The organism is Bradyrhizobium ganzhouense (assembly GCF_049949285.1).
GTDB classification, from domain to species: Bacteria; Pseudomonadota; Alphaproteobacteria; order Rhizobiales; family Xanthobacteraceae; genus Bradyrhizobium; species Bradyrhizobium ganzhouense.
In genome coordinates, this window is record NZ_CP181318.1 from 5,814,471 (window position 1) to 6,261,365 (window position 446,895).

General features: G+C 64.2%; 425 protein-coding genes, 4 tRNA genes, 2 pseudogenes and 3 riboswitches (2 of these 434 running past the window's edge). Of the genes and pseudogenes, 204 read left to right on the forward strand and 227 right to left on the reverse strand.

Annotated elements, in window-relative coordinates; genetic code table 11:
- Both ACLFLU_RS26795 and ACLFLU_RS26800 read right to left on the reverse strand, forming a co-directional pair.
- Positions 1–35, reverse strand: the beginning of a protein-coding gene (locus ACLFLU_RS26795) for a GlxA family transcriptional regulator (protein ID WP_426407773.1). The gene continues 958 nt to the left of window position 1, outside the view; only the first 35 of its 993 coding nucleotides appear in the window; it begins with the start codon at positions 33–35; its stop codon lies off the left edge, out of view.
- Positions 36–559: 524 nt separating this feature from the next.
- Complete coding sequence (locus tag ACLFLU_RS26800) at positions 560–3,649, reverse strand: autotransporter outer membrane beta-barrel domain-containing protein (protein WP_426407774.1); 3,090 nt, start codon at positions 3,647–3,649, stop codon at positions 560–562.
- Between the two features lie 193 nt (positions 3,650–3,842).
- On the opposite strand from ACLFLU_RS26800, the gene ACLFLU_RS26805 reads away from it, so the two are divergent.
- Complete coding sequence (locus ACLFLU_RS26805; RefSeq protein WP_426407775.1) at positions 3,843–5,417, forward strand: winged helix-turn-helix domain-containing protein; 1,575 nt, start codon at positions 3,843–3,845, stop codon at positions 5,415–5,417.
- A 227-nt stretch (positions 5,418–5,644) separates the two neighbouring features.
- On the opposite strand, the gene ACLFLU_RS26810 is transcribed toward ACLFLU_RS26805, so the two are convergent.
- Positions 5,645–5,718 (reverse strand) — tRNA-Gly (locus ACLFLU_RS26810).
- 396 nt (positions 5,719–6,114) lie between these two features.
- The gene (locus ACLFLU_RS26815) at positions 6,115–6,300 is read right to left on the reverse strand and encodes a hypothetical protein (protein WP_426407776.1); all 186 of its coding nucleotides are present in this window, start codon (positions 6,298–6,300) and stop codon (positions 6,115–6,117) included.
- 205 nt (positions 6,301–6,505) lie between these two features.
- Here ACLFLU_RS26815 and ACLFLU_RS26820 point away from each other — a divergent pair, with 205 nt between their 5' ends.
- The gene (locus ACLFLU_RS26820) at positions 6,506–6,892 is read left to right on the forward strand and encodes a YciI family protein (RefSeq protein ID WP_426407777.1); all 387 of its coding nucleotides are present in this window, start codon (positions 6,506–6,508) and stop codon (positions 6,890–6,892) included.
- 15 nt (positions 6,893–6,907) lie between these two features.
- Here the strand turns inward: ACLFLU_RS26820 and ACLFLU_RS26825 are convergent, their stop codons facing one another.
- Positions 6,908–7,498: a TMEM175 family protein gene (locus ACLFLU_RS26825; protein WP_426407778.1), complete on the reverse strand. Its 591-nt coding sequence runs from the start codon at positions 7,496–7,498 to the stop codon at positions 6,908–6,910.
- A 127-nt stretch (positions 7,499–7,625) separates the two neighbouring features.
- Here ACLFLU_RS26825 and ACLFLU_RS26830 point away from each other — a divergent pair, with 127 nt between their 5' ends.
- Complete coding sequence (locus ACLFLU_RS26830) at positions 7,626–9,683, forward strand: ATP-dependent helicase (protein WP_426407779.1); 2,058 nt, start codon at positions 7,626–7,628, stop codon at positions 9,681–9,683.
- A gap of 95 nt (positions 9,684–9,778) precedes the next feature.
- Entirely contained in the window at positions 9,779–10,810 is a 1,032-nt protein-coding gene (locus ACLFLU_RS26835; RefSeq protein ID WP_426407780.1) for an LLM class flavin-dependent oxidoreductase, read from the forward strand.
- 117 nt (positions 10,811–10,927) lie between these two features.
- On the opposite strand, the gene ACLFLU_RS26840 is transcribed toward ACLFLU_RS26835, so the two are convergent.
- A tRNA-Tyr gene (locus tag ACLFLU_RS26840) sits at positions 10,928–11,013 on the reverse strand.
- Positions 11,014–11,220: 207 nt separating this feature from the next.
- On the opposite strand from ACLFLU_RS26840, the gene rlmB reads away from it, so the two are divergent.
- Positions 11,221–12,051, forward strand: coding sequence for a 23S rRNA (guanosine(2251)-2'-O)-methyltransferase RlmB (gene rlmB, locus ACLFLU_RS26845; RefSeq protein ID WP_426407781.1), 831 nt, complete (start codon positions 11,221–11,223; stop codon positions 12,049–12,051).
- Between the two features lie 122 nt (positions 12,052–12,173).
- On the opposite strand, the gene ACLFLU_RS26850 is transcribed toward rlmB, so the two are convergent.
- Entirely contained in the window at positions 12,174–12,659 is a 486-nt protein-coding gene (locus ACLFLU_RS26850) for a hypothetical protein (protein ID WP_426407782.1), read from the reverse strand.
- Positions 12,660–12,703: 44 nt separating this feature from the next.
- Complete coding sequence (locus ACLFLU_RS26855; protein ID WP_426407783.1) at positions 12,704–13,189, reverse strand: hypothetical protein; 486 nt, start codon at positions 13,187–13,189, stop codon at positions 12,704–12,706.
- Positions 13,190–13,494: 305 nt separating this feature from the next.
- On the opposite strand from ACLFLU_RS26855, the gene ACLFLU_RS26860 reads away from it, so the two are divergent.
- Both ACLFLU_RS26860 and ACLFLU_RS26865 read left to right on the forward strand, forming a co-directional pair.
- The gene (locus tag ACLFLU_RS26860) at positions 13,495–13,947 is read left to right on the forward strand and encodes a hypothetical protein (RefSeq protein WP_426407784.1); all 453 of its coding nucleotides are present in this window, start codon (positions 13,495–13,497) and stop codon (positions 13,945–13,947) included.
- 170 nt (positions 13,948–14,117) lie between these two features.
- Positions 14,118–14,192 (forward strand) — tRNA-Thr (locus ACLFLU_RS26865).
- Between the two features lie 17 nt (positions 14,193–14,209).
- Here ACLFLU_RS26865 and ACLFLU_RS26870 read toward each other — a convergent pair.
- Positions 14,210–14,629, reverse strand: coding sequence for a GFA family protein (locus ACLFLU_RS26870; RefSeq protein ID WP_426407785.1), 420 nt, complete (start codon positions 14,627–14,629; stop codon positions 14,210–14,212).
- A gap of 73 nt (positions 14,630–14,702) precedes the next feature.
- On the reverse strand, positions 14,703–15,410 hold the full coding sequence (locus ACLFLU_RS26875) for a class I SAM-dependent methyltransferase (protein ID WP_426407786.1): 708 nt from the start codon (positions 15,408–15,410) through the stop codon (positions 14,703–14,705).
- Positions 15,411–15,498: 88 nt separating this feature from the next.
- On the opposite strand from ACLFLU_RS26875, the gene ACLFLU_RS26880 reads away from it, so the two are divergent.
- Positions 15,499–16,269, forward strand: a complete 771-nt coding sequence (locus ACLFLU_RS26880; RefSeq protein WP_426407787.1) for a dienelactone hydrolase family protein — start codon at positions 15,499–15,501, stop codon at positions 16,267–16,269.
- A 231-nt stretch (positions 16,270–16,500) separates the two neighbouring features.
- On the opposite strand, the gene ACLFLU_RS26885 is transcribed toward ACLFLU_RS26880, so the two are convergent.
- Complete coding sequence (locus ACLFLU_RS26885) at positions 16,501–18,198, reverse strand: methyl-accepting chemotaxis protein (protein ID WP_426407788.1); 1,698 nt, start codon at positions 18,196–18,198, stop codon at positions 16,501–16,503.
- Between the two features lie 253 nt (positions 18,199–18,451).
- Between ACLFLU_RS26885 and ACLFLU_RS26890 the strand changes: the two genes are divergently transcribed.
- A complete protein-coding gene (locus tag ACLFLU_RS26890; RefSeq protein WP_426407789.1) occupies positions 18,452–18,643 on the forward strand; it encodes a hypothetical protein in 192 nt (63 codons plus the stop codon).
- Here the strand turns inward: ACLFLU_RS26890 and ACLFLU_RS26895 are convergent, their stop codons facing one another.
- On the reverse strand, positions 18,644–18,817 hold the full coding sequence (locus ACLFLU_RS26895; RefSeq protein WP_426407790.1) for a hypothetical protein: 174 nt from the start codon (positions 18,815–18,817) through the stop codon (positions 18,644–18,646).
- Positions 18,818–18,922: 105 nt separating this feature from the next.
- Between ACLFLU_RS26895 and ACLFLU_RS26900 the strand changes: the two genes are divergently transcribed.
- Complete coding sequence (locus tag ACLFLU_RS26900; protein WP_426407791.1) at positions 18,923–19,315, forward strand: hypothetical protein; 393 nt, start codon at positions 18,923–18,925, stop codon at positions 19,313–19,315.
- Positions 19,316–19,652: 337 nt separating this feature from the next.
- The gene (locus ACLFLU_RS26905; protein WP_426407792.1) at positions 19,653–19,907 is read left to right on the forward strand and encodes a hypothetical protein; all 255 of its coding nucleotides are present in this window, start codon (positions 19,653–19,655) and stop codon (positions 19,905–19,907) included.
- A gap of 33 nt (positions 19,908–19,940) precedes the next feature.
- On the opposite strand, the gene ACLFLU_RS26910 is transcribed toward ACLFLU_RS26905, so the two are convergent.
- From ACLFLU_RS26910 to ACLFLU_RS26925, 4 genes are all read right to left on the reverse strand, one after another.
- Entirely contained in the window at positions 19,941–20,183 is a 243-nt protein-coding gene (locus ACLFLU_RS26910) for a DUF6719 family protein (protein ID WP_195803836.1), read from the reverse strand.
- 225 nt (positions 20,184–20,408) lie between these two features.
- Positions 20,409–21,116, reverse strand: coding sequence for an outer membrane protein (locus tag ACLFLU_RS26915; RefSeq protein WP_426407793.1), 708 nt, complete (start codon positions 21,114–21,116; stop codon positions 20,409–20,411).
- A gap of 287 nt (positions 21,117–21,403) precedes the next feature.
- Positions 21,404–21,826, reverse strand: a complete 423-nt coding sequence (locus tag ACLFLU_RS26920; RefSeq protein ID WP_426407794.1) for a hypothetical protein — start codon at positions 21,824–21,826, stop codon at positions 21,404–21,406.
- A gap of 200 nt (positions 21,827–22,026) precedes the next feature.
- Positions 22,027–22,419, reverse strand: a complete 393-nt coding sequence (locus tag ACLFLU_RS26925) for a His-rich protein BRANT (protein ID WP_426407795.1) — start codon at positions 22,417–22,419, stop codon at positions 22,027–22,029.
- Between the two features lie 249 nt (positions 22,420–22,668).
- On the opposite strand from ACLFLU_RS26925, the gene ACLFLU_RS26930 reads away from it, so the two are divergent.
- Positions 22,669–23,211 (forward strand): tetratricopeptide repeat protein, encoded by a 543-nt coding sequence (locus ACLFLU_RS26930; protein WP_426407796.1) that lies wholly within the window; start codon positions 22,669–22,671, stop codon positions 23,209–23,211.
- A 108-nt stretch (positions 23,212–23,319) separates the two neighbouring features.
- The gene (locus tag ACLFLU_RS26935; protein ID WP_426407797.1) at positions 23,320–24,705 is read left to right on the forward strand and encodes a serine hydrolase domain-containing protein; all 1,386 of its coding nucleotides are present in this window, start codon (positions 23,320–23,322) and stop codon (positions 24,703–24,705) included.
- On the opposite strand, the gene ACLFLU_RS26940 is transcribed toward ACLFLU_RS26935, so the two are convergent.
- Positions 24,695–26,269, reverse strand: coding sequence for a S10 family peptidase (locus tag ACLFLU_RS26940; RefSeq protein ID WP_426407798.1), 1,575 nt, complete (start codon positions 26,267–26,269; stop codon positions 24,695–24,697). The genes ACLFLU_RS26935 and ACLFLU_RS26940 overlap by 11 nt on opposite strands.
- A 246-nt stretch (positions 26,270–26,515) precedes the next feature.
- Here ACLFLU_RS26940 and ACLFLU_RS26945 point away from each other — a divergent pair, with 246 nt between their 5' ends.
- The 3 genes from ACLFLU_RS26945 (at position 26,516) to ACLFLU_RS26955 (ending at position 28,548) form a co-directional block, all read left to right on the forward strand.
- On the forward strand, positions 26,516–27,295 hold the full coding sequence (locus ACLFLU_RS26945) for an NAD kinase (protein WP_426407799.1): 780 nt from the start codon (positions 26,516–26,518) through the stop codon (positions 27,293–27,295).
- 98 nt (positions 27,296–27,393) lie between these two features.
- A complete protein-coding gene (locus tag ACLFLU_RS26950) occupies positions 27,394–27,939 on the forward strand; it encodes a response regulator (RefSeq protein ID WP_426407800.1) in 546 nt (181 codons plus the stop codon).
- A gap of 30 nt (positions 27,940–27,969) precedes the next feature.
- Positions 27,970–28,548, forward strand: a complete 579-nt coding sequence (locus ACLFLU_RS26955; RefSeq protein WP_426407801.1) for an Hpt domain-containing protein — start codon at positions 27,970–27,972, stop codon at positions 28,546–28,548.
- Between the two features lie 120 nt (positions 28,549–28,668).
- Here the strand turns inward: ACLFLU_RS26955 and ACLFLU_RS26960 are convergent, their stop codons facing one another.
- The 4 genes from ACLFLU_RS26960 to folE form a co-directional block, all read right to left on the reverse strand.
- Entirely contained in the window at positions 28,669–29,844 is a 1,176-nt protein-coding gene (locus ACLFLU_RS26960; protein ID WP_426407802.1) for a DUF2336 domain-containing protein, read from the reverse strand.
- Positions 29,845–29,995: 151 nt separating this feature from the next.
- Positions 29,996–31,012, reverse strand: coding sequence for a lytic transglycosylase domain-containing protein (locus tag ACLFLU_RS26965; RefSeq protein WP_426407803.1), 1,017 nt, complete (start codon positions 31,010–31,012; stop codon positions 29,996–29,998).
- A 165-nt stretch (positions 31,013–31,177) separates the two neighbouring features.
- On the reverse strand, positions 31,178–31,600 hold the full coding sequence (gene hisI / locus ACLFLU_RS26970) for a phosphoribosyl-AMP cyclohydrolase (protein WP_426407804.1): 423 nt from the start codon (positions 31,598–31,600) through the stop codon (positions 31,178–31,180).
- A 27-nt stretch (positions 31,601–31,627) separates the two neighbouring features.
- Positions 31,628–32,320, reverse strand: coding sequence for a GTP cyclohydrolase I FolE (gene folE, locus ACLFLU_RS26975; protein ID WP_426407805.1), 693 nt, complete (start codon positions 32,318–32,320; stop codon positions 31,628–31,630).
- 240 nt (positions 32,321–32,560) lie between these two features.
- On the opposite strand from folE, the gene ACLFLU_RS26980 reads away from it, so the two are divergent.
- Entirely contained in the window at positions 32,561–33,010 is a 450-nt protein-coding gene (locus ACLFLU_RS26980) for an iron-sulfur cluster assembly scaffold protein (protein ID WP_426407806.1), read from the forward strand.
- 22 nt (positions 33,011–33,032) lie between these two features.
- On the opposite strand, the gene ACLFLU_RS26985 is transcribed toward ACLFLU_RS26980, so the two are convergent.
- Positions 33,033–33,929 (reverse strand): hypothetical protein, encoded by an 897-nt coding sequence (locus ACLFLU_RS26985; protein ID WP_426407807.1) that lies wholly within the window; start codon positions 33,927–33,929, stop codon positions 33,033–33,035.
- Positions 33,930–34,159: 230 nt separating this feature from the next.
- Here ACLFLU_RS26985 and yidD point away from each other — a divergent pair, with 230 nt between their 5' ends.
- Both yidD and ACLFLU_RS26995 read left to right on the forward strand, forming a co-directional pair.
- Positions 34,160–34,498, forward strand: coding sequence for a membrane protein insertion efficiency factor YidD (gene yidD, locus ACLFLU_RS26990; protein ID WP_426407808.1), 339 nt, complete (start codon positions 34,160–34,162; stop codon positions 34,496–34,498).
- A gap of 91 nt (positions 34,499–34,589) precedes the next feature.
- Positions 34,590–34,802, forward strand: coding sequence for a hypothetical protein (locus tag ACLFLU_RS26995; RefSeq protein WP_426407809.1), 213 nt, complete (start codon positions 34,590–34,592; stop codon positions 34,800–34,802).
- Here the strand turns inward: ACLFLU_RS26995 and ACLFLU_RS27000 are convergent, their stop codons facing one another.
- Positions 34,803–36,014: a hypothetical protein gene (locus ACLFLU_RS27000; protein ID WP_426407810.1), complete on the reverse strand. Its 1,212-nt coding sequence runs from the start codon at positions 36,012–36,014 to the stop codon at positions 34,803–34,805.
- A gap of 2 nt (positions 36,015–36,016) precedes the next feature.
- The gene (locus tag ACLFLU_RS27005; RefSeq protein ID WP_426407811.1) at positions 36,017–37,381 is read right to left on the reverse strand and encodes an APC family permease; all 1,365 of its coding nucleotides are present in this window, start codon (positions 37,379–37,381) and stop codon (positions 36,017–36,019) included.
- Positions 37,382–37,741: 360 nt separating this feature from the next.
- Here ACLFLU_RS27005 and ACLFLU_RS27010 point away from each other — a divergent pair, with 360 nt between their 5' ends.
- Together ACLFLU_RS27010 and ACLFLU_RS27015 are read left to right on the forward strand one after the other, a co-directional pair.
- A complete protein-coding gene (locus tag ACLFLU_RS27010) occupies positions 37,742–39,043 on the forward strand; it encodes an alpha/beta hydrolase (protein ID WP_426407812.1) in 1,302 nt (433 codons plus the stop codon).
- A gap of 197 nt (positions 39,044–39,240) precedes the next feature.
- Complete coding sequence (locus ACLFLU_RS27015) at positions 39,241–39,567, forward strand: hypothetical protein (RefSeq protein WP_426407813.1); 327 nt, start codon at positions 39,241–39,243, stop codon at positions 39,565–39,567.
- Positions 39,568–39,598: 31 nt separating this feature from the next.
- Here the strand turns inward: ACLFLU_RS27015 and ACLFLU_RS27020 are convergent, their stop codons facing one another.
- The 3 genes from ACLFLU_RS27020 to ACLFLU_RS27030 all read right to left on the reverse strand — a co-directional run bounded on the left by ACLFLU_RS27020 (position 39,599) and on the right by ACLFLU_RS27030 (position 42,660).
- Positions 39,599–39,988, reverse strand: a complete 390-nt coding sequence (locus ACLFLU_RS27020; RefSeq protein WP_426407814.1) for a hypothetical protein — start codon at positions 39,986–39,988, stop codon at positions 39,599–39,601.
- Positions 39,989–40,079: 91 nt separating this feature from the next.
- A complete protein-coding gene (locus tag ACLFLU_RS27025; protein WP_426407815.1) occupies positions 40,080–41,249 on the reverse strand; it encodes an MFS transporter in 1,170 nt (389 codons plus the stop codon).
- A gap of 64 nt (positions 41,250–41,313) precedes the next feature.
- Positions 41,314–42,660, reverse strand: a complete 1,347-nt coding sequence (locus ACLFLU_RS27030; RefSeq protein WP_426407816.1) for a hypothetical protein — start codon at positions 42,658–42,660, stop codon at positions 41,314–41,316.
- A gap of 246 nt (positions 42,661–42,906) precedes the next feature.
- Here ACLFLU_RS27030 and thrS point away from each other — a divergent pair, with 246 nt between their 5' ends.
- From thrS to ACLFLU_RS27045, 3 genes are all read left to right on the forward strand, one after another.
- Positions 42,907–45,024: a threonine--tRNA ligase gene (thrS, locus tag ACLFLU_RS27035; protein ID WP_426407817.1), complete on the forward strand. Its 2,118-nt coding sequence runs from the start codon at positions 42,907–42,909 to the stop codon at positions 45,022–45,024.
- Between the two features lie 93 nt (positions 45,025–45,117).
- The gene (locus ACLFLU_RS27040; RefSeq protein WP_426407818.1) at positions 45,118–45,681 is read left to right on the forward strand and encodes a nitroreductase family protein; all 564 of its coding nucleotides are present in this window, start codon (positions 45,118–45,120) and stop codon (positions 45,679–45,681) included.
- A gap of 63 nt (positions 45,682–45,744) precedes the next feature.
- Positions 45,745–47,013 carry a serine hydrolase domain-containing protein gene (locus ACLFLU_RS27045; RefSeq protein WP_426407819.1) on the forward strand — a complete coding sequence of 423 codons (1,269 nt, stop codon included), beginning with the start codon at positions 45,745–45,747 and terminating at the stop codon, positions 47,011–47,013.
- On the opposite strand, the gene ACLFLU_RS27050 is transcribed toward ACLFLU_RS27045, so the two are convergent.
- Positions 46,999–49,461: a putative bifunctional diguanylate cyclase/phosphodiesterase gene (locus ACLFLU_RS27050; protein ID WP_426407820.1), complete on the reverse strand. Its 2,463-nt coding sequence runs from the start codon at positions 49,459–49,461 to the stop codon at positions 46,999–47,001. The genes ACLFLU_RS27045 and ACLFLU_RS27050 overlap by 15 nt on opposite strands.
- Positions 49,462–50,592: 1,131 nt before the next feature.
- Between ACLFLU_RS27050 and ACLFLU_RS27055 the strand changes: the two genes are divergently transcribed.
- From ACLFLU_RS27055 to ACLFLU_RS27065, 3 genes are all read left to right on the forward strand, one after another.
- The gene (locus ACLFLU_RS27055) at positions 50,593–51,417 is read left to right on the forward strand and encodes an alpha/beta fold hydrolase (protein WP_426407821.1); all 825 of its coding nucleotides are present in this window, start codon (positions 50,593–50,595) and stop codon (positions 51,415–51,417) included.
- Between the two features lie 115 nt (positions 51,418–51,532).
- Complete coding sequence (locus ACLFLU_RS27060; protein ID WP_426407822.1) at positions 51,533–52,039, forward strand: transporter; 507 nt, start codon at positions 51,533–51,535, stop codon at positions 52,037–52,039.
- On the forward strand, positions 52,032–52,916 hold the full coding sequence (locus tag ACLFLU_RS27065) for an MBL fold metallo-hydrolase (protein ID WP_426407823.1): 885 nt from the start codon (positions 52,032–52,034) through the stop codon (positions 52,914–52,916). The genes ACLFLU_RS27060 and ACLFLU_RS27065 overlap by 8 nt, the downstream gene beginning before the upstream one ends.
- 3 nt (positions 52,917–52,919) lie before the next feature.
- Here ACLFLU_RS27065 and ACLFLU_RS27070 read toward each other — a convergent pair whose 3' ends face one another.
- From ACLFLU_RS27070 to ACLFLU_RS27080, 3 genes are all read right to left on the reverse strand, one after another.
- The gene (locus tag ACLFLU_RS27070) at positions 52,920–55,736 is read right to left on the reverse strand and encodes an ATP-binding protein (RefSeq protein ID WP_426407824.1); all 2,817 of its coding nucleotides are present in this window, start codon (positions 55,734–55,736) and stop codon (positions 52,920–52,922) included.
- A gap of 248 nt (positions 55,737–55,984) precedes the next feature.
- Complete coding sequence (locus ACLFLU_RS27075) at positions 55,985–56,215, reverse strand: hypothetical protein (protein WP_426407825.1); 231 nt, start codon at positions 56,213–56,215, stop codon at positions 55,985–55,987.
- A 263-nt stretch (positions 56,216–56,478) separates the two neighbouring features.
- Entirely contained in the window at positions 56,479–57,462 is a 984-nt protein-coding gene (locus ACLFLU_RS27080) for an aldo/keto reductase (RefSeq protein WP_426407826.1), read from the reverse strand.
- 104 nt (positions 57,463–57,566) lie between these two features.
- Between ACLFLU_RS27080 and ACLFLU_RS27085 the strand changes: the two genes are divergently transcribed.
- Positions 57,567–58,460: a LysR family transcriptional regulator gene (locus ACLFLU_RS27085; RefSeq protein WP_426407827.1), complete on the forward strand. Its 894-nt coding sequence runs from the start codon at positions 57,567–57,569 to the stop codon at positions 58,458–58,460.
- Positions 58,461–58,521: 61 nt separating this feature from the next.
- Here the strand turns inward: ACLFLU_RS27085 and ACLFLU_RS27090 are convergent, their stop codons facing one another.
- Positions 58,522–59,595: a hypothetical protein gene (locus ACLFLU_RS27090; RefSeq protein ID WP_426407828.1), complete on the reverse strand. Its 1,074-nt coding sequence runs from the start codon at positions 59,593–59,595 to the stop codon at positions 58,522–58,524.
- A 241-nt stretch (positions 59,596–59,836) separates the two neighbouring features.
- Between ACLFLU_RS27090 and ACLFLU_RS27095 the strand changes: the two genes are divergently transcribed.
- Positions 59,837–60,877 (forward strand): patatin-like phospholipase family protein, encoded by a 1,041-nt coding sequence (locus ACLFLU_RS27095; RefSeq protein ID WP_426407829.1) that lies wholly within the window; start codon positions 59,837–59,839, stop codon positions 60,875–60,877.
- 7 nt (positions 60,878–60,884) lie between these two features.
- Here the strand turns inward: ACLFLU_RS27095 and ACLFLU_RS27100 are convergent, their stop codons facing one another.
- Both ACLFLU_RS27100 and ACLFLU_RS27105 read right to left on the reverse strand, forming a co-directional pair.
- Entirely contained in the window at positions 60,885–61,313 is a 429-nt protein-coding gene (locus ACLFLU_RS27100) for a CBS domain-containing protein (protein WP_426407830.1), read from the reverse strand.
- 188 nt (positions 61,314–61,501) lie between these two features.
- Positions 61,502–62,311: a rhomboid family intramembrane serine protease gene (locus tag ACLFLU_RS27105; RefSeq protein WP_426407831.1), complete on the reverse strand. Its 810-nt coding sequence runs from the start codon at positions 62,309–62,311 to the stop codon at positions 61,502–61,504.
- 454 nt (positions 62,312–62,765) lie between these two features.
- Between ACLFLU_RS27105 and ACLFLU_RS27110 the strand changes: the two genes are divergently transcribed.
- Both ACLFLU_RS27110 and ACLFLU_RS27115 read left to right on the forward strand, forming a co-directional pair.
- Positions 62,766–63,320, forward strand: coding sequence for a PAS domain-containing protein (locus tag ACLFLU_RS27110; RefSeq protein ID WP_426407832.1), 555 nt, complete (start codon positions 62,766–62,768; stop codon positions 63,318–63,320).
- A gap of 66 nt (positions 63,321–63,386) precedes the next feature.
- Positions 63,387–63,815, forward strand: a complete 429-nt coding sequence (locus tag ACLFLU_RS27115) for a cupin domain-containing protein (RefSeq protein ID WP_426407833.1) — start codon at positions 63,387–63,389, stop codon at positions 63,813–63,815.
- 108 nt (positions 63,816–63,923) lie between these two features.
- Here the strand turns inward: ACLFLU_RS27115 and ACLFLU_RS27120 are convergent, their stop codons facing one another.
- Positions 63,924–64,313, reverse strand: a complete 390-nt coding sequence (locus tag ACLFLU_RS27120; RefSeq protein ID WP_426407834.1) for a COG4315 family predicted lipoprotein — start codon at positions 64,311–64,313, stop codon at positions 63,924–63,926.
- A 168-nt stretch (positions 64,314–64,481) separates the two neighbouring features.
- On the opposite strand from ACLFLU_RS27120, the gene ACLFLU_RS27125 reads away from it, so the two are divergent.
- Entirely contained in the window at positions 64,482–64,985 is a 504-nt protein-coding gene (locus tag ACLFLU_RS27125) for a GNAT family N-acetyltransferase (RefSeq protein ID WP_426407835.1), read from the forward strand.
- A gap of 112 nt (positions 64,986–65,097) precedes the next feature.
- Positions 65,098–65,457 carry a hypothetical protein gene (locus tag ACLFLU_RS27130; protein ID WP_426407836.1) on the forward strand — a complete coding sequence of 120 codons (360 nt, stop codon included), beginning with the start codon at positions 65,098–65,100 and terminating at the stop codon, positions 65,455–65,457.
- A gap of 80 nt (positions 65,458–65,537) precedes the next feature.
- On the opposite strand, the gene ACLFLU_RS27135 is transcribed toward ACLFLU_RS27130, so the two are convergent.
- On the reverse strand, positions 65,538–67,559 hold the full coding sequence (locus tag ACLFLU_RS27135; RefSeq protein ID WP_426407837.1) for a DEAD/DEAH box helicase: 2,022 nt from the start codon (positions 67,557–67,559) through the stop codon (positions 65,538–65,540).
- A gap of 308 nt (positions 67,560–67,867) precedes the next feature.
- Between ACLFLU_RS27135 and ACLFLU_RS27140 the strand changes: the two genes are divergently transcribed.
- On the forward strand, positions 67,868–68,410 hold the full coding sequence (locus ACLFLU_RS27140) for a hypothetical protein (protein ID WP_426407838.1): 543 nt from the start codon (positions 67,868–67,870) through the stop codon (positions 68,408–68,410).
- A 74-nt stretch (positions 68,411–68,484) separates the two neighbouring features.
- Entirely contained in the window at positions 68,485–68,838 is a 354-nt protein-coding gene (locus ACLFLU_RS27145; protein WP_426407839.1) for a cupin domain-containing protein, read from the forward strand.
- Between the two features lie 10 nt (positions 68,839–68,848).
- Here the strand turns inward: ACLFLU_RS27145 and ACLFLU_RS27150 are convergent, their stop codons facing one another.
- The 3 genes from ACLFLU_RS27150 to ACLFLU_RS27160 all read right to left on the reverse strand — a co-directional run bounded on the left by ACLFLU_RS27150 (position 68,849) and on the right by ACLFLU_RS27160 (position 71,085).
- Positions 68,849–69,361 (reverse strand): hypothetical protein, encoded by a 513-nt coding sequence (locus tag ACLFLU_RS27150; RefSeq protein WP_426407840.1) that lies wholly within the window; start codon positions 69,359–69,361, stop codon positions 68,849–68,851.
- A gap of 109 nt (positions 69,362–69,470) precedes the next feature.
- Positions 69,471–69,896: a VOC family protein gene (locus tag ACLFLU_RS27155; RefSeq protein ID WP_426407841.1), complete on the reverse strand. Its 426-nt coding sequence runs from the start codon at positions 69,894–69,896 to the stop codon at positions 69,471–69,473.
- 37 nt (positions 69,897–69,933) lie between these two features.
- Entirely contained in the window at positions 69,934–71,085 is a 1,152-nt protein-coding gene (locus ACLFLU_RS27160; RefSeq protein WP_426407842.1) for a zinc-binding dehydrogenase, read from the reverse strand.
- Between the two features lie 458 nt (positions 71,086–71,543).
- Here ACLFLU_RS27160 and ACLFLU_RS27165 point away from each other — a divergent pair, with 458 nt between their 5' ends.
- The 4 genes from ACLFLU_RS27165 to ACLFLU_RS27180 all read left to right on the forward strand — a co-directional run bounded on the left by ACLFLU_RS27165 (position 71,544) and on the right by ACLFLU_RS27180 (position 75,597).
- Entirely contained in the window at positions 71,544–72,740 is a 1,197-nt protein-coding gene (locus ACLFLU_RS27165) for an MFS transporter (protein ID WP_426414084.1), read from the forward strand.
- A gap of 52 nt (positions 72,741–72,792) precedes the next feature.
- Positions 72,793–73,959 carry a CynX/NimT family MFS transporter gene (locus ACLFLU_RS27170; RefSeq protein WP_426407843.1) on the forward strand — a complete coding sequence of 389 codons (1,167 nt, stop codon included), beginning with the start codon at positions 72,793–72,795 and terminating at the stop codon, positions 73,957–73,959.
- A 69-nt stretch (positions 73,960–74,028) separates the two neighbouring features.
- The gene (locus ACLFLU_RS27175) at positions 74,029–74,640 is read left to right on the forward strand and encodes a PilZ domain-containing protein (protein WP_212331855.1); all 612 of its coding nucleotides are present in this window, start codon (positions 74,029–74,031) and stop codon (positions 74,638–74,640) included.
- A gap of 330 nt (positions 74,641–74,970) precedes the next feature.
- Positions 74,971–75,597 carry a transglutaminase-like cysteine peptidase gene (locus tag ACLFLU_RS27180; RefSeq protein ID WP_426407844.1) on the forward strand — a complete coding sequence of 209 codons (627 nt, stop codon included), beginning with the start codon at positions 74,971–74,973 and terminating at the stop codon, positions 75,595–75,597.
- 131 nt (positions 75,598–75,728) lie between these two features.
- Here ACLFLU_RS27180 and ACLFLU_RS27185 read toward each other — a convergent pair whose 3' ends face one another.
- The 4 genes from ACLFLU_RS27185 to glsA all read right to left on the reverse strand — a co-directional run bounded on the left by ACLFLU_RS27185 (position 75,729) and on the right by glsA (position 80,724).
- Positions 75,729–77,066 (reverse strand): amidohydrolase family protein, encoded by a 1,338-nt coding sequence (locus ACLFLU_RS27185; protein WP_426407845.1) that lies wholly within the window; start codon positions 77,064–77,066, stop codon positions 75,729–75,731.
- Between the two features lie 25 nt (positions 77,067–77,091).
- On the reverse strand, positions 77,092–77,655 hold the full coding sequence (locus ACLFLU_RS27190) for an HdeD family acid-resistance protein (protein ID WP_426407846.1): 564 nt from the start codon (positions 77,653–77,655) through the stop codon (positions 77,092–77,094).
- A gap of 361 nt (positions 77,656–78,016) precedes the next feature.
- Complete coding sequence (locus ACLFLU_RS27195) at positions 78,017–79,657, reverse strand: MFS transporter (protein WP_426407847.1); 1,641 nt, start codon at positions 79,655–79,657, stop codon at positions 78,017–78,019.
- Positions 79,658–79,725: 68 nt separating this feature from the next.
- A complete protein-coding gene (gene glsA, locus ACLFLU_RS27200) occupies positions 79,726–80,724 on the reverse strand; it encodes a glutaminase A (protein WP_426407848.1) in 999 nt (332 codons plus the stop codon).
- Between the two features lie 374 nt (positions 80,725–81,098).
- Between glsA and ACLFLU_RS27205 the strand changes: the two genes are divergently transcribed.
- On the forward strand, positions 81,099–81,308 hold the full coding sequence (locus ACLFLU_RS27205; RefSeq protein WP_426407849.1) for a hypothetical protein: 210 nt from the start codon (positions 81,099–81,101) through the stop codon (positions 81,306–81,308).
- A 17-nt stretch (positions 81,309–81,325) separates the two neighbouring features.
- On the opposite strand, the gene ACLFLU_RS27210 is transcribed toward ACLFLU_RS27205, so the two are convergent.
- A complete protein-coding gene (locus tag ACLFLU_RS27210) occupies positions 81,326–82,033 on the reverse strand; it encodes a GntR family transcriptional regulator (RefSeq protein ID WP_426407850.1) in 708 nt (235 codons plus the stop codon).
- A gap of 268 nt (positions 82,034–82,301) precedes the next feature.
- Between ACLFLU_RS27210 and ACLFLU_RS27215 the strand changes: the two genes are divergently transcribed.
- The 6 genes from ACLFLU_RS27215 (at position 82,302) to ACLFLU_RS27240 (ending at position 87,945) form a co-directional block, all read left to right on the forward strand.
- Complete coding sequence (locus ACLFLU_RS27215; RefSeq protein ID WP_426407851.1) at positions 82,302–83,288, forward strand: ABC transporter ATP-binding protein; 987 nt, start codon at positions 82,302–82,304, stop codon at positions 83,286–83,288.
- A gap of 43 nt (positions 83,289–83,331) precedes the next feature.
- A complete protein-coding gene (locus tag ACLFLU_RS27220; protein WP_426407852.1) occupies positions 83,332–84,621 on the forward strand; it encodes an ABC transporter substrate-binding protein in 1,290 nt (429 codons plus the stop codon).
- Entirely contained in the window at positions 84,621–85,580 is a 960-nt protein-coding gene (locus ACLFLU_RS27225; protein ID WP_426414085.1) for an ABC transporter permease, read from the forward strand. Before ACLFLU_RS27220 ends, ACLFLU_RS27225 begins: the two co-directional genes overlap by 1 nt.
- A 3-nt stretch (positions 85,581–85,583) precedes the next feature.
- Entirely contained in the window at positions 85,584–86,462 is an 879-nt protein-coding gene (locus ACLFLU_RS27230; RefSeq protein WP_426407853.1) for an ABC transporter permease, read from the forward strand.
- A 5-nt stretch (positions 86,463–86,467) separates the two neighbouring features.
- Positions 86,468–87,199 (forward strand): aspartate/glutamate racemase family protein, encoded by a 732-nt coding sequence (locus tag ACLFLU_RS27235; protein ID WP_426407854.1) that lies wholly within the window; start codon positions 86,468–86,470, stop codon positions 87,197–87,199.
- Between the two features lie 254 nt (positions 87,200–87,453).
- The gene (locus ACLFLU_RS27240; protein ID WP_426407855.1) at positions 87,454–87,945 is read left to right on the forward strand and encodes a hypothetical protein; all 492 of its coding nucleotides are present in this window, start codon (positions 87,454–87,456) and stop codon (positions 87,943–87,945) included.
- Between the two features lie 218 nt (positions 87,946–88,163).
- On the opposite strand, the gene ACLFLU_RS27245 is transcribed toward ACLFLU_RS27240, so the two are convergent.
- The 3 genes from ACLFLU_RS27245 to ACLFLU_RS27255 form a co-directional block, all read right to left on the reverse strand.
- Complete coding sequence (locus ACLFLU_RS27245) at positions 88,164–88,532, reverse strand: hypothetical protein (RefSeq protein WP_426407856.1); 369 nt, start codon at positions 88,530–88,532, stop codon at positions 88,164–88,166.
- A gap of 163 nt (positions 88,533–88,695) precedes the next feature.
- A complete protein-coding gene (locus tag ACLFLU_RS27250; RefSeq protein ID WP_426407857.1) occupies positions 88,696–89,226 on the reverse strand; it encodes a gamma carbonic anhydrase family protein in 531 nt (176 codons plus the stop codon).
- 87 nt (positions 89,227–89,313) lie between these two features.
- Positions 89,314–89,643, reverse strand: coding sequence for a DUF6949 family protein (locus tag ACLFLU_RS27255; RefSeq protein WP_334523618.1), 330 nt, complete (start codon positions 89,641–89,643; stop codon positions 89,314–89,316).
- A 224-nt stretch (positions 89,644–89,867) separates the two neighbouring features.
- On the opposite strand from ACLFLU_RS27255, the gene ACLFLU_RS27260 reads away from it, so the two are divergent.
- Complete coding sequence (locus tag ACLFLU_RS27260; protein ID WP_426407858.1) at positions 89,868–90,587, forward strand: hypothetical protein; 720 nt, start codon at positions 89,868–89,870, stop codon at positions 90,585–90,587.
- A 170-nt stretch (positions 90,588–90,757) separates the two neighbouring features.
- On the opposite strand, the gene ACLFLU_RS27265 is transcribed toward ACLFLU_RS27260, so the two are convergent.
- The 6 genes from ACLFLU_RS27265 to ACLFLU_RS27290 form a co-directional block, all read right to left on the reverse strand.
- Complete coding sequence (locus ACLFLU_RS27265; protein ID WP_426407859.1) at positions 90,758–91,927, reverse strand: aminotransferase class V-fold PLP-dependent enzyme; 1,170 nt, start codon at positions 91,925–91,927, stop codon at positions 90,758–90,760.
- 17 nt (positions 91,928–91,944) lie between these two features.
- Positions 91,945–93,246: a serine hydroxymethyltransferase gene (gene glyA / locus ACLFLU_RS27270; RefSeq protein WP_426407860.1), complete on the reverse strand. Its 1,302-nt coding sequence runs from the start codon at positions 93,244–93,246 to the stop codon at positions 91,945–91,947.
- Between the two features lie 64 nt (positions 93,247–93,310).
- Positions 93,311–94,075 carry an amino acid ABC transporter ATP-binding protein gene (locus ACLFLU_RS27275; protein WP_426414086.1) on the reverse strand — a complete coding sequence of 255 codons (765 nt, stop codon included), beginning with the start codon at positions 94,073–94,075 and terminating at the stop codon, positions 93,311–93,313.
- 26 nt (positions 94,076–94,101) lie between these two features.
- Positions 94,102–95,235, reverse strand: coding sequence for an amino acid ABC transporter permease (locus ACLFLU_RS27280; RefSeq protein WP_426407861.1), 1,134 nt, complete (start codon positions 95,233–95,235; stop codon positions 94,102–94,104).
- A complete protein-coding gene (locus ACLFLU_RS27285) occupies positions 95,232–96,425 on the reverse strand; it encodes an ABC transporter permease subunit (RefSeq protein ID WP_426407862.1) in 1,194 nt (397 codons plus the stop codon). The genes ACLFLU_RS27280 and ACLFLU_RS27285 overlap by 4 nt, the downstream gene beginning before the upstream one ends.
- 53 nt (positions 96,426–96,478) lie before the next feature.
- Positions 96,479–97,507 carry a transporter substrate-binding domain-containing protein gene (locus ACLFLU_RS27290; RefSeq protein WP_426407863.1) on the reverse strand — a complete coding sequence of 343 codons (1,029 nt, stop codon included), beginning with the start codon at positions 97,505–97,507 and terminating at the stop codon, positions 96,479–96,481.
- 195 nt (positions 97,508–97,702) lie between these two features.
- Here ACLFLU_RS27290 and ACLFLU_RS27295 point away from each other — a divergent pair, with 195 nt between their 5' ends.
- Complete coding sequence (locus ACLFLU_RS27295; RefSeq protein ID WP_426407864.1) at positions 97,703–98,611, forward strand: LysR substrate-binding domain-containing protein; 909 nt, start codon at positions 97,703–97,705, stop codon at positions 98,609–98,611.
- A gap of 246 nt (positions 98,612–98,857) precedes the next feature.
- On the opposite strand, the gene ACLFLU_RS27300 is transcribed toward ACLFLU_RS27295, so the two are convergent.
- Positions 98,858–99,076 (reverse strand): DUF3126 family protein, encoded by a 219-nt coding sequence (locus tag ACLFLU_RS27300; RefSeq protein WP_007602550.1) that lies wholly within the window; start codon positions 99,074–99,076, stop codon positions 98,858–98,860.
- A gap of 123 nt (positions 99,077–99,199) precedes the next feature.
- The gene (cysE, locus tag ACLFLU_RS27305) at positions 99,200–100,024 is read right to left on the reverse strand and encodes a serine O-acetyltransferase (RefSeq protein ID WP_426407865.1); all 825 of its coding nucleotides are present in this window, start codon (positions 100,022–100,024) and stop codon (positions 99,200–99,202) included.
- A gap of 276 nt (positions 100,025–100,300) precedes the next feature.
- Here cysE and ACLFLU_RS27310 point away from each other — a divergent pair, with 276 nt between their 5' ends.
- The gene (locus tag ACLFLU_RS27310; protein WP_426407866.1) at positions 100,301–101,677 is read left to right on the forward strand and encodes a hypothetical protein; all 1,377 of its coding nucleotides are present in this window, start codon (positions 100,301–100,303) and stop codon (positions 101,675–101,677) included.
- On the opposite strand, the gene ACLFLU_RS27315 is transcribed toward ACLFLU_RS27310, so the two are convergent.
- Together ACLFLU_RS27315 and ACLFLU_RS27320 are read right to left on the reverse strand one after the other, a co-directional pair.
- On the reverse strand, positions 101,663–102,418 hold the full coding sequence (locus ACLFLU_RS27315; protein ID WP_426407867.1) for an alpha/beta fold hydrolase: 756 nt from the start codon (positions 102,416–102,418) through the stop codon (positions 101,663–101,665). The genes ACLFLU_RS27310 and ACLFLU_RS27315 overlap by 15 nt on opposite strands.
- Positions 102,419–102,453: 35 nt before the next feature.
- On the reverse strand, positions 102,454–103,590 hold the full coding sequence (locus ACLFLU_RS27320) for a hypothetical protein (RefSeq protein WP_426407868.1): 1,137 nt from the start codon (positions 103,588–103,590) through the stop codon (positions 102,454–102,456).
- A gap of 320 nt (positions 103,591–103,910) precedes the next feature.
- Between ACLFLU_RS27320 and ACLFLU_RS27325 the strand changes: the two genes are divergently transcribed.
- Together ACLFLU_RS27325 and ACLFLU_RS27330 are read left to right on the forward strand one after the other, a co-directional pair.
- A complete protein-coding gene (locus ACLFLU_RS27325) occupies positions 103,911–104,156 on the forward strand; it encodes a zinc-finger domain-containing protein (protein ID WP_007602543.1) in 246 nt (81 codons plus the stop codon).
- A gap of 19 nt (positions 104,157–104,175) precedes the next feature.
- Complete coding sequence (locus tag ACLFLU_RS27330; protein WP_426407869.1) at positions 104,176–105,378, forward strand: FAD-dependent monooxygenase; 1,203 nt, start codon at positions 104,176–104,178, stop codon at positions 105,376–105,378.
- On the opposite strand, the gene ACLFLU_RS27335 is transcribed toward ACLFLU_RS27330, so the two are convergent.
- Positions 105,375–105,785 (reverse strand): twin-arginine translocation pathway signal, encoded by a 411-nt coding sequence (locus tag ACLFLU_RS27335; RefSeq protein ID WP_426407870.1) that lies wholly within the window; start codon positions 105,783–105,785, stop codon positions 105,375–105,377. The genes ACLFLU_RS27330 and ACLFLU_RS27335 overlap by 4 nt on opposite strands.
- Positions 105,786–105,958: 173 nt before the next feature.
- Between ACLFLU_RS27335 and ACLFLU_RS27340 the strand changes: the two genes are divergently transcribed.
- Both ACLFLU_RS27340 and ACLFLU_RS27345 read left to right on the forward strand, forming a co-directional pair.
- Positions 105,959–106,047, forward strand: a tRNA-Leu gene (locus ACLFLU_RS27340).
- Positions 106,048–106,066: 19 nt separating this feature from the next.
- On the forward strand, positions 106,067–106,366 hold the full coding sequence (locus ACLFLU_RS27345; protein WP_426407871.1) for a hypothetical protein: 300 nt from the start codon (positions 106,067–106,069) through the stop codon (positions 106,364–106,366).
- Between the two features lie 965 nt (positions 106,367–107,331).
- Here ACLFLU_RS27345 and ACLFLU_RS27350 read toward each other — a convergent pair.
- The gene (locus ACLFLU_RS27350; RefSeq protein WP_426407872.1) at positions 107,332–108,639 is read right to left on the reverse strand and encodes a hypothetical protein; all 1,308 of its coding nucleotides are present in this window, start codon (positions 108,637–108,639) and stop codon (positions 107,332–107,334) included.
- A gap of 138 nt (positions 108,640–108,777) precedes the next feature.
- The gene (locus ACLFLU_RS27355) at positions 108,778–109,557 is read right to left on the reverse strand and encodes a crotonase/enoyl-CoA hydratase family protein (protein ID WP_426407873.1); all 780 of its coding nucleotides are present in this window, start codon (positions 109,555–109,557) and stop codon (positions 108,778–108,780) included.
- 88 nt (positions 109,558–109,645) lie between these two features.
- Between ACLFLU_RS27355 and ACLFLU_RS27360 the strand changes: the two genes are divergently transcribed.
- The 3 genes from ACLFLU_RS27360 (at position 109,646) to ACLFLU_RS27370 (ending at position 111,811) form a co-directional block, all read left to right on the forward strand.
- Positions 109,646–110,242, forward strand: a complete 597-nt coding sequence (locus ACLFLU_RS27360) for a TetR/AcrR family transcriptional regulator (protein ID WP_426407874.1) — start codon at positions 109,646–109,648, stop codon at positions 110,240–110,242.
- 122 nt (positions 110,243–110,364) lie between these two features.
- A complete protein-coding gene (locus ACLFLU_RS27365) occupies positions 110,365–111,615 on the forward strand; it encodes a multidrug effflux MFS transporter (protein ID WP_426407875.1) in 1,251 nt (416 codons plus the stop codon).
- Between the two features lie 55 nt (positions 111,616–111,670).
- Entirely contained in the window at positions 111,671–111,811 is a 141-nt protein-coding gene (locus ACLFLU_RS27370; RefSeq protein WP_426407876.1) for a hypothetical protein, read from the forward strand.
- Positions 111,812–111,820: 9 nt separating this feature from the next.
- Here the strand turns inward: ACLFLU_RS27370 and ACLFLU_RS27375 are convergent, their stop codons facing one another.
- The 3 genes from ACLFLU_RS27375 to ACLFLU_RS27385 form a co-directional block, all read right to left on the reverse strand.
- Complete coding sequence (locus ACLFLU_RS27375) at positions 111,821–113,401, reverse strand: glycosyltransferase family 39 protein (RefSeq protein ID WP_426414087.1); 1,581 nt, start codon at positions 113,399–113,401, stop codon at positions 111,821–111,823.
- A 257-nt stretch (positions 113,402–113,658) separates the two neighbouring features.
- The gene (locus ACLFLU_RS27380; RefSeq protein WP_426407877.1) at positions 113,659–115,266 is read right to left on the reverse strand and encodes an ABC transporter substrate-binding protein; all 1,608 of its coding nucleotides are present in this window, start codon (positions 115,264–115,266) and stop codon (positions 113,659–113,661) included.
- A gap of 140 nt (positions 115,267–115,406) precedes the next feature.
- Positions 115,407–117,017: an ABC transporter substrate-binding protein gene (locus ACLFLU_RS27385; RefSeq protein WP_426407878.1), complete on the reverse strand. Its 1,611-nt coding sequence runs from the start codon at positions 117,015–117,017 to the stop codon at positions 115,407–115,409.
- A gap of 267 nt (positions 117,018–117,284) precedes the next feature.
- Between ACLFLU_RS27385 and ACLFLU_RS27390 the strand changes: the two genes are divergently transcribed.
- From ACLFLU_RS27390 to ACLFLU_RS27430, 9 genes are all read left to right on the forward strand, one after another.
- On the forward strand, positions 117,285–118,415 hold the full coding sequence (locus tag ACLFLU_RS27390; protein ID WP_426407879.1) for a M20/M25/M40 family metallo-hydrolase: 1,131 nt from the start codon (positions 117,285–117,287) through the stop codon (positions 118,413–118,415).
- Positions 118,416–118,509: 94 nt separating this feature from the next.
- Positions 118,510–118,614: riboswitch (glycine riboswitch) on the forward strand.
- 3 nt (positions 118,615–118,617) lie between these two features.
- Positions 118,618–118,729, forward strand: a riboswitch (glycine riboswitch).
- A gap of 67 nt (positions 118,730–118,796) precedes the next feature.
- Positions 118,797–120,110 carry a D-amino acid dehydrogenase gene (locus tag ACLFLU_RS27395; protein WP_426407880.1) on the forward strand — a complete coding sequence of 438 codons (1,314 nt, stop codon included), beginning with the start codon at positions 118,797–118,799 and terminating at the stop codon, positions 120,108–120,110.
- A 181-nt stretch (positions 120,111–120,291) separates the two neighbouring features.
- On the forward strand, positions 120,292–121,233 hold the full coding sequence (locus ACLFLU_RS27400; RefSeq protein ID WP_426407881.1) for an ABC transporter permease: 942 nt from the start codon (positions 120,292–120,294) through the stop codon (positions 121,231–121,233).
- A gap of 19 nt (positions 121,234–121,252) precedes the next feature.
- Entirely contained in the window at positions 121,253–122,140 is an 888-nt protein-coding gene (locus ACLFLU_RS27405; protein ID WP_426407882.1) for an ABC transporter permease, read from the forward strand.
- Positions 122,141–122,169: 29 nt separating this feature from the next.
- Positions 122,170–123,834 carry an ABC transporter ATP-binding protein gene (locus ACLFLU_RS27410; RefSeq protein WP_426414088.1) on the forward strand — a complete coding sequence of 555 codons (1,665 nt, stop codon included), beginning with the start codon at positions 122,170–122,172 and terminating at the stop codon, positions 123,832–123,834.
- 293 nt (positions 123,835–124,127) lie between these two features.
- A complete protein-coding gene (locus ACLFLU_RS27415; RefSeq protein ID WP_426407883.1) occupies positions 124,128–125,633 on the forward strand; it encodes a M81 family metallopeptidase in 1,506 nt (501 codons plus the stop codon).
- 27 nt (positions 125,634–125,660) lie between these two features.
- Positions 125,661–126,833: a M20 aminoacylase family protein gene (locus ACLFLU_RS27420; RefSeq protein ID WP_426407884.1), complete on the forward strand. Its 1,173-nt coding sequence runs from the start codon at positions 125,661–125,663 to the stop codon at positions 126,831–126,833.
- Complete coding sequence (locus ACLFLU_RS27425) at positions 126,826–128,247, forward strand: amidase (protein ID WP_426407885.1); 1,422 nt, start codon at positions 126,826–126,828, stop codon at positions 128,245–128,247. Before ACLFLU_RS27420 ends, ACLFLU_RS27425 begins: the two co-directional genes overlap by 8 nt.
- Positions 128,248–128,427: 180 nt before the next feature.
- The gene (locus ACLFLU_RS27430; protein ID WP_091966264.1) at positions 128,428–129,318 is read left to right on the forward strand and encodes a crotonase/enoyl-CoA hydratase family protein; all 891 of its coding nucleotides are present in this window, start codon (positions 128,428–128,430) and stop codon (positions 129,316–129,318) included.
- Positions 129,319–129,470: 152 nt separating this feature from the next.
- Here the strand turns inward: ACLFLU_RS27430 and ACLFLU_RS27435 are convergent, their stop codons facing one another.
- Positions 129,471–130,448, reverse strand: a complete 978-nt coding sequence (locus ACLFLU_RS27435; RefSeq protein ID WP_426407886.1) for an NADPH:quinone oxidoreductase family protein — start codon at positions 130,446–130,448, stop codon at positions 129,471–129,473.
- Entirely contained in the window at positions 130,448–131,056 is a 609-nt protein-coding gene (locus ACLFLU_RS27440; RefSeq protein WP_426407887.1) for a 2-hydroxychromene-2-carboxylate isomerase, read from the reverse strand. The genes ACLFLU_RS27435 and ACLFLU_RS27440 overlap by 1 nt, the downstream gene beginning before the upstream one ends.
- Before the next feature lie 197 nt (positions 131,057–131,253).
- On the opposite strand from ACLFLU_RS27440, the gene ACLFLU_RS27445 reads away from it, so the two are divergent.
- A complete protein-coding gene (locus tag ACLFLU_RS27445; RefSeq protein WP_426407888.1) occupies positions 131,254–132,276 on the forward strand; it encodes a methionine synthase in 1,023 nt (340 codons plus the stop codon).
- Positions 132,276–132,509, forward strand: a complete 234-nt coding sequence (locus ACLFLU_RS27450) for a hypothetical protein (protein WP_426414089.1) — start codon at positions 132,276–132,278, stop codon at positions 132,507–132,509. The genes ACLFLU_RS27445 and ACLFLU_RS27450 overlap by 1 nt, the downstream gene beginning before the upstream one ends.
- Here the strand turns inward: ACLFLU_RS27450 and ACLFLU_RS27455 are convergent.
- The 3 genes from ACLFLU_RS27455 to ACLFLU_RS27465 all read right to left on the reverse strand — a co-directional run bounded on the left by ACLFLU_RS27455 (position 132,506) and on the right by ACLFLU_RS27465 (position 134,533).
- Positions 132,506–133,123 carry a hypothetical protein gene (locus ACLFLU_RS27455; protein WP_426407889.1) on the reverse strand — a complete coding sequence of 206 codons (618 nt, stop codon included), beginning with the start codon at positions 133,121–133,123 and terminating at the stop codon, positions 132,506–132,508. The genes ACLFLU_RS27450 and ACLFLU_RS27455 overlap by 4 nt on opposite strands.
- Before the next feature lie 106 nt (positions 133,124–133,229).
- Complete coding sequence (gene gpt, locus ACLFLU_RS27460) at positions 133,230–133,757, reverse strand: xanthine phosphoribosyltransferase (RefSeq protein WP_426407890.1); 528 nt, start codon at positions 133,755–133,757, stop codon at positions 133,230–133,232.
- 38 nt (positions 133,758–133,795) lie between these two features.
- Positions 133,796–134,533 (reverse strand): competence/damage-inducible protein A, encoded by a 738-nt coding sequence (locus ACLFLU_RS27465; RefSeq protein WP_426407891.1) that lies wholly within the window; start codon positions 134,531–134,533, stop codon positions 133,796–133,798.
- Between the two features lie 222 nt (positions 134,534–134,755).
- On the opposite strand from ACLFLU_RS27465, the gene ACLFLU_RS27470 reads away from it, so the two are divergent.
- The 6 genes from ACLFLU_RS27470 (at position 134,756) to ACLFLU_RS27495 (ending at position 140,304) form a co-directional block, all read left to right on the forward strand.
- Positions 134,756–136,174, forward strand: coding sequence for a circularly permuted type 2 ATP-grasp protein (locus tag ACLFLU_RS27470; protein WP_426407892.1), 1,419 nt, complete (start codon positions 134,756–134,758; stop codon positions 136,172–136,174).
- Between the two features lie 4 nt (positions 136,175–136,178).
- On the forward strand, positions 136,179–137,123 hold the full coding sequence (locus tag ACLFLU_RS27475; RefSeq protein WP_027535663.1) for an alpha-E domain-containing protein: 945 nt from the start codon (positions 136,179–136,181) through the stop codon (positions 137,121–137,123).
- A gap of 169 nt (positions 137,124–137,292) precedes the next feature.
- Positions 137,293–138,141, forward strand: coding sequence for a transglutaminase family protein (locus ACLFLU_RS27480; protein ID WP_426407893.1), 849 nt, complete (start codon positions 137,293–137,295; stop codon positions 138,139–138,141).
- A gap of 93 nt (positions 138,142–138,234) precedes the next feature.
- The gene (locus tag ACLFLU_RS27485; protein WP_426407894.1) at positions 138,235–138,642 is read left to right on the forward strand and encodes a carboxymuconolactone decarboxylase family protein; all 408 of its coding nucleotides are present in this window, start codon (positions 138,235–138,237) and stop codon (positions 138,640–138,642) included.
- A gap of 106 nt (positions 138,643–138,748) precedes the next feature.
- Positions 138,749–139,507, forward strand: coding sequence for a peptidase (locus ACLFLU_RS27490; RefSeq protein WP_426407895.1), 759 nt, complete (start codon positions 138,749–138,751; stop codon positions 139,505–139,507).
- A 38-nt stretch (positions 139,508–139,545) separates the two neighbouring features.
- Positions 139,546–140,304 (forward strand): SDR family oxidoreductase, encoded by a 759-nt coding sequence (locus tag ACLFLU_RS27495; protein ID WP_426407896.1) that lies wholly within the window; start codon positions 139,546–139,548, stop codon positions 140,302–140,304.
- Positions 140,305–140,503: 199 nt separating this feature from the next.
- On the opposite strand, the gene ACLFLU_RS27500 is transcribed toward ACLFLU_RS27495, so the two are convergent.
- Positions 140,504–141,739 carry an MFS transporter gene (locus ACLFLU_RS27500; protein ID WP_426407897.1) on the reverse strand — a complete coding sequence of 412 codons (1,236 nt, stop codon included), beginning with the start codon at positions 141,737–141,739 and terminating at the stop codon, positions 140,504–140,506.
- Positions 141,740–141,897: 158 nt separating this feature from the next.
- Between ACLFLU_RS27500 and ACLFLU_RS27505 the strand changes: the two genes are divergently transcribed.
- On the forward strand, positions 141,898–143,148 hold the full coding sequence (locus ACLFLU_RS27505; RefSeq protein WP_426407898.1) for a NupC/NupG family nucleoside CNT transporter: 1,251 nt from the start codon (positions 141,898–141,900) through the stop codon (positions 143,146–143,148).
- A gap of 127 nt (positions 143,149–143,275) precedes the next feature.
- Here the strand turns inward: ACLFLU_RS27505 and ACLFLU_RS27510 are convergent, their stop codons facing one another.
- Together ACLFLU_RS27510 and ACLFLU_RS27515 are read right to left on the reverse strand one after the other, a co-directional pair.
- Entirely contained in the window at positions 143,276–144,343 is a 1,068-nt protein-coding gene (locus ACLFLU_RS27510; RefSeq protein ID WP_426407899.1) for a threonine aldolase family protein, read from the reverse strand.
- 28 nt (positions 144,344–144,371) lie between these two features.
- Positions 144,372–145,292, reverse strand: coding sequence for an amino acid ABC transporter substrate-binding protein (locus tag ACLFLU_RS27515; protein WP_426407900.1), 921 nt, complete (start codon positions 145,290–145,292; stop codon positions 144,372–144,374).
- A 161-nt stretch (positions 145,293–145,453) separates the two neighbouring features.
- Here ACLFLU_RS27515 and ACLFLU_RS27520 point away from each other — a divergent pair, with 161 nt between their 5' ends.
- Positions 145,454–146,374, forward strand: coding sequence for a LysR substrate-binding domain-containing protein (locus ACLFLU_RS27520; RefSeq protein ID WP_426407901.1), 921 nt, complete (start codon positions 145,454–145,456; stop codon positions 146,372–146,374).
- 131 nt (positions 146,375–146,505) lie between these two features.
- Here the strand turns inward: ACLFLU_RS27520 and ACLFLU_RS27525 are convergent, their stop codons facing one another.
- Both ACLFLU_RS27525 and ACLFLU_RS27530 read right to left on the reverse strand, forming a co-directional pair.
- A complete protein-coding gene (locus tag ACLFLU_RS27525) occupies positions 146,506–147,045 on the reverse strand; it encodes a cupin domain-containing protein (protein WP_426407902.1) in 540 nt (179 codons plus the stop codon).
- 154 nt (positions 147,046–147,199) lie between these two features.
- Positions 147,200–147,487 (reverse strand): usg protein, encoded by a 288-nt coding sequence (locus ACLFLU_RS27530; protein WP_426407903.1) that lies wholly within the window; start codon positions 147,485–147,487, stop codon positions 147,200–147,202.
- A 391-nt stretch (positions 147,488–147,878) separates the two neighbouring features.
- Between ACLFLU_RS27530 and ACLFLU_RS27535 the strand changes: the two genes are divergently transcribed.
- The 5 genes from ACLFLU_RS27535 (at position 147,879) to groL (ACLFLU_RS27555) (ending at position 153,223) form a co-directional block, all read left to right on the forward strand.
- Positions 147,879–148,193, forward strand: a complete 315-nt coding sequence (locus ACLFLU_RS27535; protein WP_008139213.1) for a co-chaperone GroES — start codon at positions 147,879–147,881, stop codon at positions 148,191–148,193.
- Positions 148,194–148,238: 45 nt separating this feature from the next.
- The gene (gene groL / locus ACLFLU_RS27540; RefSeq protein WP_426407904.1) at positions 148,239–149,879 is read left to right on the forward strand and encodes a chaperonin GroEL; all 1,641 of its coding nucleotides are present in this window, start codon (positions 148,239–148,241) and stop codon (positions 149,877–149,879) included.
- 123 nt (positions 149,880–150,002) lie between these two features.
- Entirely contained in the window at positions 150,003–150,746 is a 744-nt protein-coding gene (locus ACLFLU_RS27545; protein ID WP_426407905.1) for a hypothetical protein, read from the forward strand.
- On the forward strand, positions 150,736–151,272 hold the full coding sequence (locus tag ACLFLU_RS27550; RefSeq protein WP_426407906.1) for a hypothetical protein: 537 nt from the start codon (positions 150,736–150,738) through the stop codon (positions 151,270–151,272). Before ACLFLU_RS27545 ends, ACLFLU_RS27550 begins: the two co-directional genes overlap by 11 nt.
- Positions 151,273–151,288: 16 nt before the next feature.
- Positions 151,289–153,223, forward strand: coding sequence for a chaperonin GroEL (groL, locus tag ACLFLU_RS27555; RefSeq protein WP_426407907.1), 1,935 nt, complete (start codon positions 151,289–151,291; stop codon positions 153,221–153,223).
- Between the two features lie 119 nt (positions 153,224–153,342).
- Here the strand turns inward: groL (ACLFLU_RS27555) and lepB are convergent, their stop codons facing one another.
- Both lepB and ACLFLU_RS27565 read right to left on the reverse strand, forming a co-directional pair.
- Positions 153,343–154,089 carry a signal peptidase I gene (gene lepB / locus ACLFLU_RS27560; RefSeq protein WP_426407908.1) on the reverse strand — a complete coding sequence of 249 codons (747 nt, stop codon included), beginning with the start codon at positions 154,087–154,089 and terminating at the stop codon, positions 153,343–153,345.
- 127 nt (positions 154,090–154,216) lie between these two features.
- Positions 154,217–155,050: a LysR family transcriptional regulator gene (locus ACLFLU_RS27565; protein WP_426407909.1), complete on the reverse strand. Its 834-nt coding sequence runs from the start codon at positions 155,048–155,050 to the stop codon at positions 154,217–154,219.
- 127 nt (positions 155,051–155,177) lie between these two features.
- On the opposite strand from ACLFLU_RS27565, the gene ACLFLU_RS27570 reads away from it, so the two are divergent.
- From ACLFLU_RS27570 to ACLFLU_RS27580, 3 genes are all read left to right on the forward strand, one after another.
- The gene (locus ACLFLU_RS27570; RefSeq protein WP_426407910.1) at positions 155,178–155,771 is read left to right on the forward strand and encodes a cysteine hydrolase family protein; all 594 of its coding nucleotides are present in this window, start codon (positions 155,178–155,180) and stop codon (positions 155,769–155,771) included.
- A gap of 12 nt (positions 155,772–155,783) precedes the next feature.
- Positions 155,784–156,422: a glutathione binding-like protein gene (locus tag ACLFLU_RS27575; protein WP_426407911.1), complete on the forward strand. Its 639-nt coding sequence runs from the start codon at positions 155,784–155,786 to the stop codon at positions 156,420–156,422.
- A gap of 76 nt (positions 156,423–156,498) precedes the next feature.
- On the forward strand, positions 156,499–157,323 hold the full coding sequence (locus ACLFLU_RS27580) for an SDR family NAD(P)-dependent oxidoreductase (RefSeq protein WP_426407912.1): 825 nt from the start codon (positions 156,499–156,501) through the stop codon (positions 157,321–157,323).
- Positions 157,324–157,397: 74 nt separating this feature from the next.
- On the opposite strand, the gene ACLFLU_RS27585 is transcribed toward ACLFLU_RS27580, so the two are convergent.
- On the reverse strand, positions 157,398–158,483 hold the full coding sequence (locus ACLFLU_RS27585; protein ID WP_426407913.1) for a DUF2778 domain-containing protein: 1,086 nt from the start codon (positions 158,481–158,483) through the stop codon (positions 157,398–157,400).
- Positions 158,484–159,117: 634 nt separating this feature from the next.
- Here ACLFLU_RS27585 and ACLFLU_RS27590 point away from each other — a divergent pair.
- Positions 159,118–159,645, forward strand: a complete 528-nt coding sequence (locus ACLFLU_RS27590) for a FecR domain-containing protein (protein WP_426407914.1) — start codon at positions 159,118–159,120, stop codon at positions 159,643–159,645.
- 92 nt (positions 159,646–159,737) lie between these two features.
- A pseudogene (locus tag ACLFLU_RS27595) lies at positions 159,738–161,623 on the forward strand (CHASE2 domain-containing protein).
- A gap of 21 nt (positions 161,624–161,644) precedes the next feature.
- On the opposite strand, the gene ACLFLU_RS27600 reads toward ACLFLU_RS27595, so the two are convergent.
- The gene (locus tag ACLFLU_RS27600) at positions 161,645–163,642 is read right to left on the reverse strand and encodes a glycosyltransferase (RefSeq protein WP_426407915.1); all 1,998 of its coding nucleotides are present in this window, start codon (positions 163,640–163,642) and stop codon (positions 161,645–161,647) included.
- 209 nt (positions 163,643–163,851) lie between these two features.
- On the opposite strand from ACLFLU_RS27600, the gene ACLFLU_RS27605 reads away from it, so the two are divergent.
- The 5 genes from ACLFLU_RS27605 (at position 163,852) to ACLFLU_RS27625 (ending at position 167,894) form a co-directional block, all read left to right on the forward strand.
- A complete protein-coding gene (locus tag ACLFLU_RS27605) occupies positions 163,852–164,589 on the forward strand; it encodes a class I SAM-dependent methyltransferase (RefSeq protein ID WP_426407916.1) in 738 nt (245 codons plus the stop codon).
- Positions 164,586–165,428, forward strand: coding sequence for an NAD-dependent epimerase/dehydratase family protein (locus ACLFLU_RS27610; protein WP_426407917.1), 843 nt, complete (start codon positions 164,586–164,588; stop codon positions 165,426–165,428). Before ACLFLU_RS27605 ends, ACLFLU_RS27610 begins: the two co-directional genes overlap by 4 nt.
- Positions 165,425–166,402: an ATP-grasp domain-containing protein gene (locus ACLFLU_RS27615; RefSeq protein WP_426407918.1), complete on the forward strand. Its 978-nt coding sequence runs from the start codon at positions 165,425–165,427 to the stop codon at positions 166,400–166,402. Before ACLFLU_RS27610 ends, ACLFLU_RS27615 begins: the two co-directional genes overlap by 4 nt.
- A complete protein-coding gene (locus tag ACLFLU_RS27620) occupies positions 166,380–167,060 on the forward strand; it encodes a metallophosphoesterase family protein (RefSeq protein WP_426407919.1) in 681 nt (226 codons plus the stop codon). The genes ACLFLU_RS27615 and ACLFLU_RS27620 overlap by 23 nt, the downstream gene beginning before the upstream one ends.
- A 66-nt stretch (positions 167,061–167,126) precedes the next feature.
- Entirely contained in the window at positions 167,127–167,894 is a 768-nt protein-coding gene (locus tag ACLFLU_RS27625; protein ID WP_426407920.1) for a hypothetical protein, read from the forward strand.
- Between the two features lie 147 nt (positions 167,895–168,041).
- On the opposite strand, the gene ACLFLU_RS27630 is transcribed toward ACLFLU_RS27625, so the two are convergent.
- Entirely contained in the window at positions 168,042–168,749 is a 708-nt protein-coding gene (locus ACLFLU_RS27630; RefSeq protein WP_426407921.1) for a WbqC family protein, read from the reverse strand.
- Between the two features lie 141 nt (positions 168,750–168,890).
- A complete protein-coding gene (locus ACLFLU_RS27635; RefSeq protein ID WP_426407922.1) occupies positions 168,891–169,670 on the reverse strand; it encodes a glycosyltransferase family 25 protein in 780 nt (259 codons plus the stop codon).
- A 181-nt stretch (positions 169,671–169,851) separates the two neighbouring features.
- On the opposite strand from ACLFLU_RS27635, the gene ACLFLU_RS27640 reads away from it, so the two are divergent.
- Both ACLFLU_RS27640 and ACLFLU_RS27645 read left to right on the forward strand, forming a co-directional pair.
- Entirely contained in the window at positions 169,852–171,024 is a 1,173-nt protein-coding gene (locus ACLFLU_RS27640; protein ID WP_426407923.1) for a DegT/DnrJ/EryC1/StrS family aminotransferase, read from the forward strand.
- Positions 171,025–171,081: 57 nt separating this feature from the next.
- Complete coding sequence (locus tag ACLFLU_RS27645; protein WP_426407924.1) at positions 171,082–172,110, forward strand: NAD-dependent epimerase/dehydratase family protein; 1,029 nt, start codon at positions 171,082–171,084, stop codon at positions 172,108–172,110.
- A gap of 72 nt (positions 172,111–172,182) precedes the next feature.
- Here ACLFLU_RS27645 and ACLFLU_RS27650 read toward each other — a convergent pair whose 3' ends face one another.
- From ACLFLU_RS27650 to ACLFLU_RS27665, 4 genes are all read right to left on the reverse strand, one after another.
- On the reverse strand, positions 172,183–173,688 hold the full coding sequence (locus ACLFLU_RS27650) for a glycosyltransferase family 39 protein (protein WP_426407925.1): 1,506 nt from the start codon (positions 173,686–173,688) through the stop codon (positions 172,183–172,185).
- 27 nt (positions 173,689–173,715) lie between these two features.
- Complete coding sequence (locus ACLFLU_RS27655; protein ID WP_426407926.1) at positions 173,716–174,843, reverse strand: glycosyltransferase; 1,128 nt, start codon at positions 174,841–174,843, stop codon at positions 173,716–173,718.
- 241 nt (positions 174,844–175,084) lie between these two features.
- Positions 175,085–175,285: a hypothetical protein gene (locus ACLFLU_RS27660; RefSeq protein WP_426407927.1), complete on the reverse strand. Its 201-nt coding sequence runs from the start codon at positions 175,283–175,285 to the stop codon at positions 175,085–175,087.
- Between the two features lie 89 nt (positions 175,286–175,374).
- Positions 175,375–175,755 (reverse strand): hypothetical protein, encoded by a 381-nt coding sequence (locus ACLFLU_RS27665; protein WP_426407928.1) that lies wholly within the window; start codon positions 175,753–175,755, stop codon positions 175,375–175,377.
- Positions 175,756–175,874: 119 nt separating this feature from the next.
- Between ACLFLU_RS27665 and ACLFLU_RS27670 the strand changes: the two genes are divergently transcribed.
- Positions 175,875–176,696, forward strand: a complete 822-nt coding sequence (locus ACLFLU_RS27670; RefSeq protein ID WP_426407929.1) for a DUF72 domain-containing protein — start codon at positions 175,875–175,877, stop codon at positions 176,694–176,696.
- Positions 176,697–176,705: 9 nt separating this feature from the next.
- Entirely contained in the window at positions 176,706–177,167 is a 462-nt protein-coding gene (locus ACLFLU_RS27675; RefSeq protein WP_426407930.1) for a DUF488 family protein, read from the forward strand.
- A 149-nt stretch (positions 177,168–177,316) separates the two neighbouring features.
- Here ACLFLU_RS27675 and ACLFLU_RS27680 read toward each other — a convergent pair whose 3' ends face one another.
- From ACLFLU_RS27680 to ACLFLU_RS27725, 10 genes are all read right to left on the reverse strand, one after another.
- Positions 177,317–178,231, reverse strand: coding sequence for a PhzF family phenazine biosynthesis protein (locus tag ACLFLU_RS27680; RefSeq protein ID WP_426407931.1), 915 nt, complete (start codon positions 178,229–178,231; stop codon positions 177,317–177,319).
- A 121-nt stretch (positions 178,232–178,352) separates the two neighbouring features.
- Positions 178,353–179,246, reverse strand: a complete 894-nt coding sequence (locus ACLFLU_RS27685; RefSeq protein ID WP_426407932.1) for an amidohydrolase family protein — start codon at positions 179,244–179,246, stop codon at positions 178,353–178,355.
- A 22-nt stretch (positions 179,247–179,268) separates the two neighbouring features.
- Positions 179,269–180,513, reverse strand: coding sequence for an MFS transporter (locus ACLFLU_RS27690; RefSeq protein WP_426407933.1), 1,245 nt, complete (start codon positions 180,511–180,513; stop codon positions 179,269–179,271).
- A 50-nt stretch (positions 180,514–180,563) separates the two neighbouring features.
- Entirely contained in the window at positions 180,564–181,295 is a 732-nt protein-coding gene (locus ACLFLU_RS27695) for a GntR family transcriptional regulator (protein ID WP_426407934.1), read from the reverse strand.
- 126 nt (positions 181,296–181,421) lie between these two features.
- Entirely contained in the window at positions 181,422–181,622 is a 201-nt protein-coding gene (locus ACLFLU_RS27700; protein ID WP_426407935.1) for a hypothetical protein, read from the reverse strand.
- A 113-nt stretch (positions 181,623–181,735) separates the two neighbouring features.
- Positions 181,736–183,043 (reverse strand): adenylate/guanylate cyclase domain-containing protein, encoded by a 1,308-nt coding sequence (locus ACLFLU_RS27705; protein WP_426407936.1) that lies wholly within the window; start codon positions 183,041–183,043, stop codon positions 181,736–181,738.
- Positions 183,044–183,077: 34 nt separating this feature from the next.
- Positions 183,078–184,241, reverse strand: coding sequence for an ABC transporter permease (locus ACLFLU_RS27710; RefSeq protein WP_426407937.1), 1,164 nt, complete (start codon positions 184,239–184,241; stop codon positions 183,078–183,080).
- Positions 184,238–185,170 (reverse strand): ATP-binding cassette domain-containing protein, encoded by a 933-nt coding sequence (locus ACLFLU_RS27715; protein WP_426407938.1) that lies wholly within the window; start codon positions 185,168–185,170, stop codon positions 184,238–184,240. The genes ACLFLU_RS27710 and ACLFLU_RS27715 overlap by 4 nt, the downstream gene beginning before the upstream one ends.
- Positions 185,167–185,955: an HlyD family secretion protein gene (locus ACLFLU_RS27720; RefSeq protein ID WP_426407939.1), complete on the reverse strand. Its 789-nt coding sequence runs from the start codon at positions 185,953–185,955 to the stop codon at positions 185,167–185,169. Before ACLFLU_RS27720 ends, ACLFLU_RS27715 begins: the two co-directional genes overlap by 4 nt.
- On the reverse strand, positions 185,952–186,638 hold the full coding sequence (locus tag ACLFLU_RS27725) for a TetR/AcrR family transcriptional regulator (protein ID WP_426407940.1): 687 nt from the start codon (positions 186,636–186,638) through the stop codon (positions 185,952–185,954). The genes ACLFLU_RS27720 and ACLFLU_RS27725 overlap by 4 nt, the downstream gene beginning before the upstream one ends.
- Positions 186,639–186,745: 107 nt before the next feature.
- Here ACLFLU_RS27725 and ACLFLU_RS27730 point away from each other — a divergent pair, with 107 nt between their 5' ends.
- The 3 genes from ACLFLU_RS27730 to ACLFLU_RS27740 are packed head-to-tail and all read left to right on the forward strand — an operon-like array spanning position 186,746 to position 187,980.
- Positions 186,746–187,081, forward strand: coding sequence for an ArsR/SmtB family transcription factor (locus ACLFLU_RS27730; protein ID WP_194467444.1), 336 nt, complete (start codon positions 186,746–186,748; stop codon positions 187,079–187,081).
- Entirely contained in the window at positions 187,078–187,542 is a 465-nt protein-coding gene (locus ACLFLU_RS27735) for an SRPBCC family protein (protein ID WP_426407941.1), read from the forward strand. Before ACLFLU_RS27730 ends, ACLFLU_RS27735 begins: the two co-directional genes overlap by 4 nt.
- A gap of 24 nt (positions 187,543–187,566) precedes the next feature.
- A complete protein-coding gene (locus tag ACLFLU_RS27740; RefSeq protein WP_426407942.1) occupies positions 187,567–187,980 on the forward strand; it encodes a GFA family protein in 414 nt (137 codons plus the stop codon).
- Positions 187,981–188,101: 121 nt separating this feature from the next.
- On the opposite strand, the gene ACLFLU_RS27745 is transcribed toward ACLFLU_RS27740, so the two are convergent.
- The gene (locus ACLFLU_RS27745) at positions 188,102–188,512 is read right to left on the reverse strand and encodes a DUF2000 family protein (RefSeq protein ID WP_426407943.1); all 411 of its coding nucleotides are present in this window, start codon (positions 188,510–188,512) and stop codon (positions 188,102–188,104) included.
- A gap of 200 nt (positions 188,513–188,712) precedes the next feature.
- Between ACLFLU_RS27745 and ACLFLU_RS27750 the strand changes: the two genes are divergently transcribed.
- On the forward strand, positions 188,713–190,548 hold the full coding sequence (locus tag ACLFLU_RS27750; protein ID WP_426407944.1) for a CHAD domain-containing protein: 1,836 nt from the start codon (positions 188,713–188,715) through the stop codon (positions 190,546–190,548).
- A 27-nt stretch (positions 190,549–190,575) separates the two neighbouring features.
- Here the strand turns inward: ACLFLU_RS27750 and ACLFLU_RS27755 are convergent, their stop codons facing one another.
- The 9 genes from ACLFLU_RS27755 to ACLFLU_RS27795 form a co-directional block, all read right to left on the reverse strand.
- Entirely contained in the window at positions 190,576–190,965 is a 390-nt protein-coding gene (locus tag ACLFLU_RS27755; protein WP_426407945.1) for a DUF4189 domain-containing protein, read from the reverse strand.
- 209 nt (positions 190,966–191,174) lie between these two features.
- On the reverse strand, positions 191,175–192,779 hold the full coding sequence (locus tag ACLFLU_RS27760) for an NTP transferase domain-containing protein (RefSeq protein WP_426407946.1): 1,605 nt from the start codon (positions 192,777–192,779) through the stop codon (positions 191,175–191,177).
- The gene (locus ACLFLU_RS27765) at positions 192,776–193,477 is read right to left on the reverse strand and encodes an XdhC family protein (RefSeq protein WP_426407947.1); all 702 of its coding nucleotides are present in this window, start codon (positions 193,475–193,477) and stop codon (positions 192,776–192,778) included. The genes ACLFLU_RS27760 and ACLFLU_RS27765 overlap by 4 nt, the downstream gene beginning before the upstream one ends.
- On the reverse strand, positions 193,474–193,803 hold the full coding sequence (locus ACLFLU_RS27770) for an XdhC family protein (RefSeq protein WP_426407948.1): 330 nt from the start codon (positions 193,801–193,803) through the stop codon (positions 193,474–193,476). Before ACLFLU_RS27770 ends, ACLFLU_RS27765 begins: the two co-directional genes overlap by 4 nt.
- Positions 193,804–193,814: 11 nt before the next feature.
- The gene (locus ACLFLU_RS27775; RefSeq protein ID WP_426407949.1) at positions 193,815–195,017 is read right to left on the reverse strand and encodes a vWA domain-containing protein; all 1,203 of its coding nucleotides are present in this window, start codon (positions 195,015–195,017) and stop codon (positions 193,815–193,817) included.
- Positions 195,018–195,081: 64 nt separating this feature from the next.
- Complete coding sequence (locus tag ACLFLU_RS27780) at positions 195,082–195,990, reverse strand: AAA family ATPase (RefSeq protein ID WP_148773101.1); 909 nt, start codon at positions 195,988–195,990, stop codon at positions 195,082–195,084.
- Positions 195,991–196,053: 63 nt separating this feature from the next.
- Positions 196,054–196,860, reverse strand: a complete 807-nt coding sequence (locus ACLFLU_RS27785; RefSeq protein ID WP_426407950.1) for an FAD binding domain-containing protein — start codon at positions 196,858–196,860, stop codon at positions 196,054–196,056.
- A gap of 30 nt (positions 196,861–196,890) precedes the next feature.
- Positions 196,891–197,376, reverse strand: coding sequence for a (2Fe-2S)-binding protein (locus ACLFLU_RS27790; protein WP_057748873.1), 486 nt, complete (start codon positions 197,374–197,376; stop codon positions 196,891–196,893).
- Positions 197,377–197,514: 138 nt separating this feature from the next.
- Positions 197,515–197,961: an SRPBCC family protein gene (locus ACLFLU_RS27795; RefSeq protein ID WP_426407951.1), complete on the reverse strand. Its 447-nt coding sequence runs from the start codon at positions 197,959–197,961 to the stop codon at positions 197,515–197,517.
- Positions 197,962–198,146: 185 nt separating this feature from the next.
- Between ACLFLU_RS27795 and ACLFLU_RS27800 the strand changes: the two genes are divergently transcribed.
- From ACLFLU_RS27800 to ACLFLU_RS27810, 3 genes are all read left to right on the forward strand, one after another.
- Complete coding sequence (locus ACLFLU_RS27800) at positions 198,147–199,502, forward strand: 3-carboxy-cis,cis-muconate cycloisomerase (RefSeq protein ID WP_426407952.1); 1,356 nt, start codon at positions 198,147–198,149, stop codon at positions 199,500–199,502.
- Between the two features lie 35 nt (positions 199,503–199,537).
- On the forward strand, positions 199,538–200,320 hold the full coding sequence (pcaD, locus tag ACLFLU_RS27805; RefSeq protein ID WP_426407953.1) for a 3-oxoadipate enol-lactonase: 783 nt from the start codon (positions 199,538–199,540) through the stop codon (positions 200,318–200,320).
- Positions 200,321–200,428: 108 nt separating this feature from the next.
- Complete coding sequence (locus ACLFLU_RS27810; RefSeq protein WP_084807568.1) at positions 200,429–200,821, forward strand: carboxymuconolactone decarboxylase family protein; 393 nt, start codon at positions 200,429–200,431, stop codon at positions 200,819–200,821.
- Here the strand turns inward: ACLFLU_RS27810 and ACLFLU_RS27815 are convergent.
- Both ACLFLU_RS27815 and ACLFLU_RS27820 read right to left on the reverse strand, forming a co-directional pair.
- A complete protein-coding gene (locus ACLFLU_RS27815; protein WP_426407954.1) occupies positions 200,783–201,313 on the reverse strand; it encodes a hypothetical protein in 531 nt (176 codons plus the stop codon). The genes ACLFLU_RS27810 and ACLFLU_RS27815 overlap by 39 nt on opposite strands.
- Before the next feature lie 189 nt (positions 201,314–201,502).
- Entirely contained in the window at positions 201,503–201,661 is a 159-nt protein-coding gene (locus tag ACLFLU_RS27820; RefSeq protein ID WP_426407955.1) for a hypothetical protein, read from the reverse strand.
- A 286-nt stretch (positions 201,662–201,947) separates the two neighbouring features.
- On the opposite strand from ACLFLU_RS27820, the gene ACLFLU_RS27825 reads away from it, so the two are divergent.
- The 5 genes from ACLFLU_RS27825 (at position 201,948) to ACLFLU_RS27845 (ending at position 207,062) form a co-directional block, all read left to right on the forward strand.
- Positions 201,948–202,865, forward strand: coding sequence for an ABC transporter permease subunit (locus ACLFLU_RS27825; RefSeq protein ID WP_426407956.1), 918 nt, complete (start codon positions 201,948–201,950; stop codon positions 202,863–202,865).
- Between the two features lie 13 nt (positions 202,866–202,878).
- On the forward strand, positions 202,879–204,204 hold the full coding sequence (livM, locus tag ACLFLU_RS27830; RefSeq protein WP_426407957.1) for a high-affinity branched-chain amino acid ABC transporter permease LivM: 1,326 nt from the start codon (positions 202,879–202,881) through the stop codon (positions 204,202–204,204).
- Positions 204,201–205,034, forward strand: a complete 834-nt coding sequence (locus ACLFLU_RS27835) for an ABC transporter ATP-binding protein (protein WP_426407958.1) — start codon at positions 204,201–204,203, stop codon at positions 205,032–205,034. The genes livM and ACLFLU_RS27835 overlap by 4 nt, the downstream gene beginning before the upstream one ends.
- Positions 205,031–205,774 (forward strand): ABC transporter ATP-binding protein, encoded by a 744-nt coding sequence (locus ACLFLU_RS27840; RefSeq protein ID WP_426407959.1) that lies wholly within the window; start codon positions 205,031–205,033, stop codon positions 205,772–205,774. Before ACLFLU_RS27835 ends, ACLFLU_RS27840 begins: the two co-directional genes overlap by 4 nt.
- A gap of 169 nt (positions 205,775–205,943) precedes the next feature.
- Positions 205,944–207,062: a branched-chain amino acid ABC transporter substrate-binding protein gene (locus ACLFLU_RS27845; protein WP_426407960.1), complete on the forward strand. Its 1,119-nt coding sequence runs from the start codon at positions 205,944–205,946 to the stop codon at positions 207,060–207,062.
- Positions 207,063–207,137: 75 nt separating this feature from the next.
- Here ACLFLU_RS27845 and ACLFLU_RS27850 read toward each other — a convergent pair whose 3' ends face one another.
- Entirely contained in the window at positions 207,138–207,524 is a 387-nt protein-coding gene (locus ACLFLU_RS27850) for a response regulator (RefSeq protein WP_426407961.1), read from the reverse strand.
- 239 nt (positions 207,525–207,763) lie between these two features.
- On the opposite strand from ACLFLU_RS27850, the gene ACLFLU_RS27855 reads away from it, so the two are divergent.
- Positions 207,764–210,571 (forward strand): PAS domain S-box protein, encoded by a 2,808-nt coding sequence (locus ACLFLU_RS27855; RefSeq protein ID WP_426407962.1) that lies wholly within the window; start codon positions 207,764–207,766, stop codon positions 210,569–210,571.
- Positions 210,572–210,626: 55 nt separating this feature from the next.
- Positions 210,627–211,622, forward strand: coding sequence for a P1 family peptidase (locus ACLFLU_RS27860; protein ID WP_426407963.1), 996 nt, complete (start codon positions 210,627–210,629; stop codon positions 211,620–211,622).
- Between the two features lie 15 nt (positions 211,623–211,637).
- On the opposite strand, the gene ACLFLU_RS27865 is transcribed toward ACLFLU_RS27860, so the two are convergent.
- The gene (locus ACLFLU_RS27865; protein ID WP_426407964.1) at positions 211,638–212,465 is read right to left on the reverse strand and encodes an EF-hand domain-containing protein; all 828 of its coding nucleotides are present in this window, start codon (positions 212,463–212,465) and stop codon (positions 211,638–211,640) included.
- Between the two features lie 253 nt (positions 212,466–212,718).
- On the opposite strand from ACLFLU_RS27865, the gene rpe reads away from it, so the two are divergent.
- The 3 genes from rpe to ACLFLU_RS27880 all read left to right on the forward strand — a co-directional run bounded on the left by rpe (position 212,719) and on the right by ACLFLU_RS27880 (position 214,000).
- Entirely contained in the window at positions 212,719–213,420 is a 702-nt protein-coding gene (gene rpe / locus ACLFLU_RS27870) for a ribulose-phosphate 3-epimerase (RefSeq protein WP_426407965.1), read from the forward strand.
- Between the two features lie 151 nt (positions 213,421–213,571).
- On the forward strand, positions 213,572–213,712 hold the full coding sequence (locus tag ACLFLU_RS27875; protein ID WP_426407966.1) for a hypothetical protein: 141 nt from the start codon (positions 213,572–213,574) through the stop codon (positions 213,710–213,712).
- 96 nt (positions 213,713–213,808) lie between these two features.
- A complete protein-coding gene (locus ACLFLU_RS27880) occupies positions 213,809–214,000 on the forward strand; it encodes a hypothetical protein (protein WP_426407967.1) in 192 nt (63 codons plus the stop codon).
- A gap of 6 nt (positions 214,001–214,006) precedes the next feature.
- On the opposite strand, the gene ACLFLU_RS27885 is transcribed toward ACLFLU_RS27880, so the two are convergent.
- The 5 genes from ACLFLU_RS27885 to ACLFLU_RS27905 all read right to left on the reverse strand — a co-directional run bounded on the left by ACLFLU_RS27885 (position 214,007) and on the right by ACLFLU_RS27905 (position 218,356).
- Positions 214,007–215,440: a serine/threonine protein kinase gene (locus tag ACLFLU_RS27885; RefSeq protein ID WP_426407968.1), complete on the reverse strand. Its 1,434-nt coding sequence runs from the start codon at positions 215,438–215,440 to the stop codon at positions 214,007–214,009.
- A gap of 6 nt (positions 215,441–215,446) precedes the next feature.
- Positions 215,447–216,187, reverse strand: coding sequence for a metallophosphoesterase family protein (locus ACLFLU_RS27890; protein WP_426407969.1), 741 nt, complete (start codon positions 216,185–216,187; stop codon positions 215,447–215,449).
- 117 nt (positions 216,188–216,304) lie between these two features.
- Positions 216,305–216,910, reverse strand: coding sequence for a hypothetical protein (locus ACLFLU_RS27895; RefSeq protein WP_426407970.1), 606 nt, complete (start codon positions 216,908–216,910; stop codon positions 216,305–216,307).
- Positions 216,903–217,589: a hypothetical protein gene (locus ACLFLU_RS27900; RefSeq protein WP_426407971.1), complete on the reverse strand. Its 687-nt coding sequence runs from the start codon at positions 217,587–217,589 to the stop codon at positions 216,903–216,905. The genes ACLFLU_RS27895 and ACLFLU_RS27900 overlap by 8 nt, the downstream gene beginning before the upstream one ends.
- Positions 217,586–218,356 carry a MotA/TolQ/ExbB proton channel family protein gene (locus ACLFLU_RS27905; protein ID WP_426407972.1) on the reverse strand — a complete coding sequence of 257 codons (771 nt, stop codon included), beginning with the start codon at positions 218,354–218,356 and terminating at the stop codon, positions 217,586–217,588. Before ACLFLU_RS27905 ends, ACLFLU_RS27900 begins: the two co-directional genes overlap by 4 nt.
- A gap of 198 nt (positions 218,357–218,554) precedes the next feature.
- Here ACLFLU_RS27905 and ACLFLU_RS27910 point away from each other — a divergent pair, with 198 nt between their 5' ends.
- The gene (locus ACLFLU_RS27910) at positions 218,555–219,922 is read left to right on the forward strand and encodes a sensor histidine kinase (RefSeq protein WP_426407973.1); all 1,368 of its coding nucleotides are present in this window, start codon (positions 218,555–218,557) and stop codon (positions 219,920–219,922) included.
- 7 nt (positions 219,923–219,929) lie between these two features.
- On the forward strand, positions 219,930–220,580 hold the full coding sequence (locus ACLFLU_RS27915; RefSeq protein ID WP_426407974.1) for a response regulator: 651 nt from the start codon (positions 219,930–219,932) through the stop codon (positions 220,578–220,580).
- Between the two features lie 588 nt (positions 220,581–221,168).
- Here ACLFLU_RS27915 and ACLFLU_RS27920 read toward each other — a convergent pair.
- Positions 221,169–221,753 (reverse strand): TetR family transcriptional regulator, encoded by a 585-nt coding sequence (locus ACLFLU_RS27920; RefSeq protein ID WP_426407975.1) that lies wholly within the window; start codon positions 221,751–221,753, stop codon positions 221,169–221,171.
- A 570-nt stretch (positions 221,754–222,323) separates the two neighbouring features.
- Here ACLFLU_RS27920 and ACLFLU_RS27925 point away from each other — a divergent pair.
- Positions 222,324–223,496, forward strand: coding sequence for a M20 aminoacylase family protein (locus tag ACLFLU_RS27925; RefSeq protein ID WP_426407976.1), 1,173 nt, complete (start codon positions 222,324–222,326; stop codon positions 223,494–223,496).
- A gap of 175 nt (positions 223,497–223,671) precedes the next feature.
- Here ACLFLU_RS27925 and ACLFLU_RS27930 read toward each other — a convergent pair whose 3' ends face one another.
- The gene (locus ACLFLU_RS27930; protein WP_426407977.1) at positions 223,672–225,579 is read right to left on the reverse strand and encodes an acyl-CoA synthetase; all 1,908 of its coding nucleotides are present in this window, start codon (positions 225,577–225,579) and stop codon (positions 223,672–223,674) included.
- Between the two features lie 248 nt (positions 225,580–225,827).
- On the opposite strand from ACLFLU_RS27930, the gene ACLFLU_RS27935 reads away from it, so the two are divergent.
- Both ACLFLU_RS27935 and ACLFLU_RS27940 read left to right on the forward strand, forming a co-directional pair.
- On the forward strand, positions 225,828–226,922 hold the full coding sequence (locus ACLFLU_RS27935; protein WP_426407978.1) for a SecDF P1 head subdomain-containing protein: 1,095 nt from the start codon (positions 225,828–225,830) through the stop codon (positions 226,920–226,922).
- 217 nt (positions 226,923–227,139) lie between these two features.
- Positions 227,140–227,946, forward strand: a complete 807-nt coding sequence (locus ACLFLU_RS27940; RefSeq protein ID WP_426407979.1) for a Crp/Fnr family transcriptional regulator — start codon at positions 227,140–227,142, stop codon at positions 227,944–227,946.
- A 43-nt stretch (positions 227,947–227,989) separates the two neighbouring features.
- On the opposite strand, the gene ACLFLU_RS27945 is transcribed toward ACLFLU_RS27940, so the two are convergent.
- From ACLFLU_RS27945 to ACLFLU_RS27955, 3 genes are read right to left on the reverse strand one after another with little or no spacing between them, the layout of a single operon-like run.
- Positions 227,990–228,733, reverse strand: coding sequence for a 3-oxoacyl-ACP reductase family protein (locus ACLFLU_RS27945; protein WP_426407980.1), 744 nt, complete (start codon positions 228,731–228,733; stop codon positions 227,990–227,992).
- Between the two features lie 49 nt (positions 228,734–228,782).
- The gene (locus ACLFLU_RS27950) at positions 228,783–229,529 is read right to left on the reverse strand and encodes an SDR family NAD(P)-dependent oxidoreductase (RefSeq protein WP_426407981.1); all 747 of its coding nucleotides are present in this window, start codon (positions 229,527–229,529) and stop codon (positions 228,783–228,785) included.
- Between the two features lie 38 nt (positions 229,530–229,567).
- Positions 229,568–230,314 carry an SDR family NAD(P)-dependent oxidoreductase gene (locus ACLFLU_RS27955; protein WP_426407982.1) on the reverse strand — a complete coding sequence of 249 codons (747 nt, stop codon included), beginning with the start codon at positions 230,312–230,314 and terminating at the stop codon, positions 229,568–229,570.
- Between the two features lie 205 nt (positions 230,315–230,519).
- Here ACLFLU_RS27955 and ACLFLU_RS27960 point away from each other — a divergent pair, with 205 nt between their 5' ends.
- A complete protein-coding gene (locus ACLFLU_RS27960) occupies positions 230,520–231,425 on the forward strand; it encodes a LysR family transcriptional regulator (RefSeq protein WP_426407983.1) in 906 nt (301 codons plus the stop codon).
- 18 nt (positions 231,426–231,443) lie between these two features.
- On the opposite strand, the gene ACLFLU_RS27965 is transcribed toward ACLFLU_RS27960, so the two are convergent.
- The 3 genes from ACLFLU_RS27965 to ACLFLU_RS27975 all read right to left on the reverse strand — a co-directional run bounded on the left by ACLFLU_RS27965 (position 231,444) and on the right by ACLFLU_RS27975 (position 233,728).
- Positions 231,444–232,085: a glutathione S-transferase family protein gene (locus tag ACLFLU_RS27965; protein ID WP_426407984.1), complete on the reverse strand. Its 642-nt coding sequence runs from the start codon at positions 232,083–232,085 to the stop codon at positions 231,444–231,446.
- A 69-nt stretch (positions 232,086–232,154) separates the two neighbouring features.
- On the reverse strand, positions 232,155–232,532 hold the full coding sequence (locus ACLFLU_RS27970; RefSeq protein WP_426407985.1) for a response regulator: 378 nt from the start codon (positions 232,530–232,532) through the stop codon (positions 232,155–232,157).
- 2 nt (positions 232,533–232,534) lie between these two features.
- The gene (locus ACLFLU_RS27975; RefSeq protein ID WP_426407986.1) at positions 232,535–233,728 is read right to left on the reverse strand and encodes a sensor histidine kinase; all 1,194 of its coding nucleotides are present in this window, start codon (positions 233,726–233,728) and stop codon (positions 232,535–232,537) included.
- Positions 233,729–234,102: 374 nt separating this feature from the next.
- On the opposite strand from ACLFLU_RS27975, the gene murI reads away from it, so the two are divergent.
- From murI to ACLFLU_RS28005, 6 genes are all read left to right on the forward strand, one after another.
- A complete protein-coding gene (gene murI / locus ACLFLU_RS27980; RefSeq protein ID WP_426407987.1) occupies positions 234,103–234,900 on the forward strand; it encodes a glutamate racemase in 798 nt (265 codons plus the stop codon).
- A 61-nt stretch (positions 234,901–234,961) separates the two neighbouring features.
- Positions 234,962–235,735 carry an HpcH/HpaI aldolase family protein gene (locus tag ACLFLU_RS27985; protein ID WP_426407988.1) on the forward strand — a complete coding sequence of 258 codons (774 nt, stop codon included), beginning with the start codon at positions 234,962–234,964 and terminating at the stop codon, positions 235,733–235,735.
- Positions 235,736–235,806: 71 nt separating this feature from the next.
- Positions 235,807–236,190: a cupin domain-containing protein gene (locus ACLFLU_RS27990; protein ID WP_426407989.1), complete on the forward strand. Its 384-nt coding sequence runs from the start codon at positions 235,807–235,809 to the stop codon at positions 236,188–236,190.
- 107 nt (positions 236,191–236,297) lie between these two features.
- A complete protein-coding gene (locus ACLFLU_RS27995) occupies positions 236,298–237,065 on the forward strand; it encodes an acyltransferase (RefSeq protein WP_426407990.1) in 768 nt (255 codons plus the stop codon).
- Positions 237,066–237,263: 198 nt separating this feature from the next.
- On the forward strand, positions 237,264–237,881 hold the full coding sequence (gene rpsD / locus ACLFLU_RS28000) for a 30S ribosomal protein S4 (protein ID WP_092228027.1): 618 nt from the start codon (positions 237,264–237,266) through the stop codon (positions 237,879–237,881).
- A 90-nt stretch (positions 237,882–237,971) separates the two neighbouring features.
- Positions 237,972–239,039, forward strand: a complete 1,068-nt coding sequence (locus ACLFLU_RS28005; protein WP_426407991.1) for a threonine aldolase family protein — start codon at positions 237,972–237,974, stop codon at positions 239,037–239,039.
- A gap of 112 nt (positions 239,040–239,151) precedes the next feature.
- Here the strand turns inward: ACLFLU_RS28005 and ACLFLU_RS28010 are convergent, their stop codons facing one another.
- Genes ACLFLU_RS28010 through grxD form a run of 4 tightly spaced genes read right to left on the reverse strand, consistent with a single transcriptional unit; the run spans position 239,152 to position 242,630 of the window.
- Positions 239,152–240,414, reverse strand: coding sequence for a serine hydrolase domain-containing protein (locus ACLFLU_RS28010; RefSeq protein WP_426407992.1), 1,263 nt, complete (start codon positions 240,412–240,414; stop codon positions 239,152–239,154).
- A 1-nt stretch (position 240,415) separates the two neighbouring features.
- Positions 240,416–241,702 (reverse strand): serine hydrolase domain-containing protein, encoded by a 1,287-nt coding sequence (locus ACLFLU_RS28015; protein ID WP_426407993.1) that lies wholly within the window; start codon positions 241,700–241,702, stop codon positions 240,416–240,418.
- A 46-nt stretch (positions 241,703–241,748) separates the two neighbouring features.
- A complete protein-coding gene (locus tag ACLFLU_RS28020) occupies positions 241,749–242,300 on the reverse strand; it encodes an O-acetyl-ADP-ribose deacetylase (RefSeq protein ID WP_426407994.1) in 552 nt (183 codons plus the stop codon).
- 3 nt (positions 242,301–242,303) lie between these two features.
- Positions 242,304–242,630 (reverse strand): Grx4 family monothiol glutaredoxin, encoded by a 327-nt coding sequence (gene grxD, locus ACLFLU_RS28025; protein WP_008139425.1) that lies wholly within the window; start codon positions 242,628–242,630, stop codon positions 242,304–242,306.
- Positions 242,631–242,869: 239 nt separating this feature from the next.
- Between grxD and egtB the strand changes: the two genes are divergently transcribed.
- Both egtB and egtD read left to right on the forward strand, forming a co-directional pair.
- The gene (gene egtB / locus ACLFLU_RS28030; protein ID WP_426414090.1) at positions 242,870–244,168 is read left to right on the forward strand and encodes an ergothioneine biosynthesis protein EgtB; all 1,299 of its coding nucleotides are present in this window, start codon (positions 242,870–242,872) and stop codon (positions 244,166–244,168) included.
- A gap of 50 nt (positions 244,169–244,218) precedes the next feature.
- Positions 244,219–245,190, forward strand: coding sequence for an L-histidine N(alpha)-methyltransferase (gene egtD, locus ACLFLU_RS28035; protein WP_426407995.1), 972 nt, complete (start codon positions 244,219–244,221; stop codon positions 245,188–245,190).
- Positions 245,191–245,211: 21 nt separating this feature from the next.
- Here egtD and ACLFLU_RS28040 read toward each other — a convergent pair whose 3' ends face one another.
- On the reverse strand, positions 245,212–246,405 hold the full coding sequence (locus ACLFLU_RS28040) for a low temperature requirement protein A (RefSeq protein ID WP_426407996.1): 1,194 nt from the start codon (positions 246,403–246,405) through the stop codon (positions 245,212–245,214).
- 39 nt (positions 246,406–246,444) lie between these two features.
- Positions 246,445–246,681: a BolA family protein gene (locus tag ACLFLU_RS28045; protein ID WP_015685068.1), complete on the reverse strand. Its 237-nt coding sequence runs from the start codon at positions 246,679–246,681 to the stop codon at positions 246,445–246,447.
- A 209-nt stretch (positions 246,682–246,890) separates the two neighbouring features.
- On the opposite strand from ACLFLU_RS28045, the gene ACLFLU_RS28050 reads away from it, so the two are divergent.
- The 3 genes from ACLFLU_RS28050 to ACLFLU_RS28060 all read left to right on the forward strand — a co-directional run bounded on the left by ACLFLU_RS28050 (position 246,891) and on the right by ACLFLU_RS28060 (position 249,741).
- A complete protein-coding gene (locus ACLFLU_RS28050) occupies positions 246,891–247,250 on the forward strand; it encodes a DUF427 domain-containing protein (RefSeq protein ID WP_045013445.1) in 360 nt (119 codons plus the stop codon).
- Between the two features lie 67 nt (positions 247,251–247,317).
- A complete protein-coding gene (locus ACLFLU_RS28055; protein ID WP_426407997.1) occupies positions 247,318–248,421 on the forward strand; it encodes an alpha/beta fold hydrolase in 1,104 nt (367 codons plus the stop codon).
- 129 nt (positions 248,422–248,550) lie between these two features.
- Positions 248,551–249,741 carry an acyltransferase family protein gene (locus tag ACLFLU_RS28060; protein WP_426407998.1) on the forward strand — a complete coding sequence of 397 codons (1,191 nt, stop codon included), beginning with the start codon at positions 248,551–248,553 and terminating at the stop codon, positions 249,739–249,741.
- Between the two features lie 15 nt (positions 249,742–249,756).
- Here the strand turns inward: ACLFLU_RS28060 and purL are convergent, their stop codons facing one another.
- On the reverse strand, positions 249,757–251,967 hold the full coding sequence (gene purL, locus ACLFLU_RS28065; protein ID WP_426407999.1) for a phosphoribosylformylglycinamidine synthase subunit PurL: 2,211 nt from the start codon (positions 251,965–251,967) through the stop codon (positions 249,757–249,759).
- A 184-nt stretch (positions 251,968–252,151) separates the two neighbouring features.
- Between purL and ACLFLU_RS28070 the strand changes: the two genes are divergently transcribed.
- The gene (locus ACLFLU_RS28070; protein WP_426408000.1) at positions 252,152–252,631 is read left to right on the forward strand and encodes a PaaI family thioesterase; all 480 of its coding nucleotides are present in this window, start codon (positions 252,152–252,154) and stop codon (positions 252,629–252,631) included.
- Between the two features lie 21 nt (positions 252,632–252,652).
- Here ACLFLU_RS28070 and ACLFLU_RS28075 read toward each other — a convergent pair whose 3' ends face one another.
- Genes ACLFLU_RS28075 through purC form a run of 4 tightly spaced genes read right to left on the reverse strand, consistent with a single transcriptional unit; the run spans position 252,653 to position 255,344 of the window.
- Positions 252,653–253,627, reverse strand: a complete 975-nt coding sequence (locus ACLFLU_RS28075) for a tripartite tricarboxylate transporter substrate binding protein BugD (RefSeq protein ID WP_426408001.1) — start codon at positions 253,625–253,627, stop codon at positions 252,653–252,655.
- The gene (gene purQ / locus ACLFLU_RS28080; RefSeq protein ID WP_426408002.1) at positions 253,624–254,325 is read right to left on the reverse strand and encodes a phosphoribosylformylglycinamidine synthase subunit PurQ; all 702 of its coding nucleotides are present in this window, start codon (positions 254,323–254,325) and stop codon (positions 253,624–253,626) included. Before purQ ends, ACLFLU_RS28075 begins: the two co-directional genes overlap by 4 nt.
- A complete protein-coding gene (gene purS, locus ACLFLU_RS28085; RefSeq protein WP_015685059.1) occupies positions 254,325–254,564 on the reverse strand; it encodes a phosphoribosylformylglycinamidine synthase subunit PurS in 240 nt (79 codons plus the stop codon). The genes purQ and purS overlap by 1 nt, the downstream gene beginning before the upstream one ends.
- 12 nt (positions 254,565–254,576) lie before the next feature.
- On the reverse strand, positions 254,577–255,344 hold the full coding sequence (gene purC / locus ACLFLU_RS28090; protein WP_172782948.1) for a phosphoribosylaminoimidazolesuccinocarboxamide synthase: 768 nt from the start codon (positions 255,342–255,344) through the stop codon (positions 254,577–254,579).
- Positions 255,345–255,676: 332 nt separating this feature from the next.
- On the opposite strand from purC, the gene ACLFLU_RS28095 reads away from it, so the two are divergent.
- Together ACLFLU_RS28095 and purB are read left to right on the forward strand one after the other, a co-directional pair.
- Positions 255,677–256,000 (forward strand): DUF1476 domain-containing protein, encoded by a 324-nt coding sequence (locus ACLFLU_RS28095; protein WP_426408003.1) that lies wholly within the window; start codon positions 255,677–255,679, stop codon positions 255,998–256,000.
- An 85-nt stretch (positions 256,001–256,085) separates the two neighbouring features.
- Positions 256,086–257,537 (forward strand): adenylosuccinate lyase, encoded by a 1,452-nt coding sequence (purB, locus tag ACLFLU_RS28100; protein ID WP_426408004.1) that lies wholly within the window; start codon positions 256,086–256,088, stop codon positions 257,535–257,537.
- Between the two features lie 63 nt (positions 257,538–257,600).
- On the opposite strand, the gene cynS is transcribed toward purB, so the two are convergent.
- A complete protein-coding gene (gene cynS / locus ACLFLU_RS28105; protein ID WP_426408005.1) occupies positions 257,601–258,089 on the reverse strand; it encodes a cyanase in 489 nt (162 codons plus the stop codon).
- A 133-nt stretch (positions 258,090–258,222) separates the two neighbouring features.
- Positions 258,223–259,116, reverse strand: coding sequence for a LysR substrate-binding domain-containing protein (locus ACLFLU_RS28110; protein WP_426408006.1), 894 nt, complete (start codon positions 259,114–259,116; stop codon positions 258,223–258,225).
- 115 nt (positions 259,117–259,231) lie between these two features.
- Between ACLFLU_RS28110 and ACLFLU_RS28115 the strand changes: the two genes are divergently transcribed.
- The 3 genes from ACLFLU_RS28115 to ACLFLU_RS28125 all read left to right on the forward strand — a co-directional run bounded on the left by ACLFLU_RS28115 (position 259,232) and on the right by ACLFLU_RS28125 (position 261,959).
- Positions 259,232–259,984: an SDR family NAD(P)-dependent oxidoreductase gene (locus ACLFLU_RS28115; protein ID WP_426408007.1), complete on the forward strand. Its 753-nt coding sequence runs from the start codon at positions 259,232–259,234 to the stop codon at positions 259,982–259,984.
- A gap of 51 nt (positions 259,985–260,035) precedes the next feature.
- Entirely contained in the window at positions 260,036–260,419 is a 384-nt protein-coding gene (locus ACLFLU_RS28120; protein ID WP_426408008.1) for a nuclear transport factor 2 family protein, read from the forward strand.
- Positions 260,420–260,744: 325 nt separating this feature from the next.
- A complete protein-coding gene (locus tag ACLFLU_RS28125) occupies positions 260,745–261,959 on the forward strand; it encodes a diguanylate cyclase (protein ID WP_426408009.1) in 1,215 nt (404 codons plus the stop codon).
- Between the two features lie 95 nt (positions 261,960–262,054).
- Here ACLFLU_RS28125 and ACLFLU_RS28130 read toward each other — a convergent pair whose 3' ends face one another.
- Positions 262,055–263,263: a TrmJ/YjtD family RNA methyltransferase gene (locus ACLFLU_RS28130; RefSeq protein ID WP_426408010.1), complete on the reverse strand. Its 1,209-nt coding sequence runs from the start codon at positions 263,261–263,263 to the stop codon at positions 262,055–262,057.
- A 296-nt stretch (positions 263,264–263,559) separates the two neighbouring features.
- On the opposite strand from ACLFLU_RS28130, the gene ACLFLU_RS28135 reads away from it, so the two are divergent.
- The 3 genes from ACLFLU_RS28135 (at position 263,560) to ACLFLU_RS28145 (ending at position 267,323) form a co-directional block, all read left to right on the forward strand.
- Positions 263,560–265,287: an alpha/beta hydrolase family protein gene (locus ACLFLU_RS28135; RefSeq protein WP_426408011.1), complete on the forward strand. Its 1,728-nt coding sequence runs from the start codon at positions 263,560–263,562 to the stop codon at positions 265,285–265,287.
- 219 nt (positions 265,288–265,506) lie between these two features.
- Positions 265,507–266,721, forward strand: a complete 1,215-nt coding sequence (locus ACLFLU_RS28140) for an NADP-dependent isocitrate dehydrogenase (protein ID WP_426408012.1) — start codon at positions 265,507–265,509, stop codon at positions 266,719–266,721.
- Between the two features lie 98 nt (positions 266,722–266,819).
- Complete coding sequence (locus ACLFLU_RS28145) at positions 266,820–267,323, forward strand: DUF3455 domain-containing protein (RefSeq protein ID WP_426408013.1); 504 nt, start codon at positions 266,820–266,822, stop codon at positions 267,321–267,323.
- Positions 267,324–267,341: 18 nt separating this feature from the next.
- Here the strand turns inward: ACLFLU_RS28145 and alaS are convergent, their stop codons facing one another.
- A complete protein-coding gene (gene alaS, locus ACLFLU_RS28150) occupies positions 267,342–270,023 on the reverse strand; it encodes an alanine--tRNA ligase (RefSeq protein ID WP_426408014.1) in 2,682 nt (893 codons plus the stop codon).
- 244 nt (positions 270,024–270,267) lie between these two features.
- A riboswitch (glycine riboswitch) is annotated at positions 270,268–270,356 on the forward strand.
- Between the two features lie 145 nt (positions 270,357–270,501).
- Here alaS and gcvT point away from each other — a divergent pair.
- From gcvT to gcvP, 3 genes are read left to right on the forward strand one after another with little or no spacing between them, the layout of a single operon-like run.
- On the forward strand, positions 270,502–271,650 hold the full coding sequence (gcvT, locus tag ACLFLU_RS28155) for a glycine cleavage system aminomethyltransferase GcvT (protein ID WP_426408015.1): 1,149 nt from the start codon (positions 270,502–270,504) through the stop codon (positions 271,648–271,650).
- Between the two features lie 10 nt (positions 271,651–271,660).
- A complete protein-coding gene (gene gcvH / locus ACLFLU_RS28160; protein WP_426408016.1) occupies positions 271,661–272,029 on the forward strand; it encodes a glycine cleavage system protein GcvH in 369 nt (122 codons plus the stop codon).
- Positions 272,030–272,046: 17 nt separating this feature from the next.
- On the forward strand, positions 272,047–274,914 hold the full coding sequence (gene gcvP, locus ACLFLU_RS28165; protein ID WP_426408017.1) for an aminomethyl-transferring glycine dehydrogenase: 2,868 nt from the start codon (positions 272,047–272,049) through the stop codon (positions 274,912–274,914).
- A 136-nt stretch (positions 274,915–275,050) separates the two neighbouring features.
- Here gcvP and ACLFLU_RS28170 read toward each other — a convergent pair whose 3' ends face one another.
- The 4 genes from ACLFLU_RS28170 to recA all read right to left on the reverse strand — a co-directional run bounded on the left by ACLFLU_RS28170 (position 275,051) and on the right by recA (position 279,263).
- Positions 275,051–276,025 carry a hypothetical protein gene (locus ACLFLU_RS28170; protein ID WP_426408018.1) on the reverse strand — a complete coding sequence of 325 codons (975 nt, stop codon included), beginning with the start codon at positions 276,023–276,025 and terminating at the stop codon, positions 275,051–275,053.
- Positions 276,026–276,080: 55 nt separating this feature from the next.
- Complete coding sequence (locus ACLFLU_RS28175; protein ID WP_426408019.1) at positions 276,081–277,079, reverse strand: hypothetical protein; 999 nt, start codon at positions 277,077–277,079, stop codon at positions 276,081–276,083.
- A gap of 10 nt (positions 277,080–277,089) precedes the next feature.
- Complete coding sequence (locus ACLFLU_RS28180) at positions 277,090–278,070, reverse strand: hypothetical protein (RefSeq protein WP_426408020.1); 981 nt, start codon at positions 278,068–278,070, stop codon at positions 277,090–277,092.
- A 104-nt stretch (positions 278,071–278,174) separates the two neighbouring features.
- Entirely contained in the window at positions 278,175–279,263 is a 1,089-nt protein-coding gene (gene recA / locus ACLFLU_RS28185) for a recombinase RecA (protein WP_426408021.1), read from the reverse strand.
- A gap of 1,250 nt (positions 279,264–280,513) precedes the next feature.
- Here recA and ACLFLU_RS28190 point away from each other — a divergent pair.
- Together ACLFLU_RS28190 and ACLFLU_RS28195 are read left to right on the forward strand one after the other, a co-directional pair.
- Positions 280,514–280,681: a hypothetical protein gene (locus ACLFLU_RS28190; RefSeq protein WP_426408022.1), complete on the forward strand. Its 168-nt coding sequence runs from the start codon at positions 280,514–280,516 to the stop codon at positions 280,679–280,681.
- Between the two features lie 724 nt (positions 280,682–281,405).
- On the forward strand, positions 281,406–281,594 hold the full coding sequence (locus ACLFLU_RS28195) for a hypothetical protein (protein ID WP_148751438.1): 189 nt from the start codon (positions 281,406–281,408) through the stop codon (positions 281,592–281,594).
- A 43-nt stretch (positions 281,595–281,637) separates the two neighbouring features.
- Here ACLFLU_RS28195 and ACLFLU_RS28200 read toward each other — a convergent pair whose 3' ends face one another.
- Both ACLFLU_RS28200 and ACLFLU_RS28205 read right to left on the reverse strand, forming a co-directional pair.
- Positions 281,638–281,895: a hypothetical protein gene (locus ACLFLU_RS28200; RefSeq protein WP_426408023.1), complete on the reverse strand. Its 258-nt coding sequence runs from the start codon at positions 281,893–281,895 to the stop codon at positions 281,638–281,640.
- Positions 281,896–281,997: 102 nt separating this feature from the next.
- Entirely contained in the window at positions 281,998–282,297 is a 300-nt protein-coding gene (locus tag ACLFLU_RS28205) for a hypothetical protein (RefSeq protein WP_426408024.1), read from the reverse strand.
- Positions 282,298–282,644: 347 nt separating this feature from the next.
- On the opposite strand from ACLFLU_RS28205, the gene ACLFLU_RS28210 reads away from it, so the two are divergent.
- Positions 282,645–283,109: a PaaI family thioesterase gene (locus ACLFLU_RS28210; protein ID WP_426408025.1), complete on the forward strand. Its 465-nt coding sequence runs from the start codon at positions 282,645–282,647 to the stop codon at positions 283,107–283,109.
- A gap of 123 nt (positions 283,110–283,232) precedes the next feature.
- Here ACLFLU_RS28210 and ACLFLU_RS28215 read toward each other — a convergent pair whose 3' ends face one another.
- A complete protein-coding gene (locus ACLFLU_RS28215; protein WP_187436784.1) occupies positions 283,233–283,526 on the reverse strand; it encodes an HdeA/HdeB family chaperone in 294 nt (97 codons plus the stop codon).
- 185 nt (positions 283,527–283,711) lie between these two features.
- On the opposite strand from ACLFLU_RS28215, the gene ACLFLU_RS28220 reads away from it, so the two are divergent.
- Complete coding sequence (locus ACLFLU_RS28220) at positions 283,712–283,954, forward strand: PilZ domain-containing protein (protein ID WP_426408026.1); 243 nt, start codon at positions 283,712–283,714, stop codon at positions 283,952–283,954.
- Between the two features lie 44 nt (positions 283,955–283,998).
- Here ACLFLU_RS28220 and ACLFLU_RS28225 read toward each other — a convergent pair whose 3' ends face one another.
- Both ACLFLU_RS28225 and ACLFLU_RS28230 read right to left on the reverse strand, forming a co-directional pair.
- Positions 283,999–286,098, reverse strand: coding sequence for a pyrroloquinoline quinone-dependent dehydrogenase (locus ACLFLU_RS28225; RefSeq protein WP_426408027.1), 2,100 nt, complete (start codon positions 286,096–286,098; stop codon positions 283,999–284,001).
- A complete protein-coding gene (locus ACLFLU_RS28230; protein ID WP_426408028.1) occupies positions 286,046–286,279 on the reverse strand; it encodes a hypothetical protein in 234 nt (77 codons plus the stop codon). The genes ACLFLU_RS28225 and ACLFLU_RS28230 overlap by 53 nt, the downstream gene beginning before the upstream one ends.
- Before the next feature lie 152 nt (positions 286,280–286,431).
- On the opposite strand from ACLFLU_RS28230, the gene ACLFLU_RS28235 reads away from it, so the two are divergent.
- Positions 286,432–286,836: a hypothetical protein gene (locus ACLFLU_RS28235; RefSeq protein WP_426408029.1), complete on the forward strand. Its 405-nt coding sequence runs from the start codon at positions 286,432–286,434 to the stop codon at positions 286,834–286,836.
- 112 nt (positions 286,837–286,948) lie between these two features.
- Entirely contained in the window at positions 286,949–287,284 is a 336-nt protein-coding gene (locus ACLFLU_RS28240) for a hypothetical protein (RefSeq protein WP_426408030.1), read from the forward strand.
- 56 nt (positions 287,285–287,340) lie between these two features.
- Here ACLFLU_RS28240 and ACLFLU_RS28245 read toward each other — a convergent pair whose 3' ends face one another.
- On the reverse strand, positions 287,341–287,808 hold the full coding sequence (locus ACLFLU_RS28245; RefSeq protein ID WP_426408031.1) for a DUF6691 family protein: 468 nt from the start codon (positions 287,806–287,808) through the stop codon (positions 287,341–287,343).
- A 5-nt stretch (positions 287,809–287,813) separates the two neighbouring features.
- The gene (locus ACLFLU_RS28250; protein WP_426408032.1) at positions 287,814–288,242 is read right to left on the reverse strand and encodes a YeeE/YedE family protein; all 429 of its coding nucleotides are present in this window, start codon (positions 288,240–288,242) and stop codon (positions 287,814–287,816) included.
- Positions 288,243–288,417: 175 nt separating this feature from the next.
- Here ACLFLU_RS28250 and ACLFLU_RS28255 point away from each other — a divergent pair, with 175 nt between their 5' ends.
- Complete coding sequence (locus ACLFLU_RS28255; RefSeq protein ID WP_426414091.1) at positions 288,418–289,581, forward strand: GNAT family N-acetyltransferase; 1,164 nt, start codon at positions 288,418–288,420, stop codon at positions 289,579–289,581.
- Between the two features lie 7 nt (positions 289,582–289,588).
- On the opposite strand, the gene ACLFLU_RS28260 is transcribed toward ACLFLU_RS28255, so the two are convergent.
- Positions 289,589–290,254, reverse strand: coding sequence for a DsbA family oxidoreductase (locus ACLFLU_RS28260; protein WP_426414092.1), 666 nt, complete (start codon positions 290,252–290,254; stop codon positions 289,589–289,591).
- 91 nt (positions 290,255–290,345) lie between these two features.
- On the reverse strand, positions 290,346–291,167 hold the full coding sequence (locus ACLFLU_RS28265; protein ID WP_426408033.1) for a helix-turn-helix domain-containing protein: 822 nt from the start codon (positions 291,165–291,167) through the stop codon (positions 290,346–290,348).
- Between the two features lie 101 nt (positions 291,168–291,268).
- On the opposite strand from ACLFLU_RS28265, the gene ACLFLU_RS28270 reads away from it, so the two are divergent.
- Both ACLFLU_RS28270 and ACLFLU_RS28275 read left to right on the forward strand, forming a co-directional pair.
- The gene (locus ACLFLU_RS28270) at positions 291,269–291,499 is read left to right on the forward strand and encodes a hypothetical protein (RefSeq protein ID WP_426414093.1); all 231 of its coding nucleotides are present in this window, start codon (positions 291,269–291,271) and stop codon (positions 291,497–291,499) included.
- A 37-nt stretch (positions 291,500–291,536) separates the two neighbouring features.
- On the forward strand, positions 291,537–291,935 hold the full coding sequence (locus ACLFLU_RS28275) for a hypothetical protein (RefSeq protein WP_426408034.1): 399 nt from the start codon (positions 291,537–291,539) through the stop codon (positions 291,933–291,935).
- Between the two features lie 89 nt (positions 291,936–292,024).
- On the opposite strand, the gene ACLFLU_RS28280 is transcribed toward ACLFLU_RS28275, so the two are convergent.
- Positions 292,025–292,591, reverse strand: a complete 567-nt coding sequence (locus ACLFLU_RS28280) for an SET domain-containing protein (protein ID WP_426408035.1) — start codon at positions 292,589–292,591, stop codon at positions 292,025–292,027.
- A gap of 260 nt (positions 292,592–292,851) precedes the next feature.
- Positions 292,852–293,589 carry a TetR/AcrR family transcriptional regulator gene (locus tag ACLFLU_RS28285; protein ID WP_426408036.1) on the reverse strand — a complete coding sequence of 246 codons (738 nt, stop codon included), beginning with the start codon at positions 293,587–293,589 and terminating at the stop codon, positions 292,852–292,854.
- 106 nt (positions 293,590–293,695) lie between these two features.
- On the opposite strand from ACLFLU_RS28285, the gene ACLFLU_RS28290 reads away from it, so the two are divergent.
- From ACLFLU_RS28290 to ACLFLU_RS28310, 5 genes are all read left to right on the forward strand, one after another.
- On the forward strand, positions 293,696–295,093 hold the full coding sequence (locus ACLFLU_RS28290; protein ID WP_426408037.1) for a carotenoid oxygenase family protein: 1,398 nt from the start codon (positions 293,696–293,698) through the stop codon (positions 295,091–295,093).
- A 43-nt stretch (positions 295,094–295,136) separates the two neighbouring features.
- Entirely contained in the window at positions 295,137–295,619 is a 483-nt protein-coding gene (locus ACLFLU_RS28295; protein WP_426408038.1) for an MAPEG family protein, read from the forward strand.
- A 74-nt stretch (positions 295,620–295,693) separates the two neighbouring features.
- Positions 295,694–296,269 carry a hypothetical protein gene (locus ACLFLU_RS28300; protein ID WP_426408039.1) on the forward strand — a complete coding sequence of 192 codons (576 nt, stop codon included), beginning with the start codon at positions 295,694–295,696 and terminating at the stop codon, positions 296,267–296,269.
- Positions 296,270–296,282: 13 nt separating this feature from the next.
- Positions 296,283–296,837 carry an inner membrane-spanning protein YciB gene (locus ACLFLU_RS28305; protein ID WP_426408040.1) on the forward strand — a complete coding sequence of 185 codons (555 nt, stop codon included), beginning with the start codon at positions 296,283–296,285 and terminating at the stop codon, positions 296,835–296,837.
- Between the two features lie 105 nt (positions 296,838–296,942).
- On the forward strand, positions 296,943–297,239 hold the full coding sequence (locus ACLFLU_RS28310) for a hypothetical protein (protein ID WP_426408041.1): 297 nt from the start codon (positions 296,943–296,945) through the stop codon (positions 297,237–297,239).
- A 163-nt stretch (positions 297,240–297,402) separates the two neighbouring features.
- Here ACLFLU_RS28310 and ACLFLU_RS28315 read toward each other — a convergent pair whose 3' ends face one another.
- Positions 297,403–299,058 (reverse strand): fumarate hydratase, encoded by a 1,656-nt coding sequence (locus ACLFLU_RS28315; protein WP_426408042.1) that lies wholly within the window; start codon positions 299,056–299,058, stop codon positions 297,403–297,405.
- Positions 299,059–299,301: 243 nt separating this feature from the next.
- Here ACLFLU_RS28315 and ACLFLU_RS28320 point away from each other — a divergent pair, with 243 nt between their 5' ends.
- The 3 genes from ACLFLU_RS28320 to ACLFLU_RS28330 all read left to right on the forward strand — a co-directional run bounded on the left by ACLFLU_RS28320 (position 299,302) and on the right by ACLFLU_RS28330 (position 300,915).
- Complete coding sequence (locus ACLFLU_RS28320) at positions 299,302–299,781, forward strand: hypothetical protein (protein ID WP_426408043.1); 480 nt, start codon at positions 299,302–299,304, stop codon at positions 299,779–299,781.
- Positions 299,782–299,950: 169 nt separating this feature from the next.
- Complete coding sequence (locus ACLFLU_RS28325) at positions 299,951–300,124, forward strand: hypothetical protein (RefSeq protein WP_426408044.1); 174 nt, start codon at positions 299,951–299,953, stop codon at positions 300,122–300,124.
- Between the two features lie 116 nt (positions 300,125–300,240).
- Complete coding sequence (locus tag ACLFLU_RS28330; RefSeq protein WP_426408045.1) at positions 300,241–300,915, forward strand: methyltransferase family protein; 675 nt, start codon at positions 300,241–300,243, stop codon at positions 300,913–300,915.
- Between the two features lies 1 nt (position 300,916).
- Here the strand turns inward: ACLFLU_RS28330 and ACLFLU_RS28335 are convergent, their stop codons facing one another.
- The 9 genes from ACLFLU_RS28335 to flgB all read right to left on the reverse strand — a co-directional run bounded on the left by ACLFLU_RS28335 (position 300,917) and on the right by flgB (position 309,142).
- Positions 300,917–301,624, reverse strand: coding sequence for a glutathione S-transferase (locus tag ACLFLU_RS28335; protein ID WP_426408046.1), 708 nt, complete (start codon positions 301,622–301,624; stop codon positions 300,917–300,919).
- A gap of 119 nt (positions 301,625–301,743) precedes the next feature.
- Entirely contained in the window at positions 301,744–302,736 is a 993-nt protein-coding gene (locus ACLFLU_RS28340) for a Tim44 domain-containing protein (RefSeq protein WP_426408047.1), read from the reverse strand.
- A 203-nt stretch (positions 302,737–302,939) separates the two neighbouring features.
- Positions 302,940–305,519 (reverse strand): cell cycle histidine kinase CckA, encoded by a 2,580-nt coding sequence (gene cckA / locus ACLFLU_RS28345; RefSeq protein ID WP_426408048.1) that lies wholly within the window; start codon positions 305,517–305,519, stop codon positions 302,940–302,942.
- 154 nt (positions 305,520–305,673) lie between these two features.
- Complete coding sequence (gene flhB, locus ACLFLU_RS28350; RefSeq protein ID WP_426408049.1) at positions 305,674–306,753, reverse strand: flagellar biosynthesis protein FlhB; 1,080 nt, start codon at positions 306,751–306,753, stop codon at positions 305,674–305,676.
- A gap of 7 nt (positions 306,754–306,760) precedes the next feature.
- On the reverse strand, positions 306,761–307,531 hold the full coding sequence (gene fliR / locus ACLFLU_RS28355; RefSeq protein WP_426408050.1) for a flagellar biosynthetic protein FliR: 771 nt from the start codon (positions 307,529–307,531) through the stop codon (positions 306,761–306,763).
- A gap of 17 nt (positions 307,532–307,548) precedes the next feature.
- Complete coding sequence (gene fliQ / locus ACLFLU_RS28360) at positions 307,549–307,812, reverse strand: flagellar biosynthesis protein FliQ (protein ID WP_209959322.1); 264 nt, start codon at positions 307,810–307,812, stop codon at positions 307,549–307,551.
- 156 nt (positions 307,813–307,968) lie between these two features.
- On the reverse strand, positions 307,969–308,277 hold the full coding sequence (fliE, locus tag ACLFLU_RS28365) for a flagellar hook-basal body complex protein FliE (protein WP_426408051.1): 309 nt from the start codon (positions 308,275–308,277) through the stop codon (positions 307,969–307,971).
- Between the two features lie 16 nt (positions 308,278–308,293).
- On the reverse strand, positions 308,294–308,719 hold the full coding sequence (gene flgC, locus ACLFLU_RS28370; protein ID WP_254194474.1) for a flagellar basal body rod protein FlgC: 426 nt from the start codon (positions 308,717–308,719) through the stop codon (positions 308,294–308,296).
- A gap of 18 nt (positions 308,720–308,737) precedes the next feature.
- Positions 308,738–309,142: a flagellar basal body rod protein FlgB gene (flgB, locus tag ACLFLU_RS28375; RefSeq protein WP_426408052.1), complete on the reverse strand. Its 405-nt coding sequence runs from the start codon at positions 309,140–309,142 to the stop codon at positions 308,738–308,740.
- A 353-nt stretch (positions 309,143–309,495) separates the two neighbouring features.
- Here flgB and ACLFLU_RS28380 point away from each other — a divergent pair, with 353 nt between their 5' ends.
- On the forward strand, positions 309,496–310,476 hold the full coding sequence (locus ACLFLU_RS28380; RefSeq protein ID WP_426408053.1) for a flagellar biosynthetic protein FliO: 981 nt from the start codon (positions 309,496–309,498) through the stop codon (positions 310,474–310,476).
- Complete coding sequence (fliP, locus tag ACLFLU_RS28385) at positions 310,473–311,249, forward strand: flagellar type III secretion system pore protein FliP (protein ID WP_426408054.1); 777 nt, start codon at positions 310,473–310,475, stop codon at positions 311,247–311,249. The genes ACLFLU_RS28380 and fliP overlap by 4 nt, the downstream gene beginning before the upstream one ends.
- A gap of 11 nt (positions 311,250–311,260) precedes the next feature.
- On the opposite strand, the gene ACLFLU_RS28390 is transcribed toward fliP, so the two are convergent.
- From ACLFLU_RS28390 to fliL, 6 genes are all read right to left on the reverse strand, one after another.
- The gene (locus ACLFLU_RS28390; protein ID WP_426408055.1) at positions 311,261–311,497 is read right to left on the reverse strand and encodes a hypothetical protein; all 237 of its coding nucleotides are present in this window, start codon (positions 311,495–311,497) and stop codon (positions 311,261–311,263) included.
- Positions 311,498–311,658: 161 nt separating this feature from the next.
- Positions 311,659–315,417 (reverse strand): tetratricopeptide repeat protein, encoded by a 3,759-nt coding sequence (locus tag ACLFLU_RS28395; protein ID WP_426408056.1) that lies wholly within the window; start codon positions 315,415–315,417, stop codon positions 311,659–311,661.
- A 104-nt stretch (positions 315,418–315,521) separates the two neighbouring features.
- The gene (locus ACLFLU_RS28400) at positions 315,522–316,280 is read right to left on the reverse strand and encodes a MotE family protein (RefSeq protein ID WP_426408057.1); all 759 of its coding nucleotides are present in this window, start codon (positions 316,278–316,280) and stop codon (positions 315,522–315,524) included.
- Between the two features lie 9 nt (positions 316,281–316,289).
- Positions 316,290–316,751: a DUF6468 domain-containing protein gene (locus ACLFLU_RS28405; protein ID WP_426408058.1), complete on the reverse strand. Its 462-nt coding sequence runs from the start codon at positions 316,749–316,751 to the stop codon at positions 316,290–316,292.
- Positions 316,748–317,950 carry a flagellar motor switch protein FliM gene (gene fliM, locus ACLFLU_RS28410; RefSeq protein WP_426408059.1) on the reverse strand — a complete coding sequence of 401 codons (1,203 nt, stop codon included), beginning with the start codon at positions 317,948–317,950 and terminating at the stop codon, positions 316,748–316,750. The genes ACLFLU_RS28405 and fliM overlap by 4 nt, the downstream gene beginning before the upstream one ends.
- 30 nt (positions 317,951–317,980) lie before the next feature.
- On the reverse strand, positions 317,981–318,481 hold the full coding sequence (fliL, locus tag ACLFLU_RS28415; protein ID WP_426408060.1) for a flagellar basal body-associated protein FliL: 501 nt from the start codon (positions 318,479–318,481) through the stop codon (positions 317,981–317,983).
- A 385-nt stretch (positions 318,482–318,866) separates the two neighbouring features.
- On the opposite strand from fliL, the gene flgF reads away from it, so the two are divergent.
- Genes flgF through flgH form a run of 4 tightly spaced genes read left to right on the forward strand, consistent with a single transcriptional unit; the run spans position 318,867 to position 322,351 of the window.
- Positions 318,867–319,628 carry a flagellar basal-body rod protein FlgF gene (gene flgF, locus ACLFLU_RS28420; protein WP_426408061.1) on the forward strand — a complete coding sequence of 254 codons (762 nt, stop codon included), beginning with the start codon at positions 318,867–318,869 and terminating at the stop codon, positions 319,626–319,628.
- Positions 319,629–319,644: 16 nt separating this feature from the next.
- Positions 319,645–320,433: a flagellar basal-body rod protein FlgG gene (gene flgG / locus ACLFLU_RS28425; RefSeq protein ID WP_027534779.1), complete on the forward strand. Its 789-nt coding sequence runs from the start codon at positions 319,645–319,647 to the stop codon at positions 320,431–320,433.
- Between the two features lie 10 nt (positions 320,434–320,443).
- Positions 320,444–321,577, forward strand: coding sequence for a flagellar basal body P-ring formation chaperone FlgA (flgA, locus tag ACLFLU_RS28430; protein WP_426408062.1), 1,134 nt, complete (start codon positions 320,444–320,446; stop codon positions 321,575–321,577).
- A 9-nt stretch (positions 321,578–321,586) separates the two neighbouring features.
- Positions 321,587–322,351 carry a flagellar basal body L-ring protein FlgH gene (gene flgH / locus ACLFLU_RS28435; protein ID WP_426408063.1) on the forward strand — a complete coding sequence of 255 codons (765 nt, stop codon included), beginning with the start codon at positions 321,587–321,589 and terminating at the stop codon, positions 322,349–322,351.
- A gap of 203 nt (positions 322,352–322,554) precedes the next feature.
- On the opposite strand, the gene ACLFLU_RS28440 is transcribed toward flgH, so the two are convergent.
- From ACLFLU_RS28440 to ACLFLU_RS28460, 5 genes are all read right to left on the reverse strand, one after another.
- Positions 322,555–323,334, reverse strand: coding sequence for a 2-keto-4-pentenoate hydratase (locus tag ACLFLU_RS28440; RefSeq protein WP_426408064.1), 780 nt, complete (start codon positions 323,332–323,334; stop codon positions 322,555–322,557).
- Positions 323,335–323,418: 84 nt separating this feature from the next.
- Positions 323,419–324,456: an SDR family oxidoreductase gene (locus tag ACLFLU_RS28445; RefSeq protein ID WP_426408065.1), complete on the reverse strand. Its 1,038-nt coding sequence runs from the start codon at positions 324,454–324,456 to the stop codon at positions 323,419–323,421.
- Between the two features lie 368 nt (positions 324,457–324,824).
- Complete coding sequence (locus ACLFLU_RS28450; RefSeq protein ID WP_426408066.1) at positions 324,825–325,625, reverse strand: phytanoyl-CoA dioxygenase; 801 nt, start codon at positions 325,623–325,625, stop codon at positions 324,825–324,827.
- Between the two features lie 517 nt (positions 325,626–326,142).
- The gene (locus ACLFLU_RS28455) at positions 326,143–326,403 is read right to left on the reverse strand and encodes a hypothetical protein (protein WP_426408067.1); all 261 of its coding nucleotides are present in this window, start codon (positions 326,401–326,403) and stop codon (positions 326,143–326,145) included.
- A gap of 30 nt (positions 326,404–326,433) precedes the next feature.
- Positions 326,434–328,287 carry a winged helix-turn-helix domain-containing tetratricopeptide repeat protein gene (locus ACLFLU_RS28460; protein WP_426414094.1) on the reverse strand — a complete coding sequence of 618 codons (1,854 nt, stop codon included), beginning with the start codon at positions 328,285–328,287 and terminating at the stop codon, positions 326,434–326,436.
- A 148-nt stretch (positions 328,288–328,435) separates the two neighbouring features.
- On the opposite strand from ACLFLU_RS28460, the gene ACLFLU_RS28465 reads away from it, so the two are divergent.
- Positions 328,436–328,678, forward strand: coding sequence for a DUF1127 domain-containing protein (locus tag ACLFLU_RS28465; protein WP_426408068.1), 243 nt, complete (start codon positions 328,436–328,438; stop codon positions 328,676–328,678).
- Positions 328,679–329,181: 503 nt separating this feature from the next.
- On the opposite strand, the gene dksA is transcribed toward ACLFLU_RS28465, so the two are convergent.
- Together dksA and ACLFLU_RS28475 are read right to left on the reverse strand one after the other, a co-directional pair.
- The gene (gene dksA, locus ACLFLU_RS28470; RefSeq protein WP_008142458.1) at positions 329,182–329,547 is read right to left on the reverse strand and encodes an RNA polymerase-binding protein DksA; all 366 of its coding nucleotides are present in this window, start codon (positions 329,545–329,547) and stop codon (positions 329,182–329,184) included.
- Between the two features lie 215 nt (positions 329,548–329,762).
- Positions 329,763–330,374 (reverse strand): NAD(P)-dependent oxidoreductase, encoded by a 612-nt coding sequence (locus tag ACLFLU_RS28475; RefSeq protein WP_426408069.1) that lies wholly within the window; start codon positions 330,372–330,374, stop codon positions 329,763–329,765.
- 134 nt (positions 330,375–330,508) lie between these two features.
- On the opposite strand from ACLFLU_RS28475, the gene ACLFLU_RS28480 reads away from it, so the two are divergent.
- Positions 330,509–330,880: a winged helix-turn-helix transcriptional regulator gene (locus ACLFLU_RS28480; protein ID WP_426408070.1), complete on the forward strand. Its 372-nt coding sequence runs from the start codon at positions 330,509–330,511 to the stop codon at positions 330,878–330,880.
- 23 nt (positions 330,881–330,903) lie between these two features.
- Here the strand turns inward: ACLFLU_RS28480 and ACLFLU_RS28485 are convergent, their stop codons facing one another.
- Positions 330,904–331,317, reverse strand: coding sequence for a flagellar assembly protein FliX (locus ACLFLU_RS28485; RefSeq protein ID WP_426408071.1), 414 nt, complete (start codon positions 331,315–331,317; stop codon positions 330,904–330,906).
- A gap of 269 nt (positions 331,318–331,586) precedes the next feature.
- Between ACLFLU_RS28485 and ACLFLU_RS28490 the strand changes: the two genes are divergently transcribed.
- From ACLFLU_RS28490 to ACLFLU_RS28505, 4 genes are all read left to right on the forward strand, one after another.
- Entirely contained in the window at positions 331,587–332,723 is a 1,137-nt protein-coding gene (locus ACLFLU_RS28490; protein ID WP_426408072.1) for a flagellar basal body P-ring protein FlgI, read from the forward strand.
- Positions 332,723–333,106 (forward strand): flagellar assembly peptidoglycan hydrolase FlgJ, encoded by a 384-nt coding sequence (flgJ, locus tag ACLFLU_RS28495; protein WP_334524508.1) that lies wholly within the window; start codon positions 332,723–332,725, stop codon positions 333,104–333,106. Before ACLFLU_RS28490 ends, flgJ begins: the two co-directional genes overlap by 1 nt.
- An 11-nt stretch (positions 333,107–333,117) precedes the next feature.
- Positions 333,118–333,615, forward strand: coding sequence for a hypothetical protein (locus tag ACLFLU_RS28500; RefSeq protein WP_426408073.1), 498 nt, complete (start codon positions 333,118–333,120; stop codon positions 333,613–333,615).
- Between the two features lie 160 nt (positions 333,616–333,775).
- Positions 333,776–334,135, forward strand: a complete 360-nt coding sequence (locus ACLFLU_RS28505; protein ID WP_426408074.1) for a hypothetical protein — start codon at positions 333,776–333,778, stop codon at positions 334,133–334,135.
- Positions 334,136–334,147: 12 nt separating this feature from the next.
- Here ACLFLU_RS28505 and ACLFLU_RS28510 read toward each other — a convergent pair whose 3' ends face one another.
- The 6 genes from ACLFLU_RS28510 to ACLFLU_RS28535 all read right to left on the reverse strand — a co-directional run bounded on the left by ACLFLU_RS28510 (position 334,148) and on the right by ACLFLU_RS28535 (position 345,248).
- A complete protein-coding gene (locus ACLFLU_RS28510) occupies positions 334,148–334,516 on the reverse strand; it encodes a hypothetical protein (RefSeq protein WP_426408075.1) in 369 nt (122 codons plus the stop codon).
- Positions 334,517–334,528: 12 nt separating this feature from the next.
- Complete coding sequence (gene flaF / locus ACLFLU_RS28515) at positions 334,529–334,897, reverse strand: flagellar biosynthesis regulator FlaF (RefSeq protein WP_426408076.1); 369 nt, start codon at positions 334,895–334,897, stop codon at positions 334,529–334,531.
- Positions 334,898–335,191: 294 nt separating this feature from the next.
- Positions 335,192–337,480: a DUF1522 domain-containing protein gene (locus ACLFLU_RS28520; RefSeq protein WP_426408077.1), complete on the reverse strand. Its 2,289-nt coding sequence runs from the start codon at positions 337,478–337,480 to the stop codon at positions 335,192–335,194.
- A 219-nt stretch (positions 337,481–337,699) separates the two neighbouring features.
- Positions 337,700–339,991, reverse strand: coding sequence for a DUF1522 domain-containing protein (locus ACLFLU_RS28525; protein WP_426408078.1), 2,292 nt, complete (start codon positions 339,989–339,991; stop codon positions 337,700–337,702).
- Positions 339,992–340,305: 314 nt separating this feature from the next.
- Positions 340,306–342,597 carry a DUF1522 domain-containing protein gene (locus ACLFLU_RS28530; protein WP_426408079.1) on the reverse strand — a complete coding sequence of 764 codons (2,292 nt, stop codon included), beginning with the start codon at positions 342,595–342,597 and terminating at the stop codon, positions 340,306–340,308.
- A 359-nt stretch (positions 342,598–342,956) separates the two neighbouring features.
- Positions 342,957–345,248 (reverse strand): DUF1522 domain-containing protein, encoded by a 2,292-nt coding sequence (locus ACLFLU_RS28535; RefSeq protein WP_426408080.1) that lies wholly within the window; start codon positions 345,246–345,248, stop codon positions 342,957–342,959.
- 322 nt (positions 345,249–345,570) lie between these two features.
- On the opposite strand from ACLFLU_RS28535, the gene flbT reads away from it, so the two are divergent.
- Positions 345,571–345,996 carry a flagellar biosynthesis repressor FlbT gene (gene flbT / locus ACLFLU_RS28540; RefSeq protein ID WP_426408081.1) on the forward strand — a complete coding sequence of 142 codons (426 nt, stop codon included), beginning with the start codon at positions 345,571–345,573 and terminating at the stop codon, positions 345,994–345,996.
- Positions 345,997–346,078: 82 nt separating this feature from the next.
- Here flbT and ACLFLU_RS28545 read toward each other — a convergent pair whose 3' ends face one another.
- The 9 genes from ACLFLU_RS28545 to ACLFLU_RS28585 all read right to left on the reverse strand — a co-directional run bounded on the left by ACLFLU_RS28545 (position 346,079) and on the right by ACLFLU_RS28585 (position 359,636).
- The gene (locus ACLFLU_RS28545; protein WP_426408082.1) at positions 346,079–347,578 is read right to left on the reverse strand and encodes a pyridoxal phosphate-dependent decarboxylase family protein; all 1,500 of its coding nucleotides are present in this window, start codon (positions 347,576–347,578) and stop codon (positions 346,079–346,081) included.
- Complete coding sequence (locus ACLFLU_RS28550; protein WP_426408083.1) at positions 347,575–348,810, reverse strand: ATP-grasp domain-containing protein; 1,236 nt, start codon at positions 348,808–348,810, stop codon at positions 347,575–347,577. The genes ACLFLU_RS28545 and ACLFLU_RS28550 overlap by 4 nt, the downstream gene beginning before the upstream one ends.
- Positions 348,811–348,826: 16 nt before the next feature.
- Positions 348,827–350,431, reverse strand: coding sequence for a hypothetical protein (locus ACLFLU_RS28555; RefSeq protein WP_426408084.1), 1,605 nt, complete (start codon positions 350,429–350,431; stop codon positions 348,827–348,829).
- A 10-nt stretch (positions 350,432–350,441) separates the two neighbouring features.
- Positions 350,442–351,224: a hypothetical protein gene (locus tag ACLFLU_RS28560; protein WP_334524552.1), complete on the reverse strand. Its 783-nt coding sequence runs from the start codon at positions 351,222–351,224 to the stop codon at positions 350,442–350,444.
- Between the two features lie 71 nt (positions 351,225–351,295).
- A complete protein-coding gene (locus tag ACLFLU_RS28565) occupies positions 351,296–353,209 on the reverse strand; it encodes a flagellar protein (protein WP_426408085.1) in 1,914 nt (637 codons plus the stop codon).
- 20 nt (positions 353,210–353,229) lie between these two features.
- Positions 353,230–355,110 carry a flagellar hook-associated protein FlgK gene (flgK, locus tag ACLFLU_RS28570; RefSeq protein ID WP_426408086.1) on the reverse strand — a complete coding sequence of 627 codons (1,881 nt, stop codon included), beginning with the start codon at positions 355,108–355,110 and terminating at the stop codon, positions 353,230–353,232.
- Between the two features lie 34 nt (positions 355,111–355,144).
- On the reverse strand, positions 355,145–357,409 hold the full coding sequence (locus ACLFLU_RS28575; protein ID WP_426408087.1) for a flagellar hook-basal body complex protein: 2,265 nt from the start codon (positions 357,407–357,409) through the stop codon (positions 355,145–355,147).
- Positions 357,410–357,588: 179 nt separating this feature from the next.
- Positions 357,589–358,089, reverse strand: coding sequence for a peptide-methionine (R)-S-oxide reductase MsrB (gene msrB, locus ACLFLU_RS28580; protein WP_426408088.1), 501 nt, complete (start codon positions 358,087–358,089; stop codon positions 357,589–357,591).
- An 86-nt stretch (positions 358,090–358,175) separates the two neighbouring features.
- Entirely contained in the window at positions 358,176–359,636 is a 1,461-nt protein-coding gene (locus ACLFLU_RS28585) for an NAD(P)/FAD-dependent oxidoreductase (RefSeq protein ID WP_426408089.1), read from the reverse strand.
- A 123-nt stretch (positions 359,637–359,759) separates the two neighbouring features.
- Between ACLFLU_RS28585 and ACLFLU_RS28590 the strand changes: the two genes are divergently transcribed.
- From ACLFLU_RS28590 to ACLFLU_RS28600, 3 genes are all read left to right on the forward strand, one after another.
- Positions 359,760–360,296: a SixA phosphatase family protein gene (locus ACLFLU_RS28590; RefSeq protein WP_426408090.1), complete on the forward strand. Its 537-nt coding sequence runs from the start codon at positions 359,760–359,762 to the stop codon at positions 360,294–360,296.
- A gap of 56 nt (positions 360,297–360,352) precedes the next feature.
- Positions 360,353–360,778, forward strand: coding sequence for a universal stress protein (locus ACLFLU_RS28595; protein ID WP_234679478.1), 426 nt, complete (start codon positions 360,353–360,355; stop codon positions 360,776–360,778).
- Positions 360,779–360,878: 100 nt separating this feature from the next.
- Positions 360,879–361,340 carry a hypothetical protein gene (locus tag ACLFLU_RS28600; protein ID WP_426408091.1) on the forward strand — a complete coding sequence of 154 codons (462 nt, stop codon included), beginning with the start codon at positions 360,879–360,881 and terminating at the stop codon, positions 361,338–361,340.
- A gap of 865 nt (positions 361,341–362,205) precedes the next feature.
- On the opposite strand, the gene ACLFLU_RS28605 is transcribed toward ACLFLU_RS28600, so the two are convergent.
- Positions 362,206–362,439, reverse strand: a complete 234-nt coding sequence (locus ACLFLU_RS28605) for a DUF1127 domain-containing protein (RefSeq protein ID WP_426408092.1) — start codon at positions 362,437–362,439, stop codon at positions 362,206–362,208.
- 186 nt (positions 362,440–362,625) lie between these two features.
- Here ACLFLU_RS28605 and ACLFLU_RS28610 point away from each other — a divergent pair, with 186 nt between their 5' ends.
- Positions 362,626–363,969 (forward strand): PLP-dependent aminotransferase family protein, encoded by a 1,344-nt coding sequence (locus ACLFLU_RS28610; RefSeq protein WP_426408093.1) that lies wholly within the window; start codon positions 362,626–362,628, stop codon positions 363,967–363,969.
- Positions 363,970–363,980: 11 nt separating this feature from the next.
- Here the strand turns inward: ACLFLU_RS28610 and ACLFLU_RS28615 are convergent, their stop codons facing one another.
- Positions 363,981–364,580: a YdcF family protein gene (locus ACLFLU_RS28615; protein WP_426414095.1), complete on the reverse strand. Its 600-nt coding sequence runs from the start codon at positions 364,578–364,580 to the stop codon at positions 363,981–363,983.
- Positions 364,581–364,645: 65 nt separating this feature from the next.
- Positions 364,646–365,233 carry a hypothetical protein gene (locus ACLFLU_RS28620; protein ID WP_426408094.1) on the reverse strand — a complete coding sequence of 196 codons (588 nt, stop codon included), beginning with the start codon at positions 365,231–365,233 and terminating at the stop codon, positions 364,646–364,648.
- 60 nt (positions 365,234–365,293) lie between these two features.
- Here ACLFLU_RS28620 and ACLFLU_RS28625 point away from each other — a divergent pair, with 60 nt between their 5' ends.
- A complete protein-coding gene (locus ACLFLU_RS28625) occupies positions 365,294–365,728 on the forward strand; it encodes a hypothetical protein (RefSeq protein WP_426408095.1) in 435 nt (144 codons plus the stop codon).
- A gap of 6 nt (positions 365,729–365,734) precedes the next feature.
- On the opposite strand, the gene ACLFLU_RS28630 is transcribed toward ACLFLU_RS28625, so the two are convergent.
- From ACLFLU_RS28630 to ACLFLU_RS28640, 3 genes are all read right to left on the reverse strand, one after another.
- The gene (locus tag ACLFLU_RS28630) at positions 365,735–368,134 is read right to left on the reverse strand and encodes a bifunctional diguanylate cyclase/phosphodiesterase (protein WP_426408096.1); all 2,400 of its coding nucleotides are present in this window, start codon (positions 368,132–368,134) and stop codon (positions 365,735–365,737) included.
- A gap of 105 nt (positions 368,135–368,239) precedes the next feature.
- A complete protein-coding gene (locus ACLFLU_RS28635; RefSeq protein ID WP_426408097.1) occupies positions 368,240–369,655 on the reverse strand; it encodes an MFS transporter in 1,416 nt (471 codons plus the stop codon).
- A 124-nt stretch (positions 369,656–369,779) separates the two neighbouring features.
- Entirely contained in the window at positions 369,780–370,040 is a 261-nt protein-coding gene (locus ACLFLU_RS28640; protein ID WP_426408098.1) for a DUF892 family protein, read from the reverse strand.
- Positions 370,041–370,326: 286 nt separating this feature from the next.
- Between ACLFLU_RS28640 and ACLFLU_RS28645 the strand changes: the two genes are divergently transcribed.
- From ACLFLU_RS28645 to garD, 11 genes are all read left to right on the forward strand, one after another.
- The gene (locus ACLFLU_RS28645) at positions 370,327–371,412 is read left to right on the forward strand and encodes a lysylphosphatidylglycerol synthase transmembrane domain-containing protein (protein WP_426408099.1); all 1,086 of its coding nucleotides are present in this window, start codon (positions 370,327–370,329) and stop codon (positions 371,410–371,412) included.
- 111 nt (positions 371,413–371,523) lie between these two features.
- Positions 371,524–373,476, forward strand: a complete 1,953-nt coding sequence (locus ACLFLU_RS28650) for a hypothetical protein (RefSeq protein WP_426408100.1) — start codon at positions 371,524–371,526, stop codon at positions 373,474–373,476.
- A gap of 181 nt (positions 373,477–373,657) precedes the next feature.
- A complete protein-coding gene (locus ACLFLU_RS28655; protein ID WP_426408101.1) occupies positions 373,658–375,205 on the forward strand; it encodes a DUF1800 domain-containing protein in 1,548 nt (515 codons plus the stop codon).
- 15 nt (positions 375,206–375,220) lie between these two features.
- Positions 375,221–376,414 carry a DUF1501 domain-containing protein gene (locus tag ACLFLU_RS28660; RefSeq protein WP_426408102.1) on the forward strand — a complete coding sequence of 398 codons (1,194 nt, stop codon included), beginning with the start codon at positions 375,221–375,223 and terminating at the stop codon, positions 376,412–376,414.
- 190 nt (positions 376,415–376,604) lie between these two features.
- Positions 376,605–378,215, forward strand: coding sequence for an alkaline phosphatase family protein (locus ACLFLU_RS28665; protein WP_426408103.1), 1,611 nt, complete (start codon positions 376,605–376,607; stop codon positions 378,213–378,215).
- A 255-nt stretch (positions 378,216–378,470) separates the two neighbouring features.
- Positions 378,471–379,811, forward strand: a complete 1,341-nt coding sequence (locus ACLFLU_RS28670) for an MFS transporter (RefSeq protein ID WP_426408104.1) — start codon at positions 378,471–378,473, stop codon at positions 379,809–379,811.
- A 127-nt stretch (positions 379,812–379,938) separates the two neighbouring features.
- Entirely contained in the window at positions 379,939–380,844 is a 906-nt protein-coding gene (locus ACLFLU_RS28675) for a LysR substrate-binding domain-containing protein (RefSeq protein WP_426408105.1), read from the forward strand.
- A 127-nt stretch (positions 380,845–380,971) separates the two neighbouring features.
- Positions 380,972–381,916, forward strand: a complete 945-nt coding sequence (gene kdgD, locus ACLFLU_RS28680; protein WP_426408106.1) for a 5-dehydro-4-deoxyglucarate dehydratase — start codon at positions 380,972–380,974, stop codon at positions 381,914–381,916.
- Positions 381,917–381,943: 27 nt separating this feature from the next.
- Positions 381,944–383,302, forward strand: coding sequence for a glucarate dehydratase (gudD, locus tag ACLFLU_RS28685; RefSeq protein ID WP_426408107.1), 1,359 nt, complete (start codon positions 381,944–381,946; stop codon positions 383,300–383,302).
- 23 nt (positions 383,303–383,325) lie between these two features.
- Positions 383,326–384,774, forward strand: a complete 1,449-nt coding sequence (locus ACLFLU_RS28690; protein WP_426408108.1) for an aldehyde dehydrogenase family protein — start codon at positions 383,326–383,328, stop codon at positions 384,772–384,774.
- 117 nt (positions 384,775–384,891) lie between these two features.
- On the forward strand, positions 384,892–386,433 hold the full coding sequence (gene garD, locus ACLFLU_RS28695; RefSeq protein WP_426408109.1) for a galactarate dehydratase: 1,542 nt from the start codon (positions 384,892–384,894) through the stop codon (positions 386,431–386,433).
- A gap of 125 nt (positions 386,434–386,558) precedes the next feature.
- Here the strand turns inward: garD and ACLFLU_RS28700 are convergent, their stop codons facing one another.
- Entirely contained in the window at positions 386,559–386,915 is a 357-nt protein-coding gene (locus tag ACLFLU_RS28700; protein ID WP_426408110.1) for a hypothetical protein, read from the reverse strand.
- 348 nt (positions 386,916–387,263) lie between these two features.
- Between ACLFLU_RS28700 and ACLFLU_RS28705 the strand changes: the two genes are divergently transcribed.
- A complete protein-coding gene (locus ACLFLU_RS28705; protein ID WP_426408111.1) occupies positions 387,264–388,409 on the forward strand; it encodes a hypothetical protein in 1,146 nt (381 codons plus the stop codon).
- Between the two features lie 31 nt (positions 388,410–388,440).
- Here the strand turns inward: ACLFLU_RS28705 and ACLFLU_RS28710 are convergent, their stop codons facing one another.
- Both ACLFLU_RS28710 and ACLFLU_RS28715 read right to left on the reverse strand, forming a co-directional pair.
- Entirely contained in the window at positions 388,441–389,031 is a 591-nt protein-coding gene (locus tag ACLFLU_RS28710; RefSeq protein ID WP_426408112.1) for a DUF2147 domain-containing protein, read from the reverse strand.
- 108 nt (positions 389,032–389,139) lie between these two features.
- Positions 389,140–390,168, reverse strand: coding sequence for an NAD(P)/FAD-dependent oxidoreductase (locus ACLFLU_RS28715; protein WP_426408113.1), 1,029 nt, complete (start codon positions 390,166–390,168; stop codon positions 389,140–389,142).
- Positions 390,169–390,350: 182 nt separating this feature from the next.
- Here ACLFLU_RS28715 and ACLFLU_RS28720 point away from each other — a divergent pair, with 182 nt between their 5' ends.
- On the forward strand, positions 390,351–390,818 hold the full coding sequence (locus ACLFLU_RS28720) for an acyl-CoA thioesterase (protein ID WP_426408114.1): 468 nt from the start codon (positions 390,351–390,353) through the stop codon (positions 390,816–390,818).
- Positions 390,819–390,882: 64 nt separating this feature from the next.
- Here ACLFLU_RS28720 and ACLFLU_RS28725 read toward each other — a convergent pair whose 3' ends face one another.
- A complete protein-coding gene (locus tag ACLFLU_RS28725) occupies positions 390,883–391,203 on the reverse strand; it encodes a 2Fe-2S iron-sulfur cluster-binding protein (protein ID WP_148775221.1) in 321 nt (106 codons plus the stop codon).
- A 110-nt stretch (positions 391,204–391,313) separates the two neighbouring features.
- Positions 391,314–391,688 carry an Hpt domain-containing protein gene (locus tag ACLFLU_RS28730; RefSeq protein WP_426408115.1) on the reverse strand — a complete coding sequence of 125 codons (375 nt, stop codon included), beginning with the start codon at positions 391,686–391,688 and terminating at the stop codon, positions 391,314–391,316.
- Positions 391,689–392,081: 393 nt separating this feature from the next.
- Here ACLFLU_RS28730 and ACLFLU_RS28735 point away from each other — a divergent pair, with 393 nt between their 5' ends.
- Positions 392,082–397,925 (forward strand): negative regulator of septation ring formation, encoded by a 5,844-nt coding sequence (locus ACLFLU_RS28735; protein ID WP_426408116.1) that lies wholly within the window; start codon positions 392,082–392,084, stop codon positions 397,923–397,925.
- 77 nt (positions 397,926–398,002) lie between these two features.
- Here ACLFLU_RS28735 and ACLFLU_RS28740 read toward each other — a convergent pair whose 3' ends face one another.
- The 7 genes from ACLFLU_RS28740 to ACLFLU_RS28770 all read right to left on the reverse strand — a co-directional run bounded on the left by ACLFLU_RS28740 (position 398,003) and on the right by ACLFLU_RS28770 (position 407,170).
- Positions 398,003–398,656 (reverse strand): LuxR C-terminal-related transcriptional regulator, encoded by a 654-nt coding sequence (locus tag ACLFLU_RS28740; RefSeq protein WP_426414096.1) that lies wholly within the window; start codon positions 398,654–398,656, stop codon positions 398,003–398,005.
- The gene (locus ACLFLU_RS28745; RefSeq protein WP_426408117.1) at positions 398,653–402,198 is read right to left on the reverse strand and encodes a hybrid sensor histidine kinase/response regulator; all 3,546 of its coding nucleotides are present in this window, start codon (positions 402,196–402,198) and stop codon (positions 398,653–398,655) included. Before ACLFLU_RS28745 ends, ACLFLU_RS28740 begins: the two co-directional genes overlap by 4 nt.
- A gap of 148 nt (positions 402,199–402,346) precedes the next feature.
- Positions 402,347–403,837 (reverse strand): monocarboxylate uptake permease MctP, encoded by a 1,491-nt coding sequence (mctP, locus tag ACLFLU_RS28750; RefSeq protein WP_426408118.1) that lies wholly within the window; start codon positions 403,835–403,837, stop codon positions 402,347–402,349.
- Positions 403,827–404,003, reverse strand: a complete 177-nt coding sequence (locus ACLFLU_RS28755) for a DUF3311 domain-containing protein (protein ID WP_426408119.1) — start codon at positions 404,001–404,003, stop codon at positions 403,827–403,829. Before ACLFLU_RS28755 ends, mctP begins: the two co-directional genes overlap by 11 nt.
- A 365-nt stretch (positions 404,004–404,368) precedes the next feature.
- Entirely contained in the window at positions 404,369–405,250 is an 882-nt protein-coding gene (locus tag ACLFLU_RS28760; protein ID WP_426408120.1) for an MlaD family protein, read from the reverse strand.
- 13 nt (positions 405,251–405,263) lie between these two features.
- Complete coding sequence (locus ACLFLU_RS28765) at positions 405,264–406,034, reverse strand: ABC transporter ATP-binding protein (protein ID WP_426408121.1); 771 nt, start codon at positions 406,032–406,034, stop codon at positions 405,264–405,266.
- A 2-nt stretch (positions 406,035–406,036) separates the two neighbouring features.
- Positions 406,037–407,170, reverse strand: a complete 1,134-nt coding sequence (locus ACLFLU_RS28770; RefSeq protein WP_426408122.1) for an MlaE family ABC transporter permease — start codon at positions 407,168–407,170, stop codon at positions 406,037–406,039.
- Positions 407,171–407,304: 134 nt separating this feature from the next.
- Here ACLFLU_RS28770 and dgcA point away from each other — a divergent pair, with 134 nt between their 5' ends.
- A complete protein-coding gene (gene dgcA, locus ACLFLU_RS28775) occupies positions 407,305–408,300 on the forward strand; it encodes an N-acetyl-D-Glu racemase DgcA (protein WP_426408123.1) in 996 nt (331 codons plus the stop codon).
- On the opposite strand, the gene ACLFLU_RS28780 is transcribed toward dgcA, so the two are convergent.
- On the reverse strand, positions 408,270–409,466 hold the full coding sequence (locus ACLFLU_RS28780) for an MFS transporter (protein ID WP_426408124.1): 1,197 nt from the start codon (positions 409,464–409,466) through the stop codon (positions 408,270–408,272). The genes dgcA and ACLFLU_RS28780 overlap by 31 nt on opposite strands.
- 75 nt (positions 409,467–409,541) lie before the next feature.
- Between ACLFLU_RS28780 and ACLFLU_RS28785 the strand changes: the two genes are divergently transcribed.
- The 6 genes from ACLFLU_RS28785 (at position 409,542) to ACLFLU_RS28810 (ending at position 415,580) form a co-directional block, all read left to right on the forward strand.
- The gene (locus tag ACLFLU_RS28785) at positions 409,542–410,822 is read left to right on the forward strand and encodes a hypothetical protein (RefSeq protein WP_426408125.1); all 1,281 of its coding nucleotides are present in this window, start codon (positions 409,542–409,544) and stop codon (positions 410,820–410,822) included.
- Positions 410,823–410,985: 163 nt separating this feature from the next.
- Complete coding sequence (locus ACLFLU_RS28790) at positions 410,986–411,393, forward strand: hypothetical protein (protein WP_426408126.1); 408 nt, start codon at positions 410,986–410,988, stop codon at positions 411,391–411,393.
- A gap of 8 nt (positions 411,394–411,401) precedes the next feature.
- Complete coding sequence (locus tag ACLFLU_RS28795; RefSeq protein ID WP_426408127.1) at positions 411,402–411,755, forward strand: ADP-ribosylation/crystallin J1; 354 nt, start codon at positions 411,402–411,404, stop codon at positions 411,753–411,755.
- Between the two features lie 164 nt (positions 411,756–411,919).
- A complete protein-coding gene (locus tag ACLFLU_RS28800) occupies positions 411,920–412,663 on the forward strand; it encodes an outer membrane protein (protein ID WP_426408128.1) in 744 nt (247 codons plus the stop codon).
- Positions 412,664–412,823: 160 nt separating this feature from the next.
- Positions 412,824–413,624, forward strand: a complete 801-nt coding sequence (locus ACLFLU_RS28805) for a Hint domain-containing protein (RefSeq protein ID WP_426408129.1) — start codon at positions 412,824–412,826, stop codon at positions 413,622–413,624.
- Between the two features lie 132 nt (positions 413,625–413,756).
- A complete protein-coding gene (locus ACLFLU_RS28810) occupies positions 413,757–415,580 on the forward strand; it encodes a caspase family protein (RefSeq protein ID WP_426408130.1) in 1,824 nt (607 codons plus the stop codon).
- 73 nt (positions 415,581–415,653) lie between these two features.
- On the opposite strand, the gene ACLFLU_RS28815 is transcribed toward ACLFLU_RS28810, so the two are convergent.
- From ACLFLU_RS28815 to ACLFLU_RS28830, 4 genes are all read right to left on the reverse strand, one after another.
- Positions 415,654–416,637: a threonine/serine dehydratase gene (locus ACLFLU_RS28815; protein ID WP_334524687.1), complete on the reverse strand. Its 984-nt coding sequence runs from the start codon at positions 416,635–416,637 to the stop codon at positions 415,654–415,656.
- Between the two features lie 62 nt (positions 416,638–416,699).
- Complete coding sequence (locus tag ACLFLU_RS28820; protein ID WP_426408131.1) at positions 416,700–417,743, reverse strand: glycosyltransferase family 4 protein; 1,044 nt, start codon at positions 417,741–417,743, stop codon at positions 416,700–416,702.
- Between the two features lie 13 nt (positions 417,744–417,756).
- A complete protein-coding gene (locus ACLFLU_RS28825; RefSeq protein ID WP_426408132.1) occupies positions 417,757–418,569 on the reverse strand; it encodes a UDP-2,3-diacylglucosamine diphosphatase in 813 nt (270 codons plus the stop codon).
- A gap of 209 nt (positions 418,570–418,778) precedes the next feature.
- Entirely contained in the window at positions 418,779–419,351 is a 573-nt protein-coding gene (locus ACLFLU_RS28830; protein ID WP_426408133.1) for a TetR/AcrR family transcriptional regulator, read from the reverse strand.
- A 117-nt stretch (positions 419,352–419,468) separates the two neighbouring features.
- On the opposite strand from ACLFLU_RS28830, the gene ACLFLU_RS28835 reads away from it, so the two are divergent.
- Together ACLFLU_RS28835 and ACLFLU_RS28840 are read left to right on the forward strand one after the other, a co-directional pair.
- Positions 419,469–419,849: a DUF4267 domain-containing protein gene (locus ACLFLU_RS28835; RefSeq protein ID WP_426414097.1), complete on the forward strand. Its 381-nt coding sequence runs from the start codon at positions 419,469–419,471 to the stop codon at positions 419,847–419,849.
- 1 nt (position 419,850) lies between these two features.
- Positions 419,851–420,169, forward strand: a pseudogene (locus ACLFLU_RS28840) (DoxX family protein).
- 36 nt (positions 420,170–420,205) lie between these two features.
- On the opposite strand, the gene thiD reads toward ACLFLU_RS28840, so the two are convergent.
- Positions 420,206–421,006 (reverse strand): bifunctional hydroxymethylpyrimidine kinase/phosphomethylpyrimidine kinase, encoded by an 801-nt coding sequence (gene thiD, locus ACLFLU_RS28845; protein WP_426408134.1) that lies wholly within the window; start codon positions 421,004–421,006, stop codon positions 420,206–420,208.
- A 256-nt stretch (positions 421,007–421,262) separates the two neighbouring features.
- Between thiD and ACLFLU_RS28850 the strand changes: the two genes are divergently transcribed.
- Entirely contained in the window at positions 421,263–423,239 is a 1,977-nt protein-coding gene (locus tag ACLFLU_RS28850; RefSeq protein WP_426408135.1) for a PAS domain S-box protein, read from the forward strand.
- Between the two features lie 171 nt (positions 423,240–423,410).
- Entirely contained in the window at positions 423,411–423,656 is a 246-nt protein-coding gene (locus ACLFLU_RS28855) for an Lrp/AsnC ligand binding domain-containing protein (protein ID WP_045008738.1), read from the forward strand.
- Here the strand turns inward: ACLFLU_RS28855 and ACLFLU_RS28860 are convergent.
- On the reverse strand, positions 423,653–424,579 hold the full coding sequence (locus ACLFLU_RS28860; RefSeq protein WP_426408136.1) for a c-type cytochrome: 927 nt from the start codon (positions 424,577–424,579) through the stop codon (positions 423,653–423,655). The two genes, ACLFLU_RS28855 and ACLFLU_RS28860, sit on opposite strands and share 4 nt — an antisense overlap.
- A 153-nt stretch (positions 424,580–424,732) precedes the next feature.
- On the opposite strand from ACLFLU_RS28860, the gene ACLFLU_RS28865 reads away from it, so the two are divergent.
- Positions 424,733–425,152, forward strand: a complete 420-nt coding sequence (locus tag ACLFLU_RS28865) for a CHRD domain-containing protein (protein WP_426408137.1) — start codon at positions 424,733–424,735, stop codon at positions 425,150–425,152.
- Positions 425,153–425,314: 162 nt separating this feature from the next.
- Positions 425,315–425,689 carry a VF_A0006 family four-cysteine protein gene (locus ACLFLU_RS28870; protein ID WP_426408138.1) on the forward strand — a complete coding sequence of 125 codons (375 nt, stop codon included), beginning with the start codon at positions 425,315–425,317 and terminating at the stop codon, positions 425,687–425,689.
- A 6-nt stretch (positions 425,690–425,695) separates the two neighbouring features.
- Here the strand turns inward: ACLFLU_RS28870 and ACLFLU_RS28875 are convergent, their stop codons facing one another.
- The 12 genes from ACLFLU_RS28875 to ACLFLU_RS28930 form a co-directional block, all read right to left on the reverse strand.
- Complete coding sequence (locus ACLFLU_RS28875) at positions 425,696–426,979, reverse strand: cystathionine gamma-synthase family protein (protein ID WP_426408139.1); 1,284 nt, start codon at positions 426,977–426,979, stop codon at positions 425,696–425,698.
- 256 nt (positions 426,980–427,235) lie between these two features.
- Positions 427,236–427,685 carry a c-type cytochrome gene (locus ACLFLU_RS28880; protein WP_426408140.1) on the reverse strand — a complete coding sequence of 150 codons (450 nt, stop codon included), beginning with the start codon at positions 427,683–427,685 and terminating at the stop codon, positions 427,236–427,238.
- A 98-nt stretch (positions 427,686–427,783) separates the two neighbouring features.
- Positions 427,784–430,093 (reverse strand): xanthine dehydrogenase family protein molybdopterin-binding subunit, encoded by a 2,310-nt coding sequence (locus ACLFLU_RS28885; RefSeq protein WP_426408141.1) that lies wholly within the window; start codon positions 430,091–430,093, stop codon positions 427,784–427,786.
- 112 nt (positions 430,094–430,205) lie between these two features.
- Positions 430,206–431,141, reverse strand: coding sequence for a DUF1152 domain-containing protein (locus ACLFLU_RS28890; protein ID WP_426408142.1), 936 nt, complete (start codon positions 431,139–431,141; stop codon positions 430,206–430,208).
- 28 nt (positions 431,142–431,169) lie between these two features.
- Positions 431,170–431,733 carry an N-acetyltransferase family protein gene (locus ACLFLU_RS28895; protein ID WP_426408143.1) on the reverse strand — a complete coding sequence of 188 codons (564 nt, stop codon included), beginning with the start codon at positions 431,731–431,733 and terminating at the stop codon, positions 431,170–431,172.
- Positions 431,734–432,132, reverse strand: coding sequence for a DUF1127 domain-containing protein (locus ACLFLU_RS28900; protein ID WP_426408144.1), 399 nt, complete (start codon positions 432,130–432,132; stop codon positions 431,734–431,736).
- A gap of 283 nt (positions 432,133–432,415) precedes the next feature.
- Positions 432,416–436,063 (reverse strand): alkaline phosphatase family protein, encoded by a 3,648-nt coding sequence (locus ACLFLU_RS28905; RefSeq protein WP_426408145.1) that lies wholly within the window; start codon positions 436,061–436,063, stop codon positions 432,416–432,418.
- A 513-nt stretch (positions 436,064–436,576) separates the two neighbouring features.
- The gene (murJ, locus tag ACLFLU_RS28910; RefSeq protein WP_426408146.1) at positions 436,577–438,103 is read right to left on the reverse strand and encodes a murein biosynthesis integral membrane protein MurJ; all 1,527 of its coding nucleotides are present in this window, start codon (positions 438,101–438,103) and stop codon (positions 436,577–436,579) included.
- 46 nt (positions 438,104–438,149) lie between these two features.
- On the reverse strand, positions 438,150–439,337 hold the full coding sequence (locus ACLFLU_RS28915) for a DegT/DnrJ/EryC1/StrS family aminotransferase (RefSeq protein WP_426408147.1): 1,188 nt from the start codon (positions 439,335–439,337) through the stop codon (positions 438,150–438,152).
- A gap of 10 nt (positions 439,338–439,347) precedes the next feature.
- A complete protein-coding gene (locus ACLFLU_RS28920) occupies positions 439,348–440,352 on the reverse strand; it encodes a Gfo/Idh/MocA family oxidoreductase (protein ID WP_426408148.1) in 1,005 nt (334 codons plus the stop codon).
- A gap of 182 nt (positions 440,353–440,534) precedes the next feature.
- Complete coding sequence (locus ACLFLU_RS28925) at positions 440,535–441,947, reverse strand: mannose-1-phosphate guanylyltransferase/mannose-6-phosphate isomerase (protein WP_426408149.1); 1,413 nt, start codon at positions 441,945–441,947, stop codon at positions 440,535–440,537.
- Between the two features lie 7 nt (positions 441,948–441,954).
- A complete protein-coding gene (locus ACLFLU_RS28930) occupies positions 441,955–442,944 on the reverse strand; it encodes an SDR family NAD(P)-dependent oxidoreductase (protein WP_426408150.1) in 990 nt (329 codons plus the stop codon).
- A 229-nt stretch (positions 442,945–443,173) separates the two neighbouring features.
- Here ACLFLU_RS28930 and ACLFLU_RS28935 point away from each other — a divergent pair, with 229 nt between their 5' ends.
- Entirely contained in the window at positions 443,174–444,133 is a 960-nt protein-coding gene (locus ACLFLU_RS28935) for a lysylphosphatidylglycerol synthase transmembrane domain-containing protein (protein ID WP_426408151.1), read from the forward strand.
- Between the two features lie 101 nt (positions 444,134–444,234).
- Positions 444,235–445,008 (forward strand): glycosyltransferase family 2 protein, encoded by a 774-nt coding sequence (locus tag ACLFLU_RS28940; RefSeq protein WP_426408152.1) that lies wholly within the window; start codon positions 444,235–444,237, stop codon positions 445,006–445,008.
- Here the strand turns inward: ACLFLU_RS28940 and ACLFLU_RS28945 are convergent.
- Positions 444,986–446,895, reverse strand: partial view of an SDR family NAD(P)-dependent oxidoreductase gene (locus ACLFLU_RS28945; protein ID WP_426408153.1) — the 3' portion only. Its footprint extends 13 nt past the window's final position; 1,910 of the gene's 1,923 nt are visible here — the last part of the coding sequence; its start codon lies beyond the right edge, outside the window; the stop codon is at positions 444,986–444,988. The genes ACLFLU_RS28940 and ACLFLU_RS28945 overlap by 23 nt on opposite strands.

The window sequence follows — 446,895 nt, forward strand, 5'->3', positions numbered from 1 at the left end:
AACGCAAGCATCAGGATGCGCTGGGGCTTGGGCATGGTTCACAGACTAGCCCCCTCGACCGATGTCCCAAAGGCCAATGTTCGGTCATTTTCGGCCAGAACAACAAGAGATGTCCGGGCGGCATCGATACGACCACCTAAACTCTGGCCGGCGCTGCCGGGTCGGCGATGAGGAGACACGCGCTCAAGCGTGCCAAATCGCACAAGATCGTAGAGTGGCGTAGAAAATCGTGGAGCGGGTGAAGGGAATCGAACCCTCATATTCAGCTTGGAAGTCTCGGATGATCACAGGCCTTCAAAGGCCATTCCGACATTTTCAGCGCTTTTGGCCCCTTGAGATCATTTGCGGAATTCTCGCCGTCAGAATGGCGGTTGCGAGCCAAATGGTCGCAGAACATTTGACTCGGGCCGAGAGAGGTTCGAATCCTGGAAGCGCAATCACCGGAACCGGCATCCGCTGGCTGTGGTCATCCTAAGATGGATAGGTCCTGCATCCCAAACGCAAATCGAGACCGAGAGCAACCAAAGCCGTGGCTCAGGGCGGAGCTTGATCACCCCGCTCACCATTCATAGCGCACGGTGCCTTTGCCGGCGTAGCTGCGGGTGACCTCAGAGAACTCGCCTTCGAACGTTGCCGCGCCAGACCATCCGTTGCGCCACTTCATCTCTGCCGATGCGGTGGTGAGCGCGGCATCGTGCGCCTGTGCGGCACCGTTGACCACGAAGCTTGCGCCCGGCAGCGCCTGGAAGGTTGCGGCGATGTTGCGATCGGCGTTGAAGTCGTGCGCCCACGCAGCGCGGCCGCGCAAGGTGAGGATCGCTTCATTGACCACGAACGACCTGTCGGCACGCACGCCGAGTTCGCTGCGCGTGGCGGTGACGGTTTTTGCGGCGTAGCTCAGCGCGAAGGTGTTGGTGCCGGTGATCGCCTGCTCGGCATAGGCGGGCAGATCGAAAGTGGTGAACTGGGCTGCGGCATAGGGCGTGAGGCCAACATTGCCCGCCCACGGCGCCACGAAGCGATAGCCGCCTTCGAGCCGACCGGAATACGCATTCGCGTTGAAGCGCGCCTGAAGATGATCGGCACCGGCGATGGTGACGGTGCGATCGGTGGTGACGTCCTGCCAGCCATAGGCGAGCGCACCCGTGACATAGGCCGGGCCGGCATTGTGCCGCACGAAGGCGCCGGCCTGGAAAAGGTCGGAGCGGCCGGTGCCGCCGTTCGCCACGGAGAAATTGGTGCCGCCACCGGCGAGCGCGAAGCCGGCCACGGTGTTCGGCGAGAACCAGTAGTCGGCTCCGGCCACGCCACCTGCGATGCGGCTGGTGACGGCGTTGGAGCCGAGCGCGGCGTTGCCGTCGGTGGTCTGCGAACCGCCATAGCCCGCTGCCCACACGCTCCAGCGCGATTCGAAGGCCTGCGCCTGCGGCGCCTTGCGCCACATCGCGGCATAGGCGTCGCGCTCCGCGCCAGTGCGCTTGCTGCCGGCATAAGCGAGCGCGTCGCTGTCATCTGCCGCATATCCGGTCGCGCCGCCGGACGAACGCGGATCGCCGCGACCGGCCACGAACGGATCGGTCAGCACGCCCATGAACAGGTTCATCGCATCGAAGGTCGTCTGCTGCGTGCCGGTCGCGGTCTCGCCCGAGGCCTGCGTCAACGCATTGAGCAGAGGGGTGCCCGACAGCGCGAACAACGGATTGAAGCCGGCCGGCAGGGCCGCACCGCCAATCAGCGCGTTGTCGATTCCCGCGGCAACGTTCCTCTGATTGATATTGGCATTGCCAGGCAGCGACGGTGACAGCAGGCCGGGATCGAGCGTCAGCAGCACATTGTTGCCGACATAGGCGAGCCGCGCGTTGCGCGCGAAGCTGGTGGCGGTGAGGAATTCGGCGCCGGTGAAGGTGCCGCCCAACGTCCCCGCGGTCATGATCGTGTAGGTCGTCGTCGCCGACACGCGTACCAGCGGATCCACCACCACCTTGCCGCCGATCGCGGCGATGCCCGTGACAATGGTCTTGTCGGAGGTGGCACCGGACACTTGCACCAGATAGGTCGATGCAGCAGTCATGGTCAGGCTCGCGCTCGTCAGCGTGCCGATCGAGTTGCCCGGCGCCAGCGTGCCGCCATTGATGGCGACCGCGCCGACAACGCCGGTGCCGCCGAGCGTGCCGCCTGCATTCACCGTGAGGCTGCTCGCCGAGGAGAGATCGCCGTTCACCGCAAGCGTACCGCCGTTGACGGTAACAGGTCCGGCGTAAGTCGACGTGCCCGTGAGCGACCAGATCGACGTGCCGGTCTTGTCGACGAGCGTCCAGCCCGCGCCGATCTGGCTGGCGTCGAAGCTGTTGCTGCCCGTGCCTGCGAAGCGGAACGTGTCCGTGCCGCTGCCGATGGCCTGGCCGGTCAGCGCCGCGGCCGGACCGCTCATGATGAAGAGGTTGTTGGCGCCGGCGAGGCTCACGGCGGTGCCACCGGTGCCGGTGATGCTGCCCGCGTTCGTCACGGTGGTGCTGCCGGTCCTTGTCACGAGACCGGTAGCGCCGCTGATCGCGCCGTTGTTCGTGACCGTGTTGGCGGCGCCACCGGATAGATATATGCCGTCGTCGAGCGGGGCCTGCACGGTGGCGCCCGCGCCGACCGAGACATGCAGGTTACCGCTTCCGAGTGTCTCGACGATCATGCCGGCATTCGTGGCGGCAAAGATGTTGCCGTTCGCGGCGACCGTGACGTCGCCGGTGCTTGCTCCGGCGAGGGTCGCCATGATGCCGGACGTCCCCGCGTAGATCGTGCCGCCGGTCTGGAGCACGCTGACACTTCCGGTGCCTCCAAGCGCTTGAATGCCGGTCCCGAACGCGGCGCCGGCGCTGCCGATGTTGGCGTCCGACACGATGCTGGTGGTACCGTCGCCCGACGACGCGACGATGCCGGCAGTCGTACCGACGACGCCGCTGGCATTCGTGATTGTCGTGTTGCCGGTCAGCGTCACGGAGGCGTTTGCGTCGGTAGCTAGAAACAAGGCGGTCCCGCCTGTCATCGTGAGGCTGCCGCCCTTCAGGAAGATATCGATCGGGCCGGTACTTGAGTGAGCGTACAGGGGGGAGGTGCCGGAAAAATTTGCCGTGACCGGCGCGCCACTCGCGCCGACCGCGATGGAGCCGCCACCGAAAAACGCATCAAGGGAGAGGCCACCTGAGGTTGAGCCGCCGATGACACTGCCATTGCCCGAATAGGCGATGTTTCCGCCGTTGGTACTGAGCTGGAGCACCCCCAGGAGGCTGTTCCCCGTCACCACGCCGTTGTTGGTGAACGTGATGGGAGCACCGGACTCGCTCGTGTTGATCCAGAGCCCGTAGCCGCTGATCGTCTGACCGGCATTGAGCGTGCCCGTCACAGCGCCCCCGATGCCGAACTGCTGCTTGTAATCGATCGTCGTAATCGAACTCACAACCAAGTCCGTCGTGAATGTCGTTACCGTCGTGTCGCAGGTGACGGTATTGGCTCCGTCAACTATTCCCGTTGCTGTGCAAGCGGCAAGCGCGCTGCCGGGATGGCCGGCGACGCCAGCGACCAGGACGCCGGTGAACGCCGTGCCGGCGAGGAGGGTCCGCCTGAGCGTCGCCCGCGACTGTCGAAATTGTTGCTGCATCTGCTGGCGCCGGAGATCCTGGGACGACTTCGCCAGCTGCCAGCACCAGGCTGGGATGGCGCGTCGCACCTGCTTGATTTTACGACCGGATTCCGGCCAGTGTGGGTTGCCCTGCAATCAGGGCGTTCACCATTGGGCCTGGCTCCACTGAAAGTCATGGTGTCGTTCTAAAAAAGTTCTTAAGCATCACGCCATGGCTACGAGTTTCATCATCGGTCCGTTCCGGCTTGATGCGGACGCCGCGCTCCTGTTTCGCGGCGCCGATCCCGTCGCGATCGGCCAGCGCGCGATCGCCGTGCTGCGCGCGCTCGTGGAGCGGGCGGGGAGCCCAGTCTCCAAGGATGCGCTGATCAAATCGGCATGGGCCGGCGTGATCGTCGAGGAAAGCAATCTCCCGGTCCAGATCGCGGCGCTGCGCCGGGTGTTCGGCGAAGTGCCCGCCGGCGAGCGCTGGATCGAGACGCTGCCCAAATACGGCTACCGCTTTGCCGGCCCGGTAAGCCCCGACAACCGGGCCTCCGTCGCGGCGCGGCCTTCTGCGCCGACCGATGCGCTTCCGCTTCCGGTCCAGCCCGCCGTCGCAGTGCTGCCGTTCCAGAACATGAGCGGCGACCCGGAGCAGGAATATTTTGCCGATGGCATCGTCGAGGAAATCATCACGACGCTGTCGCGCTTCCGCTCCCTGTTCGTCATCGCGCGCAATTCCAGTTTCACCTACAAGCGCCGCACCGTCGACATCAAGCAGATCGGCCGCGAACTCGGCGTCGGCTTCGTGCTCGAAGGCAGCGTGCGCAAATCGGTTGACCGCGTCCGCATCACCGCGCAGCTGATCGATGCCTCGACCGGCGCGCATCTGTGGGCGGACCGCTTCGATGGCGCGCTGGCGGACGTTTTTGAATTGCAGGACCAGGTGGCCGGACGGGTGGTGGGAGCTCTGGCGCCGAAGCTGGAGCAGACTGCGATCGAACGCACCAAGCGCAGGCCGACGGAGAGCCTGAGCGCCTACGAATGCTATTTGCTCGGATTATCCATCATTTACCGCTTCCCCCTCCGGGAGGTCATCGCCGAGGCATTGCGGCTGTTCGAGCGCGCAATCGAGCTCGATCCAGAATTCGCCACCGCCTACGGCCTGGCCTCCTATTGCTACGTCATTTACCGAACGAACCGGTGGCAATCGGACGATGTCGCGCGCGACGTTGCGGAGACCGAGCGGCTGGCCCGACGGGCGGTTCGCCTGGGCGGGGACGATGCGGTCGCACTGGCAACAGGAGCCGGTGCGCTGGCCTATGTCGTCGGCGATCTCGACGCCGGCGTCGCCTGCATCAACCAGGCGCTGGAGCTCAATCCCAACCTGATGTGGGCCGCCTACTTCGCGGGCCTCATCAAGAGCTGGCTCGGTGAGCCGGACGCCGCCGTTACACACCTGATGCACGCGATGCGCCTTAGCCCGGTCGATCCGCTCATGCCGCTGATGCAGATGGCCACGGCCCATGCGCATTTTTTCGCGACCCGCTATGACGAGGCCTCATCCTGGGCAGCGAGGGCCTTGCGGGGCACACCAAATTTGTTGCCGGGTTTGCGGATCGGCGCTGCAGCCTACGCCATGGCCGGGCAGTTGGAGCCGGCGCAAAAGGCGGTAGCCGGCTTGCTTCAGCTCAATCCCGACGAGCGTATCTCCAACCTCAAGGACATCTTCGGGCCCTATCGGCGTCCGGATTATCCCGAGAGGTACGCGGAGGGGTTACGACGGGCGGGTCTGCCGGAATAGTTAGGGTCGCATCATCGCCGATTTCCGCACGCGCGTTGAGCACCTCGTCTCTGAACCAGGATATTCGGTTTTGATGAGCTCGTACCTCAAGCGGTACGGAGTCGTGCCGGGAATACGTCACAGCGTATCAATCGACACGCAGTCGATCGGAATGCGCGCAAAGAGCGCGTAAAGCAGCTTCTTTGTCAGAATGAAATCCGACCGTCTCGCCAAGTCCATGAAAGGGCTGGAGCGGGTGAAGGGAATCGAACCCTCGTATTCAGCTTGGAAGGCTGCTGCTCTACCATTGAGCTACACCCGCGGCACCGGCTCCCTAACACGGCCGGGCGGCGGTCTCAACTGCCCCTGGGACGGCATTCGGCGGCTTTCCGGCCCCTTGTGCACAGGCCTGGTTCCGCCCTGCCCGCCGGCCCTTAACAGCGGCGGCCTTCCGACCTATATTCAAATCTCCGGCAATCAACGAAAGGAGGTGATCCAGTGTCTTTTACCAAGCGCTGTCACCTCGCTGGGATCGCCCGCTAAGCTCTCAATAAGGGCTTGGCATCGGGGCGCTCTCAGCCCTGGACCAGCGAGCAAGAAATCGGGCGCGACGGGGTTTCCCCGCCGCGCCTTTTCTTTTGGAATTTTGTCTTTTGGAAATGGTGAGCCCTGGCCGCACGTGGCTCAGATCGCGCGCACTCGCTCGCGCTCGCCGACTTCAGAAGCCGAAGATGGCGAGCACGGACGGGCGCTTGCCGCGGCGGCTCTCGACGATGCGCTCGCCGCCACTCTCGACCGAGCTGCCGTAATAGCGGTGATGGCCGGCCTGGTCGTGCAGATCAGCAGGTTCGGACTTCCCAGCCCGCCGCGCGTCGCAGATGATCTTGATGGTCTGACCCGACATTGCCGCCTCCGATGAGCCTCAATTGTTGTTGTGGCCATCAGTCGCCTCTTCTCCGGACGGCGTTCACCCCGCAAGGCGGTAAATCGGGTTTCAGAATGGTTTCGTCGCCATCGCCGCGACGCAATATATTAAGGTCGGCCGTTGTCGGTATCGGCGGCGACCATACGTCCTTCGAGCTGCGCGCCCAAAAATAAACGAGGTGAAGATGCTTTACGCGATCCTGGCTTACCATGTGGAAGACGAGATTTTGTCGTGGTCAGCGGCGGAGGACGCCGCGGTCGTCGCCAAAGTCATCGAAGTTCAGGCGCCCTTGAGAGCGAGCGGACACCTAGGGCCGGCCGCCCGTCTGGATGACACCCAAAAGGCTCGCACCTTGCGTGGCCCCGGCGCCGGCATCGTGCTCGACGGCCCGTTTGCGGAGACCAAGGAGCAGCTTCTGGGCTTCCACCTCGTCAACTACGACACGGATGAAGAGGCGATCGCGGCGGCGCGGTTGCTGCGCCAGGTCAATCCGAGTGCGGTCTACGAAATCCGTCCGGTCAAGCTTTACGTGCCAGCCGACGGGTTCGGCGCGACAGCGACCAAGGGATGAGGGACGGCGGCGCCGTCAGGTCCTGGCGTCCGTCGCCGCATCGATGCGGCGGCGGATCAGAAGTCCACCAAAGGCCAGGAACCAGAAATAGGTCGCATATTGCGGGGCCACCGCCGCCACCACAGTCCCCGGCAGGAACACGGCCAGCGGAAACAAAGCTGCGATCAGCTGGTAGCGGAAGCCGCGCATCACGAGCCACCACAGCGTGGCATTCAGGCCGGCGATGACGGTCAGATGCAAACCAAACAGCACGGCCACGGCGCTGCTCATGCCGTAATTGCCATAGAGGCCGTTGGTCACCGGCAGGAGGACGATCGACAGCAGGAACATCAGATTGAGCAGCACGATGTGGCGGCTCGCTTCCGGCTGACGGGCGAGCCGGCGGTGATGGCTGATCCAGAACACGCCCGCGATGATGAAGCTCAGGATCAGGCCGGTCACACGACCAGAGTAAAGTTGAGCGAGATCGCTCCAGGTCGGCATGGCCTTGAACTCGCCCGCCTTGGGCAGATCATTGGCGAGCAGCGTCATCGCGACACCAAATATGGTGTTGCTCAGCGATTCCAGCCGGCGCATCTCGAAAAGCTCGGGCGTGGGATCGGCCATCTCTGCAATACCGTCCGGGCTGGAACTGGGGCTGTCCCTCTCCCCTAAATCCTCAGGCGACTTGCGTCCAGCTACATTGCGATTCACCCGGGGATCGTTGATTCTGCGGGCTTCATCGGGGCGATTCGTGACAACCTATCTGGACACGCTCAATGCGGAGCAGCGCCGCGCCGTCGAGCATGGCGTGGCCGAAGGCGTGACCGTGGGCGCCCCCCTGCTCGTCATTGCCGGCGCCGGTTCCGGCAAGACCAATACGCTCGCCCACCGCGTCGCGCATCTGATCGTCGCCGGTGCCGATCCGCGCCGCATCCTGCTGATGACGTTTTCCCGCCGCGCCGCTGCCGAGATGGCCGGCCGCGTCGAGCGCATCGCCCGAAAAGTGCTGGGCGAGAACAACGCCGCGATCATGCGCGACGCGCTCACCTGGGCCGGCACCTTCCATGGCATCGGCGCGCGGCTGTTGCGCGAATATGCCGAGCGGATCGGCGTCGATCCCGCCTTCACCATCCACGATCGCGAGGATTCCGCCGACCTGATGAATCTGGTCCGGCACGAGCGCGGGTTGTCGAAGACGGAGAGCCGCTTTCCGGCCAAGGGCACATGTCTCTCGATCTACTCGCGTTGCGTCAATGCTGAGATGGAGATCGAGAAGGTGTTGGGGGCGCATTATCCCTGGTGCGCAGGCTGGGCCGCCGAACTGAGGGGGCTGTTCGCCGCTTACGTCGAGGCCAAGCAGGCCCAGCACGTGCTCGATTACGACGATTTGCTGCTCTACTGGTCGCAGATGATGAGCGACGCGCTGATCGCCGACGAGATCGGCGGCCGCTTCGATCACGTGCTGGTCGACGAATATCAGGACACCAACCGCCTGCAATCCTCGATCCTGCTGGCGCTCAAGCCTGACGGACGCGGCCTCACCGTCGTCGGCGACGATGCGCAGTCGATCTATTCGTTCCGCGCCGCGACCGTGCGCAACATCCTGGATTTTCCGCAGAATTTCTCGCCGCGGGCGGAGATGATCACGCTCGACCGCAACTATCGCTCGACGCAAGCCGTGCTGGCGGCAGCCAACAGTGTCATCGGGCTTGCGCGCGAGCGCTTCACAAAAAACCTCTGGACCGAGCGCGCCTCCGCGCAGAAGCCGCAGCTCGTCACCGTGCATGACGAGACCGACCAGGCCCGCTACATCGTCGAGCAGGTGCTGGCCAATCGCGAGCAAGGCTCGCTGCTCAAGCACCAGGCGGTATTATTCCGGACGTCCTCGCATTCCGGCCCGCTCGAAATCGAGCTGACCCGCCGCAACATCCCCTTCGTGAAATTCGGCGGACTGAAATTCCTCGACGCCGCGCATGTCAAGGACGTGCTGGCGCTGCTGCGCTTTGCCGAGAACCCGCGCGATCGCGTCGCCGGTTTTCGCATCCTGCATCTGCTGCCGGGCGTCGGTCCCACCACTGCACAGCGCGTGCTCGACCAGATGGCGGAGAGCACCGACCCGCTCCACGCGCTCGGCCAGCTTCCGGTGCCGCCGCGCACCGGCGCGGACTGGACCGGTTTCGTCCGCACCGTCGAGAATTTGCGCTACTCGGAATGGCCGTCCGATCTCGAGCGCGTGCGTCTCTGGTACGAGCCGCATCTCGACCGCATCCACGAGGATTCCGAGACGCGCCGCGCCGATCTGATGCAGCTCGAGCAGATCGCGAGCGGCTATTCCTCGCGCGAAAAATTCCTGACCGAGCTCACGCTCGATCCGCCGGATGCGACCAGCGACAAATCCGGTCCGCCCTTGCGCGATGAGGATTATCTGATCCTCTCCACCATCCATTCGGCCAAGGGCCAGGAATGGAAATCGGTGTTCGTGCTCAACGTCGTCGACGGCTGCATGCCGTCCGACCTCGGCGCCGGCACCAGCGCCGAGCTCGAGGAGGAGCGCCGCCTGCTCTACGTCGCGATGACGCGCGCCAAGGACGATCTGCACCTCGTTGTGCCGCAACGCTTCTTCGTCCACGGCCAGCAAGCCAAGGGCGACCGCCACGTCTACGCCTCGCGCACCCGCTTCATCCCGGAGCAGCTGGTCTATCTGTTCGAGCGTACCGCCTGGCCGAAGGCCACCGCGGCCGGTGCGCGCGCCGCATCTCAGGGTCCGAAGATCGACATCGGCGCGCGGATGCGCGGGATGTGGCGGTAGGTCGACCAAACGGAAACCGAGCATTTCCGAAAGCGTCCTTGTGGCGCGGCGGCCGTCACTTAAGTCTCTCACATTCCCCCGCAGAGACCTGATCGATGACCACACCGCTCGAATTCGGACTGGATACCTTTGGCGACGTCACCGGAGACGCAACAGGCAGCACGCTTGCGCATGCGCAGGTGATCCGTAACGTCGTCGACGAGGCGGTGCTGGCCGACGAGCTCGGTCTCGACTTCATTGGGCTCGGCGAGCATCACCGTGCCGACTTCGCGATCTCCTCGCCCGAAACCGTGCTCGCCGCGATCGCATCGCGCACCAAGCGCATTCATCTCGGCTCTGCCGTGACGGTGCTGAGCTCGGACGATCCCATTCGCGTGTTTCAACGCTTCGCGACGCTGGATGCGCTCTCCAATGGCCGTGCCGAGGTGATCCTGGGGCGCGGCTCGTTCACGGAATCCTTTCCGCTGTTCGGCTTCGACCTGCGCAAATACGAGGAGCTGTTCGAGGAGAAGCTCGACCTGTTCGCCGCATTGCTGTCGCAAGAGCCGGTGAGCTGGGAAGGCAAGCTGCGTCCGCCGCTGAAGGATCAGCTGGTTTATCCGCCGGTCGAGAACGGCCGGCTTAAAACCTGGATCGGTGTCGGCGGCAGCCCGCAATCGGTGGTGCGCGCCGCGCATTACGACCTGCCCCTGATGCTCGCCATCATCGGCGGCGATCCCAAGCGCTTCGCGCCCTATGTCGATCTCTATCACCGCGCCTACAAGGAGTTCGGCCGCCCCGCGCAGCCGATCGGCGTGCACTCGCCCGGTTACGTCGCCGAGACCGACGAACAGGCCCGCGAAGAGCTCTGGCCGCACTACAAGGCCATGCGCGACCGCATCGGCCGCGAGCGCGGCTGGCCCCCGATGGGCCGCGACGAATTCGTCAGCGAAGCCGAGCACGGCTCGCTCTATGTCGGCTCGCCGGAAACGGTGGCGCGCAAGATCGCCAAGACGGCCAAGACGCTCGGCATTGCGCGGTTTCAGCTGAAATATTCGGCGGGGCCGTTGCCGTACGAGAAGCTGATGAAGAGCATCGAGCTCTACGGGCGGAAGGTGGTGCCGATGGTGCGGGAGATGATGGGGTAGCAGTTGGAGACAGCCCGCCTGCGCCCTTCGGGCTACGGCGCGGCAGCCTTCGCTAGCTTCGCGCAATAGTCATCTTGGCTGGCTTGCCGAGCCGAAGCTCGCGAAGCGAGCGAAGGCTGGTGGGGGAGGCAGGACTCGAACCTGCGAAGCCATAAGGCGGCTGATTTACAGTCAGCTCCCTTTGCCACTCGGGACACTCCCCCGCTCGACGGCAGCACAATCGGGCCGGACCTTTGCCGGCGACCGAAGACGGCCATGGAACGTGAAGGCCGCGACAGCCCGGATGGGGGCGCGACCGGGCGCGTTTATGGGCGAAGCGGTGGGGCAAAGTCAACCGAGGCGAACAGCTAAAATCGCCCTCGAAGCCACCCAAATTGCCATATTCCGGGACCCGTGACACAAGCGAGCCCATGAAGGATCGAAAATTCATCCCCAAGGGCCCCCGGAGCGGGTCTAAGCCCTTCAACAGGCCCGGGAAATCGGCCGGCCGGCCGGCCTGGCGCGAACGCGATTCGCATGCCGACGGGCCCGTCATCCTCTATGGCTGGCACACCGTCACCATGGCGCTGCAAAACCCCGCGCGGCAGATCCGCAAGCTGACGCTGACCGAGAACGCCGCACGGCGCCTTGCGGACGAAAACATCGAGACCCGGATCGCGCCCGAGATCGTCCGGCCGCAGGAGATCGACCGCCTGCTCTCACCCGACGCCGTGCATCAGGGGCTGCTCGCCGAAGCCGATCCCCTGCCCTCGCCGGACATCGAGGATTTGGCGCTGGAAGGAATGGTGCTGGTGCTCGACCAGATCACCGATCCGCACAATGTCGGCGCCATCCTGCGTTCCGCCGCGGCGTTTGCGGTGAAGGCGATCGTCACCACCGCGCGCCACAGTCCGGAAGCCACCGGCGTGCTTGCGAAAGCCGCCTCCGGCGCGCTGGAGCTGGTGCCGATGATCACGGTGCAAAACCTCGCCCGCGCGCTGAACGAGCTGAACGACAGCGGCTTCCAGACCGTCGGCCTCGACAGCGAAGGCAGCGAGGACCTCTCGGACGTCACACTGCGCGAGCCGCTCGCGCTGGTGCTGGGCGCCGAAGGCAAGGGCCTGCGGCAATTGACCCGCGAGACCTGCAGCGTCGTGGCGCGCCTCGACATGCCCGGCGAGATCAAGAGCCTCAACGTCTCGAACGCCGCCGTGCTCTCGCTCTATGTCGGCGCGAGCCGGCTTGGCTTGATGAAGAGATAGCGTTTTCGAGCGAAGTGGATCCCGGATCGCATAAAGAAAACGCATCAAAAAAAGAAACAACAAACGAAAGCGCCCGTCCGCATCACGCAGACGGGCGCTTCGTTGGCTCAACCGATCAGAGATCAGTAGTAGCGGCGCAGCACGCGATGGCCACCGTAATACGGCGCGTAGCGATGAGCATAGCCATAGCGCGGGCCATAGCCGTAATGCGTGCGCGGCAGGTAGCCGTAGCGCGGACCGTAGCCGTAGCGATACGGACGGTAGTACGGGCGGCGATAGGGATAGGCGGCCGCGCGATAGCCATAGCCGTAATTGGCGGGCGCGACGACGGCGTCTTCCTGGTAGGTCGGCGTCGGCGCGAAGGCGCCCGGGCCAGTGTAGGTCGGGCCCTGGTTGACATAGTAATATTGCGAGGTCGGCTCGGCGAGGCGCTCATAGGCGCCATATCCGTAGCCGGCGCCGTAGCCATATCCGCCGCAGCCGGTGTTGCAACCGGAATAGACCGGCGCAACCGGCTGGCACGGATTGAAGCCGCAGGCCATGGCCGGTGCGCTGCCCACGAACATCACGGCAGCCGCCGCGACCAGTCCCGAAATCATCTGACGCATTACTCTCTCCTGTTGATTTCTCTTTTGTTGGATTTTGACGTTTCTTAACCCGGCGGCTTACCGGGGATTCCTGCACGCGGCCGTGGTCGAGGGCGCCGCGGATAGTCGTTGATCTCAGGCGCGAGGATCACCGGCGGTGGATTGACCGGCACATCCATTTGCGGCGGCAGCGGTGCAGACGACGCACCCCAGCTCTGGTGATAGCTCTCTGCCGGCTGCGGCAATTTGCGGTTCGCGGGCGGCTCGACCTCGAGGCGGCCATAGCCCGGTTGCAAGCCCAAGCTCGGGTAATAATGGCCGACATCGGAGGGCTGCCGCTCGGCCACGTAGCGCCCGCCATAGATCGTGGGCTGTACCTGGATGTTCTTGCCCAGGCCCCAGACACCTTCGACGACGCTATAGGACGCATCGATATTGTTGATGATGATGGGCACGCCGGGACGGCCGGGCACGACGATATCGAAGCCGCCGCCGGCAAAGGCCGTTGCAGGCAGTCCGATCAGAAAGGCTGCGAGCGCGGATGCGCGCATGGAAGGATCCCGGTTGTGCGGACCAGAACCTAATGGATTGCAGCGTAGAGAGGGTTAAGGACAGCTGACCAAATTCCGGTAAGCCTAACGCGTAAGGATCGCGCGCCGCTCAAATGCGGCGAACCACGCTAGTGAAGCGTTAACGGGAGAGACAGCTGTTGCATCGCCAACGTAGACGAGGTTGCCTGGCACAAGTTGCACATCCTGAGCGGGTTCACGTCGATGTGACCTCGCAGGCCAGAAAACGCGGAACGACAGCGTCACATCGCACTTAGCACAGGTCTCAACAACATGGAGAAAATGCCATGACGAGCCTGAAGCTTCTTGGCTTGGCCGCAATCGTTGCGTCCACGCTGGCCACACCAGCCTTCGCGCAAACCGCGGCCGACAATGCGGCCCGCTGCACGGGGTTGTTCCAGGATCCCGCTTGCCAAAATCTCGGCCCCGCCAATCCCACCACCGATCGCGCCTATCGCCGCCGGCACATGGCCCATCAGCAAGTGAACCCGAATGATCAGGGACAATCGGGCTTCTGGCCGGTCGACACGGCTGGGGCGGTGGCGGGCGCCGCCGTCGGCACCGCAGCAACGGTCGCCGCCGCGCCGTTCCAGGGCTGGGGCAACTCCTATGCGAGCTACGACCGCAGCGGGACCGGCTGGTATGGCAATTGGGATGCCTATGCAGCCCGCAACGGCATCGTGTGCAGGCCCGGCACGTTGTTCAAGGGTGACGACGGCCGGCAGCACCGCTGCCAGTAGGCCACAAAACTCAGTCGAAATGGCTCAGGCGGCCCCTATGGGGCCGCCTGTTTCATGCCGGCGGACACCGCCGCAGGTTCTGGCACTTCCCGGACAAGTCTGGTATTGCGACCGCGAACGAGCGGATGCGCTGGCGCCAGCCGGCAACCCGCATGGGTTCCTTGCAGGTGGCCGGCTTAGCTCAGCGGTAGAGCAGCGGTTTTGTAAACCGAAGGTCGGGGGTTCAATCCCCTCAGCCGGCACCACGCCCGATGCGCGTTCGTCAGCTCGACGTCTTCCGAAAAGTGCCTTGTTGCAGATGCTCGACGCCTGCGCCGGTGATCTCCACCCACACATGCTTCGACCGCTCGAAAACCGATTTGATCGGCGCCGGGAAATTCGGGTCCACAATCGCGCCGACGGCGACGCCGATCATCGCCGGCAGATTGTCGGCCTTCCAATAAACGGTCGAGCCGCAGTCAGGACAAAAATAGCTGTGGACCGCGCCGCCGCTCTCGGCGGGACGCGCATATTCCTTCGGCGTTCCTGTGATCTTGACGGCCTCGACCGGATAGAAAGCACCAACGCCGAATGGCGCGCCGGTCCGCCGCTGGCATTCGAGACAGTGACAGGCCGCGACCAGGTTGGTCGGCCCTGGAAGCGACAGCGCAAGGGCACCACAACTGCATCTGGCATCGATCATTGACTACGCTCCCACCGTTCGTTGCTTTGATGTCTGTGCCAAGCCGCGGCGATGGCGATGATGACCGAGCGTGTCAGGCGCGCTCAGCTGTGCCTTCCGGCAACTCATCCAGCCGCCAGAGCCCGAGGCTCTTGTCGCGCCAGCCGCCACCGCCCTCATCGCAGCGCTCATCGATCAGCTCGCGCGGCGGTGGCCAGTGGAACGGCGGCTTGGTCATGTTGAGCGCGCGCCAGTCGCCGTCCTCGCAATCGCCATTGTCTTCCCACTCCGGAAACGTCGTAACCAGCAGGAATTGCGCGCCGCTTGCGCGAAAGCGAGCGATGGCGCGCGCGACGTTCTGGAAACTCAGATGCACAAGACAGTCGCGGCACAGGATGACGTCGCAACCCGGCAGCGGATCGCGCGTGATGTCGCCGACCAGAAAGCGGCCGCGCACATCACCTCGCGCCACGCGCGCCATGTTGGCCGCGATCAGCGACGGCACGATGTCGATGCCGGTATAATCAACGTCGAGCTTGATGCTGCCGATCCAGCCCGCATCGCCGCAAGGCGCATCGAGCAGCGAATGCGCGCCAAGCCGCTGCAACAGGCCGGGCAGCATCTCGCGGATCCCCGCGGTGGCGCGATCCTCCGAGCCGAGGCCCGAGACCGACGTCGGAGCCCCCCAGAGATTGGTCCGCTGAATCCGCTCGAAGCGCGCGGCGAGGTCGAGGCCGGCAAAATTCGCACGGTCGGCAACGAACCGCTCATGGGCGAGCACGGCGGGACGATGGGACGTCATCGAATGGGACTCGCGTCAAGATTCCGTCGCAAGCATACTATACGCGCGAGGCATTCAATCCGGAATTTCCCGCGAGGCAAGTTCGCTGATGATCACCCGACGAACGGCGCTGGCGGGCCTCGCCACCCTGCTCTCGCCCATCGGCGCACATGGCGCTCCCGGCGAAGAGTTCAAGGTCACTTCCGGCCCGGACAGCCTCTCCGTGTCGCGCTATGCGGCCGCCGGATCGGGGAAGCGTCCGGCCGTCATCGCACTGCACGGCGCTCGCGGCGTCGAGCTCAGGGCCCGCGCCTATGAGCGATATGCGGATGCGCTGACGGCACGGGGCGTCGACACCTATTTTCTCCGCTACATGACGCCAGCCGACATGGCTGCGTTGACATCTACCTCACACGAGATCCGTGAGGCCTATGAGAGGACGCGGTACGACGGCTGGGCCGATACGGTCGCCGCTACCGTGACGGCCGTCCTCGAGCGCTCCGACAGTTCGGGACGCATCGGCCTGCTCGGCTTCTCGCTAGGCAGCTACATCGCCGCCGAGGCCGCCGCGCGCGATACCCGCGTCACAGCTCTCGCGGTGCTCTATGGCGGCATGCCCCAGGCCATGGCTGCCAAGATTATGGCCACCAAGGTCAAGCACCTGCCGCCGCTGATCGCGCTGCACGGCGAAGCGGACAAGAATGTCCCGATCGCCGAAGGTCGGCAACTGGTCGCGCTCGGCAAGTTGGTCGGCGCCGAGACCGAATTCGTGCCCTATCCGGGCAAGGCCCACGGCTTTGATTTCTCGGACACCGATCCGATGACCCAGGATGCGATCGATCGGGTCACACGGTTCTTCCAGGCGAAACTCACTGTCTGAGTGTGGCAGCTTATTCGACTGCTGCTCAAGTTGGATCAGAGTTCAACATGAGGTAGAGTGTAGGCAGCATGCAGCCCTACACCAGCCGAGAAAGCGCCAAGATCATCGCCGGAGCGGTCGCGGCCGTCGTGGCGACGCTCTTCCTCTTCGCGGTCGCGATGGCGCTCTTGCTGCCGCAATAGGAGCGGCGTGCCGGCGGCACGAGGCCGCCGGACCCTGGATGTCGTGCGCTCAGGCCGCGCGCACGGTCCGCAGGAACTTTGCGACTTCGTCCTTCAGCCGGGTACTGTCGGTCGCCAGCATCTTCGCAGTCGAGAGCACCTGCGAGGACGCCGAGCCGGTCTCGGCCGCGCCGCGCTGCACGTCGGTGATGTTGGTCGAGACCTGCTGGGTGCCGTGCGCGGCCTGCTGCACGTTGCGCGAGATCTCCTGGGTGGCAGCGCCCTGCTCCTCGACGGCGGCGGCAATGGTCGAGGACACTTCCGACAGCCGCTCGATGGTCGCGGAGATGTCGCGGATCGCCGTCACCGATTCCTGGGTGGCGTTCTGGATACCGGAGATCTGCTGGCTGATCTCGCCGGTCGCCTTCGCGGTCTGCTCGGCCAGCGTCTTCACCTCTGAGGCGACGACGGCGAAGCCGCGGCCGGCCTCGCCTGCCCGCGCCGCCTCGATGGTGGCGTTCAGCGCCAAGAGATTGGTCTGGCCCGCAATGGTGTTGATCAGCTCGACGACGTCGCCGATGCGCGTCGCCGCGACCGAGAGTTCGCTGACCCGCTCAGTGGTGGTGCGGGCCTGGTTGACGGCCTCGCTCGCCATCCGCGCGGATTCCTGCACTTGCCGGCTGATCTCGTTGACCGAGGACGACAGCTCCTCGGTCGCGGTCGCAACCGACTGGACGTTGCCGGTGGCTTCACCGGAAGCAACCGCGACGACCGAAGCCAGCTCCTGCGCGCGCTGCGCCGTGGTGGCCAGCGTCGAGGACGACGCTTCGAGCTCGGTGGAGGCGGATCCGACGGTGTCGATGATCTCGCCGACCGCACGCTCAAAACCGTCGGCTAGGTTAAACATGTCGCGGCGGCGCTGCTCGGCGGCCTGCTTCTCGGCTTCCACCTGCGCCGCCTTGAGCCGCTCCACCTCGAGCGCGTTGGTCTTGAACACCTCGACCGTTTTGGCCATCTCGCCAATTTCGTCGTGGCGGTCCTTCTCGGGCACCTCGGTCTTGAGATCGTTGCGCGCCAGGCCTTCCATGGCGAGCTTGAGCCGGGCAATCGGCTGCGACATCGCCTTCAGGCCGATGAACAGCGCGATCGCGATGCCCAGCAGCAGGCCACCGGCGCTGACGCTCATCACGGTCCAGATTGCGGACCTGGCGTCTCGGTTGATGGCATCCTTGCGCTGGGCGACCGCCTTGCTGACATCGGACGTGAAGGTCACAACGCGCCCGAGGGAGGCGTCGATCAGCGGGTCGCACTCCTTGTGCGCTCGGTCGGCAGCCTTGGCGTTTTCCTCCGGGCTGGTCGCGGCCGCGCCGGCCTGGAGCACCGGGTCACAACCTGAGAACACGGCCTTCAGCTGATCGCTGAGGCTCTTGATCTCGGTCGAGCGCGACGGATCGTCCTGCTCGGCGGCATCCAGGAACTGACGAATTTCATCGCGGTTCTGCTTGGCCACTTTCAGGCGGCCAGCATTGCCTGCCTCCGTCGTCTCGGTGAAAACTGCGTAGAGCGCGGCGTGATAGGTTTCGAGGCGGCGCTGGGCGCGCGTCAGGTTGAGGGCCGCGGACTGTGCGGCCGAAAGTTCACCGAACCCATCGACGGTTGCGGACAGTTCGCGGATGCCGAACGCGGCGACGGCGACCAGGGCAAAGCCCAACACAGCCACGATCAGCGCAACCTTCAACACGATTTTCAAATTGCTCAAAAAGCTCATCGCAGCCGCCCGAATTTTTCGGTCACCATTGACCGAAGCAGTCCCAGCGGCAGCATTGGAACCCGTTAACGTTAAAATTTGATACTAAATGGCACGGGTAATCTTGCGGGAAAATAACCAGCGGGAGCTGCACGCAAGCCTCGCGCAAGCTTTGATCGCTTATGGGGCCACCCGACCCGCCATTGCTCGCCCGGAACCAACCGCGGGGCTCACCTGTTCTCGCCCCATGCGGATCAGAGAAGACGATCGAAACATGTTCCTGCTGACGACGGTCACGCTGTGCTGCGCCGTCGTCGCCGGCGCACTAGCGGTGCTCGAGCCAGTGTTTGGGAAGCCCCCCGAGAAACAGGTCGCCGATAGCAGGCCGATCGAGAACTCAATCCAGCCACAGGTGCGAGTGGTCGGCGCCCCCTTCGTGCTCAACATCAATCCAAGCCAGCGATAGTTATCGATCAGAGAGGGGGGAGATCTCATGCTCATCGTCAGGCCGGGCATGGACGCGCACCAGATCCTCGACGAACGCGATCACCTCCGCCCGCTTGTCGGGCGGCAGTGACAGAAAGGCGCGCACGAGCCGCAGGCCCTGCGCTGCGTCCGACGGGTCGGCCGTGGAATCCATCCATCCAATGTCGGGCGTTCGGGAAAAATATGCAATCCCTTGCCGACAGCCTGCTTGATTCGACGCCCCGGCTTTGGTGGAATAGCTCTAACAGGGTGGTGGATCATGAAGTGGATCAGAGAGCGCGACGCGCTGATCGCGCAGACACTGGCCTTCGTCCAATCGGTTTCCGGCAAGAAGGACGACATCCGTCAGCCGGATACCGCTGCGGTTGCGCCGGTCCTGGCGGCGGAGATCGTCTCCGTCCAGGCGGTGACTGTCGCGTTCGAGCCGCCGCGAGCGGATCCGCCGCCGGTCGCTCCGCCGCCCCAGCCGCTGCCGGTCTCCCCGCCACGGCTGGCCGACGATGTGCGCAGCGAGATGCAGGCCCGCATCGCCAATTTCAGAAAGCATCAGGAGCGCTTTGAGCGCGAGCGCGAGGAATATTGTGCGGCAACCCTGACCAAGCTGCGCGCCGCCATCCGCGATGCCGCCCCGCCGCCGCCGGCCCGGAAGTAGGGCCGGTCAGCCTCCGACCCAAGGACCCTACAGCCAAGACCTTACAGCCAAGCCCACACCAGGCAGAGATTGGCTGCGCAGGCACCGAAAAGTGCCAGCGTCAGTGGCAGAAGCATGTGCCCGCAGCAGGTTTTCAGGTCGGTCGTCATGGCCGGAAACATCCGCTGATTCCGCCAAACGAGTCCCAAAGTTTCTTTTTTTGGGGATTCAGGACTCGTTAAGGACTCAGGGCCCGGCTGCCTTGCCGCTCGCCCACGGCCGCCGATCACGGCTCCGTGATCACAACGGAACCCCTCGCGCCATGAAGTCGTTAACGCGCTTTCCGGGAGCGGGAAGCATGCCCTACGCCCTGTTCTGCAACGACAGCCAGATCAGCAAAGCCTATCCGAGCGAGGCCGACGTCTGGAAACTCGCGCAACGAAGTGGCCTGGTCGTGGACGTCGGCACCGACGATGAGCGGCACGGTCCGCGCCGGGTGCTCGACAATGACTATGAGATCAAATCGTGCCCGGCCGCCCAAGGCGAGGACCCCGCCAAAAACAAGGCGGACGCCGAGCGGGAATCCAGGATGGAGCTTCAGCTCAACTCGTGAGATCTAGCCGAAGGCTGGCCGAGTCCGAGTGCCTCAGGGCGTCGCGGTCGCGAGCGAGGCCTGCTCGCCAGCGAGCGCTACGCAGGCCTTGCGGCGGTGCAGCCCGCGGATCGCCCCGGTGACCTTGAGCACCTTGCCCGACGGACAGGAGGCGTCCTTCACGAAGGCGACCTCGTAAGGTGCCAACATCAAAGGCTCGGATTTGAGGATTGTTTGGGCAGAGCACGGCAGGGCGACGAAGCACGAGACCACCACCACCGACGCCAAGATACGCATGTTCGTTGTCCCACCGACCCGGCAATTCTGTAATAACGCTTTCCGGAGTGCGAGTTCCGTAAGTCGCAAAAATTATTTTTGCTTTACCCGATCCCCGTGACACGCGTGAGAAGGCGCGCGCCAGACTGTTTGCTTGCAAATGACGCGCCAGATGGTTCACGCAACGCAAACAAACGAAAGGCCGGCGGGAAGCCGGCCTTTGTCGGATCATGGTCGTGCCGCAGATCAGTAGCGCGAGGCCGCCGGACCGCCCCAGCCGAAGCGGTAGTTCACGCCGACCTTGACGGTATGCTCGTCGTCCCGGCCGCGAACGCCGACGACGTCGGCCGGACCGGAGGTGATCGTGCTGCTGCCGAAGTTGTAATACTGGTACTCGGCCTTGGCCGACCAGTTCGGCGCGAACATGTATTCCAGACCGGCGCCGACGGTATAGCCGTCCTTGCTGTTGCCGGTGGTGGTGAAGGCCTGCGGCACGCCGGCGACGTTCACACCAAGGCCGCCATTGCGCCAGGCGTAACCGCCCTTGGCGTACAGCAGCGTCGGGCCCCAGGTGTAGCCGATGCGGCCGGTCACCGACCCGAGCTGGTCGGTGCTCGAGGTCACCTGCGTGCCCAGCGGGAACGTCACACCCTTATTGTTGGTCGGCAGCCAGGAATACTGGGCTTCGATACCCACCACCCAATTGGGCGCGAACTGGTAGTCGAAGCCGCCCTGCACGCCGCCCAGGAAGCGGGCGTCGCTGGACTGGAAGCTGCTGTCCCCGGCGAAGGCGCCACCGACATGGCCGCCGATGTAGAAGCCGGTCCAGTTGTAGATCACCTGCGGCGGTGTGTAGGCCGGAGCCTTGGTGTAGGTGCGCGGCTGCATGTCCGCTGCGGCCGCCGGTGCGGCCAGAGCGAGCAGAGCTGCTGCCCCGAGCAAAATCGTCTTCATGGTCATCCCCGTTCTTTCATTTACGACACTCAGGAAACAACGTGGCGTGAATTGGGTTGCTTCGCGGCGATGCCGGAACGTTGATCGTTCGCAACTGTGATGGAGCGGCAACATCGCGCTTTTGTTCCATCACGTCGGCCTGTACCGACAGATCTTGTCGTCCACACAAGTCCGGCCGTAACGATTTGTCGCAAGGCAAAACCGATCCGTTCAAAGCTCGCCAAAATGTGATCCAGCGGCTCCGGCGGTTCTCGTTCTAGCACCGCGCAATGAAGGCGGGCTTTGCGCTATCGCGTCATCTTTTCCAGTTCCGGAAAGGGTGCGTAAACCGCGCCTGCGCAGATCTCGTTGGCGCGGTCGATGACGCGGTCGGCCCGGCCGTTGACGTAGACGACGGCGCGCTCGCGCATCGTCTTATAGCTGCCGTCGGTTTCGCGCGGCGTGAAGTGCAGGCAACTGACATAGAACTGCCGTCCGCCGATCTCCCTCAGCACCGGATCGGCCATGCTGGCATCGCGCACGCCAACCGGATTGTTGAGATAGGCGCGCATCAGGGCCAGCGCGTCGCTACGAAAATTGTCGGGAAACGGCTGCGGCCCTCCGGCCTGTCCGCCCTCCATCAGGGATGGGCGGTCACCATCACTGCCGAAACAACCCGCGAGCGCCAGAGGCAGCACCAGGATCGCCGCGCGTTTCGCCAATCGCCCCAAGGGATCAAATTCTCCAGCCAGTCGGACTCGGAGATGTTTCTAGCTCCAAGGTTGCGCAAAGGGAATTCGCTTCCGCGAACGGCGCACCGGCCCGCCGCCAGCGCCTCGCGCTTGCGCGCGGGGCGTGACGAGCGAGCCGGGCCTGAACTCCGCACGCGGCAGCAGGGCAATCCAGGGATGCCGCCGCGCGGGATCAGTCGTTAGCTGCGCTTCTCGGTGGTCACCGGCTTGGTGACGCTCGACTGCGTCTTCAGCGACTTCTTGGCCGACAGATGCTTGTGGTGATGGCGATGCGTCCGCACGGCCTTGTGCTCGTCCGGCGTGATCGCGGCGTTGGCGTTCATCGCCTTGGTCTTGCTGTCGACCTTGGCATCGGCCTTCGCATCCGGCTTGGCGGTCGACTTGATGTCGGCGGTTTTGCCGTCGGCCTTGACGCCGGCGTCGGGTTTGGCGGCGGTGGTCGAGACCTTGCTCTGGGTCTGGTCGGCCTTGATCACCGGTGCAGTCGTCGTGGTCTTGCCGGCTTCAGCGGCGAAGGCCGGGGCTGCGATGACGGAAGCTGCGAGCAAGGCTGCGGAAATGGTCTTCAACATGGTGGTCTCCTCTTGGAAGGATCTTAGGCTGCGCCCTCTCGCCAACCCTTCGATCATGGGTCAGAGCCTACGGGGGGCGCACTGAACCCTGTCTGAAGCCCGCTGCCAGCTTCCGTTCATCTCGATGACAAGTTTGTCATCTTGGGAAAGACCAACAGACCGGGGGGGCCGGGAATGTTTTTGCGTACCGGGTGTTCCGGTATTCGGGCAATCGTGTAGGATCGCCACGTTCCATACGGGAGAACTTCAATGCGCAAACTCTCAATGCTTGTTGTGCCGGGACTCGTCGCCATGTCGCTGGCGGCCGCGCCGGTGCTGACCAGCGCCTATGCGGCGGGAGGCGATGAGCCCTCCTCGCCGCCGAAGTCGGACAACTCGTCCAAGAAGGGCAAGAAGAAGAGCTCTTCCGTCAGCGATCCGAAATTCCTCGCTGCCTATCGCACCGCCTACACCACGATCTACGACAATCACGACTACACGGGCGCGATCGGCCAGCTGAAGTCGCTCAAGCGCGACGACGTCGCCGACGTCGCCAATCTGATCGGCTACTCCTATCGCAAGCTCGGCGACTATCAGTCGTCGAAGGTCTATTACGAGATCGCGCTGAAGGACGATCCGAACCACGTCCGCACCTGGCAGTATTACGGTCTCTGGCAGCTCGAGCAGGGCAACCGCGAACAGGCGCAGTATCACCTGAACAAGATTGCCATGCTCGCCGGCACCGACAGCTCCGAGTATCGCTCGCTGGCCGCCGCACTCGACAAGCCGACCGGCGCGACGCTCGTCTACTGAGGCATCGCATCTTCGCATGACGCGAACGGGCACAACCTTCCGGGGTTGTGCCCGTTCTGCTTTCTCGGCTAGCTTCTCGCAACCGATCCCCTCGCAAATTGGTGCGCAATGGACACGTGGCTGCGATCCGCGATCGACTACATCGGCTCCTGGATCGAATTCCAGCAGACGACCTTTCAGCAGCCCGGCGTCATGGTCGCCTTCGTCCATCGCGGCGAGGTCGTCGCCGAGCATGCGTACGGTCTCGCCAATCTCGACACCGGCGAGAAGCTCACCCCGCGCCACCGCTTCCGCATCGCCTCGCACTCGAAGAGCTTTACCTCGGCCGGCATCATGAAGCTGCGCGAGCAGCGCAAGCTCAGGCTCGACGATCCTGTTGGTCAGTATGTCAGCGGCCTGCATCCGCGCGTGGCCGAGACGATGATTGCCCAGGTGCTCTCGCACAGTGCCGGGCTGACGCGCGACGGCGCCGATTCCGGTCAGTTCATCGACAGCCGTCCCTATCTCAACGCCAGGGAGCTGCTCGCCGAGTTGATGGGACCTCCCGCGATCGAGCCCGGCACGCGCTTCAAATATTCCAATCACGGCTTTGGCCTGATGGGACTCGTCATCGAGGCCGTGACCAAGGAGCCCTACGCCGCCTGGATCAAGCGTGAGATCATCGAGCCTGCAGGCCTTCGCGAAACCGAGCCGAACGCGCCGCTTCCCAAGGGCGCGCTGTTTGCGCGCGGCCACACCCGAAAGCTGCCGCTCGGCGAGCGCTGCGTGATCCCCGGCGATAATCCGGCGCACGCGATGGCATCCGCCGCGGGCTTCGTCGCCACCGCCGCCGACACCGCGCGTTTCTTCGCCCAACTCGCTCCCAATGCCAGGAAGAGCGTGCTGTCAGTCGCGAGCCGCCGCGAGATGACGCGCAACCATTGGCGCGTCCCGCAAGGTTTTGAGGCCTATTACGGCCTCGGCGTCAACGCCGGCAAGACCGACGGCTGGGACTGGTTCGGCCATGGCGGCGGCTTCCAGGGCTACATCTCCCGGACCTGCTCCATCCCCGGCTGCGAACTCGCGATCAGCATCCTCAGCAATTCCATCGACGGCGCAGCCCCGATCTGGATGGACGGTGCCATGCAGATCCTGCGCGTCTTCAAGACCCGCGGCGCAGCCGACCGGCGCGTGCGCGACTGGACCGGCCGCTGGTGGACGATCTGGGGCGCGACAGATTTCGTGCCAATGGGCAACCGCGTGCTCCTCGCCAATCCCCAGTTCAACAATCCGTTCATGGATTCTGGCGAGATCGAGGTCACCGGCCGCGATACCGGCAAGCTCACCTGGGCGGCCGGCTATTCGAGCCATGGGGAGCCGGTGCGCCGCATCCGCGACAAGCGCGGCAAGGTCAGCGACATCTGGATCGCCGGCGCCAACGTCAAGCCGGCGGCCGTCGTGGCGCGTGAGATCGCGCGGCGGTATCCGCCGCGAAAACGGCGACCTACTCCCTGATCAGCGCCTCGACCTCGCTCCGAAGCGCCTGTCGCGAGCCATCGCGCGAATAGAACATGTGGCCGCCGGGATAGACGACGAACTTCACCCGCGACGTCGCAAAGGGCGGCAGTTGGTCGAGCGCCCGCTTCGTACCGAAATAGGGCGTGGCGAGATCGAACAGGCCGTGCGCGACCAACACGTTCAGCTTCGCATCGGCGGCGAGGATCTGGCGCAGCTCCGACAGCGATTGTGGCGGGTTGATGCCGCCTCCAAAGTCCCAGTTGCGTTCGACGGCGCCGTTGAGGACTTCATAGGAGCCGTCGGGCCGCCAGTTGAGTTTGCGCGTGAGAACATCGACCGCGGCACTCGTCAGCGGCGCCTGAAGCGCATCGCCCGAGGGGTCGCCGAAGCGCGAGCTGCTCGAATCCGGATAGGGATCGAAGCCGCGCACGGAGGCGTCGTAACGCCCGGTCACCATGCCGTTCTTGCGGTCAAGCTCGCGGCGGAATTCGCTGACGTCGAAGCGGCCCGCGAGCTTGCGGCTCACCGCCGGGTCGATGCCGGTGAGCTCCGCGACCCTGTCGGCAAGACGATTGGAGGCTTCCCTGTCCGCCTCACCCTTGATGAGATCGGTTAAAAATTCGCCGCGGGCGTAGGCCTCGACATCAGCGAGATCCGCGCGTTTGACCGGCCCCTTGGCTTCGCGCGCCACCGCCACATAGCTCGGCAGGGTCGCGACATATTGCAGGAGGCTCGTGCCCGTGAACTCGCGGAAATCCAGCAGCGGCGACACCAGGATCAACCCTTTGACGCCGACGCCATGCTGAATCTGCAACTGGCGCACGACCTTCGGCCCGCGAATGCCGCCATAACTCTCGCCTGCGACATATTTCGGCGAGGTCAGGCGGTTGTGCTTCTCGAGCCAGCGGCGGATCACAAGCGCAATCGAGTTGACGTCGCCATCGACCGAATAGAACCGTTTGCGTGCATCATCGCCGCTTGCGATGATACGGCTGTAGCCGGTGCCGACGGGATCGATGAAGACGAGGTCGGTGAAGTCGAGCCACGTTTCCGCGTTCGGTTTCACCTCGGGCGAGGCCGACGGCGACAACCCCTCGCCGTCGAGTGGCAGCCGCCACGGCCCGGCCGCGCCGAACTGGAGCCACGCCGACGAGGCGCCGGGCCCGCCGTTGAACAGGAATGTCACCGGGCGCGTAGCGCGATCGGCGCCGTCGAGCTCGTAAGACGTGGTGGCGATGTCGGCGAGCGGCTCCCCCTTCTCGTCGAACACGCGGATGGAGCCGGCGGTCGCGGCAAAGTTGAGCGTTCGGCCCGGCAGATCGAGGGTCTGCTTGGTGGTCGAATCTCCCGGTAGGCGATGCTGGTCGGCGGCCGATGGCGAGGCCTGCGCTGCATTGCCGCCGCGCCCGCCCTTCTGTCCCGCGGGCGCGGCCGCCTCGTTGCGCGGCTGCGGCGGATCGTCCGCGCGCGCCAGATCTGCGAGCGCCAGGCCCACAAGCGCGAAAGCAGACACCGCCAGCACCAGCCCCGCACGGCGCAGCATCGGCAAGCCCATGATCATGATCGTTCTCCCTGTCCCGCCCGTCGGTCGCTTGCCGCAGCTGTAGCCGGCAATTACGACAGTTTGGGGGATCGGAGGCCTGGGACCGGCATTCCGGGCCGATCAAGCCGGCTTTTGCCATGCACCGGGACGCCTGGCAGACCGACCCGTTTGCCTTGCCGGGCGGTCATCCTCGACAATAGAGGCCCAGGTCGTATAGACGACCTCGGCGGAACTTTCTCGAGCCGGCACACCTGCCTGGAAGCCATGACCAAGCCATCGCGATACGACCGGATCGCCTTCGTCGCCAGCCCGAGCGGCGAGGCAGAGGCCGCCTTCCACCAGCTCACCACGCAATATGGCAATTGCGATCCGAGTGAAGCCGACGTCGTGGTCGCGCTCGGCGGCGACGGGCTGATGCTCCAGACGCTGCACCAGCACATGCGCTCGGGAAAGCCGATCTACGGCATGCACCGCGGCACGGTCGGCTTCCTCATGAACGAATACTCGACGCACGATCTGCGCGCCCGGCTCGAGGCGGCGCATGAATCCGAGATCAACCCGCTGCTGATGCGCGCGACCGATACCAATGACCGTGTCCACCTGCATCACGCCATCAACGAGGTCTATCTGTTCCGCCAGACCTCCCAGGCGGCGCGGCTGCGCATCCTGATCGACGAGCGCGAGCGCATGCCCGAGCTGATCGCCGATGGCATCATCGTGGCGACGCCGGCTGGCTCGACCGCCTATAATCTCTCCGCCCAGGGCCCGATCCTGCCGATCAACGCCGCGCTGCTGGCGCTGACACCGATCAGCGCTTTCCGGCCACGGCGCTGGCGCGGCGCACTGCTGCCCAACACGGCCTATGTCGTCATCGAGGTGCTGGAAGACGACAAGCGGCCCGTCGCGGCCGTCGCCGACCACGAGGAGGTACGCAGGGTCCGGCGCGTCGAGATCCTGTCCGACAAGACCATCTCGATGCGCATGCTGTTCGACCCCGGCCACAGCCTGGAAGAGCGCATCCTGCGCGAACAATTCGGCTACTGACCTGCCTGCACCGCCCCCGCCGGACGCCCGTTCGCAACGCTTCGTTAACCCTCGGCAAGATATGGTTAACGAAGGTTGACCGCTTTGGCCCGGGCGTCATGTTTCGCATCGATTTCAACAAGCTGCGCTTTCTCGTCTGCGACGACAATCCGCACATGCGCCGCATTCTGCGAACGCTGCTGCATTCGTTCGGCGCGCGCGAGGTCTATGAGGCCGAGGACGGCGCGACCGCGCTCGAAATGTACAGCCACTACGTGCCCGACATCGTCATCACCGACTGGGCGATGCCGATCTTCGACGGGCTCGAGCTTGCGCAGATGATCCGGCAGCCGGAATCCAAGGGTAACCCCTACGCGCCGATCATCATGCTGACCGGGCATTCCGAGAAGCGCCGCGTCACGGTCGCGCGCGATGCCGGCGTTACCGAATTCCTGGCCAAGCCGATCTCGGCCAAGGCCCTCTACCAGCGCATTCTCAACGTGGTCGCCAGTCCCCGGCCCTTCATCAAGACCAAAACCTATTTCGGCCCGGACCGGCGCCGCAACACCAATTCCGCCTATATGGGCCCGGAGCGCCGCGTCGGCGAAAAGCACGAGGTGCTCCAGCAGCCCTCGCTGCTCGACAAGGCCCGCTCCACCATCTAGCGCAACGTCTCACCCGACGAGGCAGGCATCATGGCGAAGAACGGCGCACGAGACATCGAGGTCAAGGCCTTCGCCACGCATCAAATCATTACGCAGCCCAATCCGCTGCGTAAGGTTCTGCGCCGGGTCGCGGAAAAGGACATGGACGATCCGATCGGACGCGCCGAGCAGGCGCTTGCCGATCTGTCCGGCGAGTTCAAGATCTGGATGACGACCGAGGTCAACCGGCTGTCGTCTGCCTATGTCGCCATCCGCAATGACGGCTTCACCAGGGAACGCCGCGACGAGCTATTCCACGCCGCGCACGACATCAAGGGCGACGCCGCCACGTTCGGTTTTCCGGCCGCGGCGGGCGTTGCCGAAAGCCTGTGCCGCGTCATCGAGCACGCGCCGGATCTCGAGAGAGTGCCGGCCGAACTGTTCACGCACCACATCAACGCGATCCTCGCCATCGTGCACGAGAACACCAAGCTCGACAGCATCAGCGTCTCCGCCGAGCTCAGCCGCCGTCTGCGTAAGGTCGCCGACGACTATCTCGCCGACGTCAACCGCGACCGCCCCGAGCATCTCGAAGTGATCCTCGCGCCGAGCATCGTGCCGGCGGAGTAGTTCTCCACTCTCTCCCCTCGTCATTGCGAGCGCAGCGAAGCAATCCAGACTGTCTCTGCGGAGGGATCCTGGATTGCTTCGCTGCGCTCGCAATGACGGAGTGTGCGGGTCTAGCTCGAACTACGCCGCAATCAGATCGTCATACACCGGATCGATTGTGTCTTCCGCGACCAGGTCCTCGCAGAACAACCTCGCCTCTTCGCGCGCGGATTCGGTGGCGAAGCGGCGCAACAGGACCATCAGCGGCTCGGTGGCGCCGCGGTCGGTCTCGCAATGGGTCAGCACGCGCTCGACCATGCGCCGGCGCAAGCGCGCCGCGGTGTCGTCGGTGTCGACAAAGCCCTGCTCGTGGCAGGCATCGAGCGCGACCTGGAACGCCGCGAACGTCGCCTCGGGCAACCCGGCGCGACGAAGCAGCGCGTGCAGGCTGTTGCCGCCGCGGTCGTGAAGCAGCGCGGAGACGCGCGCGAGCGGCAGATCGGCCAATTCGGCCAGCGCCGCGTCAAAGAGCTCGAGATTGCTCGACAGCAGCGCGCGCAGGATCAGGCCCGCGGTGAGCTGGCCGGTGATCCGCAGATGCCTCACCAGGCCCTGCATATCGTCGCCGCGCGAGCGCGCTGCGATGTTCATGGTGGAGCGATCGCGTGCCTCAGTCGTCATGCGCTCGGCACGGTCGGCGCTCAGCCAGTTCCGCGCCACAACGAACTGCGCCAGCGTCTCGGAGAGCTTTGCCACCAGCGCCGCGCGCGTTGCGGCCGGAATGTCGTCCAGCACCAGCATCGCCTCGCGGATCGCGGCGAGGTGGCCGTGACGCTCGACGATGCGATTCCAGGAGAACGGCGCAAGCTCGGCGTGGGGATTTTCGATCAACTCCAGCGCAGCGGCAGCGCAGCCGACCTCGGCAATGGCGGCGCAGACCGAGACCGGCAGCGCGATGCGGCGGGCGACCGCGCATTGCACCTCGTCATTGCCGGTCGCGACGATGTCGACGAGATCGGCATCGATCAGCAGCGGCGAATGTTCGAGCACGGGCAGCGCCACGGTCGGCTGGTCCGCCGATAGCGCCCGCACGATCGACGCCGGCGCATCCGTGCTGCGGGCAAAAGCCTCGGCCATCGCCTGCCGCACCAGCGGCGAGGGATCGTCGAGCAGCATCAGCAGCGCGCCTTCGGCGGCGGCACGGTCGTCGTGGGAAAGATCCGAGATCAGCCAGGCCCGGGCCAATGCCCTCGTTGCCTCCGCCCGCTCACCGGCAGGCGCAGTCCTGATCCAATTGATGAACTGCCGAACAATCATGGAGCTTCCGGCTTACGCAACGAAAAATGAAAATGGTGACGGCTCGTCACCTGCAACACAAAATAAACCACGACGCTTAACAAAGCGTTCACCATAACTGGCTGGTTTTGTTGATGATTTGTTAAGGGCTAGGAGACGCGCGGCGGCGCGGCTAGCTCGAGAACGTGCCGCTGCGATCGCTGAAAAGATCGAGCGGTTGCGGCGGACGCACGTCGGGCGTCGCTGATGCAACCGAGGTGAGCGAGCCGTTGTTGCCCCACAATTTTTGCACCGTCGTCGAGACCGGCTGCGTCGCATCGCCGGGCTGATAGATCGAACGGAATGCCGGCGTGATCGGCGTGCTGTCTGCGACCGTTGTCGACGACGTCGCGCTCACCGGCGTCACGCCACGCGCATCCGGAAAGGTCTGGAGATAGGCGGCGCTGTTGGCCATCGGTGCAGCGGGCTGCACGCCGTTGGCGCTGGCGACCTGCGTGGTCGATGGCGTGTCGCCATACATCGCCATCGCGCTGCGCGTCGATTTTGCATTCGAGGCGCTGGCATAGCGCGCATTCAGCACCGAATAGACTTCGGAGACGCTGCGCGCGCGGCCATCCTTGGCGTAGAAGATCGAGCGGTTGGCGGATGCCGCATTGGGAAACAGCCGCGCACCGACGGCTTGCGGGTTGTCCTCGGCATTGGCGATCAGTTTCGCCGCGCCGCCGACGCCCATGAAGTGCGCCATGTAGAGCTCGCTGTCGGACGGCCTGCGGCCGAGCAGACCGGTGAGCTTGAAACTGTTCGACTGCGTCAGCGCCGCAGCCATGCTGGAAGCGACTTCAGGATCGTCGCGCAGCTTCATGATCGAGCGCTTCATGAAGGGATCGTCGACGGTGTAAGTGCCGGACGATGTCTTGCTGATGGCGTCGGAATAGTTGCCATAGCCGAGCTGGGAGCCCGCCTCCTTCACCGTGCCGAGCCAGGTCTGGTCGATGAACTGATAGAGGCCGTGGGCGGACGAGGTGGTGGCGCCGGCCGACGGATCGAAATCAGATTCCATCTTGGCGGTGGTCAGCATGTATTCGAAGCTGACACCGGTTTGGTTCGATACCTGTTTGATCGCGCCAGCGACGCGCTTTAAGCCGTCGGTTGCGGCCGTCTGCGAGGCATTGGAATTGTCGACCGACATGATGGCGTGACCGGCCCGCGCGGCGTGTGAGCGGCGCCGGCAATTCGGACGCCTGATCGTCCCACCGTGGGACAGTTATGGTTAACGCGGGGTTAATTCCGGGATCGGCCCCTCCCCGAGTCATTCCGGGGCATCGCGTAGCGATGAGCCCGGAATGGCAGCTCGCTACTTCTTGTAGACCGCGTTCGGATCGAACAGCCGCTCAGCATCGACGAAGACGAGCTTGGCAGCGCCGCCCTCGGCTTCGACCTTGCGATAGAAGCAGGACCGGCGACCGGTGTGGCAGGCGGCGCCGATCTGCTCGACGCGAATCCAGACTGCGTCCTGGTCGCAATCGGTGCGGATCTCGACCACGCTCTGGGTCTGACCTGAGGTCTCACCTTTTCGCCACAAGGCATTGCGCGAGCGGCTGAAGTACCAGGCTTCGCCGGTGGCAATGGTCTTGCGCAGCGCCTCGTCATTCATATGCGCGACCATCAGCACGTCACCGGTGGTGACGTCCGTCGCCACACAGGTCACGAGGCCATTCGCATCGAATCTGGGGAGGAAGGCCAGGCCTTCCTCGATCTCGTGGGAGTGAACGGACACGACAAATCTCGCCAGTTGTTCGCGAGGTCAGCGCGTCATGCCTCGCACCATCGACAGGAAACGGGCCTGCTCCGCCGGGTTGTCGCGGAACATGCCGGTGTAGCGGCTGGTGAAGGTGGAGGCGCCATGCTTGGCGACGCCGCGCACCGACATGCACGTATGCTCGGCCTCGATCAGGATGGCAACGCCACGCGGCTTCAGAATCTCATCGATCGCGGCCGCGATCTGCGCCGTCAGATGCTCCTGGGTCTGGAGCCGGCGGGCGAAGATGTCGGTCAGGCGCGCGAGCTTCGACAGGCCAACGACGCGTTCCACCGGCGTATAGGCGATGTGCGCCTTGCCGTAGAACGGCATCATGTGATGCTCGCACTGCGACGTGAACTCGATGTCGCGCACCAGCACGAAGTCGTCATAGCCGGCGGTCTCGCCGAAGGTGCGGTCGAGCACCTCGGCCGGGCACTGGTGGTAGCCCTGATAGAGCTCGTCGAAGGCCTCGACCACGCGGCGCGGCGTGTCGAGCAGGCCCTCGCGCTCGGTGTTCTCGCCGATATAGGCGAGCAGCGTTTTCACCGCCGCTTCCGCCTCGGCTCGCGCGGGACGCGGCTGGTCGGCGCGGACGGCGGCCGCGAGGAATTCGGCAGGATCAAGCTCTGCCGGGCGGCTATCGAGCAGCTTGTCAGAGGGCTTGCTGGGGCGGATGGATTTGATTGCAGCGTCCATATCGACTCCGTTCGACGGCCTTGCGGCCGGAGTGTCACCGGCAGACGGGGCGGACATGCCGCCGGACGCCTGAAGAGAACAGTATTTGGCGAAAGAGGTCTCTTGGCAAGAACGCCGGCAATGCAGATCTGGATCGCCGACGCACCGCCGGACTGTTTTTCCGCCAGTTCCAGCCCTATATAGGACCGTGGACCGCGCCCGCCAAGGCCGATCCGGCAGGTAAGTCTTGGACTCCATCACATGCTGAACGACATCTATAACAAGCGGATCATCGAGCTGGCCGGGAATATTCCGCGCCTCGGGCGGCTCTCGGACCCCGATGCCACCGCCACCGCCCATTCCAAGCTGTGCGGCTCGACCGTCAAGATCGACCTCAAGATGGAAGGCGACACCGTCACCGACTTCGCGCATGACGTGAAGGCCTGTGCGCTGGGCCAGGCCTCTTCATCCATCATGGCAAGTCACGTGGTCGGCTCGACTGCGAGCGAACTCCGAGAGTTACGCGAAACCGTTCGCAAGATGCTGAAAGAGAATGGCTCGCCTCCCGAAGGCAAGTGGGAGGAAATCAAATTCCTCGAGCCGGTCCGCGACTACAAGGCGCGCCACGCTTCGACGCTGCTGACCTTCGATGCCGTGGTGGACGCGATCGGCCAGATCGAGGCCAAGGCGAAGCAGCCGGCCACCGCATAACGCTGAGACTGGACTGAAGCTCTTACTTCTGTGGTGCCGCGGCCGGTGCTGCCACGCCCCCAGTCGGGACCAGGGCTTCGGCCGTCTTGGTCGACTTGGCAGGCTGCACCTGCTCCTCGCCGAACCTGGCCTGCGTCTTCGGCGCAAGCTCCGCCATCGCAGGCGCCATGACGTCCACATGCGGCAGCACGTCAGCCACCAGATCGGTCGTCACGAGATTGGTCAGCTTCAGCTCGGCTGCGTCGAGCTCATGCAGATCGTCCCAGGGCGGCACGTTGAGCGCGAGCGACAGAAGGTCGCCTGCCCCACCCATGTCAAAGGTGTATTTGGCGAGCCTGCCGATGTCGCGTTCCACGATCATCAAATCCTGCGCGCTGTAGCTCGCCGCCTTGGCGTCATCGGCGCGGTCGCCCATCCAGATCTGATGGACGCGGACATGGGCGGCTTCCGGCACGTAGCGCTTCTTGCCGGCCAGCAGCAGGAACACGCACATGGATTCGCAATAGGCTTCCGAGGCGACCGCCGGACGGGCAGCCTGCCCGCCGCCCTGCTGCGTGATGCCGACGGTGGTGAGAAGGCCGAGATTACGGAAGCGCCGGCCGAGCGTGATGGCGTCGTTGACGGAACCGCCGCTGGAATCGAGCACGACGGTCGCGCCACCGAGCTGGCGTCCGCGGGCAAAGTCGTCAAAGTCCTTCGGTGTATCAGCAGTGATGATGCCGACCGCGCTGACCCAGCCGCGGCAGTTGGGCTCGCAGGCGACCCAGCCGAACTTCATCGGCAGCTTGCGCTCTTCGAGCGAGGCGCCAGCACTGGCCGACGAGCCGAAGGTCGCCACGGCGGCCGCCAGCACGATCCCGCAAGCGGCGGTTCCCACCAGCAACGAGCCGCGAAGGTTGAGCGACTTCAGAACTTTCAAACTGGTTCCTTCCCCAAGCCCCAAAAGCAATCAGGCAAGCCCCGTTTCGACGTTCCAGTGAGTCTACACATGGACGTCACAAAAATGGTATCCGGGGGAATACAGATCGTCCATAGGTACTTGCTGCACTGCTCCTAGAAAGCAGGCAAACTATGGCGTGGACACAACAGCCCGCTGTTCCCTGCATTGGAACTGCACATCAGCGCGCACAGGACGTCGGCACCGCGCACATGAAGCACTCAACCTGCGAGCACTGTTCGGCTCCTGTCGCTGAAGCGCTGCGACTGCCGCGCAGATTCGGTCGCGCGCTGATCTGGCTTTATCGACACACCCTGTCGCCGCTGGTCGGCTACAACTGCCGCCATCTGCCGACCTGCTCAGTGTACGGCGACGAGGCGATCGAGCGGTTCGGACTCTGGGCTGGCGGCTGGATGACGCTCGCGCGCCTGTTGCGCTGCAACCCCTTCGGCACCTCAGGCATCGACAATGTGCCTCTCGCCGCGCCGAGGGGCGCGCGCTGGTATCTGCCCTGGCGCTATGGCCGATGGCGCAGCGTCAACGCTTCATAAGCATGCTGCGGTGCTTTGCGCAGCTCTGCATTGCATGGAACCGGAACTCGTCGCTCGCGTTATTGTGATGCTCCCACGGGAGGAAACAACAATGCGCTGGAAAATCAGCCCTCATTTTCATTTCAGGCCTGGTTCACATCCTGGATTGCATCCGCGGGATCACGATCCCCGCACCATCGACATGCTCGCGATCATCGCGCTGCTCGTGCTCGTCGTCGGCTCCGGCTGGTATCTGGCGACAAGCATTGCAACGGCACCGAGCACGACGGCGTTCATCGTGCCAAGCCAGAGCGTGCACTGGTAGCTAGCGGAACCAGAAGAAACGTCCGGGCGGCGGCGGGATTGGCTCGGGCGGACGCAGCCGCTTCGGCCGCGGCTTCGGCGGCGGTTCGGCGAACGAGGTTGTCTCTGCGGCCGGCGCGACTTCGCTCCCAGGGATCTTCACCGACAGCAACAAATTCGACTCATGCATCCGCCAGCGATAGCCGACGCCGAAATCGATCGGCTGGGCGCGCGTGAACAGCTCGGCGTAGCGCTCCTGGTAGCGGCCGGGAAATTCGTTGATCGGGCCGAGATAGCGGCCGAACGGGAAGAAGCGCCATTGCCGCGAATTGTAGTTGGCGAGCGGTATGCCGGAATCATCCTGGATGATGGTCGCGCTGTTGGCGAGCAGCCAGTCGCGAACGACGGTGAAGTTGCCCGCGTGCAAGAGATACGACGCGCTCTTGAGCAGGCTGTTGCCGGGCCCGAGCGTCTCGCAGAATTTCAGGAAGCCGGCCGCGCGCGCGCCGGAATTGGAGAGATCCGTCGAGAAATAATACAGCGTGCGCGCCTCGCCGTCGGCACCTGCGAAGGTGATGCGGACCCCGCGCGTGGCGTTCCGCCCCGGATTGTCATTGCCCGTGTGCACCCCGCCCTTGTCGTCGAGCGCGACCGTCTCGACGTTGCGGATGGTTTTGCCGGAGCGCGCCAGGAAGACGTAGAGGATCGGCAAGGTGCCATTGACCTGGTTGGCGTGCAGGTCGACCTTCATCTGCTTGGTGATGAAGAAGGAGAAGCTCAGGATCGAGCCGAGCGAGCGCTCGACATCGTAGAGTGCGGCATTGACCGAGCCGCGCGGCAACCTGGTCAGATCGGGTACCGCACCGACCGGCTCCAGCGCGCCCAGCACGTAGGTGCTGGCCTTGGAATAGAAGGCGTTGGCGTAGAGGAAATCCGGGCCGCTGAAAAAGTAGAACATGGTCGGCCGCGGCGCGGCGAGATTGACGTCCGACCAGCTCCGGATCTTCGACAATTGCCGCTGCTCGAGCTGGGCGAAGGCGCCGTCGAAGAATCTTGCGTGATGCTGCCAGGACGGGTCCCTGGTGAGCGCCACCAGCGGCGAGTCGGCTGAAGGCTGCATGCCCGCGAGGAAGCGCGCCGTGTCGTCGAAGGTGACCTCGGCCGCGCGCGCGGACGAGATCGCCGCAGCCATGAGGGCAAGAGCGACGGCCGCAATTCTCAAGGGTCGAAACATGTCTATTCGCGATTGTGTGACGTGGCAGCGGCGACCGGCCGCCTGCGGAAAACTGCATAAATCAACAGGCCCGAGAGCATGACGAGCATCCCCGACAGCGACTGCACCGGCCGCTCGGTCAAGAGGTAGTACATCATGGATGCGGTCACGAGCAGGAAAATGAGCGGCGTAAACGGGTACCCCCAGGCGCGATAGGGCCGCGGCAGGTCGGGATCGGTGATGCGCAGCTTGATGACGCCGGCAACCGTGAAGAACGAGCAGAACAGCAGCGAGAACTGGATGAAGTCGAGCACCGCCTCGAAGCTGCGCGTGAACAGCAGCAGATTGGCGACCCCTAGCTGAAACAGGATGGCATAGGCCGGCGCGCCTCGAACCGATCGCTTCGAGAACACGCGCAGCGCCGGGATGTCCTCCCCCATCGTCATCATCACGCGCGGGCCGATCCACATCATCGCGCTGATCGAGGAGATCAGGCCGACGCAGATCATGGCGCCGACGATCCGGCCGCCGAGGCCTCCGAAGATGGCGCTGCCGGCTACGCTTGCGACGTCGAGCTGGCCGGTCAGCGCGCTGATTGGTGTCGAATAAAGGAACACCGCGTTGAGCGCGACATACAACACCAGCACGATGAGCGTGCCCGCGAGCAGTGCGCGCGGCAGGCTTTGCTGCGGCGTGTTCATCTCGCCGATGATGTAGGTCGCGGCGTTCCAGCCCGAGAACGAGTACATCACGAAGACAAGCCCGATCGCGAAAGGCGCGCTGACGATATGGGCGAGATCACCGGCGTGCGGCGCAAAGGAGATCGGCTGCGGCGTGCCGACGACGAAGCCTGCGACGAGGAAAGCAACGATCAGCACGACCTTGAGGATGGTCGAGATCAGCTGGAAGGTCGAGGAGTGCCTGACGCCGGTCAGTTGCACGATCGAGACCAGCCACACCACGCCGATGGCGAGCGGGATTGGCGGCACCTCGGGCATGACGGACTTGGCATATTCGCCGAAGGCCATGGCCGCGAGCGCAACGGGCGCGGAGAAGCCGACCGTCGCCGAAACCCAGCCGGCGAGAAAGCCGAAGGCCGGATGATAGGCGCGGCCGAGGAAATTGTACTCGCCGCTCGAGCGGGGAAACATCGCGCCCAGCTCGCTGTAGGAGAACACGCCGCACAGCGCGACGATGCCGCCAACGGTCCACAGCGCCAGGATCGAGAAGCCCGAGGGGATGTCCTTGACCTGGAAGCCGAGGCTGGTGAAGACGCCGACCCCGATCATGTCGGCAACGACGATCGCGGTTGCGACCAGCACGGAAACCCCGGAGCCGCCGGTCAGCCGCCCGGTCCATGGCGCGGTTCCCGCATCTGATGCCGTCATCTGGGTCCTTAGCCTCAGGCGTCGCGCCTCATGGAGGCATCGTGCAGATTGGTCCAGTCAATTCAAGCAGGGTTAACAAGGGTTAAATGAGGCGGTCGAAATAGGTAATTGGCCACCTTTTATGCACGCCTTTGAGCAATAAACCCGTAGTCGGCCGCGGAAATACGCGCTCCCCTCCCACAATCGCGACACGATTGCGTGGTCTTTTTTGATCGTTCCGGATGTGGGGAAGTTTCTCCGGACACTTAACGTCGCCTAAACGCCAGTCGGCTCAATTGTCTTAAGAATGCCGATGGACGTGAGTTCATGGCTTGGGGTCATGGGTGGATGGTCGGGGCCGTTCCGAAATTGAATGCAGACATGCGCGCTGACTGGACCAAGTCGTCCGGGGCGCGCAGTCGTGCGCTTCGGATCGCCCTGATCTCAGCCTTGGTGCCGTTGTCGCTGACGCTGGTTCAATGCGGCCAGGCGCCCAATCCGGCGGCGCTCGCGGCGAACTCGCAGGCCAATGTCCCTGTCGTCAATCAGACCGTCGCCAAGACCAATTCGCAAGTCGCAAGCGGCGATACGTTCGAGGATCGCTTCCCCGCCCCGCAGTTCAAGGAGCGCTTCCCCTCGGCGAGCGAGAGTTTGCTGCAACGACAGATGTCGGACTTCTCGCCCAAGCGCGCCGTGCAGCAACAGCCGGAGCAGGCGCCGTACAAGGTCGCCTCGCTCGCGCCGCAGGTGCCCTACCAGCGTCCGGTGCGCGAAGACCTGACGACGCTCGTCAGCATGAAGTCCTCGGCCTTCCCTTATTTCGGCAACAACCCAGCGTCCGACGCGCCCTTCCTCAACATCTCCAAGGGCGACCGCCGCGGCCACCGCAGCTACTCGGGGCGCGTGTTCTGGCAGGACGAGACCTACAACGACAGCCGCGTGCTCGTGCACGTCCCCGAGCATTTCGATGTGCGCAAGCCTGGCGTGATCGTGGTGTTCTTCCACGGCAACGGCGCAACGCTCGAGCGCGACGTGCGCGACCGCCAGCTGGTACCGCAGCAGATCACCGATTCCGGCGCCAATGCCGTACTGCTCGCGCCGCAGATGGCCGTCGATGCCGCAGACTCCAGCGCTGGAAAATTCTGGCAGCCCGGCGGCCTCAAGCGCTTCATGGAAGAGTCAGCCAGCCACCTCGCCCAGCTGACCGGCGATCCCAACAGCGCGCGTGCCTTCGCCAACATGCCGATCGTGATCGTGGGCTATAGCGGCGGCTTCCTGCCGACCGCCTGGAGCCTCGAGGTCGGCGGCATCAGCGATCGCGTCCGCGGCGTCGTGCTGCTCGATGCGGTCTATGGCGAAATGGACAAGTTCGCGTCCTGGATCGAGAGCCATCGCTCGGGCTTCTTCGTCAGCTCCTACACCCACTACACCGCACGGCGCGACCGCGAGTTGATGAGCATGCTGCGACAGAAGGGCATCGGTGTTTCCGAGGGCATGGATGGACCTTTGCGTCCCGGTAGTGTGGTGTTCGTCGAAACCGGCGACGGCATCACCCACCGCGACTACGTCAACCGCGCGTGGACGCAATACCCGCTCAAGGACGTGCTGGTGAAGATGTCGGCAACACCGGCGCTGGCGCTGACGCGCGTCGCAGCCACCAGCTCTTCCGCGTCAAGCCGTTAGTCTGGATTTTGCGCGCTGGCATTTCGCCGCGCTGACTGCAATTCCGTCAGGCCATGATCAAAATGTGATGTTGATGGCCGACAATCCCCGGCAACCACCGGATTGCTTCTGCTGGCAACGACCATATTTTTCCGCGCAAGCTGCGCTTGGACCAGTGCACTTGGACCAGTGCACTTGGAGTACCGCGGGGACAGGCAGTGCGTCAGGGACTGTACAAGGTCGATTTCCACACCGTTCACGGAACTGGCTGCGGAGTCGTCTATGTGACGAATGGCAAGATGCGCGGCGGCAATTCGGCCTTCGCCTTCATTGGCACCTACACGGGCGAAGGCGACAGCATCAAGGTCAAGATCTCGACCGAGCGCTACAACGACGATTCGTCGTTCAAGGCGCTGTTCGGCATCGACCGGATCACGCTGACGCTCGCCGGCCGCGAGGACGGCGACACGGCCGAGTTCGAAGGCACCGCGCTGCAAGTGCCGGGCGTTGCCTTCAGAGCGGTGCTGAGCCGGATTGCCGACTAGGCGCCCGGCCCTCGAACCTCAGCTATTGATCTCAGGTTTTGGGCAGCTTCGGAATGCTCTCGGCAAAGCCGTTGAAGCAGGCCAGCCGCTCGTCCTCTTCCTTGAAGAACCGGCAATCGGCGTAGCCCTTGGCCTTCGCCGGCTTCGGCTTGGGCGTCGGCGGGATGATGGCGTCGTAGCAGTTGAGCCGGTCCTTGGTGCCGTCGTCAGTATCGAGACAGGCCTGAAGCCGCGCCGCGATCGATTGCGGCTTGCCCTTGGGCGCTGCAGCCGGCTTGGCGGCGGCCTCCTTGGTGCCGGCCTTGGTCCCCTTGGGCTTCACCTGCACCAGCGGCTTGTCCCCCACCATCGGTGGCTTGTCGGTCTGCGCAAACGCGGAGGCTGAATAGAGCACCGCGACAACCGCCAGAATCATCCTCATGTCAGTCAAACCTCTTTGGTCCCCCATGACGGGCCTTCTAGCGCTCTCCCGCGCGGTTTGCCAAGCGCCTTGCACGCAGGAAATGCCAGCTTCAGCCCGCGGCGGCAGCCGGCCGGGGACGGCTCAGGATCACCAGGATCAGCGCCAGCACGACAAAGCCGACCGCCACGAAGCCGAGCGGGTGCAGGAGCTCGCGGGCGAACAGCAGTCCGCCGATGGCGGAGCCGACGGCCTGGCCGATATAGAGCACGGAGGTGTTAAGGGCGACGGTCGCCGATGCAAGCTGCGGCGCGGCTGCGACCAGCCGCACCTGCTGCATTGAATTGGTCGAGGCGAAGCCCAATCCCCAGATCGCGACCGCGCCCGCCATCAACACGAGTGTGCCGGCGCCGAGCGCCCAGCCAGTGATGCCCGCGAGTAGCAGGCATGTGAACAGCAGCGAGGTTCGGTAAGGTCCCCAGGTGTCGACGATGCGGGTCGCGATGACGACACCAAGGAAACCGCAGACGCCGTAGGTGCCAAACACCATGCCGATCGCATCGGGGCCGGCATCGGTGAGCTTCTTGAGCAGCGGCCCCATGAACGTGAACACCACGAACTGTCCGGACATTTGCAGCATGGTGATCGCAAGCAGCAACAGGATGGTCCGGCTACGCCCAACCGCGCTCCAGGTCGTCAGATCAACGGGTGTGCCCTTCAGACCCGCCGGCAGGCGCACCAGCAGCAACAGGAAGCTGACGCAGCCGAGCGCGCCAATCTCGCCATAGGCGGCGCGCCAGCCATAGCGGCTGGCGATGAAGGTGATCAGAGGAAGGCCGACGGCGGCAGCCAACGACCAGCCGAGGAAGATGTAGGCAATCGTGCTGCCACGCCGCTCCGCCGGCACGATCAGTGCCGCCGTGCCCGCAGCCTGCGGCGTGTAGAGGGCGCCGACGGCGAGCATCACCAGGCGGATGACAAGGAGGCTGACATAGTCGGGCGCAAAGGCCGAGGCGAGATTGCCAAGAGCGAGCGCTGCGAGCGTGGTCGTGAGCAACACCCGCCGTTCGATGCGGCTGGTCAGCCAGGCCGTCAGCGGCGAGCCGATACACAGTGTGATCGCACCGAAGGTGATGAGCAGCCCGGCCGCATGAATGCTGATCCCGAGCCCCGCCGACAATTCCGGCAGCATCCCCGCCGGCGCCAGCACCGAGCAACCGGTGACGAGATTGCCAAGCATCAGGGCGGTTGGCGTGAAACGGCCGGCGCGGGGATTTTCCATGCAAATGCATGTAGAGCAGGATCGCGTCGAATGAAAGGGACGATCTCATCCGTCGCAAGGCAGCTTACTTCGCGGAGGCTGGCTGCGGCGCAGGGTCTCTCGCACCAACCACCCCGATTCCCTGGGCCGTCACGGGTGGCGGTGCAGGCCATTTCGGCGACCCAGTCCACTTCGACGATGAAGGCCACGGCGATGACGGCTCTGGCGATGGCAATTTGGGCGGCACGATCTTGGCCTGCACGGTCTGGCATGCCGCCGACAATTGGTCGGAGGCAGGCTCAAGGCCTCGGGTCTCGATCTCGAAGAAGGTCGACGTCGTCTTACCGTCCGGCAACAGTGTGCTTTGATCGGTCCGCAGCCGCGGGACGGCAACCAGATCCTTCATGGCGTCGGCCGTGATGACAGCCGTCCAGATCTCGTAAGGTCCAACGCGGATCGGGAGTTTGGCAAATTGCGGCGCTTTCGTCGAACCGGCAACCATGGTCATGCCTCTGGTGCCGCTGGCGTCCTTGCTCAACTCATTGGCGACCATGAGACGGGTCTGCGTTTTGCCGCCGCAGATGAAACGCCATTCAAATTTCTGGAAGCCGCTGTCGGTCTTGATCTGGACGATCTTCTGCACCAGCGGACTGGGCGCCTTCTCCATGGCCCACGGCGTTTCGACGACGTTCCTGGTGTCGATCCGGAAGTTGTACAATTCCTGGCGCGTCAGAACGCGGATATTGTCTGGACTGATGCTGTCGGCCAGCGTCATGACGTCACGACTGATGCCCATTTCGTCGACATAGGCAAACGCCATTCTATCGGCTTCGACGTGGGCCTTCGCGATGGCTTCCTCGCGGCGCGCTTCAGTCACATTGACCCGGAATTGCATTCCTACCCGTGCACCGTGAACGGCCACCATCGAATCCGGCGCAACTTCGCGCGTTGATGTACCGAACAACAGGAAGGTGCAGGCGGAGCCGCATACGGCACCGCGGGTCACGATGCTTGCGATGACTTCGTCGCGATTGGTCTTGATCAAGGTGCAGGCGTCGTCCGTCTGGGTGCCCGGACAGGCATCGACAACCGTGCGCCCGACCCGGCCGACCGCCTTCTGGGCGCGAAGCAGTCGTCCGATCGCCAGCGCATCGCGCATTTCACCACCCGGCGAATTGAAATAGATCGGCCGGTGCGTGTCCTTGCGTTCGTGGAGGAAGCGCTCGACCCGCGTGGCCGAGCCTGGGTCTACTTTGCCTTCGATCGCGATCCAATGATCGCAGCCTGGTCCGCAGGAATCGGGCGCCCCCTTCGCCTCATAGATCGCAAGCTGCTCCATCGGCTTGTCGGCCGGCGGGGCCGCTCTTGCCGAATGCGAGAGCGGGAGCAGTGAAAACACGAGCGCGCAGCTCAGCCCGACACTGGATTTCATGGCACAACCGTGGCGACGGCGGCGCCGCCATCGCAAAATCAAAGGCGTTGAAAGCTCCAGCCTACACCGCGCCGTGCGACCGATGCATGACTGCGCCGGGAAAATCCTGCCTCGCTCCCTCCGGGCGCCCATTTGCCGCCGCGAATTTCCCGAGAATCCGCGATTGCGCCGCCCGAATCGCCTGCTATACGCTTGCTTTCCGCTTACCTGCGCTCGTTCGCAGGAGTGAGCCTCAGGAGAAACGCAATGTCCGACCAGCCCAAATCCGATCAACTGAAGTCTGATCAAGCCAAGTCCGATCAAGCCAAGTCTGATCAAGCCAAGTCTGATCAAGCGAAGTCCGAATCCGGCTTCCAATATTCCCTCAGCAACCTGAAGCCTGTGACCCCAGCCGCTAAAGTCACCCTCACCTTCCCCGACGGCGCCCAGCGCCAGTTCGACAAGAGTATCACCGGTCTTGATATCGCCAAGGGCATCTCGCCGTCGCTGGCCAAGCGCACGGTGGCGATGGCGCTCGACGGCGAAGTCGCCGACCTCAACGATCCCATCGAAGCCGATGCGAAGATCGAGTTCGTCAACCGTGACGATCCGCGCGCGCTCGAATTGATCCGTCACGATTGCGCGCACGTGCTTGCGGAAGCCGTGCAGTCGCTGTGGCCTGGCACGCAAGTGACCATCGGCCCCGTGATCGAGAACGGTTTCTACTACGACTTCTTCCGCAACGAGCCGTTCACACCGGAAGATTTTGCCGCGATCGAGAAGAAGATGCGCGAGATCATCGCGCGCGACAAACCCTTTACGAAAGAAGTATGGGACCGCGAGAAGACCAAGCAGGTTTTCCGCGACAAGGGCGAAGCCTTCAAGGTCGAGCTGGTCGACGCCATTCCCGGCAACGAGCCGATCAAGATCTACTACCAGGGCGACTGGTTCGACCTCTGCCGCGGCCCGCACATGACCTCGACCGGCAAGGTCGGTAACGCCTTCAAATTGATGAAGGTAGCCGGCGCCTATTGGCGTGGCGATTCCAACAACCCGATGCTGACGCGCATCTACGGCACGGCCTTCGCCAAGCAGGAGGACCTCGATGCTTACCTCAAGCAGATCGAGGAAGCCGAGAAGCGCGACCATCGCAAGCTCGGGCGCGAGCTCGACCTCTTCCACTTCCAGGAGGAAGGTCCGGGCGTCGTGTTCTGGCACCCGAAGGGCTGGACCATCTTCCAGCAGCTGATCGCCTATATGCGGCGACGCCTGACCGGCGACTATAACGAGGTCAACGCGCCGCAGATCCTCGACAAGTCCCTGTGGGAGACCTCGGGCCATTGGGGCTGGTACCGCGAGAACATGTTCGCGGCGCAGTCGGCCGGCGACGAGGCCGAGGACAAGCGCTGGTTCGCGCTCAAGCCGATGAACTGTCCCGGTCACGTCCAGATCTTCAAGCACGGCCTGAAGAGCTACCGCGACCTCCCCTTGCGCCTCGCGGAGTTCGGCGTTGTGCATCGCTACGAGCCATCGGGCGCCATGCACGGCCTGATGCGCGTGCGCGGCTTCACCCAGGACGACGCGCACATCTTCTGCACCGAGGACCAGCTCGCGGACGAGTGCCTGAAGATCAACGATCTGATCCTGTCGACCTATGCGGATTTCGGTTTCACCGGCGATCTCACGGTGAAGCTCTCCACGCGACCGGACAAGCGCGTCGGCACGGATGCGATGTGGGATCACGCCGAGCGCGTGATGGCGACCGTGCTGCGCGAGATCCAGACGCAGAACAATCACATCAAGACCGAGATCAATCCGGGCGAAGGCGCCTTCTACGGGCCAAAATTCGAGTACGTGCTGCGCGACGCCATCGGCCGCGACTGGCAGTGCGGCACCACGCAGGTCGACTTCAACCTGCCGGAACGGTTCGGTGCGTTCTACATCGACCATGACGGCGGCAAGAAGCCGCCGGTGATGGTGCACCGCGCGATCTGCGGCTCGATGGAGCGCTATATCGGCATCCTGATCGAGCACTATGCGGGCAACTTCCCGCTCTGGCTCTCGCCGGTGCAGGCGGTGGTCACCACCATCACCTCGGAAGGCGACGAATACGCCAAGGTGGTGCTGGAGCAGGCGCGGCGCGCGGGGCTTCGGGTCGAGATCGACCTGCGCAACGAGAAGATCAACTACAAGGTCCGCGAGCATTCGCTGGCCAAGATCCCGGCACTGCTCGTGGTCGGCAAGAAGGAGGCCGAAACGCATTCGGTCTCCGTTCGCCGGCTCGGCAGCGACGGACAGAAGGTGATGACGACGGAGGAGGCAATCGCCGCCCTGGTCGACGAGGCGACTCCGCCGGATGTCCGGCGGGCTCGCGGCGCGGTTTGATTCCTGAAATCGATCTAAATTCGCTTTCGGTAGCGGGCGTGCGTTCCTATGTGGGGACTGCACGCCCGACGACCAGCCGAAGAGGTAAATGCAGTGCCCGACGCCATCGAACTCCTGAAGACCCGCCGCTCGGTCAAGCCGCGCGAGATGACCGGACCAGGCCCCTCGCCGGCCGAGCTCGAGACCATTCTCACCATCGGCGCGCGGGTGCCCGATCATGGCAAGCTCGCGCCCTGGCGCTTCATCATTTTTGAAGGCGATGCGCGCCAGCGAGCCGGCGAGGTGATCGCCAAGGTCTTTGCGCGGAAGAATCCCGGCGCCCCCGCGGCCGATATCGAGACCGAGCGCAAGCGTCTCACCGATGCGCCGCTGGTGATCGGCATCGTCAGCTTCACCAAGCCGCATCCCAAGGTGCCGGCGTGGGAGCAGGAATTGTCGGCGGGCGCGAGCGTGATGAACATCGTCACCGCCGCGACCGCGCTCGGCTATGGCGCCTGCTGGCTGACCGGCTGGTTCTCCTTCGATCGCGACGTGCTGGACGGACTTGGCCTCAAGGCGGACGAAAAGCTCGCCGGCCTCGTCCACATCGGTAAGCCGACCAAACCGAGCGAGGATCGTCCGCGACCGGTCCTTTCTGAAATCGTGACGCGTTTTTAATCGAAGTCTTGTTGACGCCTCGAACGTCTTGCGGCTTTGTTCTCGTCGGGGGAGGAAGCCCGGATGAAGCGTCGTGAATTTCTGGTCGGGGCCGCGATGCTGGCCGGCACGATGGCGCGGAGCCGCGCCGCCGACGTCCCCGCCCCCTCCGCCGACGGGCTGCGACGCATCACTTCGTTCTTCGAAAACGAGGTCACCACCGGCCGATTGCCGGGGGCCACGGTCCTGATCCAGCAGCACGGCAAGCCGGTCTATTTCAAGCTGTTCGGGGTACGCGACGTCAGGACGCGGCTGTCGATGACGCCGGACACGATCTTCGCCATCCATTCCATGACCAAGCCGATCACGAGCGTGCTTGCTATGATGCTGATCGACGAGGGCAAGCTCGCGCTCACCGATCCCGTGTCGAAATACATTCCGCTGTTTGCCGGCACGAAGGTGGGAATGGAAGTCACCAAGCCGGATGGCTCGATGGCGCTCGAGATGGTGCCGCCGATCCATCCGGTGACGATCAGGGATTTGATGCGGCACACTTCGGGCATCACCTACGACTATATCGGCGGCAAATGGGTCGAGCTTGCCTACAAGTCGGCCCATATCTTCGCGGGCCCCTTCAACAACCGGGAGTTCGCCGACCGCATCGCCAGGCTGCCGCTGGCACGTCAGCCGGGGACGCTGTGGCGCTACGGTCATTCCACCGACGTGCTCGGCAGCGTCATCGAGATCATCACCGGGCAGACGCTGTACGACGCGTTGAAGCAGCGCATCTTCGATCCGCTCGGCATGACCAGCACCAAATTCGTGCTGACGACGCCTGACGAGCTCGAACGCATGGCGCGGCCGCTGCCGAGCGACCAGATCCTGCTCGACGCCGAGCGCGAGCGCCTCGACCATCCGGAATGGCAATCCGGTGGCGGCGGCCTGCTCTCGACCATCACTGACTATCAACGCTTCTCGCAAATGCTGCTCAATGGCGGCGAGTTCGACGGCGAGCGCTATCTCAGCCCCGCCGCCTTCAAGGACATGACGACCGACCAGATCGGGCCGGGCTCCGGCGTCGACCGCGACTATTTCTATTTCCCGGGCGACGGCTTCGGCTACGGCTACGGACTTGCCGTACGCACCGATCCCGGCAACGCAAAGCCGCCGCCGCCCGGCTCGCTCGGCGAATTGAAATGGGACTCCGGCAGCGGCACCTATTTTGGTGTCGATCCCAAGCTCGACATGGTCTACGTGCTGATGCAGCAGACCCAGAACGAGCGCGGCCGCATCACGCCCGCGTTCAAGGCGCTGGTCTACGACTGCTACCCCGAGGAGCTACGCCGCCCGTGAGGCGCGCTGGCCGAAATCGGCCAGCAGCTTTGCGATCTCGGCGGCGGGCCGCGCCGCGCTGAACAGAAAGCCCTGTACCTCGTTGCAGCCTTCGGCGCGGAGCCAGTCGAGCTGATCCTCGGTCTCGACGCCTTCCGCGGTCGTGGTGATGTTGAGGCTGCGGCCGAGGCCGGAGATCGCACGCACGATTGCGCCGCAATCGGGCCGCAGTGCCATATCCTTCACGAACGAGCGGTCGATCTTGATCTTGTCGAACGGGAAGCTGCGGAGATAGCTGAGGCTGGAATAGCCGGTTCCGAAATCATCCATGGAAATGCTGACGCCGAGCTCGCGCAATTGATGCAGGATCGCGAGATTGGCATCGGTCTCGGCCAGGAAGATCGACTCGGTGATTTCGAGCTCGAGCCGCTTCGGCGACAGGCCGGATTGCGCCAGCGCCGAGATCACGACCTGAACCAGGTTGCGGCTGCGGAATTGCGCCGGCGACAGATTGACCGCGACCTTGACGTCGGTCGGCCACTTCACCGCTTCGGCACAGGCCTCGCGCAGCACCCACTCGCCGAGCTGGGTGATCAGGCCGATATCCTCCGCAACCGGAATGAACTCGGCCGGCGAGATCATGCCCTTGTCGGGGTGATGCCAGCGCAGCAGCGACTCGAAGCCGGAGATGCGGTCGGATGCGATCGACACCAGCGGCTGGTAGTACAGCTCGAACTCGCCGTTGGCAAACGCACGGCGCAGATCGAGCTCCATGTCGCGGCGCTTCTGCGCCTGAAGGTCCATCTCGCGCTCGAAGAAATGATGCACGCCGCCGCCGTCGGACTTCGCCCGGTACAGGGCCATGTCGGCGTTTCGCATCAACTCCTCCGACGTCACGCCGTCGCCCGGCGACAGCGCGATGCCGATGCTGGCGCCGATCACCATCTCCTGGCCGTCGATGTCGTAGGGCGCTTTCAGCATGTCGATCAGCAGGGCCGCACACGCGCTGGCCTCGTTCGGCGAGACGTCGGCCGCCAGGATCACGGCGAACTCGTCGCCGCCGAGCCTTGCGGCAAGATTGGCGCCGCGGACCGCAGTGGTCAGGCGCTCGGCCACCTCCTTGAGCAGACGGTCGCCCGCCGGATGCCCGAAGGAGTCGTTGATGTTCTTGAACAGGTCGAGGTCGATATAGAGCACGCCGACGCGCTTGCCTGCGGCCTGATCGAGTGCCTGCTGCAAGCGCTCCTGGAAATATTCGCGGTTCGGCAGATCGGTGAGCCCGTCATGGTGGGCCATGTGCGCGATCCGTGCCTCGGCCTTGCGCCGCTCGGTGATATCGACCATCGCGACCAGATAGCCGTCGCGGTCGTCGAAGGCGACGCGGCGGCCGAAGGTCAGCACCTCAATCTCGCTGCCATCGGCGCGCAGATGCCGCCAGTTGCGCGAGGAATGATAGCTGTCGCCGATGCGCTCGAGCGCCTCGGCGTGGCTGTCCCATTCGTCCTGCGGCCAGATCTCGCGCAATGTCATGCGCAGGAACGCCGCGCGGCTGTAGCCGTAATGCTGGACCGCGGCGTCGTTGACGCCAAGGAACTGCTTGGTGTCGGCGTCGAACACCCACATCGGCATCGGATTGTTGTCGAACAGAAGGCGGAACGAGGCGTCGCGGCGCTTTAGCGCCGTGACATCCGAGATCGTCAGCGAGACCACGTCGGCGAAGGCGGTGGCGCTGAACCGGAGGTAACGGCCCTCGTGCTCGATCTCGAGTTGCTCGCCGCGGCCGCCGGACACGGCCTTGAGCAGAAAATTCATGATCTCGGGCGAAGCCAGCAGCGTGCTGCCCTCACTGATCCGCCGCCACAGCAGACTTCCGCTTGCGACCTTCAGCAGCAGCCCGGCGCTCTTGTTGTGGTGCACGACCTGCAGATCGAACGGCGCGCCGTTGGCGTCGCGCAGGGTCGCCAGCGACACCACCGCGTCATCGGTCGACGAGAAGATCGCGTCGAGCAGATTGTATTGCGCGCCGCGCTCGTTGACATAGGCGCCGACCAGTGTCGCGCCCCAGCGCGAGGCCGTCGGCAATGCCAGCACATCGTAGGTCCGGACCATGCCGTCGCGCACGCAATGGGCGCTGGCCTGGTGCGGCCGTCCGTTCCTGAGCGCGCTTGCCACCGCTTCCGACAGCGCGGTGGCGCAATCCGGCGACAGCTCGGCGACCGGAATGTCCCAGCGCTCCTCGCCAAGCCATTTCTGCACGTAGCGTCCGCTGCGCGAGAGTTCGAGCGCGCCGTCCCCCTTGAGCAGCGCGATATGGTCGGCCAGCCGTCCGAGGCTGCCGAGCATCACGTCCTCATAGCGCGGCAGCCGGTCACCCGGCTTCAACGCGGCACGCCATTTGCGCTGAAGCACCGGGATGTCGTCAAACATTTCGGTGGCCGGCTTACCCGGCATTTTCTTCGCGGCACTCATTGCAGTCCCCAACGCACTCTTACGCCGCATCCAATGCAACCGCGCTTAATGGCGTGTAAAAAGGCCGCAGCCGCGGTGCCATTTTAGTGATTATGACAGTTTTAAGTCGGGCGATGGTTAGTGGGCATTAGAGACTATGACAGTCGTGTGAAATGCAATGCGTCGCCACGTCGTCTTTGCGAGCGCAGAGGAGCAATCCAGAGTCTTTCCGCGGAGACAGCATCCATCCCGTCATCCTGAGGTGCGAGGCTTGTGATGCGAATGCATCGCAAGCCGAGCCTCGAAGGATGTACGGCCGAGCTGCAGCGGGGCCGTCGCCCTTCGAGGCCTCCGCTTCGCTCCGGCGCCTCAGGGTGACGGTCACAGATTGGTGCACGCACCAACTTCAAACTGCAGACACACCTTCGCCCTCTCGCGGCCCATCTCGCCCGAGCTTTGCTTCGTCGCCTCACCCTCGATTGAAAGAGGGCGCAGGGAAGGCCGGGAGCCGGCTGGCTCCCATTGACCGCTATGCCATGAGTGGATTGCGCTACACTGCACAGCGGGTAACAGGGCAGCCGAGACATCCGGCCTTCCCTGCGCAGTGGTTTGACGGCTTATGTCGCGCTCTCCCCGGGGAGCGATGCACTATTGCCCCCGTCGTCTCGCGGATGATCGATGCGCGAACCCGGTTGGGCCACACGCATCTCTGCGAGACTTGACGCACAGACCCCCGGGCGTCAGGACCACACGATTTCGCCGTACGCAGTCACACCGGTCGTGTGCGCGACCTTTTTGCTCACGGTTGCCCGCCCTGCAAAACCCTTCGCGCCGATGTGGCCTGCGTCCACCGCCATCCGGCCCGCGTTCGTGACGATCGCGATACGCCCCTCTTCCTTGGGCCGGGTTACGCGACACATACGCCGTTTCCGAATTTCGGTAAAGTGGAATATTTTTGATCGCCGGTATCGACCAACAGATGGCGTGTTTTGCCTGACGGGCAACGCAAGAGATTGTAGCCGGGCCGCGTGTAGCCCGACCCTCACAACTATTTTCAAACCTTTATTGGCGCTTCCGCTGGCCGAAACGCATGCTCGGGTCGTCGGCAATTCGAAGGACACCCCCTATCCCTCCAGCACAGCGAGACCTCACATGAGCACGATCACCACCAGGGACGGCACCGAGATTTTCTACAAGGACTGGGGCAAGGGTCAGCCAATTGTGTTCCACCACGGCTGGCCGCTCAGCGCGGACGATTGGGATAACCAGATGATGTTCTTCCTTGAGAAGGGCTATCGGGTCATCGCCCACGACCGGCGCGGGCACGGGCGCTCCAGCCAGACCTTCCTCGGCAATGACATGGACACCTACGCAGCGGACGTCGCGGAACTTGTGGAGAAGCTCGACCTGATGAACGCAATCCATGTCGGCCATTCCACCGGCGGCGGCGAAGTGACGCGCTACGTCGCCCAACATGCCCGCGGCCGGGTCGCCAAGGCCGTCCTGATCAGCGCGATTCCGCCGGTCATGCTGAAATCGGACAAGAATCCGGGCGGCACGCCGATGGAGGTGTTCGACGGCTACCGCAACGGCCTGATCGCAAACCGGGCCCAGCTGTACCTCGACGTCGCCGGCGGGCCGTTCTACGGCTTCAATCGCCCAGGCGCCAACGTCTCGCAAGGCATCATCAACAATTGGTGGCGCCAGGGCATGATGGGCGCGACGAAGGCCCATTATGATTGCATCAAAGTGTTCTCGGAGACCGACCACACCGACGATCTCAAGAAGATCACGGTCCCCGTCCTCGTGATGCACAGCGAAGACGACCAGATCGTGCCGTTCGCCGATTCCGGTCCGCTGGCCGCAAAACTGCTCCAGCGCGGCACGCTGAAGGTCTACCAGGGCCTGCCGCACGGCATGCCGACGACCCACGCCGACATCATCAACGCGGACCTGCTGGCGTTCTTCAAGGCCTGACACCCGCGATTCCCGTACCGGCTTCCCCACAATGCGGGGGAGCCGGACGTCACATCACGAGGATTGGATTTCCTGCGAGATGAGAGTTCTCATGATCTTGATTCCGGAAGCTGACATGACTGTGGCCAAAGGCGATCCGGCGGTTCGGTTCGAACACGCCGCGGGACCTTATTTCGTCTTCCGGGGCGCCAATGTCGAAGTCGTGCTGGCCTCACCCTCCGGTGGATCGCCGTTGATGGAGCCTGCCGGTGACAGCGGCGCTTCCACCGACCTCATGCAACGCTTCAGGCGAGACGGAATCGCGATCGACGAATTCAGCGATACGGTCAGCCTGGACCGGGTCTACGCGGACGATTTCGACGCCGCATTTTGCGTTGGCCTGCCCGGAGCCGTCTGGCGGCCAGAACTGCACACGACGGCAGGTGCCCTGATCGCAAAACTGCTCGCCGCCGGCAAGCCGGTTGCGGTGATGCCAAGTGGCATCGATCTCGCCCCAGTGGGGACCGGCGCAGGACTGTTGATCATCGGAGACGAGACGAAGTCGTCAATAGCGATCGCCCGGGCGCTGCTCGGTGCCATCGGACAGTCGCACATCAACACGAGAGGAACGTGCCATGACTGACCTTTCCATCGTCCGACAGCAGCGACAGGCTCCCGCACCCGACAATTTCAGCTTCGTTCAGGGCGAGTTTCAGATCACCGTCGTCAGCGACGGTTACATCACCGTCCCGATCGACATCGTAGCCCCCGAGGGGACGCCCGAAGAGCGCAACAACATCCTGATGAAGACGGGAGATCTGAGCGCCGGGCTGGTCAAGTCGAAGACCAACATTCCGGTCATCCGCAGAGGACGCGATATCATCCTCGTCGACATCGGCTCGGGAGACAAATATCAGCCGTCGGATGGCCTGCTGTCCGCGAACCTGAGCGCATCCGGCATCGATGCCAATGCCGTCACCAAGGTGGTGTTCACGCATGCGCACCCGGATCACGTCTGGGGGACACTGACCGCCGACGGCAGTCTTCGATTTCCCAACGCAACCTATTATGTCGGGGCCGCAGAGTGGAATTTCTGGATGGACCCGGACTACCGCAACAACATGCCATCGGTCCTGCATGAGTTCGCCGAAGGCGCACAGCGCGACCTCGGCGCGATCAGGGATCGCGTCGTCATGCTGGCGCCCGGCGACGACATCGTGACGGGATTGCGGGCGCTGGATACGGCGGGCCACACGCCGGGACATATCTCACTGGAAATGGCAGGAGGCACTGGCCTCATCATCAGCGCCGATGCGGCCACCAACGAGATTGCATCATTCGCGCATCCCGGCGCGCGCTTCGGCTATGACACCATTCCCGATCTTGCAATCAGGAACAGGACGCGCCTGATCGAGCGCGCTGCGACCGACCGGATCAAACTGCTCGGCTATCACTGGACCTATCCGGGCGTTGGCTTTGCGGAGCGCAAGGGCAACGGGTATCGATACGTCCCCGCCTAGGAGTCAGGACAGTTGCGTCAGAACGTCTCGGGCCCGCGTCATATCCGCGGTCGCAAAACCTTCCGTGAACTTGTCGCAACTCGTCCGCAGCACACTTCTCGCCTCCGCTTCGCGCCCGGTGCGGCCCCAGAGCCGGGCCAGGCTCGTCGCGGTTCGGAGTTCAAAGGACAGCAACGATTGAGATCGGCTGAGCTCGAGCGAACGCAACAATACCGTCTCGGCCCGCGCTTCGGCATCCTCTTGCCCAGTCTGTAGGACGAGTTCGGATTGAACGCGCAGGATTTCCGGATAGCTCCATGCCGCTTCGGGCACATCGCCATCAAGCGGCAGGTCCGCGCTGACATCTCCGAAACCAAGCGCGGTCAGATGCCCGATGGTCGACACATCGATCCGCGGCTCGATATAGGCGGCCAGCAGGATCTGCTCTTCGGTGCCTTCACGCAGACGGAGAACCCGCTCATAGCAAATGCCCCAGCTGCTGTAGAGGCCATTCCTCGCGGCATGCTCCCGCAGCAGACCGGTGCATCGGCGGGCTTCCGAAAGGTCGCCGTTCCAGAGCGCGACGGGACAGCCGGCCATGCACAGCGCGTAGCCCAGCGACAGCACGTGCCTCGTCCTGAGCCCAATCTCGACGGCCTCGCGCGCGGCCGCCGCCGCACGGTCCGGAAAGCCCTGCAGCCAGGCAATCCGCGCCGACAACGCGGTCATGGCAACGCTGCGGTCGAGCTGAAAATCATTGTTGGCCGATCGGACCCTGTCCGGGTCGCTACGGGCCGCCTCACCCTGCACGCTGGCGATCAGGCGCAGCGCCAGCTCCTGCCGGCCGAGATAGTGGTTGTTGACGCTCAGGATGCGATTCGCGAGCGAGACAAATTTGGGATCGCCGAAGCTGACCGCGACCTCTTCGTATTTCTTTGCGACGCCGAGCGCGGACTCATAGGCGCCGCGGCTTCGCAGCGCCGCCCACATGCCCCAAAGAGCCTGCAACTGTGCCGACCGATCACCGATCTCCCCGGCGATATCGAGCGCCCGGGTGAATGCGTCCTGCATGCGGTCGACATCGTTGGCCGAATACCAGATCGAATGTCCCAACGCGATCCGAAGCCGTACCTCTCTGGCCGGATCGTCCGTTGGCAGCTCGGTGATCCGTTCCAGCGCACGCTGAAGTCTTTCGCGATATTCGTCCATCAGCGAAAGCCGAAACCACAACGGTGCGGTTGCTATCATCAGGTCGAGACCGATGGCGAGTTCGCCGACCTCCGAGAAGGCCCAGTCGATCGCCACGCGTATGTCGTCAATGCTGCGGCCGTAGACCGATAGCCACTGAGCGGCCGGAAGGGTTTCCCAACTCTTTTCGGCTTGCCGCGCGAGCTGCATGAAATAGGTCGCATGACAGCGCGCCATCGCCTCGGCCTCGCCGTTCAACCGAAGCTTCTCGAGCGCATAGCTGCGCGTCGTACTGAGCAGGCGATAATGCATGACATTGCCGCTGACGTCGGTCGCAACGAGCGATTTCTCGATCAGGCCGGTGAACGCGTCCATGGCGTCGACCGAGACGCCCCCGCCCGGTCCCGGACCGAGCGCGAAAGCAGCCTCCATGGTGAAATCGCCGACCAGCGTGGCCAATCGCGGCAGGACAAGCTTCTCTGCATCGGACAGGAGCTCAAAGCTCCAATCCAATGTCGCACGCAGGGTCTGGTGGCGTGGCAGCGCGGTCCGTCGTCCCTTGGTCAGCACCGAAAAGCAATCGTTGAGACGCAGCGCCAATCCGTCGAGACCCAACGTACCGACCCGCGCCGCGGCGAGTTCGATCGCCAGCGGAATTCCATCGAGGCGGTGACAGATATCGATCACGCTCGCGACATTTTCGTCGGTCAGCTCGAACGTGTCGAGTGATGCGGCGGCACGATCGGCAAAGAGCTCGACCGCCGGAAAGCGCAGCGCGCTGGCGACCGGCGGCAGTCCGTCACGCGGCGGCACCGCAAGAGCCGTGATGTGATAGAGAAACTCGCCTTCGGCGCGCACGGGCTGACGGCTCGTGGCCAGCACATGCACGCCGGGCGCGCCGCGCAACAGGCTCTCCACGAGAACCGCGACCGCGTCCAGCGCATGCTCGCAATTGTCGAGCACGACGAGCATCGATGTGTCCTGGAGATGCGCGACGAGCGCTGGAATGGGCTGGTCGCCCAGGGTCGCCAATCCCAGAACGGATGCCAGCGCCCCCGGGATCAATGCCGGGTCCGACAACGAGGCCAGCTCCACAAAGCATGCTTGATGCCCGCAGGCCTCGGTCAGATGTCCCGCGACAGCGAGGGCAACGGTGGTCTTGCCGATGCCGCCGGGACCGACGATCGTCACAAAGCGATGCTGCGCCAATTGGCCGGACACGTCCTCGATGGCATCAGACCGGCCGATCACGCGCGTGAGCGACGCCGGCAGGTGCCGCACCGTGTGGGCGGGCGGCGACGGAAGACTTTTGACCGCGCCGCCGGACGTCTCGTCGTGACGGACGACCGGCGCAATGAAATGGTAGCCGCGCCCCGCCACCGTGCCGATGTAGCGATCGCCGGCGCCCTCATCGCCAAGCAGCTTGCGAAGGGCCGCGATATGAACCCTCAGATTGGCTTCTTCGATGAAAGTATCAGGCCAGACCCGCTTCATCAGCTCGTCCTTGCTGATGAGTTCCTGCCCGTTATCGACCAGCGCAATAAGAAGATCGAACGCCCGGCCGCCAAGCCGCACGGGTTTGCCGTCGCGTATCAGAAGCCGCCGTGCTGGATCTAGCCGGAATGGACCGAACAATAGCGAAACGTCGCTCACGACTATGACCTGTTGTTCATCTGAAATTGTATCAGGCCGCGGCGTCCGCTGTCCATGAAGCCCAGGGATCATCACCCGGCCAATCGTTCGATCACGATATCGAGCAACGCGCGCAGGCGGGCAAGCTGGTGCCGCGGCTGAATGCCAGGCGCTTCACGATGGAGGGCGTTGGCGAGGCCTATGCGCTGATCAGGGATCACGCCGCCAAGGGCAAGCTGGTGGTTCGATATCTAAGGGCGCAGCCGCCGCTAGTCCTCGCTCGCGGCCGCGGAACGATTGCGCAAATAGGCCTGCGACAACAGGAAGAACAGCGCGCGCTCGCCATAATATTTGGCGGACGGCCGCGTGCGCTCGAAGCCATCAGCAAATATCTTGCCGGACTGGTCGCAGACCTGCCACCGCCAACCAAACCGTTTGCGCCTGGTGAGGATCACTTCGAACATGCCGACGCGCTTGGTCCCCTGCTCCGTGCCGGTCACGCAAGCCCACCGAGGCTGCGCCGGCCTCCCCCATTTGGACGGACGCCCGACATATAACCCAGCAGGATGGAAAGCGAATTAAATTTGACTATCGGAAATACGTATCTTGCACCGGCTCTGACGAAGTCGCACCACACCCGGAATAAGCTGATGCCGCCGGTGTTTTCTAATCCCCTCCGCGGCGGAGCTTGGTAGCGCTTACATCAATACACAGGACGGAAATGTCCGGTAAGCGAACACTCACCGGACATTCACAATACATGTTAGCGGCCGACTCGCGCCTGGAGATGTGCAGGATAGCGGTCGCCTTGGACAGCCACGCCGGCCAGCAACCCTTGAATCGCAGCGAGATCCGCAGCCGACAGCGTCACCGCAGCCGCGCCGAGATTTTCCTCGAGCCGATGCAGCTTGGTGGTGCCGGGTATCGGCACGATCCACGGCGTCTGCGCGAGCAGCCAGGCCAGCGCGATCTGCGCAGGTGTCACCTTCCGCGCCGCGGCGAGCTCGCTGAGCAGATCGACCAGCGCCTGATTGGCTTTGCGTGCGCTCGATGAGAAGCGCGGTACGATGTTGCGGAAATCGCTGCTATCGAACGTCGTGCTCGCGTTGATCGCGCCGGTCAGAAAGCCCTTGCCGAGCGGGCTGAACGGAACGAAGCCGATGCCGAGCTCTTCCAGCGTCGGCAGGATCTCCTGCTCCGGCTCGCGCCACCACAGCGAATATTCGCTTTGCAGTGCGGTGACGGACTGCACCGCGTGAGCGCGGCGGATGCTCGCGGCGCTCGCTTCGGACAGGCCGAAATGCAGCACCTTGCCCTCGCGGATCAGGTCCTTCACCGCGCCTGCGGTGTCCTCGATCGGCACCGCGGGATCGACGCGATGCTGATAGAACAAATCGATGCGGTCGGTCTTGAGCCGCTTCAACGCGGCCTCCGCCACCGCCTTGACGTTGGCGGGGGAGCTGTCGAGCCCGGCTTCGACCTTGCCGTCCTTGAAGCCGAACTTGGTGGCGATCACCACTCTGTCACGGAACGGCGCCAGCGCCTCTCCGACCAGCTCCTCGTTGACGAAGGGGCCATAGGCCTCGGCCGTGTCGAAGAACGTGACGCCGCGATCGAACGCGGTCCGGATCAGTGTGATCGCCTGTGACGTCTCGGTCGCGGGACCGTAGCCGTAGCTCAATCCCATGCAGCCGAGGCCGAGGGCCGAGACCTCGAGACCGCTCTTGCCCAGTTTGCGCGCCTGCATTTCAGCTTCTCCTTGCAGATTGGTTTTCGGCTGCGAACTTAAGCCGCGCGCGAGCCCGCGATTAGGTGATAAAATCGGCATGTACTCATGATCTGGATTCATGAATGGCCCGCACCAACACCAACGACCTGCTCGCCTTTCTCGCCGTCGCGCGCGAGCGCAGCTTTACCCGCGCAGCCGCCCAGCTCGGCGTGTCGCAGTCGGCGCTCAGCCACACCGTGCGCGCGCTGGAGGAGCGGCTGGGCTTGAGGCTCCTCACCCGCACCACACGCAGCGTCGCACCGACGGAGGCCGGCGAGCGGCTGCTCCGCACGATCGGGCCGCGCTTCGACGAGATCGATGCCGAGCTATCAGCGCTCACCGCGTTGCGCGAGACGCCGGCCGGCACAGTCCGCATCACCACGGGCGAGCACGCGGCCCAGACAGTCCTGTGGCCGGCGCTGGCGAAGCTCCTGCCGCGCTATCCCGACATCAAGGTCGAGCTCGTCGTCGACTATGGCCTCACCGATATCGTCACGGAGCGCTACGACGCCGGCGTCCGTCTCGGCGAGCAGGTCGCCAGGGACATGATCGCGGTGCGGATCGGGCCGGAGATGCGGATGGCCGTGGTCGGCGCGCCCGCCTATTTCACCGCGCGCGGCAAGCCGAAGCAGCCGCAGGATCTCACCGAGCACAATTGCATCAATTTGCGCCTGCCGACCTATGGCGGGATCTATGCCTGGGAGTTCGAGAAGCGGGGCCGCGTCGTGAAGGTGCGCGTCGACGGCCAGCTCGTGTTCAACACCGGCCTGCTCAGGATGAACGCGGTGCTGGCGGGCCTTGGCCTCGCCTACATCCCGGAAGATCTCGTGAAGCGCGAGATCGCCGACGGCCGGCTGATCCGCGTGCTCGCCGACTGGTGCGCGCCGTTTGCGGGCTATCACCTGTATTATCCGAGCCGGCGACAACCGACGCCGGCGTTTGCCGTGCTGGTGGAGGCGCTGAGGTATCGGAAGTGAAAGTTGTTATCTGAGCATGATCTTGGTCGGAAAACCGCTACGCACTTTTCCGGATCATGCTTTAGCGCGCGACGACTTCGACTTCGCCGTCGACGCCGTTCACGACATTGAAGCCGCGCTCGTAGACCTTGCCCTCGTTCTTGGCGATGGCGCGGTATTCACCCTCGGAGAGCACGACGCGCGGGAATGCGCCGATCGATTCCTTGATCACGTCGCCGCCGGGCGTCAGCACCGACCAGGCGGTGTTGGCGAGCGCCTCGCCGCCCTTGTCGCTGACGAGCTTGAGCGTGATCACGGCGGCGCGGTGGGTGATGGTGACGTCGGTGAGCTTGCCGGCCTGGACGCGGATGTCCGAGCGCACCACCGAGTTGGCGTCGCCGTAATTGGAGATGATGTAGTAGGTACCCTCCGGCAGCAGCACGACGTCGCCGGCGGCGACGTTCGGCACCAGCGAGGCGCGCTCGCCGGATTCGAACTGGCTGCCCTTGTAGATCGCGAACGAGATCTGGTTCAGCGGAATGCGGCTGGTGCCGACGCGGCCCTCGATGCGCAGGCCGCCGGCCGGCAGCACGAAGGATTCGCGGTCGGTCTCGGCCTTCAGGCTGACGGTGCGCACCGCGCTGACGAGGCCGAAGGCGACGTGCACGACGTAATTGCCCGGCGGCAGCACGATGTTGGGCGTCGCACTGCGATCCTCGCGGATCAGCTTGAAAGTGCCGTTCTCGTCGGGTCGGTCGGCAAACACCCGCCACACCAGGCCGCTGCTGATCGCAGGCGTGTCCTTGCCGTATTTGGCGCTCAGCGACAGCACGGCCTGTCCGGGCGCGGCCGCATTGAGAGGTGCTGCCGGCGGAACGCTGGTCACCGCGGGCGGCGGCATGCTGGGCGTGTTCGGCTGCGTCAGGGTCGGCGGCAGGCTCGGAGGGCCGGCGCCCGGACCGGAGGGCGGCGCCAGGCTGACGGCGCCGCCGGGATCGGGCACCGAAGCCGGGGGCACCGGCGGCGGCCGATCCGAGAAAAGCTGGGCCTGCGCAGCATTCTGGCCGAGGACAATGAAGCACGCGGCGAGGACAAGCGCGGGCAGCAGCCTGCCGCCGCGCCGCCATCCGATGATGCCGTCACCCCCGAGAGTCATGCCCTCTGCTTTTCACCGAAAACGCGGCAAATTCAAGCCTCTGAACCGCAAGAAATACGGCCCCGAAGCAGTTCTATGGAACCGTTGACGCCTGCGTGATGACATCAAAGGCAACCGGTCCCCGCCACACTCCTGCCCCCAGCGTCCCCAACGCTATAAACCAAGCTTTGCCCTCGTTCTGGCGAAGCGGAAGCGCGGCGCCTACTCTGAAGTGAGGACCGCCCGGAGTAGGAGAGTTTCGGTGCTGGAGATCTTGAAGGGGCGCGGCGTGAACGGCGCGAACGGAGAAAAAGTCGGCCTCGGCAGCATCCGCCGGCCCGTCATAGGCCTGGCACTTGGCGGCGGCGCGGCGCGCGGTTTTGCCCATATCGGTATCATGAGGACGCTGCTGGCCAACGGCATCGTTCCCGATGTCGTGGTCGGCACCTCGATCGGCGCGGCGGTCGGCGGCGCCTATGCGGCCAGCCGGCTCGACGCGCTGGAAGACTGGGCGCGCAGCCTGCAAGGCGTGCGCAACATCCTTGGCTATCTCGACATCCGTCTCGATGGCTCGGGACTGATCGGCGGCGAGAAGCTCGCAGGCCGGCTCGAGGAGGCGATCGGCCAGACCATGATCGAGGATCTCCCGATGAAGTATGCCTCGGTCGCGACCGAGGTCCGCACCGGCCACGAGATCTGGCTGACGCGCGGCCGCCTGGTCGAGGCGATGCGCGCTTCCTACGCGCTGCCTGGCATCTTCTCGCCCGTGATGATCGGCGACCGCTGGCTAGTCGACGGCGCGCTGGTGAACCCGGTGCCGGTCTCGGCCGCCCGCGCGCTCGGCGCCGAAATCGTCATCGCAGTCAATCTGTCCACCGACATCTTCACCCATTCAACGACGATCTATCAGCACGGCGCAAAGCCCGCGCCGGTTGCCCCAGTCACCGAGGAGACTCCGGCCAAGCGGCGCTTTCCGCGCTTCTTCTCGCCGGAGAAAACCGTCAAGCGCGAGTTCTTCGGCACCGCCGGTCGTCCCGGCATCTCCTCGGTCATGGTGGATGCCTTCAATATCATGCAGGACCGCATCACGCGCGCGCGGCTCGCCGGCGATCCTCCGGACCTTCTGATCACGCCACGGGTCGGCCAGTTCGGCTGGTTCGACTTCCATCGTGCCGAGGAGCTGATCGCGCACGGCACTCGCGCCGCCGAACGCGCGCTGGAGTCGATCCAGGAGACGATCGACGTGCTGGCGCCGGCGCCCGAAGGCGCCGCGCCCAAAGCAGTCGGTAAGGCCAGCGAGTAAGGCCGGCTCAGGCCGTCTTGATGTAGTCGCGCAGGGCTTCCTGCTCGGATTCGTATTCCTGGACCCGGCGCTTAACGATGTCGCCGATCGAGATCAGCCCGACCACCTTGTTGTTATCCAGCACCGGGAGGTGGCGGAACTTACCGGTCGTCATCATCTCCATGAGCTCGGCGACCGTGTCGGTCTCCTTGCAGGTGACGACCTTCTGCGTCATGACCTGGCTCACCGGCTCTTGCAGCACGCCCGCACCGCGCTCGCCGAGCACGCGGACGATGTCGCGCTCCGACAGGATGCCCTCGAGCCGGCTCTGGTTCATCACCAGCACCGCGCCGATCTTCTTCTCGGCGAGCAGCTTGACTGCGGCAGCCAGCTTCGCGTCGGGCTCGACGCTCATGACCTGGTGACCCTTGGCATTGAGAATGGAACGTACCGTCATTGTTGCCTCCCTGAATAGGAGCCGTCCGCTTTGCGCGGTTCGGACTTGTTCGCGAGTCTTCAACTAACAGTTTCGGCGCCGGTTTCACGTTCAGGCGCTTTGCGAAGTGCAGCTTCTATGAGCTTGCTGCTTCGGAACATTCTTCCAGGGAATGATGGATGAATTCGGGCTGCGCTGCAAGCACCGCTTCAAATACCGTTTGAAATGTCCTGTGATGACGCATCCGCAGCATCGCCGCTTCGCACGCGCGGTACGGGATCGAACAGCGCGAACAGCAACAGCCCTGCGAAGAAGCCGCCGATATGCGCCTCCCAGGCGACGCCCGCACTATCGCTTTCGACGCCGATGGCGCCGACGCCGAAGATGATGTTGAGGGCGAACCACACGCCCAGGAAGCCGACGATGCGCCGGTCGCGCAGCGCCTGCAACAGCGGCAGTGCCGGAACTTTGGCGGCGGTATCGGCGTCCGAACGGCTGAACGACAGGAAGCTGCCACGCACGAACGCGAACCGGATCGCGGCCGCCATCGCGCCCGACACCGAAGCCGAGGCGCCGATCATCGGCACCACCGCGTGCTCATGGGTGACAAGATGGGCGAGCGCACCGGCGGCGGCCGTCACCGCCAGGAACACGAAGAAGCGCAGAGCGCCGAAGCGCCGCGCCAGCGCGCTGCCGAACGGCAGCAGCCACAGCACGTTGAAGGCGAGATGGGTGAGATTGGCATGCAGCAGCGAATAGGTGACGAAAGTCCAGACCTTGGCTCCGGCGCCGCCCTCGAATTGCAGATTGACCAGCGAGGAATCGTAGCGCTTCGGGATGAAGCCGAAGACGTCGATGGTCCAGTTCTCCAGCTCCGGCGGCAGCAACACCCGCAAATGGATCAGCGCCAGCAGGACGACATAGGCCGTCAGCGGCAACGGCAGCGTCAGGACCGGCTCGCGCGGGGCCGCTTCGATGACGACCGGCTGGTCTGACGGTGGTTGTGGCGGGGAATCCAAGGGCGGTTTCGCTTTCAGGCGCGATCGAAGCAACAGCTTGGAGATAGTCGCCTTTACCGGCCTTGCGCAAGTGCACAAAAGGAAAAGGCAGGGCCCTGGGAAAGCCCTGCCTATCCGTGTCGATCTTGCCGGCACTGCGAAGGAACAAGGCGTATCCCCACCCCTCCCCGCGGCCAGTGACCAAACTGTTTGACGCCCGTGTACAGGCCTCGCCGAGAACCTGGAAGAAAGCGGCGAGGCTTGCGACCGCGATCACCTTAGCAGCCGCGCGGCCGGGGCAAAGCGCATAGTTAATTTAACGTTAACGACGCAAAGGTGGCCTGCGCCAGGCCAAAAACGCCCCCGCGGCATGGACGCTGCAATTCCCCTCCTGCACAACAACACAGGGATCTCAGGTGCACTGAAGCGGGACAGCTTTGTCCCACATGGTGCGACCCCAGGGTAAGCGTCAGTCATGAAACATCCGTCGAGCCGCGCGTTCTTCGCGTATTGGGACAAGAAGCGCGGCACTGCGCGGGCACCCGACAGGTCCGATATCGACCCCGCCGCCGTGCGCGAGCTGCTCGGCGACATCTTCGTTCTGTCCTGCGAGCCGAAAGCCGGCTTCCCCTTCCGCGTCGCCGGCACCCGCGTCTGCGCGCTCGCCGGCTGCGATCTCAAGGATCAGAGCTTCGCTGCGCTGTTCGCCGAGGCCAGCCGCGGCGAGATCGAGGAGATCGCGACCATCGTCGCCGACGAGACGCTCGGCGCCATTGCCGGTATCACGGCCACGCGCGAGGACGGCAGCAAGGCCCATCTCGAGCTGCTGCTGCTGCCCTTCAACGCTCGCCCGCACACGCCGGTGAGCGTGACCGGCGTGCTTGCGCCGTTCGACGACGAATGCGGCGCGCTTTCCGCCTTCACCGTCACCTCCTGGCGCTATCTGCACCAACCGGAGAAGCTGCTGCCGCGCGCGATCCGAAAATTGCAGATCGCACGCGGGCTGATGGTGTATGAGGGGCTGCGGTAACTCTCGTTTCAACGCGAGCCGCTACCACGATCCCGATGCGGCCTTGCTCACCTGGATGAAACAACCATGCCCGACAGCATTAATTTCGGCGCGCTACAGCTCCGCTTCCTGCACAGCAAGGATGACACCGCCGGCAGCGTCGACATCTTCGAGATGACGTTGCAGCCGAATGCTCGGATGCCGATCCCGCACTATCACGACCGCTGGGACGAAACGATCTACGGGCTTTCGGGCGTCTCGACCTGGACGATCGACGGCAAGCAGCACGATCTCGGCGCCGGAGACTCCGTCTTCATCAAGCGCGGCATCGTGCACGGCTTTGCCAACCGCTCGGCGGGGCCGGCGACCTGCCTGTGCATCCTGAGCCCCGGGGTGCTGGGACCGCAATATTTCATGGAGATGGCCGCGCTGCTGTCGGCCGGCGCGCCACCCGATCCCGCCAAGATGAAAGAGACGATGCTGCGCTACGGACTGGTGCCGGCACCGCCTGCGTGAGCCCGGCCGGCCACGGTTGAGCCTCGCCTACCCTCACATTTGGCCACTTGCGAGAAGAGCCGGGTGCCGCCTGCAACGGCGATACCCGGCCCCCATTCTATCGCCTTGTCACGGCATCGCCAGATGCCAGGCGCCGTTCAGGAAACCGTCGCCGGTGATGTCGCCGGGCTTGGTGTCCTTGGCGAAGGTGTAGAGCGGCTTGCCCTTGTGGGCCCACTGCTTGGAGCCGTCGTCGCGGGTGATGATGGTGTAGCCGTCGCCGGCGGCATCGCTGGCCTCGGCTTTCAGCGCCGGCCAGTTTGTCGCACACGGTCCGTTGCAGGCCGACTTGCCGTCCATATCCTTGTCGAACGTGTAGAGCGACATGCCCTTGGCGTCAGTGAGCACGTTGCCCTTGTCGGTCTTGCCGGTCTTGGTCGGCGGCGCCGCGAAGGCAGCCGAGGTCACTGCGAGCGACGCAAGGAGCGTGAGCGCGAGGCGGATCGAAGATGTCGTCATGGTGTCTCCTGTCATGCAATCGGCCTGCAAATTGGGTTCGCAAATTGGGTACGCAATGGGTAGGACGCCGCGCCGCGCGCGGTATTCCTCAAAATGGCGCAAAGATATTTCTGGCTGCGCCATCGGCGCGGCGGAATAAATTGCGATGGTGGATACGGAACAGTCGAGATGAGCAAGCCGCATTGGCGTCGCGCCCACGCCGGAGACCTCGCCGCGATCAGCGCGATCGCGGCGCGCATTCATCCTGATCTCCCCGAGCGCCCGGAAGTCTTCGCGGAAAAGATGCGGCTCTCTCCGGGCGGCTGTTGCGTGCTCGCCGCAGGCAACGAGATCGCAGGCTACGGCCTCGCGCATCCCTGGATGCAGCAACAGATTCCGCCGCTCGACGGATTCCTCGACCGATTGCCTGATGCTGCGGACTGTCTCTATCTGCACGATGTCGCCGTGCTGCCCGACTTCCGCGGCGGCACGACGCGCGCTTATGTCGCAGAGATCGAACAGCTCGCGCGATCATCCGGCATCACAACGCTTGCGCTGGTCTCGGTCTACGCCACGCGACCGCTGTGGGAGCATCTCGGCTTCCAAGGCGTCGCACCCGATGCGTCGCTGCGCGACAAACTCTCGTCCTATGGCGCGAGCGCGACCTACATGCTGCGCGGGCTCACCCAATAGCCCCTTCCCTCACGCGGGCGTGAAACCAAGCCTCGAACCGGTTTCGATCTGTCTCCGTCGAAGGACTGTGCGAGCCGTTCCGGTCTCGCCGAACCGAGGCTGGAGAATTCTCATGAAGCTCACATTGCCAAAAGTCGCTTTGATAGCATTGGTTGCAACGACCGCGTTCACCGCAACCAGCGCCAATGCGGTGCAATTCCATTCCTATCGCTGCGACATCGACTTCTTTGGAAGCTGCGGCGTCGTCAACCTCCGGGAGCCGGCACCCGCACCGCCCCCTATCACTCGCATCAACCGCGATACGTCACCGACCTACATGAAGCAGATCGACCCGCGCTACAGCTCCGCCATGGGTTATGCCGGAGGTAGCGGCGGCGGTGGTGGCGGTGGCGGTGGTGGCGGTGGCGGTGGTGGCGGCGGTGGCGGCGGCGGCGGTGGCGGCGGTGGTGGTGGTGGTGGTGGTGGCCGCTAAGCTCGCAGCTGACTTTTCAGATGATGTCGCCGGTGCAACCCGGCGGCATCATCGTGGTCTGCGCTGACGGGCGCGGCAGTTCAGCTGCGGTGCTTCTTCTTGCCCTTCTTCGCGGAAGCACCCGGCCATTCAGTGACCGACGGCGCATATTTGCCGCCACCGGATTTATCTCCGAACTTCTTGTCTTTCTTCCCAAACGCCGGTTTGCCGAACTTGCCGCCCTCGTGGGGCTTAGCGTGAGGTTTGGCGTGCGGCTTGCCCTGGTGCTTGGCCTCAGGCTTTCCCCGCGGCCTGTCGTGCTGCTTCGGCCCGTTCGCGTTCCATGGATCGTCGCTGCGACGGGCAGCATGATCGTCGTCACCTTCATCGCGTTGCGGAGGGCGTGAGCGCTTCTCGGCCGGCGCCTGCGCTTGCGGCGCACCCGTCATTGCCTCGAGGCGGATATTGTCTTCCTTATCCGGACGCTTGATCTTGGCAGCAAAGGACTCCGCAACCCGCTCGGAAATTTCGAACTCGGTCGTGGTGTCCATGATCTTGATGGCGCCGATGTCGCCCTTGTCGATGCCGCCGCGACGGCAAATCATCGGCAACAGCCAGCGCGCTTCTGCATTCTTTCGTCGTCCGATGTTGGCCCGGAACCATACGGTAGCTTCTGTCATGCCATGCTTCGGCGACGATTTCCCCGATTTGGGTCGGGGCCTCTCGGAGCGGTCATCGCCGCGCGGCTGTCGGTCGTCGCGCGGCGCGCGATCGCCACGCGATGTCCGATCGTCGCGCGGGCGGCTGCGCGCCTCACCGGGATCGAGAATGTCCTCAGGTGACGGAAGCCGCGCGCGGTAGAGCCGAGCCAGCGCTGCAGCAATGTCCTCGGCCGACCGCTCGGCCAGCAGAGCCTTCGCCAGTTCGAGATCGTCGGCAGACGTCTCTTCAGTGAACAACACGTCCTTCATGCGCTCATGATCGAGCTTGCGAATTTCATCCGCCTGCGGCGCTGTGCCCCAGCTCGCCTCGATGCCGGACAAATTCAGCAATACCTCCGCACGCCGCCGTCGTATCGGCGGCACCAGCAGAACGCTGACGCCCTTTCGTCCTGCACGCCCCGTGCGGCCTGAGCGATGTTGCATGACCTCCGCGTCATTGGGCAGATCCGCATGAATGACGAGGTCGAGGCTCGGCAGGTCGATGCCACGCGCCGCCACGTCGGTCGCGACGCAAATGCGGGCGCGCCCGTCCCGGAGCGACTGGAGCGCCAGGGTACGCTCGTTCTGGGTCAATTCGCCTGAGAGAGCAACCACGGAAAAACCGCGCTCCAGCAGCGCCGCCTGCAAATGCCTGACCGCATCGCGCGTGTTGCAAAACACCAATGCACTCGGCGACTCGTAAAAGCGCAGCACGTTGACGACCGCATGCTCGACATCGCCGGGAGCGACGCGGATGGCGCGGTATTCGATATCGGCGTGACCGCCCTCGTCGCCGGCGACTTCGATCCGGAACGCCTGCTGCTGATATTGCTTCGCCAGCGCCACGATGCCGCGCGGAAACGTCGCCGAGAACAACAAGGTGCGGCGCGTGTCCGGCGTGGTCTTGAGGATGAACTCCATGTCCTCGCGAAAGCCGAGATTGAGCATCTCGTCGGCCTCGTCGAGGACCACGACCTTCAATTCCGAGATGTCGAGACGATTGCGCCGCAGATGATCGCACAAGCGACCGGGCGTGCCGACAACGATGTGGGCGCCAGCGGCCAATTCGCGTTGCTCGCGACGCGGATCCATGCCGCCGACGCAGGAGACGACGCGCGCGCGCGCTTGCGCATAGAGCCATGTCAGCTCGCGCTGGACCTGCAGGGCGAGCTCGCGGGTCGGCGCGACGATCAAAGCCAGAGGCGCGGCGGCCTGCTCGAACTGCTCCGCACCATCGAGCAAATCCTTGGCCATGGCCAAACCGTAAGCGACGGTCTTGCCCGAGCCGGTCTGGGCCGAGACCAGGAGGTCGCGGTCGACCGCATCCTCGCCGAGCACGGCGAGCTGAACGGGGGTCGGTGAATCGTAATTGCGCTCAGCCAAGGCACGGGCGAGCGGCGGGGTCAGGGCCGGAAAGGACACGGAATGGAAAACCTTGGTTGGTCCGGGGGCGCGGAACGGAAAGCCGAAGGGGCCGACGCTGCAGTCACTGCAGAAGGCCCGGTCACACCCATCATGATTTTGATTTGGACGCTCTTTACGCCAGAAGCGGCCAAATCACCATGGCTTTGATGCATGGCATTGGCGACAGGGTGAACAAGCCCGGGATGCTCGGCCTGGCACTTTTGGCGCGCTTTGACGGCTCCAGCACGCTTTTGGACCCGGAACGGCGGACTTTTGCGACCATCTCGGCTAAATTGTGCGCGATCGGAGGTGCCAGGGATGCATCTATGACCTCGTCAGACCAGCGTCAGTGCGGCGACTGCACGCTTTGCTGCAAGGTGATGGCGATCGAGGCGCTCGCCAAGCCGGCGGGCACCTGGTGCGCTCATTGCAAGCCCGGCCGCGGCTGCGCGATCTACGCCGACCGGCCTGCCGAATGTGAAAGCTTCAGCTGCCTCTGGCTCGTCAACCACCTCCTGGACGAGTGCTGGAAGCCGAGCCGCTCCAAGCTGGTTCTGACCACGTCAGAGGATGGCATCGAGGTCCGCTGCGACCCCGGCTCCCCCAATTCCTGGCGCAAGGAGCCCTACGCCAGCGAGATCCGTGCCTGGGCCGAGGAAGGCGAGCGCAACGACATGACGGTCGTCGTGATCGTCGGCCAGCGCATGATCCTGGTCACGCCGGAGCGCGAGTTCGATCTCGGCATCGTCGGACCGGATGAACGCATCGTGCGGGAGCTGGAGGGCACCAAGGTGGTGGGCGCAACGGTGGTGAAGGCGGATGAGCTTGATGCTATCTCAGGTCCCGGCGGAACAGGATCGATCGATTGACGGATATGCGTCTTGCCGCGCCGGTCCTTTGATCCCAAATCGTGCCTCACGCGGAAACAGGATACGGGTGAAACATGGCCGACAGCATCTCGCTTGCCGACAAGCTCGCGACCTTTCAGGAGTACTGGTCACCGCGCACGATCACGACCTTCAATGATTGCGACGTGATGGTGGTGAAGGTGAAGGGAGAATTCACCTGGCACAAGCATGACGACACCGACGACTTCTTTCTCGTCCTGAAGGGCCAGCTGGACATCGAGCTGCGGGACCGCACCGTCACGCTCGGACCGGGCGAGCTCTATGTCGTGCCCAAGGGTGTCGAGCATCGCCCGGTGGCACGTGAGGAGGTTCACCTGATGCTGATTGAGCCGACGGGGACGCCGAACACGGGTGACAAGGCCACGGCCGCAGCGCGCAAGCTGGCATAGGCGCGCAGGTCTAATCCCTGGAGGTCACGAGCTTGCTGAAGCCGCCGGCCAGCCTTGTCTTGGCCCGCATGACAAAGTCTTTCGCTGCGCGGCTCAGGGCACGGATGGCGCGCCAGGCTTCGGTGGCCTGCAGCCATGCCCTCATCTCGGTGAACTTCCCGTACACCCAGGCGAACGCCGGAATCCGCATCAGCTTGTCCCGCGTGAGGTGGAACAGGCGCTCGACCAGCACGAGCTTGAGCAGCTCGCAGCCGACAAACGCCGACACGCCGCTCAGGAACTGACCGGTTGCGACAAGGTATGCCGCCAACGGCTTGATCGGTTCCAGAATGATCACGGGCACGGAAAACAGCGCGAGCGACGGATAAGGCGGCAGCGATTTGATCCAGGCGCGCAGCCGCTTGAATTCGAAATGCCGCCCGAGCCAGCGCGAGATCGGCCGCGCCACGGCCATAAACACCGCATCCACCAGGAAGTAGATGGCGGCCAGGATGTAGGTGATGGGCTTCAGGATTCGCTTCACAAAAACTCTCCCGCGAACTGAAAGCCGGAACCTGGGCTTAAGTTTCACCGCGACGTGAATAAGTCGCGGATTCCCTGTGGAACTTCTGGGGCATTCAGTTCCGCCCGTCTCAGATCTCGGCATAAACCTCCAGAAGATTGCCGTCGGGATCCCTAAAGAACAGCGTCCGGTGCCCGAACGGCTGGTTCGTCGGCGGCGAGAGCAGCGCCACACCCTGTCGCACGAGCTCGTCAGCGCAGGCGTCGACCTCGGCTGCAGAGACCCTGAAGGCCAGTTGCAGGGAGGCACTCCCGGCCGGCGTCGGCGCATCGGCCGCAGTCCGGCTTGGTCGCGCCAACGCGAGCGTGTTGCTACCGAGGCCGTACTCGATCCAGTTCGGCGACAGCTCACGCAGCAGGGACAAGGCGAGCACGCCCTCATAGAAGCCGCGCATCGCCGCCATGTCGCGCACTAAAATGACGGTGTAGTCGATCGCGCGGATGGCGTTGAAGGGGGAGCGGGTGCGCGGGGCTAGTTCGTTTGTTTGTTCGTCCATACGTGATCTTATTCCAAAACATCAACGCTACGAAACATCACTCCACCAATTCCGGCCACGGCACGATGGTCGACTTCACCGTCTTCATCGCCATGGCATCCTTGACCGCCTGCGCGACGCCCTCTTCGGTGAACGGGTAGATCGTCTGCATCTTCAGCCAGGGATATTTGTCGCGGGTGCGGTAGAGCATGTCGACGCCGAGCGGCAGATCGTTGCCGGTGAAGCCCCAGGATCCGAGCACGTTGAGGTCCTTGGTGCAGATGCGGTGCCAGGAGGTCTCGATCGAGCCGGCATCGGTGAACTGGCCCATCTCGACATAGGTGCCGCCGTCGCGCAGCATCTCGATGCCTTCGGGGCCGGCGGTCGGATGGCCCGAGCAGTCCATCACCAGATCGGCGCCGAAGCCGCCTACGATCTCGCGGACGCGCGCGATACGATCTTGCGGCGATGTGATCTCCTCGATGTTCACGGTCGCTTCCGCGCCGAACTCACGCGCGAGCTTGAGCCGCGGCTCTTCCGGCGCGCCGATGCAGATGACACGCCCTGCGCCCATCTCCTTGGCGGCCGCGACCGCCAAAATGCCGATCGGGCCCGAGCCCTGGATCACCACCGTATCGCCCCAACTGAAACCGCCGGCGCGGCTCGCACGGTTGAACGCGCGGATGCAGGAGGTCAACGGCTCCGACAGCGCGCCAAGGCGCAGCGACATGTCGTCGGGCAATTTGTAGATCTTGGTGCCCGGCAGCATATCGAGATCGACATAGACATATTCGGCCCAGCCACCCCACATGTGCGGCGCCTTGTCGAAACCGAGATAGCGGCCGTAATAGACCGGCGTCAGGCATTTGTTCGCGGTCTGCGGATAATGGATGCAGTAGTAGCATTTGCCGCACGGCATCAGCGGCGGGATCATCACCTTCGATCCGACCTCGAGCGGCTTGCTCATGAAATCCTCGGTGAATTCGTCGCCGCATTCGACGATGACGCCGCCAATCTCATGGCCAAGCGTGAACGGCCAGGGCAGCGGCTTCGGCCAATGCCCTTTCAGGATATGCAGATCAGTGCCGCAGACGCCGCACGCGCCGATCTTGATCAGCGCCCCCTTGCGGCCGACCTTCGGCCAAGGCACGGTCTTGATGACGGGCTCCGAGCCCGGCCCTGCGTGAGTGCAGACGCGGATCTGTTGCATCGCTGTTTCCTCGGTGCCCGTCTGTTATGATTGATGGGTGCGGGCGTGAAGCGAAGCGTATGTGAGATGCGCGCTCGTGCCAAGGTGCGGCCATGTAGCCCGTATGATGCGCAGCAAAATGTGGGCGCGACGCCTGCTACAAGCACCGCCGTCATCCTGAGGTGCGCGCTCTCGCGCGCCTCGAAGGATGGGCCGCGAGCTCCTGTCGCCCATCCTTCGAGGCTCCCCTTGCGATGCTGATGCATCGCAAGGCTCGCACCTCCAGCGACAACCGCTTCGCGGTTGCGCGGGGATGACGGCGGAGTGTGTGGCAGCAGCGCATGGCAGATGCCCAAGCACACCCAAGTGTCTTGAGCACTCACCAATGAGCGTGTATGGCCGGCTGATATCTTGCCCCTGGTGCCCCCTTGAACCCCCTCCCCCAAAATCCCGTGGCCGCGTCCGGATCGTTCGCGGCGATGAAGTCCGTGCCCTATCGGCTCCAGTTCATCGCCTATGTGCTGGCGATGATGGCCGACAATATCGAGCACGTGATCAGCTACTGGGTGGTGTTCCAGAAATTCCATTCGCCGACGCTGGGCGGTTTTGCGGTGCTGTCGCACTGGCTGCCGTTCCTGCTGTTCTCGGTCGTGGTCGGCGGGCTTGCCGACCGCTTCGACCCGCGCCGCATCATCCAATGCGGCATGCTGCTGTTCATCGTGGCCTCGGCCGGGTGGGGCTTCTTCTTCATCACCGACACGATCCAGATGTGGCACGCGATGCTGCTGCTGGTGATCCACGGCTGCGCCGGCGTGCTGTGGCAGACGCCGAACCAGCTGCTGCTCTACGACCTCGTCGGTCCTGCCGATCTGCCGAGCGCGGTGCGGCTGAATGCGATGGCGCGCTATCTCGGCATCCTGGTTGGGCCTGCGGCGGGCGGCGTCATCATGCTGACGCTCGGCACCTCGCATGGCATCATCTTCAACACGCTGTTCTATCTGCCGATGCTGCTCTGGCTGTTCTGGGCGCCGGTCCGCGACAGCAGCGTCGCGGTGCGGCGCTTTGCCGTGCGCGGCTTTGCTGACATCATCGACACCATGCGCGCGATCGGCACCAAGCCGGTACTGACAGCCATGACGTGGCTCGCCGGCCTCACCTCCTTCATGATCGGAAACGCCTATCACGCGCAGATGCCGGGCTTTGCCGGCGATCTCGGCCATGGCGATCCCGGAGTGTCCTACAGCGTGCTGCTCGCAGCCGACGCCGGTGGGGCGCTGCTCGCGGGCATCGCGCTGGAATCCTGGGGACGATTGAAAGGCACGCCGCGCACCGCGATCCTGCTCGCGACGCTCTGGAGCGTGGCGCTGCTCGGCTTCGCCGCGGTGCGGATCTATCCGGTCGCGATTATACTGCTGTTCTTCGCGGGCTTCTTCGAGCTGTCGTTCAACACCATGGCGCAGGCGCTGGTGCAGTTGAATGCGCCACCCGACATCCGCGGCCGCGTCGTCGGTCTCTATAATATGGCGGGACTTGGCATGAGGGCATTCAGCGGCATTACCGTCGGCGTCTTCGGAGCGGCAATCGGCATTCACTGGTCGCTCGGACTATCGGCCGCAGTGCTGCTGGCGCTGCTGTGTCTGCTCTATCGGCGCGCGACGCGGAAGACTGCAGGTTGACTCTCGTCCCTCTCCACCGCACCCTCGATAAGCGGGTTGGGGAGATAAGGCATTGCGCAATCGCTGGACTATTCTTGCGATCCTGTTTGTCGTTCGCCTCACCATCGCGTTCCAGTTCCAGAGCGTGGCGGCGGTCGCACCGCTGCTTGAAAAGACATTTGGCGTCGGGCTCGCCGATATCGGCATCCTGATCGGGCTCTATTTCACCCCGGGCGTGGTGCTGGCGCTGCCGGGCGGCGCGATAGGGCGAACCCTTGGCGACAAGCCAACCACGATATCGGCGCTGCTGCTGATGACCGCGGGCAGCCTGGTGATGGCCACCACCGACATCTGGGGCCTGCACATGGCAGGACGCATTACCTCCGGCGCCGGCGGCGTGCTGCTGACGGTGCAGCTCACCAAGATGGGCACCGACTGGTTTGCCGGCAAGGAGATCGCAACCGCGATGGCGATCTTCGTCAACTCCTGGCCGGCAGGCGTTGCGATCTCGCTGCTGGTGCTGCCGGCGATCGGCACCGCCTATGGCGCAGGCGCCGTATTCGCCGCGACTGGTGCGCTGAGCGCGATCGGCGTTGCGCTGATCATGTTCTATCAGCCGCCACCTGGCGCGACGGTCAGCGCGGCTGGATCAAGCAAGCTCGATCGCCTTGCCCTGTTGGCGGTGATCGTCGCGGGCGCGATCTGGGGCCTCTATAATGTCGGCTTCGCCATGATCTTCTCGTTCGGCCCCTCTTTGCTCGCCGAGCGCGGCTGGAGCATCGCCGCGGCCGGCTCGGCGATCAGCGTTGTGATGTGGCTGTCGGTGATTTCGGTGCCGGCCGGTGGCTATCTCGCCGATCGCTTCAAGCGGCCCTTTGTATTGGCGATTGCGTCCAGCCTCGTCGTGGCCGCCCTGCTCGCCTGGCTGAGCCGATCCGACGCCGTGATCACCATCCTCGTCCTGATCGGCCTGATCGGCGGCCATCCGGCCGGCCCGATCATGAGCCTCGCCGCCCGCGTGCTCGCCCCGGAGACCAGGGCGATCGGGATGGGCGTGTTCTACACCCTGTTCTATGCCGCAATGATGCTGGGACCGGCGGTCGCGGGCAGGCTGGCCAAATCGGCGGGAACGGCCGCGGTCGCGCTCGACCTCGGCGCGCTGACGATATTGGCCTGCCCACCCTTGATGTGGCTTTTTGAACGCATTGTGTCGGTCCGTCATCGCCGCGCCAAATCATAACGCGGCATTAACCCTATGCACCTTACGGTCGTGGCGGACTCCGCCCGGGCGGGGGGTCGGGTAGTGAAAATGGCGTTGGCGAACAAAAAATTTCTTCCGGCCGCCGAGGAACGTCGGCGTTTCCAGCGGGTGAAGGTTCACCTGCTCGGCCGTTACATGCTGCCGGATCGCCGTGAATTCCCCTGCCAGGTGATCAACATGTCGCCCGGGGGGCTCGCGCTCCTGGCGCCCGGCATCGGCAATGTCGGCGACCGCGTGGTGGCCTATCTCGACCATATCGGCCGGGTCGAGGGCAAGATCACCCGGATCATCGACAACGGTTTTGCCATGACGGTGGGCGCCACGCCGCGCAAACGCGACAAGCTCGCGGCCCAGCTGACCTGGCTCGCCAACCGCGACATCCTCAACCTGCCGGAAGATCGCCGCCACGACCGTATCGTGCCGCGCAACCCGATCGCGGTGCTGACGCTCGAAGACGGCACCAAGATGACCTGCCGCATCATCGACCTGTCGCTGTCGGGCGCCGCCATCGCGGCGGAGAACCGCCCGCCGCTGAAATCGACGGTTATGCTCGGCCGGGTCCAGGGCCGCGTGGTCCGAAACCTCGAAGACGGCTTCGCGCTGGAGTTCTTGCACTCGCAGCCGATCGAGACACTCGAAGAGAGCGTTACCGCGCGGTAAAGCGATAGCGCGCCAACCCCCCTGATTTTCCAGCCTCAAAGGCGGCCTTCGCGATGCGGACGCCGCCTTTTTCGCGTCCGGCTGCGGCCTTACGCCGGTTAACGTGCGGCCTCTTCGCGTGCGGAAACAACGGTTCCAGCAGGGTTCCCGCGTTAATCCCTACAATTTGAATCAATTGCAGTATTCTCAAATTTTATTCGAATTTTCTTCAAGTATAGATCGAATTCGTCGCGCCTTTTACTTGTATTCGCCTCGACTTGACTTGGTTGATTTAGCCGCAACTCAAAAGCTCCATGCGCAATGTGGTCCCAACAAGAAACGGGGGCCGCAATGTTGGACTTCAGGGGACAGGGGAAGAGACTGGCTATCGCTGCCATGCTCTTCGGGATCAGCGCGACAGCGCAGGCCGGCGAAAGCCGTCTGCTCTACGCAAGCCTCGGCGACACCACGCGTGCGCCGATCGGCTGGGTCGAGTTTTGTGCAGAGAATGCCGCTCAGTGTCAGGGCGGACCGACGCAGCCGCGCGACATCGTGATGTCGCAGACCGCGTGGCGCGACCTGACCAAGGTCAATCGCTGGGTCAACGAGACCATCAAGCCTTTGACCGACCAGGAGCACTGGGGTGTGGTCGAGAAGTGGTCGCTGCCGACCGACGGTTACGGCGACTGTGAAGATTACGTGCTGTTGAAGCGCAAGATGCTGATTGATGCCGGTTGGCCGCGCGAGGCCCTGCTCATCACCGTCGTGCGCGACAAGAAGGGCGAAGGACACGCGGTGCTGACGGTGAAGACCGACAAGGGCGAGTTCATTCTCGACAATCAGAACGAGAGCGTCGTTGCCTGGACCGAGACCGGCTACCGCTTCGTCAAGCGCCAGTCGCAGGCCGATCCCAACGTCTGGGTGTCGCTCGGCGATACCAAGCCGGCGGTCTCCACCGCCAGCGCAAGAGATCAGTAAGCAGATCAGTAGGAACGAGACAACGAGTTACGCGACCCGGTCACATCCCCACCCCTCCCCGTCCCAGACCGGTTCGCGCGCGGCCAGGCTTCCCCCAAAGCCTGGCCGCAACTTTTTTGGAGACGCGCTCGTCAGCGCGGCAGGATGTTCTTGTAGACCTTGCCGCCCTTCATGATCACCACAAAATTCTTCGCGGGATCTTCGACGAGACCGATGTTGTCGAGCGGATTGCCGTCGACCAAAAGGAGATCGGCGAGCGCGCCCTCCTCGACCACGCCGAGCTTGCCGGGATAGGGATTGCGCAGGCCCGACAGGCTCAACAGTTCGGCATTGGTCGAGGTCGCCATGGCCAGCGCTTCGGCCGGCGTGTACCAGCGCGTCAGCGCGGCCAGCATCGAGCCCTGCTTCTCCGCGAGCGCCTGCGAGAACAGGACGTCGGTGCCGAATGCAGTCTTGAGGTGATATTTCTTTGCCAGCGCATAAACGCGGTCGGTGCCGGCAACCACCTGCCGCAACTTATCCTGTTCCGAAGGCCCGAGCCCGGCACCCGCGGACATATCCAGGAACGGCTGCGTGCTGAGCCAGATCCCCTTCTCAGCCATCAGCTTCGCACTCGCCTCGTCCATGAGATGGCCGTGCTCGATGCATCGGACGCCGGCTGCGATCGAGCGCTGGATCGCGATCGGGGTATAGGCGTGCGTGGCGACATAGGTGCCCCAATTGTCCGCGGCCTCGACCGCGGCACGCAGCTCGGGCTCGGTGAAGGTCGAGACGTCCAGCGGACTGAACGGCGAGGCCACGCCGCCGCCTGCGGTGAGCTTCACCTGGGAAGCCCCCTGCATGAGCTGCTCGCGAGCGCGCACGCGCACCTCGTCGGGACTGTCGGCGACCATGCTGCCGCCGATCCGCTCCATGCGGCTCATCATGCCGCCGATCGTGCGCGGCAGGTCGGAGAGCTGGCGGAAGTCGCCATGACCGCCGGTGATGGTGATGATGGCGCCGGACGGATAGATGCGCGGACCGGCGACGAGGTCCTCGTCGATGGCCTGCTTCAGGCCGAAGGTCGGCCCACCCATGTCGCGGATGGTGGTGAAGCCGCGCATCAGCGTGGCCGTCGCCTCACTGGCGGCGAGTAGATTGTTGTAGCCGACATCGCCGAGGGCCGCCGTCGGCGTCGGCCTCACCAGCATCGCGTGCCAATGCGCATCGATCAGGCCCGGCATCAGCACACGGCCGCCGCCGGCGATGATTAGGCCGGTCGCCGCGATGTCCGCGGTCGAGATCTTCTCGATCTTGCCATCCCTGACGAGGACGTTGGACGCGACCGAGAGCGTCGCGTTCTTGCCGTCGAATATCCTGACGTTGCGGAACAGGACGGCAGCGTCCTGCTGGGCCGGCGCGGGCGACGCGCTGCAGACGATCATTGCGAGCAGCACCGCGAGGCCGGCCCGCATACTCAATCCCGACATGTTCAATCTCCGCGCTCGGGTGCCGCTATGCGGCGGCTGCGACAGGCCGCCAGGCAAAGGTCAGCCAGCCGATGCCGTGCGACAACAGATCGATGCCGAGCAGCATGCCCAACACCCAGAGCCCGGTCATCGGAAAACCGGTGAGAATGATGAGACCGGCGAGCACGCCGAACAGGCCCGAGGCCAGCATGATCCCGCCGCCCTGCTGCCAGCGGCCGATGCCGATCAGGATGCGGACTACCCCGGAGACGAGAAGCGCGAGGCCAAGAGCGTAGGTCAGCAGCAGCGCGCCGGTCAGCGGCTGGCTGATGAGAACGATACCGAAGGCGATGTAGAGAACGCCAAGCACCACCTGCCAGACAAACCCGCCCCAGCCCTTGGTCCAGAACGCGTGAAAAATCTCGAAGGCGCCGGTGGCAATCGCCATCCAGCCGATGAACAGCGCGCTGATCACGGTGAAGAAGGCAACGTCGCCCAACACCATCAGCCCCGTGAACACCATGAAGAGGCCCAGGAGCACGCAGACCCAGCGGGGCGGTTGCGGCAGGCCGGTTGCGCCCATCGGCGCGCTATGATCGTAAGTCGTCATGACATCCTCCCTCGGTTAGTGCCAACGCCAGCCGCAATGACGGCGGCCACGATGCCACCAGCACACCCAACGCCGGCGCCGCCGATGCCATGACGGCGGTCGCGGCGGCGGCCGATGAGGCGGGCGGTGCACCGGAGGCCGCGGACGGGTCGATTGCGCATAAACCCGTCCCGCGGGTTCGCGTCTGATCGAAGCTGGTTGATCGAGTGGCGACGCATCCGCCAAGGCAGCGGCATCCTGCGGCCACAGACCTGCGCCTGCGCCCGCGAGGATCACGCCTCCGAACATGAGCCGCAGCGTGTCGCGGCGATCCATCTCACTCACGGCATTCTCCTTCCAAGTCCCCGGTCCGTTCTCGAACTCACGTTTTTGCGGCGGCCTGGTCGCTCGGTATCTCGCCCGGCAGATAGTTCGGCAGCCGTCCCGCCGGGATGATCGCGATCAGCGCGAGACCTGCCATGATCAACAGTCCGATTTTCAGCGCGCGCAGCCGGGCCTCGGTGTTGACGCGGACAGCCTCCGCGACCTGCTCCGGCGTCCCGTTCGTGCGTTCGAGCACGCTGCGCAGGCGATCGTTGCTGACGAAGGTGATGTTGCCGAGGTCGACCTGTGCCTGGAGCTCCGGCGTCAGCACCGGGCTCGCTGTGATCTTGCCCAGCGCAATGGTGCTGAGCAGGCCGACCAGCAGCGCGCCCGCCACCGCCGTACCGAGCGCCGAGGCAAGATTTTGCGTGGTGCCGCGCAGGGAGCCGACGTCGCCGGCGAGCGCCTTCGGCGACGCCGTCACCAGCACGTTGAACAGCAGCGTCACCAGCGAGCCCTGTCCGATGCCGAACAGGACGAGCCCGAATAGTACGGGGACCTCGCTCCAGTCGTTGCGCACGACAAAGGCGAGCCAGACCAGCGCGATGGTGCAGAGCGCAAAACCGTAGCGGCCGATCTGCCGCGGCGTCAGCCGCTCGTAGACATTCACGATCAGCATCGCCGAGAAGAAGACCGTGAGGTTGAACGGCATCATCGCAATCGCGGTCGCGATCGGCGAACGGCCCTGCACGATCTGGATGTAGAGCGGCACGGTGAAGTTCAGCGCGGCCTCGAGCGCGACCACCGCGAACAACGCGAACACCGCACAGCGCTCTTCAGGCGAGTCGATGACCTCGAGCGCCAGCAGCGGCGTCTTGCCCGCGGCCTGGCGCCGGTGCGTCCAGAGCAGAAATCCCTGCCCCAGCACAATGCCGAGCACAATCATGATTGGCGCGGGCGACAGGCCAAGCAAATCGAACGGCGCATTGGCGGTCGCAACCGCGAGGCCCCAGCCGTTCAGATTGTTGAAGCCGAAGCTAATGAGAATGATCGCACTCGCCGCGAGCGCCACCCCGACCAGGTCGATATGCACGTCCGGCCGGCCGCGGTCCGGCTTCAGGCGAAAGCTCATCAGGAAGACGATGGCCGAGGCCGCGATCAGGATGCCGAACGCCGGCCGCCAGCCGATATAGGTTCCCAGGACACCGCCGATTACGAAAGCGAGCACACCCGCCGCCGCGCGCGCCGAGCCCAGCGCACCAAGTGCGGTGGCCTGCTGTCGCCCAGCATAGTTCTCCGCAATCAGCGCGACGAGCGAGGGCACGATCACTGCTCCCGACGCGCCGCAGAGCGCCTGCGCCGAAATCATGACCGTCGCCGTCGGGCTGAACGTCATCATCAGCTGCGAGATGAAGAACAGTACGACAGCGCCCCGGAACACCTGCAGCGCGCCAAAGCGCTGGGCGAGCTTGGCGCCAAGCATCACGAAGCCCGCAACCAGCATGGAGTATGCCACGATCCCGGTTGCGACCGTGGTCGGCGCCACGCCGAAGCTCGTGACCATCCCGCCCATCGCCACCGGCAGCGAGGCCACGTTGAACGACATGATCATCTGGCCGAGCGCAATCGAGATCATGGGAATCCATGACACGCGCTCTTCCCCGTGAATGCCGCCGATCGAGATTGTCTGCGTGGCCATGACGTCCTCCCGCTTGATCGGCATTGCGACCAGTCAAGCCCGCGGGCCCGCCGATCCTTTTTGTGCATTCATTGTTCCGGTTGCGATACGAACAGATCCATCCCCAGCCGCTGCGACAGGAACTTCGCGGCAAGCTGTCCCCGCACGCTGTTGCCGGCCGCGTCGAGCGGCGGCGCGAAGGTCCCGAAACCTCCCTTGCCCGGCGACACCGCGACGATGCCGCCGCCGATTCCACTCTTGCCGGGCAGGCCGATGTCGTAGAGCCAGTCGCCCGACGTCTCATACAGCCCGGCGGTGATCATGACGGCCAGCGCGTAGTGGCAGACCGAGGCATCGACCACACGCTGTTTCGTGACCGGGTTGACGCCGCCATCGGCCAACGTCGCTCCCATCACGGCGAGATCGCGGGCGCTCACATTGAGCGAGCACTGCCGCGTGTAGAGATCGGTCGCTTCCTTGGCGTCGCAATAGATGCGGTCGTAGCTCTCCAGCAGCCGCGCAATGCTGCGATTACGAAAATTGGTCTGCGACGCCGACGCATAGACCTCTTCGTTGAGCGGCAACGCACGGCCGGCAAAGCGCGACAATCCGTCATGGATGAAGGCCCACCGTGCTTCGGCCGTCGCGCCCGGCGCCAGGCTTGTCGTCGCGATCGCGCCGGCATTGACCATCGGATTGGTACGGCCGTTACCCTGCTCGATCGCAGCGAGCGAATTGAATGGAAGGCCCGTCGCATTCGCGCCGAGCTTCGCACGTGCTTCGTCAGGCCCGATGGTCTCGCAGACCAGCGCGAACAGGAACGGCTTCGACACGCTCATGATGGAGAATTCGTAGTCGACGTCTCCGGCGCCATAGACGCGCCCGCTTGTGCCAACGACACAGACGCCGAACAACTCGCTCGGCACCCGGGCAAGGGCCGGATAGACCTGCGAATTCTCGCCATCGCGATTTGATTTGAAGCGCCGCTGCGCCTCGTTGACCAGCGACTGCACCGTGTCTGGAGCCGGCAGGTGGCCGGTCGAGACATAGGTCGGCTCCCGCTCCTCGACGGCCGAACGCGACGCCATTGCACTACTCCGTGGAACGGGTTCGGCTGTTGCCGAAACAGATCCAGACTCACTGCGCGGCGGTAAGTTGATGCCCATGGTCCGATGGAGTCAATTTGCAACCATAGGGCGATTTTGCAATTCAGCCATACGAGTCCCGATGGAGATACATCTCCAGATGCATCTACTCGGGAAATTTCGGCAAATGAGTAAGCGAAGCTGCCTCGCCTGCATCGAACTCTAATTAAAGTCGAACATCACGCGCGCCCCCAGGACAACGCAAGATTGCAACTCAGACTGACAGGCGTACGATCGGGCGATCGGCGCGGCAGGAGACCAATGGGGCGAGAGGTGGGCTTTAAACACAGACCGCGCAGCAAGTGGCGAGGCGTAACATGGTGGCACAAGCGAGTGACGGACCCATCCTGCTCATCAAGAAACTCGGCGGGCTCTTCGCAATCATTATCGGGTGCCTGCTGACCGCGGTCGGCGTGACCTTTGAATCCGGCGGCACGACTTTCATCGGTGTCCTGCTGCTGGTCATTGGTGCGGTTCTGCTGGTGCTGAAGATCGTCAGGCGCAACCAAGGATCTTCGCTGCCCTAGCCGACCGACGCTGTTCGCTACGCGCCCAGCACGTCCGCGAGCCGCAGCTCGTCGGCGGCGGGGTCCTTCAGGAACAGTTCGGCCTCGATCTCGTTCAGATGCGACAGCATCTGCTCACGCGCAACCTGCTTGTCGCGCGTGCGGATCGCGGTAACGATCTCGGCGTGATGATCGGTGCCGCAGGCCGGCGTGTCGTGACGGCGATAGAGCAGGATGATCAGCGAGGAGCGCGCGATCAGCTCTTTCAGAAAGCCGAGATAGATGCTGTGGCCGCTCATCTCCGCGACGAGCCGATGAAAGTCGCCGGAGAGCCGGACCGAGGCGCGCGCGTCGCCACGCAGCTCGGCCTCGCGCTCTTCGGCAAGATGCTGCTGAAGGCGATTGATCCATGCTGGCGAGACGGCGTCGACAGCGTGATCGACGATGGTGGGCTCGATCAGCCGACGCGCCTCGAACACCTCGCGGGCATCCGCCGGCGTCGGGCGCGCGACAAAGGCGCCGCGGTTCTTCTCGATGTTGACGATGCCCTCATGCGCGAGCTGCTGCAGCGCTGTGCGGACCAGCGTGCGGCTCGCACCATAGATCTCGCCGATCTCGTCTTCGCCGAGCTTGGTGCCCGGCAGCAGGCGATGCTCGAGGATCGCCGCGGTCACGCCCTCCCTGATCCGGCTGACGCGATCGCTCACGTCGGGCGCATCGGATTTCGGGCGGGATTTGGCGGCCATTAGTTCTAACGGCTGGGTTTGAGGGCTCGGTCGACGACGTTCGGTCTCGATGGTAGTCGACGAGCTGTATCCAATCACAGGCGAAACTTTATACAATCTTCGCCCATTTCGTGTGCACATCCCTGCCCGGCCCGTGCGCCGCACAACCACGCCGGATTCGATCTAACGACCTGACTCCGCTGGACAGTTTTTAGATTCGACCCAATTTGCGCTGTTGGCACGGACCTTGCGGAGAGAGGCGGAACAACTGCACCGCCCCGGACACAGCATGGCCACTCCCGCCGCTCTCGAACTGGTCGCCGTCACCAAGCGCTATGACACGACGCTGGCGGTCGACACCGTCAATCTGAAGATTCCCGCCGGCACCTATTGCTGCCTGCTCGGCCCCTCCGGCTGCGGCAAAACCTCGACCCTGCGCATGATCGCGGGCCACGAGGCGGTCACCGAGGGCGACATCATCCTGGGGCCACAGAACGTCACCGACCTCGAGCCTGCCAAGCGCGGCACGGCGATGATGTTCCAGTCCTACGCGCTGTTTCCGCACCTGAGCGTGCTCGACAATGTTGCGTTTGCCCTGAAAATGCGCGGCGTCGATCGTGCGACGCGGCACAAGCGCGCCGGCGAACTGCTTGAGCTCGTGGCCATGACGCCCTATGCGGCGCGACTGCCGGCCCAGCTCTCCGGCGGCCAGCAGCAGCGCGTCGCGCTCGCCCGCGCCCTGATCACGGAGCCGCAGATCCTCCTGCTCGATGAGCCCCTGTCCGCACTCGATCCATTCCTGCGGGTCAGGATGCGCGGCGAGCTGAAACGGCTGCAGCGCGAGCTCGGCATCAGCTTCATCCAGGTCACCCACGGCCAGGAAGAGGCGATGGCGCTCGCCGACCACATCGTGGTGATGAACCAGGGCAAGATCGAGCAGCAGGGTAGCGCCCGCGACATCTTCCATCATCCCCGCACCGAATTCGTGGCGCGCTTCATCGGCGGCCACAACGTCCTCAGCGACGCCGGCAACCTCATCGCCGTGCGTGCCGATCAGCTCGGCATCAAGCCGGTCACTGACGGCGCATTCGGCGCGCCGGCGCTGCTGACCCAGACCGAGTACCAGGGCTCCTATGTCGCCGTCTCGCTCACGCTCGACGACGGCACCGCCCTGTTCGCCCACGTTCCCGAAGCCACCTTCGACGTCCACCCGTTCCGTCCGGGCGATCGCGTGCTGGTCACTTGGGATCCCGCCAAGGCGCAACGCCTGCAATAGCGCCGTCATCTTAGAAAATGCGCAACACAGAGGAGTGACTGGAATGACCGAGACCACCAGAAAGACCGGCGTCAGCCGCCGCACGCTACTCAAGAGCACCGCAGGTCTCGCCGGCCTTGCCGCCGGCTCCGGCGCCATCACCGGCTTCCCCTACGTGATGTCAGCCGAACCGAAGGTGCTGCGTTATCTCGGCACCGCCGTGAACGAAGGCGACGACATCTCCAAGCAGTGCCTGAAGGACACCGGCATCAAGATCGAATACATCACCGCGACCACCGACGACGTCACCAAGCGCGTGATGACCCAGCCGAACTCCTTTGACGTGCTGGACACCGAATATTTCTCGCTGAAGAAGCTGGTGCCGTCGGGCAACATCCTTGCCCTCGACGCCAAGAAGATCAAGGAATTCGACAACATCACGCCGGTCTTCACCAAGGGCGAGACGCCCGGCGGCAAGAAGATCGGCAATCAGGGCACCGCGCCCTGGAAGGTGCTGTATCTCGAAGGCAAGGACTCCAAGACCTTCTCCAAGACGGCGACCGAGTTCGTCACGCTGATCCCGACCGTCTACAACGCCGACACGCTCGGCATCCGCCCCGACATCATCAAGCGCCCAATCAATTCGTGGGCTGAACTTCTCAATCCCGAGTTCAAGGGCAAGGCCTCGATCCTCAATATCCCCTCGATCGGCATCATGGACGCCGCGATGGTCGTGGAAGCCACCGGCAAGTACAAATATGCCGACAAGGGCAACATGACCAAGGAAGAGATCGATCTCACCATGAAGGTGATGACCGAGGCGAAGAAGTCCGGGCAGTTCCGCGCGTTCTGGAAGGACTTCAACGAGAGCGTCAACCTGATGGCTTCGGGCGAGACCGTCATTCAGTCGATGTGGTCGCCGGCAGTGACCAAGGTCCGCTCGATGGGCATCGCCTGCACCTTCCAGCCGCTGAAGGAAGGCTATCGCTCCTGGGCCTCGGGCTTCTGCGTCTCCAAGGGCGTCTCGGGTCCGAAGCTCGATTGGGCCTATGAGTTCGTGAACTGGTTCTTGTCCGGCTATGCCGGCGCCTACCTGAACCGCCAGGGCTATTACTCGGCCGTGCTCTCGACCGCGAAAGCCAACATGGAGCCCTACGAGTGGGCTTACTGGATGGAAGGCAAGCCGGCCGAGAAGGACATCAAGGCACCCGACGGCTCGCTGCTGGAGAAGGCAGGCTCCGTGCGTGACGGCGGTTCCTACGAGGAGCGCATGGGCGGCGTCGCGTGCTGGAACGCCGTGATGGACGAGAACGACTACATGGTCCGCAAGTGGAACGAGTTCATCGCCGCGTGATGGATACGTCGGAAGACATTCTGCAACAGCCATCCCCGGACCTCGTCCGGGGATCGGAGACGGCGCGCCCTGCGAAAGCGGCGCGCCTGTCGCCCTCCTTCATCTCCTGGCTGCAGGCCGGGCCGATGATGCTGGTGTTTCTCGCTTTCTTCCTGATCCCGCTGGTCTTCGTCGTCATCGTCTCGTTCTGGGACTACAACGAATATCAATTGCTGCCGGCCTTCTCCGGCCGCGGCTACACCGACACGTTCGAAGGCTGCATCGCGCAGCTCCCCGATCTCTGCACCATCGCCAAGACCTATCTGAAGACGCTGAAGCTGTGTTTCCTGGTCTGGGCCATCACGCTCTTCATCGGCTTCTGGGTCGCCTACTTCCTCGCCTTCCATATCAAGTCCAAGACCTGGCAGATGGGACTGTCGCTGCTCTGCACGATCCCGTTCTGGACCTCCAACGTCATCCGCATGATCGCCTGGATCCCGCTGCTCGGGCGCAACGGCCTGGTGAACTCCGGCCTGATGAAGACAGGCCTGATCGGCCAGCCAATCGAATGGCTGCTGTTCTCCGAATTCTCAGTGGTGCTGGCGCTGGTTCACCTCTTCACCTTCTTCATGGTGGTGCCGATCTTCAATTCGATGATCCGCATCGACAAGTCGCTGATCGAGGCTGCCTATGACGCCGGCGCCACCGGCTTCCAGACGCTGGTCAACGTCGTCATTCCGCTCACCAAGCCCGGCATCGTGATCGGCTCGATCTTCGTCATCACCATCGTGATGGGCGATTTCATCACCATCGGCGTGATGGGCGGCCAGCAGATCGCGGCTGCCGGCAAGATCATCGAGACGCGGGTGAACGCGCTGCAATTCCCGGCCGCGGCCGCCAATGCCGTGATCCTGCTTATCATTACGTTCCTGATCATCACCATGATGTCGCGCATCGTCGACATCAAGAAGGAGCTGTAGGCGATGAAGGAAGGACGCCCGCGCTCTTTCTATGTGCTCGCGATCTTCTTCGCGGCCTATGTGCTGTTTCTCTACGGCCCGATGATCGCGATCTACGTGCTGTCGTTCCAGGGGCCGCAAGGCGGCCTCACCTTCCCGATGAATGGCGTCTCGACCTTCTGGCTCCAAAAGCTATTCCAGGGCACCGGCATCGTCGATCTTGGCGCGGCCTTCCGTCGCTCGCTGCTGCTCGGCGTCATCGTGATGGCGGTCACCGTCGTGCTGTCGGTCGCCGCCGGCATGGCTTTCCGCCGGAAGTTCAAGGCGCAAAGCATTCTGTTCTACTCGGCGATCGCAAGCCTTATCGTTCCCTCGATCATCACCTCGCTCGGGATCTCGCTCGAATTCCGCATCATCGACGATCTGATCAAGGCACACTGGAACGAGAATTTCGAGACCTCGATGGGCCTGCTCACCTCCGGGCTCGGCGCACATCTGACCTGGACGCTGCCGTTCGGCCTCCTGATCATGTTTGCGATCTTCAACCGCTTTGATCCCAGACTCGAGGAAGCCGCGCGCGATCTCGGTGCGACGCCGTGGCAGGCCTTCCGTCATGTCGTGCTGCCGATCATCCTGCCGTCGGTGATCGGCATCGGCCTGTTCGGCTTCACGCTATCCTGGGACGAGCTCGCACGCTCCAGCCAGGCCATCGGCGCGGTGAATACATTGCCGCTCGATCTCCAGGGCCTCACCACGACCGTGACGAATCCGGACATCTACGCGCTCGGCACCATCATCTCCGCGGTGTCTTTTGCGGTGATCACGCTTGCGCTCGGCACCATCCACATGCTCAACAAGCGGCAGGCGGCCAAGGGCTCGGACGCCGGAAAAGGGCTTGTCTAACTGCGATGCGACTGCACGTCGTCAATCCCAACACCACTGCCACGATGACGGCGAAGATCGCCGCGGCGGCGCGCGCGATCGCATTGCCCGACACCGTGATCGATGCACGCCAGCCCGCGATGGGCCCGGTCTCGATCGAGGGATTTTACGACGAAGCCTTCGCCGTCCCCGGCATGCTTGGCTGCATTCGCGACGCCGATCGCGACGGCGCGAACGCCCACATCATTGCGTGCTTCGACGACACCGGCCTCGACGCCGCACGCGCTGTGGCCAAGGCGCCGGTGATCGGCATCGGCGAAGCCGGCTTTCACGTCGCGAGCCTGATCGCGGCGCGCTTTGCCGTGGTGACGACGCTTGGCGTCTCCATCGTGCCGATCGAGCATAATTTGCGGAAGTACGGCCTCGCCGAGCGCTGCGCCCGCGTGCGCGCCGCCGAGGTCCCTGTGCTCGCGCTCGAGCAGCGCAACGCAGACGCTCTCGGCAAGATCTCCGCGGAAATCACGGCCGCGATCCGCGACGACCGCGCCGAGGCCATCGTGCTCGGCTGCGCCGGCATGGCCGATCTCGCCGCCGAACTCTCCGCCACCCACGGCCTGCCGGTGGTCGACGGCGTTGCGGCTGCGGTGACGCTGGCCGAGGGACTGGTGCGGCTGGGGCTGACGACATCCCGGCTCGGCCCCTACGCGGCACCGCGCTCGAAGACCTATTCAGGCCTGTTTGCGCCGTTTCAGCCGTAGGCCTCCTGTACCCTGATACTTTCCACTCAACCCGAATTCGGCCTGGACAGGGACTTCTTTTGGGCGCGCCGCCCTCGCCCGCCAGAGCCGTCGCCTTGGGTCAATTGCGCTTTTTCCGCCGGCGGCCACCTTTTCGTCCCATTTGTTGCTGAACTGTAGCGGTTTCGGGACATCCCGGCCGCCTTGTTCTGCGTTCTTGTGCTGCCGCTCTTCGCCACGCCACTCGCCAAGTTTCAATTTGGGTTTTGTCAGCGATGATCGATCTCGCAGAGGACACACCGTCCAATCCACTCCTTCGTCTCGGCGCCCAGCCGATCGCGTTGACGGCTGCCGCGCTGCTGCTCCTGATCGCCGGCGTCACCTCGATCGCGATCTGGCGCGCCTATACCGGCGCTGCGCCGGAGACCGACCGGGTGGTCGCATCGCGGCAGCTTCAGGTGCGCGCGGCGCAGGCCTCCGAACAATTGGTCGAGAAGACCAAGGGACTTGAGGCGACCCAGCAGGAATCGATCGACCAGCTCCAGGTCGTGCAGGACCAGCTTTTGACCATGAAGAAACTGCTCGCCTCACAGCAGGCCGACACCAAGCGCCTGTCGGATCAGGTCGCCGGCTTGAACGAATCCATCGACAGTCTGCGGCAATCCTTTGCCAGTGTCCGGTCCACTGAGGCCGACACGCCCTCGGTTACCCCGAGGAAACCGGCGCGCCACCGCCATGCCAGCGCCCGCAAACGCACACGCGGCTGATTAGATCCCGCGCCGCCAGCTTTTATTTTCGCCACTTGTGAAATGGATCACATTCGTCCGTATGATTCCGCGCGATGCTCGCCCATACCGGATGGCGTGAGCCGATTTTAATATCCGGGGCTGGCAAGGTCGTTGACGGTATACTGCGTCAACGGCCTTGTTTTTTACTGTCGCGGTATTGGGGTGCCTCAGCCAGGCATCCACGCTAATAGCGGTCCTTATTCACAGACCTGAACGCGACGAACGCGCCAGCCCCATTGCGTCATCACGCGCTGCCGAACGAGGTAGCACTGCGCGCCATAGCCGCCATCGTCATAGCCGCCGCCGTAGTAATAAGGGTCGCCATAGCCGTAGCCATAACCATAGGCACCATAATAGCCGGCACCCGCGATGCCGGCGCCGATTGCGACACCAGGCCAGAAACCGCCGCCATGCCAGCCGTGGCCCCAGCCACCACCATGGCCCCAGCCGCCTCCGCCGCCCCAATGGCCGCCGCCCATGTGGCCGCCCCCCGCCTGCGCCGCCTGAGGCGCTGCGAGACCGACCGCCGCGATGGCCAGTGCGGCCATGATCATCTTGCGTAACATCAACTCATCCTCCGCGTGGAAACGCTCCACGCTCCAAAGAGAGGCCAAGCTAATGTCACTCGACCATTCATGATAGGCGGGGTGGCTCACTTCCGCGCGAGCGTCAGCTCTTGATGGAAGCGCTTGCGGAACGCGCAGCGCGCGAGTCCGACGGCGGCTGAGTTCAGCCGATCCGCTTCAGGCCCTTCTTGAAGCGCGGACCGTTGGCGACGTAGAACCTCGCCGCGCTTCCCATCTTCTGCACCTGGGCGTCGTCGAGCGTGCGGATCACGCGCGCGGGCGAGCCGATGATCAACGAGCGTTCGGGAAACTCCTTGCCCTCGGTGATGACGGAGCCGGCACCCACGATGCTGTTGCGGCCGATCTTCGCGCCGTTCATCACGATCGAGCCCATGCCGATCAGCGCGCCCTCTTCGATGGTGCAGCCGTGCAGGATGACGTTGTGGCCGACAGTGCAGTTCTTGCCGATCACCAAGGGAAAGCCGAGATCGGTGTGGCAGGTCGAGCCATCCTGCACGTTGGCGCCCTCGCCGATCTCGATCCACTCGTTGTCGCCGCGCAGCACGGCGCCGAACCAGACGCTCGCGCCCGGCTTCAGGCGCACGCGGCCGATCACGGTCGCAGTCTCAGCGATGAAGTAATTGCCGTCAGAGGGAAGATCGGGCGCCTGCCCGTCGAGCTCGTAGATTGCCATGAAGGTCTCCTGTCGCGTCAACCCCAGCCATAGCGAAACGACGACGAACAGGCAAAGGGCCGCCGCAGCGGGCAGCCCTGCAAGGCGTCAGCCCAGCACGCCGGTCGCGCGCAGCGTCATCAGGAAGAAGGTGCCGCTCATCATGCTCCAGAAGCCGGCGATGACGGTGGCCATCATCACGAACTCGAAGCGCCGGCTCTCCAGCCGCATGCCGCGGAACGTGTTGCGCATGATGATGAAGGGCGCCGCGAACACCAGGAATGGCACCGCCGCAAATGTCTTCGGAGCCACGCCCTCCTGCAACAGCCCGAAACCGGCAGGCCGTTGCGACATCGCCTGGTATCCATTTGCGAGCGCGCCCGCGAGCGCGAAGCCGATGCAGATCGAGAAGAGGGTATTGAAAGCTTCAGGTGTCATCGGAACACTCCGCCGATACGCAACGCGAGGAGCCTTCCTGTGACAAATAGTGCCGGTTAACGCTACATTATCCTTAAGCGAAGGTTAACGCGGCCGCCCGGCCCGCGCAGAGCGCCCTCCCGTTCCCACTAGCCGGGAACCTTCCGCGATATCGCCGCCGCGTGGCATATTCGCCGGTGATTCGTCGGCCACCGGCCGACCCTCGGGGCCATTTGCGCGACGTCATGACGGTGTTTTCGGCAACCTCCCTTCGCTCCTCCAGGACTGGCGCAAAGACGCGCACCCGGACGCATCTCGTCCCGATTGCGCTCACCGGCGTCTTCGCGGCGAGCGCGATCGCGCTGGTTGCCTATCTCTTGTGGCCAACCTGGAGCGCGGGCGGCGCCGACGCGCCGGACAAGCTGCCGGTCAGCGTCGGCGGCACGCTGTTCAACCTGCCGATCCCGGCGATCCGGATGAAGATCCAGCGGCACTCCGGGCCGCAGGAGCGTATCGATCTCGATTTCCTCTATCCCTCGCTGGAAGCGCCCACCGGGCCGCGGCACGTGACGGCAGATACGGTGGACACGGCGATGCAGCCGATCGACCGCATCTTCCTGTCGATCGCGGCGCATCACGATGCGATGTCGCCCGAGCAACGAACCGCGACGATCTATCCGCGCTATTTCGACCAGGCTGCGGCGACACCGGACGACGGGCTGACGATGCGGATGTTCCGCAGCGACACGCCGTACGGCAGCGAGGATCTCTATTCCGCGACGAGCCCCGCGCTCACGGCGCGCTGCACACGCGATGCGGCCACGCCCGGCATGTGCCTGTCCGAGCGCCGCGTCGGCGGCGCCGACCTCACCTTCCGCTTTCCTCGCAGCTGGCTGTCGCAATGGCGCGACGTCGCGGACGCGATGGAGAAGCTGACGACGCAGTTGCGAGGGCCACGAAGCTGAGCGCGCGACAAAAAGTCGAAATCAACCCCATGCACAGTAGCCAAGCGCCTGTCATGACTTCGTATTCTTAAGACTTCGCCTTTTTCGAATTTTGGCTTGACCCGTCGGGCAAAACAGGGGCAAGATGAGATCATCGCATGATCCCGTCAGCCGCCTGCCTCGCCGGCCTTTCAGGCGGCTGCGCCCGCACGAGCCGGCAGATTACCGCTCTCGGCGAGTATGCCCGCGAACCGGTCGACATCCTCGGCCGTGTTGAACAGGCCGAAGGAAATACGGATGCCGTCGCGCTCGGGGGATACGCGCACCTGCCGGCTGGCCAGATAGTCGGCGCACTCGTCCGCCGGCAAATCCAGCACGTAGATGTGCGGCGAGCGATCGGCGCGGTTGCGCGGTCCGACGAGGCGGATCCCGAGATCGTCGATGCGCTCGATCAGGCGGTCGCCAAGATCGTAGAGATGCGCCTCGATGGCCGACAACCCGACGCTCTCGATGAGCGTGAGCGAAGCGTCCAGCGCATGAATATCGGGCAGATTGAGGTTGCCGATCTCGAACCGCCCGGCACCCGCCTTTGGCGTCATGTTGTCGGCACGTGCAATGTAATCGCCGGGCGGATGCGCAAGGCTCGACATCGCCAGATAGGCCGGCTGGAGCTCGTCGAGACCCTGCCGGCAGTAGAGGATGCCGAGGCCCTGCGGCACCAGCAATCCCTTATGGCAGCCCGAACCGATGAGGCTCGCGCCGCTTGCCCTGGCGTCGAGTGGGATGACACCGGTCGACTGCATTGCATCGATGACGAAATAGAGCCCCTTTTGCGCGCAGAGCGCTCCGATGCCGTCGATGTCGAAACGGTGTCCCGCATGAAAGGTGACGTGCGAGAGCGAGATCGCGCGCGTGCGGGCATCGATATGAGGCGTGAACATCTCGGCGTGTGCCGTCTCGCCCGTCATCGGCACGAAACGCACCTCCACGCCCTTGCGCCGCAAATTGAGGAAAGCGTAAGCGTTGTTGGGATGGTCGCCTTCGACCAGAAGCACATTGTCTCCCGCCGTCAGCGGCAACGCGTTCGCCGCAATGTTCATTCCCTCGGAGGTGTTCTTGGTGAAGGCGATCTCGGCCGGCGCAGCGTTCAGCAGTTTTGCCACCCGGGCGCGGACCTGCTCGATCCGCTCAAGCCAGACAGGCTTGGGGCCGGCCGTCTCGAGCCCTTCCCGATAGAAGCCAAGCAGGGCTTCGCGAACGCTGGTTGCAAGCGGCGTCTGATGGGCGGAATCGAGATAGAGCAAGCGCTCGGTCACGGGGAACTGGCGGCGGATTGCGGCAACGTCGTAATGGCGGCTCATGATGCGTGGCTCTGGTATCAATCGACAAAGGACGGAATGGGATGGGCGATGGCCAGGTCGTTCAGCCTGCGAAGCCGCGCCGGATCGACTGGAGCGGTCGGGCCCGCACGCAGGATTGCCGCGACATCGCGACCGAGCTTCGCGGCTTCGGCCGTCTCGAAGCCGCGGATCGTCAGCGCGATGCTGCCAAACCGGAAAGCGGTCCGTGGTTCGCCCGCTTGCCCCGGTGCACGCATGGCGTTGCCGACGATCCCATGGGCACCGAGCCCCGCGACCAGCTCCGGCTGCGTCCAGCTCTCGCCGGTGTAGGCCATGATCATGTGCGAGTCCGTGCCGCCGGTGTAGAGTTCGATCCCGCCCTCCTCCAGGCCCGCGCCGAACGCCTTTGCATTGGCGACGACGTCACGCATGAGCTGCGCGAAAGCGGGTCGGGTAATCATCTCCATCTGCACCGCCCGCGCCGCGATCATGTTCGAGGCCGCCGGGCCCTGCAAACCGGGATAGACGGCGGCGTCGATGGCGGCGCCGAAACGCTGCCTGGCGAACACAAAGGCACCATTGCGCGGTCCGCAAAGCGTCTTCTGCGTCGAGGTCGTGGACACGTCGGAGAACGGAACGGGATTGGCATGAAGGCCGGCGGCGATCAGCCCCGCGACATGGGCGATGTCGGTGAAGAGCAGCGCGCCGGCCTCATCGGCAATGGTCTTCAACCCGGCAAAGTCGATCTCGCGCGGATACGAGGATGGACCCGCGAGCAGGACGTGCGGCTTCACCTTGCGCGCAAGGTCGCGGGCCTGATCCAGATCGACCGCGCCCGCGCGGGTGACGCCGAACGAGACCACCTCGCGGTTCGCGCCGGTGATATGGCGCATGGCGCCGTGGCTGACATGGCCACCGGCGAGCTCGTCGAAGGTGAGCAACCGCGCGCCTTCGGCAGGCAGGATCGCGCGCAGCACGGCGACGTTGGCGATGGTCGAAGACAGCGCCTGCACGTTGACATATTCGGCGCCGAAGATCGCCTTCGCACGATCGATGGCGAGGTTCTCGATCGCGTCGAGCTCTTCGCAATTGGCGACGCTGCGACGACCGGGCAGGCCCATCGGCGCACGGTTGACGAGATGGGTCCCCTCGATCTGCCGGAGGCCGAGCGGCGCGTAGGACGCCGACGCGATCATGTTAAGGGACGACGTCTCCCGCTTCCGATCCTGGTCGATCAGCGCGACGACGTCGGCACCGATCTGATGGGCATCGGCGCCAAAGAGAGTGGGCCAGTTGGCGTCAGTTGAATGGGCCTGAACGGCGCCGGTCGAAAGTGACATGTGTGATCCTCTTGCCAGGTGATCAGAATGCGCTTGGTCCGCGCGTGCGTGGGCGCCTGCTTCGTCAGTGACGGAGCACGCGCGAGAGAAAGGTCCGGGTTCGTTCATGGGTCGGCCGGTCGAAGATCTCCACCGGCGTGCCGACCTCCAGAATGCGTCCGTGATCGATGTAGACGACGCGATCGGCGACCTCGCGGGCGAAGCCCATCTCATGGGTCACGATCATCATGGTCATGCCTTCGCGCGCGAGCTCGCGCATGACATCGAGAACCTCGCCGACCATCTCGGGATCGAGCGCCGAGGTCGGCTCATCGAACAGCATGATATGCGGCTCCATTGCGAGCGACCGGGCGATTGCAACGCGCTGCTGCTGACCGCCAGACAACTGGGCCGGAAGTTTGTGAGCATGATCATGCAGCCCGACCCGCTCGAGCAGACGCAACGCGCTCGCCCTCGCCTCGTCCGGCTTGCGGCCACGAACGCGGATCGGCGCAATTGCGACGTTATCGATCGCGCTCATATGCGGAAACAGATTGAACTGCTGGAACACCATGCCGACGCCCTTGCGGATCCTGGCCAGCTCCTTCTCGCCGCCGATCGCACGATCGGCTTCCGTCGGCATGCTGAAGCCGTCGACGGTCAGCCGTCCGCTCTGGTACATCTCCAGACCGTTGACGCAGCGGATCAAGGTCGACTTTCCCGAGCCGCTAGCACCGATGATGACGACGACCTCGCCGCGCCCGACATCGAGATCGACGTCCTTGAGGACATGAAACGCGCCAAAGGACTTGTTGAGGCGGCCAATGCTGACGATGACATCGCGCGACATCGTGGCTGCTGGAATCGGGATGGCGTTCATCGTGATCCCCTTGCGAGATGGGCTTCGAGGCGGCGCGAGGCGTAGGTGATCGTTCCGCCGATGGCGAGATAGACGGCGAACAGGAAGACATAGACCTCATAGGTCCGGCCACTGTTCTGCGGATCGGCCAGGATCATTTGTCCGGCGCGCAGAAAATCGGTCAGGCCGATGATGAAGACCAGCGTCGCACCGTTGAAGATGTCGAGGATCTGTCCGACCAGCGAGGGAACGACAACCCGCAGCGCCTGCGGCAGGACGATATCGACATTGAGCGTCCAGCTGCTCATGGCGAGCGAACGTGCCGCCTCGATCTGCCCCCTCGGCACGGCCTGAAGTCCGCTGCGCACATATTCGGCGACATAGGCCGCAAAGAACAGCGCAAAGCCGGCCATGCCGCGCAGCAGCCCCGGAACGGACGTATCGGGCGCCAGCAGCGGCACGATGATCCAGATCCAGTAAACCACGAGGATCAACGGCACCGACCGCATCGTCTCGATATAGGCGGTCGAAATCACGCGCAGGCTGGTGATGCGGCTCTGCCGGCCGAGTGCAAGCAGGATTCCGAAGGGCAAGGTCAGGATCGAAACCGCGATCGTCAGGACGACGCTCAGCAGCAGACCACCCCAGACCTCGAAGCCCGGCGGCGAGAGCACGACGAAGATTGCGACGACGCCGGCGAGAAGCCCGGAGAGAACGATGCGCTGGTCGACGCCCGAACGATGGGAGCCGATCCATGCAGCGATGCCGAGAGCCGCGCCAGCGGCAGTGAGGATGCCAGAATGCACATCGATCGCGGCTGCCACCCCCGCGGCGATCAACATTACGACCAATGTGACGACCGTCAACGCGGCCCGCCCCGGGCGAACCGAAAGGCCGAGGCCCGCGCCGAACATCGCGCAGAGCGTCGCGACGGAGAACCATGCCCGCCACAACTGGTCGGCCGGATAGATGCCGGTCATCAGCACCTTGAAGCTGCCGCCGACGACTTGCCAATGCGCCTGGACCAACACCCAGTAGGCAAAGGTATAGAGAGCCCAGGCCAGCAGCGGGATGACGACAAGCGACAGCGCAGTATCGAACGGCTTGGCGAAAAGATTGCGGTGGACCCACCGCAGCGCGACCGTGGTCATCGCATCCTCCGTCCGTTGACGCGCGCGTTGAGGCCATTCACGCAGCCGCTGATGATCCAGCTCAGCGCGAGATAGGTCAGCATCACGATCACGACGCCTTCGAGGTTTCGCCCGGTCTGGTTCGAGACGGTGCCATAGACGTTGAACAGATCGGGGAAGCCGATCGCGATCCCGAGCGAAGTATCCTTGGTCAAGCTGATGTAGCGGTTGGCGAGCGACGGCAGGACGATCCGGAAGACCTGGGGAAGGATAATGTCGCGCAGCGTGTGGGACCGCGACAATCCGAGCGAGGCAGATGCCTCCCATTGCCCCTTCGGCAAGGACTCGATCGCGCCGCGGACGATCTCGGCGACATAGGCGGAGCTGTTGACGACGATCGCAACAAGGAGCGCCGTCATTTCCGGTGAGATGGCAAAGCCTCCGCGCGCGCCGAACCGGGTCGCGACCGGAAGGTCAAGGCCAAGGGGAAACCCGACGAAGGCGGCCGCCATCAGGGCCGCGATCGCCGCGGCCAGGAGGATCAACCGGAGTCGCAGTCCGCGCAGAACCACGCCGGCGGCAACCAGGGCGACGGCCGCGGCGAGCAATCCCCACGACGCAACACCTGTGCGCTCGGAAATCGCAAGGCCAGGAAAGAACACGCCCGAACGGCTGGCGAGAAGGCCGCCAAACCAATTCGAAGCGGCATTGGCCGGAGGAAACCGCAGCACCACCGCGAAGTACCAGAACACGATCTGGATCAGCAGCGGTGTGTTGCGTATGGCTTCGACCAGCCCAAAGCAGAGGTTGCGCACCAGCCAATTCGTCGAGAGCCGGCCGATGCCGACCAGCGTCCCGAACATGGTGCAGAGGACGATCGCCGACAGTGCGACCTTTAGCGAATTCCACAGGCCCGCCAGCAGCGCCTGCAGATTGGTGTGAGTGGGAGAGAAAAGCTCCAGAACCAGCCAGTTGCCCTCACGTGCAGGCACGAAGCCTTCACTGAGACTGAAATTTGCGACATTGCCGAGATAACCGAACGAGAACTGGATGCCCTTGCGGGCGAGCGCTTCACGCACCGCGAGGCCGAGCCAGATGACGAGCCCCGCCACGGCGATGACGATCGCAGCCTGCAAAAGCCATTTGGACGCGATCAGCAGGCCACGACGCGCCGGCGGGATGCTGTGATATTCGGCAATCTGCGTGGTCACGACGCCCTCCCGAGATCGAGGCGAGCCCGTCGGCTCGCCCATGATCATGCGGCTCAGTTCCACGGAGGCGAGTACTCGGCACCGCCCTTGGTCCACATCGCGTTGGGCGTGCCGGCCCGGTCGATGAAATACGGTGTCTTGGGTCCGAGGTTACGGTCGTAGATCTCGCCGTAATTGCCGACCGACTTGATCATGCTGGCGACGAAATCGTCGGCGACGCCGAAATCCTTGCCAAAGCCGTCCTTCACGCCGAGGAATTTCTGCACGAAGGCGGTCTCGTCCTTCTGCCTGTCGGCCAGATTAGCCGATGTGATGTCCCACTCTTCCGCCTGGAACAGCGCGAAGGTCGCCCAGCGCAGGAGATTGCGCCATCTGGAATCGTTGGCGATGACGAAACCGGCGAACGGCGACTTGTTCAGAGTCTCGGGCAGGATGGTGAAGTCGTCCGGCTTGGGCGAGTTGCCACGCCAGGCCGCAAGCGCGGATTTGTCCGTCGACATCGCGTTGCAGCGATCGCTCTGGAGCGCACCGAAGAGCTTCTCGAGATTCTCGAAGGTGAGAACCTTGGTGGTCTTGAAACCGCGTACGCGGACGAAGCTGGCGAGCGTGGCTTCGGTGCCGGAGCCCTGCGTCGTGCAGATCGTCGCGCCGTCCAGCTCCGCAACGGATTTCACACCGGACGCAGACTTCACCATCATGCCGGTGCCGTCGTAGAAATTGATCGGCAGGAAATCGATGCCGATCGCGGATTCGCGCACCGGCTTGATCGTCGTATGTGCAAAGACGACATCGGCCTGCCCGGTCTGCAAGGCGTTGAAGCGACTCTTGTCGGTGACGATGACGAAGTTGACCTTGCTGGCGTCGCCGAGAACGGCGGCGGCCATGGCGCGGCAGAAATCGGCATCTAGCCCCTCGATCTTGCCGGTCTTGGTGTTGAGGTAGCCGAAGCCAGGGGCCGTGTTGTCGGTGCCGCAGTTCAGGATGCCGCGCTGCTTGACGTTGTCGAGGACGGAGGCGGATGCACCGCTCGCCCAGAGCGATGCTGCGGCGAGCGCAGCGACCAGGAATTTGGAACGAGCCATCTGAGAACCCCTCTTTGCCTGTTGTCGTCCAACGCATGTCAGCCGGGGTTGGGATGTGCTCCTCTTGTGAAGACCCGAACTGCTCTGGGGAATGAAGCTACAGCCGCAAAACAATTCTGGTCTACTTAATTAATTTTGCGATATACATTAGAGAATATGCATGATTGCTCTCTGGGCACATGTAGGAGCTAAAGGATGGATTTCGCCCGACTCCGCACGCTTCGTGAGCTTTCGCTGCGAAAAACAATGGCAGCAGTGGCCGAGGCTTTGCTGATCTCGCCGTCGGCCGTTTCACAGCAAATCGCGCAGCTCGAGGACGAGACCGGCGTTGAACTGGTCGAACGCAGGGGCCGCGGCGTACGGCTGACGCCGGCGGGACAGCGACTGGCAGACCATGCCGGGCGGGTCATCGGCGTTCTGGAGGAAGCGAAGACCGACCTTGCGGAGCTGAAGAAGACCGTCGCCGGCGAATTGCGCGTCTCGGCTTTTCCGTCGGTCGCCGCATCGCTCATTCCGCCGACGATCCGGGCGATGTCGGCTCGCTTCCCCGATCTGGCGACGATATTCGAGGAGCTGGAGCCCGACGACAGCCTGGCTGCGCTACGCGCCTGGCAGACGGATGTCGCTGTTGTCGACGATCTCACGACATCGGCAAGCCTGTCGGAGACACAGGTCGAGATGCTGCATCTTCTGGACGACCACCTCCACGTCCTGCTGCCGCGCGACCATCCGCTGGCCGAGCGGCCTCACCTCACCTTGCCGGAGTTGGCGACCGAGCGATGGGTCCTCGACACGACGTCCGCCACCTATTCGGACGTGATCGTCGGTGCCTGCCGCAATGCCGGCTTCGATCCCATCGTCAATGCCCGCTGCCACAGCTTCGAAGTGGTGCGCGCCATGGTCGAGGCAGGCTGCTCTGTGTCGATCAATCCGGGGCTACGCGGGCGCGATCATATCGGCACGTTGCGCCTCAAGGAGATCAAGCCGATCATCACAAGGCGGATATTCGCGGCGTTTCGCACCGGTGAAAGGCGTAACCCGGCGATCGCCGAATTCGTGAGCGAGCTTCGGGCGGTGGCTGCGTCGATGACGGCTCAGCGGTGATGGGCTAGTCTTCGATGCGTGCCCCGGACGCAGCGCAGCGTCTCTTCGACGGTGCGCTACAGAGCCGGGGCCCATGTTGCTTAGATTGCGCTGTATGGCTTCTGGGTCCCGGCTCTGCACTGCACCGCCGTAAGGGCGTTTACGCGCGTCTTCGACGCGCTATGGGGCGTTGCAGTGCGTCCGGGACACGAGAGGACGCCGTACGCGGCGAAGACTCCGCTCCGCTCATAATGACGGCGTCGAAAACTATTCCTGGTCGACCAGATCGTCCTCGAGGATCGCCATCTGGAACTGGAACGAGCGATCATCGTCCTCGTCGTCGACGAAGAGCACGCCGATGAACTCCTCGCCGATATAGACCTCGGCGGAGTCATCCTTCTTCGGCCGCGGCACGACGCGGATCTTGGGATTGCCGAATACGCGCTTCAGATACGCATCTAACTTTCTGACTTCTTTGACGTCCACGGCAAGTCTCCGATCAAAATTGGTCGGCGGGTTTTAGGACGAGACGCAGCGAACCGCCAGCATGAATTGCCAAAGAATTTGGGGACGAAAAGGGCCGGAAAATCCTGCCCTTACCGCGCGCGTCTAGAGCCCCATCGCGTTGATCATCTGGTCCATGGTGCGCGACGGCTCGGCGCAGCCGGCCTCGCCGACGATCTTGGCCGGCACGCCCGCAACCGTGACGTTGTGCGGCACCGGCTTGACCACGACCGAGCCGGCGGCGATGCGCGCGCAATGGCCGATCTCGATGTTGCCGAGGATCTTTGCACCGGCGCCGATCAGCACGCCGTGACGAATCTTCGGATGACGATCCTCGTTCTCCTTGCCGGTGCCGCCGAGCGTGACGCCGTGCAGGATCGAGACGTCGTCCTCGATGACAGCCGTCTCGCCGCAGACGAAGCCGGTGGCGTGGTCGAGAAAAACACCGCGGCCGATGCGCGCGGCGGGATTGATGTCGGTCTGGAACACCGCAGAGGCACGGCTCTGGAGGTAATAGGCAAAATCCTTGCGGCCCTTCAGATAGAGCCAGTGCGCGAGGCGATGGGTCTGGAGCGCGTGAAAGCCCTTGAAGTAGAGCAAGGGATCGATGAAGCGCGAGGTCGCGGGATCGCGGTCATAGACGGCGACGAGATCGGCGCGGAAGGCGTTGCCGACATCGGGGTCGTCGCGCAGCGCCTCGTCAAAGGTCTGGCGTACCAGATCGCCCGACAGCGCGGCGTGGTCGAGCCGGTCGGCGACGCGGTGGACCACGGAATCTTCGAGACGGCTGTGGTGCAGCACCGTCGAATAGATGAAGGTCGCAAGCTCCGGCTCGCGATGGACGATGTCCTCCGCCTCGCCGCGGATCCGGTCCCAGATCGGATCGAGCGTTGCGAGCTTTCCTCCCGGATTGACCTGATGCACTGCCATGGGATCTGCTCTTTCGAATTGGCTCGTTTGGCTGGCTCTATAACACAGTCTAGGCGACAAAGTCCTGACGGGCTTGCCTGAGAGTGAACAGTGCCTTGCCCCGCGAAAGCATACCAACGCGTTGAAACACAATAGGTTCTCGGAACGCCCCCAGGCGGCAAGGTCGGCTTGAAATGGTCAGAGTTGCGCCAAATTCAAGCCGGGCGGCGTCAAACTATTGGTGAATTTCGTCCCAACCGTTATTGCGGGCATGGTCCGGACAGGGACGGAGCGGATTTGAGCATCACCACCGAACAATTGCGCGCGCGCGCCACGGGTACCTTTTGGCTGCGGCTGGCGGCGATGGCTCTGCCCCTCCTCCTGATCGCGCCGGCGTTCTGGAACGGCTATCCGCTGTTGCAATGGGATACCGGCGGCTATCTGGCGCGCTGGTACGAAGGCTATCTCGTGCCGAGCCGCTCCACCGTGTTCGGCCTCTATCTGCATTATGGCGAGAATTTCGGCTTCTGGATCAACCTCGCGGTCCAGTCGCTGGCGACGCTGTGGCTGTTGCAGCTGACGCTGCGCGTGCTCGCCTTGATGCAGACATTCCGCTTCGTCGCGATCAGCCTGCTGCTGATCCTGTCGACGGCGCTGCCCTGGCTCGCCAGCATGCTGCTCACCGACATCTTTGCAGGGCTGTCGATCCTGTCGCTGTTCCTGCTGATCGTCGGCGCGGGCCGGATTTCGGTGCTCGAAAAAGTCTCGCTGTTCGTCTTCACCGCCTTTGCCGCCGCGACCCACAGCGCCACGCTCGGCGTGCTGCTGGGGCTCTGCGCCGTCGGCTGGATGGCGCGGCCGTTGCTCGGGCATCGTCTCCCGATGGCCGGACTGGCGCAGGCGAGCCTGACCATCGTCGCGGGCGGCCTGATGCTGATCTCGGCCAACCACGCGCTGTCGGGCAAATGGGCCTGGACGCCCGGCGGCACCGGCGTCGCCTTCGGCCGCATGATGCAGGACGGCATCGTCGCACGCTTCCTCAACGACCGCTGTCCGCGCGAAGACTTCAAGCTCTGTCCGTATCGCAACGAGCTGCCGGCAACCGCCGACGAGTTCCTGTGGGGCCACAGCATGTTCAACACGCTCGGCCGCTTCGAGGGGATGAACGACGAGATGGGTACCATCGTCGTGCAGTCGCTGGCGGCCTATCCGGCCTGGCAGGCCGAGGCGGCCTTGCGCGCGATGGGGCAGCAATTGCTGCATGTCGCGACCGGCGAAGGCACCAGCGGCTGGATTCCCCATACCTACGGCATCATCGAGCGCTACATCCCGGCGCAGGTGGCCGCGATGCGCGAGGCGAGGCAGCAGCAATGGGACCTCGATTTCAGCTACGTCAACTGGCTGCACGTGCCGGTCGCGTTGGCCTCAATGCTGGGACTGCTCGTACTGCTCGGACGCGCGCTCGCCGATCGAAGACTGGACGATCTGACGCTGCTGGCTGCGACAGTGACGCTGGCCCTGCTCGGCAACGCCCTCATCTGCGGCATCATCTCAGGGCCACACGACCGCTACGGCGCGCGCATGGTGTGGGTTGCGACCTTCGTGGTGCTGATGGCGCTGGCGCGGGCGTTCGGCGACGACGAAACTGCGGACGACGGCTCAACTGCGGTGTGACAAAAAGTCCAGCACGCCGGTCTTGTAGACCTTGTCGCCGACCGCGCGCATGTGATCGCGGCCGGGAATATCGAGCACTTGCGAGCCGGGGATGATCGCACCGAGCGCGCTGGCCGATCCCGCGACATCATCGGTCGAGCCGACCGCAATCAGCACGGGCACGTCGATGCGCGCGGCCTCGTCTCTCGTCATGAGATCGCGCGTGCCACGCAGGCAGGCGGCGAGCGCACGGCGGTCGGAGCGGGTTTGGTCTGCAAACGCACGAAACGTGCGGCCGACGGGATCGGTGACGTCGTCGAGCGAGGGCGCTTCCAGCGCTTTGGCCACGTTCTCGCCGGGCCCGGTGCCCTCGATCAGACCGCCGATGCCAATGCCGCCGAGGATCGCCGAGCGCAGGCGCTGCGGCTCGTTGAGGCCGAGCCAGGCCGTCATCCGCCCGCCCATCGAATAGCCCATGATGTCGGCCTGCGGGATCGCGAGATGGTCCATCAGCGCGAGCACGTCGCCGGCCATGGTCGGAATCGAATATTGCGCGGGCTCGTACAGCTTTGCGCTCTCGCCATGGCCGCGATTGTCCAGCGCGATGACGCGGCGGCCGTTCTTGCGCAGCTCAGAGACCCAGGTCGGATAGACCCAGTTCACGTTCTTGCTGGAGGCAAAGCCGTGCACCAGGATGATCGGATCGCCCTCGCCTTCGTCGAGATAGGCAATTTCAACAGCGCCGTTGTGAAAGCTCGGCATCAGAAGTTCCGCAGTGTTTTGGGGATAGATTGATCTTAGGCCGTGACGGCCGTGTTTGCCAGAGCGGCGTCGGCAGCCAACTGCGCCTGGCGGAGCCGGCGGCGCCGCCTGCGATCGCACCAGGCTTGCGTCAGGCGCTCGGTGGTCGCCTTGATCGAGGATAGCAGGCCGAACAATGTCAGCGCCGCGCCGAAGAGCCACAGCGTGAGATCGAACGCGCCGCCGACGAGCAGCAGCGCGCCGCGGCCGAGCAGCTTCATGATCGCGCGTGTCTTACTGCCCTGCACTTCCGCAAGCCGCGCCGCGCGCGCAACATCCTTCGGACCCTCGGCGATGCGCAGCGTGTCCATGGCGCCGCGCGTGCCGGTCTTCTCGGCCACGCGCGTGACGTCCTTGCCGAGCCGAACCAGCGCACCAGCCTTCTCGACGCGGAACGCCGCCTTGATCGCGCTCACCGTCTCACCCGGCCGCAGCACCGAGCCAGAGGCGACCGCGTTCTGCAGCATCGGCGTGTCGACCATTTCGCGCGCCGACCGGCCGGCCCATGCGGCGAGACCTTCGCCGAGCCGCCCGACCTTGCGGGCATCCTTCACCAGCGTCAGCCCGGCGCGCACCGGCGCGGCACCGCCGGCCGACAGATAGGTCACGGCCGTCACCGCGAGGCCCGCGGTCGCAAGGCCGAGCACGAGGCGGTCGGTGTCGTCACCCATGGCGAGATGCTTGCTCTCGCGGACGACGTCCCTGATATCGCCGATCACAAAGAGATCGCCGGCCACCGTCCCCGACAGGCTCGCGACATCATCGGCGTTGCCGGTGACGAGCCCGGTGGCAAAGCGCTTGGCGACATGCGAGGTGGAGTTTTCGGTTTTGACGGCATCGCTGACCCGGTTCAGGAGATCATCGGGCAGCGCGATGTTGCGGTCACGCGCGAGCGAGACAAAACTGTCGGCGAGATCGGCATCGCCGGCGCCAAGCGCGGCCTCGATATTGTCCTGAACCAAGCGATCGTTGTGCGCGAGAGCCGCATCGAGCTTGAGCTCGGACAGGGCCGCCGGATCGTCCTGCGCGGCGAGAATCGCACTGGCCTCGCGGGCATGCGGCGCTACCTGCGCGAGCACAAGGCTGCATGCAGCAATTCCTGCCAATGCGGAGCTGATTCGCAGCCACTTCATGCTGAGAGCCTGGACATCCCTAGGAATATTTGCGCCGGATCATTTGCGCCGGATGGTTCGTCTTTTGCCGCAATTGGACGCGTCCACAGACATAGTATGCCAAAATTGCGACACAACGTCCCCGACGAAAGAAGGGCTTCTCTCAGGCCGCAAGATTGTGTCGAATTTGCAAGAGCAAATGAGCATGGGGCAATTGCGAACCTTTCGGTTCCGTCGGGCTAGCAATCACCTGAACCCATCAGTATGGTCCGCGACGTCGAAATTATGCCGCGTCACTGCTGATTGTGTCTGCCGCCATTGCCACTCCAGGATGAACTACGATGTCCGACCATGTCGTCCCGCACTTCCATAACGATGCCGGTGTCCCCGTCATCGAGATCGGCTCGCAAGAGTTCATGTGCGTCGGCGCCAACCCTCCGTTCGATCATCCGCACGTCTTCCTGGACCTCGGCAACGACAACGAGATCATCTGCCCGTACTGCTCGACGCTGTACCGCTTCGCGGCCGACCTGAAGGCAGGCGAAGCCCGCCCGCCGGAATGCGTGCTGAAAGACAAGGTGGCCTGACCGCTCACCTCGGTCAGGGGTGGCCCTCCCGCGAACGATTGTCATTGCCGGTGCCGGAATCGGAGGACTGACGGCTGCGCTTGCGCTGGCCGCCCGCGGTTTTCGCATCGTCGTATTGGAAAAGGCCGAGCGGCTCGAGGACGTCGGCGCCGGCCTGCAACTCTCCCCCAATGCCAGCCGCGTGCTGGTCGAGCTCGGTCTGACGGAACGGCTGAAGCTGCGCGCTGTCGTGCCCGAAGCGGTCTCGATCATGAGCGCGCGGGCCGGCGGCGAGCTTTTGCGGATGCCGCTCGGCGAGGCCGCCGCCAATCGCGCCGGCGCCCCCTATTGGGTGATCCATCGCGCCGACCTGCAATCCGCGCTCGCCGGCGCGGTCGCGGACCATCCCGATATCGACCTGAAGTTGGGCGCGACATTCGAGGATGTCGCCCCCCACGCCAGGGGACTGACGATCGTTCATCGCAGCGGAACCATCCGCCGCAGCGATCTCGCCAGCGCCCTGATCGGCGCCGACGGCATCTGGTCGACAGTCCGCCAGCATCTGTTTCCCGAAGTGCAGCCGCGCTTCTCCGGGCTGATCGCCTGGCGCGGCACGCTGGATGCGACGCAACTGCCCAAGGAATACACCGCGCGGCGGGTGCAGCTCTGGATGGGCTCGAACGCCCATCTCGTCGCCTACCCGATCGCGGGCGGCCGCCAGCTCAACGTGGTGGCGGTGCTGCCGGGCACCTGGAACAGGCCGGGCTGGAGCACGCCCGGCGATCCCTTCGAGGTGATGGACGCCTTCGCCGCACCACGCTGGCCGCCGACGGCGCGGATGATGCTCGCCGCCGTCGACAGCTGGCGCAAATGGGCGCTGTTCGGCGTTCCGGATGGATGCCCCTGGAGCGAGGGCCCGGTCGCGCTGCTCGGCGACGCCGTGCACGCGATGCTGCCATTTGCCGCGCAAGGCGCCGGCATGGCGATCGAGGATGCCGCCGTGCTCGCCAAGCATCTGAGCCTCGAGGCCGCGGAGGACGCAAGCAGCGTCGCGGCGGCGCTGAAGCAATATGGCTGGGCACGTCAGGCCCGTGTCAGGACGGTGCAGCGCACCGCGCGGCAGCAAGGCCGGATCTATCATCTCGGCGGCCCATTCGCACTCGCGCGCGATCTCGCGATCCGCGCGCTCGGGCCGGACCGCATGCTGGCGCGGCAGGACTGGATCTACGGCTGGCGTCCCTAGCGTTTCGGAGCGGGCTTGATGTCCGGCCGCTGTGGCGCAGCCGCCGCCGGCGGCGTATTGGGCGGCGTTTCCCGGCACCTGTTGCGGCGCCAGGCGTCTTCGGCCAGCTGCGCCATCCCTCGCACCGCGACATAATCGTTGCGATAGGCGAGCTCGGACACGACAGCGCCGCCAGCTCCGGTCTCCGCCTTGTCCATCAGCTTCTGCAATTCGGCGGTGCGGGTGGCGAGCGCCTTGCGCTCCCCTTCGAGCTGCTTGCAATCATACAATTCGTATCTGGCGGGATCAGCAAAGGCCGGAGCGATCGTCTCGCTCACGCCGGCGCAGCCGGACAGCGCGAAGCCGGCCGCGCCCAGCGCGGCTACCGCGCAGCAGGCGCGCAGGGAAGAGGAAAGCGAAGCAGGCATGGCCGGAAAAATAGTCCCCGTGAATTGAGAATGCCTAAAGCAGGGCCAAATGTCCGGATTGAGGCTTTGCCTTGTGCCGCCGGCTCGCTTAAGGAAGAACCGCCTGTCCAGCGCAACAAGCGCCAATTCCAGACCGTTGGACGGGACTTAAGTGTTTGATCTCTCTGGATCAAGCGGGCATGGCGGAATTGGTAGACGCAAGGGACTTAAAATCCCTCGGTGCGCAAGCGCTGTGCCGGTTCGACCCCGGCTGCCCGCACCATTTGAGCTGACGAGGCCGATTGCGCCCACAGCATGATCCAGAAGCACATCAGCGCGACCGCGATCTGGACAACGCCACCTTCGATCGTGATCCCCGTGATCGAGACCAGTGTCGGGACGGCAACGCCGATGGTCAGCACGGCGGCAAGGGCTGCGGCCGGAAGATCGACGATCAGGACGGCGGCGTAGACCGCAAGTTCGAAGAACGCATATTCCTTCAGGCGCGGCGAGCAAAGATAGAGGCCGTACATCGCCAGCACCGTGATCCGCATCGCGGCCTGCGGATGATCCATCAGCCAGCGGTCGAGGCGTCCCAGTAACGATCCCTCGTTGTTGCGGATCGCGCGCAGCAGCGACCAGCCGAGCGGTGCGAGCACAAACGCGGTCGCCGCCAGGGCGTAAATGGCGAACACGAGCGGCCTGCTGTCGGCAAGTCCAACGCAGTCAACGATGGTCTGCGCCAGCAGCAGCAGCGACGGATTGGTTTGCTCGGTCTGGACCGAATGCTGACCGGGGATCGCGCCCGAGATCGCGAGCAACCAGCTCGAGAACAAGCCCGGATAGAAGACGACCGAAATCAGGATCGGCAGCACGAAGCCGAGGCCCGCCACCGCCATCAAAACAAGTTTCCGCCGCCGCGACAGCGGCAGGAGATAGAGCGCGGCCAGCAGCGGGACAAACACCAGCTTGAACGACATGACGAGGCCAAGCAGTGCCGCCCCTGCCATACGGAGGACATCGTCGCGATCGTCGGACGTCGCGGGGCGAAGCAGAAGGGCAAGCGCTGCGGCCGTCAATCCGCCGCCCAGAATCGCGAAATTGCCCGAGGCCAGCCCCCATTCGAAACCAACGAACGCGCCGAGCACGTAGAGTCCCCGCAGCGCCACGTCACGCAGACTGCGTGTCCGGCCGATCGCGGGCAGCACCAGGCCGCAGAGCACGGCGATGACGAGAAAGACGCCGCGGTGATGGCCGACAAGAAAGCCGCCCGCACACAGCGGACGAAAGGCGTCCAGCGTCGCCGGCAGATAGGGGTAAGAGAGCTTGGTGCCCTTCAGATTCTTCACGTAGTACGGATCGAGCCCGTCGACATGCGCATCGACAGCGGCGCAGTTGGCGCGAACGTCCCAGCCGTAATTCGTATCGAGCGCAGCATCATTGGCGAGATTGCCGAACACCAGCACGGCCACCAACGCGATCAGGCAGGCAAGCCAGGCGTTGCGCTTGCCGGCCATGTCGGCTGGCGGTGCCGACCATCGTGCTATTCCGGACGGGGCGACACTCGTCATGGACGCACGGCCTTCCGCTCGAGGCATTCCGGCTCGGTTCGAAAATCGAGCAACAGGATCCAAAAGCAGGCGAGTGCGACCGCGAGCTGGACAAAGCCACCTTCGATCGTGGTCCCCGTGATCGAGACCAGCGTCGGAACGGCAACGCCGATGGTCAGCACGGCTGCAAGGGCTGCGGCCGGAAGATCGACGATCAGGACGGCGCCGTAGACCGCGAGCTCGAGAAACGCATATTCCTTCAGGCGCGGCGAGCAGAGATAGAGGCCGTACATCGCCAGCACCGTGATCCGCATCGCGGCCTGCGGATGATCGATCAGCCAGCGGTCGAGGCGTCGCAGTAACGATCCCCCGTTGTTGCGGATCGCGCGCAGCAGCGACCAGCCGAGCGGTGCGAGCACGAACGCGGTTGCCGCCAGGGCGTAAATGGCGAACACGAGCGGCTTGCTGTCGGCAAGTCCCATGCGGTCCACGATGGCCTGCGCCAACAGCAGCAGCGATGGATTGGGCTCCTCGATCTGGACCGAAAGCTGACCGGGGATCCCGCCCGTGATCGCGAGCAACCAGCTCGAGAACAAGCCCGGATAGAAGACGACCGAGATCAGGATCGGCAGCACGAAGCCGAGGCCCGCCACCGTCATCAGGACAAGTTTCCGCCGCCGCGACAGCGGCAGGAGATAGAGCGCGGCCAGCAACGGGAAAAATACCAGCTTGAACGACATGACGAGGCCAAGCAGTGCCGCCCCTGCCATACGAAGGACATCATGCCGATCGTCGAGCTTCGCGGAGCGAAGCAGAAGGGCAAGTGCTGCAGCGGTCAGTCCGCCGCCCAGGATCGCGAAATTGCCGGAGGCCAGCACCCATTCGAAACCGACGAACGCGCCGAGCACGTAAAGTCCCCTCAGCGCCACGTCACGCAAGCTGCGTGTGCGGCCGATCCCGGGCAGCACCAGGCCGCAGAGCACGGCGATGGCGAGAAAGACGCCGCGGTGATGGCCGACAAGAAAGCCGCCTGCGCACAGCGGACGAAAGGCGTCCAGCGTCGCCGGCAGATAGGTATAAGAGAACTTGGTGCCCTTCAGATTTTTCACGTAATACGGATCGAGCCCATCGACATGCGCATGGACCGCGGCGCAGTTGACGCGAAGGTCCCAGCCGTAATTCGTATCGGGCGCGGCATAGTTGGCGAGATTGCCGAACACCAGCACCGCCACCAGTGCGATCAGGCAGGCAAGCCAGGCGTTGCGCTTGCCGGCCATCTCGGCCGACGGTCCCGACCATCGTGCTGTTCCGGTGATGTCGGACACGTCCTGCCTGATCCCAAAGTTCCCTTGGCGCCTGATCCGGCGTTCGATCGGGCCACATTGAACAGGATGCGTTGCGGATTCATCTCCCCGATGGGTTGTCCCCGCCGTTATGGTGAATCACTGGTTTCCAAATCGCACCTACCGCGACGCGCGGGCGGCCAGCCAGGCGTCCAGCGCTTCACGGGTATCCTGCGTCGCCGCCATGCGCGCAAACTGCTCGCTCTCGATGGCAAGGCCCTCCGAGATCGAGACGTTGAGGCCGCGGGTGGCAGCGGTGATGACCCGGGCCACCGCCAGAGGCGAATGCCGCGTGATGCGATCAGCCAGCGTGAGAGCTACATCCAGAAGCTGCTCGTGCGGCACGATGCGGTTGATCAATCCGATCTCGCACGCGCGTTGCGGCGAAAAGGAATCGCCGGTCAGAAGATATTCCAGCGCCCGCTTGCGGCCTGCAAGCCGCGGCAGGCGCTGTGTGCCGCCGAAGGTCGGCGTGATGCCGATCGCGATCTCGGGCTTTGCAAAAGTGGCCCGCTCGCTGGCGACGGCGAGATGCACCGCTTCCGTGATCTCGCAGCCGCCGCCGAAGGCGATGCCGTTGACGGCGGCGATGATCGGCTTCGGAAACGCCTCCATGCGTGCCGTCATCGCCTGCCCGCGCCGCACGAAGGCTTTTGCCGCGGCATCAGGACCGGCCTTCACGCTCTCGGAGAATTCGGCGATGTCGGCGCCCGCCGAGAAGGCGCGATCTCCGGCGCCGGTCAGCACGATCGCGCGAACGCGCTCGTCGTCCTCGATGCGATCGAGCATTGTCATCAGCTGATCAATAAGCGCGTAGCTCAGCGCGTTGAGCTTGTTCGGACGGTTGAACGTCAGCAGAGCGACGGCGCCGCGTGTTTCCGAGAGTACGAGATCAGGCAAGTGCAGGCTCCTTCCAGGTCGAACAGGCGCGGAAATGAGCCACAGCGGTTCGGTTGTGTATACTCACTAGGCGGTATACATTGCGCCGATGGCAGCAAGAGGTGACACCACACGAGAGCAGATCGTCGTCGCGGCGACGCGCCTGTTCTATGGCGAGGGCATCAGGGCGGTCAGCATGGATGCCGTCGCCGAGAAGGCGGGCGTCACCAAGAAGACGCTCTATTATCACTTCACCAGCAAGGACGAGCTTGTCGCCGAGACCATCGCAGCCCGGGACCAGCCGACGCTGGAGCTCTACATGCGCTGGTTCGCCGAGACTGACGGCACGGTGGCGGACAAGGTCCGCGGTCTCTTCACCAAGCTCGGCAAATCGGTGGATACGCCGCGGTGGCGCGGCTGCGGCTTCCTGCGCACGATCGCCGAGCTCGCCAACACGCCGGCGCACCCTGCGGTCAAGGCCGGCGCGGCCCACAAGAAGCGTTTTGAAGCGTGGTTAGAGACAGAACTGCATGGCCACGGCATTCACGCTGCGGGGTCGCTTGCGCGACAGATCGTGATCCTGCTCGACGGCGCCACGACCGTGATGCTGATCCATCGCGATCTCGATTATGTCGACACGGCCGGACGATTGGCGCTCGAGCTGGTCGAGCAGGCGCGTGGCGCGAGTCGATCTCGGGCTGTCTGAGCTGGCGACGTCTTCACCATTTGTTGTCCGTCCCCTGCCCCGCCTGACAGCCATCCCAAAACATGGGTTGTGCAATGCAGCATGGGCATTAGATATGGCCTCTGAAATCAGAGGTGAGCTGCTTGTCCGACGTCAATGCCGACGACTGGGTGTCCTCGGGACACCGTCCGATGGGTTTTCCCGAATTCGTTATCGTGATCGCGTCCATCATGGCGCTGAATCCGCTCGCGATGGACATGATGCTGCCGGCGCTGCCCAATATCGGGTCGGCCTTCGGCATTCCCAACGCCAATCATCTCCAGCTCGTGCTGTCGACCTTCCTGATCGGCTTCGGCGCCGGCCAGTTTGTCATGGGCCCGCTGTCGGACCGGTTCGGGCGCCGGCCGGTGCTGCTCGGCGGCATGGCCGTCTACGCGGTGGCGAGCGTGCTGGCGGTCGCGGCGCCCTCATTCGAGACGCTGCTGCTCGCCCGCGCGCTGCAAGGTCTCGGCACCTCGGCGACGCGCGTGATCGCGACCTCGATCGTGCGCGACTGCTATGCCGGCCGCCGCATGGCGAGCGTGATGTCGCTTGCCATGATGATTTTCATCGCCGTGCCCGTGATCGCGCCCTCGTTCGGACAGGCCGTGCTGCTGGTCACGCAATGGCGCGGCATTTTCGTCGTGCTGATGCTCTACGGCGTGCTCGCGCTCGCATGGTCCGTGCTGCGGCTGCCTGAGACCCTTCCCGAGTCCGAACGCAGATCGCTGGCGCCCGCCGACGTGCTCTCGGCCTTCCGCCAGACCGTCACCAACCGCCAGACCATCGGTTATGCAACGGCCGCCGGCGCCGTCATGGGCGCGCTATTCGCCTTCGTATTCTCCGCGCAGCAGGTCTTCACCGGCATCTATCACCTCGGCCACTATTTCCCGCTCGCCTTTGCCGCGATCGCGGCCGGCACGGCCGTCGCCGGCTTCCTCAACGCCAGATTTGTCGGCACGCTCGGCATGCGCGTGATCTCGCACGGCGCGCTGACGCTCTACGCCGCGGTGGCCGGCGTGATGCTGCTGACCGAGATCCTCGGCGTGCTGCCGCTTCCCTTGTTCATGGTGCTGTCGGCGTTGATGATGTTCTCGTTCGGCATGATGGTCGCCAATTTCACCGCGCTCGCGATGGAGCCTCAGGGCCACATCGCCGGCACGGCCTCCTCGCTCTACGGCTCGATCACGACGCTGATCGGCATCGTGGTCGGAACAGCGATCGGCCAGAGTTTTGACGGCACGCTGCTGCCGTTCTCAATCGGATTCTTCCTGTCGACGCTTGCAGCGCTCGCGATTGTTCTGGTGGTGGAGAAGGGACGGCTGTTCAAGCCGCATCATCGCCCGATCGTGTGAGGAACTTTGCAGCCGTCTCGATGTTGTCCTGCAGCATTTACGAGAGGCGGCTTGAATGGAACTGGAACAGCACGACGAACGTCACGATCAGGACGCACGGCAGACAGAGAAGTCGGCCTCGCCTGCCCGACAAGCCGTCGTCAACCCACCCTTTGCCAGCGAAGGGCTCGAGCAGATCCGCGACAGCCACTGCTAAGGAATCGCCCTACTCCGGACTTCGCTTACTGGCACTGAAATCCTGCGCGGCGCTGTTCGCACGCGGCGGCACCATCAGCACCACCACATCCCGGCTCAGGCCGGGCCGGCCCCATAGGGACGCCTGCACGGTAAATTCCCGCTTGACAAAATTCCCGGCGCGCGCGGAGACCCATTCCATCCAGCGGCCGCAATAATCCTGGCCACGGAAACAGAGCGCGGCCCAGCCGCGATCGAGCGTCGTCTTGCGCGGCAGGCCCCAATGGTACTGGTACTCGAACGGCCGCGCGTAGTGCGGATGATCCGGACTGTAGAAGGCCGTGGCGAAGGCGAGCGAATCGTCGCCACTGACGGCGCCGAGCGGCTCGCCGGTCAGTTCGCGCCATTGCCGGGTGAGCTCGCCCGCTGCTTGCGCGTAAAGATTCCGTCCTTCTTCATAACCGTGGCTATTGCGATAGACGGCATGGATTGGTGCGGCAACCAGCACGGCGACGAGCCCAACGCCGGCGACAATGACCGCGACATTGACGGTGTAGAAGCGTTCGACGGGATAACGGGCGCCGCAGACGATCAGCACGGCGAACATGAACAATCCCTGAAAAGCCCATAGCGACGGCAGATCCGTGCCCATAGCAAGCGACGTCAGGACCGGCAGAGCGATGGTGCCGATGGCCACGTAGAAGAGTAGCCGAAGGCCCGGGCTCATCGCGGCGAAGTCGGCCGGAAATTGTTTGAGGCGCGTGCCAGCGATGAACACCCAGAGCACGGCAGCGACGCTGATGGCCGCCGCGAGTCCCAGCAGGAAATTCTTCACTTCACCGAGCGCGCTGACGACATTGCCGTTGGCGTGGTTCAGTGCGTAAGTGAAGGTCGATGCGCCCGTGGTCGCGAGCCAGTAGATGTGCGGCGACAGCACCGCGAGCCCGGTGACGACCGAAATCCAGGGCGACGCGGACGTGAAATAGGCGCGCCGCGCCGGGTGCGCCAACGCCGCGAATGCGAAACTTGCGACCAGAAAGACCGAATAATACTTGCCGACCATGGCGAGTGCCGTGGCGCATCCCACCGCGGCCGCCCAGAACACGCTGCGGGTCTCGAACGCGCGCAGAAAACACCATGTGGCGAGCGGCCACGTCGCGAGCAGCACGGCGTTGGCGTTGAAGCGCTGGGCGTGGAATTGATAGGCCGGCGTCAGCATCAGAAGCAGCAGCACCAGGATGCGCTTGTGCCCGGTCACGAATTGCCGCGCGACGCAATCGACGAAGACCAGCGCGAGGCCCACGTTCACCATCGCCATCAGCTGCAGCGACCAGTCGCTTAGCGGGAAGACGGAGGTCCAGCTGGCTGCGATCCAGCCCATCAGCGGCGGATGCTTGTGATAGCCAAAGGCGAAATTCCGTCCCAGCGTCCAGGCCTCGAGCGTATCGGGATGCAGGCCGCTGCCGGCATAGGCGATGGCGAGATACAGCGTCCAGACCACAACGAAGCACGCGATGAGAAGCGGGACAGCCCAGCCTGCCTCCACGCCATCAAGCCAGCGCAATAGCGGCCGCCGCCAGCGCGCCGGCGCGCGATCCGACCGTTCGGCCATCGCCTGGAATGCAAAATCGATCGGCAAGGGGATCAAATCAACGGATTCAAATCGATGGGGGGAAAGAGATGTCCGAGGACGAACCATCTATTTCAGTTTGGAAACAAATAGCAATGATCGGTGTCTGGAAGAGTTAAAAAGGCCCCCAGCTCTCGCTGACACAGAACCGCCAAAAGACAACGGCGCCGCTGATGACAGCGGCGCCGCGTGATGATCGGGATCATAAGGTGCAGGACGCACCTTTCCCCTGTTCCGGCTTACTCCGACTTGTCGATGTTCCAGAACACCGGGGTCGCCGGGCCGTCGATCACGCCGGAGAGCGACTTCCGCCATGCGCTCGGCGCCTGATACTGGCCGAGCGGGACGTAGAGGACCTGGTCATAGGTCTCCTTCTGGATCTCGGTCGCGACCTTCTTCTGATCATCGAGCGAGGCCGCGCGAACGAAGGCGTCCTTGAGCTGCTCGACCTTCGCGTCCTCCGCCCAGCCGAACCAGCCGCCCTTCCTGCCCTGACCGCCGACCGCGACGTTGGAGATCGGATTGACCACGTCGGCGCTGACCCAGTTTGTGATGAACATGTTCCAGCCGCCCTCTTTCGGGGGCTTCTGGCTGGCGCGCCGGCTCACCACCGTCTGCCAGTCGGTCGCCTGCAGATCGACCTTGAAGCCGGCCTCGCGCAGTTGCTGGGCCACCACGATCGGTTGAGCCTTCAGCGTCAGCACGTCGCCCGGCGCCATGAGTACGACGGGCGTCCCGTCGTAGCCGGACTCGGCGAGCGCCTTCCTGGCCGCAGCAATGTCGCCGCCCTTCGCGAGGCTCTCGCCGCCAACCTCTGTCGCGAACGGCGTGTCGCAGATGAAGACCGCGGCGCAAGTCTTGTAGTATTTGGGATTGCCGATCAGAGCATCGAGCACGTCCTTCTGGTTGATCGCCAGGAGTGCTGCGCGGCGGACCTTGACGTTGTCGAATGGCGGATGGAGGAAGTTCATCCGTGCGCCCGTCTGGAATCCGAACTTGTTCAGGATCTCGAGCTTGAGCTCCTTGTCGGCTTCGATGGTGGGCAACATTTCGATGGCCGGATTTTCCATGAAATCGATGTCGCCCGACTGCAGCGCATTCAACGCCGTCTGCGCGTCCGGCATCGTAATCCATTCGACGCGGTCGACTTTCACCACCTTGCCGCCGGCGGTCCAGCTTGCCGGCTCCTTGCGCGGCACGTAGTCGGTGTTCTTGACGTAGACCGACTTCACCCCGGGCTGGAATTCATTCTGCACGAACTTGAAGGGACCAGAGCCGATCTGCTCGGGGATCTGCTTCTCCGGCGGCGTCTCGGCGAGACGCTTCGGCATCATGAAGGCGACCCGCGAGGACGGCTTGCCGATCGATTCCAGCACGAGCGCGTATGGCTCCTTCAGCTTCAGCGTGATGGTCTTGGGGTCGGTCGCCTCGATGCTGGCGGTGAACAGCATCAGCTGCTGCCCCATGCCGTCGACAGCGGCCCAGCGCTTCAGGGACGCAACGCAATCTTCCGCGGTGACCGGGGCACCGTCATGCCACTTCAGGCCGTCGCGCAGCGTGAAGGTGTAAGTCAGCTTGTCGTCGGAAATCTTCCAGTCCGCCATCTGCGGCTGGATCTTGAAGTTCGCATCCGTCGCGATCAGCGTGTCGTAGACCATGTAACCATGATCACGCGCGATATAGGCGCTGGTGAAGATCGGATCGAGGATGCGCAGATCCGAATGCATCACGGCGGTAATGGTCTTATCCGCGGCAAGAGCTGGCGAGGCCAGTGTCGAAAGCGCCACGACTGAGATCGCAAGTGTGGAGGCGAACGCCCGACGCCCCCGGCGCATGAGTTGGAACATTGAAGTTCTCCTGACGAGTTCTTGCTGACGAGGTCTGCCGACGAATTCTCCTGGCGAGCGGCGCCGCTGATGACAGCGGCGCCGCGTAATGATCGGGACGGAACGCGCGCGAACGCGCCTTCGCTTACTTGGGCTTGGCCTTACTCGGACTTGTCGATGTTCCAGAACACCGGGGTCGCCGGGCCGTCGATCACGCCAGAGAGCGACTTCCGCCAAGCGCTCGGCGCCAGATACTGGCCGAGCGGCACATAGATCACCTGGTCATAGGCTTCCTTCTGGATCTCGGTCGCGATCTTCTTCTGATCGTCGAGCGAGGCAGCACGGACGAAGTCGTCCTTGAGCTTCTCGATCTTGGCGTCTTCCGCCCAGCCGAACCAGCCGCCCTTCTTGCCCTGGCCACCGATCGAGAGATTCGAGATCGGGTTGGACACGTCGGCGCTGACCCAGTTGGTGAAGAACATGTTCCAGCCGCCGTCCTTCGGGGGCTTCTGGCTGGCTCTGCGGCTCACCACCGTCTGCCAGTCGGTCGCCTGCGCATCGACCTTGAAGCCGGCCTCACGGAGCAGCTGCACCGCGACGGTCGGCTGCGCCTTCAGCGTCACGACGTCGCCGGGCACCATGACCACGACGGGCGTGCCGTCATAGCCGGACTCGGCGAGCAGCTTCTTGGCCTCCGCCATGCCGTTGCCCTTGACCAGCGATTCGGAGCCGACGTCGGTTGCGAACGGCGTATCGCAGATGAAGAAGGCGCCGCAGATCTTGTAGTACTTCGGGTTGCCGACCAGCGCGTCGAGCACGTCCTTCTGGTTCATCGCCAGGAAGGCTGCACGACGGATCTTCGGATTGTCGAACGGCGGATAGAGGAAGTTCATACGCCCAAGCGTCTGGTAGCCGAACTTGTTCAGCACCTCGACCTTGAGGTCGGGATTACCTTCAAGCACGGGGAGCAGATCCCACGGCGGCACTTCCATGAAGTCGATGTCGCCCGACTGCAGCGCGTTCACCGCGGTCTGCGAGTCCGGCATCGTGATCCACTCGACACGATCGACCTTCACCACCTTGCCGCCGGCGGTCCAGCTCGACGGCTCCTTGCGTGGCACGTAGTCGGTGTTCTTCTCATAGACCGCCTTCACACCGGGCTGGAATTCGCCCTGCACGAACTTGAACGGACCCGAGCCGATCTGCTCGGGGATCGGCTTGTCCGGCGGCGTCTCGGCGAGGCGCTTCGGCATCATGAAGGCCACGCGCGAGGACGGCTTGCCGATCGAGTCCAGCACGAGGCCGTAGGGCTCCTTCAGCTTCAGCGTGATGGTCTTGGCGTCGGTCGCCTCGATGCTGGCCGTGAAGGTCATCATCTGCTGGCCCATGCCGTCGACAGCGGCCCATCGCTTCAGCGAGGCGACGCAGTCCTCCGCCGTCACCGGTGTGCCGTCATGCCACTTCAGGCCGTCGCGCAGCGTGAAGGTGTAGGTGAGCTTGTCGTCGGAGACCTTCCAGTCCGCCATCTGCGGCTGGATCTTGAAGTTCGAATCCGTCGCGATCAACGTATCGTAGACCATGTAGCCATGGTCACGCGTGATGTAAGCGGTGGTGAGGATCGGATCGATGATGCGCAGATCCGAATGCATCACCGCGGTGATGGTCTTGCCTGCTGCAAACACCGGCGAGGCCATTGCCGTTGCAAGCGCGACGACCGATAGCGCAAGTTTGGAGGCGAACGCGCGACGCCCCCGGCGCATCAAGCTCAGCATAAAAAGTTTCTCCTGACGTGAAACTGTTCAAAGGCGGGTCATTGGTTGAGCACAAGGGTCGTTCCTTAGGCGAACTAACCTCATGCAATGCCTTTGTCTTTCGAGACTTGCAGACAGTCTTGAGCGCGTCAATCCGGTTTCGGTGCAGCCCATGGCATCGCATGCACGGGCTCCACAAAGATCAGTTTGGCTCTACAACTCTCCCCGCTTGTCCTGCCGCGCTGATGCAATGCGCATTCCATCTTTCGAAGCTTGAGAGACATTAAGATGAATCCAGCCAATCTTCCCTTCGATTCCGAGGCGATGCTCGAGGGCCTGCGCACCTGGGTGGAATGCGAAAGCCCGACCTGGGACGCAGGCGCGGTCAACCGCATGCTCGATATCGCAGCGCGGGATATGGCGATCATGGGTGCGACCATCGAACGCATTGCCGGCCGGCAGGGCTTCGGCGGCGTCGTCCGCGCGCGCTTCCCGCATCCGAAGCAAGGCGAGCCGGGCATCCTGATCGCCGGCCACATGGATACCGTCCACCCGGTCGGCACCATCGAGAAGCTGAAATGGCGCCGCGAGGGCAACAAGTGCTACGGCCCGGGCATCTACGACATGAAGGGCGGCAATTATCTCTCGCTGGAAGCGATCCGGCAGCTGGTGCACGCCTCTTTCACCACGCCGTTGCCGATCACCATTCTGTTCACGCCGGACGAGGAAGTCGGCACGCCCTCGACGCGCGACATCATCGAGGCGGAAGCTGCGCGCAACAAATATGTGCTGGTGCCCGAGCCCGGCCGCGCCGACAACGGCGTCACCACCGGACGCTACGCCATCGCGCGATTCAATTTGGAGGCGACGGGGCGGCCCAGCCACGCCGGCGCGACATTGTCGGCGGGACGCTCGGCGATCCGCGAGATGGCGCGGCAGATTCTTGCGATCGACGCGATGACGACGGAGGACTGCACCTTCTCGGTCGGCGTCGTGCATGGCGGACAGTGGGTCAATTGCGTTGCAACGACCGCCACCGGCGAGGCGCTCTCCATGGCCAAGCGCCAGGCCGATCTCGACCGCGGCGTCGAGCGGATGCTGGCACTCTCAGGCACAGCGAATGACGTCTCCTTCAAGGTGACGCGCGGCGTGACGCGGCCGGTGTGGGAGCCGGATGCCGGCACCATGGCGCTGTATGACAAGGCCCGCGGCATCGCCAAATCTCTTGGCGCGGAATTACCGCATGCGAGCTCGGGCGGAGGATCCGACGGCAACTTTACGGGCGCGATGGGCATCCCGACGCTCGATGGTCTCGGTGTGCGCGGCGGCAACGGCCACACGCTCGAGGAGTTCATCGAGGTCGATAGTCTGGTTGAACGTAGTCGCCTGATGGCCGGTTTGCTGGCGACGCTGGATTAATTGAATCACCTTCGCACTGCACAATGCATTGGCAGCCGCGGTTGAAATTTAGCCTTGTCTAAAAATGAGGCGCATCGTACTGCTCGATGGTCCACGCGACGATGCGGGAGAGATCGCAACGAAGGCATCCAGCTTTCGTTGCGGCGCCGACGGAGCAACCGCCCCGGAAACTCTCAGGCAAAAGGACTGTATCGTCAGGACGATCTGGAGAGAGACGGCACGATTTGATCGTCGTGACGTCCACCGAAGGGGATAGTCCACGGAGACCTCGCGAGGTCTCTGTCGGATCAAGCTCTCAGGTAACCGTGACAGATGGGGCGCCGCCAACGGCTTTCGGGCCGGCGGTTAGCCGTCTCTAACTCACGGGAGCCCCAACTCAACATGACCCATATCGCCATCATCGGCGCCGGCATCACCGGCGTTACGACCGCCTATGCCCTGCTCGAACGCGGCTACAAAGTAACGGTGCTCGACAAGCATCGCTACGCCGCGATGGAGACCTCGTTTGCGAACGGCGGACAGCTCTCCGCCAGCAATGCCGAGGTGTGGAACAGCACCGCGACGATCCTGAAAGGCCTTCGCTGGATGTTCCGGCGCGATGCGCCGCTGCTGATGAACCCGCGGCCGAACTGGCACAAATATTCGTGGATGAGCGAGTTCGTCGCCAATATCGGCAACTACCGCGCCAACACGATTCAAACCACGCGGCTCGCGATCGAAGCCCGCAAGCATCTGTTCGAGATCGCAACGCGCGAAGGCATCGACTTCGATCTCGAACGCCGCGGCATCCTGCACATCTATCACGACAAGAAGGGCTTTGAGTCCGGCCTGCGCGTCAATGCGCTGCTGCAGGAAGGCGGCCTCGATCGGCGCCCGGTGACGCCGGAGGAAATCCGCAGCATCGAGCCGACGCTGCGCAAGGATTATTACGGCGGCTTCTTCACGCCGTCGGATGCGACCGGCGACATCCACAAGTTCACGCGCGGGCTGGCAGAGGCCTGCAAGCGTCGCGGCGCAACCTTCATCCATGAAGCGAACATCGATTCCATCGCGCAAGCCGGTGGCGGCTTTGTGCTCGGCTGGGCCGATCTTTCCACAAGCGACGCGGTCGCCTCCGCGCGCGGCATGCTGAAGGTCGATGGCGTCGTGGTCTGCGCCGGCGTTGCCAGCCGTCACTTCGCCGCCCTGCTCGACGAACGCGTCAACGTCTATCCGGTGAAGGGTTACTCGATCACCGTACAACTCGACACCGCCGAGAGCCGCAACGCGACGCCGACCGTCAGCCTGCTCGACGAAGCGGCCAAGATCGTCACCAGCCGGCTCGGCGCCGATCGCTTTCGTGTCGCCGGCACGGCCGAGTTCAACGACTTCAACCGCGACATCCGCGCCGACCGCGTGCAGCCGCTGGTCGACTGGGTGCGCAGCAATTTTCCTGATGTCGAGACGTCCCGCATTATTCCGTGGGCCGGACTGCGGCCGATGATGCCGAACATGATGCCGGTGGTGCGCGCAGGCCGGATGCCCGGCGTGTTCTTCAACACCGGCCACGGCCATCTCGGCTGGACGTTGTCGGCCGCGACCGCGCAGATGATTGCCGGAACCATCGACGGCTGGCGCGGGCTCAACGCACCGCCGACCGTCCCTTCACTTCGGGGAGAACTTGGGGTTGAGCGCGAGATGCGCCGTGCATCCTGAGTGGTCACAAATCGATGCGGGGCGGCCCCTTGCGACCGCCCTGCCCTTGGCACACAATTTGCCCCACCAAGACGGCTCTCCGGCCGGCTTTTCCAGCCCGAACGACAGGCGCGCATGATAGACACGACAGAATCCACCGGCGCATCAAGGCGTCGCAAGTTCCGCAGCCGGAGATAGGTGCATGCTAGGTTATCTCATTCGCCGCGTTCTGGCTGCGGTGCCCGTGATGGGCGTCGTCGCACTGTTCGTGTTCCTGCTGCTGCGGCTGACGCCGGGCGATCCCGCCGCGATCCTCGCCGGCGACAATGCGACGCCGGAGCGGCTGGAGCGCATTCGCGCCTCGCTCGGCCTCAACGAGCCCTTGATCGTGCAGTTCATCACCTGGGTCGGCAAACTGCTGCACGGCGATCTCGGGACGTCGCTGATCTCCAACCTGCCGGTCATGAAGATGATCGGTCAGCGCGTCGAGCCGTCGATCTCGATCGCGCTGTCGACCATCATCCTCGCCGTCATCGTCGCCGTGCCCCTAGGGGTGGTTGCGGCCTGGAAGCACGGCACCTGGATCGACCGTTTCGTGATGGGCCTTTCCGTGCTCGGCTTCTCGGTGCCGGTGTTCGTGGTCGGCTATGTCCTCATTGAGGTGTTTGCGATCGACCTGCGCTGGGTGCCGGTGCAGGGCTTCAAGAGCATCTCGGCCGGCTTCGGCCAGTTCTTCGAGCGCATCATCCTGCCGACCTGCGCGCTCTCCTTCATCTACATCGCGCTGATCGCGCGCATGACGCGCGCGGCGATGCTCGATGTGCTCGGCGAGGATTACGTGCGAACGGCGCGCGCCAAGGGCATCAACGAAGTCGCGGTGATGATGCGGCACGCGCTGCGCAACGCCGCCGTGCCCGTGATCACCGTGATCGGCACCGGCTTTGCGCTTCTGATCTCCGGCGTGGTCGTCACCGAAAGCGTGTTCAACATCCCCGGCATCGGGCGTCTCACGGTGGATGCGGTGCTGGCCCGCGACTATCCGGTGATCCAGGCGATGATCCTGCTGACCTCGCTGATCTACGTCGTCGTCAATCTCCTGATCGACGTAGCCTACACGCTGCTCGATCCCCGGATCCGGTACTGAGGCAAGGACAAGGACAAACATGTCAGTCGATACCCTTCCCCAGTCGTCCATTCCGATCACGTCGCCGCTGCGGCCGCGCTTCGGTTTCCTCACCTCGACGCCGATCATCGCCACGGCAACAGTCTTGCTCGCGCTGATCGTGCTGGTCTCGGTCCTGGCGCCGCTGATCGCGCCGCATGATCCGATCCAGTTGGCGCCGTCACTGCGACTCAAGCCCTCGTCGGCGCAATTCCTGCTCGGCACCGACGCCTATGGCCGAGACCTGTTGTCGCGCGTCATCTATGGCGGCCGTGTCTCGCTGCTGATCGGCATCGGCTCGGCCATCCTCTCGATCGTCATTGGCCTTGCGATCGGTCTTGTCTCCGGCTTCTTCAAGCTGATCGATTCCGTCCTGATGCGCGTCATGGACGGCCTGATGGCGATGCCGAGCATTCTGCTCGCCATCGCCGTGGTGTCGCTGTCCGGCGCCAGCATCTGGACTGTGCTGGTCGCGATCACGATCCCTGAAATTCCGCGCGTGGCGCGCCTGGTGCGCTCGGTGGTGCTGTCTGCCCGTGAAGAGCCTTACGTCGAAGCAGCGATCTCGGTCGGCTCGTCGCTGCCAAAAATCATGTGGCGGCATCTGATGCCGAACACGATCGCGCCGCTGATCGTTCAGGGCACCTATGTCTGTGCGTCCGCGATCCTTACCGAGGCGATCCTCTCCTTCCTCGGCGCCGGCATTTCGCCGGAGACGCCGACCTGGGGCAACATCATGGCCGAGGGCCGCCAGTATTTTCAGCTCAAGCCGACGCTGATCTTCTGGCCGGGCCTTTTGCTCTCGATCGCCATCCTCAGCATCAATCTGATCGGCGACGCCGCCCGCGACGCACTCGATCCGCGCATGAAGCAGCGGGAAGGCAAGTGATGACCGATCAAGTGATGACCGATCAAGTGATGACCGATCAAGTGATGACCACCCCAGTCCTCGAGATCAACAACCTCGTCGTCTCCATCGGCAAGAAGCCGAATGGTGCGAAGATCATCGACGGCATCTCGATCCAGGTCAGCGAAGGCGAGACGCTGTGCCTTGTCGGCGAAAGCGGCTCGGGCAAGTCGGTGACGTCGCTCACCACGATGGGGCTATTGCCAAAGGGCACGCTGGTTCCGACCGGCGGCAGCGTGAAGCTCGTTGGCGAGGAGATCCTCACCGCGACCGACCGCCGCCTGCGCCAGCTGCGCGCGACGCAGATGGCGATGATTTTCCAGGAGCCGATGACCGCGCTCAATCCGGTTGTGCCGGTCGGCCGCCAGATCGACGAAGTCCTGCGCGCCCACACCGATCTCGACGCCAGGGCGCGCAAGAAGCGCATCCTCGACATGATGGAGCAGGTGCGCCTGCCCCAGGTCGAGCGCATCTTCGCCTCCTATCCTCACCGCCTCTCGGGCGGCCAGCGCCAGCGCATCATGATCGCGATGGCGCTGGTGCTGGAGCCGAAGCTGCTGATTGCCGACGAGCCGACCACCGCGCTCGACGTCACCACGCAGAAGCAGATTTTGACCCTGATCCGCGACCTTCAGCGCGATCATGGCACGGCGGTGCTGTTCATCACCCATGACATGGGCGTGGTCGCCGAGATTGCCGACCGCGTTGCGGTGATGCGGCAGGGCCGGCTGGTCGAGACCGGCACGCTCAATTCCATCCTGCGCAATCCGACCATGGAGTACACCCGCAACCTGCTCTCTGCGGTGCCGAGCCTGGTGCCCCGGGCAGCACGGCCCGAGACCAAGGAACCGGTGGTGCTGGAAGCCAACGACCTCAGCAAGGTCTACAAGGAGCGTGCCTTCTTCGGCAAAGGCCGCGAGGTCGTCGCCGCCGACAAGGTGACGCTCACGCTGCGCAAGGGCCGCACGCTCGGCATCGTCGGCGAAAGCGGCTCGGGCAAATCGACGGTGGCACGCTGCATCGTCCGCCTGATCGATCCGACCTCGGGCGGCGTGCGCCTGTCCGGCCGCGAAATCTCCGACATCTCGCGTCGCTTGCTGCAGCCGCACCGGCAGAAGATCCAGATCGTGTTCCAGGATCCCTACCGCTCGCTCAACCCGCGCGTCAGCGTGGGCGAGAGCATCGCGGAAGGCCCGATCAATTACGGCGTCTCGCATGCCAATGCGATGAAGCGGGCACGCGAGCTGCTCGAGCTGGTCGGGCTGCCAGCCGACGCGGTGTCGCGCTATCCGCACCAGTTCTCAGGCGGCCAGCGCCAGCGCATCGCCATTGCGCGCGCGCTCGCGCTCGATCCCGATGTGCTGGTCGCGGACGAAGCGGTCTCCGCGCTCGACGTCTCCGTGCAGGCGCAGGTGCTGGAACTGCTGGACGAGATCCAGAAGCGGCTCGGCATCGCCATCCTGTTCATCACCCACGATCTGCGCGTCGCAGCCCAAATCTGCGACGAGGTCGTGGTGATGCAACACGGCCGTGTCGTCGAACAGGGCCCGGCTGCCGAAGTGCTGACGCATCCGCAGGAGGCCTACACGCGGGCCCTGCTCGAAGCAGCGCCCGGCCGCGGCTGGGACTTTGCGAATTTCCGGCCGGTGTCGGAGGGTGTGGCGGCCGCTCTGTAGCAACACTCACCGGTGTCGTCCCGGCGAACGCCGGGACCCATACCGCGAGATCGATCGATCGCATGCGGTGCTAGTCCCGAACGACCAGTCTTCGCCACACTCCTCCCTGGGGTTATGGGTCCCGGCGTTCGCCGGGACGACACCGAGGGTTTGGTTGGCGGAGTGACTCTCACCGCATCCGCAGCATGCCCAAAAACGATCTGACCCTATGCGCGGCGGCATGGGCTCCTCGCTTGCTCTCGCCGCAAGCCCATGTCTAATTTCACGCAACTTCTAACGCTGGGCTTCGATTAATGACACGTATCGCCGTCGGCGGCTTCCTGCACGAGACCAACACCTTCGCTCCGACGAAGGCGACGTTCGCGGACTTCCAGCATGGCGGCGGCTGGCCGGCGATGACTGAAGGTGCTGACGTGCTCAAGGTGATGCGGCGCATCAATGTCGGCCTCGCCGGTTTTGTCGACAGCGCCGAAGCCAACGGCTGGGAACTCATCGCGACCATCGCCTGCGCCGCGAGCCCCTCGGCGCACGTCACCAAGGACGCCTTCGAGCGCATCGTGAAGGTGATGGTCGACGGCATTGCCGCCGCCGGCCCTCTCGACGCGGTCTATCTCGATCTGCATGGCGCAATGGTGACCGAGCATCTCGACGACGGCGAAGGCGAGATTCTGGCACGCGTGCGCCGCGTCATCGGCAAGGATGTTCCGCTGGTCGCGAGCCTCGACCTGCACGCCAACGTCACGCCCGAGATGATGGAACACGCGGATGCGCTGATCGCCTACCGCACCTATCCGCATGTCGACATGGCCGAGACCGGCCGCGCCTCGGCAAAGCACCTCGCACTGCTGCTGAAGACCAAGCAGCGCTTCGCAAAGTCGTTCCGCCAGTTGCCGTTCCTGATCGCGATCAGCTGGCAATGCACCAACGACTTTCCGACCAAAGGCATCTACGAAAAGCTCGCCGCGCTGGAGAGCGACGCGGTTCCGACGCTCTCTTTCGCACCGGGTTTCCCGGCCGCCGATTTCCGCGATTGCGGGCCGAGCGTGTTTGCCTATGGCAAGACGCAAGGAGATGCCGACCGCGCGGCAGATGCGATCGTCAAGCTGATCGAAAGCCACGAGAACGATTTCGACGGCAAGATCTGGTCGCCCGATGACGGCGTGCGCCACGCAATCGAACTTGCGAAGAGCGCGAGCAAGCCGATCATCATCGCCGACACCCAGGACAATCCCGGAGCCGGTGGCGATTCCGATACCACCGGCATGCTGCGCGCGCTGGTGCGCAACAAGGCAAGTGCTGCAACCGGCGCGATCTACGATCCCCAGTCGGCCAAGGCCGCGCATGAAGCCGGCGTCGGCGCCACCGTCACGCTCGCGCTCGGCGGCAAGTCCGGCATTCCCGGCGACGAGCCCTATCGCGAGACCTTCGTCGTCGAAAAACTCTCCGACGGCCGCTTCATCGCGCCCGGCCCCTATTATGGCGGCCGCGAGATGGAGATGGGCCCGTCCGCGGCCTTGCGCATCGGCGATGTCCGCGTCGTCGTCTCCTCGCACAAGGCCCAGCTCGCCGATCAGGCGATGTATCGCTATGTCGGCATCGAGCCGACGGCAGAGAAGATTCTGGTCAACAAAAGCTCGGTGCACTTCCGCGCCGACTTCGAGCCGATCGCCGAAAAGCTGATGATCTGCGCCGCGCCCGGCGCAATGCCGGCCGACACTGCCACGCTGCCCTGGACGCGCCTGCGGCCGGGCATCCGCATCAAGCCGAACGGACCCGCTTTCACGCCCAAGTCTCGCTGATCAAGTCACGCCAACCGGACAGGACACATGCCCACCATTGACCGCATCGACGGCTACGCCGACGAACTCACCGCCATCCGCCGCGACATCCACGCCCATCCCGAGATCGGCTTCGAGGAGGTCCGCACCTCCGGCATCGTCGCCGACAAGCTGAAGAGCTGGGGCGTCGAGGTGCATCGCGGTCTCGGCGGCACCGGCGTGATCGGCGTCATCAAGGGCAAGGGCTCTGGCGGCAAGCGCATCGGCCTGCGCGCCGACATGGACGCGCTGCCGATGGAGGAGAACACCAACCTGAAATGGAGCTCGAAAATCCCCGGCCGCTTCCACGGCTGCGGGCATGACGGCCACACCACCATGCTGCTCGGCACCGCGCGCTACCTCGCCGAGACCAGGAATTTCGACGGCACGGTGCACCTGATCTTCCAGCCGGCCGAGGAAGGCCTCGGCGGCGCCCGCGCAATGATCAAGGACGGCCTGTTCGAGAAGTTTCCGTGCGACGAGCTCTACGGCCTGCACAACGCGCCTGACCTCAATCTCGGCGAGATCGCCATCCTGCCTGGGCCGGCGATGGCCGGCGCCGACTTCTTCGACCTCCGCATCACCGGCTATGGCGCGCATGGCGCGATGCCCGAGCGCTCCAAGGACGCGGTGATCATCGCGACCACGCTGGCGCAGGCGATCCAGACGGTCGTCAGCCGCAACGTCGAGCCGCTCCAGGCTGCGGTGGTGTCGATCACCCAGATCCATGCGGGCTCGGCCTACAACGTCATTCCCGGCGAAGCGCATCTTTGCGGCACCATCCGCACCTTCTCGGATGAAGTCCGCGCCCTGATCAGCCAACGCATCCGCACGATCTGCGCCGGCATCGCGAGCGCCTATCAGTGCGAGATCGACGTCGACATCCGCGATACCTTTGGCGTGCTGGTCAACCAGGTCGAGCAGTCCAAGGTGGTCGAGGACGTCGCCCGCACCATCGTCGATCCGGCCAAGGTGATCACCCGCAGCCAGCCGAAGATGGGCAGCGAGGACTTTGCCGACATGCTGCAGACCATTCCCGGCGCCTATTTCTGGGTCGGCCACGACGGCTCGGTGCCCGTGCACAATCCCGGCTTCGTGCTCGACGACAAGATCCTGCCGATCGGCGCCAGCATGTTCGCCCGCATCATCGAGACACGCATGCCGGTGGGTGCCCATGCATAAAAGGAGCGTCGAAGAGGCGGTCACCTCGCTGCATGATCTGTCCGCGGTCGATCTGATCGCGGGCTATCGTGCAAAACAGTTCTCGCCGAGCGAGGTGCTGGAGGACGTGCTTGCGCATGTCGCTGCGTGGGAACCGCACCTCAAGGCGCTCTATGCGTTCGATCCGGACAGCGCGCGCGAGGCCGCGAAGGCCTCGACCGCGCGCTGGTCCGGAGGCGAACCATCAGGTCCGCTCGACGGCGTTCCTGTCACGGTGAAGGACAATATCGCGACCAAGGGCGTGCCGGTGCCGCTGGGGGCCGCGAGCGTCAAGCTCGTGCCGGCCGAGAAGGATGCCCCGCCCGCCGCGCGTCTGCGCGAGGCTGGTGCGATCATCTTCGCGAAAACCACCATGCCCGATTACGGCATGCTGTCCTCGGGGCTCTCCTCGTTTCATGCGCTCGCGCGCAATCCCTGGGACCTCTCCAAGAATCCCGGCGGCTCCAGTGCCGGCGCAGGCGCTGCTGCGGCCGCCGGCTATGGCCCGCTGCATCTCGGCACCGATATCGGCGGCTCGGTGCGCCTGCCCGCAGGCTGGTGCGGTCTCGTCGGACTGAAGCCGAGCTTCGGTCGCGTCCCGATCGACCCCGCCTATGTCGGCCGCGTCGCCGGCCCCATGACCCGTACGGTCGACGATTGCGCACTGATGATGAGCGTGATCGCAAAGCCCGACCGGCGCGACGGCATGAGCCTGCCCGCCGAGCCCTTGAACTGGAAGGGCCTGGAGAAGTCTCCGCGCAAACTACGGATCGGCCTGATGCTCGATGCCGGCGTCGGCCTGCCGGCGGAAAAGCCGGTCCGCGAGGTCGCGGTGAACGCTGCAAAGGCGTTCGAATCCGCAGGCAGCGTCGTCACCGAGGTCGACGGTATCCTCACGCGCGAGATGCTCGATGGTCTCGACAATTTCTGGCGCGCAAGGATGTGGGACGACCTTTCGAAGCTCTCGCCGGCCGAACAGGCAAAGGTGCTGCCCTATATCTTCAAATGGGGCGCGTCCGGCGCCAAGCTGTCGGGCGTCGACGTCATCCGCGGCTTCAACCAGACCATGGCGATCCGCGCGGCGGCGTCAAAGCTGTTCTGCGAGCTCGACTATTTGATCTCACCGACCGCGCCGAACGTGAACTATGCGGCGGACTGGGCCTCACCCACCAACGATCCGATGAGGCCATTCGAACACATCTGCTATACCGTGCCGTGGAATATGTCGGAGAACCCGGCCGTCTCCGTCAATGGCGGCTTCGACTCCAAGGGTTTCCCGATCGGCGTGCAGATCGTCGGCCGACGCTTCGACGATATCGGCGTGCTCGGCATGGCCAAAGCTTTCGAGGGCCTGCGTGGCCCGCAGAAGCCCTGGCCCAAGCCGCCGGCAAAATAATCGCACCTTCGTCATTCCGGGTTGCGCCCTCTTGGCGCAAGCCCGGAATCCATTCATCCGCACAAGTAGTGTGGAGAAATGGATTCTCAGGTGCGCAATTGCGCACCGTAGCTCGCGCTTCGCGCGCCCCGGAATGACGTGCTAGAGAAAGCGATAAATAAGCAAGGAAGGAAACCACTCATGGCGTATGAGACGATCAAATACGAGGTCGCCGAGCAGATCCTCACCATCACGCTGAACCGGCCCGACAAGCTCAACGCCTTCAACGCGCAGATGCAGGCCGAGCTGATCGACGCGTTCGATGCCGCCGACAAGGACGACAACGTCCGCGCCATCATCGTCACCGGCGCCGGCCGCGGCTTCTGCGCGGGTGCAGACCTTTCCTCCGGTGCCGACACCTTCGACCGCGACGCGCGGCGCGGGCCGGTGAAGCGTTTTGCCGACGGCAAGGTCGATTACAGCGACCCGCAGGTCCGCGATGGCGGCGGCCAGGTGACCTTGCGCATCTTCAAATGTTTGAAGCCTGTCATCGCGGCTGTGAACGGTCCCGCCGTCGGCATCGGCGTCACCATGCAGCTTGCGATGGACATCCGTATCGCATCGGACGCTGCGCGCTTCGGCTTCGTGTTCTCCCAGCGCGGCATCGTGCCGGAGGCGGCATCGAGCTGGTTCCTGCCGCGCATCGTCGGCATCTCGCAGGCGCTGGAATGGTGCTATTCGGGCCGCGTCTTCCCGGCGCAGGAAGCGCTCGCCGGCCGCCTCGTCAGCAAGGTCGTCGCCCCCGATGATCTCTTGCCGACCGCGCGCGCGCTCGCCAAGGAGTTCGCCGCCAAGACCGCGCCGGTGTCGGTGGCGCTGATCCGCCAGATGATGTGGCGCATGATGGGCGCCGACGATCCAATGGAAGCCCACAAGGTCGACAGCCGCGGCATCTACACCCGCGGCCGCTCGGACGATGTGAAGGAAGGCGTGGTGTCGTTCCTGGAGAAGCGGCCGGCGCAGTTCAAGAACAAGGTGTCCAGCGACATGCCGGATTATTTTCCGTGGTGGACGGAGCGGGAGTATAAGTGACGCTCTCGTAGGGTGGGTTAGCCCCGCGGATTGCGCAAAGCGCAAACCGCTAGGCGTAACCCACCTCTTTCGTGTCCACGGTCACAGAAGTGGTGGGTTACGCCGAGCAGATGCGCTTCGCGCAATCTGCAGGGCTAACCCACCCTACGTTCTTACTCCATCACTAGCGCCACACGCCCGATCGCCTTGCGGTCGAGCAACAACCGCATCGCCTTGGCGTAATCCGCGAGCGGCAAGCGGTGCGAGATGTTCGGGCGGAGCTTCCCTTCTTCCGCCCATTGCAACAGCGCCTTCAGGCGGACTTCGCCAAGCGCGGGATTTTTCCGCACCGCCTCGCCCGCACGCACACCGAGCACGCTGGCGCCCTTGATGAGGAGAAGATTGGTCTTGGCCGAGCCGATGCCGCCGGTGAAGCCGATCACCAGCAGCCGCGCGCCCCAGGCGATGCAACGCATCGAATTCTCAAACACCTCGCCGCCGACGGGGTCGAACACGACGTCGGCGCCGCGGCCATCGGTGATGCGCTTGACGGCATCGCGAAACGGCTCGCGATCGTAGCGCACGAGATGATCGGCGCCGCGCGCCTTGGCAATCGCCAGCTTCTCGTCGCTGGAGGCCGTCGCGATCACAGTCGCGCCAAGCATCTTGCCGATCTCCACTGCCGCAAGCCCGACACCGCCGCCGGCACCATGCACCAACAGCACTTCGCCGGGCTCGACCCGGCCGCGATCGATCAGCGCGTGATAGGCGGTACCGTGGCCGGCGAGATAGGTCGCGCCCTCGGCATAGTCAAAATTCGATGGCAGCGGCGTGAGTTGCGACGGCGTGACGACGGCTTCGTCCGTGAACGCGCCATGGCGCATCTTGACGATGACCTTGTCGCCGACGGCGACGCCGCTCGCCTCCGCGCCGACTTCGGTCACGTCGCCGGCGGCTTCCATGCCGGGCGTGAACGGCAGCTCGGGCTTGAGCTGATATTCGCCGGCCGCCATCAGCACGTCGGGAAAGTTCAGCCCGGCGGCGCGGATCGCGACGCGAACCTCGCCCGGCTTCAGGGCGCGCGACGGAAACTCTTCCAAAAGCAGCGCTTCGGGCGCGCCGAGCGCGCGGCAGACGACAGCCCGCACCATCAGGCCGCGCTCGCCTTGCTGCGCATCAACGCCTCGCGGATCAGCGGCAGGCGATCATTGCCGAAATACATGTCGGTCTTGTTGACGAAGATCGTCGGCGAGCCGAACCCGCCGCGGGCAACGACCTCCTCCGTGTTGGCCTTGAGCTGATCCTTGATTGCCTGATCCGAGATGCCGGCAAAGAACTTCTGCTCGTCGATGCCGACCTTCTTGCAGATCTCGGCCAGCACCGCATCTTGCGAGATGTCCTTGTCAGCGCCCCAATAGGTCTCGAACAATGCAGTTGCGAACGGCACCATCTCCTTGCCCAGCCAGATGCAGCCGCGCATCGCCTTGACGCTATTCACCGGAAACACCGTCGGCGGCATCTTGATCGCAAGGCCGGCCGAGCGCGCCCAGTCGGCGAGGTCCTTCTTCATGTACCGCGCCTTCAGCGGCACCGGCGTCTCGCGCTGTGCGTAGACGCTCGGATTGACCGTATTGAAGATGCCGCCGACCAGGATCGGCCGCCAGATGATCTCGACGCCGAGCTCCTTGGCGAGCGGCTGGATGTTGTGGAAGGCGAGATAGGTCCACGGGCTGGAACAGTCGAAGAAGAATTCGATCATGGCGTTTCCTTTGGTGTTTCGTCCCGCTCGCTCCCCCGTCATTGCGAGCGAAGCGAAACAATCCAGAATCTTCCCGCGGAAACAGTCTGAATTGCTTCGTCGTCGCCGCTGGAATAGAGGGCAACTTTTGTTGTTCTATACCTCGACGTTAAGACATGGCAGACAGAGGTGCAATCACAACCCGCCGGGAGGGACCCATGCTGTTTCCAACGACGATCGCCGGCTCCTTGCCCAAGCCGGAATGGCTCGCCGAGCCCAATATGCTCTGGGCGCCCTGGAAGTCGCAAGGCGACGAGCTGCTACGTGCCAAGCGCGACGCCACGATGCTTGCGGTGAAGGTCCAGGAGGATGCCGGGATCGATATCGTCACCGAAGGCGAGCAGGCCCGGCAGCATTTCGTTCACGGTTTTCTCGAGAAGATCGAGGGCATCGACTTCGCCCACAAGGTCGAGATGGGCATCCGGAAAGATCGCTACAAGGCGATGGTGCCGCAGGTGGTCGCGCCGCTCCGGCTGAAGGGCCGCGTCCACGCCGACGAGGCCCGCATCGCCCGCACGCACACGATGAAGAAGCTGAAATTCACCCTGCCCGGCCCGATGACCATCATCGACACCATCGCCGATCGTTACTATGGCGACCGCGTCAAGATGGCCTTCGCTTTCGCCGAGCTTTTGAATGAGGAAGCCAAGGCGCTGCAGGCCGACGGCGTCGATCTCGTCCAGTTCGACGAGCCCGCCTTCAACGTCTACATGGACGAGGTCAACGACTGGGGCGTCAAGGCGCTGGAGCGCGCTGCGCAGGGCCTCACCTGCGCCACCGCCGTCCACATCTGCTACGGCTACGGCATCAAGGCCAATACCGACTGGAAGGAGACGCTCGGCGCGCAGTGGCGGCAGTATGAGCAGATTTTTCCGGCGATCGATGCGAGCCCGATCGAGCAGGTCGCGATCGAGTGCCGCAATTCGAAGGTGCCGCTCGATCTGCTCGCGATGCTCAAGACCAAGATCGTGCAGGCCGGCGTGATCGATGTCGCCAGCGATACGGTCGAGACGGCCGAGGACGTCGTCAAGGTGATCGATGCGGTGTCGAAATTCGTGCCCAAGAGCAACATCATCGCCACCACCAATTGCGGCATGGCGCCGATGCGGCGCGAGATCGCAGAGGCCAAGCTGATGGCGCTCGGCGCAGGCGCCGCGCTGGCACGGGAGAAGCTCGGTTGATGGTGGCGATTCGCCCGGCACTCGCGGTCGTCGCGCTGGCAGCGCTCACGCCGCCGGCGCAGGCGGAGGACCGCTCGGTGCTGCTGAACTGCAAGGCCATGGTGGAGCGTGCGCAGAAGGATGCGAACGCTGTGAGCGAAGCCGAGCTGACCCGCTGCCGACAGGTGATCCGCGAATGGGCGCTGCGCGATGCGCGGACGACCGTGGATGAAGAGGGTAAGCCGCTGCGCTAGGAGCGCGCGGTCGGATGCAGCACAGGCTGATAACCTGCGTTCATTGCGCGTAGTGTCGATGGCGGCGTCAGCAGCGTTGCTTCGTCAGGCTGCTGCTCCACCGCGGCATATCCCGCTGCCGACCACAGCAGCGCCCTGCCTCGCGTCACCAGAAAACTTTCCTCGCCCTGCTGCAGCATCGCGCCGTCGGGAAGCTGCTCGAGCGGCACCAGCAGCGCGTGCAACCGCTTCTTGCCGTGATCGAGCCGCTCGTGGTGCAGCATCGTGTCGATGTCGTGCATGCGGACATCGTGCACGCGATTGCCCTTCTCCCACGCGGCGCGAAAGCGATTGGCATCGTCGCGGCGGCAGTAGAAGCAGGGGCGATGTCCGGCGGCGAGCGCGGTAGCCTCGTCGAGGAAGAACAGCTCGGTCCAGCTTCGCTGTGCCATCACCTCGCGGCGGCGGCCGCGGAATTCGCAGGTGCAGGTGAGCCAGGCCGGCGTCGACCAGCGCTTCTTCAGTAGCGTCTTCGTCGCGGGATCATGGATGATGCCGCGATTGCCGGTGAACAGGCCGCGATGCGGGGTGGCGATGATGTCGCCGGTCGGTGTCACACGATTTTGCAGGGGCATGACCACCTCCACCCGTCATTGCGAGCGAAGCGAAGCAATCCAGAGTCTTTCCGCGGAACGATTCTGGATTGCTTTGTCGCTTCGCTCCTCGCAATGACGGTGATAACTACGCCGCGCCGTCGCGGAGCGGCGGGTGGTAGGACAGCGCAGTGTCCCAGGGGAAGAAGATCCAGGTGTCCTGCGAGACTTCCGTGATGAAGGTGTCGACCAGCGGGCGGCCCTTGGGCTTGGCGTAGACCGTGGCGAAATGAGCGTCCGGCAGCATCTCACGCACCAGCTTGCCGGTCTTGCCGGTGTCGACGAGATCGTCGACGATCAGAAGCCCCTTGCCGGTGCCGCCGCCGAGCTTCATGGCCTGATCTGAAATGCCCTTCAGGACCTGCAGCTCGCCCTGCTTGTCGTGGTCGTAGCTAGCGATGCAGACCGTATCGATCACGCGCACGCCCAGCTCGCGCGCCACGATCGCGGCCGGCACCAGGCCGCCGCGGGTGATCGCGATCACCGCATGGAACGGACCGACCTCGTTGAGCCGCCAGGTCAGCGCCCGGCAGTCCCGGTGGAACTGATCCCACGACACCGGAAAGGGCCTGCCCGCCCGCTCCTGCGCGCTCAGTTCCGGTGCTTCACCAGCCATTGTCGTCTCCTGCATTCGTCTGCCGGCAGCTCTATTTGCTACCGGGTGATGTTCAATCCCGCCAGCATTTCCTTCACCGCCGCCATCGCGGATGCGAGCTTATCCGCATCGCGCGAACGCACCACCAGATTGGTGTTCGGCTTTTGCTCCTCGTCCATGAAGGGATAGCTGCCGATGATGGTGTCGGGATGAGCGGCGGCGATCGCCCGCAGCGGGCTGCCGATGTCGCCTTCCCGCGCATTGGCGCGGACCGATTCGGACAGCATGCGGACGCCGGATTTCAGCTTGGGCGAGACGATGTCCATCATCGCCTGCATGATCGAGGGCACGCCGGCCATGACGATGACGTTGCCGATCTTGAAGCCGGGGGCGAGGATGGTGGCGCTCTGGATCAGCTCGGCGCCATCGGGGATGCGGGCCATGCGCAGGCGGGCCTCGTTGAGGTCCTGCTCGCTCCAGCGCTCGCGGAAACGGGCGACCACCTCCGGATGGTGGTCGATGCCGACGCCAAAGGCCTTGGCGACGCTGTCGGCAGTGATGTCGTCGTGGGTCGGCCCGATGCCGCCGGTGGTGAAGACATAATTGTAGCGATGCCGCAGCGCATCAAGAGCGGCAATGATGTCGGCTTCGTCGTCGGAGACGACCCGGACTTCCTTGAGGTCGATGCCGATATTGGTCAGGTATTCGGCGATGAAGCCGATATTCTTGTCCTTAGTCCGGCCGGACAGGATTTCATCCCCGATGACCAGAATGCCCGCCGTGACGATCTCGCTCATAACTTAAGTCCCTCACCTGTCGCGCCGAATTTGCCGGGGTAACGCGTTGAAGTCACGCGGTTTTGCTGCAGAAATAAGCAGCCCTCAGCCATTTTTTCAGGCAAGCCCCCGGCCATCCCCGGCAAATATTGCAAGTCCATGCTTATCGCGCTGGCCCGCCCCTTGCTACCACATGAAAGTCATGCACTCTTGCCGCATGGCCACGGAGAACAGTCGGGATCTATGGCAATCGCGTTTGACGAAATGAATATTCCGGGCGGGGACCTTCGCCCCGCCTATCAGGAGCTGGCACGCTGGCTCAAGGAGACGCCTCCCGAGGCGCTCGAATATCGCCGCCAGGAGGCCGAGCTCCTGTTCCGCCGCATCGGCATCACCTTCGCGGTCTATGGGGACTCCGAATCCACCGAGCGCCTGATCCCGTTCGACGTGATCCCGCGGATCATGTCCGGCAAGGAATGGGCGCTGCTGGAGAAGGGCCTCAAGCAGCGCGTCCGCGCGCTCAACATGTTCCTGCGCGACATCTATCACGGCCGCGACATCCTCCGCGCCGGGATCGTGCCCGACGACCTGATCTTCCAGAACCCGGTCTTCCGCCCGGAGATGAACGGCCAGCAGGTGCCGCACGACGTCTACGTGCACATCGCCGGCATCGACATCATCAGGGTCGACGCTAACGACTTCATCGTGCTCGAGGACAATGCGCGGACGCCCTCGGGCGTGTCCTACATGCTGGAAAACCGCGAGATCATGATGCGGCTGTTTCCGGATCTGTTCGCCCGACACAGGGTGGCGCCGGTCGAGCGCTATCCGGACGAGCTGCTCTCCGCCTTGCGTTCGGTGGCGCCGCAGGGCGCCTCGGGCGAGCCGACGGTCGCGCTGCTTACCCCCGGCGTCTACAACTCCGCCTATTACGAGCACTCCTTCCTCGCCGACAAGCTCGGCATCGAGCTGGTCGAAGGCCGCGACCTCATCGTCAAGAACAACGAAGTGTTCATGCGGACGACCGAGGGCGTGAAACGGGTCGATGTCATCTATCGCCGCGTCGACGACGATTTCCTCGATCCCCTCACCTTCCGTCCGGACTCTGCGCTCGGCGTGCCAGGGCTGATGTCGGCCTACGCCGCCGGCAACATCACTCTCGCCAACGCGGTCGGCACCGGCATCGCCGATGACAAGGCGATCTACTCCTACATGCCTGACATCGTGAAATTCTACCTCGGTGAAGAGCCGATCCTGAAGAACGTGCAGACCTGGCGCTGCCGCGAGCCGAAGGATCTCGCTTACGTGCTCGACCACCTCGGCGACCTCGTCGTCAAGGAAGTGCACGGCTCCGGGGGCTACGGCATGCTGATCGGCCCTGCCGCGACGAAAGCGACGATCGAAGCCTTCCGCGAGAAGCTCAAGCGCGAGCCGGAAGGCTTTATCGCCCAGCCGACGCTGGCGCTCTCGACCTGCCCGACCTGCACGGCCTCCGGCCTCGCCCCGCGCCACGTCGATTTGCGGCCCTTCGTGCTCACCGGCAGCAAGAGCACGACGATCGTGCCGGGCGGGCTGACGCGTGTTGCGCTGAAGGAAGGCTCGCTCGTGGTGAATTCGAGCCAGGGCGGCGGCACCAAAGACACCTGGATTTTGGACGAGTAGAGAGATGCTGTCGCGTACCGCCGAAAACCTCTACTGGCTCGCCCGTTATGTCGAACGGGCCGAATATCTCGCGCGCACCATCGATGCGACCCTGCGCGTCACCGCGCTTCCCGCCGCCTATATCGGCAAGACCAACGAGTGGGACTCCGCGTTGCTCACCGCCGGCGTTGCGGAGAGCTTCTATCAGACCCACGAGGAAGCCAACGAGCACAACGTCGTCGACTACCTCTCGTTCTCGGCCGACAACCCGTCCTCGATCAGGAACTGCATCGAGGCAGCGCGGCTGAACTCGCGCTCGGTGCGCACCGCGCTGACCAGCGAGATGTGGGACACCATCAACTCCGCCTGGATCGAGCTCCAGGCGGTGTGGAGCAAGGGCACCTCCACGCGCGAGGACCTCGCCAAATTCCTGCGCTTCGTGCAGGAGACCTCGCTGCGCTTCGACGGCTCGGCCTACCGGACCATGCTGCGCAACGACGCCTATTGGTTCTCGCGCCTTGGCCTGCATCTGGAGCGCGCCGACAACACCGCACGCATACTCGACGTCAAGTATCACGTGCTGCTGCCTGAGGAGGAGCACGTCGGCGGTCCGCTCGACTTCTATCAATGGAGCTCGATCCTGCGCTCGGTGTCGGCGCTGACGGCCTATCACTGGGTCTACCGCGAGACGCTGAAACCGTGGCTGGTCGCGGATCTGCTCATCCTCAACGGCACGCTGCCGCGCTCGCTCGCGAGCTGCTACGACAATCTCGTGCGCAACCTCGACCAGATCGGCGTCGCCTATGGCCGCCAGGGCCCGGCGCAGCGCCACGCCCGCGGCATCCGCAATCGGCTGGAACACAGCAACATGAACGACATTTTCCAGCATGGCGTGCATGAATTCATTCAGGAATTCATCGCGGACAATTCCAGGCTGGGCGAAATCATCACGAAGCAGTATTTGATCTGATGTCCCCCGGCTGACGAAACGGGATATCGTCATGGCCGGGCTTGTCCCGGCCATCCACGTTCTTGCTACCGCGCGGTGAGGAAGAGCGTGGATGCCCGGGACAAGCCCGGGCATGACGAACTTCTTCGCGAAAGGCAGTCGGGCCTAACCACTAACTGCACGGTTCCCCATGCGCCTGCGAATCCAGCACACCACGAACTATCGCTACGAGCCGCAGGCCACGAGCGTGATCCAGATCCTGCGCATGACGCCGTGCAGCCATGACGGGCAATATGTGGCGGAATGGCAGATCGACGTCTCGACCGACACCAAGCTCGACATCCATGAGGATGCCTTCGGCAACGTCACCCATGTGCTGTCCTGTGGGCCCGTCGACGACATCAAGATCACCGCCGAGGGGCTGATCGAGACCCACGATACCGGCGGAGTGCTGCGCGGCGCCGACGAGCGCTTTCCCGCCGACATGTTTCTACGCACCACCGATCTCACGACTGTCAATCCGGCGATGGCAGCGGTCGCGCGTCAGTTGCGCAGCGAGGCCGAGAGCGACACGCTCGGCTTCCTGCACACGCTGATGTCGCAAATCAGCGACCACATGACCTTCGACGAAGATCCGACCAACAGCGGCACGTCGGCGGCCGAGGCGTTCACGCTCAAGCGCGGCGTCTGCCAGGACTATGCGCATATCTTCATCGCCTGCGCCCGCACCGGCGGCGTACCGGCGCGCTTCGTGTCCGGACACTTCCTGCGCTCCGACGGCACGGTGCATCAGGACGCCGGCCATGCCTGGGCGGAAGCCTACGTGCCTGATCTCGGCTGGGTCGGCTTCGATCCCGCCAACAGCATCTGCACCACCGACGCCCATGTCCGCGTCGCCATCGGGCTCGATTATCTCGGCGCAGCACCGGTGCGCGGCACCCGCTATGGCGGCGGCGCGGAAACGCTGACGGTCGCGGTCAAGGTCGAGCAGGCCGGCCGCGGCGGCCAGTCGCAATCGCAGTCCCAGCGGCAGAGCTAAGCGCACAGCCCCATCTCGCCAGGCGGCGTGGCCAGCTGACCGCATAAGCCGTGCTACAATCGCAGGGTCAGATCAGACCTGCGAGGGACCCCCATGGCGACCGTGAAGCTGCTTTCGGACGATGAACTCTCCAGTGAGGCGCGCGCCGTATTCGACGATATCCGCAAGGTGCGGCAATCGGATTTCGTCAACAATTTCTGGCGCGCGCTGGCGCATGATCCGAAGACGCTGCGGCGGACCTGGGAAAGCATCAAGGAGGTGATGGCGCCGGGCGCGCTCGACCCCAAGGTCAAGGAGATGCTCTATGTCGCGGTGTCGATCGCGCATGGCTGCAGCTACTGCATCCATTCGCACACCGCCGCCGCACGGGCCAAGGGCATGACCGAGGCCGAATATGGCGAGCTGCTCGCCATCGTCGGCATGGCCGCTGAGACGAACCGGCTGGTCACGGCGCTCGGTGTTCCCGTTGACCAGGCATTTCTCGTCGATGCTGCTGACTGAGCTAGACTTTTTGCCCCGATGACGCATGCCACGGGGGGTTTCATGCGCCTCCGAAATTGGCTACTAGTTTGGCGCCGGCAAAAGCGCTCGCGTTCGGGGACTGGAAATGACCTATTGTTGTGGAATCCTGGTTCGGGACGGGCTGGTCATGATCGCCGATACCCGTACCAATGCCGGCCTCGACAATGTCTCGACCTTCCGCAAGCTGCACATCTTCTCAAAGCCCGGCGACCGCATCATGGCGATCGCCAGCGCCGGCAATCTCGCCATCAGCCAGTCCGTGCTCTCCACCCTGACCGAGGGCCTGGAAGACCCCGACACGGGTGAGATCGAGACGCTGATGAACGCGCCGACCATGTTCCAGGCCGCCCAGCGCATCGGCCGGGCGATCCGGGCGGTGCACGCGACCGAAGGGCCGGCGCTGAAATCCGAGGACGTGTCCTTTGACGTCTCGTTCCTGTTCGGCGGCCAGATCAAGGGCGCGCGCATGCGCCTGTTCATGGTCTACACCGCCGGCAATTTCATCGAGTGCACCACCGACACGCCTTACTTACAAATCGGCGAGCACAAATACGGCAAGCCGGTGCTCGACCGCGCCATGCATTACGACGTCGAGCTCTACGAGGCGCTGAAGACCGGGCTGATCTCGATGGATTCGACTATGCGCTCGAACCTCGGCGTCGGTCTTCCCATCGACGTGCTGGTGGTGCGCAGCGACGCCTGCGACGCCGATCTCAATCATCGCATCGAGGCAGGCGAGCCCTATTTCCACGATTTGCGCTCGCGCTGGTCGGCGGCGTTGCGCGCGGCGCATCAGAACATTCCGCGCCCGCCCTACAAGAACGAAAAAGAACCCAAGACCTGACAACTAAGACCTGACAACTGAAGAAAAGGCAGGAAACGATGAGTGAAGCAAAAAAGATCGCAGTGGTGACGGGTGCGGGCACCGGTGTCGGGCGCGCCGCGTCGCTGGCGCTGATGAACATCGGCTTCACCGTGGTGCTGGTCGGACGCCGGCTCGACATGCTCGAGGAGACCGCGAAGCTCGGCCCCGCAGGCAAGAGCCTGTGCGTCACCGCCGACATGACCAAGCCGGACCAGATCGCCGCGCTGTTCGACAAGGTGAAGGCGACCTACGGCCGCCTCGACGTGCTGTTCAACAATGCCGGCATGGGCGCGCCGGCGGTGAACTTCGAGGACCTCAGCCTCGAGCAGTGGCAAGCGGTGGTGAACACCAACCTCACCGGCCCGTTCCTGTGCACCCAGCACGCCTTCCGCATCATGAAGGACCAGAGCCCGCGCGGCGGCCGCATCATCAACAACGGCTCGATCTCGGCGCATGCGCCGCGGCCGTTTTCGGCGGCCTACACCTCGACCAAGCACGCCATCACCGGCCTGACTAAGGCCTCCAACCTCGACGGCCGCATGTACGACATCGCGGTCGGCCAGGTCGACATCGGCAATGCCGCAACGCCCATGACCGATCGCATGGTCAACGGTCCGGGCGTGCTGCAGCCGGACGGCACCACCAAGCACGAGCCGCGCATGGACGCGAAGGCGGTCGGCGATGCGGTGGCCTACATGGCCGGCCTGCCGCTCGATGCCAACGTGCTGACCATGACGGTCATGGCGAGCAAGATGCCGTTCGTGGGACGGGGCTGACGCAAAAACGCGAAAACAACCCCATGCACAGTAGGCGGCGGGAGCCGCCTGCTGCGGGGGTGACGCAAGTTAAGTCCCCGCGCTATCTCAACAATCGTCATTGCGAGCGCAGCGAAGCAATCCAGACTAGCTCCGCGGAGAGATTCTGGATTGCTTCGTCGCAAGGGCTCCTCGCAATGACGGTGGAGAGGGCGGAGGCCTATTCCAAGCTTTCCACTTGGCGCAGGCTTGGGAACAGCTTCATCCACAAGAGCGCCACCGCCACCGTGCAGACGCCGCCGAGCACGGCGGCGGGCATGGCGCCGAACAGCGCCGCAGTCAGCCCGCTTTCGAACTGGCCGAGCTGGTTCGAGGCATTGATGAAGAGGAAATTGACCGCGCCGACGCGGCCGCGCATCTCATCGGGGGTCGCGAGCTGCACCAGCGAGAAGCGGATCACGACGCTGATCGTGTCGGCGGCGCCGAGAACCGCGAGCGACAGCACCGACAGCCACATCCAGGACGACAGTGCGAACACGATCGTGGCGACCCCGAACACGATCACCGCCTGGAACATGCGCAGGCCGACATGCCGCGTGATGGCGTGCCGCGCCAGCACCATGGTCATCAGCAGCGCGCCGACTGCCGGCGCGGCACGCAGCACGCCGAGCCCGACCGGGCCGGTCTGGAGGATGTCGCGGGCGTAGATCGGCAGCAGCGCGGTGACGCCGCCGAACAGCACCGCGAACAGATCGAGCGAGATGGTGCCGAGGATGGCCGGATTGCTCCGGATGAAGCGAACGCCGGCAAAAATATTGTCGGTGCTCTCGTCCTTGGCCACGGCCTGCGGGCGCGGCCGGATGAAGCCGGTCAGGATCATCCCGAGAATCCAGAACAGCAGCATCACGGCATAGGCGAGATGCGGCGCGATCGCATAGGCAAAGCCGCCGAGCGCGGGCCCGGTGATGGTCGCGACCTGACCGGCGCCGCTCGCTACCGCTGTTGCACGCTGGAGCGAGCCTTGCGGCGCGATCAGCGGCAACAGCGCCGCCGTGGTCGGGCTCTCGAAGGCGCCGGCAATGCCGAGCACGAAGGTCGCGATGAAAATCTGCACCTCGCTGACGGCGCCGAGATAGGTGATCACGGCGAGATAGAGGGCGGTCGCGGCTTCCACGAGCTGGCAGAGCTGGACCACGCGCTTGCGCTCAAAACGGTCGGCGGCGTGGCCGGCGACGAAGACGAGCAGCGCGGTGGGCGCAAATTGCACGAGGCCGACCATGCCGAGGTCGAAGGCCGAGCCGGTGAGATCGTAGATCTGCCAGCCAATCGCGACCGCCGCGATCTGGCTGGAAAAGCGCGACAGGCTGCGCGAGAGCAGGAAGAACAGGAAGGCGCGGTGGCGGAGGAGCTCTCCGGCGCTGACCGCCGGACTGGCTGAAACTGGCTGCTCTGGCATCGCCTCTTCGGTCACGCTCGGCTGGTCCGCCCCTGATATCGGCGCGCCCCGCGTGGCTGACGCGGACCGGCTTGTCAACAGCGGGCGGCTCCGGTGTCGTTCCGGCATTGCGTTTGCAACGCACGCGCGGCCATAATCATTGGGGGTTTGGGGACATCATGCTGCGGCTGCAATCGACACTCGGCGTTTTCGCATTGCTGCTGATCGCCTTCGCGTTGGCGGAGAATCGCCGCGCGGTCTCGCTGCGCCAGGCGCTGATCGGCCTTGTCGTGACTTTCGCCACTGCGATCGTGCTGCTGAAGGTGCCGATCGTGGCGCATGCCTTCGGTGCCATCAACGACGCGGTCGGCGCCATCTCCGCGGCCTCGCGCGCCGGTTCCTCCTTCGTGTTCGGCTATGTCGGCGGCGGTCCCCTGCCCTTCGACCTGAAGGCACCCGGCGCCGATTTCATCCTGGCGTTCCAGGCGCTGCCGATCGTGCTGGTGATGAGCGTGCTGACGACGCTGCTGTTCTATTGGCGCGTGCTGCCGCCGATCGTGCGCGGCATGGCCTGGCTGCTCGAGCGCACGCTCGGCGTCGGCGGCGCGGTCGGGCTCTCGACCGCCGCCAACATCTTCCTCGGCATGGTCGAGGCACCGCTGTTCGTGCGGCCGTATCTGGCGCAGATGAGCCGCAGCGAATTGTTTCTGGTGATGACCGGCGGCATGGCCGGCATCGCCGGCACCGTGCTGGTGCTCTATGCGACGCTGCTGGCGCCGCTTATCCCCGACGCCGCCGCGCACTTCGTCATCGCCTCGGTGCTGGGCGCGCCGGCGGCGATCCTCGTCAGCCTGATCATGGTCCCGGAAACATCCGACAAACGTACCGGCGGCGCGCTTGAAGATCCGGAGATGGAAGTCTCCAGCACGATGGATGCGATCGTGAAAGGCACGAGCGCGGGGATCGAGCTGCTGATCAACATCGTCGCGATGCTGCTGGTGCTGGTGGCGCTGGTCTATCTCGTCAACGCCATCCTCGGCCTGCTGCCAAATATCGGCGGCGCGGCAATCTCGCTGCAACGGTTGCTCGGCCTCGTGATGGCGCCGGTGTGCTGGCTGATGGGATTACCGTGGGATCAAGCCGTCACCGCCGGCAGCCTGATGGGCACGAAAACCGTGCTCAACGAGCTGATCGCCTATGTCGACTTCTCGAAGCTGCCGCCGGGTACGCTCGACCCGCGCTCGCGCCTGATCATGCTCTACGCGATGTGCGGCTTCGCCAACTTCGCCAGCCTCGGCATCATGATCGGCGGCCTGGGGGTGATGGCGCCGGGGCGGCGCGACGAGATCAATGCGCTCGGATTGAAGTCGGTCGTGTCAGGCACGCTGACGACATGCTTGATGGGCGCGATCGTCGGGGTGTTGAGTTAGCAACGAGCTCGTAGCCCGGATGGAGCGCAGCGCAATCCGGGAAAGTCTGTCCGTCGCGAGCAGCGGCCCCGGATTTCGCTTCGCTCCATCCGGGCTACGAATTCCGCACGTCAGGTCAGCGGATGCTCTAAGCCAAACTTGAGGCCACGGCGCGAAATGCCGTGACCGCGCGCTCAATATCCGCATCATCGATATGGCGATGGGTCACACAGCGCAAGCGATGCCGACCCCAAGGCCTCGCCCGCAGGCCCGCCTTCTCCAGAGCCTCCGACCACGCGGCGCTGTCACGCCCGGAGAGAGAGACATCGACCTGAACGATATTCGTCTGCGGGATTGTCGCGCTGATCTTCGGATGCATCGCGTTCAATGCATCGCTCAGGGTTCGCGCACGCCGGTGGTCCTCGCCCAGGCGCGCACCCATGACCTGAACCGCCTCCAGGCCTGCTGCGGCCAGGATACCGATCTGGCGCTGCGTGCCTCCCAGCATGCGGCGAAACCTGCGGCTTCGGTCGATCACGTCGCGCGGCCCGGCGAGCACGGCACCTGCCGGCGCGCTCAGGCCCTTCGACAGACACAGGGAGACCGTGTCGCAGTGCTTCGCAACCTCGGCCGGCGTCGTTTCAAGCGCGACCGCGGCGTTGAAGAGCCGCGCGCCGTCGAGATGCACCGGGACGCCGCGGGCCGAGGCCATGGCGTGCACGGCCTGCATATGCTCCAGCGGTAGCACTGCGCCGCTTGCGTTATTGTGCGATGTCTCCATCGCGACAAGGGCGGTCTTGAGCTTGAGCCCTTCGCCCTGCAAGGCGTCTTCCAGCAAATTCAGGTCCATCGCGCCGTCGGTACCGGCAATGGCGAGGTAGAACTGCCCTGTAAACGTCGCCGCCCCTCGTTCGGAGGTGTACATATGGGCATTCGCTTCCAACGCGATCTGTTCGCTGCGCTGCGACTGCGCCAGCGTCGCCAGCAGATTGGCCATGGTGCAGCTCGGCACAAACAGGCCGGCGTCCTTGCCCAACGCCGCCGCCGCGACGGCCTCCAACTCCCGCACCGTGGGGTCACCGTCCAGCCCGTCATCGCCGAGCGGCGCCGAGGCCATGCGGGCATACATCGCTTCGGTCGGCTTGGTGACCGTATCGCTGCGCAGGTCGACAGGTGGCAACCCCGCGCCCGCCGGACTCGTGTCGTGTTGTGCCATTGCGAGAACCTTCAGAGCGCTTGCCGCGTCATTCGTAGACTGCCGGGTCGCCGGAATCGGTCGGATTGGCCAGCGCGCGCTTGAGGGCGGCGCTCATCGGAAATTTCAGGTTGAGGCCATGCGGCGGAATTGGTGAATTGAAGTATTTGTCGTACAGCGCCGCAATCTGTCCGCTCTTGATCAGGTCGATCACGGCGTCGTCGACCACCTTCTTGAAAGCAGGATCATCTTTGGGTTCGACGATGCCGTAAGGCGCCATCTCGAGACCCTTGCTACCGATCAAGAAGTCATCCGGCGTCCTGGACGAGGCGACCGTGGCATAGGCGAGACCGTCATCGTTGGCTGAGCCGGCCACCCGGCCCGTCGACACCAACAAGAAGGTCTCGGCGGTGTCCTTGGCCGGCACGACCGTGATGCCAAGATTGCTCTTGGCGTTGATCAGCGTAATCACCTTGAAAGTCTGGCCGCCGGCCTGGGCGGAGATAGCCTTGCCGCGAAACGAAGCCGGGTCATTGACATCGACCCCGCCATCCTTGCGCGCGACGAGGACGACCTGCGCAACGAAGGTGGTGGGAGCAAAGGCGGCAAGTTTATGCCGCTCGAGATTATTGGTCGTGTTGCCGCATTCGAGATCGATCGTACCGTTAGCGAGCAGCTGAATGCGCGTCGCCGAGGTGATGGGGTTGTAGCGAGTCTCGAGCTTGGGAAGCTTGAGGGCCGTCTTGATCGCCTGCACCACGTGTTCGCAGATCTCCACGGTATAGCCGATCGGCTTCTGGTTACCGTCGAGATAGGCGAAGGGCACCGAGGTCTCGGGATACCCCAATGTGATCGAGCCGCTCTCACGGATCTTGTCCAGCCTGCTCGCCCCCTGGGCCATGGCCTCGTTGCAAAAAAGAAGGACAGCGACGGTCGCCGTGGCGAGTGCCGTGATCGTTGTCGCTTTCATCTTGTCCCTCTCTTGCCTCTCTTGGCGAATGTCCGTGACGCCGTGCGCGGTGGGTGAGCAACGACGGGCTGCTCCGTGCGAACGGATTCATGCTCTGGACTATCGTCCAAAAGCCCGATCTGATGAAATTCCAGTTTCACACTCTCCTATACGGATTTGATATGGCCACCAGGCGCATGGGCCTGAAGCATGTGGAGGCTTTTCGGGCGGTCTTCGTGACGGGATCGATGACGCAGGCGGCTTTGCGCATGCACACCTCGCAGCCCCAGATCAGCCGCCTGATCGGACAGTTGGAAGCGATCACGCAATTCCCGCTGTTCGACCGCAGTGGCGGCCGCCTCCGCCCGACCGTGGACGGTTCGCGCTTCTTCCAGGAGGTGGAGAAGACTTTCATCGGCTTGGCGGGGCTGGAGGCCAGCGCAGCCAGCATCCGCTCGTTCGGTATGGGTCGGCTAAGCGTTGCGGCGATGCCGCGCCTGGCCGGCGGCCTGCTGACGCGCATCGCGGCGCGTTTCAAAATGGACTATCCGCATGTGATGATCTCGATCCGTTCCGGCACGGCGAGCGCCGTGCACGACTGGGTCAGCTCCGGGCTCTGCGACACCGGGCTCGCCATGCTCTACGGCGAGGTTGCGGGGGTGCATGTCGAACCGGTGCTCAAGACCCGTTGCGTCGCGATCATGCCGAAGGCGCATCGTCTTGCGCAGAAGAAGACGCTGCGCCCCGCCGATTTCGCCAATGAGGCCTTCATCTCCTTTGCCACGGGGAGTCCGCTCCATGATCGCATCGATACGATCTTCACGCAGGCTGACGTGACGCGCCGCGTCGTTGCCGAGACCGACCTGGGCGCATCCGTTTGTGCCCTGGTCGCGGCGGGTCTTGGCATCAGCATCATCAACCCGATTGCCGCGCATGACGAAAGCGCTGGTGCGGCTCTGATTACGCGCCCGTTCAATCCTGCTGTCCCCGTGACGATCGCGCTGCTCTATCCACCCTATGCCGCGCGCGGCCGGTTGATCGATGCTTTTGGCAAATATGCTCGCACGATCATGAGTGAAGAATTGGGTTACCTTGAGCGGTAGCCGGCCGTTAGCTGCGTAGCCCGGATGGAGCGAAGCGCAATCCGGGGCCGCCTTCTCCGCGGAGAGACTTTCCCGGATTTCGCTTCGCTCCATCCGGGCTACAAGAGCCCCGTCATTGCGAACGGGAATCTCTAAGCCTTCAACTCCACCGTCTTGAACTCCGCCGGCAAAATCACCTCCAGCAGTTCGACGTCATCCGAGTAGTCCAAGATCATGTGCTTGATCTTCGGCGGCTGGGTCCAGGCGCTGCCTTCCTTCATCAAGGTCTCGCCCTCCCCGTCCATGTAGGTCTTCACCCAGCCCTTGAGGACGTAGACCATCTGGAATTCGACGTCGTGGAAGTGCAGCTTCGACACTTCGTCCGGATTGCAGGGGCCTTGCAGCCGGATCACATGCGCTTGTGCGAGGCCGTGGCTTGCAGCTGCAATGCCGAGGTCGCGGTATTTTGCGTAGGCACGCAGCCCGTCGGCTTTGAAATCTTCCTCGCGGTGATGGCTGATCGCGATGCGCTGCTTGGGGCGGGCGGGTTTCTTGGCGGCGGCCTTGGCCGCTGTTGTGCGCGCCTTCGACTTCACCGCCTTGCGTGCGGATGATCTCGCGGCGGTCTTTGCGCCGCTCCGCTTCTTCGCCGCGGTCTGGGCTGCGCTGCGCGATTTTGCTTTCTTGGCCATGGGCGGCCTCCCCTGTTGTTATGCGAGGAGGCTAACACGGAAACAGCTTCGTAGGATGGGTTAGCGTCAGCGTAACCCACCATGCTTCGGCAAGTGCGGAACGAAGTTGGTGGATTACGCTTCGCTAATCCACCCTACGCGCCGTCTGCCCGCTTCAATTCAGCCGAAACACGCCGTCCACAGCGCGGAGTTCGGCCGGCTTGATCAGCTTGGAATGCGCCACCGTCACCGAATGCAGCGGACCGTCGAGCTTCTCGGTCCAGAACGCCAGGAAGTCGGTAAGCGCCGGGAATTTCGGAAACATGTCGTAGTTCTGCCAGACATAGGTCTGAAGCAGCGACGGGTGATCCGGCATCCGGTAGAGAATTTGGGCCGTCGTCAGCCCGTAGCCCAGCAACTGTTTCCGGAAATCCTCGGAAACGGCCCCAACCTGCAATCCCATGCCAACCTCCTTTGCAGGAGCGCATTCAGGGGGTGGCTTGGTCCGGTACGCCGCTTACGAGCCACCCGGTGGAGATGCGCTCACATGCGAGAAATGTGACGCAAACTGACAACCCATCTCAAGCCCAAAAGTTTAACAAGCTGTTGAAATTCAATGCTTTAGCAGCAGAGACGGCTCCGTGCTAATACGGCCCCAAGACGCCTCCCAAGCTCGGTTAACGATGGTAAAGAGATTTTGGCAGCCGGGCCTTCAGAGTGCCGAATTTTCTGCTAGAAGCCCTTGCCCCCGCAAAATTCCTGTCCTATTTCAGCCTCGCCTGTGCTAGCACTCGCTGGCACAGACTGCTAACGCCCAAAAATCATCAACTCGTGCAAATGCTTAGGAGAGCTGCATGAAATTCCGTCCGCTTCACGACCGCGTCGTGGTCAAGCGCATCGACGCAGAAGAGAAGACTGCCGGCGGCATCATCATCCCCGACACTGCCAAGGAAAAGCCCTCGCAGGGTGAAGTCGTCGCTGTTGGCCCGGGTGGCCGCGACGAAGCCGGCAAGCTGATCCCGATCGACCTGAAGGTCGGCGACCGCGTGCTGTTCGGCAAGTGGTCCGGCACCGAGGTCAAGATCGACAACGTCGATCTGCTGATCATGAAGGAAAGCGACATCATGGGCGTCCTCGACGTCCCCGCTTCCAAGAAGAAGGCGGCCTAACGGCCCCTCCCTCCCTCCAGTCAAACCCTCAAGGAAAAAATCCACATGGCAGCCAAAGAAGTCAAATTCTCGGTTGAAGCGCGCGACAAGATGCTGCGCGGCGTCGACATCCTCGCCAACGCGGTGAAGGTCACGCTCGGTCCGAAGGGCCGCAACGTCGTGCTCGACAAGTCGTTCGGCGCTCCCCGCATCACCAAGGACGGCGTCACCGTCGCCAAGGAGATCGAGCTCGAGGACAAGTTCGAGAACATGGGCGCGCAGATGGTGCGCGAAGTCGCTTCCAAGTCCGCTGACGCGGCCGGCGACGGCACCACCACCGCGACCGTGCTCGCGGCCGCGATCGTGAAGGAAGGCGCCAAGTCGGTTGCCGCCGGCATGAACCCGATGGACCTCAAGCGCGGTATCGACCTCGCGGTCGAAGCCGTGGTCGCGGACCTCGTCAAGAACTCCAAGAAGGTCACCTCGAACGACGAGATTGCCCAGGTCGGCACCATCTCGGCGAACGGCGATGCCGAGATCGGCAAGTTCCTCTCCGACGCCATGAAGAAGGTCGGCAACGAGGGTGTCATCACCGTCGAGGAAGCCAAGTCGCTCGAGACCGAGCTCGACGTCGTCGAGGGCATGCAGTTCGACCGCGGCTACATCTCGCCCTACTTCGTCACCAACGCCGACAAGATGCGCGTTGAGATGGACGACGCCTACATCCTCATCAACGAGAAGAAGCTCTCCTCGCTGAACGAGCTGCTCCCGCTGCTCGAGGCCGTGGTGCAGACCGGCAAGCCGCTGGTCATCGTCGCCGAGGACGTCGAAGGCGAGGCTCTGGCCACGCTCGTTGTGAACCGTCTGCGCGGTGGTCTGAAGGTCGCGGCCGTCAAGGCTCCGGGCTTCGGCGATCGCCGCAAGGCCATGCTGCAGGACATCGCGATCCTGACCGGCGGCCAGGCGATCTCGGAAGATCTCGGCATCAAGCTCGAGAACGTCACGCTCAACATGCTCGGTCGCGCCAAGAAGGTGATGATCGACAAGGAGAACACCACGATCGTCAACGGCGCCGGCAAGAAGGCCGACATCGAGGCGCGCGTGGCCCAGATCAAGGCGCAGATCGAGGAAACCACCTCGGACTACGACCGTGAGAAGCTCCAGGAGCGTCTCGCCAAGCTCGCGGGCGGCGTCGCGGTGATCCGCGTCGGCGGCGCGACCGAGGTCGAGGTGAAGGAGCGCAAGGATCGCGTTGATGACGCGATGCATGCGACCCGCGCGGCTGTCGAGGAAGGCATCGTCCCGGGCGGCGGCGTCGCCCTGCTCCGTGCTTCCGAGCAGCTCAAGGGCCTGCGCACCAAGAACGACGACCAGAAGACCGGCGTCGAGATCGTGCGCAAGGCGCTCTCCGCGCCCGCTCGCCAGATCGCGATCAACGCCGGTGAAGACGGCTCGGTGATCGTCGGCAAGGTGCTGGAGAACAAGGCCTACGCTTTCGGCTTCGACTCCCAGACCGGTGAATACGGCGACCTCGTCAAGAAGGGCATCATCGACCCGACCAAGGTGGTCCGTACCGCGATCCAGAACGCAGCCTCGGTTGCGGCCCTGCTGATCACCACGGAAGCCATGGTCGCCGAGCTGCCCAAGAAGGGCGGCGCAGGTCCCGCGATGCCCCCGGGCGGCGGCATGGGCGGCATGGACTTCTAAGTCGCTCAACCACACCAGTAATGAACTTGAAGAGGCCCGGCAAACCGGGCCTCTTTGCTTTTGTTGAACTCGCGCAAGAGTTGCGCTACGTTCGCGTCGATTGCAGACGGGACGTATATTGAAGTGTATAAGACCCGTATCCACGAGATTATCTGGTTTCCCTACCGGCCCGAGTGGAAGCTCATCGGTCCGCTGCTCGTACTGCTATTCCTCGCGGTCGCTGCTACCGGATTGGTCAATGCAATAGACCTGTTCGGCTTGTTCAATTCGATCGTCGCAAAGAATGCCGGAAATCTGGCTTCCTGGATGGTCATCGTCCTTCTCGCACTCTGTCTGGTTTTTTGCGTTTATTCCGCGCGATCGGATTACATCTCCATCTACGCGGCACTACTGCCCTGCTTTGTAACGACCTTGGTAATCGTCTCCCTGTCGCTCTATCTCACGTCCAAGACAATCGAAATGAAATCCCTATTCCAGGCGGCGACGGGCGCACTCGGTTCGTTGATGTTCACGGGACGCGTCATTCAATCCGGGGGCGTCGATCTTGGAGCTCTTGGCGCGGTCCGGCGACGCATCGAGCAGAAGACCCAATCGTGCTTGCAGACCCCCATCTCCGACAGTTCGTTCTCGTCGCGACGGAAGGAACTCGTTGAGGAAGTAAAGAAGCTCAGCGATGAACTGAAGAAAGCCGCCCCGGAGACTGTAAATCAAACTCTCGTGGAGAAGGCCATCAAGTCGCTGCAAGGCTTTCTGGCGAGAAGTGAAATGGTCAATCATGACGATTTTCTGCAAGACCTGAGCGAAGGCAATGACTCCCTAATTCAGGTACTCAAACGGATTGGCGGGCGGAGGTACGATGACGCCTAAGATTCCATTCTATTATTTGACTCTGGATGGAGACGATCCCTGCAAGTGGTCTCCGTTCGGCACATCGCTGCTGGACGTGGGAATGTCGACAAAACAGGAGCTGGCAAGTTCGAACTTCTCGAACAAGAAGCAATTTTCCGTATCCATCGTCTGTCAGAAGCATGACCAAGTCGCCGATCAGGCGATCTCGCAATGTGTGGGATGCCTCGTACCAGGTGAGTACTTGAAGCCCCAGCATCAACAATATTTCTCGGAGCAATTTCACATCTTCAGCAACAGGTTGATGGAATTGAACACCAAGGTGCTGCCAGTCTTAGGATTCGAGATATTTGTCGTTGGCCAGGATGGAGCCGAAGAAACGATCAAGCGGGCGATGGCGCTCAAGGAAAGACTCATTGTCACCGGTGTCGACGAGCGGCTGGTCCGCATCGACATCGTTCGCGATCAGGCCAGGCTTGCCGCTATATCAAAGCTGCGCCTGCTGAACATCGCACATACTCGCGCGGCAGTGACTTTGCCAGCTTAACTTTCACGGTAACAGAATGTCTGCAAAAGATGTCAGATTCGGCCGCGAAGCCCGCGAACGCATGCTGCGCGGCGTCGACATTCTCGCCAACGCGGTGAAGGTCACGCTCGGTCCGAAGGGCCGCAACGTCGTGCTCGACAAGTCGTTCGGCGCTCCCCGTATCACCAAGGACGGCGTCACCGTCGCCAAGGAGATCGAGCTCGAGGACAAGTTCGAGAACATGGGCGCGCAGATGGTGCGCGAAGTCGCCTCCAAGTCCGCTGACGCGGCCGGCGACGGCACCACCACCGCCACCGTGCTCGCCCAGGCGATCGTGCGCGAGGGCGCCAAGTCGGTTGCCGCCGGCATGAACCCGATGGACCTGAAGCGTGGTATCGACCTGGCCGTGGAAGCCGTGGTCGCCGACCTCGTCAAGAACTCCAAGAAGGTCACCTCGAACGACGAGATCGCCCAGGTTGGCACCATCTCCGCCAACGGCGATGCCGAAATCGGCAAGTTCCTCTCCGACGCCATGAAGAAGGTCGGCAACGAGGGCGTCATCACCGTCGAGGAAGCCAAGTCGCTCGAGACCGAGCTCGACGTCGTCGAGGGCATGCAGTTCGACCGCGGCTACATCTCGCCCTACTTCGTCACCAACGCCGACAAGATGCGCGTCGAGATGGACGACGCCTACATCCTCATCAACGAGAAGAAGCTCTCCTCGCTGAACGAGCTGCTCCCGCTGCTCGAGGCCGTGGTGCAGACCGGCAAGCCGCTGGTCATCCTCGCCGAGGACGTCGAGGGCGAAGCCCTTGCCACCCTCGTCGTCAACCGCCTCCGTGGCGGCCTGAAGGTCGCGGCCGTCAAGGCTCCGGGCTTCGGCGATCGCCGCAAGGCCATGCTGCAGGACATCGCGATCCTGACCGGCGGCCAGGCGATCTCGGAAGATCTCGGCATCAAGCTCGAGAACGTCACGCTCAACATGCTCGGTCGCGCCAAGAAGGTGATGATCGACAAGGAGAACACCACGATCGTCAACGGCGCCGGCAAGAAGGCCGACATCGAGGCGCGCGTGGCCCAGATCAAGGCGCAGATCGAGGAAACCACCTCGGACTACGACCGTGAGAAGCTCCAGGAGCGTCTCGCCAAGCTCGCTGGCGGCGTCGCGGTGATCCGCGTCGGCGGCGCGACCGAGGTCGAGGTGAAGGAGCGCAAGGATCGCGTTGATGACGCGATGCATGCGACCCGCGCGGCTGTCGAGGAAGGCATCGTCCCGGGCGGCGGCGTCGCCCTGCTCCGTGCTGGACAGGCGGTGATCCGCGACCTAGAGGAAGAGCCGGAGAGCCTGTCCGACGCGGCGATGTCGGACACGCATGAGCTCGGAAAGCTACTGCGCAAGCAGTCCCTGCTGAACGATGACCTCTTGATCGAGATATTGGATTCGATCGAGAAGCTGGTGAATTCCGACAGCCCGTTCATCTATCCGGACTTCTTCTTTCACCGAGTCCACCAGCTACGACTTCCGGAGACCCTGGAATCCGAGCTGATCGACTTCCTGACACAATTGATTCTAGACTTTCGAAAGGCGCGGCAATCCGAACGCAGAAGGTCAAGGCGGCCGAGATACAATTCGGACGTCAGGGCCGGCATCGACATCGTAATGAAAGCTTTGGCGGAGCCCGCTCGCCAGATCGCGATCAACGCCGGTGAAGACGGCTCGGTGATCGTCGGCAAGGTGCTGGAGAACAAGGCCTACGCTTTCGGCTTCGACTCCCAGACCGGTGAATACGGCGACCTCGTCAAGAAGGGCATCATCGACCCGACCAAGGTGGTCCGTACCGCGATCCAGAACGCAGCCTCGGTTGCGGCCCTGCTGATCACCACCGAAGCCATGGTCGCCGAGCTGCCCAAGAAGGGCGGCGCAGGTCCCGCGATGCCCCCGGGCGGCGGCATGGGCGGCATGGACTTCTAAGTCCGGCCATTCAGGCAAGACACGAAATGCGAAACCCCGGCAGCGATGCCGGGGTTTTTGTTTGCGGGGCCCGTCATTCCGGGGCGCGCAAAGCGCGAGCCCGGAATGACAGTCGGGCCTCACCCCACCTTCCCCATCCGCTCCGGGCGCAGCTCGCCTCTGGAATCGAGCGACCAGAAGATCCGCGTCACCTTGCCGACGAGATTGTCCATCGGGATGAAGCCCATCACCGACTTGAAGCGGCTGTCGGTCGAGTTGTCGCGGTTGTCGCCCATCGCGAAGAAATGGCCTGGAGGCACGGTGTAGACTTCGGTGTTGTCGGCAAAACCGTTGTCGACGCAGTCATACGTGATGTAGCTCGCGCCGTTCGGCATCGTCTCGCGCCAGCGCTTGACCCTTGTACCGACCTCGCCGCCGCAGGCGGCGCCGGCGGACACCTCCTTCAGGGCGGCGCGCGTCACCGGCTTGTCGTTGAGGAAGAGCTGACCCTGCCGCATCTGGATGCGGTCGCCGGGCAGCCCAACCACGCGCTTCACATAATCGACCGAATTATCTTTCGGCGACCGGAATACGACGACGTCGCCGTAGTGGGGGTCCGCGGCGCGGAAGCGGCCGGAGATCCATGACGGCGCGAAGGGGAACGAGTAGCGGCCATAGCCATAGGCATATTTTGCGGCGAAGATGTAATCACCAACGACCAGCGTCGGCATCATCGAGCCGGACGGGATGTTGAACGGCTGATACAGGAAGATGCGAAACAGGACGGGTGGCGACCACAGCACGGGGACGAGCAGGATCAGGATGACGATCGCCTTCCACTCGCTGGATCTGGCCCGCGGCCGGATGGTGTTCTCAAGAGTGGTCATCGCCTGTCTTGCCCGGGATTGTCGCGGCCACAGAATTGCGCAACCTGTGGGCGTGCGCAATCCTAGCCTTGCATGACTTGGTCGTCGAACTGCCGGGCGGCGTTCAAAATGGCTCGCCCGTCGGCGATCAACTGCGCGACACGTCCTGGAAACACGCCCTCACCCAGTCGATCGTCACGCGCGTTGCGGCGTCGCGCTTGAGGTGGTTTTGCACGAGCAGCCAGACGTCGCGGCGCTTCGGCAGCAGCGTGGCGCGCAGGCGGCGATCGCCGAGCAGCTCCGCGCAAACATACTCCGGCAGCACGCCGGCGGCCCGATGCGCGCGGATCAGGTTGCGGATGACGCGAACGTTGTCGGTGACGCAGCGCGCGCGGGCTTTCTTCGTGCGCAGGAATTGCATCTCGGGAATGGCGCCTAACTCGTCCGGATAGGCGCACAGCATCGGCTCGCCTTCGGTCGCAACAGGCTCGAAATAATAGATACGGATGTCGCCGAGCCTGGAGATCGCGAAATCGCCCTTTTCGGGCTTGCGCAGCCGGATGGCGAGATCGGCTTCCCAGCGCGAGAATTTGACGTTCTCGCTCGAGGTCAGGAATTGCAGCGTCAGGCCGGGATTGGCGCGCAGGAAGTCGCTCGCGCGCGGCGACAGCACTTCCTCCGCGACCGTGTTGGTGGAGGCGATGCGCAGGCGTCCCACCGGACCTTCCAGGCTCGCACCGACGCGACCGATCTCGGCGGCATGCGCGGCCATCGCCTCGACATGCGCCAGCACTGCCTCGCAACTCAGCGTCGGCCTGCGGACGCCGTCGGCCGCCTCGAACAGACGCAAACCGAGCGCACGCTCGATGCGCGACAGCCTGCGCCCGACCGTGGTCTCGTCGATGCGCAGCCGCGCGCTGGCGCCCGCGTAGGTGCCCTCGTCCCTGACGGCAGCGATGATGCGCAGATCGTCCCAGTTCATCGCTCAAGGTTATAACGGCTGGGCGCAGCCTGCAATATCGCAGCCACCCGCTGCAATATCCCTGCATATCAGCAGGCATTCCCGGAGCTATGTTTGTCGCGCCTTTTGCCCCGGAGATTTCCAGACCATGACGACCGCAAAGACCCTGCTGCAACTCGCCGGTGCCGACCTCAACCCGCCGCGTCTCGGCGACGCCGCGCTGGTGCTGATCGATATCCAGAACGAATATCTCGCCGGTCCTCTCGCTTTGCCCGACGCCAGGCCCGCGATCGCGCGAGCGGCTTCGCTCCTGGCACGGGCGCGCGAGAGCGGAGCAGCGATCATCCATATCGCCCATCGCGGCAAGGCCGGCAGCCTGTTCGATCGCGACGCCGACCGAGGCGCCATCGTCGCCGAGCTCACCCCCCGTGCCGGCGAGTTGGTGATCGAGAAGGAGCTGCCGAACGCGTTTGCCGGCACGGATTTGCAGGCGCGCCTTGCCGCGACTGACAGGAAGAACATCGTACTGGCCGGCTTCATGACGCATATGTGCGTCAGCTCCACGGCGCGCGCCGCGCTCGACCTCGGCTTTCGCACGACGATCGACGCCGATTCCTGCGCCACGCGCGACCTGCCCGACGGCCGCGGCGGCACGCTCGACGCCCGGACCATCCACGAGGTTGCACTCGCCGAGCTATCCGACCGCTTCGCAATCATCGCGCGCGGCGATACGCTGGCATAACGGAGCAACGCGATGCTGCAACTCTATTTCTCGCCGATGGCCTGCTCGCTTGCGAGCCGCATCGCGCTGATGGAAGCAGGCCTCGATGCGCGTTATCACCTGGTGCATCTCGGGACCAAGACGGTCGCGGACGACGACGGTGATTTTCGCGGCATCTCGCCGAAGGGCGCGGTGCCGGTTCTGGTGCTGGAGAACGGCGAGCGGCTGACGGAAAGCGCAGCGGTGCTGCAATACATTGCCGACCTGAACCCCGAGCGCGGCCTCGCGCCGCGGCCCGGCGATCCCGACCGCTACCGCCTGCAGGAATGGCTGAGCTTCGTCGGCGCCGAGATCCACAAGGCCTTCCTGTTTCCGACCTTCTGGTACAAGGATGAGGGCTCGCTCGCCAAGCCGCGCGCGAGGATCGCTCAGACATTGTCGGTGCCGGCAGCCCATCTGACGGACCGTGAATTCCTCGTTGGCCAACGCTTCACCGTTGCGGATGCGCATCTCACCTGGGCTTTGCTGCTGCTCCGCGCCGCAGGTGTCGACGTCGCGCAATGGCCGTCATTGTCGGCCTATCTCGAACGTATGCAGGCGCGGCCCGCCGTCAGGGAAGCAATTGCAATCGAGATGGCGCTACGCAAGACAATGGCCGCAAGCGCGGCGTGACAGGGTCACTGGCGCGGGCGATGGCGAATGGGTTAGATCTTGTGACCGACTGAATTTTCACGACGGGAACAAGATCATGACATCGCATGACGCTGGGAAGCTATTGGCAGGCAAGGTGGCGCTGGTGACCGGCGCAGGGCGCGGGCTGGGCCGCGCCTTTGCAGAGAGGCTCGCCGCACTCGGCGCTGATGTCGCCATCCACGGCATGCGCGAGAACGGGCCGGCAGAATATGGCGAGGGCACGACGCTGACCGCGGTGGCCGCGGAGATCGGCCAGCAGTTCGGCGTCCGCAGCCACCGCGTACTCGGCGATCTCACCAAGGGCGACGACATCGCGCGCGTGGTTGCCGAGACGGAAGGAGCGCTCGGCGGAATCGACATTCTCGTGCACAATGCCGGCGGCGATATCGCAGCCGCCGGCGGCAAGCCCGATCCGAACGACGCGGTGAATATCAAGGAGGCCGATGTGCGCGCGGTGCTGGAGCGCAATCTGCTCTCGACCATCCTGACCTGCCAGGCGGTCGCTAAGGGCATGATGGAACGGCGGCGTGGCCGCATCGTCACGCTCGGTTCGGTCGCAGCTTTCAAGGGGCGAACCAACGGTTCGATCTATGCGGTGTCGAAGGCCGGCGTGACCCACTACACGCGATGCCTGGCCGACCAGCTCCGCGAATATGACATCGCCGTCAATTGCATCGCGCCCGGCGACACCCGCACCGGCCGCTTCCTTGGCACCCGTGCGGTGGACCCCAACCGGATGGTCGAGACCGGCACGCTCGACCGCATCGCGACCGTCGACGAGGTCGCGCGCGTCGTCGAGTTCTTCGCAGGTCCGATGGGCGCCTTCGTCTCCGGCCAGGTGCTGCGGATAGACGGCGGCGGGCAGTGCTGGCCGGGCTGACTAGAACGCGCGACGCAAAAAAAGAAAAGGGCCGCAGCAGGCGGCCCTTTTGCATTGTCTGGAATTGGTTGAGATCAGTCGACCCGCGCCAGCACCGCGAGCTTGCGGATGCCCTTGTTGCGATAGGCGTCGAGGAACGCGTAATAGTCCTTGAACGACACGCAGCCGTTGGAATCGCCATTCGGCCCGAGCATGAAGGTGTGGGCGAGCAGGCCGTCGCGGCCGTAGATCGCGCTCTCGCCGCCGATCGGGGTCAGACGCAGCGCCGGCACGCCGTGGAACAGCGCTTCGCGCGGCTTCAGATTGTAGATGTGCGGCGGCGTCACGCCGCGCATGCGGACCCGCGACGAACGGGGATCGTCGAGATTGGAGCCGAGGCCGGAATGCGCCTCGAGCTTGGTGCCGTCGGGCAGGTAAACCGTCTTGGCGGTGATATCATAGACCGCGGTATCGCGCCCATAGGGCGCCGAACCGCCGAGCATGGGGTTCTGCTCCTTCGGCGCGATGGCCGATGTCACGCTGGCATCGGCCGAAGCATAAGCGAGCAAGCCGCCGGACGGCTCGCGCTTGCCCCAGAGCTTCTCAACCATCGACTGGCGCGGACCGGTGATCGACATCACCGCGGCCTTGGCGCGATCGGCAAACGACTTTGGCTTGGCTTCAGGCGCCGGCACGATCTCGGCCGGATTGGCCGACGCGAGTTGCACCGGTGCATCAGCGCTGCGCTTGCCCTTCGCAACATCCGCAACCTTGTCGGCGACCTTCTCGGCCACCTTGGCCGGATTGAGCGGTTTCAGCGCTTCCGCGACCTTCGCGATGACGGTCGGTTTCGGCGCGGCTTCGGCGACCGCAGGCGCAGCGCTCGCCGCGTTGGACTCGACGCCTTGCGTCGCCGCCGCGGCAAAGCGCTCGTTGAACATCTCGCGTGAAATCGGTGCAGCCACCTGCAGCCGGTCAGGCAGCAGCGCAAAGGTTTCCCGGATGGCCTCGCCTGCCTCGCGCAGCGCGACCTTGGGCGCACGCTTGATCACGGGCTCGTCGTAGCCCGCACTGCCGACGGTCGGATAGACGCTGGCTGCGAAGATGTTGTTGTAGACGGTCCAGCCGGCAAGCACGACGCAGCCGATCACGGCCGCGCCAAGCACGTTTTGCGTGGTCATTTTCCGGGAAGACTTCCGATGAAAATTTTCTGGCTTCCGTGCCGCGTAACTTTGCGCAGCGATACTCGTACTCATTCGCCTTGCGTCCAGGACGGTGTCACTCAGTCCCCCTTCGAAGTGCCGCTGGTCACGATCCGGAACCAGCATTTCGCAGAGGGTCGGAGCGTCATTAAGGCGACTTTTAGTTAAATGCGGATTAAGTTCCGGCAGATGTAGGGCAAGTCGTTAACGCTGTGCCATTTCGAGAAAAAGCCCGCAGAACTACGGACTTAGACGAAACTGTTAACCATAATTCTCGGCCGGTTCGGCACGGTCAGTGGACCTCGCCGGCCGCATCTCTAAACGCACCAACCAAGTCGTTTTCGTGGTCATCAATATCCGGAGGATAGCGCCGAAGCGTTGCGCGACGCTGGTGCGGTCAGCTGCAGATGTCAGCAGAACGGCGGCAGTAGATCGCGCACATCAGAGCTCACGCGGCACGGCGCCATGACTGAAAGTTGATCGCGCCGGTCTGGAAATTGCCGCAGCGCAAAAATAGCTAATCGGCCGGGCACTTTTCAGCAGCCTCTGCGCGTGATACGGTACCGTATCAACATCGCCTTGAACTGTGCCGAGCACGCAAACGGAGGCTGGCATGAGGGGGATTACGCGCGCCGGGTTTTGCGCTCTGGCGGGGTCATTCGTGTTGATCGGATCTGCAACTGCACAACCGGCCGGCAATGCGGGATGCACGGCATCACCATCGGCCGCAGGGACGCAGACCTGGCGCTGCGACAACGGCATCACGATCGTTGCAGAAACCGGCGCCAGATTTGAACTGAACGACGCCAACCGCGACGGACATATTGACTCCGTGGAGTTGAGCGGCAAGGCGCTGCTGATCGAGGTGCCCAGGAAGCCCGGCGGCAATCCTTTCAAGGTGCTGACGCCGCAAGCGATCGCCGCCGTGCGCGGCACCAAATGGGCGGTCGATGTCGCCGAGGCTAAGACGTCCGTGTTCGTCGCCAATGGCCGGGTCAGTGTGACCCGCAGGGCGGCGCGCGGACGTGGTGTCGTGCTGGGGACTGGCGAAGGCGTCGACGTGGAAGCGACCGGTCCGCTGACAGTCAAGACATGGGGCCAGCCGCGCGTCGACGCGCTGATGGCAAGACTGGGCCAATAAGACCGGATCAATAGGCTCGGCCAATAGAACTCGGTCGTCACGACCTGCCCAGGCAGGCCCCGACAACAACAAGAAGATTGCAGTACGACGGCATGAAAAGACGCGTTCAAATTCTGGTGGCACTTGTCCTCACCGCGCTGTGGGGCGCGGGCATCTATGCGGGCCACGCCAATGGTCATCTGCGCTTTCTCGATCGGCTCGAGGCCACGCTGACGGATTGGCGGACGCAGATCCGCGGCGTGCAAGCTCCGCCCGATCTCGTCACCATTGTCGCCATCGACGACACCGTGGTGAAACGCGGCGGCAGCTACCCGCTGCCGCGCGCCGATCTCGCCCGCGTGGTCGACACCATCGTGCAGTTCAAGCCGAAGGTCGTGGCGATCGACCTGCTGCTGGTCGACCGCAGCGCCGCGATCGGCGACGCCACACTGGCTCATACGCTTGCCACCGGTCCCATGGTGCTCGCAGCCGCAGCGATCTTCCCGAGCGCGAGCGAGACCGTGACACCCGCCAGCGCCGGGCCGCTCCCCGCGCTGCCCCAGGCCGAGCGCTTCCTGCTGCCATTGCCGGCATTCGCCGATCACGCCGAGGTCGGTATCGTCAACGTCGCGACCGGGCAATCCGGCTCGCCGCTCTCGGTGCCGATGCTGTTCCGGACAGACGACAAGGTCGAATTGTCGTTTCCGCTGCGGGTCGCAAGCCGCGCACTCGACAAGCCGCTGACGATCGCGCCCGATCATCTCATGCTCGGCGATCGCGCGGTGCCGACCGACACCGATTTTGCGCTGCCGATCACCTATTACGGCCCGCGCCGCACCATCCGCACCGTGAGCGCACAGGCCATTTTCGACGGCACGCTCGACCGCAAGGCGATCGAGAACCGGATCGTCGTGATCGGCGCCGCCGTTGCCGGCGGCGGCGACTTCTTCCCGACGCCGTTCGATTCCCTGATGCCCGGCGTCGAGGTGATCTCGACCGCGATCACGCATCTCGTCGCCGGCGACAGCGTCGTGCGCGACCGCAAGGTTCACATCGCCGATGCGCTCATCGCGATCCTGCTGCCGATGCTGCTGGTGGGCCTGCTGGCCTGGCGGCGGAGCGCGCTCGGCTTCGTCGCGGCAGCCGCGGTGATGGTCGCCTGGGCCGGGCTCAATCTGTTCGCGTTCATGCACGGAATCTGGCTCGATGCCGCGACCACGCTCGCGGCCGCGGTGCCACCGGTCGCGATGTTCGTTGGCGTGCAATTGTGGGCGGGCGGCCGCCGCACGCAATATCTCGCCGCCAAGAGCCGGTCGCTGGCGCAATTCCAGGCGCCCGCCGTGCAGGAGTGGCTGGCACGCGATCCCGATTTCCTGGCGAAGCCCGTCCGGCAGGATGCGGCCATCGTCTTCATCGATCTCTCCGATTTCACCGCGCTGAGCCAGCGGATCGATCCGGACGAACTCCAGGACATCCTGCAAGCGTTCCACGCGCTGATCGACCGGGCCGCGGTCGATTGCGGCGGCATGATCACCAGCTTTCTCGGTGACGGCGCCATGATCCTGTTCGGCCTGCCGAGCGCGATGCCGGATGACGCGGCGCGTGCGCTGAAATGTGCAATCGACCTGCATCGCGGCGTCGAGCGTTGGATCGCGTCGCTGCCATCAGCGATCGGCGGCCGGCTCGGGTTCAAGATCGGGGCGCATTTCGGCCCGATCGTCGCTTCCCGTCTCGGCCAGAGCCACCAGCACATCACCGCAAATGGCGACACCGTCAATCTCGCGAGCCGGCTAATGGAGGTCGCCGCCAAAACGGTGCGCGGCTCGCATTGACCGACGCCCTGCTCGATGCGGCCGACTTTCACGGGGCGCCCGACGGTGTCCTGTCGGGCCCCCTGCTGACGCAGATCCGTGGCCGCTCCGGCGTCGTGACCGTCTGGTTCTGGCGCGACCAGGACAGGCCGAGCCGAGCCGCGGCCAAGGCCGAGATGATCGACTGAGGCCGCGAGCACTGCCGCCTGTTACGCCTTGCGCTTCAGCACGCCCAGGCCTCCCAGCTTGCCGCGCGACATCAACTCGCGGAAACTGTCGTTGAGGAGGATCTCGTCGACTTCGTCCGAGATCAGCTTTGCTTCGGCCTCGGTCATGACGTTGGACGTGAACACGCCGCTCACCTTCATGGCGTTGAGCACATCCTTGACCAACGGCGCGCCGTTGGACGGAATCTCCGGCGGCTGCCAATCGAGATCCTCGATCACGAACAGGCCGCCCGGCTTGAGCGAGGGAAACAGCACGCCGAGCGTCAGGTGCTGATGCACTGAGGCGTGAGAGCCGTCATCGATGATGATGTCCAGCGGGCTCTCTTTGCTTGCGAGCTCCGCCAGCATGGTCCGGTCGCCCTGATCGACGCGATGGATCCTGACTCGCGGATGGGAGAACCAGCTGAAATCCTCGATGTCGGCGCCGACGACCTCGGCATTCGGGAAGTAGTCCAGCCACATCTGCAGCGACGGCACCTGATCCTGAGGCCAGCCTTCGACCCGCCCACGGGACAGACCGATTTCCAGGATGCGAATGGGCTCGAGCGCCTTCGATCGGAACAGCTCGTGATAGATGCGCGTATAGTGATGGGCCGCCTGGCCGTTGCAGATCGCGCCCTTGTCCGAGTCGAACTTCGCCGCAAGCTGCGTCAGCCAATTCGGCTCGATAACCAGCTTCTTGAGATAGCCGGCCACGCTCTGCTCGGGGACAGCCTCGAAGCGCATGCCCCGGTCGGCCCACATTTTCCCCCATAGATGGACACCCGTGACACGAGGGTCGCTCAACAGCTCGAATCCGGCCCGGCTTTCGGAGGCGAACAGGTCCACTTCATGCCAGTCGATCGCATTGAAGGTCGTCGGCGGCAGGATCGATGAACGGAGCTCCTCGTCGCCGGCCGCAAGCAGATATTCGCTTAGCAGCAACGGCCCCACCGCGCCGTATTCCACTCGCTTTTCACTGAAGAGACGCTGGAGCGACAGGGCATACAGATTGGCCATGTGAAGCGAGCCCTTGGGCGCGCGCATCACGTCGCCGGCGCAAACATGCCCGTTCTCGACTCCCGACCATTGCGTGGAAAACACGTGCTCGCTGCCGAAATTCAGGGGCTTCACAAGCACGACGTCCGTGTCGAGCCACCACCCGCCGAATTCATGAAGAACGGCATAGCGGAAGATGTCGCTGAAGTAGCGGATCTCGCTGTTCACGACGGCATGCTGGTAGATCGAAGCAGGCACGACGTTTCCGGCATCGACCACCACGACCCCGGGCGGCACAAGCGCCTGCACGGCGGCCACGTTGTCGTAAGTGTAGAGCTTGACGGGATGGCCTTGGCGGACCATCGACTGAAGCGAGAGACGCGACATCTCCCCCAGCGGAGCCAACGACCAGAAGCAATGAATGAGATCACGGGCCTCTCCCGGCGCCGAGCGGCTCCGAAGATGAGGGTTGAATTGCTCTATCAGTGCATTCCAGCCGTTACGCGGAGCAGAGCGGCACTCCGCAAGGAACGGCAATTGCTGATACGCCCGCGCGATCAAGAAGCAAAGGCCGGCCTGGTTCACGTGCCCTGCCCTGTTCAAGACGTGGCCGTAGTTCTCCCAGATCGAGGGGTCAACGGGATCGAGCTCCACCGCACGCTGGAACGCCTCCAGCGCCGGCTCCTGGAGTCCCTTGCCTTGCAGGGCCGTCCCGAACGTCGCGAGATAGGTCGCCTTCATCTCGTTCGTGAGAGCACGCCCGGCCCAGTGGATGGCGGCATCGTAATTCCCGTTGAGCAGCGATACACCGGCCATCAGATGAAGCAAGCCGGCATGGTTTTCGTCTGCGGCCAGCCCTTCCCGACAACGGGCAACGGCTTGGTCAAGCTCGCCCGATTTCAGGTGTCGAAGGCAGATCTGGTAGTATTCATCCCGCGTCAGCGACGACGGCTGCCCCGAGATATCGTCCGCTCTTGCGAGAGTGCCGTCGTGATAATTCATCGGGAACCTTCCGGATCATGGGAGAGCGGCAGCAACCCGGTTTCCAAGGTTTCGGGACAGTTGCCACTTCTCACTATCCCGCTCGTAGCTTGCTTGAAGCTTGACACCGCCTTCGCCTCACCGCTCCGGCGCGTGGCGAATCAAGGGGGCCGTTGATATGCCTGCGACCAGGCGTCCGATGGCGCATCGAATTTGGGGAGAGAGAACCCATGAACAGTCGATTGGATGTCCATGTCGCCGCCTATGAAGGCAAGAACATCTACGATTTCGACAACGAAATCTCGTTGACCTGGTACCCGAAACGCATCGCGCGTGTCGTCAAGGATCCGCGCGCCGTCCTGGATCTGGGACTGGGGCACGGGTTTGCAACCGAAATCTTTTCGGGCGGAGCTGGCCGCCATGTGGTTCTTGAAGGATCTCCCGCGGTCATCGAAAACTTCAAGCTGAGATTTCCGGACAACAGAAGCGAGGTCATCGAAACCTACTTCGAAGAGTTTGATACGAACGAAAGATTCGACCTTATCGTCATGGGGTTCGTCCTCGAGCATGTCGATGACCCCCTCCTGATCCTGAACCGCTTCAGGACATTTCTCGCACCTACAGGCAAATTGTTTGTGGCGGTCCCCAATGCCGAGGTCATGAACCGAAGACTTGGGAATCTTGCCGGAATGCTGCCCGATATGCAGGCCCTTTCGGAGAACGACCTCGTCCTGGGGCATCAGCGGTATTTTACAGTGAGTTCGCTCACCAAGCTGGTGAACGATGCCGGCTACAAGATCGAGAAGATGGAAGGCATCTATCTCAAGCCCTTCGCGACGAGTCAGCTGCTGTCGTTGAACCTCGACACCAGGATCATTCAGGCCTTGTGCGAGATGGGAGTTGACTACCCGGAACTCTCCTGCGGGCTTCTCGCTCAGCTCACGCCGGACGACCAGGCGCGCTCATGAGAGTGTTGATCGTCGGGGGAACCTCTTCGCTGGCACAGGCGCTGATCCCGCTCCTTCGTGACCATTGCGAAGTGTTGACGGCCGGGCGCAGCGGCTGCGATGTCGAACTGGACCTCTGCTCGCGCGACATCCAGATTCCCGGCGAGATCGACTGCGTCGTGAACATGGCCGCAGCATTCGGGGGCAAGGACTTTCGCGACACCCTGCAAGCAATGGATGTCAACGTGCTTGGCCTGATGAAGCTCTGTCATGCCAGTTCAAAGGCGAACGCGAAGCATTTCGTGCACATCTCCAGCATCTTTGCGGATCTCAACAACGACTCTCCCTTCTTCGGAGCCTACTCACTCTCAAAGAGGCATTCCGAAGACGTTGCGCAATTCTGCGGCAGGGAGCTTCGACTGCCGGTCGCGGTGTTGAAGCCTTCCCGGATCTATGGTGCGGGGGAGCAATTTCGAAAACATCAGCCATTCCTGTACACCATCATGGACAAGGCCCAGAGGAATGAAGACATCGACTTCCTTGGCTCGAATGATGCTTTGAGAAATTTCATTCATGCGCAGGACGTGGCAAACATCATCTCGGCCGTCATCGCGATGAAGCTCGAAGGCGTCTATGGCTGCGTGAGCCCGGACAACGTCACCTATTCTCAAATCGCGGCGGCTGCCATTTCCGTTTTTGAAAGCAAGAGCAAAGTCAGCTTCCTGCGAGACAAGCCCGACATCCCGAGCGACGGCTTTGCTTGTGACGAGACGCTGTTCCGCCTTGTCGACTATTTTCCCCGCATATCCATGGCGCGAGGAATGCAGATGGAAGCGGCTCATCGAAGGTTGGCGTCGTGACGACAGTACTGGTTTCCGGCGCCAGCGGCATCGTCGGTTACGGAATCTTGCGCTCCCTCAAGATGTCGAAACGACCGATGAAGCTCATCGGCACCTCGATATATACCGACACGGTCGCACCAGGTTTCTGCGACATCTTTGAAGTCGTCCCCAGGACGGATGCGCCGGACTACCTCGACCGGCTTCTCGCGCTCCTGCGCAAGCATCACGTCGACGTGGCGTTCCCCGGTATCGATGCAGACATGTACAAATGGGCGGATCACGTCGCCGAAATCGAGGCGACCGGAACCAAGGTCGTTCTCAATTCGCTCGAACTGATTTCCAGATGCTCGGACAAATGGGCATTCTATGAACGGCAGCAGGAACTGATGCCGACCTATGCGATCCCGAGTTACCTGGAAATGGACTTCGATTTTCTCAAGGAGAAATGCGGCCTGCCATTCCTGCTGAAGCCACGCCGGGGCTTTGGATCCAAGGGTATCGTGGTGGTCGAGACTGCAGAGCAGTTTGCCGGGATTGCCCCCGCGACAAAAACGACCTTGATGGCGCAACCCATCGTCGGGCGAGACGATGAGGAATTCACGGTATCCGCGTTTTGCGATGGCCAGGGGGGCCATTCGGCCTTCATGGCGCTTCGGCGAAAACTCTCCAAGGATGGGTTCACGGAAAAGGCCGAGGTTGTAGATCAGGCCGAATTTTCCGATGCCATCCAGGATTTGTGCGGAGCGTTTTCTCCGATTGGGCCGACCAATTTTCAGTTTCGCAAGACCGATCGCGGCCTGAAGCTGCTCGAGATCAATCCGAGGATTTCTTCATCCACGTCGATTCGCGCGGCCTTTGGCTACAACGAAGGCCTGATGGCGGTTGAAATGGCCATCGAGAACCGGATGCCTGTCCAGCCGGACATCAAGCGCGGCAGAGCCGTCCGCTATACCGAGGATTTCATCTTCTATGACGATAGCGTTCATCTCTGACATTCACGGAAATTTCGAGGCGTTGAAGGCGGTCCTCGCCGAACTCGATCGCATGCGCGTCACCGAGATCTTCTGCGTGGGGGACGTGGTCGGCTATTATTCCCAGGTGAACGAATGCTGCGACGAACTGAAGAGGCGCGGCATCCACAGTGTTCTCGGCAACCATGACTGGTATCTGGGCTTCGGCGGTTTCTGCACCAGATCCAAGAGTGTGAACGAATGCCTGGTCTACCAGCGGAAGGTGATCACGCCCGAAAACGTGAACTGGCTGAGGGCCTTTCACCTGCAAATGCAAATGGGCAATCTTCAGGTCGTTCACGCCGGATGGGGCGATCCGATCGACGAGTACCTCACGAACCCCAATGAGGAATATTTCGCACGCCTATCCGGCGTCAATTTCGTCAGTGGCCACACCCATTTGCAAAGCATCCACCGCTTCGGCGACAAGACCTACTGCAATCCGGGCTCCGTCGGTCAGCCGCGCGACGGTGATCCACGGGCGGCGTTTGCGACTTTCGACGGCGAGAGCTTCACGTTGCATCGGGTCGAGTACGACATGCAAAGGGTCTTCGAGTTGATGGAGGCCGCGGGGTTCCATGACTACTACTACGGCGGACTGAAAACTGGCGCGAGAAATCTCAGGCGGCTTGCGGATTGATCTCCGCGCTGCGCTTTCCCCGAATCACGATGAACTTCACCTTCAATTGGCTTATGAGCGCAGACTATGACATCAAATGATCCGCAAGACGCGCAGAACTTCACCTATGCCGCGATGGACGAAGTGGCTGCCTATGGTCGGCTGCAGGAGCTGATGAAGACGTCGCCGCTGCCTCCGCGTGAATTCCACGCGAACCTCGGCCTGTTCCTGAATCGCCCGTCGCTGGCGCGCATTCTCTTCATGCATGATCTCTATTCGAAGACCCTGCACACGCATGGTGTCATCATGGAGTTTGGGGTGCGCTGGGGGCAGAACATGGCGCTGTTCACGACGATGCGTCACATCTACGAGCCCTACAACATGAGCCGCAAGGTCGTCGGCTTCGACACGTTCGAGGGTTTCCCGTCAGTGGCCCCGCAGGACGGCGATTTCGACGGCTTGAAGGTCGGTGGGCTCAACGTCACGCCGAATTACGAGGACGTGCTTACAGAGATCCTGTCGGCGCAGGAAAAGCTCGCGCCACGCAATCACATTCGCAAGTTCGAGCTGGTCAAGGGCGATGTGACCGAAACTCTTCCTCGATATCTGGAGAAGCATCCCGAGACGATCATCGCGCTGGCGTATTTCGACCTCGATCTCTACGAGCCGACGAAAAAATGCCTCGAGCTCATTCGCCCTTATCTGGCGAAGAACAGCGTCGTCGGGTTTGATGAGCTGGTGCTGGCCGAAAATCCCGGAGAAACCCTGGCATTGCGCGAGGCATGGGGCACCGAAGGATATCGCATCTGTCGCAGCACGATCTCACCACAGCAGAGTTACGTCGTGTTCGAGTAACTCGCCAATTTTGATGCGGGATGCAGCGCCGCCGCTGCCGGGAATCGCCAGCCGGCGAAGCAAGCGTCCCGCATCGCCTGGTGCCGCCGGCGCGGGATCAGGTATCGCCTTCGACGACCAGAAGCCGAATTCGGCAGCGCAGTGCGTCTACGTCCCCTCAACCAGGTCATAGTTCTCGGCGATGACTTCGCTGAGCTTCGAAACTGAATTGAACATCAGCAGGTCCACGATCGAAAGATATGGCACATGTGGCTGACCGAACTGCTCATAGGGAAACGGCCTGGCTCGCAGCGCCCTGAATTCGATTCCGCGGGCGCTGAAAGCAGCGGATTCGTAGAGCTCCAGGCCGCCGATCGCGTTGATATACCTTTTCGTACCTTCCGCTTCGCACAAGGCCAGCACCTTGTCCTGAAACTTGAGCGAATGATCGATGGGCACCTCAGACGAGATCTTGAAGGTGGTTTTCAGGCCCAGATGGTCGCTGGTCATCCGCAACGAATTGAAGAGGTACTGGAATAGATTGGGGTCTTCAAAGCTGACGATCTTTTCCAGAAGCGGAAAGGTCTCCTCGAAGAACGGCGCGGTCCGATAGGCCCCTCGCCATCGATTGAGCAGCTTCGCACGGTCAAAATCGGCCGCCAGCTCCCTGTCGCGAATGTCCAGGGCATCCGAATCTTTTTTCAACGGGAGCGAAAACGTCGCGTCCGTTCCGTTGAGCAGCATCCGGTTGCGGTTGATCCACCCCTTCTTCACATATTTGATGTTGTCGTAGACAATGAAGAGATCGACTGCCGAAATCAGCTGATAGTAGCCGATGTAGGGCAGAAAATACGGCTGCATGATCGCGAGTTTCATCGTGTGTGACGCCCTGCTACTGTGAAGACATTCATTCGCAAACTTCGCTCACGACGGCCCAATCCATGTCGGGTGCATCGGTAGACCAAGCACCTGGCCGGTCGCGGGGGATGATCTCGAACGGCTCTCAGTTTGCCTTCGTCAGCTCCCCACACCCATCGGACTCGTCTGCGCCAAGCCCCAGGCGCGCGCATCGTGGGTGAAGGTCGTCGAAGTCGAGTTGTCGTTGCGCGGCACCACGAGTGGTGCGAAGCAAGCATACGCCTGCATGAAGCGATAGACGCTATTGCCCATCCCATCCAGACCGATCGTCGGCAGCACGCGATTGTTCAGCGCCTCGATCTGGACCGGCCGGTTGTCCATCGGATAACACAGCTCCAGGAGCCGCTTCGCTCCTGCAGGAGATATCAGGTTTCCGGCTGGACCAAAGCAGGTGTTTAGCCGGAGCGCGGCAACATGGGAATTCGCGCTCTGGAAGGCAGCTTCGCTCCGGTCATTAGGGTGCTGCGGCCTGAAGATCATCATCGACTTCATGCCCGGCGCGAGCTCGAGATCGAGTACTGAATCCGTATTGCAACCAAGGACCAGAAGATCCCAGTTTTCAAGGGACGGAAGAAGCGCCTGCAAGCGCGCGATGATGTCGTGACGGATGGTACAATCGTCCTCGAACACAAGGGCTGGTTCGTTCTGCCCGGCGATCCAGTTCAATATCCGCCATAGCGAAGCGGCACCGCCAACGGCTCCCCTGGTGAACATCGAACCTGGCGCGACCAGTCGCATCGCCAACACCTCCTGATCGCTCAGCTCCAGCCCGTTGGTCGCAGAGAAACGCTCGAAAGCGATCCCGCAACCTGCGTTCCGTTCCAGAAAGCGTTGGTATTTTTCCGGACAGCGATCGAGATTAATGACGAAGTTCTTCATATGCGAAAAGCACCAATGGCGAATGGATACCAGTGAGGCCTACTCAAATATGATTCGCCTTAGTCGAGGCTAGCCCAAAACGCGTGTCAATCACGGGCTCGCGCTGCACAGGAATGCTCCACGCAAGTTTCGGTCTGTATCGATAAGCAGTCATCGAACTTATCGATAACCAGGACTCGAGATGAGTGACGCGCTCCCGCCTGAATTTCCGACGCCCCGGGCCCAGAGTCCGCTCCATATCGTGCGTCCGAGATTTCCAAAGACGGAGCAATTCTTAGCCTCCTTCGAGAAGGCGCTGGAAACCGGCCAGGTCACCAACAATTCGCGCTGGGTCGTCGAATTCGAAGCGCGCTTGAGCGAGTATCTCGGCGTCCCGACGCTCGTTTTCTGCAACGGTCAGATCGGCATGATGGCCATGCTGAGGGCTGCGGGAATCATGGACGGCGAAGTGATTGTGCCGTCATTCACGTTCAGCGCCACACCGCATGCTGTGAGATGGGCTGGCGCCGAACCGGTATTTGCGGACATTCTCGATGACCAGACCATGCGCCTCGACCCGAGCGATGTAGAGCGCAGGATCACGGACCGTACCGTCGCCATCCTCGCCGTCGACGCTTATGGAGTCGCGAGCGATTACGCTACGCTTGCCCGCATCGCCGAGCGCCACAAGCTGAAATTCCTGGTCGACAGCGCGCCCTCGTTCGGCACGCGCGTCAATGGCCAACTGGTGGGAGGCTTCGCAGACGCGCAGATGTTCAGCTTTCACGCCACCAAGGCCTTCTCGACGATGGAAGGAGGCTGCGTCTGCAGCCACGACGCAGAACTGCTCGCGCGCGTCAAAACGATGCGCAATTTCGGACAAGTCGACGGCGCCGACTGTCACGAGGCAGGCTTGAACGGGAAGATGCTGGAGATATCGGCCATCATCGGTCTCGAGCAACTCAAGACGTTCGAGCAGGCCATTGCGACGCGCCGCCACGCTGTCGAGCGCATGCAGATCGGCCTTTCCCGGATTCCCGGCTTGCATGTCGGCCAAGAGCCCGCAGGCGTACAATCCAACTGGCTATATCTGCCGGTCGTCGTCGACGCCGCGGAATTCGGACTCGACCGGGAGGCTCTGGCCTCAGCGCTCGAGAAGCACAACGTCTTCGTCCGGAAGTATTACAGCCCGCCCTGCCATCACATGACGGCTTACGCCGCACAGAAAGAGCTGAAACTGGCTGTGACGGAAAGGATCGCTTACAGCGTCATCGCGCTCCCGGTCTACAACGACATGACCGACGAAGAATGCGATCTCATCGTTGCCGCCATCCAGTGCATGCGCCAATCAGCGCAAAACGAAAGCAAGTCTTAGTCGTAAAAAACAGATCGCACCTCATGCGATGCCCCCAAGGACATAGAAGTCGAACAAATGCAGAAAGTTCTCGTCACTGGAGCCGGAGGCTACATCGGCATTCCCCTGTGCCAGATGCTGGCCCAAAAGGGATATTCGGTGGTTGCGCTCGATCGAGGTTTTTTCGGCAGGGATCGATTCACGCAGGCGACGTCCCACCCGAATATCAAACTGCTGGTCGACGACATCCGCACCGTGGACCCGAAGCAATTCGAGGGTATGGACGCCGTCATCGATCTGGCCGGACTGAGCAATGACGCCTCCGCCGAAATCGATCCCGAACTCACGGTCTCGATCAACCATCAGGGGGGCGTTCGCCTGGCCCGCGCGGCCAAAGAGGCTGGCGTTCGCCGCTATGTCTATTCAAGTTCAGCATCGGTCTACGGCCACGGCCAGGAAGTGTCGCTCAACGAGCACGCCGTCTGCCGCCCGCAGACGCTGTATGCCGAAAGCAAGCTTCACGTCGAGGACGAGCTCCGTAAGCTGCAAAGCGATACGTTCGAAACGGTCATCCTACGCAACAGCACCGTATTCGGCCTGGCTCCGCGCATGCGCTTCGACCTTGCCATCAACGTCATGACGCTGCGCGCCTGGAAAGAGCGCGTCATCTACGTCATGGGAGGCGGCGAGCAGTGGCGGCCGTTCATCCACGTTCGCGACGTCTGCCGCGCCTTGATGATGGGCATCGAGAGCGATGCGTCAGTCGTATCAGGTGAAACCTTCAACGTCGGCGGCGACGATCTCAATTATCAGATCAAGCAGCTCGCAAACTTCGTCAAGGACATCATTCCGAACATCGTCACCCACACGATCCCGGATGCGACGGACAAGCGAACCTATAATCTGTCCTTTGCCAAGATCATTCAGCGCCTGAAATTCGATCCATCCTCCCGCGTGCACGAGGGTATCGTGGAGATAAAGCAGGCTTTGGAGCGGGGTGTCGTGAGCGGCGACGATCCCACGACCCACACACTGGGCTGGTACCGTGCCCTGATTGACTGGGAAAAGAGGATCAAGGAGCTCTCGATCAACGGCAAGATCCTGTGATCGAACCTCCCAGCTGGTGAGTGGCGGGACTTTCACCGGCTCTGCAGCTCGCGCCGTGAGGTGCTGCCCCGCTCAACGCAGAAGTTCGGGCGGCGGCGAACGGTCGAGCACATCGCCCTTGGCGCCCTCAAGCAGATCGATTCCGTAGGTCTCGACCACCAGCGGCCCGCGCTTGCGCTGCAGCTCGGCGACACGGCTTACCTGCGTGAAGAGGTCGTTCAGGAACGGATGGCCGTCGGGACGCAACTCATCGACATAAATCAGCTTGCCCGCGAGCAGCTTTGGATCGGGCTCGGGCATGTTGGCCCAGCGGATGCGCTGGTTCTGCTGCACCACGCAGGTGCCGCGCGGCAGATAGAAGGCGAGCCAGCCCGTCGTGCCGTAATCGGGCGTGAGCACGCAGGTCGCACCTGCGCGGACACGTGTCGCCTCGATACCGGCGGCGAGTTCGCGCCAGCCGACGCCGACGCTGCGCACGGTCGCATCGCGGCGATAGCCGGATAGCCACCCCGTATTGGCCTGCAGGATCAGCGCCGCAAACATCACGATGCCTGTGGGCGCGGCCCAGCGCAGGCAAAAATCAACCAGGCGTCGCGCACGCGGTTTCCACTGTACGACGTTGGCCGCGGCAGCGGCGGCAACGACGAAGGGCGGATAGACCGGCGCAAACCAGTTGGCCTCGACGCGGGCGTGCAGCGAATGCCAGACGAAATAGGCAACGATGGTCCAGAACATCGTCTCGATCAGCATGCGCGAGGCCAGTGCACCAGCCCTCCGCCAGGTCAGCGCATGCAGGCCCATCGCACCGAGGATGAAGACCAGCGGGGTCGCAAACGCAATCTGGGTCGGGATCAGCTCGGCAATGAAGACCGGGCGAAAATCCTCGATCCTGGCGCGCCCGAGCTGCTTGACGAATGAGACCCATTGATGATCCGCATTCCAGAGGATCACCGGCGAGAACAGCGCGAACGCAACGAGGCCGCCGAGATAGGGCCAGGGCGAGAGGAACCAGCGCCGCAGTTTCGGCACGGCCGCGAGCCAGATCAGGATCGCGGCGCCAAAGAACATCGCGGTGTACTTCGACAGCAGCGCCGCGCCGACGGCGGCGCCGACCGCAAGCCACCAGGCACCGCGACCGGTCTCCAGCACTTTTGCGAGGAAGAACAGCACGAAGCTGGAGGCGACCAGCAAAGGCGCATCCGGCGTCACGATCAGCGTGCCGACCGATGCCATCATCGTCACGTTGAGCAGGATGGCGCTGGTCGCCGCCACGCGGGCGCCGCCGAACAGGATCGCGGCCGAGCGATAGATCGCATAGCTCATCGGCAGCGCGAGCAGGATCGAGACCAGACGGACGCCGAGCTCGGTATCGCCGGCGATCATGGTGCCGGCGCGGATGACGTAAGCCACCATCGGCGGGTGGTCGTAGTAACCGCCCGCCAGATTCTTCGACCACATCCAGTAATAGGCTTCGTCGAAGGTGATCGGCGTGAAGGCGGCCGCGACCAGCCGCAATGCGACCAGCGCAAGGATCACCAGCGCCGTATTGCGGACGATCCGCGCGTCAGCCCCGCCCATACAAGCTTCCTTGCAAGCCTTGACGCGCTATCTCTTGCGCCAGACGAACAGTCCGGACATCGCGTAATTCCACACCACGCCCATCAGCGCGCCGGCGAGGCCCGCCAGCCACCAGATCGGCTCCTGGTCGTAGACCGAGAAGGCGACGCCGACATTGGCGAGCAGACCGACGCTGCAGACGATGTAGAACATGATCAGGCCGCGCAGGATCGCAAAGCCCTTCAGCCGCTGGTCGCGATAGGTGAGGAAGTTGTTGAGGATGAAATTGGTCGTCATGGCGACGATCGCGCCGGCGGCCTGCGCCTCCGCGAACGGTACCTTGATCAGCTGGAGCGCGATGAACAGCGTGGTGAGATGCACCACGAGGCCGATGCCGCCCACCATCGCGAACAGGATGAAGCGCAGCGAGACGATGTCGTTGGTGAGCTTCGCCAGCACCAGGCCGAGAAAGTCGAGCGCGACCATGGAATCGAGCTTGCTCTCGCCATGCTGGCGAGCGCCGAACGTGTAGGGAATCTCGACCGCGCGCAAATTGCCCTGCGCGCTGGCGACAAGATCGAGCAGGATCTTGAAGCCGTGCACCGACAGCTTTGGCGCCAATTGCTCGAAACGGTCGCGGCGGACCATGAAGAAGCCGCTCATGGGATCGGCGATCTCGACCCGGAGCATCTTCTTCGCGACCTCGGTCGCGAGCGCACTGGCGCCGGCGCGCTGCTTGTTGAAGCCTTCGCTCTTGTAGCCCTCGATGTAGCGGCTGCCGACGACGAGGTCGGCCTGATCGCTTGCGAGCAGCAACAGCATCTTCGGCAGCTGCGTCTCGTCGTGCTGGAGGTCGGCGTCGATCACGGCGGCGTAAGGCGCGCTGGAGGCCAGGATGCCCTCGATGCAGGCGCCGGACAGGCCGCGGCGGCCGATGCGGCGGATGCAGCGCACGCGGCTGTCCTGCTGCGCCAGCGCCCGCACCACGTCCGAGGTGCCGTCGGGCGAATTGTCGTCGACGAACACGACTTCCCAGGCCACGTTGACGAGCGTCGCCTCCAGCCGCCGGTACAGCACCGTGACGTTGTCGCGCTCGTTGAAGGTCGGGACGATGACCGACAGTTCCGGCCCCTCTTGGGCCTGGCCGTCGACGCCCGGTCTGATCGCTTCATTCATGACGGCAGCGTATATCTGCCGCGTCCTGCGATGCCAAGCCGGGGGTCTGGGGGAACGGCCCAAAGGGGGCCCTAAAATGCCAACGACCCCGGAACGGCAGACCGCGCGTACATCCGGCGCAAGCCCAAGCTATTCCAAGGTCGTCTCAGCAACGGAGATTGTTACTCAACGTTGCCGTTATCAACCAAATGGGGACGACACGGCCGCTTCGCAAGGGGGCCAAGAGGTCTTTTTCAGGCCATTACTGGTTCGGGACTTCCCGGATCACCGGGCCCCGCGGGGCCGGCGCTACTGGGGCCGCGGGCGCCACGGCGGCCGGCTCGACCTTGGCCGGCTTCGGCGGCTTGCCGTACTGCCCGATCGGCCCGAAGACGACGGCGACCGCAAGCACGATCGCCGCGACGATCGCGCCAAAGATGCCACCTACCGACTCAGACGACATGCCACCCCGTCCCCGTTCCAGATGCGCCCAGTCATATCACGGATGAACGCGCGGCCGGAAGGGCTGCCGGACCGCGACAGTTCACGGCCCTATTTCGTTGGCGGCCGGTGCTTGACGAAGGCGGTCACGATGTCCTTCTGCGCCGCCTCCACCGCCCTGTTCGCGGTCGCGAGATGGGCGCCGGATTCGATGTTCGGATATTGGGAGGTGAGATAGTCGAGCAGCGCGACCCGGTAATATTGCCGCTCCGACGGACAGGCCCCCGCAACTGATCGGCCGAAATCCTGTTCCGATAGTCCCTGATTGCTGTCGCGCGAATACTCCCGCGCCAGGCAATGCCAGTAATCGTCGCGGCCCTGCATGGCGAGCTTCTGTGCGCCCTTCGCATCGTCATCGTCAGCCAAGGCCGCAGACGTGATGGCAGCAGATGTCATCACGACGAGCGCCGCTCCCAGCATCAGCATCCGCATCTTGTTCTCCTTTTTGCGCAGATTTCTCGATCAGCTTAGACGGGACGCGGCAACTGGCCAATCACTTCTGGTTTGAATAGGATGCAGACCTCCCCTTCCCGTCGACGCGAGATCCCTCCGTGGCCAAAGCAAAAAACGCGACCAAAAAATCCGGCAACATCTTCATTGGCATCGGCGGCTGGACCTTCGAGCCCTGGCGCGGCGTGTTCTATCCGGAGAAGCTGACGCAGGCGAAGGAGCTGTCCTACGCGGCCTCGAAGCTGACCTCCATCGAGATCAACGGCACCTATTACGGCTCGCAGAAGCCGGAGAGCTTTCGCAAATGGGCCGCCGAAGTACCCGAGGGTTTTGTGTTCTCGGTGAAGGGACCGCGCTTTGCCACCAATCGCCGCGTGCTCGCCGAAGCCGGCGATTCCATCAAGCGGTTCTATGATTCCGGGGTGCTGGAACTCGGCGACCATCTCGGGCCAGTGCTCTGGCAATTCGCGCCGACCAAGAAATTCGACGGCGCCGATTTCGGCAAGTTTCTGGAGCTGTTGCCGCGCAAGCTCGAGGGCCGCGCGCTCCGCCACGTGGTGGAGGTGCGCCACGACAGCTTCTGCGCGCCGGACTTCATCACACTGATCCGCGAATTCGAGACGCCCGTGGTGTTCGCCGAGCACGGCAAATATCCGGCGATCGCCGACGTCGCCGGCGATTTCGTCTATGCCCGGCTGCAGAAGGGCAATGACGAGATCAAGACCTGCTACCCGCCGAAGCAATTAGACGCCTGGGCCGAGCGCTTCCAGGCCTGGGCCGACGGGGGCGAACCGGACGACCTTCCGAAGGTCGACAAGGCGAAGCCGAAGAAGGAGCCGCGCGACGTGTTCGCCTATGTCATTCACGAGGGCAAGGTGCGCGCGCCGCACGGGGCCATGGAACTGATCGCGCGGGTGAGCTGAGGATCATTCATGGCGAGGGCGAAAAAGCTCTTCACTATCGGCTATGAGCAGACGCCGCCCAAGGCCGTGCTGGACGAACTGGAGCAGGCCGGCGTCAAGCTCGTGGTCGACGTGCGCGCAGTGACGTCGTCGCGGCGGCCGGGCTTTTCCAAGAAGCAGCTTGCCGCGGGCCTCGACGAGCGCGGCATCGCCTATGTCCATCTCGCAGCTCTCGGTACCCCCAAAGAGGGCCGCCTTGCCGCGCGCAGCGGGCAATACGATACACTGGAGAAGATCTACTCAAAGCATCTGAAAACGCCGCAGGCCAAGGAAGAGATGGACGAGCTCTCGGCGCTGGTGAAGAAAGCCGGCCCGGTCTGCCTGCTCTGCTACGAGCGCGACCACACCCACTGCCATCGCCAGATGATCGCGGAGATCATCGAGGAGCGCGACGGGGTGGCGGTGAGGAATTTGGCGGGCCGGCAGGCGTAGCCGCACCGCCGGCTTTAGCCGTAGCCGTCATCCTTGCCGTAGCGAAGCGAAGGCCTCGAAAGACGACGGCGTGCCACCGAGGCTGCACCCGGGCCGTACACCCTTCGAGGCTCGCAAGGGCTCGCACCTCAGCGATGACGGATTCAGATTTACCCCTCCCCCGCCAGCTTGAACGTCCCCTCCATCATCTGCACGCAACTGCCGCCGACGTGCGCTGATACGATCTTGCCGTCCTGCTTGCGCACGCGCGTCAGCAACAGGCTGGGCCTGCCCATGTCAAAGCCCTGGCCAACCGTGAGCTTCAATTCACCGTCGCGCGTGGGATCGAGATCGGCGAACAGCGCGGCGGCCGCGACCGTCGCGCTGCCGGTGGCGGGATCCTCGGCGAGACCGCCCGCGCCGCGCATGAACATGCGCGCCTGCCGCTGGCTAGGCGCCTCCGATGCGGGCACGTCGCGTGTGTAGAACCACACCGAGCGGGCGTCGTCGCGCGGCAAGACCCTGCCGAACGCAGCCGCGTCGGGCCTCGCCCGCTTGAGCGCATCGCGCGAATGCACCTCCGCCACCAGGAACGGAGTTCCGACGCCGACGACTTGCGGCGCATGATGGTCGGTCCTGATGTCATCAGCCGTCAACGAGATGCAGGCCGCAACGTCAGCGGCGGAAACCTCCGCCAGTCGCGAGAGCGGCTGCGGAGCGGTGAGCTCGGTGCTGATCACCCTTCCCTGCTCCCGCACGATATCGACCGGGACCAACCCAGCTATCTCCTCGAACAGCAATCGTGGCTTCGGCTCTTTCGCGAGGCTCGCCAGCACGAAGGACGTGCCAACATTCGGATGGCCCGCGAACGGCATCTCCCTGACCGGTGTGAAGATGCGGACCTCGGCATCGTTGGCTTTGTCGCGCGGCGGCAGCACGAAGGTCGTCTCGGAATAGTTGAACTCGGTCGCGATCGCCTGCATCTGCTGCGTGGAGAGTCCGCCCGCGTCGAGCACCACGGCAAGCTGGTTGCCGCCGAAGGCGCGGTCGGTGAACACGTCGACAGTGATATAGCGGCGCTGCATGCAAAATCCTCACGCAAAATGGCGGCCGCGACCGGCCGCGTCGCGCAGCACTCTACAAGCCCAAAACATCGCCCGTCATGCCCCAAAATTCGGAGCAATCGGAGCAATCGCGGATGAGAGATCAGAAGCGAAACAGAGATCGCGGCGATGCCAGCACTTGCGCGCGCTCGCGCTCATCGACGATGAGCGTATCGAGGAATTGCCAGTTCTTGGCGTAGCTCTGCGTCGCCTCGAACTGCGTGTGCGGCCAGTCGCTGCCCCACAGCAGGCGATCGAGTCCGTACGCGTCGCGAAGCAGCGGATAGGCCCCTTTCGTAAAGCTCTCGCCCACCGCACCGTTGCGATACGGCGCGGAGATCTTGACCCAGACGTTCCTTGTCGCCCCTAACTTCAGCACGGACTGAAAGCCGGGATCGGCAACGCCAAGTTTCGGATCAGGCAGCGCGTAGTGATCGAACACGACAGTGACGCCGAGATCGAGCAGCTGCGGCGCAAGCACGGCGAGATCGGACGCGTTGCGCTGGATCTCGACCTGCCAGCCCATCGCCTTGATGTTCGCAAGCAATCCCTTCCATTCGCTCGCAGCGAGATCGGGCAAGGGCTGACCAACGAGATTGAGGCGGATGCCGACGATCCCGGCGCGATCGAGTTCGCGCAGTTCGTCCGCGCTGATCGTGAGATCAACAACAGCGACGCCCCGCAGGCGGCCACCTGTCTGCTTCAGGCAGTCGACGAGATAAGAATTGTCGGTGCCGAGAAAGCTCGGCTGCACCAGCACGCCATTGGTGATGCCGTTGTGGTCGAGCTGATCGAGATAAAGCGACAGCGGCGCGTCGTAGTCCGGCGCATAACGCCGGCCCGGCGCGAGCTTGAGCTCGCGATGAAAGACGTGGGCGTGAGTGTCGATAACAGGCAAGGCCGCCTCACTGCTGGCTGTGGTCGCGATCACTGTGGCGAGTGATGCGAGGCCCGCACCAAACTGGCGGCGCGTCAGGCCCCGCTGAGGTAATGTCATGGTCGCTACTCCTCATACTTCGTCAGGCGTGCGTTGCCACGGCCCGCTCGAACACCTTGCCGCGGGTCTCGGGCAGGAGCAGCACCGCGATCAGCACCAATGCATAGGCAAACGCCGCGTCGATGCCGATCGCGGGCCCGAGACCGATGCGATCACTGAGGAAGCCGACCAGGAAGGGAAACGCTGCGGAGACGACGCGGCCGAAATTGTAGCAGAAGCCGACGCCGGTGCCGCGCACGCCGGCAGGATAGAGCTCGCTGAACAGCGCCGCCATGCTCGCGGGAATACCGGCCGAGAAAAAGCCGAGCGGAAAGCCGAGCACCAGCATCTCGCCGTTGGTCAGTGGCGCAAAGATGTAGACCAGCACGGTGGCAATGCAGGCGCTGGCGAAGAACGCGACATTGGCCCTGCGGCCGATCCGATCGCTGATGATGCCGCTTGCGACGCAGCCGCAGAAGAAGGCGACGATGATGACGGCGAGATAGAAGCTGGAGCCGAGCACCGACAGGTGCCGCACCTCACGCAGATAAGTCGGCAGGAACGTCGTCAGCGCGGCATAGCCGCCATGGGCTCCGATGCCGAACAGGCCGCCGACCAGGGTCGAGCGCAGCACGTCGCGATGGAAGATGCCGGACAGTGTGGCGAAGAACGGCGCCTTGGCGTCGACTGCCACGGCACGCACCGGTTCTTTCAGTCCCCGCCGGATGTAGATGATGAGCAGCGCCGGCAGCAAGCCGATCGCAAACAGGATGCGCCAGGCGATGTCCGCCGGCGCGTAGGTGAAGACCAGTGCGGACAACAGCACCGCCGCGCCCCATCCGATCGCCCAGGCGCTCTGCACCGAACCCAGCGCCCTGCCGCGATGCTCGGGACGGATGATCTCGGCCATCAGCACCGCGCCAACGGCCCATTCCGCGCCGAAGCCGAGGCCCTGGATCGCCTTGAGCACCAGGAGCTGGGTGTAGTTCATTGCGAATGCGCAGGCGAAGGTAGCGAGCGCAAAGGTCAGCACCGTGATCTGGAGCGCCTTGACGCGGCCATAGCGATCGCCGAGCGCGCCGCCGAGCCAGCCGCCGAACGCGCCGAAGAACAGCGTGACCGAGCCAAGCAGGCCGGCATCGGCCTTGCTGATGCCGAAGGCCGCGATCAGCGCGGGGATGGCGAGGCCGAACATCTGGACGTCGAGCGCATCGAGCGCCCAGCCGCCAAAGCTCGCCCAGAACGTGCGCCGCTCCAGCGGCGAGCTTTCACTGTACCAGTTCGACATGTTTCCTACCCCTGTACTCGTTTATTGCTTGATGTCGTTGAAGGCCGCGGTCACCGGATCTCGGCGTGGTAGCGGAAGCGATCCGCCGGCCCGCGCGAGCGGCGCCATTCGATCGGCCGTCGCTCCAGATCGAGCGCGAGGCGCTCGATCACAATCAGCGGCGCGTGGGCATCGAGCCGCAACAATCGCGCCTGCATCTCGTTGGCGGTCTCGACCGTCAGAATTTCCTCGGCGGAGACCACGACCTCGCCGCAGCGCTCCTCGTAGAGCGGATACAGCAGGTCGCCGAACTCGGCCGTGTCAATCTCGAGAATCTTTGCGAAACGCGATTGCTGGAGCCAGATTTCCTCGGCCAGCAGCGGCACGTCGTCGATCAACCGCAGGCGCGACAGGCTGATCACGGCTTCGCCGATTGGAATGCGCAACGCCGATGCGACGGCGGATGTCGCCGGCACGCTCTTGCGCCTGATGATGCGGCTCTTCGGCACGCGCCGCTCGCCGTTTTCGGACTGGAAGCGGAAGAAGCGGAACAGGGAGGAGTTGAAGCGCGCGCGCCGCACGAAAGTGCCGCGGCCTTGCTGACGCTCCAGCACAGAGTCGGAGACGAGTTGGTCGATCGCCTTGCGCACGGTGCCGATGGCGACGCCGTAATGGGCGCCAAGCTCGGCCTCCGACGGAATCGGCTCGCCCGGCCGCCATTCGTTGCGGTTGATGCGCGCGGCGAGGTCGTCGCGCAGGCGCTGGTAGCGTGGCAGGCGGTCGTCGCGCGGGGTTGAATTCATATAGTCATATAGATGACTAGATGAGATGGGAGTCAAGCACTACTGAAGTACCGCACGACCGGCAAGCTGCAGGGAGCGCGCGGCCGGGTCGCAGACTTCGCCGACCCGGCCTCGCCTTCTCAATCGTCAGTTCATGGTCTTGGGCATGCAGGGCGGCTCCTTGTAGGGCGCCGTGGCATAGGCGCCCACCGCGGGAGCCCTGACGCAATCCGCCGTCGCGTGGGTTGCCGCGCGGCGCACAGAAGCGGTGTCGCGCGCGGCTGCGGCCTGGGTTTGATAGACGGAAGCGGCGATCAGGGCGGCCAAGACGAAGGTCAGTCGGGTCATGGATTTTCTCCGCGTGACAAACGGACGGCGAAGGTTTTTCGACGTCCTGAGTGCAAGAGCGGAGAACCGGCCGCGATATTCGGCACGCGTCTTCAAAGAAACGCGAGCGCCCCTCACCCCAGCTGAAACACGGCCACTGGCTGCTCATAGCCGCGCACCGTGACGTGGCCGAGCGCGACCGCATCCTCGCCGTCGTCGCCAAGCGCCTCGCGCACGGAGGCGGAGATCAGGAGCTGCGAGCCGAACTCCTTGTTGAGCGCCTCCAGCCGCGAGGCAAAGTTCACGGTGTCGCCGATCACCGTGTATTCCTTGCGCCGGGGCGAACCGATATTGCCGGCGACGACCTCGCCGAAATGGATGCCGATGCCAATGCGCAGCGGCCAGCTCGTCTGCGCGTTGATACGGTCCATCGCGGCCAGCATCTCGCGGCCGGCGGCGACCGCGCGATGCGCGGCGTCGGAGGCCTCCAGCGGCGCACCGAACAGCGCGAGAAAGCCGTCACCCAAAAACTTGTTCACAATGCCCCCCTCGCGATCGAGAATGTCGACCAGCACAGCGAAGGCGCCGTCGAGCCGATCGACGACCTCCCGCGGGGTGCGCGACTGCGCACCGGCGGTGAAGCCGCGGAAATCGACGAACATCACCGCGACGCGGCGGAGGTCGCCGGCCGCACTCGTCCCCTCCGTCATCAGCCGCTCCACCACCTGCGGCGAGACGTGCTGGCCGAACAAATTGGTCACCCGGTCGCGTGCGGTGGCGGCCACGATGCTCGCGGCAAATTGCCGCCGCAACCGCGCGCCGACAGCGCCCGCGAGCACGCCGCAGATCAGGATGATCGTACTGCGTACCACGTGAAAATAGATCAGCGGTTCGCCGGCATCGTTGGCCGAATTGTAGTACAGCGCGACGGCCAGAAGTTCGGCTGCGGCCACAAATCCCGTGAAGGTGGACAGCCAGAAATCGAGCCGCAGCGTCGAAAGAATGATGAAGATGAAATAGACCAGTGGCAACACGAAACCGAGTGCGGGCCCAGCGCCCATGCTGCGAATCTGCAGGATCAGGATGATCGTCGGCAGCGACGTTTCGATGAGAGCGCCGATATAGCGCCTGATCACCGGCAGGTCGCGATCGAGCTTGAGGTTTCGCCTGATCTGGCTGTGGACCCAAACCTCGAACAGGATGAAGCCCGCCAAGAGGGTGTATTCGCGGACGAGGCCCTCCGTCCCGCGCCAGACCCGGTTCACGATCGCAGGGTCGATCAGGTAGGTTACGGTGAGGAACAAGATCATGACGCAGCCAGTGATGATCAGCGCCATCACCCGCAACAGCTCGGTGCGCAGCACCTCCCGCATCAGCTCGCGCTCGAAATCCGCCGACAAGACGGCTTTCTCCCGCGCCTTCCTGCTCGCAAAGCTGACCATTCCGCTCCCTCGCCATCGCGAGGGACATCTTGCCTCAATCCAGCGTGCGGCGGAAGCGCGTCACGGCGATGGTCATGGCGACCAGCATCAGGGCCAGCAGCGCCAGCGTGTCAAAGCGCAAATTCTGCATGGTCGCGCCCTTCAGCATGATGGCGCGGACGATACGGATGTAATGCGTCAGCGGCAGGCCTTCGCCGACATATTGCGCCCAATTCGGCATGCCCGCGAACGGAAACATGAAGCCGGACAGCAGAATGCTCGGCAGGAAGAACATCATCGACATCTGCATGGCCTGAAGCTGGTTCTGCACCAACGTCGAGATGGTGTAGCCGATCGATAGATTGGTGGTGATGAACAGCGTCGACAGCAGCGCCAGCAGGAACAGATTGCCGAGCACGGGCACGCCGAACAGGAACACGCCGATGCTGATGATCAGGAAGGCCTGGACGAAACCGACCAGCACGTAAGGGATGATCTTGCCGAACATCACCTCGACCGGCTTGATCGGCATCGACAGCAAGCTCTCCATGGTGCCGCGCTCGACCTCGCGCGTCACTGAGAGCGCGGTGAAGATCAGCATGGTCATGGTGAGGATGGTACCGACCAGGCCCGGCACGATGTTGAGGCTGGAGTTCGCGGCCGGATTGTAGCGGGCATGCGCGCGGATCTCGAACGGCATTTCCGGTGGATTGCCGATGTAGAGATCGTGCGCGAGCGCAGTCTGCACGATCATGCCGAGCGAGCCGAGTGCGGCGCTCGCCGCGACCGGATCGGTGGCATCGGCCGCGACGAGCAGCGCCGGCTTGTCGCCGCGGCGCACCGCACGCTCGAAGCCGCGCGGGATCTCGACGCCGAACAGCACCTTGCCTGATTTCAGGAGGTTGTCGAATTCGTCGACGTTGTGAACCTCGTAGATGAAGCGGTAGTAGGCCGTGTTCTCCAGCGCCTTCAGAACCGAGCGGGCAAGATCGGAGTCTTCCTGGAGCAGCACGGCGCTCGGCAGATTGTGCGGCGTGGTGTTGATGGCATAACCGAACAGCAGGAGCTGCATCACCGGCAGCATCACGATCATCGCGAACGACACGCGGTCGCGCTTGAGCTGGATGAACTCCTTGATCAGCATCGCATAGGAGCGTTTCCAGAAGCCGAATCGTTCGCGGATTTCATGTGTCGGGCTTGTTGCCTCGGCGGAGCTCATTGGAAATTGTCCTTGGAGCGGCCCATCAGCTCGATGAAGACGTCTTCGAGCGAGGGCGCAGATTTCTGCCAGTGCAGGCCACTTTTCTCGCGCCACCGCGCGATGCTCGCCTCGAGCGCCGCTACATCGCGGCCGGAGACATGGAGCGAGGTGCCGAACGGGGCGACCATGTCGATTCCCGGCTTGCCGGTGAGCTCGGCTCCGAGCCCGTTGAGGTCGTCGCCCGTAACCGTGTAGGTGGTGAGCGCGGATTTCGCGATCACCTCATCCACCGTGCCGTGCGCCAAGAGATGACCGTAGGCGATGTAGGCGATCTCGTGGCAACGCTCGGCCTCGTCCATGTAGTGGGTCGAGACGAGCACGGTGAGACCATCAGCCGCGAGTGCATGGATCTCGTTCCAGAAATCGCGCCGAGCCTTGGGATCGACGCCGGCGGTCGGCTCGTCCAGGAGCAGCAATTGCGGATTGGGCAGCGTGCAGGCACCTAACGCGAGGCGCTGCTTCCAGCCGCCGGAGAGTTCGCCGGCGAGCTGCTCCTCGCGGCCGGAGAGCCCGAGCCGCTTGATCATGTCGCGCGCCGCACCGCGCGCGTCGGTGAGGCCATAGAGCCGCGCGACGAATTCGAGATTCTCGCGCACGGACAGGTCCTGGTACAGGCTGAAGCGCTGCGTCATGTAGCCGACCTGGCGCTTGATCTTGTCGGCATCGCGCAAAATGTCATAGCCGAGACACGTGCCCTCGCCGCTGTCGGGCGTCAGCAGGCCACAGAGGATGCGGATGGTCGTGGTCTTGCCCGAGCCGTTCGGCCCGAGGAAGCCGTAGATCGAGCCGCGCTTCACCTGCATCGACAGATCGTGCACGACCTCGCGGCCGCCGAACGATTTGGTCAGGCCCTTGACGTCAATGGCGATGTCGTTGCCGCCGTTCATCGCTTGTCCGCCACCGGGGTTTTGGGATTGAGATAGACGTCGATCGGCTGTCCGACGCGCAGAGCATCGGGCCGCGAGGGCCGTGCCTGTATCAGGTAGACGAGCTTGTTGCGCTCTTCGAGGCTATAGATCACAGGAGGGGTGTATTCGGCCGAGGTCGCGATGAAATAGATCTTTGCCGTGAGGTCGGCGGCGCAATTGTCGCAGGCGACCCGCACCTCGTCACCGATGGACAATTTCGGCAGCTCCGTCTCCGGCACGAAAAAGCGCAGCTTCATGTTGCCGGGCGGCATGATCGAGAGCACCGGCCGCTGCGCCGCCACCATCTCGCCCTCGCGAAAGTAGATCTGCTGGATGGTGCCGGTAACAGGCGCAAAACCCCTGCGCCGCGCCAGCCGCGTCTCCGAGGTCACCACCCGCGCCTGCGCGACCCGCAGATCCGAGACCGCGGAATCGAGCGCGGCTTGCGTGCCGGAGCCGGTCTTGCGCAGAGAATCCGCACGGTCAAACACTTGCTGCGCATTGGCCAGCGTCGCCTTGGTCTGGTTGAGATCGGCAAGCTGGAGATCGTCGTCGACGGAATAAAGCGCGTCGCCGACCTTCACCATGTCGCCTTCACGGATATCCAGCTTGGTGACCCGGCCCGCCTCGTCCGGGCTGACATAGATCATGTCGGCCTCGACCCAGCCCTGGAAGCCAGGATCGCGCTTCTCCTTGCAGCCGGCAAGTCCGGTTGCGAGGACGGCGGCCAATGCGATTCCAAATATCTTTTGCGACGACCTCATGTCGTCCTCCGTTCGCCAAAAATCAAATCGAGATGGACGCGCAGCATGTCCTGCGCGTCGAGCGGCGCATGCCGCGCAAACAGGCTTTGCCAAATCACCGCGATCATCGCCGGCGCGATCAGGATCTGCGGATAGCGAGCGAGATTCTTCTGGTGGATCTCACCGCGGGAAATGCCGAGTTCGATCAGTGCGCGCATGCCGGCGATCCCGCGCGAGACGACCTCGCGGTAATAGAAATCGGCGACCGACGGAAAGCGCGGTCCTTCGGCCACGATCAGGCGGACGAGATCGCCGCGCCGTGTGCCGATCACCTCTTTGAGAAAGTTGCCGGCGAAGGTTTCGATCAGATCGCGCACCGATCCCGTCAGCGGCGGCAGCGCATTGAGCCGCGTCACCACCGGCACGATCACGGTGCGCACCAGCTCCTCGAACATCGATTCCTTGTCCTTGAAGTGCAGGTAGATCGTGCCCTTCGCGACGCCTGCGCGCTTCGCAATGTCGTCGAGCCGCGTCGCGGCAAAGCCGCGCGCAATGAACTCCTCCATTGCCGCCTCCACGATCGCCGCGCGCCGCTCGGCCGCGCGCGTGGCGCGGCTTGATGCCGGAGCAGCGGCTTCCCCGTCCGTTTCGGGCTTGTGAGTTGCTGCCTTGGCCGCAGCCACTTTGGTGGGCTTCCTTGTCATTCGTCATTTATGACTGACTAGTCAGTCATAGTCAATTGTGACTTGGAAGTACCGGGCATCGACGAATTAGTATTGACTAATGCATTAGTCATTGCTAATTAATCGACATGATCGAAGCCGCCCCAAATCCCGTCACCGCCGTGATGCGCGCCCTCGCCGATCCGACCCGCCGTGCGGTGTTCGAGCGCGTGTTCGACAGCAAGGAGATCAGCGTCGCCGAGCTGACGCGCGGCAGCGGCGTGACGCAAGGCGCGATCTCGCAGCATCTGAAATCGTTGAAGCAGGCGGGCCTCGTCGCCGAGCGCGCCGAGGGCCGCAACGTCTATTACCGCGCCGCTCCGCAAGGCCTCGAACCGCTGGTGACCTGGATGGATCATTACGGCGTCTTCTGGCGCGAGCGCTTCGAGAACCTGCGTGACCTCTTGAAGGAGATCGACCCGTGACTGCAGCCGCGTTGAAAACCGAGACCAAAGATATCGTGCTGGACGACGTCTTCCCTCACGCGCCCGAGACGATCTGGAAAGCACTGACCAGCGCCCAGTTGATCGCGCGCTGGCTAATGCCGCCCACCGGTTTCGAGGCAGTGGTAGGCAATACCTTCACCTACCAGACCAAGCCGGGTGGCCATTGGGACGGCGTCATCCATTGCCGCATTCTGGAGGTCATACCAAACCGGCGCCTTGTCTACGCCTGGAAGGGCGGCGATGAGCGCAATGTTGGTTACGGCGCGCCGCTCGATACCGTCGTCACGTGGTCCCTCACCCCGGTCGAAGCCGGCACGCGAATTCAGCTGGTTCACGCGGGCTTCGTGCTGCCCAGCAACGAGAGCGCTTACACCATCATGAGCGACGGTTGGAAGAAGGTCGTCCGCCAGCTCGACGAGATCAGCGGCGAAGACAAGTAACAAGACAAGTAAGGAGTGATCACGATGGACAAGCCCTATACCGGCGGCTGCGCCTGCGGCGCGATCCGCTATTCGATTGCCGGCGAGCCCCTGTTCAGCAATCACTGCCAGTGCCGGGACTGCCAGCGCGAAAGCGGCAGCGGCCACGGCTCCTACGCCACCTTCGCGCGCGCTGGCGTCACGGTCACGGGCGACGCCAAAAAATGGGACATGGTCGGCGACAGCGGCAATGTGAAGACGCGCGCCTTCTGCCCCACATGCGGCCTTGCCGTCTACATGACCTTCGCGGCGATGCCCGACATCTTTACCATCCGCGCCGCGAGCCTCGACGAGCCCGCCCGCTACAAGCCGCAAGCGGTCACCTACGCCGTGCGCGCGTATGACTGGGATCATCTCGATTCCAGCCTGACCAAATTCGAGACGATGCCGCCGGGATAGCTACGCGCTCCGTCATTGCGAGGAGCGGAGCGACGAAGCAATCCAGGCTGCCACTGCGGAGGGATTCTGGATTGCTTCGCTGCGCTCGCAATGACGACGTGGAAGCTGCCGAGCACACCCATTAGCCGTGAAACTTCAACCCGTCGACGATCTTGTCGATCACCTTGCGATGGGCACGCATCGCGATGCCGACGAGATTGAGATCGGCACGCGCGACCGACTTCACCGCCTCGCGATTGTCGGCATCATGCGTGGTCTTGAACATGTCCTCGGTATAAACCGCCGGTGTGACGTTGCGCGTGAGCGCACGATCGAGTGCACGCGACAACGCCGGACCATCGGCACCATAGATCAGGATCGGTTGGCCGATCAGCGCAAGATATTTCGTAGCCGAGCCGTCCTCATAGGCATCGCCGATGCACTCCGGAAAGGCGGCCGCGACGCCGCTTGTCAGGAACGATGCGACATTGAGCTTCTGCCAGGCCTGGAGATCGTTGCGAATGACAACGGCGATCTTGGTGTCGAACTGCATGATTTCTCCGAACACGCATCCAAGCGTCGGGAAAGAAAGAAGATTCCCCGCGCAAATGGCGGCGGCCATGAACGTAACCCGGATTGACCCATCGATCACAGCTCGGAAATTTCAATGGAGATGCGACGCGCTGCGCTTCTCCTTGCGAGTCAACTCGGGTATATGTCGGAGCCCTGTCACCGAACTGTCATAAAGCGTGCATGTCCGAAACCGGCGCCATCAAGCGAGCCCTCGACCCCGTCCACCGGCTCGCGAAGGCCAACGGCCATCCGATCCCTGAGGATGGGAAGAAATCCAGCAGCTTCGGTGTTCCCGCCGCGGGTGAGGCGCCCGGTTCCGGGTTCCCTGACAACGCATCTTCGCATAACGAATCTTTGCAGGCTGGCCTCTCCGCTGATGAAGCTCGTGCAGAGACGACGGCGTCGGAACTCCCGCCTTCTCGCGATGCACTGCCGCGCGCGACCGAAATCGAACTCAAGCTGCTCGTGGCTTCCGATCGCCTGGCGGGTTTCAACGATGCGCCGATCATCGCGACGAATGCGCGCAACAAGGGCACGCGCAAGCATCTCAAGGCCGTGTATTACGACACGCCCAAGCGCGCGCTCCGGCGTGACGGATTCAGCTTCAGGGTTCGCCAGAGCGGCGCGCGATTCACGCAGACGGTGAAGGCCGAATCCGGCAACGATCCGCTGCGCCGTGGCGAGTGGGAAGCAACCGTCCCGTCGATGACGCCGGACATCGCCTTGGCCATGCCGCTGGTTTCAGACAAGCTGCGTGCCGATCTCGAACGTCACGCGATCGAAGCCGTCTTCAGCAGCGACATTCACCGGCATCAGCGCCTCGTCGACTTGCCGTCGGGCACGATCGAGGTCGCCTTCGATCAGGGCCATCTGACATCCGGCGATCGCTCGCTGCCCGTGAGCGAGATCGAGCTGGAGCTCAAGAGCGGCAGCCCATCCGCCATCTGGGAGCTTGCGCTACGGCTCGCCGAGCATGGTTCGGTGAAACCTTCGATCCGGACCAAATCGGCGCGCGGCTTCGACCTCGCGGCCGATACGCCGCCGCGGGCACCGAAGCCGCCAAAGCTTCGTCTCGATCCATCGACATCGCTCGATGAGGCCTTTTCCGAGATCCTGCGGTCCTGTCTTCTGCATCTGCTGCAGTCGTTGCCGGCTGCCGAGGACGGGCGCGATGCCGAGGGCATGCATCAGCTTCGCGTCGCGCTGCGGCGCCTGCGATCCGCACTCGACCTGATGCGGTCGGTGGTGTCGTTGAACAAGCTCGACCTGATGCGCGCCGAGGCGAAGTGGCTTGCGGCAAGTCTCTCCGGTGCACGTGATTGGGATGTGTTTCGGCAGGAGACGTTGCGAACGGTCGCGGATGGCTGTCCGTCGGTCACAGGCTTCGACACGCTGGGTGAACTCGCCGACGAACGTCGCGCCACCTGCTACGACAAGGCCCGCCTCGCGCTCGCCGACCGGCGATGTCAGTATTTCGTGATCGGGCTCGGCGCCTGGATCGAAGCACGCGGCTGGCGTAGCGAGGTTGCTCCCGAAGGTCTGGCGCAACTGGCGGAGCCGGCGATCAATTTCGCACGAAACATCCTGTCGACGCAGCACGCGAAGGTGCTGAAGCGCGGCCGTCGCTTCAAATCGCTGCCGACCGAGGAGCGGCACCGTGTCCGTCTGGCCGCGAAGAAGTTGCGCTACGTCGCCGACTTCCTGCTTCCGCTCTGCGGGCAGCGCAAAACTGCGCGGCGCTTCTCGCGCAGGCTCGCCGACCTCCAGCAGGAGCTTGGTGTCTACAACGACATGGCGACGACGACATCACTGCTTGCGGATGTCGGCGCGGGCTCGACCGGCAGCGGCATGGCCGCATCGGCGATCGCCGGCTGGCAGGCCCATGCCATGGTCGGCATCGAAGCACGCCTGCTAAAAGCCTGGTCGGAATTCACCGGGGCCAAGGTGCCCTGGTCGGTGGATGCGCCGGAGCAACCGGCAAAACTGGTGCAAACCAACGCGGGATGGCTGCGCTAACCCTTGATGGCTGCGCTTAGCCCACGTTCAGCCCTTGGCGTCGCAGGCCCAGGCGCGGATCACGCATTCCTTGCCGCCATATTTGTAGCATTCGCGCGTGGCGGCATTGAGCGTGGCCGAGATCTTCGGTTTCACGGCATAGCCATAGGCGCCGCAGGGGTTGGCCATATCGACCGACATCGCTGCACAGGCGCGCTTCATCGTCACCGTCGTGCAATCGCCCTTGCACTGCTTCTGTGCCGCGGCGCGGGCCTCGTGCTCGGCACCATAATCATAGGCCTGGCCATACGCGCCGCACTTGCCGACGGCAAACGCGCCGGCCGCATGGGCTTCGGTGATATGACGGGCGCCGGCGACACAAACCGACAGCGCAAAGAAAAACATCGCGCAGCGGCGCGCGACGACGTTCGAAATCATGGAAAAGCCCCTCCCCCCAAGGCAGGTGGAGAGGACTCTAAGCGGGGGACCGTTTCCAGATGGTGAACGGGGAGTTGAAATCGAGGACCCGTAGGGTGGATTAGCGAAGCGCAATCCACCAAGTGTGTCACCGCGGAATAGAAGTGGTGGGTTACGCCATGCGGCCTGCGCTTTGCGCAACCGCAAGGCTAACCCACCCTACGGCACCGTCATCCGCGCCGCGCCGCCTCCAACGCCTGCGGCGTGTCGATATCGAGGAAGGCGCCCTCGCCGTCGACAGGTACTTCGGCGACCGCTTCCGTATGCCTGGCGATCAGGTGCCGCGCGCCTACGTCGCCATCGAGCGTCATCAGCTCCTTGAAGAAGCGGCGCGACCACAGCACGGGATTGCCACGGCGGCCGTCGCTGACGGGCACGACGATGAGATTACCGCGATCCGGCGCAAAGCCGTCGATCAGGCGGTCGATCAGGCCGGCATCGATCAGCGGCATGTCACCGAGACAAACCACGGCACCATCGCTCGCTTCAGAGACGGCCGCGATGCCGGCCTTGACCGAGCTCGCGATGCCGCCGGCGAAATCCGGATTCTTGACGAAACGCACCTTCAGGCCCTCGAGCGCCTGCTCGACCAGCTCGGTCTGATGACCGGTGACGACGATGACCTCGGATGCTTTCGAAGCCAGTGCCTGCTCGGTCGCGATCCGCACCAGCTTCTTGCCGTCGAGCTCGGCGAGCAGCTTGTTCGGCCCGCCCATGCGGGTCGAGCGCCCGGCCGCAAGCACGATGGCGGCGACCTGGCTGTTGCCCTCGATCTCCGGCTTTGCGCGCGGCTGCGGCCGCGTCACGATCTCCATCAGGAGGCCGCCGACGCCCATGCCCATCAGCTCGGAGCGCGTCACCTTGATGCCGGCGAGCAGCCGCATCAGCACCCAGTCAAAACCGTTCTCGACCGGCGAACGCGCGCAGCCCGGCGCGCCCAACACCGGCACGCTGCCGGCGCGCGCGATCAGCAGCAGATTGCCGGGATCGACCGGCATGCCGAAATGCTCGATCTCGCCGCCGATCTCGGTCACGGCCGCCGGGATGACATCGCGACGGTCGGCGATCGCCGACGCGCCGAACACGATCACGAGCTCGGCGCCAAGCGCCAGCAGTTCCTTGATCGCCGCCGACAGTGCGCGCTCGTCATGCTGCACGCGACGCTCGGCGATGATGCTGGCGCCGGCCGGCGCGAGGCGCTCGGCGGTGACGCGCAGCGTCTTGTCGACCACCTTCGAAGAGAGCCCCGGCAGCAGCGTCGAGACGACGCCGACGCGCTTGATGACGTAGGGCGCGATTTTGAGCACGTCCTTGCCGGCGGCCTTCACCGCGGCATCGCGCAGATTGCCCTCAACGCCGAACGGGATGATCTTGACGGTACCGACCATCTCGCCTTCGACCACGGGCTTGTAGGCGGCGAGCGTGGCAAAGGTGATCGCCTCGTCGATATTGTTGATGCGGTCGACCGCGGCGCGGTCGATCACCAGCAGTCCCGGGCGCACGGCAAACAAATTGGCGCGGCCGGTAAAGGCGCGCTCGACATGAATGCCCTCGCCGCCGATCGCAAGCGCGATGCTGGCAGCCGCGACGTCCTCGGAGACGTCGCCCTCCTCCATCCGCACCACCACGACGTCCTTGATGCCGGCGCGCGTCAGCGCCTCGACCTCGGCGGGACCGATAGTCGTGCCCTTCTTCAGCACCAGCGGACCCTGACGCAGGGTGTGGACGGTCACCCCGCCGATCGCATCCTTGGGGCTCGCCGGGCCGAATTTCATGCCGCTTCTTCTTTTTCTTTTGGCGGTAGCCGAAGCACCGCCGTGATCTCGGCCATGATCGACACCGCGATCTCGGACGGAGAAACCGCGCCGATCGCAAGCCCAATGGGCGCATGGATGCGCGCGATATCGGTGTCCTTGGCGCCCTGCGCCCGCAGCCGGTCGCCGCGCTTGGCGTGCGTCTTCCGCGAGCCGAGCGCGCCGATATAGAAGCAGTTGCGCTCGAAGGCATGCAGCAGCGCGGGATCGTCGATCTTCGGATCGTGCGTCACCGCGACAAAGGCGGTGTAGGCATCGACATTGAGCGGCGGCAACGCCGTGTCAGGCCATTCAGCGACCAGCGGAATGTCGGGGAAGCGCTCGGGGCTCGCAAAGGCCGTGCGCGGATCGACCACGGTGACGTCGTAACCGAGCGAGCGCGCCAGCGGCGCGAGCGCCTGGCTGATATGGACCGCGCCGATGATGACGAGCTTTGCGGTCGGCGCGTAGACGTTGAGGAACAGCTTCTTGCCGCCGGCCTCGACATTGGCGCTCTTGCCCATGCGAAGCTGCTTGTCCAGCTCGGCACCCAGCGGGTCTTTCGCAAAGTCCTTGGCCTTTACCAGCCGCTGCTCACCGCTCTCGGTGTCGGTCACCAGAATGACCGGCCGGCGCGCGGCGCGCTCGGCATTGAGTTCGTGCAAAATTGCGAGCTTCACGGCGAACCGACCTTCTCGACGAAGACGCGGATGGTGCCGCCGCAGGACAGACCGACATTCCAGGCGGTCTCGTCGGCGACCCCGAACTCGAGCATCTTGGGCTTGCCGCTCTGGATCACGTCCATGGCCTCGGTGACCACGGCGCCCTCGACGCAGCCGCCGGAGACCGAGCCGAGAAACGCGCCCTCGTCGTTGATGACGAGGCTCGAGCCCGCCGGGCGCGGGGCCGACCCCCAGGTCTCGACAACCGTCGCCAGCGCGACGCCGCGGCCGGCCTTCTGCCAGTCCTCCGCCGCCTTCAGAATATCCTCGTCGCGATCGAGCATGGCTTAACCTCTCAAGCTGCGGAGCGGATCAGGCTGCGGTGATGCGGCGGCAGCGGCCCGGAGAGCGTCGTGATCAGCTCCTGGATCGAACTCAAATTATGTACCGGGCGGAATTCGTCAACGTGCGGGAGCATCATTTTGATGCCCTGCGCCTTGGCCTCGAAGCCGCCGAAGCGCAGCAGCGGGTTGAGCCAGATCAGCCGCCGACAGGAGCGGTGCAGCCGGTCCATCTCGAAAGCGAGCCTGGAATCGGCCTCCCGCTCCAGCCCGTCGGAGATCAGCAGCACGATGGCGCCCTGGCTCAGCACGCGCCGGGCCCATAATTTGTTGAAGTTGTGCAGCGAGGCCGAGATGCGCGTGCCGCCGGCCCAGTCCTCCACCGCCGCCGAGCAGCTTGCCAGCGCCTCGTCGGGATCGCGCTGGCGCAGCGCGCGGGTGACGTTGGTCAGCCGGGTGCCGAACAGGAACACCGAGACGCGTTTTCGCGCGTCCCCTATCGCATGCAGGAAATGCAGGAACAGGCGGGTGTACTCGCTCATCGAGCCGGAGATGTCGAGCAGCGCCACGATCGGGGCCGGCTTCTCGATCCGCCCGAGATGATGGATGTCGATGATGTCGCCGCCGGTGCGCAACGACGCGCGCAGGGTGCGGCGCAAATCGAGACGCAGGCCTCGCGCGTCCGGCCGCTGCCGGCGCGTCAATAGCTCGGCCTGCGGCAGCCGCATCCGCTCGATGGCACGCAGCGCCTCGGTGATCTCCGCCGCGCTCATCTGCGCAAAGTCCTTCTTCTGAAGGATCTCCTTGTCGGAGACCGACAGGCGCAGATCCTGCTCCTGGTGCTGCGGAGTCTCGGTCATGCGCGGCTGCGACATCGCTTCCTGGACACGACGCGACCCAGCCGCCGGCTTCTTCTTGGCCTGGTCCGGCAGCGGCACCGAATCCAGCATGTGCTTCCACTCTTCGGAGGCACGGAAGAACAGGTTGAAGGCCTGCTTGAAGATCAGCGCATGTTCGTGCCGCTTGACGAAGATCGCCTCCAGCGTGGTGAAGACGTCGGCGCGGCTGCCGATGTCGATCACCTGCAGCGCGTTCATGGCATCGATCACCGCGCCCGGACCAACCGGCATGCCGGTCGCACGCAGCGCACGGGCAAAGCCGACGATATTGTCGGCAAACTGCTCGGTCTGTTCAGGCGCGAGGTGGTTGATGGCCATGGCTCAGCACTCTCACTCGTCTCGTCGCGATGCGCGGGATGACGAGGTCAGTCGTGACGCGAGATCAATTCTCGCTCGTCGCTTCCTTCAGCACCTTCTGCAGGGTGTCGCCCTGCATGCGGGTGATGTCGTCCTGATATTTGAGCAGCGCGCCCAGCGTGTCGCCGACCACTTGCGGGGTCAACGAGCGAGCGTCGAGCTCCGACAGAGCGGTAGCCCAGTCGATGGTCTCGGCGACACCAGGTGACTTGTAGAAGTCCTGGTTACGCAGCGCCTGCACGAAGCGCACGACCTGCTGCGACAGCTTTGCGGAGATGCCGGGCACGCGCGACTTGACGATTGCGAGCTCGCGATCGGCCGCGGGATAGTCGACCCAGTGATAGAGGCAGCGCCGCTTCAGCGCATCGTGGATCTCGCGGGTGCGGTTGGAGGTGATGATGACGATCGGCGGATGCGGCGCCTTCACGGTGCCGAATTCGGGGATCGTCACCTGGAAGTCGCTGAGGATTTCCAGGAGATAGGCCTCGAACGCCTCGTCGGCGCGATCGAGCTCGTCGATCAAGAGCACCGGCGGGCCAGCGACGTCAGGCTCCAGCGCCTGGAGCAGCGGCCGCTTGATCATGTAGCGGTCGGCGAAGATGTCGCTTGAGAGCTGATCGCGGTCGGTGTCGCCGGCGGCTTCCGCCATCCGGATCGCGATCATCTGCGCGGCGCTGTTCCACTCGTAGACCGCGGAGGAAACGTCGAGGCCCTCGTAGCACTGCAGGCGGATCAGCTTCCGCCCCAGCGCCGCCGACAGCACCTTGGCGATCTCGGTCTTGCCGACGCCGGCCTCGCCCTCGAGGAACAGCGGACGGCCCATGCGCAGCGAGAGATACGTCACCGTCGCCAGCGACCGCTCGGCGAGATAGCCGCGCGAGGTCAAAAGTTCGAGCATCGCATCGACCGATGCCGGCAAGGTCGCTGAAGTCATGAAAGAGCCAGTCTCGCTACGCCCTCACAAGGGGCAAGTATTGGGCCAGATCGTGCGACCCACTCATTCCTTGGCATTGGCGGCGTCGAGGGCGCGCCGCGTCAGCACGCCGATGAGATGGGCGCGGTATTCGGCGCTGCCGTGGATGTCGCTGTTCAGCCCTTCCGCCGGCACCTCGATGCCATCGAGCACCTTCGACGAGAACCGCTTCTTCAGCGCCTCCTCGAATGCCTCGACACGGAACACGCCGTCCGAGCCGGCACCGGTCACGGCAACTCGCACGTCCGAGGGACGCCGTGCCACGAACACGCCGACCAGCGCATAGCGCGAGGCCTGGTTGCGGAACTTGATATAGGCGGCTTTCTTCGGCAGCGGGAACATCACCTTGGTGATGATCTCGTCGGCTTCCAGCGCGGTCGAGAACAGCCCCTGGAAATAGTCCTCGGCCTTGAGGCGGCGCTTGTTGGTGACGATGGTCGCGCCGAGCGCGAGGACTGCAGCCGGATAATCCGCGGTCGGATCGTTGTTGGCGAGCGAGCCGCCGATCGTGCCCTTGTGGCGCACGGCGGGATCGCCGATCTGGCCGGCGAGATCGGCCAGTGCCGGGATCGCCTCGCCGACGATGGCGGAGGTCGCGACCTCGGCATGCCTGGCGGTGGCACCGATCACCAGCGAACGGCCCTTCATCTCGATCGTGTTCAGCCCCTCGATGTGGGAGAGGTCGACCAGATGCGGGGGGCTTGCAAGCCGCTGCTTCATGACCGGAATCAGCGTGTGACCGCCGGCGATCACCTTGGCGTCTTCGTTCTTCACCAGGAGGTTGGCAGCCTGCCGCACGGTCCCGGGGCGATGGTATTTGAATTCGTACATGAGGGTGTCCTGATCGCGGTGGGCGCGCGGTTACGCGAGATCGGATTTCGCCATCGCCTTCGCGCCGGCGGCGATCGAGGCGACGATGTTCTGGTAGCCGGTGCAGCGGCAGAGATTGCCTTCCAGCTCCTCGCGGATGGTGTGGTCGTCGAGCTCGTGGCCCTTGCGATGCACGATGTCGATCGCGGTCATGATCATGCCGGGCGTGCAGAAGCCGCACTGCAGACCATGATGCTCACGGAAGGCCTCCTGCATCGGATGCAGCGGCGCGCCATCGGCGGCCAGTCCCTCGATGGTCTTGACCTCGTGGCCATCGGCCATCACGGCCAGCGTGGTGCAGGATTTCACGGCCTTGCCGTCGAGATGCACGACGCAGGCGCCGCACTGCGAGGTGTCGCAGCCGACATGGGTGCCGGTCAGCCGGAGATTCTCGCGCAGGAACTGCACCAGAAGGGTACGCGGGTCGACATTGCCGGTAACAGGATTGCCGTTCACGATGAGGGAGATTTTCGCCATAAGCACTCTCTATCAGCGCCCCGACGGGTCCCGTCGAAGCGGTTCTTTTTTATAATTATTCCAACCCATCATATGGGCCAATATGCCCGGGGGCAACATCGCCCCGGGCGCAAGGTGCCATGACCAAAGCGAGGATGTTCAGCCCTGTACCGCCTTGGCGAAATTCGCGAAAAACTCGTCGGCCAGCTTCTTGGCGGTGCCGTTGATCAGGCGCTGCCCGAGTTGCGCCAACTTGCCGCCGATCTGCGCCTCGACCTCATAGGAGAGCAGCGTGCCGCCGTCCTTCTCCGCGAGCTTCACGACCGCACCGCCCTTGGCAAAGCCGGCCACGCCACCCTCGCCTTCGCCCGATATCTTGTAGCCGTTCGGCGGGTCGAGATCGCTCAGCGTCACCTTGCCCTTGAAGCGCGCCGAGACCGGGCCGACCTTCATCTTCGCCGTTGCGCGAAAACCGCCGTCGTCGGTCTTCTCCAGCTCCTCGCAGCCGGGGATGCAGGTCTTCAGCACCGCGGGGTCGTTGAGCTTCTCCCACACGGCCTCGCGCGGCGCCGCAAGCTGGACTTCGCCGTTCATCGTCATGGCCATGGGGTGCCTCCCGGGATATCGAACTTGGATCGCATCAGAATAATATTGCTGAAGTAACGCACGGAGGCCGTAAAGGAAAGGGCAGCCCCCGGTCACGTGCAATGCATATTCGCATCTGCAAAATGTCTTGTGCGGTCAGTCAGGGATTGGCAGAGCCGGAGCATGGTGATTAGGTCCGGCGCAACATGAGCACAGCCCTCTCCCCCCTGCTTGCGCCGATGCTGTCGAGCGCTGCCATGCGCGCCGTCTGCGACGACCGGTCCACCCTGCAAAATATGCTCGATTTCGAGGCAGCCCTGGCCCGGGCCGAGGCCGCCGCGGGCGTGATTCCCGCGTCCGCAGTGAGCCCGATCGAAGCCGCCTGCAAGGCTGACACCTTCGACATGGCTGCGCTGGCCGAGGCCGCGACCCGGTCGGGCAATCTCGCGATCCCCCTGGTCAAGGCGCTGACCGCCAATGTCGGCAAGGCCGACAGCGAGGCTGCGCGCTACGTGCATTGGGGCGCGACCAGCCAGGACGTCATCGACAGCGCGACCATGCTCGGCTTGCGCGCTGCAATCGATGTGCTGGACGCTGATCTCAGCCGCGCCATCAAGGGCTTTGCGACACTTGCACGCGCCCATCGCGACACCGCGATGGTGGCACGGACCTGGCTTCAGCACGCGCTGCCGATGCCGTTCGGGCTGAAGGCCGCCGAATACGCATCGAGCCTCGCCCGTGCCCGCTGCCGCCTGCGGCGGCTCCGCCGCGAGGGCCTTGCGCTCCAATTCGGCGGTGCCGCCGGCACGCTCGCAGCCCTCGGCGACAACGGGCTCGCGGTGGCCGAACGGTTGGCGCAGGAGCTGAACCTGCCGCTGCCCGAAGCGCCCTGGCATACCCATCGCGACCGCATCGCGGAGGCCGCTTCAAGTTTGGCGATTCTCGCCGGTAGCTGCGGCAAGATCGCGCGCGACGTCTCGCTGATGATGCAGACCGATGTCGGTGAAGCCTTCGAGCCCGCCGGCGAGGGCCGCGGCGGTTCCTCGACCATGCCGCACAAGCGCAACCCGGTCGCGGCCGCAAGCGCGCTTGGCTGCGCGATCATGGCCCCGCAGCTCGCCGCGACGATCTTTGCGGCCCAGGTGCAGGACCACGAGCGCAGCGCCGGCCCCTGGCACGCGGAATGGCCGACGCTGCCGCAATTGATGCTGGTCACCTCGGGCGCGCTTGCGGCCATCGTCGACATCGCCGAAGGGCTGGATGTCGATGCCGTGCGCATGCGCAGCAATCTCAATGCGACGCACGGATTGATCATGGCGGAAGCCGTCACCTTTGCGCTCGCCGACAAGATCGGCAAGAGCGAGGCGCATCATCTGATCGAGGCGGCCAGCAAGCGCGCGGTTGCCGAGAAGAAACATCTGCGCGAAGTTCTCGCCGCCGATTCGCAGGTCACTGCGCATCTGACGCCCGAGAAAATAACGGCATTATTTGAGCCGATGGCCTATCAAGGGGCGTCGCAGGCCTTGATTGACCGGCTGCTCGACAGCCTCGACCGCGAATAGAGCTGCTCTGAGCGGAAGTAAAACGGAGACGCCGCATGCCCATGATCGATGCCGACGGTTGCCTGATCAATGTCTCCGTCGAGGGCCGCGACGGCGGGCCGACCTTGATGCTCTCCAACTCGCTCGGCTGTACCCTGCAGATGTGGGAGCCGCAGATGAAGGCACTGACGCAGGTGTTTCGCGTCATCCGCTACGACCGCCGCGGCCACGGCAAGTCAAGCGTAGCCCCCGCGCCCTATTCGATGGAACGTTTCGGCCGCGACGTGCTCGCAATCCTCGACGATCTCAACATCGAGAAGGTGCATTGGTGCGGCCTGTCGATGGGCGGAATGGTCGGGCAATGGCTGGGCGCCAACGCGCCGGAGCGCTTCGGCAAACTCATCCTCGCCAACACCTCCTGCTATTACGCCGAGCCGACCAAATGGCTGGAGCGCATCGACGCGGTGAAGAAGGGCGGCATCGCCGCGGTCGCCGACGCCGTGATCGCCGGCTGGCTCACCCAGGATTTCCGCGAGCGCGAGCCTGACATCACCGCCAGGATGAAGGCGATGCTGCTCGCGACCCCGGTCGAGGGCTATCTCGCCTGCTGCGAGGCGCTGTCGATGCTCGACCAGCGCGCGCTGCTGCCGAAGATCAAAAGCCCGACGCTGGTGATCGCCGGCCGCCACGACCAGGCAACCCCGATCTCTGCGGGCGAGCTGATCCGCTCGAACATTCCCGGCGCCAGCATGACCATCATCGACGCCGCCCATATTTCCAATGTCGAGCAACCGCATGTGTTCACCGACGCGGTGGTTGGATTTTTGACGCAACGCTAGCAACGACCGTCATTGCGAGGAGCGTAGCGACGAAGCAATCCAGACGGTCTGTGCAGACACATTTCTGGATTGCTTCGCTACGCTCGCAATGGCGGAGAGGAGGATCAAATGGACGACCAGAAGCGCCGCGACGCCGGCATGAATGTACGCCGAAAAGTGCTGGGCAATGCCTGGGTCGACAAGTCGATCGCCAATCGCAACGCCTTCAACACCGACTTCCAAGACATGATCACCCGCTACGCCTGGGGCGAGATCTGGACGCGGCCGCATTTCGACGAGCGCACGCGGCGGGTTCTGGTGATCGGCACCATGGTCGCGCTTGGGCAATGGGACGAATTCCGCCTGCACGTGCGCGCCGCGCTCGCCGAGGGCGGCTTCACCCCCGACGACATCAAGGAAATTCTGCTGCAGCAGGCGATCTATTGCGGCGTTCCGGCGGCGAACCACGCCGTCAAGGAAGCCTCAGCGATTGTGCAGGAGCTCGGCCTGCTCAAGGCCTAGCGGCGCCGTGTCCGCGACGTCGACGGTCTTCGGCGTAGCCGCCGGCCGCTCGATCACCAGCACGACCGCGGCACCGAGCAGCAGCAGAAGCTCGGTGGCGTGCAGCCGAAGCGCGGCCATCTCGCCGACCTTCGAGGCCATCACCATGCTCACAAACGAGATCAGGCTTCCGATCGCGAGCGCAATGCCGAGTGCCTCGTCGCTGGCCCCGCTCTTGCGGGTGCGCGGAATGGCGAGCAGCGCAAGATAGATCGCGAAAAATGCCACCACGGTCAGCCGCCCGAGTGCCAGCAGCCAGGCGGCACGCACCGTGCTGATGCCGGACATCTGGAGCTGATCGCTAAGGAACAACGCCACCGCGACGCTCGGCCGCTCATAGAGGCCGTGCACCGGCGCCACCATGATGTTGAAGGCGACCATCGTCCAGGCCGGAATGAAATAGGCCGCCAGCAGCGCGCCGTTGACCGAGCCGATCCGCCAATTCGTGAACATGCCGCTTCCCGCTTCGCCTGCTACCCGCCTTCGAGGGAAGGCTTTGCCGGGAGCTAACTCCCATCGGACTGTGGCGGCAATTTAAACCCTTCGTTTACCTTAACCGCCCCGATGGGGGCGGCGCGCCCATGAAAAAGGCCCCGCCTTACGGCGGGACCTCCTCCTGGGCTCCCGGACTGGTTCCCAAATCTACTTGTTGTCCTGACGGTGCTGGCCGCCCTGCTGCTGACCGGGCTTGTCGCCCTGGCGCTGCGGATCCTGCTGCTGCTGGCCGGGCTTTTGGCCACCGCCCTGCTGGCCGGGGTTCTGGCTCTGTTGGCCCGGCTTCTGGTTCTGCTGGTTCGTCATGGGGGAACTCCCTTGTTGGACGTCAGTGCGGACACAACCGTCGGCATCGACTTTGGTTGCTCCGCGACCGCGGTTCCTCGCAGTTGCGGGAACTGGAGATGACATCCTTAGCCGAAATGACCTCTGTACAAGCCTTTATGCCGAGACATGGACAGTTGCAGCCGCCAGTTTCCTCCTGTTACAAAACGGGAAGAACGCTCAAGGGCTGCCGGGGCCCGAGAAGAAACTTAAGCACTCTCTCGAAAACCTCCCCTTGCGTCGCGTCAGGTTTGGGTAACGGCAGCTTATGGATTATTTCACCCAGCAGCTCATCAACGGCCTCGTGCTCGGCTCCATCTACGGCCTGATCGCGATCGGCTACACGATGGTCTACGGCATCGTCGGCATGATCAATTTCGCCCATGGCGACATCTTCATGATCGGCGGCTTCATCGCGCTGATCACCTTCCTGATCCTGATATCGCTCGGCCTGACGGCGATCCCGGTGACCCTGCTGGTCGTGCTGCTGGTCTCGATGGCGATTACGGCGCTCTATGGCTGGACCATCGAACGCATCGCCTACCGGCCGCTGCGCCATTCCTTCCGCCTCGCGCCGATGCTGTCGGCGATCGGCATGTCCTTCGTGCTGACCAACTACTCGCAGATAGCGCAAGGCGCGCGCGTCAAGCCGATCCCGCCCCTGATCACCGGCGGCTACACCCTGCATGAGAGCGCGGACGGCTTCGTGATCCGGCTCTCCAACGTCCAGATCTTGGTGGTTCTCACCACCATCGTGCTGCTCGCGATCTTCACCTGGCTGGTCTCGCGCACGCGGCTCGGGCGCGACATGCGCGCCTGCGAGCAGGACCAGACCATGGCTGCGCTGCTCGGCGTCGACGTCGACCGCACCATCTCCATGACCTTCGTGATCGGCGCCGCGCTCGCCGCGGTCGCCGGACTGATGTACTTGCTCTATTACGGCCTGGTCGATTTCTTCATGGGCTTCGTCGCCGGCATCAAAGCCTTCACCGCCGCCGTGCTCGGCGGCATCGGCTCGCTGCCCGGCGCCATGCTCGGTGGCCTCGCGATCGGCCTGATCGAGACGTTCTGGTCGGCCTATTTCTCGGTCGAGTACAAGGACGTCGCCGCGTTCTCGATCCTGATCGTCGTGCTGATTTTCATGCCGACCGGCCTGCTCGGCCGTCCCGAAGTCGAAAAAGTCTGACGGACCGCCCCGCGTGACAGCCACCCCGCACGAGACCACCAAAGCAAGTCGCACCGCCGGCATCCCCTTCCTTCTGAAAACAGCCTTCATCAACGCGTTGATTGCGCTGGTGCTGTTCTCGCTGATGGTCGGCATCCGCACCGAGGCGGGCTCCGACGGCCAGCTCACCTATTGGACGCGCTTCGGCGACCTCGCCTCGCTCGTCGGCGCAGTGTTCGGCGGCTCGATCGTGATCGAGCTGCTCAGGCAATGGATCGGCCCGACCGGCGCCGAGAAGCTGGTGCCACCTGGCGTGCACAGCGGGATATCGTTCATCGGCCGCTACCTCGCGCCGGCACTGCTGATCTTCACGCTGCTGGTGCCCGTGATCTTCTATAACCAGCGCTACATCCTCGACCTCGCGATCCTTGTGCTCACCTATGTGATGCTGGGCTGGGGCCTCAACGTCGTGGTCGGGCTCGCGGGCCTGCTCGATCTCGGCTATGTCGCCTTCTATGCGGTCGGAGCCTATTCCTACGCGCTGATCGCCACCAATTTCGGCTGGTCGTTCTGGGTCTGCCTGCCGCTCGCCGGTATCCTCGCCGCGTTCTGGGGCGTGCTGCTCGGCTTCCCCGTACTGCGGCTGCGCGGCGACTACCTTGCGATCGTCACCCTCGCCTTCGGCGAGATCATCCGGCTCGTCATCATCAACTGGCAGAGCCTGACCGGCGGGCCGAACGGCGTCTCCGGCATTCCGCGCCCCACCCTGTTCGGCATTCCGCTCGACAACAGCGACGACGGGCTCGCCGCAAAACTCGGCATCGAGTATTCGTCGACCCACCGCATCATCTTCCTGTTCTATTTGATCCTGGCGCTGGCGCTGCTCACCAACTGGGTCACGATCCGGCTGCGGCGGCTGCCGATTGGCCGCGCCTGGGAAGCACTGCGCGAGGACGAGGTCGCCTGCCGCGCGCTCGGCATCAACACCACGACCACCAAGCTCACGGCGTTCGCGACAGGCGCCATGTTCGGCGGCTTTGCCGGCGCGTTCTTCGCGACCCGCCAGGGCTTCATCAGCCCGGAATCCTTCACCTTCCAGGAATCGGCACTGGTGCTCGCCATCGTCGTGCTCGGCGGCATGGGCTCACAGCTCGGCGTCGCGCTTGCGGCACTCACAATGATCGGCGGCTTCGAGCTGTTCCGCAGCCTCGAGAACTACCGCATGCTGGTGTTCGGCATGGCGATGGTGCTGATCATGATCTGGCGGCCGCGCGGCATCATCGGCCATCGTGCCCCGACCGTGTATCTGACCAAGGCGCAAGCGATCTCCTCCGACCTCGTCAAGGAGGGGCACGGATGAGCAGCGAGCCAATTCTCAGCGTCGACCGCCTCACCATGCGTTTCGGCGGCATCGTCGCCGTGCAGGACCTGTCGTTCGCAGCTGAACGGAAAAAGATCACCGCGCTGATCGGGCCGAACGGAGCCGGCAAGACCACCGTCTTCAACTGCATCACCGGCTTCTACAAGCCGAGCGGCGGCGCCATTCGCCTCACCCACGACGATGGCCGGCAAATCGCGCTGGAACGGCTCAACGATTTCCGCATCGCCAAGCAGGCCAAGGTCGCCCGCACCTTCCAGAACATCCGGCTGTTTCCCGGCATGACGGCGCTCGAGAACCTGATGGTGGCGCAGCACAACGCGCTGATGCTTGCCTCGGGCTTTACGTTTCTCGGCCTGATCGGCGTCCCCACCTATCGCGCCGCCGAGAAACAGGCGATTGCGCTTGCCACCGACTGGCTCAGGCGGATCAACCTGCTCGACCGCGCCGATGACGCTGCCGGCAATCTCGCTTATGGCGACCAGCGCCGGCTCGAGATCGCGCGCGCGATGTGCACCGAGCCCGCGCTTCTCTGCCTGGACGAGCCGGCCGCCGGCCTCAACGCGCGCGAGAGCGCCGCGCTGAGCGAGCTGTTGCTGTCGATCCGCAACGAGCTCGGCACCTCGATCCTCCTGATCGAGCACGACATGTCCGTGGTCATGGAGATCTCCGACCACATCGTGGTGATGGACCATGGCGTGAAGATCGCACAGGGCACGCCGCGAGAGGTCCGCGACGATCCCAAGGTGATCGCCGCCTATCTCGGCACCGACGAGGAAGAGGCTGTGGCCGTGATGGAGAGCGGGTCGTGACCTCCGCCCCCACTCCCCTGCTCGCGATCCGCGGCTTGCGCGCCGCCTATGGCAAGATCGAGGCGCTGAAGGGCGTCGACGTCGAGATCAATGCCGGCGAGATCGTGGCGCTGATCGGCGCCAACGGCGCCGGCAAATCCACGCTGATGATGACGATCTTCGGCAAGCCGCGCGCCCGCGCCGGCCAGATCCTGTACGAAGGCCGCGACATCACCGACGTCCCCACCCACGAGATCGCGCACTTACGCATCGCGCAGTCCCCGGAAGGCCGCCGCATCTTTCCGCGCATGAGCGTGGCGGAAAACCTCCAGATGGGCGCGGACTCCACCGAATGCACCGATGCGGAGCGCGAGGCCACGCTGGAACGCGTCTTCGCGCTGTTTCCGCGGCTGAAGGAGCGCTACGTCCAGCGCGGCGGCACGCTGTCCGGCGGCGAGCAGCAGATGCTCGCGATCGGGCGCGCATTGATGAGCCGCCCGCGCCTGCTCCTGCTCGACGAACCCTCGCTGGGGCTCGCGCCGCTGATCGCCCGCCAGATTTTTGACGCCATCCGGACCCTGAACCGGCAGGACGGCCTGACCGTCCTGATCGTCGAGCAGAACGCCAACCATGCGCTCAAGCTCGCCCATCGCGGCTACGTCATGGTCAATGGCCTGATCACACTTGCCGGAACCGGCGCCGAGTTGCTGCAGCGCCCCGAGATTCGCGCCGCCTATCTGGAAGGCGGCCGGCACGGCTAGCCGCCCAGGGTCGGGTGAGTCCGCCTCGAACGCGGCGGAATGCGCCGAAATATCTGCCCTTATGCCCGTATTTTGCCGGTGACTTCTCCCGGGATTCAATCAAGAATGGCGCCGGTTTGAACCGGGCCAACCCGGCAACTTCCACAGGCGATCACCCACGAGGTATCTCATGAAATCACTGAAGCTCATCGGTCTGGCATTCGGCGCATCGATCGCGCTGTCGAGCGCGGCATTCGCGCAGGATGTCACCATCGCAGTCGCAGGCCCGATGACAGGCACGGAGTCCGCATTCGGCCGGCAGATGAAGAACGGCGCCGAGATGGCCGTGGCTGATATCAACGCGGCCGGCGGCGTCAACGGCAAGAAGCTCGCGCTCAACGTCGAGGACGATGCCTGCGATCCCAAGCAGGCGCGCTCGATTGCGGAAAAGATCGCCGGTGCCAAGATCCCCTTCGTCGCCGGGCACTATTGCTCGTCGTCGTCGATCCCGGCGTCGGAAGCCTATGCCGACGGCAACGTGCTTGAGATCACACCTGCGTCGACCAACCCGCTCTTCACCGAGCGCAAGCTCTGGAACGTGGCGCGCGTCTGCGGCCGTGACGATCAGCAGGGCCTGATCGCGGCGCAGTACATCGCCAAGAACTTCAAGGGCAAGAACATCGCGATCCTCAACGACAAGACCACCTACGGCAAGGGTCTGGCGGACGAGACCAAGAAGGCGCTCAACAAGGCCGGCATCATCGAGAAGATGTACGAGTCCTACAACAAGGGCGACAAGGACTTTAACGCGATCGTCTCGCGTCTGAAGCGCGATAACATCGATCTCGTCTATGTCGGCGGCTACCACCAGGAAAGCGGCTTGATCCTGCGCCAGATGCGCGACCAGGGCCTCAAGACGATCCTGATGGCCGGCGACGCGCTTGCCGACAAGGAATACGCCTCCATCACTGGCCCCGCCGGCGAAGGCACGCTGTTCACTTTCGGCCCCGATCCGCGCGATAAGCCGACCGCGAAGAAGATCGTCGACGCGTTCAAGGCCAAGAACATCGATCCCGAAGGCTACACGCTCTACACCTACGCGGCGATGCAGGTCTGGTCGCAGGCTGCCAAGAAGGCCGGCACCACCGACCCCAAGAAGGTCATGGAAGCGATGAAGGCCGGCAAGTGGGACACCGTGATCGGCCCGATCGAGTATGACGCCAAGGGCGACATCAAGCAGCTCGACTACGTCGTCTACAAGTGGGACGCCAAGGGCAACTACGCCGAGATCAAGGGCAACGGCACCTGAGACAGCACGCCTGCCCCTTTAACCGCACCGACGTTGACGCCCCGGTTCGCCGGGGCGTTTTCTTTTGCAGTCCGATCAGACGGCCGCGGACAATTCGCCGCCCGCAGCCTCTTGCGCTTTCAGGAGCGCTTGCAGCAGGTCGTTCGGTCGAAACGGCTTTTGCAGGCAGACCACGCCGTCAAGGCCGGGCGCCTCGCCGATGAAGTCCAGCGCCGTCATGCCTGATACCGCCACGATCGGAAATCCGGGGACCCGCTCGCGAATACCGGCCATGACCTCGATACCGCTGGTGTCGGTCAGGAAAATGTCGACAATCGCTGCGTCGAAAACGCTCTCGCCGAAGGCCCTCAGGCCGGCCGCGCCGCTCTCCGCTTCAACTACGTCATAGCGGTTGACCCGAAGGACGATCGAGACCATGGCGCGGACGTCCTTCTGGTCGTCGACAACAAGGACACGGGGCATGGGAACAACTCCCGGATTCGTATCATTAATTGGTTCAATTCAACGGCGACGTGCGCCAAGGCAGTATGGGGCGGTCTAGTAAAGCCAACCTTACCGATTGCCTATTCCGAGTCCCTGTCCAAGTTAAGTAAGCTGTAACCCTCGGTTGAGTCGTGGGCGCATCCCGTTCGGACGCGCGCCCGGAGCCGGCTACGATGGGGACCAGGCAGCCGGCCAACGAAGTCACGTGGACGAGCCCCATGCCGACCCAACGCGAGGTCAACGTGCACGCAAAGAACGACCGAAGCACATTCCTTTCGACCTTGCCGGCCACGCAGAGCGATCGCACTGCAGCATTGGCGATCGTCGGCATCTCCGCGGTCCTGTTCGCGCTGGCAGTGCCCTTCGCGGGTACGCCGCTGATCCAGGTGCCGGCCTTCATCGCCAGCTACCAGTCGGCGCTCGCCGTCAGCGACATCATCACCGCGGTCCTGCTCCTGTCGCAATTTGCGGTGTTGCGGACCCGCGCACTGCTGTGGCTTTCAAGCGGCTATCTGTTCACAGCAACAGCCGCCCTGGTCCACGCGCTCAGCTTTCCCGGCCTGTTCACGCCGAATGGGCTGTTTGGCGCCGGCCCGCAGACAACCGCGTGGCTCTACATGATCTGGCACGGCGGCTTTCCAGTGTTCGTGCTGGCCTATGTCTGGTGCAAGGGGGTGAACGGGGGAACCGAAATCTCCGTTTCGACACGAAACGCGATCATTGGCAGCTTGCTCGGTGTCGGCGCAGCAGTGACGGCCTTCACCTGGATCGTTACCGCAGGGCACGGTCTGCTTCCGCCACTTTTGAAGGACGGCGGCGGCTTCACGACCATGCAGGTAGGCGTGATCTCCTTCGTGTGGTCTTTGAGCTTTGCCGCCCTGATTGGTCTGTGGTTCAAGCGGCCGCATACGGTGATCGACGTCTGGCTCATGGCGGTGATGTGCGCCTGGCTATTCGATATCGCCCTGTCGGGGATATTCAACAGTGCCCGTTTCGATCTCGGGTTCTACGCCGGCCGCCTCTACGGCCTCTGCGCCGCAATCCTTGTGCTTGCGGTGCTGCTGATCGAGAACGTCCGCCTTCAGGCGCACATCGTCGGCCTCGTCGGCCGTCTGCGCGAGCAGTCGGCCTCGGATCGCGACTTCTACGGCAAACGCCTCGCGCTCTACGGCGCCGTCGTCGAGTCCTCCAACGATGCCATCATCACCGAGTCGCTCGACGGCATCATCACGGGCTGGAACAAGGCTGCCGAGCACCTGTTCGGCTATCCGGCCGCCGAAGCCATTGGCCAGTCGATCTACCTCGTGGTGCCGGAGGACCGGAGGGCCGAAGCCAGGGGCATTCTCAACCGCATCAGCAGCAACGAGTCGATCGCTCAGCACGAGACGGTCCGTCTCCGCAAGGACGGCCGTCAACTCGACGTCATCCTGAATGTCACGCCGCTGCGGTCGGACAGCGGGCAAATCATCGGCGCCTCCAAGATCGCCCACGACATCACCGAGGAAAAGCAATCGCGCGAGAAGCTGCGCCGTGAGACCGAGGAGCGCCAGCGCATCTTCGAAACCTCGCGCGATCTGATCCTGGTCACCGACGGTTTTGGCAATTTCATCCAGGTCAGCCCGAGCGTGCAGGACATTCTCGGCTTGAGCCCGGACGACATGATCGGGCACTGCGCGACCGACTTCATCCATCCCGACGACCTCGATAGAACGCGGGGCGAGATGCGCGCGGCGCGCCGCGGCCAGACCAAGCGCAGCTTCGAGGCGCGCTACTACCATTATGACGGTCACGAGGTCTCGCTAAACTGGATGGGGACCTGGTCGGAGCCCGTGAAGCGCCATTTCTTCATCGGTCGCGACCTCACCGAGAAGCAGGCTGCGGAAGCCCAGTTCCGGCAGGCGCAGAAGATGGATTCGATCGGTCAGCTGACCGGCGGCGTCGCCCACGATTTCAACAACGTGCTCACCGTCATCACCGGCACGATCGGCATCTTGGCGGATGCGGTCGCCGACCGGCCCGAGCTCGCCGCCATCACCAAGCTCATCGACGATGCCGCCGAGCGCGGCGCGCAGCTGACCAAGCATTTGCTCGCCTTCGCCCGCAAGCAGCCGCTTCAGCCGCGCGAAATCGACGTCAATGCGCTGACGCTCGAGGCGGCCAAGCTGCTGCACCCGACGCTCGGCGAGCAGATCACCATCATGCCGCAGCTCACCGAGGATGCCTGGCCCGCCCTGGTCGATCCGGGCCAACTCTCCACCGCGATCCTCAATCTTGCGCTGAACGCGCGCGATGCCATGCCCGACGGCGGCACGCTGGTGCTGGAGACCCGCAACATCTTCCTCGACGACGGCTATGCCAGCATGAATCCCGACGTCCTCGCCGGCAATTACGTGATGATCGCTGTAAGCGACACCGGCACGGGCATTCCGGCGGACCTGATCGAGCGCGTATTCGATCCCTTCTTCACCACCAAGGAGGTCGGCAAGGGCACGGGCCTCGGCCTGAGCATGGTGTTCGGCTTCGTCAAACAGTCCGGCGGACACATCAAGATCTACAGCGAGGAAGGCCACGGCACGAGTGTGAAGATCTACCTGCCGCGTTCCACCGGCGTGCAGGAAACCGAATACGAGGCGCTCCAGAACGTGCCCATCGCCGGCGGCGACGAAAAGATCCTGATCGTCGAGGACGACGCGCTGGTGCGGCAGTATGTCGTGACCCAGATCAAGAGCCTCGGCTATGCCGCACTCGAGGCCGCCAACGCCGCCGAAGCCCTCGTCATCATCGACGCCGACACGGACATCGACCTGCTTTTCACCGACGTCATCATGCCCGGCAACATGAACGGCCGCCAGCTCGCCGACGAGGCGGCGCGACGGCGCCCGGATATGAAGACGCTGTTCACCTCGGGCTACACGGAAAACGCCATCGTCCATCACGGCCGACTCGATTCCGGCGTGCTGCTGCTGGCAAAGCCCTACCGCAAGTCGGAGCTCGCCAGGATGCTCAGGATGGCGCTGGCGAGTTGAGCCTGCCGCTCGCCTGCGCTATCGCTGAGGCGATGCAGCGCATGGAGTGCCGTCCTTGAAAAATCTCCTCACTGATATCGCCGGCGTCCGCGTCGGCCACGCCCATGATGCAAAACTCGCCTCGGGCACGACGGCGATCGTGTTCGACCAGCCGGCGGTGGCGGCGATCGACGTTCGTGGCGGCGGGCCCGGCACGCGCGAGGACGCGTTGCTCGATCCTGCCAGCACGGTCGAACGCGTTGACGCGATCGCGCTGTCCGGCGGCTCCGCGTTCGGGATCGAGGCCGGCGGCGGCGTCCAGGCCTGGCTCGCCGAACAAGGCCGCGGCCTCAATATCCGCGGCGCGTTGATCCCGCTGGTACCGGGCGCGATCCTGTTCGATCTGCTCAACGGCGGCGACAAGGCGTGGGGCCGCTTCGCGCCCTATCGCGATCTCGGCTATGCTGCTGCCGTCTCCGCCGGGACGGAGTTCGCGCTCGGCAGCGTTGGCGCCGGCTTCGGTGCCACCACAGCGACTCTCAAGGGCGGGATCGGCTCGGCGTCAGCCGTCACCAGTGGCGGCGTCAAGGTCGCGGCGCTCATCGCCGTCAATGCAGTCGGCAGCGCCACCATCGGCGACGGACCGTGGTTCTGGGCGGCGCCGTTCGAGGTCGACGGCGAGTTCGGCGGCCGCGGACTGCCTGATGCATTTACGGACGACATGCTCAGGATGCGCATCAAGGGCGGCCCTGCTGCGACCGAGCGCGAGAACACCACGATCGGCGTCGTCGTCACCGATGCGGTGCTGACCAAGCCCCAGGCCAAGCGGCTGGCGATGATCGCGCATACCGGCTTTGCCCGAGCGATCTATCCGGTGCATGCCCCGACCGATGGTGACGTGCTGTTTGCCGCCGCGACATGCGCGAAGCCGATCGATCCGATCGTCGGCATGACCGAGCTCGGCATGGTCGCCGCCAACGTGGTCGCCCGCGCCATCGCCCGCGGCGTCTACAACGCGGCCGCGCTTCCGTTCCCGGGCGCGCAGCCCACGTGGAAGGACCGGTTCGGCTAGGGCTTCAGAGCGCGCTTACACGCTCATCGACATCGAGGAAGCGGCCGAGGCAGCGGACGATCCCTGCCCCTGGCGCTGCATCATCTGCGCAAACCAGTCATAGGGGGAATTGCCGCCGCCCGATGTGCCTGAAGAGTTCGACGCGCCCGGCACCGTCGTCGTCATCTTGAAGCCGTCGGCATAGGTGACGGTGGTGGTGGTCGAGCCGTCGGCGCCGGTCGACGTGGTCGAGGTCGACCCGCCGCTCGACGAGGACGACGAGGAATCCGAGTCGCTGCCTGACGCATCGCCCGAGCTGCTCGCAGCCTGCGCATGATGGTGGCCGCCATGATGGCCGCCGGCGCCCTTCAGCGCCTTCGACATCTCGTCGAGGCTGACGCTGCCGTCGGAATTGGTATCGAGCTTGGAGAACACCTTGTCGGCCTGCGCCAGATTGGTGCCGCCGGCCCCCAGCGCGTTTTCGAACTCGGACTTGGTGATCTGACCATCGCCATTCGCGTCGAGCTTCGAGAACAGGTCCTTCAGCGCGTCGTCCTGGCTCGTCGAGGTCGAACTCGATGACGTGGAGGTGGTCGAGCTGCTCGTGGCACTCGTGCCGTCCGACGACTGACTTTGCGCGGCGATCAGCGCGCTCATCGTCTCCGGCGAGATCTGCGCGCAATTGCCGGAATTGACCGATGAGGTCGCGCCACTGCTCGTGCTGTTGCTGCTGGTGTCGATCGCGAACGGATCGGTCGCGCCTTGCGACGATCCGGTCTTCTGCGTCGACGACGACGATTTCGAATTCGTCAGCGATTGAATGGCATCGAGCGCAGTCGATACGGCGCCAAGCGCAAACAACATTGCACAACTCCAACCATGCGGCATGCCGCGGCCAATGTTCTGGCCGTGAGGTCAGCAAGCGACGTGCCAGCGCGAAAAACTCAATGAAATCCGTATCCACCATGCTTTTCAGGACCAGGGAACATCGGCAATTCATGCCGCCGACGGCAGAATTTTCCGCCCACAGGAAGCTCGCCCTTCCTGCATTGCCCGGTTGAGAGGCCCATGTTAGGCGAGGCCATTCGTCCCTTCGGCCGCCACGGGAAACCGCGCCATGACCCAAGCCTTCGCCCCCCGCCCCCTGGCAATTGCGCCCTCGATCTTGGCCTCGGATTTCTCCAAGCTCGGCGAAGAGGTGCGCGCGGTGGACGCCGCAGGCGCCGACTGGATCCATCTCGACGTGATGGACGGGCACTTCGTTCCCAACATTTCCTACGGCCCCGACGTCATCAAGGCGATGCGCCCGCACACCAAGAAGGTGTTCGACGCGCATCTGATGATCTCGCCCTGTGATCCCTATCTCGAGGCCTTTGCCAAGGCCGGCTGCGACCACATCACGGTGCATGCCGAGGCGGGTCCGCATTTGCACCGCTCGCTGCAGGCGATCCGCGGGCTCGGCAAGAAGGCCGGCGTCTCGCTCAACCCGGGCACGCCGATCAGCGTGCTCGAATATGTGATCGACCTGGTCGACCTCGTGCTGGTGATGTCGGTCAATCCGGGCTTCGGCGGCCAGGCCTTCATCCATTCCGCGATTGGCAAGATCCGCGACATCCGCGCGATGACAGCGGGCCGGCCGATCGACATCGAAGTCGACGGCGGCGTCGGCCCCGACAATGCGGGCGCGCTGGCAGCCGCCGGCGCCAATGCCTTCGTCGCCGGCACCTCCGTGTTCAAAGGCGGCACGCAGGACGCCTACAAGACCAACATCGCAGCGATCCGCAACGCGGCGCTCGGGGCCCGCGGCGAAGCGATCTAAAGCTTCAAGACGCGCCCGCAAACCTGCGGTACTTGCGGGTGTTGCGACGGGCAATGCCTGAAATTGCAACCACGACCCGTACTCCTCCGGGCTTCCCTGATTCGTGCAAATCACCGCTAGTGATTCCTGCCTGATTGGACAGGAGCACATCATGACGACGACCCTGGTTTGGACTGGCGTGGCGTTGTGGATTGGTTTTTGTGCGTTCGTAGTGTTCGGCCCGTCGGCCGGACCGGTAAGGGCCCCGGCGCGTTCGACCCGCATCATCGGCAGCAACCGCTATCGGGCCTGACGCCATGCAGATCGCCCTTGTCGAGCGTGAGCCGAAACGCAGGTGCCGCATCCCGCGTCGTCCGCACCCGAACCTCGACTATTTGGACCAAGACTGATGAAACCGCACTGCCCGAACTGTCTGAAGGAAATGACCAAGGCATCCGCGTCGCGTAACCTCTTCAACTGCGAGCCCTGCCGCGAGATCATTCAATACTTCGGCGGCAGCGCGGACCACGGCGAGCCGTGGCCCCAGTTCTCCTGGCCGATCCGCCGCAAGCGCGCCGTTCACACCGCGCACGCGGCGTGATCTTTCCTAGCCCCACACCACGCCGGCGTCTGGTTTCGCCGCAGCCATCCTCGGCGGCCGCACCACGGTGACGGTGCAGGTCGCTTCCGAGGCCACCTTCGCCGAGACGCTGCCGAGCAGCGTGCGCTTCAACGAGCCCTGCCGTGCGCCGATGATGACGTGGTCGACCTGGTTGACCTCGGCGAACTCCAAGACCGCGGCCGCGGGATCAACGGCCTCCAGCACATGAACCGACAGCCGGCTCTCGTCCAGCTTGAGCGGCATGGCCCAATGCCGGAGCGCGACCAGCCGATCGATGTGCTTGTTGGAACCCTGCTCGTCCAGGGTACGGTCGATCGCGATACGGTTGAGCTTCAGTACGTTGAGACAGGCAAGCCGCGCTGACGGCAGGGTTGCCAGAATGCGTTCCGTCGTCATGCGCAGCGCCTCGTTCAGCTCCGGCGCGCCTTCCATGGTATCCAGCGCGACCGCGAGGATCGGACTCGAGGCGATCTGCTCCGCGACATCCGACTTTGCCCGCGGCTGCTTGACGTCCTGGTTGAAGCGACGCCGCCACGCCACGGTCCAGGGATCGCGCTTCATCCGTTCCGAACGCGCGGTCAGCCTGACCTGGTCCGGATAGGCGAGATCGAAGGCGAGCTGGGACGCGGTCGGATAGCGCCACTCCGGCTCGATCTCGAGGCAGCGCAACACCACCTCCTGGAGCCAGGGCGGATAGTCGGCGCGCAATTTGCGCGGCGGATGCGGATCGCGCCACAGCCTTTTGCGCATCGCGCGCAGCGTCTCGCCTTCGCCGAACGGCCGCTCGCCAGTGGTGAAGAAATAGAGCAGTACGCCGAGCGAAAACAGATCGCTGCGCGGATCGTCACGCACACCCAGAAGCCGCTCCGGCGCCATGTAAGGCGCCGTGCCGTAAGGCAGGCGGAACTCCGCCTGCAACAAATCCGGCAGATGATCGTGGTGCGATAGGCCATAGTCGATCAGCACCGCCTCGCCGCTGTCGCGAAACATGATGCTGCTCGGCTTGATGTCGTGATGGATCACGTTCTGCCGGTGAAGATCGGCGAGCGCGGCCGCGATCTTCGCGACCAGCAGCCGCGCCTCCTCGTAAGGCAGCGGCAGATCAGGCAGCCGCTTGTAGAGCGTGGCGCCCGGAATGCGCTCGATCACGGCATAGGCCTGGTGCGCGAAATCGCCGGTGCCATAGCAGTGCGGCACGTGGGGGCCTGTCAGCCGGGGCAGGATCATCATCTCCATCTCGAAGGAGACGATCGCCGCCGGGTCCTCGCCTTCTGACGCCCTCGGGATCTTCATCAGCAGCGGCGCGTCGATATCGGCATGGGTGACGGTCCAAAGCGTCGCCATGCCGCCGGCATGCACGCATTCGCCGATGGTGTAGCCGTCGATCACGGCGCCGGGTTCGACCAGGGGTTTCGGCATCGGCCTTTAACGCCCCTCCAACAGCCGGTCGGCGAGCCAGTGCGGCAGGCCGTTTTCGCGGATCCGGTTCGCCGCGCTCGCGACGTCATAGGGCGCGCGGCAATACGTGATCTGGCACGAGACCGTATCGAACAGCACGAAAGCCGCCGATGGATCACCATCGCGCGGCTGGCCGACCGCACCGAGCACGGCCAGCCATTGCCGCCCGCGCAGGAGTGGCACGGAAACATCGGTCTTGGGTACGAGGCCCGTCATCTTCGCCGTCACCGACATCGAATAGAGCGCGGGACGGTGAATGTGGCCGCAGAAGGTCACATGGGCCGGGGTCGATATCAGGCTCTTGGCAGCGTCCGCCGTCGAGCGAATGTAGTGCCAGCGCTGGGGATGAGACGCTTCCGAGTGCACGAACAAACGGTCGCCGTCCTCGACGAGCATCGGCAGCTCGGCAAGAAAACGGCGCTGTGCGACGTCGAGCCGTCCGCGCGTCCATTCGATCGCGATCTGGGCCTCATTGTTCATGGTCTCGGACGCGGAGTTCACCGCCTGGTCGTGATTGCCGCGGACGGCGACGGCGCCCTGGGCGACCAGCTCCATCGCGGTATCCACGACCCATTCCGGATCGGCACCATAGCCGACGAAATCGCCGAGCATGACGAACCGCTCCGCGCCCTTCGCGCGGGCCACCTTCAGGCACGCCTCGAACGCCTGCCGGTTGCCGTGGATATCCGAGAAGACAGCGAGAAGCACGCACCCTCCACCCACAAATTCTTAATTGACGCCGATAAAGCCAATTTGAGGGAGGCGGGCAAGATGCGCCAGCGCAGGGCGATTGACCAGCGCTGCGCTTCTGCAATGGTGAAGAGGCTATTGCTCGTCCTTGGGCGGCATCCGGGGGGGCGGCAGCGGGGTGAACACCGCTCCTTGCGCGCCGGCCGGCGGGGCGTTGAACTCCCCGGTCGAGGAATCGCCGCCGCTGGTCTCAAGGATGACCTTGGGCGTCACATATTCCCGGACCATGTCGATCAGGCTGCCCTCGCCGCCGCCGAAATCCGCCGCGCGCCCGCCCTGCGGGTGGCCCGCAGCGATCTCGTTCTCGGCTGCATGGGTCTTGTCGGCCAGGGTGTCGTTGTAGGGGACGCGGAAGGCGCGCGGAATTCCGCTCGGACGGTGATCCTCGTCGAGTTCCTCGACCCACAGATAGATCGAGCCGGGATCGCCCTCCAGCGAATGCGGCTCGACGATCCGCGCCTTGAGCAGCTTGAACGCGGTGGGCAGCCGGTCCGTGCTGGCCCAGCCGAGCAGCCCGCGCATTTCCGTGAAGCTGACGACATAGAAGGCACTGGTCACGACCACCGCGACCGCCTTCAGCGACCAGTGCAGCCGTGCATAGACCAGCACGACCAGGAGCAGCGCGCCGATCACGGCATAGGCGATTGAAAGCGTGAGGATGACCGTCGGCAGATTAGTCACGACGGATCCTCGCAGCGTTCTTGCTCACACCGGTCCTCGGGTCGAGATCGGCCCCATTGCGCCAGGTGCTGCGGAAGGTCTCGAGCAGCGATTTCGGCCGCTGGTCGACATTGACCACCTTGCCTTCGGCGTCGAGCCGGAACCGCACCGCGGTCTTCTCGTCACCGGTGTGGTCGAGCGTGAATTTGTTGTCGAAGACCACCTGCGCGGTCGGATTGAGTTTCTGTACCTTCACATTGGCCGTCACCGGCTCGCCCGTCGTGGCGACGAAATGTGAGACGTTGACGGTGTATTCGCCGGCGACGATGCCGCGCACCGTCACGATCTCCTCACGGATGGGCGAGGCGATCTTCTTGCCGTTGACCATGATGAAGTCGTTGGCCCCGCCGCGATCGTCGCGATCGAGCGTGAGAAAGCCGGCCTCGCGGTGGCGATACCAGGCGATGTTGCCGGCGGGATCCTGCACGAAGAGGTCGAGATCGTCCGGGTGGTTGTCCGGCCAGTCCAGCGTGATCATGAACTCGGCCTTGGAGTCGATCTTGCCCTCCTTGGCGTCGGGAGAGACCGCGAGCAGCGCTAGGAAGAACAGGAAGGCGACCACCTGGAGCGCCTTGAACAGCATCACGCCCAAGGGATCAAACGGCTCCTCGCGCGGATAGAGACCGAAATCGTCCATCATGACGGCGTTCCAGCGCCTTTGCGCTCGAGAACCGGAGTCACATAGGTCTCCGTCAGCACCACGGCATCGGAGAACACCCGCTGGGTCGCGGAATCGAGCATGTAATACTGGATGCGGACCAGGATGGAACCGACGAGACCCGCCAGCGTCGTGTACATGGCAACCGCCATGCCGTCGCTCATCAGCCCCATCGAGGAGCGCATCGCGACCTTGTCGGCGGCATCCAGTCCGGCAATCGGCGCCAGCATGATGATGAAGCCGATGATGGTGCCGAGCAGGCCGAGCTTCATCAGCGTGTCGGAGACGAAGGCACCGAACCCGTTGGAGCCGCGCAGGCGGTCGGCCAGCGTCCGCAGCAGCAGCGTCTGGTCGACCGGTCGGTAATCCTGCGCGGCGGCCTTCATCACAAGGCTCTCAATATGATCGCGCACCAGCCCGCGCGGCAGCGCGGGTGCGCGCACATCGAGCACCTTGCTGCCATCGGGCGCCGCCAGCACCGCGCGGCAGCGCCGTGCAGCCGCCCCCTCACGCGCGATCGCCCGCGTGCGCAGGAAGCAATGACCGCAGGTCAGGATGTAGAGCACCGCGATCACACTCGAAATATAGGTTCGGTCCGAGGTCAGCATCAGATGGATCAGGCCGAACCGCCACAGCAGCACGACCGCAAAGATCGATAGCCCCGTAAAAATCATCCAGAACAGCAGCGCGCTGCGCTCGGATGGGTCGGTCGCAGTGTTCGCGATCGGTCCAATCGTCATCGAACTCATGCTGCACTGCTCCTGACCTGCAGGGATCAGCCTGCAACGATTCCACCCCGATTAGATCAAAGCCGGCGCGCCCGGTCCAAAGAGCCATGCCCAATCCGGCTTGGGAAATTTGCCCGAGCTGCGTTCCTGCCATTCCCTGCAATTGGCAAGGCCTGGCTGCGTTGTTAGGCTGAGCTTACCAAACTTTGGGGTGATCGCATGCGCCTCGTGCTTCAGCTTGTCGCCCGTCTGCTTCTCATCGTTGCGCTGTGCCTGGGCGCAGCGACCATATGGGCCACATTCGATGCCTATCGCAGCGTCGACCGGGCCACTGCGGCGTCCGCGCAGCGGGTCGCGCAGGCGCTTCAGGCGCTGTATTGGCATGAGCTCCTGCTGCGCAGCAGCAGAATGCGCGAGCATCTCGTGCCGGTTCCGGAGTGGCGGACGCTGGAGACCATGAAGCTGATCTCGCCGGGCGTCTGCGTCGAGTTCCAGCCTGCGACCGCATTCGAGAAGCCGCTGTGCGGCCAGAGCCAGGGGATCGGCCGGACGCCGCCACGCTGGTTCGCTGCCGTCGTTCCGACCTTCCTCGGCAGCCACGCCGAAGTGGTGCGGCCCGTCAGCCCCCGCGCCGCGGCCGCCGGAACGGTGGTTGCGACCCCGGATGAAGTGGCCGCAATCTCGCTCGCCTGGGAGTACGTTCTCAACGTGATCGACGTCGCGCTGCTGATGGCGGCCGCGATCGCGCTGCTCGCTTCGCTCGCGATCGCGCACACGCTGGCGCCGGCGCGCGCCATTGTGCTTGCCCTGCAACGCATGGCGCGCGGCCAGTACCGCACGAAACTGCCGCGCTTCCGCTCCATGGAGCTTGGGATGATCGGCGGCGCTGTCGAGAAACTCGGCAGCCGGCTGGAAGAATCCGTCGAACAGCGCGCGGCGCTGACGCGGCGCCTGATCGAGATCCGCGACGACGAGCGTCGCGCGCTCGCCCGCGAGCTGCACGACGAGTTCGGGCAAAATCTCTCCGCCATCCTCGCCTTCGCCAACACGATCGAGACCGCGAGCACGAGAGACAAGGATCATGGCATCGCGCAGGACGCGCGCATGATCTCGCAGGCCACGCACAACTTGATGGCCTCGCTGCGCGATGCGCTGAAGCGGCTGCGCAATCCCCTGCCCGAGGAGCTTGGGCTGGAAGCGAGCCTCGTCAACCTCGTCGACAGCTGGCGCTCGCAGAGTGCGACGCAGCCGACGATCCAGCTCGACCTCAAGGGCGATCTCACCGACATCAGCGGTCCGGCCGCCACAACCGCCTATCGCGTCGCCCAGGAATGCCTGACCAATGCGCTGCGCCACGGTACGGCCCGCAAGATCTCGTTGCACGTCGAGCGGTGCGCGGGCGAGGACGATGCGCTTCTGATCCGCGTCGAGGACGACGGCGGCGGCGATGCTGCACGCGTGGCGCGCTCGGCCGGCTTCGGCCTCACCGGCATCCGCGAGCGTGTCGCAGCCGCCGGCGGATCATTGTCGATCATGCCCGCCAATCGCGGGCTCAGCGTCGCCGCGACGATCCCGCTTGCCGCATGAGGCCGCCATGAGCGATGTCGCAGCAACAGGCATCTCGGTGCTGCTGGTCGACGACCATCCGATCGTCCGTCAGGGTTACCGGCGTGTGCTGGAGAGCCAGGGCGATCTGCACGTGGTGGCGGAAGCCGACAACGCCGCGGATGCCTACGGCGCCTTCAAGACGCACGACCCCGACGTCGTCGTGATGGACATCTCGATGCCCGGCGCCAGCGGGCTCGAGGCGATCCGCAACATCCGCGCGCGCAATCCACGGGCGCGGGTGCTCGTCTTCACCATGCACAACGAGGCCGTGCTGGTGAAAGCCGCCTTCAATGCCGGCGCCTCCGGCTTCGTCACCAAGAGCAGCGCGCCCTCCGCCGTCGTCAACGCCATCCGCAGCGTGGCCCGCGGCGAGCGCGCCATGAGCGACGACATCGCGCATGTGCTGGCCGAGGACAGCCTGTCGACAGGCTCAGCGCTGGATCAACTGGGCGAGCGCGAGATCGAGATTCTGCGCCAATTCGCCGGCGGCGCCACCACCGAGCAGATCGCGGCGCATCTCAATCTCAGCGTCAAGACGGTCCAGAATTATCACTATTTGATCAAGACCAAGACCGGCACGCGCACGGATGCACAGCTGGTGCGGCTGGCGGCGAGTTGCGGGCTGACGAAGATATAGAGCTTGGCGCCTGGACGTTTGAAGCGCCCAAGTCTGAAATGCCCAGGTCTGCGAATATCTGGTTCCGACCGGAAACTGGCCGGGCGCGAAGACCCGTTCGGCATATTGCGGTCGCGCGAGTTGCGGTCGGGATCCGCGCTCTAGCGCGGCGGCGCGCAGTTCGCACCTTTATCCAACGCTTGCGGCGAGCGGAATGGAACCGACACCGTCGCGCTTTGGTTAGCAACAGAGTGAAGGAGTTGCGCCATGAGTAAGGCTATGCACCGTCCCCTCGTCGATCCTCCGCTCCTCACCGTGGGCGAACTCATCGACGAACTCTGCCGCTTGCCCGATACGGCCGTCGTCCACTTCCGCTGCCCCCCACTTGATCAGGAGCTCACGTTCTACCGCCTTCGGAGGCGGTCAAAGGACGCAGTCGAAATCGCGGTGAATACATATCCAGAGAGCCCGCCGGTTGTCGCATCTTCCGGAGCCACTTTTCCCGCTCGGAGGAAATCGCTCCCCTCGCCTTCCCTTCGCGAGGAGGCCCTTCTCCGCAAGGCGAAAGGCTGAATCGGCGATTACGCGCTTTGGAAGGAGCGTGTCGGACTAGGCCTTCAACCCGCGCAGCAGCAGCGCAAGCGTGGCATCGACGCGCGCGGGCAGCTCGGCATCCTTCCACTCATCGGCATGGGCCGGATGATGGAAGCGGCAGGTGGCATCGAACAGCGCGCGTGCGGTGGTCTTGACGTCGTCCACGGCGAACACGCCCTGCTTCACGCCGTCGGTCAGGATCGCCGCGATCTGGTCGATCATGGTATCCTTGTGACACTTAACCGCCGCGCAGGCCTCGCGGGCCAGCGTCAGATAAGTCTCGAACATTTCGGGGTCGTCGAGCACGCGCGAACGCTTCGCCGCGAACAGCGTGCGCAGCCAGCGGTCGAGCCGCACAGGCGCAGGGCCTTGCTCCTGGGCGATCGCCAACAACGGCGCGTCAATGCGGTCGAGCCAGCGTTTGGCGACGGCCTCGCGGAGCGAAGCCTTGCTCGGGAAATGGCGATAGACGCTGCCGTGGCTCACATCGAGCGCACGAGCGACGTCGACCACGGTGGCCTTAGCGAGTCCGTAGCGCCGCAAAACGTCCTCGGTGACTTCGAGGATCCGCTCCGGCGTCAAGACAACGGCTTCGTTCATGCCAGCACCATGTTCCCGTTCAGGGCCCAGTTACCCGGCGATGGAGCTGCTTCCGAAGCGCCCCTGCCGGTGGTTCGGAAAGCTCAGCTCTTAATGAGGCAGTTTTGCAGCCTGCGCCGCGATCTGGCGCGCAACCAGTAAATTGAGCCAATGCCCAATCGTCCCGGTGAGATTGATGATTTCGGTCGTCATTGTCGTCGTCTCCATTCGTCCGCGGTCCTCCCGGAAGGCGATGACCGCGGGACGCCCAATCGGAGCGTCCGAGAAGGGATATACACGTCTCGATGACAGATTTCAATATCTGTTAGTCAAAGACCCGTGACTGACAGTTAATATTTGCGGGTGGCCGCTACCGGGGCCCGTCGCCCGCTACGTCCCCGCGGACGATGATACCTATTCATCCCCGTCATCCCCCACCACCTTGTCGCGCCGTTTGTTTCGCCCTCCCCCTCTGCCAAATCACGGCGTAAAAAGCATTTTGGCTGGCGCCCGCCCCCTTAGGCCGCCGCCCGCCTCCTCGGCGGGTTACGCTACGCTCACCCGCCCTACGAACAAGAAACGGATCCCCCCATGCCCATCGTCAACCGCATCGCCGCCCTCTCCGATGAAATGGCCGCCTGGCGCCACGACTTCCACGAGAACCCCGAGCTGCTCTACGAAGTCCATCGCACCGCCGGCATCGTCGCCGACAAGCTTCGCGAGTTCGGCTGCGACGAGGTGGTGACGGGCATCGGGCGCACCGGCGTGGTCGGCGTGATCCGCGGCCGCAAGTCCGCCTCCGGCAAGGCGATTGGGCTCCGCGCCGACATGGACGCGCTGCCGATCATGGAAACCGCCGATGTGCCCTACGCCTCGAAGATCCCGGGCAAGATGCACGCCTGCGGCCATGACGGCCACACCGCTATGCTGCTCGGTGCCGCCAAATACCTCGCCGAGACGCGCAACTTCGACGGCACCGCGGTCGTGATCTTCCAGCCCGCCGAGGAAGGCGGCGGCGGCGGCAAGGCCATGGTCGAGGACGGGCTGATGACGCGCTGGAACATCGACCAGGTCTACGGCATGCACAACATGCCGGGCCTCGCCGAAGGCCATTTCGCGACCACGCCGGGTCCGCTGCTCGCCTCCTCCGACAACATCCGCATCACCGTCCACGGCAAAGGCGGCCATGCCGGCGCCACTCCGCACCAGGCGATCGACAGCGTCCTGATCGGCTCGCAGATCGTCAATGCGTTGCAATCGATCGTCGCGCGCAACGTCAATCCGCTGCAGTCGGCGGTGGTCTCGATCACGCAATTCCACGCCGGCACCGCCTTCAACATCATCCCCGAGACCGCCGAGCTCAGTGGCACCGTGCGCACGCTCGATCCTGATGTGCGCGATCTCGTCGAGCGCCGCATCGGCGAAGTCGCCGAGAGCGTCGCCCGCGCCTATGGCGGCTCGGCGGAGACGAAATACACGCGGATGTATCCGGTGACCCTCAATCATGCGCGCGAAGCCGGCGTTGCCGCCGACGTCGCCCGCGACATCGTCGGGGCAGACCGCGTCAACGACAAGATCATCCCGATGATGGGCGCGGAGGATTTTTCGTTCATGCTGGAGGCCCGCCCCGGCGCAATGATTCTGGTCGGCATGGGCGACAGCCCGGCATGCCACCACCCGGCCTACGTGTTCAACGACAACATCCTCGGCCATGGCGCATCGTTCTGGGTGCGCCTGATCGAAACCGCGATGCCGGTCGGGTAGCGTCGGTCGCAAGGGTGGGCAAAGCGAAAGCTTGCCCACCACTGCGTTCTCCGCCGCGAATGATGGGCACGGCGCATTGCACCTTTGCTCACCCTACGGCAGCGCAACCCGGGCGGCAGTTCATCCCTGATACTGCAGCATGTGCATGCCGGCCTGGAGCCGTCTCGCCCCTCAACTACGCCTGCACAACCTCATGCCGCATCACGAATGGCGCGAGCAGCGTGTGCACCTCACCGGCGACGCTGTCGCGCTGGTCCGGCGGGAGCCCCGCAAGCGTCACGATTGCGATCGAGCCGTGGCTGCCATGGGCGACGACTTTCACCTTGCAATCGATGCCGCGCGCGATCAGCGGCGTCAGCACCTTGGTGAACACGCGCTGCGCCGCGTCCCAGCGCAGTTGCGGCTTGAACACCTTGCCGACGCCGGTCACCGGCATCGGATCGATCGGAATGACTTGCACCGGAACGGCGGCGCGCTCCGGCGTGCGCTCGCGCACCCACGACTCGAGCTCGCCCGGCTCGACGGATGCGCCGGGCTTCAACTGCACGTAACCGACCGGCAGCTCGCCGGCATAAGCATCGGGCTGGCCGACCACCGCAGCAAAACCGACGGCGGGATGGCGGAACATGATCTCCTCGATCGGCGCCGGATCGATGTTGTGACCGCCGCGGATCACGAGGTCCTTGGCGCGGCCGGTGATCCAGAGATAGCCGTCGGCATCGAGCCGGCCGAGATCGCCGGAATTGACCCAGACCTCATCGACAAAGGCGCCCTTGTTGTGGGCGTCGTTGAGATAGCCGCCGAACACGCCGGGGCCGGCCATGATGACGACGCCGATCTCGTCGGGCTTGCAGTCACCGATCAGGTTGCCATCGGCATCGAGCTGCACGATGCGGACACGCGCGTAAGGCATGGGCAGGCCGACCGAGCCGAGCCGGATCGGCCGGCTGGGATAGGCGAGCGTGTGCACGCTCGAGGTCTCGGTCATGCCGTAGACCTCGACCACCGGCAGCTTGAGCTTTTCCTGGATCGCAGATCCCACCGCGACCGGAATCGCCGAGCCGCCGCCGGCTGCATATTTCAGGCTGGAGATGTCGGCATTCCCGGGCGGCACCGCGAGCGTTGCGGCGAGCACCGTCGGCACGCTCGACAGCGCCTCCGGCTTGAAGCGCTCGACCAGGCCCCAGATGTTCTTCACCGCATTCGGATTACGCCAGCCGCTCGGCGACAGCACCACCAGCGAGCCGCCTGCGGACAGCGTCAGCAGCACCTGCGTCAACGATCCGCCGACATGAAACAGCGGCATGCCGAACAGCATGTTGCTGCCGGGCTTCGCCTTCAGCAGCAGGTTCAGCGCCCAGGCTTGATACACTTGATTGGTATGGGTGTGCCGCACCAGCTTTGGCGTGCCGGTGGTGCCCCCGGTGTGGAAAAAGGCGGCGATGTCGCTGCCCAAAATCTTGCGCCCGCTGATAAGCCGGTCGGACGGCTGCTGCTTGATCAGGTCGTTGAACGCGAAAATTCCGTTGGCGGGATCGCCGCCGCCGGCCACCTGCACGATCGCCTTGAGGTGCTTGAGCTGCGGGCGGATCTGCTCGACCTTCTGCCAGATGTCGGTACCCGGCATCGGCCCGAGCGCCACCAGAATCTTCGTATTCGCCGCCTCCAGAATTTCCGCGATCTGGTGCGGCTCGAGCAGCGGGTTGACGGGATTGGCGATGCCGGCGGCCTCCGCACCGAACAGCGTCACGAAGGCATCGGGCAGCAACGGCAACATAAAGGAGATAACATCGCCCTTTTCCGCGCCGAGCGCGTGAAACATGTTGGCGGCCTGCGTGACGCGCGCAATGAAGTCGCGATAGGTGACCACGAGCGCCGAATCCGCCGGGTCGGCATTTTGCAGAAACTGGATCGCCGCGCCGTCGGGGTTGCGTGCAGCCCCGAGCCTGATGGCATCATAGGTGCTCGCTGCCGCAACACGGTCCGCGTAAGGGACCTGCTCGAAGATCCGGACCTCCTCGTCCGTCAAGAGCTCCGGATAGTCGTTGCCGATGAGCCGATCGAGCGCGTGGATGCCCGCCATGGAATTCCGTCCTCCCTCAGATGCAATCTCTCGCCGCCTGTCTTTTGACATTTTGGTTCGGCGAGACCTCGACCAATGGCCGGTCGAGCGCGGACAGAATGATGGATGATTTGGCGTTCGTCCATGGCCTAACGGCTACGGTCGTAGCACTTGGGTGCGCGGCCTTTGAACCTCCGCACCCGATCCGGGGACCAAGAACATGCGTCGGATTCGCCTGCCAGCGTCCTGCCGCAAGACTTGAGGTGATCATGACCACACCCCCGCGGGAGCGCGCCACACGGCTGATCGTTGCGCTCGCCATGACGTCGGCGATCATGGCAACGTCGATCGCCCTGCCGCGCGCCGCGCTCGCCGATGGCACGCTCGACAAGATGCGGGCCAAGGTCACGGCCTTCATCGACGACAAGATGCAGACACTGGGCGGATCACGCATCATCTACAAGGCGGACAGCTCCGGCTTGCGCGAGAGCGTCGTCACGGATTTGCGCGACGACGTCTACAAGACTTTGCACGACGGCCATATCGCCTTCTCCAACCTTGCGATCAGCAACAGCGGCGTCGACGTCAAGATCGCGGACGCAAAAGGCCGCGATCAGCTCGCGCGCAAGCTCGCCTCAGCCGCGGACGGACTGCCCTCGCATGCGATCGCCGTGACCGACGGCGGCGATGGAGCGGTCAGGCTCGCGCCGACCGATGCCGCATCCGCTGCACGGCTGAATGAGCTTGTCGAAGATTCCATTGCCATGATCGAGCAGCGCCTCAAGGATTCCGGCGTCAAGCTCGTCAGCGTCGTCCCCGACGGGACCGACCGCATCCGCGTCTTCCTGCCCGGTGTGACCGACCCCGAGCGCATCACCGCGATCTTCGCGCGGAAGGTCAAGGTCAGCTTCCGCCTGGTCGATGCCTCGATGTCACCGGAGCAGGCGCAATCCGGCACGCCGCCCGAAGGCACCGAAGTCCTGCTCGGCTTCAAGGACAAGCGACCCTATCTGGTCGCCAAGGACAGTGCGCTGGACGGCGACGACATCAGCTATGCGGCGCCCGGCTTTGCGGCCGGCACCAAGGACCCCGTCGCCTCATTCCGCTTCAACGGACGCGGTACCCGGCGCCTCGCTCATGTCACGGAAGAGGACGTCGGCAGATCCTTCGCCATCGTGCTCGACGACAAGGTGATCTCCGCCCCCGTGATCCGCGAACCCATCACCGGCGGATCGGTCCAGGTCTCCGGTAATTTCACCCTCGAGGAGGCCAACAGCGTCGCTATGCTGCTGCGTGCCGGGGCGCTGCCTGGGCACCTGACCCTCGTCGAGCAGCAGGTCATCCAGCCCGCCGCCAAGCCCTGAGGCGGAGATCACCCCGCGGCCAGCGCCCGGGCGGCCCCGAATCACAGGCCGCACCGAGGCCATACGCACAACCAACGGGCAATTGCCGAAATGCCCGATCAGGCTAAAATTTGCCGCTTGCAGCCTGACGGCCGTAGGCTTCATTCAAGCGGTCGTCACTCGATTTCGGCTATACGAAGACCGAGCAGGACTGAAAGCCTTACGCAGGGATAGTACCATGCCGTCCGGCAGCGCAGACATTTCCTCGATCCTCGACCGCATTCTGGACGCGGCGACGGATAACCTCAGGATCGCGAAGATCCTGGTCCAGATGGGTCTCGATCCCAATAACGTCACCTACGACGCGATCTTCAACCGGTTGCTGGAGATCTTTGTCCACAACATCACACTCGCCAATCTGTTCGCCACGATCGGCGCCGGCTTCTTCGTCGCCACCCTGCTGATGCGGACGATGGTGCCGCTCCGCGTCGCCAACATGATCGGCTGCGCCTTCTTCGCCATTTTCGGTGCGCTCTCCGCCAATGTCTCGACGTTCGTCCTGTATCTGCTGCTGCTTCCGATCAACGCCGTGCGCCTGCGGCAAATGCTCAAGCTGGTCAAGAAAGCGCGCCACGCGGCCGAGGGCGACATGTCGATCGAATGGCTCAAGCCGTTCATGACCGAGCGGAAATATCGCCAAGGCGACACGCTGTTCAAGCTGGGCGACCCGGCCAAGGACATGCTCCTCACGGTCACCGGCAAGTTCCTGGTCAAGGAGATCAATGTCGAGATCGGGCCCGGCGCGCTGATGGGCGAGCTCGGCTTCCTCACGCCCGACAACCGGCGCACCGGAACGATTGAATGCATCGAAGACGGCCAGGTGCTGACGATCACCTATGACCGCCTGCTCGAAATCTACTTCCAGGATCCGCAATTCGGCTACTACTTCCTGGTGCTGACCAGCCAGCGCCTGCTGCAAAACATCGATCGATTGCAGAAACAGCTGACCGCGGCGCGGGCGACGACCACGAACAGGACCGCGTGAACCGGGCGGCCGACGTCGGCCGCCCGGATACTCATTCCCGCGATCAGGCGTTGGTGCCGCCGTCGACGGTGAGATTCGCGCCCGTGATGTAGGACGCCTCGGGGCTGGCGACGAAGGCGACCAGCGCCGCCACCTCCTCCACCTTACCGTAACGGTTGAGCGCGGTTGCCGCCTTCTGCGGGGTCGCCCAGTCGCCGGAGGCAGGGTTCAGATCGGTGTCGATCGGTCCCGGCTGCACGTTGTTGACGGTGATGCCGCGGCCGCCAACCTCGCGCGACAGGCCTTGCGTGAACATCCGGATCGCGGCCTTCGTCGCCGAGTAAGGCACGAGCCCCGGCGTCATCATGCGCTCGCCGACGCATGAGCCGATCGAGATGATCCGACCGTTGTCGTTCATCTGCTTCAGTGCGGCCTGCGTGGCAATGAACACGCCGCGAATGTTGAGGTTGATCACCTGGTCGAGCTCCTCCAGCGTGGTCTCCTCGAACTTCTTGGGGATCGCGGTGCCCGCATTGTTCACGAGCACATCGAGCTTGCCGAGCGTGCTGACGGTCTTGCCGACCGCGGCCTGCACGGCCTTGGGATCGGTGGCATCGGCCTGGATCGCGATCGCCTTGCCGCCCGCGCCTTCGATCGCCTTGACGATTGCGGCTGCGGCATCCGCGCCCTTGCTGTAGGTGATGGCGACCTTGGCGCCGTCAGCGGCAAGCCGCTTGGCGATGGCAGCGCCGATACCGCGCGAGCCGCCGGTGACGAGTGCAGTTTTGCCTTCGAGTTTCTTTGACATGGTAGGTTTCCTTTGTGAGGTCGGGGGGGGAGAGACGGCGGCGGCCGGCTCAGAGTTTTGAGCCGCCGTCGACGTGGATGGTGTCGCCGGTGATCCAGCGCGCGTCGGGAGAAGCGAGGAAGGCGATGGCATCGGCGATGTCGTCGGGCTCGGCGATCCGCTTCAGGGACTGCATGCCGAGCGTGTAGTCCCGCCCCGCATCGGTCTTGGTGAAGGACGACATCTCGGTCCCCACCACGCCGGGCGCCACGGCGTTGACGCGCACGCCGCGTGCGCCGAGCGCCGCCGCAAAATGCTTCACCAGCGTATCGATCGCGCCCTTGGTTGCGGCATAGGCCGGCAGCGTGCCGACCACTGCATGCGCGGCCAGCGAGGAGACCAGCACGACACTGCTGCCCTCATTCAGGATGGGCAGCAATTGCTGCACCAGGAAGAACGGCGCACGGACGTTGACGGCGAACAGCCGGTCGAAATCCTCGACAGTGGTCTCCTCGATCACGGCCGCCTTGGCGACACCGGCATTGGCGACGAGAATGTCGAGCCGGTCACCGACGATGCCGCGCACGCGGGTCGCCAGCTGATGCGGGCCATCAGGCGCACCGAGATCGGCCCCGATGGCATCGGCACGGCCATCGTTCTTGCGAATTTCGGCGACGACGGCCTCGGCCTCCTTAGCGCCCTGGCCATAATGCACCAGCACTTGCGCGCCGCGCTTCGCGAGCGCCAGCGCCGAGGCGCGGCCGATGCCGCGCGAGGCGCCGGTGACGAGTGCGGTCTTTCCCCTGAGGTCAGTCATGGTCTTTCTCACTTTCTCTGGAATGGTCTGGACGCGACTTAGCTGGCGGTCTTGCCGCCGTTGACGCGAATGATCTGGCCGGTGATGAACGAGGCCTGCTCCGATCCGACGAACAGCACGGCGTTCGCGATCTCGTCCGGCCTTGCGCCGCGCTTGAGCGGCACGGCCGCGTAGAACGCCGCCTTCTTCTCCAGCGATCCGGTCAGGCGATCGAGCATAGCGGTGTCTGTTGGCCCGGGGGCGACCGCGTTGACGCGCACGCCGAAGGCTGCGGCTTCCAGGGCCGCCGACTTGGTCAGGCCTTCGACGGCATGCTTGCTTGCGGTGTAGAGCGCCAGATTGGCCGCGCCCCGCTCGCCCATGGTCGAGGAGATGTTGATGATGCTGCCCGCGCCCTGCGCCTTCATCACGCGCAGCTCGTGCTTGATGCTGAGCAACGTTCCGAGCACGTTGGTGTTGAAGATGTCGGCGTAGCTTTGCTCGGTCTGCTCCCACACCGGGCCGGGCGTGCCTTCGACCCCGGCGTTGTTGACTGCGATGTCGAGGCGGCCGAACCGCTCGACGGTCGCATCGACGAGACCGCGGATGTCGGCTTCATTGCGGACATCGGCCTTGATGAATTCGGCCTCCGCGCCAAGGTCGCGCAGCTCCGCGGCCAATGCCTGCCCAGCATCGTCCCGCCGGCCGGACACCATCACCCGATGACCGGATCGCCCGAACGAAACGGCGGTCGCCCGGCCGATGCCGGCGAGCGCGCCCGTGATCAATACGACCGGTAAAGTCATGTAAATACCTGATCTTTCTGCCTCTTGCGACGCCGCCAGATCGATTGGGTCCAGCAGCATCGCTTCGGTGAAATAGGGAAAGGCCGTTTGCGTCGCCAAGACTTTGTTAGTTGCCTTTCATGCCTGATAGGTATGGGATGGTTGTCAGCGGGGCCTTTGCCGGGAGGCACGAACGCGCCGCGAACCTGTTGAGAGGCATCTGCTCATGGAGCTGCGTCACCTCCGTTACTTCGTCGCCGTTGCCGAGGAAGGCAGCTTCACGGTCGCCGCCCAGAAGCGGCTGCGCACCGCGCAGCCCTCGCTCAGCCGCCAGATCCGTGACCTCGAATACGAGGTCGGCGTGCCCTTGTTTGCGCGCAGCGTGCACGGCGTCGAGCTGACGGTCGCGGGAAAGACCTTTCTCGATCACGCACGCCTGGCGCTGACGCAGGCGGACGCAGCCATCGAGGCGGCGCGGCGCGCCGGCCGCCCCGAAAAATCACGCTTTGCGCTCGGCTTCCTCACCGGGCAGGAAATCGACTGGCTGCCGGAGGCGATGCGCGTGCTGCGCGACGAGCTGCCGAACATCGACGTGACAGTGACGAGTGATTTTTCGCCTGTGCTGGCGGAGGGCCTGACGCGCGGCAGCCTCGACCTCGCCTTCATGCGGCGTGAGGCAGGCTCGGCCGATCTCGTCTACCAGACCGTGATCGAGGAGACGCTGGCCGCTGTGCTGCCGAGCGACCACCGCCTCGCCAAGCTGGACCGTGTCGAGCTTGCAAAGCTTAAGGGAACGCCCTTCATCAACGTCTCCGACACTGCGCCTGCGCTTCTCGAGGTCATCAACAATTACTTGCGCGAAAGCGGGCTCGGCATCGCGACGACCCACGAAGCCGACAACATCGTCATGGCGGTATCGATGGTCGCTTCGACCCGCGGCTTCGCGCTGCTGCCGAGTTACGTGAAGAATTTTCTGCCCTGGTCCGTCGTCAGTCGCCCGCTCAAGGGCAAGGCGCCGACGATCGACCTCGTCGTCGGCTACCACAAGGCCAATGCCTCACCGATCCTGGCGAAATTCATCTCGCGGTTGGGCGACCTGATCGAGCGCGCAAGCAAACATGTGCCGCGGTGATCGCCGCCGGGGTGCCGCTCAGCTCAAGAGCAGCGCCATTCCGGGATCGCCCTTTTCCATCGCGCGCCGGTAGGCTGGACGTGCACCGATACGGCCGAGATATTTGACCACGTTCGGGCAGCGCGCGAGATCGTAGGGCTGGAAATAGCGCATCGTGGTCAGCGAGAAGCCCATCATGATGTCGGCCGTAGTGAAGGTGCTGCCGGCCAGATATTCGGCATCGCGCACGCGCGCATCGACGAGATCGAAGGCACGGTCGACGCGCGCTTTGGTCGCAATCAGCATTGGATTGTCCTCGGCGAGCTTGAGCCAGTTCAAGAGCATCAGCCGGCCCATGCCGGCTTGCAGCGTGCCGTTGGCGAAGTGAAACCAGTACAGGAATTGTGCGAAGTCGGGATCGTCGGCGCGGAGCACCAGACGCCCCTTGCCGTATCTGGCCATGATGTAGTCGACGATGGCGCCGGATTCGGCGAGCACGAGATCGCCATCGGTGATGACCGGCGCAGCCCCGATCGGATGCAGCGCCTTGTAGTCGGGCGGCGCCAGCATGGTGACGGAATCGCGCGCATAGCGCTTCAGCTCATAGGGAATCTCGAGCTCCTCGCAGAGCCAGACGATGCGTTCTGATTGCGATTTGCCGAGGTGATGGACTGTGAGCATGAGGCCTCCTGCGGGCAGAACTTCGCCCGCCGTCAGCATAGCGTAGCCGAGTGTCACCTTGAAGATCGTTCAGGCGACCAGGCTGCGCAATGCCCCGATCATCTTGTCCGGCGCATAGGGCTTGTTGAAGAAGCGGCTCCGCTCCGGCAGCTCGGCGTGCTCGAGCAGCATGTGCCCGGAGACGACGACGAGCTGAATAGGTGGCCAGCGATGTCGCACGATCGCAGCCAGCCGCAGGCCGTCCATCGAGCCCGGCATATCGACATCCGTCAGCACGATTCGGATATCGTCACGGCTTTCCAGCGCAACGATCGCCTCGTCCGCATTCTCTGCGAAGATCGGCGTCAATCCGGCATCCTTGACGAGATCGCCGGCAATCATCATCTGGACCGGATCGTCCTCGACGACCAGCACCACCGGCTTTCCTGACTCTTGGACAGAACCCACGCTCAAGCCTGCAACGATGCGAGAGGAAAGCGCATTTCGGCCTTGAGACCTCCGGGCGCCCAATCATAGTCGAGCTTGCCGTCGAGACTGGCGACTGTCGCGGCAACAAGGCGCGATCCGTACCCTTGCGAGGCAGGAGGCGATGCCAACGGGCCGCCGCTCTCCTGCCAGACAAGCTGCACATGCTGATCCACGATGGACCAGGTGACCTTCACCGCACCGCTCTCGGAGCTCAACGCGCCGTATTTGGCGGCATTAGTCGCCAGCTCATGGAAGATGAGCGCGATGTTGTTGGTTGACCGCTCGCCGACAGGCAATGCCGGCCCGCTGACAGCGGAGCGATTATGTTCGTGAGGACGCAAAATCCGCGCGATCAACTCTTCGAACCCCACACCGTCGGGCACGCCGGCATCGAACTGCCGTCGCACCAGCGCATTCGCATCGGCGAGCGCGAGGACGCGGCCGGTCAGCTTTTCGGCGAGTTCCGCCTGCGAGTTTGAGGTCCGGTCGCTCATGCGGATCATGCTGGCCGTGAGCGCGAACAGGTTCTTCACCCGATGGCTCATCTCCCGCGTCAGCACTTCCTGTGCGTGGAGCGACTGGTTGAGGCGCTCCTCGGTCTGGATCATGCGCAAGGCGACGCCCGCAAACGCCGCCAACTCCGTCATCGCCTGCGCGTGGCCGAGATCGAAGTGCCCCGGCTCATTCGCAACAAGCCACAGCGTTCCTATCGCGCCACGGCCCTTGACGCGCAGCGGCACCAGCAGCACCTCCGGCACGGTGATGTTCGCCTCAGCGATCCATGCATAGACGCGCTCCGGGCGGTCCATCAGGATCGGCCCGTCGAAATCAAGGCACACACCGCAGGGGCTGTCGTTGCGCGGCGTGGTCGCGCCTTCGAAAGTGGCAAGAACGCCCGCGAGACCGAACCAGCGGAACAGCTCCTTGTCCTGTTCGAGAATGCTGATGCCGGCGGATTCTGCGCCGGAAATCCCCATTGCGAGCTTGACCAGTTGCGGCAGGATCTCCGTCGGCTGATCCGACATGCGCTCGGCGATATCCTGGATCGCGAGCTTCTCGCGCAGATGGTTGCGCGGCGCGGTGGTTCGCCGGCCCAATTCGGCGGTGATGAACACGCCGGCAAGCGTTTGAGGGAGCTCTTCGCGCGGGCCCAATTGTGCCCCACTCAACAACATGGGATTTCTGTCTCGCAATCTGCCATCTGGCCGCGCCCGTCATCAGCCTCGGATCGTGCATTCGGTGAGATGGCGCCCTACCCCGACACCGCTCTCGTCGGCGCGGCCACACTTGAGTGAACGGTCTTAACGTGGGGAGCGGCAGTTAGTTCCGGAGGTGCAGTCATTGCGAGCGCAGCGAAGCAATCCAGACTGCCACCGCGGCAAGACTCTGGATTGCTTCGCTACGCTCGCAATGACGATGCCGAGCGAACGGGGCCGCGGGAACATGTGGCGAAGCTGAAATTGAATCGTTCCAAACTGGGCGCCGGCCATCCCGGCCGCAAAACCGCCCCAAAAACCGAATGGTAACCATGGCCCCTTAAGGTAATGACGTGACCAATTCCCCGACGATCCTGGTATTCGACTCCGGCCTTGGCGGCCTCACCGTGCTGCGTGAGGTGGTGGCCGCACGCCCGGATGCGCATTACGTCTACGTCGCCGACGATGCCTTCTTCCCCTATGGCCATCACGGCGAGGACGAGATCATCGCCCGCGTCGTGCCGCTGATGGGGGAGCTGATCGGCACCCATGATCCTGACCTCGTCGTCATCGCCTGCAACACCGCCTCCACCCTCGTCCTATCGCATCTGCGGGCCGCTTATTCCGTGCCCTTCGTCGGCACGGTGCCGGCGATCAAGCCGGCCTGCGCCCGGTCGAAGACCCGCCGTGTCTCGGTGCTCGGCACCAAGGGCACCGTGAAGCGCGAATACACCAAGGCGCTGATCCGCGATTTCGCGCAAGGATGCGAGGTCACGCTGGTCGGCTCGCCCGAACTGGCCTCGCTTGCGGAGCGCGAGCTCAGCGGCCACCCGATCAGCGACGGCGATATCCTCGCCGAGCTCACGCCCTGCTTCGTCGGCGATGCCGCAGACGCGGGTGCGCGCACCGACACGGTGGTGCTGGCCTGCACGCATTATCCACTGCTGCTTGACCGGATGAAAAAGCTAGCGCCCTGGCCGGTGGAATGGATCGATCCATCGCCCGCCATCGCCCGCCGCGTCTCGGATCTGCTCGGCCCGCAGGGTAGCGACATTGTGCAACCCGGCGCCGAGATGATCTTTACGTCAAACCGCGCACATGGTCTCGGGGCGACCCTGACGCCGTTCTTCGGCGGCCGCGCACTGGCCTGACTTTTCGCAGACACGGTGCGCTGCTAGGCTTCGCCGTTGTCATCTCGCGCAAGGTCATCACATGCCGGTCTCCGCAACGCCGCTCAATCGCCTTCGCCAATTGTGGAGCGAAGGCCGCCCCGCCTTTGGCGCGATCGCAACGATCCCGAGCGTGCAGCTGGTGCAGATCATGGCGCGCTCGCTCGACTGGATCATCGTCGATCTCGAGCACGGCCCGATTGGATTGACCGAAGCGCATGCGATGATTGCCGCGACGACGGGCACGCCGTGCACGCCGCTGGTGCGGATCGCGGCGAACGAGCCGTGGCTTGCGAAAGCGCCGATGGACATCGGCGCCTTCGGCATCAATTTCCCGATGATCACGAACCGCAGCGAGGCCGAGAAGGCGGTGCGCAGCGTGCGCTATCCGCCGCGCGGCGATCGTCTGTGGGGTCCGTTCCACGCACCGTTCCGCTGGGGCCAGTCGATGCCGGACTACATGGCGTCAGCCGACGACGAGATGATCTGCATGATCACCATCGAGCATGTCGATGCCGTCAACCGCATCGACGAGATCATGGCGACGCCGGGCATCGACGTCGCCGTCATCGGCCCCGGCGATCTCGCCACGTCCATCAACAAGCGCGGACAGATGGACGATCCCGAGCTGCTCGAACTGGTCGCCCGCGCGGAAGCCGGCATCCTCAGAAGCGGCGTCCCGATCGGCGGGGTGGCCCGCACCGCAGACCAGGCCAACGCCCTGATCGACCGCGGCTACCGCGCGATCGCGCTCGGCTTCGACTGGTCGCTGTTCCAGCGCGGCATCATGGCGGCCTTCGACGGTATCAAGCGCTGAACAGGCCGATTGCCACCTTGCCGGGAACAGCCGCGCTGCTAGGGTCGGCCGTTCCAGGGAGGAAACAATCGATGCTCAAAAAGAGCCTGCTCGTTCTTGCTTTCACCAGCCTCGCCGTCGCCGCCGTTGCCCAGCAGACCGGCATCAAGCGCACCCCGGTCCAGAAGGTCGAATTCCCCGATGGCTACAACACCATCACAGCCATCGCGGAAGTCCCGGCGGGCGGTGCGGCCGGACGCCACACCCATCCGGGGGTCGAGACTGGCTATGTGCTCGAAGGCGAGCTCAATCTCCTGATCGATGGGCAGCCCGAGAAAACCCTGAAAGCCGGTGATTCCTACCAGATCCCCGCAGGCGTCGTGCATGACGCCAAAGCTCATGGCGACAAGGCTATGAAAGTGCTGGGAGTTTACGTCGTCGACAAGACCAAGCCGCTGGCCTCGCCGGCACCCTGATAGGGCCGAACCGATCCGGCCCCAAGCGGGTTGGTTCGTGCTACAGCAGGCAGCGAGCGGGAACCCGCTCGCCGTCCCCTATCTCAATCCGCGGGAACCGGAGAACGATGCGCGGCCAACCTAAGAACATTTCGCTGCCGCGCCGCCTGATTATCGACCTCATGCGCGCCTCGATGGGCGTGCCGTTCGTCTCGTTATCCCGCCCGCTTCATATCCGGCCCCTGCTGGAGGCTCGCGCGGGCGCGATAGCGCCGGCCGGCTGGGCCGCGATGTTCGTCAAGGCGTTCGCCCTGGTCGCCAGGGACGAGCCGGTCCTGCGCACCGTCTATGCCAAATGGCCCTGGCCATCGCTCTACGAGCTGCCGAAAAGCGTGGCTCTGATCGCCATCGCCCGGGTCGAGGACGGCGAGGAATGCGTGATGCCGCAGCGAATCGCGGCCCCGGAGACCATGGCGCTGGCCGCAATCGACGCCGAAATCCGGCGCGCCAAGACCGCGCCGATCGACGACGTCCCGATGTTCCGCAAGATCATGCGGGCGACCCGCCTGCCGCTGCCGCTGCGGCGGCTGTCCTGGGCGGTGGGCCTAAATTTCGGCCGGCAGCGGGGCAATTGGTTCGGCAGCTTCCAGGTGAGCTCCGTGGCCGCCTATGGCGGCGGCGAGCTCCACCCTATTACGCCCGGCCCGTTCATCGTCAGCTATGGGGTGGTCGAGCCCGACCAGACCATCCATGTCGTGATCCGCTGGGATCACCGGGTCACCGATGCCGCCCCCATGGCTCGGGTCCTGACCCGGCTGGAACAGGTGCTGAACACTGAAATAGCTGCCGAATTACGCGCGACCGGCGCCAAGCCAATTCGGGTTGTCGGGACCTGATTTCGGGGCCATTCGCATTGACAAATCGGCCCAAACTCTCCTAAAAGCCCCCTGCTCGCGGGCCGATTTCGGCCCGCGAAGCGTTTCGCGACCCGTGGTCCTCTCCCTTAAGCTTTGGGGATCGGACCTGTCAGTGCCGGGCTAGCCCGTCACCCAGGAGGGCGCGTTTCCTCAAACCATGCAACCGAAGAGGACGCGATGACTAAGCGCAGTGAGGCGAAGTACAAACTCGATCGCCGTATGGGCCAGAACATCTGGGGCCGCCCGAAGAGCCCCGTCAACCGCCGCGAATACGGCCCCGGCCAGCACGGCCAGCGCCGCAAGGGCAAGCTCTCCGACTTCGGCGTGCAGCTGCGCGCCAAGCAGAAGCTGAAGGGCTACTACGCCAACATTTCCGAGCGTCAGTTCCACGGCATCTATGTCGAGGCGAGCCGCCTCAAGGGTGACACCGGCGAGAACCTGATCGGCCTGCTCGAGCGTCGTCTCGACGCGGTCGTGTACCGCGCCAAGTTCGTCTCGACGATCTTCGCCGCGCGCCAGTTCATCAACCACGGCCACATCAAGGTGAACGGCCGCAAGGTCAACATCTCGAGCTACCAGATCAAGGTCGGCGACGTGATCGAGGTCAAGGAAGCCTCCAAGCAGCTCGCACACGTTCTCGAAGCGAGCCAGCTCCCCGAGCGTGACACCCCCGACTATCTCGAAGTCGACCACGGCAAGATGACCGCAAAGTACGTGCGCATCCCCGGCCTCTCCGACGTGCCGTTCCCGGTGCAGATGGAGCCCCATCTGGTCGTCGAATTCTATTCGCGCTAAGATCTGAATATCGAAAGGCCCCGGTTCGCCGGGGCCTTTTTGCTTAAGAGCCACACTTCAGTGGCCGCAATGCGTTCAGGAGCCGTCGCAATGCTCTACACCCCTCCCCCGATCGATCCCAAGGCGCCGCCGGTGCGCATCAATCTGCTCTCGGACACGCAGACCAAGCCGACGGCTGCAATGCGCGAGGCGATGGCGCGGGCGGAAGTTGGCGACGAGCAGGTCGGCGACGATCCGACCGTAAATGCGCTGTGCGAGCGCGTGGCCGAGCTGATGGGCAAGGAGGCGGCCGTCTACATGCCCTCGGGCACGATGTGCAACGTTACCGCGACGCTGGTGCATTGCCGGCCCGGCGACGAGATCCTCGCGCATGAGACCGCGCACATCATCGCCCGCGAAGGCGGCGCGCATGCCGCGATCGGTGGTTTCCAGGTGACGCAGCTCAAGGGCGCCGACGGCCAGTTCACGCCGGAGACGTTCCGCAAGGCGCTGCACCCGCGCACGCGCTACCAGCCGACGCAGACCGTCGTCAGCGTCGAGCAGACCGCCAACATCGGCGGCGGCACGATCTGGAAGAAGGCCGCACTCGACGAGATCGTCGCGATCGCCAGGCAACACGGCCTCGTCACCCACATGGACGGCGCGCGTCTGCTCAACGCCACCGTGGCGAGCGGCATCTCGCCGCGCGACATGACCGCAGGCTGGGATTCGGCCTGGATCGATTTCTCCAAGGGCCTCGGCGCGCCGATCGGTGGCGTGCTCGCGGGCTCCCGCGCCTTCATCGATGCGGTCTGGCAGTGGAAGCAACGCCTCGGCGGCTCGATGCGGCAGGCCGGCATCTGCGCGGCCGCCTGCATCTATGCGCTCGACCATCACGTTGACCGCCTCGCCGACGACCATGCCAACGCGCGCGCGCTTGCCCGCGGCCTGTCGCAGATTTCGGGCGTCGAGGTGCAGGAGCCCGAGACCAATCTTGTGTTCTTCAAGCCCGACGGCGCCGGCGTGCCCGGCGACAAGATGGTCGCCGCACTGCGCCAGCGCGGCGTGACGCTCGCGATGATGGACGGCCGCATCCGCGCCTGCACCCATCTCGACGTCAATGCGAGCCAGATCGAGGAAACGATCGGCTACGTGCGCGAGATCGTGCGCGGGGCGTGAGTTCTGTAGCCCGGATGGAGCGCAGCGAAATCCGGGATCTATCCGATCGGTCAGAGAGTCCCGGATTGCGCTTCGCTCCATCCGGGCTACGCAAACCACGAACCTTCGGCGATCACCGCCCCATCGCCTGATAGATCAGCGTCTTCAGCGCGAGCTGAATCCGGCCGCGCTGTGACGGGGTCTGCACCATGAAGATCCCGAACAGATCGTCTTCGGGATCGATGAAGAAGAAGGTGCCGCCGACGCCGTCCCAGCGATATTCGCCGAGCGGCCACGACGTGCCTGCCGGCACGGAAGTTCGGACGGCGAGGCCGAGGCCGTAGCCGGAGTTCTCCCCCGGGTAATAGTTCCTGTCGCGCTCGACGTGGGTCTCGGGACCGACGTGATCCGACGCCATCAGGGCAATGGTTTCCGGCTTGAGATAGCGCCGGCCTTCATAGCTGCCGCCATTGAGCAGCATCTGCGAGAAGCGCGCATAGTCGCCGACGGTGCCGACGAGGCCACCGCCGCCCGACTCCCATCTCAGCGGTTTCCTGGGATCGCGGACCTGCGTCATCGGACTGATCGCGCGATCCGTCGGCATCGGCTCGGCGATGCGCGGCCACTTGGCGGGATCGGCAACATAGAACGCGGTATCCTTCATCCCGAGTGGATCAAGCAGCCGCTCCTTCGCGAACTGGAACAGCGATTTCCCCGATATCACCTCGATGACGCGGCCGAGCACGTCGATAGAGAGGCCGTAGTCCCAGATCGTGCCGGGCTGTTCAGCGAGCGGCAGCGTGGTGATCTTCCCGACGAGTTCGGCATTGGTCATAGCCTTGTTGTCGAACAGACCGGCGTCGGCATAGAGCTTGTTCACCAGGCCTCCGCCATAATAGCCGTACGGGATCCCGGAGGTATGGCGCATCAAATCTTCGATCGTCACCGGACGTTTGAGCGGCTCCAGCTCCAGCGAGATCTTGTCGTCCTCGGCCTTCTTCTCGACGCCGACCTTCATGCCGGCGAAGGCCGGAATGTATTTCGAGACGGGATCGTTGATCGCGAGCCTGCCCTCCTCGACCAGCATCATCGCAAGGACTGAGGTGACCGGCTTCGACATCGAATAGAGCCGGAAGATCGTGTCCGCGCTCATCGACATCTCGGTTGCGACGTCGCGCACCCCGAAATTCTCGTAATAGACCGGCTTGCCGTGCTGCTGGAGCAACAGGATCGCGCCCGGAAACTTGCCGGCCACGATCTCGTTCCTGATGTAGTCGGAGACTTTCGCCAGGCCCTCAGGCGTGAAGTTGCGCACGCGGTTCTCGGAGCCCGCCTGCGCACCGCCAACGCCGAACAAAAGGACGAGCGCCGCAATCAGCGCGCGGCGCCCGAACATGTCAATTCTCCATGGCTTCATAGACCAGTTGCTTCAATGTCCGTTGGATGCGTTGGCGCTCGGTCGGGGTCTGTTCCAGCAGCACAAAGAACATGTCCTGCTTGGGGTCGATCACGAAATAGCAGCCGGAGGCGCCGTCCCACTTCAATTCCCCGAGATCGCCGGGCGGCGGCGGTTTTGCGTTGCCGGGATCGGTGCGGACAGCGAGGCCGAGGCCGAAACCAAAGCCGTCGCCGGGGAAGTAGAAATAGTCGCGACTGACGCCGGAATTCGGGCCGACCTGATCGGTCACCATCAGCTTGAACGTCTCGGGCTTGAGGATGGTCTTGCCGTCGAGCGTGCCGCCGTTGAGCAGCATTTGCGCGAAGCGTTCGTAATCGGCCATGGTCGTCACCATTCCGCCACTGGCGAACTGGATCTTCTTGACGACCGTCGGATCGTTGATGCGGCCGACCCGGAAATCGCTGTCGTTCGGCACCGGTTGCGCCAAGAGCTTCTGCTTCTCCGGGTCCGTGACGAGGAAGCCGGTGTCAACCATGCCGAGCGGACCGAGCAGCGTCTCCCGCTCGATATCGAGCAGCGGCTTGCCCGCCGCGACCTCCATGACGCGCGCCAGAATGTCGGTGGAATGGCCGTATTGCCAGAGCGCGCCCGGCTGGTTGTGCAGCGGCAGCTTTGCGATGCGCTCGGCGAACTCGGCGAGGTCGAAATCGCCGGCATAGATATTGGCGTCGCGATAGGCCTTGCGGACCAGGGTGTCGCCATAAAAGCCGTAGGTGACGCCCGAGGTGTGCGTCATCAGATCCTTCACCGTCATCGGCCGGTTTGGCGGCACCAGCTCAAGCGATTTGGTGCCGTCGTCGGCCTTCTTCTCGACGCCGACCTTCACATTGGCAAAGGACGGGATGTATTTCGAGACGGGATCGTCGAGCTTGATCTTGCCGTCCTCGAGCATTTTCATCGCGGCCACCGCCGTGATGGCCTTGCTCATCGAGAACAGGCGGAAGATCGTCTTGTCGGTGATCGGCGCCTTGCTGACCACGTCCTGCACGCCGAAGGCCTCGTGGTACACCGGCTTGCCATGCTGCTTGATCAGCACGGTTGCACCCGCAATCTTGCCGGTCGCGACCTCGTTCTTGAAGAACTCGCTGATCTTGCCGAGCTTGTCCTGATTGAAATGCGCGCCGGCCGGAATCTCGTAAGTGCCCTCTGCGCGCGCGAGCGACATCGTGCCAAGCGATGCAAGCGCGCCGCAGACGAGCGCAAATCGTCCAATACGTAAAATCATATCCCCTCCCCGGAGCATGGCCGGGTGGAGTGTACTGACAGCGCCATCAGGCACAAGGGCTGCCGTACCGCGCCAAAACGTCCGTGTGCAGCGCGGCGCTTGCCTCCGAAAAACAACAGAATATGACGTGGCCGACCGCGGGAGCAGTCGGCAGGGCGTCGATCGTCGTATGGATCGCAATCCTCGCGGCCTGATCCGCCGGAAAGCGGTATACGCCGGTCGAGATCGCGGAGAACGCCAGCGAGTTCAACTCATTGGCCTCGCAGAGTTCAAGCGCACGACGATAGCAGGAGCGCAGCGCATCCGCCTCACCGCGGCCGCCGCCATACCAGACAGGACCGACCGCGTGGATTACATGACGCGCGGGCAGACGGTAGCCCCTCGTGATCTTAGCATCGCCAGTCGGACATCCGCCTAGTGTCTGGCACTCGGTGAGCAGCTCAGGCCCGGCCGCCCGATGGATCGCGCCGTCTACGCCGCCCCCGCCAAGGAGCGACGTGTTGGCCGCATTGACGATGGCGTCAACGCCGAGCGTGGTGATGTCAGCAACGATGATGTCGAGCTGGACGGCGCCGATCCGGCGCGTCAGCACCGTCACGTATCAGGCCGCGACCGCGACGCCCTTCTCGGAGAAGAGCTGCTGCAATTCGCCAGCCTGGAACATCTCGCGGACGATGTCGCAACCGCCGATGAACTCGCCCTTCACGTAGAGCTGGGGGATCGTCGGCCAGTTCGAGAATTCCTTGATGCCGTTGCGGAGCTCTGCGGATTCGAGGACGTTGAGGCCCTTATAGCCGACGCCGATATGGTCGAGGATCTGCACGACCTGGCCGGAGAAACCGCACTGCGGAAATTGCGGCGTACCCTTCATGAACAGAACCACGTCGTTCGACTTCACTTCGTTAGCGATGAATTCCGCGATGCTCATATCCGTGTCCTTTTGGGGCAGAGCCCTCACCTATCATTCCGGGCCGGCTCAGCCGATCTAACCCGATACCTGCCTATATATGTAGCCCAAACCGTTGTGCATCCAAAGTAAAATGGCGGCGAACGGCCCCTCAACAGGCGTCTGGAGCGGCCCCAGCCCATTGCATGATGGCACGAATATCATCATCGGGGAGGACTTTCATACCGTAACGGAGCCCCTATCTAGGACGAACCTTGGTTTTGGAACCGGGTCTCGCCAACAACGTTCTCTTGTTCTGTCTGGAGAAAAACGTGACGAAACAAGCATCCGCACCGGCCAGTCCGCCGCTTTCGTCACCGTCGGCCGACCAGGGCAGCCTCGCCGAGCGGCTCGAGGCCGCCTTTCTCGGCGTCCGCAACGAGACCGAGCGCCGGGCCGCGCCGCTGTCGCCCGAGGACCAGCAGATCCAGTCCATGCCGGATGCGAGCCCGGCGAAATGGCACCGCGCCCACACCACCTGGTTCTGGGAGCAATTTCTGCTCGGCGAGCACGCCCCTGGCTATCGGCCTTTCCACCCCGACTTCGCCTTCCTGTTCAATTCCTATTACGTCAGCGCCGGGCCCCGCCATGCCCGCAATCACCGCGGCGACATCACCCGGCCCAGCGCCAACGAGGTCGGTGCCTACCGCCGATATGTCGATGCGGCGGTCGCAAAGTTTTTCCGCGAAGCCGGCGAGGACAAGCTTCGTGAGATCGCGCCGCTGGTCGAGGTCGGGCTCAACCACGAACAGCAGCATCAGGAATTGATGTTCACCGACATCCTGCATGCCTTCGCGCAGAACCCGGTCTATCCAGCCTACGATCAGGACTGGCGTTTCCCGGCTTCGACACGAACGGGCGAGGATTGGCTGACGCTTAACGAGGGCATCCACACCGTCGGCCATGTCGACGACAGCTTCCATTTCGACAACGAGAAGCCGGCGCATCGCGCCCTCGTCGGCCCGGTGAAGATCGCACGCAATCTCGTCACCAATGGCGAATGGCTCGCCTTCATGCGCGACGGCGGCTATCGGACCGCAACGCTGTGGCTGATGGACGGCTTCGCCGCCGCCAGCAAGGAAGACTGGCAGGCTCCGGGCCATTGGCGCGAGGCCGATGGTGCATGGCAGGTGATGACGCTCGCCGGCCTCAAGCCGGTCGATCCCGACGCCCCGGTCTGCCACATCAGCTATTACGAGGCCGATGCGTTCGCGCGCTGGGCCGGAAAACACCTGCCGACCGAGATGGAGTGGGAGGTCGCCGCGCGCGCCGGCCAGCTCAACGATGCCTTTGGCATTGTCTGGCAATGGACCCGCAGCTCGTATTCCCCCTACCCTGGCTACCGCGCCATCGAGGGTGCTCTCGGCGAGTACAACGGCAAGTTCATGGTCAACCAGCTGGTGCTGCGCGGCTCCTCGCTCGCGACACCGGACGGTCACAGCCGTGTCACATACCGCAACTTCTTCTATCCGCATCATCGCTGGCAATTCACGGGGTTGCGGCTCGCCAACTATCTCTAGTTCTCATCCGACGACAAATGCGCGCCGGACAGCGCGTTCAGGAGAGTATCATGAATGTGCACGCCAGCGCTTTGGCCGAAGCCCATCTCCCCGACGAGCAGACGACTGCCTTCGCCCGCGAGGCCATCGAGGACCTCTCGCAACAGCCGAAAAAACTGTCGCCGAAATATTTTTATGACGCGACCGGATCGGAGCTGTTCGAGGCGATCACGCGCCTGCCGGAATATTATCCGACGCGCACCGAGCTTGCGATCCTGAAGGAGCGCGGCAGCGAAATCGCAAAGATCATTCCGGAACATGCGGCTCTGGTCGAGTTCGGTGCCGGCGCGACCACAAAAGTCCGCCTGCTGCTCAACCACTGCAAGTTCGCGGCCTATGTGCCCGTCGATATCTCCGGCGATTTTTTGAAGGCACAGGCCAACGGGCTGAAGCGGGATTTCCCCTCGCTCGGCATCTATCCGGTAGCCGCCGACTTCACTACGCCGTTCGAGCTGCCCAAGGCGGTTGCGTCCATGCCCAAGGTCGGCTTCTTCCCCGGCTCGACCATCGGCAATTTCGAGCCGCATGAGGCGCAGGCTTTCCTGAAAAGCGCGCGCGCGATTCTGGGCCGGGGCGCGCAGATGATCATCGGCGCCGACCTCGAGAAAGAGGAGCGCCTGCTCCACGCCGCCTATAATGATGCCGCGGGCGTCACCGCACGATTCAACCTCAATGTGCTGGTGCGGATCAACCGCGAGCTCGGCGGCAATTTCGACCTCTCCGCCTTCACCCATGGCGCGATCTACAATCACGACCGGCACCGCATCGAGATGCACCTGATCAGCCGGAAGAGCCAGACCGTGCGCCTGCTCGGTACCAGCTTCTCGTTCCGTCCGGGCGAGAGCATTCACACCGAGAACAGCTACAAATACAGCATTGAGCGCTTTGCCACGCTGGCGCAGAGCGCCGGCTGGCGTGTGCGCGAGAGCTGGACGGACGCAGCGAAGATGTTCTCGGTACACGCGCTGGAGGCGGCGGAGTAAGCGCTCCTGCGCCGGGGTAGCTTAATGCTCCCCGGCCTCTTCCGGTTTCGATCCCAGCGACACCGACTCCCACACCGCGACGACGATCATGATCACGCTCGTCGCGACCGACAGCCATAGCGGCGAGAGATCGGCGGCAAACCACCACAGCGCCATCAGCAGAATGATGCCGATGCCGTGCGAGAGCTGGAGGAAGCCGCGGATCGCGTGCTTGAACAGGATGGTGCCGACCAGAAACACCAGCGGTCCGCCTATCGTGCTCACGATGATGCGGACATCGGAATGGCCGGTCGGGTGCTTCAGCACCAGTTCGTCCGAAACAGCGGTCAGGATGATGCCGGCGACGATCGGCATGTGCAGATAGGTGTAGGCGAGCCGCGCCAGCCGGCCGGATTCTGCGCTCTTCGAGATCCGTTCGGAGCCGGCCTCCGCGCCTTTGTGGAAATAAACCCACCACATCGCGATGCTGCCGACGAGGCACGAGACGAAAGCCAGGATGTTGTCTGCGGTCCAGTCCAGCTCGGCAAAGGTCGCGCCGTTGACGACGACAGCTTCGCCGAGCGCGATGATAATGAAGCCGGCACAGCGCTCGGCCATGTGGTTGCCTTCGACCGCCCAGGCCTCCACGGACGAGAAGCCCAGCTTCGGCACCCAGAAGCGCACCGCGGGCGAGACGTATTCGATCGTCAGCGCCACGATCCAGAACCACAGCCGCTCCTCGCCGTGCGAGAGACCGCCGAGAATCCAGAACACCGCGGAGCACGACAGCCAGACCAGAATGCGGATAGCATTGTGCCGCACGGCGGTGCGATGGCGCGGGGTCGCAAACAGCCAGAAGGCAGTGCGTCCGACCTGCATGACCGCGTAGGCGATCGCGAACCAGAGGCCGCGCCCCTCGAACGCACCAGGGATGGTCGTCGACAGCACGAGGCCGCCGAGCATCATCAGGAAGATCAGGATGCGGACCGGCGTCAGCTCGGGGTTGAGCCAGTTGGTGACCCAGGCGGTGTAGACCCACACCCACCACACCGCCAGGAACAGCAGCGTGACCTCGACCGCGCCGAGCGGCGTGAAGTGGTGCAGCAGCGTGTGGGAGATCTGCGTGACGGCGAAGACGAAGACGAGGTCGAAGAACAGCTCGGCATTGGTGACGCGGCTGGGCTGGTTCGGCACGATCACGCGAAACATCGCGCCGCGCGCATTGTCGGCTGCCATCATCGCTCCCGTCGCGCGATCAGGTCAGGCGAAAATTATTCAAGTACCTGGTACGCCGGTTTGCAGCGCCAGCGCATGCAGCACGCCGCCCATCTGGCCCTGCAGGGACCGATAGACGATCTGGTGCTGCTGGACGCGGGATTTGCCGCGGAAGGATTCCGAGATCACGGTCGCGGCATAGTGGTCGCCATCGCCGGCGAGGTCACGGATGGTCACCTCGGCATCGGGGATCGCTGCCTTGATCATCGCCTCGATATCGTGGGCGTCCATGGGCATTCGGGTCTTGCTCCTTGTGTCGGCTTACAGCCTCGGCGTCGAATTGCTTTGCCGGGCTCCGGATTGCAGAGCCAAACTTGCCGGCAGGGCCAAACTTAGCGTGAACGGCCTTCTACGTCACGCCTTCAGGCATTATATCCCTGATCCCATCAGGATAAAGGCACGACAAAGTGCCGCGCGCGGCAGATCGATCGAAAAGGCGTGAAATCATGAAGCTTCCAGGCCCCGACCACCCCATCACCATCACCCAAAACCCCCGGCGGGTCCGCGTCACGGCGGGTGATATCGTGATCGCCGAGAGCGCCAAGGCGCTGACCCTGAAAGAGGCCAAATATCCGGCGGTGCAATATGTGCCGCGCGAGGATGCCAACATGGCGCTGCTGGAGCGCACCGAGCGCACCACCCACTGCCCCTACAAGGGGGACGCCAGCTATTACAGCATCAAGGCCGACGGCAAGACGCTCGATAACGCCATCTGGACCTACGAGACGCCGTTCCCGGCGATGACGGAGATCTCGGGGCACTTGGCGTTCTATCCGGACAAGGTGAAGATCGAGGAAGTGGGCTAAGCTCTCCCGCGCTGCGACGCCGGGGCGTTCGTCAGGTCGCCTCCTCTCGGTCGACACAAGGCACGAGATGCCGCGCAAGGCCGCAAGACTGATTGGGGTCTCGTTGCTGGGATTGGCCGGCGTCTTCATCGTCGTGGCGACTGCCGGGCTGGGCTTTCGCGCCTATCGCCAGCATCTTGCCGCCGAAACTCTCGCGATTCGCTCCCCCAACGGCGTGCAGGAGGGCGCGTTCGTCGATATCGGCGGCATCAAGCAATGGATTCAAATCCGCGGCGAGGATCGGGATAATCCGGTTCTGCTGTTCGTGCACGGTGGGCCCGGAGGCTCAACCTTGGCAATCTCGTCGGGCTGGCGCCCCTGGGAAAAGCATTTCACCGTGGTGCAGTGGGACCAGCGCGGCGCCGGCCGCACCTATGGCGCGGCTGGGGACACGCTCGCGCCAACCATGACGCTGGAGCGGATGACACAGGATGGCGTCGAGCTGGTCGAATACTTGCGGGCGCATCTGCACAAGGACAAAATTGTCCTGGTCGGGCATTCCTGGGGCTCGTTTCTGGGCATTCACATCGTCAAGCAGCGCCCCGATCTGTTTTATGCTTATGTCGGCACGGGACAGGTGGTCGGCAGGGCGACGTTCGAGAAGCAATTCGAGATCACGATCGCGCATCTGCAAGCGTTGGCGCAGTCCGCTGGCAACAGCGAGGCCCAAGCGGAATTGGCGCCAATCGTCGCGCGCCCCCTGATCAATCCGCAAAATCGATTGGTTGCGGACAAATGGAGCAAAGCGCTGGGGCTCCCTTCCATCGAGAGCGTCCAGTTGGCGGGTCCCGTCCCGCCCCCGTTCATGCCGGATTTCTCGCTGCTGGACTGGTATAACTGGCGTAGAGGCATGGCCTTCTCCGCAAAATATCTGCGCGGACGAGAGGGCCCCATGTTCAAGCGCGACGTCGCCGCGCTGGGGCTCGCGTTTCCGATCCCGGTGATCTTCATCGAGGGCGATGCGGACTACAACACACCGGGTGGGCCGGCCGAACAACTCTTCAATCAGATCACCGCCCCACACAAGGAATTTGTCTGGGTGCGCGGCGGCGATCATTTCATTCCGTTCGATCGTCCCGATGAATTCCTGGCGGAGCTGGTGGCCCGCGTGGTGCCGTTCACGCGCAATTGAGGTCAACCGCGTTGCGCGGCACGGGTTCCCATACGCACGACGGGAGGTTGTCGCGGCACAAACTGCCCTTGCTGAATCGGGTTCCCGGCGGCAGAGTCCGGCTGGGACAGAAACGCGACCGGGGCAACCATGAGCACGATCTCACAGTCAGCGACGATTGGCGCCGAAGCGCATGCTGCGCCAAAAAGCAAGACGCGCAACCTGTCGCTCGATCGCGCCCGCACCTTCCTGACGCTGGTGGTGCTGCTGCACCATGCCGTCATCCCCTATACCTATTTCGGTCATACCGACCCGAAGTTCTTCTTCGGCTTCGACATGATCGTGCTCGCCACCGACAGCTTCTTCATGGCGATGTTCTTTTTCCTGTCGGGCTTGTTTGCGTGGTCAGGCATCGCCCGCAAGGGAGCACGGAGCTATTTGGCGGATCGCCTGCTGCGGCTTGGGCTGCCGTTCGTGATTTGCGCATTCACGATCATTCCGCTCGCCTATTACGCGATCTCGCTCCGGCACAATCCCGAGATCGGCTTCTCGGAGTACTGGTGGAATATGATCACGAAGGGTCCGTGGCCGAGCGGGCCGATCTGGTTCCTCTGGGTCCTGTTCGCCTTCGACGTGGTTGCCTGCATCCTGCATCGACTGTCACCCAACCTGCTCGATCCGATCAATCGCCTATCGCTGCACGGCCGCCGCCGGCCGGCGGTGTTCTTCGCGGTCATGCTTGCCGTCACCGCAGCGTTCTATGTTCCAGGGCTGATGTATTTTGGGCCAAGCAGCTGGTTCGAGTTCGGGCCCTTCTCGGTGCAGCACGGGCGCGTGATGCTCTATGCGAGCTACTTCTTTTTCGGTGCCGGCATCGGCGTCGCCAATATGGACCGCGGACTGCTCGCGGCTGACGGCCGGATGGCGAAGGTCAGTTGGGACTGGATGGTCTTGGCGATCGTTCCGTATTGCCTGCTCTGGGTACTGATCTTCATCAAGCGCGAAATACTGGGAAATCCGTCACCGCTGCCGAACTGGTATGAGGGGCTCTATGCTGTCTGCTTCGCTGTCTTCAGCGTGGCCATCATGTTTCTCATCCTGGCCTTCTTCCAGAGGTTCAGGCAATCGGGTTCGGCCAGGCTACTCGATCCGATGCGGGCGGACGCCTTTGGCATGTTCTTGGTGCACTACCCGATCGCGCTTTGGCTGCAATACTGGCTGTTCGACTATGACCTGCCAGCAATCGTCAAGGTGACGGTGGGATTCGTGCTGACAGTCGCGTTCAGTTGGGCGCTGACGCGCGCCCTGCGCCAAATCCCTGGAGCAACGAAGGTACTGTGAGTGTGGGAAGGCGGCTTACGCCGCCTTCCCGCCCATATAATCCGGCAACCAACGCTCGTGCGAGGTCCGCAAGCTCTCGATCGACACGGGCGCCTCGCCGGCGATCGCGATCGCATCGCCACCGGTGGTACCGATCCGCACGCAGGGCACCTCGCAGCCGCGCATCTTGGCGAGCACGCGGCCGGCTTCCGTTTCCGGCACGGTGACGAGATAGCGCGCCTGGTCCTCGCCGAACCAATAGGCATGCGAGACAAGCGAACTCGGCGCCGCCAGCAGCTTTGCACCGATGCCGCTCGCCATCGCCATTTCGGCGAGCGCGATCAGCAGACCACCGTCCGAGAGGTCGTGCACGGCGGTCGCAGTGCCCGCATGGATCATGCCGCGCACGCAGTCGCCGTTGCGCTTCTCGGCCGCCAGGTCGACCGGCGGCGGCGCGCCCTCCTCGCGACCGCAGATGTCGCGCAGATAAACCGACTGGCCGAGCCAACCGTGGGTGTCGCCGATCAGGAGGATCGCCTCGCCCTCGGCCTTGAAGGCGAGCGACGCAGACTTGGTGAAATCGTCGAGCAGGCCGACGCCGCCGATCGAGGGCGTCGGCAGGATCGCGCGGCCGTTGGTCTCGTTGTAGAGCGAGACGTTGCCTGAGACGACCGGAAAGTCGAGCGTGCGGCAGGCTTCCGAAATGCCCTTCAGGCAGCCGACGAACTGGCCCATGATTTCAGGCCGCTCAGGATTGCCGAAATTGAGATTGTCGGTGATCGCGAGCGGCTTGCCGCCAACGGCCGTGATGTTGCGCCAGGCTTCCGCCACCGCCTGCATGCCGCCCTGGTAAGGATCGGCCTCGCAATAGCGCGGCGTGACGTCGACGGTCAGCGCCAGCCCCTTCGGCCCGTCCTGCACGCGCACGACCGCAGCGTCGCCGCCGGGGCGCTGCATGGTGTTGCCGAGGATGACGTGGTCGTACTGCTCCCAGACCCAGCGCTTGCTGCACATGTCGGGCGTGCCGATCAGCTTCTCCAGCGCGCTACCCACGGCCATTGGCGCCGGTACCTCGCGCGCATGCACGGTCGGCAACGCGGTGGAGGGAACATGCGGACGGTCATAGAGCGGCGCCTCGTCGCCGAGCTCCTTGATCGGCAGATCGGCCATGACGTCGCCGCCATGCTTGACCACGAAGCGCTTGCTCGGCGTGGTGTAGCCGACCACGGCGAAATCGAGACCCCACTTCTTGAAGATCGCCTCGGCTTCCTTTTCCTTCTCGGGCTTGAGCACCATGAGCATGCGCTCCTGGCTCTCCGAGAGCATCATCTCGTAGGCGCTCATGCCGGTCTCGCGGGTCGGCACCGCGTCGAGATCGAGATCGACGCCGAGGTCGCCCTTGGCGCCCATCTCGACCGCCGAGCAGGTCAAGCCCGCCGCGCCCATGTCCTGGATCGCGATGACGCAGCCCTTCTCCATGATCTCGAGGCAGGCCTCGAGCAGAAGTTTTTCGGCGAAGGGATCGCCGACCTGCACGGTCGGGCGCTTCTCCTCGGACTTGTCGTCGAACTCGGCCGACGCCATCGAGGCGCCGTGGATGCCGTCGCGCCCCGTCTTGGAGCCGAGATAGACGATCGGCATATTCACGCCGGAGGCGGCCGCATAGAAGATCTTGTCGGTATCGGCGAGGCCGACCGCCATCGCGTTGACGAGGATGTTGCCGTCATAGCGGGTGTGGAAGCGCACCTGGCCGCCGACCGTCGGCACGCCGAAGGAATTGCCGTAGCCGCCGACACCGGCAACGACGCCGGAGACGAGATGCCGGGTCCTGGCGTGCTCGGGCGCGCCGAAGCTCAGCGCGTTCAGGCAGGCGATCGGGCGCGCGCCCATGGTGAAGACGTCGCGCAAAATGCCGCCGACGCCGGTGGTCGCGCCTTGATAGGGCTCGATGTAGCTCGGGTGGTTGTGGCTCTCCATCTTGAAAACCACGGCCTGGCCATCGCCGATGTCGATCACGCCGGCATTCTCGCCGGGCCCCTGGATCACCCAGGGCGCTTTCGTCGGCAGGCCGCGCAGATGGATGCGCGAGGATTTGTACGAGCAGTGCTCGTTCCACATCGCCGAGAAGATGCCGAGCTCGGTGAATGTCGGCTCCCGCCCGATCAACTTCAGGATGCGCTCATACTCGTCGGGCTTGAGCCCGTGGGCGGCAACCAGTTCGGGGGTGATCTTGGGTTCGTTCTTCATGGATTCGGGGCTTTCGGCGGGCGTTTGGCCGTTCTTAGGAACATCGGGGGCTCACGAAAAGCCCTTTATGGCGCATTTTCCCGCTGTCCCACGTTTTGCAAGGTGGGTCGGCGGGAACGGGAATTGCAAGGCGCTGACGGATCGGATTTAAGGACTGAAGACCCGTAATTGAAGGCCCATTTCCTTGCACGAATTGACCAAAGTCCCCTCCACCCGCCGTCCCGACCTGCACGTCGCCACCGAGGGCGAGTTTACGGGTTGGCGGACCTGGATTCGCGACAGTTTTGAGAGCCATATCGGCCCGTTCTGGCACAGGATCGAGGACGACGGCAGCGTCCGCTGCGCATTCCGGGTCGAGAAAAAGCACCTCAATGGCTCCGGGAACGTCCATGGCGGCTGCTTCATGGCCTTCGCGGACTATTGCCTGTTTGCCATCGCCACCCATGAGCTGGACGGCCCGGCCGTGACCACCAATTTCGCCTGTGATTTCCTCGACGCCGCACGCGAGGGCGAAATGATCGAATGCACCGGCGAAGTGTCCCGGGCCGGTGGTTCGCTGATCTTCCTGCGCGGCAAGCTGAGCTCGGCCGGCCGGCCGCTGTTCACCTTCTCCGGCACGATCAAGCGGGTGAAGCGGAAGCCGGCACTCCAGGCCAACGCATAGCGACTAGTCTAGCGCGAACCACTATTGCTTGGCGTCGTCCGCCAGCATCTTCCGGTATTTCTCGACGTCGCGCGTCACGAGCTTTTGCAGAACCTCGGGCGTGTGCTCGTCGGTATCGGGCGCGACGGTCGAAAGGTCGGCAAAACGCTTCTTCACTGCGTCGGTTTCCACCGCCGTACGCGCCGCCGCATTCAACTTGGCGATAATGGCCGGCGGCGTACCCTTTGGCGCGAACAGGCCGTTCCAGCCCTGCGCCTCGAATTCCGGCAGGCCCGCTTCAGCTGATGTCGGCAGATCGGGCAGCGTGGCGAGCCGCACGGTCGAGCCGACCACGAGACCTCTCACCAGCTTTTCGTTGATCGATTCCGACACGGAGGCCGCCGCGTCACAGACGCCGTCGATCTGGCTGCCGATCGCATCCGTCAGCGCGGGCGAAGCGCCGCGATAGCCGACCAGCGTCGCGTCGACGCCGGCGGCCGTCACGAAGCTCTTGCAGATGAGGTAGTTCGACGAGCCGACGCCGGCATGGCCGAGATTGATCTTGCCGGGATTGGCCTTGGCGTAGGCGATGAACTCCTTGAGGTCCTTCGCCGGAAAATCCTTGCGCAGCGCGATGATGCCGAATGTCTTCGCCACCATGCCGATCGGTGCAAAGGACTCAGGCGTGAACGGCAGCTTCGGATAGATCGTGTAGGTCGCGGCATTGGTGCCGGCATTGCCGATCGCGATGGTGTAGCCGTCGGGCTCGGCCCGGGAGGCGCGCGCCAGCGCGGTCGAGCCGCCGGCGCCCGCGACGTTCTCGATCACGATGGACTGGCCCAGCGCCACGCCCATCTGCTCGGCCACCGTGCGCGCGATCACGTCCGAGGTGCCGCCGGCCGCGAACGGCACGATCATGGTGATCGGATGCTTTGGGAAATCCTGCGCGAAGGCAGCCGTCGCGAACGAAACCGCCGCGAACGCTGCGAGCGCACGCTTCACCACGAAGGAGATCACGCGGCCTTTTCCAGATGCGCGGTGAGGCCTGCGAACAGGCCGCGACCATCGGTGCAGCCCATGATGTCTTCGACGTGGTTTTCCGGGTGCGGCATCATGCCGAGCACGTTGCCCTTGTCGTTGACGAGGCCGGCGATCGAATGGGCAGCACCATTGATGTTGTGGCTCTCGTCGACCGCACCGTCGGCCGAACAGTAGCGATAGAGCACGCGCCCCTCGCCCTCGATCCGCTTGATGGTCTCTTCATCCGCCTCGTAGTTGCCTTCGCCGTGCGCGACAGGCACGCGGATCACCTGGCCGGCATTGTAGCCGCGGGTGAACGGCGTATCGGAGCGCTCGACGCGCAGATGCACGTCCTTGCAGATGAATTTCAGCCGCGCGTTGCGCATCAACACGCCCGGCAACAGGCCGGACTCGCAGAGGATCTGGAAACCATTGCAGACGCCGAGCACGAGGCCGCCCTTGGCCGCATAGTCGCGCACCGCATCCATCACCGGCGCCCGCGCCGCAATCGCCCCACAGCGAAGATAGTCGCCATAGGAGAAGCCGCCCGGCACCACCACGAGATCGGTGCCTGCAGGCAGCGACGTCTCGGCGTGCCAGACCATCGCGGGCTCGTGGCCCGAGATGAGCTTCAGCGCGCGAGCCATATCGCGCTCGCGGTTGATGCCGGGGAAGACGAGGATAGCGGCTTTCATCAGAGCAGCTCGACCCGATAGTTCTCGATCACGGTGTTGGCGAGCAGCTTGTCGGCGGCGTCCTTCAGCGCGGCTTCCGCCTTGGCCTTGTCGGCGCCGGCGAGCTCGATGTCGAACACCTTGCCCTGGCGGACGCTGGCGACGCCGTCGACGCCGAGCGACTTCAGCGCGCCTTCGATGGCCTTGCCCTGTGGATCGAGGATGCCGGTCTTCAGGGTAACGGTAACACGTGCCTTCACGTCAAATCCCTCTTAGCTCTTCACCAGCACCGGACCGGTGCCCTGCGGACGCTCGTTCTCCATGAGGATGCCGAGGCGCTTTGCAACTTCGGTGTAAGCCTCGAGCAGGCCACCGAGGTCACGGCGGAAGCGGTCCTTGTCGAGCTTCTCGTTCGACTTGATGTCCCACAGACGGCAGCTGTCCGGCGAGATCTCGTCGGCGACGATGATGCGCATCATCTCGTTCTCGAACAGCCGGCCGCACTCCATCTTGAAGTCGACGAGGCGGATGCCGATGCCGAGGAAGAGGCCGGTGAGGAAGTCGTTGACGCGGATGGCGAGCGCCATGATGTCGTCGATCTCCTGCGGCGTGGCCCAGCCGAAGGCGGTGATGTGCTCTTCCGACACCATGGGGTCGTTGAGCTGGTCGTTCTTGTAATAGAATTCGATGATCGAACGGGGCAGCTGCGTGCCCTCCTCGATGCCGAGGCGCTGCGACAGCGAGCCGGCGGCAACGTTCCGCACCACCACTTCCAGCGGCACGATCTCGACCTCGCGAATCAACTGCTCGCGCATGTTGAGCCGGCGGATGAAGTGGGTCGGCACCCCGATGTCGTTGAGGTGCTGAAACAGGTACTCCGAGATCCGGTTGTTGAGGACACCCTTGCCCTCGATGACCTGATGCTTCTTCGCATTGAACGCGGTGGCGTCATCCTTGAAGTGCTGGATCAGGGTACCGGGCTCCGGACCTTCATAAAGAACCTTTGCCTTGCCTTCGTAAATGCGACGCCGACGGCTCATTGGGATGTACCGTGTTTTGTTGAAATCCATGTATTTGGTGTGCTCCGGTTACCAGGTTACGACCCACAGCGGAGCTGCCGTGAACGGCCCGGAACTCATCCGAATCCAAGAAAAACTCCAAGGAAACAGAACAGGAACCAAGCCTTTAGGCAACCTATCCGATTGGCTGTCCCAGCACAATCGATCCGGCCCATCCGACGCTGACTTATACCACCTTGCCTGCGGCTTTACGGCTCGTTGTTTCGCCGATTCGTGCCCCCTATCTAGGCATGCGCAGGGGCCCTCGCAACGAGGGCCGCCACGTCCGGCAGCCCCAAGGAATTGGAAGACGCATGAGCGAATTCAACAAGCGCGAGGAAGGCTTTGAGAAGAAGTTTGCCCTCGACGAGGAGCAGAAATTCAAGGCGGAGGCCCGCCGTAACCGGCTGCTGGGGCTGTGGGCGGCCGAAAAGCTCGGAATCACCGGCGAAGCCGCCGCCGCCTACGCCAAGGAGGTCGTCGCAGCGGATTTCGAGGAGGCCGGCGACGGCGACGTCCTGCGCAAGGTCATGGCCGATTTCGCCGCCAAGAACGTTGCCGTCACCGAACAGGCGATTCGCGCCAAGATGAGTGAGCTGATCGCGGTCGCGGCCGCCGAGGTGAAGGCCGGGAAATAAGACGACCGGGAGCGGCGAATGGCGAGGTAAACCCCGTTCGCCGCTCGCTCCATAACGGCTTGCGGCGGGCCCCGCGCAATGCCAAATGAGCGGCATGTCCCAGGATCACACCCAAGATCATATCTCCAACGTCCTCGCGCAACGCTATGCCTCGCCCGCCATGCGCGCCATCTGGAGCGGCGAAGGCAAGGTTCGCCTCGAACGCGACTATTGGATCGCCGTGCTGAAAGGCCAGCGCGACCTCGGCATTCCCGTGCCCGATGGCGTGATCGAGGCTTACGAGCGCGTGAAGGACCAGGTCGACCTGAACTCCATCATGCGGCGCGAGCGCATCACCCGCCACGACGTGAAGGCCCGGATCGAGGAGTTCTGCGAACTGGCCGGCCATGAGCACCTGCACAAGGGCATGACCAGCCGCGACCTCACCGAGAACGTGGAGCAGTTGCAGGTCTACCGCGGGCTCCAACTGATCGAGACCAAGAGCATCGCCGCGCTCATTCGCTTTGCCGGGCATGCCAAGCAATTGCGCGACATGCCGTTCACGGCGCGCACGCACAACGTCGCTGCACAGGTCACGACGCTCGGCAAGCGCATCGCAATGTTCGGCGAGGAGATGCTGATTGGCCATCAGAGCCTGGTCAACGTGCTCGACACCTATCCCGCGCGCGGCCTGAAGGGCGCGGTCGGCACAAGGCTCGACCAGATCACGTTGTTCAACGGCGATGCCGGCAAGGCCCGCGCGCTCGAGCAGCGCATTCTCGTCCACCTCGGCCTGCCCAGGAGCTTTGATGCGGTCGGCCAGGTCTATCCGCGCAGCCTCGACTTCCGCGCGGTCAGCGTCCTCACGGAGCTTGCCAGCGGCCCCGGCAATTTCGCCAAAACCATTCGCCTGATGGCGGGCCACGAGCTCGCCAGCGAAGGCTTTGCCAAGGGCCAGGTCGGCTCGTCCGCGATGCCGCACAAGATGAACAGCCGCTCCTGCGAGCGCATCAACGGCCTGCATGTCGTGCTGAAGGGCTATCTCGCCATGGCCGCCGGCCTTGCCGGCGATCAGTGGAACGAAGGCGACGTGTCCTGCTCGGTCGTTCGCCGCGTCATGCTGCCCGACGCCTTCCTCGCCATGGACGGCCTGCTCGAGACGCTGCTCTCCGTGCTCGACCAGATGGAAGTGTTCGACGCCGTCGTCGCGACCGAGCTCAACCGCTATCTGCCCTTCCTGCTGACCACCACGGTGATGATGGAAGCGGTGAAGAAGGGAGCCGGCCGCGAAGGCGCGCATGAGGCGATCAAGGAACACGCGGTCGCGGCCATCCGCGACCTGCGCACCGGCAAGATCGTGCAGAACGACCTGCTCAAGCGTCTCGCCGCCGATCAGCGTCTCGGCCTGAGTGAAGCCGAACTGCAGCGCGTGCTCGATCACGGTCGTGCCAATTCCGGCGACGCCGGCGCCCAGGTCGACTACTTCGCCGAGCAGGTTGACGCGCTGGCGAAGGCGAAGCCTGAAGCGGCCAAGTACACGCCGGGCGCGATCCTGTAGTGAAATGGTGAGTAGCGAATGGAGCAGATTCCATCCGCTACTCGCAATTCGCCATTCGCGCTCTTACTCTTCCTTGAAGCCGTACTCCGGCACGTTGCCGCTGGCGCCGTAATATTTGTACGGCAGGAATTTGCCTGACATCGTGATCTTGACGCGGTCGCCCTTCGGGTTCGCGACGCGCTCGATCGCCATGTCGAAGTCGATCGCCGACATGATGCCGTCGCCGAACTCTTCCTCGATCAGCGCTTTCCAGGCCGGGCCATTCACCATCACCATCTCGTAGAAGCGGTAGATCAGCGGATCGGTCGGCGGCATCGGCGTGCCGGTGCCGCGCATCGGCACCTCGTTGAGCATGGCGGTTTCGGTCTTCGACAGGCCGAACAGCTCGCCGGCATTGGCCGCCTGCGGCTTGGTCAGCTTCATCTGGCCCATGATCGCGCCAACGATCAGCACTTCCGAGTAGCCGCCGATTTTCTCGCAGATGTATTTCCAGCTCCAGCCTTTCTCGCGCTTGATGTCGAGCAGCTTCTCGGTGAGGTTTTCGCGTTTCATGTCAGGGTCTCCCTTGGCCAGGCACAGTGTCGGTCCTGCCGCTTTGGGAGGCACGAAACGTGCCAAAAAATGAGGCTTACGGCTTCGTCCCGCTCCTACGAGACCGCCCAAGTGGCCGCCCAAGTGGCCGCCCCTACACCAACGTCTTGGAAAACCCCGCCGCGAGATGATCGATCAACGCGCGAACGGCCCGAGGCAGGCCGCGTCGTGTGGTGAAGACGAGATGCACCATGCCGCGGTGACCGCGCCACTCCCTGAGCACATGGACAAGCTTGCCTTGGTCAAGCGCGTCTCGACAGAGGTGATTGGGTAGCAACGCAACACCGATACCGGCAACCGCCGCATCACGCACCGCGCCAAAATCTCCACATCCCATGCGCGGTTCGAGCTTGAGAATGCGAGCCCGCCCATCGTCGGTCTGCAGATGCCATTCGACCAGCGCGTCGTCATCTGATGTCGCCAAGGTCGGAAGCGCGGTCACGTCATCGAGCGTTCGCAGCCGACCTGCAAGCTGTGGGCTCGCGACAAGAATGCGCGTGGACGTGCCGAGCGACCGCATGGTGAGCGCTGCATCGCCCGTGAGTTCGGACCGAATGCGCAAGGCCACGTCGATCCGCTCGTCGATCAGGTCGACCGGCCGGTCGATGGCGACGAGTTGCAGGCGCACCTTGGGATAGCGCGTCAGGAAGCTTGCGATGAGCCCGGACATTTCCGCGACCATGCCGGTCGGGCAACTGAAACGAATGCGGCCGTGAGGCTCGGCTTGCGCTTGCGTCACCAGCGCCTCGGCCTGCTCGGCTTCGGCCAGGATCGCACGACAGCGCTCGTAGAAGGCTTGCCCCACCTCGGTGACGCGAAATCGTCGGCTCGATCGCTCGATCAGGCGCAGCCCCAGGCGCTCCTCCAGTCCTGCAATCCGCCGGCTGAGCTTTGACTTAGGCTCGCGCAAGGCACGTCCGGCAGCAGTGAATCCGCCGTGCCCAACCACCTCTGCAAAATAGGCGAAGTCGTTCAAATCGGCCTTCATCGTTCCTCTCATAGAACGCTATGTACCATATCTGCCGTCTGTTCGCATCATCGTTCCATTGGCATTTACGACGGGCAAGGGCGCTTTCGCCACATGCTTTCGAAGGAGACGGACGATGACGAACAGGTTCAACAACAAGGTCGTGGTGGTGACCGGCGGCACGAGCGGCATCGGCCTTGCGACCGCAAAGGCTTTTGCAGCTGAAGGCGCCTCGGTGTTCATCACCGGCCGCCGTCAGGACGCGCTCGACGCGGCGGTGAAATCGATCGGCGGCCGCGTCACCGGCGTGCAGGGCGACATGGCCAACCTCGCCGACATCGATCGCCTCTACGACGCCGTTCAGAAAAAACACCAGCAGATCGACGTGATCTTCGCCAATGCCGGCGGCGGCGAGTTCGCACCGCTCGGCGCCATCACCGAGGAGCATTATCAGCGCACTTTCGACACCAACGTGAAGGGCGTCCTGTTCACGGTTCAGAAGGCGCTGCCCCTGCTTTGCGAAGGCGCCTCCATCGTGCTGAACGCCTCGACGACCAGCGTCTCGGGCACACCGGCCTTCAGCGTCTATTCGGCGACCAAGGCGGCGGTGCGCAACTTCGCGCGTAACTGGATCCTCGACCTGAAGGATCGGCGCATCCGCGTCAACGCGGTCAGCCCCGGCGTCACCGACACGCCCGCGCTGAACCAGCTGTTCGGAGGCGGCGAGCAGGCCGAAGGCACGAAAACATATCTCGCGAGGCTCATCCCGGCCGGCCGCGTCGGCCAGCCCGCGGAGATCGCCAAGGCCGTCCTGTTCCTGGCCTCCGATGAGGCAAGCTTCGTCAATGGCGTCGAGCTCTTCGTCGACGGCGGCCAGGCTCAGATCTGAAGCGCGCCTGTCGCCGACTTCAACACAACTTATCGAAATTGGAGAAAGACAATGACCCGGACCAATGAATCGGCAGATCGCATCCACGAACTGCTTCACCGCAACCTTCAGGAGGTTTTCGGCGAGGGCGACGCAAAGCGCCGCCGCGCCGCAATCGACGAGCTCTGGACGGAGAACGCCACCCTGTACGTCCCGCCAGGCGTCGTTGTCGGCCGCGACGCGATCGACAAATTCGCCGGCGATCTGCGGGCCACGCATCCCCACTTCGTCTACACGGCGATCGGCGAGCCGCAGGCGCTTCACAACGCGGGACGGCTGGCCTGGACATCAGGCCCCCGCGGCGAAGCGCCTGATTACACTGGATGGGACGTCATCATCGTGGAGGATGGCAGGATCGCCGCGCTCTATGTGTTCCTCGACCAGCCCGGCAAATGATCGCTGGCTCGCGGAAGGACGACAGCTCTACGAGGCGGCCGATCCTTCCGCGATCATCCACTACAGCCGCAGCGGCGGTTTCGTAGGGTGGGTAAAGGCACACGGCGCCGTGCCCACCATTTCGGTCGCGGCTGGACTGTTCGACCATCACGCGACACATCCGCCGCACCGCCGGCCTGCACCGATCCGCATTCTCCTGCAGGCCCACAGTCCTGCTTGCGACGGTTTACCTTGCGTCAAGCACGGCCGGCAATCGATGGCCGTCTTAAAAGGCTGTTAGGAGCGATCATCGTTGTTGGCGCCCGGAATACGGGGACGCTCTTCAATGCAATCGGACGAGAGACTCTACAGTGCGCCGCGCTGGCGCCTGACGCGCTGGCTGGCCGAGCCGGGGCCGGGCGTGCCCGGCGACATCCGTGCCGCGCTCATTGCCCAGCTCTATGGTTCGCTGCCGGTCTTTGCCGCCGGCGCGGTCAACACCATTGCCGTCGCCGCCGTGATCGCCGGGCGGAAGCAGACTGCACCATTCATCGCCTGGCTCGTCATCGAGATCGCGATTTGCCTGGCGCGCCTTGTCGTGCTCGTCCGCGCGCAGCGCGGCGCGCGTGCTCACCGCCCGACGCCGACCGACCTGCATCTCCTGCTCGCGGTCGCCTGGAGCGCCAGCGTCGGATTTGGCGCCATCGTCAGCATTGCGAGCGGCGACTGGGTCGTCGCCATCCTAGCGTCCCTGTCGGCGGCGGCGATGGTCGGCGGCATCTGCTTCCGCAATTTCGGCGCGCCGCGGCTGGCCGGGACCATGATCCTGCTGAGCCTCGGTCCCATCATCCCCGGCGCCGCGTTCGCCGGCGAGCCGCTCTTCTACATCGTCTACCTTCAGGTGCCGATGTATCTGGCCGCCATGACGGCCGCTGCCTTCCGCCTCAACCGGATGCTCGTCACCACCATGCGTGCCGAGCGCGAGAACAGCCGCCTCGCCCATCATGACGCGCTCACGGGCCTCTTGAACCGCGCGGGCTTCGTCGAGGCCCTCAACGCGAAGCTCGATGCATGCGTGCACGACGAACGGCCGCTCGCGGTGCTGTTCTTCGATCTCGACAACTTCAAGCCGATCAACGACACCTTCGGACATGCCGCCGGCGACCAGGTGCTGAAAGAGGTGGCCGAACGCGTGCGTCGGGCGCTGCCGAACGGTGCGGTGGTGGCACGAATGGGCGGCGATGAGTTCGTCGCGCTCATCGATGGCATCACATCCGAGACGGCGCTGGAGACCGGACATCGCATCATCCGCGAGGTTGCGACCTCCTACCAGCTCGGCAGCGAAACTTGCGCCAGCGTGGGGACCAGCGTCGGCATTGCGATGTCGCCGGATCATGGCGCCGTCGTCGAGGAATTACTCGCGGTTGCCGACGCCGCACTCTACCAGGCGAAGTCGGGCGGCAAATCGCGGTGCTGCCTAGCCTCGGTCGAGACCAACCTCGCGGCGCTGCGCCGCCTCCAGCAGAGCAGCTCGAAGGGCGCGGTCGCAGCCGCCGCCTGAGATCGAATTCGTAGGGTGGGTTAGCGAAGCGTAACCCACCATCTCTCCGACGAGGGATCGCAGGAAGAGGTGGGTTACGCTGTCGCTAACCCACCCTACAAAATGCTCGATCCTTCCGCGATCATCCCCTGCAGCCGCACCAGCTCCGCCTCGAGATCGCGCTCCACGTCCGCCGCCCGGATCTCCAGCACGCGATAGTCCCGCGCCTCCAGCCACGCCCGCCGCGACGCGCGATCCGCCGCGATCGTCTCACCCTCGCCCGGGTTGACCAGCTCGATCGCGATCCGGTGCGGAAACGAGACGAAGTCCGGGATGTGGCGGCCGACCGGGGTCTGGCGCTTGAAGCCACCTGCGAAACGGCGATCGCGCGTGAGCGCCTGCCAGAGCAGGCGCTCGGCATCGGTCGGGTTGCGGCGGAGCAGGCGCGCCAGCCCGCGCACGGTCGAGCCGCTGTCGGGGACGCCGCCGCCCTGCCCGTGCTCGGCCAGCAGCGCGCGCAGACGCGTGGCCTGTTCGCCGTCGAGCACGCCACCTTTGGCCGGACCCTTGCGCCCTTCCGCAATCGCCATCACCACCCCATGGAGGGTGTGCATGTCCTGCTTGGTCGGCTCCATCCGGCTGAAAATGTTGCGCAGGTTGACAAGCATGGTGTCGCGCTTCTCGGCCGGGCGCAAAAATTCGACCCGGTCGAGCTCGCGGATGAGGTTGTCGAAGAAGGCCTGCATCTGGTGCTGCGAGGCGCGCTCGGAGCGCTCCGGCATGGCGTGCGGAAGCTCGCCGGAGGTCGCCCGCTTGAACCATTCGTAGCCGATCAGCAGCACGGCCTGGGCAAGGTTGAGCGAGGCAAACCCCGGATTGACCGGGAAGGTGATGATGCGGTTGGAGAGCCCGACCTCCTCGTTGGTCAGCCCCCAGCGTTCCCGGCCGAACAGGATGCCGGCCTTGCCGCCGGTGGCGACGTGCCCCGAGATCTCGGCGGCGGCCGCTTCCGGCCCGACCACCGGCTTGGCCTGATCATGGGGACGCGCGGTGGTGGCGAACAGCAGGTCGAGGTCCGCGACCGCCTCGCCGACCGTGTCGAACAATTCGACCTTTTCCAGAATGTGGTCGGCGCCGGCCGCGGCCCGCTGGGCGGCGATGTTTGGCCAGCCGTCGCGAGGGTTCACGATCCGCAAGCGGCCCAGGGCAAAATTGCCCATGGCGCGCGCGGCCATGCCGATGTTCTCCCCGAGCTGCGGCTCGACCAGGATCACGATGGGACCGTCGAGGGCGAGCCCTGCCTTGGTCTTGTCGGTGCCGGACATCTCAGTTCACTTTCTGGTTCAGCGTTCGTCTCGTTCAGCGTCCGAAAAGCTTGAAGCTCTCTCTGAAGACGCTGATCCAAGCCTTCATCCGCGCCGCCGGCCCGCCTTCCGTGCGGCGCAATTTCTCAACGGAGATAACAGGGTTAGCAGCGTTTGCGAAACCGCAATCGCACCTCAATTGGGGACGATTTTACCGTCCAGCTTGCGCGCGGTTTGCTTTCGGATATGGCTATCAACCACAACCAAAGCGAAGCCGAAAGGCCGAAGCTGAAGCAACAATTGAGTGGGGGGACACGATGCTGAAGCGATGGAAATTGGCAATTCTCGGAGCGGTCTTGATCGTGGTGGGTGGCCTCATCGCGCACCTCACGCAGACCGCCGGCGGCATCCGGATCCAGGATGTCAGGTTCAAGGGCGCCAAGGGCAACACCATGAGTGCCCTGCTCTACATCCCTGCGAATGCCACCGCGCAGACCCCGGCACCGGGCATCCTCGCCGTCCACGGCTACATCAACTCGCGCGAGACCCAGGATGGCTTCGCCATCGAATTCGCCCGGCGCGGCTATGTCGTGCTGGCGCTGGACCAGACCGGCCATGGCTATAGTGACCCACCCGCCTTTGCCAACGGCTTTGGTGGCCCTGACGGCCTCGCCTATCTCCGCAGCCTCGACATCGTCGACAAGGCCAATATCGGCCTCGAGGGTCACTCGATGGGCGGCTGGACGGTGCTGGCCGCAGCCATCGCGATGCCTGACGGCTACAAGTCGATGGTGCTGGAGGGCTCATCGACCGGCAAGCCATTCGCAGCCGACGGCACCCCCAGCTGGCCGCGCAACACCGCTTTGGTGTTTGCCCAATACGAGGAATTCTCCACCCTGATGTGGGACGTCGATCTCGCCCGCGATGTCACCAAGAGTCCAAAGCTGTGGGCGATGTTCGGCACGCAGGGGCCGGTCGAGCCGGGCAAGGTCTATGGCGACCCGGCGGCCGGGACCGCCCGGGTGCTGTACACGCCGGCGATCACCCACCCGGCCGAGCACATCTCGCATGAGGCGATCGGTTACAGCCTCGACTGGTTCGCCAAGACGCTGCAGGGCGGCACGCCGCGGCCGGCCGACGACCAGATCTGGTTCCGCAAGGAGCTCGGCACGCTGATCGCGTTTGCTGGTTTCGTCGCGCTGCTGATCGGCACGTTCGACGGCCTGCTCGAGGCGCAAATGTTCTCCCGTCTCCGCCTACCCGCGGTCGCCGACGGCACCATGCCGCCGCATCACGCCGCCACCGGCCGGAGCTGGACCGTGGCTTTCATCCTGTCCGCCTTCATCCCGGCGCTGACCTACTACCCGGCCTTTGCGCTGGGCGGCACCTTCGTGACGCCGAAAGCGTTCCTGCCGCAAGGCATCACCAACCAGATACTGGTCTGGGCCATCATCAACGGCTTGATCACGCTAGCGCTGATGCGCCTCGCGCCGAAGCGCAAGGGCCGGACCGGACTGGTTGGCCAATCCGTGGCGATCGCGGTCGCTTCGGTCGCAGTCGGCTATGCCGCGCTGTGGCTCGCCGACGCTGCTTTCAAGATCGACTTCCGCTTCTGGATCATCGCATTGAAGTTGATGAACTCGAAGCAGTTTGTGATCTTCCTGATCTACCTGATTCCGTTCACGGCGTTTTTCATCGTGGCGCTGCACGTGCTGCACCGGAATTTCTCGACGATGGAGGCACCGCGGCTTGCGCTCTATCTGACCAATATCCTGGCGCTGACGTTCGGCTTCATCGTGCTGCTGGTCCTGCAATATGGCACGCTCTGGCTGACCGGAAAGCTTATCAACCCGCTCCCCGACCCCGGCTTCGTCCCGCTCTCGACCATCGTCGCCATCCAGTTCGTGCCGCTGCTCGCGATCGTCGCCGTGATCGCGACCTTCACCTGGCGGCGGACCGGATCGAGCCTGCCGGGCGCCCTGATCTCCGGCCTGTTCGTGACCTGGTACATCGTGGCCGGCACGGCCACGCAGGCCGCCTTTTAGAGGCGCTCTCGAGCGGCGCCGGTTCGCTCGCGGGACAGGTGCCCAAACAAGGTGCGACAGCCGTCATTCCGACCTGTTCGGAATGGCGGTTCTCGGCGAAAAGATGGGCTGAAACTGCATAACCGCTCCGCTTCCGCCCGCCCCCGGGCGGTGCTATAGCGCGGGAGATTTCCACCGCGGCCGCCAAAAGGCGCCGTTCCCAAGAGGGCTTCTCCGATCATGGCAAAAATCAAGGTATCCAATCCCGTCGTCGAACTCGATGGCGACGAGATGACCCGGATCATCTGGCAGTACATCAAGGACAAGCTGATCAACCCGTTCCTGGATGTCGAGCTGCAGTATTTCGACCTGGGCATGGAGCACCGCGACCACACCAACGATCAGGTGACCATCGACGCCGCCGAGGCGATCAAGAAGGTCGGCGTCGGCGTCAAGTGCGCCACCATCACCCCGGACGAGGCCCGGGTGAAGGAATTCAACCTCAAGCAGATGTGGAAGTCGCCGAACGGCACCATCCGCAACATTCTCGGCGGCGTGATCTTCCGCGAGCCGATCATCTGCAAGAACGTGCCGCGCCTGGTTCCCGGCTGGACCAAGCCGATCATCATCGGCCGCCACGCCTATGGCGACCAGTACCGCGCCACCGACATCAAGTTCCCGGGCAAGGGCACCCTGTCGATGAAGTTCGTCGGCGAGGACGGCACCGTGATCGAGAAGGAAGTGTTCAAGGCGCCCGGCGCCGGCGTCGCCATGGAGATGTACAATCTCGACGATTCCATCATCGACTTCGCCCGCGCCTCGCTGAACTACGGCCTGCTGCGCAACTACCCGGTCTATCTCTCGACCAAGAACACGATCCTGAAGGTCTATGACGGCCGCTTCAAGGACATCTTCCAGGACATCTACGACCGCGAGTTCAAGAAGGAATTCGAGGCCAAGGGCCTGACCTACGAGCACCGCCTGATCGACGACATGGTCGCCTCGGCGCTGAAATGGTCCGGCGGCTATGTCTGGGCCTGCAAGAACTACGACGGCGACGTGCAGTCCGACACCGTCGCGCAGGGCTACGGCTCGCTCGGCCTGATGACCTCAGTGCTGCTGACCCCCGATGGCAAGACGGTCGAAGCCGAAGCCGCCCACGGCACCGTGACCCGTCACTACCGCGAGCACCAGAAGGGCAAGGAGACCTCGACCAACTCGATCGCGTCGATCTTCGCCTGGACCCGTGGCCTGTCGCACCGCGCCAAGCTCGACAACAATCCGCAGCTCGCGAAGTTCGCGAACACGCTGGAGAAGGTCTGCGTCGACACGGTCGAGGAAGGCTACATGACCAAGGACCTCGCGCTCCTGGTCGGCGCCGACCAGCGCTGGCTGTCGACCACCGGCTTCCTCGACAAGGTCGCCGAGAATCTCACGAAAGCGTTGGCGGCGTAAGCCTGCGCATTATTTTCGCCCGATCGGGGTTAGACATCATTATGGGCCGCGCGCAGGCGCGGCCCATTCATTTTGACACCATCGTGCGGAGGCCTCCCATGTCCATCACCAAGTTCGCCCTCCCCTGCCTGCTGCTCGCGGCCATGGCGGGGCCCGCCTCCGCCGCGGAAACGCTGCCCGAGGCCATCGCCGCACCCGGCGAGAGCGTCGTGCTCAGCGTCCATGCCGAGGGCGCGCAGGTCTATGAGTGCAAGCTAGGTGCCGACGGCAAGCTCGCCTGGGCGTTCCGCGAGCCGATCGCGACGCTGCTCGCAGAGGGCAAGACCATCGGCCGTCACTATGCCGGGCCGAATTGGGAGCACGCCGACGGCAGCGCCGTCGTCGGCAAGGCGATCGGCAACGCGCCGGGCGCGACGGCTGCCGATATCCCCTGGCTGAAGCTGGACGTCGCCTCCCGCCGCGGCAGCGGCGTGCTGACGCCGGTCACCACGGTCCAGCGCATCAACACCCATGGCGGCAAGCTCGACGGCGCTTGCGACAAGGCCGGCGAGTTCAAGAGCGCGCCCTACTCGGCCGAGTACGTCTTCCTGAAGAAGGGCTGAGGAACGAGACGCAGGCGCCTAAGCGTCTGCCATCGCTTTTTCGATCGCCGCGAGCGCCTCGGTCGCCTTGGCACCATCGGGGCCGCCGGCCTGCGCCATGTCGGGCCGGCCGCCGCCGCCCTTGCCGCCGAGCGCTTCGGAGGCGACGCGCACCAAATTCACGGCGTTGAAGCGCGCGGTCAGGTCGGCGGTGACGCCGACCACGATTCCGGCCTTGCCGTCCTCGGTGACGCCGACGATGGCGACCACGCCGGAGCCGATCTGCTTCTTGCCGTCGTCCGCCAGGCTCTTGAGATCCTTCATCTCGATGCCTTCGACCGCACGCGCCATCAGCTTGACGTTGCCGACCTCGCGCACGCCGCTGGCGGCACCATTGCTGCCGGCGGACGCGCCGCCGCCCATCGCGAGCTTCTTGCGGGCGTCGGAGAGCTCGCGCTCGAGCTTCTTGCGCTCCTCCATCAGCGCGGTGATGCGCGCCGGAACGTCGTCGATCGAGGTGCGGAGCTCGTTGGCTGCAGTCTTCGCCAGCGCCATGGTCTCGTTGGCGTGTTTTCGCGCGTAGTTGCCGGTCAAAGCCTCGATGCGGCGCACGCCCGAAGCCACAGCGCTCTCGCCGGTCAGCGTGATCAGGCCGATATCTCCGGTGCGCCGCACATGCGTGCCGCCGCAGAGCTCGACCGACCAGCCGAGCGCATTGACGCCGCGCTCACGCGCGGTCTTGCCCATCGAGACGACGCGAACCTCGTCGCCATACTTCTCGCCGAACAGGGCGCGCGCCCCGGCCTCACGCGCTTCATCGACGCCCATCACACGGGTGGTGACCTCGTCGTTCTCCAGCACCACGTCGTTGGCGATGTCCTCGACGCGGGCAAGCTCTTCCGCCGTGATCGGCTTCGGATGCACGAAGTCGAAACGCAGGCGGTCGGGCGCGACCATCGAGCCGCGCTGGGCGATGTGGTCGCCGAGCACCTGGCGTAGCGCTTCGTGAATGAGATGCGTTGCCGAGTGATGCGCGCGGATCGACGAGCGCCTGCCGTGATCGACCTCGAGCTGCAACGCGGTGCCGACCTTCAGCTCGCCGCTCTCGACCGTGCCGACGTGCACGAAGAAATCGCCGAGCTTCTTCTGCGTGTCGGTGACGCGGAACTTGATGCCGCCCTCACCCGTCAGCAGGCCGGTGTCGCCGACCTGGCCGCCGGACTCCGCGTAGAAAGGCGTCTGGTTCAGCACGAGCGCGCCGGTGTCGCCGGCCTTGAGGCTCGCGACCTCCTGGCCGTCCTTCACCAGCGCGGACACCACGCCTTCGGCGCTCTCGGTCTCGTAGCCTAGAAACTCGGTGGCGCCGAGCTTTTCGCGCAGCGGGAACCAGATCGCCTCGGAGGCCGCCTCGCCCGACCCCTTCCAGGACTCGCGCGCCTTGGCCTTCTGGCGCTCCATCGCGTCGGTGAACGACGCCTGGTCGACGCCGATGCCGCGCGACTTCAGCGCGTCCTGCGTCAGATCCAGCGGGAAACCATAGGTGTCGTAGAGCGTGAAGGCGACGTCGCCGTCGAACATGTCGCCCTTCTTCAACGACGCGCTCTTCTCGTCGAGGATGGCGAGGCCGCGCACCAGCGTCTTGCGGAAGCGGGTCTCTTCGAGACGCAACGTTTCCTCGATCAAATTCTCCGCGCGCATCAGGTCGGGATAGGCCTGGCCCATCTCGCGGACCAGCGCCCAGACCAGGCGATGCATCAGCGGCTCTTTCGCACCCAGCAGCTGCGCATGGCGCATCGCGCGGCGCATGATCCGGCGCAGCACATAGCCGCGGCCCTCGTTCGAGGGCAGCACGCCATCGGCGACCAGGAAGGCCGAGGAGCGTAAGTGGTCGGCAATGACGCGGAACGAGGCGACCGTCTGCTCGTTCGGTCCGTGGCCCAACGCGGACGACGTCGCGTCGATCAAATGGCGGAACAGATCGGTCTCGAACACGCTGTCGACGCCCTGCATGATGCAGGCCATGCGCTCCAGGCCCATGCCGGTGTCGATCGAGGGACGCGGCAGATCCACGCGCTGCTCTTTCGTCACCTGCTCGTATTGCATGAAGACGAGATTCCAGAATTCGAGGAAGCGATCGCCGTCCTCTTCAGGCGAGCCCGGAGGGCCGCCCCAGATGTGGTCGCCGCGGTCGATGAAGATCTCCGAGCACGGGCCGCACGGGCCGGTGTCGCCCATCGCCCAGAAATTATCCGAGGTCGGGATGCGGATGATGCGGTCATCGGAGAAGCCGGCGATCTTCTTCCAGAGCCCGTGCGCCTCATCGTCGGTGTGGTAGACGGTGACGAGCAGCTTGTCCTTGTTCAGCCCAAAATCCTTGGTGATGAGCTTCCAGGCCAGCTCGATCGCGCGCTCCTTGAAATAGTCGCCGAACGAGAAGTTGCCGAGCATTTCGAAGAAGGTGAGATGGCGCGCGGTGTAGCCGACATTGTCCAGATCGTTGTGCTTGCCGCCGGCGCGCACGCATTTCTGCGAGGTGGTGGCGCGCTGATAGGGCCGCTTCTCGACGCCGGTAAAGACGTTCTTGAACTGCACCATGCCGGCATTGGTGAACATCAACGTCGGGTCGTTGCGCGGCACCAATGGCGAGGACGACACGATCTCGTGGCCGTTCTCGGCAAAGAAGTTCAGAAAGGTCGACCTGATCTCGTTGACGCCGCTCATGTTCATCCAATCGGGTGTGCTTGGACCCGCTTCCTGCCGTCCAAACCTGGGATTCGGGCTGATATCTGCGGGCCAAAGCGCTTTTAGACAAGGCCAGCTTCGCTGTCCAGAAACTGTGCAGAGAGATCAGAGGGTTGCCGCAGTCGCGCAATCCCTTGGCAGTCCCCTTGGCAATCCCGTTGAAAGCCGTCAGGTGCGCGTTGACAGGCTTGGCCGGGCTGTGGTCTGTACCCATCTGTATCGTACGGCCACGTCGGGAGAGACCGGCTTCACTGCCGGCGCCGAAGGAGCAACCGCCCCGGAAACTCTCAGGCAAAAGGACCGCGTGGCTTTGACGACATCTGGAAAGAGGCGCCGACGGGCTTAAGGCCCGGACTGCGTCCGCCGACGGGATAATACTCTCAGGCACAGCGACAGATGGGGCTTCGACTGGTGTCCACGGGGAATCCTCCTCGGGGAACCGCCGAGGGCCCCTGTGATGTTTGCGCGCGACGACCGAGAATCCCTTAGACGTACCCCCCTTTACAACCTGCATGTGTCGCTCGGCGGCAAGATGGTGCCGTTCGCGGGCTATGACATGCCCGTGCAGTACCCCGCGGGCGTGCTCAAAGAGCATCTCCAGACCCGCAACCAGGCCGGCCTGTTCGACGTCTCCCATATGGGCCAGATCGCGCTTCGGCCGAAATCCGGCAAAGTCGAGGACGCCGCCCGCGCGCTGGAGCGGCTGGTGCCGCAGGATATCGTGGCGATTGCACCGGGGCGACAGCGCTACGCCCAGTTCACCAATCCCGACGGCGGCCTTCTGGACGATCTGATGGTCGCCAATTTCGGCGATCATTTGTTCCTGGTCGTCAATGCCGCCTGCAAGGCTGAGGACGAGGCGCATCTGCGCGCGAATCTCTCCGAGACCTGCGTCATCGATTCGCTCGCCGATCGTGCACTGATCGCGCTGCAGGGCCCGAAGGCCGAGTCAGCAGTGGCGAAATTGTGTGCAGAAGCCCCCGCCATGAAGTTCATGGACGCCGGCCCGCATCAGGTCGCCGGCCTCGCCTGTTTCGTCTCGCGCTCGGGCTATACCGGCGAGGACGGGTTCGAGATTTCGGTCCTCGCTGCGGATGCCGAACACCTCGCCAAGACGCTGCTGGACAATCCTGATGTGATGCCGATCGGCTTAGGGGCCCGCGACAGCCTGCGGCTGGAAGCCGGGCTCTGCCTCTATGGCCACGACATCGACACCGCGACCACGCCGGTCGAGGCCGCGCTGGAATGGTCGGTGCAGAAGAGCCGCCGCACCGGTGGTGCCCGCGCCGGCGGCTTTCCCGGGGCCGAGAAAATCCTCGCTCACTTCGATCACGGCGCATCCCGCCGCCGCGTCGGCCTGCGCACGGAGGGCCGCGCGCCGGTGCGCGAAGGCGCGCTGTTGTTTGCCGATAGCGCAGGCGGCGAGCCGATTGGAAAGGTCACCTCGGGCGGTTTCGGCCCGAGCCTGAATGCGCCGGTCGCGATGGGCTATGTGCCCACAAGCCTGAGCGCGCTCGACACAAAACTCTTCGCCGAGGTGCGCGGACAATTTCTGCCGCTCACCGTAGCCGCCATGCCCTTCGTGAAAAACACCTACAAACGCTGAGGACAAGACAATGACCACGACGCTGTACACCTCCGACCACGAATGGCTCGCGATCGACGGCGAAGTCGCCACGGTCGGCATCACCGATTACGCGCAGTCCCAGCTCGGCGACGTCGTGTTCGTCGAACTGCCCAAGGTCGGCCGCGCCCTGAAGAAGGCCGAAGCCGCTGCCGTCGTGGAATCGGTGAAGGCCGCCTCCGACGTCTACGCGCCGATCTCTGGCGAAGTGCTCGAGACCAACGACGCACTCGCCGCAGAGCCCGCGCTGGTGAACTCGGACGCGCAGAGCAAGGCCTGGTTCTTCAAGATCAGGATTGCCGACAAGAGCGAGCTCGGCGGCCTCATGGATGAAGCCGCCTACAAGGCACATACGGCTTAAAGACGATGGAGCAAGCGATGACCGCGCACCGTAAAACCAGCGGCGACACCGCCGCCACTTTCGTTCGCCGCCACATCGGCCCCTCGGCGCGCGATGTCACCGCAATGCTCGAAACCGTCGGTGCCAAGAGCGTCGACGCGTTGATGTCAGAGACGCTGCCCGCCTCGATCCGGCAGGCCGTTCCGCTCGATCTCGGCAAACCCTTGAGCGAGACCGAGGCGATCGCGCATATGTCCGAGCTCGCGCGCCAGAACCAGGTCTTCACCTCGCTGATCGGCCAGGGCTATTCCGGCACGATTTTGCCTGCGGTGATCCAGCGCAACATCCTCGAAAACCCCGCCTGGTACACGGCGTATACGCCCTACCAGCCCGAGATCAGCCAGGGCCGGCTGGAGGCGCTGTTCAACTTCCAGACCATGATCTGCGATCTCACCGGGCTCGACGTTGCCAATGCCTCGCTGCTCGACGAGGCCACTGCCGCAGCCGAAGCCATGGCGCTCGCGGAGCGGCACTCGCGTGTGGAAGCAAAAGCCTTCTTCGTCGACAAAGACGTGCATCCGCAGACGCTCGCCGTGATGCGCACCCGCGCCGAGCCGCTCGGCTGGTCGCTGGTCGTCGGCGATCCCCTCACCGATCTCGACAAGGCCGACGTGCTCGGTGCGCTGCTGCAATATCCGGGAACCTCGGGCGCGGTGCGCGACCTCAGGCCCGCGATCGCGGCGCTGAAGGCCAAGGGTGCGCTCGCAATCGTTGCCGCCGATCTGCTGGCCCTGACGCTGCTCGCCTCGCCCGGCGAGTTAGGGGCCGACATCGCGATTGGCTCGGCGCAGCGCTTTGGCGTGCCGATGGGCTATGGCGGACCGCATGCGGCCTATATGGCGGTACGCGATGCGCTGAAGCGCTCGCTGCCCGGCCGCATTGTCGGCCTCTCCGTGGATTCACGCGGCGCGCCCGCCTATCGCCTCGCGCTGCAGACCCGCGAGCAGCATATCCGCCGCGAGAAGGCGACCTCAAACATCTGCACCGCGCAGGTGCTGCTCGCCGTGATCGCGGCGATGTATGCGGTCTATCACGGCCCCGAGGGTCTCGCGCAGATCGCGCGCAATGTGCATCGCCGTGCCGCCGTGCTCGCTGCGGGCTTACGCAAACTCGGCTTTGCGCCGACCAGCGAAACCTTCTTCGACACGCTCAGCGTCGATGTCGGTGCCAAGCGCGCCGAGATCATCGCGCGCGCCACCGCAGAGACAATCAATCTCGGCGTCGGTGAGACGGCGCTTCGCATCGCGCTGGACGAAACCACGACGTCGGCGACGGTCGAAGCGGTGTGGCGCGCCTTCGGCGGCACGCTCACTTACGCCGAGATCGACGCCACCACGCGCGAGGCGCTGCCGGAGACGCTGAAGCGCACCAACGCGTTCCTCACCCATCCGGTGTTCCACGCCCACCGCTCGGAAACCGAGATGCTGCGCTACATGCGCAAGCTCAGCGATCGCGACCTCGCGCTCGACCGCGCGATGATTCCGCTCGGCTCCTGCACCATGAAGCTGAACGCGACCACCGAGATGATGCCGCTGACCTGGCCGGAGTTTGGGTCCCTGCACCCGTTCGCCCCGCGCGAGCAGGCCAAGGGTTATCACGCGCTGTTCGCGCGGCTGGAAAAATGGCTGTGCGACATCACCGGCTATGACGCGATCTCGCTGCAGCCGAACTCGGGCGCGCAAGGTGAATATGCCGGCTTGCTCGCGATCCGCGGCTATCACGCCGCGCGCGGCGAGACGCACCGGAAAATCTGCCTGATCCCCTCCTCTGCCCATGGCACCAACCCGGCCTCGGCCGCGATGGTCGGCATGGACGTGGTGGTGGTCGCCTGCGAGGCGAACGGCGACGTCGACGTCAATGATCTCCGCGCCAAGGCGGAGAAGCATTCGAAGGACCTCGCCGCGGTCATGATCACCTATCCCTCGACGCACGGCGTGTTCGAGGAGCACATCCGCGAAATCTGCGACATCGTGCATGGCCATGGCGGCCAGGTGTATCTCGACGGCGCCAACCTCAATGCGCAGGTCGGCCTTAGCAGGCCCGGCGATTACGGCGCCGATGTCAGCCATCTCAATCTGCACAAGACCTTCTGCATTCCGCATGGCGGCGGCGGCCCCGGCATGGGCCCGATCGGCGTCAAGGCGCATCTGGCGCCGTTCCTGCCCGGTCATCCCGCGACGCAAGCCGATGCACCTGTCGGCCCGGTCTCGGCTGCGCCGTTCGGCTCGGCCTCGATCCTCACCATCTCCTACATCTACATTTTGATGATGGGCGGTGACGGCTTGAAGCGCGCGACCGAGATCGCGATCCTCAACGCCAATTACATCGCAGCACGCCTCGATGCGCACTTCCCGGTGCTCTACAAGAACGCGAAGGGCCGCGTCGCGCATGAGTGCATCGTCGACCCGCGTCCGCTGAAGACGACGTCAGGCGTCACCGTCGATGACATCGCAAAACGCCTGATCGACTACGGCTTCCATGCGCCCACCATGAGCTTCCCGGTGCCGGGCACGCTGATGATCGAGCCGACCGAGTCGGAATCGAAGGCGGAGCTGGATCGTTTTTGCGATGCCATGATCGCGATCCGCAAGGAGATCGCCGAGGTCGAGACCGGCCGCTTCAAGATCGAAGCCTCGCCCCTGCGCCACGCCCCGCACACCGTGCACGACATCGCCGACGACGACTGGAAGCGCGCCTATACCCGCGCTGAAGGCTGCTTCCCCGCGGGCTCCTCGCGCACCGACAAATACTGGTGCCCCGTGGGCCGCGTCGACAACGTCTATGGCGACCGCAATCTGGTGTGCTCGTGCCCGCCGGTGAGCGATTACGCGGAAGCCGCGGAGTAAGGCCTCGTAAGGTGGGTTAGCTGGCGGCTGCGCAAAGCGCAGTCCGCTGGCGTAACCCACCACTTCAGCTTCCGCAGGGGCAAACAGTGGTGGGTTACGCCTGCGGCTAACCCACCCTACATTCCTGAACGCCGATCTAAGGCGCCACCAACAATCGGCTTTCGCGATCCCACCGCCAGAGTCGTTCATTGGTCAGTTCAGTACCGCCCCACCAGCGTTTGATCGGGTTGTGACGCCACATATCATCTTCTCGGGCGACAAGGGAACGTCCGAGTTCAGTGAGCGTGACCTTCCACTCGCTCCTGCCGAAGTAGCGGTCATCATTGTTGAACGACGGATCGCCCAACAGAACGGGCGGTGCCGGATGCTCCGCCAATTCGATCAAGGCATCTTGCGCGTCGCCTCCGTCGAACACATCGCGATACCACCTCGCTTCGGAGATGTATCTCGGGTCGGTGTGCCCTTCATTCACACAGCCCAGCATATCCATTTCGCTGGCACCGAGCCCCGTCACACTGTCCGGAAGCTCCTCAAGCACGGCAATCAGCGCCGATCGAAGTCTCGGCAGGATCATGAGATCCGTCATCAGCAGATCGAAACAGGATTCTGGCGTTTCAGCCCGATAGGCTCGCCAGGCGCGGCTTGCCGTCACCAGGTGATTGTCGGTTACCTTGAAGGACGGCAGCTTCCACTTTGCGACAGACTCCGGCGCATAGTTTTCAACATTGTCATCTGTATGCACCAGACTCAGCTTCGTCGTGATCTCCTTGTACGGGCGAAGAAGGTCGAGCAGCCAGACAAGGACGAGCTGATCGTTGGGCAGAGGATCGACCCATATGTCGATTGAGTCGAACTTCGTACACAGCTCGAAGAAGCCGATATCGCGCGTGCCGAAGCCTTCCAGCGAGCCACGACAAGCATCGTCAAGCCAGTGATCGCCAGGATTGCAGTGCTTGGCCGATCGCCGCTCCAGCCCCATCAAAAGCTGTTGCTCGGAAGGCAATTTTCTCCAGACGAAGCGGGGGTAGAAAGCCAGCACGACGTTCGCGAGGCGCGACTGCCGAAGTACGCCTTCCGCAAGATCATTCGTGGCTAAAATCAAATGGGACACGATTGCCTCTCAGAATCAATACGCAGTACAGGAAAACATTGGGCAATGCGCTCCACTAGGCCGGCGCGACCAACAATCCGGTTTCGCGATCCCATCGCCAGAGCCGCTCGTTGGTCAGGTGAGCGCCGCCCCACCAGCGGTGGATCGGATTATCGCGGCGGAAATCCTCTTCCCCCGCCAACACCGCCCTTCCGAGTTCAGTAAGCGACAGGCGAGACTGCTTGTACCGTGCGTAACGGAGATCATCGTTGTGCATGTCGAGCGAGAACGGCCCCTCCTCCAGCCCGTATACAGCAGGCATGGGACACCGCGCCAATCCATCAAGGAGCGCCCCGACTTCCCAGTAGTCGAAAACGCGACGCTCGTTGCGCTTCCGGTCGCCCGGAAAGACCTCGAACGGTGGCACCTCGCCCGGCACGACTAGCTGGAGGATACGCGCCTCCGTCGCTCCAAGGCCCGTTGTGACACTCGGAAGTTCGTCGAGAAGTTCCACAGCACACCGCTCAAGCTGCGGAAGCAAACTCAAATCCGTCTTGAGGAGGTCGAACCAAGCCTGCGGCGTCGGCGCGTGATAGGCTCGCCACGCACGACCAGCCAGTTCAAGGTGGTCTTGCGTGGGCTTGACGATCGGTGGGTTCAGCTTCGCAAGTTGCTCTGGTTCGGTAGCACCAATTGCGACGTCCAGCTGACGCATCACGAGCTTGGACAGCGCCACCTCTTCACGATTCCAATGATCAAGTAGCCAGAGCAGGAGCAATTGTGCGTTCGGCTCTGGCCTGATCCACAATTCGGCCGAGGTACACTCAGACAGCAGTTCGATCAGTCCTCGATCCTTTGCGCCCGATTCATCGAGACGCCAGGACGGCGTATCGTCGAGCCAATGAAGACCATGTGGCTGCGTTGTACGCGGCGCAAAGAACGCTTCGAGCTCCGCCTCGGACGGCAATTGTCCCCAAACCAGCCGGCGCTCGATCGCAATCACGAGATCGGCAAGGCCTGCCTGTTGAATGGCGCCGGCAGTGGACGAGTCTGTCGTGACACTGAGCCGCGTCATGCTCACAGCCTCAGGGTTTCGTTAAAACAGGGCCGTAGCGCCACAGCCGGTCGTTGGTCAGATGCGTGCCACCCCACCAGCGATCGATCGGATTGTAGCGGCTGAAATCTTCCCGATGCGCCAGGACAGCTCGACCGAACTCCGTCAGCGACAGGCGGCTGCGAAGATAAACTTCGTGCCGGGCTCGGAGATTGCCAAGATCGATGATGCGTAATTCGTCGCCCAGCCCTGCCACAGCCGGCTTGGGACCGAGGGCGAGGCCTTCGAACAAATATCCCAGTTCAATCTCACCCCACACGTAAGTGCTCCGTAGCGACCGCAAATGGAACAACGCATTTGTGTTCGCATACCAGGCAAGCATCTCCAGAAATCGCATCTCGGTCGCACCGAGCCCTGTCAATGGAGACGGAAGTTCCGCCAGAAGCTCGAGCAAAGCCGGCCGCAGCATCAGCAAGGCACTCAGATCGCGGTGAAGCAGATCGATGCAGGCCTCCGGGGTCGGCGCGCGGTAGGCCGACCACGCCAATTTGGAAATCTCGAACTCTTCCGCGCCGACATCCGCGACGGGAATATGCGGCTCGGCCTTAGCGAAATCATAATCGGGACTGAACATTAGATCGGAGTCCAGCAATCGCAGCGCGAGCTTCTGCGCCAGCGCGGGACAGTTACCGAGGTGATCGAGCAACCAGACGAGTTGCAGTTGGTCTCGGGCAGTCGCGGCGAACCAGAGTTCGATCGTGTCGTACGGCTCGCAAAATTCGACCAGCGACAATTCGCGACCCTTGGCGCCCCGCGGCCAGCGGACCCAATCCGACCAGTGATCGGCCGGGCCAAGATCCGTCGTGTAGGCAGCAAAATAAGCCGAGAGTTTTTCCGCCCGCGGGAGCGCCCCCCAAGCAAACTGAAAATGGAATGGTATGACGATCTCGGCCAAACCCGATCGAGCAAGCCCACTCCCGCCGCCCCAGCCAGTCAAGATCAGACGCTTCATCACACCACCTGATCAACGAAACGCAAAACGAAACGGGCGCTGATGACGTCGGCAACTCAACGTCTTCAGCGCCCGCTCCTCGCGAAAGATCTTCGCGTAAAGGCTTACTCGTCCGCCGGCTCCTCGCCGTCGGCGTCGCGCTCGGGGCTGCCGGCGAGGATCTGCTCGGCGATCAGGCCGGAGTTCTGGCGAATCGCGGTCTCGATCTTGGCGGTGATGTCGGGGTTGGCCTTCAGGAACGCCTTCGAATTCTCGCGGCCCTGGCCGAGGCGCTGGCTGTCATAGGAGAACCAGGCGCCGGACTTCTCCACGATGCCGGCCTTGACGCCGAGATCGAGGATCTCGCCCATCTTGGAGACGCCTTCGCCGTACATGATGTCGAACTCGACCTGCTTGAAGGGCGGCGCCAGCTTGTTCTTCACCACCTTGACGCGCGTGGTGTTGCCGACGACTTCGTCGCGCTCCTTGATCGCGCCGATGCGGCGGATGTCGAGGCGGACGGAGGCATAGAATTTCAGCGCGTTGCCGCCGGTGGTGGTTTCAGGCGAGCCGTACATCACACCGATCTTCATCCGGATCTGGTTGATGAAGATCACCATGGTGTTGGACTTGTTGATGGAGGCCGTGAGCTTGCGCAGCGCCTGGCTCATCAGACGGGCCTGCAGACCCGGCAGCGCATCGCCCATCTCGCCCTCGAGCTCGGCCTTCGGCACCAGCGCCGCGACCGAATCGACCACCAGAACGTCCACCGCACCGGAGCGCACCAGCGTGTCGCAGATTTCCAGCGCCTGCTCGCCGGTGTCGGGCTGGGAGATCAGCAGCTCGTCGATATTGACGCCCAGCTTGCGGGCATAGACCGGGTCGAGCGCGTGCTCGGCGTCGATGAAGGCGCAGATCCCGCCCTTCTTCTGGGCTTCCGACACCGTGTGCAGCGCCAGCGTGGTTTTTCCTGAGGATTCCGGCCCGTAGATTTCCACGACGCGCCCCTTGGGCAGGCCGCCAATCCCGAGCGCAATATCAAGTCCAAGCGAGCCGGAGGACACCGCCTCGACATCCATCGAGCGGTCGTTCTTGCCGAGCTTCATCACCGAGCCCTTGCCGAACTGGCGCTCGATCTGGGAGAGCGCGGCAGCCAGAGCTTTACTCTTGTCCATGGAAGATCCTTCGACGATACGCAGGGCAGTGGTGGACATTGGGTCGTGCTCCTTATGGCGAGGATTCGGGTGCGGGACAAACGATTGGCGCGGCGGGTCGTCGATAAAGATACCGTACACCATTTGTTCCAAGTTCGCAATATGTTCTTTTGGACTGACGGCGCTGGCCGTATTTAACCCCCAGTGTCCTAAGTTGAATTTTGAAATGTCCTAATTTGTTCTAGACCGGACACAACCTGTTAATGCACTCTTTGGATTAGCCCGCTCTGGGTGCAGCGAATAAGGGGCGTGGCGTTCCACTAGAAGAACGCCCTAACTAATTAAGTAACGGGCGCAGGGCCTTTTTTGCCTAGGTATTCTTACGAATGATGGCAGTCACATTCAGCAGAACCCAATCAAATAAGATGGTTCCGCGAATCAACCAGCTTGGGGGCTGCCACTATGTTGCGCCATCGAACTCCAGTTCTAAACGATGCTCCATCCATCGCCTTTAGCCTTAGCGATGACGAGTGCGTTCAAAGGCTGGCCCTGCTCATTGAGCACCGAGACAACAAAAACCTTGATGAAATCGTCACTCTGATCGCCCGCTTAGCGGTCCCGATAGAGGGTTGAAATTTTTTCAGTTTCCCAGAGAGGCCGCCTCAGTTGGCGGCCTCTTTCATTTCAGATGATGCTTTCCGAATTAGGACAGCACCGACTGGGCCCAAAATATTCGGCGACCGGTGTCTTGGTCCGTCGCTGCGGGCGCTAATTGACGGGCACTAATTAAAAAGGGCCCCGGCGTCGCTTGCATGCGCCAAGGCCCCCATTCCCGACCAGTCCACGCGCGATACAGGACCAGCAGATCAAGGATGAGCCCAAGATCTGACAGGCGTATTACGGCCCTGTCCTGATTTGTTTCTGTGGGTGTCCGAATTGGGCGGAGGCCGGCCGCTTCGCATTCCCCAGAATCAGCAGCGCCAGAGGGGCCAGAGGACCGACAGCAGCCGCGATCCAAAGCCATTTTCCGGAGGGCCTGTTGCGCTCGCGCGCCATCGCGCGCCTGCGAGGGGGATTAATCCAATCGAGATGATGACGAACAGCCAAAAGCCCATAGCCATCTCCGCTCTGACGCGGCAGGATAGCATGAAGGCAATTGGCGCCCCTGCCCTCCGCAAAATGTGAGGCAGGCTTCTTCTTCGAAGATGACGCGCATCAAAGACGCGCCGTCATCATTCCGCAATCCTGTGGCACCGAACCTTTCCGCGGCTGCCGACTTGAAACGTTGCCGCCACAATGGGGATTGGATCATGACGGAAAATGCGCAGCCCGATGCTTTCAGGCGCAACTCTCTGCTCGAGACGGCGCTCGAGGAGATGCTGAAGTTCGAGCGCAAGGAATCCGAGTTCCGCAAGAAGGACCGCGCGGAGCGTGCCGCCGATCTCCGCCTGCCGCTGGACGAGATCAAGGTGCACTAGGAAACACCAGGCAAAACAGGCTGTTGCCTACTGTGCATAGGGTTGTTTCGCAAGTTTGCTGGCGGCACGCAGCGTCAGGGCTGTCGTTACATCAGCGCCAGCAGCACGATGCCGATGACCAACACCACGAAGCCAGCCGCCGTCGCGGCGGCGAATGACCGCTCTACCTTGTCCATGATGCCACCCCGCTAGCAGCGCGCCACGTTTCCCCCATGGCTTCGCCGTGCCCGCAAAGTGTCGCCAACAGATGTGTCTGAAGTTGTGCGGGGGGATGTCTGAATTGGGACGTGAGAGCGGCTCTAAACCTGGCTGCAAGCTCCGCACAAGCTTGCGTAAGACACCTGTAAGCCGAATGATCTAGCGTCGCCCTGCCCGGTGGACCAACACCGGGCCTCCATACCCAGTCGACCCCGCTCTGCCCTGAGCGGGGTTTTCTGTTTCCGGCGACCAGATGCGCTGCCGACTCATGGAATTCGACTCTCGGAATTCGACTTGATATCCGTTCCGGTCTGTCAGGCTGTCGTAAGCTGAACGGGCTACCGTTGTCTGGCTATGGTGTTGCAGCCCAGCACCTCAGCCTCCAATAACCTCCTACCCCGCCCGGCTCTCCCCTGGCGGGGTTTTTTCTTGCGCGCGCGACCTAACAGCAATTTTTGCTTGTCGATGGAATATTGCGAGACCCAACATGTTACCCGACATGGCAAAGTGAATCGTGGAGGTGACCATGAATCACAGGGGCGTTGAGTTCACGGTTGCAAAGACGGCGATCCCGGGCGTCTGGCAATGGCAGTTCCGGATCGGCGACGAGACCAAGACCGGCAAGACCGAGACGAAGATCGACCTGCTGGCGATTCGTCGCGTGCAGCTGCGTATCGATCGGGAGCTGAAGGCCATCGGCCGCAAGACGGCCTGAGCCGGCGGATTGAGAGGCCGGAGTTTGAGCGGCCGGACCAAGGTTAGTCGGCGCTGGGCAGTCGCCGCATGGTGAACTCGATGTCGCCGCCGGGCAATTCGCGCCAGTTCTCGACTTCGCTCATATAGCCCGCCTTCGGATAGCGCGCGAAGAACGCCTGCGCCTTGGCCCGTGCGGCCGCGCGCGGCAGGGTAAAACTTTCGCGCAGATAGCCGTCACCGGCCTTGCTGCCCGCCCCAGTGGTGGCCGGCTTCCGCCGGCGCGCCATCCGCTCGGCGAGGTCCCGCGGGCGATCCGCCATATCCTGCCTCCTCAACGCAACACTGCGAGGGAATGTAGGATCAGGGCCTGCCTCAGGGGAGTCCCGAAAGGAGGCGTCGCCCGCCTCCGCGGCCGCCCACGGTCAATTGGCGGCCGTACCGGCCTTGGTCTTCTTGGGCGCGCCAGTGGCGGCTGCGGCCTTCGGCGCGGGCTGCTTCGGCGTGTCGGCGCGCATGCCGCCCCAGGGATCGCTGGCCGACTTGGCGTCCGGAATCTTCTTCAACGTGTCCTTGTAGGCCTTGTCGCGCGCGGCATCCGCGGCCTTCTCGTCGTCGGTCTTGGAGGGGCCGTCCGCCATCAGATTGATATGGGGCGCCCCATCCTGCGCGAAGGCCGGTCCAGCCACCAGCGCCAGCACCGCCGCCATACGGAAAAGCTTCATTATTCACTCCTTGATCATCGATAGAGGGGCGGATGCCGCACCCTGACCTTGTTCACGGCTCCGAGCGCCGTTTCAATCCGCTAGAGCCGGTCTGATCTGCACGATTTCGGCCCGTGGAGCCAGTCGTCCCAGATCGGGCCGCACCTGGTGCAACCGTTCAGCGCCAGACCAAGCGCGGCCAGGCAAATCACAAGGACACATCGACGCAACATCGTCCACCCGCTCCCAAGCGTGCCATCATATCGGGCGAAGTCGGGCATTTTCAAGCCGACGACCCCGGTGACTTTGCCGCGCCCGAGCGGGCAAAATGAGCGAAACATCCGGCAACACAGGAGGGAACAACAGCCATGCCACCGCAGCCAGACGCCGAGTTCGGCATCACCGAGGCCAGACGCATTCTCGGCGAGGTCTTTGCGCCCTGGGTCCAGGATCTCAACCTCTCCGTCGAGCGCATCGAGCACACCCCACCTGCCGACGCGCCGGACTGGCAGCCGGGCGCGCTGCTCCGCATGCCGTTCTCGGAGCGGCTGTGCCGCAACGGCGGCGTGGTCTGCGGCCAGGCGCTGATGGCGCTCGCCGACACGGCGATGGTGATCGCGAACCTTGCCGCCAATCGCGGCTATCGTCCGATGACGACGGTGGACCAGACCACGCACTTCATGCGCGCGGTCTCCCCGTCCGATGTGCTGGCAGACGCCCGCGTGGTGCGGCTCGGACGCACCATGAGCTTCGGCCGCGTCACCCTGCTGTCCGCCACCGACAACAAGCAGGTGGCGATGGTGTCTAGCGCGTTCGCGATGCTGCCGGGCTGAGCATCATCCGAAAAGAAGAGAGCCGCGTGAGCGCAAAACGCACCGCGTCTCTCGATGACGATCGTAACGAAGCAAGAGACGGAAGCGCAATGCAATCACGCTCCCGTCGCGACGCTTGCAAGATTACTTGCCGAGCACCTCGTCGGCGGCGGTGACGATGCTGACGTTCGGATTGGTGCCGCAATAGGTGCCGAACTTCTTGGCGTTCTCGACGAACACGTCGGTGTCGATGATCGCGTTGTCCTCGTCGCCCTTGTACCAGCCGTCCATCCAGGTCAGCACCATCTTGATGGTGTCGTCGCCGCTCTCGAGGAACTGCTTGCAGCTCATGGTCGCGAGATCGAGCTTGGTGGCGTGGGCGGGCATGGACGACAGCGAGAGCGCTGCGGCGAACAGAAGCGAAAGCGTGGTCTTCATAGGAATCTCCATCGGCGCGTAACGCCATAAAGGAAAGGCATGCGGGATAAACTCGGCGGGAAGTAACTCGTCGCTTCAACGTCGTAAACGAAGTCTGAAGCGCTGTGCAAGTAGCGTCAGTATTGAATTTAGATCAACGCAATTTCTATGCACTATTTCACAATCGTCATTACGGATTAACGCGGATGATCGAGAAGCGTGCGGCGCAACGTTACCGGGTTTTCAAGGGTGGCACGATCACCTTTGAAAACAGCGGTATCGCATGCACCGTACGAAACATGTCTGACAGCGGCGCCGCGATCGATCTCGAAAACCCTGTCATATTGCCGCAATCGTTCACGTTGTCGATTTCACGCGACAATTTCGTGCGGAATTGCCGCGCCGTGTGGCGCAACGACAAGCGCATCGGCCTCGCCTTCGTGCAATAGCGCGCACGATGTGAATGACTGTTCGCATCACATGCACGCAAACATCATGTCGACCTGATACGACGACGTCGGCGACGCCAGCGCAGCATAGCGATCACCAACGCGACAATCGCGAGCGCGAGCGCCGACGACGCCGCAAAAAATCGTCCGCCGGGGCGATCGATCGTGCGCGACCACAATGACGGCGCTTCGCCCGGGCGTGCGAGACGAAACGCGACGAGGCTGTCGCCAATCGAGGTGCCGGCTTCGGAATGACCGCCGGCGCCGATCGCAACATATTGCTCGCCCTTCCAGATATAGGTCATGGGATTGGCAACGCCGGGCACCGGCAGCCGCCCCTGCCACAGCTCTCGTCCGCTTCGCGCATCGAAAGCACGCAAGTAAGCATCCATTGCGCCGGTGAAGACGACACCGCCTGCGGTCACCGCGAGCCCGTTCACCAGCGGCGCGCCAAAGGGCAGCGGAACGCCGAGCGGCGCGACATCCTCGGTGGTGCCGACGGTCGAACGCCAGAGGATCTTGCCGGCCTTGAGATCGACCGCGACCATTTCGCCCCAGGGCGGCTTGTTGCAGAGCAGGCCGAGCGGCGACATCACCACCGAACGCGACATCGCATAGGGCGCGCCTTTTTGCTGGCCGAAATCATGACCGGGCGGCGGATTGAATCCGGCCGCCTCCGCGCGCGGGATCAGCCTGATGAGATGAACGGCGCGGCTGGTGTTGGCATAGAGGATCTGGTTGACGGGATCGAACGCCGCACTGCCCCAGTTCACTCCGCCGCCGGTGAAGGGAAACACCAGCGTGCCTTGCGTTGAAGGCGGCGTGAAGAGACCTTCGTTGCGCGCTTCTGCGAACTGGCGTTCACAGGACGAGCGGCGCAGGCCGGGCAACAGCGAGAGTGCATCGTCGGTCGAGATCGTCTGCGACGTCAGCGCCGGCACATGTGTCGGGAACGGCTGCGTCGGCGAAAGTCGTTCACCCTCGGCGCCGCCTTGCGGCACCGTGCGCTCCTCGACCGGCCACACCGGCTTGCCGGTGTCGCGGTCGAGCACGAAGACGAAACCTTGCTTGGTCGGCTGGATGACGACATCGCGCGAGCCCTCACGCGTGTCGATGCGCGCGAGCGTCGGCTGCGCCGGCAGATCGTAGTCCCAGACGTCGTGATGCACGGTCTGAAATGCCCACACAAGTTCGCCGGTCTCGATGCGCAGCGCGACAACCGAATTGGCATGCTCGTTATTGCCGGGCCGCTTGCCGCCCCAGAAATCCGGCGACGGCGAAGACGTCGGCAGGAATACGAGCCCACGCGCTGCATCGACCGACATTGCCGCCCAGACATTGGCATGGCCGGCCTCGATGCCGTCGCGCTTGAGCGGCTCGAAGGTCCAGCGCGGCTCACCACTGCGCGCGTCGAACGCGCGCACCACGCCGCTCGGCGCATCGACGCGGCGGTTGTCGCCGATCGAGGAGCCGACCACAACAACCCCGCGGCCGACCGCCGGTGGCGATGTGATCTGGAATTCGCCGGGCCACTCCAGCGGCATGCCGATATCGAGCTTGATCTCGCCGCCCTTGCCGAAATCCGCACAGGGAAGACCTGTCTTGGCATCGAGTGCGATCAGGCGAACATCGTTCGTTCCCATGAAGATGCGCGATCGGCAGGCGACACCTTCAGGCGCAGTGTCGTCAACCCAGTGGGTGACGCCACGGCAGACATAGCGATTGGCTGGACGCTGGTTGATGGCGATCTTCGGATCGTAGCGCCATTTTTGCGCTCCCGTGCCCGGATCGAGTGCGATCACCTCGTTGAAGGGCGAGCAGAAGATCAGGCTGTCCTCGACGAACAGCGGTGTCGCCTCGAACTTGGTTCGCCGCATCACCTCAGGCGGACGCGCGGTAACATCGCCGGTGTGAAATTCGAAAGCGCGGACGAGTTGGCCGACATTGTCGGACGTGATCTCGTGCAATGGCGAGAAGCGTGAACCGCCGGGATCGCCACCCCAGCTCTCCCAGGCGATGCCCGGCCGCGCCACAAGCAAAACGACGAGGCCAACCAGATATCGCAGCCGGCCCGCCACCACGCGCCTCGTGCTATTTCGGCTTCTTGGCGGGTTCGCTCGGACGCGCCCCGCCCCACGGATCATACTTTTCCTTAGGGTCCGGAATGCGATCGAGCGCGGCCTTGTAGGCCTTCTCGTCGACCTTGGGCTTGTTATCCGCCTTCTGGCCGCTATCCTGCTGGTGGCGCCGGCCGCCGCCCATCTGCGCCTGCGCGGAAGCAACCGTCAGTGCCAGCACCGAAGCCGCTATGACCAAAATTCTCATTGGTGCATTCCCCTTTATCCGGGGTACAAACTAGCCCGCAATCCCGTAATAGCCAATGTGGCGGGTTCTACCCCTTCAGCAAATGTTGATCGGCCGGGACTTCGTCCCGTCGAATTCCGGCCTATTTGTTAGCCCGCAGGGGACCTTCATGAATGTTGCGGATTGTTGCTCATGTGGCGCTGCTCGCCGGCGCGTTCGCGCTCGGCGCGTGCGGCTTTGCCGACAGCCGCGCGCCCGTGCCCGACTTCATGCGCCTCAAGGAAGCCGACCAGCCGCCGCCCGAACCGCCGCCTGATGTCAAGCGCGTGGTCCGTGAGCAGATCGACGTCGTCTTCCTCAACACCTCCTATCCGCGCGAGGTGCAAGTCGCCCTGCCCCATCACGAGGTCCGCGGAACGGGCTGGACTGCCTGTGTCCGCGCGCAACTCACCTCAGCCACCGGCTCGGCGCTTGGCACCCAGACCTACATCGTGACGATCAACGGCGGAAAGGTCATCGACAGGCGGCGCGCGGAAGCCGATGACATCTGCGGGTCAGAAGCCTACGAGCCGATCTAGCGATCGATCGCAACGCACGACGATAGGTTCCGGGAAAAACATGTAATTTTTCCGGAACGATCGTCGCCTCCCATTCTTGTTACCGCCAAGGGCAGTTTCGGAGGAAGACAGGATGAGGACGTTCACGATTGCACTGCTGGCCGGTGTCGGGGCTCTCGCTGCGGCGAGCGGCGCGAAGGCTGCGGATTTCTACACGACCAGCGAATACACCAGCCCCGATCTCATTCAGGAGGTCCGGCTGGTCTGCGATGACGCCGGCAATTGCTATCGCACCCGCGGCGGCGCGCGCGTGATCGTGCGCGACTCCTATGATGCCATGCCGCACGAGCGCTATTACGAGCGCCGCACCTATCGCGATCACGACTGGGATGATGGTCCGCGCGGCGGTGTCGGCATTCGCGCGCCCGGCGTCAGCGTGGGCGTCGGTGTCGGCGGCGACCGCTGGTAGGCACCACAGCATGACCGAAAGGACCGGACGAGATCACTCGTCCGGTCCTGTCTGCGTCAGGACTCGAGCGGATGAACCGGCGCAGCGACGCGCGTCGATGATGGCAGCTGCGCGATGAAGCGGGCCAGCACCATGCCGGCGCACATCGCGGCAACGAAGATGACGGCTGAGGTCGAGCCGAAGCCGAGCGCGGTCAACGCCGGTCCCGGACAGAAACCGGCCAATCCCCAGCCGATGCCAAAGATCGCGGGCCCAACGATGATCTTGGGATCGATGTCGCGGCGCGTCGGCAGGTAGAAGCGTTCGGCGAAGACGGGACGTGCAAGCTTCAGGACATGCCTGAAGCCGACGAAGGTCACGGCGACCGCGCCGGCCATCACGAAGGCGAGGCTCGCGTCCCATGTCCCCGCCGGGATGCCGCCGAGGTCGAGGAAGTTCAGCACCTTTGCCGGATTTGACATGCCGGAGACAATCAGCCCGAGGCCGAACAGCAAGCCGATCGCGAATTGAACTAGAATGGTCATTGCCGTCAGCTCCAGTGCCGGATCACGAAGACTGTGGCTGCGCCCGCCGTCATGAAGGTGATGGTCGCGACCAGCGAGCGCACCGACAATCGCGACAGACCGCTGACGCCATGACCTGAGGTACAGCCGCTGCCCCACACCGCGCCGAAGCCGGTGAGCAGCCCTGCGACAATCAGCACCGGCGTTCCCGCGGCGATCGTCTGCGCCGGCAGGCTTCCGGTCACGAGCCGCACCAGCACGGGCGCGGCAATGAGGCCGGCGACGAAGGTGAGGCGGCCGGCAAATTCGCCGTCCTCGTAAGGCGGAAACAAACGTGCCGCGATACCGCTGATGCCGGCGATCCGTCCCGTCGCCCACATCAGGAGCACGGCGGACAGGCCGATCAATGCACCGCCGAGGAGCGAGGCAATCGGCGTGAAAGGCGTGGTGACCATTTGATCCTCCGGATCGAGAGCTCAGCATCCCGCCAAGGGTGGGCCTGATGCTCAATGAGACGTTAACAATACCACTCGAATTGAAGCGGCGTCCCAACGGGATTTTCCAATCTTTGCGCTAAGCATGACCGTGTAACGCCGGGCTTCTGCCCGCGTGAACGGGGAACGACTGGACGTGGTCGACATCGCGCATCAGGCTGCGATCAATCCGGCATCGGCGAAGGATGCGACGCCCGCGCTCGTCCCGTTGACGGCGATCGAGCCCGGCCAGTGGCGCGCGCTGGCGCAGCGGGCGGTCGAGCCGAACGGCTATTATTTGCCTGCCTGGGAGCTCGCCGTCAGCGCAACCGCGCACGGGCGGATGGGCGCCTCGGCCCTGTCCGCATGCGGCGCTTCCTTGACGCGGCTGATCGGGTTGATGCCAGTGGTCTCGCTTTGGCGAGCCTGGAAGATCCCCCTGCCCGCGCTGGTGAGTGCGCATCCCTATGGCACGCTGTGCAGCCCGCTGATCGACCGCGACGTTTCGATCGAGGCCGCGACGCGCCTGCTGCAACGGGCGCGCGAGGCCGGCGCGCATGCGCTGATCCTGCGCGATGTCGCGCTCGACGGCGCTGCGATGGCATCGCTCAAGGACGCGCTCGGCCGGGCCGGACTGACACCGCGCGTGCTTGGCTCCTATGTCCGCGCCAGCCTCGATGCGACACAGGATGGCGACAAGCTGCTGCACGACGCGCTCGGTGCCAAGAAGCTCAAGGAGCTGCGCCGCCAGCGCCATCGCCTGGAGGAGCAAGGCGCGATCAGCTTCGACGTCGCGCGCAAGCCGGACGAGGTCAGGGCCGCGCTCGAAATCTTCCTGCAGCTCGAAGCCAGCGGCTGGAAGGGCCAACGCGGCACTGCACTGATTCAGGACACGGGCGATGCGACCTTCATTCGCCGCGCCGTCCCCGCGCTCGCCGAGACCGCGCAATGCGAGATCGTCACGCTGCGCGCCGGCGCGACGCCCGTGGCCGCCGGCATCGTGCTGCGCCATCAGGATCGCGCCTTCTTCTTCAAGCTCGGCATCGACGAGCGTTTTGCGAAATATTCGCCGGGCGTGCAGCTCACGCTGGATCTGACGCGCCATCTTTGCGCCGATCCGACTATTGCAAGCGCGGACTCCACTGCTAGTGCGGACCATCCCATGATCAACCCGATCTGGCGCGGCCGCTTTGCGATCGGCGATGTGCTGATGCCGCTGCGGCGCAACGATCCGATGGTGGCGCTGGTTCACGCGGCGCTGATTGCGCGTGGCTTCGCACGCGAGACAGCGCGCCGCGCGATCCACCTGCTCCGCCAATAAGCGTTCGCTACTCCGCCGCCTGCGCGTTGATCTCCGCCGAGACCTGGCGGATGGCACGCGCAAGCAGGTTCGGATCCTGCGCGCCGGAGACGGCGTATTTCTGCGCGAACACGTAGGTCGGCACGCCGGAGATGCCCTTCTCGGCGGCCTCCTGCGCATCGGCCGTCACGCGCGCAACGTCCTCGTCAGTGGCAAGGCGCTTGCGGACGTCTTCGGCATCGAGGCCGACATCGGCGGCAGCCTGCACCAGCACGTTGACGTCAGTGAGATCGCCGCCATCGCGGAAATACAGCTCCATCAGCCGCTGCTTCATCTCTGGCGCCTTGCCGATCGCTTCCGCCCACAGGATCAAGCGGTGGCAGTCGGTCGTGTTGGGCTGGCGCGCGACCAGCTCGGGCTTGTAGACGAGGCCCTCTTCACTGGCGGCCGCGACGACGCGCCCGGCAATGCCCTTATAGGCCTCGACCGAGCCGAACTTGGTGGTGAGATAATCCTCGCGGCTGATGCCTTCGCGCGGCACCCAGGGATTGAGGAAGAACGGGCGGAAATTCAGCTTGACCGGAACGTCGGGCACGAGCGCAAGCGCGCTCTCGATCCGGTGCTTGCCGATATAGCACCACGGGCACACCACATCGGAGACGACATCGATCTGGAGCGGTTTAAGCGTGCTCATATCAGACAAGGTCATGGGCGCCTCCTTCGGGCGGTGCGGTTTTGTCGGAAGATAAGCCGAACGCCGCCCGAGGCAAGGGTGCTAGAGGGTGCTAGGCCACTTTTGCGGCCGTCTGTCTCAGCCATTCGGCGGTGCGTTCGTCCGCCGGAAAGAACGTCTCCAGCGCCAGCTCCGACAGGGTGATGTCGACCGGCGTGCCGAACACCATGGTGGTGGAGAAGAAACTTAGTATGCCGCCGTCGTGCCGCAGCTTGAAGGGGATCGCGACATTGTCGGTCGACAGCGGGCCAGCGCGCGCCGGAATAGGGTAGCTCTTGAGGTCGTGATAGAGCTTGATCAGCTCGGGATCGGCCGTCGCCTCGCATTGCCGGTGCAAGCGCTCGAGCAGATGCGCGCACCATTCCGCAAGATTAACGGTGCGCGGCGCGAGCCCCTCCGGATGGAAGGCGAGCCGCAGCACGTTGAAGGGCTGGCCGAGCAGCCGCTCCGGAACGCCTTCGAGCAGCGGCGCCACCATGCGATTGGCGGTCACCAGATTCCAGTGCCGGTCATAGGCCAGCGCCGGATTGGGCTCATGCGCTTTGAGCACGAGGTCGATGGCCTGGCGGGCTGATTTCAAGGCCGGATCCTCCAGCGGGCGTTGCGGAAAGGCCGGCGCGTAGCCGGCCGCGACCAGCAGCACGTTGCGTTCGCGCAACGGCACGTCGAGGCGCTCGGCGAGCCGCAGCACCATCTCGCGCGAGGGCGCGGCGCGGCCGGTTTCGACGAAGCTGAGATGCCGCGCCGAAACCTCCGCCTCGCCCGCGAGATCGAGCTGGCTCATGCGGCGGCGCTGCCGCCATTCGCGCAAATGGTCGCCGATATGGACCGGCTGGCTGGGTTCGGCGCGTGCCGTGGATGCATGTGCGTTCATGGTTGAAAACCTACCACGTGCATTTCGGCCCATCCATTACCCCCGAGGTAATCGAATTGGGCCCCCGACCAGCGCATCTTCCTGAGCACAGGAGAATGACCATGATCGCGCTGCTGCTCTACCGCACCCTTGCAGACCACCTTCTTCCCTGGGCGATGACGCTCGCGACCCGCATGCTGGCGCGCAGCCTCAACATGCCGGAGCCGCTGGTGCATTCGACCGGCGACTATGTCGTCGCCCACGTCACCGCCTTCGAGCACAGCGTCGGCAGAAGCCTCTGCCCGTTCCGCCTCGCCCGTCTGCTCCGCGCCTGGTGGCGCGGACTGCATTGAGTTCACCCCAAGCCAACCCAACCACGGAGACCTCGCAATGATTGACGCATCCACCTTCCTGCGCCGTGCCCTGCTCGCCGATGCTGTGTTCAGCGGCGTCGCCGCACTCGGCTTCACCTTCGGCGCCGGCGCGTTCGCGACGCTGTTCAACCTGCCCGAGGCGTTGTTGCGTGAAACCGGCCTGTTCCTGATTGCCTATACCGCGCTGGTCGGATGGCTCGCCTCGCGCACAGCCGTGCCGAAGCCGCTCGTGCTGCTGGTCGTGGTCGGCAACGCCGCCTGGACGGTCGGCAGCATCGCGCTGCTGTTCTCGGGCGCGGTGTCGCCGAACCTCGCTGGCGAGCTCATGGTCGTGGCCCAGGCAATCGCAACCGGCGTGTTCGCCGAGCTGCAATATGTGGGCTTGCGGAAGAGCGGGAGTGTGGTGGCGGTGTAAGCCCTCCCGGACGCGCTGCAACGCTCTTCGCGTTATCGAGGCGAAGCACAGGATTGACGGTGCGGACTGACGTAACGGCCGAACCCGACCTACGCCTTCGCGCGACCGACCTTGCCGGCAAAATGCTTGCCGTTCAGCTTGTTCTTTTTCGCCGCGGTGGTTTTCGCGCCGGCCTTCTGTGCCTTGCGCTCCGCGCGCGCCTTCACCTTGGCGCGTTCGGCGCGGGCCTCGGCACGCTGCTTCTTGCGCTTGTTCTCACAGGACGGGCACTTGCAGCCGATCGGCTTCAGATAGGCTTTGAAATAGTCGGTGCCGTAATCGTAATTGATCTCTTCGCCCGGCTCGATGTTCTTGATGGCGCGAATGAACACCTTGCGCTCGCGCGGACGGACGTCCGACTCGGCGTTGGGCCGGCAGGAATGGTTGATGTAGCGGGCGAGGTTCTTGCGCACCGAGCCGTCGATGGTCCAGCGGCCGTTGAGCTCGAACAGATATTTGTTCTCGATGTCGTCGTGCGCGGGAATTCGGCAATCCAAGATCGGCCCGAAATAACGGATGATCCGGGTGCCCTTCTTGATCGGCATGGTGGCGAAGAGGCCAAGTCCGGTCTTGGAACGGCCGACGCGATAGGCTTTGCTGGAAGCGATGACTGGCATGATCAAGTGTAAAGAGGACGCGAACCAGGCTGCATGAGCCCAAGCGAAGCCGCTCTTCTAGAACGATTCCGTGCCGCTGTCAGGACTATCGGAAGCGCGTTTGAACCTTGCCCACAGTGAAGATGCGTGATGCGCACGAGTTCCGCATCATCACTCGCCTGCGCTGGTCCCGATCTTCCGCCAATGCCCAATCCTTGGGCGCGACAGCTTGCTCGGGCCGAACGGGCAAGCACGACGAGAGTTGTGGACGTTTCGTTCGATCAGGCGCCGGGAAACTTTCCCGCCACCGCCGACTTCAGGATCGCTTCCAGAAGCTGCTCGGCCGTCGTGCCATCCGGCAGCCGCTCCAAGATATCCTCGATCCGGCCGTCGAGCAGCAGCATGGTGAAGCCGTGCACCATCGACCAGGCCCGTGCGATCGCGGCGCCCTGCTCGATGGTGAGCGCGTTGCCGCTGATCGGCTCCTGCCGCATCGCGCCGATGGCATGGGCGAGTCCGGCAAAGGAGGATTCCGCGGCCTCGTGCAGCGAGGGCCTGGAATAGTCGAGCCGCTCGGTGCGGAACATCAGACCGTACATGCCAGGATGGGCCTGGGCATAGGCGACATAGGCTTTGGGCCGCGCCAGCGCCCGCTCCAGCGGCGAGGTGGCCGTGTCGCAAGCAGACGCCATCGCCGCGTTGAACTGGCGGAAGCCGATCGCGGCGAGCTCGCTGACAAGGCCGGTGAGATCACCGAAATGATGGGTCGGCGCGGCGTGCGAGACGCCCGCCTCGCGCGCCACCGCGCGCAGGGTCAGGCCGGCGAGCCCGTCGCGCTCCAGCACCCGTTCGGCCGCCTGCAGCAGCGCCTCGCGCAGGGCGCCGTGGTGATAGGGCGTCTCGGTCTTCGCGCTCGCTACGCGGCGCGCCGGCCGAGATGCTGGCGATGTCTTCTTCGGGGTGCGCGCGAGGCGCGCCGTTTCGGTCTTGGTGCCGGTCCTGGTATCGCTCTTGGCCATTTACAAGCTATATGACGCAATATTGACAGTGTAAAGATTTCACTTGACGGAAGCCGCGCTTGGCTCTATTCCATCTTTACGATGTAAAGATAGGGAGGGATACGCCGTGCAGCAGGACGCCGTTACCGAGCGCAGCAACAATATCGCGCCGATTCCGTTCGAGGCGGACGCGCCTTTTCTCAAGATCGTCGGCGAATTGCCGTGCGAGCTGAACGGCACGCTCTATCGCAATGGCCCCAATCCGCAGTTCGACGCGCCCGGCGCGCACTGGTTCGTCGGCGACGGCATGCTGCACGCCTTTCATCTCGAAGAGGGGCGCGCCTCCTACCGCAACCGCTGGGTCCGCACGCCGAAATGGCTCGCCGAGCACGATGCCGGCCGCGCGCTGTTCGGCGGCTTCGGCCGCAAGCTGCCGGATTCGCCCGCCAATCTCACCGACGGCGGCGTCGCCAACACCAACATCATCTTTCATGCCGGCAAGCTGCTCGCGCTGGAAGAGGGACATCTGCCGACCGAAATCGAGCCCGGCACGTTGGCCACGCGCGGCTATTGCAACTATCAGAGCCGCATCGCCGGCCCCTTCACCGCGCATCCGAAGGTCGATCCGATCACCGGCGAGCTCATATTCTTCGGCTACAATGCCAGCGGCCCGCTGACACCCGCCCTCTCCTACGGATCGATCGATGCGAGCGGCAAGGTGACGCGCTTCGAGCGTTTCGATACGCCCTATGCCAGCATGGTGCACGACTTCATCGTCACCGAAAATCACGTGCTGTTTCCGATCCTGCCTATCACCGGCAGCATGGAGCGCGCGATGAGCGGCAAGCCGCCTTATGCCTGGGAGCCGGAGAAAGGCGCCTATGTCGGCGTGATGAAGCGCAACGGCACGGCGAAGGATATCGTCTGGTTCCGCGCAGAAGCCTGCTACGTCTTCCACGTCATGAATGCGTGGGAGGACGGCGACCGCATCGTCGCCGACGTCATGCAGTTCGAGGAAGCGCCGCTGTTTCCGCATCCCGACGGCCGGCCGACGGATCCGGACAAATCGCGCGCCCGCCATTGCCGCTGGACCTTCGATCTCTCCGGCAATACCGATCGCTTCCAGCAGACCTATCTCGACGATCTCACCGGCGAATTCCCGCGCATCGACGATCGCCGCGCCGGCTTGAAGAGCCGTCACGGCTGGTACGCCTGCGCCAATCCGCGGCTGCCGATGTTCGGGGCGCTGTCCGGCATCGTCCATGTCGACGGTACCGGCAAGCGGCTCGGCCAGTATCTGCTGCCGGCCGGCGACACCATTTCCGAGCCTGTCTTCGTCGAGCGATCGAAGGATGCTGCGGAAGGCGATGGCTGGCTGCTGGCGGTGGTCTGGCGCGCGCGGGAGAACCGCAGCGACCTCGCCGTGTTCAACGCCACCGACATCGAGGCCGGCCCCGCCGCGCTGGTGCAGCTCGGCCATCGCGTGCCTGACGGCTTTCACGGCAATTGGGTGGGAGCGCAGTAGCTCCCTCCCTGTCGTTGCGGATGCATCACCAGGGAGGCCTTGCATGCACATGCCCTTGATCACCGCGAACTATCTCGCGATCCTCGCGCTGATCTACGCCGCGCTTGCGCTGCAAATCGTCCGGCTACGGCGGACCAGCAACGCCCCGTTCAACGACGGCGGCAATGAAGGCCTGCGCAGCGCGATCCGCGCCCATGGCAATTTCATGGAATACGTTCCGATCATCACGCTGATGGTCGCGTTTCTCGAAATGTCCGGCGCATCGGCCCTGCGCATTCACCTGCTGATGGGGGCGCTGGTGCTGTCGCGGCTATTGCATCCGCTCGGCATGTACGCGACGCCGGGCTCGCTCAAATTCATGATCTGCCGTGGCGGCAGCATCTTCCTGACCATCGGCCTGCTGATCAGCACCGCGCTGACCATCCTGTCGCGCCTGCCCTGGGCGGCCGTCGCCGATGAAATATCGGATCAGGCCATTGCAACGATTGAATTTTTACAGGTCCTTCACGTCATTTTGACACTGTAAAGATTTCGCTTGACGCGGCACCGGCCCTGAATTATCAATCTTGACATCGTAAAGATGATGCGGCCGAGGCGACCATGACGATCTTCCTGATCCTTGCTCCCTATGGCGTCTACACCTTGCTGATGCTGGTGACGTCCGCCGCGACCAGCGTGTTGGTGGCTTCCGCGATCTGCCTCGCCACCATCGCGATCGACGTGGCCTGCGGCCGCTCGGTGAAGATTTTGGCCGCGGGCTCGGCGATCCTGTTCGCAGGCATCGGCCTCACCCTCGTGCTGTTCGATCCGAAGCTCGGCAGCCTCGGCGTCAAGCTCTCGGTCGATATCGGCATCTTCATCATCTCGCTCGGTTCGATGCTGGCGCGCCGGCCCTTCACGCTGCAATACGCGATCGAATCCGTGCCGGCCGAGACCGCGGCGATGCCGGGCTTCCTCACCGCAAACTACATCATCACCGGCGCATGGACGGCGGCCGCCCTGCTGATGATGGCCGCCAACATCGTGCTGCTCTACTTCCCGGGTCTGCCGGTCTGGCTGGGCCTCGCGGTTGCCTTCGCCGCCCGCAACAGCGCGATCTATTTCACCAAGTGGTATCCCCAATATAGCCAGACCAAGCATGGTGCGCCGGCCGGCGCGCTGCCCGAAGCCCAGTGAGACAGGACCGACAATGAAGGACGTATTCGCCCGCCTCGCCTCCGATTTCCTGTCGGCCATCGTCTTCCTGGTGATCTATCTGATCACCGACAACGTCATCCTGGCGACGTCGGTCGCAATTGCCGGCGCGATCGCGCAGGTGATCTACGCCCGCGTCAAGGGACGTGAGCTCGGCTACATGACCTATGCCAGCGTCGCACTCGTCATCGTTCTCGGCACTGTCACGCTGCTGACCAACGATCCCCGCTTCATGCTGGCCAAGCCTGCGATCGCGCATTTCGCGATCGGCGCGATCATGCTCAAGCGCGGCTGGATGCTGCGCTACATGCCGCCGATGGTGGTCGAGACCGCGCCTGAATATGTCACTGCTGCGGGCTATGCCTGGGCCGCGCTGATGTTCGCCCTCGGTGCCGGCACGATCGCGGTCGCTGCCACCGGCGATCTGAAGCTGTGGGCGTTCTACATCTCTGCGGTCGCGGGCGGCGCCAAGGCCCTCGCCTTTGCCGTGCAGTACGTGGTGTTCAGGCTCGTCGTCACCAGCCGCCGGCGCGCCGCCGCCCGCGCCTGAGTGCCCCGATCGGCGCGTAGGCAGCCGCTACGAGTTGCGCTATACGCTCGGCCCAGGACTGGCTGCGGATCGTCGCGGCCCGCCGGGATTGTTCGGGAGACGCGAATGGCCGTGGACGGCAACTGGAATCTGACCATGACGACGCCCATGGGCGAGCGCCAGGCGACACTGACCCTGCTGAGCTCCGGCGGCACGCTGACGGGCACGCAAGGCGCGGACGGCAATTCCGCCGAGATATTCGACGGCACCATCAGCGGCGATGCCGTCAACTGGAAGGTTTCCATCACCAATCCGATGCCGTTGACGCTCGAGTTCATCGGAAAGGTCTCCGGCGACAGCATGAGCGGCGAGATGGGCATCGGCCCGATGGGCAGCTTCCCGTTCACGGGCGCGAAGGCGTAAGGCTACTCCGCCTCACTGTCATTCCGGGATGCGTGCGCAGCACGCAGGCCCGGAATCCATTTTTCCGCAACCACTGAGGCCCGATGGATTCTCAGATGCGCAATTGCGCATCATAGTTCGCGCCGAGAGGCGCGCCCCGGAATGACGGCGCTAGGGTGCCGCCTCAGCCCAGATTCAACTCCTTGAAGAAGTCGTTCCCCTTGTCATCGATGATGATGAAGGCCGGGAAGTCGACGACTTCGATGCGCCAGATCGCTTCCATGCCGAGCTCGGGATATTCGAGCACCTCAACCTTCTTGATGCAGTGCTCGGCGAGGTTCGCAGCCGCACCGCCGATCGAGCCGAGATAGAAGCCGCCATATTTCTTGCAGGCCTCGCGTACCGCAGGCGCGCGGTTACCCTTCGCCACCATCACCATCGAGCCGCCCGCGGCCTGGAACTGGTCGACGAAGGAATCCATGCGGCCCGCGGTGGTTGGACCGAACGCGCCGGAGGCGTAGCCCTCGGGCGTCTTGGCCGGGCCGGCGTAATAGACCGGATGGTTCTTGAAATAATCCGGCAGCGGCTCGCCCTTCTCCAGCCGCTCGCGCAACTTGGCATGCGCGCTATCGCGCGCGACGATCATGGTGCCGGTCATCGAGACCCGCGTCTTGATCGGGTTCTTCGAGAACGTCGCCAGAATATCCTTCATCGGCTGGTTGAGATCGATCTTGACGACCTCGCCGCCGAGCGCCTCCTCCACCTGCGGCAGATATTGCGCCGGGTTGTGCTCGAGCTCCTCGAGATAGACGCCGTCTTTGGTGATCTTGCCGAGCACCTGGCGGTCGGCCGAGCAGGACACGCCGAGCCCGATCGGCAGCGACGCGCCGTGACGCGGCATGCGGATCACGCGCACGTCGTGGCAGAAATATTTTCCGCCGAACTGCGCGCCGACGCCGAGCGACTGCGTCATCTTGTGGATTTCCTTCTCCATCTCGACGTCGCGGAAGGCGTTGCCGTCAGGCGAGCCGTGGGTCGGCAGCGCATCGAGATAGCGGGCCGACGCCAGCTTCACCGTCTTCATGCAGAGCTCGGCCGAGGTGCCGCCGATCACGATGGCAAGGTGATAAGGCGGGCACGCGGCGGTGCCTAGCGTGAGGATCTTTTCCTTCAGGAAGGCGAGCAGCCGGTCCTTGGTCAGCACCGAGGGCGTCGCCTGGAACAGAAAGCTCTTGTTGGCGGAGCCGCCGCCCTTCGCCATGAACATGAACTTGTAGGCGTCATCACCCTCGGCATAGATCTCGCACTGCGCCGGCATGTTGTTGGCGGTGTTCTTCTCCTCGTACATCGACAAGGGAGCGACCTGCGAGTAGCGCAGATTGCGGCGCAGATAGGCATCGCGCGCGCCTTCCGACAGCGCCGCCTCGTCGTCACCGTCGGTGATGACGTTGCAGCCCTTCTTGCCCATGATGATGGCAGTGCCGGTGTCCTGGCACATCGGCAGCACGCCGCCGGCGGCGATGTTGGCGTTCTTCAGGAAGTCGAGTGCGACGAACTTGTCGTTCGGGCTCGCCTCACCGTCCTCCAGGATCGCGCGGAGCTGCTTCAGATGGCCGGGGCGCAGATAATGGTTGATGTCGCCGAAAGCCGCCTCCGACAGCGCCCGCAGCGCCTCGCGCGACACCACCAGCATGTCTTTCCCCAAAACCTTCTCGACCCGGATGCCTTCGGCCGTGATCTTCTTGTAGGGCGTCTCGTCCTTGCCAAGCGGGAACAGCGGGGTGTGCTTGTAGGGCGGAACGGGCTTTGATGCGTCGGGGAAGGCGGTGGGAGCGTTCATGGGGCGATCTCGGGTTTTGGAGCCCTCGCGGGCCTCTAAGCATAGAAGCGTTCTAAGCTTTTTTGCCGCAAAGGGAAGGCGTTCTGGCGCGGCCGGGGCATCCCGATTCGGTGCCATGGCGGCCATTTGCGGTCCCTCCTTCGATCAGCGAATGGTCGTGGTTGTGCCCAATCAAGCCGGGTTGCACCCCTTGCACTTCGCGCGCGACGACGGTTGAATGCGCGCGCTCAAGGGGCTTTTCATATGATTTTCAAACTGCACCTCCGCGGCGCGATTGTTGTCGCCGCCGCAATCGTCGGCCTTGTGACCCTCGCCGCGCCTGCGCGCGCCGACCAGTGCGACGACATCGCCAAGCAACTCGCCGGCGGCATCGACGGGCTGAAGGTCAACTTCAAGGCCGCCAACATCATCTACCTGACCCATCCGGCGGCGAAGGAGCTGTCGCTCGGCTGCCGTTCGCAGGGACAGAGCTATTCGAACGAGCTCTATGCCAAGGGCGACCGCAAGCCGTCGCCGAAGTTTTTTGATCTGGTCGCGTCGGCCGCAGCCATCACCTTCACGCTGCCGAAGGACGACACCACGACCGGCGCGACGCGCTGCCTGAAGCGCATGGGCCTGTTGCGCGGCGACAAGGTAACGATGCGCTACAAGCGCCTCAACATGGAATGCACGCGTACGAAGACGGAAGCGGCGATCACGATTACGCGGCCGAAGGACGAGTAGGCGCGACGCCGCCCACCACACACTCCGTCATTGCAATGACGAGGAGAGGCCGCCGTCGAAAACGACGCATCTTACCGCACCAGATCTCTCGCATTTTAACGATTGGCTTGACGGAGCTTTCGTCCCTCACAGGGCAGGGTCAATTGTTTCCATCTGTGAGGATTTGTGGATGAGCGTTTCCAGCGTTGCGCCGCCGCCTGTAACGGTCGTGGTCCCGAGCTACGACACGACCAAGCAGCCGAACGACCAGACCAAGACCAAGGATGCCGACCCGACCTATCAGCCAACGCCGCCCGCGCCGCTGCCGCCGGGCCAGGGCACGCGGATCGATCAGCTCGCCTGATCCGACTGGCCTACGATGGATCGCCCGGTCCGGTTGACCGGGCCTTTCGCGTGTCGTCCGGCCGCATCTTTGCCGGATAGCGCGGCTATCATGCGAGACTGCCGGGGGAACCGCGCATGATCGCACGCCTCTTGTTGCAGAACACGATCTTCGTCGTCGCGATGGGTGGATTGTTGTTCGCCTCCGCCGGCACGCTGCATTGGCCGTCAGCCTGGTTGTTTCTTGTGACCTCCGCGCTGCTCGGCCCGCTCTGCGGCTGGTGGCTTTACCGGCTCGATCCGGCGCTCCTGGCGGAGCGTCTCCGTCCGGTGATCCAGAGGGAACAGCCGCCGGCCGACAAGGCCTTCATCATCGCCTTCATCGTAGCGATTCTGGCCTGGCTGATTGCCATTGGTCTCGACCGGCGGTCGCATGCCTCCAACGTGCCGCTCGCATTGCAGGCCCTTGGCTTCCTGCTGTATCTCGCCTGCACGCTGTTCACGATGTGGGTGTTCCGCGAGAACTCGTTCGCTGCGCCCGTGGTGAAGCTGCAGACCGAGCGCGCGCAGCGCGTGATCTCGAGCGGGCCCTACGCTCATGTCCGCCATCCCATGTACAGCGGCATGATCCTGTTCTTCGCCGGCGTGCCGCTGCTGTTGGGTGCATGGTGGGGGCTTGCGATGGCGCCCGTCCTCCTGGTCCTGCTTGCGGTCCGCATCCGCATCGAGGAGCGCACGCTGCGCGCAGGATTGCCGGGCTATTCCGACTATGCGGCGCGGGTACGCTATCGGCTGCTGCCGGGCGTCTGGTGAGTCATGCATCCAGCTCCCTGTATCGCCGGAAGATGCCCTGCTCGTTGAAGGGAATGCGGCGCTCGCTTGCAAGATAGGCCTTGATGTTCGGCCGCGCGGCGACACGGTCGTGCAGGCCGACGAGGCCAGGAATGTTTGTCTCGAAAGCCTTCATGCGTTTCGGAAAGGCATAGCGCAGGCCGTCGACAATCTGGAACAGTGAGAGATCGACGTAAGTCAGGCGCCGGCCGGTGACATAGGCGCCACCATTGTCGTCGAGCAGCTGCTCGAAATAGCCGAGATATTTCGGCACGCGCTCGTCCCAGAAGTCGGCGGTGCGCTTCTTCGCCGCCGGCTTCTGGTCTTCGTAGTACATCGAAGGCCCGAGCGGATGATGGGTGTCGTGGATCTCGACCACGAGGTCGGTGATCGTCAATTGAAGCTGGTGCACCCAGAGTTTTCCGGCTTCGGTCTTCGGCGCGAGGGCGTGACGGGCGCCGAGATAGAGCAGGATGTTGGCGGTGTGGCCGATGACGAGCTTGCCGGCTTTCAGGAACGGCGGCGCAAAGGGTGGCGTGCCCGTGTGGGCCTCCATCATCTTCATCATGGCGCCGCTGCCGCGCGGGCCGCGTGCGACGTCGTCGTAAGCCGCCCCCGCCTCCTCCAGCGCCAGCCGCACATATTCACCGCGGCCCTGGATCTCGGGCCAGTAATAGAGCTCGTATTTCATGGAGGGGGTCCGTCAGATCGATGCGACGGAATCAATGTAGCACGGACCGCTGAGAGAGTGCTCCCAACAAAAAGGGCGCCGTGCCGAGGCACGACGCCCTTTCGTCAATACGTATGCGATCAGTTGGTCTGCTGGATCGCCGACAATTCCCAGGCGCTGCCCGGGCGGCGGGCGAACGTCCAGACTTCGGTGACTTCGCCCGGCTGCTCGTTGCCGGCGACGAGCGCGCCGGTGTTGCGGTCGACCGTCTTGTCAGTGAGCGCGAAGCGCATCGCCACCGTCGCGTAGTCGGTCTCGCCTTCGCGCCAGGCTTCCGCGAGGTCGCCCTGCAACAGCTTGACGTTGGTCACCTTGTTGACGGCGTTGCGCGCGCGGTTTTCGGCGAGATCCCTCTCGAAATAAGAGACCATTTCCGGCGTCGCGAGCGTGTGCAGTTTTGCAACGTCCTCATTCGACCAGGCGGCCTGGATGTTGCCGAGCAGGCGCTCGAACGCCTCGTAGTCGGCCGGCTTGATTTCGAGCGGCGCATTGTTGGCGCCGAAGCCGAAGCCGCCGCCAAGACCACTACGATAGCTCGTCTGCGGTCCGGGACCGGCGCCAGCATCGGCACCGGCACCGGCATAGGCCGCCTGCGGCGCGTTGCGGCGCTGCCACCAGGACATCGCCAGCCGCACCACGAACACGACGAGCACGATCTGGATGATCAGACCCAGGATCGACGACAGCCCGCCGAGGCCGCCGAACAGACCGCCGCCGAACAGCATGCCCAGAAGGCCTGCCCCGAGGAAGCCGGCCGCAAGACCACCCAGGAAGCCGCCGCCGCGGCCGAACAGGCCGCCGCGCGCGGGCGCAGCCGTGTTCATGCCGGCGCCCGGCTGGCTGTAGGTACGGTTGAACTGCGAAGTCGAGCCAGGCGCAGTCGTGGTCGACGGCGGAGCCGAGAAGGTCCGCGAACCGCGCGAACCCGACGAGAAGCCGCCGCCGACGCGGGCGTCAGCGGACGAGATCGCAAGCGCCGTCGGCAGCGCGAGCGCCAGGACGACGGCAATCGTCTTCACGAGAGTGCGGGACCATTGCGAGAAATTCATGTTCGTTTCCCAAATCCCCGGCATGGGGACGTGCCAGTAAGATGGGCAGCCTTTACCAAAAGGGAAGCCGGTTTCGGAACCCCCGGCTGCGGCCCTCAGTCGCGGGGATGTGGCAAAAGCCCATATTTGCCGGGGGCTTGGCCGGATGGGGCCGAGAACTATGGTCACCGGCTACCGGCGGTTTACACACGATATCTTAGCGATGTCGTCCTGGCGACAGCTGAGCTTCACCCCTGCTTCGTCATCGTCTCCTTCACCGCCGCCACGAGCTGGCTGAGCGTGAACGGCTTCGGCAGGAAGTCGAATTGCTGGCCCTCGGGCAGGCTCTTCTCGAAGGCGTCCTCGGCGTAGCCGGAGACGAAGATGAAGCGGATGTCGGGGTTCTTCTCCCGCATCGCCTTGAGCAGCGTCGGCCCGTCCATCTCCGGCATCACGACGTCGGAGACGACGAGATCGATGCCGCCGCTTTGCTCCTCCAGCACCTCCATCGCCTCGACGCCGTTCTCGGCTTCGACGACGGTGTAGCCGCGCGAGCGCAGGCCGCGGGCGTTCAGCGCGCGCAGACCCTCTTCGTCCTCGACCAGCAGGATGGTGCCCTGGCCCGTGAGATCGGTGCGGGGCTTCGCCTCGACGGCCGCGGGCGAGCCGTCCTTTGCAGCGCCATTCGTCGCGCTCGCTGCGGGCTGCTCGACCTGCACCTCCGGCTCGGCGTGATGGCGCGGCAGGAAGATGTGGAACGAGGTGCCCTGCCCCGGCTCGGAATCGACGTAGATGAAGCCGCCGGTCTGCTTGACGATGCCGTAGACGGTGGACAGTCCGAGGCCGGTGCCCTTGCCAACGTCCTTGGTCGAGAAGAACGGCTCAAAAATCTTGTCGCGGATATCGGCGGGGATGCCGGTGCCGGTGTCGGCGACCTCGATCCGCACGTAGTCTGCCGCCGGCATGCCCTTATAGGCGAGCTTGCCCGCCTCGTCGGTCGCGACATTGGCGGTGCGGATGATCAGCTTGCCGCCGTCGGGCATGGCGTCGCGCGCGTTCACCGCGAGATTGACGATGACCTGCTCGAACTGGGAGACGTCGACCTTGACCGGCCAGAGGTCGCGGCCGTGGATCAGGTCGAGCTTGACCTTCTCGCCGATCAGCCGGCGCAACAGCATGGTGAGATCGGAGAGCGCATCGCCGAGATCGAGCACCTGCGGCCGCAGCGTCTGCCGCCGCGAGAACGCGAGCAGCTGCCGCACCAGGGTGGCGGCGCGCGTCGCGTTCTGCTTGATCTGCATGATGTCCTGGAACGACGGGTCGGTCGGCTTGTGCGCGTTCAGCAGGAAGTCGTTCGCCATCATGATGGCGGAGAGCACGTTGTTGAAGTCGTGAGCGATGCCGCCGGCGAGCTGGCCGACCGTCTCCATCTTCTGCGACTGGTTGATCTGGTTCTCCAGCGCGCGCCGCTCGGTGGTCTCGAGCATGTGCACGATCGCAGCTTCAGCGTCGTTCTCGGCCGCATCGACCGGCGTGACGAAGAACTGGCCCCAGCGCTCCTTGGTCCCCTCCAGCGCCACCTCGACCGGCGCGATGTCGGCCTGATTCTCGGCAGCCTGGTTGATGGCTGCAATCAAAAGGTGGCGATCGCGCGCATTGACCGCGCGGAAGATCGACTTGCTGGCGCTGTCGAGCCCGAGGCCCTGCGCGAGCTTGGCGTAGCGCGCGTTCGCCCGTACCACGTTGCCGCCGCGCTCGACGGTGGCGATCGCCATCGGCGTGTGATCGAAGAAGCGCATGAAGCGCACTTCGGCTGCGCGATCGGGATCGCTGCGCTCGTCACGGGCCCGGCTGATGACGAGCGTGCGCGACGGCCCCGGCGCGCCGTCGGCGCCGAAGGCGAGCTTGTGATAGAGTCGGACCGGCATGGTCTTGCCGGTGCGCATGCGCAAATCGATGTCGAAGACTTCGGTCTTCACCTCGCCCGGCACCGCCACGATCGAGCTCAGCAGCGATGCGCCGTCGCCCGAGACGATGTCGGCGAGCTTCAAGCCGCCGGAGCCGATCTCGGCAAGATCATAGTCGAGCCAATTCGCCAGCGTCGCATTGACATAAGCGAGCTCGCCGGCGGGATTGACCGAGAAGAAGCCGCACGGCGCGTGATCGAGATATTCGATCGCGTGCTGGAGCTCCTGGAACACGTCCTCCTGGCGCTCGCGGTCGCGGGTGATGTCGGCAATCGACCACACCGCGTATTTGGCTTCGCGCTTCCCGGTGCCGAGCGGACGCACGCGCATGCGCAGCCAGCGCCCGTGGCTGCCGTCCTGGCCGGAAATGCGCACCTCTTCCTGCTGCCGCTTGCCCTCACGGGCGGCTTTCAGCAGGCGGAACACGGCTTCCGAAACGTCCGGGTTGCCGATGAAGACGCGCTCGACCGGCCGCACGTCCTGCGGACCGGAAGCGCCGGTCAAGGTGAGATAGGCGGCGTTGGAATAGACCACATGGCCACGCGGATCGGTCACCGCGAGACCGTCGAAGGCGTGATCGGCGATGCGCCCCATCACGGGATCGTCGAGATTGCGGTCGACGAAGCGGATGATGCCGGCGGCGAAGGCGAACAGATTGAACAGGCCGATCATCGCCAGCACGGCTAGGATGCCGAGGATATAAGGCTGCGCCTGCGCGCGCCCGAGTGTCATCAGCCCGATGGCGACCGCGACGAGGCCGGTGGCCACGAGGAGCACCAGCGCAATGCTGCCCGAGCGCGGCGACGGCTCATGCGCCGCAACGGGCTCGCGTGACAGGTCGTGGTCGGTCTCGGCGGTCATTTCACGCTGGCATGGCCTGTCGGCAGAGAATCAACGCGCCACCGGGCACGTGGGGTCCTCCCTGCCTGAATCGGACCCGCGGACGCAAGGGCGGCAGGGGCGAAAGGTACGCTGATTCCCAGTTTACAGCCATTTCCGGTACTTTTCGGGGGTCTTATTGCTGCGCGGCGCTAAAACCGCGCTTCAGCCGGATGACGTAGCCGATGATTTCGGCGACCGCATGGTAGTGCTCGACTGGGATTTCCTTGTCGATGTCGGCGGTGGCGTACAGCGCGCGGGCCAGTGGCACGTTCTCGACGATCGGGATGTCGTGCTCGCGCGCGATTTCCCGGATCTTGAAAGCGAGGTTGTCGACGCCCTTGGCGACGCAGATCGGGGCCGACATGCCGCGCTCATAGGACAGCGCCACCGAATAGTGGGTCGGGTTGGTGATGATCACGGAGGCCTTGGGAACCGCGGCCATCATGCGCTTCTTGGAGCGCTGCTGGCGCAACTGCCTGAGCTTGCCCTTGATGTGCGGGTCGCCTTCGGACTGCTTGAACTCTTCCTTGATCTCCTGGAGCGACATCTTCTGCCGCTGGAACCAGCTGCGATACTGGAAGAAATAGTCGCCGATCGCGATGATCGCGAGCGCTGCAACCACCGCGCCGAGCAGATGGACCGTCAGGCTGGTAATGGCGCCCATCATCGCGCCCGGATCGAGCTTGACCATCGCCTCCATACGATGCCGCTCCGGCCACAGGATCGTGGTCATGACCACCCCGAGCACGACGAGCTTGCCGATGCCCTTCAGGAAATTGGCTCCCGCCTGCTTGCCGAAGATGCGCTTGAAGCCGGCAGCAGGCGAGAGCTTGCTGAATTTGGGCGTGAGGGATTCCGCCGACCACACCAGGCGGTGCTGCAGCATGTTGCCGGCAATGGCCGCGATCACCAGCATCAGGAGCGGCACGCCGACAGCAGCCAACACCGCGACCTCGATCTGCTGCATCAGCGCGAGCAGGTTCCCGCCGTCGGTCTTGATCATCCAGGAATTGGCGAGCAGGTTGCGCAACGGCGTCACAAGGCCGCTGCCGACCGAGCCGGAGAAGGTCGAAACCACGAGGGTGCCGCCTGCGATCATGAACCAGGTGTTGATCTCCTGGCTTTTGGCAACGTCGCCGCGTTCAAGCGCCTGTTCGAGACGTTTTTGCGTCGGGTCTTCTGTTTGACTCTCTGGATCGCTGTCTTCCGCCATCGATCACCTATTTGAGCGGCAGCATCTGGTGCATGACACCGATGAAGTAGTCGAGATAGGTGCCCATCATCGCCGTGAGCACCAAGGCCAGCACCATGAAACCCACGAAGATCGACAGCGGCACGCCGACGAAATAGACCTGCATCTGCGGCATCAGCCGCGCCAGCACGCCGAGCCCGATATTGAAGACGAGGCCGAACACCAGGAACGGCCCCGACAGCTGCAAGCCGAGCAGAAACGCGGCGGAGAAAGCCCGCGTGGCAAGCGACGCGACGTCGCCGCTCGACATGGTTTCGCCCGGAGCGAAGATCGCGTAGCTGTCGTTCAACGCCGCGATCACCAGATGATGGCTGTCGGTGGCGAACAGCAACGTCACACCCAGCATGGTGAGGAAATTGCCGACCAGAACGCCCTGCTGCCCTTGCGTCGGATCAACCGAGGTCACAAAGCCGAGTCCCATCTGCTGCGCGATCACGGCGCCTGCGACCTGGAGCGCCGACAGCGTCACGCGCGCGGTCGCGCCCAGCACGATTCCGATCACGATCTCATGCAGCATCAACACCAGCATCGGCGCGAGCGAGCCCATGTCGACCTGATAGGCGTTGCGATGAAGCGGCAGGATGATCAACGTCAACAGAAGCGCGATCGACAGCTTCACCCGCGTCGGGATGTTGGTCTCGCCGAGCCCCGGCAGCAGCATCACCATCGCGCCGACCCGGGCGAAGGCGAGCATGAAGGCCGCGGCAAGCGCCGGCAGCAACGAGACGTCGATGCGCATGGTGGGCGCATTGTGCCTCAGCCGCCGATGATTCGCGACGAGATCCGCAGCATGTGGGAATGGAGGGCGTCGGCCATGAACGGTAACGCCAGCAGCATTGTGGCAAAGATGGCCAGGATCTTCGGCACGTAGACCAGCGTCTGTTCCTGAATCTGCGTCAGCGCCTGGAACAGCGACACGACCACGCCGACCACGAGTCCGACCACCATCAGCGGCGAGGACACGATGACGATAGTCCAGATCGCATCGCGGGCGACGTCGAGGGTCTCGGGTCCGGTCATTTGTAGAGTTCCTTGTTTAAGCTTCATCCCCGGCGCTCCGACGAGGACCACACGGCCCCTCCCCGTCATTGCGAGCGTAGCGAAGCAATCCAGACTGTTGCCGCGGAAAGACTCTGGATTGCTTCGCTACGCTCGCAATGACGACGGAGGTCGAAATCAGATCGGCATTTTCATGATGTCTTCGTACGCCGCGATCACGCGGTCGCGGACCGAGACCAGCGTGGACACAGCAACGTCGGTGTCGGCGACCGCCGTCACCACGTCCATCACGTTGGCCTTGCCGGAGGCCATCGCGACGGTCTGCGCATCCGATTTGCGGCCGGATTCCATGACGCTGCCAACGGCGTCCTTCAGCAGCGAGGCAAAGGACTGCCCGCTCGCCTCGCTGCCCTTGCCGGCGCCGGCGTTTTCCAGCACGCGGGCGAGGTTGGCATAAGCATTGGCCGCGATTGTCGGTGTTGCCATGGCTTAAGGTTCCTGTTCAGCTCTTGAGGATGTCGAGCGTGCGCTGGATCATCCGGCGCGTTGCACTGATGATGTTGACATTGGCCTCGTAGGACCGCTGCGCATCGCGCATGTCGGTCATCTCGACCACCGAATTCACGTTGGGATATTTGACGTTGCCGGTGGCATCCGCCGCCGGATTGCTCGGCTCGTATTTGACGCGGAAGTTGGACTGGTCGGGCTTGATCTTGCCGAGCGTGACGACCTGCGCGTCGAGCGCGCGGTCGAGCGCCGAGGAGAACGTCGGCACCTTGCGCCGATAGGGATCGCCGCCTGCGGTCGGCGCAGTCGAGTCCGCATTCGCGATGTTTTCCGAGATCACCCGCATGCGCCCGGCCTGCGCCCGCAACCCGGAGGTCGCGATCGCCATCGAGCGGGCAAAGTCACTGCTGTCATTCGCCATGGTCTGCGTCCTCTAGCTCTAGCCTTTGCCGATCGCGGTCTTCAGAAGATGCAGGCTCTTGGAATAGAGCGAGGTGACCGCCGCATAATCCATCTGGTTGTTGGCAGACTTCATCATCTCCTCTTCGAGATTGACGGCATTGCCCGCAGGACGGGTCTCGAAACCCGCATTCTTGTTCTGGTCAAAGCTCGAGGCCGCCCCCGATGGCGTCATGTGGGCGGCACTGGTGACGGCCATGGCCAGCGGCCCCATCGCGCCCGCGGGTGCGCCGGTCTTGTCGAATTTCGGCTCGACCAGCTCGCGCGGCCGGAAATTGGGGGTGTCGGAATTGGAGACGTTCTCGGACAGGACGCGCTGGCGTTCCTGGTGCCACTGCATCTTGGTGCGAAGCGCCGACAGCACCGGAAGATCGTTGATGGACATCGTTGCGGCTCCTTCCGCCTCTTGCGGACCTGAAGTCCGAAGCTAGGCAGAATTTGCCGCGTGTATGGTTAACAGGTGGTTAAGGCGCGGCGGATGCATGTTCCTGATTGAGACATGCAATGCTCCCCCCGTGATTCTACGCATTCCAAAAGCCACATTAACCCAACCGCTTGGCGGCCCATGCACAGGCCAAGAAGTCGTTTTGGATCGGGCGATTCATAGGTTATTAAGGGTTGGGGACGGCAAAACTTGCCGCGGGACGTTAACAGATCGCAGTTTTTGGGGCATCGCACGCCGGTGGTCGGCACATCCGACCATAGGCACGAGAGAAGCGCCATTTACCGGGGACAGGTATGAACGGTAGCCCTATCACTTTCATCGTCGCGTTCATCGTCGTGCTGGCGTTGATCGGCGTCGCCGCGTGGCTGGTCCGCCGATTCGCGACCACCCGGCTCGGCGCCAACACCCAGCGCGGCAGGATGCCCCGGCTCGCCGTGATCGACGCCGCCGCAGTCGATGGCCGCCGGCGCCTGGTGCTGGTGCGCCGTGACAATGTCGAACATCTCCTGATGATCGGCGGTCCGACCGACATCGTCGTCGAGCCGAATATCGTGCGCGCCGCAGCCGGCCGCGACCAGATTCCGCAGCGTCCCAGCGCCGCCGAGCCGCCGCGCCTCGCCCCGATGCCCGATGCCGGCAGCTGGGCTGACGAAGCGCCGCGACCCGAAGTGCTCGATCATCCCGAACCGCAGATGCCCGAGCCACCGCCGCGGCCCGCGCGTCCGTCCTTCGCCGACGAAGTCCGCCGGCCGGCGCCTGCTCTGGCCGAACGCCGCAGCGAACCGGCGCTCGGCGGCTTTTCGCCCGAACCGATGCCGCCGCGTCCCGAGCGTGAGCCCCGCCCCGAGCCGATGCCGCCGCGCGTTGCGCGCAGCGAGCCGCCGCTGATGCCGCGCCCGCCGCGCGCGAGCGAGCCGGTGAAGGTGCCGCCGGTGAGTGCCGAGCGCGCAGCGGCGCCGCCACCGCCTCCTCCTCCGCCCGTGCCGCAGGCTCCGCCCGTTCCGCCGCCGGCGGCTAGCGCCGCGCCGTCGAATGCCGAGCAAAATCTCGCCGAGATGGCCCAGCGCCTCGAGGCGGCGCTGCGTCGTCCGGCCGGCGAGACCATCGCCCCGCCGGTTGCGCCGGAGCCGCCCGCCGCTCCGCCGCGCGCTGCGCGCGTCGAACCGCCGGCCCCTCCGGCGCCGCCGCCCAGGCCTGCTCCGGAAAAGACCAGCTTTGAAAATCTCGAAGACGAGATGGCCTCGCTGCTCGGCCGTCCGAAGCCGTCTTCGTGAGGCTGCCGTCCTTCCCGCGTAGAGTTCTTGTCCCTTCTGTTCTGATCGCCGCGGCCTTGCTCGCCACGGGTTTGCTTGCCTCCCCTGCGCTTGCGCAGGACATCAGCATCAATCTCGGCGGCGGCGGCGCTGGCGGTGGCGGCGTCACCGAGCGCGCGATCCAGCTGATCGCACTGCTCACGGTGCTGTCGATCGCGCCGTCGATCCTGATCATGATGACGTCGTTCACGCGCATCGTGGTCGTGCTGTCGCTGCTGCGCACCGCCATGGGCACGGCGACCGCGCCCCCCAACTCGGTGATCCTGGCGCTGGCGATGTTCCTCACTTTCTTCGTGATGGGGCCGGTGCTGCAGAAATCCTACGACGACGGCATCCGCCCGCTCGTCGCCAACCAGATCAGCGTCGAGGATGCGCTCCAGCGCGCCTCCGTCCCCTTGCGCGGCTTCATGCAGAAGAACGTGCGCGAGAAGGACCTGAAGCTGTTTCTCGATCTCTCCGGCGAGCCGCCGCCGGCGACGCCCGACGAGCTCGCGCTCCGCATTCTCGTGCCCGCCTTCATGATCTCCGAGCTGAAGCGCGCCTTCGAGATCGGCTTCCTGCTGTTCCTCCCCTTCCTGATCATCGACCTCGTCGTCGCCTCGGTGCTGATGTCGATGGGCATGATGATGCTGCCGCCCGCGACGATCTCGCTGCCGTTCAAGCTGATCTTCTTCGTGCTGGTCGACGGCTGGTCGCTGGTGGCGGGAAGCCTGGTGCAGAGTTACGGGGGGTAGCGGGCGGCCCCCTACCCCTTCACATCATATTGCTTGCTGAGGTGATCGCCGATTTGCACCAGCATGGCGACGCTTTCGGGGAAACCGGGCTTGTCCCGCGTCGCCTGGTCGGCATCGGCGCGGAACTCCCAGCTGCCGCCATCGCGGACGATCGAGATGATCATGCCCTCGGGGCCGTCGGTATGGACCTTCAACTCGGCCCGCGCCATGGCGATGAGTTCGGCTTCGGTCTTGGCAGGCTTGCTCATATCGTCGCTCTCCCGGCATGAAGGTGCACAGGTTGCCGTCTCGCCCGGCACCTGTCGAGAGGCCAGAAGTAGCGGGGTTCCTAAAGCGCGATGCGCGCTTTAGGTTGTTGTTTGAGCATGATCTTTTCGGAAAACCGCGGCGCACTTTTCCGGATCATGCTCTACCGCGTCATCTTGATCTGCCGCACGACGGGGATCGTCGGCAGCGAGCCGGTATGATCGGTCTCATCCTTGGCCTGCGGGGCGGCGGGGGCGCGGGCGGTGGCGTCGGGGAAGCGCTGCTTCATCTCGCGGAGGAAGCCGTCGAGCGTGTCGACGCTTGCGGCGAGCTTTGCAATGTCGGCGAATTCGGCGCTGGAGCCGGCTGCCGGCTTGCTGGCGATGTCGAAGGCGAGCCGGTCTGCGCTCTCGCTCATCAGGGGGGCGTATTTCTCGCGGAAGCGCGACAGGCCGATCGAGTCATCGGCGAGCGCATAGCCGACGGCGGCGCGGATGATGTCACTCTTCTCCACCGCATTGAGCGGCTTGAAGTCGCGGAAGCGGTCGCCGTAATAGAGCTCGATCTGCTCGGCGGACTCGCGCCAGCGCCGTCCCGCCCAGAAGATGTCGGACCGTAGCCGCAGCACCTCGCGCCCACCGACGTTCGAGACGATGTCGAGCGCGAGGTCATGGCGGCCGACGTCGCTCTGCGCGCGCGCCTCGAGCAGCAGGCGCTGCTGCCGCAACTCGCCGGAGAGGTCGCTGATGCGGCTCGCGCGCAGCGCCGTGATCGCCATGTCGGGCTTGCGGTTGGCGAGGTAGATCATGGCAAGGCGCGCGGCGACCTGCGCGCGCGCGGCGCCTTCGAGGCGGTGGTCGACCTGGTATTGCAAGAGCTCGGCGGCCTGGTCGAGCAGATCGATCGAGGCGAGACGATCGGCCAGGCGGCGGATCAACTCATCACCGCGCCGGCCGATCGGCGTCAGCTCGCGGAACTCGTAGAACATCCCGAGCGCCTCGACCGGCGGCAGTTCGTCGCCCTTCGGCCCCAGGAAGATCTGCGTGAACAGGTCCGACGCCAGATCCTGCGCCTGGCGCGAGGCTTCCGCGTTCGGCTGCAGCCTGGTCGCGGTGCGCGCCGCGGTGAGCGCGTCGCGATAGCGTCCGTTCTCCGAATAAAGCTGCGACAGCATCTGCAGCGTCTTGACCTCGACCGCGTCGCCGCGCCAGGTCATCGACAGCGTCTCGAGCTCCTTCAGCGCGTCTTCCTTGCTGATCTCGTCACGCTTCTGCCGCAGCGCGACCTCGAGCTGCTTGGCCTCGGCGGCGGCCGGGCGGTCGTCCGAGGCGACGGCGAATTTGTAATCGTCGAGCGCGTCCTTGTCGTGGCCGAGCGCCTCGGCGAGCCGGCCGCGCAGCACGGCAAAGCCGGGCGCGGCCTCCGGCGACACGCCGACCACCTCGATCTCGCCGCGGCGCTTGGAGGCGCCGGCATAGTCCTTCACCTCGAGCGAGGCGCGCATCGCATCCATCGTCACGATGCGCTGGATGTCGAGCGGCAGCGAGGCGATGGCGAATTCGACATTCTTGAATTTTTCGCGAGCGTCCGCCCATTTGCCCTGGCGCGCATAGGCGAGCGCCTTCCAGAGCTGCGAATCGTGGCTGTTGCCGATCACGGGATTGGCGAGATCCTTCAGGCCCAGGGCCGGCCGTCCGATCAGGATGCTCGCGATCGCGTGGATGATCAGCGCACTGCTCTCTTCCTTGTTGAGGGGATCGCTCAGCATCAATTCGGTCACGGATTTGGCTTCGTGATACATCGCGCGCGACATGTAGAACTGGGCAAGATCGAGCCGCGGCAGCGAACGCTGCGCCGGCTCGACGGCAGAGATCGCCATGATCAGTTCGCTCTGGCGCGTCCAGAAATCCTCCGACTGGCCCTTGCGCCAGCCCTCGGGATTGAAGACCGGCCGCACCGCCGTCGGTGCCCGCTCGGCGGAGACGTCGACCGGCGACAGCGTCAGGCCGCCTTTCTTGCCGAGGATGACCTTGTCCGATCCGACCTCGACGCCGATTTCGTCGGAGTTCGGCCGGATCGCGATGCCGTGGGCGGATTCCAGCAGCGAGAGATCGACGAGATCCTGCCGCTTGATGAAGCCACGGACCGGCCGCTGTGCGGTGACGACATAGAGCATGTCGCCGGCATCAGGATCGGTGAGCTTGTGCAGCAGGCCCGGATTGGCAAAGGGGATGGCGATGTTGGCGAGCGCAGGGTCGGTGATGTTGCGCGACATCATCAGCGGCAAAGGCGTCGCCTGGATCTTGTCGGCGAGCGTGAGCAGCCAGTTGGTCTCCTTGCCGACCTCCTCGCTGGTCAGTGAATAGACCAGAGGGCGGGTGAGACGGATGCGCACCGCCTGCCCCTTCTCGAGCGGCACGCGGCTGACCTCGCCGATCATTGCGCCGCCTTTGGTGCGGATCGCCTCGACGTCGATCGGCTTTGGCGAGTCGAACACCAGCCACACCGTGTCCCCGCGGCGGAACGCGGCCGCAGGCGTTGAGACCTGAAGCGGGAACGTCACGCGCAGGCCGTCGCTGTCACGCCGTGCATCGACGCTGGCCGCCGCGGGCGGCGGCGAAGCCTGGGCCTCGACGGGCGCGGCCTTGGGCGCCTCCTTCGGTGCCTCCTTCATCGCTTCCTTTGGCTCTTCCCTGATCGGCTCCTTCGCAGCTTCCTTCACGACCTCTTTGGGCGCTTCGGTCACCACGGGCTGGGCAGGAACAGCAGGCGCTGCGGCTTCCATTGCCGGCGGCGCGGGCTTGGGCGCTTCCGTGACGTGCGGAGCTTCGGTCGAGGCTATTGCCGGCGCAGGTTTCGGTGCTTCGGCAACCGGCATCGCGGGCGCCTCCGACTTCACCTCGGGCTTGACCTCGATTTTGGCTTCGCGCGCGATCGCCTCCGACGTCGGCGGCTTGATCTCGCCATGGGCGTCCTTCGGCTTGGCCGCCGCCGGCTTTTCCGCGGCAGATCCGCGACCGCCGGCTTCAGCCTTCGCGATCGTGGCTTCAGGCGTTGCGGCCGTCTTGCCCTTGTCGGGCTGGAAGGCGATGTCGACGACGTAATTCTTGTCGTCGCGGAAGGAGTGCACGTCGGAATCGCCGATCAGCGCGATCTCGACGCTGGTCTGGTCGATATCGGACTTCTGCTTGATCGACGCGACGTTCGGCGGTGCGGCGACGACGGCGTCCGCGAGGTCGAAGCTGAGATTAGCGTTGAAGGCGAGCGTCAGCTTCTGCTCGTTGAGCACGGAGGAGACGCCGACGCCATCGGGCATCTCGAAGACGAAGCGCACGAAGGTCGGCTGCACCGAGGCCCGCACACGGATCGGCGGACGCTTCTTGCTTTCGGCCGCGGCGCGCTGGGCGCGTAGCGCGCGCTCGGCGGCGCGCGCGCGCTCGGCGAGTTCCTTGACCACCTCCTGAGGCAGGCTCGGTGGCGGCCCCTTCCAGCCTTCCGGCATCAGATCGACGAAGGTACGCTCGCCGGCATTCATGGTGTTGACGGTGACGCGCCGCGCCAGCGACAGCCGGATCGCGCTGCCGTCGGGGTCGCGGCGGGCGGAGTTGACGTAATCGGGCGCGCCTTCAGGCACGCGGTCGACGGGAACGTCGACGGGACGGTCGAAGCGGATGATGAGGATGGAGCCGGCGGTCGTCACCTCGGAGGGAACGTCCTCGCCGAGCTTGATCACGAGACGGGCAAAGCCGCCGCCGGCCGAAAAGCTCGCCTCTCCCCGGACCGCGTCGGCAGCTCGGCTAGGCGCACCGAGGCCGATCAGGAGGCAGGCTGCCAGCACAGGTGCCTTGCGGACATGGCGCGACAGCCCCAACGCCAAAGCGCGGGCTCGCGACACAAATCCAGCGGCAGCCTCTCGCGCCATTGGCGGCATATCTTCCGGTTCGACGGGTCCATCGCCGGAACTGGCGCCGGCCCCTGCCCTTGAGTGTAGGTTTTGCCAATTAAGGACTTCTTAAGTATGAGCCCTCAATTCGGCTTTTGCGTCGGCTTGCCGTCGATCTTGGGGAGATCGCCGACGGAAGCAGCCTGATCCCCGCCCCCATTGGCACGGCGTGCCATCTCGACTGTCAGCCGCTCGGCGGCCTCGGGCGACATCAGGCCCAAAATGTCGGACATCTTTCGCGGGGCGATCGCCGAGGCGATCTCGATCAGCACACCCATTTCCAGCCGGTCGAACACCCGCGCCGCGTCCTTGGGCTTCATGCCCTCATACATGGTGACGAGGCCCTTCATGCGCTGGGCCTCGGCGGCCTTCTGCTCGGCCTGGGTCGCGGTGATGCGGGATTCCACCGCCTTCATCTCCTCGACCTTGTCCTCGATACGCTTCTCGGCCGACTTCAAAAGGCTCTCGCGGATATCGATCTCGCGCTGACGGGACTCGATCTCCTGGCGGCGCGCCTGCAACCGTTCCAGGATCGCGCGCTCCGAGGCGGAGACCTGCGGCTGGGCCTCGTCCATCTTGACTGGGGTGCCCTCCATCTTGGTCTCAGGCGCGGCCGGCTTCGGCGCTTCCTTCGGCGCTCCATGCGTGGAACCGGTGATGTCAGGGTCCTCGCCCCCGGGAAAATTCAAATTCTCCTGCGCCCAGGACTTCTTCACCTTGCTCGGCTGGTAGTCGAAGACATAGCCGCCATTGATCACGAGGCCCGCCACTTTCAGCGTAGCGAGACCTGCGACCGCAACCAGGACGACCGGAATGACGCGGATGTTACGAAAGGACTTCATACCCTGACTTTATGCGGCAAGACCGTTGGACCCAAGTCCATTAGACCTGCGTCGCTCCGAGAACGCTTCGGCGGCCGCGGCCACCGCCTTTGCCGGCGACGGCTTGGCGACAGGGGCGGCTGCGGCTTCCGGATTCGTGACGGGGCGCGCCGCGATCGCGATCTTGGAGAGGCGGCGCACCACGTTGTCGGCTTCGCCGAGCTGCTTGTGGAGCTGGTCGGACATCTGCGTGGCGGCGGCCAGCTGGCTGCCGAGATTCTCGTTGACGTCGCGCACCGCGAGCTTGAGCCCGCCGATCGCCCGCTCGGCGATCTCGGTCGCGGTGATGAGCTCGCCGATGACAGCCTTCAGCGAATGCTCATCCGCCTTCAGCCGCGTCAGCCGCTTGTTGAGCAGGATGCAGTAGCCGATGGTGAGCATCAGCAGGATAGCCACCAGCGTCTCGATCGCCATTCCTAGGGAGTGGTTCATGGGGCCTCCATCAGCTTGTTCTGTTCGTCCACCTTCTCGAACATCGCAAGTGTCGTACTTGGCTTGCGCAGGGGTTTCGTCACGCGGATCGCAACGCGCTCCCCGACCCGGCCCATGCGTCCTTCGGTGATCGTGACGTCGCCGCAGCGCACGGTGACGTTGGCATCGGCGCGCATGTCCAGCGGCAGCGTGTCGCCGACCTTCAGCCGCATCAGCTGCTTGAGCGGAATGTCGGCCTCGTAGAGCACGGCGTCGACGGAAATCTCGGCCTGCACGATCTCGGTGGCGAAATGGCCTTCCCAGATCGGGTCGCGGCCGAACTTTTCGCCCATGAACATCTGGAGCAGGACGGCCCGGATCGGTTCGATGGTCGCGTAAGGCAGCAGCAGTTCGATGTTACCGCCGCGGTCTTCCATGTCGATACGCAGGCGCACCAGGATCGCGGCGTTGGCGGGACGGCTGATCGCGGCAAAGCGCGGATTGGTCTCGAGCCGGTCGATGGTGAAGGTCACCGGCGAGAGCGGCCGGAACGCCTGCTCGGCATCGGCCAGCACCACCTCGACCAGGCGCTTGACGAGCTCGGTCTCGATCGTGGTGTAGGGCCGGCCCTCGATGCGGAGCTGGCTCGAGCCGCGGCGGCCGCCGAGCAGCACGTCGATCATCGAGTAGATCAGATTGGAATCGACCGTCGCCATGCCGAAATTGTCCCACTCCTCGGCCTTGAAGACCGAGAGCACGGCAGGCAGCGGGATCGAGTTCATGTAGTCGCCGAAGCGCACCGAGGTGATGCGATCGAGCGAGACTTCGACGTTGTCGGAGGTGAAATTGCGCAAGGAGGTCGTCAGCAACCGCACCAGACGATCGAAGACGATTTCGAGCATCGGCAGACGCTCGTAGGAGACCATCGCCGAATCGATGATCGCGCGGATGCCGGAATGGTCGTCGAGCGTGACGTCGCCGACGGTGAAGCCGAGGAGATTGTCGATCTCCTCCTGCGACAGCACCCGCTCGCCGGAATTCTTGCCGGTGCCGAGATCGCGACTGCCGTCCTCGACCATGGCCGCCCATTGCAGGGCCATGGTCTCCGATAGTTCGTTTTCGGCAGCAGCCTTCGCCGCCTCCGCGGGATCCTCCGAATCGAGCGACGCCTCCCATTGGGCGGCAATCGCATCCTGGTCCATCTGCTCGTTGCCGGCCATGACGCTAGCCTATTTCCTTCCGCAGCATCCTCACTGGAGCACGACTTCCTTGAACAGCACCGCGCTGACCTGGACCGGCGCGACCGCGGCGTTGACGCGCCTGGTCAGCTCTTCCTTGAGGCGGAAGATGCCGGCGGAGCCGTTGAGGTCGGAGGAGCGGAGCTCGCGCACATAGGTCTGGAAGATGTCGGTGACCCGCGGCATCGACGGCTTGATCGCCTCGATCTGCTTCTCTTCCTTCAGCTCGAGCACGATCTTGAGCTTGAGATATTGCACGCGCTCGCCGGGTGCCCCGGCCAGGTTGACCATCATGTCGGGCACTTCGACGAAGGCCGGCGGCTTCGGCGGGGGCGCGGCCTCGGCGTGATGCTCGGCGTCGCCATGACGGAAGAACAGGAACCAGGTCGCAGCGCCGCCGCCAAGCACAACCAGCGCGCCGACGATGATCAGGATCAGCTTGAACTTGCTCTTGGGGGCAGCAGCTTCCGCGCCTTCGGCGGCTGCGCCGCCTTCCGCTTCATTCTCTGCCATGATCGTCCGGGCTCGCTCATCTCAAAAAGGGTCGAAAGAGCGAAGCCTCCTGGCAGACAGTGACGCGATACAAATGCCCCAGCGCAAAGCGCTCCTCTTAACTGCAAACGCTACGGTAATAATGGTTAACGGAACCTTTCGATTGAGCTCCCACTAGGAAAAATCTGCCGGGCAAACATGGCTAACAGAACCTTTCTGCCCCCCGCCGGCGCCGTCCGAAAATAGCCAACCCATTGTAATTACGTCTCATTTCAAGTTGGCACGGCTTTCGCTGAGAGAGGGGCGAGACCGAACGGTTTGGGAGAACCCGATGGTCTCGTTCACGGGATCGGCCAAGGCGCTTGGGAGAGCGAAATGGCGGATCTCACGCAGGGGAGATTGACCGATGCAGAATGCGCTTCTGATCGGCTTGTCACGGCAGATGACGTTGGAACGGCAGATGGATGTCATCGCCAACAACGTCGCCAATGCCAACACCAACGGCTTCAAGGCCGACCATTCGCTGTTCGAAGAGTATCTCAACTCGAGCGCGCATGAGGACAATTTCGTCGGTTCCGACCGCCGCGTCTCCTATGTGCAGGACCGCGGCACCTACCGCGACGTCGGCCAGGGGCCGATGGAGGCGACCAACAACCCGCTCGACATGGCGATCAGCGGCAACGCGTTCTTCGCCGTGCAGGCCAATGGCGCCGAGCGCTACACCCGCGACGGCAAGTTCGCGCTCAGCAGCACCGGCCAGCTCATCACCTCCGACGGCAATCTCGTGCTCGGCACCAGCGGCCCGATCGTCTTCCAGCCGACCGACCACGACATCAACGTCGCCGCCGACGGCACCGTCACGGTGCTCGAAGGCACGGCCAAGATCGACTCGATCCGCGGCAAGATCCGCATGGTGGAATTCGACGACCCGGCCAAGTTGACCAAGCTCGGCGCCAATCTCTACGGCGCCGGCTCCGCCAACCAGCAGACCGCTTCGAAGTCCACCCTGCAGCAGGGCTACATCGAAAAGTCGAACGTGAATTCGGTCGGCGAGATGAGCCGCATGGTCGAGGTCATGCGCAGCTACACCGCCATCGCCAACCTGCTCCAGCAGCAGAGCGACCTCCACAAATCGGCGATCGAAAAGCTCGCCGACGTTCCGGCCTGATTAGGGGACCACTGACATGCAAGCGCTCCACACCGCTGCGACCGGAATGGCGGCACAGGAACTGAACGTTCAGGTGATCTCCAACAACATCGCCAACCTGCGCACCACCGGCTTCAAGAAGCAGACCGCGGCGTTCCAGGACCTGATCTACGAACACGTCCGCCGCGTCGGCGCGCAGGCCTCGGACCAGGGCACTATCCTGCCGGTCGGCGTCGACATCGGCGGCGGCGTCAAGACCGTCGGCACCCCCCGCAGCATGACGCAAGGCACGCTATCGCAGACCGGCAACGACCTCGATCTCGCGATGTCCGGCGAAGGCTTCTTCAAGATCCTGATGCCCGACGGCACCTACCAGTACACCCGCGACGGCACGTTCCAGATGGACAACCAGGGCCGCGTCGTCACGGCGCAGGGCAACCCGGTGCAGCCGACCATCACGATCCCGAACAACGCCTCGGGCATCACCGTCAACGAGCAGGGCCAGGTGTCGGTGACGCTGCCGGGCTCGTCGAGCAACACCATTCTCGGCCAGATCGGCGTGACCCGTTTCATCAACAAGGCGGGCCTGCAGCCGGTCGGCAGCAACCAGTTCACCGAGACGACCTCATCCGGCGCACCGCAGGACGGCACCGCGAACTCCGAAGGCTACGGCAAGATCACGCAAGGCAGCCTCGAACAGGCCAATGTCGACGTCGTCTCGGAGATGAGCGACCTGATCGCCGCGCAGCGTGCCTACGAGATGAACGCCAAGGTCATCAGCGCCGCCGACCAGATGATGCAATCGACCACGGCGCTGTTCCGCTGAGGTGATGACCATGATCCGCACCACGCTCATCACCCTCTCCGCCCTGCTCGTGCTGGCACTGCCGGCGCAGGCCGCCGACGACGGCATCGCCGTGCCGACGCTGCGTGCCAGCGTCACCGTCACCTCCGACGTGGTGCGGGTCGGCGACCTCATCGAGAACGCCGGCTCGGCCGCGCTGATCGCGGTCTATCGCTCGCCCGATCTCGGCACCACCGGCGCGCTGCCGGTTGCCCAGGTCCTCGGCGTGCTCCGCGCCAAGCAGGTGATCGGCGTGATGACCGGCGACATCAAGGAGGTCCAGGTCACGCGGCTTGCCCGCACCTTTGCCAACAAGGATCTCGAAAACGCGGTCGCCTCCGCGCTCGAACGCCGCTTCGGCCTTGGCGACGCCGCCAACATCACCGTGACCTTCGACCGCGGCGTTTCCGACATGCGGCTCGATGCCTCCAACACCGGCGCACTGCAGCCGGTCGCGACGCGCTACGACGCCCGCAGCGGCCGCTTCGACCTCGCCTTCGAGATCAACAACGACAGCAACCCGGCGCCGACCAAGCTGCGCTTGACCGGCACTGCGATCGAGACCGTAGAAGTCGCCGTCCTGACCCGCGACGTCGAGCGCACCGAGACGCTGAAATCCTCCGACGTCGCGCAGGAGCGACGGCCCAAGGCGGAAGTGCCGGGCGAGGCCGCCACGCGCGACCGTACCGTCGGCATGCAGCTTCGGCGGCCGATGCGCGCCGGCACGCCGATCCGCGTCGCCGACATCGCCAAGCCCGAATTCGTGTCGCGCGACCAGAGCGTCACCGTCATCTACCAGGTCCCCGGGATTTATCTCACCACCCGCGGCAAGGCGATCGAGAGCGGCGCCGAGGGCGACACCGTGAGCGTCCTCAATTTGCAGACCAAGCGTACGCTGACCGGCGTCGTCACCGGCCGCGGCCAGGTGACCGTGCAGGGCGTCAGCCAGTCCGCACCGATGCCGGCTGCGGTCGAGCAGACCTCCTCGCTCAGGCGTGACGAAGCGCCTGCCCCCGTCGACACCGCAGCCCTCGTCCGGAACCTGGTCCAGGCCCCCGCGTCGCCGGCCCAGATCGCAGAAGCCCAGATCCCGCAAGCTCGCGTCTCGCAAGCTCAAGCAAAGTAAGAGTTAGTCATGTCCGCTTTCAGTTCGGCTTCCCGTCTCCGTCGCGTTGTGATCTCCGCCCTGCTGCTCGCCACTTGCGCGCTGGCCAGCGGCTGCTCCTCGATCGACCGCCTGTCGCAGATCGGCGAGCAACCGAAGCTGTCGGCGATCGACAATCCGACGACAGAGCCCGGCTACAAGCCGGTGCAGATGCCGATGCCGAAGCCGGAAGTCGCCTCCTACAATCCGAACTCGCTGTGGCGCAACGGCAGCCGCGCCTTCTTCAAGGACCAGCGCGCGACCCATGTCGGCGACCTCCTGACCGTGACCGTGAACTTCACCGACAAGGCCAATATCGCCAACGAGACCCAGCGCAGCCGCACCAACAAGGAAGACTCCGGCATCACCGATTTCGTCGGTGCGAAGACGATCACCCAGGTCAACAAGATCCTGCCTGGCCGCATCCTCACCGCCGACTCGACTGCCTCCAGCGACGGCAAGGGCAGCGTGCAGCGCCAGGAAGCGTTGCAGACCAACGTCGCCGCGGTCGTGACGCAGGTGCTGCCGAACGGCAACCTCGTGGTCGAAGGCAAGCAGGAGATCCGCGTCAACTACGAGATCCGCGAGCTCGTGGTCGCCGGCATCGTCCGCCCCGAGGACATCCAGAGCGACAACACCATCGATTCCAGTAAGATCGCACAGGCCCGCATCGCCTACGGCGGCCGCGGCCAGATCATGGACGTGCAGCAACCGCGCTACGGCCAGCAAGTCATGGACGTGCTGCTGCCCTTCTAAGTCTCTCCCGAGCTCCCACATCGTGTTCGCGAACCTAGGCGCGAACGACGATGTACGACGCGGCCCTCGCCAGCTCCCCTGGCGAGGGCCGCATGTATTTTGGCGATCCAGTACTCCGAGGCCTTCGTTGCTGAACCGATACCGCGCGGCGTACTGGATTCCCCGCCTTCGCGGGGAATGACGGCGGAGAGCGCCGCAACGCTTTACGTAAACTCCGCCTCCACCACTCCCAGCCCGTCCAGCTCCATCCGCACCTTGTCGCCGGCTTTCAGCCAGAGCGTCTTCACCAGGCTTCCGGTCAGCACGAGCTGCCCTGCATGCAGGCCCTTGCCTTCGGCGGCGAGATGGTTGGCGAGCCAGGCGAGTGCGTTGTGGGGATGGCCGAGCACGTCGGCACCGGTGCCGTGGCTGACCTCCTCGCCATTGACGATCGCGCGACCCTTGACCGCCTTCAGGTCCGGCACCGACGAGCGCGGCACGGATGGCCCCAGCACGCAGCCGGCGGCAAAGAAATCATCCGCAATCAGCGTTGGCGCGCCCATCGTCTCCCATTTCACGTAGCGGTCGTCGACGATCTCGATCGCGGGATGATAGGCCTCGACGGCCTCACCGACCCATTCGGCGGTGAATGGCGCCTCGCCGGCGGCGAGGTTGCGCTGCAGGCGCACCGCGATCTCGCACTCGACGCCGACACGAACATAGTCGGAGGCCGCGAGCTTGACGCCGCTGTCGTGCACGCTCTTCTGGAACACACCGCCGCCGCAGGGGTGCGGGATGCCGATATAGTCCTGCATCACCTGGCTGGTGCAGCCGATCTTGTAGCCGACCAGCGGCCCGACATTCTTCAGCAAAAGATCGTGCAGCGCGCGCTGGACCTGATAGCCCTCGGCCTCGTCATCAGGCGGAACCTCGAGCGCCGCGAGCGGTGCATGGTTGCGGCGCGCCAGCGCGATCGCCTTTGCGGCTTCGAGAATTTTGTCCATCGGCGCCGCCTCCCACGTTACGCACTTGAGAGCGGCAGTGGAGCATCCCCGCCCGGGCCTGACAAGCGCGGGCGGCTTCCGACATCACGCCTTGACCAGGCCGAGCCGGATCAGGCTCTCGGCCGTGGCGAGGATCGCCTCGTCGTTGGAACGGGGCTGCCACCCCAGCACCGACCTCGCCTTGGCGCTGGTGGAATGCCTGACGCGGCCGAGCATCGGCACGACCGCCTGCAGCAAGGGAATCCGGCTTGCGGCGATCCGGACCAGCCAGTCCGGGGCCTGGAACCGCGGAACCCGGCGCGCCCGCGATCCCAGTTCCCGCCGTAGCACCTTGCCGATGTCAAGGATCGACAGCGTCTCGCCGGAGACGGCGATGAAGCGCTCGCCTTTTGCTTCCGGCGCAATCATCGCCCGCAAATGGAGGTCGGCGACATCGCGCACGTCGACGACGCCGAAATAGACCCGCGGCACCGCCGGCATGGCGCCGTCGAGCAGCGATTTGACGATCTCGATCGAGCCGGAGAAATCGGGCCCCAGCACCGGGCCGAAAATCCCGGCAGGATTGATGACCGACAGCTCCAGCCCGCCGCCCTCGCGCGCGACAAAATCCCAGGCCGCCCGCTCGGCCATCGTCTTGGACTTGATATACGGCTGCACGTCGGCGCCACCGAGATTGGTCCAGTCGGTCTCGTCGAACGGTTTTTCGCGCGGCTTGTGGCCGTAGCCGATCGCGCCCATCGACGAGGTGATGACGACGCGCTTCACGCCGGCCTCGCGCGCGGCGCGCAGCACCCGCAACGTGCCGTCGCGGGCCGGGACGATCATCTCGTTCTCGTCCTTGGGCACGCTGGTCGACAGCGGCGAGGCGACATGGAGCACGTAGTCGCAGCCAGTCACCGCCGCCTGCCAGCCCTCGTCCGCCGTGAGGTCGGCGGTGAAGAAGGCCAGGCTCTCCGGCGACGCCCCACCCTCGCGCAGCATCGCCAGCACATCGGCTTGCCGATCCGGCCGCCGCACCGTCGTTCGCACCGTCGTTCGCACCGTATGGCCGGCGGCCAGAAGCTGCAGGATGACATGGATGCCGACGAAGCCGGACCCGCCGGTGACCAGAACAGTGCTCATAGCCAAATTCCCCTCATTGCGCCGGGTGTGCAAATTGGTTCCGCCACCAGCTTACGGCGTTTAAGGAAATATTGAGCTGGTCTAAGCTTTATGGAGATGCACGCCTCGCAGCGTCGCATGAAGCCTGATCGCGGCGATGCGCGAAGCTGCTGGATCAAGGTCTCAGCATCCGAGTCGACCTCGTTGATGCGACTCGCAAAACCTCCCGCACCTCAAGTGAAGGCTGTTTCTCATGTGAACTCACGTGAGCTTGCAGGAATCGACTCTACGTCCTTGATCCCGATTCATTTTTCGCGATCGCGACGATAAGCGCCATGTCATGGCGCCTGAGCCGGCACCACGACATGACGAGACCGAAGCTGCGCGCCTCAGGCGTAGCCGAGCGCCAACCGGATTGCGGTCTCGACCGGCGAGTAGGCGCCATCGGGCCGCTCCAGCCTGTAGGGCTCGGCGAGAGCAAGCGACGGCTGTGCCATGAAACGCGGCCGCGTTCCCTTGTGCCCCTGCGCGGCATGAACCAGGAAGGGATGGCAGAGATAGACGGTGCCGACAGCACCGGTCGCGAACGCAATGGGACAATCGGCTCCCATCTCGTCCAGCAGCATGCGCGCCCTGCCCGCCTCGCCCGCCGGCGCAAGATAGCGCGCCATCGGAACATGCGAGCCGACCCGGATGCGTGTCGGCGCATCGTCGTCGCTGACGTCGCAGAACAGGAACAGGAGCAGCAGCGCCCGTCCGCGCGAGGTGATGTTGACGCGCCAGGCCGAGAAGTCGCGTGTCTCGTTCGGGTCGCAATCCGCGTCGGGAAAGCTGAGATCGACGTGCCAGCCGGCATCGCCGGGATCGTCCGCATGCGGAAAGCGCACCGGAATGGTGCCGATGTCACGGCGCGGACGCCAGCGTCCAGGTCCGACGATCTGGTCGAACGCCGCATGAAGGACGGCCGTATTGATGGCGTCCCGGAACGGGGGATCGCCATAGCCCGGCAACCGGATCACCGGCCGCGTCCAGGTCGACGGGTCGTCCTCCCTGCACGGCAGGTCGCGCCACATGATGGCACGCGCCGCCTCCGCCAAATCGCGGGGAAAAGCATTATCGATCCGGACGAAGCCTTCGCGAATGAATTGGTCGATTTGCGCGTCGTCGAGCGCGCGGGGATTGGCAGTCATAATGTCTCTCAATTGCTCGCCAGCCCTCATCATCCGCTCGTTGCGGAACCGGCCGGCTCGATCGGTTGGGAGTCCGCGAGTGGAACTCGCGGGACGCGATGCCTCCGTGGTGGAGGCGCCTGCGCTCAGCCCAGGAAGAAAACCGAAGCGATATTGAGAGTGCAAATCATCATGGCGGCGCGAATCTACGCGCCAAAGCGGCGGCGCTCAAGCGCCGCCTTGCGTCCATATGCCTCCACATTAAGAACGGGGCGCCTAACCCTTTGAAAAATCGGGACGCGACGCAGAAAGAACGGGGCGGAACTGATCGTAAGAACGAGTCGATTGGGGGACATCTGATATTAGCGGCGAGTCGCAGCTCATAAGCCGTTGATTTACCTGGGGTTGCCCCTGCTGAATTTGTCTGTTCTGGGATACTCGGCAAGACTGCGGCGGGTAAGTCGCGGCCGTCATGTTCGACATGTCGATGATCAACGGCGGCATCATCGGCATGCCGATGTGCGAGGAGTCTGTTGGGCTAGAGAGACCGGCCCAAGGTCGAGATATCGTCCCCGCCCAAGCTGTTGCGCAGGTCGACCGCTTCCCAATAGGACGACGGCGCCGGAATGCCGCTCCGTCGCTCGATCTCTATGTCTGCGTTCGGATAGGTTAGCCGCGCGCCGCGCGGGTCGTCGTCGACGAAAGCGTGCGTCGACGCCCAGAGATTGATGGTCTTGTCGAGGTCGGGAGAGGCGATGGCGTCGGTGATCCGCTGCGCTTCCAAAAGTGCGCGAACCATTGGCGCGCTGCGCGACAGTAACTGCTTGCGCTATTCCGGCACGCCCGCCTTTCTGAGCCCATCCAGAATGTCCTCGACGCCGCGGCGATATTCCGGGTCGGTCGATAAGCCGTAGACGAACTGGCGATAGAGCCCGATCGAGAAATTGGGACGCTTCTTGCTCAACTCCGCGTACACCTGACGGGCCTCCTCGAGCTGTCCCGCCGAGCCATAAGCCGACATCAGGCTGACCCGAGCGTGCCAGAAGGAGCCGTTCAAGCCGACCGAACGCCTGCATTGCTCGATGGCGTCTTCATACTCGCGAAGGTGCAGGTGCACATTGCACAGCTCCCACACATAAACGAATGCAGCAGGGTCTCGCGGACTGGTGCGAATGGCGAGCTCGGCCGGCTGGGCCGCTTCGCGGGGCCGCCCGGACATGATAAGGGCAAACGCCTTGCCCGCATTGGCGGGATGGAAGTTCGCGCGGATTTCGAGCGCGGTATTGAATTCTGCCAATGCCTGCGCCGGCCGGTCAAACAGGAGAAGGTTTCCCTTGACGGTGTGAGCCCTGTAGCTTCCCGGACTCCTGGAAAGGGCCTTGTCGATCAGCTCATTCGCCTTCGTCTTGTCCGCGAAAGGGTACACCGACCATCCGAGGATCAGTTCAGTCACGATGCATCCCGCCTTCCCGATCATGGCCTCGACGTTGTCGGGGTCGAGTTGCAGCGCCTTGTCGAAGAGCTCCGCGGCTTGCGCCGTGCTGGTCTGGGACAATTCTCCGAGCTGCCTTGCCAGACCGCGCATGGTGAAGTCGGCCGACGCCGGATTCTTAGAGCGCTCCACCTCGCTGCGGCGGGATTCGGCCAGGACCAGTTGAAGGGCAAGCGAGCGCGACAGCCGCGCTGTGATCTGGTCCTGCAATTGGGGAAGGCTTGCACGACTGCCGTCGAAGCGATCCGACCAAACATCGCCGCCGGTCTGAAGATCTGACAGCGACACGTTGACCCGAACCTGATCGCCGTTGCGTTGCACCGTCCCCTGTATCGCCCAGCGGATGCCGAGATCCGTTCCCAGCTTCTTCAGGTCGACCGGCTTGTTCTTGAAGGTATAGGCCGTCTCGCGTCCGATGACGAAAGCATCGGGTGCCTGCGCGAGATCGGTCGTCAAATCCGTCGTCACGGCATCGGCGAGGTAATCCTGTTCCGGATCATTGTTGAGATTGGCGAAAGGCAGGACAATGAAGGAGAGGCGCGGTGCGATCGCGGGCTTCGGCGCCGGTTGACCCTGGACGACCTTCTGAGCTTCCCGCAAGACGTCAGTACGAACCGTCTTCCAGACATTCCAGTAGCCGACGACGCCGCCTGCAATCGCCCCGATCGCGGCAAACGAGGCCAGCGCCCCGCTAACAAGCTTCAGATGACCTCTGAGGTAGCCGGACCATCCGGCGGGCCGCCACTTCTCCGGTGCGGTCTCGGCGAGGCCGGTGTGAGATGCCGTTTCATCGGCTGACATCTCGGCAAACGAATCTTGCCCGACCAATGCAGGCACATCTGCCGGGGCGGCAGCGAGCCCTGCGGTTGCGGGGGCCCGCTCCTCCGCATGCACCGTACCCACGAAGCGAAAACCCCGTCGTGGCAACGTCTTGATCAGACGCTGCTCTTCGCCGGTGTCGCCGATCGCACGCCGGACGGCGTTCAGCCGTGTCGTCAGCGCCGCATCGGTTACAATCCTGCCATTCCAGATGGCGCTGACGAGGTCGTCCTTGCTGACGACGCAATCCCTGCTGTGGATCAGATATTCGAGTAGATCGAAAACCTGGGGCGTCGTGGGCACCACTTCAGGCCCGCGCCGAAGCTCGCGCCGGTCCGTATCCAACGCATATTCCTCGAAGAAATAGCGCACAGCACCATTCCCCAGGCTCGCGTCAAGGTCGCCCTCGCAACTGCCGCAAAAGATAGGCCTCCGGTAAGGAAAATGTAAGCCGGATATCAAGCGCGCCAGGTCGCGCGGTGGCACCGTCATGGCATTGAAGCTTCCAATGGAGATTGCCATGAGCACGATATTTGACACACGCGAGCTGCGACAGACTGTCGCCTCACCCCTCGTCATTCTCTTCGGGGCATTTTGGGCCGGGTTCCAGGACTGGCGCGCGCAACGGAGGCTGCAGGCCGCCTTGTCCGACCTCAGCGACCGCGAACTGACGGATATCGGCACCACGCGCGGCGAGATCGACTATGTCGCCTCACACCGGGACGCCGATCCCCGCGGTGCCCGCGCCGTCGATCGGATCTGAGACCGGCCGCTTGTGTGACCTAGTTGTACCACGAAGCGTCCGTCGATCACCCGGCTTTGGGCTTGCTGACCTGGGGCCTGTGGGAATATCCGGTCGGCGCGCAAGATGTCCCCCGTCGTCCGACCCGTGGCTCGCGAGAAGATCGGTCGTGTCCCGGAACGAGCCCAGAAAAATCGAACAGGCCGACGCGGTCCGGGATTTCGTCGAGAAGGTCGAGGCGGCGGTCCACACCCGCGCATGAGGTCTCCGCCTCCAGGCGACGGGGAAGGCGCCCCCCTCCGTCACGAATTCGCTCGCCCGTGATGCCTAGTTCATTTCTAGCAAAACGTTCTTCCGCGCGCGCCGAACCGAGTGCGATTGAGAACGTTATTGCACCCACGCGTCGACTGTCGGTTGTAGACGTGCCTTGGCACCAACCGACTCGTTCTTACTGCGCTTCCGACTCGTTCTTTCGGAGGCGGCATAGTCCAAATATAAAGAGCCGCATCTCTGCGGCTCGGACTCTATTCGTCGCGATAGACCTTCTCGCGTTTCTCGTGGCGCTCCTGCGCTTCCACCGAGAGCGTCGCGATGGGCCGGGCTTCGAGCCGCTTCAACGAGATCGGCTCGCCGGTATCCTCGCAATAGCCGTAGGTGTTGTCCTCGATGCGCTGGAGCGCGGCGTCGATCTTGGCGATCAACTTGCGCTGGCGGTCGCGGGCGCGGAGTTCGATGGCGCGGTCGGTTTCGGACGATGCCCGATCGGCGAGATCGGGGTGGTTCACGTTCTCCTCCTGCAGAGCCTGCAGGGTGAGCTTGGACTCTTTGAGGATCTCATCCTTCCAGGCGAGGAGCTTCATACGGAAGTACTCCTTCTGCCGGTCGTTCATGAAAGGCTCTTTTTCGGTCGGTCGGTAGTTTTTCAACTTTTCCAAGGGCGGCCTATCTTCTTAAGCAACGACTCGTGAACGGAACGAAGTCCGTTGAGCCGGGGCTTATATAGCTACCCCATGTGACAGACAATATTTCCTTAATGGCGCGGTTACCGCCCCCAAGCCCTTGCACAGGAAGGTTTATCCTGGAGAGCCCGGGGGCGGCCAAAGGCCTAGTAACCGACCGTGAAGCGCTGCCTCCGATGGACCGGCTTCTCGATCTCGTCGGCGAGCGCGATGGCGTAGTCGGCGAAGCTGATCCAGCTCTTGCCGTTCGCATCTGCGAGAAGCTGATCGTTGCCAAGCCGGAACTTGGTGGTCCGCTCTCCCTCGATGAAAAGCGCCGAAGGCGAGAGGAAGGTCCAGTTCAGCTCCTTTTCCTGCCGCAGCAGGTCGAGAAAGGCCCCACCCGCCTCCGCCTCGGCCTTGTATTGAGCCGGAAAACCCGGGGTTGTGACCAGTTTGACGCCGGGCGCGACCTCCAGGCTGCCGGCGCCGCCGACGACCAGATAGCGCCCGACCTTGGAGTCCCTGGCCGCGCCGATCAGCTTGTGCGGGTCGCTCGCCAGGAAGTGGACGGAACTGATGGCCACATCGTGCCCGGCCCAGAGCTTGGTCAGGCTGGCCTGGTCGAGCACATCGCCCTTGGTCGGCGTGACGTTCGGCAGGCCAGCGATCTTCTCCGGGTTCCGTGCGATGGCGGTGACGCCATGGCCGCGGCGGGACAGCTCCTTGGTGATCTCCGAACCGGCCCGGCCCGAGGCGCCGGCAACTGCGATTTTCATGGAAGGCTCCTTCGCTTCTATAGTAACCAATAGTTACTAGATATCGAAAGGAACGCTGGTGTTAAGAGAGCACTTTGTGCTTACCTGATTACGCAGGAGTAACCGGCGCCCCGGAAACAAGCGCGAGGACTGAGATGAAACCCAACGTCTATGCAGCCAATTGCCCGACGCGCCAGATCCTCGATCGCGTTGGCGACAAATGGGCCGTGCTGATCTTGTTGCTGCTGCGCGAGGAACCGATGCGCTTCAATCAGTTGCGCCGCACGATTGAAGGCATCTCGCAGAAGATGCTGAGTCAGGTTCTCAAGTCGCTCGAGCGCGACGGCCTGCTCAAGCGCCGCGCCATCGCGACCGTGCCGGTGACGGTTGAATATTCGATCACGCAACTCGGCCTGACGCTCGCCGCCGCGGTCGATCCGTTGCGCGATTGGGCCGAGGAGAATCTGAAAGACGTGCTCGCCGCCCAGCGCCGCTACGATTCGCAGCAAAAGGAGGAAGCGGCGTAAGGCCGTTCCTCGCGGGATTGCGATCAGCCCTGCCCGGCCTTGGCCAGCTCGACCTCGACGCGCAGCTCGATCTCGGACAGCACGGAATCGAGACCGGGATCTCCGGAGGACGATTTCAGGTTCGCAGCTGCATCGCGCAGCCGCATCACCGTCGACGCGTCGAGATTGCCGGACAAGAGTCCCATCTTGAGATCGTCGAGTACGTCGAGCGCGGTCTTGCCGCGGACGACCGAGCGCTTGCGGCGCTCGACCGGATCTTCCTCAATGCCTTGCAGCGCGAGCAGCGCATCGATGTTGGCGGAGGCCTTGGGTGCGGCCGCGGCGCGCGTCTCCTGCGCCGACGAGGTGTCGGGAAGCACGAAGGTGCCGGAACTCGTGCGCCTCGCCTGGCTGGCCGGCGTTCCAAGCGTGGTGCCATTCGGTCCGTAGATGCGCATCGAAGCAATCCGGGTGATCGATGCGCCACATTCGCCGCTTTATGGTTAACGGGGCGTAAACGGCCCGGCAAAATCTGCCGGGAGGCGGCAGTTTCGCTCCTGACGGCGAATGCGGGCTGGCGCCAATCGGAAGAGATTTATTCAACCTATTCAAACGCCTAACCCTTCTGCTCCGTGTTGGCACAGCGCTCGCAAGGAAAGCGTCGGACCAGCTCGTCATGGGAGTGTCGCAGATGGTCCGAGATGTGAGGAGCCTCGGGGAGCAGAGGATGCCAGGCGTTCGTTGGGTGAGGATTCTTAGCGGGGTGTTCGGGGTGGCCTGTGCGGCGCTGTCAGCGCTGGCGCTCTCGGCTGCCTCTGCAAACGCGACCTCGCGTATCAAGGATCTCGCCAATATCGAAGGCGTGCGGCAGAACCAGCTCATCGGCTACGGGCTCGTCGTCGGCCTCAATGGCACCGGCGACACCCTCAACAACATCCCCTTCACCAAGCAGTCGCTGCAAGCGATGCTCGAGCGCATGGGCGTCAACATCCGTGGCGCCACCATCCGCACCGGCAACGTCGCCGCCGTGATGGTGACCGGCAACCTGCCGGCCTTCTCCACCCAGGGTACGCGCATGGACGTCACCGTCTCCGCGCTCGGCGACGCCAAGGATCTGCGCGGCGGCACCCTGCTCGTCACCCCGCTGCTCGGCGCCGACGGCAACGTCTATGCGGTCGCGCAGGGCTCGCTCGCGATCTCCGGCTTCCAGGCCGAGGGTGAAGCGGCGAAAATCGTGCGCGGCGTTCCGACCGTCGGCCGCATCGCCAACGGCGCCATCATCGAGCGCGAGATCGAATTCGCGCTCAATCGCCTGCCGAACGTGCGGCTCGCGCTGCGCAATGCCGACTTCACCACCGCCAAGCGCATTGCGGCCGCGATCAACGACTATCTCGGCGTCAAGAGCGCCGAGCCGATCGATCCCTCGACGGTGCAGCTTTCGATCCCGCCGGAGTTCAAGGGCAACGTGGTCGCCTTCCTGACCGAGATCGAACAGCTCCAGGTCGATCCGGATCTCGCCGCCAAGATCGTCATCGACGAGCGCTCGGGCATCATCGTGATGGGCCGCGACGTCCGCGTCGCCACCGTCGCGGTTGCGCAAGGCAATCTCACGGTCACGATCTCCGAGAGCCCGCAGGTAAGCCAGCCCAACCCGCTGTCGCGGGGCCGGACCGTGGTCACGCCGCGATCGAGCGTCGGCGTCACCGAGGACGGCAAGAAGTTCGCCGTCGTCAAGGACGGCGTCTCGCTGCAGCAGCTCGTCGACGGCCTCAACGGCCTCGGCATCGGCCCGCGCGACCTCATCAGCATCCTCCAGGCGATCAAGGCCGCGGGTGCGATCGAAGCCGATATCGAGGTGATGTGATGCAGACCGGCATGCTCAACACCGCGCACGTCGTCACCGCCGCGCTCTCGAACCCCGCCTTCTCCGTGGAAAGCCGCAACGGCCGCCCCGATTTCGAGCTCGCCGCAGCGTTGCAAAAGGTCTCGCCGCAGCAGCAGGCCAAGACCCAGAAGACCGCCACGGACTTCGAGGGCATGTTCCTCAACAGCATGTTCGCGCAGATGACCTCGGGGCTGAAGGGCGAAGGCCCGTTCGGCGACACGCCGGGCACCGGCGTCTGGCGCTCGATGCTGACCGAGCAATATTCCAAGAACTTCGCCAATGCCGGCGGCGTCGGGGTCGCTCGCGACGTCTACCGTACCCTGATCATACAGCAGGCCAAAACCACTCTTCGTACGGCATAAGGTCAAACGAGATGAACCACTTCAGCGCGTCACGTCAGCCGATGCCAGCGCAGCGCCCGAACAACACGCCGGAGAGCGCCGCGGCGCGCAAGCTCGCTGAGGACCTGATGGACGCGATGAGCGCCCTGCTCGGTCTGATCGAGCGCGAGACCGAGCTGGTCCGCGCCGGCAAGGTCCGCGAGGCGATGACGATGGAGAGCCAGAAGCAGGAGCTGTCACGGCGTTACGTCGGCGCCGTCAGCCAGTTGAAGGCGAACCAGGCCCAGCTTTCGAAATCCGCACCCGAGCTGCTCTCGACGCTGCATCGCCACCACGACGCCTTCCGCGCCATGCTTCAGGTCAATCTCACCGTACTCGCGACCGCGCATGCGGTTTCCGAGAGCGTCGTGCGCGGCGTCAATGCCGAGATCCAGAAGCGCAACGTGCCGAACACCTATACGGCGGCGGGACGCCGCGCCACGCCTGGCCCGCGTCACATCACGCCGCTCGCGGTCAGCCGCACGCTCTGAGCGCAGGCAAGGAACTCCATCCAATTTTACGAAAAACCGCGCGGCGAAAGCGTTGCGTGGTTAGGCACGTTTGCTTACCCGGTGTTCAATCCTGGTGTTCCATGGTTGCGTATTGAGAGGGGTTGGGATTTGACTCACACAAGGCAACCAGGAGGCTGCCATGAGTACAGATTTCAGCATCAGGCCGGTGGGGATACCGGTCCCCGTACAGATCGTCACGACGTCGAATTCGGCGGCGAACGATGCCGTGCAAACCGATTTGCCGGTGAGCCAGACGGTGGCCGCGAGCGATACGAGCGCGGCTGCGAGCAATGATCTGCAGAGCAATGCAAACATCTCGCGCCAGGTCGTGTTCGACCAAGCGTCCGCATCCATGGTCTTTCAGGTCGTCAACGACCGGACCGACGCGGTGGTGAATCAATTCCCCGACGAGGCGATGCTGCGCCGGCGAGCCTATTTCCACGCACTGGATTTGAAGTCGGAGCCCTCGCGTCCGCTCAACACGGACCTCAGCGCCTGAGACGCCCGCCGATCAGCTGTTGAGCGTGGCCTGGGCGGTGTCGAGATAGCTCGAGCCGGTCGCAGGGTCGGTGACGACGTTCTTGATCTGCGCCACGCCGGTATTTGTCAGCGTGAACTTCGTATTGCCGAAGCGGAACGAGGAGTCCTTGATCAGCACCTGCTGATACTGCGAGGTCCCTTCGCTCTGATAGTGGATCTGCGCGCGAAAACCGTTGACCTGCGAGATGTTGAGCGAGAATTTCTTGCCGTCAGCATAGGTGCCGCTCCAGTTGCCCTGGTACAGCGACGAGTCGACCGGAACGTATTTGGACGAGCCGGTGGTGCTCGAAAGCGTGTTCGACTTGTACGCGGACGACAAGATGCTCATGATGTCGGCCATGACAAGTCTCCGTTACGGCCGGCCGGACAGACCGGCAGCGATATTGCGGTTGATCTCGATCAGCGGACGGAAGTGATCGAACTGCGGGCTCATCTGAAGCGCCGCGGTCTGGCTCAGCACGAACACGCTGATGTTGGCGATCTTCTGCCGGACGTCGAGCGGCTGCGGGTTGTTGTCGCGCATCGCCTCGCTGAGGAAGATGGTCCAGAGCTTGCGGTTGAACATCAGCGCCTGCGTGGTCTGCTCGCTGAAGGGGTCAGCGGCATTGATCGCGTCCTGGAGCTTGTTGGCTGCCTTCAGCAAGGTCTGCGCCTCGACATCACGAGGAGATGCGGTGGTCGTTGCAACACGCGCGTAGGCCGAGGCAGCGGAATTCGACATCAATCACACCTTGGAAGCTTCCTAGCCCGTTGAACGGACTTAAGGATTTCTTTCCCAACCCTATGCAGTAGCGCTTAAGATTTGCTTACATGTGCGCTTGGAAGCACTCCGGATTATTACGGGTCGCGGAGTCCTTCCGTAGACGCGAGGCTAGATGCGCCGACGCAAGCTGTAAACTTGCACTGCATCACGCACATCGATCTCAGCTAATCCGGTCTTAGCGAACTCCCTCAAAAGAACGGCGGAGCATTAGCCCCGCCGTGACGTCTCAAGATTCTATCCTGCGTTTGCGAATTAGCGGAGCAGCTGCAGCACGCTCTGCTGCGACTGGTTCGCCAGCGACAGGGCGGAGACCGCGATCGACTGGCGGGTCGACAGCGCCTGGCTGTTGGCCGCTTCCTCGTTGGTGTCCGCAAGCGTCAGGTTGGACGAACCGGTCTGCAGCACGTTGATCAGGTTCTTCGAGAAGTCCTGGCGCACCTGCACGATCGACAGGTTCGAACCGAGCGAAGAACCTTCGGAGCGCAGCGTGCTCGAAGCAGCGTTCAGGCTCTGGAGGACCTTGTTGGTCGCGCCGTTGTCGATGAAGTCCGTGCCCGGGACGAGATTACTCAGCCCGAGACCCGCCGCGTTGAACACCACGCCGTTGATGCCGAGCGTGGAGCTGCCGGTCTCGTTGAACACCAGCTTCAGCGTGTCGCCGTTCAAGAGGTTGACGCCGTTGAAGGAGGAGTCCTGCGAGGTGGTGTCGATCTGCGCCAGGATGTTGTTGAACTGGCTGACGAGGCTCGAACGCGCCGTCTGCGCGACGGGATCCTGGACCGGCGGCTGCGCGGTGGTGAAGGCAAGCACGCTGGTGAGCGTGCCGCCGACCGCGCCGCCGGCGGTCGATGAACCGAGGGTCGAGGATGCGTATTCGTTGACGGTGGTCACCGTCAGCACGCCGTTCGCGTCGATCGTCGCGGTCAGGTGGTTGGCCTGAAGCTGGACGTTGAGCTGGTCGAGCGTCTTGACGGTGCCGTTGGTGCCGTCGCCGAAGGTGACGTTGACCGGCGTGCCGCCGTTGAAGGAGGTGAAAGTCAGGGTCTTGCCGCTGACACCGCCGACACCGGAGGTGCGCGCCGCGCTAAACGCCGTCGCCGTTCCGGTATTGCCGCTGAGACCGAAGGCGCTGAGCGCATTGCCGGTGCCGGTGATCGAGAGGTCGGCGTTGATACCGGTCGAGATCGCCAGCTGGCCGCTGGAGTTCACCGACGACGGGATCTGGCCCGGAGTGGTGTTGAGCGTCGCAGCACCGTTGAAGAGGCTGGCGGTCTTCACACCGGTTGCGAGATCGATCGAATTGAGCAGATCGGTCAGGTTCGCGCTCTGCAGATAGACCGTCGAGTTGCCGTTGCCGTCGGTGACGACGTTGCCGCTGACGCCATAGCCGGTGGCCACGCTTGCTGCCGACTGCGGCGTCTGCGCGTTCTTGAAGGTGATGGTGTGGCCGTCGATGTTCAGCGTCGAGCCGTCCTGGACCAGCGAACCCAGCGAGCCCAAGGTCGTCGACCGGTTCGCGGCCACACTGGCATTGCCCGCGCCGGTCGCGGCCGTCAGGCCGAGGGCGTGGAGGAGGTCTGCCTTGCCCGTCACGCTCAGATCGGCGCCGGTCGAGCTCTTCAGCGTGATTGCGCCGCCCGCACTGATGGATGATGGCGTCTGGACAGTACCGACGGTCGCGCCACTCGTCGCAATCGTGGCGGCACCGGCGCTGATCGTCGCAGTCTTGACGCCGCTGGCGAGGTCGATCGCGCTGAGCACGTCGTTGACGGTCGCCTTGGGCGCGGCCGCCGTTCCCTCATAGACGATCGAGTTACCGTTGCCGTCCGTGGCAATGCTTCCGCTGGCGTTGAGGCCCCAGCCGGTCGGCTGGGTCGTCGGAGCGGGGCCGGTGCGGAAGGTGACGGTCTTGCCGTTCACCGTGATGGTGTCGCCATCCGCGGGCGGCGTGCTGAACTGGGTGGATGGGGTGGTGCCGAGCAGCGTGTCCGTGCCGGCGAGCGCAGTGCTGCCGTCGGCCGCGTTCACCGTGCCACCGGTCAGGGTGCCGGCGCTCGAACCCAGCGAAGCGCCGAGCGCGGCAGCTGCCGTCACCGGCGTGACGCCGCCGGCCGCACCGGTATAGAGCACGTTGCTGTTGGCGGTCGCGCTCGCATAAGAGGTGGTGCCGCGCAGATCCGCCGGCGTTGCACCCGGGATCGTGGTCGAGACGTTGGACTTGGTGGAGTAGCCGACCGTGGTCTGGAGCGCCTGGTTGGCGATCGATTTCGCGGAGTCGATCAGCTTCTGCAGCGAGGTGATGCCGGTATTGGCCGCCTGGAGCACCTGCACACCGTTATTGATGCCGTCCAGGAGGTTGCTGATATCGCTCGCCCGGTTGTCCAGCCCCTGCGCCGTGAAGAAATTGGTGGGATTGTCGAGCGCCGTGTTGACCTTTTTGCCGGTCGACAGCCGCTCCTGCGTGGTGGCCAGCAAGTCGGCCGTCGACTGCAGCGACAACAGGTTCTGGCGAACGGACGCCGAGAGAACGATGTTGGACATTGGCAGGTCTTCCTCTTGAACCGGATACGAATCGGCCGCGCGGGTCTGGAAGCGGGCTTTTGTCCAGTTTTAGGGGCTGTCCTTTAAAGTATGGTTAACGCCGGTTTAAGGGATAGGGTTAATGGCCGGTGTACGCCCTTCCCTGTCTCAGAACGCAAAAAAAGAGCGGCGGAGCAAAAGCCCCGCCGCCCGGTTTTATTGAGTAATTTCAGCTGCTTATTAGCGGAGCAGCTGGAGCACGCTCTGCTGAGAGGTGTTGGCCAGCGACAGCGCCGAGACCGCGATCGACTGGCGGGTCGACAGCGCCTGGCTGTTGGCCGCTTCGACGTTGGTGTCTGCCAGCGTCAGGTTGGACGAACCGGTCTGCAGCACGTTGATCAGGTTTTTGTTGAAGTCCTGACGAACCTGCACCACCGAGAGGTTCGAACCGAGCGCCGAGGCTTCCGACCGCAGCGTGCTCGACGCGGCGTTCAGGTTGGTCAGCACCTTGTTCGACGCGGCGTTGTCGATGAAGTCGACGCCGACGGTCAGTGCGGCGAGGCCCAGACCCTTCGAGTTGTAGGTCACACCGGTGATGTTCAGGCTCGACTTGCCGGTCTCGTCGAACACCAGCTTGAGCTGGTCGCCGTTCAGGAGGTTCACACCGTTGAACGAGGAGTCCTGCGAGGTCGTGTCGATCTGGTTCAGGATATTGTTGTACTGAGACACCAGGTTCGCACGGGCGGTCTGGGCAACCGCATCCTGGATGGGCGTGGATGCCGTCGAGAAGGTCAGCGCGGTAGTCAGTGTACCGCCGATCGCACCGCCCGCGGTGGTCGATCCGATCGTCGAGGACGCGTAGTCGTTGGACGCGGTAATTGTCAGAGCCCCGTTGGCATCGATCGTCGCGGCCAGGTTGTTGGCCAGGAGCTGCGTATTGAGCTGATCGAGCGTCTTGACCGTGCCGTTGGTGCCGTCGCCGAAGGTGACGTTGACCGCCGTGCCACCGTTGAAGGAGGCGAAGGTCAAGGTCTTGCCGGCAATGCCGCCGATGCCCGAGGTGCGCGCAGCGGTGAAGGCGGTCGCCGTACCGGTGTTGCCGGCAAGGCCAAGTGCGTTCAGCGCATTGCCCGAGCCGGTGATGGTGAGGTCTGCATTGATGCCCGTCGCAATGCGAAGCTGGCCGGAGCTATTGATCGATGAGTTTGACTGCCCCGTCGCGGTCTTCAGCGTCGCCGTGCCGTTGGCCGCGATCGTCGCGGTCTGCACGCCGGAGGCAAGGTCGATCGCGTTCAGCACGTCGGAGATCGTGCCGGACGAGAGATAGACCGTCGAGTTGCCATTGCCGTCGGTGAGGACGTTGCCGCTGACGCCGGAGCCGCTCGGGATCGCCGGAGCACCCGCGGAGCCGGGAACGGCGCCGTTCTTGAAGGTGATGACATGACCATCGACGTTCAGCGTCGAGCCGTCCTGGATCTGCTGACCCAGCGAACCGGAGCTGGTGGTGCGGTTCACGTTCACCGTCGCGTTGCCGCCGCCGGTGGCGCTGGACAGGCCGAGGGCCTTCAGCAGGTCGGCCTTGCCGGTGATGCTCAGATCGGCACCGCTCGAGCTGTGCAGCGTGAGCTTGCCGGCCGTCGTGACACCGACGTCCGAAACGGCGGTCGCGTTGGCGCTCTGGGAGATCGTCGCCGCACCGGCGGTGATCGACGCAACCTTCACACCGCTGGCGAGGTCGATCGCGGTGGTGAGGTCACCGACCGTACCCTTCGGCGTCGTGGTGTCGCCCAGATAGATGGTCGAGTTACCCGCGCCGTCGGTGGTGATGTTGCCACTGGCGCCAAGGCCGCTCGCGACCGTCGAGGAAGTCGGTGCAACGCCGGAGCGGAAGGTGATCGTGTGACCGTTGACGGTCAGCGTGTCGCCATCGGAGGGCTGGGCGTTGCCGACCAGGCCGGTCGCGGTCGCTGCACCAGTGCCGAGCAGCGTGATGCCCGCCGTAATGGCCGTCGAACCGTCGCCGGCCGTCGCCGCCGCACCGGTGAGAACACCCTGGGTCGCGCCGAGGGTCGTGGTGCTGCTCGCGGCATGAACACCACCTGCCGTGCCGTCATAGAGCACGTTGCTGGAAGCAGAAGCACTGGCAAAGCTGGTCGTGCCGCGCAAGTCGGCCGCCGTCGCACCCGCGATCGTGGTGGAGACGTTGGACTTGGTGGAGTAGCCGACCGTGGTCTGGAGCGCCTGGTTGGCGATCGACTTCGCCGAGTCGATCAGCTTCTGCAGCGAGGTCAGGCCCGTGTTGGCGGCCTGCAGCACCTGCACGCCGTTGGCGATGCCATCGAGCAGATTGTTGATGTCGCTGGCCCGGTTGTCGAGCGACTGTGCCGTGAAGAAGTTGGTGGGATTGTCCAGGGCCGAATTGACGCTCTTGCCGGTCGACAGACGATTCTGTGTGGTGGCGAGCAGATCAGCGGTGGACTGGAGAGACAGGAGGTTCTGACGAACCGACGCAGAGAGAACAATACCGGACATGACTTTCACCCTTCTGGCTTACGCGTCTTCGTTCGATCGCTTCGGATCGAGTGACGGGGACAGCCTGCGGGGACATGGCTAACAAAGGGTGAAACGAGTCTCGCGGGTCTAAGCACCGGTTCACCATAAACCCGAGAGAGACGCTGGTGCGGCTGCCAATCAGACTGAAATCGTTGGCAATTTTTCGCGCTTACGCTCCATTAACCATAACCAACGGTTACCTTTTGGGGCGTCGTCAAAAGACCCCGGCCTCAAAAGAAAGCGGCGGGGCCGAAGCCCCGCCGCCTGATCTTGCTTGCGATGTCTTCCGCTTGTTAGCGGAGCAGCTGGAGCACGCTCTGCTGCGACTGGTTGGCCAGCGACAGCGCCGAGACCGCGATCGACTGGCGGGTCGACAGCGCCTGGCTGTTCGCCGCTTCGACGTTGGTGTCGGCCAGCGTCAGGTTCGACGAACCGGTCTGCAGCACGTTGATCAGGTTCTTGTTGAAGTCCTGACGAACCTGCACGATCGTCAGGTTCGAACCCAGGGCGGAGGCTTCCGAACGCAGCGTGCTCGACGCCGTGTTCAGATTGGTCAGCACCTTGTTGGTGGCGGCGTTGTCGATGAAGTCGACACCGCCGGTCAGTGCAGCGAGGCCGAGACCCTTCGAGTTGTAGGTCACGCCCGTGATGTTCAGGTTCGACTTGCCGGTCTCGTCGAACACCAGCTTGAGCTGGTCGCCGTTCAAGAGGTTGACACCGTTGAAGGACGAGTCGAGCGAGGTCGAGTCGATCTGCTGGAGGATGTTGTTGTACTGGCTGACCAGGTTGGTACGGGCCGTCTGGGCAACTGTATCCTGCGTAGGCGTAGACGCCGTCGAGAAGGTCAGCGCGGTGGTGAGCGTACCACCGATGACGCCGCCCGCGGCGCTCGAACCGATCGTCGAGGACGCGTAGTCGTTGGTGCTCGAGACCGTCAGCAGGCCGTTGGCGTCGATCGTCGCGGTCAGGTTGTTGGCCTGAAGCTGCGAGTTGAGCTGATCGAGCGTCTTGACCGTACCGTTGGTGCCGTCGCCGAAGGTGACGTTGACCGCCGTCCCGCTGTTGAAGGAGGAGAAGGTCAAGGTCTTGCCGGTGATGCCGCCGATGCCCGAGGTGCGGGCCGCGGTGAAGGCGGTCCCGGTGCCGGTGTTGCCGGCGAAGCCGAGCACGTTCAGGGCATTGCCCGTACCGGTGACCGACAGGTCGGCATTCACGCCGGTCGAGACCTTGAGCTGGCCCGAGGCGTTGATCGACGAGTTGGTCTGGCCGGTCGCGGTCTTCAGCGTCGCCGTGCCGTTGGCCGCGATCGTCGCGGTCTGCACGCCGGAGGCAAGGTCGATCGCGTTCAGCACGTCGGAGATCGTGCCGGACGACAGATAGACCGTCGAGTTGCCGGCACCGTCGGTGAGGACGTTGCCGCTGACGCCGGAGCCGCTCGGGATCGCCGGAGCACCCGCGGAGCCGGGAACGGCGCCGTTCTTGAAGGTGATGACATGACCGTCGACATTCAGCGTCGAGCCATCCTGGATCTGCTGACCCAGCGAGCCGGAGCTGGTGGTGCGGTTCACGTTCACCGTCGCGTTGCCGCCGCCGGTGGCGCTGGACAGGCCGAGGGCCTTCAGCAGGTCGGCCTTGCCGGTGATGCTCAGATCGGCACCGCTCGAGCTGTGCAGCGTGAGCTTGCCGGCCGTCGTGACACCGACGTCCGAAACGGCGGTCGCGTTGGCGCTCTGGGAGATCGTCGCCGCACCGGCGCTGATCGACGCAACCTTCACACCGCTGGCGAGGTCGATCGCGGTGGTGAGGTCACCGACCGTACCCTTCGGCGTCGTGGTGTCGCCCAGATAGATGGTCGAGTTACCCGCGCCGTCGGTGGTGATGTTGCCGCTGGCGCCAAGGCCGCTCGCAACCGTCGAGGAAGTCGGTGCAACGCCGGAGCGGAAGGTGATCGTGTGACCGTTGACGGTCAGCGTGTCGCCATCGGAGGGCTGGGCGTTGCCGACCAGGCCGGTCGCGGTCGCTGCACCAGTGCCGAGCAGCGTGATGCCCGCCGTAATGGCCGTCGAACCGTCGCCGGCCGTCGCCGCCGCACCGGTGAGAACGCCCTGGGTCGCGCCGAGGGTCGTGGTGCCGCTCGCAGCGTGGGTGCCGCCAGCCGTGCCGTCGAACAGGACGTTGCTGCTGGCAACCGTGCTCGCATAGGAGGTCGTGCCACGCAGGTCCGCAGCCGTCGCGCCCGAGATCGTGGTCGAGACGTTGGACTTGGTGGAGTAGCCGACCGTGGTCTGGAGCGCCTGATTGGCGATCGACTTCGCGCTGTCGATCAGCTTCTGCAGCGAGGTGATGCCGGTGTTGGCGGCCTGCAGCACCTGCACGCCGTTGGCGATGCCGTCGAGCAGGTTGTTGATGTCGCTGGCGCGGTTGTCGAGCGACTGCGCCGTGAAGAAGTTGGTGGGATTGTCCAGGGCCGAGTTGACGCTCTTGCCGGTCGACAGACGGCTCTGCGTGGTGGCGAGAAGATCGGCGGTGGACTGGAGAGAGAGCAGGTTCTGACGAACCGAGGAGGAGAGAACAATACCGGACATTGAGTGTTACCCTTCTGGTACGCAACGCAACAAACTTCGATTAGGATTAATCGATGCCGGGACGGTGAACGTAGGTGGCTAACAAAGCATGAAGCGTGTCGCGCGAGTCCTTGCGCGGATTCACCATATGAGCGATCAGCGCCGGATCGAGCCCGCTTGTATCGCCATGATCGGATGATGCTTTTTGTTGCAAAGGCAGGACGTTTGCTACTTGTCAACCATAACTCAGAGTAGGCAATTCGCTGCATTCGAGTGCATCGTCTCCATCTGAGTGAGCGGCACTCGGATGCCAATACACAAAAAGAAAGCGGCGGGGCCGAAGCCCCGCCGCCTGATCTTGCTTGCGATGTCAGCCGCTATTAGCGGAGCAGCTGCAGCACGCTCTGCTGCGACTGGTTGGCCAGCGACAGCGCCGAGACCGCGATCGACTGGCGGGTCGACAGCGCCTGGCTGTTGGCGGCTTCGACGTTGGTGTCGGCCAGGGTCAGGTTCGACGAACCGGTCTGCAGCACGTTGATCAGGTTCTTGTTGAAGTCCTGACGAACCTGCACCACCGAGAGGTTCGAGCCGAGGCTCGAAGCTTCCGAGCGCAGCGTGCTCGACGCGGCGTTCAGGTTCGACAGCACCTTGTTGGTCGCGGAGTTGTCGATGAAGTCGACACCGCTGGTCAGCGAGGCGAGGCCGAGGCCCTTGGAGTTGTAGGTCACGCCGGTGATGTTCAGATTCGACTTGCCGGTCTCGTCGAACACCAGCTTGAGCTGGTCGCCGTTCAGCAGGTTGACGCCGTTGAACGAGGAGTCCTGCGAGGTCGAGTCGATCTGGCTCAGGATGTTGTTGTACTGAGACACCAGGTTCGCACGAGCGGTCTGGGCAACGCTATCCTGGACGGGGCTGGAAGCCGTCGAGAAGGTCAGCGCGGTGGTGAGCGTGCCGCCGATCGAACCACCCGCGGCGCTCGAACCGATCGTCGAGGACGCGTAGTCGTTGGTGGTCGAGACCGTCAGCAGGCCGTTGGCGTCGATCGTGGCGGTCAGGTTGTTGGCCTGAAGCTGCGAGTTGAGCTGATCGAGCGTCTTGACCGTGCCGTTGGTGCCGTCGCCGAAGGTGACGTTGACCGCCGTCCCGCTGTTGAAGGAGGAGAAGGTCAAGGTCTTGCCGGTGATGCCGCCGATGCCCGAGGTGCGCGCAGCGGTGAAGGCGGTCGCCGTACCGGTGTTGCCGGCGAAGCCGAGCACGTTCAGGGCATTGCCCGTACCGGTGACCGACAGGTCGGCATTCACGCCGGTCGAGACCTTGAGCTGGCCCGAGGCGTTGATCGACGAGTTGGTCTGGCCGGTCGCGGTCTTCAGCGTCGCCGTGCCGTTGGCCGCGATCGTCGCGGTCTGCACGCCGGAGGCAAGGTCGATCGCGTTCAGCACGTCGGAGATCGTGCCGGACGACAGATAGACCGTCGAGTTGCCGGCACCGTCGGTGAGGACGTTGCCGCTGACGCCGGAGCCGCTCGGGATCGCCGGAGCACCCGCGGAGCCCGGAACAGCGCCGTTCTTGAAGGTGATGACATGACCGTCGACATTCAGCGTCGAGCCGTCCTGGATCTGCTGACCCAGCGAACCGGAGCTGGTGGTGCGGTTCACGCTCACCGTCGCGTTGCCGCCGCCGGTGGCGCTGGACAGGCCGAGGGCCTTCAGCAGGTCGGCCTTGCCGGTGATGCTCAGATCGGCACCGCTCGAGCTGTGCAGCGTGAGCTTGCCGGCCGTCGTGACACCGACGTCCGAAACGGCGGTCGCGTTGGCGCTCTGAGAGATCGTCGCCGCACCGGCGCTGATCGACGCAACCTTCACACCGCTGGCGAGGTCGATCGCGGTGGTGAGGTCACCGACCGTACCCTTCGGCGTCGTGGTGTCGCCCAGATAGATGGTCGAGTTACCCGCGCCGTCGGTGGTGATGTTGCCACTGGCGCCAAGGCCGCTCGCGACCGTCGAGGAAGTCGGTGCAACGCCGGAGCGGAAGGTAATCGTGTGACCGTTGACGGTCAGCGTGTCGCCATCGGAGGGCTGGGCGTTGCCGACCAGGCCGGTCGCGGTCGCTGCACCAGTGCCGAGCAGCGTGATACCCGCCGTAATGGCCGTCGAACCGTCGCCGGCCGTCGCCGCCGCACCGGTGAGAACGCCCTGGGTCGCGCCGAGGGTCGTCGTGCCGCTCGCAGCGTGGGTGCCGCCAGCCGTGCCGTCGAACAGGACGTTGCTGCTGGCAACCGTGCTCGCATAGGAGGTCGTGCCACGCAGATCCGCAGCCGTCGCGCCCGAGATCGTGGTCGAAACGTTGGACTTGGTGGAGTAGCCGACCGTGGTCTGGAGCGCCTGGTTGGCGATCGACTTCGCGGAGTCGACGAGCTTCTGCAGCGAGGTGATGCCGGTGTTGGCAGCCTGCAGCACCTGCACGCCGTTGCCGATGTTGTCGAGGAGGTTGTTGATGTCGCTGGCGCGGTTGTCGAGCGACTGTGCCGTGAAGAAGTTGGTCGGATTGTCCAGGGCCGAGTTCACGCTCTTGCCCGTCGACAGACGGTTCTGGGTGGTGGCGAGAAGATCAGCGGTGGACTGGAGGGAGAGCAGGTTCTGACGAACCGATGCCGAGAGGACGATGCCTGACATAACTCTGTTACCTTTCTGGTAAACGACGCTACTGTTACGCGTCTGCATGGATCTTGATTGATCCAGCGACCTGCGGACCGTGGCGTCGAGAATCTAACGAAGCATGAAATGAAACCGGCGCTTTCGCTGAGTCGCGGCGTGATTCGGCTCACCTACACAGCGGCGACGTCGCGCCTCTGCGCAATTTCGACATTGATATGATTGAGCTTTTCCGTGGCGCCGGCCCGGATTCAGAACTCGTTAACTAATGTTGAGGGAGTATTGCACCCTGATCCGCGACAACCCGCGCTTCGGTTACGAAAGCGTTGATGGAGAACAGGCAATGGCCCTCAAGGTCGAGCTCAGGCCGCACGAACGCATCATTGTCGGCAACTGCGTAATCACCAACACCGACCAGCGGGCTCGCCTTCTGATCGATGGCGACAACGTGCCGATCCTGCGCGAGCGCGATATCCTCACGCCCGAGACCGCGGATACGCCCGCAAAGCTCGTCTATCTGGCGGTCCAGCTGATGTATATCTCGCCGGACCCGCAGACCCAGCACGGCACCTATTTCAACCTGGTGCGCGACATCGTCACCGCGGTGCCGAGTTCCTGGCCGATCATCGAGGCCATCAACAACAACATCCTGAACGGCGACCTCTACCGGGCGCTGAAGGATGCCCGCAAGCTGATCGCCTATGAAGAGAAGCTGCGCGACCAATACAACGCCGCGCATCCCGAGGGTGAAGTCAGCTCGGCTGCGTGATCCCTGGCAGGTTCAAAGACCCGCGCAAACGACAACGGCCCCGGACGATGTCCGGGGCCGTTGTCGTTTCAGTCCAGCGCGATCACTGCGCCACGAGAGGCGGCGCCTCGACCTCGATCAATCCGTCTCCGGTCCGCCGCGTGCCGAATGCGAGCACGGCCGACACCAGGGCGTCGATATCCGTCTCATCGGTGCGATGGTTGACGATCGCGGCGCGGATCGCGAACTTGCCGCCCAGCGTCGTGCTCGACGGCGCGGCAATGCCGGACTCCTGGACATCGGCGACGATCTCCCGATTGATCGCATCGTCGGCGCGATAGCGGAAGCAGACGATGTTGAGATTGACCGGCGCGAGCAGCTCGAGCCGGGGCTCGGCGAGCACGCGCGTTTCGAGATATCTTGCGAGCGCGCAGCTGCGCGCGATCACCGCACCCAGCCGGTCGGTGCCGAATGTCTTGAGCGTAAACCACGTCTTCAGCGCGCGGAAACCGCGCGACAGATCCGGACCGAGATCGCACGGCCAGACAGCACCGGCCGCAAGCCCCCTCGCCTCGCGGCTCAGATAGGCCGCCGGCTGCGCAAAGGCCTGCCGATGCCGTTCGCCGTCACGCACCAGCAGGAAGCCGGCGTCATAGGGCACCTGCCCCCATTTGTGGAAGTCGAGCGCGATCGAATCCGCGAGCTCGATGCCCTCGAGCAGCGGGGCGAGCTCGGGCGAGAAGATCGCGAGCGCACCGAAGGCGCCATCGACGTGAAACCAGATGCCTTCTTCGTGGCACAGATCCGCGATCGCCCTGAGATCGTCGATCGCGCCGATGTCGACAGTGCCGGCCGATGCCGTCACCAGGAACGGCTTGAAGCCAACCTCGCGATCGATTGCAATCTGCGCGCGTAGCGCGGCGACATCGATGCGATGATCGGCACCGACATCGATCTTGCGCAGCGCATCGGTGCCGAACCCGGCGATGTCCATCGCGCGGGAGATGCAGCCATGCGCGGCCTTCGACGCGTAGGCCGTGAGCAGCGTGCCGTCATTGCCGATGCCGTGCTGCCGCGCCAGCGCGCCGAGCGCGCTCGTGCGCGCAACCAGCACCGCCATCAGATTGGCCATCGACGTACCGGTGACGAAGATGCCGCTCGCGCCTTGTGGAAAGCCGAACAGGCCGCGCATCCATTCGACGATCTGGCGCTCGACCTCGATTGGCATGTGATCACGGCCGCCGAGATTGGCATTGAGGCCGGCCGCGAGCATCTCCGCGACCATGCCGACCGCCGTGCCGCCGCCATGCACCCAGCCCATGAAGCCGGGATGAACATTGCCGGTCGCGTAGGGCGCGACGTGCTCGGAGAATTCGCGATAGACGTCGGCGAGATCGGTTGCCGCGCGCGGTACATCGGTTCGAACCGCCGCGCGAACCTCGTCGGGGATCGGCCGCCAGACCGGACGCGCGCGGACATTGGCGATACCGTCGATCGCATCGTCCAGCATGCGATGAGCGAGTGCACGAAACTCGCTCCAGTCCTGCGGATCGAGCGATCCGTTCGTGACCGATGCCTGCGTGTTGCGGATGATCTCGTTCATGCTGCGCTCTCCACGCCCGCTTTTGCATGCCGCGACAGCATCGCGGTGAACGCGGCAAAGATCTTGCGCATCTGCGGCGGCTTGTACGGAAACACCACCGGCGAATCCATGTTGTGCACGACGGCGGTGTTGTCGGCCTCGAACACCAGAAGCTCGCCGTTCCGGTTCTCGGCGCAATCGACGATGAAATAATCGAGGCCGACGCGCCGGCTCATTTCGTCGAGCGCATTCTTGTGACGCGCTGCGAAAGCGCGATCGAAGTCTTGCATGAAGATCGCTTCTTCAGCGCGCTTCTCCTCGCTGAACGCCATGTAGGCGTTGAGATACCAGATGTCCCAGCGATCGGCGATCGCCATGTGGCAGGCATAAGGCTTGCCGTCGACCATGGTGAGCCGGATCTTGCGGAAGAGCCCGTCCGGGCTCGCGTAGTTGACGAAGCGCGCGACGAAGAAGTCCTGCTCCTGCCGTTCGGCGAGATAGACCGCGAGCGCCGCCGCATCGTCGATCTTAGCGAGCCCGACGCCGGCATGCGTGCCGCGCGGCCTTGCGATCATCGGAAAGTGCAATTCGCCCGAGATCTCCGCGCAAGCGATCCGTCCTTCCGAGAGAGCTGTCAATTGCGCGCGCGTCGCGTTAGCCGTCACGGGAATGTCCAGACCGGGGATATCAGCCAGCAACCGATAGAGCTTGTCGCGGTCGAGATTGCCGATCAGCTCGGGGCGATTGAGCAGCGGCCGCGGCCAGCGCGGCGCGGCTTTCTCGATCAGCGCCAGCGCTTCGCGGCATTCCTCGGAGTCGGATGCGACCACGATGGCAACGTCGTGCTCAGGCAGCGTTTCCGGCAGGCCCTTGTCCTTGGTCACATAGAGAGTCAGGAGCTCGATATCGGAGCCTTCGAGCAAAAATTCGATCGGCGTGTTGCCGCCCATGTCGATGTCGGCCGCGAGCGCAAGCACGCGCAAGCCCGGCTTCGGCGCCGCGGCGGGCGTCCGAAACAATTGGTGGAAGGAGAGCACCTCGGACTGGATCACGAGGCCGGCTTCCTTCTCGCCCATCAGCTGGGCAATCAGCGACAGATCGAGGCCCTCGCCCGCCTGCGCCGTCCCCTCCGCGATCCGCGCCAGCAGCCGCTCGCGCAACGGGTGCAGATCGACGCCCTCGAAGGCCTGGCGCGTCAAATGCGCAAAGCCGATACGGTCGGCAAAGTTCGGCACGGCAAGCGGATGCAACATCTCACACCTATCAGGGCTACGCCGGCACAGCGGCGGTATGGTCAAGCAGCAGCTCGGTCTTCACCAGGACGTGGGCGATGCGATCGAGGATGTGCTGCACATTGCGTTGCGCTTGCACGCTGTCGGCCGACCAAGCCTCGGTGACGAGCCGTGCGCCGACGCACAGGCGCAGCGCAGCCTGCGGCACGTCGTCCGGTTGCCCCAGCCGCACCGGCTGGCCGACGAAACAGCGTTGTGCGGCCACCTGCCGGTCAGCCGCGCTCCCGGCGATGTCGTCGTTCATGTCGCGCGCAAGCGTGCGATGAACGGCGCTGGTATCGGCGATGGACACCGGCTTGCCGTTACGAAGCAGCGTGAATGGAAAGATCGTACGATGTGCGAATTCCTCATCGTCCGCATCCGCCTTGTCGGAGACTGCCGGTACGGCGCGCAGCGACGGCGACAGCGCGATCATGCTGTCGATGCCGGCCGCGAGCTCGGCCAGCGCCCAGGCGCGGAACGCCCCGGGCACGGCGTAGTAGTTGCCGATCTCGGCCAGCGCCGCTTCCCAGCGCAACCATTGGCCGAAATTCGGACGGCGTTCAAAGCGCGAGCGCAGCGCCGTCCACGTCATCGGCCAGTCGCAGCGGCCGACATAGTCGAAGAAGCCCGGCGCAATCCCTTCAATCCGGTCGAGCGCGCGCGAGAGGCCCTTCGGCACCAGCAGCGCGCCGCTGAAAGCAGGGCCGCCAAAAAACTTCGAGCCGGTCATCAGCACCATGTAGCCGCGATCGAGATAGAAGCGCAGCCGCCGGCGGCTGAGCCGCGCCTGACAGGCATCGACCACGACCTGAACCTTGCGTGGCCAGCGCCGCGCGATCTCATCGAGACAGGCGGCGCTCGGCGCGCGCCAGCCGAGCTTTGACGAATCCATAACGTGCAGCAAAACGCGCCGGCCTTGCGCGAGGCTGTCCTCGATTGCACGCATGACCTCGGCATCCGCGTCGGCGCGCATCGCGAGGCCAGACGTGGCGCCGAGCAGCGGTATGCCGATGCTGTCCCCGGCGAGGCCCGCGATCGCAGCGTCCTTGCGCACCGCAACGCCGCTCGCCGTCATCGCGCTGAAATGGTGCCCGCGCGCGGTATGCGCCGTGCCGCTGCCGGTCTGGTCGGCCCCGACCACGATCGTCACTGGCGACGCGCCGAGCACCGCGCGGGCCAGGAACAGGGCATGAAGCTGGGAATCCGTCCCCGATGGCGAGAACACGACATCGACGCGCGGCGAGAGCTGGAAGTGGCCACGCAATTCGTCGCGCATGTCCTCGCAGCGCCGGTCGAAGGCGATCTCGACTTCGTCGAACAACGATTTGTGGACCAGCTCCTCGCGCGCCAGCGCGGCGCGGTCATAGGCGGCCTGCGAGATCGATGACGCCGTCGACGAGGCGAAATTCCAGATCTCGGGCTCGGGCGACGGCGCGCAGCCATAGGCATTGACGCGCTCCTTCGGATCGAGCGCCAGCCGCTGGTCGCCTCCGGATACGAGCAGCGTATCCAGCGGCGTGAAGAGATCGCGCAGGCGATAGCGCGAGCCGCCCTCGGACGCTCGCTCGATGTCTGACAGGCGGGATGCGCCGATGCTCATCCCGACAGGCTCACGCCGCGTCGGCCGCAGCCGCAGGGGCCGGCGCGAATTGCGAGGCGATGTCGCCGTGGAACACCGAGGGACCGACGTGGTCGAGCGAGCTTTGGATGTCGGCCCAGATCTCGCCGCCGATATCGGTCCAGCGCTTGCAGAAGGCGAAGTCTTCCGAGAGATATGTGCCGGTCGCCGGATCGATCATGCACTCGAAGAGCGCGAACCGGTTCTGGCTTGCGACAAGCGAGTCGTGCGAATGCTCGCGGAAGAATTGCAGATGGGCGTAGTCCGGATGACGGCACATCGCCTCCAGCGCCTGGCGCCGGATCATCAGGAACCCGGTGCCGGCATAGCGCACGCGGGTGAAGCCGTTGACCACCACGATGCGGTCGGGATCCTCGATCTCGAGCACGTAGTCGAGCGAGGCCGCCGTGACGTCGGTCCGGCCGGCCTTGATCGCGCGCGTCGCCTTGTCCCAATTGACCCGCTTGATCGGATAGCAGCCGGCGACGACGTCGGCGCCGGATTCGATCAGCCGGAACACCTGCTCCGGCTTGAAGCCGATATCGGCGTCGATGAACAGGAAATGCGTCGCATCGGGGTCGTCCAGGAACATCGCGACCAGATTGGCCCGCGCGCGGGTGATCAGCGCGTCGCCGTCGCGCAAATGCACCTTGAGCCCGAGATTGGACATGCCGTGCACGGCGCGCTGGAGCGCGAAGATCGAGCTCGCGTAAATGCTCGACACCTGCCCGCCAAAGCATGGCGTGGCCACCACCAGTTGCATCTTGTCCGACATCGACGGCTCCGCCCCGCTCAAATCCTCACCAAGAGGTAAACAGGCATGGTTAACGGCGCCTTAATGCCGCCTTACAGGAACTTGACGAGCGAGAGTTGTGAGAGCTTTGAGGTAACGGAGTAGGACGCCTGGAGCGCATTCTGGAGCGACAGGATTTCGCTCGCGACCTGGTCGGGCGACGCCGACTCCGCCTGATCGATGATGCCCTGGAGCTGCGCCTTGGCCTGGGTCTGGCGCGTGCTCGCGTCCTTCATCGTGTTCTGGGCCATGGCGATGTCGGTCTGGATGTCCTCGATCTTCTGCTGCCCGGGCTGCGGAGTCAGCGCCTGCGTCGTGCGCAGGCTCAGCGCTGCGACTTGCGCGCCTGAATATTGCCCGGTCGGCGAGGTCGAGAACGTGCCGTACACGGCGACGGCCTGCAACTGCTTGCGGATCGCGTCCTCGTCGGCCTGGGCGCCATATTGCACCGTGACGGAATCGTCGACCCGCGCCACCGCGGTCGAGCGCGCCGAGCCCGGCCCGTCATTGCCGGTGTACCATTTCACTGTCGTGGCCGAGCCGTTCACAAGCGTCGTCGCCGAGCTCGCCGGCGACGATCCGACGCGCAGCGGCGGCTGCGTGGCGGTGATCGGCGTTGAGCTGAAGCCGAGCGCGCCGAGTGCAGCGGTCGCGCCCGGGGTCGAGCCCGAAATGCTCAGGCTCGCCGCATTGTCGGTGTTGATCGTGATCGAGCCGCCATGGATCGTCGACGGCTTCGAGGTGCCAGTGATGGCGTCGATCTTGCTCATCAGGGTCTGGATGCTATCGGTGACGTTGAGCTGGTTGCCGGTCGCGCCCGAAGCGACGAAGCTGAGCGTGGTGCCGTTGACGGTGATGGTGTCGCCGGCAGAGAAGCCCGGCGCAATCGAGTCCGAAGGCGCCGTGCCTGATAGCGCAGTGGTGCCGCTGATCGGTGCCGCCGGCGTCGCCTGGTTGGTCTTGGCGGCGCCGATCGCCGAGCTGTCGGTGTTGAAGAAATTGTCGCCGGCGGCGACGGCCGATGCCGCCACCAGCGAGGTGTTGGCCAGCTTCGTGATCGCGGTGTTCAGCGCTGTGTTGAGGTTCGACGACGTGATGGCCGGGTTGGAGGCAACCGGTGGAATGACGTTGGGATTGCCGGGGTCGATCGCAAAGCTGCCGACCGGCGTCGGCGTCGCAGTGGACGCGGTCAGGTCGATCTGCTCGGTCGAACCATCGGGCAGCGTGAACTTCACGCTGAGCTTGTCGCCATTGTTCGGATTGACGCCGTTGAGATTGACCGAGAACGCCACCGGCGAGCCGCTCGGGCCGGTGACGGTTGCGCCGGTCAACGTCGAGGAGACCGCAGCGATCTTCAGCCCGAACGGCGACGTCGCCGAATCCTCCTGCACCTGTATCGCGCCGGACGCTAACGTCGACTGCACCAGCCGCCCCATGCCGTTGGCGCCGAGATCGGCCGCCTGACGCTCCGCCATGACGGTCTTCAGGCCCGCCTGCGTCGTCGTGCCGTTGATGATGTCGCCGGCGTTGGCGACCGATTGCGTGTTGTAGGCGGTTCCGGAGAACAGATAGCGGTTGCCCGACTGCGTGTTGAGGACGCCGACCATCGAGCCGAACTGCGCGGCGGCGGTGTTCTGCGCCACCGTCTGGCCGTTGACGTTGAGATCCTGCGACGAGGTGGCCGAGCCCGTCTGCACCGTGTTGCGGATCGTCGTCAGCGACTGCAGCGCGGTGTTGGCGAGGTTGATGTTGACGTTCACGTTGGTGATCGTGTCGGTATAGGCGGCGATGTTGGAAAGCTGCGCGCGCGAGGCGATCGCAAAGCCTTCGTTGGTCCCCATGCCCGAATAGTTCTGCGACAGCTTGCCGGTCGAGAGCTGCGTCGACAGGTCGGTGAGCTGCTGGTTGATGTTACGGATCTGAGAGCCGAGAATCGACGAACCGTAGTTGATGCTGCTGATCGACATGTTTCAGAGCCCTGTACTGGTTACACTTGAGCCTGGAGCAACGTATTCATCATGCTCTGCACTACCGACATCACGTGAGCGTTGGCGGCATAGGCATTCTGAAGCTGGATCAGGTTCGACATCTCGGAGTCCAGGTTGACGCTCGAGGTCGAGTTGAACTTGGCCTGGAGCGTCGAGACCACGACGCTCTGGCCCTGCTGGAGCGCGGTCGCCTGGGTCGAGGCGTTGGCCTGAACGCTCAGGAACTGCTGGAGATAGTTCGAGACGCTGCCGGTGAACGGTTGGCTCGCCGAGCCGAGACCGGTCTGCGGTGAATAGGAAAACACCGCGTTGGTGAGCTGCGAATAGAGATAGTCCGAGCGCGTGGTGTCGCCCGTGGGCGTCACCGGCGAGGTGCTGTAGACCGACAGCCTGGTCGGATCGGTGCTGAGCTGCGTGTTCACGGCGATGCGGCCGGCAAGGCCGGTCATCTGCGAGCCCGATGCCGTGATCGCGCCGGTGTAGAGCGCCGTGCCGCCGTCGGTGAACAGCGGCAATTGCGGGCTGCCGGAGGTCAGCGAGGAGATCGTCTTGGTGCTCGACGCCGAATTGATCTTGGCAAGGCCGGAGTTGTCGTCAGTGACGCGCAGTGTCGTCGCGGTCGCCGGCGACGGAGCGGCGGAAAATGTCAGGTGCGAGCCGGGCAGCGCGGTGTTGAGCGCGGAGGCAATCGCGCCCATGCCGCCGGAGAAATTGACTCCGATCTGCATCGGATTGGCGTTGGTGGCGTTCTGCAGCGGCAGCGCCGCCGGATCGGTCACGTTCACCAGCGTGATCTGGCGCTGCGTGTTGGTGGAGTCGGTATAGCTGATGTTGACGGTGTTGCCGGGCTGCGCGCCGGCGAGATCGATGTCGAAGCCGGCGGGCGGACCGGAGACGGTCGTGCCCGCCGTGGTCTTGTCCGACAGCGCGCTCGACATCGTCGCGGCGAGTTGGTCGACCTGGTTCTGCGCCTGCACCAGCGTCTGGTCGCGCAGCTTCAGGTCGGCCGCGATCTGGCCGGAAGAGACCACGTTGTTGCCGGCAACGTCGATCGACGAGCCGTTCGGCAGCTTGAGGGTAAGCGCGCCGACGCCGGACTTGGCGGGATCAATATTGTAGAGCGAGGTCGCCCCCAGCGCGCCGGCAGACGCGAAGGAGAATTGCGAGGCGAGCCCCGCGCCGACCAGCTGGATACCGGTGGTGGTGTAGATATTGGCCTGGTTCGATCCGTCGGTGGTGACGCGGACGTCGACATATTTCGACAGCGAGTTGATGGCCTGGTCGCGCTGGTCCATCAGGGTTGCCGCGGACGGATCGGTCGAAGCCAGGCCCTGGAGCTTGGTGTTGATGTCGGCGATCTGGCTCATCGCCGCATTGGCGGCTTGCGACGAGGTGCTGAGATCCTGCTCGACGTTCGAGCGCAGCGACTGGATGCCCTTGGTGGTGACGTTGAGCTGCGTCGCCAGCGCCTGCGCCGCCCCGACCGCGACCGTCTGTGCCGACGACGAGCCCGCGCTGGTCGAGAGCGCCTGGAGCGAAGAGGTGAAATTGTTCAGCGCGGTTTCGAGCGTGCCGCTGTTGCCGGGCGTGCCATAGACATTCTGAAGCTGCTTCAGAATATTGGCCGTCTGGTCGGCATAGCCGCTGCCACCGGTCTCGGTGCGCAGCTGGTTCAGCACATAGCTGTCGATGTCGCGGCTGACGCCGGTCGTCTTCGCCGTCGAGCCGAAATCACCGGTGGTGACTTCGATCTGGTTCGGCGTCTGGGCGACGTAACCTGGCGTCTGCGAGTTTGCGACGTTCGACGAGACGATCGAGAGCGCAGCCTGGTTGGCACGCAGACCGCTCATCGCACTGGCAAGGGCTGAACTCAAACCCATCTTACTTGCCGCCTTTGGTTACGTTACGCGCCAATCAGCGCAACACGTTCAGGAGGTCCTGGACCATCGAATTCGCCGTCGTGATCACCTTGGTGTTGGCCGAATAGGCCTGCTGGGTCACGATCAGCTTGGTGAATTCGTCGGCGATGTCGGTGTTGGATCCCTCCAGCGACGAACCGCTGATGGTGCCCGAGGCGCCGGCAATCGCCGGGCCCGACTGGTCGGTGACGGCATAGGCGCCGCCGTCCATTGCCTTCAAATAGTTGGTGCCGTTGAAGTGCGACAGCGTCACCGAGGCGAGGTCGAGGTTCTGGCCGTTGGAGAAGGTACCGACCACGAGGCCGTTGTTGTTCACGGCGACCGAGCGGAGCTGACCGGCGGCGTAGCCGTTCTGCGTGATGGTGTTGATGGTCACCGCGCCGCTGGTGCTCGCATATTGCGTCAGTCCGCCGGAGGAGATGTTGAAGGCGACCGAGCCGAGCGACTGACCGCCGACGGTGACGTTGGGGATGGTGATGCCCGAGCCGCTCGGCGAGGTGAGCGAGCCATCACCAGCGAAGGTGAAGGTCTGCCCGGTGTTCATCCAGCCGACCGTCGTGCCGGTCGCGTTCGGGTCGGTCTGATAAAATAGGTTCCAACTATCGGTATGGCCGGCGCCCAGCGAGGCGCTGTCGGTCTTGGCCCAGCGCAATTGCAGGTTCACCGGCGTGCCCGCCGCGTTGTACGCGGTCACCGCGCCACCGCTGATCGATTCCTTGGTGAAGGTCGCGATGTCGTTGCCGACCACGGTGCCCGTGCCGGCGGTGCCGCCGCCGCCGCGGCTCTTGGTGATGGTCGACGTAAAGCCAAGCGCGGCGAAGGCGCTGGTGTTCGAGCTGGTCACCGACAGGTCTTTGACCGTACCGGTGTTCAGCGTGATCACGCCGTTGGAGATCGAGGAGCCTGTCGCGCCGGTGAGTCCGTCGATCTTGAGGAGCAAGTTCGAGACATTGTCGGTGGTGCTGATCTGGTTGGCGCCGGACGCGGTCGCGGGCGGGGCAACGAAGGTCAAAGTCTGGCCGTTGATGGTGATGGTGTCGTTGTTGGCGAAACCCGATGAGAGGACTTCCGTACCGCCGGCCGTCGCAGCGCCACTCAGGAGGGTTGAGCCGGTGATCGCAGGCGTGGACAGCACGTTGCCGCCGCGTGTCACGGAGCTGATGCCGAGCGTGGTGGCCGCGGCGCCGGTGACGACCACGTCGACACTCGTGCCGCTTGTTATCTGGATGTTGCCGCTGGCGGTCAGCGTAGCGTTGACGCCAGCGCCGCCGGCGCTCTTGATTGCGGTCAGGATGCTGTTGACGGTTGTGCCGGAGCCAGACGCCATACCGATCGTGGTGACCGCGGGGGGGCCCGCCACGGTCGCCACGCCTGAGGCGGTGCTGTCGAAGGCGATCTTGGTGCCGTTGATAGTCATGGATGTGCCGTCAAGCGCAGTGAGCATGGCCTGATTGAGGTGCGAACCCAGGGTACCGTCGAGGGACGTACCCGTGCCTGCCGCTGCCGAGGCATTGTCCTGCAACGCAACCGAGCCCGTCGCAGTCGTCGACGTATAGGCCGAGCGCGAATTGCCGGTGGCGGCGGCGCCGGAGGCCGTCGCATTTGTATAGGGTGCAGGCGGCGTGCCTACCGTCAGCGGGTTCGAGGCATAATCCGACGGATTGAGTCCACCAGCAGCCAGCAGCGTGCCGCTCGTGGCGGTCGAGCTCGCAACCGTGTTCGGCTGGGAGGGCAGGTTCGCTGCATACTGGATCGAGGTCGTCGCCTGCGCCGGGACGAAGTTGTTCTGGAATTGCAGCACCGTCGGCACACTGCCGGTCGGATTGCCCGTCTTCGGGTCGACCGTGACACCCATCAAATAGTAGCCGGCGCCGTTGACGAGATTGCCGTTGGCGTTGACCTGAAAGTCGCCGCGGCGGCTGTAATAGGTGACGCCGTCGAACACCGGCACGTTGTCGACGGTGCCGGTCGCCTTCTGCACCGAGAAGAAGCCGTCACCGGTGATCGCCATGTTGGTGGCGACGCTGGAGGCCGAGATCGTGCCCTGGGTCGTGATGGTCGCCTGCGCATGCGCCGTGACGCCGCCGGCGACCTGCTTGTTGGGCACGGAGGCGTCGGGGATGAGATCCTCGAAGCTGGTCCCGATGCCCTTGTAACCGGTGGTGGATGAGTTCGCGATGTTGCCCGAGATGTTCTGAAGCGCGTAGGACTGCGCCTGCAGGCCACCCACCGAGGTGTTCATTGCATCGAAGATACCCATAACTTTGTCTCCAAATCCGATCTCGGCGGCCGGCACACCAATGGCCGCATTCGGAGGAGACGTCGCAAGGCCTATGCCAATGCGGGTATTCTCAGGAAATCAATGACTTAAATAGAAAGGCCCCGGTCTGATGACCGGGGCACAATTGCCGGGCCGGCAACAATTGCCGGGAATAAACCTCAAGTAGCCGACGGTGCCGCGGGATGGAACACCAGCCCGAAACCGTCGATGCAGTAGCGCAATCCGGTCGGCTTCGGACCGTCGTCGAAGACGTGGCCGAGATGGCCGCCGCAGCGCCGGCAGTGCACCTCGGTGCGGACCATGCCGAAGGTGCGGTCCTCGGTCTTGCCGACATTGCCCTCGATCGGCTGGTAGAAGCTCGGCCAACCCGTGCCGCTCTCGAACTTGGTCTCCGAGGCGAACAGCGGCAGGTCGCAGCCGGCGCAGGCGAAGGTGCCCTTGCGGTGCTCATTCAGCAACGGGCTGGAGCCCGGCCGTTCGGTGCCTTCCTTGCGCAGGATCTCGTATTGCTGCGGGGTGAGCTGGGCGCGCCATTCTGCGTCGGTCTTCTCGATCTCGAACTTCTCGGCGGCTTGGGCCGGGGTCGCTCTCAACCAGCGGAACGCCGAAAGGCCGAACAGGCCGGCAACGGTCGTCAACAGGATGCGGCGGTCAAACATGTCTTTCTCCGTGCGCAGGAAGTTCACGCCCTGAGATACGGGTTCTAACGGCGGACGTTACACTTCCAGGCGGGAATTTTCTCAACTTATTGCGAGACGCCCTGCTCCTGGGGGACCGGTTCCGCCCCCTCTGTCGCATTCGGCTGCGACGCTGGGGCCACCCGCGGCCGAACCCCGGGCGGCGGACGCCGCGGACCGGTGCCGGCGGCCCGATTGGCCTCGGCCAGCCGCGCCTCGCGTTCCCTGTCCTTCACCCGTGCCCGCTCGCGGTAACGGGCGAGCGACCCGGCGGCGGCGGAACTCGCCCTGCCCCAGATCCCGACCAATTGGCCCGCGACCCGTCCGGTCGTGCCCCCCGCCCAGACCAGCTCGAACGGCGAGAACAGCTTCCAGCGCTCGTCGCCCCACAGGATGCTGCGCGCGATCAGCTGCCCGGCCATGGCCGAGGTGTTCATGCCCTGGCGGCCGAACCCGCTCGCTACCCACAGGCCTTTGCGCAACTGGCCGATCTGCGGCATGCCGTGCACGGTCTGGCCGGTGGCGCCGCCGAACGTCCCGGCGATCTCGACATTGCCGAGTTGGGGAAAGATCGTGCCGATCCGCCGACTGACGGCACCCGCAAAGCGCTGCGGCCGCGCCGCCCAGGTCGTCTCCGGGCTCTCCCACATCAGGCGGTCGCCATCGACGATGCGGAAATGATCGACGCCGTCGGAATCCATCACCGATCCCTTGAAGCCGATGATCTCGTGCACGCGCTCGCCGAGCGGCGCGGTGATGCCGGCATAGCGCCAGACCGGCAGCAGCGTCTCCGACAGCCGCCGCAAGGGCGCGCCGAGATGGATGTTGCCGGCGAGCACGATGTGCGTGGCGCGCAGCCGCGCCGACGGCGTGACGATGCGCTTGCGGATGCCGGAATGATCGATGCTGACGACCGGCGTATCCTCGAAGATGCGGGCACCGGCCCGCCGCGCCAGCGCGGCCAGGCCGTGCACATATTTGCGGCCGTCGACCTGGAACGCTTTCGGGTAATGGACGCCGTGGAAGTAACGATCGGTCTTGAGCGCCTCGCGAACGCGATCGACCTGCCAGCCTTCGACCTCGGTGTCGAAATCCTCGTTCAGCATCTGGAGCCGGCTGATCAGCCGGTCGCCGGCATCGACATTGGAGACCTCCAGCACCCCGTCGGTGAGGCCGATGCCCGGCATGTTCTCCTCTGTGGCATTGGCCCGGACGAACTCGGCGCCCTCCTTCGAGAGCGTCCACAATTCGTGGGCGTCCTCGAAGCCGATGCGCTCGATCAGCTCGGTCAGCGGCAGCGCGAAGCCCGGCGTCACGGCGCCGAGCTGGTTGCCGGACGCGTTCCAGCCGATATGGCGGCCCTCGAGCACCGCGACGCTGGCCCCGAGCCGGGCCGCCTCCAGCGCAATGGAGAGGCCGGCAAGCCCCGCCCCGATCACGCAAATGTCGGCGTCGAGATCGAACGACAGCCGCGCACGTTCACGAAAGCCGGCTTCTTCCTGGGACACGCTTGTGAAAGTCTCGCTCATGTCGTTTTGTCAACGGAGCAATCTTCTTAAAGGACCAATCGGGCGCTTGTCACCTTGTCCTCAACCGGCGCCTGTAGATTATCCCTTTAGACTATCCTGGACGTGGAACGATTCGAGAATGCAATGCGCCGTTTGATGTTGCTGCGTCACGCCAAGACCGAGACCGACGCGCCGAGCGGCCGCGACCAGGACCGCCGGCTCGACGACCGCGGCCAGCGGGATGCCGCCGAGATGGGCGGCTGGATCGCCGCCCATCCGCCCGTGCCCGAACTCGTGCTGGTGTCGCACGCCGTCCGCGCCCGGCAGACCTGGGACATCGCCTGGCAGGCGATGAGGGATCGCATCGCAGCACCGCAAGTCGATATCCTGCCGGAACTCTACGGCGCCGATCCCGCGCAGATCCTCGAAACCATTCGCACTGCAACCGTCGCGGCCAACCCCAAGCAATTGCTGCTGGTCGGGCACAATCCCGGCATGCACGAGGCCGGCCTGATGCTGATGGGCCGCGGCGATCCGGCCGGCGCCAAGGCACTTGCCGACAATCTGCCCACGGCGGGGCTTGCGGTCCTCGACTTTGACGTCAAGGATTGGGGGGACGTGGCCTACCGCCGCGGCAAACTGGTGCTGTTCGTCAGCCCCAAATTGCTTCGACTGGGATGAGACGCGCGGGCGCCGTCTCGACCGGTTGATGCAGCTTGGTCACTAGGGAGGCGCAGATGTTCAAGTCCATTCTCGTGCCCATCGACCTCGCCGACACCGATCTGGCAAAGCCTGCGATCGCGACCGCGACAACGCTGTCGCAGAACTGGAGCGGATCGGTCCGGCTGCTCAACGTGCTGCCGATGACGCCGGTGATGCTCGCCGAATACGTCCCGGCCGACTTCGACGAACAGCAGCGCCAGACCTCGGAAGAGGCGCTCGCCATCGTCGCGCGCGAATCCGGGATCGAGGCGTCCCACATCTCCAGCGTGGTGCGCCAGGGCGGCATCTATCACGAGATCCTGGAGGAAGCCGCGCACATGAAGGCCGATCTGATCGTCATGACCTCACACCGGCCTGCGATGCGCACCTATTTCCTCGGCTCGAACGCCGGGCATGTGGTGCGCTATGCCAAATGCTCGGTGCTGGTGGTGAGGCACTGAGCATGATCCGGAAAGGTGCTCAGCGGTTTTCCGGAAAGATCATGCTCGAATAACAACCAAAAGCGCGATGCTCATCGCGCTTTGAACTCGGAGCAATGTCGTGAAGCAATGGTGGCGGAGATGGACCTACGAGGTCCCGCTCGCAATCGGCGATGCGCTGTGGGAGGTGCTGGTCGTGCAACTGGCCGCGCTGCTGGACAGGCTGACGGTGCGGAAGGTCATCGCCCTCATCCCCGTCGTCATCCTCATAGGCGCCTATTATCACAGCATCCCGATTCCGCCGGAGCTGATGCTGATCGGCGATTTCCTCGCCTATATCGACATCTTCTCGGTGCTGTTCCTGGTCGGCGTGCTGAGCCGTATCACGACGATCTTGTTCGTCGTCAAACAGGCGGCGGCGCACATCGCATCGCTCGCAGGCCACGTCGCTGCGCATTTGCAGCGCCTCGATGTCCGGCACGGACGTCAACGCAGCGCTCCGACGAGGCCTCGCCGCAAGCCCGACCGGTCCGAGGACGATCGCGCTTATGGCGGCGTGTGGGCCCAGGTCGCCTTCGCCTGATCTATCGACGCGCGTGTAGCCCGGATGGAGCGAAGCGCAATCCGGGGCCGCTCATTCCGTTTGGATGGATTCCCGGATTGCGCTTCGCTCCATCCGGGCTTCAAGACCTTGCGCTGACTGACGGGCAAAACACGCTAAGCATAGGGCAATCCGCGCCGCTAAAAATATTCCACTTTACCGAAATTCGGAAACGGCGTATGTGTCGTCCCACTCCGGCCCAAGGAAGAGGGGCGTATCGCGATCGTCACGAACGCGGGCCGGATGGCGGTGGACGCAGGCCACATCGGCGCGAAAGTTTTGCAGGGCGGGCAACCGTGAGCAAAAAGGTCGCGCACACGACCGGTGCGATCTGCGTACGGCAAAATCGTGTGGTCCTGACGCCCGGGGTCTGTGCGTCAAGTGTTGCGGTGATGCGTGTGGTCCAACCGGGCCGCGCCATCAGCCATCCGCAAGGCGACGGGGGCAATAGTGCATCGCTCCCCGGGGAGAGCACGACATAAGCCGTCAACCCACTGCGCAGGGAAGGCCGGATGTCTCGGCTGCCCTGTTACCCGCTGTGCAGTGTAGCGCAATCTACTCATGGCATAGCGGTCAATGGGAGCCAGCCGGCTCCCGGTCTTCCCTGCGCCCTCTTTCAATTGAGGGTGAGGCGACGAGGCAAAGCTCGGGCGAGATGAGCCGCGAGGATGTGAAGCTGCGTCTATTGAAGAGCGCGCTCGTGCCCCGGACGCAGCGCGGCGCTCCTTCAGCGGTGCGCTGCAGAGCCGGGGCCCATGTACCAGCGTACCGTGTAGCTCCCTGGGTCCCGGCTCTGCGCCGCAACGCGAAGGGCGTTGCAGCGCGTCCGGGACACAGGCGACGGCGCTCACAGATACCGCGTCAGCTCGGCTTTGAACTGCCCGTAGACAGCGTCTTCGATCTGGCCGCGGTTGATCCCGATGTCGCGCAAGGCGCGGTCGTCGAGCTCGTTCAGCGTCTTGACGGCGGAGCGGCGCTCCAGGCGGTCGAGCACGACATAGGCGGCGTTGACGAGCGTGGCAAAAAATCCGCTCGAGGATGGGCGTAAACTCCGCCCGGCAGTTTGCGAGATCATGGTCATGTTTCTTCTCCGGCCGATTGTCCCGCGCGACGAAGCAGGTGCCGTTGGCGCAAACGCTGGAAGCGTCTGCACCTCATTTGCCGTCGGATTGCTCTCGCTCTCCCCGGCTCAATCGCGGGCCTTGATGGAACTAAAATGCTCCAGTACATTGCTCGGAGCAAGGAAAACATTGCTCTCGGTGCAATAATGTCCAAGTTCGAGTACGTGAAGCTTGCGGATGCCATTGCCGCAGATATCTCTAACGGCACGTTAAGGGCCGGCGACCGGCTGCCGCCGCAGCGCAATTTTGCCTATGACCGTGGCATTGCGGTTTCGACCGCGAGCCGGGTTTATACGGAGCTGTTGCGCCGCGGGCTCGTGGTCGGCGAGGTCGGCCGCGGCACCTTCATCTCCGGCGACATCAGGCGCGAGGTCGAGACCCTCACCGAGCCGCGCGATGCGCGCATCGATTTCGAGGTCAACTACCCGCTGCTGCCGCAGCAATGGGCGATGATCGCCAAGAGCCTCGCCGGGCTCGAGCGCGTCGATGCGCTGGAAAGCGTGCTGCGCTCGTCGACCAGCACCGGCACCAAGAGCGCACGCAACGCGGCCGCCGCCTATCTCGCGCGGAAGGATTTTGCGCCGCAAGCCGAGCAGATCCTCTTCACCGCCAACGGCAAGCAATCGCTCGCGGCCGCGCTCGCCGCACTCGTGCCGACCGGCGGGCGTTGCGGCGTCGAGGCGCTCACCTACCCCTACGTCAAGAGCATCGCCGCGCGGCTCGGCATCACGCTGGTGCCGATCCCGATGGACGAATATGGCGCGCGGCCCGACGCGATTCAGAAGGCGCATCGCGAAGCGCATCTGTCGGCACTGTATCTCCAGCCCATCATCCAGAATCCGCTCGGCGTCACCATGAACGCGACGCGGCGCGCCGACATCATGCGCGTTGCCGAGAAGCTCGATCTCACCATCATCGAGGACACCGTCTACGGCTTCCTCGCCGACGACACGCCGCTGGCAGCGCTCGGGCCGGACCGCTGTATCGTGCTCGACAGCCTCTCAAAGAAGGTCGCGCCGGGTCTTGCGCTCGGCATCCTCGTCGCGCCGCCTCACTTGCGCGAAAGCGTGATGAGTGCGGTCCGCACCGGCGGCTGGATCGCCTCGGGCCACGCGCTCGCGGCCGGTCAGCGCTTGATGGCTGACGGCACCGTCGCCGAGCTGACGCGGCTCAAGCGCATCGACGCCGCACGCCGCCAGCAGACCGCGGCACGACTGCTCGCCGGTTACCAGATCGCCGCCGATGCGCGCTCCTATCATCTCTGGCTGACGCTGCCGCCGCACTGGCGCTCGCAGACATTCGTTGCCGCGGCGGCCCGGCGCGGTATCGCGCTGACCCCGTCCTCGACATTCGCGGTCGCCCATGGCCATGCCCCGAACGCGGTGCGGCTCGCGCTCGCCCCGCCCTCGTTCGAGCAGCTCGATTCCGGCCTGCGCACGATCGTCTCGCTGCTCGGCACCAAGGAAGAGGATTTCGACTCGACGGAGTAGCCCCTCGCCGGTCAGCGCTCCGGCCATTCCGCGATAAACCCCTTCGCCCTGTACGGCGCGATCTTGTCCCATTCGTGCAGGACACGGCGGCGAAATTCGGCGTCGGTATGCCAGAGCGTGCGTGGCGTCGCAAAACTGTCGACGGTCAGCAGCAGCTTTGCCACCTCGGGCCAATGCCGGTGCAATGTCATCGGATAGCGCCGCGCGGTCCAGGTGTTGCCGAGGCAGATCACGCTGCGGATGTTGTGCAGCCCCAGCGCCGCATCGATGATCGGCAGCGAGAAGATCACGTTCTCGCCGGTGTTCATCGCGCAATGCTCCTCGAGTATCCGATCCGCCGGAATGCCCGCATCGACCATCGCCGCCTTGATGATCGTGCACTCGGATTGCTCCGAGCCGGGCGTCACGCCGCCGCTGACAATCGACCAGCGGAAGAGGCTCTCGCGCCACAGCCGCGCGGCGGTTGCGGCGCGGAGCGCGACGTCCTCGCGGGTGCCGAACAGGAACAGCAGGTCGGCCGGCTGGAGCGGCGTGTCGATCAGATGGGTGCGATTGATCTCGGCGATCTCGTCCGCCGTCGGCAGACGCGTGCTGCGATCCAAGACTGTCATCACGGCACAGTGCGGGACCGGCGCGCGGCGGCGAAGTCAATTTTGATTGCGGCCGATTGCAAGCGCTAAGGCAGCAAGCCGGCCGGCAGCCGATCAAAGCTGTAGCTGCGCGGCTGGTTGCGCCGGACGAAGCCGCCGACCTGCCAGGCAAACAGCGCGGCGAATCCGAGGATGAACAGGACGCCGGCGAATTCGCCGATCATCAGCGCGCGGATCAACAACCCGGCCATCGCCACGGCCAGCACAGCGAGGAACGCCAGCACCGCCGCATAGGTCTTGCGGCCGAGACCGGCCGTCAGCTCCGCCCGGCTGCCCGCCTTCGCCATGCGCGCGTGCAGCTCGACGAGAAAATTGCGAAAGCTGCTGTCCTGCGGCGCCATCAGCGCCGCGGTCTGCCAGCTCGTCGACAGGATCGCGATGCGGCCACCACTGGCTCGGCTGACATCGGCGCGAAAGCGGTGCTGCTGCATCGAGACCGGGCGGAACGACAGCCGGATTGCACTGATCTCATCGTAGCGCCAGACGCCCGAGCGGCCGGCGATATGCCAGGACAATCCCTCATCGGTCAGCTCGAAGCGATGCGCCGAGCCGATCAGCGACGCTTTGTAGGCATAGCTCGTGACCGACCGGCTCTGCCCATCCGAAACCTGCATCTGTCAATCCCGTCCGCGATCCGCTTGCGCGATCGCCCTGCCCCATCCTACAAGCGGGGCATGGCTGAGACGACCTATTTTCCGCGCCGCCTGATTCTCGGGGCCGCCATCATCTCGGGCGTGCTGCTCGCGCTCGCGGTACACATGCTCGGCGCGCGCTACGGGCTCGACCTCGGCGGCCTCTGGCGGTCGGACACGCATGAGTTCATGCCGACCGGCGCGGCGATCGCGTGGTGGCTGATTGCGAGCGTCGGATTCTCCGGCGGCTATTTCACGGCCTCGTTGATGCAGAGCGCCGTCTCCGGCCAGATCCCGCAACGGATGCGCCAATTCCTGATCGCGGTCGGCGTGCTCCTGCTCGCCGGCGCCGGACAGGCGGCCTCGGCGCCGAGCCCGATCCCGACCATTTCCGGCGTGCTCGCGGGCCTCGCGGCGCTGTGTCTCGGCGCCGTGATGGCGTTTTGCGGCGCGCATTTCGCGCTGCGCCGCGGCTGATCTGATTTAAGCCGAAGCGCGCAGCCGCGGCCGTTCCAGCATCATCGCGACCTCGGAGGCCGGCCGCGGGTGGCTGAACAGGTAGCCCTGCGCCTGGGTGCAGCCTTCGCGCCTGAGCAGCTCGAGCTGCGCGTCGTTCTCGACGCCCTCCGCCGTGGTGACGATGCCGAGGCTGCGACCAAGGCCGGTCACGGCGCGGATGATCGCCACCGAGTCCTCGCGCGTGGCGAGCTCGGACACGAACGAACGGTCGATCTTGATCTTGTCGAACGGGAAGCTGCGCAGGTAGCTCAGCGAGGAATAGCCGGTGCCGAAATCGTCGAGCGAGATCCGCACGCCCATGGCGCGCAGCTCGTGCAGCGTGGTCAGCGTCGCCTCGCTGTTCTGGAGCAGCACGGATTCGGTGATCTCGAGCTCGAGCCGGCGCGCCGCGAGCCCTGATATCTCCAGTGCCTCGGTCACGGACGCAATCAGGTTTGGATTCTTGAACTGCACCGGCGACAAATTGACGGCGACGCCGACGTGATCGGGCCATGTCGCAGCGTCCGCGCAGGCAACTTGCAATACGAGCTCCCCGAGCTGGATGATGAGGCCAGTCTCCTCGGCGAGCGGAATGAAGTTGATGGGGGAGATCAGGCCGCGCTGCGGATGGTTCCAGCGCAGCAGCGCCTCGAAGGCGACGACGCGATCGCTGGCGACGTCGCGGATCGGCTGATAATACGGCTGGAATTCATCGCGCTGGAGCGCCGCCCGCATATCCATTTCCAGCAAGCGCCGGGCCTGCGCGCGTGCGTCCATGCCGGTCTCGAAGAAGCGATAGGTGCCGCGGCCGTCGGCCTTGGCGCGGTACAGCGCGAGGTCGGCGTTTTTCAGCAGCTCGTCGGGATTGCTGCCGTCCTGCGGCGACAGCGAGATACCGATCGAGACGCCGATCACGATCTGATGGTCGTCGATCTCGTAAGGCGCGGAGATCACCTCGACGAGACGGCCGGCGAGCGCCCGCGCCGCGGCCTCTTCCGAGCGGCCGATCTGGACGACGGCAAACTCGTCGCCGCCGAGGCGGGCCACGGTGTCGTGCTCGCCGACGGTGGCCTTTAGCCTGCGGCCGACTTCCTTCAGCAGCGCATCGCCAATGGGATGGCCGAGCGAGTCGTTGATGTCCTTGAAATGATCGAGGTCGAGGCAGAGCACCGCGAGCTGGTCGTTCGCACCCGCCCGGCGCAGCCCCTGTTCGAGCTGCTCATGGAACAGCACGCGGTTCGGCAGATTGGTCAGCGCGTCATGGCGCGCCATGTGCGAGATCTTGGCCTGCGCCTCCAGCCATTCGGTGATGTCCTCGAAGGTGGCGACCCAGCCGCCGCCCTGCATCGGCTGGTTGACGACGCGGATCGAGCGGTCGAACCGACGAACGACGTCCGTCGTCGTGCGTCCCTCCCGGGCGTCCTCGACAAGGCGTGCGAAGAATTGCTCGGGCTCGCCATTCCACTGCCCCTTCGCCGCCTCCTCGCGGAGAATGTCGAGCAGGACGCGGCCGGTGAGCTGCATGTCGAAGCGACCAAGCATCGCCGCATAGCGCTCGTTGAACAGGATGATCTTGCCCTCGGCATCGAACATGCACAGCCCCTGCGACATGTTCTCGAGCGCGGTGTCGAGCACGACCTGCTGGCGTCCGATCTCGCCCTTGGCCCGGCGGTCGAGTACGGCGGCCGCGAGTGCGATGACGAGAATGGCAGCGGCCGCGCTGGCGGTCAGCATGGACAACGACGCCGGCGGGATCGAGAGACCGCTGATCGCAAGCGTCGGATCGGGCGTCAATTCCAGCGCGCCCATCGCGGTGAAATGATGAGAGACGATGGCGACTGTCAACAGGATCGTCGCGCCAAGCGCGTTGGACGGGCTATCGCCTCGTCCCGCGACGTGCAGCGCGAACGATCCAAAGACAATGCCGAGCAAGATCGACACCGTCACGGTCCCGGTGGTCCAGCCGACATGGGCAGGAATCTCGAACGCCATCATGCCGGTGTAATGCATCGCGGCCACACCGGCGCCAACGACGGCGCCACCGACCGCGACCAGACCCGCGTGCTTCGTCGAAACCGAGATACTGAGACCGATGAAGGTGACCGCGATCGCAAAGAGCAGCGACAGGACCGTTAAGGGGATGTTGTAGGCGCCACCGGCGCCCGGCCCGTAGGCCTGCATCGCGATGAAATGGGTTGCCCAGATGCCGCAGCCGGCCACGATGGCATCGAGCATAATCCAAACCAGGCGCGCCGACCCGCTCGCCGCACGCGCGCGGTGAAACAGACTGATGGCCGCCGCGCTGGCGAGCAGACACACCGCCCCGCCGAGTGCGACCAGACGCCAATCATGCTGGTCCGTGAGACAAAACAGAACTTGATACATTGCCGGCCCCTATTCCGTCGGGCACTAGAACCGGCAGAAATGGACAGTCGGTAACCGGCGATGCGCCGGTTACCGGAATGGTGAACAGGGAATGTGTGCGGTTGCTCACATTGTTGGCCCGCCTGCCTTTGCACCGAGGCCGATCACGCCGGCCGCCAGCAGCAGCACGGCCGCCGATATGATGAGCGACTGGTGAAGGCCGATCATGAACGCGCTGTCGGACGCCACCAGCGAACCGAACAACGCAACGCCAAGGACGCTGCCGGTCTGCCGCGTCGCATTGAGCACACCCGCGGCGATACCGGAGCGGGCCTTCTCGACGCTACCGAGCAAGGTCGAGGTGAGAGGCGGCACCAGGAGGCCAAGTCCACCGCTGATCGCGATCATCTGCGCGAAGATCGCCCAATAGCTCGTCCCCGCCTCGATCCAGACCAGACCAAGACAGCCAAGCGCCGAGATGCAGGCGCCGGCGACGATGGTCGGGCACGGGCCGATGCGCTCGGCAAGGCGCGGCGCCAGCAGATTGACCGGCAACACCGCGCCCATCATCGGTACGAAGGCAATCCCGGTCCACCAGGCCGACAGGCCGTTGATCCGCTGGAAGTAGAGACTGAGCACGAAGATCAAGCCGTAGATCGCGACGTTGACGAGGAGGCCGACGACCGTGGTCAGGGTAAACAGCCGGTGACTGAACAAAGACAGCGGAAGCATCGGCTGCGCCGTGCGGCTCTCGCGCCAGACGAACAGCGTGGCCAGGACCGCGGCCGCCGCGAAGGCCGAAAGCACGAGCGGATGCAGCCAGCCAAGCCCGCCGCCCTCGATGATCGCGCCCGCGAGGGCACCCAGCGCGCCGATCGCGGCGAGCTGGCCGGGCAGATCGATCTCGCGCGAGCGCGCCCGCGTGGTCTCCGTGGCATAGCGCCAGCTCAGCCACAGACCAGCGAGGCCGATCGGCAGGTTGACGAGGAAGATCGCGCGCCACCCGACCAGCGTGATCAGCGCACCGCCGACGAAGGGACCGGCGGTCAGCGCCAGGCTCGCGCCCGCGGCCCAGACCGCGACGGCACGGCCGCGCGCGCGGTCGTCTGTATAGGCATGATTGAGCAGCGCCAGCGAATTCGGCACCAGGATCGCAGCCGCCAGCCCCTGGACCAGCCGGGCGCCGATCAGCACGATGGCGTTGGGAGATAGCGCACAGGCCAGCGAGGCCGCGGTAAATATTGCGAACCCCGCCATGAAGATGCGCTTGGCGCCAATCCGGTCGCCGAGTGCGCCGGCCGTGAGGATAAAGGCGGCAAAGGCGATGGTGTAGGCACTCACCACCCATTGCAGCTCGGCAACACCGCCGCCGAGCGTCTTGCCCATGGCGTCGAGCGCAGTGTTGACGATGGTGACATCGAGCTGCACCACGCCATAGCCAAGGCTCATTGCCGCCAGCGTGAGCGAAGTTGCAAGGCGCGATGCGGTGCGCGGGGCACTATTCGCGTCGAAGGTTTCATATTTGATGGTATCGGCTCGCATGCTGCCACCTCGATTGCGGCCCCATGCGAGATATACGCCTCCGGCCCGCCGCCATGTTTCGACAATGACCGAATGATGGATGCGCGACATGCGGACGACCGCGCGGCGCCCTTGCGGCTCGGCCTTAGCTCGCCGCCCGCAGGTTCACCTTGCTCTCGGCAAGCGTGGTCAGTTTCTTGTCCGTCGCCTTCTCTTCCTCGAGCGTTTTCGCAAGCATCTCGAACACTTCCTCCAGCCGTGTGACCTGCTGCTTGGTTTCTTCAAGGTGCGTCAAAAAGCCCTGCTTCAGCTGCGGATCTGCCATTTTCGGCAGCGCCTTGGTGGGCTGCTGCTCGGCACCGCGCCGTCGTTCCAAAGAAAGCCCGCAGCGTTTGCGCTGGAACAATGCTTGCGAGCGCAGGATTTGAAACCATCTGAATATACGGATGCACGATGCAAGTCGGCGTCTCGACTCATATGCTTAATGCTTAACGCGCGCGCAATGTGAACCAGTTGTGACAAAAACAACCGCTCCGGCGCAGAACCTGTCGTTGTCAAGGGCTGCACAAGCCGCTGTTTTTGCCTTAAATGAGCTACATCAAGTCTAGCGATCGACGCCCATATCGGGCAGTGATCGCAGCCGACCGGCCAATGTCTGGCCCGGTCGGTCTTGCCCCCCGCCGGGAGGATGAATGCACGGACTGCTGCCCGCGCTGAAGCGCGGCTTCAAGAGATGGATCGGCTGGCGACGGCTCGGTATTGCCGCGAGCGTGATGATCATCGCCTTCGCGGTCACCACGCTGCTGCGCACCCTCAAGGGCATCGATACCAGCGTCATCCTGACCGCATTGACCGATATTCCCCGCGGGCATATCGGCCTGGCCGCGATCTGCGTGTTCTTCGCGTTCTGTACGTTGACCTTTTACGACTTTTTTGCACTGCGAACGATCGGCAAGAAGCACGTGCCTTACCGCATCGCAGCGCTGTCGAGCTTCACGTCCTATTCGATCGGCCACAACATCGGCGCCACCGTGTTCACGGGCGGTGCGATCCGTTTCCGAATCTACTCGGACTACGGGCTGAACGCGATCGACGTCGCCAAGATCTGTTTCCTCTCCGGCCTGACCTTCTGGCTCGGTAACATCTTCGTGCTCTCGATCGGCATGACCATCCACCCGGATGCGGCCTCCTACATGGATCAGCTGCCGTCGTCGATCAATCGGCTGATCGCGCTCGGCGGCCTCGCCTCCATCGCCGCCTATCTGGTCTGGCTCTGCATGGGCGACAAACGCCGCGAGCTCGGCCAGAAGGGCTGGAAGGTCGTGCTGCCGTCGGCGCCGCTGACGCTGGTGCAGATCCTGATCGGGGTGGTCGATCTCGGCTTCTGCGCTCTTGCGATGTACCTGCTGATGCCCGCCAATCCGCCGATCGACTTCCTGTCGCTCGCCGTGGTGTTCATCCTGGCGACGCTGCTGGGCTTCGCCAGCCATGCTCCGGGCTCGATCGGCGTGTTCGACGCCGCCATGCTGGTGGCACTGCCCGAATTCGGCCGCGAGCAGCTGCTGGCGACCCTGCTCGTCTTCCGCATCCTCTATTTCGTGATCCCGTTCGGCCTCGCCATCTCAATCATGGGCACCCGCGAGCTCTGGATGAACGTCGTCCGACCCTGGCAGGAGCGGCGGCGGCTGGCAGAAGCCTGCGCGCAGGGCAACCTGCCCAAGCAGGTGACGCCGATGGAGCGCGAGCGGTTAGTGCGCCAGGCCAGCAAACGACGATAACGCAAGCCAGCGGTCACGCCGGCAGCCCGCAAGAGCGGCAGACAAAGGTTGCGAGGCGGAGGGCCATGCTCTCTTATTTCCGCCTCAACTTTGCCGTTGAAGACGCGGGCCATGATCGCTGTTTTCCTTCGCCGTTTGCTCTCGGGCGCCCTGCTGCTGGCCGGGCTCCTTACCGTTTTGCCGCTTCAGCGCGCAGTTGCGCAGGATGCCGGCGCCATGCAGATCACCTGGGAGGTCCGCAACCGCTTCCGCCTGTTCCGCGAGGAGCGCGACTTCCTGCTGCATGTCGAGAATGCGCGTAACCGCAGCATCCTCGCCGCCGAGCAGTCGCTGGAGCTGCAGAGCGAGGGCCGCGGCTGGGCCCGCAACATGGTCAACCGGCTCTGCATCGATCTCCAGGGCCGGATCAACCAGCCCTGCACCCGCGACAACGTCAAAGAGAACTACATCACCCCGATCGACCACCCCGTCACCGTGCGCCTGACCGGCGCAGTGCCGGTCGGCGCCACCTGCGCGTGGTCGTTCGACGACGGCGACGGACCGCAGACCTCGACCTTCGACTGCGCCGAGCCGGTCAATCTGCGGGTCCGCTACGGCAAGCAGACCGTCGCGAGCGTCGATGTCGCGTCCGGCTCCGATCCGAGCCAGCGCGTTCAGACCGAGATCCAGGTCCGCGACATCTTCATCGCAGGCCTCGGCGACAGCATCGCCTCCGGCGAAGGCAATCCGGACCGGCCGCTGGCGCTGTCGGACGAGGGCTTTTGCTTCCGCTCCTATCTCGGCACCGCCGGCGGACAGTATTACCGGCCGAGCCGCGCCGGCTTCAAGGGCGGTCGCGCCTGCGAGGCGCCGGATACGCTTGCCAACTGGCAGCGCTACAGCGCGCTCTGGCTCAACTCGCCCTGCCATCGCTCGCTCTACAGCTACCAGGCCCGCACCGCGCTCGCGCTCGCGGTGCGCTACACCCATATCGCCGTCACCTATCTGCCGCTCGCCTGCACCGGCGCCAGCATCAGCGACGGGCTGCTCGGCTCGCAGCGCGCCCGCGAATGCCCGCCCGGCAAGAGCGGCGTCTGCAACACCAGCGTGAATGCCCAGGTCGCGGAGTTGCGCGAGGCACTCACCGAGGCCAAGAAACGTCAGCCTGAGCGCAATCTCGACCTCGTGCTGCTCTCGATCGGCGCCAACGACGTCTACTTCTCCGGCCTCGTCGCCGACGTCATCGTCGACACCGCGACCGAGCGTGCACTGTTTCGCCGCTCCGGCGTGATGGCGAGCGTCGATGATTCCCGCGATGCGCTCCAGCGCGAGCTGCCGCAGAATTTCGTCAAGCTGCGCGAGGAGCTGAAGCCGCTGCTCGGCGGCGATCTCTCGCACGTGGTCTACGTCTCCTACGCCAATCCGGCGCTGGCCGATGGCGGCGTGCCCTGTCGCGGCGGCCGCGGCGGCTTCGACATTCATCCCGCCTTCAATGCCGATCCGCAACGTCTTGCCCGCGTCTCGACCTTCGTCGACACTGAGTTCCTGCCACAACTGAAGGGGCTCGCCACCTGCACGCGCGGCGCGTTGTGTCGCGATCCCGAGGCGGACCGCATGACCTTCGTCGACACGCATCAGGCTGCGTTCGCCGATCACGGTTTTTGCGCTCATTCCGGCAATGATCCCGAATTCGATCGCACTTGCTTCGCCGAGAACGGCCAGAGCTTCAATCCGGATATCGTCAGCGCGGCGAGCCAGCCGATGCTGTGCGGCCGCGGCGCCTCGGAATATCGCGCCTACCTGCCCCGCGCGCGCTGGATCCGCGATGCCAATGACAGCTATTTTGCGGCGATGACCTATCCGCAAGGATTGCCGTCGGCGAGTCAGCCGACCGACATCCACGACGCGACCTGGGGTGTGCTCTCGGCCGTCTATGGCGGCGCCGTGCATCCGAGCGCCGAAGGCCACGCGGCAATGGCCGATGCCACGCTACCCGCCGCGAGCGCGGTGCTCGGCCTGGACGCCGTGCCGCCGGGCGTCACCCGCGGACTGCTGGCTCCGCTCCTGCCGGGCGCGCAGCAATAGAAGGGATTGCAGACGGCGCGGGAACCGGAACGGCGCATTGTTGCCGCTCGCTGGAATTTGATCGCGCTGCCGTCAATTCAATCCATTCCATTCAGGGCAGGTTCAGCCGACCGGCGCATGATGACGGACGAGTCATGGGATGTGGGTGTCCTCATGCAGTCCGAACCCGTCGGGACCGATCGTGGATAGCAGAAGCGGATATCGTCGGCTTTACTGGTCGAGCGTTGCGGCGCTCGTGGCGCTCGCTGCAGGCCTACACCCGAACACGGCCCGCGCCGACGATCTCAATCCGCATGATCTCGCTCTGCTCGATCGGCTGACCTTTGGCGCGAGCACCGCGAGTGCCGCGCACATGCACGGGCTTGGTGCCGAACGCTGGCTGCAGGAGCAGCTGCATCCGGCCGGCAATCCGGTTTTGCCCGACGCCGCAAAGGCGCAGATCGACGCGATGCCCGACGTCCACAGCTTCCCGTTCGACATTGCTGTCGCCTTCGAGCAGCAATCCAAGAGCGCCAATCAGGTCGTCGACCCCGAGCAGAAGAAAGCCGCTCAGCAGGTCTTTCAGCAGGCGATGAACGATCGCGCCAAGCAGGCCGCGGCGCGCACCATCCTGCGCGCGCTCTACGCGCCCGACCAGCTGCGCGAGCGCATGGTCTGGTTCTGGTTCAATCATTTCAACGTCCACCAGTACAAAGCAAATCTGCGCGTGCTGGTCGGCGACTACATCGATCACGCCATTCGTCCCAATTCGCTCGGCAAGTTTCACGACCTGCTCGCAGCGACCGTTCGTCATCCCGCGATGCTGCGCTATCTCGACAATGCCGACAACGCGGCCGGCCACCTGAACGAGAACTACGCCCGCGAGATCATGGAGCTGCACACCATGGGTGTCGGCTCCGGTTACACCCAGGCCGACGTCGAGGCGCTCGCGAAAATCCTGACCGGGGTCGGTATCGACACCAAGCCGGAAGACCCGAAGCTCAAGCCGGAATTGCAGTCCCAGCTCGTGCGCGAAGGCGCCTTCGAGTTCAACCCGTCCCGTCACGATTACAGCGACAAGACCTTCCTCGGTCATGTCATCAAGGGCCGCGGGCTCGCTGAAGTCGACGAGGCCATCGACATCCTGGTCCACCATCCGGCGACCGCTAGCCATGTGTCGCGCAAGATCGCGACCTACTTCGTCTCGGATAATCCTCCCGAAGCGCTGGTGCAGCGGATGGCGCAGACCTTCAGAACCACCGACGGCGACATTGCAGCGGTCCTCGCCACGATGATTCATTCGCCCGAATTCGAAGCCGCGCTAAAACCCGGCACGCGCTTCAAGGATCCCGTGCAATACGTGCTGTCGGCGGTCCGTCTCGCCTATGACGACCGGGTGATCCTGAACACGGCGCCGATCCAGGGCTGGATCAATCGCCTCGGCGAGGGCCTGTTCAACCACGACACGCCGGACGGCTATGCGCTGACCTCGGCGTCGTGGAACGGCCCGGGGCAAATGATGGTTCGCTTCGAGATCGCGCGCCAGATCGGATCGGGCTCGTCCGGCCTGTTCAAACCCGACGGACCGAACCCGGTCGAGCAGCCCGCGTTCCCGCTGCTCCAGAACGCGCTCTACTTCAACGGCCTTCGCAAGACGCTCGGCCCGGCGACGCTGGCTTCGCTCGACCGGGCGGTTTCACCGCAGGACTGGAACACGCTGTTCCTGTCCTCACCGGAATTCATGCACTGAGCTACGGAGATCGCCATGAACCGTCGCGAGCTGATCAAGACCTTTGCCGCACTCGCTCCGCTCACGGTGGCAGGCCGCGTCTGGGCCGCGCCGGCAACCGATGCCCGCATGCTCGTGGTGTTCTTGCGCGGCGCCTATGACGCGGCGAATGTCGTCGTGCCTGTCTCGAGCGAATTCTATCGTGCATCACGACCGACGCTCGCCATCGCCAAGCCCGACATCGGCAATCCCAATGCCGCGCTGGCGCTCGACGCCGATTGGGGACTGCATCCGGCCCTGCGCGACAGCATCTATCCGCTCTGGGCCAAACGCGAGATCGCCTTCATCCCCTTCGCCGGCACCAGCGACGACCTGACCCGCAGCCATTTCGAGACCCAGGACACGATCGAGCTCGGCCAGTCCGCCGGCGGCTCGCGCGACTATCGTTCGGGCTTCATGAGCCGGCTCGCCACCGAGCTGACGCGCGTCAAGCCGATCGCGTTCACCGACCAGCTGCCGCTGATCTTCCGCGGCAAATCGCAGGTGCCGAACACCAGCATCAACAACGTCGCCAAACCCGGCGTCGACGACCGTCAGGCCGATCTGATCAAGAAGATGTACGCCCAATCCAACCTGGCATCCTCGGTGTCGGAGGGCTTTCGCGTGCGCGACGACGTCTACCGCTCGGTCTCCGAGGAGATGAATGCCGCCAATCGCGGCGCGGTCTCGCCGCGCGGCTTCGAATTGTCGGCACGGCGCATCGGCCGGTTGATGCGCGAGCAGTTCAACCTCGGCTTCGTCGACGTCGGCGGCTGGGACACCCATGTCAACCAGGGTGCCGCCAACGGCTACCTCGCCGACCGGCTTGGCGAACTCGGGCGCGCGCTTGTCGGCTTCTCGGAGGAAGTCGGGCCGGCCGCGTGGCGCGATACGGTGGTGGTCGTGATCTCCGAATTTGGCCGTACCTTCCGCGAGAACGGCGACCGCGGCACCGATCACGGTCATGGCAGCGTCTATTGGGTGCTCGGCGGCGGCATCAATGGCGGCCGCATCCTCGGCGAGCAGGTCAAGGTCGAGCAGCCGCATCTGTTCCAGAACCGCGACTATCCCGTGCTGACCGATTATCGCGCACTGTTTGCCGATCTGTTCGGCCACGTCTTCGGACTCGGCAACGAGAGCATCCAGCGCATCTTTACCGGCGTGCATCCGACAAACCTGGCGCTTGTTTGAACTGACGACGCCACGCACACAAAAATTTTCGCGCGCAGCGTAATCGCGGCGTCATCCAGCGTTCATCGCCGCTACCTAGTTTTCCCAACGCTACAAATTGACGCACGCGGCGGGAGCGCAAGCTCTCCGCTGCGCGGTGTCGCGTGCCTGCACGTCAAAACAACATCCGATATCACTGGGGAGTCCAACAATGACGATCGAAAAACGGCCCTATGCGGCCGTCGCTATCGCTTTTGCCTCGACCCTGAGTCTCTCGCTCCTAGCCCCATCGTTCGCGCGCGCCGACGACAAAGACAAGGACAAGGACAAGGACAAGGACGCCGTCAAGCAGGTCCTGCTGATCAGCGTCGACGGCATGCATGAGGTCGACCTGCAGCGCTACGTCAGTTCGCACCCGTCGTCGAGCTTCGCCCGGCTGCTCGCGCATGGCGTGCACTTCGCCGATGCGCACACTTCGCGGCCCTCGGACTCCTTTCCTGGCCTCATGGCGTTCATGACCGGCGGAACCCCGAAAACCCATGGTGTTTTCTATGACGATTCCTACGATCGCACACTGTTCGCACCCGGTAGCAACTGCCAGGGCACGCCCGGAACCGAGACGCTGTTTGCCGAGAACCTCGACTACGACCTGACCAAGCTCGACGGCGGCGGCCCGGCCGGTTCCAATCATATCAGCCCTGCAAACCTGCCGATGCGCCTAAAGAACGGCAAATGCGAGCTGGTCTATCCGCATCAATTCCTGAAGCTCAACACCATCATGGAAGTGATCCACGCAGCCGGTAAGCGCACCGCATGGTCCGATAAGCACCCCGCCTACGAGATCATCAGCGGCCCATCCGGCAAGGGCCTCGATGAGCTCTATGCGCCCGAGATCAACTCGACCTCGGTGCCCGGGCAGCCCGGCGCGGACTGGACCACCGATCCGAGCTTCACACGCACCTATGATCAGCTCAAGGTCACCGCCGTGCTCAACTGGATCAAGGGCTTTGATCACACCGGCACAACCAAGGTCGGCGTTCCCGCGATATTCGGCATGAACTTCCAGGCGGTCAGCGTCGGCCAGAAAGTGACCGCCGACGGATATCTGGACGCAGCTGCAACGCCGAGCCCGCAACTTCAGGCCTCGCTCGACTTCGTCGACGCCTCGCTCGGCCAGATGCTGGATGCGCTCGCGGACCAGCACCTCGCCCGCGACACGCTGGTCATCGTCGGCGCCAAGCACGGCCAGTCGCCGATCGACGTCAACAAGCTTCACATGCTGGTCGGCAGCACCAACCCGAAGCTGGGCGGCGGCGCACGCGCCGACGTGACCGACCCGGCTGACTTGCTCACGAATGGCGGCGTTGCGCTGGCCCAGGAGACCGCCGATGACGTCGCCCTGATCTGGCTCAAGAACCAGGGTGATGCCGCGAAGGCCGTCGCGATCCTCGAGGCCGACCGCAAGGGCAGCAACAAGGCTCATATCGAGAAGGTCTATGCCGGTGAGGAGCTGGTCGATCGGTTCGGCGATCCGGCGGAAGGTCGTACGCCCGATATCATCATCCAGCCGATCGCCGGTACGATCTACAGCAAGAGCAAGGCCAAGATTGCCGAACATGGCGGCTTCGCCGAGGACGATACACACGTCCTGCTCGTCGTCTCCAATCCGAAACTCGCTCCAACGGTCGTTGGCGAGCGCGTTACGAACCGGCAGGTCGCGCCGACCATCCTGAAGGCGCTCGGCCTGGAGCCGGACGAGCTCGACGCGGTGCGCGGCGAGGATCACACCCGCCTGCTGCCGGCCGTCCGGCTGAAGGACTGATCCTTCACAGCAACGCGAGAGGACGACAGTCCTCTCCACATCACACCCTCGCTGTCATCGCCCGCCTTGTGCGCAATTGCGCGCTGGGGCGGGCGATGCCTTTTTCCGATGGCCGTCACAATACGTTCCCGCGACCTGCCGTTCCATCAATTCAAATACGGCATCAATCGATACTCCCTTGAACTTGGACACTTTCCCGCGTGCGCCTCTAGGAGTCGTCGTGAGGAAACATTTCGAGTTCTAAGGAGGCGCCTGATGAGCGCAGTCGTGTCCGCAACGGACGTGAGGAGGTCTCGCGTCAGGCTGTTCATCGTGACCATGCTGTTCCTGGTCACGACCGTCAATTACGCCGACCGCGCCACGCTCTCGATCGCGGGCGCCGCGCTCTCCAAGGAACTCCATCTCGATCCCGTCGCCATGGGCTGGATCTTCTCGGCGTTCGGCTGGTCCTACGTCGCCGCTCAGGTGCCGGGCGGCTGGCTGCTCGACCGCTACGGCTCGCGCCTCGTCTATGCCTTCAGCATCATCGTCTGGTCGCTGTTCACCATGATGCAGGGCTGGGTCGGCTTCTTCAGCGCCGGCACTGCGATCATTGTGCTGTTCGCGCTTCGCCTCCTCGTCGGCGTCGCGGAGGCGCCGTCCTTCCCCGCCAACGCCCGCATCGTCGCCGCCTGGTTTCCCGGCAATGAGCGCGGCACCGCGTCGGCCTTCTTCAATTCCGGACAGTATTTCGCCACCGTGATCTTCGCGCCGCTGATGGGCTGGATCGCCCATGATTACGGCTGGCGCTACGTGTTCTTCGTGATGGGCGGCCTCGGCGTAATCATGGGCCTCGCCTGGATCAAGACCGTCTACGGACCGAAGGAGCATCCTTCGATCAACGAGGCCGAGTTCGACTACATCAGGGAAGGCGGCGCGCTGGTCGATCTCGACGCGCCCAAAGACGAGCGTGCGCCGGACTCCGGTCCGAAATGGGATCATATCCGCCAGCTGCTCTCCAACCGCATGATGCTCGGCGTCTATCTCGGCCAGTATTGCATCAACACGCTGACCTATTTCTTCCTGACCTGGTTCCCGGTGTACCTCGTCAAGGAGCGCGGCCTGTCGATCCTGCAAGCCGGCTTCGTCGCAACGCTGCCCGCGCTGTGCGGCTTCATCGGCGGCGTGCTCGGCGGCGTCATCTCCGACGCCATCCTGCGCAAGACCGGTTCGCTGACCATGGCGCGCAAGATCCCGATCGTCGGCGGCATGCTGCTGTCGATGTCGATCATCGCCTGCAACTATGTCGACGGCCAGGCGCTGGTGGTCGGCTTCATGGCGCTCGCTTTCTTCGGCAAGGGTATCGGCGCACTCGGCTGGGCGGTCGTCTCCGACACCTCGCCCAGGGAAGCCGGCGGCGTCTCCGGCGGCCTGTTCAATTCCTTCGGCAACCTCTCCTCGATCACCACGCCGATCGTGATCGGCTACATCGTGGCCGCGACCGGCTCCTTCAACGGTGCCCTGGTGTTCGTCGGCATCAACGCGCTGGTGGCCGCGGTCGCCTACCTCGTGGTGGTTGGCAAGATCGAGCGGGTGGTGCTCAAACGTTCCTCCTGAGCGCTCCGAGTGATCGGAGTGGGACAGGCAACTCAACGGCGGCCCTCAAAAGCCGCCGTCTTTGTTTTGGGGATGATCGATGCTAGAAGTGCCAGGGAAACGCCTTATTCATCTAAGGCATGTATCGATGTTCGACCTCAACCAGCTCCGCTGTTTCGTTACGGTGGCCGAAGAACTGCACTTCGGCCGCGCCGCGGCGCGGCTCAACATGACCCAGCCGCCCCTGTCCCGGCAGATCCAGGTGCTGGAGCACATCATCGACGCGCCGCTGCTGGAGCGCACCAGCCGCTCGGTGCGCCTGACGCCGGCCGGGCGCAGCTTCCTGCCCGAGGCGCGGCGCATCCTGAAGCTTGCGGAAAGCGCGTCGCAAGTCGCGCGCCGCATCGCGCTCGGCAAGACCGGCTCGGTCAAAATCGGCTTCACAGCCGCCGCCGCGTACGGGTTCCTCCCCGAGCTGGTCGCGGCCTGCCGCGCCAAGCTGCCGGAGGTCGATTTCTCGCTGAAGGAGATGGTCTCCGGCGACCAATTCGAGGCGCTGACCTCGGGCCAGATCGATGCCGGCCTGTTGCGGCCGCCGATCGCGCGGCCGGAGCTTGCGAGCCGCAGGGTTGTCGCCGAGCCGCTGCTCGCCGCGATCCCGAAGAAGCATCCGCTGGCGAATGCCGACAGCATCACCATCAAGGATTTCGACGGCCAGCCCTTCGTGATGTACTCGCCCTATGAGAGCCGCTACTTCCACGACCTGCTGGTGGCGCAGTTCAGCCGCGCCGATATCCTGCCGCGCTATGTCCAGCACCTCAGCCAGATCCACTCGATCCTCGCGATGGTGCGCGCGGGCCTTGGCCTCGCCATCGTGCCGGCCGCGGCCGCCGGCCTGAAGATTTCCGACGTTCGGCTGCGCCCCCTGAAGCTGCGCAACCGCGTTCCGGTCGAGCTGTTCATGGTCTGGCGCCGCGACGACGAGAACCCGCTGCTGTCCGCGCTGGTCAAAATCGCCAGCGAATTGTCCTCGGCGGAAGTGGTGGAAGATTGATGCTCAATCCGCATCGGTCGATATAGGCTTTGGCTTGGACGCGCATCGAACGGTTGCCTAAACAACGGCGCATGGACGCGCGGCCTTGTTGCGTCCTCCACAACACGAGAAACAGGGAGCAGCGCCCATGAGCAAGATGACTCCGCAGGAAATGGCCCAGAAGATCGGATCCGGCCTCCTGTCCTTCCCCGTCACGCCGTTCAAGGCTGACTATTCCTTCGACGAGGCGACCTACCGCACCAACATGGATTGGCTGTGCGGCTATGATGTCGCCGGTCTGTTCGCCGCCGGCGGCACCGGCGAGTTCTTCTCGCTGACCCCGACCGAAGTCCCGCAAGTGGTCAAGGTCGCCGTCGAGGAGACCAAGGGCCGCGTGCCCGTGCTCGCCGGCACCGGCTATGGCACCGCCATCGCCCGCGAGATCGCGATCGGCGCCGAGAAGGCCGGCGCTGACGGCCTGCTGCTGCTGCCGCCCTACCTCACCCATTCCGAGCAGGAAGGCCTTGCCGCCCACGTCGAGGCCGTCTGCGCCGCCGTGAAGATCGGCGTCATCGTCTATAACCGCGACAACGCCATCCTGCAGCCCGACACAGTCGCCCGCCTCGCCGAGCGCTGCCCGAACCTCGTCGGCTACAAGGACGGTATCGGCGACATCGAATTGATGACCCGCGTCTACACCAAGCTCGGCGACCGTCTGACCTATGTCGGCGGCCTGCCGACCGCCGAGACGTTTGCGCTGCCCTATCTCGACATGGGCGTGACGACCTACTCGTCGGCTGTGTTCAACTTCGTGCCGGAATTCGCCACCAATTTCTACGCGGCAGTGCGCAAGCGCGACCATGCGACCATCCACGCCGGCCTGAAGGATTTCATCCTGCCGCTGATCGCGATCCGCAACCGCAAGAAGGGCTATGCGGTCTCGATCATCAAGGCCGGCATGAAGGTGATCGGCCGCGATTCCGGCCCGGTCCGCACGCCGCTGACCGATCTCACCGAGCAGGAGATTGCCGAACTGGCCGCGCTGGTGAAGAGTTTGCCCGCCGCAGGATCGACACAACAGGCGGCAGAATAAAAGCAAGACAACAGGGAGGAGCGCGCGATGGCCCAGACTGATATCTCCGGCGCGTCAGTCGCCGGCGCACCGGTCGTCACAACGATGCAGGTGATCCCGGTCGCGGGCCGCGACAGCATGCTCCTCAATTTGAGCGGCGCGCATGCGCCGTTCTTCACCCGCAACATCGTCATCCTCACCGACAATGCCGGTCACACCGGCGTCGGCGAGGTGCCGGGCGGGCAAAAGATCTGGCAGACGCTCCAGGACGCCCGCGATCTCGTGATCGGCAAGACTGTCGGCGCGATGAACAACATCCTCGCAGACATTCGCACGACCTTCGCCGACCGCGACGCCGGTGGCCGCGGCAAGCAGACGTTTGACCTTCGCGTGATGATCCACGCGGTTACCGCGATCGAATCCGCCCTCCTCGACCTGCTCGGCCAGCACCTCAATCTTCCCGTCGCGGCGCTGCTCGGCGAAGGCCAGCAGCGCAACAGTGTCGAGACGCTCGGCTACCTCTTCTTCGTCGGGGACCGGCGCAAGAGCAAGCTCGACTACGTCAAGGGCGAAACCGGCAAGCCCGACTGGTTCAACCTGCGTCATCAGGAGGCGATGACGCCTGAGACGGTGGTGCGGCTGGCGGAGGCGACGCAGGACCATTACGGCTTCGCCGACTTCAAGCTCAAGGGCGGCGTGCTCCGCGGCGAGCAGGAGATCGAGGCCGTCACGGCGATCGCAAAGCGCTTTCCCAATGCGCGCGTCACGCTGGACCCGAACGGCGCCTGGTCGCTCGACGAAGCCATCAGCCTCTGCAAGAACATGCACGGCATCCTCGCCTATGCCGAGGACCCTTGCGGCGCCGAGGCCGGCTTCTCCGGCCGCGAGATCATGGCCGAGTTCCGCCGCGCCACCGGCTTGCCGACCGCAACCAATATGATCGCGACCGACTGGCGCCAGCTGAGCCACGCGCTGCGCCTGGGTGCGGTGGACATCCCGCTGGCCGACCCCCATTTCTGGACCATGCAAGGCTCGGTACGCGTCGCCCAGACCTGCCGTGACAACGGCCTGACCTGGGGCTCGCACTCCAACAACCATTTTGACATTTCGCTCGCGATGTTCACCCATGTCGGCGCCGCGGCCCCCGGCAAGGTCACCGCGATCGACACCCACTGGATCTGGCAGGATGGCCAGGCGCTCACCAAGGAACCGCTCCGGATCAAGGGCGGCAAGATCGCGGTCCCGGATCGTCCGGGCCTCGGCATCGAGATCGACCGCGCGGCCATCGAAGCTGCGCATGAACTCTACAAGCAGCATGGACTCGGCGCCCGTGATGACGCTACTGCCATGCAGGACCTGATCCCCGGCTGGACCTTCGACGACAAGCGTCCTTGCCTCGTGCGTTAGAAAACTTTCCCTGGAGGAACGAGATGACTGCGATCCTGAAGAACTTCATCGGCGGTGAATGGGTCGACGGCTCCGGCGTCACCAAGAACATCAATCCCTCCAACACCAACGATCTGGTCGGCGAATACGCCAAGGCCGACAAGGCGCAGACCGAGAAAGCGATCGCGGCCGCGAAAGCCGCCTTCCCCGCCTGGGCGCAGTCGACGCCGCAGGTGCGCTACGATGCACTGAACAAGATTTCTCTCGAAATCCTCGCCCGCAAGGAAGAGCTCGGCCGCCTGCTCGCCCGTGAGGAGGGCAAGACGCTTCCCGAGGGCATCGGCGAGGTCGCCCGTGCCGGCCAGATCTTCGCGTTCTTCGCCGGCGAGGCGCTGCGCCTGATCGGCGAGAAAGGCGCCTCCGTCCGCCCCGGCCTCGACGTCGAGCTGACCCGCGAGCCGGTGGGCGTCGTCGGCATGATCACGCCCTGGAATTTCCCGATCGCGATCCCGGCCTGGAAGATCGCGCCGGCGCTCTGCTACGGCAACACGGTGGTGTTCAAGCCGGCCGAGCTGGTGCCCGGCTCGGCGCACGCGCTGTCCGAGATCATCACCCGCTCCGGCATTCCGGCCGGCGTGTTCAACCTCGTGGTCGGCTCCGGCTCCGTGGTCGGCCAGACCCTGCTCGACCACCCCGACGTGGCGGCGATCTCCTTCACCGGCTCGGTGCAGACCGGCCGCAAGATCGCGCAGGCCTGCGTGCTCTCGAACCCGATGAAGAAGTTCCAGCTCGAGATGGGCGGCAAGAATCCGCTGGTCGTGCTCGACGACGCGGACCTCAAGATCGCCGTCGAGGTCGCCGTCAACGGCGCCTATTTCTCGACCGGCCAGCGCTGCACGGCGTCCTCGCGCCTGATCGTCACCGAAGGCATCCATGACCGCTTCGTCGCCGCGGTCGCCGAGCGCCTGAACGGCCTGTCGGTGGACGACGCGCTCAAGGCCGGCGTCCATATCGGCCCGGTGGTCGATCAAAGCCAACTCGACCAGGACCTCCGTTACATCAAGATCGGCCAGGACGAGGGCGCCAAGCTCGCCTTCGGCGGCGAGCTGCTCAAGCGCGAGACGCCCGGCCACTACCTCCAGCCGGCGCTGTTCACCGAGGCCAACAACAACATGCGCATCGCCCGTGAGGAGATTTTTGGCCCGGTCGCCGCTGTCATCCGCGCCAAGAACTACGACGAGGCGCTGGCGATCTCCAACGACACCGAGTTCGGTCTCGCTTCGGGCATCTGCACCACCAGCCTGAAATACGCCTCGCACTACAAGCGCAACAGCGAGTCCGGCATGGTGATGGTCAATCTGCCGACCGCCGGCGTCGACTATCACGTGCCGTTCGGCGGCCGGAAGGGCTCGAGCTACGGCGCCCGCGAGCAGGGCTCCTATGCGCGCGAGTTCTACACAACGGTGAAGACCGCCTATACCTATCCGGGTTGATGGGTTGATGTCGTAGGGTGGGTTAGCGCAGCGTAACCCACCTCTTCTGGTTCGACGGATGCAGACAGTGGTGGGTTGCGCTGCGCTAACCCACCCTACAATCCCCGGAGTCCTTCCATGGACCAGGACGTCGCAGCGAAAGAACAGCCCCGCTACATCAAGCTCAACGCGCGCGACAACGTCGCGATCGTGGTCAATGATTTCGGGCTTCCCGCCGGCTCCCGCTTTGCCTGTGGACTGACGCTGCGCGCCTTCGTGCCGCAAGGGCACAAGACGGCACTGATCGACATCGCGCAGAACGAACCGATCATCCGCTATGGCGAGGTGATCGGTTACGCGCTCTCGCCGATCCTGGCTGGCGAGTGGGTCGATGAGGCGCGCATCCGCATGCCGGACGCCCCTGCTCTCGACAAGCTGGAAATATCCACCGCCGTGCCCGCGCCGCTGCCGCCGCTCGAAGGTTTTACCTTCGAAGGCTTTCGCAATCCCGACGGTTCCGTCGGCACCAAGAACATCCTCGGCATCTCCTCCTCCGTGCAATGCGTCAAGGGCACGATGGAATATGCGGTGAAGCGCATCCGCAGCGAGCTCTTGCCGAAATATCCGAATGTCGACGACGTAGTGCCGCTGACCCATGCCTACGGCTGCGGCGTCGCGATCAATGCGCCCGACGCCGTGGTGCCGATCCGCACGCTGCAGAACCTCGCGCTCAATCCGAATTTCGGCGGCGAGATCCTCGTCATCAGTCTCGGCTGCGAGAAACTCGCGCCCGAGCGGCTGGTGCCCGAGGGCATCAGTGATGCCATCGTGCGGATGCAGGACGAAGCCTTCGACGGCTTTGGCGCGATCGTCGACGCGATCATGACCCAGGCGGAGGCCCGCCTGAAAATCCTGAACAAGCGCACGCGCGAGACCTGCCCGGCTTCCGACCTCGTGATCGGCCTGCAATGCGGCGGCAGCGATGCCTTCTCCGGCGTCACGGCCAACCCCGCCCTCGGCTTCGCCGCCGACCTTCTGGTGCGCGCCGGCGCCACCGTGATGTTCTCGGAAGTCACCGAGGTGCGCGACGCTATCCAGCTCCTCACCCGCCGCGCCATCAACGAGGACGTCGGCCGCGCGCTGGTGCGTGAGATGGCCTGGTACGATTCCTACCTCGCCCGTGGCGGTGCCGATCGCAGCGCCAACACCACGCCCGGCAACAAGAAGGGCGGCCTCGCCAACATCGTCGAAAAATCTCTCGGCTCGATCGTCAAGTCCGGCTCGAGCGCCATCACCGGCGTACTCTCGCCCGGCCAGAAGGCGACGCAGAAGGGCATGCTGTTCGCGGCAACGCCGGCGTCCGACTTCATCTGCGGCACGCTCCAGCTCGCCTCCGGCATGACGCTGCAGGTGTTCACCACCGGCCGCGGTACGCCTTACGGCCTCGCAGCCGCGCCCGTGATCAAGGTCGCGACCCGCACCGAGCTGGCGCGGCGCTGGAAGGATCTGATCGATTTCGACGCGGGCGGCATTGCCACCGGCGAGAAGACCATCGAGGAGACCGGCTGGGACCTGTTCCGCCTGATCCTCGACGTCGCCTCTGGCCGCACCAAGCCGTGGTCGGATCGCTGGGGCATTCACAATGACCTCACGCTGTTCAATCCGGCGCCGGTGACCTGAGCGTAGCATCAGCTTTCGAAACCGGCCTGAAACACGAGAGGCGAAGCGTTTCGTCGTCGCTTGGTCGCGCACGCGGCTCGCGTCACTTGCGGCGCCCGCATACGGTGCGGGCGCTGTCGGCAATCTCACGTCATGCTGCCCGGCATGAAACACCGCACGCGCGGGTGGCCGTCGATATAGTGCTTCCACACCATGGTGCGGCCGATTTTGTTCGGCTCGGTGATCACGGCGCCGTCGGGCACGACGATCCATTCGTCGTCGAGATGCACGCGGTAGTGTCCCTTATCGGACTCCCAATCGACATCGGCGACGACATAGCCGTCGGCATCCGAGCAGCACTGTCCGTACTCGCTGCGCAGACTCTCGAACCAGGGCTTGAGCGGCGAGTTGGCATAGCGTCCGTCGTCACGCGCCATCGCCGATGTCGCCAGCAGCAGCATCAGCCCCGCCAACGTTGCGGCACACAGTCTTGCAAGTCTCATAGCCTCATCTCACGGATCGAAGTTAGCGCCGCGAGGAACAGGCGACGCCGCTCACGCCCTTGAACAGGCGCGGCAGCGGCGACTCACTCCTCCGGCAGATTTGCCGACAGCTATGCAAATCCAGCGCCAGCGCGCATTCCGGGGAACTACTGGCGCCACAGCCTCGCTCGATCAGCCTGGACATCCTGCATGATGTGCCGACGCTCCGCCGCGCTTCGCTTCGGAGGCTTTCCTTGTCGTGTCAGGACGTGTACGAAGCTGGCGCGGACGCGACCGCCATCCGCTTAACCGACTGTTTCGAATGGAAGAATTGGGTATTGGCGTGACAGGCTTCGGACCGTCAGCGCTATGAGTGACTCGAGGGACCTGCTTCCCGGTCAACAGGACCCGACCGATTTGCCCGCAAACCAGGTGCAGTTTGCGCTGGTGATTTCGCGCATGCTCGAGACGGTGAAAGACGACGCCGAAGCCCGGCGGCAGATGGTCTACGATCTCGCCCGCTACAAGCTCCAGGAGCAGTTCACCTACGCGGACGCGAAAAACATCGACAAGATGAAAGAGGCCCTCGAGGTCGCGATCGATGAGGTCGAGAAATTTTCGCGCGAACAGGCACCACTGGAGCGCTTGCCGCCGCAACAACTCACATCAGCCAAGGTAACCGAAACAGGCAGTCTTCTGGTGTCCGGCGATGCGACCGTTTTGCCTTCGGCGATTGGGACGTCCCGCAGCAAGCAGCCGACGGTCTCGGGCCCGCTTCTACCGGTGATCAAGCGTACTGTGGCCATCCTTGTTGTCGTTGGCGCAGTCAGCGTGATCGTCTCGCAGCGAGACAAGATCGCCGCGCTGCGCCGGCTGATGTCGTCACAGACGCCGGAGATCGCGCAGGTCGCGCCCAAGCCGGAGACGACGGTCACGGTCGCCAAGCCGGAAATGGTGCCCTCTGCTCCGCCTCCACCAGCACGCGTACTTCCGAGCGACTACGGCATCTACGCCTCGATCGACGACAAGTCGCTGGCTGAGTTGAACGCGACCGGCGTGATGGCGCCGGACATGCGCATTGCGATTTCACCGGAGTTCAAGCAGCCCGATCGGCCGCATCTGCCGAACGGCCACGTCAAGTTCATCGTGTTCCGCCGGGACATCGCAAATGTGGTCCCCGAGCGCGTCGAGGTCCGCGTTGTCGCGAAGGTCAAAGAGTTTTCGACCGACGCTGCAGGCAAGACGACGAGTGGCGGAGACGACGTCGGCGTGATCCGCAACTTCTCCTATCCGTTCCGGATCTCGCCGATTCCGGGGAAAGCCGAAATGTACGAGCTTCACGCCAGCGATGCAGAGCTCGAGCTTCCGCCGGGACATTACGTCCTAAGCCTGGGACCGCAGGCCTATTATTTTCAGGTCGACGGCGAGATCACCGATCCCCGGCAATGCCTCGAGCGGGTCGTTGCCGGCAACGGCACGTTCTATGCGCCTTGCAAGAAGGCGCGGACGTATTGACGTCCGTTGCGCGGGCGGCGTGAAAGCAGCCCTACTTCTTCGCCGCGGGCGCCATCATCATCGCGCCACCCTTTTTGGTCGCGGGCACGGGCGCCGGCTTGGTCGCGGCGGCCTGTGCGGGGAGATATTTGGCGACGATGGCGGGATCGACTTCGGCGATAGTTGCATCCGGCAAACGCTGCCAGGTCTCGTCCTTGCCGAACAGGGAAATGCCGAGGAAGCCGCGCATGGTCAGAACCTGACCGTCCGGGCTCACCGTCATCTTGGCCTTCCAGATGTTGCCGTCGCGCGGATTGACCACGTTGCCGCCCTCATACTTCAACCCGTCACGCTTCATGTCGCGGATGAAGGAGAGCCCGAGCACCGGCTGGTTCTTGCGATCATCCGTGCACTTTGTGCAGGCCTCGTTCGGGTCGTCGCCGGGGCGCGGAAATGTCTTGGCGATGACGCCCTCGAAGATGCCGTTGTGGTCGATGAAGAGGAACCAGCCCACCGTCCTGCCGTCTTCGACCTTCTGCCAGAGGCCCGCAGCGGTTGGCTGCTGCGCTTGCGCCGCAGCCGGGCTCACCGCACCGAGCGCGAGGAACGCGAGCAGCCGAAAGCTGGAAAAGAGTTTCCGCATTACGATCACCTTGCTAAGCCGCCACTGCTTTGGCCGCAGACTACGGCGATTTCGCGAACGATTCCAGCACCAGAAACATGGGGCGTCGTCTCCCCGCTCCCGTCCCGGTCAGTTGACACCGAGTTTCTTTTGCAGACTGGAGGATGAGGTCGTGTACTGGAACACGAGGCGCTTCTCCGGATAGACGTAGCGGTGGGCTTTTTGCGACATCAGTGCACCCTCGTGGAAGCCGCACAGGATCAGCTTGATCTTGCCGGGATAGGTGTTGATGTCACCGATGGCGAAGATGCCGGAGACGTTGGTCTCGAACGCTGAGGTCTCAACCGGCACCAGATTGTTCTCCAGCGCAATGCCCCAGTTCGCGACCGGACCGAGCTTCATGGTCAGGCCGAAGAACGGCAGCATGGTGTCGCAGGCAATATCGCTGACATTGTTGTCGTTGCCCTTGACGGTGGCACCGGTCAGTTGGCCATCGGCACCCGAGAGCGCGGTGACCTGACCGAGCCGCAGATCCATCTTGCCGTCGGCCACCAGCGCGCGCATCTGCTCGACGCTGTGGGGCGCGGCACGAAAATCGTCGCGCCGGTGCAGAAGCGTGATGCGCTTGGCCAACGGATGCAGGTTGAGCGTCCAGTCGAGCGCGGAATCGCCGCCGCCGACGATCAGCACGTTCTTGTCGCGGAACGTTTCCATCTTGCGCACGGCGTAGTGCACCGAGGTGCCTTCATAGGCTTCGATCCCCGGTACCGGCGGACGCTTCGGCTGGAACGAACCGCCGCCGGCCGCGATCACCACCACCTTGCATTCGAACACCTTGCCGGCATCGGTGGTGCAGCGGAACGCGGGATCGCCGATCTTCTCCACGGTCTCGATCATCTCGCCGAGATGAAAGGTCGGATGGAACGGCTTGATCTGCTCCATCAGCGCGTCGGTGAGGCCCTGCCCCGACACATGCGGAATGCCGGGAATGTCGTAGATCGGCTTTTCCGGATAGAGCTCGGCGCACTGGCCGCCGACCTTGTCGAGGATGTCGACGAAATGCGCCTTCATGTCGAGAAGGCCAAGCTCGAAAGCGGCGAACAGACCGCAAGGGCCAGCGCCAATAATCAGCACATCGGTTTTGATCACGTCGCTCATGTCGTCTCTTTATCGGTCGTTATCGGTTGGACGGCGCCCTTTGGGCCGAGGTGACCCTGCCTGTCTAGCCAACAGGAATGGATCAGGGAAGGCATAAAAGCGGGAGCGCCCCGCAGCCGCGCCCACTTGCCGGGTCAAAATAACTGGGCTGTAACGAGGTTGGATATGACGGAGATCAATCGGTGAACGCACCAAGCCGCCTCGATACGACGCCGCGCCTGGAGGACTACCCTTTTCGCCTCGGCGACAACGTCCGCTTCGGCGATCTCGACCCGAACCAGCACGTCAACAACGCGGTCTACGCCACCTATTTCGAGACCGGCCGCGTCACGCTGATGAAGAGCCCGGAATACGGGCTGACACCGCCTGGGCTCGCCTGGATCATGGTGCGGCTCGACATCCATTTCCGCGCCGAGCTGCACTGGCCGAACACGATCGAGCTCGGCCTCGGCGTGGTGAAGCTCGGACGCACGTCCGTGACCTTCGAGCAGGTGGTGTTTTCGAATGGGAAGTGCATCGCGTCAGCGACGTCCGTCGGCGTCTTGCTCGACGAGGCGACGCGCCGGCCGGCGCCGCTGACCGCGGAGGTGATCGAGAAATTCAAACCCTGGCACAAGCGCGGCATCGACGTCGCGCCGCCGAGCACTTAAGTGCATGATCCGGAAAAGTGTGTAGCGGTTTTCCGGAAAGATCATGCGCTCTTAAAGAGGCGGATCAGGCCTGACGTTCCGGCGTCGACACCACGAGCCCGTCGAGCTCGTCGGCGACCTTGATCTGGCAGGACAGGCGCGAGTTCGGGCGCACGTCGAAGCCGAAGTCGAGCATGTCCTCTTCCATGGGCGTCGGGCTGCCGACCTTCTCGCGCCAGGCTTCGTCGACATAGACATGGCAGGTTGCGCAAGCACATGCGCCGCCGCACTCGGCTTCGATGCCGGGAATGCTGTTGCGGATGGCGGCTTCCATCACGGTCGCGCCGTTCTCGACATCCACCGTACGGGTTTCGCCCTTGTGGTCGACAAAGTGAATTTTGGCCATGAGTGCTCGTGCTGCCGCGATCTGGGGAAAAAGGAGGGTCCGGGCTGTCCTATAACGGGTCGATCAGGGCAGCGCTAGTGCGCAGTCCAGCCGCATTTGGGGACGCCGGCCTAGTGCTTGAGGATCGCCGCAATCGCCGCGCGAACCTCGGCGACCGCCTCTTTCAGCGCGGCGAAGGCGCTGGGCTGGTTGTGGCCGATCCGGATCGCGGTTTCCAGGCTGGCGGCGGCATCCGCGACCGCAAAGGCGCCAATCCCGCGCGCCGAGCCCTTAAGCTTGTGCGCGAGCGCACCGGTCTCGGCCGGCAGCGCCGTCATCGCCGCGATCAGCCGAACCGCCTGCTCGGCGAACATCGCAAGCACTTCCTGCTCCAGCTCGGAATCGCCGAGCGTCATCCGAGAGAGGTGGTCGAGGTCGAGGGGGCTGTCGATGGGCGCAAGCGGGGGCGAGGGCATCCAGTCCATCCGTTGCAGTTCAGGCATCATGGCGCAGGCCCCGGCATCGCACGACGGTCCGCCGGTCCGGCGGTTCGCCCCCACCGAAGCATGGAAATGGTTAACGAAGTGTTTGGGCCGCTTTACGCAAATCCGCCCGTTTATTGCCGAAAAGTTGCCGCAATTGGCCGGGTTCGGTGGAGAAATTCATGTAGGGCTAAGGCGTTACGGCGCGTTCCTGTTAACGATGATTAAGATTGTCTTAATCGCAGCCATTTCATTCGCGACGCTCTGCCAATAGGATGTTGCAGAAATTGGCGGACAAAGCCGTCCGGGTGGGGACGGCTCGGAGATCCGCGCAAGCGGCATGATCCGGACTGTGGGCTTGCGTAGCGCGCAGGGCTCGCGGGGGGACGCGTACAAGTAACGAGGGCTCGACTGAACATGGCCAACACTCCCAAAAAGGTCAAAGATCCCACAGAAGATGCGCTTTCTGCGATCCAGGAAGCCCTCAACATCAGCGACACGGCTGCCGACACCAGCCGCAACGCATCGATGCGCAACGAAACGGCGCCTTCGGTGGCACCGCCGGCGCCGCCCCAGTTCGACGAGCCGGCGTTCGAGCCGCGCCCTGCCGCCAACGAGCGCGCCGTGTTCGATCCGATCGAGGAACCGCGCACGTCGCGCCGCGCCGCCAATGACGACCGCGAGACCATCGGCCAGCTGCTCCAGTCGCTGCAGACGGGCCGCCCTGCCCGCAACATCTACACCGGCGCAACCATCTTCACTGTGGTCTGGCTTGCGGCCTGCGCCGCGCTGACGGTCGGCTTCCTGCCCTCGATCCGGGCCGCCATGGGCGAGAGCGGCGGCGTGCTGGCGATCGCCGGCCTCGCCACGATGTTCTTCGCGCCGATCATGCTGTTCTACTTCCTCGCGAGCCTGGTCTGGCGCGGCCAGCAGATGAGCCAGGTCGCACAGGCGATGGCGCAGGTCGCGATCCGCTTCTCCGAGCCGGAAGGCTCGGCGTCCGATTCCATGGTCACCGTCGGCCAGGCCATCCGCCGCGAGGTCGCGGCGATGGGCGACGGCATCGAGCGCGCGATTGCGCGCGCCGGCGAACTCGAGACGCTGGTCGCCAACGAGGTCGCCGCGCTCGAGCGCGCCTATTCCGACAACGAAGTCCGCATCCGCGCCCTGCTCCAGGACATCGCGCATCAGCGCGACAATCTGGTCGGCCAGGCCGAGCAGGTCCGCAGCGCCATTTCCGGCGTGCAGATCGACCTCCGCCACGACATCGCGCTGATCTCGGATGCGATCGCCTCGCGCGTCGACGAGGTTGCGAAGTCCATCACCGGCGCGCTGGAAGAGCGCGGCGCCCACATCACCGGCGCGCTGAGCCACGCCGGCGACAACATGATCCTGGCGCTCGGCGAGCGCGGCGGCGACCTGCTCGACCGCCTCGAGGAGGCCAGCGCCGAGACCACCCGCGCGGTGCTCGACGCCAGCGAGCGGCTGACCACCAGCCTCAACTTCAAGACCGGCCACGTCCACGACGAGTTCGTCGACCTCGCCGACCGCGTCCACGAGATGCTGAACGAGCGCATCGACCGCATCACCGGCGAGTTCGAGCAGCGTTCCGCCGCGATCGTCGACGGCATCTCCGAGCGCACCGAGCAGGTGCATGACAGCCTGAAGAACTCGTCGGACTCGCTACTGCTCGAGCTCGAGCTGCGCTCCAGCGACCTCTCCGCCAAGATCGACGACGCCGGCAACCGCCTCGCCGGCCAGATCATGACCTCCGGCGACAAGGCGAGCGAAGCGCTCGACGCCACGGTCAACACCCTCGTCGCCAAGGTCGTCAGCCAGACCGAGACCGCGCACGACTCGCTGTCGCTGCAGATGAGCGCGTTCGACGAGCTGGTGAAGAACCAGGGTTCCGAGCTGGTCGAGAAGTTCGCCCGCGATTCCGGCACGCTGGGTGCGCTGATCACACGCCACATCTCCGAGTTCGACCGCACCGTGAAGACGTTCGGCGGCGAGATCGTCGAGCGCATGGGCCAGCGCACTTACGACATCCATGAATCGCTGAAGACCTATGTCGACAATTTCGACACCCGCTTCACCTCCAATGGCGGCGCAATCACGGCCGTGCTCGACCAGCGCCTGGTGCAGTTCGAGACCACGATCGGCGAACGCGTCACCAATCTCGACGCCTCGCTGAACGGCAAGATCGCCAGCCTCGACGGCACCATCGAAGGCCACATCAAGACCTTCGACGAGCAGCTCGTTGGCCGCGTCGCCGCGCTCGAAGAGTCGTTCGACACCCGCGCCAAGTCCGTCACCGAAACCATCGACGGGCGTCTCAACACGCTCGCGATGTCGCTGACCGATGGGGCCGCCCAGGCGATCCAGTCGGTCGACACGCGGTTGACGCACCTCACGACGACACTCACCGGTGGCGCATCGCAGGCACTCGAGTCCATCGACTCCCGCCTCACCCACCTCACATCGACATTGACCGACGGCGCCTCGCAGACGATCCAGGCGATCGATACGCGGCTGACGCACCTCACGACGACGTTCAACAGCGGCGCATCGCAGGCGCTGGAGTCCGTCGACAGCCGCCTCAGCTATCTGACGAGCGCTTTGACCAACGGCGCCCAGCAGGCCGTGCAGTCGATCGACACCCGCCTCACTTTGCTGACCTCGACGCTCACGGACGGCACGGCGCAGGCGATCGAAGCGGTCGACCGCCGCATCACCGGCGTCGCCGACCTCATCGACGGCCGCAGCACGCACCTGACCGACACGGTCACGGCGCGCTTCCAGGACATCCACCAGGCGATCGAGACCAAGGTCGGTTCGGTTGCGAGCGACATCGACGTGCGCGTGGCGCAGTTCGAAGACCTGCTCGGCTCGCGCGTCGAGGCCGTCGCCGGCCGCATCGAGAGCAGCGGCCGCCAGGCAAGCGAGGACATGATGTCCCGCGCCGAGATGATCTCGACCGCGATCCGCTCGCATGTCGAGGACGCGGAGCGCTCGCTCACCAACCTCGTCGTCAACACCAGCGAGACGATCCAGACCGGTGCGCGCACAGCGCAGCAGTCGCTGATGACGGTCTCCTCCGACGTCAACGCCCAGCTCAAGATGACCTCCGCCGAGGTCGAGCGTGCGCTGACCGCAGTCGGCACCGGTGCTGCGAACTCGATCCTGACCAGCGCCCGCGAGGCGCAGTCGTCCCTGGTCGCGGCCTCGGGCGATGCCTCCAACCAGATCAAGGGGCTCGCCGCCGACGTCGAACGCACGCTGTCCGCAGCAGGCTCGGCCACCGCGGCCTCGATCCTGGCCGGCGCCCGCGAGGTGCAGACCACGCTCGTCACCGCCTCGTCGGATGCTGCCAACCACGTCAAGACGCTCACCGCCGACGTGCAGCGCTCGCTGTCGCTCGCCGGCACCAGCACGGCGGAATCGATCACTGCCGGTGCACGCGATGCTCAGGGCACGCTGATCGCGGCCTCGACCGAGACTGCCAACCAGATCAAGGCGCTGTCCTCCGACGTGCAGCGCTCGCTCTCGATGGCGGGCACCTCGACGGCCGAGACCATCATGACCGGTGCGCGCGAGGCCCAGAACACGCTCGTTGCCGGATCTGCGGATGCGGCCAACCAAGTTAAAGCTCTTACGGCCGACGTGCAGCGGTCGCTCTCCATGGCCGGCACTTCGACGGCAGAGAGCATTCTGACCGGCGCTCGCGAGGCCCAGAGCACGCTGGTCAATGCGTCCTCGGATGCAGCGAGCCAGGTCAAGTCACTCGCCGCCGAAGTGCATCGCTCGCTCTCGCAGGTGGGCCAGTCCACCGCCGAGACGATCACCGCCAGCGCCCGCGACGCCCAGAGCACCCTTCTTGCTGTCTCCGCAGAACAAACCGGCCAGGTCCGTTCGCTCGCAGCCGAGATGCAGCGCGCGTTGGCGACCGCCGGCGGCGCCACCATCGAGGCGCTCACCAGCGGCGTGCGCGAGGCCCAGGGCACGCTGATCACTGCATCGACGGATGCGGCGAGCCAGATCAAGTCGCTGACGACCGACATCGAGCGCACGCTGACCGCGGTCGGCGCCGACACCGCCTCGACCATCCTCAACAGCGCTCGCGAGGCGCAGACCTCGCTGACCTCGACCTCGGCGGATGCCGCGAGCCAGATCCGCACGATCTCGACCGAGATCGAGCGCGCGCTGAGCACGGCGACCGCGAACGCGACCAACGACATCCAGACCAGCGCGCTCAACGCCCAGAATGCGCTGATCAACGCCTCCAACGAGGCGAGCTCGCGGGTCAAGTCGAGCTCTGCCGACGTCGAGCGCTCGGTGCTCTCCGCCTCGAGCAGCTTCGGCCAGGCCATGACCGGCAAGACCGACGAGATCGTCACCTATGTGCAGCAGCAGGCCGACCGCCTCTCGAACATGATCGACGCCAAGCGCGGCTCGCTCGTGGATGCGATCGGCTCGAAGACCAGCCAGCTCACGCTCGACATCGACCGCGTCACCTCCGACGCGCTGAAGTCGATCGAGACGCGCGGCACGGCGTTCTCACAGACCATGATGGGCAACGGCAACGAAGTCGCCCGCACCATCAACGCGGCAAGCGAGATCGCGACCAGCGCGGTCGGCAGGTCGCTCAAGGACCTCGAGCAGGCCTCGCGTGCCGCGATCGACCAGTCGCGCCAGGTCTCGATCGCGGCCGTCACCGAGATGCAGGAGACCAGCAAGATCCTGCGCACCGACACGGTCGCCCTGTTCGAGCGTCTGCGCGAAGGCAACATCCTCCTCCAGGAGGTGCTGACCGGTGCGCACGACAACCTCAACTCGCTCGAGCGGGCGCTGGTGACGCGCGTCGCCGACTTCGTCTCGGCGATGAACGACGTCACCTCGCGCAACGGCGCTGCGACGCAGAACCTGGAAGACCAGCTCAACGTCTTCAACACGAAGACCACGCGGGCGCTCCAGGATCTCGGCGAGCTGTCGACCCAGTTCGACGCGCATGGCAAGGCGCTCGTCGATGCCGCGCAGGTCGTCGAGCAGAGCAACAAGAACACCACCGCCTCGCTTGCCGAACGGAAATCGGCACTGGAATCGCTGGTCACCACCATCGACCTGCGCACGACCGATCTGGACCAGCGCCTGTCGCGCTTCACCGGGCTGCTCGATGAGTCGCTCGCTGCGGCCGAAGAGCGTGCCCGCGACATCGCCCGCGTGGTCGCGGAGACCGCCGGCGCAGGTTCCGCCGCGATCACCCGCCAGTTCGAGGCGGTGCGGTCGGCGTCCGAGGAGGAGCATCGCCAGACCGTCGAGACCATGCACGACATCTACCGCCAGACCACCGAAGAGGCGGATGCGATGTTCAAGCAATCGGCCGAGAAGTTCGGCAACCTCGTCTCCAGCATGAAGCAGATGGCGTTCGAGATGCACAACGAGCTCGAAGCCACCCGCAACGAGCTGCGCCGCGGCGTGCTCGAGATGCCGCAGGAGGCCGCCGAAAGCACCGCGCAGATGCGCAAGGTGATCGTCGACCAGATCGAGGCGCTCGCCGAGCTCAACCGCATCGTGGCCCAGCACGGCCGTGGCCTCGACGTCACCACGACGGGCCGCGCTTCTGTCGCCGTCCAGCGCCAGGAAGAGCCGATGATGGCAACTGCGGGCGGCCGCAGCAGCGAGACGCGCATCCGCGAAAGCGCCAGCGCCTCGACCCTGCCGCCGCCGGACCTCGGCGTGCCCGCCTCGCGTCGCACCGAGGCACCGCCGGTTGCCCCCGGCGGCAACGACCAGGGCCGCGACGGCTGGCTGTCGGATCTGTTGAACCGCACGGACGCCAACCAGGCGGCTCCGAATGGACGTGAGGCCCCGCGTGGCCGCCAGGCTGCACCCGCTCCGCAGCCGCAGGCTCCGCAGAATGGCGGCAATCCGCTGGAATCGCTGTCGCTCGACATCGGCCGGCTGATGGACCGCAACCTCGCCTCCGAGATGTGGGACCGCTACCAGCGCGGCGAGAACAAGGCCTTCACCAAGCGCCTGTACACGCCCGCCGGCCAGAAGGCTTTTGACGAAGTCGCCCGCAAGTACCGCGCCGACCGCAACTTCAAGGCGACGGTCGACCGCTACATCAGCGAGTTCGAACGCCTGCTCGACGAAGTCGCCCGCGACGGCCGTGGCCCGCAGGAGCTGCGCAGCCACCTGACCTCGGAGACGGGCCTGGTCTACACCCTGCTCGCGCACGCGGCGGGTCGGCTGGGATAAGCGGCCAGTTCGCCACAACGAATGACGAATGAAAACGGAGGCCTCACGGCCTCCGTTCTTGTTTGGATGTCGAAGGCTCAAGTCCCGCCGGGCTGCCCGAACGCCAGCCGCTCGGCGAGGACGGCGGCCTGGGTGCGTGAGCCGACGCCGAGCTTGCGCAGGATGGTCGAGACATGCCCCTTCACAGTCTGCTCGGCGATGTCGAGCTCGCCCGCGATCTGCTTGTTGAGCTTGCCCTCGACGATCATCGCGAGAATGCGCAGCTGCTGCGCCGACAGCGAGGCCATGCGCCCGGCGAGCTCGATGTCGGCGCTCTGGATCGAACCACGCCCGCCGATGTTGGGCGGCATCCAGATCTCGCCGGCGAGGATGCGCGTGATGGCATCCGCCATCTCGGGCAGGCCGAGCGATTTGGGGATGTAGCCCGATGCGCCATAGGCGATGGCGCGGCGGATCGTGGCCGCATCCTGCCGCGCCGAGATGATCGCGACCGGCACCGTCGGGAATTGCGCCGACAGGATAAAAAGCGCGGCAAAGTCCTGGATGCCCGGCATCGTCAGGTCCCACAGAATGAGATCGATGTCGTCGGACTGGACCGACAGCACACCGATCGCCTCGTCGAGCGATTGGCAGGCGATGATGTCGAGATCGGGCAGCACGCTCGACAGCGCGCTGCGCAATGCGGCCTGCACCAGCGGATGATCGTCGCCGATAAGGATGCGCATGGTCAGGACGTCTCCTGCTTCGCCGCGATCTGCCGACTCAAGGCCTCGCCGCCGAGGAAGCGCCGCAGCGCCGCCGGTTTGACCGGCTTCGACAGGATCTCGCAGCCGCGCGCCCTCGCCTCCTTGCGCACCGCCTCGCTGCGATCGGCAGTGAGGACCAGCGCGCGGACATCGTGCCCAGACTTCTGCCTGAGATCGTCGAGAAAGTCCAAGCCGCTGCGGCCGCCATCGAGATGATAGTCGAGCAGCACCACGTCCGGCGGATTGACTGTGGCGGCAGCCATCGCGGTGGCCGCATCCGTCGCAGTCAGCACGCGATGCCCCCAGCCGCCGAGCAGCGCCGTCAGGCCATCGAGAATGGCCGCTTCGTTGTCGAGGCACAGGATCGTCATGGCCCGCTCGGCCGCTGCCGGTGCCGTATCCGCCGGCTTGCGCTGAAGCGACGTTCCCGCTCCACGCGCCAGCGGCACCGTGACGGCAAAGCACGAACCATGGCCGAGCCGCGACTGGACATCGACGGCATGGCCGAGCAGGCGAGAGACGCGATCGACGATCGCCAGCCCAAGGCCCAACCCCTTCTCCGATCCGGGCGCCAGACGCTGAAACTCCTCGAAGATCCTCTTCTGGTCCTCCGCCGCGATCCCGATTCCGGTATCCCAGACTTCGATGCGCAGATCGCCGCCGCGCCGGCGGCAGCCGAGCAGGATGCGGCCCCTGGGCGTATAGCGAAGCGCATTCGACAGCAGGTTCTGCAAGATCCGTCGCAGCAGATGCGGATCGCTACGCACCGCGAGCCCGCAATCGACGACGCGCAGCGCCAGCCCGCGTTCGTGCCCCATCGCCGAGAACTCGACGTTCAACTGCACGAAAAGATCGGCGATCGGAAATTCGAACGGCTCGGCACGAACGGCGCCGGCATCATAGGAGGAAATGTCGAGCAGCCGGTCGAGCACATGCTCGGTCGAGCGCAGCGCCGTGATCGCGCTGCTCGCCAGGGTCTGTTCCTTGCCGGCATCGCCCGACTGCGGCGCGGCATGCAGACTCTCGTCGAGCGCGGACAGGAACAGGCGCGCAGCGTTCAGCGGTTGCAGCAGATCATGGCTGGCGGCGGCCAGGAAACGGGTCTTGCCGAGATTGGCCTGCTCGGCCTCTGCCTTGGCCTGCTCGAGCGCCTCGGTCCGCTCGCGGACCCGCAGCTCGAGGTCCTCGTTGGCGCGCCGCAAGGCTTCAGCGGCGCGGTGGCGCTCGGTCACGTCGGTGTAGGTCGAGACGTAGCCGCCCTCCGCGGTGCGATCGTAGACGATCTCGAGCACCGTCCCGTCCGGCCGCTTGCGCTCGTATAGATAGGGCCAGCGCTGCGTGGCGACGTCGCGATTGACCAGGAGCGCTGCGAATTCGGAAGCCGCATATTCGCCGCGCGCGACATTGAAGGCGATCAGGTCGGCCAGCGGGAGGCCGACACGCACGAAATCCGGCGGCAGATCCAACAGCGCGATGAAACGCCCGTTCCATGCGGTGATGTCGAAGTCGGCGTCGAACGCGCAGATCCCCTGCGGCACGCTCTCGAGCGTGCTCTGCAACAGGCTTCGGTTGAATCGCAAGGCCTCCGAGGCCTCGTCCAGCATCGCCATCGCTTCCCGCCGCGACAGCGAATGCCCCTCCAGCGAGGCCGCGATCACCACGCGCGCCGATGCCGCGCCGATCGCACCGGCCAGCAGGTTCTCGGTGAAGCGGATCGAGTCGAGATCGACCAGCCCCGACGGGTCGAGGCGCGGCCCGGCGCCCGACATGCGGGCCGCGAGATAACCGTCGAAGGCGGCCGCGCCGCGTTCGGCGCCAACGAAACGCAGCGTCAGGGCACGCAGATCGTCGAGACGGATCACCACGCGCGAGGACAGCTTCGGGACCATCTCGCGGACGACACCATCGGCATAGGCCGCGGCCTGGTTGCGCTCGACCGTCGATTGCCGTCCAAGCGCCGAGAACAGCAGGAAGCAGACGAGGTTGGCGCCGAGACTCCAGAGCGTGGCATGCGAGATCGGATCGACCCCTTCGAGGCCGAACAGCGCATTGGGCCGGAGCCAGGCGAGCCGCCACGGGCCGAGGCGAACGATCTCCTCGATCGCGGGCCAGATCGGCGCTGCGGATGGCAGCAACAGCGTATAGGCCCACACGAAAAATCCGGCTGCGATCCCGATTGACGCGCCGGTCTTGTTCGCGCGTGGCCAGTACAGGCCGCCGATGAAGGCCGGACCGAATTGCGCGACTGCGACGAACGAGAGAAGTCCGATCACGGTCAACGGATAGGCCTGGTTGACCAGGCGATGCATCAGGTAGGCGAGCAGCAGGATGCCGAGGATCGACAGCCGGCGCACCGCCACCAGTACCGAGGTCACCGGCCGGCTCTGCGCGCGCAGGCCGAAGAAGCGCGAGCGCAGCAACAGCGGCATGATGACGTCGTTGCACAGCATGGTGCTCAGTGCGACGGACGTCATGATCACCATGCCGGTGGCGGCCGACAGCCCGCCCAGAAAGGCGATCAGGCTGATGGTGCTGGCGTTCGCCGCAATCGGCAGCGAGATGGCATAGGTGTCGGGATCGATCATCGCGCCGAATCTGGCGAGCCCTGCCGCGGCAATCGGCAGGATCAGCAGGCTGAACAGCGCCAGATAGCCCGGATAGAGCCAGGCCGCGGTACGCGTGTGGCTGGGCGCCTCGTTCTCGACGACGGCGACATGAAATGCCTGCGGCAGGCACAGGAAGGCGATCGCCGAGATGATGATCGTCGCAGGCCAGACCGGCTGCGTCGGGTCGAAGGCCAGAATCCCCGCCAATTGCGGATCCGATTGAAACTGCGACAGCAGCACGGCCGGCCCGCCGGACAGGCCGAACAGCACGAACAGCGCGACAATCAGGAATGCGACCAGCTTGACGACGCTCTCGAAGGCGATCGCAAGCATCAAGCCGCGATGATGCTCGCTGGCGTGGACATGCCGGACGCCGAACACGATCGCGAACAGCGCCATCGACGCGGCAACGCCGAACGCGGAGTCCTGCCAGAACCGGAGCGCTTCACCCCCTGCCCGCTCCGGCTGGAGGATCAGATAGTCGAAACTCTTGCCGACGGCCTTGAGCTGAAGCGCGATGTAGGGAAGCACGCCGAGCAGCGATGCGAGCGTCATAAAAGCGGCCAGCGCCTGGCTCTTGCCGTAGCGGGCCGCAATGAAGTCGGCAATGGACGTGACGTTCTGGGCCTTGGCGATCGCTATCACCTTGGACAGAAGCGGCTGGCCGAACAGCAGCACCAGCGTCGGGCCGACATAGATGGTGGCAAAATCCAACCCGCTGGTGGCGGCACGACCGACCGATCCGTAGAAGCTCCAGGAGGTATTGTAGACCGCGAGCGTCAGGCAGTAGCTGATCGCGGCGGCCCAGGATTTGGGCGAAACCAGCGGCCCGTCCACGCTCCGCCGATCGCCCCACCAGGCCACCAGGAACAGCGTGGTCACATAGCCGGCTGCGACCGCAAGAACGAACCACGCCTGCAAGACATCCTCACTCGAGAGCGTCTGATCGGCCCGCTTCTGGCGGGTCGGACGCGGGCGGATACTAGAGCGTTTTCAATCGTGTGGAAGGCTATTTCAACCCCGGGGAAAGACCGGCGGCAGGATAACCCGCCGCCGGTCGGAATTGACTTCAGGCCGCCTCGCGAGACAGGGGCGCCTGCGGCAGGCGCTTGAGCACGAGGTTGACGGCCACCGCGACCACGATGTTGAGGGCGAGCGCGAGCAGCCCGGTATAGATCGCGACCGGGCCTGCGCCGAGGTCGATGCCGTGCAGCGGCTTCAGCCCGTCCGACCACGCGAGCCAGGATCCGCCAGCAAGGCCGACGGCCCAGCCGGCCAGCAGCGCCGTGCTCGAGAACCAGTTCAGATAGAGACCGAACACCAGCGCCGGCAGCGTCTGAAGAATCCAGAGGCCGCCGAGCAGTTGCAGATCGAGCGCGAACTGCGTCGGCATCAGCAGGATCGCGAGCAACGCGCCCACCTTCACCAGCATGGAGGTGATCTTGGCGACCTTCGCCTCACCCGCCGGCGTCACCTGCGGATCGACCCACACCTTCCAGAAATTGCGGGTGAACAAATTGGCCGCGCCGATGCTCATGACCGCCGCCGGAACGAGCGCACCGATCGCGATGGCGGCGAAGGCAAAGCCCGCGAACCAGCTCGGAAACAACGTCCTGAACAGCGCGGGCACGACGTCGTTGTTGCTGGCGAGCTTCAGCCCCGCCGCGTGGCCCATGTACCCCAGCAGCGCAAGCAGGCCGAGCAGCAGCGTGTAGGCCGGAAGCAGCATCGCATTCTTGCGAATGGTGTTGGCGCCGGAGGAGGCGAAGATGCCGGTCAGCGTGTGCGGGTACATGAAGGCCGCGAGCGCCGAGCCCAGCGCCAGCGAGGCATAGGGCACGATCTGCGCCGGCGACAGCAGGATGCCGCCCGAGCCTTTCGCGGTGAACGCCGCATCCGCTGCGGCGAAGATCGCGCCGTAGCCGCCGAGCTTCGAGGGCACGATCGCGATCGCAGCAATCACCACGATGTAGATCATGATGTCCTTGACGAAGGCGATCAGCGCCGGAGCGCGCAGGCCCGACGAATAGGTGTAGAGCGCCAGCACGAGGAAGGCGAGAACCAGCGGCACCTCGCCGGTCAGTCCCAGTGCCTTGATCGCCACCTCCATGCCGATGAGCTGGAGCGCGATGTAGGGCATCGTCGCAAGCACGCCCGTCGCGGCAACGGCAAGCTCGAGCCCGCGCGAGCCGTAGGCACCGCGAACCACGTCGCCTGCGGTGACGTAGCCACGCTCCTTGGCGACCTTCCACAACACCGGCATCACCGCGAACACGAAGGGATAGACGATGATGGTGTAGGGCAGCGCGAAGAAGCCGTAGGCGCCGACCGCATAGACCAGCGCCGGAACGGCGATCACGGTATAGGCGGTGTAGAAATCGCCGCCGACCAGGAACCAGGTGATCCAGGTTCCGAACTTGCGGCCACCGAGGCCCCACTCGTCGAGATGGGCGAGCGTCTCGGGCTTGCGCCAGCGCGCGGCGACGAAGCCCATGCCGGTGACGAGGACGAACAGTGCGAGGAAAACGGCGAACGCCGCGCTATCGACATTAGTCAGCACGACGCACGCTCCTGTAGACGATGTAGGTGAGGAGCGAGGTCAGCGGCACCCAGGCGAGCTGGTACCAGTAGAAGAACGGGAAGCCGAACAGAACCGGTTCCCGGACGTTGTAGAACGGCACGATCATCAGCCCGATGAACGGCAACAGCAGCAACAGACGTATCACGCGCTCTCCTTCCCTGTGAGTGAAACGACGCGCTCTGCTTGAAGCGCGACTTGAGCGCGATATAGCCGACAACAGCCACGAGCCCCGCCCCCTACCTTGGCTCGGCCAGACCCCCATACTTTCGTATCGCGGCTGGGGTGAAGTGAAGATCGCGAACGGCGAGTGGCGAATGAAAAACGGGGCCGCACGGGCTCCGTTTGTTTTGGGCGTCATTGCGTTTCCACAAGCACCGTCATTGCGAGGAGCTCTTGCGACGAAGCAATCCAGGCTGTCACCGCGGAGACAGTCTGGATTGCTTCGCTTCGCTCGCAATGACGAAGGAGAGAGAGAGAGAGAGAGAGAGAGAGAAAAGGCCTAGACGCGGCTTACTGCCGCTTGCGCTCGTTCGCGGGCGCGGGCTTCGGCGGCTCGGCCGGCGGCGGAGCGGCGGCCGGCGCGCTGTTGCTGGCGCCGAACAATACGCGGGTCGGGTTGCGGTCAAAGTTGTTCACCGCGCGGCTGATGTCGCCGAGCGTACGGCGGCCGTCGGTCATCAGTGCACCGGAGCGCTTGTCGAAGTCCTCGGCGAGCTCGCGGATCGATTTGACAGTCAGGAACAGCTCGCCACCATCCTTGCCGCCGGCCAGCGTGTTGAGGCCGAGCATGAGGTTGTCGGCCTTGAGCATCACGCCGTCGACCTTGGCCATCACGCCGTCGATCTTCTCGGAGTTGCGCGCGAGCGAATTGGTGAAGGTCTCGAGGTTCTTCAGCGAGTTCTTCACCGACTCCTGGTTGTCGGCGACGATCTTGTTGATGTTCTGCAGCGTGCCGCGGATCGCCTCGGTGACGTCCTGGAGCTTGTTGGGATCGGCCGTCAGCGTCGGGATGCCATCCTCGTCGAGCGGCGGCGGCGGAGCCGCCTCCTCCCCGCCCTTGAGCGAGATCGCGGCAACGCCGGTCAAGCCTTGGAATTCGAGGCCCACCAGGGTGTCCTTGCGAAGCGGCGTGTTGTTCTCGATCATGGCGAGTGCGACAACCCGCCGCGGGTTATCGAGCTTCACCGAGACCACTTCGCCTACCCGGATACCGTTGAAATTGACGCTTCCGCCGTTGCGCAGGCCCGCGGCCGGGCCCTCGAACACGACGCGGAACGGGCTGCGCTGCTTGGTGGTGTGCAGCGACTGGAACCACAGCACGAAGCCGATCGCAGCCGCGAGCACCGCCAGCGTGAAGGATCCGATCAGTACGTAGTTCGCCCGCGTTTCCATCAGCTGCTCCGGCTCAAGTCACGACCGCGCGGGCGCGCTTGCCATGGAAATATTGCCTCAGCCAGGGATGCTGCGAGGCCTGCATGTCGGCGATCGACCCTGCCGCAATGATCTTACCGTTCCCTAAAACGGCGATCCGATCGCAGGCTGTGTAAAGGCTGTCGAGGTCGTGGGTTACCATGAAAACGGTCAGCCCCAAAGTCCGCTGCAGCGTCCTGACCAGATCGTCGAAGTCGCCGGCACCGATCGGATCGAGGCCGGAGGTCGGCTCGTCCAGGAAGACGAGGTCCGGATCGAGCGACAGCGCGCGGGCCAGCGCGACGCGCTTGATCATGCCGCCGGACAGTTCCGAGGGAAAGCGCTCCGCCACTTCCGGCTTGAGGCCCACCATGGCGAGCTTGGCCATGGTGATCTCGTCCATCAGACGCTGCGAGACGCGCAGATATTCGCGCATCGGAAACTGGATGTTCTGTCGCACCGTGAGCGAGGAGAACAGCGCGCCCTGCTGGAACAGCACGCCCCAGCGCCGCTCGACGTTACGGCGCTGCGAATTGCTCGAGGAATCCAGATCGACGCCGAACACCTCGATGGAGCCCGCGACCTTCGGCACCAGGCCGATGATGGTGCGCGTCAGCACCGACTTGCCCGCACCGGAGGGACCGACAAATCCCAAAATCTCGCCGCGCTTGACGTCGAGGTTGAGGCCGTCGAGCACCCGCGTCGCGCCGAACTGCACGGTAATGTCGCGGACGCGGATGATGGGGTCTTGAATCTCGCCTGCCATCGTCACATTCCGATCGAGGCGAAGAAGATGGCGAACACGCCGTCCATCACGATGACGAAGAAGATGCCCTTCACCACCGACGCGGTCGTGTGCTGTCCGAGCGATTCCGCGCTGCCCTGCACCGCGAGGCCCTCGACGCAGGCGACGATGCCGATCACGGCGGCCATGACGGGTGCCTTGACCATGCCGACGATGAAATGGTCGATCGAGATGGCGTCGCGCAGGCGCAGCAGAAACGCCTCGGGATCGACGCCGCCATAGAGCCAGGCGACGAGACCACCGCCATAGAGCGCGGCCATGGCGCCGAGGAAAGCGAGGATCGGCAGCGCCAGCACCAGCGCCAGCATGCGCGGCAGCACCAGCACCTCGATCGGGTCGAAGCCCATGGTGCGCAGCGCGTCGATCTCCTCGCGCATCTTCATCGAGCCAAGCTCGGCGGTGTAGGCGCTGCCGGAGCGGCCCGCGACCATGATCGCGACCAGCAACACGCCGATCTCGCGCAACACCAGCACGCCGAGCATATCGACGACGAAGATGTCGGCGCCGAAGCGGCGGAAATGGAAAATGCCCTGCTGGGCGATGATGCAGCCGATCAGGAAGGTGATCAGCACGATGATCGGCACCGCGCGCCAGCAGACCTGCTCCAGGTGATGCACGGTCGAGGTCAGGCGGAACGAGCGTGGGTGGATCAGCGTGCGCGCGCTCGCCGCAAGCACAGCACCGAGCATGTCGATCAGGCCAGCAACCGTCCCGGCGACACCGGCCACCGCACGGCCGATCTGCTCCAGCATGCCGGTGATGGTGATCCTGCTGCTATCGATGACGGGGGTCGCTCGGACCCGGCGGACCTCGTCGACGAGGCTCGAATAATTGGCCGACAGGCCCGCGATCTGCGCCTCGACGGCGCCCTGGGTCAGGCTGCGGCGCAGCCGTTCGATCAGCCATGCACCAAAGGTGTCGAGCTTGGCGACCTCGGAGACATCGATGAAGATGCTTTGGGGGCTGCCGGCGAGCTTCTCGGCGTCGGCCACCATCCGCTCCAGCACCGGCGCGAAGCTCGCAGTCCAGGTTCCGGTGGCGCAGAGGGCCAGCGCGTTGCCTTTGGCTATCCGTTCCAGCTTCGGATCGCCGCTCAAGATGTCCGCTCCCGTGCCGGGGCGGAGGAAATCAGATAGTTGCGCACGCGCCCTTACCCAGAAAAGGTATCCCCAACTGGTTAATGTTAGTTGCTAGAGGTAACTAGCAGGTTCAGATTTCGCCAGAGTTCAAAATGACTTCCAGCAAAGTTCCTGCCCTTGCCGCGCGAATCGAGCGGTTTCCCATCGCCGGCAGTTTCACGATCAGCCGGGGCGCCAAGACGGAAGCCGTGACCGTTGTGGCCGAAGTGAGCCAAAACGGCCTGATCGGCCGCGGCGAATGCGTGCCCTATCCCCGCTATGGCGAGACGCCCGAGGCGACGCTGGCCGCGATCCAGGCCATGCAGACAGCCGTGGCAGCCGGACTGACGCGGCAGGCCCTCCAGGCCGCCATGCCGCCGGGAGCGGCCCGCAACGCGCTGGATTGCGCCCTGATCGACCTCGAGGCCAAGGCCGCGGGCCTGCGGGCCTGGAACCTGCTCGGCCGCCCGGAGCCGGGCGAGCGCACCACGGCCTACACAATCTCGCTGGGCACGCCTGAGGCCATGGCCGCGGCAACGGCGAAAGCGGCGCACCGGCCGCTGCTCAAGATCAAGCTCGGCGGCGACGGCGACCCGGAACGGATCGCGGCCGTACGCAAGGCTGCCCCCGAGTCCGAGCTGATCGTGGACGCCAACGAATCCTGGACCGAGGCCAATCTGGAACAAAACCTCGCCGCCTGCGACGCCGTCGGCGTAACCTTGGTCGAGCAGCCGCTGCCGGCCGGCAAGGACGACGCGCTGGCGCGGATCAAGCGGCCACTCGCGGTCTGCGCCGACGAGAGCGTGCATGATCGTGGCTCGCTGGCGCCCTTGCGCGCGCGCTACGACGCCGTGAACATCAAGCTCGACAAGACCGGCGGTCTCATCGAGGCGCTTGCCATGGCCGATGCCGCGCAGGCGCTCGGCTTCGAGATCATGATCGGCTGCATGGTCGCGACCTCGCTGTCGATGGCGCCTGCCATGCTGGTGACTCCGCAGGCGCGTTTTGTCGATCTCGACGGCCCCTTGTTGCTGGCACGCGATCGCGATCATGGACTGCGTTACGACGACAGCCTGGTCTATCCGCCGGACGCTTCGCTGTGGGGCTGAGCCATGAGCCGATGCCGCGCCAACCAGATCAAAATCGCGCCGGCCGCCGCCATCGCGGCCATGACGTAATAGAGGCTGTCGCCGATGCGGGCATAGATCGCGCCTGAGGCGATCGAGCTTGTCGCGCCCAACAATCCGCTGCACGCGGCATAGTAACCCTGCCCCCGCGCAATCTGATCCGACGGCACGCGCTGCACTAGCAAATTCATGGTGCCGACAATGGTGATGCCGAAAGTGAGGCCGTGGCTGAGCTGCGCGATCGCGAGCAGCGCCAGCGACGGCTCCTGCGCCGTGACGATCCAGCGCAGCACCGCGCTGACGCCGCCGATCGCCATCAGCGATGACGGATGCAGCGAGAAGCGCGGCGACAGGGCGAAGACGACGATCTCGGCGATCACGCCCAGCGTCCAGAGACCTGCGATCGTGAACCCACCGAACCCATGGGCCTGCCAGCTGATCGCCGAAAATGAGTAATAGGCGGCGTGACTGCCCTGGATCAGCGCGGCCGAAATGATGACCAGCCAGAAGCTGGCATCGCGCAGCAGGGCATTGCTGGCGTGCTGTTCCGCGGTCCTTCGCCTGACATCGTCGAGCGGCTGCAGCAACAGGCCTGCGATGGCCGCAACCAGAGCCCATGCGACGATGACCCAGATCAGCTCGCGCGTGTCGATGCTGTCCACGAGGTAGCCGCAGGCGAGTGCGCCGGCAGCGAAGGCTGCAGAGCCCCACAGCCGGACTGGCCCATAGTCGAAGCCGTAGCGAATGACGCCGCGCAACGCGTACGCATCCGTCAGCGGGACGACCGGCGTCCACATGATGCAGGTCAGCGCATAGATCAGGAGGAGTGCCAGCGGCTGGTGCTGTAAGCCGACCAGCGCAAATCCCACTGCGGTGGCAAATACCGAAACCATCATGCCGGCACGAATCGCATGGCGCTTTTCGGCAAAGGCGGTTGCGTAGGGCAGCGTGGTGAAGCGCGTGATCCCCGGCAGCGCGTTGATGATCCCGATCCAGGCCGCATCGACGCCGATCGCCTTGAGCCAGACCGGGAAGAACGGCAGATGCGTGCCCGTCACCGCGAACACCGCCGAGTAGAACAGCGCGAGACGCACGGCGAATCGCCGCTTGACCGATGCTGGTGTGGGGATTTGTGATTCGCCTGCCATCAAACCAATTGCGATTCGGTCGATATCGTGATGATCGTTACAGTAACGCGCGGTGATTTGCGCGACGAGATTGTCATGGCCAACGAAGCATTCGCCCTCTCGCCCATGTCGGCCCGCGCGGCCGAGCCGAACGAGCAGGATTACGACGCGATCCGCGAAGCCTTCATGGAGACCGCGCGCGGCCGCTGGTTCCTTGGCGAATACGCCAAGCGCAACCGCAATGCCGACACAAGCATGGTGCTCGACGCGGTCGCCAAAATCGAAGAAACCCTTGCGGCACAGCGACAACCCGTCGTCGAGGACCGCCTTCCCGAAGCACTGGTCGCGATCCGCCGCGCGGTCGAGGACGCAGAAAGCGCCGCCGGCAAGGCGTTCGATCCGGCCGTGATCGAGGCGAGCCTCGCACCGATCCCGCGCGGCGTGCGCATCATCAAGGAGATCTCCTGGCGCTGGCGCGAGATCGGCGCCGACGGGCGAATCTGCGACCTGATTGATTCGCAGCTCGCCTCGATCGAGGCGGCCTGCGCCCAGGTGTCGACCATCGACCCGCGCGGCGACCTCAAGGCTGCCTTCGATCTGCTCAAGGATCGGGTCGAGCAGACCGATGTCGACGGCGTCGGAGAACCGCGGGCCGCGGTGCGGCCGGCGCCTGCGCAAGCCACACCGCCGGTGGCGGAGGCGCCAGTTGCCGAAGCGCCCGCCGCGATGGCGAGCGAAGCACCCGTGGCTTTCACGGAGACGCCGCAGGACATCGCGCCCGAGATCGCCGAAAGCCACGCCGCCGTCGAAGAGAGTTTCGCTGCGGTCGAGGACAGCCTCGCCGATCCCGCTTCCGTCGCCGAGATCACCGACGAGTTCTCGCTCGATGCCGCCGCGGAGGCCGAGGACGACGCCGTGCTCGCGCGGATCGCGATGGAGATGGCCGCGCCCGATCCGGAGTTCGACGAGATCGTCGAGCCCATGAAGATGGAAGCGGCTATTCCCGAGCCGATGCCGGAGCCGGTGGTCGCGGAGGTCGCAGAACCGGTCGTCATGGAGGCGCCAATCGCGCCGCATGTCGAGGAGCTGGTTGTCGAAGCCCCGATCGCGATGGAATCGCTCGCGCGCCTCACCGATGCCATCGCGGAAGCCGCCGCCGAAGTGATGGAGCAACCGGCCCCCGCCTTAGCGGCTGTGGCGAATTTCGGCGCAGCACCGCCCGCATCGCTTCCGATGCCGTCACCCCTGTCCGAACCCTCGCTCGGCGCCACCATTCTGGCCAGCGGCATCGTGCAAAAACCCCGCACTGCGGCCAACGACGCGCTCGCCCCGATCCGCCGCATGACCCAGGCCGAGAAGATCGCGTTCTTTTCGTAACGGCGGCCCCTCTTGTGTCCCGGACGCGCTGCAGCGTGCAACGCTGCTGCGCAGAGCCGGGACCCACGCCACGCGGATTGCTCGCGGAGACATGGGCCTCGGCTCTGCAGCGGACCACTCTGCCTATTGACCGCGCCGCGGGTTCGCTAGACCTTGTATCACTATGAATGAAAATGACCTGCTCGCGCGCTTTGGCCTCACCCCGGGTGCTGCCGATCTTCCGGAAATCCGTCGGTTGATCCAAACTGCGATCGCCGACAGCAAGCGGGAAAGCAATGAGCCATTGAAGCTCTTGTGCATACAGCTGTTCTCGGCCGGCATCCCGAGTGACGCTCTCCTGATCCATCAGGCCAAGATGTCGTCTTTCGATGCGTCATGCTACATCGACATTCAGCTCGTCTGCGGGGCTGGCCTTGAGGCGACCAAGGCATTTCTGCGATCAAATGATGCTCCGGACGCGCAAGCACTTCTTATTGCGTTAGAGGACAGCAAGTACGCCGCAGATTTTGCGGGCTTTACACCGCAGCGGCAGCTGGATTCCTATCGACACTATTACCGGCCCTCCCACTGACCCTCCGCATGTCCACTGTCGAAGACACCCTCACCCTGTGGCGCCCCGTTGGCCCGAAAGAGCTTGAGCTGATCCGGCAGTCCGGCATGCGCGCGTTTCCGCCGCGGCTGCCAGACCAGCCGATCTTCTATCCGGTGCTGACCGAGGACTACGCCATCAAGATCGCACGCGACTGGAATGTCCCGGCGAGCGGCTCGGGCTTTGTGACGCGCTTTGAGGTCAGGCGCGACTTCGTCGAGAAGTACGACGTGCAGGAAGCCGGCGGCCGGTCGCATCTGGAGTACTGGATTCCGGCCGAAGATCTCGATGCGTTCAATGCTGCGATCGTCGGACCAATCGAGATTGTCCGCGGCTTCCCCTAGTGGCCCGCGTGCCGCATCATTGTGACGTTCACACGTCGTCCCAATGACGTGCGACGAAAAGTGCGTGGGGAAATTTGTGCGGAGTCCAGCCTCGGCAAACGTCTAGGTCACGAGGGCAAGCGGTCACGCGTTCTGCGACCGCAGCGAGCCGAGGCCTGCCTCCGATGAAGTTTTCTCTTCCGATCTCCATCGCCGTTGCCGGCATCGCATGCGTCGCCGCAGGCACGGGCGCGCTGGCTGCCGACCTGCCTACAGATCCTCCCCTGCGCGGTGCGCCGGTCTATAGCTGGCAGGGTGCCTATGTCGGCCTCGTGGGCGGCGGCGCCTTTGGACGCAGCAAGCATACCGATCATCTGACCGGGCTCGATGATACGCCGCGGTTCAACGTCAACGGCGGCATCTTCGGCGGCACGGCCGGTTACAACTGGCAGCTCGCGAGCTGGGTGTTCGGCGTCGAAAGCGATCTGTCGTGGGCCGGCCAGAAAGGCAGCTCGCTCGACAGCGGCCCCGCCGGCAATCCGGACTTTTCAAGCTTCACGAAAGTGCAATGGCTCGGCACCGTTCGCGGGCGCGTGGGATACACGCCCGGAAACGTGCTGCTCTATGCAACGGCGGGCTATGCCGGTGCAGGCATTGAGGCCGGCCTGAAGTCGACAGCAACCGGTGCCGTGGAAGACAGCACCTCGTCGTGGCGATCCGGATGGACCGTGGGTGCAGGTGCCGAATGGGCGTTTGCGCCGGCATGGTCGGCGAAGATCGAATATCTCTATGTGAAACTGAACGACGGCGGCTTCGCCACACCCACTCTCGGTGCGGCCTTCGATCGCAGTCACGTCGCACTCGACGATAACATCGTGCGCATCGGCGTGAACTACTATTTCAGCGGCCTGCCAATACGACACTATTGAGACGCTCGCACGACGCGCGGCCTATTGTCCGATAGCGTTAAGTTTAGACTCATCCGCACGCTGATTTCTGCTATAGATCGCCGCCAACAGGCGACAGCACGGCAGCAACGATCGCGCCGATTGCACACAAGCCGATTGCATACACAGGGACTTTAGCGCGATGTCGAACAACACGACGCCGTCGAGCGCTGCCACGCGCCGTGCGATCCTATCGAGAAGCCTTGGTGCGGCCGCAGCAGGCGTTGCCGCGAGCGCGATGACGACACGCTCTGCGATGGCCGACGGCAGGCGCGCCACAGCCAATTTTGTTGGCGGCGGTGGCGCCAGCTCCGGCAATTGCTTCCTCAAGGGCACGCGGATTTCAACGGCAAACGGTGAGCGCAGGATCGAGGATCTGGTCGTCGGCGATCTGCTGCCGACGATGTTCGGTGGCCTCCGCGCGATCCAGTGGATCGGCCGGTTCAGCCGCACCAGGAGCGATTCCACCAAACCCTGGACCAGGAGCGCTCGGCCGGTCCGCATCGCCCGTTCGGCGCTCGCGCCCAACGTGCCGCACACCGATCTCTACGTGACCCAGGGTCACGCCGTGCTCGTCGACGGCCTCCTCGTCCCCGCAGGCAACCTCGTCAACGGCACGACGATTTCGCTCGACGCTGCGGATGCGCACGACGTGCTCGAATTCTTCCACGTCAAGCTCGCGACCCACGACGTGATCTTCGCCGAAGGCGCGCCTTGCGAGACGCTGCTCAAGGTCGACGAGACCATGAGCAATTTCGCGGAGTATCTCCGCCAACACGGCGAGCAGGATGCGCAGGAGGCCCACTGCGCGCCCATCATCGGCCATGGCCGCCGCAGCGCGATGATGACGCGCGCCCGGCGGCTGGTTTCGCCGTGGCTCGGCCCGCAGAAGGTCGACGTCATCGGCGCCCGCCTGGGGTCGCGCACCACGGGTATCATCTGAGCTTTCCCAGGTTCCTGCGTGATTTGGATCACGCAAGGTGCGACAGTGATCGCAATCACGGACCAGGGCTCGAACGCGACCTAGCTTCCTCGCAACCAATCTCGCATCGAGATGAGCCCGAGGGAGCACGCCATGTTCCGCCTGAAAACCACCCTGATGACCGCCGGTCTGCTGGGAAGCCTGTTCGGCTTCGCTTGCGGCCCCGTTTCCGCACAAGTCGCCCCTGTCGAGCCGGCCGCGCCTGCCGCGCTGCAAGGCCCGGAGCAGCGGGTGGCGCTGGTGATCGGCAATTCGAACTACCAGAACGCGCCGCAGCTCGCCAATCCCGACAATGACGCGCAGTCGATGGCGCAATTCCTCAATACGGCCGGCTTCGAGGTGATCTCGGCGACCGACCTCGGCCAGAACGACATGCTGCGCGTAGTGCAGGATTTCTCCGCAAAGGTGTCCGCGCGCGGCCCGAACACGGTGGCGATGGTCTATTACGCCGGTCACGGCGTGCAGCTCGCCGGCGAGAACTATCTCGTGCCCGTCGACGCAAAGGTCACGAACCAGACCGAGCTCGTCAACGATTCGGTTCGTCTCGTCGATGTGATGTCGACGCTGGAGACGATCCCGAGCCGGATGCGCATCGTCATCCTCGATGCCTGCCGCAACAATCCGTTCCCTGATGTCAACGACGCCGGCCGGGGCCTTGCCATCGTCGATGCGCCGAACGGCTCCATCGTCGGCTATTCGACCGCGCCGGGCGCCGAAGCGCTCGACGGCAGTGGCGGCCACAGCCCCTACACGCAGGCCTTCCTGAATGTGGCGCGCGAGCCCAACGTGCCGATCGAGCAGCTGTTCAAGCGCGTGCGTCTCCAGGTGAACCAGACCACCAGCGGCGCGCAGATTCCGTGGGAGAGCTCCTCGCTCACCTCCGACTTCACCTTCTTCGGCGACACGGCGGTTGCCGCCAACCGGGCGCCGGTGAATGCACCGGTGGTGCAGATGGCCTCGAACCTGCCGAGCCGTTCGACGCGCCAAGCCTACGACTACGTCGTGTCCGAGGGCCGGCCGGAGTACTATCAGGAATTCATCCAGATGTATCCGCACGACCCGCTGTGCGATCACATCCGCTGGCTGCTGTCGAACCTGCTGCTCTCGCAGGCCTGGCACCAGGCGGTGCTCACGAACTCGCCGATCGGCTACCAGGCCTTCTATAACAATTACGGCAACAGCCCTTACGCGCAGATGGCGCTGAAGCTCGAGACGCAGCCGAAGCCGATCCCGCTGATGCAGGCGACGAAGTTCCTCGCTCCGCAGAACATCGCCCCGACGCTCAAGATCGGCAATCTCGGTCAGCCCAAATACATGCCGCTGATCCAGCAGGGCAATGGCGGCGCGCAGATGAACGCCAACCTGCCGGTCGTGCAGAAGCCGGTCGACAGCAACGTCGTCGGCAAGCTCGGCAATGGCGGCCAGATCGTCAACCTGCCGGCCGGCAATTCGCAGAACGGCACGCCGTCGCAGACCCAAACCCAGACTCCTGGCAAGATCGTCACCCTGCCTGCGCCGATCCATACGACGACGAACAACAACGGCATCGGCAAGATCACGACACTGCCGGTGACCACCACCAATCAGAACACCGGCAACAACAATGCCGGCACTGCCAACGGCAACCCCGGCAAGGTCGTGAGCATGCCCGTGACGATCGGCAAGGGCGGCTCGACCATCGACGTCAAGACCACCGACGTGAAGACGACGAATGTTCAGACGCAGAACCAGCCGATCCGCGTCAACAGCGGCGTCGTGAAGCTCAACAACAACCCCGTGAACCAGGTGCAGGTCCAAAACTACCGACCGCAGTTCAATGCGATGGGTAGTGGCGGCGGCAACAACTTTCGTCAGTCGATGAACCAGACAAACATGAGCTTCGGCGGCAACAACCACCGTGGCGGCTTCATGCACTGATCCCACCAACCGCACACGACAAAGGGCAGAGCGGCGACGCTCTGCCCCTTCATCATGTTAGAAGTTCAAAAACTCAAGCCACCAGCTCGGCAAACAGATCCGCATCGACGTTGCCGCCGGAGAGCACGATGACCACGTTCTTGCCGGCAACGTCGAGGCGCCCCGCAAGCAACGCGGCAAGGCCCACAGCACCGCCGGGCTCGACCACAAGCTTCAGCTCGCGATAGGCAAAGGCGACGGCCGCGCCGACTTCCTTGTCCGACGCGGTCACGCCGCGCGCCAAAAGCTTGCTGTTGATCGCAAAGGTCATCTCACCGGGAATCAGCGCCATCAGCGCATCGCAGATGGTGCGGCCCGCCGGCGCGTGCGGCTCGCGATGGCCGGCGGTGAGCGACAGGCCATGATCGTCGAACGCCTCGGGCTCGGCCACCACGATCTCGGCTTGCGGATAGCGCGCCTTCACGGCGGTCGCGACGCCCGCGATCAGGCCGCCGCCGGAGGCCGGCGCCACCACGATGTCGGGTGAGAGGCCGAGCGTTGCCATGTCCTCTGCGATCTCGCGGCCGGCGGTGCCCTGGCCCGCGATCACGAAGGGATCGTCATAGGGCCTGACAAGCGTCGCACCGCGCTTTTCCGCGATGCCGCGCGAGATCGCCTCGCGATCGTCGCGGTCGCGATCGTAGAGCACGACCTCGGCGCCATAGGATTTGGTGCGCTCGCGCTTCGACAGCGGCGCATCCGCCGGCATCACGATGGTCGCCTGCATGTCGAGGATTTTTGCCGCCGCCGCCACGCCCTGGGCGTGGTTGCCGGAGGAGAACGCGACGACGCCGCCGGCGCGCTTGTCCTGCGGGATCGAGAACACCTTGTTGAAGGCGCCGCGGAACTTGAAGGAGCCGGTGCGCTGGAGCATCTCCGGCTTCAGGAACACTTTTGCGCCGACGCGCTCGTTGAGCACGGGAAAGGACAACAGCGGGGTGCGGACGGCGAAGGGCGCGAGCACGCGCGCTGCGGCGTCGATATCGGCGGGGCCGATCGGAAGGGGCTGTTCGGTCATGTCAGATGTTATCGCGACGGATGCGGCGCGGGCAAGACACCTCCGCGCGAGGATTTTACCCTTCAGGCGACGAAGCGCGGCTGTTCCGCCCCATTCCGGCCGGGCAGCACCGCGCCGACCGCCCGAATGCTGTCCACAAAAGCCCGCGCCGAGGCTTCCCAGGTGTAGTTGGCAGCGAATTCGACGCAGGCCTGTCTGGAGACATCGAGCGCGGCGAAGCAGGCATTGCGCAAATCATGATCCAGCGCACCCACCGGCGCATCGCCGATGACGTCGCGGGGCCCCTTCACCGGGAAGGCCGCGACCGGCAGGCCGCTCGCAAGCGCCTCGAGCAAGACCAGGCCGAACGTGTCGGTCTTGCTCGGGAACACGAAGACATCGGCCGCGGCATAGATATCGGCCAGTTCCTCGCCGTGCTTTTCGCCTAAGAAAATCGCGTCGGGATAGGCCTCCTCCAGCGCGTCGCGTGCCGGTCCGTCGCCGACAATCACCTTGGTGCCGGGCAGATCGAGATCAAGGAACGCCTCGAGATTCTTCTCCACCGCGACGCGGCCGACCGAGAGGAACACCGGGGCCGGCAGGCAGAGGTCGATGGCGCGAGGATGGAACAAATGGGTGTCGACGCCGCGCGGCCACAGCACGACATTGTCGAAACCGCGCTCACTGAGCTCACGGGCCAGCGCAGGCGTTGCCGCCATCACGGCCCGGCTCGGGCCATGGAATCGGCGCAGCGCCCGCCAGATCAGGGATTCCGGAACCGGCATCCGGGCGCGGACGTATTCGGGAAAGCGGGTGTGGAAGCTGGTCGTGAACGGCAGCTTGCGCTGCCGGCAATAGCGGCGAACCATCAGGCCGATCGGCCCTTCCGTCGCGATGTGGATACTGTCGGGCCGCGCTTCCTCGATCAGCTTTGCGATCCGCGCCGGCCGCGGCATGGCGAGCCGCACGTCCCGATAGCTCGGCATCGCAAAGGTGCGGAACGATTGCGGCGTCAGGAATGTAAACTCGACACCGAGAGTCTCGGCAGCGTCAGCGAGCTTGGTCAGCGTCCGAACCACACCATTGACTTGCGGGTGCCAGGCGTCGGTCGCGACCAGGATGCGCATCAAGCGGCCTCTGTTATGCAGCTCTGGCTGCCACCTGCGGTACGGCTGCAGGCTTTTGCGCGTGGTCCGCCCAGGTGATGATCTCGAAGCGGCCGTCGTCGTGCTCGACCAGCGCAGTGCAGCTCTCGACCCAGTCGCCGCAATTCATGTAGCGGATGCCGTTCTCGTCGCGGATCACGGCATAGTGGATGTGGCCGCAGATCACGCCGTCGGCGTCATGGCGCCGTGCTTCGGCCGAGAGCGCCTGCTCGAACGCGCCGATATAGTTGACGGCGTTCTTGACCTTCTGCTTGGCCCATTGCGACAGCGACCAATAGGGCACCTTGAACATGCGCCGGAAGAAGTTGACGAAGCGGTTCATCTGGATCGCGAAGTCGTAGGCCTTGTCGCCGAGATGGGCGAGCCAGCGCGCGTTCTGCACCACGAGGTCGAAGATGTCGCCGTGGATGACGAGATAACGCTTGCCGTCCACGCCGGTGTGGACGGTGTTCTCGACGACGTCGATACCGCCGAAATGCGTGCCGTAATAGTTGCGCAGGAACTCGTCGTGATTGCCGGGCACATAGATGATCTTGGCGCCCTTGCGCGCCTTGCGCAGCAGCTTCTGCACCAGATCGTTATGCGATTGCGGCCAGTGCCAGCTCGATTTCAGCGCCCAGCCATCGACGATGTCGCCGACGAGATAGATGGTGTCGGCATCGTGGTAGCGCAGGAAGTCCAGCAAAAGGTCGGCTTGCGAGCCGCGGGCTCCGAGATGAACGTCGGAGATGAACAAGGTGCGAAAGCGCCTTTCAGGGCTCTCGTCACTCACATCGTAACTTCCCATGCGACAGCCTGTAACAATGTCCCGTGACAGGGGGATGACCAATTGAACCTTTGAGGCACCTCAGATACGAATCAAACCTCGCCTCGCCCTCCCCGCGAATATCAGTCGCATGCGACAATCAGGCGACATGAGGCGGCATTGGGTCCCCGCAAAAGTCCGGGCCGGAGCGCGGTGCAGACCGGAGAGAACGCGCCCCGTGAGCAGGCGAGCTATTTTCCGGAAACGACGATCGCCCGAACAATGAATGCGATGCGTTCACTCCGCGCGCCTAGCCTAATTCGGCCCGAACGTTCGAGTTCAACGAGCCCATGCAGGGCCGCCCAAAAGGTCTCGGTCGCGACATCCACATCGACGCAAAACGGCGTCACCACTGCCGCGAGGGCTTCGAAACCCGCCCGGAGTTCCGGTCTGGTCTCGGCTTCGGCGAAGCGCAGATCCGTCGGAAGAGTGAACATGGCCTCATAGAGCGCAGGATTACGGAGTGCAAAGGCGAGGTAGGCCGTCGCGACATTCTTGACGGCGTTTCGCCCGGTCGACCCATTTGCCGCTTGCCGAAGAGCCACGGTGATTTCCCGGAAACCCTCGAGGGCGACTGCGGCAACGATCGCATCCCTGTTTTCGAAATGTGAATAGAGGACCGGCTGACTGTGTTCGATCTCGTCGGCAAGCCGGCGGATCGTAACGGAGTTCCATCCGTCGCGCTCCGCGATCACGCGGGCTGCCGCGACGATGCGGCGTTCACGTTCGGCTCGTTGCCTGTCTTTCCGCTCGGCGATGCCCAACCTTCGATCTCCCAGGCCAAGATGGTCGATACTTATTATCGACGCTTGACGATCTAGCAATGCTAGAATATATAAACTAGCAACGCTAGATTATCTTGGATCGATATAATGAATCTCATGCATTGGCTTCCGCTTGGAACAGCACTGCTGCTGGCTTTTGGGATCATCGCGATCGGCACCCAATATGTCGTGAGCCCGAGGACCGCGACACGCAGTTTCGGCCTGCCACTCCCTGAAGACGGCGCCAACACCGACTGGTGGCTCCGCCTCAAGGGCGTTCGCGACATCGCGGCCGGATTCACCGTACTGGCATTCGTGGCATGGGGTGTCCCCCGCGGGGTCGGCATCGTCCTGTTTGTCGAAGCCATCATCCCGATCGGCGACATGCTGGTCGTGCTTGGCGGCAAAGGCTCTACAAAAAGCGCTCTCGGCATCCACGGCCTCACGGCGGCAATTATGGTTCTGGCAGCCATCCCCATGATGATGGAAGGGCTCTGAGATGGCCCATATTGTTTCGGTTTGTCTGCTCGCCGCCGGACTCTTTGGCGCAGGCCTCTATAACGCCATCGGCACGTCCGCGACGCAAAGCAGCTTCGTTCGATGGGGTTACCCGCGCTGGTGGGGCCGCCTTACCGGCGGGCTGGAGATGGCAAGCGCTTCTGATTGCGCTCCCTGCCAGTCGCGTTGCTGGTCTGGCGCTAGGCGCGGCAATCATTTTGGCTGCGGTTTTGACCGTCCTGCGCCACCGGGAATTTTCGCACCTTGTACCGCTTGGCGTGTTTGCCACCTTGATGGCTCTCGCAGGAACCTTGTCTTGAGGGCCGATATTGCCGGCCCGCGTTCCGCAGCCGGCGTCAGTAAAACTTGTGGAAATGGTGGATCGGCCCGTGACCGTGGCCGACGCTGAAGCGGTCGGCAGCTTCGATCGCCGCGCTGATCCAGGCCTTGGCGTTGCGCACGGCTGTCTCGAGATCCTCGCCTTTGGCGAGGCCCGCTGCAACCGCCGAGGACAAAGAGCAGCCGGTGCCATGGGTGTTGCGCGTGGCGACGCGCGGCGCGGCAAGCGCGATCGCTTTGTCGGCGCTGACGAGATAGTCGATGCTCTGACTGCCCTCGCCGTGCCCGCCCTTGATCAGGACCGCGCGGCAGCCGAGTTCGAGCAGACGACGCCCCTGGCTTTCGATCTCGGCCTCGCTTCGCGCGACCGGCTGGTCTAGCAGTGCGGCCGCCTCCGGCAGATTTGGCGTGATCACCGACGCCAGCCGCATCAGCTTGGTGCGCAACGCTTCGACAGCTTCCGCCGCCAGCAGGCGATCGCCCGAGGTTGCGACCATCACGGGATCGAGCACGATATGGCTAGGCTTCCAGCGCGCCAGCGCCGAGGCGATCGCATCGATGCTCTCGGCTTGCGCCACCATGCCGATCTTGACCGCGCCGACATCGAGATCGGAGAACACCGCATCGATCTGCGCGGTGACGAACCCGGCCGGCACCGCGTGAATACCGGTGACGCCTTTGGTGTTCTGCGCCGTCAGCGCCGTGATCGCGGACGCGCCGTAGACGCCGAGCGCGGCAAAGGTCTTCAGGTCGGCCTGAATGCCGGCGCCACCGCTTGAATCCGAGCCGGCGATGGTGAGCGCCACCGGCGTGGTCATCGCAGGATACGCTTGCTTGAAAGGGACATGGCCATAGCCTGTCCTAGCGTGCCGGCGGAGCCCCAGCAAGCCGGCGAATCAGGCGGTCGCGTTGCCGCACGACATTGTCGCCCCGCAACCGTGCACACGCAGCGAAAATATGCCTGGGCATCACCCCGCCTTGGCGAGCCCATCCAAATCAGTGAAACGTTGATCGATTCGCTGCGATACCATGTTGCGGGCCGCCCCTGGCCTGTAACCCTCTCGGGACTGTATCATGTGGGCCTACTTCGAACGCATCCTCGACTCCTCGATGTTCTCACCGCACGGCATCTGCCTGCTGTGGGAGCCTGAGCTGATCTGGCTCCACGTCGTCTCCGACGCTTGCATCGCGGCGGCGTATTTCTCGATCCCGTTCGCGCTCGCGATCCTCGTCACCAAACGGCGCGACCTCCAATTCGGCTGGGTCTTTTGGGCGTTCGCGATCTTCATCATGGCCTGCGGCCTGACGCACGTGCTGTCGATCTACACGCTCTGGGTTCCAATCTACGGCATCGAGGGCCTGGTCAAGGCAGCGACCGCGATCGCGTCGATCTTCACCGCAGCCGCGCTCTGGCCGCTGCTGCCAAAAATTCTGACGATTCCCTCCCCGTTCGAGCTGCAGAAGGTTCAGGCCGCGCTCGAAGAGGAGGAGATCAAGAGCCGGGACGCGACGCTGTTGCTGCGGCAGGTCGGAGAGGCCCAGCGTGCGATGCGCGAAAGCGTAACGCGTCTCACCGCCATCGTCGAAACCGCGGTCGACGGCGTCATCCTGTTCGACGCGCAAGCCCGCATTCTGCTGTTCAACCCCGCCTGCGAACGGTTGTTCGGCTATCGCGCCGACGAGGTCATGAATCTGGACATCGGCATGCTGATGTCCGAGGAGAGGCCCTCATCCGCCCGTCATGCGCAGCGTTTCGCAACCGGGGAAGCCGCCGGCCTGCGCAAGGACGGATCGACCTTCCCGATGAACCTTTCGGTAGGCCAGGCGTGGCAGGACGGCGAGCTGATCTACGTTGGCATCATCCACGATCTGACCAGACGCAAGCTGACCGAGCAGCAGCTCCAGCAGGCGCAGAAGATGGAGACGGTCGGCCAGCTCTCCGGCGGCATCGCCCACGACTTCAACAATCTCCTCACCGTCATCATCGGCAATGCCGAGCATCTGAGCGAGCAGCTCAAGGCGCGGCCCGACCTGCGACAATTTGCCGACGACATCTGCGAGTCCGGCGAACGCGGCGCGGAGCTGACGCGGCGACTGCTGGCATTCAGCCGCCGCCAATTGCTCCAGCCAACGGCGATCGATTGCCGCGAGTTGCTGGAGTCCATGCTCAAGCTGCTCAAGCGCACCTTGCGCGAAAACATCGAGATCAAGACGGCGTTCGGTCCTGGCACCATCCAGGCCTTTGCCGACCGCGCCCAGCTCGAATCCGCCGTGCTGAACCTTGCGCTCAACGCGCAGGACGCGATGCCAACAGGCGGACATCTGACGCTGAGCACCGAGCTCGCTGCAATCGACGAGGACTATCGCGCCCTGCACCCGGAAGTGGCATCCGGCGCCTACGCGCTGATTGCCGTCACCGACGACGGCGAAGGCATGACGCCCGAGGTGATCGAGCACGCCTTCGAGCCGTTCTTCACCACCAAGGAGGTCGGCAAGGGTTCAGGGCTCGGACTGAGCATGGTCTATGGCTTCGCCAAACAATCCGACGGCCATGTCTCGATCTATAGCGAACAGGGCCTGGGGACGACGATCCGGATCTACCTGCCGTGCGCAGGCGGCGGACAATCGCCGACCGACGTTCTGGACAGCGAAGACACTGCGCCGCGCGGCCACGAGACCATCCTGATCGCCGAGGACGATCCGTTCGTGCGCTCCTCGGTCATCCTCCGGGTCGAGGCGCTTGGCTATCGCGTCGTGGCCGCTGTCAACGGCCGGGAGGCCCTGCAGCGGCTGCGCGCTGATCCCGGCATCGACATGCTGTTCACCGATATCGTCATGCCCGGCGGGATGAGCGGCTGGGAGCTCGCCGACCATGCCCGGCGGATTCGGCCGGGCCTGCCGGTGCTGTTCACCTCCGGCTATGCGCTGGAGACCCTGGTCGAGCAGGGCCGCGCGCAGGCGGAGGCAGTGGTCCTGACCAAGCCCTATCGCAAGGCCGAGCTCGCCCAGCGGCTCAGGGACGCATTCACCGCGGCGACAATGAATTCGTAGGCGGGTTTGATATCCCGCCGCGAAACACGACCTCATCCTGAGGGCCCGCTGCAGGCGGGCGTCTCGAAGGATGGCCGCGGGCGGCTTGTCCCCGCAGACAGCAAGTTCGCTTGCTAAAGCTGGCCGGTTTTGGCCTATTAGCCGGTAAGATATGCCTTCGGAGTGACTGCAATGGTTCCCTTTTTCGTCCAGATCAAATGCAAGCTCGGCCAGTCCTATACGGTCGCAAATGCGCTTGCCGAAGCCGAGATCGCCTCCGAGATCTACTCCACGGCCGGCCATTACGATTTGCTGGTGAAGTTCTATGTCGACAACGACACCGACATCGGCCACTTCATCAACGAGAAGGTGCAGGTGCTGCCCGGCATCCAGGACACGCTCACCATCATCACCTTCAAGGCGTTCGGCGCGAGCTAACTACCGCCCTGCTTGCGCTTGGGCGGCGTCGGGCCGTCGACCGGCGGCAGCGACTTCAGATAGGCGGCCATCGCGGCGCGATCTTCCGGCGTCAACTGCGCGAGGTTCTTGATCACCGGCCGCATCGAGCCCGATGCGCTGTCGCCTTCGGGCATGTCGCCGGTCTCCAGGAAGTCGGCAATATCCTTCTCGCTCCAGCCGCCAATACCCTTCTGCGTGATGTTCGGCACCCAGCCCTCGCCCTCGGGATTGGGACCACCGGCGAACCGCTCACCCCGGCTGATACCGCCAAGCGCATTGCGCGGACTGTGGCACTCGGCGCAATGGCCAAAGCCGTTGACGAGATAGGCGCCGCGATTCCAATGCGCCGGCCGCGCCGCATCCGGCACGAACGGTCTGACGTCCATGAACAGCAATTTCCAGATGCCGACATTGCGGCGGATGTCGAAAGGAAACGGCAAATCGTGGTCGCGCACCCGGCCGGCGACCGGCGGCAGCGTCTTCAGATACGCAAAGAGATCGCGGACATCGTCGACCTTGGCGAGATGATAGGAGGTGTAGGGAAACGCCGGGAAGTAGTGCGTGCCCTCAGGCGAGATGCCGCGCATCACCGCGTTGACGAAATCGGCTTCGCTCCAGCGGCCGATGCCGTCGGTGGGGTCAGGGGAAATGTTCGGCACATAGAACGTTCCGAACGGCGAGCCGAGCGCCAGGCCGCCGCCGAGCCGCAGGCGATCAGGCTGGTTGGGCACGGCATGGCAGGACGAGCAGCCGCCGGCATTGAACAGCTCCTGCCCATTGGCGAGATCAGGCCCGCGAGTCGGCGCCGGCAAGGCCAAAGCGGTCGGCGCGGTCAGCCACCAGTAGACGGCAAAGGCTGCGACAGCAGCAATCAAGACAACATGAACTATTCGTCGCAGCATTGAGGATCCCATCGGGCTCTGGCGAATTTACGGATCATCCCGCAGCCGCTCCAGCCACGAATAATTTAGATGGTTTGATCGGAATCCGGGAATAAAGTCGGAACCGCACTGTTTGCAAGTTGACAGCAATCAGGCGTCAACAGGGAGAGACCGATGAACAAAGCGCTTTTTGCCACGCTGGCGCTCGGAGCCGCCGTCGCATTCGCAGGCTCGGCAAGCGCGGAGAAACTGAAGGCTGTGCTGGACGCCAAGTCCGAAGTGCCCGCCACTGCCAGCAGCGGCACCGGCACGGCCGATATCGACTATGACGCCGCCACCAAGAAGCTCTCCTGGAAGGTGAGCTATTCCGGCCTCACCGGCCCCGCCACCGCCGCCCACTTCCACGGCCCCGCCGACACCAGCAAGAACGCCGGCGTCCTGGTCCCGATCCCGGGCATCGCCAACAGCCCGGCCGAAGGCTCGGCGACGCTGACCGACGCGCAGGCCTCCGATCTCCTCGCCGGCAAGCTCTACGTCAACATTCACACCGCGGCCAACCCGGGCGGCGAAATCCGCGGCCAGGTGACCAAGTAAGTTTTATAGCAATTTCATTCGCGAAGGCCGGGCGCAAGAAGGAGCGTCCGGCCTTTTCGATTCCGGACGGGTACAACGACCCGTAGCCGGGATGGAGCCAACGGAGCTACGAGGCTAGAATGTTCATTGGCGCACCCTCATCCGCAGCGCCTGGAGCGGTTCATGATCAAAATATTGCTTGAACGGAATATGCCGCCGAACTTCGCTTCCCGCTCCGCGGCTCGCGCGTTGAAAGCCATTCTGACCGCAGTCTTTGCTGCGGGAATGCTTTTTTTATCGGCTGAATTCGTCGTCGCGCAAACCGACATGGAAAGGCAGGCTCAATGCGAGCTGTCCGCCATCCGCGACACGAGATCGCCGCTTGCGGTCCAGTATATCCGCTCGGCTTGCAACTGGCTCGCGGTCAACGGCGATTCCCTGTTGAACGCGTCCAGCAAGGGCTACTACATCTGCCTCGTGCGGCAGCTCTCGGGTGCGCAGAGCAACGAGGCTGCCGCGGCCATCATGTCGGCATGCCGCACGTCCAATCCGCTTTGATAGCGCTCACGCCGCGCTCAGCGCATGCTCAAGGTCCGCGATCAGGTCCGACGGATTTTCGATGCCGATCGACAGCCGGATGGTGCAATCGAGCACGCCGATCTTGCGGCGGATGTCGGCGGGCACGCCGGAATGGGTCATCGTCGCCGGCAGGCTCGCCAGCGACTCGGTTCCGCCGAGGCTCACCGCGAGCTTGAAGATCTGCAGGCCGTTGAGGAATTTCTCCGCTGCCGCCTGGCCGCCGACGATGTCGAACGAGAACGTCGATCCCGCACCGAGACATTGCCGCGCGAACACGCGTCCCGCCGGCGAGGTCTCCTCGTGATGACCGAGATAGTGGACCTTCGCCACCTTGGCGTGATCGCGCAGATAATCTGCCACGAGGCGCGCATTGCTGTCGGCCTTCTCCATGCGCAGGCTCAAGGTCTCGAGCGAGCGGTTGATCATCCAGCAGGAATGCGGATCGAGTTGGGTGCCGATCGCGCCGCGTAGCGCCTTGATGCCCTTCATGATCGCCTTCGAGCCGAGCGCGGCACCCGCGATCAGGTCGGAATGGCCACCGACATATTTGGTCAGCGAGTACAGCGAAATATCCGCGCCATGCTCGATCGGCCGCTGAAACACCGGACCGAGCAGCGTGTTGTCGCAGGCGATGATGGGTGTGTGGCCCTGGGCCTTTCCGATGGCCTCTGCGACGCGGCGCATCATCGCGACGTCGACCAGGCCGTTGGTCGGGTTGGCCGGCGTTTCGATCAGGATCATCGCGACCCGGCCCTTGCGCATGGCCTCCTCCGCGGCCTGGCCGACCACCGCTTCATCGATGCCGTCGGCAAAGCCGACCGCGCCGATCGAGAGCCGCGAAAGCGTGTTCGTCAACAAGGTTTCCGTCCCGCCATAGAGCGGCTGGGAGTGCAGGATGACATCGCCTGGCCGGATGAAAGCCAGGATCGTGGTCGCGATGGCCGCCATGCCGGATGCGAAAAGGACACAGCTCTCGGTGCGCTCATAGATGGCGAGCCTGTCCTCGACGATTTCGCTGTTGGGGTGGTTGAAGCGCGAATAGACCAGGCCCGCGCCCATGCCCTCCGGCGGCTCGCGACGGCCCGCGACGAAATCGAAGAAATCCTGCCCGTCCTCGGCCGTCCTGAACACGAAGGTCGAGGTCAGAAACACCGGCGGCTTGATGGCACCTTCCGACAATTGCGGATCATAGCCATAGGTCAGCATCAGCGTTTCCGGATGCAGCATATGGTTGCCGATATGGGTTTTGGACGGGAACGGTTTGACCATGGCCTGCCTCGCTGTTGCCTAGGATCGCCGCCGTACGTCGGAACTCTGGACAGCGTGAGGCATCGACGCCGCGGCGGCGCGAGCAAACATAACCACTCCGACGGCGATCCGTCAGGCCATGGGAGGAGAATTTGCGGATGTGCTGCCGTAGCCCGGATGGAGCGCAGCGAAATCCGGGACCTGCCTATCCGCTTCGACAGCTGCCCGGGATTTCGCTTCGCTCCATCCGGGCTACAAGCACACGAACGGCGCCGCCTTACTTCAGCTTCAGCCGATACGTCTCGTGGCAGTCGGTGCAGCGGTCGTTGATGCTGGTGTAGGCGGCCTTCAGGCTGGCGAGGTTGGTGATCTTGCCCTTGACGTCCGCGATCGCCTTCTGCACCGGCGGGATCTTGGAGTCGAAATCGGCCTTGTTCTGCCAGACTTTTGGCGACGCGCCGTACCATGCGTTGACGACGTCCTGCTTGGGATTGACCTCGAAGGTCTTGGAGATCTTGGCGACGTCGGCCTCGAGACTGGCGATCGCCGCGTCGACGGCCTTCTGATCGTAGGGGATTTCGCCCTTCGTCATCTTGAGGATCACGCCGTACATGCTCTTGGCCTGCGAGCGCATCAGATTGTCCTGCTGGACGGCAACCTCCTGCTGCGCCATCACGGCGCCTGCACCCAGAAGCAAGGTGCCCGCGACAATCAAAATTCGTTTCATAGGCTTGTTACTCCGGCTTGCATGTCGGTTTGGGGGGAAGACCATGAGGGTTAGAACCCGGCCGCGGGCAGTTCATTCCCGCGGGCCTGACGGCCGCGTCAAAGGCTGTGGCGGCGGTGATGCTCGTTGATCGCGATCCAAACACGTTCTGGTGTCGCCGGCATGTCAATGTGGTCGATCTTGTACTCGCGCCAGAGCCCGTCGACGATGGCGTTGACGACCGCCGGACAGGAGCCGATCGCGCCGGCCTCGCCCGCGCCCTTCACGCCCATCGGATTGGTCGTGCAGGGAATGTTGTTGGTCTCGAACACGAAGGACGGACCGTCGGCTGCGCGCGGCAGCGCGTAGTCCATGAAGGTCGCGGTGATGAGCTGGCCGTCACCGGCGCCATACACCACCTGCTCCATCAGCGCCTGGCCGATGCCCTGCATGGCGCCGCCATGCACCTGGCCTGCCAACAGCAACGGATTGAGCGTCTTGCCGAAATCGTCGACGATCACGTAGTTGACGATTCTGATGATGCCGGTCGCCGGATCGATCTCGACTTCCGCGACATGGGTGCCGTTGGGATAGGTGCCGTCGGCGCTGGCAAACGTCGCGCTCGCATTCAGCTTGGAGGGATCGGCACCCGGTCGCTTGGCGAGATCGGCAAACGAGATCGAACGGTCGGTGCCGGCGATGCGTACGATGCCATCGGTGATCTCGAGGTCGCCGGCGCTCGCTTCCAGCGCCTGCGCCGCGATCTCCTTCAGCTTCTGGCCGAGCTCGCGCGTGGCGCGCTCGACGCTGACGCCGCCTGAGGGGATCGAGGCCGAGCCGCCGGTGCCGAGGCCCGTGGCGATCATCGCGGTGTCGCCCTGGTGGACGTGCACGCGCTCCGGCGCCACGCCGAACTGCTCGGCGACGATCTGCGCATAGGCGGTCTGGTGGCCCTGCCCGCTCGACTGCGTGCCGATCAGGACGGTGATGTCGCCATTGGGATCCATCCGCACATTGGCGGTCTCCTCGCCCATGGTGCCGCAGACTTCGACATAGCTCGCAAGCCCGATGCCGCGGATCAGGCCGTCCTTCTTGGCCGCCTTGGCGCGCTTGGAAAACTCCTTCCAGTCGGCGATCTCCATCGCGCGCTTCAGATGCGCGGCGAAGTCGCCGGAATCATAGACCTTGCCGGTCGCGGTCTTGTAGGGCAGTGCCTTCGGCTGGATGAAATTCTTGCGGCGGATCGCGTCCGGCGTCATGTCCATCTTGCGCGCGCAGGCATCGACCAGGCGCTCGATGACATAGGCCGCCTCGGGCCGGCCCGCACCGCGATAGGCATCGACCGGCACGCTGTTGGTGAAGATGGTCCGCACCCGGCAGTGGAAGGCCTGGAGGTCGTAGAGGCCCGGCAGCATGCCGGCGCCGCCATGCGGAATGTAGGGCCCGAAGGTCGACAGATAGGCGCCCATGTCGCCCATCAGGTCGCAATCCATTGCGAGGAATTTGCCGTCCTCGGCCATCGCCATCTTCGCGGTGGTGACGTTGTCACGGCCCTGCGCGTCGCCCATGAAGTGCTCGGAGCGATCGGCCGCCCACTTCACCGCCTTCTTCAGCTTGCGTGCCGCGACCGCCACCAGGGCGTATTCGCGGTACGGAAACAGCTTCGTGCCGAAGCCGCCGCCGACATCGGGGCAGATCACCCGCATCTTCTCGGTCGGAATGTTCAGCACGTTCTGGCACAGGATGTCGCGCAGGCGGTGGCTGCCCTGGCTGCCGATCGTCAGCGTCAGATGATCGTTCTTGGCGTCGTATTCGCAGACCGCCGCGCGCGTCTCCATGAAGCTCGCGACCACGCGCGGATTGACGATGGAGATCTCGGCCACCGTATGCGCCTTGGCGAAGGCGGCTTCAGTCGCGGCCTTGTCGCCGATCGAGACGTCGAACAGCACATTGCCGGGCTTGTCGGGCCAGACCTGCGGCGCGTCCTTCTTCACGGCATTGACGAGGCCGGTCACCGACGGCAGCGGCGACCATTTGACCTCGATCGCCTCGATCGCGTCGCGGGCCTGGTCGATGGTCTCGGCGACCACGAAGGCGATGGAATCGCCGACATGGCGCACCTCGTCCTTGGCGAGGATCGGGTAAGGCGGGCCGGTGAAGGGATCGGCCTCGAAATTGAACAGGCAGGGCAGATTGCCGAGATCCCCGACCTCAGCGGCGGTCAGGATCAGCGCCACCCCGGGAAGGGTGCGGGCGCGGCTCGCGTCGATGGTGAATTTGGCGTGCGCATGCGGCGAGCGCAGCATCAGGCAGCGCAGTGCGGCCTGCGGCGCGAAATCGTCGGTATAGCGGCCCTTGCCGCGGATGAGCGCGTCATCCTCCTTGCGCAGCACGCTTTGGCCAACGCCGAACTTGATGGGAGCCGCCATTTTCTTGTCCCGTCCTATGGTTGTTTTGCCGGCATATTGCCGTGGAAAAAGAGGCAAGGCAAACGGGTTTAGGCAGGCGCGGCCCGCGAAAAATCCGGCCAGCTTTCCCCCGTCAAAGCGGGATCGGACGGAAAGGCCGCACCTCGGCTATTTCCCTGTGAAGATCGATGATCCTGCGGACGTCCTCGGCGCGTTCGGTCTCGGCTAGCTGGCCTGCATAGGCCATGCGGCGAACCACGGCCGAGGACTGGAACGTCCAGTACTGTGTCATCAGCGGATTGATGAAGAGTTCGTTCCCGCTGGTGCGGTTGGTGGCATGATAGTTGCCAAACTCACCCCGCAATGCACTCGCAATCGAATTGCAGACGATGCTCGGGTGCTGCGGCTGGCGCTGGTTGGCATAATCGACCAGATCGAGGAAAGCCTCGGCCTCCTTGCTGCCCTGCGACAACGACAACATCCCGAGAAACCCGCCGTCCCGAATCAACTGCGCTGTGTTTTCCAGGAACGCATGATGCGAGACACCGTGATAATGATCCACACCGAAGCCGATCGCGGCGAGCAGCACCCGCTCGCCTGCGGCCTGATCGGCGGCAATCAGCGAGACCGCGTCCTCGACGACACTGCCGACGCCGGGCTCATCGCCGAACACGAGACTGTCCGTTCCGCCGTCGACCAGAATGACCGTGTCGATGTCATGACGGTCGACGATCGAACGATACGCCGCCGCCAGCGGGCGAACGCCGCTCTTCGCAAACGCATAGATCGGCACGGGCTGCTCGCGCCGGCCGAGCCATTCAGCCAGCCATTTCTCCGGAAAGTATGGGATTTCCGCGGCGCGCTGATCGACGCGCCAAACCGTCTCCCCGACACGCTCGCCGCCGCACAGCCACAAATTCGTGAAAGAGAGGCTGGCGAACACCACCTGCTTGCCCTGCGATGTCAGATACTGCGCGAGCGGGACCCCGGCGAAGACGTCGAAGCCACCGCCGCAGCCGGCAACAAGCACGTTCGTCGCGCTGTTCAATCGTCCGAGAAACGGAATCATGTTTGAAGCCCTACCGCCTTCACCGACGCTAGTCGCTGAATCTCTTCATCATAAGGTGATTGTCGTAAGTGGTGTCACCTATGCGGACGACACGGGGATCAGTGCCGTAGATCTCAAACCCATTGCGTTCATAGGTCTTGATTGCAGCGGCCGCTGTTGACACCACGGCAAGATGCACCTGTTCGACGCGCGACCTTGCATGCGCAAGAAGCTTCTTGATGAGCTGATCCCCGACGCCTTTGCCTCGATCATTCTCCCTGATGTAGACCGAGAAGATGTGTCCCCTGTGCTGCGATCTCTTATACGCCGAGACATAAAGGCCCGCGACTCCGACCAGGCCTTCGCATCCAAATGCGCCGAGGATAGTGCCATTGAGCCAATGGCGATAAGCCGCCATCATCGCATCACCGCCTTCGTCCTCTTCAGGAGAACCAAACGATTGAGGGTGCGTCTGAATTGCCTCCGCACGAATTTCGCGAAGACAATCCAGATCATCGACAGTCAATCGTCGGATTTCGACATCCGTCTGGGGAATGACTGCATTTGAGGCCATGATGTCCGCCTTTCCATTGCGATAGCGTGAGAACGTCATCTACATCCCGCCACGGCTCCAGAGAAACCGCGTGTTATCTCTCAGCGTATCGATCGATCGCTGAGGCGTGAGGTGGTCGATCTCGCCGCGCGTCAGGCCGATATCCATCAGTTCCCTGTCGCTCAGGTCCTGCAAGGTGAGCTGCGGGCTCTGGCGCCGTTCCAGATACGCAAGCCAATATTGCCTGAGCAGGCCGAGAACGCTTGGCCTCGATGCGGCCGTTGGTCCGGCAATGTCCTCGTCCGCCAGAGCGCTCTCCAGTGCTGCAGCAGACGCCTTGAGGCGTGCTGCCAACGCCTGGTCGACCGCGTTCTTCGCTGACACGATGGAGAGCTTGGGGACGCGCCTTGCGGCATCGCCCGCAATCCCGGGTGAGACGTTCGTCAATTGGGGTGGCATCGCATGCTCCTGCTGTTGTGCCGGCAGGGAGCGTGGCCAAACAAAAGGCCCCGTCCGATGCCGGCGGGGCCTGGTGGAAAGATGTCGTCGACGAATTCCTAGCGCACGACTCCTTCCACGGCCCAGCCGAAGCGGGTCATGTGCGAGAAGTTGACGTTGCGCGAGCGTTTAATCATGAGCGGCCAATAGCACGGCAATCGCGCAAAATCAAGAGGTGTGCGGATGTCACTTGCACCTTGGAGGCGAGTCCCACGATCCGGCGAACTCGCCCCGGAAGTCCTGTTTACACGAGATGCCAGTCGCTGGGATCCGCGCCCGGATGGCCAATTGAATGCACGGAAAGCGCTGCCGCGTCGTGGATGGCGCTCGCCAGTACTACCTGATGCGTATCGAGATTGGATGCGCCGGGGGCGATCGGGTCGACAAGCTGCAACGTGTCCGCGGTTGTCGACGCTGTCGATGAACTTTGCAGGCGACTAAAATCGAAGGAGTCGCTCGGCACGGCGCTACTGACAACATTCTGCGCGGCGGCCGGCGCAGCGCCCGTTCCGGCGTTGACCTGTACTTTGGACCAGATCCCATTGCCAGAATAGCCGTGGCCGTCATAGGCGATCATACGAACATCATCGGAACTGCCCGCGGCTCCCGCCACAAACGTTGTTTGCGAGAGCTGGGCCTGCGTGACCCAGAACGGGGTGGCCTGCGGCACCACGGTCCCATCGACCACGAAATGGCCATGACCGGCCGTCGTTGTGCCGTCATAGACCAGATAGCTCAGCGTATCCCCATCGGCATCGGTGGCGCTGAACAGGCTGCTGATTGCGAGCGCATGGCCTGCGGTCGTCGACACGCTGCTTCCACTCGGCAAGGTCATCTGCGGCAGAGAATCTGCTGCGAGCACGCTCACCTTGGACCACACCCCGCCGCCCGAATAGGCTTGCCCGTCATACGCGATCATGCGGACATCGTCGGTGACGCCGATCGTCCCCGTCACGAACGTCGTCTGTGCGAGCTGCGCTTGCGTCACCCAAGCGGGGGTCGCCTGCGGCATGACGGTGCCGTTCACCTCCCAATGGCCGTGACCGGCCGTCGTCGTGCCGTCGTAGATCAAATAGCTCAGCGCATCGCCATCAGCATCGGTGGCGCTGAACAGGCTGTTGACCGCCAGCGACGAGCCGGGGGCCGCCGCCACGTTGGCGCCGTCTGGCAAGGTCATCACCGGCGCGGAATCCGCCACGCTGACCAGCGTTTTGGTCCAGCTCCCGTTGCCGGAATAAACGTGGCCGTCATAGGCGACCATCCGGATATCGTCGGACGTGCCCATTGCCCCGGCCACGAACGAAGTCTGTGCGAGCTGCGCCTGCGATACCCAATAGGGCGTGGCCTGCGGCACCACCGTCCCGTCCACCACCCAATGGCCATGACCGGCAGTCGTGGTGCCGTCATAGACCATATAGATCAGAGCATCGCCGTCGGAATCGCTTGCACTGAAGAGGCTTGAGATCGCAAACGATTGACCTGCCTTCGCGGCAACGTTCGCTGATGCCGCCGTCACCACCGGTAGGTCCTCCGTCACCGCAAGGACCGCGGACGCAGCGCTCGTATTTCCCCACGCATCGGTCGCTTTCGCCGTGATATTGTGCGTCCCTTCGGTTAGCGCCGATGTCGTAATACTGAACGCGCCAGTCGTCAGGTCCGCAGTGCCCGTGCCAAGCACGGTCGTGTCGTTGCTATCATACAGCGTCACCGCGCTGCCGCGCTCGGCCGTGCCGTCGATCTTGACGTGCGCAAAGCTGGTGATGTTATCGCCGATCGTACCGCTGTCCGTCGTCGGGTCGAGCGACAGGCCGGTGGGCGGAGCCGGCGGCGTCGTATCCGGATGGACACTGACCTGAGCTACCGCCGTTTGCCACCATCCGTTGGCGACATATTCACTCGATATCCAGAACCCATTCGCGTTGTTCGGATCGGCGATTGCGGTCGAATAGGTGCCCCAGCGCTGGTCGTTCAGAGCGCCGGAATCGAAAAACGTACTGCTCGCCTGGTAAAGCGTCGGCGCGGTGAAGGTGGAAGCGCCGGCGCCGAGCACCGTATAATAGTCGGAAGGGTACATGTTCGGCCCGGAGGCCGAAAAATTGATGAGCACGTCGCCGTTCTGATCGACCGCAATCGAAGGGGTGAACACGGCCACACCCGCGCCGATGGAGGCGCCGGAAATCACGTTCCCGATGACAAATTGCGGATTCGTGGGATCGGTGACGTCGAGCTTGAACCACTCGATTTGCGCGGGCGACCCTGCGCTCGGCTTGGTTTCGCTCACGCCATAGACGTAGTTGTGTCCTCCCGAGGAGGTGTAGGCAAGGCCCTGGATGCGTCCGTCGTTAATGTCGAGCGTCTTGGTCGTGCCCAACTGCGCCGCGGTGTAGTTGCTTCCGCCCCCACCGACATCGGCGTCCTGGAGGAAGAGCGTTTGGGTCCCACTGAAGCCGTGCGTCGGATCGTAGGTTTGATATGTGAGCGCGGTGTCGTTACCGGTCGAATAGGAGCTCAAATAATAGGTCACCCCGTTGCCGCCGGCGACATTGCGCATGATGCCGCCGCTCCCTGACGCGATAGCGCTGGCGTCGGGCGTGATCGGGGCGTTTGCAGCGGCTATCACGCTGCTTTCGTTAACGACGAATTCGCCGTTGCTGTAGGCGCCTCCCGCGTCGGGATATTCGGGCGCGGAGATGTAGATTTTGCCGTTGCTGACCGACAGATAGGGCATGTCCGATTGGGTCGTGCCGCTGTGGGACGTGTCGATCGAAGTCAAATACCAGCCGTCGCTCGGATTGCTGTCCACCGACACGGCGATATCGATATTGGTGGCGAAATTCCCGGTTCCGGGCTGAAAATTGCTCGCGACGACCACATAGTGGCCGGTCGAACTATCATAGGCGGCGCGCGCGTCGAGAAGGCGGTTGTCGAGGATGGCGCCAAGCGGCGAGAACAAGCTGGGCAATGATCCGTTGGATACGATTGGATTGCCGCTGAGATCGGTTATCTCGTAGTGAGTGGTCTCCACGGTGAAAATGTAATTCGGCCCGACCGCCAACGCATTTTGGGGCGGAGTGTTGGTCGGATCGGACAATCCGGAAAATGAATGGTCGACCGAGGTGGACGACGTCGGTGGCAGCGCCGAATAGAAGTTGAGCGCCGGCACGCCGGCGCTGGCGCCGATCGGCGCAGCGCCGTAAAGGCTTTCGATCGTGGCGAGCAAGGAATAGGGACCAGCCGGCGAGGCGTTGACGACCCCGGCCGGGACGCCCCCGCCGACTACGATCGCCGCAACGTGATCGGGGTAGGTCACCGCTGGATTGGTGTTGTTTTCGTCGAAGGTGACGATCAACAGCGAATTGTTGGCCTCCGCCCAGGCAGCGTAGGCGGAGAGATTGGCCTGGACCCAGGCATCTCCCGCTGGAATCCCGCCGCCATTGTCGCTCGTCGGCGTCATGTTGTCGGCGTCGTTGGGGGAAACAAAGGAGACGGTCGGAAGGTTGGCGAAGCCGGCCGCGGTCTGAGGAAAGGCGCTGAAATTGTGACCGTCGTTGGCCGAATTGGCGAAGTCCATCCAAGGTTGGCGTTCGGGGTCCGCCGTGGTTTCGGCGTAACCGCCGAAGGTGTGACCGCTGGCGGCGAGCGTGCTCGCCAGCGTCGGTACGCTAGCCGGAAGCTGGGGAAAGGTGCCGTTGGTGGTGACGCCCTGCGTCGAGCCGGAAAACAGGGCAATGTAATTGGGCTGACTCGGATGGGTCACACCGTAGTCGTTGGTGAGCAGCATCCCCTGAGCGATCAGCGAGTTCAGGTAAGGCGCCTGAGCACTACCTACGATGTCGGAGTAGTTCTCATTTTCCAGGGAAAGGACGACAATGTGGCTCGGAGTCGTGGTCATGATCGTCAGTCCTCCATTGCGGTTCGATGCGCGCAACCTTTTTCATCAAGGTGCGCTGCTCTTTGCGTTCGTCTCTGCGGCGCCCGCAGAAGGCGGACGGGCGATAATTGTTGAATGGAGATCATGGAAGGGATCGTTGCGACCGGGGAACAGATCCAAGACAAGCGAAGCGTGGGAGATCGCGGTGCCTGTTGGTCGAGCGAGCAGGTTCCAAGACGACCACTGCTGCAATCTCGGAACGCGAGGTACTTGGCGTCCGCATGAACCCCCTCCGGAGCGGGGCAATAGAGATTTGGGCGCGCCGCTGCCACGGTTCGCTCTGCCTCTTCAAAACTGCTGATGACAGAAAGCCCCGACTCGCTGAATCCGAGACGCGACGAACTGCGATTTCGTCTCGATACTCGCTGAGTTCAGATGTCGAGCCAATGGCTCTGAGGAGGTACCTCATTCAATCACATGAGGGTACTAATCTCGGGCCCCGGAATGACGGAGGGAGTCGTTGGAGTCACAAACCTAGCTGCGCACCAGCGAGACCAGCCAGCCGCGGCCGAACAGGACGAGGATCGCGAGCGCGTAGACGATCGTGCCGCCGACAGCCAGCAGGACCAGCGTCACCTCGTCCCGGAAGTGCATCGCGCCTAGCGCAGAACTGCTGAATCGCGCGATCAGCCAGAAGGCGGCGGCAAGGATGAGTCCGGTCAGCAGGAATTTGGCGAGCGACAGCAGCCAGGCGCGGTCGAGCACGAGAAAGCCGCGCCGCACGGCAAAGAACAGCACCAGCAGCAGATTGGTCCAGACGCCGACGGCGGTTGCCAGCGCCAGGCCGATCTGGGCGAACGATCCCATCAGGGCGAGTTTCAGCGCGACGTTGACCGCAATGCCCGACAGCGAGGCGCGAACCGGCGTCGCAGTGTCCTTGCGCGCATAGAAGGTCGCGACCGCGCTGCGGATCAGCACGAAGGGGATCAGGCCGATGGCATAGGCCGCAAGCGTGCTGCCCGCGGCAACCGCATCGGCCTTGGAGAACGCGCCGCGGGCGAACAGCGCGCGCATGATTTCGTCAGGCACGGTGAGAAAGGCCGCGACGAACGGCACCGAGAACAGCAGCGTGAAATCGAAGGCACGGCGCTGCGCCTTCATCGCGCCGTCGTGGTCGTTGGCCGTGATCCGCCGCGACATCTCCGGCAGCAGCACCGTGCCGATGGCGATGCCGATGACGCCGATCGGCAATTGATTGAGGCGGTCGGCGTAATAGAGCGCCGACAGCGCGCCCGCGGGCAGGAAGGTCGCGATGATGGTGTCGGCAAACAGCGCGACCTGCGTGCCCATCGAGCCCAGTGTCGCTGGTCCCAGCGCCCTGAAGAAGCCGCGGACGTCTTCATCGAGCTTGAGCGGCGCAAAGCGCGGCAGGCCGCCATGGCGGGCGAGGTCACCGGCGAGCAGGAAATATTGCAGGAAGCCGGAGATCAGGACGCCCCAGGCCGCGGCGTGGCCCGCGGTCGGAAACCAGGCGGCCAGTGCCAGCGTCATCATCATCGCGACGTTGAGGAAGATCGACGCGGCGGCGGCGCTGGCAAAGCGCTGCATCACGTTGAGCATGCCGCCATAGAGCGTCACCAGCGTGATCAGCAGCAGATAGGGAAAGGTGATCCGGGTCAGTTCGATCGCGAGCCTGCGCTGTTCGGCATCCTCGCTGAAACCGGGCGCCAGAATGCTCATGGCCTGCGGCATGAACAGCCAGGCGACGATCAGCAGCACCACTTGGGAGGCGAGCAGCAGCGTGAAGATGCGGTCGGCGAACAGGTGTGCCGCCCCCTCCCCGCGCTCGCCATGGACGTGGGCATAGGCCGGCACCCAGGCGGCATTGAAGGCGCCCTCGGCAAAGATCGCGCGGAAATGATTGGGCAGCCGCAGCGCCACGAAAAAGGCGTCGGCCACCGGGCCGGCGCCGAGGATCGCCGCGAGCATGATGTCGCGGGCAAATCCCGTCAGCCGCGAGAGCAGCGTGTAACCACCGACCGTGAAGATGCGTCCGAGCATGCGTCCCTTCTAGAGGAAGAGCTGGCTCGCTGCAAAATCGGGCAGATCAGGCCGAAAGCGCGCCGCGCACGGCGGCGATGATTCGCTCCTGATCGGCTTCGGTCAGATAGGCGTGCATCGGCAGGCTGATGACGTCCTGCGACAGGCTCTCGCAAGCAGGCAGGCCGCCGTCGGCGACCGGATACTGCCTGTAGGCGGTCTGCTGGTGCATCGATTTGCCGTAATAGATCGCGGTCGGCACGCCCTGCGCCTTCAGCGCGGCAGCGAAGCCATCGCGGTCGGTCCCCTCAGGGAGACGGATGGTGTACTGCGCCCAGACCGAGGTATTGCCCGGCGCCAGACGCGGCACGGTGACCACGTTGGACAGGCCGCGCGCGTAGCGCTCGGCGACCCTGTTGCGGGCGGCGATCTCGTCGTCAAAAATCTTGAGCTTCTCGATCAGGATCGCGGCCTGCATGGTGTCGAGCCGCCCGGTCAGACCGAGGCGGACGTTGTCGTATTTGTCGACGCCCTGCCCGTGCACGCGGATGCTGCGCAGCGTCGCGGCGAGCTCGTCATCATCGGTCAGAATCGCGCCGCCGTCGCCGAAGCAGCCGAGCGGCTTTGCCGGGAAGAAGCTGGTCGTGGTGGCGAGCCCGAAGGTGCCGAGCTTGCGACCCTTGTAGCTTGCGCCAAAACCTTGCGCGGCGTCATCGATCACGAACAGGCCTTCAGCCTTTGCGATCTCGGCGATGGCATCGTGGTCCGCAGGCTGTCCGAACAGATCGACCGGAATCACCGCGACAGGCTTCAGGCCGGCCTTGCGCGCGGCCGCAATGCCGCGCTTGAGCGATTCCGGGCTCATGTTGAAGGTCGTCTCATCGACGTCGACATAAACCGGCGTAGCTCCAGTCCGTGCTGCCGGCGACGCGGTCGCAATGAAGGTGAAGGAGGGACACAGCACGGCATCGCCGGGCCCGACATTCTTCGCCATCAGCACCATCAGAAGCGCATCGGTGCCGTTGGAGCAGGCCACCACGTGCTTGGCGCCGCAATAGGCCGCGAGCTGCTTTTCGAGCTCGAAGACCTCGGGTCCATTGACGAACTGGCAATGATCCATCACGCGCTTGACTGCGGCATCAAGCTCCGCGCCGAGCCGGACGCGCTGCGAGGCAACGTCGATGAACGGAATGGGGTCGGAACGCAGATGCTGGTTCATGGTCTGGTTCTTGGCGCCTTCTTGAATGGTCGACATGGAAAGGGTGTTAGCCGGCGACGCGGCGCGGACCCTTGCGGGCGGGCGACGTGGCTGCGGGCCGCGCCGGCGTCTCGAGGCACTGCGTCGCGATCTCGAGGCTGGCGACGCCCTCATCGCCGGTGACCGCCGGCGTCTCGCCGTGACGCACGGCCTTGAGGAAGGCGATCAGCTCGGCGCGGAGCGGCTCGTCATGGCCGACCGGCAGATGCCGCATCGAGTAGCTGCCATCAGGCTTGAAGCCGAAGCATTCGGTGACCTGGCGCGTCAAGAGATCGCCCATCACGTATTTGCCGCGGGTCGCGACCGTGACACTGCGCGCCTTGAACGGCGTCAGCCAGTTGGTGTTGATGTGGGCAAGCACGCCATTGGCGGTGCGGAACTGGAGCAGCGCGATATCCTCACGCTCGGCGACCGCGCTCGACAGCTGAGGCTGCACCTCGACGATGTCGGATTCGGTGAACCAGCGGATCAGATCGATGTCGTGCACGGCGAGGTCGATGACGACGCCGACATTGGACATGCGCGGCGGGAACGGGCCGACGCGCGTGATCGCGATCGAGAGAATGTCCTCGCCCGCAATCGCCTGCTTGACGGCGGCGACCGCCGGATTGAAGCGCTCGACATGGCCGACCATCAGCGTGACGCCGGCCTTTTGCGCGGCGGCGACGATCTCGCGGCCTTCGGCGACCGTCGAGGCGATCGGCTTCTCGACCAGCACGTGGATGTTCTTGGCAATGCAGGCGAGCGCGACCTCGTGATGCAGATGGGTCGGCGCCGCGATGGTGACGGCATCGACGCCTTCGGCCAGGAGCTGGTCGAGCGTCTCGAAGCTCGCGCAATTGGCGAGTTCGGTCGTGCGCGCGCGGTGCGCCGGCGAAGGATCGACCACGCCGACCAGGCTGATGCCGGGCAGGCCGCTCAGCACGCGCGCATGGTTGCTGCCCATCACGCCCGCGCCGATGACGCCGACGCGCAAGCCGGCCTTTGCCGGTTGTGATCCTTTGGAACTCATCTGATCGAACCCCGATTCAACGCAAATCCCCGGGCCGCTTCTAGCACGGGTGCCACATTTGTGGCGAATGCCGGCCAAATTGCCCGGACACGATTTGATTCAAAAAATTACACGTTCTCCGGGCCTTAAGCCGCCTAAAGCGGACTTTTCAGGCCCGGATCCCGTGATTCGGAGTTTGCTGGTTACGACCTTTGATAGTCGTCTTCAATCCGGATGATGTCGTCTTCCCCGAGATAGGAGCCGGTCTGGACCTCGATCAGTTCCAGCACGATCTTACCGGGATTCTCCATCCGGTGGACCGCGCCCATCGGGATGTAGATCGACTCGTTCTCGTGCACCGTCTTCACGGTCTCGTTCACGGTGACGCGGGCGGCACCACGGACCACGATCCAGTGCTCGGCGCGGTGGTGATGCTTCTGCAGCGACAGCCGCCCGCCCGGCTTGACCACGATGCGCTTGACCTGATGGCGCTCGCCATTGTCGACCGACTGGTAGCTGCCCCACGGCCGATGCACCTTGAGATGCTCCTCGGTGACCTTCGGCGCGACCGTCTTGAGCTTGGTCACGAGACGCTTCAGCCCGTTGGCGTCCTTCTGGCGCGAGACGAGAACGGCGTCCGCGGTCGCGACCACGACGAGATCGTCGACACCTTCGAGCGCGACCAGCGCATGATCGCTCGTGACGTTGCAGTTGCGCGAATCCTCGAACACGGCGGTGCCGTGCGCCGCGTTGCCTTGCGTGTCCTTGTCGGACAGCTCCCACACCGCGCGCCAGGAGCCGACGTCGGACCAGCCGCAGGACACCGGCACCACGGCTGCGCGCGAGGTCTTCTCCATCACCGCATAATCGATCGAGATCGCCTTCGCCGCGCCAAAAGCCTGCGGCTCCAGCGTCACGAAGCCGAGATCGCGGCCGGCGTTAGTGACCGCACTGGACACCGCCTCCACGCTTGCCGCATCAACCTTGCGATATTCGTCGAGCAGCAGGGAAGCGGGAAACATGAAGTTGCCGCTGTTCCAGAGATAGCCCGAGTTGACGTAGTCGGCGGCCTTCGCGGCATCCGGCTTCTCGACGAAGCGCGCGACCGCGTGCACCTCGCCGGAGATCACCTCGCCCGGGCTGATATAGCCGTATTCGGTCGCCGGCCGCTCCGGCTTGACGCCGAAGGTGACGATCCGCCCGGTGCTCGCGGCAGCGAGGCCCTCGCGGCACGCCGCGACGAAGGCGGCATTGTCCTGCACCACATGGTCGGCAGCGAGCGCGAGCACGATCGCTTCACCGGTGCGGTTTTGTGCGAACGCCGCGCCGGCGGCGATCGCGGGACCGGAGTCGCGCCGCATCGGCTCGAGGATCACGTCGGCCTCGATGCCGATCTCGGCGAGCTGCTCCAGCACCATGAAGCGATAGGACGCATTGGTGATGACGATGGGGCGCTCGAACAGCGAAGCGTCCGAGACGCGCGAGAGCGTGTCCTGGAAGGTCGAGCGCGCGCCGAACAGCGGCAAAAACTGCTTCGGGCGCACCTCGCGCGAAGCCGGCCACAGCCGTGTGCCGGCGCCGCCGCACATGATCAGGGGGATAATGCGTTTGTCCATCGTCATTTCAAACCTTGAAGTGGTCGCGATACCAGGTGACAAATTTGTGGACCCCGTGCTCGATCGGCGTTGACGGTGCAAAGCCGGTGTCGCGCATCAAATCCTCGACATCCGCGAACGTTTCCACCACGTCTCCCGGCTGCATCGGCAGCAATTCTTTGACCGCCGTCCGACCCAGCTCCCGCTCCAGAAGCCCGACGACATGCATCAGCTCTTCGGGGCGGCGATTTCCGACATTGTAGATCCGAGACGGCGCATTTGCGGCAGCCGGATTGTCCGCAGGCACAAGTTCGATCAGCTTGGATACTACACGGGTCACGTCGTCAATATAGGTGAAGTCGCGGCGCATTTTGCCATGGTTAAAGAGCCGGATCGGCTGGCCCGCCATGATGGCGTTTACAAACAGAAACATGGCCATATCAGGCCGTCCCCACGGGCCGTAGATGGTAAAAAAGCGCAAGGCCGTGACCGGCAGCCGGTAGAGATGACTGTAGGACTGCGCCATCACCTCGTTGGCCTTCTTGGTCGCAGCATAGAAGCTCACGGGATGATCGGTCCGGTCCTGCACGGAAAACGGCAGTTTAGTGTTGGCGCCATAAACGGACGATGACGAGGCGTAGACGAGATGACGACAACCGCTTTTCCGGCAGCCTTCGAGCAGGTTGAGAAAGCCCTGCAGATTGGACTCGACGTAACTCTGCGGATGCTCGATCGAGTAGCGCACGCCGGCCTGGGCGGCGAGATGCACGACCTCCGAAAAGCGATGCCGCGCAAACAGCGCCGCCATCGTCTCGCGATCGGCGAGATCGGCCTGGACAAAGGAGAAACAGCGCTCGTTGCCGAGCAGCGAAAGGCGCGCCTGTTTCAACGCTGGATCGTAATAGCCGCTGAGGTTGTCGAGCCCGACCACGGAGCGCCCCTCGGCCAGGAGCTGCCGGACGACGTGAAAGCCGATGAAACCGGCGGCCCCCGTGACCAAAATCGCCTGATCCGTCATCCTGTTTCCAAGCGATCCCGCGCAATCCCTAAAGCCAGCCGGCGGCGCTTCTTTAGCCGGTATCGAGGGGGCCGCAATAGCCCGCGCGGTTCATAACCGCTCCCCATAGCCGCTCCTGATAACGGCTCCTCATCACCGCTATTGCAAGATCGACGCCAAAACCATACCAAAGCGGCCGAATTCGGCGCCACGCGTCGGGTTGCTCCGAAACCCTGTTCAAGCGGGCCAGATGCGCCGAATCCTGCTGTCGACGACCAAAATCCTGATCTCCGCGGCGCTGCTCTATCTGGCGCTGCGCAAGGTCGACCTGACCGAGCTGTTCTCGCGCTTCACCGCGACCAGCCTGTTCTGGATCGGCATGGCGATCGCGGTGACGTTCCTGCAAATCTTCGTCGGCGTGCTGCGCTGGCGCGAGGTCAGCGCCGCATGCGGTGCGCCGCTCGAGCTCGGCCGCGCCATGCGCTACAACGTGATCGGCTCCTTCTTCAACCAGACCCTGCCGTCGGCGATCGGCGGCGATGCGGTCCGGCTATGGCTGGTGGCGCGCGCCGGCGCGGGATGGCGCGCGGCGACCTATTCGATCTTCGTCGATCGCGCGATCGGCCTCGTGGCGCTGGCGATCCTCATCGTCGCGAGTCTGCCCTGGAGCTACACGCTCATCACCGATCCGCACGGCCGTTCGGCGCTGCTGCTCGTCGACTTCGCGGCACTTGCCGGCGGCATCGGCTTCCTGATCTTCGGCGCGCTGAAATGGTCGTGGCTGAAGACCTGGTGGGCCACCCACCACATCCACGCCTGCGCCGTGATCGCCAACCGCGTGATCTTCGACCGCACGCGCGGACCTGTTATCGCGATCCTGTCGCTTTTGGTTCACGTGCTAGCCGTCGTCATCGCCTGGTGCGTGGTGCAGTCGATCGCTGCGCCGGTCAGCTTCGCGCAGGTCTTCCTGCTGGTGCCGCCGGTGATGCTAATCACACTGATGCCGATCTCCATCGCCGGCTGGGGCGTGCGCGAGGCGAGCATGGGGCTGGCCTTCGGCTTCGCCGGGCTGGCTGCCAATGAAGGCGTCAACATCTCGCTGCTGTTCGGCGCGGTCTCCTTCATCGTCGGTGCATTCGGCGGCCTGGTCTGGATCCTCAGCGCTGAGAAAGCCGCGCAGGGGAAGGCGCCGCTCGGGATGCGTGAATAAGGGTTCACAAGGCCGGCACGGACGCACCGCGACCTCCAGTTACCTATCAGCCCTCGGGGTTGTTTCCTATAGTCTCCGGCGCGCAGCATCACGGACCCGGAATGAAGATCAGCGTCATCACTGCCAGCTACAACTCCCAGGCGACGATCGGCGCCACCGTCGAGTCCTTCCTTGCCCAGACGCATCCCGACAAGGAGATGCTGGTCGTCGACGGTGCCTCAAAGGATGCGACGCTGAAGATCGTGGAGTCGTTCGGCTCCAGCGAGATCCGCGTGATCTCCGAGCCCGACAAGGGTGTCTACGACGCCATGAACAAGGGGCTGCATCTGTTCAAGGGCGACGCGATCGGCTTCCTCAATTCGGACGACACGTTCCACAACGACAGCGCGCTGGCGGCGATCGCGGCGGCGCTGGAACAGGCCGATGTCGTCTATGGCGACCTCGACATGGTCACCGATCACCAATCCAAGGCCCTCGTGCGGGCCTGGCGTGCCGGACACTACGGCCGCTACTCGTTTCAGCTCGGCTGGGTCCCGCCGCATCCGACGTTCTACATGCGGCGCCAGGTCGCCGAGACGGTTGGCGACTACGATCTGAGCTACGTCACGACCGCCGATTACGACTACATGCTGCGTGCGCTGGCGCTGAACGACTACAGGGTCGCCTACCTTCCGCGCGTCATCGCCGATTTCCAGATGGGCGGCATCAGCACCAGCGGCTGGCGCGTGACCTTGCGCGCCAATCTGGAGTGCCTGCGGTCGCGCCAGCAGCATCTGAACGCGCCGGTCATCGACGCCGCGTTCTTCCTGCGTTTTGCCCGGCGGATCTTTCAGCTCCGCTCGCCATCGTCCCTCAGGATGCAGCGCTCGCGTTGAGTCCGAACTCCGGAACGGCATCCTTCAGGATGGTCCTGATGGTGGCGCGATCGTCATGCGCGATGGCGAGCTCAAGCGCGGAGATCCATTTCCGCAGCGTCTGCATCGGCGGCTCGTTCGGCCTCGCCGCCATGACGCCTGCGACCCCGATATCGACGGTCGGCTCCTCGGAGGCGAACAGGATCTCGTTCAGCCGCTCGCCCGGCCTCATGCCGCTGAACACGATCTCGATGTCGTGGCCGGGCTGCAGACCCGAGAGCCGGATCATCCGTTCCGCCAGATCGACGATCTTGACCGGCTGGCCCATGTTCAGCACGTAGACCGAAACGTCGAAACGCTTGGCGCCGAGCGCGTGGGTGGCGGCCGTGATGACCAGATCGCAGGCTTCGCGGATGGTCATGAAATAGCGGACCATGTCGGGATGCGTCACGGTAACAGGACCGCCCGCCTCGATCTGCGCCTTGAACTTCGGCACGACCGACCCGTTCGACGCCAGCACATTGCCGAACCGGACCGAGATGAAGCGCATCGCCGGCTTGCTGCCGCTGGCCTGCGCCACGAGGTCGTGGTCGAGCGCCTGGCAATACATCTCGGCGAAACGCTTGGTCAGACCGAGCATCGAGACCGGCTCGATCGCTTTGTCGGTCGAGATCATCACCATGGCCTCGGCGCCCGCGGCGAGCGCGGCATCGGCCACGTTGATCGAACCGAAGATGTTGGTCTTGACGCCCTCGCTCCAGTCACGCTCCAGGATCGGAACGTGTTTTAGCGCGGCCGCGTGGAACACGATGTCCGGCTTGAACTCCGCCATCAGACGCGTGATCCGCTCGCGGTCGCGGATATCTGCGATCCGGCCTTCGATCTCGGCGCCGGAGCCACGCGCGACCAGCGCCTCGGTGACCGCATAAAGGGCCGGCTCCGAATTTTCGACGATCAGCAGACGCGCCGCGCCGAACGCAACCACGCGCTCGCAGATCTCCGAGCCGATCGAGCCGCCACCGCCGGTGACGATGACGCTCTTGCCGTTGATCAGGGCTTCGAGACGCGCATAGTCGATCGTCTCACTCGGCCGCAGCAGCAGATCCTCGACCGCAACCGAGGTGAGCCGCGGCACATCCCCCTGCTCAAGCGACGGCAGGCGGCTGACCATCAGGCCAAGCCGCCGCGACCGCATCAGCACGGATTCGGGATGCGAATCCGGCTCGAAGGCGGACGGCGTCATCACCACCCGGGCGATCGATTTGTCGCGCTTGGCGAAGCTGGCGATGACATCCTCGATGTCGTCGGTCGCGCCGACCACCGGCACGTTGCGGATGAGCTGGCCGAGATCGGCCCGGGACGGCGACAGCACCCCGACCGGCCGCAGATGCTTGATGGCGCCGCTCTCGATGCCGCGGAGCACGACCTCGGCATCGGCGGCGCGCCCGATCAGGAGCGTCGGCGCGGCATTTTCCGTCCTGACGTGATGCATCACGCGGGTGTAGCGGAAATAGCGATAGGCCAGCCGCAGCGCGCTCAGGGCCGAGATTTCCAGGAACCAGTAGAGGACGATGGTGATCTTGCCGAGAAAGAATGTGCCGTGCACGTTCGGTGCGACGAAGATGTAGTCGAGCACCAGAAGGGCGACGGTGAGCACCGTGGCGACACGGATGATGTTCAGCGCATCGGGCAGCGAGATGAAGCGCCACTTCGTGGTCGTCAGGTTGAAGACGTAGAACACGACCACGCTGAAGGCGAGGAAATAGGGCAGGATCTGCAGCAGCAGCGGCAAGCGGGCCGTGAAACCGGCGCCACCCTCGAAGCGCAGATAGAACGCAACGAACAGGGCCGCGGCCGTCGCCACCACGTCGTGAAGCGCGATCAGGAAGTTACGCAAGGTAAGATGCG

Excerpts from the sequence above, each read along its gene's own strand:
- ACLFLU_RS26800 (WP_426407774.1), bottom strand. The coding sequence starts at position 3,649 with ATGCAGCAACAATTTCGACAGTCGCGGGCGACGCTCAGGCGGACCCTC.
- ACLFLU_RS26805 (WP_426407775.1), top strand. The coding sequence starts at position 3,843 with ATGGCTACGAGTTTCATCATCGGTCCGTTCCGGCTTGATGCGGACGCC.
- ACLFLU_RS26815 (WP_426407776.1), bottom strand. The coding sequence starts at position 6,300 with ATGTCGGGTCAGACCATCAAGATCATCTGCGACGCGCGGCGGGCTGGG.
- ACLFLU_RS26820 (WP_426407777.1), top strand. The coding sequence starts at position 6,506 with ATGCTTTACGCGATCCTGGCTTACCATGTGGAAGACGAGATTTTGTCG.
- ACLFLU_RS26825 (WP_426407778.1), bottom strand. The coding sequence starts at position 7,498 with ATGGCCGATCCCACGCCCGAGCTTTTCGAGATGCGCCGGCTGGAATCG.
- ACLFLU_RS26835 (WP_426407780.1), top strand. The coding sequence starts at position 9,779 with ATGACCACACCGCTCGAATTCGGACTGGATACCTTTGGCGACGTCACC.
- rlmB (WP_426407781.1), top strand. The coding sequence starts at position 11,221 with ATGAAGGATCGAAAATTCATCCCCAAGGGCCCCCGGAGCGGGTCTAAG.
- ACLFLU_RS26850 (WP_426407782.1), bottom strand. The coding sequence starts at position 12,659 with ATGCGTCAGATGATTTCGGGACTGGTCGCGGCGGCTGCCGTGATGTTC.
- ACLFLU_RS26855 (WP_426407783.1), bottom strand. The coding sequence starts at position 13,189 with ATGCGCGCATCCGCGCTCGCAGCCTTTCTGATCGGACTGCCTGCAACG.
- ACLFLU_RS26860 (WP_426407784.1), top strand. The coding sequence starts at position 13,495 with ATGACGAGCCTGAAGCTTCTTGGCTTGGCCGCAATCGTTGCGTCCACG.
- ACLFLU_RS26870 (WP_426407785.1), bottom strand. The coding sequence starts at position 14,629 with ATGATCGATGCCAGATGCAGTTGTGGTGCCCTTGCGCTGTCGCTTCCA.
- ACLFLU_RS26875 (WP_426407786.1), bottom strand. The coding sequence starts at position 15,410 with ATGACGTCCCATCGTCCCGCCGTGCTCGCCCATGAGCGGTTCGTTGCC.
- ACLFLU_RS26880 (WP_426407787.1), top strand. The coding sequence starts at position 15,499 with ATGATCACCCGACGAACGGCGCTGGCGGGCCTCGCCACCCTGCTCTCG.
- ACLFLU_RS26885 (WP_426407788.1), bottom strand. The coding sequence starts at position 18,198 with ATGAGCTTTTTGAGCAATTTGAAAATCGTGTTGAAGGTTGCGCTGATC.
- ACLFLU_RS26890 (WP_426407789.1), top strand. The coding sequence starts at position 18,452 with ATGTTCCTGCTGACGACGGTCACGCTGTGCTGCGCCGTCGTCGCCGGC.
- ACLFLU_RS26895 (WP_426407790.1), bottom strand. The coding sequence starts at position 18,817 with ATGGATTCCACGGCCGACCCGTCGGACGCAGCGCAGGGCCTGCGGCTC.
- ACLFLU_RS26900 (WP_426407791.1), top strand. The coding sequence starts at position 18,923 with ATGAAGTGGATCAGAGAGCGCGACGCGCTGATCGCGCAGACACTGGCC.
- ACLFLU_RS26905 (WP_426407792.1), top strand. The coding sequence starts at position 19,653 with ATGCCCTACGCCCTGTTCTGCAACGACAGCCAGATCAGCAAAGCCTAT.
- ACLFLU_RS26910 (WP_195803836.1), bottom strand. The coding sequence starts at position 20,183 with ATGCGTATCTTGGCGTCGGTGGTGGTGGTCTCGTGCTTCGTCGCCCTG.
- ACLFLU_RS26915 (WP_426407793.1), bottom strand. The coding sequence starts at position 21,116 with ATGAAGACGATTTTGCTCGGGGCAGCAGCTCTGCTCGCTCTGGCCGCA.
- ACLFLU_RS26925 (WP_426407795.1), bottom strand. The coding sequence starts at position 22,419 with ATGTTGAAGACCATTTCCGCAGCCTTGCTCGCAGCTTCCGTCATCGCA.
- ACLFLU_RS26930 (WP_426407796.1), top strand. The coding sequence starts at position 22,669 with ATGCGCAAACTCTCAATGCTTGTTGTGCCGGGACTCGTCGCCATGTCG.
- ACLFLU_RS26935 (WP_426407797.1), top strand. The coding sequence starts at position 23,320 with ATGGACACGTGGCTGCGATCCGCGATCGACTACATCGGCTCCTGGATC.
- ACLFLU_RS26940 (WP_426407798.1), bottom strand. The coding sequence starts at position 26,269 with ATGATCATGGGCTTGCCGATGCTGCGCCGTGCGGGGCTGGTGCTGGCG.
- ACLFLU_RS26945 (WP_426407799.1), top strand. The coding sequence starts at position 26,516 with ATGACCAAGCCATCGCGATACGACCGGATCGCCTTCGTCGCCAGCCCG.
- ACLFLU_RS26950 (WP_426407800.1), top strand. The coding sequence starts at position 27,394 with ATGTTTCGCATCGATTTCAACAAGCTGCGCTTTCTCGTCTGCGACGAC.
- ACLFLU_RS26955 (WP_426407801.1), top strand. The coding sequence starts at position 27,970 with ATGGCGAAGAACGGCGCACGAGACATCGAGGTCAAGGCCTTCGCCACG.
- ACLFLU_RS26960 (WP_426407802.1), bottom strand. The coding sequence starts at position 29,844 with ATGATTGTTCGGCAGTTCATCAATTGGATCAGGACTGCGCCTGCCGGT.
- ACLFLU_RS26965 (WP_426407803.1), bottom strand. The coding sequence starts at position 31,012 with ATGTCGGTCGACAATTCCAATGCCTCGCAGACGGCCGCAACCGACGGC.
- folE (WP_426407805.1), bottom strand. The coding sequence starts at position 32,320 with ATGGACGCTGCAATCAAATCCATCCGCCCCAGCAAGCCCTCTGACAAG.
- ACLFLU_RS26980 (WP_426407806.1), top strand. The coding sequence starts at position 32,561 with ATGCTGAACGACATCTATAACAAGCGGATCATCGAGCTGGCCGGGAAT.
- yidD (WP_426407808.1), top strand. The coding sequence starts at position 34,160 with ATGAAGCACTCAACCTGCGAGCACTGTTCGGCTCCTGTCGCTGAAGCG.
- ACLFLU_RS26995 (WP_426407809.1), top strand. The coding sequence starts at position 34,590 with ATGCGCTGGAAAATCAGCCCTCATTTTCATTTCAGGCCTGGTTCACAT.
- ACLFLU_RS27000 (WP_426407810.1), bottom strand. The coding sequence starts at position 36,014 with ATGTTTCGACCCTTGAGAATTGCGGCCGTCGCTCTTGCCCTCATGGCT.
- ACLFLU_RS27005 (WP_426407811.1), bottom strand. The coding sequence starts at position 37,381 with ATGACGGCATCAGATGCGGGAACCGCGCCATGGACCGGGCGGCTGACC.
- ACLFLU_RS27010 (WP_426407812.1), top strand. The coding sequence starts at position 37,742 with ATGCGCGCTGACTGGACCAAGTCGTCCGGGGCGCGCAGTCGTGCGCTT.
- ACLFLU_RS27020 (WP_426407814.1), bottom strand. The coding sequence starts at position 39,988 with ATGAGGATGATTCTGGCGGTTGTCGCGGTGCTCTATTCAGCCTCCGCG.
- ACLFLU_RS27025 (WP_426407815.1), bottom strand. The coding sequence starts at position 41,249 with ATGGAAAATCCCCGCGCCGGCCGTTTCACGCCAACCGCCCTGATGCTT.
- ACLFLU_RS27030 (WP_426407816.1), bottom strand. The coding sequence starts at position 42,660 with ATGAAATCCAGTGTCGGGCTGAGCTGCGCGCTCGTGTTTTCACTGCTC.
- thrS (WP_426407817.1), top strand. The coding sequence starts at position 42,907 with ATGTCCGACCAGCCCAAATCCGATCAACTGAAGTCTGATCAAGCCAAG.
- ACLFLU_RS27045 (WP_426407819.1), top strand. The coding sequence starts at position 45,745 with ATGAAGCGTCGTGAATTTCTGGTCGGGGCCGCGATGCTGGCCGGCACG.
- ACLFLU_RS27050 (WP_426407820.1), bottom strand. The coding sequence starts at position 49,461 with ATGAGTGCCGCGAAGAAAATGCCGGGTAAGCCGGCCACCGAAATGTTT.
- ACLFLU_RS27055 (WP_426407821.1), top strand. The coding sequence starts at position 50,593 with ATGAGCACGATCACCACCAGGGACGGCACCGAGATTTTCTACAAGGAC.
- ACLFLU_RS27060 (WP_426407822.1), top strand. The coding sequence starts at position 51,533 with ATGACTGTGGCCAAAGGCGATCCGGCGGTTCGGTTCGAACACGCCGCG.
- ACLFLU_RS27065 (WP_426407823.1), top strand. The coding sequence starts at position 52,032 with ATGACTGACCTTTCCATCGTCCGACAGCAGCGACAGGCTCCCGCACCC.
- ACLFLU_RS27080 (WP_426407826.1), bottom strand. The coding sequence starts at position 57,462 with ATGCAGGCGCGCAAACTGGGCAAGAGCGGTCTCGAGGTCTCGGCCCTC.
- ACLFLU_RS27085 (WP_426407827.1), top strand. The coding sequence starts at position 57,567 with ATGGCCCGCACCAACACCAACGACCTGCTCGCCTTTCTCGCCGTCGCG.
- ACLFLU_RS27090 (WP_426407828.1), bottom strand. The coding sequence starts at position 59,595 with ATGACTCTCGGGGGTGACGGCATCATCGGATGGCGGCGCGGCGGCAGG.
- ACLFLU_RS27100 (WP_426407830.1), bottom strand. The coding sequence starts at position 61,313 with ATGACGGTACGTTCCATTCTCAATGCCAAGGGTCACCAGGTCATGAGC.
- ACLFLU_RS27110 (WP_426407832.1), top strand. The coding sequence starts at position 62,766 with ATGAAACATCCGTCGAGCCGCGCGTTCTTCGCGTATTGGGACAAGAAG.
- ACLFLU_RS27115 (WP_426407833.1), top strand. The coding sequence starts at position 63,387 with ATGCCCGACAGCATTAATTTCGGCGCGCTACAGCTCCGCTTCCTGCAC.
- ACLFLU_RS27120 (WP_426407834.1), bottom strand. The coding sequence starts at position 64,313 with ATGACGACATCTTCGATCCGCCTCGCGCTCACGCTCCTTGCGTCGCTC.
- ACLFLU_RS27125 (WP_426407835.1), top strand. The coding sequence starts at position 64,482 with ATGAGCAAGCCGCATTGGCGTCGCGCCCACGCCGGAGACCTCGCCGCG.
- ACLFLU_RS27130 (WP_426407836.1), top strand. The coding sequence starts at position 65,098 with ATGAAGCTCACATTGCCAAAAGTCGCTTTGATAGCATTGGTTGCAACG.
- ACLFLU_RS27140 (WP_426407838.1), top strand. The coding sequence starts at position 67,868 with ATGACCTCGTCAGACCAGCGTCAGTGCGGCGACTGCACGCTTTGCTGC.
- ACLFLU_RS27145 (WP_426407839.1), top strand. The coding sequence starts at position 68,485 with ATGGCCGACAGCATCTCGCTTGCCGACAAGCTCGCGACCTTTCAGGAG.
- ACLFLU_RS27155 (WP_426407841.1), bottom strand. The coding sequence starts at position 69,896 with ATGGACGAACAAACAAACGAACTAGCCCCGCGCACCCGCTCCCCCTTC.
- ACLFLU_RS27160 (WP_426407842.1), bottom strand. The coding sequence starts at position 71,085 with ATGCAACAGATCCGCGTCTGCACTCACGCAGGGCCGGGCTCGGAGCCC.
- ACLFLU_RS27165 (WP_426414084.1), top strand. The coding sequence starts at position 71,544 with ATGAAGTCCGTGCCCTATCGGCTCCAGTTCATCGCCTATGTGCTGGCG.
- ACLFLU_RS27175 (WP_212331855.1), top strand. The coding sequence starts at position 74,029 with ATGGCGTTGGCGAACAAAAAATTTCTTCCGGCCGCCGAGGAACGTCGG.
- ACLFLU_RS27180 (WP_426407844.1), top strand. The coding sequence starts at position 74,971 with ATGTTGGACTTCAGGGGACAGGGGAAGAGACTGGCTATCGCTGCCATG.
- ACLFLU_RS27185 (WP_426407845.1), bottom strand. The coding sequence starts at position 77,066 with ATGTCGGGATTGAGTATGCGGGCCGGCCTCGCGGTGCTGCTCGCAATG.
- ACLFLU_RS27190 (WP_426407846.1), bottom strand. The coding sequence starts at position 77,655 with ATGACGACTTACGATCATAGCGCGCCGATGGGCGCAACCGGCCTGCCG.
- ACLFLU_RS27195 (WP_426407847.1), bottom strand. The coding sequence starts at position 79,657 with ATGGCCACGCAGACAATCTCGATCGGCGGCATTCACGGGGAAGAGCGC.
- glsA (WP_426407848.1), bottom strand. The coding sequence starts at position 80,724 with ATGGCGTCGCGTTCGGCCGTCGAGGAGCGGGAGCCGACCTATGTCTCG.
- ACLFLU_RS27205 (WP_426407849.1), top strand. The coding sequence starts at position 81,099 with ATGGTGGCACAAGCGAGTGACGGACCCATCCTGCTCATCAAGAAACTC.
- ACLFLU_RS27210 (WP_426407850.1), bottom strand. The coding sequence starts at position 82,033 with ATGGCCGCCAAATCCCGCCCGAAATCCGATGCGCCCGACGTGAGCGAT.
- ACLFLU_RS27215 (WP_426407851.1), top strand. The coding sequence starts at position 82,302 with ATGGCCACTCCCGCCGCTCTCGAACTGGTCGCCGTCACCAAGCGCTAT.
- ACLFLU_RS27220 (WP_426407852.1), top strand. The coding sequence starts at position 83,332 with ATGACCGAGACCACCAGAAAGACCGGCGTCAGCCGCCGCACGCTACTC.
- ACLFLU_RS27225 (WP_426414085.1), top strand. The coding sequence starts at position 84,621 with ATGGATACGTCGGAAGACATTCTGCAACAGCCATCCCCGGACCTCGTC.
- ACLFLU_RS27230 (WP_426407853.1), top strand. The coding sequence starts at position 85,584 with ATGAAGGAAGGACGCCCGCGCTCTTTCTATGTGCTCGCGATCTTCTTC.
- ACLFLU_RS27235 (WP_426407854.1), top strand. The coding sequence starts at position 86,468 with ATGCGACTGCACGTCGTCAATCCCAACACCACTGCCACGATGACGGCG.
- ACLFLU_RS27240 (WP_426407855.1), top strand. The coding sequence starts at position 87,454 with ATGATCGATCTCGCAGAGGACACACCGTCCAATCCACTCCTTCGTCTC.
- ACLFLU_RS27245 (WP_426407856.1), bottom strand. The coding sequence starts at position 88,532 with ATGTTACGCAAGATGATCATGGCCGCACTGGCCATCGCGGCGGTCGGT.
- ACLFLU_RS27250 (WP_426407857.1), bottom strand. The coding sequence starts at position 89,226 with ATGGCAATCTACGAGCTCGACGGGCAGGCGCCCGATCTTCCCTCTGAC.
- ACLFLU_RS27255 (WP_334523618.1), bottom strand. The coding sequence starts at position 89,643 with ATGACACCTGAAGCTTTCAATACCCTCTTCTCGATCTGCATCGGCTTC.
- ACLFLU_RS27260 (WP_426407858.1), top strand. The coding sequence starts at position 89,868 with ATGACGGTGTTTTCGGCAACCTCCCTTCGCTCCTCCAGGACTGGCGCA.
- ACLFLU_RS27265 (WP_426407859.1), bottom strand. The coding sequence starts at position 91,927 with ATGAGCCGCCATTACGACGTTGCCGCAATCCGCCGCCAGTTCCCCGTG.
- glyA (WP_426407860.1), bottom strand. The coding sequence starts at position 93,246 with ATGTCACTTTCGACCGGCGCCGTTCAGGCCCATTCAACTGACGCCAAC.
- ACLFLU_RS27275 (WP_426414086.1), bottom strand. The coding sequence starts at position 94,075 with ATGTCGCGCGATGTCATCGTCAGCATTGGCCGCCTCAACAAGTCCTTT.
- ACLFLU_RS27280 (WP_426407861.1), bottom strand. The coding sequence starts at position 95,235 with ATGACCACGGTCGCGCTGCGGTGGGTCCACCGCAATCTTTTCGCCAAG.
- ACLFLU_RS27290 (WP_426407863.1), bottom strand. The coding sequence starts at position 97,507 with ATGGCTCGTTCCAAATTCCTGGTCGCTGCGCTCGCCGCAGCATCGCTC.
- ACLFLU_RS27295 (WP_426407864.1), top strand. The coding sequence starts at position 97,703 with ATGGATTTCGCCCGACTCCGCACGCTTCGTGAGCTTTCGCTGCGAAAA.
- cysE (WP_426407865.1), bottom strand. The coding sequence starts at position 100,024 with ATGGCAGTGCATCAGGTCAATCCGGGAGGAAAGCTCGCAACGCTCGAT.
- ACLFLU_RS27315 (WP_426407867.1), bottom strand. The coding sequence starts at position 102,418 with ATGCCGAGCTTTCACAACGGCGCTGTTGAAATTGCCTATCTCGACGAA.
- ACLFLU_RS27320 (WP_426407868.1), bottom strand. The coding sequence starts at position 103,590 with ATGAAGTGGCTGCGAATCAGCTCCGCATTGGCAGGAATTGCTGCATGC.
- ACLFLU_RS27325 (WP_007602543.1), top strand. The coding sequence starts at position 103,911 with ATGTCCGACCATGTCGTCCCGCACTTCCATAACGATGCCGGTGTCCCC.
- ACLFLU_RS27335 (WP_426407870.1), bottom strand. The coding sequence starts at position 105,785 with ATGCCTGCTTCGCTTTCCTCTTCCCTGCGCGCCTGCTGCGCGGTAGCC.
- ACLFLU_RS27360 (WP_426407874.1), top strand. The coding sequence starts at position 109,646 with ATGGCAGCAAGAGGTGACACCACACGAGAGCAGATCGTCGTCGCGGCG.
- ACLFLU_RS27370 (WP_426407876.1), top strand. The coding sequence starts at position 111,671 with ATGGAACTGGAACAGCACGACGAACGTCACGATCAGGACGCACGGCAG.
- ACLFLU_RS27375 (WP_426414087.1), bottom strand. The coding sequence starts at position 113,401 with ATGGCCGAACGGTCGGATCGCGCGCCGGCGCGCTGGCGGCGGCCGCTA.
- ACLFLU_RS27380 (WP_426407877.1), bottom strand. The coding sequence starts at position 115,266 with ATGTTCCAACTCATGCGCCGGGGGCGTCGGGCGTTCGCCTCCACACTT.
- ACLFLU_RS27385 (WP_426407878.1), bottom strand. The coding sequence starts at position 117,017 with ATGCTGAGCTTGATGCGCCGGGGGCGTCGCGCGTTCGCCTCCAAACTT.
- ACLFLU_RS27390 (WP_426407879.1), top strand. The coding sequence starts at position 117,285 with ATGAATCCAGCCAATCTTCCCTTCGATTCCGAGGCGATGCTCGAGGGC.
- ACLFLU_RS27395 (WP_426407880.1), top strand. The coding sequence starts at position 118,797 with ATGACCCATATCGCCATCATCGGCGCCGGCATCACCGGCGTTACGACC.
- ACLFLU_RS27400 (WP_426407881.1), top strand. The coding sequence starts at position 120,292 with ATGCTAGGTTATCTCATTCGCCGCGTTCTGGCTGCGGTGCCCGTGATG.
- ACLFLU_RS27405 (WP_426407882.1), top strand. The coding sequence starts at position 121,253 with ATGTCAGTCGATACCCTTCCCCAGTCGTCCATTCCGATCACGTCGCCG.
- ACLFLU_RS27410 (WP_426414088.1), top strand. The coding sequence starts at position 122,170 with ATGACCGATCAAGTGATGACCACCCCAGTCCTCGAGATCAACAACCTC.
- ACLFLU_RS27415 (WP_426407883.1), top strand. The coding sequence starts at position 124,128 with ATGACACGTATCGCCGTCGGCGGCTTCCTGCACGAGACCAACACCTTC.
- ACLFLU_RS27420 (WP_426407884.1), top strand. The coding sequence starts at position 125,661 with ATGCCCACCATTGACCGCATCGACGGCTACGCCGACGAACTCACCGCC.
- ACLFLU_RS27425 (WP_426407885.1), top strand. The coding sequence starts at position 126,826 with ATGCATAAAAGGAGCGTCGAAGAGGCGGTCACCTCGCTGCATGATCTG.
- ACLFLU_RS27430 (WP_091966264.1), top strand. The coding sequence starts at position 128,428 with ATGGCGTATGAGACGATCAAATACGAGGTCGCCGAGCAGATCCTCACC.
- ACLFLU_RS27435 (WP_426407886.1), bottom strand. The coding sequence starts at position 130,448 with ATGGTGCGGGCTGTCGTCTGCCGCGCGCTCGGCGCGCCCGAAGCGCTG.
- ACLFLU_RS27440 (WP_426407887.1), bottom strand. The coding sequence starts at position 131,056 with ATGATCGAATTCTTCTTCGACTGTTCCAGCCCGTGGACCTATCTCGCC.
- ACLFLU_RS27445 (WP_426407888.1), top strand. The coding sequence starts at position 131,254 with ATGCTGTTTCCAACGACGATCGCCGGCTCCTTGCCCAAGCCGGAATGG.
- ACLFLU_RS27450 (WP_426414089.1), top strand. The coding sequence starts at position 132,276 with ATGGTGGCGATTCGCCCGGCACTCGCGGTCGTCGCGCTGGCAGCGCTC.
- ACLFLU_RS27455 (WP_426407889.1), bottom strand. The coding sequence starts at position 133,123 with ATGCCCCTGCAAAATCGTGTGACACCGACCGGCGACATCATCGCCACC.
- gpt (WP_426407890.1), bottom strand. The coding sequence starts at position 133,757 with ATGGCTGGTGAAGCACCGGAACTGAGCGCGCAGGAGCGGGCGGGCAGG.
- ACLFLU_RS27465 (WP_426407891.1), bottom strand. The coding sequence starts at position 134,533 with ATGAGCGAGATCGTCACGGCGGGCATTCTGGTCATCGGGGATGAAATC.
- ACLFLU_RS27470 (WP_426407892.1), top strand. The coding sequence starts at position 134,756 with ATGGCAATCGCGTTTGACGAAATGAATATTCCGGGCGGGGACCTTCGC.
- ACLFLU_RS27475 (WP_027535663.1), top strand. The coding sequence starts at position 136,179 with ATGCTGTCGCGTACCGCCGAAAACCTCTACTGGCTCGCCCGTTATGTC.
- ACLFLU_RS27480 (WP_426407893.1), top strand. The coding sequence starts at position 137,293 with ATGCGCCTGCGAATCCAGCACACCACGAACTATCGCTACGAGCCGCAG.
- ACLFLU_RS27485 (WP_426407894.1), top strand. The coding sequence starts at position 138,235 with ATGGCGACCGTGAAGCTGCTTTCGGACGATGAACTCTCCAGTGAGGCG.
- ACLFLU_RS27490 (WP_426407895.1), top strand. The coding sequence starts at position 138,749 with ATGACCTATTGTTGTGGAATCCTGGTTCGGGACGGGCTGGTCATGATC.
- ACLFLU_RS27495 (WP_426407896.1), top strand. The coding sequence starts at position 139,546 with ATGAGTGAAGCAAAAAAGATCGCAGTGGTGACGGGTGCGGGCACCGGT.
- ACLFLU_RS27500 (WP_426407897.1), bottom strand. The coding sequence starts at position 141,739 with ATGCCAGAGCAGCCAGTTTCAGCCAGTCCGGCGGTCAGCGCCGGAGAG.
- ACLFLU_RS27505 (WP_426407898.1), top strand. The coding sequence starts at position 141,898 with ATGCTGCGGCTGCAATCGACACTCGGCGTTTTCGCATTGCTGCTGATC.
- ACLFLU_RS27510 (WP_426407899.1), bottom strand. The coding sequence starts at position 144,343 with ATGGCACAACACGACACGAGTCCGGCGGGCGCGGGGTTGCCACCTGTC.
- ACLFLU_RS27515 (WP_426407900.1), bottom strand. The coding sequence starts at position 145,292 with ATGAAAGCGACAACGATCACGGCACTCGCCACGGCGACCGTCGCTGTC.
- ACLFLU_RS27520 (WP_426407901.1), top strand. The coding sequence starts at position 145,454 with ATGGCCACCAGGCGCATGGGCCTGAAGCATGTGGAGGCTTTTCGGGCG.
- ACLFLU_RS27525 (WP_426407902.1), bottom strand. The coding sequence starts at position 147,045 with ATGGCCAAGAAAGCAAAATCGCGCAGCGCAGCCCAGACCGCGGCGAAG.
- ACLFLU_RS27530 (WP_426407903.1), bottom strand. The coding sequence starts at position 147,487 with ATGGGATTGCAGGTTGGGGCCGTTTCCGAGGATTTCCGGAAACAGTTG.
- ACLFLU_RS27535 (WP_008139213.1), top strand. The coding sequence starts at position 147,879 with ATGAAATTCCGTCCGCTTCACGACCGCGTCGTGGTCAAGCGCATCGAC.
- groL (WP_426407904.1), top strand. The coding sequence starts at position 148,239 with ATGGCAGCCAAAGAAGTCAAATTCTCGGTTGAAGCGCGCGACAAGATG.
- ACLFLU_RS27550 (WP_426407906.1), top strand. The coding sequence starts at position 150,736 with ATGACGCCTAAGATTCCATTCTATTATTTGACTCTGGATGGAGACGAT.
- groL (WP_426407907.1), top strand. The coding sequence starts at position 151,289 with ATGTCTGCAAAAGATGTCAGATTCGGCCGCGAAGCCCGCGAACGCATG.
- lepB (WP_426407908.1), bottom strand. The coding sequence starts at position 154,089 with ATGACCACTCTTGAGAACACCATCCGGCCGCGGGCCAGATCCAGCGAG.
- ACLFLU_RS27565 (WP_426407909.1), bottom strand. The coding sequence starts at position 155,050 with ATGAACTGGGACGATCTGCGCATCATCGCTGCCGTCAGGGACGAGGGC.
- ACLFLU_RS27570 (WP_426407910.1), top strand. The coding sequence starts at position 155,178 with ATGACGACCGCAAAGACCCTGCTGCAACTCGCCGGTGCCGACCTCAAC.
- ACLFLU_RS27575 (WP_426407911.1), top strand. The coding sequence starts at position 155,784 with ATGCTGCAACTCTATTTCTCGCCGATGGCCTGCTCGCTTGCGAGCCGC.
- ACLFLU_RS27580 (WP_426407912.1), top strand. The coding sequence starts at position 156,499 with ATGACATCGCATGACGCTGGGAAGCTATTGGCAGGCAAGGTGGCGCTG.
- ACLFLU_RS27585 (WP_426407913.1), bottom strand. The coding sequence starts at position 158,483 with ATGACCACGCAAAACGTGCTTGGCGCGGCCGTGATCGGCTGCGTCGTG.
- ACLFLU_RS27590 (WP_426407914.1), top strand. The coding sequence starts at position 159,118 with ATGAGGGGGATTACGCGCGCCGGGTTTTGCGCTCTGGCGGGGTCATTC.
- ACLFLU_RS27600 (WP_426407915.1), bottom strand. The coding sequence starts at position 163,642 with ATGAATTATCACGACGGCACTCTCGCAAGAGCGGACGATATCTCGGGG.
- ACLFLU_RS27605 (WP_426407916.1), top strand. The coding sequence starts at position 163,852 with ATGAACAGTCGATTGGATGTCCATGTCGCCGCCTATGAAGGCAAGAAC.
- ACLFLU_RS27610 (WP_426407917.1), top strand. The coding sequence starts at position 164,586 with ATGAGAGTGTTGATCGTCGGGGGAACCTCTTCGCTGGCACAGGCGCTG.
- ACLFLU_RS27620 (WP_426407919.1), top strand. The coding sequence starts at position 166,380 with ATGACGATAGCGTTCATCTCTGACATTCACGGAAATTTCGAGGCGTTG.
- ACLFLU_RS27625 (WP_426407920.1), top strand. The coding sequence starts at position 167,127 with ATGACATCAAATGATCCGCAAGACGCGCAGAACTTCACCTATGCCGCG.
- ACLFLU_RS27630 (WP_426407921.1), bottom strand. The coding sequence starts at position 168,749 with ATGAAACTCGCGATCATGCAGCCGTATTTTCTGCCCTACATCGGCTAC.
- ACLFLU_RS27635 (WP_426407922.1), bottom strand. The coding sequence starts at position 169,670 with ATGAAGAACTTCGTCATTAATCTCGATCGCTGTCCGGAAAAATACCAA.
- ACLFLU_RS27640 (WP_426407923.1), top strand. The coding sequence starts at position 169,852 with ATGAGTGACGCGCTCCCGCCTGAATTTCCGACGCCCCGGGCCCAGAGT.
- ACLFLU_RS27645 (WP_426407924.1), top strand. The coding sequence starts at position 171,082 with ATGCAGAAAGTTCTCGTCACTGGAGCCGGAGGCTACATCGGCATTCCC.
- ACLFLU_RS27650 (WP_426407925.1), bottom strand. The coding sequence starts at position 173,688 with ATGGGCGGGGCTGACGCGCGGATCGTCCGCAATACGGCGCTGGTGATC.
- ACLFLU_RS27655 (WP_426407926.1), bottom strand. The coding sequence starts at position 174,843 with ATGAATGAAGCGATCAGACCGGGCGTCGACGGCCAGGCCCAAGAGGGG.
- ACLFLU_RS27660 (WP_426407927.1), bottom strand. The coding sequence starts at position 175,285 with ATGTCGTCTGAGTCGGTAGGTGGCATCTTTGGCGCGATCGTCGCGGCG.
- ACLFLU_RS27665 (WP_426407928.1), bottom strand. The coding sequence starts at position 175,755 with ATGCGGATGCTGATGCTGGGAGCGGCGCTCGTCGTGATGACATCTGCT.
- ACLFLU_RS27675 (WP_426407930.1), top strand. The coding sequence starts at position 176,706 with ATGGCGAGGGCGAAAAAGCTCTTCACTATCGGCTATGAGCAGACGCCG.
- ACLFLU_RS27680 (WP_426407931.1), bottom strand. The coding sequence starts at position 178,231 with ATGCAGCGCCGCTATATCACTGTCGACGTGTTCACCGACCGCGCCTTC.
- ACLFLU_RS27685 (WP_426407932.1), bottom strand. The coding sequence starts at position 179,246 with ATGACATTACCTCAGCGGGGCCTGACGCGCCGCCAGTTTGGTGCGGGC.
- ACLFLU_RS27690 (WP_426407933.1), bottom strand. The coding sequence starts at position 180,513 with ATGTCGAACTGGTACAGTGAAAGCTCGCCGCTGGAGCGGCGCACGTTC.
- ACLFLU_RS27695 (WP_426407934.1), bottom strand. The coding sequence starts at position 181,295 with ATGAATTCAACCCCGCGCGACGACCGCCTGCCACGCTACCAGCGCCTG.
- ACLFLU_RS27700 (WP_426407935.1), bottom strand. The coding sequence starts at position 181,622 with ATGACCCGACTGACCTTCGTCTTGGCCGCCCTGATCGCCGCTTCCGTC.
- ACLFLU_RS27705 (WP_426407936.1), bottom strand. The coding sequence starts at position 183,043 with ATGGTCAGCTTTGCGAGCAGGAAGGCGCGGGAGAAAGCCGTCTTGTCG.
- ACLFLU_RS27710 (WP_426407937.1), bottom strand. The coding sequence starts at position 184,241 with ATGAGCTCCGCCGAGGCAACAAGCCCGACACATGAAATCCGCGAACGA.
- ACLFLU_RS27715 (WP_426407938.1), bottom strand. The coding sequence starts at position 185,170 with ATGAACGGCGGCAACGACATCGCCATTGACGTCAAGGGCCTGACCAAA.
- ACLFLU_RS27720 (WP_426407939.1), bottom strand. The coding sequence starts at position 185,955 with ATGAGGTCGTCGCAAAAGATATTTGGAATCGCATTGGCCGCCGTCCTC.
- ACLFLU_RS27725 (WP_426407940.1), bottom strand. The coding sequence starts at position 186,638 with ATGACAAGGAAGCCCACCAAAGTGGCTGCGGCCAAGGCAGCAACTCAC.
- ACLFLU_RS27730 (WP_194467444.1), top strand. The coding sequence starts at position 186,746 with ATGATCGAAGCCGCCCCAAATCCCGTCACCGCCGTGATGCGCGCCCTC.
- ACLFLU_RS27740 (WP_426407942.1), top strand. The coding sequence starts at position 187,567 with ATGGACAAGCCCTATACCGGCGGCTGCGCCTGCGGCGCGATCCGCTAT.
- ACLFLU_RS27745 (WP_426407943.1), bottom strand. The coding sequence starts at position 188,512 with ATGCAGTTCGACACCAAGATCGCCGTTGTCATTCGCAACGATCTCCAG.
- ACLFLU_RS27750 (WP_426407944.1), top strand. The coding sequence starts at position 188,713 with ATGTCCGAAACCGGCGCCATCAAGCGAGCCCTCGACCCCGTCCACCGG.
- ACLFLU_RS27755 (WP_426407945.1), bottom strand. The coding sequence starts at position 190,965 with ATGATTTCGAACGTCGTCGCGCGCCGCTGCGCGATGTTTTTCTTTGCG.
- ACLFLU_RS27760 (WP_426407946.1), bottom strand. The coding sequence starts at position 192,779 with ATGAAATTCGGCCCGGCGAGCCCCAAGGATGCGATCGGCGGGGTGACC.
- ACLFLU_RS27770 (WP_426407948.1), bottom strand. The coding sequence starts at position 193,803 with ATGCTCGATCGCGACGAGGATATTCTGAAGGCGGCGGAGGACTGGCAG.
- ACLFLU_RS27775 (WP_426407949.1), bottom strand. The coding sequence starts at position 195,017 with ATGGCCATCAACCACCTCGCGCCTGAACAGACCGAGCAGTTTGCCGAC.
- ACLFLU_RS27780 (WP_148773101.1), bottom strand. The coding sequence starts at position 195,990 with ATGACTTCAGCGACCTTGCCGGCATCGGTCGATGCGATGCTCGAACTT.
- ACLFLU_RS27785 (WP_426407950.1), bottom strand. The coding sequence starts at position 196,860 with ATGTACGAATTCAAATACCATCGCCCCGGGACCGTGCGGCAGGCTGCC.
- ACLFLU_RS27790 (WP_057748873.1), bottom strand. The coding sequence starts at position 197,376 with ATGGCGAAAATCTCCCTCATCGTGAACGGCAATCCTGTTACCGGCAAT.
- ACLFLU_RS27795 (WP_426407951.1), bottom strand. The coding sequence starts at position 197,961 with ATGGCCATGACGATGAACGGCGAAGTCCAGCTTGCGGCGCCGCGCGAG.
- ACLFLU_RS27800 (WP_426407952.1), top strand. The coding sequence starts at position 198,147 with ATGAGCACAGCCCTCTCCCCCCTGCTTGCGCCGATGCTGTCGAGCGCT.
- pcaD (WP_426407953.1), top strand. The coding sequence starts at position 199,538 with ATGCCCATGATCGATGCCGACGGTTGCCTGATCAATGTCTCCGTCGAG.
- ACLFLU_RS27810 (WP_084807568.1), top strand. The coding sequence starts at position 200,429 with ATGGACGACCAGAAGCGCCGCGACGCCGGCATGAATGTACGCCGAAAA.
- ACLFLU_RS27815 (WP_426407954.1), bottom strand. The coding sequence starts at position 201,313 with ATGTTCACGAATTGGCGGATCGGCTCGGTCAACGGCGCGCTGCTGGCG.
- ACLFLU_RS27820 (WP_426407955.1), bottom strand. The coding sequence starts at position 201,661 with ATGACGAACCAGCAGAACCAGAAGCCGGGCCAACAGAGCCAGAACCCC.
- ACLFLU_RS27825 (WP_426407956.1), top strand. The coding sequence starts at position 201,948 with ATGGATTATTTCACCCAGCAGCTCATCAACGGCCTCGTGCTCGGCTCC.
- ACLFLU_RS27835 (WP_426407958.1), top strand. The coding sequence starts at position 204,201 with ATGAGCAGCGAGCCAATTCTCAGCGTCGACCGCCTCACCATGCGTTTC.
- ACLFLU_RS27845 (WP_426407960.1), top strand. The coding sequence starts at position 205,944 with ATGAAATCACTGAAGCTCATCGGTCTGGCATTCGGCGCATCGATCGCG.
- ACLFLU_RS27850 (WP_426407961.1), bottom strand. The coding sequence starts at position 207,524 with ATGCCCCGTGTCCTTGTTGTCGACGACCAGAAGGACGTCCGCGCCATG.
- ACLFLU_RS27855 (WP_426407962.1), top strand. The coding sequence starts at position 207,764 with ATGCCGACCCAACGCGAGGTCAACGTGCACGCAAAGAACGACCGAAGC.
- ACLFLU_RS27865 (WP_426407964.1), bottom strand. The coding sequence starts at position 212,465 with ATGTTGTTTGCGCTTGGCGCCGTATCGACTGCGCTCGATGCCATTCAA.
- rpe (WP_426407965.1), top strand. The coding sequence starts at position 212,719 with ATGACCCAAGCCTTCGCCCCCCGCCCCCTGGCAATTGCGCCCTCGATC.
- ACLFLU_RS27875 (WP_426407966.1), top strand. The coding sequence starts at position 213,572 with ATGACGACGACCCTGGTTTGGACTGGCGTGGCGTTGTGGATTGGTTTT.
- ACLFLU_RS27880 (WP_426407967.1), top strand. The coding sequence starts at position 213,809 with ATGAAACCGCACTGCCCGAACTGTCTGAAGGAAATGACCAAGGCATCC.
- ACLFLU_RS27885 (WP_426407968.1), bottom strand. The coding sequence starts at position 215,440 with ATGCCGAAACCCCTGGTCGAACCCGGCGCCGTGATCGACGGCTACACC.
- ACLFLU_RS27900 (WP_426407971.1), bottom strand. The coding sequence starts at position 217,589 with ATGATGGACGATTTCGGTCTCTATCCGCGCGAGGAGCCGTTTGATCCC.
- ACLFLU_RS27905 (WP_426407972.1), bottom strand. The coding sequence starts at position 218,356 with ATGAGTTCGATGACGATTGGACCGATCGCGAACACTGCGACCGACCCA.
- ACLFLU_RS27910 (WP_426407973.1), top strand. The coding sequence starts at position 218,555 with ATGCGCCTCGTGCTTCAGCTTGTCGCCCGTCTGCTTCTCATCGTTGCG.
- ACLFLU_RS27915 (WP_426407974.1), top strand. The coding sequence starts at position 219,930 with ATGAGCGATGTCGCAGCAACAGGCATCTCGGTGCTGCTGGTCGACGAC.
- ACLFLU_RS27920 (WP_426407975.1), bottom strand. The coding sequence starts at position 221,753 with ATGAACGAAGCCGTTGTCTTGACGCCGGAGCGGATCCTCGAAGTCACC.
- ACLFLU_RS27925 (WP_426407976.1), top strand. The coding sequence starts at position 222,324 with ATGCCCATCGTCAACCGCATCGCCGCCCTCTCCGATGAAATGGCCGCC.
- ACLFLU_RS27930 (WP_426407977.1), bottom strand. The coding sequence starts at position 225,579 with ATGGCGGGCATCCACGCGCTCGATCGGCTCATCGGCAACGACTATCCG.
- ACLFLU_RS27935 (WP_426407978.1), top strand. The coding sequence starts at position 225,828 with ATGACCACACCCCCGCGGGAGCGCGCCACACGGCTGATCGTTGCGCTC.
- ACLFLU_RS27940 (WP_426407979.1), top strand. The coding sequence starts at position 227,140 with ATGCCGTCCGGCAGCGCAGACATTTCCTCGATCCTCGACCGCATTCTG.
- ACLFLU_RS27945 (WP_426407980.1), bottom strand. The coding sequence starts at position 228,733 with ATGTCAAAGAAACTCGAAGGCAAAACTGCACTCGTCACCGGCGGCTCG.
- ACLFLU_RS27950 (WP_426407981.1), bottom strand. The coding sequence starts at position 229,529 with ATGACTGACCTCAGGGGAAAGACCGCACTCGTCACCGGCGCCTCGCGC.
- ACLFLU_RS27955 (WP_426407982.1), bottom strand. The coding sequence starts at position 230,314 with ATGACTTTACCGGTCGTATTGATCACGGGCGCGCTCGCCGGCATCGGC.
- ACLFLU_RS27960 (WP_426407983.1), top strand. The coding sequence starts at position 230,520 with ATGGAGCTGCGTCACCTCCGTTACTTCGTCGCCGTTGCCGAGGAAGGC.
- ACLFLU_RS27965 (WP_426407984.1), bottom strand. The coding sequence starts at position 232,085 with ATGCTCACAGTCCATCACCTCGGCAAATCGCAATCAGAACGCATCGTC.
- ACLFLU_RS27975 (WP_426407986.1), bottom strand. The coding sequence starts at position 233,728 with ATGTTGTTGAGTGGGGCACAATTGGGCCCGCGCGAAGAGCTCCCTCAA.
- ACLFLU_RS27985 (WP_426407988.1), top strand. The coding sequence starts at position 234,962 with ATGCCGGTCTCCGCAACGCCGCTCAATCGCCTTCGCCAATTGTGGAGC.
- ACLFLU_RS27990 (WP_426407989.1), top strand. The coding sequence starts at position 235,807 with ATGCTCAAAAAGAGCCTGCTCGTTCTTGCTTTCACCAGCCTCGCCGTC.
- ACLFLU_RS27995 (WP_426407990.1), top strand. The coding sequence starts at position 236,298 with ATGCGCGGCCAACCTAAGAACATTTCGCTGCCGCGCCGCCTGATTATC.
- rpsD (WP_092228027.1), top strand. The coding sequence starts at position 237,264 with ATGACTAAGCGCAGTGAGGCGAAGTACAAACTCGATCGCCGTATGGGC.
- ACLFLU_RS28005 (WP_426407991.1), top strand. The coding sequence starts at position 237,972 with ATGCTCTACACCCCTCCCCCGATCGATCCCAAGGCGCCGCCGGTGCGC.
- ACLFLU_RS28010 (WP_426407992.1), bottom strand. The coding sequence starts at position 240,414 with ATGTTCGGGCGCCGCGCGCTGATTGCGGCGCTCGTCCTTTTGTTCGGC.
- ACLFLU_RS28015 (WP_426407993.1), bottom strand. The coding sequence starts at position 241,702 with ATGATTTTACGTATTGGACGATTTGCGCTCGTCTGCGGCGCGCTTGCA.
- grxD (WP_008139425.1), bottom strand. The coding sequence starts at position 242,630 with ATGAGCATCGCGGAATTCATCGCTAACGAAGTGAAGTCGAACGACGTG.
- egtD (WP_426407995.1), top strand. The coding sequence starts at position 244,219 with ATGAATGTGCACGCCAGCGCTTTGGCCGAAGCCCATCTCCCCGACGAG.
- ACLFLU_RS28040 (WP_426407996.1), bottom strand. The coding sequence starts at position 246,405 with ATGGCAGCCGACAATGCGCGCGGCGCGATGTTTCGCGTGATCGTGCCG.
- ACLFLU_RS28045 (WP_015685068.1), bottom strand. The coding sequence starts at position 246,681 with ATGCCCATGGACGCCCACGATATCGAGGCGATGATCAAGGCAGCGATC.
- ACLFLU_RS28050 (WP_045013445.1), top strand. The coding sequence starts at position 246,891 with ATGAAGCTTCCAGGCCCCGACCACCCCATCACCATCACCCAAAACCCC.
- ACLFLU_RS28055 (WP_426407997.1), top strand. The coding sequence starts at position 247,318 with ATGCCGCGCAAGGCCGCAAGACTGATTGGGGTCTCGTTGCTGGGATTG.
- ACLFLU_RS28060 (WP_426407998.1), top strand. The coding sequence starts at position 248,551 with ATGAGCACGATCTCACAGTCAGCGACGATTGGCGCCGAAGCGCATGCT.
- purL (WP_426407999.1), bottom strand. The coding sequence starts at position 251,967 with ATGAAGAACGAACCCAAGATCACCCCCGAACTGGTTGCCGCCCACGGG.
- purQ (WP_426408002.1), bottom strand. The coding sequence starts at position 254,325 with ATGAAAGCCGCTATCCTCGTCTTCCCCGGCATCAACCGCGAGCGCGAT.
- purC (WP_172782948.1), bottom strand. The coding sequence starts at position 255,344 with ATGAGCCGTCGGCGTCGCATTTACGAAGGCAAGGCAAAGGTTCTTTAT.
- ACLFLU_RS28095 (WP_426408003.1), top strand. The coding sequence starts at position 255,677 with ATGAGCGAATTCAACAAGCGCGAGGAAGGCTTTGAGAAGAAGTTTGCC.
- purB (WP_426408004.1), top strand. The coding sequence starts at position 256,086 with ATGAGCGGCATGTCCCAGGATCACACCCAAGATCATATCTCCAACGTC.
- cynS (WP_426408005.1), bottom strand. The coding sequence starts at position 258,089 with ATGAAACGCGAAAACCTCACCGAGAAGCTGCTCGACATCAAGCGCGAG.
- ACLFLU_RS28110 (WP_426408006.1), bottom strand. The coding sequence starts at position 259,116 with ATGAAGGCCGATTTGAACGACTTCGCCTATTTTGCAGAGGTGGTTGGG.
- ACLFLU_RS28115 (WP_426408007.1), top strand. The coding sequence starts at position 259,232 with ATGACGAACAGGTTCAACAACAAGGTCGTGGTGGTGACCGGCGGCACG.
- ACLFLU_RS28120 (WP_426408008.1), top strand. The coding sequence starts at position 260,036 with ATGACCCGGACCAATGAATCGGCAGATCGCATCCACGAACTGCTTCAC.
- ACLFLU_RS28125 (WP_426408009.1), top strand. The coding sequence starts at position 260,745 with ATGCAATCGGACGAGAGACTCTACAGTGCGCCGCGCTGGCGCCTGACG.
- ACLFLU_RS28130 (WP_426408010.1), bottom strand. The coding sequence starts at position 263,263 with ATGTCCGGCACCGACAAGACCAAGGCAGGGCTCGCCCTCGACGGTCCC.
- ACLFLU_RS28135 (WP_426408011.1), top strand. The coding sequence starts at position 263,560 with ATGCTGAAGCGATGGAAATTGGCAATTCTCGGAGCGGTCTTGATCGTG.
- ACLFLU_RS28140 (WP_426408012.1), top strand. The coding sequence starts at position 265,507 with ATGGCAAAAATCAAGGTATCCAATCCCGTCGTCGAACTCGATGGCGAC.
- ACLFLU_RS28145 (WP_426408013.1), top strand. The coding sequence starts at position 266,820 with ATGTCCATCACCAAGTTCGCCCTCCCCTGCCTGCTGCTCGCGGCCATG.
- alaS (WP_426408014.1), bottom strand. The coding sequence starts at position 270,023 with ATGAGCGGCGTCAACGAGATCAGGTCGACCTTTCTGAACTTCTTTGCC.
- gcvT (WP_426408015.1), top strand. The coding sequence starts at position 270,502 with ATGTTTGCGCGCGACGACCGAGAATCCCTTAGACGTACCCCCCTTTAC.
- gcvH (WP_426408016.1), top strand. The coding sequence starts at position 271,661 with ATGACCACGACGCTGTACACCTCCGACCACGAATGGCTCGCGATCGAC.
- gcvP (WP_426408017.1), top strand. The coding sequence starts at position 272,047 with ATGACCGCGCACCGTAAAACCAGCGGCGACACCGCCGCCACTTTCGTT.
- ACLFLU_RS28175 (WP_426408019.1), bottom strand. The coding sequence starts at position 277,079 with ATGACGCGGCTCAGTGTCACGACAGACTCGTCCACTGCCGGCGCCATT.
- ACLFLU_RS28180 (WP_426408020.1), bottom strand. The coding sequence starts at position 278,070 with ATGAAGCGTCTGATCTTGACTGGCTGGGGCGGCGGGAGTGGGCTTGCT.
- recA (WP_426408021.1), bottom strand. The coding sequence starts at position 279,263 with ATGTCCACCACTGCCCTGCGTATCGTCGAAGGATCTTCCATGGACAAG.
- ACLFLU_RS28190 (WP_426408022.1), top strand. The coding sequence starts at position 280,514 with ATGACGGAAAATGCGCAGCCCGATGCTTTCAGGCGCAACTCTCTGCTC.
- ACLFLU_RS28195 (WP_148751438.1), top strand. The coding sequence starts at position 281,406 with ATGAATCACAGGGGCGTTGAGTTCACGGTTGCAAAGACGGCGATCCCG.
- ACLFLU_RS28200 (WP_426408023.1), bottom strand. The coding sequence starts at position 281,895 with ATGGCGGATCGCCCGCGGGACCTCGCCGAGCGGATGGCGCGCCGGCGG.
- ACLFLU_RS28205 (WP_426408024.1), bottom strand. The coding sequence starts at position 282,297 with ATGAAGCTTTTCCGTATGGCGGCGGTGCTGGCGCTGGTGGCTGGACCG.
- ACLFLU_RS28210 (WP_426408025.1), top strand. The coding sequence starts at position 282,645 with ATGCCACCGCAGCCAGACGCCGAGTTCGGCATCACCGAGGCCAGACGC.
- ACLFLU_RS28215 (WP_187436784.1), bottom strand. The coding sequence starts at position 283,526 with ATGAAGACCACGCTTTCGCTTCTGTTCGCCGCAGCGCTCTCGCTGTCG.
- ACLFLU_RS28220 (WP_426408026.1), top strand. The coding sequence starts at position 283,712 with ATGATCGAGAAGCGTGCGGCGCAACGTTACCGGGTTTTCAAGGGTGGC.
- ACLFLU_RS28225 (WP_426408027.1), bottom strand. The coding sequence starts at position 286,098 with ATGATCCGTGGGGCGGGGCGCGTCCGAGCGAACCCGCCAAGAAGCCGA.
- ACLFLU_RS28230 (WP_426408028.1), bottom strand. The coding sequence starts at position 286,279 with ATGAGAATTTTGGTCATAGCGGCTTCGGTGCTGGCACTGACGGTTGCT.
- ACLFLU_RS28235 (WP_426408029.1), top strand. The coding sequence starts at position 286,432 with ATGTTGCGGATTGTTGCTCATGTGGCGCTGCTCGCCGGCGCGTTCGCG.
- ACLFLU_RS28240 (WP_426408030.1), top strand. The coding sequence starts at position 286,949 with ATGAGGACGTTCACGATTGCACTGCTGGCCGGTGTCGGGGCTCTCGCT.
- ACLFLU_RS28245 (WP_426408031.1), bottom strand. The coding sequence starts at position 287,808 with ATGACCATTCTAGTTCAATTCGCGATCGGCTTGCTGTTCGGCCTCGGG.
- ACLFLU_RS28250 (WP_426408032.1), bottom strand. The coding sequence starts at position 288,242 with ATGGTCACCACGCCTTTCACGCCGATTGCCTCGCTCCTCGGCGGTGCA.
- ACLFLU_RS28260 (WP_426414092.1), bottom strand. The coding sequence starts at position 290,254 with ATGAGCACGCTTAAACCGCTCCAGATCGATGTCGTCTCCGATGTGGTG.
- ACLFLU_RS28265 (WP_426408033.1), bottom strand. The coding sequence starts at position 291,167 with ATGAACGCACATGCATCCACGGCACGCGCCGAACCCAGCCAGCCGGTC.
- ACLFLU_RS28270 (WP_426414093.1), top strand. The coding sequence starts at position 291,269 with ATGATCGCGCTGCTGCTCTACCGCACCCTTGCAGACCACCTTCTTCCC.
- ACLFLU_RS28275 (WP_426408034.1), top strand. The coding sequence starts at position 291,537 with ATGATTGACGCATCCACCTTCCTGCGCCGTGCCCTGCTCGCCGATGCT.
- ACLFLU_RS28280 (WP_426408035.1), bottom strand. The coding sequence starts at position 292,591 with ATGCCAGTCATCGCTTCCAGCAAAGCCTATCGCGTCGGCCGTTCCAAG.
- ACLFLU_RS28285 (WP_426408036.1), bottom strand. The coding sequence starts at position 293,589 with ATGGCCAAGAGCGATACCAGGACCGGCACCAAGACCGAAACGGCGCGC.
- ACLFLU_RS28295 (WP_426408038.1), top strand. The coding sequence starts at position 295,137 with ATGCACATGCCCTTGATCACCGCGAACTATCTCGCGATCCTCGCGCTG.
- ACLFLU_RS28300 (WP_426408039.1), top strand. The coding sequence starts at position 295,694 with ATGACGATCTTCCTGATCCTTGCTCCCTATGGCGTCTACACCTTGCTG.
- ACLFLU_RS28305 (WP_426408040.1), top strand. The coding sequence starts at position 296,283 with ATGAAGGACGTATTCGCCCGCCTCGCCTCCGATTTCCTGTCGGCCATC.
- ACLFLU_RS28310 (WP_426408041.1), top strand. The coding sequence starts at position 296,943 with ATGGCCGTGGACGGCAACTGGAATCTGACCATGACGACGCCCATGGGC.
- ACLFLU_RS28315 (WP_426408042.1), bottom strand. The coding sequence starts at position 299,058 with ATGAACGCTCCCACCGCCTTCCCCGACGCATCAAAGCCCGTTCCGCCC.
- ACLFLU_RS28320 (WP_426408043.1), top strand. The coding sequence starts at position 299,302 with ATGATTTTCAAACTGCACCTCCGCGGCGCGATTGTTGTCGCCGCCGCA.
- ACLFLU_RS28325 (WP_426408044.1), top strand. The coding sequence starts at position 299,951 with ATGAGCGTTTCCAGCGTTGCGCCGCCGCCTGTAACGGTCGTGGTCCCG.
- ACLFLU_RS28330 (WP_426408045.1), top strand. The coding sequence starts at position 300,241 with ATGATCGCACGCCTCTTGTTGCAGAACACGATCTTCGTCGTCGCGATG.
- ACLFLU_RS28335 (WP_426408046.1), bottom strand. The coding sequence starts at position 301,624 with ATGAAATACGAGCTCTATTACTGGCCCGAGATCCAGGGCCGCGGTGAA.
- ACLFLU_RS28340 (WP_426408047.1), bottom strand. The coding sequence starts at position 302,736 with ATGCCGGGGATTTGGGAAACGAACATGAATTTCTCGCAATGGTCCCGC.
- cckA (WP_426408048.1), bottom strand. The coding sequence starts at position 305,519 with ATGACCGCCGAGACCGACCACGACCTGTCACGCGAGCCCGTTGCGGCG.
- flhB (WP_426408049.1), bottom strand. The coding sequence starts at position 306,753 with ATGGCGGAAGACAGCGATCCAGAGAGTCAAACAGAAGACCCGACGCAA.
- fliR (WP_426408050.1), bottom strand. The coding sequence starts at position 307,531 with ATGCGCATCGACGTCTCGTTGCTGCCGGCGCTTGCCGCGGCCTTCATG.
- fliQ (WP_209959322.1), bottom strand. The coding sequence starts at position 307,812 with ATGACCGGACCCGAGACCCTCGACGTCGCCCGCGATGCGATCTGGACT.
- fliE (WP_426408051.1), bottom strand. The coding sequence starts at position 308,277 with ATGGCAACACCGACAATCGCGGCCAATGCTTATGCCAACCTCGCCCGC.
- flgC (WP_254194474.1), bottom strand. The coding sequence starts at position 308,719 with ATGGCGAATGACAGCAGTGACTTTGCCCGCTCGATGGCGATCGCGACC.
- flgB (WP_426408052.1), bottom strand. The coding sequence starts at position 309,142 with ATGTCCATCAACGATCTTCCGGTGCTGTCGGCGCTTCGCACCAAGATG.
- ACLFLU_RS28380 (WP_426408053.1), top strand. The coding sequence starts at position 309,496 with ATGAACGGTAGCCCTATCACTTTCATCGTCGCGTTCATCGTCGTGCTG.
- ACLFLU_RS28390 (WP_426408055.1), bottom strand. The coding sequence starts at position 311,497 with ATGAGCAAGCCTGCCAAGACCGAAGCCGAACTCATCGCCATGGCGCGG.
- ACLFLU_RS28395 (WP_426408056.1), bottom strand. The coding sequence starts at position 315,417 with ATGGCGCGAGAGGCTGCCGCTGGATTTGTGTCGCGAGCCCGCGCTTTG.
- ACLFLU_RS28400 (WP_426408057.1), bottom strand. The coding sequence starts at position 316,280 with ATGAAGTCCTTTCGTAACATCCGCGTCATTCCGGTCGTCCTGGTTGCG.
- ACLFLU_RS28405 (WP_426408058.1), bottom strand. The coding sequence starts at position 316,751 with ATGAACCACTCCCTAGGAATGGCGATCGAGACGCTGGTGGCTATCCTG.
- fliM (WP_426408059.1), bottom strand. The coding sequence starts at position 317,950 with ATGGCCGGCAACGAGCAGATGGACCAGGATGCGATTGCCGCCCAATGG.
- fliL (WP_426408060.1), bottom strand. The coding sequence starts at position 318,481 with ATGGCAGAGAATGAAGCGGAAGGCGGCGCAGCCGCCGAAGGCGCGGAA.
- flgF (WP_426408061.1), top strand. The coding sequence starts at position 318,867 with ATGCAGAATGCGCTTCTGATCGGCTTGTCACGGCAGATGACGTTGGAA.
- flgG (WP_027534779.1), top strand. The coding sequence starts at position 319,645 with ATGCAAGCGCTCCACACCGCTGCGACCGGAATGGCGGCACAGGAACTG.
- flgA (WP_426408062.1), top strand. The coding sequence starts at position 320,444 with ATGATCCGCACCACGCTCATCACCCTCTCCGCCCTGCTCGTGCTGGCA.
- flgH (WP_426408063.1), top strand. The coding sequence starts at position 321,587 with ATGTCCGCTTTCAGTTCGGCTTCCCGTCTCCGTCGCGTTGTGATCTCC.
- ACLFLU_RS28440 (WP_426408064.1), bottom strand. The coding sequence starts at position 323,334 with ATGGACAAAATTCTCGAAGCCGCAAAGGCGATCGCGCTGGCGCGCCGC.
- ACLFLU_RS28445 (WP_426408065.1), bottom strand. The coding sequence starts at position 324,456 with ATGAGCACTGTTCTGGTCACCGGCGGGTCCGGCTTCGTCGGCATCCAT.
- ACLFLU_RS28450 (WP_426408066.1), bottom strand. The coding sequence starts at position 325,625 with ATGACTGCCAATCCCCGCGCGCTCGACGACGCGCAAATCGACCAATTC.
- ACLFLU_RS28455 (WP_426408067.1), bottom strand. The coding sequence starts at position 326,403 with ATGGTTCGCGCACTTTTGGAAGCGCAGCGGATCACCGACGCCATCGCC.
- ACLFLU_RS28465 (WP_426408068.1), top strand. The coding sequence starts at position 328,436 with ATGAGCACGATATTTGACACACGCGAGCTGCGACAGACTGTCGCCTCA.
- dksA (WP_008142458.1), bottom strand. The coding sequence starts at position 329,547 with ATGAACGACCGGCAGAAGGAGTACTTCCGTATGAAGCTCCTCGCCTGG.
- ACLFLU_RS28475 (WP_426408069.1), bottom strand. The coding sequence starts at position 330,374 with ATGAAAATCGCAGTTGCCGGCGCCTCGGGCCGGGCCGGTTCGGAGATC.
- ACLFLU_RS28480 (WP_426408070.1), top strand. The coding sequence starts at position 330,509 with ATGAAACCCAACGTCTATGCAGCCAATTGCCCGACGCGCCAGATCCTC.
- ACLFLU_RS28485 (WP_426408071.1), bottom strand. The coding sequence starts at position 331,317 with ATGCGCATCTACGGACCGAATGGCACCACGCTTGGAACGCCGGCCAGC.
- ACLFLU_RS28490 (WP_426408072.1), top strand. The coding sequence starts at position 331,587 with ATGCCAGGCGTTCGTTGGGTGAGGATTCTTAGCGGGGTGTTCGGGGTG.
- flgJ (WP_334524508.1), top strand. The coding sequence starts at position 332,723 with ATGCAGACCGGCATGCTCAACACCGCGCACGTCGTCACCGCCGCGCTC.
- ACLFLU_RS28500 (WP_426408073.1), top strand. The coding sequence starts at position 333,118 with ATGAACCACTTCAGCGCGTCACGTCAGCCGATGCCAGCGCAGCGCCCG.
- ACLFLU_RS28505 (WP_426408074.1), top strand. The coding sequence starts at position 333,776 with ATGAGTACAGATTTCAGCATCAGGCCGGTGGGGATACCGGTCCCCGTA.
- ACLFLU_RS28510 (WP_426408075.1), bottom strand. The coding sequence starts at position 334,516 with ATGGCCGACATCATGAGCATCTTGTCGTCCGCGTACAAGTCGAACACG.
- flaF (WP_426408076.1), bottom strand. The coding sequence starts at position 334,897 with ATGTCGAATTCCGCTGCCTCGGCCTACGCGCGTGTTGCAACGACCACC.
- ACLFLU_RS28520 (WP_426408077.1), bottom strand. The coding sequence starts at position 337,480 with ATGTCCAACATCGTTCTCTCGGCGTCCGTTCGCCAGAACCTGTTGTCG.
- ACLFLU_RS28525 (WP_426408078.1), bottom strand. The coding sequence starts at position 339,991 with ATGTCCGGTATTGTTCTCTCTGCGTCGGTTCGTCAGAACCTCCTGTCT.
- ACLFLU_RS28530 (WP_426408079.1), bottom strand. The coding sequence starts at position 342,597 with ATGTCCGGTATTGTTCTCTCCTCCTCGGTTCGTCAGAACCTGCTCTCT.
- ACLFLU_RS28535 (WP_426408080.1), bottom strand. The coding sequence starts at position 345,248 with ATGTCAGGCATCGTCCTCTCGGCATCGGTTCGTCAGAACCTGCTCTCC.
- flbT (WP_426408081.1), top strand. The coding sequence starts at position 345,571 with ATGGCCCTCAAGGTCGAGCTCAGGCCGCACGAACGCATCATTGTCGGC.
- ACLFLU_RS28545 (WP_426408082.1), bottom strand. The coding sequence starts at position 347,578 with ATGAACGAGATCATCCGCAACACGCAGGCATCGGTCACGAACGGATCG.
- ACLFLU_RS28550 (WP_426408083.1), bottom strand. The coding sequence starts at position 348,810 with ATGTTGCATCCGCTTGCCGTGCCGAACTTTGCCGACCGTATCGGCTTT.
- ACLFLU_RS28555 (WP_426408084.1), bottom strand. The coding sequence starts at position 350,431 with ATGAGCATCGGCGCATCCCGCCTGTCAGACATCGAGCGAGCGTCCGAG.
- ACLFLU_RS28560 (WP_334524552.1), bottom strand. The coding sequence starts at position 351,224 with ATGTCGGACAAGATGCAACTGGTGGTGGCCACGCCATGCTTTGGCGGG.
- ACLFLU_RS28565 (WP_426408085.1), bottom strand. The coding sequence starts at position 353,209 with ATGTCGATCAGCAGCATCAACTACGGTTCGTCGATTCTCGGCTCTCAG.
- flgK (WP_426408086.1), bottom strand. The coding sequence starts at position 355,110 with ATGGGTTTGAGTTCAGCCCTTGCCAGTGCGATGAGCGGTCTGCGTGCC.
- ACLFLU_RS28575 (WP_426408087.1), bottom strand. The coding sequence starts at position 357,409 with ATGGGTATCTTCGATGCAATGAACACCTCGGTGGGTGGCCTGCAGGCG.
- msrB (WP_426408088.1), bottom strand. The coding sequence starts at position 358,089 with ATGTTTGACCGCCGCATCCTGTTGACGACCGTTGCCGGCCTGTTCGGC.
- ACLFLU_RS28585 (WP_426408089.1), bottom strand. The coding sequence starts at position 359,636 with ATGAGCGAGACTTTCACAAGCGTGTCCCAGGAAGAAGCCGGCTTTCGT.
- ACLFLU_RS28590 (WP_426408090.1), top strand. The coding sequence starts at position 359,760 with ATGCGCCGTTTGATGTTGCTGCGTCACGCCAAGACCGAGACCGACGCG.
- ACLFLU_RS28595 (WP_234679478.1), top strand. The coding sequence starts at position 360,353 with ATGTTCAAGTCCATTCTCGTGCCCATCGACCTCGCCGACACCGATCTG.
- ACLFLU_RS28605 (WP_426408092.1), bottom strand. The coding sequence starts at position 362,439 with ATGACCATGATCTCGCAAACTGCCGGGCGGAGTTTACGCCCATCCTCG.
- ACLFLU_RS28610 (WP_426408093.1), top strand. The coding sequence starts at position 362,626 with ATGTCCAAGTTCGAGTACGTGAAGCTTGCGGATGCCATTGCCGCAGAT.
- ACLFLU_RS28615 (WP_426414095.1), bottom strand. The coding sequence starts at position 364,580 with ATGACAGTCTTGGATCGCAGCACGCGTCTGCCGACGGCGGACGAGATC.
- ACLFLU_RS28620 (WP_426408094.1), bottom strand. The coding sequence starts at position 365,233 with ATGCAGGTTTCGGATGGGCAGAGCCGGTCGGTCACGAGCTATGCCTAC.
- ACLFLU_RS28625 (WP_426408095.1), top strand. The coding sequence starts at position 365,294 with ATGGCTGAGACGACCTATTTTCCGCGCCGCCTGATTCTCGGGGCCGCC.
- ACLFLU_RS28630 (WP_426408096.1), bottom strand. The coding sequence starts at position 368,134 with ATGTATCAAGTTCTGTTTTGTCTCACGGACCAGCATGATTGGCGTCTG.
- ACLFLU_RS28635 (WP_426408097.1), bottom strand. The coding sequence starts at position 369,655 with ATGCGAGCCGATACCATCAAATATGAAACCTTCGACGCGAATAGTGCC.
- ACLFLU_RS28645 (WP_426408099.1), top strand. The coding sequence starts at position 370,327 with ATGCACGGACTGCTGCCCGCGCTGAAGCGCGGCTTCAAGAGATGGATC.
- ACLFLU_RS28650 (WP_426408100.1), top strand. The coding sequence starts at position 371,524 with ATGATCGCTGTTTTCCTTCGCCGTTTGCTCTCGGGCGCCCTGCTGCTG.
- ACLFLU_RS28660 (WP_426408102.1), top strand. The coding sequence starts at position 375,221 with ATGAACCGTCGCGAGCTGATCAAGACCTTTGCCGCACTCGCTCCGCTC.
- ACLFLU_RS28665 (WP_426408103.1), top strand. The coding sequence starts at position 376,605 with ATGACGATCGAAAAACGGCCCTATGCGGCCGTCGCTATCGCTTTTGCC.
- ACLFLU_RS28670 (WP_426408104.1), top strand. The coding sequence starts at position 378,471 with ATGAGCGCAGTCGTGTCCGCAACGGACGTGAGGAGGTCTCGCGTCAGG.
- ACLFLU_RS28675 (WP_426408105.1), top strand. The coding sequence starts at position 379,939 with ATGTTCGACCTCAACCAGCTCCGCTGTTTCGTTACGGTGGCCGAAGAA.
- kdgD (WP_426408106.1), top strand. The coding sequence starts at position 380,972 with ATGAGCAAGATGACTCCGCAGGAAATGGCCCAGAAGATCGGATCCGGC.
- gudD (WP_426408107.1), top strand. The coding sequence starts at position 381,944 with ATGGCCCAGACTGATATCTCCGGCGCGTCAGTCGCCGGCGCACCGGTC.
- ACLFLU_RS28690 (WP_426408108.1), top strand. The coding sequence starts at position 383,326 with ATGACTGCGATCCTGAAGAACTTCATCGGCGGTGAATGGGTCGACGGC.
- garD (WP_426408109.1), top strand. The coding sequence starts at position 384,892 with ATGGACCAGGACGTCGCAGCGAAAGAACAGCCCCGCTACATCAAGCTC.
- ACLFLU_RS28700 (WP_426408110.1), bottom strand. The coding sequence starts at position 386,915 with ATGAGACTTGCAAGACTGTGTGCCGCAACGTTGGCGGGGCTGATGCTG.
- ACLFLU_RS28705 (WP_426408111.1), top strand. The coding sequence starts at position 387,264 with ATGAGTGACTCGAGGGACCTGCTTCCCGGTCAACAGGACCCGACCGAT.
- ACLFLU_RS28710 (WP_426408112.1), bottom strand. The coding sequence starts at position 389,031 with ATGCGGAAACTCTTTTCCAGCTTTCGGCTGCTCGCGTTCCTCGCGCTC.
- ACLFLU_RS28715 (WP_426408113.1), bottom strand. The coding sequence starts at position 390,168 with ATGAGCGACGTGATCAAAACCGATGTGCTGATTATTGGCGCTGGCCCT.
- ACLFLU_RS28725 (WP_148775221.1), bottom strand. The coding sequence starts at position 391,203 with ATGGCCAAAATTCACTTTGTCGACCACAAGGGCGAAACCCGTACGGTG.
- ACLFLU_RS28730 (WP_426408115.1), bottom strand. The coding sequence starts at position 391,688 with ATGATGCCTGAACTGCAACGGATGGACTGGATGCCCTCGCCCCCGCTT.
- ACLFLU_RS28735 (WP_426408116.1), top strand. The coding sequence starts at position 392,082 with ATGGCCAACACTCCCAAAAAGGTCAAAGATCCCACAGAAGATGCGCTT.
- ACLFLU_RS28760 (WP_426408120.1), bottom strand. The coding sequence starts at position 405,250 with ATGGAAACGCGGGCGAACTACGTACTGATCGGATCCTTCACGCTGGCG.
- ACLFLU_RS28765 (WP_426408121.1), bottom strand. The coding sequence starts at position 406,034 with ATGGCAGGCGAGATTCAAGACCCCATCATCCGCGTCCGCGACATTACC.
- dgcA (WP_426408123.1), top strand. The coding sequence starts at position 407,305 with ATGACTTCCAGCAAAGTTCCTGCCCTTGCCGCGCGAATCGAGCGGTTT.
- ACLFLU_RS28780 (WP_426408124.1), bottom strand. The coding sequence starts at position 409,466 with ATGGCAGGCGAATCACAAATCCCCACACCAGCATCGGTCAAGCGGCGA.
- ACLFLU_RS28785 (WP_426408125.1), top strand. The coding sequence starts at position 409,542 with ATGGCCAACGAAGCATTCGCCCTCTCGCCCATGTCGGCCCGCGCGGCC.
- ACLFLU_RS28790 (WP_426408126.1), top strand. The coding sequence starts at position 410,986 with ATGAATGAAAATGACCTGCTCGCGCGCTTTGGCCTCACCCCGGGTGCT.
- ACLFLU_RS28795 (WP_426408127.1), top strand. The coding sequence starts at position 411,402 with ATGTCCACTGTCGAAGACACCCTCACCCTGTGGCGCCCCGTTGGCCCG.
- ACLFLU_RS28800 (WP_426408128.1), top strand. The coding sequence starts at position 411,920 with ATGAAGTTTTCTCTTCCGATCTCCATCGCCGTTGCCGGCATCGCATGC.
- ACLFLU_RS28805 (WP_426408129.1), top strand. The coding sequence starts at position 412,824 with ATGTCGAACAACACGACGCCGTCGAGCGCTGCCACGCGCCGTGCGATC.
- ACLFLU_RS28810 (WP_426408130.1), top strand. The coding sequence starts at position 413,757 with ATGTTCCGCCTGAAAACCACCCTGATGACCGCCGGTCTGCTGGGAAGC.
- ACLFLU_RS28815 (WP_334524687.1), bottom strand. The coding sequence starts at position 416,637 with ATGACCGAACAGCCCCTTCCGATCGGCCCCGCCGATATCGACGCCGCA.
- ACLFLU_RS28820 (WP_426408131.1), bottom strand. The coding sequence starts at position 417,743 with ATGCGCATCCTGGTCGCGACCGACGCCTGGCACCCGCAAGTCAATGGT.
- ACLFLU_RS28825 (WP_426408132.1), bottom strand. The coding sequence starts at position 418,569 with ATGGGAAGTTACGATGTGAGTGACGAGAGCCCTGAAAGGCGCTTTCGC.
- ACLFLU_RS28835 (WP_426414097.1), top strand. The coding sequence starts at position 419,469 with ATGCATTGGCTTCCGCTTGGAACAGCACTGCTGCTGGCTTTTGGGATC.
- thiD (WP_426408134.1), bottom strand. The coding sequence starts at position 421,006 with ATGACCACGCCGGTGGCGCTCACCATCGCCGGCTCGGATTCAAGCGGT.
- ACLFLU_RS28850 (WP_426408135.1), top strand. The coding sequence starts at position 421,263 with ATGTGGGCCTACTTCGAACGCATCCTCGACTCCTCGATGTTCTCACCG.
- ACLFLU_RS28855 (WP_045008738.1), top strand. The coding sequence starts at position 423,411 with ATGGTTCCCTTTTTCGTCCAGATCAAATGCAAGCTCGGCCAGTCCTAT.
- ACLFLU_RS28860 (WP_426408136.1), bottom strand. The coding sequence starts at position 424,579 with ATGCTGCGACGAATAGTTCATGTTGTCTTGATTGCTGCTGTCGCAGCC.
- ACLFLU_RS28865 (WP_426408137.1), top strand. The coding sequence starts at position 424,733 with ATGAACAAAGCGCTTTTTGCCACGCTGGCGCTCGGAGCCGCCGTCGCA.
- ACLFLU_RS28870 (WP_426408138.1), top strand. The coding sequence starts at position 425,315 with ATGATCAAAATATTGCTTGAACGGAATATGCCGCCGAACTTCGCTTCC.
- ACLFLU_RS28875 (WP_426408139.1), bottom strand. The coding sequence starts at position 426,979 with ATGGTCAAACCGTTCCCGTCCAAAACCCATATCGGCAACCATATGCTG.
- ACLFLU_RS28880 (WP_426408140.1), bottom strand. The coding sequence starts at position 427,685 with ATGAAACGAATTTTGATTGTCGCGGGCACCTTGCTTCTGGGTGCAGGC.
- ACLFLU_RS28885 (WP_426408141.1), bottom strand. The coding sequence starts at position 430,093 with ATGGCGGCTCCCATCAAGTTCGGCGTTGGCCAAAGCGTGCTGCGCAAG.
- ACLFLU_RS28890 (WP_426408142.1), bottom strand. The coding sequence starts at position 431,141 with ATGATTCCGTTTCTCGGACGATTGAACAGCGCGACGAACGTGCTTGTT.
- ACLFLU_RS28895 (WP_426408143.1), bottom strand. The coding sequence starts at position 431,733 with ATGACGTTCTCACGCTATCGCAATGGAAAGGCGGACATCATGGCCTCA.
- ACLFLU_RS28900 (WP_426408144.1), bottom strand. The coding sequence starts at position 432,132 with ATGCCACCCCAATTGACGAACGTCTCACCCGGGATTGCGGGCGATGCC.
- ACLFLU_RS28905 (WP_426408145.1), bottom strand. The coding sequence starts at position 436,063 with ATGACCACGACTCCGAGCCACATTGTCGTCCTTTCCCTGGAAAATGAG.
- murJ (WP_426408146.1), bottom strand. The coding sequence starts at position 438,103 with ATGCTCGGACGCATCTTCACGGTCGGTGGTTACACGCTGCTCTCGCGG.
- ACLFLU_RS28915 (WP_426408147.1), bottom strand. The coding sequence starts at position 439,337 with ATGTCGACCATTCAAGAAGGCGCCAAGAACCAGACCATGAACCAGCAT.
- ACLFLU_RS28920 (WP_426408148.1), bottom strand. The coding sequence starts at position 440,352 with ATGAGTTCCAAAGGATCACAACCGGCAAAGGCCGGCTTGCGCGTCGGC.
- ACLFLU_RS28925 (WP_426408149.1), bottom strand. The coding sequence starts at position 441,947 with ATGGACAAACGCATTATCCCCCTGATCATGTGCGGCGGCGCCGGCACA.
- ACLFLU_RS28930 (WP_426408150.1), bottom strand. The coding sequence starts at position 442,944 with ATGACGGATCAGGCGATTTTGGTCACGGGGGCCGCCGGTTTCATCGGC.
- ACLFLU_RS28935 (WP_426408151.1), top strand. The coding sequence starts at position 443,174 with ATGCGCCGAATCCTGCTGTCGACGACCAAAATCCTGATCTCCGCGGCG.
- ACLFLU_RS28940 (WP_426408152.1), top strand. The coding sequence starts at position 444,235 with ATGAAGATCAGCGTCATCACTGCCAGCTACAACTCCCAGGCGACGATC.